Source organism: Chryseobacterium sp. NRRL B-14798, from assembly GCF_050470705.1.
Taxonomy (GTDB): Bacteria; Bacteroidota; Bacteroidia; order Flavobacteriales; family Weeksellaceae; genus Chryseobacterium; species Chryseobacterium cupriresistens.
Window position 1 is genome coordinate 3,377,327 of sequence record NZ_JBFLUL010000005.1, and the last position, 461,373, is coordinate 3,838,699.

At 37.0% G+C, this 461,373-nt stretch carries 403 protein-coding genes, 1 tRNA gene, 2 pseudogenes and 1 riboswitch (2 of these 407 only partly in view); of the genes and pseudogenes, 189 read left to right on the plus strand and 217 right to left on the minus strand.

Going from position 1 to position 461,373, the window contains the following annotated elements; translation table 11 throughout:
• Positions 1–843, plus strand: partial view of a S8/S53 family peptidase gene (locus AB1278_RS15620; protein WP_429815525.1) — the 3' portion only. Its footprint begins 759 nt before the window's first position; 843 of the gene's 1,602 nt are visible here — the last part of the coding sequence; the start codon falls outside the window, past its left edge; the stop codon is at positions 841–843.
• Positions 844–1,046: 203 nt separating this feature from the next.
• On the opposite strand, the gene AB1278_RS15625 is transcribed toward AB1278_RS15620, so the two are convergent.
• Complete coding sequence (locus AB1278_RS15625) at positions 1,047–3,581, minus strand: phosphoenolpyruvate carboxylase (RefSeq protein ID WP_429815528.1); 2,535 nt, start codon at positions 3,579–3,581, stop codon at positions 1,047–1,049.
• A gap of 220 nt (positions 3,582–3,801) precedes the next feature.
• On the opposite strand from AB1278_RS15625, the gene AB1278_RS15630 reads away from it, so the two are divergent.
• Both AB1278_RS15630 and AB1278_RS15635 read left to right on the plus strand, forming a co-directional pair.
• Positions 3,802–4,206 (plus strand): hypothetical protein, encoded by a 405-nt coding sequence (locus AB1278_RS15630; protein WP_429815531.1) that lies wholly within the window; start codon positions 3,802–3,804, stop codon positions 4,204–4,206.
• Positions 4,207–4,243: 37 nt separating this feature from the next.
• Entirely contained in the window at positions 4,244–4,849 is a 606-nt protein-coding gene (locus AB1278_RS15635) for a hypothetical protein (RefSeq protein WP_429815534.1), read from the plus strand.
• Between the two features lie 156 nt (positions 4,850–5,005).
• On the opposite strand, the gene lpdA is transcribed toward AB1278_RS15635, so the two are convergent.
• Positions 5,006–6,406 carry a dihydrolipoyl dehydrogenase gene (gene lpdA, locus AB1278_RS15640; protein WP_429815537.1) on the minus strand — a complete coding sequence of 467 codons (1,401 nt, stop codon included), beginning with the start codon at positions 6,404–6,406 and terminating at the stop codon, positions 5,006–5,008.
• Between the two features lie 99 nt (positions 6,407–6,505).
• Here lpdA and AB1278_RS15645 point away from each other — a divergent pair, with 99 nt between their 5' ends.
• The 4 genes from AB1278_RS15645 to AB1278_RS15660 all read left to right on the plus strand — a co-directional run bounded on the left by AB1278_RS15645 (position 6,506) and on the right by AB1278_RS15660 (position 9,622).
• Positions 6,506–6,907 carry a winged helix-turn-helix transcriptional regulator gene (locus AB1278_RS15645; RefSeq protein WP_202843918.1) on the plus strand — a complete coding sequence of 134 codons (402 nt, stop codon included), beginning with the start codon at positions 6,506–6,508 and terminating at the stop codon, positions 6,905–6,907.
• Positions 6,908–7,059: 152 nt separating this feature from the next.
• Positions 7,060–8,223 carry an iron-containing alcohol dehydrogenase gene (locus AB1278_RS15650; protein WP_110009339.1) on the plus strand — a complete coding sequence of 388 codons (1,164 nt, stop codon included), beginning with the start codon at positions 7,060–7,062 and terminating at the stop codon, positions 8,221–8,223.
• A gap of 217 nt (positions 8,224–8,440) precedes the next feature.
• Positions 8,441–8,902, plus strand: a complete 462-nt coding sequence (locus AB1278_RS15655; RefSeq protein ID WP_110009340.1) for a lipocalin family protein — start codon at positions 8,441–8,443, stop codon at positions 8,900–8,902.
• Between the two features lie 63 nt (positions 8,903–8,965).
• Positions 8,966–9,622: a GDSL-type esterase/lipase family protein gene (locus tag AB1278_RS15660; RefSeq protein WP_202843922.1), complete on the plus strand. Its 657-nt coding sequence runs from the start codon at positions 8,966–8,968 to the stop codon at positions 9,620–9,622.
• Positions 9,623–9,704: 82 nt separating this feature from the next.
• Here the strand turns inward: AB1278_RS15660 and AB1278_RS15665 are convergent, their stop codons facing one another.
• The 3 genes from AB1278_RS15665 to AB1278_RS15675 form a co-directional block, all read right to left on the minus strand.
• The gene (locus tag AB1278_RS15665) at positions 9,705–11,057 is read right to left on the minus strand and encodes a DEAD/DEAH box helicase (protein WP_202843924.1); all 1,353 of its coding nucleotides are present in this window, start codon (positions 11,055–11,057) and stop codon (positions 9,705–9,707) included.
• Positions 11,058–11,215: 158 nt separating this feature from the next.
• A complete protein-coding gene (locus tag AB1278_RS15670; protein ID WP_238349709.1) occupies positions 11,216–11,725 on the minus strand; it encodes a hypothetical protein in 510 nt (169 codons plus the stop codon).
• Positions 11,726–11,833: 108 nt separating this feature from the next.
• Positions 11,834–13,480 carry an ABC1 kinase family protein gene (locus tag AB1278_RS15675; RefSeq protein ID WP_202843927.1) on the minus strand — a complete coding sequence of 549 codons (1,647 nt, stop codon included), beginning with the start codon at positions 13,478–13,480 and terminating at the stop codon, positions 11,834–11,836.
• 212 nt (positions 13,481–13,692) lie between these two features.
• Here AB1278_RS15675 and AB1278_RS15680 point away from each other — a divergent pair, with 212 nt between their 5' ends.
• Together AB1278_RS15680 and AB1278_RS15685 are read left to right on the plus strand one after the other, a co-directional pair.
• Positions 13,693–13,857: a hypothetical protein gene (locus AB1278_RS15680; RefSeq protein WP_202843929.1), complete on the plus strand. Its 165-nt coding sequence runs from the start codon at positions 13,693–13,695 to the stop codon at positions 13,855–13,857.
• Between the two features lie 150 nt (positions 13,858–14,007).
• A complete protein-coding gene (locus AB1278_RS15685) occupies positions 14,008–14,652 on the plus strand; it encodes a hypothetical protein (protein ID WP_429815543.1) in 645 nt (214 codons plus the stop codon).
• A 59-nt stretch (positions 14,653–14,711) separates the two neighbouring features.
• Here AB1278_RS15685 and AB1278_RS15690 read toward each other — a convergent pair whose 3' ends face one another.
• From AB1278_RS15690 to AB1278_RS15760, 15 genes are all read right to left on the minus strand, one after another.
• Entirely contained in the window at positions 14,712–16,214 is a 1,503-nt protein-coding gene (locus tag AB1278_RS15690; RefSeq protein WP_062670801.1) for a carbon-nitrogen hydrolase family protein, read from the minus strand.
• Between the two features lie 652 nt (positions 16,215–16,866).
• Positions 16,867–18,396, minus strand: coding sequence for a glutamine-hydrolyzing GMP synthase (guaA, locus tag AB1278_RS15695; protein WP_202843941.1), 1,530 nt, complete (start codon positions 18,394–18,396; stop codon positions 16,867–16,869).
• 173 nt (positions 18,397–18,569) lie between these two features.
• Positions 18,570–19,808, minus strand: a complete 1,239-nt coding sequence (gene purD / locus AB1278_RS15700) for a phosphoribosylamine--glycine ligase (protein WP_411413702.1) — start codon at positions 19,806–19,808, stop codon at positions 18,570–18,572.
• A gap of 89 nt (positions 19,809–19,897) precedes the next feature.
• The gene (gene purH, locus AB1278_RS15705) at positions 19,898–21,415 is read right to left on the minus strand and encodes a bifunctional phosphoribosylaminoimidazolecarboxamide formyltransferase/IMP cyclohydrolase (protein ID WP_411413701.1); all 1,518 of its coding nucleotides are present in this window, start codon (positions 21,413–21,415) and stop codon (positions 19,898–19,900) included.
• Positions 21,416–21,590: 175 nt separating this feature from the next.
• Positions 21,591–22,157 (minus strand): phosphoribosylglycinamide formyltransferase, encoded by a 567-nt coding sequence (purN, locus tag AB1278_RS15710; protein WP_062670812.1) that lies wholly within the window; start codon positions 22,155–22,157, stop codon positions 21,591–21,593.
• Between the two features lie 74 nt (positions 22,158–22,231).
• Entirely contained in the window at positions 22,232–23,224 is a 993-nt protein-coding gene (gene purM, locus AB1278_RS15715; RefSeq protein WP_202843952.1) for a phosphoribosylformylglycinamidine cyclo-ligase, read from the minus strand.
• A gap of 289 nt (positions 23,225–23,513) precedes the next feature.
• Positions 23,514–24,065: an NADPH-dependent FMN reductase gene (locus tag AB1278_RS15720; RefSeq protein ID WP_429815550.1), complete on the minus strand. Its 552-nt coding sequence runs from the start codon at positions 24,063–24,065 to the stop codon at positions 23,514–23,516.
• A gap of 37 nt (positions 24,066–24,102) precedes the next feature.
• Positions 24,103–24,831, minus strand: a complete 729-nt coding sequence (locus tag AB1278_RS15725) for a pirin family protein (RefSeq protein ID WP_034696330.1) — start codon at positions 24,829–24,831, stop codon at positions 24,103–24,105.
• Positions 24,832–25,309: 478 nt separating this feature from the next.
• Positions 25,310–26,728 (minus strand): MFS transporter, encoded by a 1,419-nt coding sequence (locus AB1278_RS15730; RefSeq protein WP_395973058.1) that lies wholly within the window; start codon positions 26,726–26,728, stop codon positions 25,310–25,312.
• On the minus strand, positions 26,728–27,246 hold the full coding sequence (locus AB1278_RS15735) for a nuclear transport factor 2 family protein (RefSeq protein WP_202843956.1): 519 nt from the start codon (positions 27,244–27,246) through the stop codon (positions 26,728–26,730). Before AB1278_RS15735 ends, AB1278_RS15730 begins: the two co-directional genes overlap by 1 nt.
• A 9-nt stretch (positions 27,247–27,255) precedes the next feature.
• Positions 27,256–29,115, minus strand: a complete 1,860-nt coding sequence (locus tag AB1278_RS15740) for a glycoside hydrolase family 13 protein (RefSeq protein ID WP_429815555.1) — start codon at positions 29,113–29,115, stop codon at positions 27,256–27,258.
• A gap of 238 nt (positions 29,116–29,353) precedes the next feature.
• On the minus strand, positions 29,354–31,510 hold the full coding sequence (locus tag AB1278_RS15745; protein WP_110009357.1) for a glycoside hydrolase family 97 protein: 2,157 nt from the start codon (positions 31,508–31,510) through the stop codon (positions 29,354–29,356).
• A gap of 75 nt (positions 31,511–31,585) precedes the next feature.
• Positions 31,586–32,704 carry a SusE domain-containing protein gene (locus AB1278_RS15750; RefSeq protein WP_343639846.1) on the minus strand — a complete coding sequence of 373 codons (1,119 nt, stop codon included), beginning with the start codon at positions 32,702–32,704 and terminating at the stop codon, positions 31,586–31,588.
• A gap of 18 nt (positions 32,705–32,722) precedes the next feature.
• Complete coding sequence (locus tag AB1278_RS15755; protein ID WP_343639843.1) at positions 32,723–34,303, minus strand: RagB/SusD family nutrient uptake outer membrane protein; 1,581 nt, start codon at positions 34,301–34,303, stop codon at positions 32,723–32,725.
• 5 nt (positions 34,304–34,308) lie between these two features.
• A complete protein-coding gene (locus AB1278_RS15760) occupies positions 34,309–37,077 on the minus strand; it encodes a SusC/RagA family TonB-linked outer membrane protein (RefSeq protein WP_343639841.1) in 2,769 nt (922 codons plus the stop codon).
• Between the two features lie 336 nt (positions 37,078–37,413).
• Between AB1278_RS15760 and metG the strand changes: the two genes are divergently transcribed.
• Together metG and AB1278_RS15770 are read left to right on the plus strand one after the other, a co-directional pair.
• On the plus strand, positions 37,414–39,453 hold the full coding sequence (gene metG, locus AB1278_RS15765; protein ID WP_429815560.1) for a methionine--tRNA ligase: 2,040 nt from the start codon (positions 37,414–37,416) through the stop codon (positions 39,451–39,453).
• 63 nt (positions 39,454–39,516) lie between these two features.
• Positions 39,517–40,182: a hypothetical protein gene (locus AB1278_RS15770; RefSeq protein ID WP_202843975.1), complete on the plus strand. Its 666-nt coding sequence runs from the start codon at positions 39,517–39,519 to the stop codon at positions 40,180–40,182.
• A 206-nt stretch (positions 40,183–40,388) separates the two neighbouring features.
• Here AB1278_RS15770 and AB1278_RS15775 read toward each other — a convergent pair whose 3' ends face one another.
• The 7 genes from AB1278_RS15775 to AB1278_RS15805 all read right to left on the minus strand — a co-directional run bounded on the left by AB1278_RS15775 (position 40,389) and on the right by AB1278_RS15805 (position 49,818).
• Positions 40,389–41,093 carry a class I SAM-dependent methyltransferase gene (locus AB1278_RS15775; protein ID WP_429815564.1) on the minus strand — a complete coding sequence of 235 codons (705 nt, stop codon included), beginning with the start codon at positions 41,091–41,093 and terminating at the stop codon, positions 40,389–40,391.
• 163 nt (positions 41,094–41,256) lie between these two features.
• Positions 41,257–42,069, minus strand: coding sequence for a siderophore-interacting protein (locus tag AB1278_RS15780; protein ID WP_411413695.1), 813 nt, complete (start codon positions 42,067–42,069; stop codon positions 41,257–41,259).
• 105 nt (positions 42,070–42,174) lie between these two features.
• Entirely contained in the window at positions 42,175–44,385 is a 2,211-nt protein-coding gene (locus tag AB1278_RS15785) for a TonB-dependent receptor (RefSeq protein WP_429815568.1), read from the minus strand.
• 351 nt (positions 44,386–44,736) lie between these two features.
• Complete coding sequence (locus AB1278_RS15790) at positions 44,737–46,329, minus strand: MFS transporter (RefSeq protein WP_429815571.1); 1,593 nt, start codon at positions 46,327–46,329, stop codon at positions 44,737–44,739.
• Between the two features lie 102 nt (positions 46,330–46,431).
• Positions 46,432–47,550 (minus strand): HlyD family secretion protein, encoded by a 1,119-nt coding sequence (locus AB1278_RS15795; RefSeq protein WP_343639828.1) that lies wholly within the window; start codon positions 47,548–47,550, stop codon positions 46,432–46,434.
• A gap of 22 nt (positions 47,551–47,572) precedes the next feature.
• A complete protein-coding gene (locus tag AB1278_RS15800; RefSeq protein ID WP_429815574.1) occupies positions 47,573–48,883 on the minus strand; it encodes a TolC family protein in 1,311 nt (436 codons plus the stop codon).
• Positions 48,884–48,972: 89 nt separating this feature from the next.
• Positions 48,973–49,818 (minus strand): helix-turn-helix domain-containing protein, encoded by an 846-nt coding sequence (locus AB1278_RS15805; RefSeq protein ID WP_110009370.1) that lies wholly within the window; start codon positions 49,816–49,818, stop codon positions 48,973–48,975.
• A gap of 74 nt (positions 49,819–49,892) precedes the next feature.
• Here AB1278_RS15805 and AB1278_RS15810 point away from each other — a divergent pair, with 74 nt between their 5' ends.
• Complete coding sequence (locus AB1278_RS15810) at positions 49,893–50,366, plus strand: DUF962 domain-containing protein (protein ID WP_137904198.1); 474 nt, start codon at positions 49,893–49,895, stop codon at positions 50,364–50,366.
• Here the strand turns inward: AB1278_RS15810 and AB1278_RS15815 are convergent.
• Positions 50,363–51,430 (minus strand): DUF2891 domain-containing protein, encoded by a 1,068-nt coding sequence (locus AB1278_RS15815; protein ID WP_110009372.1) that lies wholly within the window; start codon positions 51,428–51,430, stop codon positions 50,363–50,365. The genes AB1278_RS15810 and AB1278_RS15815 overlap by 4 nt on opposite strands.
• 144 nt (positions 51,431–51,574) lie before the next feature.
• On the opposite strand from AB1278_RS15815, the gene AB1278_RS15820 reads away from it, so the two are divergent.
• Positions 51,575–52,456, plus strand: a complete 882-nt coding sequence (locus AB1278_RS15820) for a DUF4349 domain-containing protein (RefSeq protein ID WP_395973044.1) — start codon at positions 51,575–51,577, stop codon at positions 52,454–52,456.
• 62 nt (positions 52,457–52,518) lie between these two features.
• Here the strand turns inward: AB1278_RS15820 and AB1278_RS15825 are convergent, their stop codons facing one another.
• The 5 genes from AB1278_RS15825 to dnaA all read right to left on the minus strand — a co-directional run bounded on the left by AB1278_RS15825 (position 52,519) and on the right by dnaA (position 58,074).
• A complete protein-coding gene (locus AB1278_RS15825) occupies positions 52,519–52,896 on the minus strand; it encodes a hypothetical protein (protein WP_202843989.1) in 378 nt (125 codons plus the stop codon).
• A 145-nt stretch (positions 52,897–53,041) separates the two neighbouring features.
• A complete protein-coding gene (locus tag AB1278_RS15830; protein ID WP_429815579.1) occupies positions 53,042–54,844 on the minus strand; it encodes a lytic polysaccharide monooxygenase in 1,803 nt (600 codons plus the stop codon).
• Between the two features lie 464 nt (positions 54,845–55,308).
• Positions 55,309–56,007 (minus strand): SAM-dependent methyltransferase, encoded by a 699-nt coding sequence (locus AB1278_RS15835; RefSeq protein ID WP_429815582.1) that lies wholly within the window; start codon positions 56,005–56,007, stop codon positions 55,309–55,311.
• 62 nt (positions 56,008–56,069) lie between these two features.
• Positions 56,070–56,519, minus strand: a complete 450-nt coding sequence (locus AB1278_RS15840; RefSeq protein WP_227941764.1) for a low molecular weight protein-tyrosine-phosphatase — start codon at positions 56,517–56,519, stop codon at positions 56,070–56,072.
• A gap of 100 nt (positions 56,520–56,619) precedes the next feature.
• Positions 56,620–58,074 carry a chromosomal replication initiator protein DnaA gene (gene dnaA, locus AB1278_RS15845; protein ID WP_002980474.1) on the minus strand — a complete coding sequence of 485 codons (1,455 nt, stop codon included), beginning with the start codon at positions 58,072–58,074 and terminating at the stop codon, positions 56,620–56,622.
• A 136-nt stretch (positions 58,075–58,210) separates the two neighbouring features.
• Here dnaA and AB1278_RS15850 point away from each other — a divergent pair, with 136 nt between their 5' ends.
• From AB1278_RS15850 to AB1278_RS15870, 5 genes are all read left to right on the plus strand, one after another.
• The gene (locus AB1278_RS15850; protein WP_202844268.1) at positions 58,211–58,621 is read left to right on the plus strand and encodes an acyl-CoA thioesterase; all 411 of its coding nucleotides are present in this window, start codon (positions 58,211–58,213) and stop codon (positions 58,619–58,621) included.
• 269 nt (positions 58,622–58,890) lie between these two features.
• The gene (gene pheA, locus AB1278_RS15855; RefSeq protein WP_202843998.1) at positions 58,891–59,739 is read left to right on the plus strand and encodes a prephenate dehydratase; all 849 of its coding nucleotides are present in this window, start codon (positions 58,891–58,893) and stop codon (positions 59,737–59,739) included.
• Between the two features lie 362 nt (positions 59,740–60,101).
• A complete protein-coding gene (locus AB1278_RS15860) occupies positions 60,102–60,812 on the plus strand; it encodes a hypothetical protein (protein ID WP_110009380.1) in 711 nt (236 codons plus the stop codon).
• 112 nt (positions 60,813–60,924) lie between these two features.
• Positions 60,925–63,159, plus strand: coding sequence for a DUF2339 domain-containing protein (locus AB1278_RS15865; RefSeq protein WP_429815587.1), 2,235 nt, complete (start codon positions 60,925–60,927; stop codon positions 63,157–63,159).
• Between the two features lie 116 nt (positions 63,160–63,275).
• Positions 63,276–63,713 (plus strand): hypothetical protein, encoded by a 438-nt coding sequence (locus tag AB1278_RS15870; protein ID WP_429815590.1) that lies wholly within the window; start codon positions 63,276–63,278, stop codon positions 63,711–63,713.
• A gap of 233 nt (positions 63,714–63,946) precedes the next feature.
• Here the strand turns inward: AB1278_RS15870 and AB1278_RS15875 are convergent, their stop codons facing one another.
• Entirely contained in the window at positions 63,947–65,224 is a 1,278-nt protein-coding gene (locus AB1278_RS15875; protein ID WP_110009494.1) for a replication-associated recombination protein A, read from the minus strand.
• A 102-nt stretch (positions 65,225–65,326) separates the two neighbouring features.
• Here AB1278_RS15875 and yidD point away from each other — a divergent pair, with 102 nt between their 5' ends.
• The gene (gene yidD, locus AB1278_RS15880; RefSeq protein WP_034695943.1) at positions 65,327–65,578 is read left to right on the plus strand and encodes a membrane protein insertion efficiency factor YidD; all 252 of its coding nucleotides are present in this window, start codon (positions 65,327–65,329) and stop codon (positions 65,576–65,578) included.
• Between the two features lie 450 nt (positions 65,579–66,028).
• Positions 66,029–66,877, plus strand: a complete 849-nt coding sequence (lgt, locus tag AB1278_RS15885) for a prolipoprotein diacylglyceryl transferase (protein ID WP_227941783.1) — start codon at positions 66,029–66,031, stop codon at positions 66,875–66,877.
• 71 nt (positions 66,878–66,948) lie between these two features.
• Here the strand turns inward: lgt and AB1278_RS15890 are convergent, their stop codons facing one another.
• A complete protein-coding gene (locus tag AB1278_RS15890) occupies positions 66,949–68,466 on the minus strand; it encodes an NAD(P)H-hydrate dehydratase (RefSeq protein ID WP_429815594.1) in 1,518 nt (505 codons plus the stop codon).
• A 245-nt stretch (positions 68,467–68,711) separates the two neighbouring features.
• On the opposite strand from AB1278_RS15890, the gene mscL reads away from it, so the two are divergent.
• Positions 68,712–69,089 (plus strand): large conductance mechanosensitive channel protein MscL, encoded by a 378-nt coding sequence (gene mscL, locus AB1278_RS15895; RefSeq protein ID WP_002980494.1) that lies wholly within the window; start codon positions 68,712–68,714, stop codon positions 69,087–69,089.
• A gap of 78 nt (positions 69,090–69,167) precedes the next feature.
• Here mscL and AB1278_RS15900 read toward each other — a convergent pair whose 3' ends face one another.
• Positions 69,168–70,127 carry a D-2-hydroxyacid dehydrogenase gene (locus tag AB1278_RS15900; RefSeq protein ID WP_110009387.1) on the minus strand — a complete coding sequence of 320 codons (960 nt, stop codon included), beginning with the start codon at positions 70,125–70,127 and terminating at the stop codon, positions 69,168–69,170.
• Positions 70,128–70,213: 86 nt separating this feature from the next.
• Positions 70,214–70,624, minus strand: a complete 411-nt coding sequence (locus tag AB1278_RS15905; protein WP_002980498.1) for an LNS2 domain-containing protein — start codon at positions 70,622–70,624, stop codon at positions 70,214–70,216.
• A 328-nt stretch (positions 70,625–70,952) separates the two neighbouring features.
• Here AB1278_RS15905 and idi point away from each other — a divergent pair, with 328 nt between their 5' ends.
• From idi to gcvT, 3 genes are read left to right on the plus strand one after another with little or no spacing between them, the layout of a single operon-like run.
• Positions 70,953–71,462, plus strand: coding sequence for an isopentenyl-diphosphate Delta-isomerase (gene idi / locus AB1278_RS15910; protein WP_202844007.1), 510 nt, complete (start codon positions 70,953–70,955; stop codon positions 71,460–71,462).
• A 2-nt stretch (positions 71,463–71,464) separates the two neighbouring features.
• A complete protein-coding gene (locus AB1278_RS15915; RefSeq protein WP_110009389.1) occupies positions 71,465–71,935 on the plus strand; it encodes a hypothetical protein in 471 nt (156 codons plus the stop codon).
• Between the two features lie 9 nt (positions 71,936–71,944).
• Positions 71,945–73,021, plus strand: coding sequence for a glycine cleavage system aminomethyltransferase GcvT (gcvT, locus tag AB1278_RS15920; protein WP_202844012.1), 1,077 nt, complete (start codon positions 71,945–71,947; stop codon positions 73,019–73,021).
• Between the two features lie 124 nt (positions 73,022–73,145).
• On the opposite strand, the gene AB1278_RS15925 is transcribed toward gcvT, so the two are convergent.
• Positions 73,146–73,502, minus strand: coding sequence for an arsenate reductase family protein (locus tag AB1278_RS15925; RefSeq protein WP_110009391.1), 357 nt, complete (start codon positions 73,500–73,502; stop codon positions 73,146–73,148).
• A 121-nt stretch (positions 73,503–73,623) separates the two neighbouring features.
• Here AB1278_RS15925 and AB1278_RS15930 point away from each other — a divergent pair, with 121 nt between their 5' ends.
• The 5 genes from AB1278_RS15930 to AB1278_RS15950 all read left to right on the plus strand — a co-directional run bounded on the left by AB1278_RS15930 (position 73,624) and on the right by AB1278_RS15950 (position 78,794).
• On the plus strand, positions 73,624–74,091 hold the full coding sequence (locus AB1278_RS15930; protein ID WP_429815601.1) for an acyl-CoA thioesterase: 468 nt from the start codon (positions 73,624–73,626) through the stop codon (positions 74,089–74,091).
• An 84-nt stretch (positions 74,092–74,175) separates the two neighbouring features.
• On the plus strand, positions 74,176–75,015 hold the full coding sequence (locus AB1278_RS15935) for a GLPGLI family protein (RefSeq protein ID WP_202844015.1): 840 nt from the start codon (positions 74,176–74,178) through the stop codon (positions 75,013–75,015).
• Positions 75,016–75,153: 138 nt separating this feature from the next.
• A riboswitch (Fluoride riboswitch) is annotated at positions 75,154–75,221 on the plus strand.
• Positions 75,222–75,252: 31 nt separating this feature from the next.
• On the plus strand, positions 75,253–76,560 hold the full coding sequence (locus AB1278_RS15940) for a voltage-gated chloride channel family protein (protein WP_429815604.1): 1,308 nt from the start codon (positions 75,253–75,255) through the stop codon (positions 76,558–76,560).
• A 265-nt stretch (positions 76,561–76,825) separates the two neighbouring features.
• On the plus strand, positions 76,826–77,701 hold the full coding sequence (locus AB1278_RS15945; RefSeq protein ID WP_202844018.1) for a LysR family transcriptional regulator: 876 nt from the start codon (positions 76,826–76,828) through the stop codon (positions 77,699–77,701).
• 157 nt (positions 77,702–77,858) lie between these two features.
• A complete protein-coding gene (locus AB1278_RS15950) occupies positions 77,859–78,794 on the plus strand; it encodes a YeiH family protein (protein WP_429815608.1) in 936 nt (311 codons plus the stop codon).
• Positions 78,795–78,873: 79 nt separating this feature from the next.
• Here AB1278_RS15950 and AB1278_RS15955 read toward each other — a convergent pair whose 3' ends face one another.
• From AB1278_RS15955 to AB1278_RS15990, 8 genes are all read right to left on the minus strand, one after another.
• On the minus strand, positions 78,874–79,056 hold the full coding sequence (locus AB1278_RS15955) for a hypothetical protein (RefSeq protein WP_110009396.1): 183 nt from the start codon (positions 79,054–79,056) through the stop codon (positions 78,874–78,876).
• Between the two features lie 167 nt (positions 79,057–79,223).
• Positions 79,224–80,465: an MFS transporter gene (locus AB1278_RS15960; protein ID WP_202844027.1), complete on the minus strand. Its 1,242-nt coding sequence runs from the start codon at positions 80,463–80,465 to the stop codon at positions 79,224–79,226.
• A gap of 73 nt (positions 80,466–80,538) precedes the next feature.
• Entirely contained in the window at positions 80,539–82,104 is a 1,566-nt protein-coding gene (gene rny, locus AB1278_RS15965; RefSeq protein WP_171006220.1) for a ribonuclease Y, read from the minus strand.
• A 233-nt stretch (positions 82,105–82,337) separates the two neighbouring features.
• Positions 82,338–82,625 (minus strand): cell division protein ZapA, encoded by a 288-nt coding sequence (locus tag AB1278_RS15970; protein WP_110009403.1) that lies wholly within the window; start codon positions 82,623–82,625, stop codon positions 82,338–82,340.
• The gene (locus AB1278_RS15975; protein WP_238349710.1) at positions 82,625–83,074 is read right to left on the minus strand and encodes a FlxA-like family protein; all 450 of its coding nucleotides are present in this window, start codon (positions 83,072–83,074) and stop codon (positions 82,625–82,627) included. Before AB1278_RS15975 ends, AB1278_RS15970 begins: the two co-directional genes overlap by 1 nt.
• Positions 83,067–83,849, minus strand: coding sequence for a porin family protein (locus tag AB1278_RS15980; RefSeq protein WP_202844028.1), 783 nt, complete (start codon positions 83,847–83,849; stop codon positions 83,067–83,069). The genes AB1278_RS15975 and AB1278_RS15980 overlap by 8 nt, the downstream gene beginning before the upstream one ends.
• 3 nt (positions 83,850–83,852) lie before the next feature.
• Positions 83,853–84,584, minus strand: coding sequence for a bifunctional demethylmenaquinone methyltransferase/2-methoxy-6-polyprenyl-1,4-benzoquinol methylase UbiE (gene ubiE / locus AB1278_RS15985; RefSeq protein WP_002980528.1), 732 nt, complete (start codon positions 84,582–84,584; stop codon positions 83,853–83,855).
• A gap of 3 nt (positions 84,585–84,587) precedes the next feature.
• On the minus strand, positions 84,588–85,157 hold the full coding sequence (locus AB1278_RS15990; RefSeq protein ID WP_062670900.1) for a hypothetical protein: 570 nt from the start codon (positions 85,155–85,157) through the stop codon (positions 84,588–84,590).
• Positions 85,158–85,258: 101 nt separating this feature from the next.
• Here AB1278_RS15990 and AB1278_RS15995 point away from each other — a divergent pair, with 101 nt between their 5' ends.
• Positions 85,259–86,332, plus strand: coding sequence for a 3-oxoacyl-ACP synthase III family protein (locus AB1278_RS15995; protein WP_429815615.1), 1,074 nt, complete (start codon positions 85,259–85,261; stop codon positions 86,330–86,332).
• Between the two features lie 67 nt (positions 86,333–86,399).
• A complete protein-coding gene (locus tag AB1278_RS16000) occupies positions 86,400–87,605 on the plus strand; it encodes a metallophosphoesterase (RefSeq protein ID WP_429815618.1) in 1,206 nt (401 codons plus the stop codon).
• A 150-nt stretch (positions 87,606–87,755) separates the two neighbouring features.
• On the opposite strand, the gene AB1278_RS16005 is transcribed toward AB1278_RS16000, so the two are convergent.
• The 3 genes from AB1278_RS16005 to AB1278_RS16015 form a co-directional block, all read right to left on the minus strand.
• Positions 87,756–88,508, minus strand: a complete 753-nt coding sequence (locus AB1278_RS16005; protein WP_429815621.1) for a polysaccharide deacetylase — start codon at positions 88,506–88,508, stop codon at positions 87,756–87,758.
• Between the two features lie 84 nt (positions 88,509–88,592).
• Positions 88,593–89,558, minus strand: a complete 966-nt coding sequence (locus AB1278_RS16010) for an NAD-dependent epimerase/dehydratase family protein (protein ID WP_110009408.1) — start codon at positions 89,556–89,558, stop codon at positions 88,593–88,595.
• Between the two features lie 103 nt (positions 89,559–89,661).
• A complete protein-coding gene (locus AB1278_RS16015) occupies positions 89,662–92,574 on the minus strand; it encodes a TonB-dependent receptor plug domain-containing protein (RefSeq protein WP_429815624.1) in 2,913 nt (970 codons plus the stop codon).
• Positions 92,575–92,807: 233 nt separating this feature from the next.
• Between AB1278_RS16015 and ggt the strand changes: the two genes are divergently transcribed.
• On the plus strand, positions 92,808–94,496 hold the full coding sequence (gene ggt, locus AB1278_RS16020) for a gamma-glutamyltransferase (protein ID WP_202844036.1): 1,689 nt from the start codon (positions 92,808–92,810) through the stop codon (positions 94,494–94,496).
• A 168-nt stretch (positions 94,497–94,664) separates the two neighbouring features.
• Complete coding sequence (locus AB1278_RS16025) at positions 94,665–95,945, plus strand: dicarboxylate/amino acid:cation symporter (RefSeq protein ID WP_202844043.1); 1,281 nt, start codon at positions 94,665–94,667, stop codon at positions 95,943–95,945.
• Between the two features lie 165 nt (positions 95,946–96,110).
• Here AB1278_RS16025 and AB1278_RS16030 read toward each other — a convergent pair whose 3' ends face one another.
• The 6 genes from AB1278_RS16030 to gyrB form a co-directional block, all read right to left on the minus strand.
• Positions 96,111–96,962, minus strand: coding sequence for a diacylglycerol/lipid kinase family protein (locus AB1278_RS16030; protein ID WP_110009412.1), 852 nt, complete (start codon positions 96,960–96,962; stop codon positions 96,111–96,113).
• A 43-nt stretch (positions 96,963–97,005) separates the two neighbouring features.
• Positions 97,006–97,830 carry an RsiV family protein gene (locus AB1278_RS16035; protein ID WP_429815628.1) on the minus strand — a complete coding sequence of 275 codons (825 nt, stop codon included), beginning with the start codon at positions 97,828–97,830 and terminating at the stop codon, positions 97,006–97,008.
• A gap of 92 nt (positions 97,831–97,922) precedes the next feature.
• Positions 97,923–99,857 (minus strand): transglutaminase-like domain-containing protein, encoded by a 1,935-nt coding sequence (locus AB1278_RS16040; RefSeq protein ID WP_429815631.1) that lies wholly within the window; start codon positions 99,855–99,857, stop codon positions 97,923–97,925.
• Positions 99,858–99,859: 2 nt separating this feature from the next.
• Positions 99,860–101,752 carry a DUF3857 domain-containing protein gene (locus AB1278_RS16045; RefSeq protein ID WP_429815634.1) on the minus strand — a complete coding sequence of 631 codons (1,893 nt, stop codon included), beginning with the start codon at positions 101,750–101,752 and terminating at the stop codon, positions 99,860–99,862.
• 399 nt (positions 101,753–102,151) lie between these two features.
• A complete protein-coding gene (locus AB1278_RS16050) occupies positions 102,152–102,574 on the minus strand; it encodes a DUF5684 domain-containing protein (RefSeq protein WP_047432171.1) in 423 nt (140 codons plus the stop codon).
• Positions 102,575–102,655: 81 nt separating this feature from the next.
• The gene (gene gyrB / locus AB1278_RS16055) at positions 102,656–104,590 is read right to left on the minus strand and encodes a DNA topoisomerase (ATP-hydrolyzing) subunit B (RefSeq protein ID WP_227943933.1); all 1,935 of its coding nucleotides are present in this window, start codon (positions 104,588–104,590) and stop codon (positions 102,656–102,658) included.
• A gap of 231 nt (positions 104,591–104,821) precedes the next feature.
• Between gyrB and AB1278_RS16060 the strand changes: the two genes are divergently transcribed.
• From AB1278_RS16060 to AB1278_RS16070, 3 genes are read left to right on the plus strand one after another with little or no spacing between them, the layout of a single operon-like run.
• Complete coding sequence (locus tag AB1278_RS16060) at positions 104,822–106,165, plus strand: cytochrome ubiquinol oxidase subunit I (RefSeq protein ID WP_395973013.1); 1,344 nt, start codon at positions 104,822–104,824, stop codon at positions 106,163–106,165.
• Positions 106,162–107,166 carry a cytochrome d ubiquinol oxidase subunit II gene (locus AB1278_RS16065; RefSeq protein WP_411413681.1) on the plus strand — a complete coding sequence of 335 codons (1,005 nt, stop codon included), beginning with the start codon at positions 106,162–106,164 and terminating at the stop codon, positions 107,164–107,166. Before AB1278_RS16060 ends, AB1278_RS16065 begins: the two co-directional genes overlap by 4 nt.
• A 4-nt stretch (positions 107,167–107,170) precedes the next feature.
• Positions 107,171–107,686, plus strand: a complete 516-nt coding sequence (locus AB1278_RS16070; protein WP_411413680.1) for a ClbS/DfsB family four-helix bundle protein — start codon at positions 107,171–107,173, stop codon at positions 107,684–107,686.
• A gap of 36 nt (positions 107,687–107,722) precedes the next feature.
• Here the strand turns inward: AB1278_RS16070 and lysS are convergent, their stop codons facing one another.
• From lysS to AB1278_RS16090, 4 genes are all read right to left on the minus strand, one after another.
• Positions 107,723–109,420 carry a lysine--tRNA ligase gene (lysS, locus tag AB1278_RS16075; RefSeq protein WP_411413679.1) on the minus strand — a complete coding sequence of 566 codons (1,698 nt, stop codon included), beginning with the start codon at positions 109,418–109,420 and terminating at the stop codon, positions 107,723–107,725.
• Positions 109,421–109,594: 174 nt separating this feature from the next.
• Entirely contained in the window at positions 109,595–110,524 is a 930-nt protein-coding gene (rlmF, locus tag AB1278_RS16080) for a 23S rRNA (adenine(1618)-N(6))-methyltransferase RlmF (protein WP_202844071.1), read from the minus strand.
• Positions 110,525–110,527: 3 nt separating this feature from the next.
• Positions 110,528–110,902: a c-type cytochrome gene (locus AB1278_RS16085; RefSeq protein WP_202844073.1), complete on the minus strand. Its 375-nt coding sequence runs from the start codon at positions 110,900–110,902 to the stop codon at positions 110,528–110,530.
• Positions 110,902–111,108 (minus strand): hypothetical protein, encoded by a 207-nt coding sequence (locus tag AB1278_RS16090; protein ID WP_202844074.1) that lies wholly within the window; start codon positions 111,106–111,108, stop codon positions 110,902–110,904. Before AB1278_RS16090 ends, AB1278_RS16085 begins: the two co-directional genes overlap by 1 nt.
• A 202-nt stretch (positions 111,109–111,310) precedes the next feature.
• Between AB1278_RS16090 and AB1278_RS16095 the strand changes: the two genes are divergently transcribed.
• The 14 genes from AB1278_RS16095 to AB1278_RS16160 all read left to right on the plus strand — a co-directional run bounded on the left by AB1278_RS16095 (position 111,311) and on the right by AB1278_RS16160 (position 123,021).
• Complete coding sequence (locus AB1278_RS16095) at positions 111,311–111,763, plus strand: cupin domain-containing protein (RefSeq protein ID WP_202844075.1); 453 nt, start codon at positions 111,311–111,313, stop codon at positions 111,761–111,763.
• Positions 111,764–111,954: 191 nt separating this feature from the next.
• Entirely contained in the window at positions 111,955–112,596 is a 642-nt protein-coding gene (locus AB1278_RS16100) for a hypothetical protein (RefSeq protein ID WP_202844076.1), read from the plus strand.
• Positions 112,597–112,840: 244 nt separating this feature from the next.
• Entirely contained in the window at positions 112,841–114,265 is a 1,425-nt protein-coding gene (locus tag AB1278_RS16105; protein WP_429815642.1) for an anthranilate synthase component I family protein, read from the plus strand.
• Positions 114,266–114,317: 52 nt separating this feature from the next.
• Positions 114,318–114,920 (plus strand): anthranilate synthase component II, encoded by a 603-nt coding sequence (locus AB1278_RS16110; protein WP_202844078.1) that lies wholly within the window; start codon positions 114,318–114,320, stop codon positions 114,918–114,920.
• A 41-nt stretch (positions 114,921–114,961) separates the two neighbouring features.
• Complete coding sequence (gene trpD, locus AB1278_RS16115; RefSeq protein ID WP_429815645.1) at positions 114,962–115,948, plus strand: anthranilate phosphoribosyltransferase; 987 nt, start codon at positions 114,962–114,964, stop codon at positions 115,946–115,948.
• A gap of 59 nt (positions 115,949–116,007) precedes the next feature.
• The gene (trpC, locus tag AB1278_RS16120) at positions 116,008–116,781 is read left to right on the plus strand and encodes an indole-3-glycerol phosphate synthase TrpC (protein WP_429815648.1); all 774 of its coding nucleotides are present in this window, start codon (positions 116,008–116,010) and stop codon (positions 116,779–116,781) included.
• Positions 116,782–116,792: 11 nt separating this feature from the next.
• Positions 116,793–117,476, plus strand: coding sequence for a phosphoribosylanthranilate isomerase (locus tag AB1278_RS16125; protein WP_429815651.1), 684 nt, complete (start codon positions 116,793–116,795; stop codon positions 117,474–117,476).
• A gap of 18 nt (positions 117,477–117,494) precedes the next feature.
• Positions 117,495–118,004, plus strand: coding sequence for a hypothetical protein (locus AB1278_RS16130; protein WP_110009430.1), 510 nt, complete (start codon positions 117,495–117,497; stop codon positions 118,002–118,004).
• Positions 118,001–118,546 carry a GNAT family N-acetyltransferase gene (locus AB1278_RS16135; RefSeq protein ID WP_429815654.1) on the plus strand — a complete coding sequence of 182 codons (546 nt, stop codon included), beginning with the start codon at positions 118,001–118,003 and terminating at the stop codon, positions 118,544–118,546. The genes AB1278_RS16130 and AB1278_RS16135 overlap by 4 nt, the downstream gene beginning before the upstream one ends.
• Positions 118,547–118,549: 3 nt before the next feature.
• Positions 118,550–119,728, plus strand: a complete 1,179-nt coding sequence (trpB, locus tag AB1278_RS16140; RefSeq protein ID WP_429815657.1) for a tryptophan synthase subunit beta — start codon at positions 118,550–118,552, stop codon at positions 119,726–119,728.
• A 96-nt stretch (positions 119,729–119,824) separates the two neighbouring features.
• Positions 119,825–120,559, plus strand: coding sequence for a tryptophan synthase subunit alpha (trpA, locus tag AB1278_RS16145; protein ID WP_429815660.1), 735 nt, complete (start codon positions 119,825–119,827; stop codon positions 120,557–120,559).
• Positions 120,560–120,590: 31 nt separating this feature from the next.
• Positions 120,591–121,319, plus strand: a complete 729-nt coding sequence (gene lipB, locus AB1278_RS16150) for a lipoyl(octanoyl) transferase LipB (RefSeq protein ID WP_346563670.1) — start codon at positions 120,591–120,593, stop codon at positions 121,317–121,319.
• A gap of 360 nt (positions 121,320–121,679) precedes the next feature.
• Positions 121,680–122,639 carry a protein-glutamine glutaminase gene (locus AB1278_RS16155; protein WP_202844099.1) on the plus strand — a complete coding sequence of 320 codons (960 nt, stop codon included), beginning with the start codon at positions 121,680–121,682 and terminating at the stop codon, positions 122,637–122,639.
• Positions 122,640–122,745: 106 nt separating this feature from the next.
• A complete protein-coding gene (locus tag AB1278_RS16160) occupies positions 122,746–123,021 on the plus strand; it encodes a hypothetical protein (protein ID WP_147367537.1) in 276 nt (91 codons plus the stop codon).
• Positions 123,022–123,027: 6 nt separating this feature from the next.
• Here the strand turns inward: AB1278_RS16160 and AB1278_RS16165 are convergent, their stop codons facing one another.
• Positions 123,028–123,780 (minus strand): SDR family oxidoreductase, encoded by a 753-nt coding sequence (locus tag AB1278_RS16165; RefSeq protein WP_216445003.1) that lies wholly within the window; start codon positions 123,778–123,780, stop codon positions 123,028–123,030.
• Positions 123,781–124,055: 275 nt separating this feature from the next.
• Here AB1278_RS16165 and AB1278_RS16170 point away from each other — a divergent pair, with 275 nt between their 5' ends.
• The 4 genes from AB1278_RS16170 (at position 124,056) to AB1278_RS16185 (ending at position 126,204) form a co-directional block, all read left to right on the plus strand.
• Positions 124,056–124,688: an NAD(P)H-dependent oxidoreductase gene (locus AB1278_RS16170; RefSeq protein WP_062670959.1), complete on the plus strand. Its 633-nt coding sequence runs from the start codon at positions 124,056–124,058 to the stop codon at positions 124,686–124,688.
• A gap of 32 nt (positions 124,689–124,720) precedes the next feature.
• Positions 124,721–125,158 (plus strand): MarR family winged helix-turn-helix transcriptional regulator, encoded by a 438-nt coding sequence (locus AB1278_RS16175; protein ID WP_062670961.1) that lies wholly within the window; start codon positions 124,721–124,723, stop codon positions 125,156–125,158.
• Entirely contained in the window at positions 125,155–125,580 is a 426-nt protein-coding gene (locus AB1278_RS16180; RefSeq protein ID WP_062670963.1) for an organic hydroperoxide resistance protein, read from the plus strand. The genes AB1278_RS16175 and AB1278_RS16180 overlap by 4 nt, the downstream gene beginning before the upstream one ends.
• Before the next feature lie 189 nt (positions 125,581–125,769).
• Positions 125,770–126,204 (plus strand): hypothetical protein, encoded by a 435-nt coding sequence (locus AB1278_RS16185; RefSeq protein ID WP_216445004.1) that lies wholly within the window; start codon positions 125,770–125,772, stop codon positions 126,202–126,204.
• 67 nt (positions 126,205–126,271) lie between these two features.
• Here the strand turns inward: AB1278_RS16185 and AB1278_RS16190 are convergent, their stop codons facing one another.
• The 9 genes from AB1278_RS16190 to AB1278_RS16230 form a co-directional block, all read right to left on the minus strand.
• On the minus strand, positions 126,272–126,907 hold the full coding sequence (locus AB1278_RS16190; RefSeq protein WP_062670967.1) for a peptide deformylase: 636 nt from the start codon (positions 126,905–126,907) through the stop codon (positions 126,272–126,274).
• A gap of 197 nt (positions 126,908–127,104) precedes the next feature.
• Positions 127,105–127,977, minus strand: a complete 873-nt coding sequence (locus AB1278_RS16195; RefSeq protein WP_429815669.1) for a ChaN family lipoprotein — start codon at positions 127,975–127,977, stop codon at positions 127,105–127,107.
• 117 nt (positions 127,978–128,094) lie between these two features.
• Positions 128,095–129,123: a hemin-degrading factor gene (locus AB1278_RS16200; RefSeq protein ID WP_429815672.1), complete on the minus strand. Its 1,029-nt coding sequence runs from the start codon at positions 129,121–129,123 to the stop codon at positions 128,095–128,097.
• Between the two features lie 4 nt (positions 129,124–129,127).
• Positions 129,128–129,778, minus strand: a complete 651-nt coding sequence (locus AB1278_RS16205; RefSeq protein WP_429815675.1) for a class I SAM-dependent methyltransferase — start codon at positions 129,776–129,778, stop codon at positions 129,128–129,130.
• A gap of 2 nt (positions 129,779–129,780) precedes the next feature.
• A complete protein-coding gene (locus tag AB1278_RS16210; protein ID WP_411413666.1) occupies positions 129,781–130,554 on the minus strand; it encodes a heme ABC transporter ATP-binding protein in 774 nt (257 codons plus the stop codon).
• Positions 130,554–131,594 carry a FecCD family ABC transporter permease gene (locus AB1278_RS16215; RefSeq protein WP_411413665.1) on the minus strand — a complete coding sequence of 347 codons (1,041 nt, stop codon included), beginning with the start codon at positions 131,592–131,594 and terminating at the stop codon, positions 130,554–130,556. Before AB1278_RS16215 ends, AB1278_RS16210 begins: the two co-directional genes overlap by 1 nt.
• Positions 131,578–132,456, minus strand: a complete 879-nt coding sequence (locus AB1278_RS16220; protein WP_202844117.1) for a heme/hemin ABC transporter substrate-binding protein — start codon at positions 132,454–132,456, stop codon at positions 131,578–131,580. The genes AB1278_RS16215 and AB1278_RS16220 overlap by 17 nt, the downstream gene beginning before the upstream one ends.
• 21 nt (positions 132,457–132,477) lie before the next feature.
• Positions 132,478–133,593 (minus strand): HmuY family protein, encoded by a 1,116-nt coding sequence (locus AB1278_RS16225; RefSeq protein WP_429815680.1) that lies wholly within the window; start codon positions 133,591–133,593, stop codon positions 132,478–132,480.
• A gap of 16 nt (positions 133,594–133,609) precedes the next feature.
• Positions 133,610–135,715 (minus strand): TonB-dependent receptor plug domain-containing protein, encoded by a 2,106-nt coding sequence (locus tag AB1278_RS16230; protein ID WP_429815683.1) that lies wholly within the window; start codon positions 135,713–135,715, stop codon positions 133,610–133,612.
• A gap of 95 nt (positions 135,716–135,810) precedes the next feature.
• Between AB1278_RS16230 and AB1278_RS16235 the strand changes: the two genes are divergently transcribed.
• Together AB1278_RS16235 and AB1278_RS16240 are read left to right on the plus strand one after the other, a co-directional pair.
• On the plus strand, positions 135,811–136,617 hold the full coding sequence (locus AB1278_RS16235) for a choice-of-anchor J domain-containing protein (RefSeq protein ID WP_429815686.1): 807 nt from the start codon (positions 135,811–135,813) through the stop codon (positions 136,615–136,617).
• A gap of 194 nt (positions 136,618–136,811) precedes the next feature.
• Entirely contained in the window at positions 136,812–138,104 is a 1,293-nt protein-coding gene (locus AB1278_RS16240) for a T9SS type A sorting domain-containing protein (protein ID WP_429815689.1), read from the plus strand.
• Positions 138,105–138,276: 172 nt separating this feature from the next.
• Here AB1278_RS16240 and AB1278_RS16245 read toward each other — a convergent pair whose 3' ends face one another.
• From AB1278_RS16245 to AB1278_RS16260, 4 genes are all read right to left on the minus strand, one after another.
• Positions 138,277–138,567 carry a putative quinol monooxygenase gene (locus AB1278_RS16245; RefSeq protein WP_047376912.1) on the minus strand — a complete coding sequence of 97 codons (291 nt, stop codon included), beginning with the start codon at positions 138,565–138,567 and terminating at the stop codon, positions 138,277–138,279.
• An 88-nt stretch (positions 138,568–138,655) separates the two neighbouring features.
• Positions 138,656–139,543, minus strand: a complete 888-nt coding sequence (locus tag AB1278_RS16250; RefSeq protein WP_411413659.1) for a sulfite exporter TauE/SafE family protein — start codon at positions 139,541–139,543, stop codon at positions 138,656–138,658.
• Position 139,544: 1 nt separating this feature from the next.
• Positions 139,545–139,736 carry a hypothetical protein gene (locus tag AB1278_RS16255; protein WP_110009453.1) on the minus strand — a complete coding sequence of 64 codons (192 nt, stop codon included), beginning with the start codon at positions 139,734–139,736 and terminating at the stop codon, positions 139,545–139,547.
• Positions 139,737–139,825: 89 nt separating this feature from the next.
• Entirely contained in the window at positions 139,826–140,233 is a 408-nt protein-coding gene (locus AB1278_RS16260; protein ID WP_110009454.1) for an RrF2 family transcriptional regulator, read from the minus strand.
• A gap of 153 nt (positions 140,234–140,386) precedes the next feature.
• Here AB1278_RS16260 and AB1278_RS16265 point away from each other — a divergent pair, with 153 nt between their 5' ends.
• From AB1278_RS16265 to AB1278_RS16275, 3 genes are all read left to right on the plus strand, one after another.
• Entirely contained in the window at positions 140,387–140,815 is a 429-nt protein-coding gene (locus AB1278_RS16265; RefSeq protein ID WP_429815694.1) for a DUF4268 domain-containing protein, read from the plus strand.
• A 111-nt stretch (positions 140,816–140,926) separates the two neighbouring features.
• A complete protein-coding gene (locus AB1278_RS16270; protein ID WP_110009456.1) occupies positions 140,927–141,565 on the plus strand; it encodes a hypothetical protein in 639 nt (212 codons plus the stop codon).
• A 38-nt stretch (positions 141,566–141,603) separates the two neighbouring features.
• Positions 141,604–142,422 carry a DUF2314 domain-containing protein gene (locus AB1278_RS16275; RefSeq protein WP_429815697.1) on the plus strand — a complete coding sequence of 273 codons (819 nt, stop codon included), beginning with the start codon at positions 141,604–141,606 and terminating at the stop codon, positions 142,420–142,422.
• An 84-nt stretch (positions 142,423–142,506) separates the two neighbouring features.
• Here the strand turns inward: AB1278_RS16275 and gldG are convergent, their stop codons facing one another.
• The 5 genes from gldG to kbl form a co-directional block, all read right to left on the minus strand.
• Positions 142,507–144,177, minus strand: a complete 1,671-nt coding sequence (gene gldG / locus AB1278_RS16280; RefSeq protein WP_343640309.1) for a gliding motility-associated ABC transporter substrate-binding protein GldG — start codon at positions 144,175–144,177, stop codon at positions 142,507–142,509.
• 4 nt (positions 144,178–144,181) lie between these two features.
• Positions 144,182–144,910: an ABC transporter permease gene (locus tag AB1278_RS16285; protein ID WP_137906051.1), complete on the minus strand. Its 729-nt coding sequence runs from the start codon at positions 144,908–144,910 to the stop codon at positions 144,182–144,184.
• Positions 144,911–144,969: 59 nt separating this feature from the next.
• Positions 144,970–145,521: a CopD family protein gene (locus AB1278_RS16290; RefSeq protein ID WP_429815701.1), complete on the minus strand. Its 552-nt coding sequence runs from the start codon at positions 145,519–145,521 to the stop codon at positions 144,970–144,972.
• Between the two features lie 9 nt (positions 145,522–145,530).
• Positions 145,531–145,989 (minus strand): hypothetical protein, encoded by a 459-nt coding sequence (locus AB1278_RS16295; RefSeq protein WP_429815704.1) that lies wholly within the window; start codon positions 145,987–145,989, stop codon positions 145,531–145,533.
• Positions 145,990–146,164: 175 nt separating this feature from the next.
• Positions 146,165–147,361, minus strand: a complete 1,197-nt coding sequence (kbl, locus tag AB1278_RS16300) for a glycine C-acetyltransferase (protein ID WP_110009461.1) — start codon at positions 147,359–147,361, stop codon at positions 146,165–146,167.
• A 158-nt stretch (positions 147,362–147,519) separates the two neighbouring features.
• On the opposite strand from kbl, the gene AB1278_RS16305 reads away from it, so the two are divergent.
• Complete coding sequence (locus tag AB1278_RS16305; RefSeq protein WP_429815707.1) at positions 147,520–148,398, plus strand: cupin-like domain-containing protein; 879 nt, start codon at positions 147,520–147,522, stop codon at positions 148,396–148,398.
• Positions 148,399–148,467: 69 nt separating this feature from the next.
• Here the strand turns inward: AB1278_RS16305 and AB1278_RS16310 are convergent, their stop codons facing one another.
• From AB1278_RS16310 to AB1278_RS16345, 8 genes are all read right to left on the minus strand, one after another.
• On the minus strand, positions 148,468–150,399 hold the full coding sequence (locus tag AB1278_RS16310) for a M1 family aminopeptidase (protein WP_429815710.1): 1,932 nt from the start codon (positions 150,397–150,399) through the stop codon (positions 148,468–148,470).
• Between the two features lie 83 nt (positions 150,400–150,482).
• Positions 150,483–151,952, minus strand: a complete 1,470-nt coding sequence (gene dacB / locus AB1278_RS16315; protein ID WP_202838479.1) for a D-alanyl-D-alanine carboxypeptidase/D-alanyl-D-alanine endopeptidase — start codon at positions 151,950–151,952, stop codon at positions 150,483–150,485.
• Positions 151,953–152,113: 161 nt separating this feature from the next.
• Positions 152,114–154,561: a replication restart helicase PriA gene (priA, locus tag AB1278_RS16320; RefSeq protein ID WP_429815714.1), complete on the minus strand. Its 2,448-nt coding sequence runs from the start codon at positions 154,559–154,561 to the stop codon at positions 152,114–152,116.
• Positions 154,562–154,846: 285 nt separating this feature from the next.
• Positions 154,847–155,755, minus strand: a complete 909-nt coding sequence (locus tag AB1278_RS16325; protein ID WP_429815717.1) for an AEC family transporter — start codon at positions 155,753–155,755, stop codon at positions 154,847–154,849.
• Between the two features lie 234 nt (positions 155,756–155,989).
• Positions 155,990–158,458 carry a beta-mannosidase gene (locus AB1278_RS16330; protein WP_429815720.1) on the minus strand — a complete coding sequence of 823 codons (2,469 nt, stop codon included), beginning with the start codon at positions 158,456–158,458 and terminating at the stop codon, positions 155,990–155,992.
• Positions 158,459–158,576: 118 nt separating this feature from the next.
• On the minus strand, positions 158,577–159,239 hold the full coding sequence (locus AB1278_RS16335) for a copper homeostasis protein CutC (RefSeq protein ID WP_110009468.1): 663 nt from the start codon (positions 159,237–159,239) through the stop codon (positions 158,577–158,579).
• A 14-nt stretch (positions 159,240–159,253) separates the two neighbouring features.
• Positions 159,254–159,814: a hypothetical protein gene (locus AB1278_RS16340; protein WP_343640330.1), complete on the minus strand. Its 561-nt coding sequence runs from the start codon at positions 159,812–159,814 to the stop codon at positions 159,254–159,256.
• Between the two features lie 83 nt (positions 159,815–159,897).
• The gene (locus AB1278_RS16345) at positions 159,898–160,893 is read right to left on the minus strand and encodes an isoaspartyl peptidase/L-asparaginase family protein (protein ID WP_110009470.1); all 996 of its coding nucleotides are present in this window, start codon (positions 160,891–160,893) and stop codon (positions 159,898–159,900) included.
• Between the two features lie 148 nt (positions 160,894–161,041).
• Here AB1278_RS16345 and AB1278_RS16350 point away from each other — a divergent pair, with 148 nt between their 5' ends.
• From AB1278_RS16350 to AB1278_RS16365, 4 genes are all read left to right on the plus strand, one after another.
• A complete protein-coding gene (locus tag AB1278_RS16350; RefSeq protein ID WP_330745705.1) occupies positions 161,042–161,620 on the plus strand; it encodes a Crp/Fnr family transcriptional regulator in 579 nt (192 codons plus the stop codon).
• Between the two features lie 226 nt (positions 161,621–161,846).
• A complete protein-coding gene (locus AB1278_RS16355) occupies positions 161,847–162,212 on the plus strand; it encodes a DUF3302 domain-containing protein (RefSeq protein WP_343640336.1) in 366 nt (121 codons plus the stop codon).
• 5 nt (positions 162,213–162,217) lie between these two features.
• On the plus strand, positions 162,218–163,375 hold the full coding sequence (locus AB1278_RS16360) for an HlyD family secretion protein (protein ID WP_202838487.1): 1,158 nt from the start codon (positions 162,218–162,220) through the stop codon (positions 163,373–163,375).
• Between the two features lie 22 nt (positions 163,376–163,397).
• Positions 163,398–164,777 (plus strand): TolC family protein, encoded by a 1,380-nt coding sequence (locus tag AB1278_RS16365; protein ID WP_429815727.1) that lies wholly within the window; start codon positions 163,398–163,400, stop codon positions 164,775–164,777.
• A 59-nt stretch (positions 164,778–164,836) separates the two neighbouring features.
• Here AB1278_RS16365 and AB1278_RS16370 read toward each other — a convergent pair whose 3' ends face one another.
• The 6 genes from AB1278_RS16370 to AB1278_RS16395 form a co-directional block, all read right to left on the minus strand.
• Positions 164,837–165,316 (minus strand): DUF6691 family protein, encoded by a 480-nt coding sequence (locus AB1278_RS16370; protein ID WP_062671036.1) that lies wholly within the window; start codon positions 165,314–165,316, stop codon positions 164,837–164,839.
• A 26-nt stretch (positions 165,317–165,342) separates the two neighbouring features.
• The gene (locus tag AB1278_RS16375; RefSeq protein WP_202838490.1) at positions 165,343–165,906 is read right to left on the minus strand and encodes a YeeE/YedE family protein; all 564 of its coding nucleotides are present in this window, start codon (positions 165,904–165,906) and stop codon (positions 165,343–165,345) included.
• A 5-nt stretch (positions 165,907–165,911) separates the two neighbouring features.
• The gene (locus AB1278_RS16380; protein ID WP_429815731.1) at positions 165,912–167,327 is read right to left on the minus strand and encodes an MBL fold metallo-hydrolase; all 1,416 of its coding nucleotides are present in this window, start codon (positions 167,325–167,327) and stop codon (positions 165,912–165,914) included.
• Positions 167,328–167,418: 91 nt separating this feature from the next.
• Positions 167,419–168,213, minus strand: a complete 795-nt coding sequence (locus tag AB1278_RS16385; protein WP_202838492.1) for a sulfite exporter TauE/SafE family protein — start codon at positions 168,211–168,213, stop codon at positions 167,419–167,421.
• 254 nt (positions 168,214–168,467) lie between these two features.
• Positions 168,468–169,109, minus strand: a complete 642-nt coding sequence (locus AB1278_RS16390) for a Crp/Fnr family transcriptional regulator (protein ID WP_110009478.1) — start codon at positions 169,107–169,109, stop codon at positions 168,468–168,470.
• 9 nt (positions 169,110–169,118) lie between these two features.
• The gene (locus AB1278_RS16395) at positions 169,119–171,341 is read right to left on the minus strand and encodes a glycoside hydrolase family 20 protein (protein WP_429815735.1); all 2,223 of its coding nucleotides are present in this window, start codon (positions 171,339–171,341) and stop codon (positions 169,119–169,121) included.
• Positions 171,342–171,610: 269 nt separating this feature from the next.
• Here AB1278_RS16395 and AB1278_RS16400 point away from each other — a divergent pair, with 269 nt between their 5' ends.
• Entirely contained in the window at positions 171,611–172,420 is an 810-nt protein-coding gene (locus AB1278_RS16400; protein ID WP_429815738.1) for a DUF4197 domain-containing protein, read from the plus strand.
• 1,406 nt (positions 172,421–173,826) lie between these two features.
• On the opposite strand, the gene AB1278_RS16405 is transcribed toward AB1278_RS16400, so the two are convergent.
• On the minus strand, positions 173,827–174,480 hold the full coding sequence (locus AB1278_RS16405; RefSeq protein ID WP_002980639.1) for a CoA transferase subunit B: 654 nt from the start codon (positions 174,478–174,480) through the stop codon (positions 173,827–173,829).
• A 124-nt stretch (positions 174,481–174,604) separates the two neighbouring features.
• Here AB1278_RS16405 and AB1278_RS16410 point away from each other — a divergent pair, with 124 nt between their 5' ends.
• Positions 174,605–176,407: an ABC transporter ATP-binding protein gene (locus AB1278_RS16410; protein ID WP_202838495.1), complete on the plus strand. Its 1,803-nt coding sequence runs from the start codon at positions 174,605–174,607 to the stop codon at positions 176,405–176,407.
• Between the two features lie 48 nt (positions 176,408–176,455).
• On the opposite strand, the gene AB1278_RS16415 is transcribed toward AB1278_RS16410, so the two are convergent.
• Positions 176,456–177,157 carry a CoA transferase subunit A gene (locus AB1278_RS16415; RefSeq protein WP_047376945.1) on the minus strand — a complete coding sequence of 234 codons (702 nt, stop codon included), beginning with the start codon at positions 177,155–177,157 and terminating at the stop codon, positions 176,456–176,458.
• Between the two features lie 380 nt (positions 177,158–177,537).
• Between AB1278_RS16415 and AB1278_RS16420 the strand changes: the two genes are divergently transcribed.
• Positions 177,538–179,079, plus strand: a complete 1,542-nt coding sequence (locus AB1278_RS16420; protein ID WP_429815743.1) for a toxin-antitoxin system YwqK family antitoxin — start codon at positions 177,538–177,540, stop codon at positions 179,077–179,079.
• Positions 179,080–179,252: 173 nt separating this feature from the next.
• Here the strand turns inward: AB1278_RS16420 and AB1278_RS16425 are convergent, their stop codons facing one another.
• Entirely contained in the window at positions 179,253–181,991 is a 2,739-nt protein-coding gene (locus tag AB1278_RS16425; protein ID WP_429815746.1) for a fibronectin type III domain-containing protein, read from the minus strand.
• A gap of 293 nt (positions 181,992–182,284) precedes the next feature.
• On the opposite strand from AB1278_RS16425, the gene rplS reads away from it, so the two are divergent.
• The gene (rplS, locus tag AB1278_RS16430; RefSeq protein ID WP_002980648.1) at positions 182,285–182,641 is read left to right on the plus strand and encodes a 50S ribosomal protein L19; all 357 of its coding nucleotides are present in this window, start codon (positions 182,285–182,287) and stop codon (positions 182,639–182,641) included.
• Positions 182,642–182,711: 70 nt separating this feature from the next.
• Here the strand turns inward: rplS and AB1278_RS16435 are convergent, their stop codons facing one another.
• Positions 182,712–183,179, minus strand: a complete 468-nt coding sequence (locus AB1278_RS16435; protein ID WP_343643950.1) for an SRPBCC family protein — start codon at positions 183,177–183,179, stop codon at positions 182,712–182,714.
• Positions 183,180–183,311: 132 nt separating this feature from the next.
• Positions 183,312–184,094, minus strand: coding sequence for an AraC family transcriptional regulator (locus tag AB1278_RS16440; RefSeq protein WP_429815752.1), 783 nt, complete (start codon positions 184,092–184,094; stop codon positions 183,312–183,314).
• Positions 184,095–184,170: 76 nt separating this feature from the next.
• Here AB1278_RS16440 and AB1278_RS16445 point away from each other — a divergent pair, with 76 nt between their 5' ends.
• Positions 184,171–185,313, plus strand: coding sequence for an MFS transporter (locus tag AB1278_RS16445; protein ID WP_429815755.1), 1,143 nt, complete (start codon positions 184,171–184,173; stop codon positions 185,311–185,313).
• Positions 185,314–185,449: 136 nt separating this feature from the next.
• On the opposite strand, the gene AB1278_RS16450 is transcribed toward AB1278_RS16445, so the two are convergent.
• The 4 genes from AB1278_RS16450 to rpsA form a co-directional block, all read right to left on the minus strand.
• Positions 185,450–186,442, minus strand: coding sequence for an alpha/beta fold hydrolase (locus AB1278_RS16450; RefSeq protein ID WP_429815758.1), 993 nt, complete (start codon positions 186,440–186,442; stop codon positions 185,450–185,452).
• Positions 186,443–186,530: 88 nt separating this feature from the next.
• Complete coding sequence (locus tag AB1278_RS16455) at positions 186,531–187,508, minus strand: EamA family transporter (protein ID WP_202838502.1); 978 nt, start codon at positions 187,506–187,508, stop codon at positions 186,531–186,533.
• 128 nt (positions 187,509–187,636) lie between these two features.
• Positions 187,637–190,264 carry a T9SS-dependent M36 family metallopeptidase gene (locus AB1278_RS16460; RefSeq protein WP_411413641.1) on the minus strand — a complete coding sequence of 876 codons (2,628 nt, stop codon included), beginning with the start codon at positions 190,262–190,264 and terminating at the stop codon, positions 187,637–187,639.
• Positions 190,265–190,651: 387 nt separating this feature from the next.
• Positions 190,652–192,442 (minus strand): 30S ribosomal protein S1, encoded by a 1,791-nt coding sequence (gene rpsA / locus AB1278_RS16465; protein ID WP_137905342.1) that lies wholly within the window; start codon positions 192,440–192,442, stop codon positions 190,652–190,654.
• 475 nt (positions 192,443–192,917) lie between these two features.
• Between rpsA and AB1278_RS16470 the strand changes: the two genes are divergently transcribed.
• The gene (locus tag AB1278_RS16470) at positions 192,918–194,225 is read left to right on the plus strand and encodes a DEAD/DEAH box helicase (RefSeq protein WP_343643197.1); all 1,308 of its coding nucleotides are present in this window, start codon (positions 192,918–192,920) and stop codon (positions 194,223–194,225) included.
• A gap of 78 nt (positions 194,226–194,303) precedes the next feature.
• On the opposite strand, the gene AB1278_RS16475 is transcribed toward AB1278_RS16470, so the two are convergent.
• Positions 194,304–195,197, minus strand: coding sequence for an SMP-30/gluconolactonase/LRE family protein (locus AB1278_RS16475; RefSeq protein WP_137905343.1), 894 nt, complete (start codon positions 195,195–195,197; stop codon positions 194,304–194,306).
• 254 nt (positions 195,198–195,451) lie between these two features.
• On the opposite strand from AB1278_RS16475, the gene ccoG reads away from it, so the two are divergent.
• Positions 195,452–196,894: a cytochrome c oxidase accessory protein CcoG gene (gene ccoG, locus AB1278_RS16480; protein WP_202838505.1), complete on the plus strand. Its 1,443-nt coding sequence runs from the start codon at positions 195,452–195,454 to the stop codon at positions 196,892–196,894.
• Positions 196,895–197,026: 132 nt separating this feature from the next.
• On the opposite strand, the gene AB1278_RS16485 is transcribed toward ccoG, so the two are convergent.
• On the minus strand, positions 197,027–197,908 hold the full coding sequence (locus AB1278_RS16485) for an AraC family transcriptional regulator (protein WP_202838506.1): 882 nt from the start codon (positions 197,906–197,908) through the stop codon (positions 197,027–197,029).
• A 203-nt stretch (positions 197,909–198,111) separates the two neighbouring features.
• On the opposite strand from AB1278_RS16485, the gene AB1278_RS16490 reads away from it, so the two are divergent.
• Complete coding sequence (locus AB1278_RS16490) at positions 198,112–198,456, plus strand: MerR family transcriptional regulator (protein ID WP_062671077.1); 345 nt, start codon at positions 198,112–198,114, stop codon at positions 198,454–198,456.
• Positions 198,457–198,562: 106 nt separating this feature from the next.
• On the opposite strand, the gene AB1278_RS16495 is transcribed toward AB1278_RS16490, so the two are convergent.
• On the minus strand, positions 198,563–198,787 hold the full coding sequence (locus AB1278_RS16495) for a hypothetical protein (RefSeq protein ID WP_202838507.1): 225 nt from the start codon (positions 198,785–198,787) through the stop codon (positions 198,563–198,565).
• A 237-nt stretch (positions 198,788–199,024) separates the two neighbouring features.
• Between AB1278_RS16495 and AB1278_RS16500 the strand changes: the two genes are divergently transcribed.
• Positions 199,025–200,284 (plus strand): helix-hairpin-helix domain-containing protein, encoded by a 1,260-nt coding sequence (locus AB1278_RS16500; protein ID WP_202838508.1) that lies wholly within the window; start codon positions 199,025–199,027, stop codon positions 200,282–200,284.
• A gap of 78 nt (positions 200,285–200,362) precedes the next feature.
• Here AB1278_RS16500 and AB1278_RS16505 read toward each other — a convergent pair whose 3' ends face one another.
• From AB1278_RS16505 to AB1278_RS16535, 7 genes are all read right to left on the minus strand, one after another.
• The gene (locus AB1278_RS16505; protein ID WP_202838509.1) at positions 200,363–201,574 is read right to left on the minus strand and encodes a hypothetical protein; all 1,212 of its coding nucleotides are present in this window, start codon (positions 201,572–201,574) and stop codon (positions 200,363–200,365) included.
• A gap of 180 nt (positions 201,575–201,754) precedes the next feature.
• Positions 201,755–202,477, minus strand: coding sequence for a 23S rRNA pseudouridine(2604) synthase RluF (gene rluF, locus AB1278_RS16510; RefSeq protein ID WP_110009312.1), 723 nt, complete (start codon positions 202,475–202,477; stop codon positions 201,755–201,757).
• On the minus strand, positions 202,477–202,971 hold the full coding sequence (locus AB1278_RS16515) for a hypothetical protein (protein ID WP_202838510.1): 495 nt from the start codon (positions 202,969–202,971) through the stop codon (positions 202,477–202,479). Before AB1278_RS16515 ends, rluF begins: the two co-directional genes overlap by 1 nt.
• Positions 202,972–203,051: 80 nt before the next feature.
• Entirely contained in the window at positions 203,052–203,750 is a 699-nt protein-coding gene (truB, locus tag AB1278_RS16520; protein ID WP_110009310.1) for a tRNA pseudouridine(55) synthase TruB, read from the minus strand.
• 20 nt (positions 203,751–203,770) lie between these two features.
• Positions 203,771–204,589, minus strand: coding sequence for an undecaprenyl-diphosphate phosphatase (locus AB1278_RS16525; RefSeq protein WP_202838511.1), 819 nt, complete (start codon positions 204,587–204,589; stop codon positions 203,771–203,773).
• A gap of 111 nt (positions 204,590–204,700) precedes the next feature.
• On the minus strand, positions 204,701–204,997 hold the full coding sequence (locus tag AB1278_RS16530; protein ID WP_110009308.1) for a DUF3098 domain-containing protein: 297 nt from the start codon (positions 204,995–204,997) through the stop codon (positions 204,701–204,703).
• Between the two features lie 2 nt (positions 204,998–204,999).
• Entirely contained in the window at positions 205,000–205,899 is a 900-nt protein-coding gene (locus tag AB1278_RS16535; protein WP_110009307.1) for a cell division protein FtsX, read from the minus strand.
• A 91-nt stretch (positions 205,900–205,990) separates the two neighbouring features.
• Between AB1278_RS16535 and rsmA the strand changes: the two genes are divergently transcribed.
• On the plus strand, positions 205,991–206,761 hold the full coding sequence (gene rsmA, locus AB1278_RS16540; RefSeq protein ID WP_110009306.1) for a 16S rRNA (adenine(1518)-N(6)/adenine(1519)-N(6))-dimethyltransferase RsmA: 771 nt from the start codon (positions 205,991–205,993) through the stop codon (positions 206,759–206,761).
• A 127-nt stretch (positions 206,762–206,888) separates the two neighbouring features.
• On the opposite strand, the gene AB1278_RS16545 is transcribed toward rsmA, so the two are convergent.
• From AB1278_RS16545 to AB1278_RS16580, 8 genes are all read right to left on the minus strand, one after another.
• Positions 206,889–209,246, minus strand: a complete 2,358-nt coding sequence (locus AB1278_RS16545) for a choice-of-anchor L domain-containing protein (protein WP_202838512.1) — start codon at positions 209,244–209,246, stop codon at positions 206,889–206,891.
• A gap of 289 nt (positions 209,247–209,535) precedes the next feature.
• Complete coding sequence (locus tag AB1278_RS16550; protein WP_202838513.1) at positions 209,536–213,120, minus strand: choice-of-anchor L domain-containing protein; 3,585 nt, start codon at positions 213,118–213,120, stop codon at positions 209,536–209,538.
• A gap of 168 nt (positions 213,121–213,288) precedes the next feature.
• Entirely contained in the window at positions 213,289–215,649 is a 2,361-nt protein-coding gene (locus AB1278_RS16555; RefSeq protein ID WP_202838514.1) for a choice-of-anchor L domain-containing protein, read from the minus strand.
• Positions 215,650–215,843: 194 nt separating this feature from the next.
• Positions 215,844–216,410, minus strand: a complete 567-nt coding sequence (locus AB1278_RS16560; protein ID WP_202838515.1) for a DUF1003 domain-containing protein — start codon at positions 216,408–216,410, stop codon at positions 215,844–215,846.
• An 11-nt stretch (positions 216,411–216,421) separates the two neighbouring features.
• On the minus strand, positions 216,422–217,192 hold the full coding sequence (locus AB1278_RS16565; protein ID WP_395972929.1) for a TIGR02757 family protein: 771 nt from the start codon (positions 217,190–217,192) through the stop codon (positions 216,422–216,424).
• A 6-nt stretch (positions 217,193–217,198) separates the two neighbouring features.
• Positions 217,199–218,113, minus strand: coding sequence for a ribonuclease Z (locus AB1278_RS16570; protein ID WP_110009301.1), 915 nt, complete (start codon positions 218,111–218,113; stop codon positions 217,199–217,201).
• 68 nt (positions 218,114–218,181) lie between these two features.
• The gene (rdgB, locus tag AB1278_RS16575) at positions 218,182–218,757 is read right to left on the minus strand and encodes an RdgB/HAM1 family non-canonical purine NTP pyrophosphatase (RefSeq protein ID WP_429815775.1); all 576 of its coding nucleotides are present in this window, start codon (positions 218,755–218,757) and stop codon (positions 218,182–218,184) included.
• 41 nt (positions 218,758–218,798) lie between these two features.
• The gene (locus AB1278_RS16580) at positions 218,799–219,629 is read right to left on the minus strand and encodes a CPBP family intramembrane glutamic endopeptidase (protein ID WP_343643192.1); all 831 of its coding nucleotides are present in this window, start codon (positions 219,627–219,629) and stop codon (positions 218,799–218,801) included.
• Between the two features lie 109 nt (positions 219,630–219,738).
• Here AB1278_RS16580 and AB1278_RS16585 point away from each other — a divergent pair, with 109 nt between their 5' ends.
• From AB1278_RS16585 to AB1278_RS16600, 4 genes are all read left to right on the plus strand, one after another.
• Positions 219,739–220,428, plus strand: a complete 690-nt coding sequence (locus AB1278_RS16585; protein WP_429815779.1) for a hypothetical protein — start codon at positions 219,739–219,741, stop codon at positions 220,426–220,428.
• Between the two features lie 14 nt (positions 220,429–220,442).
• Positions 220,443–221,153 (plus strand): hypothetical protein, encoded by a 711-nt coding sequence (locus AB1278_RS16590; RefSeq protein WP_202838517.1) that lies wholly within the window; start codon positions 220,443–220,445, stop codon positions 221,151–221,153.
• A gap of 161 nt (positions 221,154–221,314) precedes the next feature.
• A complete protein-coding gene (locus tag AB1278_RS16595; protein ID WP_202838518.1) occupies positions 221,315–222,910 on the plus strand; it encodes a peptide chain release factor 3 in 1,596 nt (531 codons plus the stop codon).
• Positions 222,911–223,353: 443 nt separating this feature from the next.
• Complete coding sequence (locus AB1278_RS16600; protein WP_429815783.1) at positions 223,354–224,298, plus strand: DUF4349 domain-containing protein; 945 nt, start codon at positions 223,354–223,356, stop codon at positions 224,296–224,298.
• 240 nt (positions 224,299–224,538) lie between these two features.
• Here AB1278_RS16600 and AB1278_RS16605 read toward each other — a convergent pair whose 3' ends face one another.
• Together AB1278_RS16605 and AB1278_RS16610 are read right to left on the minus strand one after the other, a co-directional pair.
• A complete protein-coding gene (locus tag AB1278_RS16605) occupies positions 224,539–224,904 on the minus strand; it encodes a hypothetical protein (RefSeq protein WP_034695305.1) in 366 nt (121 codons plus the stop codon).
• Between the two features lie 21 nt (positions 224,905–224,925).
• Positions 224,926–226,065 (minus strand): acyl-CoA dehydrogenase, encoded by a 1,140-nt coding sequence (locus AB1278_RS16610; RefSeq protein WP_110009295.1) that lies wholly within the window; start codon positions 226,063–226,065, stop codon positions 224,926–224,928.
• A 345-nt stretch (positions 226,066–226,410) separates the two neighbouring features.
• Here AB1278_RS16610 and AB1278_RS16615 point away from each other — a divergent pair, with 345 nt between their 5' ends.
• Together AB1278_RS16615 and AB1278_RS16620 are read left to right on the plus strand one after the other, a co-directional pair.
• Complete coding sequence (locus tag AB1278_RS16615) at positions 226,411–228,189, plus strand: AMP-dependent synthetase/ligase (protein ID WP_343643195.1); 1,779 nt, start codon at positions 226,411–226,413, stop codon at positions 228,187–228,189.
• The gene (locus AB1278_RS16620; RefSeq protein ID WP_062671147.1) at positions 228,182–228,856 is read left to right on the plus strand and encodes a hypothetical protein; all 675 of its coding nucleotides are present in this window, start codon (positions 228,182–228,184) and stop codon (positions 228,854–228,856) included. Before AB1278_RS16615 ends, AB1278_RS16620 begins: the two co-directional genes overlap by 8 nt.
• A 323-nt stretch (positions 228,857–229,179) precedes the next feature.
• On the opposite strand, the gene AB1278_RS16625 is transcribed toward AB1278_RS16620, so the two are convergent.
• The 3 genes from AB1278_RS16625 to AB1278_RS16635 form a co-directional block, all read right to left on the minus strand.
• The gene (locus tag AB1278_RS16625; RefSeq protein WP_110009291.1) at positions 229,180–229,956 is read right to left on the minus strand and encodes a zinc ribbon domain-containing protein; all 777 of its coding nucleotides are present in this window, start codon (positions 229,954–229,956) and stop codon (positions 229,180–229,182) included.
• Positions 229,957–229,958: 2 nt separating this feature from the next.
• Positions 229,959–231,056: a Nif3-like dinuclear metal center hexameric protein gene (locus AB1278_RS16630; protein WP_202838521.1), complete on the minus strand. Its 1,098-nt coding sequence runs from the start codon at positions 231,054–231,056 to the stop codon at positions 229,959–229,961.
• 126 nt (positions 231,057–231,182) lie between these two features.
• Positions 231,183–232,031 carry a hypothetical protein gene (locus AB1278_RS16635; protein ID WP_343643186.1) on the minus strand — a complete coding sequence of 283 codons (849 nt, stop codon included), beginning with the start codon at positions 232,029–232,031 and terminating at the stop codon, positions 231,183–231,185.
• A gap of 250 nt (positions 232,032–232,281) precedes the next feature.
• Between AB1278_RS16635 and AB1278_RS16640 the strand changes: the two genes are divergently transcribed.
• Positions 232,282–233,109 (plus strand): ion transporter, encoded by an 828-nt coding sequence (locus AB1278_RS16640; protein WP_202838523.1) that lies wholly within the window; start codon positions 232,282–232,284, stop codon positions 233,107–233,109.
• A gap of 43 nt (positions 233,110–233,152) precedes the next feature.
• Positions 233,153–233,311: a hypothetical protein gene (locus tag AB1278_RS16645; protein ID WP_202838524.1), complete on the plus strand. Its 159-nt coding sequence runs from the start codon at positions 233,153–233,155 to the stop codon at positions 233,309–233,311.
• 185 nt (positions 233,312–233,496) lie between these two features.
• On the opposite strand, the gene AB1278_RS16650 is transcribed toward AB1278_RS16645, so the two are convergent.
• From AB1278_RS16650 to dnaE, 3 genes are all read right to left on the minus strand, one after another.
• The gene (locus AB1278_RS16650) at positions 233,497–235,821 is read right to left on the minus strand and encodes a GEVED domain-containing protein (RefSeq protein WP_202838525.1); all 2,325 of its coding nucleotides are present in this window, start codon (positions 235,819–235,821) and stop codon (positions 233,497–233,499) included.
• 175 nt (positions 235,822–235,996) lie between these two features.
• Complete coding sequence (locus tag AB1278_RS16655; RefSeq protein ID WP_429815792.1) at positions 235,997–239,278, minus strand: fibronectin type III domain-containing protein; 3,282 nt, start codon at positions 239,276–239,278, stop codon at positions 235,997–235,999.
• 345 nt (positions 239,279–239,623) lie between these two features.
• The gene (gene dnaE / locus AB1278_RS16660; RefSeq protein ID WP_429815795.1) at positions 239,624–244,291 is read right to left on the minus strand and encodes a DNA polymerase III subunit alpha; all 4,668 of its coding nucleotides are present in this window, start codon (positions 244,289–244,291) and stop codon (positions 239,624–239,626) included.
• A gap of 424 nt (positions 244,292–244,715) precedes the next feature.
• Between dnaE and AB1278_RS16665 the strand changes: the two genes are divergently transcribed.
• From AB1278_RS16665 to AB1278_RS16680, 4 genes are all read left to right on the plus strand, one after another.
• Positions 244,716–246,836 carry a S8 family peptidase gene (locus AB1278_RS16665; RefSeq protein ID WP_429815798.1) on the plus strand — a complete coding sequence of 707 codons (2,121 nt, stop codon included), beginning with the start codon at positions 244,716–244,718 and terminating at the stop codon, positions 246,834–246,836.
• A 75-nt stretch (positions 246,837–246,911) separates the two neighbouring features.
• Positions 246,912–248,984 carry an alpha-ketoacid dehydrogenase subunit alpha/beta gene (locus tag AB1278_RS16670; protein WP_429815801.1) on the plus strand — a complete coding sequence of 691 codons (2,073 nt, stop codon included), beginning with the start codon at positions 246,912–246,914 and terminating at the stop codon, positions 248,982–248,984.
• Positions 248,985–249,099: 115 nt separating this feature from the next.
• The gene (locus AB1278_RS16675) at positions 249,100–250,131 is read left to right on the plus strand and encodes a bestrophin family protein (RefSeq protein WP_429815804.1); all 1,032 of its coding nucleotides are present in this window, start codon (positions 249,100–249,102) and stop codon (positions 250,129–250,131) included.
• A 199-nt stretch (positions 250,132–250,330) separates the two neighbouring features.
• Positions 250,331–251,425 carry a serine hydrolase domain-containing protein gene (locus AB1278_RS16680; RefSeq protein ID WP_429815807.1) on the plus strand — a complete coding sequence of 365 codons (1,095 nt, stop codon included), beginning with the start codon at positions 250,331–250,333 and terminating at the stop codon, positions 251,423–251,425.
• Positions 251,426–251,463: 38 nt separating this feature from the next.
• Here AB1278_RS16680 and AB1278_RS16685 read toward each other — a convergent pair whose 3' ends face one another.
• Positions 251,464–251,922: an Lrp/AsnC family transcriptional regulator gene (locus tag AB1278_RS16685; protein ID WP_202838532.1), complete on the minus strand. Its 459-nt coding sequence runs from the start codon at positions 251,920–251,922 to the stop codon at positions 251,464–251,466.
• 157 nt (positions 251,923–252,079) lie between these two features.
• On the opposite strand from AB1278_RS16685, the gene AB1278_RS16690 reads away from it, so the two are divergent.
• On the plus strand, positions 252,080–253,309 hold the full coding sequence (locus AB1278_RS16690) for an aminotransferase class I/II-fold pyridoxal phosphate-dependent enzyme (RefSeq protein ID WP_429815810.1): 1,230 nt from the start codon (positions 252,080–252,082) through the stop codon (positions 253,307–253,309).
• 189 nt (positions 253,310–253,498) lie between these two features.
• Here the strand turns inward: AB1278_RS16690 and AB1278_RS16695 are convergent, their stop codons facing one another.
• Positions 253,499–254,512, minus strand: a complete 1,014-nt coding sequence (locus tag AB1278_RS16695) for a glycosyltransferase (RefSeq protein ID WP_429815813.1) — start codon at positions 254,510–254,512, stop codon at positions 253,499–253,501.
• Positions 254,513–254,721: 209 nt separating this feature from the next.
• On the opposite strand from AB1278_RS16695, the gene AB1278_RS16700 reads away from it, so the two are divergent.
• Together AB1278_RS16700 and AB1278_RS16705 are read left to right on the plus strand one after the other, a co-directional pair.
• Complete coding sequence (locus tag AB1278_RS16700; protein ID WP_202838535.1) at positions 254,722–255,735, plus strand: SDR family NAD(P)-dependent oxidoreductase; 1,014 nt, start codon at positions 254,722–254,724, stop codon at positions 255,733–255,735.
• A gap of 39 nt (positions 255,736–255,774) precedes the next feature.
• Positions 255,775–256,581, plus strand: a complete 807-nt coding sequence (locus tag AB1278_RS16705) for an AraC family transcriptional regulator (protein WP_202838536.1) — start codon at positions 255,775–255,777, stop codon at positions 256,579–256,581.
• 67 nt (positions 256,582–256,648) lie between these two features.
• Here the strand turns inward: AB1278_RS16705 and AB1278_RS16710 are convergent, their stop codons facing one another.
• The gene (locus AB1278_RS16710; RefSeq protein WP_202838537.1) at positions 256,649–256,816 is read right to left on the minus strand and encodes a hypothetical protein; all 168 of its coding nucleotides are present in this window, start codon (positions 256,814–256,816) and stop codon (positions 256,649–256,651) included.
• A gap of 570 nt (positions 256,817–257,386) precedes the next feature.
• The gene (locus AB1278_RS16715) at positions 257,387–258,553 is read right to left on the minus strand and encodes a THUMP domain-containing class I SAM-dependent RNA methyltransferase (protein ID WP_202838538.1); all 1,167 of its coding nucleotides are present in this window, start codon (positions 258,551–258,553) and stop codon (positions 257,387–257,389) included.
• 137 nt (positions 258,554–258,690) lie between these two features.
• On the opposite strand from AB1278_RS16715, the gene AB1278_RS16720 reads away from it, so the two are divergent.
• The 4 genes from AB1278_RS16720 (at position 258,691) to AB1278_RS16735 (ending at position 264,825) form a co-directional block, all read left to right on the plus strand.
• Positions 258,691–259,416 (plus strand): class I SAM-dependent DNA methyltransferase, encoded by a 726-nt coding sequence (locus AB1278_RS16720; RefSeq protein WP_202838539.1) that lies wholly within the window; start codon positions 258,691–258,693, stop codon positions 259,414–259,416.
• On the plus strand, positions 259,416–260,144 hold the full coding sequence (locus AB1278_RS16725) for a ZIP family metal transporter (RefSeq protein WP_202838540.1): 729 nt from the start codon (positions 259,416–259,418) through the stop codon (positions 260,142–260,144). Before AB1278_RS16720 ends, AB1278_RS16725 begins: the two co-directional genes overlap by 1 nt.
• Before the next feature lie 279 nt (positions 260,145–260,423).
• The gene (locus AB1278_RS16730) at positions 260,424–263,162 is read left to right on the plus strand and encodes a SusC/RagA family TonB-linked outer membrane protein (RefSeq protein ID WP_343643942.1); all 2,739 of its coding nucleotides are present in this window, start codon (positions 260,424–260,426) and stop codon (positions 263,160–263,162) included.
• A 10-nt stretch (positions 263,163–263,172) separates the two neighbouring features.
• Positions 263,173–264,825, plus strand: a complete 1,653-nt coding sequence (locus AB1278_RS16735) for a RagB/SusD family nutrient uptake outer membrane protein (RefSeq protein ID WP_343643943.1) — start codon at positions 263,173–263,175, stop codon at positions 264,823–264,825.
• 109 nt (positions 264,826–264,934) lie between these two features.
• On the opposite strand, the gene AB1278_RS16740 is transcribed toward AB1278_RS16735, so the two are convergent.
• A complete protein-coding gene (locus AB1278_RS16740; protein ID WP_227943975.1) occupies positions 264,935–266,320 on the minus strand; it encodes an OmpP1/FadL family transporter in 1,386 nt (461 codons plus the stop codon).
• 53 nt (positions 266,321–266,373) lie between these two features.
• Positions 266,374–267,474, minus strand: a complete 1,101-nt coding sequence (locus tag AB1278_RS16745; RefSeq protein WP_343643944.1) for a prolyl-tRNA synthetase — start codon at positions 267,472–267,474, stop codon at positions 266,374–266,376.
• Positions 267,475–267,618: 144 nt separating this feature from the next.
• On the opposite strand from AB1278_RS16745, the gene proS reads away from it, so the two are divergent.
• From proS to dnaJ, 5 genes are all read left to right on the plus strand, one after another.
• On the plus strand, positions 267,619–269,094 hold the full coding sequence (gene proS, locus AB1278_RS16750) for a proline--tRNA ligase (RefSeq protein ID WP_114821184.1): 1,476 nt from the start codon (positions 267,619–267,621) through the stop codon (positions 269,092–269,094).
• 118 nt (positions 269,095–269,212) lie between these two features.
• Positions 269,213–270,544, plus strand: a complete 1,332-nt coding sequence (locus AB1278_RS16755) for a DUF937 domain-containing protein (protein ID WP_429815824.1) — start codon at positions 269,213–269,215, stop codon at positions 270,542–270,544.
• Positions 270,545–270,658: 114 nt separating this feature from the next.
• On the plus strand, positions 270,659–271,993 hold the full coding sequence (locus tag AB1278_RS16760; protein ID WP_429815827.1) for an Nramp family divalent metal transporter: 1,335 nt from the start codon (positions 270,659–270,661) through the stop codon (positions 271,991–271,993).
• A gap of 224 nt (positions 271,994–272,217) precedes the next feature.
• Entirely contained in the window at positions 272,218–272,757 is a 540-nt protein-coding gene (locus tag AB1278_RS16765) for a nucleotide exchange factor GrpE (RefSeq protein ID WP_395974916.1), read from the plus strand.
• A gap of 98 nt (positions 272,758–272,855) precedes the next feature.
• Positions 272,856–273,974 (plus strand): molecular chaperone DnaJ, encoded by a 1,119-nt coding sequence (gene dnaJ, locus AB1278_RS16770; protein ID WP_202838550.1) that lies wholly within the window; start codon positions 272,856–272,858, stop codon positions 273,972–273,974.
• A 408-nt stretch (positions 273,975–274,382) separates the two neighbouring features.
• On the opposite strand, the gene AB1278_RS16775 is transcribed toward dnaJ, so the two are convergent.
• A complete protein-coding gene (locus AB1278_RS16775) occupies positions 274,383–275,264 on the minus strand; it encodes a DUF808 family protein (protein ID WP_202838552.1) in 882 nt (293 codons plus the stop codon).
• A 155-nt stretch (positions 275,265–275,419) separates the two neighbouring features.
• Between AB1278_RS16775 and AB1278_RS16780 the strand changes: the two genes are divergently transcribed.
• Both AB1278_RS16780 and AB1278_RS16785 read left to right on the plus strand, forming a co-directional pair.
• Entirely contained in the window at positions 275,420–275,914 is a 495-nt protein-coding gene (locus tag AB1278_RS16780; RefSeq protein ID WP_202838553.1) for a tetratricopeptide repeat protein, read from the plus strand.
• A 23-nt stretch (positions 275,915–275,937) separates the two neighbouring features.
• Positions 275,938–276,807, plus strand: a complete 870-nt coding sequence (locus AB1278_RS16785; protein ID WP_202838555.1) for an alpha/beta hydrolase — start codon at positions 275,938–275,940, stop codon at positions 276,805–276,807.
• Between the two features lie 278 nt (positions 276,808–277,085).
• Here AB1278_RS16785 and AB1278_RS16790 read toward each other — a convergent pair whose 3' ends face one another.
• From AB1278_RS16790 to AB1278_RS16810, 5 genes are all read right to left on the minus strand, one after another.
• On the minus strand, positions 277,086–277,781 hold the full coding sequence (locus AB1278_RS16790; protein WP_110009261.1) for a DedA family protein: 696 nt from the start codon (positions 277,779–277,781) through the stop codon (positions 277,086–277,088).
• Between the two features lie 86 nt (positions 277,782–277,867).
• Entirely contained in the window at positions 277,868–278,980 is a 1,113-nt protein-coding gene (prfB, locus tag AB1278_RS16795) for a peptide chain release factor 2 (RefSeq protein ID WP_429815833.1), read from the minus strand.
• A gap of 122 nt (positions 278,981–279,102) precedes the next feature.
• Complete coding sequence (locus tag AB1278_RS16800; RefSeq protein ID WP_429815836.1) at positions 279,103–279,594, minus strand: hypothetical protein; 492 nt, start codon at positions 279,592–279,594, stop codon at positions 279,103–279,105.
• Between the two features lie 18 nt (positions 279,595–279,612).
• Positions 279,613–280,716 (minus strand): NAD(P)/FAD-dependent oxidoreductase, encoded by a 1,104-nt coding sequence (locus AB1278_RS16805; protein WP_429815839.1) that lies wholly within the window; start codon positions 280,714–280,716, stop codon positions 279,613–279,615.
• 71 nt (positions 280,717–280,787) lie between these two features.
• Positions 280,788–282,137 carry an ATP-binding protein gene (locus AB1278_RS16810; RefSeq protein WP_343642192.1) on the minus strand — a complete coding sequence of 450 codons (1,350 nt, stop codon included), beginning with the start codon at positions 282,135–282,137 and terminating at the stop codon, positions 280,788–280,790.
• 116 nt (positions 282,138–282,253) lie between these two features.
• On the opposite strand from AB1278_RS16810, the gene AB1278_RS16815 reads away from it, so the two are divergent.
• Both AB1278_RS16815 and AB1278_RS16820 read left to right on the plus strand, forming a co-directional pair.
• Positions 282,254–283,156 carry an ABC transporter ATP-binding protein gene (locus AB1278_RS16815; RefSeq protein WP_330745637.1) on the plus strand — a complete coding sequence of 301 codons (903 nt, stop codon included), beginning with the start codon at positions 282,254–282,256 and terminating at the stop codon, positions 283,154–283,156.
• Between the two features lie 2 nt (positions 283,157–283,158).
• On the plus strand, positions 283,159–284,004 hold the full coding sequence (locus AB1278_RS16820) for an ABC transporter permease (protein WP_343642195.1): 846 nt from the start codon (positions 283,159–283,161) through the stop codon (positions 284,002–284,004).
• A 168-nt stretch (positions 284,005–284,172) separates the two neighbouring features.
• Here the strand turns inward: AB1278_RS16820 and msrB are convergent, their stop codons facing one another.
• The 4 genes from msrB to AB1278_RS16840 form a co-directional block, all read right to left on the minus strand.
• Complete coding sequence (gene msrB / locus AB1278_RS16825) at positions 284,173–285,270, minus strand: peptide-methionine (R)-S-oxide reductase MsrB (RefSeq protein WP_343642197.1); 1,098 nt, start codon at positions 285,268–285,270, stop codon at positions 284,173–284,175.
• Between the two features lie 17 nt (positions 285,271–285,287).
• On the minus strand, positions 285,288–285,731 hold the full coding sequence (locus AB1278_RS16830) for a DUF417 family protein (RefSeq protein ID WP_429815844.1): 444 nt from the start codon (positions 285,729–285,731) through the stop codon (positions 285,288–285,290).
• Positions 285,732–285,811: 80 nt separating this feature from the next.
• Positions 285,812–286,081, minus strand: coding sequence for a hypothetical protein (locus tag AB1278_RS16835; protein WP_395972881.1), 270 nt, complete (start codon positions 286,079–286,081; stop codon positions 285,812–285,814).
• 6 nt (positions 286,082–286,087) lie between these two features.
• Positions 286,088–286,642, minus strand: a complete 555-nt coding sequence (locus AB1278_RS16840; protein WP_280212478.1) for a sigma-70 family RNA polymerase sigma factor — start codon at positions 286,640–286,642, stop codon at positions 286,088–286,090.
• Positions 286,643–286,913: 271 nt separating this feature from the next.
• Here AB1278_RS16840 and alaS point away from each other — a divergent pair, with 271 nt between their 5' ends.
• From alaS to AB1278_RS16870, 6 genes are all read left to right on the plus strand, one after another.
• Positions 286,914–289,517 carry an alanine--tRNA ligase gene (gene alaS, locus AB1278_RS16845; RefSeq protein ID WP_429815847.1) on the plus strand — a complete coding sequence of 868 codons (2,604 nt, stop codon included), beginning with the start codon at positions 286,914–286,916 and terminating at the stop codon, positions 289,515–289,517.
• 392 nt (positions 289,518–289,909) lie between these two features.
• The gene (locus tag AB1278_RS16850; RefSeq protein WP_202839510.1) at positions 289,910–291,385 is read left to right on the plus strand and encodes a hypothetical protein; all 1,476 of its coding nucleotides are present in this window, start codon (positions 289,910–289,912) and stop codon (positions 291,383–291,385) included.
• Between the two features lie 70 nt (positions 291,386–291,455).
• On the plus strand, positions 291,456–293,270 hold the full coding sequence (locus AB1278_RS16855; RefSeq protein ID WP_202839512.1) for a cytochrome-c peroxidase: 1,815 nt from the start codon (positions 291,456–291,458) through the stop codon (positions 293,268–293,270).
• A 307-nt stretch (positions 293,271–293,577) separates the two neighbouring features.
• Positions 293,578–295,905, plus strand: coding sequence for a hypothetical protein (locus AB1278_RS16860; RefSeq protein WP_238349604.1), 2,328 nt, complete (start codon positions 293,578–293,580; stop codon positions 295,903–295,905).
• A gap of 75 nt (positions 295,906–295,980) precedes the next feature.
• Complete coding sequence (locus tag AB1278_RS16865) at positions 295,981–296,217, plus strand: hypothetical protein (protein WP_110009324.1); 237 nt, start codon at positions 295,981–295,983, stop codon at positions 296,215–296,217.
• Between the two features lie 8 nt (positions 296,218–296,225).
• The gene (locus AB1278_RS16870) at positions 296,226–297,695 is read left to right on the plus strand and encodes a M20/M25/M40 family metallo-hydrolase (protein ID WP_429815852.1); all 1,470 of its coding nucleotides are present in this window, start codon (positions 296,226–296,228) and stop codon (positions 297,693–297,695) included.
• 326 nt (positions 297,696–298,021) lie between these two features.
• Here AB1278_RS16870 and ilvA read toward each other — a convergent pair whose 3' ends face one another.
• The 7 genes from ilvA to folP form a co-directional block, all read right to left on the minus strand.
• Positions 298,022–299,284, minus strand: coding sequence for a threonine ammonia-lyase (gene ilvA, locus AB1278_RS16875; protein ID WP_343642214.1), 1,263 nt, complete (start codon positions 299,282–299,284; stop codon positions 298,022–298,024).
• Between the two features lie 11 nt (positions 299,285–299,295).
• The gene (gene ilvC, locus AB1278_RS16880) at positions 299,296–300,342 is read right to left on the minus strand and encodes a ketol-acid reductoisomerase (RefSeq protein WP_202839520.1); all 1,047 of its coding nucleotides are present in this window, start codon (positions 300,340–300,342) and stop codon (positions 299,296–299,298) included.
• Between the two features lie 47 nt (positions 300,343–300,389).
• Complete coding sequence (locus AB1278_RS16885; RefSeq protein ID WP_110009245.1) at positions 300,390–300,671, minus strand: hypothetical protein; 282 nt, start codon at positions 300,669–300,671, stop codon at positions 300,390–300,392.
• Between the two features lie 19 nt (positions 300,672–300,690).
• Complete coding sequence (gene ilvB, locus AB1278_RS16890; protein WP_395972870.1) at positions 300,691–302,412, minus strand: biosynthetic-type acetolactate synthase large subunit; 1,722 nt, start codon at positions 302,410–302,412, stop codon at positions 300,691–300,693.
• Between the two features lie 5 nt (positions 302,413–302,417).
• Complete coding sequence (gene ilvD, locus AB1278_RS16895) at positions 302,418–304,100, minus strand: dihydroxy-acid dehydratase (protein ID WP_202839522.1); 1,683 nt, start codon at positions 304,098–304,100, stop codon at positions 302,418–302,420.
• Positions 304,101–304,280: 180 nt separating this feature from the next.
• Positions 304,281–305,153 (minus strand): branched-chain-amino-acid transaminase, encoded by an 873-nt coding sequence (gene ilvE / locus AB1278_RS16900; protein WP_429815856.1) that lies wholly within the window; start codon positions 305,151–305,153, stop codon positions 304,281–304,283.
• 369 nt (positions 305,154–305,522) lie between these two features.
• Positions 305,523–306,293 (minus strand): dihydropteroate synthase, encoded by a 771-nt coding sequence (gene folP / locus AB1278_RS16905; protein ID WP_429815859.1) that lies wholly within the window; start codon positions 306,291–306,293, stop codon positions 305,523–305,525.
• 460 nt (positions 306,294–306,753) lie between these two features.
• On the opposite strand from folP, the gene AB1278_RS16910 reads away from it, so the two are divergent.
• From AB1278_RS16910 to tpiA, 4 genes are all read left to right on the plus strand, one after another.
• Positions 306,754–307,320 (plus strand): DUF1599 domain-containing protein, encoded by a 567-nt coding sequence (locus AB1278_RS16910; RefSeq protein WP_062671258.1) that lies wholly within the window; start codon positions 306,754–306,756, stop codon positions 307,318–307,320.
• 1 nt (position 307,321) lies between these two features.
• Positions 307,322–308,431: a BT_3928 family protein gene (locus AB1278_RS16915; protein WP_429815862.1), complete on the plus strand. Its 1,110-nt coding sequence runs from the start codon at positions 307,322–307,324 to the stop codon at positions 308,429–308,431.
• A 136-nt stretch (positions 308,432–308,567) separates the two neighbouring features.
• Positions 308,568–308,915 (plus strand): TerB family tellurite resistance protein, encoded by a 348-nt coding sequence (locus AB1278_RS16920; RefSeq protein WP_142719433.1) that lies wholly within the window; start codon positions 308,568–308,570, stop codon positions 308,913–308,915.
• 40 nt (positions 308,916–308,955) lie between these two features.
• Positions 308,956–309,714 carry a triose-phosphate isomerase gene (gene tpiA, locus AB1278_RS16925; protein ID WP_202839529.1) on the plus strand — a complete coding sequence of 253 codons (759 nt, stop codon included), beginning with the start codon at positions 308,956–308,958 and terminating at the stop codon, positions 309,712–309,714.
• A 69-nt stretch (positions 309,715–309,783) separates the two neighbouring features.
• Here tpiA and AB1278_RS16930 read toward each other — a convergent pair whose 3' ends face one another.
• The 3 genes from AB1278_RS16930 to dnaG all read right to left on the minus strand — a co-directional run bounded on the left by AB1278_RS16930 (position 309,784) and on the right by dnaG (position 314,211).
• Complete coding sequence (locus AB1278_RS16930; protein WP_202839530.1) at positions 309,784–311,052, minus strand: esterase-like activity of phytase family protein; 1,269 nt, start codon at positions 311,050–311,052, stop codon at positions 309,784–309,786.
• A 372-nt stretch (positions 311,053–311,424) separates the two neighbouring features.
• A complete protein-coding gene (gene clpP, locus AB1278_RS16935; RefSeq protein WP_027373257.1) occupies positions 311,425–312,111 on the minus strand; it encodes an ATP-dependent Clp endopeptidase proteolytic subunit ClpP in 687 nt (228 codons plus the stop codon).
• 111 nt (positions 312,112–312,222) lie between these two features.
• Positions 312,223–314,211, minus strand: a complete 1,989-nt coding sequence (dnaG, locus tag AB1278_RS16940; protein WP_202839532.1) for a DNA primase — start codon at positions 314,209–314,211, stop codon at positions 312,223–312,225.
• 103 nt (positions 314,212–314,314) lie between these two features.
• Here dnaG and tsaE point away from each other — a divergent pair, with 103 nt between their 5' ends.
• From tsaE to AB1278_RS16985, 9 genes are all read left to right on the plus strand, one after another.
• Positions 314,315–314,722, plus strand: coding sequence for a tRNA (adenosine(37)-N6)-threonylcarbamoyltransferase complex ATPase subunit type 1 TsaE (tsaE, locus tag AB1278_RS16945; protein ID WP_110009234.1), 408 nt, complete (start codon positions 314,315–314,317; stop codon positions 314,720–314,722).
• A gap of 68 nt (positions 314,723–314,790) precedes the next feature.
• Positions 314,791–315,981 (plus strand): alanine dehydrogenase, encoded by a 1,191-nt coding sequence (locus AB1278_RS16950; protein ID WP_062671272.1) that lies wholly within the window; start codon positions 314,791–314,793, stop codon positions 315,979–315,981.
• Positions 315,981–316,352 carry a hypothetical protein gene (locus tag AB1278_RS16955; RefSeq protein ID WP_395972856.1) on the plus strand — a complete coding sequence of 124 codons (372 nt, stop codon included), beginning with the start codon at positions 315,981–315,983 and terminating at the stop codon, positions 316,350–316,352. The genes AB1278_RS16950 and AB1278_RS16955 overlap by 1 nt, the downstream gene beginning before the upstream one ends.
• Before the next feature lie 16 nt (positions 316,353–316,368).
• On the plus strand, positions 316,369–317,142 hold the full coding sequence (locus AB1278_RS16960; RefSeq protein WP_429815867.1) for a histidine kinase: 774 nt from the start codon (positions 316,369–316,371) through the stop codon (positions 317,140–317,142).
• Positions 317,117–317,827 carry a LytR/AlgR family response regulator transcription factor gene (locus tag AB1278_RS16965; protein WP_429815870.1) on the plus strand — a complete coding sequence of 237 codons (711 nt, stop codon included), beginning with the start codon at positions 317,117–317,119 and terminating at the stop codon, positions 317,825–317,827. The genes AB1278_RS16960 and AB1278_RS16965 overlap by 26 nt, the downstream gene beginning before the upstream one ends.
• A gap of 109 nt (positions 317,828–317,936) precedes the next feature.
• Positions 317,937–318,326 carry a hypothetical protein gene (locus AB1278_RS16970; RefSeq protein ID WP_110009323.1) on the plus strand — a complete coding sequence of 130 codons (390 nt, stop codon included), beginning with the start codon at positions 317,937–317,939 and terminating at the stop codon, positions 318,324–318,326.
• A gap of 102 nt (positions 318,327–318,428) precedes the next feature.
• Positions 318,429–320,702: a cation:proton antiporter gene (locus AB1278_RS16975; protein ID WP_429817374.1), complete on the plus strand. Its 2,274-nt coding sequence runs from the start codon at positions 318,429–318,431 to the stop codon at positions 320,700–320,702.
• 83 nt (positions 320,703–320,785) lie between these two features.
• The gene (locus AB1278_RS16980) at positions 320,786–321,283 is read left to right on the plus strand and encodes a hypothetical protein (RefSeq protein ID WP_429815873.1); all 498 of its coding nucleotides are present in this window, start codon (positions 320,786–320,788) and stop codon (positions 321,281–321,283) included.
• A 40-nt stretch (positions 321,284–321,323) separates the two neighbouring features.
• Positions 321,324–321,863 carry a hypothetical protein gene (locus AB1278_RS16985; RefSeq protein WP_429815876.1) on the plus strand — a complete coding sequence of 180 codons (540 nt, stop codon included), beginning with the start codon at positions 321,324–321,326 and terminating at the stop codon, positions 321,861–321,863.
• Here the strand turns inward: AB1278_RS16985 and AB1278_RS16990 are convergent.
• Positions 321,844–322,518 carry a hypothetical protein gene (locus AB1278_RS16990; RefSeq protein WP_429815879.1) on the minus strand — a complete coding sequence of 225 codons (675 nt, stop codon included), beginning with the start codon at positions 322,516–322,518 and terminating at the stop codon, positions 321,844–321,846. The genes AB1278_RS16985 and AB1278_RS16990 overlap by 20 nt on opposite strands.
• 410 nt (positions 322,519–322,928) lie before the next feature.
• On the opposite strand from AB1278_RS16990, the gene AB1278_RS16995 reads away from it, so the two are divergent.
• The 11 genes from AB1278_RS16995 to AB1278_RS17045 all read left to right on the plus strand — a co-directional run bounded on the left by AB1278_RS16995 (position 322,929) and on the right by AB1278_RS17045 (position 333,463).
• Positions 322,929–323,951, plus strand: a complete 1,023-nt coding sequence (locus tag AB1278_RS16995) for a LysM peptidoglycan-binding domain-containing protein (RefSeq protein ID WP_429815882.1) — start codon at positions 322,929–322,931, stop codon at positions 323,949–323,951.
• Position 323,952: 1 nt separating this feature from the next.
• Entirely contained in the window at positions 323,953–324,804 is an 852-nt protein-coding gene (locus tag AB1278_RS17000; RefSeq protein WP_429815885.1) for a DUF4280 and LysM peptidoglycan-binding domain-containing protein, read from the plus strand.
• Between the two features lie 3 nt (positions 324,805–324,807).
• Positions 324,808–327,498, plus strand: a complete 2,691-nt coding sequence (locus AB1278_RS17005) for a hypothetical protein (protein WP_429815888.1) — start codon at positions 324,808–324,810, stop codon at positions 327,496–327,498.
• A 79-nt stretch (positions 327,499–327,577) separates the two neighbouring features.
• Complete coding sequence (locus AB1278_RS17010; RefSeq protein WP_429815891.1) at positions 327,578–328,618, plus strand: SH3 domain-containing protein; 1,041 nt, start codon at positions 327,578–327,580, stop codon at positions 328,616–328,618.
• A complete protein-coding gene (locus tag AB1278_RS17015; protein WP_343642266.1) occupies positions 328,615–329,355 on the plus strand; it encodes a hypothetical protein in 741 nt (246 codons plus the stop codon). Before AB1278_RS17010 ends, AB1278_RS17015 begins: the two co-directional genes overlap by 4 nt.
• Before the next feature lie 31 nt (positions 329,356–329,386).
• Positions 329,387–330,022 carry a hypothetical protein gene (locus AB1278_RS17020; RefSeq protein ID WP_343642268.1) on the plus strand — a complete coding sequence of 212 codons (636 nt, stop codon included), beginning with the start codon at positions 329,387–329,389 and terminating at the stop codon, positions 330,020–330,022.
• A gap of 21 nt (positions 330,023–330,043) precedes the next feature.
• Positions 330,044–330,517 (plus strand): hypothetical protein, encoded by a 474-nt coding sequence (locus AB1278_RS17025; RefSeq protein ID WP_110009224.1) that lies wholly within the window; start codon positions 330,044–330,046, stop codon positions 330,515–330,517.
• Positions 330,518–330,527: 10 nt separating this feature from the next.
• Positions 330,528–331,124, plus strand: a complete 597-nt coding sequence (locus AB1278_RS17030; protein WP_110009223.1) for a hypothetical protein — start codon at positions 330,528–330,530, stop codon at positions 331,122–331,124.
• Between the two features lie 11 nt (positions 331,125–331,135).
• Entirely contained in the window at positions 331,136–331,408 is a 273-nt protein-coding gene (locus tag AB1278_RS17035; RefSeq protein ID WP_110009222.1) for a hypothetical protein, read from the plus strand.
• A gap of 161 nt (positions 331,409–331,569) precedes the next feature.
• Entirely contained in the window at positions 331,570–332,367 is a 798-nt protein-coding gene (locus tag AB1278_RS17040) for an SH3 domain-containing protein (RefSeq protein ID WP_429815894.1), read from the plus strand.
• A gap of 253 nt (positions 332,368–332,620) precedes the next feature.
• Positions 332,621–333,463 (plus strand): prephenate dehydrogenase, encoded by an 843-nt coding sequence (locus tag AB1278_RS17045; protein WP_429815897.1) that lies wholly within the window; start codon positions 332,621–332,623, stop codon positions 333,461–333,463.
• Positions 333,464–333,571: 108 nt separating this feature from the next.
• Here AB1278_RS17045 and AB1278_RS17050 read toward each other — a convergent pair whose 3' ends face one another.
• From AB1278_RS17050 to AB1278_RS17080, 7 genes are all read right to left on the minus strand, one after another.
• Positions 333,572–334,990 carry an L-serine ammonia-lyase gene (locus AB1278_RS17050; RefSeq protein ID WP_429815900.1) on the minus strand — a complete coding sequence of 473 codons (1,419 nt, stop codon included), beginning with the start codon at positions 334,988–334,990 and terminating at the stop codon, positions 333,572–333,574.
• Positions 334,991–335,090: 100 nt separating this feature from the next.
• Positions 335,091–336,434 carry an ammonium transporter gene (locus tag AB1278_RS17055; RefSeq protein WP_429815903.1) on the minus strand — a complete coding sequence of 448 codons (1,344 nt, stop codon included), beginning with the start codon at positions 336,432–336,434 and terminating at the stop codon, positions 335,091–335,093.
• Between the two features lie 83 nt (positions 336,435–336,517).
• Positions 336,518–337,183, minus strand: a complete 666-nt coding sequence (locus tag AB1278_RS17060) for an alpha/beta hydrolase (protein ID WP_137905856.1) — start codon at positions 337,181–337,183, stop codon at positions 336,518–336,520.
• A gap of 115 nt (positions 337,184–337,298) precedes the next feature.
• Entirely contained in the window at positions 337,299–337,925 is a 627-nt protein-coding gene (locus AB1278_RS17065) for a YceI family protein (protein WP_062671303.1), read from the minus strand.
• 78 nt (positions 337,926–338,003) lie between these two features.
• Complete coding sequence (locus AB1278_RS17070; RefSeq protein WP_137905858.1) at positions 338,004–338,570, minus strand: YceI family protein; 567 nt, start codon at positions 338,568–338,570, stop codon at positions 338,004–338,006.
• Positions 338,571–338,713: 143 nt separating this feature from the next.
• Positions 338,714–339,763, minus strand: coding sequence for a glucokinase (locus AB1278_RS17075; protein WP_110009214.1), 1,050 nt, complete (start codon positions 339,761–339,763; stop codon positions 338,714–338,716).
• Between the two features lie 116 nt (positions 339,764–339,879).
• Entirely contained in the window at positions 339,880–340,443 is a 564-nt protein-coding gene (locus AB1278_RS17080) for a hypothetical protein (RefSeq protein WP_343643119.1), read from the minus strand.
• 342 nt (positions 340,444–340,785) lie between these two features.
• Here AB1278_RS17080 and AB1278_RS17085 point away from each other — a divergent pair, with 342 nt between their 5' ends.
• Both AB1278_RS17085 and AB1278_RS17090 read left to right on the plus strand, forming a co-directional pair.
• Positions 340,786–342,216, plus strand: coding sequence for a DUF1800 domain-containing protein (locus tag AB1278_RS17085; RefSeq protein WP_429815907.1), 1,431 nt, complete (start codon positions 340,786–340,788; stop codon positions 342,214–342,216).
• 169 nt (positions 342,217–342,385) lie between these two features.
• A complete protein-coding gene (locus AB1278_RS17090; protein ID WP_429815910.1) occupies positions 342,386–343,570 on the plus strand; it encodes a DUF1501 domain-containing protein in 1,185 nt (394 codons plus the stop codon).
• 287 nt (positions 343,571–343,857) lie between these two features.
• On the opposite strand, the gene AB1278_RS17095 is transcribed toward AB1278_RS17090, so the two are convergent.
• The 3 genes from AB1278_RS17095 to AB1278_RS17105 form a co-directional block, all read right to left on the minus strand.
• Positions 343,858–343,995: a hypothetical protein gene (locus AB1278_RS17095; RefSeq protein WP_167348772.1), complete on the minus strand. Its 138-nt coding sequence runs from the start codon at positions 343,993–343,995 to the stop codon at positions 343,858–343,860.
• 106 nt (positions 343,996–344,101) lie between these two features.
• Positions 344,102–345,121, minus strand: coding sequence for a helix-turn-helix transcriptional regulator (locus AB1278_RS17100; RefSeq protein ID WP_429815913.1), 1,020 nt, complete (start codon positions 345,119–345,121; stop codon positions 344,102–344,104).
• Between the two features lie 69 nt (positions 345,122–345,190).
• Entirely contained in the window at positions 345,191–345,526 is a 336-nt protein-coding gene (locus AB1278_RS17105) for a HopJ type III effector protein (RefSeq protein ID WP_429815916.1), read from the minus strand.
• Positions 345,527–346,265: 739 nt separating this feature from the next.
• On the opposite strand from AB1278_RS17105, the gene AB1278_RS17110 reads away from it, so the two are divergent.
• Together AB1278_RS17110 and AB1278_RS17115 are read left to right on the plus strand one after the other, a co-directional pair.
• On the plus strand, positions 346,266–347,066 hold the full coding sequence (locus AB1278_RS17110; RefSeq protein ID WP_410494290.1) for an RtcB family protein: 801 nt from the start codon (positions 346,266–346,268) through the stop codon (positions 347,064–347,066).
• Positions 347,067–347,340: 274 nt separating this feature from the next.
• The gene (locus AB1278_RS17115) at positions 347,341–349,095 is read left to right on the plus strand and encodes a hypothetical protein (protein ID WP_395972833.1); all 1,755 of its coding nucleotides are present in this window, start codon (positions 347,341–347,343) and stop codon (positions 349,093–349,095) included.
• Between the two features lie 255 nt (positions 349,096–349,350).
• Here the strand turns inward: AB1278_RS17115 and AB1278_RS17120 are convergent, their stop codons facing one another.
• Genes AB1278_RS17120 through cobT form a run of 3 tightly spaced genes read right to left on the minus strand, consistent with a single transcriptional unit; the run spans position 349,351 to position 351,677 of the window.
• Positions 349,351–349,905 carry a histidine phosphatase family protein gene (locus AB1278_RS17120; RefSeq protein WP_280212560.1) on the minus strand — a complete coding sequence of 185 codons (555 nt, stop codon included), beginning with the start codon at positions 349,903–349,905 and terminating at the stop codon, positions 349,351–349,353.
• Positions 349,890–350,672, minus strand: a complete 783-nt coding sequence (locus AB1278_RS17125; RefSeq protein WP_280212562.1) for an adenosylcobinamide-GDP ribazoletransferase — start codon at positions 350,670–350,672, stop codon at positions 349,890–349,892. Before AB1278_RS17125 ends, AB1278_RS17120 begins: the two co-directional genes overlap by 16 nt.
• Complete coding sequence (gene cobT, locus AB1278_RS17130; RefSeq protein ID WP_202839604.1) at positions 350,673–351,677, minus strand: nicotinate-nucleotide--dimethylbenzimidazole phosphoribosyltransferase; 1,005 nt, start codon at positions 351,675–351,677, stop codon at positions 350,673–350,675.
• A gap of 433 nt (positions 351,678–352,110) precedes the next feature.
• Between cobT and AB1278_RS17135 the strand changes: the two genes are divergently transcribed.
• Genes AB1278_RS17135 through AB1278_RS17145 form a run of 3 tightly spaced genes read left to right on the plus strand, consistent with a single transcriptional unit; the run spans position 352,111 to position 354,583 of the window.
• A complete protein-coding gene (locus tag AB1278_RS17135; protein ID WP_395972826.1) occupies positions 352,111–352,860 on the plus strand; it encodes a nucleotidyltransferase domain-containing protein in 750 nt (249 codons plus the stop codon).
• Between the two features lie 6 nt (positions 352,861–352,866).
• A complete protein-coding gene (locus AB1278_RS17140) occupies positions 352,867–353,499 on the plus strand; it encodes a hypothetical protein (protein WP_202839608.1) in 633 nt (210 codons plus the stop codon).
• A gap of 19 nt (positions 353,500–353,518) precedes the next feature.
• Positions 353,519–354,583: a nucleotidyltransferase domain-containing protein gene (locus AB1278_RS17145; protein ID WP_429815920.1), complete on the plus strand. Its 1,065-nt coding sequence runs from the start codon at positions 353,519–353,521 to the stop codon at positions 354,581–354,583.
• Positions 354,584–354,670: 87 nt separating this feature from the next.
• Here the strand turns inward: AB1278_RS17145 and AB1278_RS17150 are convergent, their stop codons facing one another.
• Positions 354,671–355,012 carry a TfoX/Sxy family protein gene (locus AB1278_RS17150; protein ID WP_429815923.1) on the minus strand — a complete coding sequence of 114 codons (342 nt, stop codon included), beginning with the start codon at positions 355,010–355,012 and terminating at the stop codon, positions 354,671–354,673.
• Positions 355,013–355,347: 335 nt separating this feature from the next.
• On the opposite strand from AB1278_RS17150, the gene AB1278_RS17155 reads away from it, so the two are divergent.
• The 6 genes from AB1278_RS17155 to AB1278_RS17180 all read left to right on the plus strand — a co-directional run bounded on the left by AB1278_RS17155 (position 355,348) and on the right by AB1278_RS17180 (position 363,392).
• Positions 355,348–355,863 (plus strand): DUF2975 domain-containing protein, encoded by a 516-nt coding sequence (locus AB1278_RS17155; RefSeq protein WP_429815926.1) that lies wholly within the window; start codon positions 355,348–355,350, stop codon positions 355,861–355,863.
• A 1-nt stretch (position 355,864) separates the two neighbouring features.
• The gene (locus AB1278_RS17160) at positions 355,865–356,068 is read left to right on the plus strand and encodes a helix-turn-helix domain-containing protein (protein ID WP_002980904.1); all 204 of its coding nucleotides are present in this window, start codon (positions 355,865–355,867) and stop codon (positions 356,066–356,068) included.
• Between the two features lie 239 nt (positions 356,069–356,307).
• Positions 356,308–357,180, plus strand: a complete 873-nt coding sequence (locus AB1278_RS17165; RefSeq protein ID WP_429815930.1) for an ABC transporter ATP-binding protein — start codon at positions 356,308–356,310, stop codon at positions 357,178–357,180.
• Positions 357,181–357,182: 2 nt separating this feature from the next.
• Complete coding sequence (locus tag AB1278_RS17170; protein ID WP_429815933.1) at positions 357,183–360,425, plus strand: M1 family aminopeptidase; 3,243 nt, start codon at positions 357,183–357,185, stop codon at positions 360,423–360,425.
• A 102-nt stretch (positions 360,426–360,527) separates the two neighbouring features.
• On the plus strand, positions 360,528–360,968 hold the full coding sequence (locus tag AB1278_RS17175) for a MarR family winged helix-turn-helix transcriptional regulator (protein ID WP_277694321.1): 441 nt from the start codon (positions 360,528–360,530) through the stop codon (positions 360,966–360,968).
• Positions 360,969–360,974: 6 nt separating this feature from the next.
• Positions 360,975–363,392, plus strand: a complete 2,418-nt coding sequence (locus AB1278_RS17180) for a TonB-dependent receptor domain-containing protein (protein ID WP_429815936.1) — start codon at positions 360,975–360,977, stop codon at positions 363,390–363,392.
• A 316-nt stretch (positions 363,393–363,708) separates the two neighbouring features.
• Here AB1278_RS17180 and AB1278_RS17185 read toward each other — a convergent pair whose 3' ends face one another.
• Entirely contained in the window at positions 363,709–365,964 is a 2,256-nt protein-coding gene (locus AB1278_RS17185) for a polyribonucleotide nucleotidyltransferase (RefSeq protein ID WP_429815939.1), read from the minus strand.
• A 438-nt stretch (positions 365,965–366,402) separates the two neighbouring features.
• Between AB1278_RS17185 and AB1278_RS17190 the strand changes: the two genes are divergently transcribed.
• Entirely contained in the window at positions 366,403–367,824 is a 1,422-nt protein-coding gene (locus AB1278_RS17190; RefSeq protein ID WP_062671350.1) for a sugar MFS transporter, read from the plus strand.
• 126 nt (positions 367,825–367,950) lie between these two features.
• Positions 367,951–368,310, plus strand: coding sequence for a DUF4260 domain-containing protein (locus AB1278_RS17195; RefSeq protein ID WP_429815942.1), 360 nt, complete (start codon positions 367,951–367,953; stop codon positions 368,308–368,310).
• A 387-nt stretch (positions 368,311–368,697) separates the two neighbouring features.
• Here the strand turns inward: AB1278_RS17195 and rpsO are convergent, their stop codons facing one another.
• Positions 368,698–368,967 carry a 30S ribosomal protein S15 gene (gene rpsO / locus AB1278_RS17200; protein WP_034692246.1) on the minus strand — a complete coding sequence of 90 codons (270 nt, stop codon included), beginning with the start codon at positions 368,965–368,967 and terminating at the stop codon, positions 368,698–368,700.
• Between the two features lie 173 nt (positions 368,968–369,140).
• On the opposite strand from rpsO, the gene AB1278_RS17205 reads away from it, so the two are divergent.
• The 7 genes from AB1278_RS17205 (at position 369,141) to AB1278_RS17235 (ending at position 373,629) form a co-directional block, all read left to right on the plus strand.
• Entirely contained in the window at positions 369,141–369,689 is a 549-nt protein-coding gene (locus AB1278_RS17205; RefSeq protein ID WP_429815945.1) for a pyruvate decarboxylase, read from the plus strand.
• Positions 369,690–370,047: 358 nt separating this feature from the next.
• Positions 370,048–370,188 carry a bacteriocin-like protein gene (locus AB1278_RS17210; protein WP_202839631.1) on the plus strand — a complete coding sequence of 47 codons (141 nt, stop codon included), beginning with the start codon at positions 370,048–370,050 and terminating at the stop codon, positions 370,186–370,188.
• Between the two features lie 34 nt (positions 370,189–370,222).
• On the plus strand, positions 370,223–370,369 hold the full coding sequence (locus AB1278_RS17215; RefSeq protein WP_171006356.1) for a bacteriocin-like protein: 147 nt from the start codon (positions 370,223–370,225) through the stop codon (positions 370,367–370,369).
• Positions 370,370–370,519: 150 nt separating this feature from the next.
• Positions 370,520–370,669, plus strand: a complete 150-nt coding sequence (locus tag AB1278_RS17220) for a bacteriocin-like protein (protein WP_158521347.1) — start codon at positions 370,520–370,522, stop codon at positions 370,667–370,669.
• Positions 370,670–371,016: 347 nt separating this feature from the next.
• Positions 371,017–372,339 (plus strand): magnesium transporter, encoded by a 1,323-nt coding sequence (gene mgtE / locus AB1278_RS17225; protein WP_202839636.1) that lies wholly within the window; start codon positions 371,017–371,019, stop codon positions 372,337–372,339.
• Between the two features lie 26 nt (positions 372,340–372,365).
• On the plus strand, positions 372,366–373,106 hold the full coding sequence (locus AB1278_RS17230; RefSeq protein WP_202839642.1) for an ABC transporter substrate-binding protein: 741 nt from the start codon (positions 372,366–372,368) through the stop codon (positions 373,104–373,106).
• A 55-nt stretch (positions 373,107–373,161) separates the two neighbouring features.
• Positions 373,162–373,629: a cupin domain-containing protein gene (locus AB1278_RS17235; protein WP_202839649.1), complete on the plus strand. Its 468-nt coding sequence runs from the start codon at positions 373,162–373,164 to the stop codon at positions 373,627–373,629.
• Between the two features lie 48 nt (positions 373,630–373,677).
• Here AB1278_RS17235 and AB1278_RS17240 read toward each other — a convergent pair whose 3' ends face one another.
• Positions 373,678–374,127 (minus strand): GAF domain-containing protein, encoded by a 450-nt coding sequence (locus AB1278_RS17240; protein WP_062671360.1) that lies wholly within the window; start codon positions 374,125–374,127, stop codon positions 373,678–373,680.
• 12 nt (positions 374,128–374,139) lie between these two features.
• A complete protein-coding gene (locus AB1278_RS17245) occupies positions 374,140–375,567 on the minus strand; it encodes a nicotinate-nucleotide adenylyltransferase (RefSeq protein ID WP_079240911.1) in 1,428 nt (475 codons plus the stop codon).
• A 54-nt stretch (positions 375,568–375,621) separates the two neighbouring features.
• On the opposite strand from AB1278_RS17245, the gene AB1278_RS17250 reads away from it, so the two are divergent.
• Positions 375,622–376,389, plus strand: coding sequence for an MBL fold metallo-hydrolase (locus AB1278_RS17250; RefSeq protein WP_411414659.1), 768 nt, complete (start codon positions 375,622–375,624; stop codon positions 376,387–376,389).
• Positions 376,390–376,481: 92 nt separating this feature from the next.
• A tRNA-Leu gene (locus tag AB1278_RS17255) sits at positions 376,482–376,561 on the plus strand.
• Here the strand turns inward: AB1278_RS17255 and AB1278_RS17260 are convergent.
• Together AB1278_RS17260 and AB1278_RS17265 are read right to left on the minus strand one after the other, a co-directional pair.
• Entirely contained in the window at positions 376,515–378,089 is a 1,575-nt protein-coding gene (locus AB1278_RS17260) for a recombinase family protein (RefSeq protein WP_429817378.1), read from the minus strand. The genes AB1278_RS17255 and AB1278_RS17260 overlap by 47 nt on opposite strands.
• A gap of 19 nt (positions 378,090–378,108) precedes the next feature.
• Positions 378,109–378,270, minus strand: coding sequence for a hypothetical protein (locus AB1278_RS17265; RefSeq protein WP_002980924.1), 162 nt, complete (start codon positions 378,268–378,270; stop codon positions 378,109–378,111).
• 688 nt (positions 378,271–378,958) lie between these two features.
• On the opposite strand from AB1278_RS17265, the gene AB1278_RS17270 reads away from it, so the two are divergent.
• Positions 378,959–379,402: a JAB domain-containing protein gene (locus AB1278_RS17270; RefSeq protein WP_291902055.1), complete on the plus strand. Its 444-nt coding sequence runs from the start codon at positions 378,959–378,961 to the stop codon at positions 379,400–379,402.
• A gap of 398 nt (positions 379,403–379,800) precedes the next feature.
• Here AB1278_RS17270 and AB1278_RS17275 read toward each other — a convergent pair whose 3' ends face one another.
• From AB1278_RS17275 to AB1278_RS17325, 11 genes are read right to left on the minus strand one after another with little or no spacing between them, the layout of a single operon-like run.
• The gene (locus AB1278_RS17275; RefSeq protein WP_062671368.1) at positions 379,801–380,247 is read right to left on the minus strand and encodes a DUF3872 domain-containing protein; all 447 of its coding nucleotides are present in this window, start codon (positions 380,245–380,247) and stop codon (positions 379,801–379,803) included.
• An 11-nt stretch (positions 380,248–380,258) separates the two neighbouring features.
• Entirely contained in the window at positions 380,259–380,789 is a 531-nt protein-coding gene (locus AB1278_RS17280; protein WP_429815950.1) for a conjugal transfer protein TraO, read from the minus strand.
• A 31-nt stretch (positions 380,790–380,820) separates the two neighbouring features.
• On the minus strand, positions 380,821–381,723 hold the full coding sequence (gene traN, locus AB1278_RS17285; protein WP_429815953.1) for a conjugative transposon protein TraN: 903 nt from the start codon (positions 381,721–381,723) through the stop codon (positions 380,821–380,823).
• Between the two features lie 14 nt (positions 381,724–381,737).
• Positions 381,738–383,036, minus strand: a complete 1,299-nt coding sequence (traM, locus tag AB1278_RS17290; protein ID WP_429815956.1) for a conjugative transposon protein TraM — start codon at positions 383,034–383,036, stop codon at positions 381,738–381,740.
• Between the two features lie 3 nt (positions 383,037–383,039).
• On the minus strand, positions 383,040–383,309 hold the full coding sequence (locus tag AB1278_RS17295) for a hypothetical protein (RefSeq protein WP_291902038.1): 270 nt from the start codon (positions 383,307–383,309) through the stop codon (positions 383,040–383,042).
• 10 nt (positions 383,310–383,319) lie between these two features.
• On the minus strand, positions 383,320–383,943 hold the full coding sequence (gene traK, locus AB1278_RS17300; RefSeq protein WP_429815959.1) for a conjugative transposon protein TraK: 624 nt from the start codon (positions 383,941–383,943) through the stop codon (positions 383,320–383,322).
• A gap of 12 nt (positions 383,944–383,955) precedes the next feature.
• Positions 383,956–384,948, minus strand: coding sequence for a conjugative transposon protein TraJ (gene traJ, locus AB1278_RS17305; protein ID WP_429815962.1), 993 nt, complete (start codon positions 384,946–384,948; stop codon positions 383,956–383,958).
• Between the two features lies 1 nt (position 384,949).
• Positions 384,950–385,555: a DUF4141 domain-containing protein gene (locus AB1278_RS17310; RefSeq protein ID WP_429817381.1), complete on the minus strand. Its 606-nt coding sequence runs from the start codon at positions 385,553–385,555 to the stop codon at positions 384,950–384,952.
• Between the two features lie 48 nt (positions 385,556–385,603).
• The gene (locus AB1278_RS17315; protein WP_429815965.1) at positions 385,604–388,114 is read right to left on the minus strand and encodes a TraG family conjugative transposon ATPase; all 2,511 of its coding nucleotides are present in this window, start codon (positions 388,112–388,114) and stop codon (positions 385,604–385,606) included.
• Positions 388,111–388,443: a DUF4133 domain-containing protein gene (locus AB1278_RS17320; RefSeq protein ID WP_429815968.1), complete on the minus strand. Its 333-nt coding sequence runs from the start codon at positions 388,441–388,443 to the stop codon at positions 388,111–388,113. Before AB1278_RS17320 ends, AB1278_RS17315 begins: the two co-directional genes overlap by 4 nt.
• Before the next feature lie 9 nt (positions 388,444–388,452).
• Positions 388,453–388,758 carry a DUF4134 domain-containing protein gene (locus AB1278_RS17325; protein ID WP_330746956.1) on the minus strand — a complete coding sequence of 102 codons (306 nt, stop codon included), beginning with the start codon at positions 388,756–388,758 and terminating at the stop codon, positions 388,453–388,455.
• Positions 388,759–388,944: 186 nt separating this feature from the next.
• Here AB1278_RS17325 and AB1278_RS17330 point away from each other — a divergent pair, with 186 nt between their 5' ends.
• Positions 388,945–389,919, plus strand: a complete 975-nt coding sequence (locus AB1278_RS17330) for a PDDEXK nuclease domain-containing protein (protein WP_002980937.1) — start codon at positions 388,945–388,947, stop codon at positions 389,917–389,919.
• A gap of 33 nt (positions 389,920–389,952) precedes the next feature.
• Here AB1278_RS17330 and AB1278_RS17335 read toward each other — a convergent pair whose 3' ends face one another.
• From AB1278_RS17335 to AB1278_RS17345, 3 genes are read right to left on the minus strand one after another with little or no spacing between them, the layout of a single operon-like run.
• Complete coding sequence (locus tag AB1278_RS17335) at positions 389,953–390,570, minus strand: hypothetical protein (protein ID WP_429815971.1); 618 nt, start codon at positions 390,568–390,570, stop codon at positions 389,953–389,955.
• Positions 390,571–390,579: 9 nt separating this feature from the next.
• Positions 390,580–390,975: a DUF3408 domain-containing protein gene (locus AB1278_RS17340; RefSeq protein ID WP_034692228.1), complete on the minus strand. Its 396-nt coding sequence runs from the start codon at positions 390,973–390,975 to the stop codon at positions 390,580–390,582.
• 4 nt (positions 390,976–390,979) lie between these two features.
• On the minus strand, positions 390,980–391,747 hold the full coding sequence (locus AB1278_RS17345) for a ParA family protein (protein WP_429815974.1): 768 nt from the start codon (positions 391,745–391,747) through the stop codon (positions 390,980–390,982).
• A 634-nt stretch (positions 391,748–392,381) separates the two neighbouring features.
• On the opposite strand from AB1278_RS17345, the gene mobA reads away from it, so the two are divergent.
• The 3 genes from mobA (at position 392,382) to mobC (ending at position 396,182) form a co-directional block, all read left to right on the plus strand.
• Positions 392,382–392,816, plus strand: coding sequence for a conjugal transfer protein MobA (mobA, locus tag AB1278_RS17350; protein WP_429815977.1), 435 nt, complete (start codon positions 392,382–392,384; stop codon positions 392,814–392,816).
• Positions 392,813–394,060 (plus strand): conjugal transfer protein MobB, encoded by a 1,248-nt coding sequence (gene mobB / locus AB1278_RS17355; protein ID WP_429815980.1) that lies wholly within the window; start codon positions 392,813–392,815, stop codon positions 394,058–394,060. The genes mobA and mobB overlap by 4 nt, the downstream gene beginning before the upstream one ends.
• A 121-nt stretch (positions 394,061–394,181) precedes the next feature.
• Positions 394,182–396,182 carry a conjugal transfer protein MobC gene (gene mobC / locus AB1278_RS17360; protein ID WP_429817384.1) on the plus strand — a complete coding sequence of 667 codons (2,001 nt, stop codon included), beginning with the start codon at positions 394,182–394,184 and terminating at the stop codon, positions 396,180–396,182.
• A 79-nt stretch (positions 396,183–396,261) separates the two neighbouring features.
• Here mobC and AB1278_RS17365 read toward each other — a convergent pair whose 3' ends face one another.
• Both AB1278_RS17365 and AB1278_RS17370 read right to left on the minus strand, forming a co-directional pair.
• On the minus strand, positions 396,262–397,107 hold the full coding sequence (locus AB1278_RS17365) for an RteC domain-containing protein (protein WP_429815983.1): 846 nt from the start codon (positions 397,105–397,107) through the stop codon (positions 396,262–396,264).
• Between the two features lie 46 nt (positions 397,108–397,153).
• Positions 397,154–398,857, minus strand: coding sequence for a helix-turn-helix domain-containing protein (locus AB1278_RS17370; RefSeq protein WP_429815986.1), 1,704 nt, complete (start codon positions 398,855–398,857; stop codon positions 397,154–397,156).
• A gap of 277 nt (positions 398,858–399,134) precedes the next feature.
• Here AB1278_RS17370 and AB1278_RS17375 point away from each other — a divergent pair, with 277 nt between their 5' ends.
• Genes AB1278_RS17375 through AB1278_RS17390 form a run of 4 tightly spaced genes read left to right on the plus strand, consistent with a single transcriptional unit; the run spans position 399,135 to position 401,388 of the window.
• Complete coding sequence (locus AB1278_RS17375; RefSeq protein ID WP_162071561.1) at positions 399,135–399,371, plus strand: hypothetical protein; 237 nt, start codon at positions 399,135–399,137, stop codon at positions 399,369–399,371.
• A gap of 12 nt (positions 399,372–399,383) precedes the next feature.
• Positions 399,384–399,551, plus strand: coding sequence for a hypothetical protein (locus AB1278_RS17380; protein ID WP_156121964.1), 168 nt, complete (start codon positions 399,384–399,386; stop codon positions 399,549–399,551).
• 18 nt (positions 399,552–399,569) lie between these two features.
• Entirely contained in the window at positions 399,570–401,090 is a 1,521-nt protein-coding gene (locus AB1278_RS17385) for a DoxX family protein (RefSeq protein ID WP_429815989.1), read from the plus strand.
• A 25-nt stretch (positions 401,091–401,115) separates the two neighbouring features.
• A complete protein-coding gene (locus AB1278_RS17390; RefSeq protein WP_062652783.1) occupies positions 401,116–401,388 on the plus strand; it encodes a hypothetical protein in 273 nt (90 codons plus the stop codon).
• A 34-nt stretch (positions 401,389–401,422) separates the two neighbouring features.
• Here the strand turns inward: AB1278_RS17390 and AB1278_RS17395 are convergent, their stop codons facing one another.
• From AB1278_RS17395 to AB1278_RS17405, 3 genes are read right to left on the minus strand one after another with little or no spacing between them, the layout of a single operon-like run.
• Entirely contained in the window at positions 401,423–403,909 is a 2,487-nt protein-coding gene (locus AB1278_RS17395) for an alpha/beta hydrolase family protein (RefSeq protein WP_429815992.1), read from the minus strand.
• The gene (locus tag AB1278_RS17400; RefSeq protein ID WP_429815995.1) at positions 403,909–405,285 is read right to left on the minus strand and encodes a RagB/SusD family nutrient uptake outer membrane protein; all 1,377 of its coding nucleotides are present in this window, start codon (positions 405,283–405,285) and stop codon (positions 403,909–403,911) included. The genes AB1278_RS17395 and AB1278_RS17400 overlap by 1 nt, the downstream gene beginning before the upstream one ends.
• Before the next feature lie 51 nt (positions 405,286–405,336).
• Positions 405,337–408,330 carry a SusC/RagA family TonB-linked outer membrane protein gene (locus AB1278_RS17405; RefSeq protein ID WP_429815998.1) on the minus strand — a complete coding sequence of 998 codons (2,994 nt, stop codon included), beginning with the start codon at positions 408,328–408,330 and terminating at the stop codon, positions 405,337–405,339.
• A 638-nt stretch (positions 408,331–408,968) separates the two neighbouring features.
• On the opposite strand from AB1278_RS17405, the gene AB1278_RS17410 reads away from it, so the two are divergent.
• Positions 408,969–409,277 (plus strand): helix-turn-helix domain-containing protein, encoded by a 309-nt coding sequence (locus AB1278_RS17410; RefSeq protein ID WP_002980955.1) that lies wholly within the window; start codon positions 408,969–408,971, stop codon positions 409,275–409,277.
• On the opposite strand, the gene AB1278_RS17415 is transcribed toward AB1278_RS17410, so the two are convergent.
• Complete coding sequence (locus tag AB1278_RS17415; RefSeq protein WP_142716694.1) at positions 409,278–411,053, minus strand: UvrD-helicase domain-containing protein; 1,776 nt, start codon at positions 411,051–411,053, stop codon at positions 409,278–409,280. It lies immediately after the preceding gene.
• Positions 411,050–413,161, minus strand: a complete 2,112-nt coding sequence (locus tag AB1278_RS17420) for an ATP-dependent nuclease (protein ID WP_142716693.1) — start codon at positions 413,159–413,161, stop codon at positions 411,050–411,052. The genes AB1278_RS17415 and AB1278_RS17420 overlap by 4 nt, the downstream gene beginning before the upstream one ends.
• A 438-nt stretch (positions 413,162–413,599) precedes the next feature.
• On the opposite strand from AB1278_RS17420, the gene AB1278_RS17425 reads away from it, so the two are divergent.
• From AB1278_RS17425 to AB1278_RS17440, 4 genes are all read left to right on the plus strand, one after another.
• Positions 413,600–414,739 carry a DUF3800 domain-containing protein gene (locus AB1278_RS17425; protein ID WP_002980958.1) on the plus strand — a complete coding sequence of 380 codons (1,140 nt, stop codon included), beginning with the start codon at positions 413,600–413,602 and terminating at the stop codon, positions 414,737–414,739.
• A gap of 9 nt (positions 414,740–414,748) precedes the next feature.
• The gene (locus tag AB1278_RS17430) at positions 414,749–417,307 is read left to right on the plus strand and encodes an AAA domain-containing protein (protein WP_142716691.1); all 2,559 of its coding nucleotides are present in this window, start codon (positions 414,749–414,751) and stop codon (positions 417,305–417,307) included.
• Positions 417,308–417,383: 76 nt separating this feature from the next.
• Complete coding sequence (locus tag AB1278_RS17435; RefSeq protein WP_002980961.1) at positions 417,384–417,791, plus strand: hypothetical protein; 408 nt, start codon at positions 417,384–417,386, stop codon at positions 417,789–417,791.
• A 159-nt stretch (positions 417,792–417,950) separates the two neighbouring features.
• Positions 417,951–418,091, plus strand: coding sequence for a hypothetical protein (locus tag AB1278_RS17440; protein WP_002980963.1), 141 nt, complete (start codon positions 417,951–417,953; stop codon positions 418,089–418,091).
• A 68-nt stretch (positions 418,092–418,159) separates the two neighbouring features.
• Here AB1278_RS17440 and AB1278_RS17445 read toward each other — a convergent pair whose 3' ends face one another.
• From AB1278_RS17445 to AB1278_RS17465, 5 genes are all read right to left on the minus strand, one after another.
• Positions 418,160–420,247, minus strand: coding sequence for a type IA DNA topoisomerase (locus AB1278_RS17445; RefSeq protein ID WP_142716690.1), 2,088 nt, complete (start codon positions 420,245–420,247; stop codon positions 418,160–418,162).
• Positions 420,248–420,267: 20 nt separating this feature from the next.
• A complete protein-coding gene (locus AB1278_RS17450; RefSeq protein WP_429816003.1) occupies positions 420,268–421,332 on the minus strand; it encodes a DUF3945 domain-containing protein in 1,065 nt (354 codons plus the stop codon).
• Positions 421,333–421,562: 230 nt separating this feature from the next.
• Positions 421,563–421,733 (minus strand): hypothetical protein, encoded by a 171-nt coding sequence (locus AB1278_RS17455; RefSeq protein ID WP_228451461.1) that lies wholly within the window; start codon positions 421,731–421,733, stop codon positions 421,563–421,565.
• 98 nt (positions 421,734–421,831) lie between these two features.
• Complete coding sequence (locus tag AB1278_RS17460; RefSeq protein ID WP_142716689.1) at positions 421,832–422,113, minus strand: helix-turn-helix domain-containing protein; 282 nt, start codon at positions 422,111–422,113, stop codon at positions 421,832–421,834.
• A gap of 406 nt (positions 422,114–422,519) precedes the next feature.
• Entirely contained in the window at positions 422,520–423,776 is a 1,257-nt protein-coding gene (locus AB1278_RS17465) for a tyrosine-type recombinase/integrase (RefSeq protein WP_142716688.1), read from the minus strand.
• 754 nt (positions 423,777–424,530) lie between these two features.
• On the opposite strand from AB1278_RS17465, the gene AB1278_RS17470 reads away from it, so the two are divergent.
• From AB1278_RS17470 to AB1278_RS17490, 5 genes are all read left to right on the plus strand, one after another.
• Positions 424,531–425,286: a hypothetical protein gene (locus tag AB1278_RS17470; protein ID WP_142716687.1), complete on the plus strand. Its 756-nt coding sequence runs from the start codon at positions 424,531–424,533 to the stop codon at positions 425,284–425,286.
• Positions 425,287–425,295: 9 nt separating this feature from the next.
• A complete protein-coding gene (locus AB1278_RS17475) occupies positions 425,296–426,054 on the plus strand; it encodes a hypothetical protein (RefSeq protein ID WP_142716686.1) in 759 nt (252 codons plus the stop codon).
• 2 nt (positions 426,055–426,056) lie between these two features.
• Positions 426,057–426,854 carry a hypothetical protein gene (locus AB1278_RS17480; protein WP_142716685.1) on the plus strand — a complete coding sequence of 266 codons (798 nt, stop codon included), beginning with the start codon at positions 426,057–426,059 and terminating at the stop codon, positions 426,852–426,854.
• Between the two features lie 292 nt (positions 426,855–427,146).
• The gene (locus AB1278_RS17485; RefSeq protein ID WP_142716684.1) at positions 427,147–427,581 is read left to right on the plus strand and encodes a transposase; all 435 of its coding nucleotides are present in this window, start codon (positions 427,147–427,149) and stop codon (positions 427,579–427,581) included.
• Positions 427,571–427,933: a helix-turn-helix domain-containing protein gene (locus AB1278_RS17490; protein WP_228451460.1), complete on the plus strand. Its 363-nt coding sequence runs from the start codon at positions 427,571–427,573 to the stop codon at positions 427,931–427,933. The genes AB1278_RS17485 and AB1278_RS17490 overlap by 11 nt, the downstream gene beginning before the upstream one ends.
• A gap of 202 nt (positions 427,934–428,135) precedes the next feature.
• Here the strand turns inward: AB1278_RS17490 and AB1278_RS17495 are convergent, their stop codons facing one another.
• Positions 428,136–428,912: an XRE family transcriptional regulator gene (locus tag AB1278_RS17495; RefSeq protein ID WP_142716683.1), complete on the minus strand. Its 777-nt coding sequence runs from the start codon at positions 428,910–428,912 to the stop codon at positions 428,136–428,138.
• Between the two features lie 61 nt (positions 428,913–428,973).
• On the opposite strand from AB1278_RS17495, the gene dinB reads away from it, so the two are divergent.
• Together dinB and AB1278_RS17505 are read left to right on the plus strand one after the other, a co-directional pair.
• Positions 428,974–430,116: a DNA polymerase IV gene (gene dinB / locus AB1278_RS17500; RefSeq protein WP_429816006.1), complete on the plus strand. Its 1,143-nt coding sequence runs from the start codon at positions 428,974–428,976 to the stop codon at positions 430,114–430,116.
• Between the two features lie 7 nt (positions 430,117–430,123).
• Positions 430,124–433,192 (plus strand): DNA polymerase III subunit alpha, encoded by a 3,069-nt coding sequence (locus AB1278_RS17505; RefSeq protein ID WP_429816009.1) that lies wholly within the window; start codon positions 430,124–430,126, stop codon positions 433,190–433,192.
• A 443-nt stretch (positions 433,193–433,635) separates the two neighbouring features.
• Here AB1278_RS17505 and AB1278_RS17510 read toward each other — a convergent pair.
• Both AB1278_RS17510 and AB1278_RS17515 read right to left on the minus strand, forming a co-directional pair.
• A pseudogene (locus AB1278_RS17510) lies at positions 433,636–434,009 on the minus strand (Rid family detoxifying hydrolase).
• 272 nt (positions 434,010–434,281) lie between these two features.
• Positions 434,282–434,605 carry a hypothetical protein gene (locus AB1278_RS17515; protein WP_429816012.1) on the minus strand — a complete coding sequence of 108 codons (324 nt, stop codon included), beginning with the start codon at positions 434,603–434,605 and terminating at the stop codon, positions 434,282–434,284.
• Between the two features lie 271 nt (positions 434,606–434,876).
• On the opposite strand from AB1278_RS17515, the gene AB1278_RS17520 reads away from it, so the two are divergent.
• Positions 434,877–436,310, plus strand: coding sequence for a tetratricopeptide repeat protein (locus AB1278_RS17520; RefSeq protein ID WP_429816015.1), 1,434 nt, complete (start codon positions 434,877–434,879; stop codon positions 436,308–436,310).
• A 360-nt stretch (positions 436,311–436,670) separates the two neighbouring features.
• On the opposite strand, the gene AB1278_RS17525 is transcribed toward AB1278_RS17520, so the two are convergent.
• Positions 436,671–436,871 carry an integrase core domain-containing protein gene (locus tag AB1278_RS17525; RefSeq protein WP_429816018.1) on the minus strand — a complete coding sequence of 67 codons (201 nt, stop codon included), beginning with the start codon at positions 436,869–436,871 and terminating at the stop codon, positions 436,671–436,673.
• A gap of 524 nt (positions 436,872–437,395) precedes the next feature.
• Positions 437,396–437,662, minus strand: coding sequence for a transposase (locus AB1278_RS17530; protein ID WP_429816021.1), 267 nt, complete (start codon positions 437,660–437,662; stop codon positions 437,396–437,398).
• An 859-nt stretch (positions 437,663–438,521) separates the two neighbouring features.
• Here AB1278_RS17530 and AB1278_RS17535 point away from each other — a divergent pair.
• The 5 genes from AB1278_RS17535 (at position 438,522) to AB1278_RS17555 (ending at position 442,911) form a co-directional block, all read left to right on the plus strand.
• Positions 438,522–439,058, plus strand: coding sequence for a helix-turn-helix transcriptional regulator (locus AB1278_RS17535; protein WP_429816024.1), 537 nt, complete (start codon positions 438,522–438,524; stop codon positions 439,056–439,058).
• Positions 439,059–439,430: 372 nt separating this feature from the next.
• Positions 439,431–440,180 (plus strand): hypothetical protein, encoded by a 750-nt coding sequence (locus tag AB1278_RS17540; protein WP_429816027.1) that lies wholly within the window; start codon positions 439,431–439,433, stop codon positions 440,178–440,180.
• 10 nt (positions 440,181–440,190) lie between these two features.
• The gene (locus tag AB1278_RS17545; RefSeq protein WP_429816030.1) at positions 440,191–440,949 is read left to right on the plus strand and encodes a hypothetical protein; all 759 of its coding nucleotides are present in this window, start codon (positions 440,191–440,193) and stop codon (positions 440,947–440,949) included.
• 15 nt (positions 440,950–440,964) lie between these two features.
• Complete coding sequence (locus tag AB1278_RS17550) at positions 440,965–441,726, plus strand: hypothetical protein (RefSeq protein WP_429816033.1); 762 nt, start codon at positions 440,965–440,967, stop codon at positions 441,724–441,726.
• 27 nt (positions 441,727–441,753) lie between these two features.
• The gene (locus AB1278_RS17555) at positions 441,754–442,911 is read left to right on the plus strand and encodes an acyltransferase family protein (RefSeq protein WP_429816036.1); all 1,158 of its coding nucleotides are present in this window, start codon (positions 441,754–441,756) and stop codon (positions 442,909–442,911) included.
• Between the two features lie 691 nt (positions 442,912–443,602).
• On the opposite strand, the gene AB1278_RS17560 is transcribed toward AB1278_RS17555, so the two are convergent.
• The gene (locus AB1278_RS17560; protein WP_429816039.1) at positions 443,603–445,126 is read right to left on the minus strand and encodes a tetratricopeptide repeat protein; all 1,524 of its coding nucleotides are present in this window, start codon (positions 445,124–445,126) and stop codon (positions 443,603–443,605) included.
• Positions 445,127–445,528: 402 nt separating this feature from the next.
• On the opposite strand from AB1278_RS17560, the gene AB1278_RS17565 reads away from it, so the two are divergent.
• The 4 genes from AB1278_RS17565 (at position 445,529) to AB1278_RS17580 (ending at position 448,569) form a co-directional block, all read left to right on the plus strand.
• Positions 445,529–445,834, plus strand: a complete 306-nt coding sequence (locus tag AB1278_RS17565; protein WP_429816042.1) for a helix-turn-helix domain-containing protein — start codon at positions 445,529–445,531, stop codon at positions 445,832–445,834.
• 37 nt (positions 445,835–445,871) lie between these two features.
• A complete protein-coding gene (locus AB1278_RS17570; RefSeq protein ID WP_429816045.1) occupies positions 445,872–446,195 on the plus strand; it encodes a helix-turn-helix domain-containing protein in 324 nt (107 codons plus the stop codon).
• Between the two features lie 76 nt (positions 446,196–446,271).
• Positions 446,272–448,137 carry an FISUMP domain-containing protein gene (locus AB1278_RS17575; RefSeq protein WP_429816047.1) on the plus strand — a complete coding sequence of 622 codons (1,866 nt, stop codon included), beginning with the start codon at positions 446,272–446,274 and terminating at the stop codon, positions 448,135–448,137.
• Positions 448,138–448,371: 234 nt separating this feature from the next.
• Positions 448,372–448,569: a hypothetical protein gene (locus AB1278_RS17580; RefSeq protein WP_429816050.1), complete on the plus strand. Its 198-nt coding sequence runs from the start codon at positions 448,372–448,374 to the stop codon at positions 448,567–448,569.
• Positions 448,570–448,984: 415 nt separating this feature from the next.
• Here the strand turns inward: AB1278_RS17580 and AB1278_RS17585 are convergent.
• Positions 448,985–449,353 (minus strand): annotated as a pseudogene (locus AB1278_RS17585) (ATP-binding protein).
• Between the two features lie 1,072 nt (positions 449,354–450,425).
• The gene (locus AB1278_RS17590; RefSeq protein ID WP_429816053.1) at positions 450,426–450,764 is read right to left on the minus strand and encodes a hypothetical protein; all 339 of its coding nucleotides are present in this window, start codon (positions 450,762–450,764) and stop codon (positions 450,426–450,428) included.
• A 1,208-nt stretch (positions 450,765–451,972) separates the two neighbouring features.
• Between AB1278_RS17590 and AB1278_RS17595 the strand changes: the two genes are divergently transcribed.
• Both AB1278_RS17595 and AB1278_RS17600 read left to right on the plus strand, forming a co-directional pair.
• Positions 451,973–452,143, plus strand: coding sequence for a hypothetical protein (locus AB1278_RS17595; protein ID WP_429816056.1), 171 nt, complete (start codon positions 451,973–451,975; stop codon positions 452,141–452,143).
• A 226-nt stretch (positions 452,144–452,369) separates the two neighbouring features.
• On the plus strand, positions 452,370–452,516 hold the full coding sequence (locus AB1278_RS17600; RefSeq protein WP_429817387.1) for a DUF6922 domain-containing protein: 147 nt from the start codon (positions 452,370–452,372) through the stop codon (positions 452,514–452,516).
• 525 nt (positions 452,517–453,041) lie between these two features.
• Here AB1278_RS17600 and AB1278_RS17605 read toward each other — a convergent pair.
• The 9 genes from AB1278_RS17605 to AB1278_RS17645 form a co-directional block, all read right to left on the minus strand.
• Complete coding sequence (locus AB1278_RS17605) at positions 453,042–454,400, minus strand: peroxiredoxin family protein (RefSeq protein WP_429816059.1); 1,359 nt, start codon at positions 454,398–454,400, stop codon at positions 453,042–453,044.
• 27 nt (positions 454,401–454,427) lie between these two features.
• Entirely contained in the window at positions 454,428–455,663 is a 1,236-nt protein-coding gene (locus AB1278_RS17610) for a reverse transcriptase/maturase family protein (RefSeq protein ID WP_429816062.1), read from the minus strand.
• Positions 455,663–456,103: a hypothetical protein gene (locus AB1278_RS17615; RefSeq protein WP_429816064.1), complete on the minus strand. Its 441-nt coding sequence runs from the start codon at positions 456,101–456,103 to the stop codon at positions 455,663–455,665. Before AB1278_RS17615 ends, AB1278_RS17610 begins: the two co-directional genes overlap by 1 nt.
• The gene (locus tag AB1278_RS17620) at positions 456,064–456,423 is read right to left on the minus strand and encodes a four helix bundle protein (RefSeq protein ID WP_429816067.1); all 360 of its coding nucleotides are present in this window, start codon (positions 456,421–456,423) and stop codon (positions 456,064–456,066) included. The genes AB1278_RS17615 and AB1278_RS17620 overlap by 40 nt, the downstream gene beginning before the upstream one ends.
• Positions 456,410–456,712, minus strand: a complete 303-nt coding sequence (locus AB1278_RS17625; protein WP_429816070.1) for a hypothetical protein — start codon at positions 456,710–456,712, stop codon at positions 456,410–456,412. Before AB1278_RS17625 ends, AB1278_RS17620 begins: the two co-directional genes overlap by 14 nt.
• A 234-nt stretch (positions 456,713–456,946) precedes the next feature.
• Complete coding sequence (locus AB1278_RS17630; protein ID WP_429816047.1) at positions 456,947–458,812, minus strand: FISUMP domain-containing protein; 1,866 nt, start codon at positions 458,810–458,812, stop codon at positions 456,947–456,949.
• A 76-nt stretch (positions 458,813–458,888) separates the two neighbouring features.
• Positions 458,889–459,212: a helix-turn-helix domain-containing protein gene (locus AB1278_RS17635; protein ID WP_429816045.1), complete on the minus strand. Its 324-nt coding sequence runs from the start codon at positions 459,210–459,212 to the stop codon at positions 458,889–458,891.
• Between the two features lie 37 nt (positions 459,213–459,249).
• The gene (locus tag AB1278_RS17640) at positions 459,250–459,555 is read right to left on the minus strand and encodes a helix-turn-helix domain-containing protein (RefSeq protein WP_429816042.1); all 306 of its coding nucleotides are present in this window, start codon (positions 459,553–459,555) and stop codon (positions 459,250–459,252) included.
• 924 nt (positions 459,556–460,479) lie between these two features.
• A protein-coding gene (locus AB1278_RS17645; protein WP_429816073.1) for a S41 family peptidase crosses the window boundary here: on the minus strand, positions 460,480–461,373 show its 3' portion. 786 nt of this gene lie beyond the right edge of the window; only the last 894 of its 1,680 coding nucleotides appear in the window; its start codon lies off the right edge, out of view — the gene reads right to left on this strand; its stop codon occupies positions 460,480–460,482.

Below are 461,373 nucleotides of genomic sequence, written 5' to 3' on the forward strand. Positions count from 1 at the left end.
GAAATTCCCGAAGAAGAGCTATACTGGATTGAAGCAGCTGAGGAAGCAGACCGTAAAGGGGTTGACATTATCACCTCATCATTGGGATATAATGTTTTTGACGAAAGCCGGTACAATTATACATATGCCAATATGGATGGTAACACATCCTTCATTGCCCGCGGAGCTGGTATTGCGGCTGAAAAAGGTATTTTTGTTCTTGCCGCTGCCGGTAACTCCGGACAACAGCCGTGGCATTACCTTATGACACCCGCTGATAACGCTAAAGTATTTTCTATCGGATCTGTAGATTCAGCCGGAAATGCTTCAGCTTTTTCTTCTTTCGGACCCAATGCTCTCGGAGTGGTAAAACCGGACGGAAGCACCCAGGGAACCGGTACGACAACCGTTTATGATAATGCTACCTTAATCGTGAATGGAACTTCAATTGCTACTCCTATTGCTGCCGGCGGTGTTGCATGTCTTATTCAGGCATTTCCAACGATGAACAGAGAGCAGATGAGAGCAAAACTGAGACAAACGGCTTCACTTTATCCTGCCCATACCGATCAGATGGGATATGGTATTCTTAATTTCGGAAGTTTATATAATCTCGTTCTAAATACCTCTGAGACTGTAAAAAAAGCCCAGTTCTCCATATTCCCGAATCCTGCAAAAAATATCCTGAATATTGCATCAGAGCTAGAAGTGGAATCGTTAGAAATATATGATAACCTTGGAAGACTCATCAGAAAAAGCAACAACCAGAAATCTATAAAAGTGGAAGATTTTTCCAAAGGAACTTATTATCTGAAGATTCAGATGAAGGACAAGGTTTTCTACGAAAAATTCTTAAAGGAGTAATTTTTTATTTCCCTCAGATTGTGCAGATTGATTAACATAAACATCTGTGCAATCTGTGGGAGATATATTACTATTTGGGTCTTACTACAAAATAAATTTGAGCTAAAGCTCATTGAATGGTTTATAATAAAAAAACGGGCTAAAGCCCGTTTCTATTGATATTGATTATCATTTCGTTATGATCATTCTTATTTTTAAATAGCTTATGCCGAATTTCTGCTGGCATTAATATTCCCAAATAAAGAACGGGTCACCAGCTTTTCATAAGCTTCTTTATTTCCTTCTCCTTTCTGGATTTTCATTAAGGCATATTGCTGAATACTTAACAACGGAAGTACAATCTTTTCACGGATCTTCACCGATTTTCTGGAAAGCGGGTCTTCTTCCTGAAGCATTTTAAATCCTGTCAGTTCCAGCATAATGTCTCTGGAAAGCTCATATTCATTGAAAAGCACATTCCAGAAAGCACCGAACTTCGGATTATTTTTGATATAGTAAGTCAATGGGAAGTAAGACTTGTTCATACTCATCATGGAGTTCAGAACTAAAGTCTTAAAGAAATCTGAACCTTTATACAGCTCTCTTACTTCTTCAAATCTGCCCTCTTCTTTCATCTTTTGCATCGCATATCCAAAACCGAAGAACCCAGGTACGTTTTGCTTCAGTTGTGACCATGATCCTACAAACGGGATGGCTCTCAGATCTTCAAATTTCAGTTCGCTTCCGTTTCCTCTTTTGGATGGACGGCTTCCGATATTCGTTTTTCCGTAATATTCAAGCGTACTCATTTCCTGCAGATAGGGAACAAACATAGGATGCGCTTTCAGATCTGAATATTTTTTATAGCTGATATCCGCCAACTCAATAATCAAAGCTCTTTCTTTTTCAGTAAGTTCTTTTTTTGAATTTTTGAATACATCATTTTCAACACCAGCGGTCAGAAGCTGTTCAAAGTTGTATTTTGCCTGCTCTTTGTTTCCAAAAATACTGGTAATGGTCTGCCCCTGAATGGTTAATTCAATCTTATTATTGGCAATTGTTTTTCCCTGAGAAGCATAGAAATCGTGGGTTTTTCCACCTCCTCTTGCCGGCGGACCTCCTCTGCCATCGAAAAATACGACTTTGATATTATTCTGCTCGGAAAGTTTTGTCAGTACTTCTTTGGCTTTATAAATTTCCCAGTTGGCTTTTAAATAACCTCCGTCTTTGGTTCCATCAGAGAATCCGAGCATGATCGTCTGCTGATTTCCTCTTTTTTCAAGATGCTTTTTATAAACAGGATTATGATACAGCTCATTCATTACATTTTCTGCATTGGCAAGTCCTTCCATGGTTTCAAAAAGCGGAACAATATCCATATTGATCGCTTCATCCTGATAACCGCAGATTTTAAAGAAGGCATATACATTCATAACATCTTTTACGGCATCAGAATTGGAAATAATATAGCGGTTCATTCCTCTTAATCCGTTCAGATGCTGGATATCCTTAACCTGTGAAACCGTTAACAAAGTATCTTTCACAATGTCTTCAAAATCTTCAGCAGCTACCGTTTCTGAAATCTGAATAAGCTTATTGAATTTTTGTTCATAATCAGCCTCTTCATTTCCGTATACTTTTGCATAAACCTCATCAATAACTTTCTGATGAATTCTGCTGTCCTGGCGGATATCCAGCGTTGCAAAGTGAGTTCCGAAGATCATCACACGATCCCTGAAATTCACCAAAAGATCTAAAAACAAAGAGTTATGTTCGTTGACCAGTATTTTTTCTGCCTCATCGGCTTTATTTAAAATATCTTCTGCTTTAATGCTCTTTCCGTCAAAAATGGCTGCATACAATTCTTCACTTAATTGGGTTAAAACTTCAGAAACACCTCTGAAACTCAATCTTCTCCTGATAAATTTCAAATGACTGTAGTATGATTTCAGAATCGCTGAACGAAGTTCTTCCGCTACTCTTTTCGTTACATCCGCTGTTACAAAAGGATTTCCGTCCCTGTCTCCTCCCGGCCAGAAACCAAGCTGGATAATATCTTCATGAAGATGAAAATGGCCATTTCCGAAAGTCTTTTTGATCTTCGTAAACAATTCCCCAATGGTATCATAATATACATATCTCAGGTAAGAAATAATACTCAGCGCTTCATCTATCGGAGTCGGTTTTTCTTTATTGACAAAAGGAGTCTTGCCCAGCTGCTGAAGAAGCATATCAATCTGGGTAACCGAATCACTGGTAATAGCCCCTCTCAAATCCTGAATAATTCTTTGTACCGAACTTGGATAAAACTGGGTCGGGTGTGCCGTAAATACGACCTTAACGCTAAAGTCTTTTAATTTCTCGCGTACTTTTTCAATTTTATGATCCTGAAAAGAACGTTCAAAAAGATTGGTTACTGTTCCATTATCACTTTCTGAATGGAGATTAGGAAATGCAGCATCCTCAATACTGTCAAACAAAACGACCTGTCTTTCTATATATTGTATGATCTTGAAAAGCAGTTCCAGTTTCTGCTCTTCCGTCTGGAGATCGGTATGGTTTTTAAAAAATTCTTCGACGATATTTTCAGGAGTTTTTCCTGCTTCATAGCCGGTCCTGCTTTCCTCATAAAGAAATGGAAGCAGCATTCCGATATTCGTCATTTTATCATAAGGCAGGCTCATAAATAATGAATTATAGATCTGGAACTTATTTTCCACAATCTGCCTGAATTTTTCTGCGCGTTGGTCATGTATCATACTAACAAATGTAAGCGATTTTCAAATTAGTTGGGTTGACAAATGGCAAAAATTAAGGACGAAAATCAAAAAATATATTTAAAATTTATAAGTACTTTTCAGAATAAACGAACGATTAACCATGAAATATTGTACAGGTTTAAAAACATAGAAATCCGTTTTACTCATTCAGGATTAATATAATTTTGATTAACTTTACTGTTAACACTATCCATCATCCATGAAAAAAATATTGACTTTCTTACTTATTACCCTTCTGTTCATCTCTTGTGAAAAAGATTGTTACAATGCACCATTACCTGTCATTTTTGAGTTCGTCAATTCCAATAATGAAAATCTTATCACCAAGGGAAAATTGACGACCTATTCCGTTCAGGATGAAAATAATCTCAGTGTACAATTATCCAAAACATCCGATGACAAAGTTCTTTTAGAAAATGTAGGTGCCTATAACGGAACAAAAAATTATAAATTTTATTCTAATATTAAAGACATTGACTTTTCCATCCAGTCATCGGAGTTTAATGGAGGCTGTGATGGTTATCAGATCAATAAACTGACTTTTACAGGTATAGATATTGATGTAACTGCTGAAAAAGGATATTATAAAATTGTACTGGAATAATTCTCTTTCTTACATTTGCACCGGAAACCCACTCTCTATGAAAGTAATCATCACATTTTCCCTGATTCTCTCCAATCTGCTTTACAGCCAGATCAAGGTTCCCGATGATTATAAAAAAATTCCCGATATTCTTGATACTGCAGAATACCTCTACCCTTTCATTATTCCTGATAAAGAGTATGCTTACTGGCGTGTTCTCAGCAATGATATGGATTATGAAAAAGCAGTTATCTATGAAAGCCAGGCTCCTGATTTTATGACGATCAATGAACCTGTTCCAGAAAGAGGCTTTTTCCAGAAATGTATCGGGAACAACTGTTTTTCATACATTCTGGCGTGTAAGAATGAAAGATCAGTTTATTTTTCCAATGAACAACAGTTGAGAGATTTTATCGGAACAGTAGACAATCTTCCGGAGGCTATTTTACTGGCTAAAACGTATGGGTATTCTGTGGATACAAGCAATCGCTTTAGCGGATCATATAAAATTGAAAACCGTCATATCTCCATGTATCTGATGCAGTCTAAGGGCTGTCCGGCTGTGAAAGAATCTTTTTTAGTTACAATCAACAGAAAAACCGGAAGGCTGGAGGCAAAAAGCAATGGCGTGTATGCGAAGGATGAAAACTGTAATTCGTTGTAGTTCTTTTGAAAACGCAAATAAACCATTAAGATTTTTTAAGTTGATAAGGATAGTTAAGGAATAGCTAAGCTATTTTTCAGCGATCCGCTTTATCTTCCATCAAAGATGGATCTTAATTATTCTTATTGTCTTCATTAACCTTAATGGTTTAATTTCTTATATATTAATAGCTCCCTGCCCAGATGCAATCAGGTAAGCTTCCTTCAACGTTTCAGAATAGGTTGGATGCGCATAGGAAATACGGAACATATCCTCGGCGGTCACTTCATATTCCTGAGCTATGACCCCCTGTGCAATCAAATCGGCAGCTCTGGCTCCAATGATGTGAACACCCAGCACTTCGCCATATTTCGGATCCACCAAAACTTTCGCAAAACCTTCCATATCCATTGAAGCGCGGGCTCTTGCACTGGCAGAAAATGGAAATTTCCCTACATTATATGCGATATTATTTTGTTTCAGATATTCTTCGGTATAGCCTACTGAAGCTACTTCCGGCCAGGTATACACCACTGAAGGAATACGGTTATAATGAATATGACGTTTTTGCCCGTTAATGGTTTCAATTACAAAAACACCTTCTTCCTCAGCTTTGTGAGCCAGCATTGCACCACCAATAACATCACCAATCGCATAGATATTGGATGCGGAAGTCCGGCTGTTTTCATCCACTTTAATAAATCCTCTCTCATCCAGCTGTACATCAGTATTTTCAAGATCAAGACCTTTTACATAAGGGCTTCTTCCCACCGCTACCAATACATAATCTGCTTCCAGCTCACCTTCTGTTCCGTTGTTATCTTTAAAAAACACTTTAGCAGCAGATCCGGTATTCTCGGTTTTATACACCGCATGATTAAGCCGGATATCAATTCCTCCTTTTTTCAGGATTTTCTGAAGACTTTTCCCCAATTCATGGTCCATAGCAGCGATCAGATGATCAGCATATTCAAGGATAGTGACTTTCGTTCCGATGCGGTTGAAAATAGAAGCCATTTCCACCCCGATTACTCCCCCGCCTATGATTACCATAGATTCCGGTTTTTCCTTTAATGACAATGCTTCTGTAGACGTAATAATTCTTTTTTTATCAATCTCTACTCCTGGAATAGTTGATGGTTTTGAGCCTGTAGCAATGATATAATTTCGGGCAGTTATTTCTTTAACTTCAGATGTGTTTACAATTCTGATGGTAGAATTATTGATAAATCCAGCCGTTCCCTGTAGTCTTGTAATATTATTTTTATTCATTAAAAAATCCAGGCCTCCTGTATTTTTTGAAACTACATCTGCTTTTCTTCTGTACATCTGAGAAAAGTCCAGTTCTATACGATTCAGCTTAATCCCATGTTCATTGAATTGATGCTGTGCTTCTGAATAATGATGTGTACTGTCCAATAAAGCTTTAGTCGGAATACAGCCCACATTGGTACATGTTCCTCCCAGAGTATCATATTTCTCGATAATCACGGTTTTATATCCCAGCTGGGCGCTTCGTATCGCCGCTACATATCCGCCGGGTCCTGAGCCGATTACGGCAATGTCATAATGATCCATTTGATTTATTAATTTTTTATGATTAAATTTACTTGCAAAACAAAAGCAAATTTAAATCAAACACTTTCAATTTGCAAGTATTATTTTTAAATTAACAAAATGAGTAAAAAAAGATCAGACTGCCCCATCAGCTGCTCACTTGAAATGTGGGGAGACAAATGGTCTCTGTTGATCATAAGAGATCTCATGCTGAAAAAGGAATGTACTTACGGAGACTTCCTTAAGGCTGATGAAAAAATTGCAACGAATATTCTGGCTGCAAGACTTCAAAACCTGTTGGACAATGGAATCATTGATAAAAAAGGCCATCCGGACAGTAAGCTGAAAATTCTTTATTTTCTGACTCAGAAAGGAATTGACCTTATTCCCGTAATCGTTGAAATCAATCTTTGGGGTGAGCAGTATCTTACGATTCCTGATGACCGGAAAAAATTGCTGGACCAGATTAAAAAGGATAAGGAAGGTTTTATAAAAAGAGCAAAGGCCTTTCTTTCTTCTTAGATATAAATAAATGTTACAAGAGAATCGGAAATAGGAATCGGAAAAGCTAAAAGCAATAGCTTTCATAAAATGGAATAATAGCAATTTTAAAATTTCATTAACCTACTTTTCTTTTTTCATTCCGTAAATTTGACTAAAATAAATATAGAACAATGCTTAATTTCGAGTTTAAAAACCCTACAAAAATACTTTTTGGGAAAGGCGAAATCGCTAAAATTTCCAAAGAAATTCCTCAAGACGCAAGAATATTAATGATTTACGGTGGCGGAAGCATCAAAAACAATGGTGTTTACGATCAGGTAAAAGAGGCTTTAAAAGATCATGAATTATACGAGTTTGGCGGAGTTCCTGCCAACCCTGAATATGAAGTTCTGATCAATGCTTTAAGCTTTATTAAAGAGAAAAACATAACTTACCTTCTTGCCGTAGGCGGCGGATCTGTCATTGACGGTACAAAATTCCTTTCTGCAGCAGCCAATTATGACGGTGAGCCATGGGATATCCTGAGAAAATCGGTAAGAACTTTTGAAGGGGAAGGAATGCCTTTCGGAAGTATTTTAACACTGCCTGCAACGGGATCAGAAATGAATTCCGGGTATGTGATCTCCAGAAGGGAAACCCATGAGAAATTATCTTCAGGAGGACCGGGACTTTTCCCACAATTTTCTGTACTGGATCCGGAAGTAATCAGATCTATTCCAAAAAATCAGATTGTTAACGGAATCACAGATGCCTATACTCACGTATTGGAACAATATATGACCGCTCCTTCTTCTGCCGACCTTCAGGAAAGAATTGCAGAAAGCATCCTGATCAGCCTGCAGGAAACGGCTCCAAAAGTATTGGCTGATGATTTCAACTATGATGCTGCAGGAAACTTTATGTGGTGTTGTACAATGGCGTTAAACGGACTGATCCAGAAAGGAGTTATTACAGACTGGGCCGTGCATGCAATGGGACATGAGCTGACCGCTTATTTCGGAATTGATCATGCAAGAACACTGGCCATTATTGCTCCTTCTCATTACCGTTACAACTTTGAAGATAAAAAAGGAAAACTGGCTCAGTACGCTGAAAGAGTTTGGGGAATCAAAGACGGAAGTGTAGAGGAAAAAGCTGAACTGGGCATTAAAAAACTGGAGGAATTCTTCCACAGCCTTCATATCAAAACCAGGCTTTCCGAATATACGGAGGACTTTAAAGGAACCGCTGAAAAGGTTGAAAAAGCCTTTACAGACAGAAAGTGGCTAGGCCTTGGAGAATATAAAAAACTGACTCCGCAGGATGCTTATAAGATTGTAGAGATGAGCTATTAAGGGATTCGGGGTACGAGGTTTGAGCTATGCTGTTTCAAGATTCGGATGAAGCGCTTATCTTCATTTTCAGTTTGAAAATATATAACCCGAAACTCGCATCCCGTATTGCAACCTCTATAAAATTATTTAATTTACAAACATTCGTTTAAAAATTCACTATTTCATTACAGATATTTCAAATTTATTTATATTTTAGCATATTCTTAAATTTGTGAAAATGAAAAAACAGCTACTTTTATTTGCCTTTTCTGCCTTGGCACTTACTTCTTGTAAAGATGACAATCTCGAAGCTTATGATATGGAAATCATGAAGGGAGATTGGAAGGAAGTTAAAAGGGAAGTAATTTCCGGAAAAGATAATAAAACAGTGCTCTATACTGAAACTTTAACAGGATGTGCAGCTAAAAATACTCTTTTCTTCAGAACAGATTATTATGTAAGCTATACAGCGTATACGGGAGAAGGTGCAGACTGTACCCCATCGCCAAAAACTGAAGGAACATTTACCTACGATGCCGATTCAAAAATCATTGGAATTAAACTTGGTGATGAAGGATCAGTAAACTACAGAATTGATATTCTGACAGCCAAAGATCTTAAACTTGCCCAGCAGTCAGGAATCTTTGATATGGATGGAGATAAAATACCGGATGTCCCTTACGTTACCTACAAAAGATAAATTATAACTCCCGCTAATCGGGAGTTTTTTATTACTTTTATATCTAATTTAAAACTGAATATAATGAAGAAGATTCTATCAGCATTTCTATTGCTGTATTTTGCTATTGCTTTTTCTCAGGAGAAAAAACCGATGTTCTGGCAGGACATTCAGGAATTTAAAAAGCTGGACCAGCAAAACCCGCCTCAAAAGGATGCTATTTTATTTATTGGAAGTTCATCATTCACCAAATGGACTGATGTAGCAGATTATTTTCCTGGTAAAACCATTATCAACAGAGGGTTTGGAGGATCAAGACTTACAGATCTTAATGATTTTTCGAATGACCTTTTAGCGCCTTATCAGCCCAAACAGATCATTATTTACTGTGGCGAAAATGATTTTGCAGATAATCATAAGCTAAAAGCCAAAGTAGTTGTTGACCGATTCAAAGCTTTTTACAAAAAAATCCGTGAGAGGTTTCCTGATATTGAAGTAGATTATATCTCCATCAAATATTCGCCGAGCCGAGAAGTGATCTGGCCGCAGATGAAGGTTGCCAACAAAAAAATTGCTGCTTTTATGAAAAAGGAACCAAACGCGGAATTTATTGATGTTACCAAAGCAATGGAAGATGCTAATGGAAATGTAAGAAAAGATATTTTTGTGGAAGACATGCTTCATTTTAAGCCGGAAGGATATAAAATCTGGGCTAAGGTGATCACTCCTTATATGAAGTAAACTCAATCCATGATAAAAACAATAATATCAAATTCGATTAAAAATAAAAAACGATTCCTGAAATGGGAATCGTTTTTTTATTTTATTTCTTTCTTTTCGATTTCGAAATTGCTTTCTGCTGCGCTCTGTTGGCTCCAAATTTCTTAGGTGCTTTTCTTTTGGAAGGTCCACCCCAGTTTTCTTTGGTATTTTTAGCTTTTTTCTCGTGGAAAGCTCCTCCTCCTTCGTTCAGTTTTACCTGTACAGGATTTTTCATGACTACCTGATCTTCTTCGGCAGCAATCTTTTTAGGATTGATTTTAACTTCCTCAGGGAATTCATTAAATTTCAATTCCTTATCCATCAACAGCTCAATATCAAGAAGCAAAGGTTCTTCTTTTTTCGTTACAAAAACCAAAGCTTTCCCTTCTTTGTCTGCTCTACCTGTTCTACCGATTCTGTGGATATACTGCTCCGGAATATCAGGCGTTTCAAAATTGATGACGTGTGTAATGTTCGAGATATCCAGACCTCTTGCCATGACATCTGTGGTAATCAAACCTCTGATCTCTTCATTCTCAAACCTCTTCATCGCTTTCAGTCTGTAATTCTGCGATTTATTGGAATGAATCACATCAAACTGTTCAGGGAAAAGCTCATCGATTTTAGTAAAGAGAAGGTCTGCATGTCTTTTATTGTTATTGAAGATCAGTACTTTGGACATGTCTGCATCACTTTTAAGCAAATGCTCCAGTAAATTGATCTTGGTATTAAAGTTTTCTACTTTGTAACCAATCTGCTCGATTTTCTCAAGTGGTGTTCCTGATTTAGCCAATGAAATTTCAATCGGATTGGCAAAATAAACATCCAGCATTTCATCTACCGCTTCCGTCATGGTTGCAGAGAAAAGAATATTCTGTCTCTTCTCCTTCATCATTTCAAAAATGTGGGTAAGCTGTGGTCTGAAACCAAGATTAAGCATCTCGTCAAACTCATCGATGATCAGTTTCTGAACCTCTTTCAGAGAAATCGCGTTGTCTATGGAAAGATCCATCACTCGTCCCGGTGTTCCTACCAGAATATCACAGCCATCATTAAACAATAGTTTTTGAGTATTGATATTTTTTCCACCGTATATTCCGATTACTCTTGCCGTAATATTTTCTGTCAGTTTTTCAAGGATTTCTGTTACCTGTACCACCAGTTCTCTTGTAGGAACAAGCACCAAAACAGTTGGATTTCCTGTCTTGCTGTATTTCCATGTTTTAAGAACAGGTAAAAGATAAGCTAATGTTTTCCCGGTTCCTGTCTGCGCAATTCCCATTACATCTCTTCCCGAAAGTATAGGCTTTAAGCTCTTCTCCTGAATTGGAGTAGGTTCAAATAATTCCAGATCTGCTAAAACATCGAGAATTTTAACCGGAAGGTCAAAATCCGCAAAAGTGAGTTTTTCCATTTTGCAAAGATAGGTATTTAATTTTGTAGTATGGAAGCACGAAGTCTTAAGCTGGAAGATTATCAAACGTTCTTTTAATTTTTTGAATGCATAATGAAACAGATCAATATATTAATACAGGTCATTTCCTTCCCTCTTCCAGCCTCAAGCGATTGTAATCAATTCACTTTTACACTTTTACTACTGATTTTAATATCATCATCTTCCCATTTGCTGGAGGTAACAATAACATATCCTTTCTTTTTCGGATCTTTTTTAATAGGAAACTGATCTTCTTCCCACTGATTACAATGGGTTGAGATAGAAGGCAATAATGGCTTCCAACCCGTTTTACCTAATGTATACACATAGAACGGATGCCAGCAGCTGGTGCACCAATTGGGATAAAAGCCGATCTCTTCTTTTCCGTCACCATTAAGATCTCCTAAATTATACAAACTTCCCTGGTTTGCAGGAGTAATGGTGATCGGCTGTATATTTTTATCGCTGAAATAAATGGTGGTTTCACACTTTCCTTCACATTCGTCGCCACAGTCGCTGACTTTTGTGTAAGCGTATTCTTTTGTTCCGTTTCCGTCAAAATCTCCCTGAAGCTTCTCTTCATTTCCTTGTTGAGCCATACAAAGTGTGCTGAATAAGGTAATGGATGTTATAATAAGTGTTTTCATTGTTTTTGGTTTAAATACAGGGTGGCGGGATTCGGGTTACGGGTTACGGGTTACGGGGTGGCGGGATTAGCGTTTATACATTCTTCGGGTTCAAAGTCAACTTCCATTTTATTTTCTGGTTACTCTTAGCAGAAGGATAATGACTAAAAGAATTGAAAAAATAAAACCTAAAACTGCAACTAACGACAGTTCTCCGATTCTTGGTCCGGATTCTGAGGAAAACACGATAGCCGTGGCAATGATATTCGCTCCTAAAACCATGGCCAGAATCAGATTGATGACACTGGATTTGATGAGCTGGTTGGTCTTCTCTATATTTTTGATTTCGCTGGAAACCGTAAATTTATTTTCATCCAGTTTTTGAAGAACGGAACGAAGTTCTTTCGGAATTTCATCTACATTATCCGTGAAATTCATCATACGGTCCATTCCTGTTTTCAAAAGATTTTTAGGACTGATTTTCTTGGTGAAAATCTTTTTGGTGTAAGGGTGAAGACTTTTAACAATATCAAGATCAGGATTAATGCTCCTTCCCACTCCTTCTATCAGACTGATTCCTTTGAACAGAAGATAGAAATAATCCGGCATATAAAGCCTGTTGTCTTTCAGTATATCCTTCATCTTGTTGATAATCACCTGTACATTGATATCCTGTAATGACGAGCTGTGAACAAAATTCAGAATATCATCCACATCATTTTCAAACCTTCTTTCGTCCGGAATTTCATAGCTTATGGCCATTTTTTTGAGTGAACGGACTATTTTATGCGAATTTTTAGCAACAAAACTGACAATAAGATTTTCAAGAATTTCTTTATCATTAGGCTGAATTTTCCCTACTGCTCCGAAATCAATGAAAACAATTCTGCCGTCTTTTCTTACTAAAATATTTCCGGCATGAGGATCGGCATGGAAAAACCCATAGTCTAAAATCTGTGATACAAAGAGTCTCAATCCTGTTTCTGAAACCTTTACAGGATCGATATCATTGGCCAAAAGAACAGATTTATCGGTTACTTTGATTCCATCAATAAATTCCATACAAAGAATATTGTTGTTGGAAAATTCTTCGTACACTTTAGGAACGTATGTTTCTTTATTGTTCTTAAAATTCAGACGGAATTGCTGGATATTGTTTTTTTCATTAATCAAAGAAACTTCTTCCAGTAAAGATTTTTCAAAGGTAGAAATGGCCTGTTTCAGATTGAGTTTTTCTCCTATCTCCGAATAAGCGGATATCAGTTTTTCAATATCTTTAATCAACAGTAAATCATCTTCAATGACAGACTGGACATCAGGTTTTCTCAACTTTAAAATTACCGGACTGCCATCCAGCAGAACAGCTTTATAAACCTGAGCAATGGAAGCTGTAGCCAAAGGCTTTTTCTGAATTTCACGGAAATAATCTTTCACGGAAATATTAAATTCACTTTCCAGTGCTTCCTCCACATTCATATCTACTGTTTCCACTTTGTCCTGAAGTTTCTGCAGTTCCTGGATCATTTCCGGCGGCAATAAATCTTCCCTGTTACTGAATGTCTGACCCAATTTTACAAAGGTAGGCCCCAGCTCTTCAAGAGCCAGTCTGATTCTTTCGTAAACGGTTCCTTTTGAGATGATTTCATCTGAATGACCGGAAGCTTCTTCCTGCTTATTTCCGTTCATTCTGGCCAGAAGATCTTTGAATCCATATTTACTGAGTACGGAAATCAGTCTTGCGGATCTTTTCAGTTTTCTTTGAGGTTTATCAAACATAGTGTATCAATAGTAGGTGCAATTTACTCCAAAAATTGTTCCTTTATGAAAACAATTATGACAACAACGCCAACAAATAAAATTAAAAATAACAACACATAATCAGTATTTTAAAGAATAAAATACACCAATATCAATAAAAACACATCATATATTGTAAAAATTAATATATTTACAATGTACAAATTAAAACAAATCAAAAATATTAGAACATGAAAAATTTACGCAACAACAAACTTTCAAGAGAGCAATTAAAAGGAATTGCAGGAAACGGAATTATTATCGGAAACTGCTCAAACCAATGCTGCCCTACAGACGGAAGACCAAAATGTCCTGGACTGATCTGCCCTGCTGTAGTATGCCCTCAGTATATGTAAGATCAGATTTTATACAGAATTATACAGTACCCGAAGAAATATTCTTCGGGTATTTTTTTTGCCCTAAAAAATGCCTACGTACCTCAATTTCTGGCACATTATTTCTATCTGGAAGAACAAAAAAAATTTATAATATTTAAATACAACACTATGTTAAAAAAAATTATTTCAGCTGGTCTTATTGTATCAGCAGTTCTGTTTACAACACAAATAAAAGCTCAGGTAGCATCAGCTCGTTCTATTGCCGAAGTAGCCACAAAAGAAATGAGTTATTTGGGACTTACAGAGTCGCAGGTGAATAAAGTTGCAGAGATCAATAATACTACAGCAGATGCACTTATTGCTCTTGATAACAAAGCCGGTAACAATAACAGCCCTGAAAACAACAAAATTATTGCTGACGAATTTGTAAGCATCATTGCCCAACGTCATCAGGCGATGGAACAGATCCTGACTCCTGAGCAGATGGCAATTGTAAAACAAGACAGAGCAGAAAAGATTGCTCTTTTCAGAACATTGATTATGATCCCTATTCTGGATCTGACTGAAAGACAGGTTGAGCAGGCCTATGAGATCAACTTTAAAGGAGTACAGAAGGTTCAGAAAGATTTTGGAAAGCGTCTCAACAAGAAAAATGCAGGTCCTGAAGATGCTGACAGCAATAAGGCAAAAAAGGTTATCATCAGTGATTTTAAAGCACTGGATAAAGATTTTAAAAAGATACTAAGTCCTGAGCAATATGAAGTGTATAAAAATAACCAGGATTTAATCAGGGAATCTGTTAAAAAAGGATAATTCAGTTGTTAATACTTAAAACTTCGGGGCGGCTCCTATGGAGCCGCCCCGAAGTTTTATTATTTAAGATAAGTTTCGTAAAGGTCTTTTCTACGGTCTTTCATAACCTGAACAGAACCGTTATGATGGAGATCTTTCAGGAGGTTCAGATCTACATCCACAATCAGGGTCATTTCCGTATTGGGAGTTGCTTCTCCTTTCACGGCATTGGATGGGAAGGCAAAATCGGAAGGGGTAAATACGGCAGCCTGTCCGAACTGAATATCCATATTATTAACCTTCGGAAGGTTTCCTACACAACCGGCAATGGCAACGTAGCATTCGTTTTCAATGGCTCTTGCTGCGGCACAGTGGCGTACTCTCATGTAGGCATTCTGAGTGTCTGTAAGATAAGGAACAAACAGAATTTTCATCCCCTGATCGGCAAGAATTCTTGGTAACTCCGGAAATTCCACGTCATAGCAGATGACAAGACCTATTTTTCCGCAGTCGGTATCAAAAACTTTGATTTCATTTCCGCCTTTCATTCCATAATATCTCTTTTCGTTCGGAGTAATATGAATTTTTCTGTATTCATCCATACGTCCGTCACGGTGAAGAAGATAGCTTACGTTGTATAATTCATTATTTTCAAAAACAGGCATGCTTCCCGAAATAATATTGACGTTGTAACTGATGGCCAGCTCTGAAATTTTTTCTTTGATTTCCTCTGTCAGCTTCGCCAGCTCTATCATACTGTCCCTTTCGGAAAGATTATTGAAGGGAGCCAGTAAAGGCGTGTTGAACAGCTCCGGGAAAAGGACGAAATCAGATTTGTAATCTCCCATTACGTTTACAAAGAATTCTACCTGTTCATAAAAAGCTTCAATATCTTTAAAATGCCTCATCTGCCATTGCACCAATCCGAGACGGATAATGCTGTCCTGCATGGTATTCGGTTTTCTGCTGTAATAAATATTGTTCCATTGCAAAAGAACTGCATTTTCTCTTGAAGCTTCATCTTCCGGAAGATATTTTTTCAGGATTTTTATCGGAAGAAAATTATTGGAAAGCTGGAAAGACAATACCGGATCATAGATCTCCTTATCTCTTACTTTTCGGATATAATTTCTTGCAGAAAGTTCGTGACTGTATTTGTGATAATTGGGGATTCTACCTCCAAGAATAATCGATTTCAGGTTTAATAACTCACAAAGTTCTTTTCGTGCATCGTACAATCTTCTTCCCAAACGTAGTTCCCGAAACTCAGGATCTACAAAAACTTCAATTCCGTAGAGAACATTCCCCGTTGAAGTATGGGTATTGAATGTATAATTTCCTGTAATATCACTATAGGTATGATCGTCCCCGAATTCTTCATAATTGACGATAATGGAAAGCGCTACAGCAGCGAGTTTTCCGTCAACCGTAATACAAATTTGTCCGTTAGGGAATATTTTTGTCAGTTTATCAATACTTTTTTTGGACCATATAGACTCCGACATCTGTGGGTAGGCCCTTTTCATCGTTTCCGCCAGTTCATCATAATCCTGAAGGGTCAGGTTTCTTGTTTCTATTTGCATTTGATGTAATTTTACTTAAATTTAGGGAAAATATTTTATTTCAACCCTTACAGAAAAGTACTTCCCCAACTATTTATACAAAATTTAACAGTGGATCTCACCGAAATTTTGCAAGCAGCAGTTCACTCAAATAATTACTGGAAACACTGTGATTTTATTTCTGTAACTGATCCATATTTGACTGTAGATCCTGATATTTATAATGCTTATTTTGACTTTATAGAAAACCTGAATGCTTTTTCTGCGGAAGATTTTTATTTTTACAATGTAAATTAAAAATCATTCTTGTCCGATTAAATTAAATTTTTATTAGCTAATGAAACCATACGCAGTAATTTTACTCATAAGCGTCACCATTATTTTTATTTTAAGAATCTTTTATGCTGATACGTCAGTCAATGTTTCGCATAATTTAAACTTGTTTTCAGCATCTGAAATAAAGCCTCAGGAAGCGAAAAGTTTTATTTACTTTTATTTAATAGGCACTATGTTAACAAGTTATGTCATTTTCCATAAACATATACTCTTCAAGCTGATATATTGCTTGTTAATTGCTTTAAATATTTTACTGATCATTTCTTCATTGAAACAGTTTTAACAAAAAAATCCTACCCAAAATGGGCAGGATTTATATTTAAATTCAAGTCAAAAATTATTCCCACTCAATCGTTGCAGGTGGTTTGCTTGAAATATCGTAAGCTACTCTGTTGATTCCTCTTACTTCGTTGATGATTCTGCTGGAAACGGTATCCAGGAACTCGTAAGGAAGTCTGCTCCACGTTGCCGTCATAAAGTCGATGGTATTGGCAGAACGAACTACAGCTGTATATTCATAAGTTCTTTCGTCACCCATTACTCCTACAGATTTTACAGGAAGAAGGACTACAAATGCCTGAGATACTTTTTCGTAAAGGTCATTTTTGTATAATTCTTCGATGAAGATATCATCCGCTTCCTGAAGGATTCTTACTTTCTCAGCATCTACCGCTCCCAATACTCTGATTCCTAATCCAGGACCTGGGAAAGGGTGTCTGTATACCAGGTGATGTGGAATACCCAATTCTTCTCCTACTCTTCTTACTTCGTCCTTGAAAAGCTCTCTTAATGGCTCTAATAATTCGAATTCCATATCTTCAGGAAGTCCTCCAACGTTGTGGTGTGACTTGATTACTGCAGATGGTCCATTAACAGACTGGCTTTCGATAACGTCAGGATAAATGGTTCCCTGAGCTAAGAACTTAGCACCTTCAATTTTGTGAGATTCTTCGTCAAATACGTGGATGAATTCGTTTCCGATGATTTTTCTCTTTGCTTCAGGATCGTCTACTCCGGCTAGTTTTGAAAGGAATCTTTCTTTAGCATCCACCATTTTAATGTTCATATGGAAATGCTCTCCATACTGATCCATTACTTTTTTCCCTTCATCCTTTCTCAATAATCCCGTATCTACGAAGATACAAGTCAACTGATCACCGATGGCTTTGTGGATCAAAACAGCGGCTACAGAAGAGTCTACACCTCCTGAAAGTCCAAGGATTACTTTGTTGTCTCCTACTTTCTCACGGATTTCCTCAACTGTTTTTTCGATATAGTTGGTCAGTTTCCAGTTTTTCTCTGAGTTACAGATTCCGAAAACAAAATTTTCAAGCATCTTTCCACCTTCTTCTGTATGAGAAACTTCCGGATGGAACTGAACGCAGAAGATTTTTTTGTCTTCATTGGAGATAGAAGCAATTACGCCTGATTTTGCATTTAATTCAAAACCTGCAGGCAATTCTCCTACTTCGTCAAAGTGGCTCATCCAAACAACAGAGTTCTGAGTAACTCCTTTTAATAAAGAGCTTTCTTTAACGATCTCTAAGTTGGCTTTACCGTATTCTCCTTTCTCTCCTTTGTTTACTTTTCCTCCTAAAAGGTGAGCCGTCATCTGCATTCCGTAACAGATTCCCAATACAGGAACTCCCTGCTCGTATAATTCTTTCTCAACCAGGTGGGCATTTTCTGCATTTACAGAACTTGGTCCACCGGATAGGATGATTCCTTTTGGCTGTTTTGCTAAAATATCTTGTAATGGTGTATTGTAAGGCAAGATTTCAGAGTACACGCCCATCTCACGGATTCTTCTTCCGATAAGCTGGTTGTACTGGGATCCGAAATCTAAAATAATAATACCGTTGTTCATTTTTGATAATTGATAAATGATGATTAATTTAAAAGCTTTAAGCTAAAGGCTTCAGGCTATAAGCTTTCTATACTGCAATAAACATATTGCCTGTAGCCTAAAGCTTATTGCTTACTTAACTGTTTTACAAAAAAAGACTTGGATTAGCTCCAAATCTTTTTTCGTGATTTTTATTAAAACTTTCCGATGTCTTCTCTGTAGAAGCCGTAATCGAAATGTACGTGCGCTGCATCTTCGTAAACTTTTTTGCGGGCATCTTCGTAGGTAGCTCCTGTAGCCACAATGTTCAGTACTCTACCGCCATTGGAAACCACTTTATCACCTTTCGTGACTGCTCCTGCATATAAAAGTTTACTATGTTTCAGTTTGTCTTCTCCTGTAATTTCGAAACCTATTTCGATATTTCTCGGATATCCTCCTGAACACATAACAAGGCAAACTGCTTTTTCGTCTTTAAACTTAAGCTCAATGTCTTTTCCTTCCATACAGTCCTGGATTACATCTAAAAGATTGTTTTCCATTAATGCCATCAATACCTGAGTTTCAGGATCTCCGAATCTCATGTTGTATTCAAGAAGGTAAGCTCCGTTTTTCGTTACCATCAATCCGAAGAAGATGATTCCTTTAAATCCGAAACCTTCAGCTTTAAGACCTTTAACAGTAGGCTCTAAGATGTTTTTCTCAAAATCTGCGTAGTGCTCCTGAGTAAATTCCGGACTTGGCGCTACTGAACCCATACCTCCTGTGTTAGGTCCTGTATCTCCGTTTCCAGCTTTTTTATAATCTTTTGCCGCTACACAAGGGAATAATTTTTCCCCGTTAGAGAAAGCAATAATAGACGCTTCAAAACCTTGTAAATATTCTTCGATAACTAAACGAATACCGGCATCACCATAGATTCTTCTGATCATGAAATCGTGGATTGTAGCTTCCGCCTCTTCAAGAGTATCACAGATTACCACACCTTTTCCGCCTGCTAAACCACTTGCTTTGATTACCAGAGGATACTGCTGTGTCTGCACATATTCTTTTGCTTCGTTATATGAATCAAATACCACAGCTTTAGCTGTTTTGATATCATAGGTCTGCATAAATTTCTTAGAGAAAGCTTTACTTCCTTCCAGGCTCGCTACTTTCTGAGTAGGCCCGAAAACCTTAAGATCATGCTTTTTAAATTCGTCCTTGATACCCGCTACAAGAGGAGCTTCAGGACCTACGATCGTAAGATCAATTTTTTCTTTAATAGCGAAATCTCTAAGTTCTTTGATTTCTGATAAATGAACATTTTTCCCTATTACATCGGTAGTAGCATTCCCGTTGGCAAAAAACATTTTAGAAATTCTTGGGTCATTCTGAAGCTTTGCCGCTAAAGCAGATTCTCTACCGCCTTCACCTATGATTAATATTCTCATACTTTATTTATTATCTAGTCTTAATTTACAAATATATAATTTTGAATGCTAAAAATACAATCCCTAATTATTTTTTAATTCTATTTTAATTAGTGGAAAAAATGTCTGACACCTGTAAACATCATTGGAATACTGTGCTCGTTTGCTGCCTCAATACTATCCTGATCTTTCACACTTCCACCCGGCTGAATAATCGCCTTGATACCTTCCTGAGCGCAGAAATCTACCACATCACGGAAAGGGAAAAATGCATCTGAAGCCAGTACTAAATCTCCTGAGAATTTTTCTTTTGCTCTTTCGATAGCCTGCTGTGTTGCCCAGATTCTGTTTACCTGTCCGCCTCCGATACCGAATGCCTGAATTCCGTTGGAAACTACGATTGCATTAGACTTCACATATTTTACTACTCTCTGAGAGAAAAGTAATGCTTTTTTCTGTTCTTCTGTAGGCTGTACTTCCGTTACCACTTTGATATCATCTGAGAAGTGAAGGTCATTATCCTGAACAAGGATACCTCCGTCTACTTTCACCCAGGTCTGTTTGTCTGAAACAGGGTTTACGATTTTGATGATTCTCAGGTTTTTCTTTTTTCTTAAAATTTCTAGGGCTTCTTCATCAAATTCAGGAGCCATTACAATTTCAAGGAAAGTTTTATTTAATTCTTCAGCTGTAGCTGCATCAATTGTATAGTTCATTGCAACAATTCCGCCAAAGATGGAAACCGGATCACATTCGAATGTTTTCTGGTACGTTTCCAATGCTGAAGTTCCGATCGCAACGCCACAAGGGGTAGAGTGTTTTACGGCACAACAAGCCATTTCTTCTTTGAACTCCGTTACCACTTTCCAGCAAAGGTCCATATCACGAAGATTGTTGAAAGAAAGTTCTTTACCTCCAAGCTGTTCAAAGTCTTTCATCGCTCCGTTTTCGAAAGTAGAAACGTAGTAAGCTGCTGTCTGGTGAGGATTTTCTCCATATCTTAGATCTGCTACTTTTTTATAAGAAGCATTCAGATAAGTAGGATATTCTTCATCTAAAAGCATTCTTGAAATAGCCGCATCATATGCAGAGGTAAGGTTGAATACTTTTCCTGCAAGTTTTTTACGGGTTTCGATATACGTATCACCGTTTTGCTCCATTTCAATTTTCACTGCTGCATAGTCTTCAACATCAGTGATTACTGTTACAGAATCAAAGTTTTTCGCTGCAGAACGAAGCATTGAAGGTCCACCGATATCGATAAACTCTACTTTTTCATGTAAAGAAATGTCTTTGTTTACATTTTCAAAGAAAGGATAAAGATTTACGATTACCATGTCAATCAGACCAATTCCGTGTTCCTGAACGGTTTTCATGTGCTCTTCATTGTTACGAACAGCGAGCAATCCACCGTGAACTTTTGGGTGTAAAGTTTTCACTCTTCCATCCAACATTTCAGGGAAATTGGTAACCTCATCAATCTGAATAGGATTTAAACCAGCGTCTTTCAAATGTTTGAACGTTCCTCCTGTAGAGATCAACTCATAATTCTGAGCTTCCAAAAACTGTGCGAATTCTATTAATCCACTTTTGTCAGAAACACTGATTAAAACTCTCTTTTTACTCATTTTACTTTCAATTTTTTACTTTTTACAGCTATTTCAAACTGTGTCCGGGTCTTTCACCTCCGAACTTACTTTTATTTTACTTAGATTTCTTTTTATTAATGTAACAATGTATCAGTCCAGCAATGTAAAAATACCTTCAACATTGGTAAATTGGTACACTGATACATTGTTATATTTATTCATTTCCCAGGACCTTATTGATCGCTATCGGAAATATTTCATATTCAATCTGGTGAACTTTCTGAGCCAGGGTTTCAGGAGTGTCCTCAGCGGTTACTTCGAAAGACTTCTGAAGAATAGCTTCTCCTTCGTCAATCCCTGGTGTCACAAAATGTACAGTTGCCCCACTCTCTATTTCTTTCGCTTCAATAACTGCATTGTGAACGTTCATTCCCCACATTCCTTTTCCTCCGAATTTCGGAAGCAAAGCCGGGTGAATATTGATTATTTTACCATTCCAGTTTTCACAGAATTCAGATTTTAAGATGGATAAAAATCCTGCCAATACAATCAGATCTGTATTTTCAGGGATTACTTTGGCCAATTCGCTGCTGAAGTTCTTTCCTCTCGGAATGAGTATGTTTTCTATATTGTGATTTTTTGCTCTTTCCAGTCCGAAACATTCTCTGTCTGCTACCACCAAAGTTACTTTTGCATTCTGGATTTCTCCTGAATCGATAGTATCAATGATTCTCTGCAGATTGGTTCCTGAACCGGATACGAGTACAACAATGTTCTTCATTATTCAGATGTTAGATGTCAGATTAAAGATTACAGACTTACGTCTGATATTTAAGATCTGAAATCTGATGTCATTTAAAATTTCAAATTAATTTTCTCTGCTCCTTCAGTGATTTCTCCGATTTCGTAAGCATCATCTAAAAGGTGCAATACTTTTTCAGCATGTTCAGCATCTACAACGATTACCATTCCTACGCCCATATTGAATGTTCCGTGCATTTCTTTACGTGCCACTCCACCTCTTTTTTCAAGTTCAAGCATCACACTAGGAATTCTGATTTTTGATTCGTCGATAGAAGCACAAAGTCCTTCCGGAATAATTCTTGGAACGTTTTCGTAAAGACCACCTCCTGTGATGTGGGCAATTCCTTCTACTCTTACTTCTTCCAATACTTTGTGAATATCTTTGTAGTATAGTCTTGTAGGAACTAAAAGCGTCTCGTATAATGGTTTTCCTTCAAACTCTTCCTCAAAGTCCGGGAATACTTTTCGTACTAAAGAGAATCCGTTTGAGTGGAATCCTGAGCTTGGTAATGCAATAATTTTGTTTCCAGCTTTGATCTTAGAACCGTCAATGATCTGGTCTTTTTCTACGATTCCTACACAGAATCCGGCAACATCGTAATCTCCAGGCTGGTACATTCCGGGCATTTCAGCAGTTTCTCCTCCAATCAGTGCACAGTTGTTATCCTTACAAGCGGCAACCATTCCTAAAACGATTTCTGCAGCGATTTCCGAATCCAGCTTTCCGCAAGCCAGATAATCCAGGAAGAATAAAGGTTTAGCACCGTGGCAAAGAATATCGTTGGCACACATTGCGAAGCAATCTACCCCGATAGAATCATATTTTTTAGTATCTAAAGCTACTTTCAGCTTTGTTCCTACTCCATCTGTTCCTGATACAAGAACCGGATTTTTGTATCCTCCGATTTCATAGAAAGCACCAAAACTTCCCAAGTGGTTCAGTACATTGGAATTGTGGGTTTCACCGACCGCTTTTTTGATCTTGTCAACCGTTTTGTATCCTTCTTCTTTGTCTACTCCTGCTGATTTGTAAGTGTTGCTCATGTCTGCTTAGATTTTTAGATATAGGATTTCAGATCTCAGATTTCAGATGATTCTTATCTTGTATCTGACGTCTTGCGTCTTCTTATCTTTTAATATTTCAATTACTTTTATACTCAATTTTAGAAAACAAAAAAGCCGACAATCTTTTCAGATTATCGGCCGTTATTTTATCTCAGAATTTCAGAGCCCACAACTTTCCCTTTATGAGAAAAACATTGTTTATAGGAGGTCTGAATTTTCATCTCTTTTCTTTTTGCAAAAATAGTAATTTTAAATGAATATTCAAATTCTATTTTTCAAGGATTGTTTCAATGGCTGCAATCTTCTTAATTTTTTCTTTTAACTCACTGTCTTTCTCTTCATTAGAAATTTTCTGAGCGACTTTATCAAAGTTATCATTAAAGAAAGGAAGTGAAAAAGTTTCTACCACATTTCCTCCGTGGAAAGGGAAACGCTTTGATGCTGCTTCCAAAACACCTGCTCCACCTCTACCTCCGGGTGATGTAGACATCAATAGCATTGGTACTTCGTTCCAGACTGTTCTGTCTTTGATTCTGGATACCCAGTCGAACACATTTTTGAATGCTGTAGAATACGTTCCGTTGTGCTCTCCCAAAGAAACAAGTAATACATCAGCACCGTCAATTTTTGCTGCGAAATCATGAGCTTCCTGTGGAACACCGCCTGCTAATTCTCTTTCGTGTTTATAGATAGGCATTTCGAAAGGGTTTAAATCGATTACTTCTACTTCTGCATTTTCAAATAACGTTGATGCATAGGCTACCAACTGCTTGTTCATTGAAACTTCTGAATTACTTCCTGCTATTGCTAAAATTTTCATAGGTGAGGTTTATTTTTAAGATTACAAATTTAGTTTTTTATTTAAGATAAGACGGTAATTCCATTGGTACTTCCATTAATAATACTTCAGTGTCTTCTACCGCTTCAATATTAAAGCTCTGTGTATCCCAGATTCCTAATCCGTCTCTTTCATTCAGGACACGGTCTCCGATTTTTGCGCTTCCTTTTAAAACAAACGCATACACTCCGTTTCCTTTTTTGTTGAGCATATAATTTTTACCGTTTCCTTTTTTAAAGTTGGCCAGATTGAACCATGCATCCTGATGAATCCAAACTCCGTCATCATTTTTATTGGGAGATAAAATCTGCTGGAATCCATTGATTTTTTCCCCTTCTTTGATACTTTTCTGATCGTATCTCGGTTCAACATTCTGTTCTTTTGGGAACACCCAGATCTGAAGGAATTTTACTTCTTCATCTTTATTTTTATTGTATTCGCTGTGCATAACACCGGTTCCGGCACTCATCACCTGAATTTCTCCTTTTCTGATCACCGCTGTGGTTCCCATGGAGTCTTTATGTTCCAGATCTCCTTCCAAAGGAATGGATATAATTTCCATATCTCTGTGCGGGTGTGTCCCGAAGCCCATTCCCTGCGAAACGGTGTCATCGTTCAATACTCTTAAAACGCCGAAGTTGGTTCTATCTCTGTTTTGATAGTTGGCAAAACTGAATGTATGGTAAGAATTTAACCATCCGTGGTTGGCATGGCCTCTTGAATCTGCTTTATGATATACTGTTTTCATTTTCTGTGATTATTTATGGTACAAATGTACGGGATGTGGGTGTTTAAAAAGTTGATGTAGGTTAAGAAAGGAAATTGGAGAAGTAAAAAGGGTGAAAAAGTGAAAATATAGGCTAGGTTGGATTACGCAAAGACGCGATTTTTTGCATTTGATATGTTTTTAGGGCGCAAGGATTTTATCTGGGATAAAATTTTATACTGGATATTTTTTCTTCCAATGATTAAACAAGTGCAAGCATCTGTGATATCTGTGAAAATCTGCGGGAGATTATTGCAATCTTAAGATCAAAAAATAATAAGCATACGAAGGATAGGTTTTAAGTTTTGGCTCTAAAGCCAATTGATGGATGTTTAAAAAGAAAGCGGGCTAAAGCCCGCTTCTATTGAATTTCATTATAGTATTAAATCTAAATTAAAGTTTTCAATGCAACTTCTAATTTCTAACTTCTAATTTCTAGCTTCTAACTTCTAATTTCTAGTTAAAAATGTACCTGCTTGATTTCTTCTTCAATTTCCTTAGCGGTTTCATCTTCAGATTTCACAAAAATCATGGTCACTACAGCTCCAATCAGCATGCAAACGCCTCCTACCACAACATAATCCATCGCCTGTTTTCCGAAAATCCCGCTTACGATGGGACCTCCGAACAAACCATTGATGATCTGAGGAATCACAATAAAGAAATTGAATATTCCCATATAAACGCCCATTTTCCGTTGTGGAATCACCTCAATAAGCATTGCATAAGGCATTGCTAAAATACTTGCCCAGGCAAAGCCTAATCCGATCATTGAGATCCATAAATTGTTGACATCTTTAATGAAATACATGGAAACCAATCCCAAACCTCCACATAATAAAGCTAAAGCATGAGTCTGCTTTTTACCAATCTTTTTTGCTATTGGAGTCAGCAGAAATGCGAACGGAATCGCCCAGAGATTGTACATTCCGAAGAGCTTTCCGGTAAGGTCACCTGCATCATTGAATGCCTTGGAATGGGTATCTTCCGGGGAAAGTCCGAAATGATGAGTGGCCAGAGCACTGGTGGTAAATACCCACATGGTAAACAATGCGAACCATGAGAAAAACTGAACAATTCCCAGCTTTTTCATCTGCAAAGGAATTGCTGCAAAATCTTTGAAAATATCTGAAAACTTAGAATTATGTTGGTCTGCGTCTTTTCCATCTTCAAAATCAGCAAATTCCTGTGGAGAATATTCTCTGGTTGTCATGATCGTGTATAGAATTGATATGATAAGCAATCCCGCGCCAATATAAAAAGAGTAAATAACATTATCTGCTACAAATCCTGCCGGTGCTTCATTGGAAATCCCCATTTTTGTTAACCAGTCCGGAAGATAAGAGCCTAATACCGCTCCGATTCCAATCAGAATTGTTTGTACAGAAAATCCTATCGTACCCTGATGTTTCGGGAGCATATCTCCTACCAAAGCCCGGAAAGGTTCCATGGCAATATTCACTGAAGCATCCATCATGGCTAAAAATATTACCGCTAACAAAAGTGCATTGGCGGCAAACATCTGAGTAACGGATGCTGCATTTGGAAGGAGAACCAATCCTATCGCACACAAAACAGCGCCAATAAGGAAATAAGGCTTTCTCCTTCCCAACGGACTCCATGTATTATCACCCATATGGCCGATAATAGGTTGAACAATGAGTCCTGTAATAGGAGCCACCAGCCAGAACCAGGATAATTCGTGAACATCTGCTCCTAAATTCCCCAGAATACGGCTCGCATTTCCATTCTGTAATCCGAATGCCATCTGAATTCCCAGGAATCCCATGCTCATATTGATAATCTGGAGCATGGATAAGTCTGGCTTTTTCCTTTTTCCTACCTTCCCAGTATCGTATTTCCCCATCATTATTGCCATTACGACTTCAGTTTTTGAATTAATGCATCTTCGATAGGGGCCTTCTCAATAACCACTTTATCAACAACCTCATTAGGCACTGTCACAGAAAGAACATATTGTTTTACCTTCCAGCTTCCGTTGATTTTCTCTACCACTCCTGAGCCTCTGCAGATCTTCATCTGTGTATCCAGCAATTCGTCAAACCAGGCCAGTTTTCCGTCTTTGCTGAAGTAAATATTTCTTTTAAGGGCTTTAAAATTCCAGGTTTTCTTTTTGTCAAAATAAGGTTTTGCCCATACCATAAATGCTTTTTTGTCCCAGATTTCAGTAGCGTCTGTACCGATAAAGGTAGATTCATCTGCAAACAGATTAAAATAGGCATCATAATCTGCTTTTGCCGCCATTGCATTGAAGGTATCAAGCATGGTAGTGATTTCCGATTTTTCTTTTTCAAATCCGGTCTTCGACTGTGCTGTAAGTAAAGAAACCCCCAGTAAAAAAAGGATTAATGTATAAGCAGTCGTTAGTTTTTTCATAGGTAATTATTATTTTTCTAGTTCAATGATGAATGGCGTTTTTGCCGGAATATTCATGCTCTTTTGCAATGAAATTTCTTTGTCTGAAATAATTTCTTTTCCTTTTGTAAATCCATTCAGCGATTCTGCAAACCGTTTCAGATCTAACGTCTGATCTTTTTCATTATTGTTGACCACCACCATTACCGTTTCTTTTTCATTATATCTGAAATAAACAAAAACACCATCCTGAGGAACGAAATTTTTAGTTTTTCCATGATGTATCACGTCTTTGCCTTTTCTCCAGTTCAATAACTTCTGAGTAAACCGGAAAAATTCTTTCTGCTCCGCAGTTTGAGCGGATGGATTGAAAGCGTTTTGTGTGTCAGATTTCCAGCCACCAGGAAAGTCTCTGCGGATATCTGCGTCACCACCGGTCTTTTTATCTCCTCTCATTCCTATTTCAGATCCGTAATAAATCTGCGGAATTCCTCTTACTGTCGAGATCAGAGTGAGCGCCATTTTATAGGCATCTGGATTTGCATTAAAGATTTCGTTCCATCTTTCGGTATCATGATTTTCAAAGAAAACAAGGGTATTATTGATATCCGGATAAAGGAAATCGCTGGTAAAAGAATCGTAAATACGAATCATTCCTTTATCCCAGCTTTCTTTTTCTTTGAGTGCTTTAGGCATATTTTCAAACAGCATAAAATCCATCACAGAAGGTAAATTTGAATTGTACCCTTCTATTTCTCCTATCTTCGAATTTTTCTGCCATGCTGCAATTTGAGCTGCTGTATACAGCCATGTTTCCCCTACGATATTGAATTTCGGATATTCATCGGTGATCGCTTTGGCCCATTTTGCCATGGCATCTTTATCATTGTAGGGATAAGTATCTACACGAAATCCTCCCAGTTCTGCATATTCTATCCACCAGATTGCATTTTGAATCAGATACTTCAGAACCAATGGATTTTTTTGGTTGATATCAGGCATGGTCGTATCAAACCATCCGTCCAGTGCATATTTTTTATCAATATCTGAAGCATTGGTATCAAACTGTGTTGTCGTTTTATAATTGGAACGTTTAAACCCTTTCTCTCCTTCATCAAACCAATGAATCCAGTCTTTTGAAGGAAGGTCTTTGATCATCCAGTGTGATCCGCCCCAGTGGTTGGTTACATAATCCATCACCAGCTTCATATTTCGCTTATTCAACTCCTGGGATAATGTTTTATAGTCTTCATTGGTGCCGTAGCGGCCATCTATTTTATAGAGATCAGTCTGGGCATAGCCGTGGTAGGAATACACTTTTTCGTTATCCTCATTCACAGGAGTAAGCCAGACCGCTGTAGCCCCCAGATTCTGAATATAATCAAGGTTGTTGATAATTCCACGAAGATCTCCACCATGCCTGCCGTTGGGAAGACTACGATCTGCTTTTTCGGTAAGTTCCGGTTTTGAATCATTCTTTTCATCCCCGTTGGCAAATCGGTCCGGCATGATCAGATACATAAAGTCTTTTGAAGTAAAAGACTCGCGGCTCGCAGATCCGGGATTTCTTTGCTTTAATTCATAAGTGTATGAACCAAGATTCTTTTTACCTTTTTTAATATTGATAGCAAACTTCGGAACGTTTATTTCGTTGGTATTGACTGTAATAAAAACATAGTTAGGATTATCTACTTTCCGGATGTCTTTGATCTGTATACCATCTGAAAGCGTAATCTCGTTTTTAGCCACTTCTTTTCCGTACACAAGAATCTGAAGTTCAGGATTTTTCATTCCTTTCCACCAGAAAGCCGGTTCTACTCTTTCCAGGTTTTTCTGGGAAAAAGCGAAAGAAGCTATAGAAATGGCGAATGCTGCATATATTGTCTTCATATTAGTGTTCAATTTAGCATTAAATTTTTATATATACATCGAAAAATATAAGAGAAAGTCTATTTTTTGACATCTTTTTACAACAACGATAAGATTAAGTATCTTCATATAGATTTCATCATGAATAATTGGATTTGGACAAAATGGGAAAATCAGCCAGACAGCGGATAAATACTTAAAAAAATACCCCGGAACATTAAAAAATCAATGAACCGGGGCACCTTAGTGTATCTTACAATTATTTTACTGGTTTAATAGAAATTGCGAAACCGCCGCTTCTTGCCATTTTAAAATTAATTTTCGATTTTCCTGTAATCTCTTTCTTATAGATATTATAACTTTGAGGATTATCGATATAATCGGCATCTTTTCCATCTTCATAGATGGTTGCCTCATATTTCTTTCCTTTGTCCAGGAATGAGAAATCTACTGTATATTCACGTTTGTTTTCATCGGTAATACCTCCTACAAACCAGTTTTCAGTTCCTTTTGCTTTTCTTGCTGTCACCACATAATCACCAGGTTCTGCAGATAAAATTTTGGTATCATCCCAATCTGCTGCCACATCCTTGATAAACTGGAACGCATCCATATGCTTTTTGTAGTTTTCAGGAAGGTCTGCAGCCATCTGAAGCGGCATATACATCGTTACATAAAGCGCCAGCTGTTTTACCAAAGTAGTTTTTACGAAACGGTTATCTCCAGGGAAATAATAGTCTAGTTTCGTCTGGAAAATTCCCGGTGTATAGTCCATAGAACCTCCCATCCATCTTGTAAACGGAAGAACCGTCTGGTGGTCCGGTTTATTTCCTCCGAATGCTTCATATTCTGTTCCACGTGCTGCTTCTGCAGAGATGTAGTTCGGATAGGTACGGCTTTCTCCTGTAGGACGTACAGATTCATGGGAATTAACCATGATTTTATAGTCGTTTGCTTTTTCAGCAATTCTATAATAATGATTAATGGTCCATTGAGAATAATGATGTTCCCCTCTAGGAATGATATCTCCTACATATCCTGTTTTTACGGCATCATAACCATATTTGTTCATCGTCTGGAAAGCTTTATCAGCCCATCTTTCATAGTTCGTGGCAGAACCAGAAGTTTCATGGTGCATGATTAGCTTGATTCCTTTTGAATGGGCATATTCATTCAACATTTTGATGTCAAAGTCCGGGTAAGGAGTAATGAAATCAAAAACAAACTCTTTTGAATGTCCGAACCAGTCTTCCCAACCGATGTTCCATCCTTCGATCAACAATCCCTGGAATCCGTTTTCTGCCGCAAAGTCAATGTATTCCTTAACTTTTGTATTGTTGGCTGCATGCTTTCCGTTTGGAGTAAGCTTAGCAAAATCTGTTTTACCTAAATGAACATTTTCAGCAGTAGAATATGCCCACTGAGATTTTCCGATGATCATTTCCCACCAGACTCCCATGTATTTTGTAGGGTGAATGTAAGAAGTGTCGGTATATTTTGTAGGCTCATTAAGATTGAAGATCATTTTAGAATCCATCACCTGTTCAGCTTTCGGAGCTACAATAATCGTTCTCCAAGGTGTTACTGACGGTGTCTGAATATATCCTTTTGCTCCCTGTCTGTCGGCAGTCAAATGCGTTTTGAATTTATAATTCTGTGCATCTACTTCAAGATGTGAAGCCGGATAATCCAATACAGCAGCTTCAGCAACGTTGATATACAAAGGCTCTTTTCCTTCTTTTTTAAGCATTAAAGGAGACTGAACTGCATTTTTCACCAGTGACTGGGAAGCGTTGGCATCATATGCTTTATCCCATTTTGAAGGAATCTCAGATACTTTTGTCTCCTGATACTGATACTCCTGAGAGTCGTAATCGGCAACCATCCACCATGCCTTCATATCGGTAGGGAAATCGATTTCAGAGTCTTCTTCTCTGATCACAAAGTAATTAAGATTTTTCTGCTGTGGGAATTCATATCTGAAACCCAATCCATCATTGAATAGTCTGAATTTCACTACAATACTTCTGTCTGTAGAAGCCTGGTTCAGGGTAACTGCCAGCTCGTTGTAATGATTGATATAATTTTTCTTTTCTCCTAAAACCGGCTGCCAGGTTTCATTTTTAGAGTCTCTTTTTTCATCTGTCTTTGCAAAACCGTTGTTCAGATCGTATTTTGCATCTTCTGGTTTGGCAATCTCAGAAGCGAACTTTATGGCTGTGTCTTTAAATAATCGCAATCCCAACTTAGAATCTTCCACCACTACCGCACCATTATACTTTAGGTTATAGTAAGGTACTCCTTCTTTCAGCTGAAAGTTCATTTCAAACTTCCCGTCCGGAGATTTTAAAGATTGGGCTTTCACACCTGTAAACATCATTGAGAGCAAAAGCGCTCCAACTGTAATTTTCTTCATAATGACTATTTATTAACTTAAAAAATAAAGTGCTGCGGTAAAGCAGCACTTTGCTTTATTTGAGTTGAGTTTGATTTACAATTTAGTAACGGTTAATTTGTAATATGCTGAATTGTGTAAATCCAGTTCAATTTTATAATTTCCTGCCTGAGAAACTTTATATCCAGGATCTCCTGTAACAGTTCCCTCTGAGCTTAAATAGGCTTGAACACCTGTTCCTGAAACCAAAGTCTGCTCTGCATCTTTTGGCTGGAACTTTATTGCCCAGTCATCATTGGCTCTGAATTTAAATACTCCTGTATTGGATAAAGCAATTGAATTGATAACATAGGTTTTGGTTGCAGGATTATAAACAAAATCCGTATCTGATCCCCATCCCGTAGGCGTTGCATCACCAATAACTCCGAAGTTGGCTAAAACTGAAGAGTAGGTATTGGCAGCCCAGTCTACTTTAATGTAGTAGGTTCCTGCTGCAGGAGCTTTTATGTTTTCTCCATCCGCTTTCAGTTTTCCGGAATTGGTACCATCATCTCCTTTATTTCCCGGCCAGTCCTCATTAATAGAAAACTTATATTTTCCATCATCAACACCGGTAACAGTATTAATCCATATAAATCCTCTGTATTTATCATTTTTCTCAGGTGAAAACAAATTCGGTGAGTTGCCCGGAGTCCAGTTGGCATAACCTGCAGCTCCTGCATAGCTACCCGGTACATTGATCTTCGGATATACTAAATCCGGATTCGGAGTATAAGGAGTTACCTTAACTGTGATTACATTCGAATAAAAAGCTGCGGGCCCTACAGAGGTTTTCAATCTTACCTCAATATCATTTACAGCATCCGGTACGGCACCAATAGAAAACATTGCTGCATTCATTGCTGCATGGGTAACAGCTCCTGAGGTCATATCATTAGAAAAGTCAATAGTAGCAGTTTTTTTGAAACTATTTCCCTTGATTCCAAATTCTAATTTTTGGTTGGGAACTACAGCAATACTAAAGGTTGGTTTTGTCCATGTAAAAGTAATTACAGCATCATTGGCATTAAGCTCATTAAGAACTATTGTACTCTTATCAGCAGCTATTTTACCTGCAGATGTTTCATTAACAACCGCCTGATCTTCATCTTTTTCACAAGAAAGAACTAAAAGTCCGGTAAAAACCAGGGCTAATATTTTGAATAAATTTTTCATTTTAAATAGTATTTAAAATTAATACCCAGGATTCTGAACTAAATTTGGGTTAGCAATAATATCTTTTGCAGGAATAGGATAAAGGTTTCTGTAGTCTTCAACACTTTTTCCGTCTTTAACACCTCCTTTCCATGGCCATAAATATGCTCCCGTAGTAAATTTACCATAACGTATAAGGTCTGTTCTTCTGGTCATTTCCCAGCCCAGTTCTCTACCTCTTTCGTCTAATATATAGTCTAGATTGATTGACGCTACTGTTCCTGCACTTGCGCGGGTTCTTAAAGCATTCACATATCCTAGTGCTGTAGCTGCACTTCCGCCACTTCCACCTCTTAATGTAGCTTCTGCATACATCAGATAAATATCTGCTAATCTAAAGATTGGAATATCTGTATCACAGAAGTTTCCTGAGGCATCAGATCCTGGCTTCCCATCACTTGTTAAATTTTTATATTTAACAAATGCATAACCGTCTGTAAAGACTCCCAAATCATTAATTTCAAGATTCTGACCATCTGTATAAAAACTTTTTCTTTGGTCAGAAGCTGATCCTGCAAATAAATTAACATAAGCTTTTGTAGTTCTTAGACCACCCCAGCCACCACTGATACCGAAACTAGAACCTGGCATACTTCCTCCTACTCCAGCATGGATAAGATATGTTGTACCTCCCGATGTTTGGATATGAACACCATCGAAAGCAATTGGAAATATAACTTCAGGATTATTTTTATCATTATCCGCAAGGAATAAATCAGCATATTTTGTTTTCAGAGAATATCCTGCCTGTATTACTTTGTTACAATATGTTATACAATCTGTATAATGGTTCGATCCGTTATATACCTGTGAGTTGAGATAAAGACGAGCAAGTAAAGACCAAGCCGCAGCTTTATCAACTCTTCCATAAGCATTCGCTTTTGGATCTTTAAGTTCTCCTGCTACTGCCATTAATTCACTTTCAACAAAATTAAAAAGTTCTGCACGAGTAATTCTTTTAGGTGGATTTACCGAACCTGGTAAATAGCTTTCGTCCACAAATGGAACATTACCAAATAAATCCAAAGCATAATAATAAGATAAAGCACGCAGATACCTTACTTCTGCCCTCATATATTTAGCTTCAGTTAAATTTGCTCCTGTAATATTATTCGATGCTAACTTTTCATCAGTTACATTTCTTAAAAATTCGTTACTTGTAGCAATTTGTGTAAAGATTCTGTAATATGCACCTTCAACAAATTCACTGGAAGAATCCCAGGTCATTTTATGAATTGTTTGCAAAGTACCATCGTTCCAAGCAATTACAGCTTCATCTGTTGGCAATGTTTGTAAGGTGTACAGTACCCTTGTATATTGTGAAAAGTTTCCATCAATTCCGTTGATATCAGAGTTTCCTCCATTTGCACTCTGTCCTCCATTTGCAAAACCTCCATAAATTTTTGCTAAAGCCATAGGGTAATTTGCAAAGTCCGTAAAAACACTTGCAGAAGTTACATCTGTAATAGGCTGCTGTTCTAAATCGTTAACACAAGATGTTACTGTAAGAATACTAAATAATGCTGCAACAGCAATTATATTTGTTTTAAATTTTTTCATTTCTCTTAAAATTGAAAGTTAAATCCTAAAGAATACACTTTTGGCATTTGATAATATCCATTGTCAATATTTCCAAATACTTCGGGGTCTATTCCGGAATATTTGGTAATCACAAATACATTTTGCAGCATTGCATATACTCTTACATTACTACCTTTATAGAAGATATCTTTAAAATTATATCCGGCATTGATATTATCTAATCTAAAGAATGAAGCATTCTCTACAAAAAGGTCAGAGAAATATTGAGGACTTGAAAATCTATAATCTGCTGCTGTAGAATATGTATTCTGCAGATAATTATTGGTTGTTAACGATTGAATAGAACTATTGGAAGCAGCATTATTATACACATAATTTCCTAATACAGCTCTTGCACTCAAACCAATATCCCAGTTATTGTGAGAAAACTTGGTATTAAAACCTATAATAGCATCAGGCTGTGTAGACTTATAATAATATCTGTCATTAACATCAATTTTACCATCTCCGTTTCTATCTAAATATACACCATCCAAAGGCTTTCCATTAACATCATAAACTTGTTGGAATACATAAAATGCATTAGGCTGACGCCCTACAGTATGAGCTTGAATTGTATTATTAACACCACCTTCAATTCCTCCTACTAAAATTCTGTACGTATCATCTGCACCATTAATCAGTTTAGTTATTTTTGATTTATAATGTGTAGCATTGAAGGACACTTCCCATGTAGTATTCTCTCTTTTTATTGGGACAAAAGTGATAGCAGCCTCAATACCTTTTGTCTGCATGTTACCTACGTTCAAAAGGTTATGATTACTTAAATCTCCTGCTGCAATAGGGGAATCTACGATCAGGTCTTTTGTATCTTTCTGATAAACATCAATGGAACCTGTGATCCTATTTTTTGCGAAACCAAAATCAATACCTGCATTTTTCGTTGTTGTAATTTCCCAGCCCAGATTCGGATTGTAAATCTCTGGTCTCATCATGAAAAAGAACTGATCTCCAAATTGATATTCAGCTCCGCTAGAACTTAAATTATAAGCAGCATAGGAGGGGTAATTTCGTGGTTTATTGGTATCCAGAGCAGGTAGTTCCTGTTGCCCTGTTTTCCCCCACCCAGCTCTTAATTTTAAAGTATTAATACCTGTATCTTTCAGGAAGTTTTCTTCATTAATTTTCCAAGCAACGGATACTCCAGGAAAGTTCCCCCAAACGTTGCTTTTTGTACCATTATAAAATCTTGAAGATCCATCTCTTCTGATTGAAGCGGAAAGGATATATTTATTAGCGATTGTAAAGATTCCTCTTCCGTAGAATGACAGAAGCACATTTTTGGTTTCAAAGTCATTGGTAAATGTATTCTGCCCTCTTCCTTTAAGTGTAGTAGAACCGGGAATAATTGTATGAAAGTCCTGGTATGCGTAACCTGCTGTAAGATCAACTGTTGTAGAAATAGAGGTAATTGTTTTTAAATAATTTAAATATGTTTCCAACAATTTATTCTTTTTCTCCATCGTATATTGGTTATAGGTTCCCAAATCAACGATACCTGCTCTATATATAGGACTTACGGTTTTTGCCCCGTTACTCTTAGAATAATCGTATCCTGCATTAACATTTACATGCAGATCAGGCAGAAAGTGTAGTTTATAGTCCAATTGAATATTTCCTAAGCCTCTCCAAACAGAAGATACATCATGTACCCCATTTAAAAGACCTAATGGGTTTGATGTACCATTTACATTCAGTCCGGTAACATTATTATTAGGATCTGTCCATTCATAATATCCTCCATATTTTGAATTCCCTGAATATACGGGCTGAGTTGGATCAAAATAAGTAGCAGCTTTAATAACTCCACCATCCACAAACCTGTTATCCGTAAAAGTACCTTTTGCATTAACATTTACGGCAAGGTGATTATCAAAAAACTTAGGATTTAAATTTAACCCCACAGATGTTCTTCTGAAAGAGTTTGTTTTTACAATACCATTCTGATCATTATATCCAAGTGATAAACGATATGGTAACCATTTAACTCCCCCTGAGAATGCAAGGTTATTATCTGTTCCCCATGCTTTCTGATAAATCTGATTCTGCCAGTTTGTGTTGGCATTGCCAAGCCTTGATGCATTTGTTGCAACAGCAGCATTTGTTTTTGCCAGATCATTTACAAAGGATCTGTATTCATCGGCATTCAGGACATCTACATTGCCCATTTTTGTTGAAACAGATGTAAGTGTTGAAAAATTCACTTTAAATCTACCAGCAGTTCCTTTCTTTGTGGTAATTAAGATTACTCCGTTCGAAGCTCTGTTACCATAAATGGCAGTAGCTGAAGCATCTTTCAGAATATCAAAACTCTCTATATCATTTGGATTAATAAGTGATAGAGGATCTGATGCACCGTTTACCCCTGAAAAATCCTGAGGAACACCATCAATAACAATTAATGGTGAGTTTTCACCATTCAAAGAAGAAGTACCCCTAATTCTGATTTTTGTACCCGAACCCGGCGCTCCACTGTTGTTGGTAATCTGTACCCCCGGCGTTTTACCCTGGATCAGCTGCCCGGCAGAAGTAGCTCCTCCATTGAAGTCTTTAGCCGTAACAGAAGTTATTGAACCGGTAAGGTCAGATTTTTTCTGTTTTCCATATCCGATTAATACAACCTCGTCAATCTTCTTCTCCTGAGGAAGAGAATCTTTTTTCTGCGCGTGCATTACTGTACTGGCCAGTAAAAAAGCGGGCGCGATTTTTAATACTGTTGTAAAATTCTTCACAATCTTATTTTTTTATAGTTTCGTTTTTTTAGTCATGTTCAGGCCTCAAGCCAGACTCGCAATTTAAAAAAAAATTAGAATTATTATAAATTTAATATAATTTTAGTTAAAATTATGTATATTACGAAACCGATTTTAGTTAGTTTTTTAGGATACAATATTTTACAACGTCTTATGCATTACATAACATTTGTTTTAATTTAAGAAAATGTTAAACAATTGTTTAACTTAATTTGGTGTTCGGCCCTTAAAATTTGTATTCTGCAGCATAATAACACCACCAATAGCGGTATTCAACAGATATTCCTTATCTTTGCAGTCAAAACTTTACTATAAATGTCAAACAGAAAGATGATTACGGCAGCTTTGCCTTACGCAAACGGGCCGGTTCATATAGGACATTTGGCAGGTGTTTATATTCCTGCGGATGTTTACGCAAGATTTCAGAGAAGATTAGGAAAAGATGTAGCGTTTATCTGTGGTTCAGATGAGCACGGGATTCCTATCACCATAAGAGCTAAAAAAGAAGGAGTAACTCCTCAGGATATCGTGGACAAATATCACGAAATCATCAAAAAGTCTTTTTCTGATCTGGGAATTTCATTTGATGAATATTCCCGAACAACATCTAAGAAGCATTATGAAACCAGCCAGGATTTCTTCAAGGTTTTATACGAGAAAGGAAAATTCACGGAAGAAGTTTCTGAGCAGTATTTTGATGAGCAGGCAGGAGAATTCCTTGCTGACCGTTATATTGTAGGAACTTGCCCTAATTGTGGTAACGAAAACGCTTACGGAGACCAGTGTGAGAAATGTGGCTCTACCCTTTCTCCTTCTGAGCTGATCAATCCGAAATCAATGCTTAGCGGAAATGTTCCTATCCTTAAAGAAACAAAAAACTGGTATCTTCCATTAAATGAATACGAAGACTTTTTAAATGAGTGGATCATTGAAGGTCATAAAGACGATTGGAAGCCTAACGTATACGGACAGGTTAAATCTTGGTTAAATGACGGTCTTAAGCCTCGTGCCATGACCAGAGACCTGAACTGGGGAGTTCCGGTTCCTCTTCCGAATGCTGAAGGAAAAGTATTATATGTATGGTTTGATGCTCCTATCGGGTATATCTCTTTCACCAAAGAATGGGCAGAGAAAAACGGAAAAGACTGGAAAGACTACTGGCAGAGTCCAGAAAGTGATCTGGTACATTTTATCGGAAAGGATAATATTGTATTCCACTGTATTATTTTCCCTTCGATGATGAAAGCACACGGAGATTATATCATGCCGGCTAATGTTCCTGCTTTTGAATTCCTGAACCTTGAGAACGATAAGATCTCAACATCAAGAAACTGGGCAGTTTGGGCTCATGAATATGTGGAAGACTTCCCCGGACAGCAGGATGTTTTAAGATATGCGCTTCTTTCATCTGCTCCGGAAACAAAGGATAATAACTTTACATGGAAGGATTTCCAGACTAAGAATAATTCTGAGTTAGCTAATATTTTTGGCAACTTCATTAATCGTGTTGCAGTATTAATTAACAAAAACTTTGAAGGAAAAGTTCCTGAAGGAGATGTAAATGCACCAGAATTAGAAGAAATCAGCAAAAGAGCTGTAGAAATCAGAAACTCTCTTGAAAATTATGAATTCAGAAATGCATTAACAGCATTTATGAATCTTGCAAGATTTGGAAATCAATACTTGCAGAATGAAGAGCCTTGGAAAACGGTTAAAAATGACATTGAGAAAACCAAAAATACATTATTTATTGGAGCTCAAATTTCAGTTGCACTAGCAAATTTAGCTGAACCATTTTTACCTTTTACAGCACAAAAATTATATGAAATTTTTAATGTAGAACAAAAAACATGGTCTGAAGTTGAGAATTCAAAAGTATTAATTGAAGCTGGCCATTCAATAATGGCTAATGCTCCAATTTTATTCTCTCAAATTTCGGACGATGTCATCGAGGCTCAGATCCAAAAACTGGAAAACACAAAACAAAACAATAAAAAAACAAACCCTAACGCAAACCCTATGAAAGAGGAGATCACGTTTGATGACTTTACTAAAATAGACCTTAGAACAGCAACCATTTTAGAAGCTGAAAAAGTAGAAAAAGCAGACAAATTATTAAAGCTTACTGTAGATACAGGGGTAGATGTAAGAACTGTTGTTTCCGGAATTGCAGAAAGTTTCACTCCTGAGGAATTAATCGGGAAGCAGGTAATGATCCTTCTGAACCTTGCCCCAAGAAAAATCAGAGGAATTGAATCTCAGGGAATGTTATTATTAACAACAAAACCAGACGGAAAATTATCTTTCGTTACACCGGACGACAGCAATGTTGAAAACGGTATTGAAATCGGATAATGACCATCTTTATAAGATCACAGGCTGTTTCTCTGGAAGCAGCCTTTCTTTTATCTACAGCTTATGGTTAACAAAAATGTTTTAAGAAAGCTTTCCAATCTGGAATTAGAAGGATATTTAAAAGAAGGCAACCGCTTTGTTCCGGAGGCTGTTCAGGCAGCTTTGGAAATTCTGGAAGAAAGAGGATGGGTTTTCAGCGAGCAGGAAAAAACGGCTGTTCAGCAGTTGATTCAACGTAAAAAAGAAGAAGAGAAAGCAAAACATGCAGAAGAAGTAGAGGTCTGGAAAGATTATATTACAGAAGATCCGGATGCTATCAGGCTTTATTCACGAATGACTATTTTTGTCAGCAGTATTCTTTTCAGTACAATTCCCGGAGCTATTCTACTCGCGTTTAATTTAATCAAACTCAAAAAATACTTTCCTGCGTTTCTTACGGTGGTATTTGGCTTCCTTTTTTTAATATTTCAGAAGTACGTTCTGGTTTCTCATTTTAATTTTGGTACAACTTCCCGATACAGTCCCGAAATTGGGGTCATTGCAGCAGGAGCTTTGGGTTTACTTGTCATCAGCGTTTTAGTAACTCCTCAAAAACTCCCTTACCGTGCAAAATCCTATGTATTTCCGGTAATTTTATGTGCAGTAACTGTTGTTATGATGTATTTCTATTTCCCAGAATGGTTTTCTTTTTATCCGCTGGCAACGGTTATCAATATATTCAGACAATAATTAAGAAGCTGATTCCCGCTATCCACTTTTACTCCTCGCTCCCGGCCGTCACCCTGAGCGTAGTCGAAGGGCCTGTTCTTTGCTGCGGGGTAACCGTTTCTATCGGGGCTAGGATAAGTACAAAAAAAGTCATCCCGGTGTACAGAATGACAATGTATGAATTCGTGAGATTGCTTCGCTTTCAGCTCGCAATGACTTGTTATAAATTATTTTTTGGTCAGCTTTGCCAGGTAAGAATCTTCATCTTTCAACACTCTTTCTATTTTGAAGCCATTATTTGTGGCAGCATTTTTCAAGGTATTGAAGTCCAGATACAACCAGGTGATCGGTTCTTCAGATTCGCCTTTATAATGAACCACATAATCCAGCTCGCCATAATATCCGCCTGCAGGAATGTATACTCCGCCATCTTTATCACGATCAAACATATACAGGATATCCGTACTGTCAATTAAAACCTGTCCGCCATCATTCAGTAATGTATGCAGTTTCTGAAGATAGGTATCTATTTTTGCCAGGCTTTCAAAAACTCCGGTACCGTTCATCAGCAATAAAATAGTATCAAAAGTTTCTCCGGAGAAATCAAGCATATTTTCGCAAACTGCCTTTTTAATCCCTCTCAGCTTACAAACCTCAACAGATTTTGGTGAAATATCCAATGCCGTCACCTCAAGATTTCTTTCATTCTGAAGGTATAAAGAATGAGAACCCGCACCTGCTCCGATGTCTAAAACCTTTCCTTCGGATAACTGCAGTGCTTTCTGCTCAATATCATTCATTTCTTCAAAATCTCTGAATAAATAATCCACCGGAAGTTCATCCAGCTCAGAAATTGACGTTTCAGTCTGCAGATCCTCCGGATTTTCATTGTGGTAATAATCCCAGATCGCTCTGCCCATTAAATCTTTCATAGTGCAAAGATAATAGTTCAATGTTCAATGTTCAAAGTTTTTGGTTGAATGTTGCGGGTTTGCGAGGTACGGGTCACGAGTTTCGAGGTACAAGATTCGGTGTTCCTACAACCTTAAACCTTAAACCTTAAACCTTAAACCTTGAACTTTAAATCCTTGCCTTCTACTCCATCGATTCCTTCTCCTTATGTCTGTCTGCCTGAGATTCGTTTTCTGCTACACCTGCTTTCCAGTAAGAATAGGCGTACAATTCCTGTGAAGTCCAGTTTTTCTCTTTTCTCAGATAAGTTCGGATTTCTTTTACACTTGAAAACTCACAGGCAACGTAACCGAATTTTGAAGTTTCAGGGATCTCAATACTTTTTACCGCATGGGTAATTTCACTGCTGATCTGAGGCTGCGCATTGTGCAGCCACTTAAAATCAATCTGTGCTTTAGTTTCAAGCAGCTGTTCGTCTTCTTTTCCATGAACTTCAATAATACAGGTTCCTTTTGCTGTTTCGGGAAGTGTTTCCAGAATAGCGCTGATCACCGGAATGGCCGTAGCATCACCGGCCAGCAGGTACCAATCTGCTGCAGGGTACAGCTCTTTACCTTCCATGCGCATCATCACTCCCAGTTTGGAGCCTGCTTCAGCTTCTCTTATCCATCTGGAAGCCGGTCCGCCGTCTCCATGATCTACAAAATCGATGATCAGTTCATTTTTTTCCAGATCAATTCCTCTGTGGGTATAAGTTCTGATTGCAGGAGCCACTTCTTTAGGTGGATACACCCATTGATGATTTTCATCCAGTGTGGGAAAATGAACCTCATTCAGTCCGGCCGGAGGAACTGCGATCTTATTATTATCTCCCACCATGGTATTTTGGAACAAATAAACTTCCGGTGAGTACAAATACACTCTGATAAAATGGTCAGTAATGTATTCTTTTCTGGTGACTTCGGCAACGATCTGCCCTGTTGAAATTTTAGCCATAACTGATTTTTTTAAATTAAAATCCGGTTTCCGATCAAACTCAGAAACCGGATTTGAAATACAATATGTTTTCAGATCAGGGTATTTTAAATCCCGATCATTTTTTTAAAATTCAAAAGTGTAGGAAAGGTTGAATGTTCTCCCTCTTCCCTTATAATTAAACAGTTCCGGAAGTCCGTAAGTAGCATATAAAACCTGGGAACGCTTGCTCCAGATCGTCTGATAATCGGTATTAAACAGGTTCTGAATTCCTAAGTTGAGTTTTCCCCAGTTGAAACGGTATCCCATCATCAGATCTGAGGTATTGTAGCCCTCAACAACATTATTAAGCTCGTCTTTCTGCTTGAAATTCTGTAACGACTGGAATCTGAATGACCAGTTCTTAATATTATACCCGATATACGTCACAAATTTGGAAGGGGAAGCATTGTAAATTTCCTGCTTCTGCCATTCTCCGTCTTTGTCTACCTCAGATTTGATCAAAAGTCCGCTGGCACCGAAATACACTCCATTGCTTAAAGAATAGGAAACCTCAGCTTCAATTCCCATGTTTCTTAATTTCAAATCATTCACAAGAATCTGGAAGGTCTTTTTATCTACAGTAACCGTTTTATCAGAATTACTTAAAAATCCGGCAATCTGCGCTCTTAAACCTCCTCTGTTCACACGGTATCCTACTTCAAACTGATTGGTTTTGATGGCCTGCAGCGGCTGTTCTTTAACATTGATGCTGGATACAACATTCCAGTTTGTTCCCACAAGCTTATACTGTCCGATACCATAAAACTTAGCAGGATCTGCTAAACTTGCTCCCTGGGAAAAAGTTCCCCAAACCTGATGCTGCTCATTAAATTTGTATAATAGCCCCGCATTAGCTAAGGTTACATTATAAGAACTTTCACCTCCCGGAATTGCGGATGCTGAACTTCCATAGCCCATTGCAATCTGGGTCTGCTGTTCAGAACCTACAAAATCATCCATTTTTACGTTGATATGCTGATAACGTATTCCGGCATTCAGTTGTAATTTGGGAAGAATATTGTATTTTGCCTGAACATATCCTGCATAACTCTGTGAATGATTGGTTGGATATCTGCCAAGGCTGTATTTTGTTTCATTCACTAAACCACCGCTGGACATTGTTTTGGCCATATCATAAACAGACTGTGTTCCTTCAAATTTTTCAAAATCGAAGTCTGCTCCGTAAGTAACATTTAAGCCTCTCCATGATTTTGACAATAAAGCTTTAATCCCGGAATAATAAGTATCCTGCTGAGAAGAAGACATATAAGGTATTTTTCCCGTCTGTAAGGTAACATTTCCCGGGAATGGATAGAATCCTAACTTTTCACCTCGGGTAGCCAATTGCACATATAAATCCTGGCCGCCTAAAATTCCGTTTGCGTTATAAGCTACAGTTGCCATATAACGTTCTGTACCTACATTTTTATCAGATGAAAACCCATCTCTCATTTCGAGTAATGAAGCATTTTTTGTTGTAAATGCACTCAGATTTTCACCTAAAAATAAACTTCTGTCTCCATTAAATTTAGAATTGTAATACTGAACAGATGCTGTTATTTTATGTTTATTGTTAAACTGATATCCTCCGGTAGCCAGGATATCAATAGACTGATTATACTGAAGGTCAGTCTGGGTAATATCGGTAAAAAGCTGTTTCTGATCTGCTCCATACACTCCACCATTCTGCTGATAAGCTACTCCCAGTCTTCCGAAAAACTTATCTCCTTTAGCCGCAATAGACTGAGCAGCACGGAAGTCATGGTCATCTTTTCCCATAAATCCTGTACGTACACCCAGTTCAGTTTCACCGCTGATTCCTTTTTTGGAAGGTGTTTTTGTAATGATATTGATAATACCACCGGTAGCATTACCTCCATAAATTGAACTTGCTCCTGAAAGCACTTCAATTCTTTCGATATTAAAAGGATCAATAGCATCCAGCTGACGGCTGATCGCACGGATACTGTTCAGAGAAACGCCGTCTATCATCACCAGGGCAGAACGTCCTCTCATATTCTGACCATAATTGGTTCTTCCCTGCGGACCAATATCCATGGAAGGTATCAGAATTGATAACATTTCTTTGATCGGAACTCCGCTTTTGGCCTGTTCCTGAATCTTTTCTTTCTGTACTACCCAGACCGTTCCCGGAACTTCAGAGATTTTTGTAGGTTTTCTGGAGGCTACGATTACCACATCTTCAATACCTTTGGAGGCAATAGAATCTTTTACGGTCTGGGAAAGCATTAGTCCCGAAACTAAAAGACCTATGAATGCATACTGCTTTTTCATTCTTTCTACTCAACGTTTTATAATCTTGCAAAGATAATTCTTATTTAGAAAGAATAAAAATAACCAAACATGAAATTTTCCCTTATTTTATGATAGTAAACCTCTTTTACAGAAAAGTTTTCTAAATCCGGATATATATACACCATTAAGAATGGATTTAAGGAATAAAGTATACTTAAGATAAATCATTCTGATTTTTAAGCTTAAGGCGAAGCTCATCTTAATACTCTAAACACCTTACTATAATCTTAATATTTCAAAAAAGTTTAAAATTTGATATCTTCTTCTTAAAACGTAAAATCCCAGCCCAACTAAGGACCAGGATTTTACTGGTAAAAACAAGGTTTCTTTTTATACTGCAGGACCTGCAGCATCTTTTATTTCTTCTAATAATTTTTTTCTTTCGCGAAGTCTTCTTCTCGCAATGACCGATTTACCGCCAAGAACTCTTACAAATCTGAAATACTGGAATCGTTTTGCTCCGAAATGATGAGTCGCAATATAAATCAGCACTCCCAGTCCCACCAGAATAATATATCCGAATATCTTCTTGGTGGCTATGATAATGGCATTAAGCTGAATGGCTTTCATATTGGCTGCTACATTCTGAGGAGTCACCGTCATTCCATCCATATAAACAGCAAGATCTCCTATTGCCGTAACCTGAAAACGGTATTGAAACCAGGAATATAAAGTTGAAAAAATTCCTACGGCGAGGAAGGTTCTCCAAACCAATACAAGCCCGATGGCCGCCAGCATTTCATCCATTTCAAGCTTATCCAGTGTATAAAACCATACGGAGATAAACAATGAACACATTCCGTAGCCTTTTAAAAACATAGGCAGATACCAGTTGTCATAACTGAACTCCAGCACCATGGAAAAATACATAATAATAGCATATCCAACCATAGCGGCAAAACCGGAAAAAATATACATTTTCAATGGCTTTTCTTTTTTGAACCAGAAAATAGCAAGAGCTCCGGCTAAGATAATTCCGGGAATCATCAGTAGACTCAGCCTGGTATTGGTCAATTGATCATATCCCAAAACTCCTACCGCAAACGTATTCTGAATAGAAGCTGTTCCCAGAAACATTCCCAGCCAGAAAAGCATGAACAAACCGTGCTGCACATTATTTTTTGTGAAAATTTTAAACGAAAGGTAGGGGCGTTTTAAAGTCAACTGACGGATAGAAAGTAGTGCAAAACTGACAAAAGCTGCAATACTTCCATAGATGATGTTCCTGGAGTTGAACCAGTCCTGCTGTCTTCCAAATGAATACACATAAGCCGAAAACATGAATGTTGAAATGAAAAGCAAAATACTCAGCCAGTCAATATAGTGCAGCGGTACTTTTAATGCAAAATATTTGTCATGCATAAAAATCCAGTGTATCAATGCTAAAATAAAGCATAAAACAGCTGTAAGCAGGTAGAACTGCTGCCAGTTGTAAAGAAGGGCAAACTCAGCAGCATAATAGGTTGCCACCTGGTTCATTACAAGAACGAAGGTATAGAAAGCTCCGTAAAATACTCCACGATTTCCGATCATAACCATTAATGGCAGAAACAGTTCTATGGTAACCATCATTTTCATAAAGCCAATCATTAAAGAAGTAAAAATAAAAATCATTGGCTGTAAAGTAGTCCCGTTCACGTAGCTCAGCAACCCTAAAAGCACCAGAAGCAACACCATCTTGTCCCTTACTTTGAATCTCATTTTGATTCTCAGAACAACAGGCATGCAAGCTCCCATCCCAATGGTAGTGGCGTAATTGGCCCACATAAAATATTCTGTCATGGCGCCGGTACCGCTTACCAGAGAACTGATATTTCCTGTATACACCCCGCCGATGGGCATTACCACAGCAAGCAGTAATACAATCAGCAACAGCTGTACGGGTTTCGGTACCCAATCGCTATATAATCCTTTGTTGTACATGATTTTTTAGGGAATAGATTTCAGATATCAGATGGCAGACTTTCAACATTCAGCGTTAGCTTTCCATACGCATAATACCCGGCATCTGATATCTTTCATCTTTTAGTCTTTATTAATATTCACATTCATATTCATTCCGGCGCTCAGCTTATCCAGATCTTCTTTTTTGTTGGAAGCTGTAAACTCAATTCTTACAGGGATTCTCTGTTGTACTTTGATAAAGTTTCCGGTAGAGTTATCTGTAGGTACATTTGAATATCTTGAACCGGTAGCTGCAGAAACTGCTGTGACTACTCCTTCGAATTTTTTACCGCCCAAAGCATCGGCTGTCATAGAAATTTTTTCTCCTACTTTGATATTCGGCATCTGGCTTTCCAGGAAATTGGCAGTTACCCACTTCTGGCCGTTCAGAACGATTGTCGCAACCTGCTGTCCTGGTTGGATCAACTGACCTTCAGAAATTGTTCTTCTTCCCATCACTCCATCATACGGTGCCGTAATAACAGTATAAGAAAGATTGATCCTTGCCATATCCAAAGCAGATTTTGTTCTTTTAATTTCAGCATCATTGATTCCCAATCTGCTTTTTACTTCAGTTGTAGAAAGGTTTGCAGATTGCTTTTGATTGACTAAGGTTTCATAAGCAGCCTTCTGAGCATCATATTCTGTCTTCACCTGATCATATTGTTGTCTCGTAACGGCTTCGGCTGCCAAAAGATTTTTATATCGGTTTAAATTCTGTTCGGCATTCCACAATCTTGCTTTTGCTCCTGCAATATTGGACTGCATCACATTGATATTGTTGGAAACTGTGTTTACAGAAGAGCTGGTCGCTGTTTTTTGAGCCATAGCATTCTGATAGGCGGCTTCAGCCTGTCCCAGTTGCGTAAGGATTTCACGGTCGTCAAGAATGACCAAAGTATCGCCTTTTTTTACACGCTGATGTTCAATAAATTTAATTTCTTTGATATAGGCAGAAACTCTGGTATTGATAGGATTGATAAATTCTTCTACCTGTGCTGCTTCCGTATAGGTTTTACTTCCGATATGAAAGTATTCTCGTATTAACCAGAATAATCCGAAACCGATCACCAGAAAAACGATGATATTGGATATAATGGCTCTGATTTTATTGGTTTTATTTTTCTTTTTCTTATGCTCTGCAGCAGATGTTGCCGGAGTAGGTGTTGTATTTTGAGTAGTTTGTCCCTTGTTTTCCATTGTGTTGATTTTCAGTTTTAAATTAAAGTGTTCCTGTAGATTTCAAAAGGTTGTAATACTGATATAAAACATTGATTTCAGCATTGGCGTAATCAAGCTCTGCCTGCAGTTTCTGGTTCTGTGCATCAATCATTTCCGCCTGCACGGCCAGCTGATTCAGATATTTGGCTTCCGTAATCTTGTAGTTTTCTTCCGCCAGTCTTTTGGAATCATTCAGAATATCTGCCTGCTGAATCGCTTCCTGATATTTGGTATAGGCAGCATTCACTGCCATATCTACATTCTGCTGCACCAGAGTCATGGCATCATTTGCCTGATTCTTTTGCAGTTCTCCTAATTTTACTTTTTCTTTTGTTTTATAGAGAGTATCAATGTTGTAACTCAGAGAAACCCCAGTCTGCCAGCCCCCTGAGTACATATCCAAAACAGGATTTCTCGTAGTAATTGGTCTTTGAAGCGTATATCCGCCAAATCCGGCCAGCGTAGGTGAATTGTCTGTTTTGATGATTTCAATATTCTTATCTGCTACCGCAATGTTTTTTTGAGCAGATTTCAGCAAAGGATTGCTTTCGTGTGCAAGATCTGTGTAGTACTCCATACCTATTCCTGCTTCTTTATTCTCCAGACTTTCAGTAGGCACAATCTCCGTGTCAGAAGATAATCCTAAGGCAATATTCAGATTATAATTAAGGATTTTTTTATTGTTGGTAAGGGTAAGAATCCCCTGATCCAGGTTTTTGATGGCCAATTCTCCACGAATCACTTCGTTTCGGGTTACCATTCCCTGCTGATAAAACTTCTGGATATTTTTCAGACGTTCCAGAGCCAGTTTTTTGTTATTCTGAAATACTTCTTCCTGATTGATGATTTTATAGACATCCAGATAATTGGAAATCACTAAAAATTTCACATCCTGTTTATTTTTCTCTAAATCCAGTTCCGAAAGTTGTTCGCGAAGCCCTGCCATTTCGATGGACTTATTCACCAATCCTCCTTTGAAGATCAGCTGTGTTGCCTGTACCGCATACGAACTTCCGTAATGCGGCATCGGAACGTTTGTAGAATTCGAAAAATCTTTATCAATGGCTACTGCATCTCCTAAATAGAACTGGCTTGTAGAAGCTGTAATTGTAGGAAGTTTCTGAAGCTTAACCACATTGGTGTTCTGCTTTGCAATATCAATATTCTGTGCGGAGACTTTGAGCTGCTGGTGATTCTGAACAGCGAGTTCCGCCACATCACCTGCGGTCATCTGTTTGATCTGTTGTGAAAAAAACAGCGCAGGAAAAGCTGCTATCAATACTGATAGTGCTGTTTTTATTTTCTTTGTCATTTTACCTTGTTTTACAGATGCAAAGTTAGGTCAGCAACAAAATCAATCAAATGTTTGATTTTTGGAAAAAGATGTTCAAATGTAAGATTTTAATTTTCGAACTGATGTCTGTACTGTCTAGGGCTTACCTCAAGATGCTTCTTAAAAAAATGAGAAAATGAGTATTGATCGCTGAATCCGAGAATTGAGGAAATCTCCGAAACCGGTTTATTGGAAGAGTTTAAGAGCACTTTCGCTTCATTAATAACAATTAAAGCAATGATCTGACTTGCAGATTTTCCCGTAATGGTCTTTACTACAGAAGAAAGATGTCTGGTTGTAATTGACTGCCGTTCGGCATAGAATTCAACGGTTCTTTCAGTAAGATGATGCTCTGCAAGATCGGTAAGAAAGACAAATACAATTTCTTCCTGTCTGGACATCTGGTTCATAGAGCTGTTATCCTCCTTGGAAATAATTCCTGCCATCTGATAGCAGAAAACAGAAAAAAGGTGCTCTACCATTTCCTTCTTATAAAGCATTTCGGTATCAGAATCCAGGATATATTTCAGGAAATTGACGCTTTTCCAAACGACTTCCATTTCGTCTTCAGGAAAAGGAACTCCTTTATTCATCTGCTGTCTGAAATATCGGTAAGTAATCAGACGATTAAATTTTAATGATAAGGCAGAAATAAATTCTCTTTTATAAGAAACCATCCTCGACTGAAAGTCAGCCGTTACTCCTACCACTTCATAAATAGTTTGGGGATCGGTTACCATAAACATGTTGGCAGAAACCTCCAGATCACTGAAGTGCTGGCGAAGTTTTATAGTTCCTGATTTAATAAATATAAATGCAGGATTTTCGGGACGAAACGGTTTACCTACAGCTATTCGCTCGAAAATATTCCGTTCCGTAAAAATATCGACGCCAAATTTTTCCAGGGCAGACATAAGACAAATGTAAGCAATCTTACCAGTGATTACAAAATTTTATTATTTTAGCAGGAATCCAATTTCCCTTTAGTATGAGAAAGGTTGATCTATTATTTGCAGAATACAGTAAAAGCCATAGAAACCCGACCAACAAGTTCATTCACTGGATTTGTGTACCCTTAATTTTCTGGACGATTCTGGGGTTCGCCTCCCTGATTCCTTCCCCTCATTTCTGCGCTTCCTATTTCGGATGTGCCAGTATCGTAAGCCTTATTGTGATTATTCTGATCACCCTTTTCTATATAAGGCTGTCTTTATTGATCGCTGTTATCATGATCGTGGTCATGCTCATGATGGAACATTTCATCTATCTGGCCAATATCAGTTTCGGAAGACAATCATGGATGGTTTACCTTTCTGTGTTTATCATCACATGGATTTTTCAGTTTATTGGGCATAAAATTGAAGGAAAAAAGCCTACTTTCCTTAAAGATCTCCAGTTTCTTCTGATAGGACCCATATGGCTTTTAGGCTTTGTTCTTAAAAAGACAGGAATCAGATATTAATCTTCCAGCGCATATACCGCAAAACTGGCCAGCCAGTGATCCCCGCCATAATTTCCCTGAAAAAGTAATGGTAATCCATTATTGAGAAATACATCAGCTGTTTTCTTAAAATCTTTTTTCAGGGGATGATTAGCGGGAAGTGCATTTGAGATTCCTTTCATACACCATGCTTTAGAAAAAGATAGCCCTACAAGATGAACGGTTTGGTAATCGCTCAGATCACTTACTACAGGAATTTTTTCAACATTTTCAAGACTTCTCTTTTCGTAGAAAGCATTCAGCCACTGTACAAATTCTTTTTGAGGAAGCACTCTTCGCATCAGGTCTGCAATTTCAAGACTTGGCGAAAAGAAATCGGATCCGTCCGGTTCCAGATAAGCAGGTGTTTTCAGTTCTTTCAAGAAAAAGTATTTTGCCTTTTCCGTCAACTGGCTTTCAAACTCCTTATCTTTATTGGCTCTGGCCCAATCGATGGCAAAAGACATGGCAAATGCCGTGTTAGGATGAACTCCGGTTCTGTTAGGATATGTTTGCTTTGGAAGATAAGTTTTCCATGATTTCAGGATCTGATCTGTCAGCGGTTTCAGATTTTGGTGCCATATTTTAGCTTTCGGATGATCCCAGGTTGTGAGTTCTTCATCTAGTTTTAAGATCCACGCCCAGCCATAGGTTCTTTCAAAAGTTCCTGTCAGCTGATATTTTGTAAAGTAATCTGCTTCTGTCTGAAGTTTTTCTTTTTGAAATGATTCATCCAGAATTTTTTCAATCTCTTTGGCATTGGAGAGATTGGGTTTCGTTTTCAAAAGTCTGGTCAGCATCCAATGACCGTGAACAGAGCTATGCCAGTCGAAACATCCATAAAAACTAGGGTGAAGATCTTTTGGAGTCAAAGGAACTTCGCCTGCATTATTGATGATATGGGCAGTTTTATTAGGATATTCCTGCTTGATACAGTGAAGAGGCTTGTCGGATAATTTCATTGCCATTTCGTCTGTAAGTTTCGGAGCTTCCTGGGCATACATCAGAAATGGAGAAAACGCTAATGCTAAAAGACTTTTTTTCATGAATTAAAAATAGAAATTATTTACCAGTCTCAGCAATTTTCAGATTGGTTTTACAGCGAATTATTTTTAAATTTTAATCAATCTTACCTTATAATCATTTTTGAGCACACTTTTTGATCATACCCATAAAAAACTAATTAACCCATGAAAAAAATTATTTTCCTGTTATCAGGTCTTATTCTAATCAACTGCAGCAAATCAGGCGGCGAAAAACACGAAGCGAAAGCCGACATGATGGAAGTTATAACCGAGGATAAAGCGCCTTCTTCCGCAGCTTCATATTCACCAATTTCTGTTTCCGAAAAGCTGGTATCTGATGAAAATGGAACCAACAAAGATGTTCACCCCTCAAAGAAAACAGATACAATCTCCAAAAAAATCATCAAAAACGGAGATATGAAGATTCAGGTGGGTGATATTAAAAAAACACAGAGCCAGGTTAATGAAATCATTAGAAAAAACAATGCTTATATCCAGAAAGAAGAATTTCAAAATACGGATATGGATGATAACCTTAGTCTGATTATCCGTGTACCTCATAAAAATTTTGATGCTCTGATCAATTCTTTTTCAGATGGCGTAGGAACTGTTTTATCTAAAAATATTTCATCCAATGATGTCACAGAGGAATATACCGATGTAGCGATAAAGCTGGCCAATAAAAAGATATATCTGGAAAAATACCGTGATATGCTTAGAAGTGCTGCTACCACAAAAGATATGCTGGAAATTCAGGAAAATATCCGTGAACTGGAAGATGAAATTGATGTAGCCGAAGGCAGACTTCGTTTTATTGATGACCGGGTAAATTACAGTACTCTGAATTTGAATTTATACAAAGAAAAAGTGAGAAGTTCCGCCACTTCAAAAATAGGTTTTGGGAGCCGTTTTGTAGATTCGGTAACGGAAGGCTGGAACAGTTTTGTAAGCTTTATGCTTGGAATCATTTCTCTGTGGCCTTTCTTTTTGCTTATTCCTGTTATTATTTTTATTTGGAGGAAATGGAGATCAAAGAAAAAAGAGTAAAATTAACTTATTAAAAATCCGGGCATCTTCGATGCCCGGATTTTCACTGCATTATCTACAATTTAACTATTAAAATATTCTTTTACTGTTTCAAGTACCTTTTCATCTGCCATTTTCTGTGAGGTTCCCAATGTAATTTTCAAATCTCTGAACTGAGCCGTATCATGAAGGAAGTGCTTAAGTTCCTCTTGTGTTACACCCGGTCCTGTAATATACACTTCCTGAGAATTGGTCAGTAACTTTTCAATTTCTTTAAAAAACTTGTTTCTGTTGGTAATTTCAGCATTATTTCCTGCATTCTCACTGGAGTTCCCGTGCTGTATCTCCGCTTTCACCGGTTTGCAAAGGATAAATTCAGAAACATTTTGTGCATCGTGATTCCTGGCTACAATGGCTTTCTCTGTATCAATCCAGATTCCTGCTAATTTTTTATCAGGCATAATCATATAATTTTAAGTGATAAATACTTAAAAACAAGAATAATGCAATAGTCCTGTTAAGGGCTGTTAAATATTTTTATAATTCTGCAAAAAAAAACCATCCACAAAATATGGACGGCTTTTTTGATATTTCAGATCGTTTTTGTTATTTTCTGATGGTTTTAGTAATATTTTTTCCGTCCTTATAAAGGATTTTCACAAAATAGATTCCGGATTGAAGACGGCTGATGTTCATACTGTTTTTATCGGGATTTATAAAAGTCATGATCTGAAGTCCGTGAGGGGTAATGACATCTACCCTGCTTATTTGAGCATAATACGTTTCCGGTGCAAAATTGATCATATGTTCGGATACAATTACTGAAAGATCATTTTCTGTATTGGCAAGAGCTGATGTCTGACAGTTCTGTCCTTCATTGCAGTCGCTTACAATTTTCCAGACAGCATTATTTCCCGGTGTTTCCCCCGGATTTGCGTACCATTTGTTTTCCCAGATTTTGCAGGTATAGAAAACCTTTGTTCCTGTAGTTGAATACGTTTTCGCAGGATTATATTCCTGTGCGCCACAATAAGTAACCGCACCGCCTGATGCGCAGCCTGTCCCTTCAGTACATGTACTTATTTCCTCCCATACCATATTGGTTCCCGGCATTTCTCCCGGATTTGCGTACCATTTGTTTTTCCAGATTTTACAGGAGTAAAAAACTTTCGTTCCGGCTGCAGGATAAGCATTGGCAGCGTTATACTGCTCTGCTCCACAGTAAGCCTGGCCATTTCCTGATGTAATTTTTTTTGTTCTGACTTTTAATTCATTACTTACATCAGAAAGCTGATCGTTCATTGCAACAGATTTTACCGTATAAGTATATTCTGTGTCCTGTGCCAATCCGGTTCGTAAAAAGCTTTTTTGCACAGTCTCTCCTACTTTGATTCCATTCTCAAATACCTGGTAATTCTTGATTCCCTGCGAATGGGTGGAAGCTGTCCACATTAATGAAACAGAGTTTTCAGTAACTGCCATTGAATGCAGGTTGGAGGGTGCTGTTGGCTTTTCAGGAGTGCCCTCACTGTTTGTCTTTACATTGAGTGGCGCACTTTTCGCTGAAGTAAGCCCTGAAGATCCCTTCGCCTGAATTTCATAGGTATATGTCGTATTGGCTGTTAAACCAGTATCCTGGAATGTAGCCGTAGTTACCTGCTGAATGTTTTGTCCGTTGCGGAAAACGTTATAGGATACCGCGTCAGACTGTGCATTCCAGCTTATTTTGGCAGAAGTGCTTGTTATTCCTACCAGTGCTAAGCCTGTTGGGGTGGCAGGTGCAGAAACTCCTGTTCCGGAGGTTACGTTAACATCAATTACATTATAAAATGCATTGGTAGTATCTGCTACATCCCAGACCGCTAAAATAATATGATAGCCGCTACGGTTTGCAGGAACGGTAATCTGATGAGGAACATTATCCTGTGGAGGTGTTCCATTGTGCGCAACTGTACCAATAAGCTCAAGATCCTGACGGGAAAGCGGTTGATTGGGATTCCAGCCTTGCTTTGTCATATAATAATGCCATTTTGCTGTCGCATGATACGCCGAATATTTCCAGATAAAGGCATTCACACCAGTGGAAATATTGGTTTTCTTCCAACGGTCGGCAGTCTGGATATCCAGTGTAGTGTCTCCACCGATGCTTCCATTAGCAGAGGCAATCTTTCCATCTGCAGGACCCGCCGCAGGAAACCCTTTTGGGGCTTCAAGAGATCCAGGTTCATTAATAACAGATCCATAGATACTAAATGCGGCAGAATAACCTAGTGAAGCCTTGTCCAGACTTCCCTGATATCCTCGTGAAGCAGGGCTCATTACATATCCATGGGCAGATACATGAATTAAAGAAGGTACCAGCATGGCCAGCATCAGCAATACCGGAAAAAAAATTTTACGTGTCATCATATTTTAATATTTTGGTGTTGATTGGGCTGAATTGATTGTAAGCAAAACGGAACTTACATCATTTGTAATTCAATAAATACAAGCTAAATTAACTTGCAGCGTTTAAATCAGTTTAATTATGATATGTATAATAAAAAATCAAACTATATAAAACAAGATCATAAATATTATCAATTACATTAAAATTTTAAAATTCATAATGCGTTATATTTAAATATAAAATTATAACATTTTACATTACAAAAATATATAAATGCTATGATATTTATCACTAATTATTGAAATATTTTTAGTTAAAATTATACATCAATAAATGAAAGAACGAAAAAAGAAAACTTATAAATCGTATTTATAATATTCCAACCCATTCTAAATAAAAAAGCAAAGGCCGCGAAATAATCACAGCCTTTTTCTATTTTGTACTCAAAAACTCTCGTACTTATTGTCAACTACAGGAGCAAAGTTTATTTCCCAAGTACGAAGACTGCAGGAATTTTATGAAGTTCCGGCTTTTGTTTCTGCCAGTCTTTTATGGTTTTTGTTTTGATAAATTCATGTTCCGAATCGTTGATATTGGCAGCAATACAAAGCTTTGTATTGGGTGATAAAAACTTGCATAAATCTTCAAAAAGCTGGTTATTTCTGTAAGGAGTTTCCATAAAAATCTGTGAATATCCGGTTTTCTGAACAAAGCTTTCCAGGTTCATGATCTGTTTCTTTTTCTCCCCTTTATCAATGGGAAGATAGCCGTGGAAAGTAAATTCCTGTCCATTAAAACCACTGGAAATCAAAGCAAGAATAATAGATGAAGGCCCCGAAATCGGGATCACTCTGATGTTTTTCTCATGACACCATTTCACCATCAGATTTCCCGGATCTGCAATACATGGTAATCCTGCTTCTGACAGCAATCCGAAGTCCTGCCCTTTCAGCATCAGCTCCTGAGCTTCTTTAATATCTGCGTTTTCCGTGTATTTATCTAACAAAAACAACTTCAGATCAGACTGCTTTTTTTCAGGAGCAAAAAATTTCACAACCTTTCGGGCAGTTTTCTCATTTTCCACAAAGAAATAATCTGTCTGCATGATATAATCCTTCACAACAGGTGAAAAGTGGTTGATAGAAGTATTTTCTGATAAGTAAGCAGGGAGTAAAAAAAGCATTGTATTATTTTTTAGTTCTTTTTAAGTGAAGGTGGTGGAAATATTCAGCATGTTCATGCTCATTATTTTGATAATTGATTTTTGATAGCTTCACAACCTTTATCCAAAAGCTGGAAAACCTTTTCAAAATCGTTCATATCGCCCCAATAAGGATCCGGCACTTCAGCATTTTTGTGATCTCCCAATACCTCTAAAAACAAGGATACTTTCTGACGTTCTTCTTCATTTTTAGTTTTAGAAACAACATCTCCGAGTACATCAACATCCATACAGTAGATCTTATCAAAGGTTTCAAAATCTTTCCTGGTGATAGGTCTTGATCTTTGCTGCGATATATCAATATGATGATTAGCTGCAGTTTTAATGGCTCTTTTATCCGGATGTTCGCCTTCATGCATTGAAATAGTTCCGGCAGAATCTACCCAATAATGATCCGGTAGTTTCGTTTTCATAATTCCTTCCGCCAATGGACTTCTGCATATATTTCCCAGACAAACCATTAAAATTTTCATATTCTGTTTTTTTTAAAAAAGTCTTTTGTTACGACAAAACTAAATAAAAAATGAAGAATAAAACTATCCTTCATTTTAATTTATGTAAGCTCAACCTTATTTATTGTTTGATTCTTTCAGTAAGGTCTTTTACGTATTTCTTGATTTCTTTATCAATTTTTGAAACGTCTTTAATCGTATCACAAGCGTACATTACCGTAGAGTGATCTTTTCCTCCCATTTCCTCACCAATTTTGGTAAATGTAGAATTGGTAAACTCTTTGGAGAAGTACATCGCAAGCTGTCTTGGTAATGCAATCTCTCTTTTTCTTGTTTTTGAAAGCAGCTGCTCTTTTTTGATTCCAAAATAATCACAAACCACTTCCTGAATGTAAGGAATATTGATAACTTTCTTTTGGTTAGCAGCAATTCTGTTGATGGTTTCTTTAAGCAACTCAAGACTAAGGTCTCTTTTATATACTGTAGAGTAAGCAATCACTGAGTTGATAACCCCGATAAGTTCTCTTACATTCGTTTTTGCTTCAGCAGCAAGGAAGTCAAGCATATCGCCAGGAAGAACAATTCCGTCTCTGCTTAGCTTATCTTCAATGATCTGTCTTCTTGTAGATAGATCCGGAGATTTAATTTCTGCAGAAAGCCCCCATTTGAAACGGGAAACAATTCTGTCCTGGATATCCATAATATCTGCAGGAGCCTTATCTGAAGTAAGGATAATCTGTTTTCCATTCTGATGCAGGTGATCAAAAATATGGAAGAAACTGTCCTGTGTTGCCGATTTTCCGGATAGGAACTGAATATCATCAATAATCAGTACATCTACCATTTGATAGAAATTAGCAAACTCAGTCTGCTTATGAGCTTTAGCCGCAGAGATAAACTGCTGGATAAATTTTTCAGAAGACAGATAAAGAACTACTTTATCAGGAAACTGATTTTTTACTTCAAGACCGACAGCCTGTCCCAGGTGGGTTTTTCCAACTCCATAACCTCCATATAGGAATAACGGGTTGAAAGCTGTTGCTCCAGGTCTTTTGGCAATGGATCTGGCTACAGTGGCTGCAAATTTATTACTTTCTCCTTCTACATAACTATCAAATGAATAGTCAGGCTTCAGGTTAGAATCTATATTTACTTTTCTAATTCCAGGAACGACAAACGGGTTTACAATATTAGCAGAAAAACCTTGCGGCATTGTTTCCTGTGTTTTCGGAGTAGGAACGCTTTGTCCCTTAATGTTCATGGTAACAGGTTTTTCTTCACCTTTTGGTCTGTTTTCCATCACAGAATACCATAATTTCACTCCTTTTCCAATATTTTTCTTCAGGGCAGCAGAAAGTAAGGACAGGTAATTGTCCTCTATATATTCCTTGTAAAAATCACTCGGCACGATCAGCGTAAGGTTGTTGGCCACCAATGAAAGCGGCTGAACCTTATCGAATAGCATATCGAAAGATTTTTCAAGTTTTTTAAGGTCAGAATTGTCTTCAGCAGCGTTCAGGTTATCGCGCATAAACTGAAGGCATTTCTGCCATATCATCATTAAATTGTCATCCATTTTTTAAGCCCCGATTATTCTTTGTTTGTACTGTGTTTAGAAGGAAGACAAAGGTCTAATTTTTTCTTTTCAAAAAAAAATATTGCAGGTATTGATTATTTAAAAATATATTTGTATGTATAATTTAACACCTAAAATGATACACACAACACACTCAATACGAGTACGTTACGCAGAAACAGATCCAATGAAATACGTATACTACGGAAACTATGCAACGTACTTCGAAGTAGCGAGAGTTGAACTCTTCAGAAGCATAGGAATTTCATACGATGAAATTGAAAACCAAGGAATTTGGCTTCCCGTTTCGGACTACAAAATTAAATATATCCGCCCTGCTTTATATGATCAAAAATTAGAAATCCATACTTATGTTAAAAAAATTCCGGGGGTAAGGATTGAATTTGAATATGAAATTTACAATGAAGAGCATATTAAAATAACAGAAGCTTCCACTACTCTATTCTTTTTAGATTCAAAAACTAATAAAGTAATCAGGTGTCCGGATTTTCTGATGGAACTGATTGAGAAGAACTGGAAAGGATAGGTAGCAGGTAGTAGGTTGTAGGAATTAGGGAGATACCCGACGAAATATTGGGTAGAGGTTTTATAAAGGTGAAGGGTGAATTTTCAATAGAGTTAAAATATCTATCTCAAATTATCCGGTCACAAAATAAACCCGCAACTCGTAACCCGTAACTCGCAACTAAAAACATTACACTTTAAACTCTAAACTTTAAACTCTACACCCTCTCTGTTTATGAATTAATTCGCACCTTTGTACCATTATTTTAATCATCCCTTATATATTATATTATGAAGATTGCATTTTTGGGACCTCATGCCAGTTTCACCCAGCTTGCTACAGCACAGCTTTTCCCTGATGACGAAATAGTACCTCAAGCCAGCATTCTGGATTGTTTTGATGCCGTTGAAAACGGAGAGGTAGTAAAAGCAGTAGTACCTTTGGAAAACTCTATTGAAGGAACCGTATCGATGACGCTGGATTATTTATATAAGACTCCGTCTATTAAGATAGAAGCAGAAGCAGTAATGCCTATTGCGCATCACCTGATGATTCATCCGGAAAATTCTATTGAGAATATCGAAAGAATATATTCTCACCCACAGGCTCTTGCACAGAGCTTCCATTTTCTGGACACTCATTACAAAGAGATTCCGAAACAGGATTTTTCCTCCACTGCAGCGGCCGCAAAATTTGTTTCTGAAAACCCGGAGACTCCTATTGCTGCAGTAGCCAATCAGTATGCTGCCAATTTATATGGCTTAAAAATTGTGAACCGTAATATTCAGGATTTTGAACAAAACCATACCCGGTTTATCATTATTTCCAAAGAACAGAACCAATATCAAAATGACCAACTGGAAACACTGGGTGAAAAATCAGGAATGCTCATCACGCTTCCGGAAGATCATCCCGGTGGTTTACATCAGGTTTTATCGGTTTTTGCATGGAGAAAAATGAACCTTAGCAAAATAGAATCCAGAACCTTAAAAACAGGTTTGGGAAATTATTTCTTTTTTATCAATGTGGAAGGACCATGGAAGGAGGTTTTGCATGAAAATGCACTCAAAGAGCTTGAATCAATCAACGCTAATGTAGATTTTCTTGGGAATTATAAAGAATTCCTGTTGGAAAGCTAAGAAAACAAATAAATCTGTTCAAAAACACTGTCGTTACGGCAGTGTTTTTTTTATTCATTTGAGAAATATTAAATTCAAAAAAACTTTTATAATAAATTATCTATGGATAACACCTTCTGTTTAAACCAATAAATAACCCACACAATAGGGAGAATTATATTTCACCAAAACACTGATAAACAATATGTTAAAATAAAAATAAATATAATAAGTCGTAACCAAATTATGACTAAATATTAACTAAAATATAAACATATGTTTAAATATATTACATCATAATAATGTTAATTTTAAAGATTTCACAATGCAGGGTATAATTTTTGTTGTATATTTGCTTAGCAACTAATTTAAAAATCTTGATCATGAAAACTAAACTTTACAGCTTAATGTTAGCATGTGCAGCGTTACCATTATTCTCACAGGTGGGTATCAATACAGCCAACCCATCTGCAACTCTAGATGTTAATGGAACTTTGAAAGTTCGTGATACCCCTGCCGCTACAGCCCTACCCGGATATCAGATTTTAGCTGTTAACCAGGGAACTACCCAGGTATTCTCAGTTGACCCGTCATTGCTAAGTGCAGCTGCCGGAACCAACACTTCTGTATATTCTGCGAAAAAAACAACTGGTATAACCCTGCTGAATTTAGGGGTTTTACCTGCTGATTTCCAGCCTGTCAGCTTTGTACAAGCCGACAGAACGATAGGAACTGCGGCGTTATTTACCAATGCTGATGGTTCTTATAATATTCCATCAACCGGAGTATATGCTGTTGGATTTGCGTTCAGATATGGTACAGGTTTACAGGCTTCTTTATTGTCAGGATCTCCCGGTATCGCTATCGCAAGAACCAGATCTGCAGTAACCACTTTGATAGACACTCGTCCATTCAGTGGGGTCAATCTTGCATTAGCAGTTAACTTAACACTTTCCGATTCCAGCATCAATTCTTTGTATTCATTCCAGGCGGGTGACAAAGTTTCTTTCGGACTTGTAGATTCCGGTGTTATCACGGCAGGATTATTAGGATCCAGTATTGCGTCATTCTACATTTACAAAGTATCAAACTAGTAAAACATATTGTTAGTTATCTATACCATTTAACCCATCGCTTATACCGCGATGGGTTAATTTTTAAATAGCATTTGAAACATTTCTTTATATTTGATAAAAAACTAATGAAATGAATGAGTTTGTTGCAGTTATCATCTTTATAATTATCTTCATCATTTTCAATAATCTGAACAGCAAAATCAGAAAATTGAAAAAGGAGATTTCAGATCTTCATTATAAAATCAACGAGACTGCTCAGGCTCAGACAAAAGTAATTCATAAAACAACCTCAACGGAAAACAGTTTGATTCCGCAGCAAGAGGTACCTCAACAGGTTCAGCATGAAGATATACCATACCGTGAAAAAAGTGAAGAAACCTCAACACCAGTTCAAAAAGACTGGCTTGCTCCTGTTTCTGATTTTTTAAAACAAAATGTTCTTACCATTATCGGAATTTTTACCCTTGTTCTCGGAATTGGTTATTTTGTAAAATATGCCATTGATAAAAACTGGATCGGCGAAGCAGCAAGAGCGGGAATCGGTTTTTGTACCGGAGTAGGAATCATCATCACCGGGCATTTTCTCAGAAAAAATTATCCGGCTTTTTCTTCCATCATTACAGGAGGCGGTGTTGCTGTTCTGTATTTCACAGCTACCATTGCCTTTCGTGAATATCATCTGTTTACCCAAAATACAGCTTTTATTATAACGGCACTGATTACCGCAGCCTCTATCATCCTGTCCTATTACTATAAAAGTGAAGTACTGATTATCTTTTCACTGATAGGAGGTTTTGCAGCTCCTTTCATGATCAGTACAGGACAAAGTAATTATCTTTTCCTTTTTATTTATATTACTCTTTTAAATACAGGAATGCTGGCTGCCTCTTTTCTGCAGCACTGGAAAAGTGTGGGATGGACAGCTTATATTTTTACAACAGGCTACCTTTTATTCTGGACTCATGAAAGCCCGGAGCTTTTAAGCATTACTTTTTATCTGATCAGTTATGCGATTTTCTATATTTTTGGTCTGTACGATTACTTCAGAAGAAATATCCTTTCAACCTCTGATATTTTAATACTTGCTCTCGCTAATTTTTCAAGTATTCTGGGGCTTCTTTACATTTTTGATACATTAAAATATGAACCCCCGATTGTTTTTCCGCTTATTTTTGCTGCTGTAAATGCTATTTTACTTTTCAGAGAATATACCCGCAAAAGCTTTGGAGTAGCTTACTCTGTATTTGCAGGGCTTGTTACCAGCCTTATAACCATTGCGATTGCTATTCAGTTTAAAACGCATCTCATCACCAGCATCTGGGCCATAGAAACCACCCTCCTTCTTTTTATCTGGAAAAAAACAGGTCATAAGATTTTCAAAACTTTCTTTTATATCCTGTTTCCATTGGTGATGATCGCCCAGCTTATAACCTGGACTGAATATTTTGGAACAAAAGATTTCAATATCATATTCAATCCTCCGTTTATCACCAGTTCCTTTACTATTGTTTCCATCATGATTAATCTGTATTTGCTAAGGAATACCGTGAAAGAGACACAGGAAAAAAGCAATAACTTTTTTGAAGATCTTATTACTGTGATCAGTTATGGGGTTATCTATATTACTTTTCTTCTTGAAATCACTTATCATATTTCGGAAATGCCATGGTCAGCCATTACCAGCACAGGATTTTTATTCAGCATTTATTATATTTTTATTTTATTGCTTTTCAGGAAACTGCTGAGCATCAGAAATGATGTTCAAAACCTACTGATTTATCTGTTTTTCTTCCTGATCGTAATAAATACATCGGTTTCGACTCTTCTGGTTGTGACCGCTGTCTTAACAAAAAAGCTCCATTTAAGCTTTTATTTCCTTCATCTTCTGCAATGGATTCCTTTTATATATATAGGATACAGAATTATTCCTACTTCAGCGTTTCATAAGCAAAAGATTTCTTACTGGATACAGGCTCTGGCGCTAATCATTTCTGTAAGCTGCGAGCTGCATCATTCTTATATTTTAATGGTTTCCAATGATCTCCCGCATTCTTATAAAGCAAGTGAACATTTCAATATTCTTTATCTGCCTGTTATCTGGACAATTCTTGCCAGTATTTTTATTTATACCGGTTTGAAAAAGAATATTCAGGAATATAACAAGATTGGCTTTGCGTTGGTTGGCCTGATGGTATTGAAACTTTATGGTTATGATGTATGGCAAATGGATAATATCTCAAGAATCAGTGCCTTTATTGCTCTCGGGGTTATTTTATTATTAAGCTCTTTTACTTTCCAGCGACTGAAAAATATGATCAGAAATATGGTAGATAAAAAGGATAAAAAAGATGAAAGCACAGACTGATAATCAGAAAAAAAGTTTTTATTTATAAATAGAATGTAAAACAATTCAAGATTTTATTCAGATTTTATAAAAAATAACTATATTTATCACGTTTTTAACAGTTACATATTCCAATTATGAAAAAACTATTCTATTCTTTTTTACTTCTATCCTCTGCTACTTTATTGGCCCAGCAAAAAAATCCTGCTGTAAAGTTTGCAGTGGCTGACAATGCCATTGGGACAGTAGAATTGTTCAATACAAAAAAGAACGTATTACAGGTTTCTAAAGTATACAATACTCCAGCCAGTCTTCCCCAAAGCTTAAAAAAATACAATTCTGTTTTTACGAAAGGAGTGACCGAATATAAGTTCAAGAACGGAGAAAATGTACTTGATAGAATGACGTTATCCAATATGAATGCACAATACAATATTCCGGCAGACAATCCTGTATTTATTGAAGGATATGAATTTACGGACACCAACACTTGGATTTATCCTGAAATCAAGAAAAGAACAGAAACAAAAGATTATAACGGTAAGAAAACATTGTTTATTTACACTACCGAATAATTTGATTTTTTTGAAACATTAAGATCGTATTAAGCTGTTAAGATTATTAAGATAAGCTTCGCTTTAACTTAAAATCAGCATGATTTATCTTAACTATACTTTAATTCTTCAGTCTCCTTAATGGTTTAAAAATATTTACCACTATTTTTCACTTTATAATAGTTGAAATGGTAGGTTAAAAAAAACAGATTTAATATAAAAAGGATGCCGTTTTTTCAGCATCCTTTTTTATTTTAGTATTTATTGTTCCACTTTTTCTTGAGCTCTTCGTAAATTTTCTTTTCTGTAGCATTATTACCAGGCTCATATAATTTCACATTCCTGATTTCTTCCGGAAGAAAATCCTGTTCTACAAAGTTTCCTTCGTAAGAATGGGCATATTTGTATTCTTTTCCGTAATCAAGGTCTTTCATCAATTTTGTAGGTGCATTTCTCAAATGAAGAGGTACAGGCAGATTTCCGGTCTGCTTTACCAGAGCCAACGCTTCATTAATCGCCATATACGCAGAATTACTTTTAGGGGAAACCGCAAGATATACCGCTGTTTCGCTTAATATAATCCTTGCTTCAGGATTCCCGATCACATTGATCGCCTGAAAACAGTTGTTGGCAACCACCAAAGCATTGGGGTTAGCCAGCCCTACATCCTCAGCAGCTAAAATCAGCATTCTCCTTGCAATAAACTTAATATCTTCTCCCCCGGCAATCATTCTTGCCAGCCAATACACCGCTCCGTTCGGATCACCTCCACGCATAGACTTGATAAAAGCTGAGATGATATCATAATGCTGCTCTCCGTTTTTATCATACAAAGCCATTGTTTCCTGGAGAACTTCAAGAACATCAGAATTCAGGATTTCCGTTGTACCCGAATTTTTATACTGATTCAAAACCAGTTCTACGGAATTGATCAGTTTTCTGGCATCACCACCGGAATACTGAATGAAAGCTTCTTTTTCAAGGATTTTAAAATCTGTTCCTTCATCTTTATTGTATCTTTCTGATGCGATATCAATCAGTTCTTCCAGTTTTTCATAGCTCAAAGCTTTTAAAACATAGACCTGGCTTCTTGAAAGCAATGCTGAAACCACCTCAAAGCTTGGATTCTCAGTAGTTGCTCCAATCAAAACAATCCAGCCTTTTTCTACCGCATGCAATAATGAATCCTGCTGCGACTTATTAAACCTGTGAATCTCATCAATAAACAAGATCGGTGATTTTCCGGAAAACAAATTCTGCTTCTTGGCATCCTCAATGACATCACGCACATCTTTCACCCCGGAAGAAACTGCAGAAAGTTTATAAAACTTTCTCCCCGACTGCTCAGAGATAATTTCAGCGAGTGTTGTTTTCCCCGTTCCCGGAGGACCCCAGAATATCAGCGAATTCAGGGTATTGTTTTCAATCATCTTTCTGATTGTTCCTTTGTCGCCGGTAAGGTGCTCCTGCCCCAGAACATCGTTTAGGGTTTTGGGTCTTAATTTTTCAGCTAATGGGATATTTTGATTCAAAGTAATTCTATTTTTTAAGATCAATGTCCCGGATTTCCGATCTCCGAAACTTATAACAAAATTAAACTAATTTTCATTTTTTTACCCTATTTTTGCATTGTTTTGAAACTTACATTCAATAAAATCATTACATTTCCACTGGTAATTTTGATCAAATTTTACCAATGGTTCATCTCGCCCTTACTTCCCAAAAACTGCCGTTACGAACCTACCTGCTCTCACTATATGATTGAGTCGCTTCAGGTACATGGTGTTTTTAAAGGTTTCTGGCTGGGATTTAAAAGAATTTTAAGATGCCATCCCTGGGGAGGAAGCGGTTATGATCCTGTTCCACCCAAACATAAATGTCAATAATCAAACTATTAAATCAATAGAAAAATGAATACTATCTTTTTCAGAATTTATCTTGTGCTGTTTGCGTTCACCACGCAGCTTCTTTTTGCACAGGAATACCCTGGAGGTTTATCTGACGGAACTTTAGATATCAATGGAAGCAATGTTCCTGTAAAAATCTATTCTACCACAGAGATGGGAGACCTTACAGCTTTTCCGGACAGAGAATCAGACAAGAACCAGTCTTTCGTTGTGATTCTTAATGAATCCAATTTTGAACCTGCTTATTACAATTATGGGGCATCAACTTTAGCAAAGTATAAGGATTCCAAGTATCAGTTTTTTGATAAAAACTTTAAGTTGATTGATACTGGTGTTACCAAAGAAAATATCACCACTTTTAAATATGCAGTAAAGTCTGTAAAACCTATTACTGATTCTGATAAAGTAGAACTTAAGACTTCATTTAAAATCTGGGATCCTTCAAAAGGTATTCACATCGGATCATTTACGCTTCACTTTTATAGTTTGATGTTTGTTTTTGCCTTTGGATTCGGGTATGTTTTAATGACGAGAATCTTTAAGATTGATAATGTGAACCAGAAATACCTTGAACCTCTGTTCACATGGACATTGATCGGGACTATTCTGGGAGCAAGATTAGGACATGTTATCTTTTATCAGCCGGAACTATTTAAAGAGGATTTCTGGAGTGTATTTTTACCGATAAGCACAAAAAACGGTTTAAAATTTACAGGTTTTTCAGGACTGGCGAGCCATGGTGCTACAATTGCCCTGATTTTCACCACGCTTTATTATTCATTTAAAATCATTAAGAAAAACCCTTTTTGGGTATATGACAGATTGGGTATTGTCGTAGCTTTAGGAGGAGCGTTTGTAAGAATGGGGAATTTTTTCAATTCTGAAATCGTTGGAAAACCAGCTGACCCGAATTCTCCGTTTGCTTTGCTTTTCCCACAACAAAGCAGTGAGTATGGTCTTACTGTACCCCGTTATCCGAGCCAGTTATTTGAAGCCGTAGGATATGTTCTTCTCTTCATTTTACTATGGATATTATACAGAAAAACAAATAAAAAATACCAGCAGGGATGGTTATTCGGTCTGTTTTTCATCATTCTTTGGGCGATCAGATTCTTTGTTGAGTTCCTTAAAGAGCCGCAGGGAGATGAGTTCATCCAGATTGGCGGTTTGAATACAGGTCAGGTTCTTTCGATTCCTTTTATGATTGCAGGGGTTGTCATCATGATCGTTTCCAAGAAATTTAAGATTACTGAAGCAGAAAACGAGAAACCGGAATAAACCATTTAAACTGAAAAATAAAAAGGCAAATTTGTAGAAATACAGATTTGCCTTTTTTATTAGCTGTTTACTTACAGATTTCTCTCCGCCTTCCTGTTCAGTTCTTCAAAAACAGACCCAAAGGCATCAATGACATCAGTGGGCAGCATCGATTCTTTTGAATGTTTTTCTGAAGCAATATCGGCCGCTCTGCCATGCAGCCATACTCCCAGAATACAGGTTTCCTCTTCAGAATATTTCTGAGCCAGAAGCGAAGTGAGAATTCCGGTAAGAATATCTCCGCTTCCTCCTTTCGCAAGACCTGCATTTCCGGTTATATTATAGAATACTTTTCCCTCCGGAGTAACAACCTGGGTATGGTGGTCTTTAAGAACAATATAAAGTCCAAGCTCTTTTGCTTTTTTCCTTGCCAGTTCAAGTCTTTTAAAAGAATTATCTGTACTTCCGAAAAGTCTTTCAAACTCTTTCGGATGAGGAGTTATGATTGATTTTTTGGGAATGAGTTTCAAATTTTTTGGATCATTTGAAATAATATTCAATGCATCTGCATCCAGAACCAATGGCTGAGAATAGTTTTTCAAAAAATTCAAAAAGCCTTTCTCTGTACCGGAATGGGTTCCTAATCCAGGACCGGCACCACAGGTAACATCTTTGTCCATTTCAAAATTTGTGATAAACTGCTCCCCTCCTTGTATAAACATGGCTTCAGGGCATGAGGTCTGCAAAATATTGTATCCGCATTCCGGAGCGAGTGTAAAGGTCAGCCCTGCTCCGGTTTTCAAAGCTGATCGTGTTGCCAGCACTGCCGCTCCTATTTTTCCATAGCTTCCTCCTATGATGGCTGCCTTACCATAACTGCCTTTATGGGAAAATTCCTGTCTTGGAATAAATATCGATCCCACCAGCTGATCATCAATTACAGAGTAATCAGAATCAGTTGTATCTGCGTATATTTTGCTTAAATCAATATCCAGCTGTACTACTTTTCCGGTATATTTCCCTGTTTCAGGATGAAGGAAGGTTCTTTTCCAACATTGAAAGGTCAGTGTATAATCAGCTTTCAGAATAACCGGATTATTATCAAACATTTCATCTGCAGACAATCCGGAAGGAATATCGATGGATATCTTAATATTCTTTTTAGTATTCAATTGTTCAACAAGCCTTTTATAATCACCTTCCAACGGTCTGGATAATCCCGTTCCGAAAAGAGCATCTACAATAATGGTTTTCTCATCAAAATGATAGTGTTCTTCAGGATCAAATTTTCTGACGGTAATTCCCGACAAATCGCGGAGTCTTTTCAGGTTAACGGAAGCATCTTCTGAAAATTTCCTTTTGGAATCGCTTACAAATACATCTACATCAAAACCTTTCAGATAAAGTAGCCTTGAGACAGCCAGGCCGTCACCTCCGTTATTTCCGTTACCACAAAATACAGCCAGCTTTTTATGGTTTTTACAGTGTTCCGAAATCCAATGAGCTGCAGCCATTGAAGCTCTTTCCATTAATTGAATAGAAGAAACCGGCTCATGGGAAATCGTAAACTGATCCCAGCTGCGTATCTGTTCTGCGGTGAAAATTTTCATAGGTGAAACAAACTTTTAAGCAAATTACAAAAGATTTTTCATTATGCTATCACCTCATTAATAAAAATAAAAAGTCATCATTAATGGCATAATGTATTGTTACAATGCTGAAATATTCATTAAAACTGTTAGCAGGAAATGAGCGTAAATTTCAATATTTTGGGAATAAAAAACGATTAAACGTAGTGTTTTTTACATTTTTTAATTATATTTTTGTGTATATACTAATTAAAAAAATATAAATTATGGGATTTGTAAAAGAATTTAAAGAGTTTGCCTTTAAGGGCAATGTTCTCGATCTTGCTGTCGGTGTGATCATTGGGGCAGCATTTGGCAAAATTGTTTCCTCATTAGTGGAAGATGTAATCACTCCTCTTATACTCAACCCGGCATTGAAAGCCGCCGGTGCAGAAAACATTGCAAAACTTTCTTGGAATGGTGTTGCGTACGGAAATTTCCTTTCAGCAGTAATCAGTTTCCTTTGTATTGCGATGGTTCTTTTCTGGATCATTAAATTCGCCAATAAAGTAAACAAAAAAGAGGCTCCTGCTCCTGCCGGACCTACAGAAGATCAAAAATTACTGATGGAGATCAGAGATTTGCTGAAAAGCAAAAATATCTAATCTTTTAAACAACAGTTTTAAAAATAAAAAAGCACTCCAGTCTAAGGCTGGAGTGCTTTATTTATGATCTTTTTCAAGTTATTGAATCTGTAAGATACTTGAAATCTGCTCTGCCAGGGAAAGCCCTATTCTATCCTGCGCTTCAAGAGTAGAAGCTCCCGTGTGAGGGGTAAGGGAAATTTTAGAATGAGTAAGGATTTCTTTTGATGGTGTTGGCTCATTAATGAAAACATCTAAACCGGCAAATCGTACTTTTCCTGAATCTAAAGCCTGAATTAAAGCTGCTTCATCAATAACTCCACCTCTTGAACAGTTTACAACAGCTACTCCGTCTTTCATTATTTCAAACTCATCCTTTCCGATCATATAACCGTCCTTCTGTGCAGGAACGTGTAAAGTAATGAAGTCTGAATGTTTTAAAACATCCTGTAACGGCTCTGTTTCGATATCAACATTGATGAACTGGTTGTTGTAAAATTTCACTTTGATACTTGCTCTTCCGACGTTATTATCAGCGGCAATCACTCTCATCCCAAGTCCTAAAGCAATTCTTGCCACTTCCTGGCCGATTCTTCCCATTCCTACAATACCGATGGTTTTTCCTCTCAGTTCGATACCTGCAGCATATGCTTTTTTAAGACCTGCAAATTCAGTATCTCCTACAACTGGCATTTTTCTGTTAGAATCCTGAAGAAATCTCGCCCCGGAAAACAAATGGGCGAAAACAAGCTCAGCCACAGATTCCGATGATGCTGAAGGAGTGTTGATCACATGAATCCCTTTTTCTCTTGCATAATCTACGTCAATATTATCCATACCAACACCTCCTCTTCCAATAATGTCGATAGACGGACATCCATCAATAATATCTTTTCTTACCTGTGTGGCACTTCTCACCAATAAGGTGCGGATTTTGTGCTCATTAATATAATCTACTAAAAATTCCTGGGGAACTTTTGTAGTAATCACCTCAAAGCCTTTTTCTGTCAATGCATCTATTCCAGATTGATCCAGGCCGTCGTTTGCTAAAACTTTCATAAAATATCAAGTATATTAAAAAATGAAAGATTTAAAAATTAAAGGTACTGGTTCACATTTAATCTTTAAATCTTTGAATTATATTTTTATTCGCCGTCTTCTTTGAATACCTCAATGGTCACTTGTTTTTCTACCAAATCCGTAAATCTTCCTTTGTATCTTGTAGCTCTTACCAGATGGTTGTCTATCCAGTGATAATTTCCTCCTCTTGGTTTTCCGCAAAGCACGCTGTGGTATTTGAAGCCATGCTTATCCAGCCAGTCGATCGTAATTTGTTTCAGATTTTCGGTTCTTGAAGTAAAAAAGCAGATCTGATGTCCTTCGTCATACCATCTGTTGATCGTTTCCAGAGCATCAGGGTAGGGTTCGCAGGTAACCATTCTTTCCGGCTCTTCATTGGGAACGTCATCAGTAATGGTTCCGTCGATATCTATTAAGTAATTTTTTATTCCATCCTTTAGAATAGGACTAATGTGTTCAATGTATTCTAATTCCATTACTAAATATTAAAAAACAAAGTTAGCGTTTTTACCATTATCAGGCATATTAATCTTGCTTTATGTTAATATTTTACTATAAAAACTTATTTTCAAAGAATAATATCAATATTTTATCAACCATTCAAGCCGAATTAGTTAAAAATTTTCATTTCACATTTTATTTTTACATCATAAAGTGGAGATCTGAAAAGCAACTACTCAGTGAATGGACAAATTTACCTGCCAGTCTTTTCTGACTTCCTCAATTTCATTGCCATGATTACAAAAAGCATGATGTTTATCTAAAAATTTCCAAAATACATTTATTACTCTTACATTTGTAGGAATGGAAGAATTTGTTGTTTTAGTAAATCCTGAAGATGAGGTTTTAGGGCTGATGGAAAAGCAGCAGGCTCACATCAATGGCCTGTTACACCGTGCTTTTTCTGTATTTCTTTTCAACAGTAAAGGAGAAATGCTTCTTCAGAAAAGGGCTTCAGGAAAATATCATTCTCCTAACCAATGGACCAATGCTGTATGCTCGCACCCGCGTGACGGGGAAACTTATCAGCAAGGAGCGGTACGCAGACTAAAGGAAGAACTGGGAATTGAAGCAGATCTTTCTGAAAAATTCCATTTTATTTACAAAGCAGATGTAGGCGGTGGTCTTTGGGAGCACGAGCTGGATCATGTATTTGTGGGAAATCATGAAACTGATTTCAATTTAAATAAAGAGGAAGTGGAAGAAGTAAGATTCATTTCCATGGAAGATCTGGATAAGGAAATTTCCAAACATCCTGAAAACTTTACAGAATGGTTCAAAATCATCCTTGAAGAATATAAACACCATTTTTAACGATGAAAAAAATATTGCTTTTTTCTGCACTTTTGACGGGAAGTCTGTTTTTTGCCCAAAAAGCAAAGGTCTATGAAAATTCCAATTATTCTATTACTGTTCCTGAAGGCTGGAAATCTACCAACGACAGTGAAATTGTTAATATTTTCCCTACCAGCCAGATAGGGGCAATTACCATTTCGGAATATCATGATCTTCCCCTTCCCAAAGCGGAAGTAAAAAAATTTATGCTGGCACTTTATCAATCCCAAGACCCGGAGGATAAAGTAAAAGAAAAAAAGAGCCAGAAAGGATATACAGAATATTTCTATGAGCATTTCGATGAAAAAGAGAAGCTGTTCTGGGTAACCAAAGCTTTTCAAAAAGATAAAAACTTATATTTGGTTTCCATTAATTGCGGCCAGAAATACTGGAACGGAAACTATATGACCCTATTCAATGAGACTTTTAACAGTTTTAAAATAAAGAAATAAAAATTAAATATGAAGAAAACAGCCTTGTACGACAAACATGTTTCTTTGGGAGCTAAGATCGTACCTTTCGCAGGTTTTGAAATGCCTGTTCAATATTCAGGGGTTACAGAGGAGCATTTTGCAGTAAGAGAAAAAGCAGGATTATTTGATGTTTCCCACATGGGACAGTTTTTCATCGAAGGGCCGGGTTCAAAAGACCTTTTGCAGTATGTAACTACCAATAATGTAGATGCACTTGAAAACGGAAAAGCTCAATATTCCTGCCTTCCGAACGAAAACGGCGGAATTGTAGATGACCTTATCGTTTACAAAATGGAAGATGACAAATATTTTGTAGTAGTAAACGCATCCAACATCGACAAAGACTGGAATCATATTTCAAAATACAATACTTTCGGGGCTAAAATGACCAATGCTTCTGATGAGATGTCATTATTGGCAGTTCAGGGGCCTAAAGCTACTGAAATTCTTCAAAAACTTACAGACGTAAATCTTTCAGAAATTCCTTACTATCATTTTACAGTAGGAACCGTTGCCGGAGAAAATGATGTGATTATTTCAAACACAGGATACACAGGAAGCGGTGGTTTTGAGATTTATTTCAATAACGAAAGTGCTGAAAAACTTTGGGATGCCGTAATGGAAGCTGGTAAAGAAGAAGGGATCATTCCTTGCGGATTGGCTGCCAGAGACACTTTAAGATTAGAAAAAGGATTCTGCCTGTACGGAAATGATATTGATGATACAACGTCTCCAATTGAAGCCGGTTTAGGGTGGATCACTAAATTTGATAAAGACTTCGTTTCTAAAGATGTTTTCGCAAAACAAAAAGAGGAAGGAGTTACAAGAAAACTAGTAGGTTTCGAACTGACAGATAAAGGAGTTCCAAGACATGACTATCCTGTGGTGGATGCTGAAGGAAACGTGATCGGAAAAGTAACTTCCGGAACACAGTCTCCAATGAAAAAAGTAGGATTAGGTCTTGCTTACGTAGACAAACCTCACTTCAAATTAGGATCTGAAATCTTTATTCAGGTAAGAAACAAGAACATTCCTGCAAAAGTGGTGAAAGCTCCTTTTGTATAATTGAAAAAAATAGCAAAAAAGAGGCTGTGAACAAATCACAGCCTCTTTTGGGTTTATATCCAAACCTTATAGGTTTTAAAAACCTATAAGGTTTATTATTTGCAAAATTAGTTTCCAGTTAAATTTATTCATTTACGCCAAAGAACTTCTGCAGTTCTTCAACATTTTTTTTGTCATTACCCACGAAAATCTCTTTATCGGTAACAAATACAGGTCTTTTCAGGAAAGTATAATGGTCCAGCAGCAATTCTTTAAAATCTTTTTCTGTTAATGATTTTACATCCAGACCTCTCAGTTTGATCTGAGTAGATTTTTTACTGAATAATGCTTCGTATGACTTTGTTTTTTTATGCATTTCCGCCAATTCCTCTTTTGTAATTGGTTCTTTTTTAATTTCACGGAGTTCCCAGTCTGTAAGGTCAAATTGGGCTAAAATTTTTCTGCATGTATCGCATGTATTGAGATAAAATACTTTCTTCATTACGGGTTCTAAATCTGTTATGGGTTAAAATTCTCTTTCATTGAAAGTTTCGTCTTTCAAAAGTAGGATTTAATCTAAAACTTTGGAAATTATTAAATAACTTTATTCAAATTTTATAAAGATGCAGAACAAGCCTATTACTTTTCAGTTTATTTCGGAGCCTTCAGATGTTAATTACGGAGGAAATGTACATGGAGGAAGTGTTATGAAATGGATTGACCAGGCCGGTTATGCATGCGCGACAACCTGGAGTGGTAATTATTCTGTCACTGTTTATGTGGGCGGAATCCGTTTTTATGATCCTATTAAAATCGGTGAAGTAGTAAAAGTAGACGCTCAGGTGATCTATACCGGAACTTCAAGCATGCATATTTCCATCAATGTTTTTTCAAGAAATTTAAAACAGCCCAACTTTGAGAAGAAAACACATTGTATTATCGTATTTGTAGCTGTGGATGAAAATGGAAAAAAACTCCCTGTTCCAAAATGGACACCGGAAACAGAGGAAGAAAAACAGCTTGAAATGTATGCCAAACGCCTGATGGAGCTGAGAACGCAGATTGAAGATGAAATGAAACCTTTTTTGTAAGAGCAGGTTTCGGGATGCGAGATTGCAGGATTTAAGGTTTAAGGTTTTGGGAAACCAGTAACAACAAACGACCAATCACATGATATGAAAAGTTTTTTTACTTTATCAGCATTGCTTGTAACAGCTTTGGTGCAGTCTCAGACACACCGGTTTATTTATGAGCTTCAGTATAAAATGGATTCTACCGAGGCTGGATATGAAAAAGTGAATATGATCCTGGATATCACCCCGAAGGAGGTAAAATTCTATGGAAAAGATCTCGCTATCAGAGACTCACTGAATAAAAAATTCGGAACGAACTTCAGCTATACTGATATGACCGGACAGGTAGTTAAAAGAAAGATCAATTCTTTTGATAATGAAAATTTCATCAACATTAAAAATGGATATTATACATTTAAAACTACGGATAAGATCAATTGGACAATTGCTGATGAGATTAAAAAGGTAGAAAACTATACTTTACAAAAAGCAACTACAAAATTTGGAGGGAGAAGCTGGACGGCCTGGTTCTGTAAAGACATTCCATTTAATGAAGGACCATTTAAACTGCGTGGATTACCCGGTTTAATCTTTGAGCTATCAGATGCTAAGAAAAATTTCCTTTATACGCTCGTTAAAAGCAGAGAACTTCCGGAAGTCTCCTCTACTTCAGATTTCCTGGAATCCAGCTTTGGTAATAAAGCAATTCCTATTAACGAAAAGCAAAAACATAAGCTGCTTATGGAATTTTATAATGATCCTTTTGCTTTTGAAAGAAATAATATCAGCAAATCCAATAATGACCTTAGAATTAATATCAATGGAAAGGAAATTCATAATGTTGATGAACTGAATACCCAAACCAAAAGCATGCAGGAGGTTATCAGAAAATATAATAACCCAATTGAAATCAATAAGGCGATGCATTATCCGGTATATTAAAGCTATGGTTATTTTTAAGTTTGGGCTAAAGCCAATGGGATTTAAAATTTATTTGGCTGGGCTAAAGCCCACCCCTATTGAATTTTAACAATAAGATCTTTTATCTTTTATCTTTTTACCATAATTCATATATTTGCATCATCAAAAGGAAATGGTGTTCTTCCTTACCCAACCGCTTTATAAAAGCTGATGACGCCTGATTAAAAGATTATTAACAAATAACTAATCAGGATTACTATGTCAAAAATTCAAAGAACACCAGGTAAAAAAGCAGTTTTTCATACTCGTCTTTTCTTCAGAAAATTTCCGGCAATTCCTTATATTTTGAAATGGCTATGTATCAGTATCATCATTGGTGTATTGGTAGGAACCGCATCTGCAGGATTTCTTCAGTCATTGGAATGGGCCACCCATTTCAGAGAAAGTCATCTCTGGCTGATTGCTTTACTTCCTGCTGCAGGATTTCTGATAGGGCTTCTTTATTATTATTTCGGAAAAGATGTGGAGGCTGGAAATAATCTGTTGATTGATACCATCCATGAACCCAAGGGAATTATTCCTTTTAAAATGGCTCCTTTTGTCTATCTGGGAACAATTGCAACGCATTTCTTCGGAGGTTCTGCCGGCCGTGAAGGAACAGCTCTTCAGATGGCGGGTGCCATCGCGGATCAGCTCACCAGGCCTTTTAAACTTGACAGAAATGAAAGAAAAATATTAATTATTGCTGCTATTGCTGCCGGATTTGGCTCCGTTTTCGGAACACCACTGGCAGGAGCCGTTTTTGGTCTTGAAGTTTTTCTGATCGGAAGGATTCGTTACAATGCAATCTTTCCGGCATTTGCTTCTGCAATTCTGGCAGACTGGGCTACCAATCTATGGAATGTAAAACATACCCATTACCATATTGATTTTATTCCGAAACTTGAATTTTTACCAATTCTATACAGCATTCTGGCAGGAATAACTTTTGGAATCTGCGCGGCTGCATTCAGTAAAATCATCCATTGGATGGGCTCTGTCTTTAAATCAAATATCAAATACCCTCCGCTTCGTCCTGTTGTAGGAGGAATTATTATAGCACTTGCCGTTTTTGCGATGGGAACAACCCGTTATATCGGACTGGGAGTTCCTGTAATTGTGGAATCTTTTGAAAAGCAGCTTCCACTATATGATTTTGCTCTAAAAATGATTTTTTCCATTGTTACGCTTTCGGCCGGATTCAAAGGTGGAGAAGTGACACCTTTGTTCTTCATTGGTGCTACCTTAGGCAGCGCTCTGTCACTATTCATTCCTTTACCCTTCGGATTATTAGCAGGAATGGGGTTTGTAGCGGTATTTGCAGGAGCCACCAATACGCCTTTAGCCTGTATGCTGATGGGAATTGAATTATTCGGGGCAGAATGCGGTGTATATGTAGCTATTGCGTGTGTCGTTTCTTATCTTCTTTCAGGACATAACAGTATTTATTCCAGACAGAAAATCGGAGAAGCAAAAAACAGAAGATATGAAAGTCAGCAGGACAAGTCTGTTTCGGATTTTTTATAAGGGGTTTCGAGATGCGGGATGCGGGTTACGAGTTACGGGATGCGGGGTGCGAAGTGCGGGGTCACAATTATTTGTTTATTTTGTTGCCGGATGCTGGTTTTTAATGGTTCTTTGTTCTTCTTCACTTATAATATCTCGAACCCAAAATCCCTCAAACTCAAAACCCCGAAACTCGCAACACGCATCTCATTACCCTCAAACCCTCCCACTCTCAAACTCTCAAACTCTCTTCACCATTTCCAACTATAATTCGTAATTTTACCCCATGTTCGATTACAGATTAAAAGTTTTCCATACGGTGGCTACCCGATTAAGCTTCACCAAGGCTTCAGAGGAGCTACACATCTCACAACCTGCTGTCACTAAACACATTAAAGAAATTGAAACTCAGATAGGTGCTAAGCTATTTGACCGTAAAGGAACTTCTATCCAGCTGACCCAAAGCGGAAAAATTCTGTTTGAACATGCAGAAAAGATCAGAAACATCTATCGTGACATGGAATTTGAGATCAGCCAGATCAGTCAGCAGCATAAAGGAAAGCTGATTATCGGGGCGAGTACAACCGTTGCACAGTATATTTTACCAGAGATTTTGGCCAAATTCAATTCTTATTATAAAGATATTAAGATTGAGCTTCTTACCGGAAATACGGAAACCATCTCAACACTTTTAAAAGAAGAAAAAATTGACCTGGGTATCATTGAAGGGGAATCACAGTCTTCTTATTTTGAATATAAAACTTTTAAACCTGATGAAATTGTTCTCGCAGCAAAATCAGATCATCCTCTTGCCCATAAAACATTAAGCTTAAAAGATCTTTATCAGCTGGATCTTATCTTCAGGGAACAGGGTTCCGGTACGCTGGAATTCATCCAAAACAGGCTTAAAGAAAAGGAAATTAATATCCATGAATTGAATACTGTCATACAGTTGGGAAGCAGTGAAAGTATTAAAAATTACCTTCTTCACTCCGAATGTTTGGCATTTCTTTCTATCAGCACTATTCTTAACGAACTTAAAAACAACATCCTTACAGTGATTGATATTAAAAATTTCAGTATCGAAAGAGATTTTCATTTTATCCTTCCCAAAGGAGAACAATCTGAACTGATCAAACTTTTTTTGAGGTTTGCAGAATAACAGGCAATAAGCAATAAGCAATAAGCAATAAGCAATAAGCAATAAGCAATAAGCAATAAGCAAAGATATAACTTTTAGTTATCCGATATAACAAAATACGATTTACTTTGTAATACTTTATTTCGGACTTTTGATGCTCATTTTAAAAGTTCGCATTATGAAAGATTTCATTCAAAATGAAATAACAAGGAAAGTATTTTTTATTGTTTTGGCTGTATTATGCCTTACACCTTTTATATCTTCTCCAATTGCTCTTGCTTTGGGATTTGCCCTGGCTGTTTTTATCGGAAATCCTTTTGAAAAACACCTTCATCAATATATTCATTTACTGCTGCAGATTTCAATAGTAGGTCTTGGATTCGGGCTGAAGCTTGATGAAGCGCTTCATGCCGGAAAAACAGGCTTGATGCTGACTGTTGTAAGTATTGTCACCGTTATGGTTTTAGGATATTTTCTGGGAAAATTATTTAAACTGGAAAGACCTTTATCTTATCTTCTCTCCGCAGGAACTGCTATTTGTGGCGGGAGTGCTATTGCTGCTGTTTCTCCCATCATTAAACCTAATACAAAACAAATTTCTCTTGCGCTGGCTATTGTTTTTACCTTAAATTCGGTTGCCTTGTTTGTATACCCTGCAATAGGACACCTGCTGAATCTTTCACAGGAGCAGTTTGGGCTTTGGTGTGCAGTGGGAATTCATGACACAAGTTCTGTAGTGGGTGCTGCCAGTAAATATGGAGATGAAGCTTTGAAAATAGCCACCACAGTGAAGCTGGCCCGTGCTTTATGGATTATTCCTGTCTCACTGATAACCATGTTTATTTTTAAAAGTAAAGATTCCAAAATAAAGATTCCCTGGTTTATCGGATATTTCATTGCAGCAATCCTTTTGAATACTTATTTCCCCTTTCTTGACCGATTCAGTACTTCGATTACTGTTCTGGCAAAATCCGGTCTGAATCTGACCTTATTTTTGATTGGTTCTACCCTTTCTATTCAAACGCTGAAATCAATCGGATTAAAACCTTTGGTAATGGCAATTATACTATGGGTAACGATAAGCATCGGCAGCCTTCTTTACATTATCCATTAAAAAGAGCAGAACCCTTTTGAAATCAAAAGGGTTCTGCATATTAAATGTGGAAATGTTTATTTCTAATTGAAATAATTTCTTAGATCTCCCCACAAGTATAAACCTGTGGACAGCCAATATATTGTACACAATACCAAGGTCCGGTTACTGCTCCTGAGCAGCTGCATCCGCAAAGTGATAAATCAGGGTTTCCGCTTATTCCTCCGGTAATATTTTTCAGATCCTGTTTTCTTAATTTTTTAGCGTTTTTCATAATGTTCATGAGATTTAGTTTGATTAAAAATATAGTTTTAGTTACCTTTCAAAGTTAAACAAATATTAAATACTCGCAACAAAAATTAATGTAAAATTGAATAATTTATTGATAATAACCCTATTATTACGTTCAAAATAAGGAATAGCACTATGTTATTTATTAAACAAGTTAAATTATTCCGTAAATTCAAGATCTCTGTCGTGGGTTTCTGAAATGGTAAGTGAAGAATAAAATGCCAGCCCGAATACCACCACCCCTACTATGGCAGCACTTTCCACAACCGGGAAATGTCCTTTAAGAGAATCAAAAGCAAATATCATTACCGGCACCAGACCTCTTACCATGTTGGGAACGGTAGTTGTTGCCGTATTTCTGATATTCGTCCCGAACTGTTCTGCTGCCAACGTTACAAACATAGCCCAGTATCCTGTTCCAAATCCCAGCCATACACAAAACAGGTAATATCTGGTTTCCGTGTTGGTATTTCCGAATAACATAATTGCCACCCCGATCAACGTAAAAATCAGCATATAAAAGATGGCCATTTTACGGGATTTTAAAGCATGGGAAATAAAACCACTCAACAGGTCACCGACAGAAATACCTACATAAGCCCACATAATGGCTTTTCCGGGGTTGATATCCTTTATGCCTAATTCAGGGGCAAACTGATTGGCTAAAACAGCCAGAATCCCTATGCAATACCACGTAGGTAATCCCACTGCAATACATTTTAAATATCTTATCAGTCTGTCTTTATTGGTAAAAAAGGAGAGAAAGTTTCCTTTGGAGATATTTTTATGCTCAAGATTCTTATAAATTCCGGATTCCGATACGCTTATTCTCAGTATCAATAACATAATTCCCATGATCCCACCGATAATGTAAGAAATATTCCATCCTCCGGCCAGCTCTACAGTTAGCTGAGCTACAACGGCGCCCATTAATCCAAAACCGGCAACAACCGAAGTCCCGATGGCTCTTAAATTCTTCGGCAGACTTTCAGAAACCAGTGTAATTCCGGCTCCAAGCTCTCCGGCAAGTCCTATACCTGCAATAAACCTTAAGCCGGCATATTGGTATATCAAATGCTCTTTCGGAAAATAAGGCAGAAAACCACAGGCAATATTGGCTAAAGAATACACTAAGATGGATCCAAAAAGTACGGAAAGCCTTCCCTTTTTGTCTCCAAAGATTCCCCAGAACACCCCTCCTATGAGAAGTCCTACCATCTGGCAGTTCAGTATGAAGGTTCCGTCTGCATCCGGATTAAGCCCCAAAGCTTTTAAACTGGGTATTCTAACGATACCGAATAAAAGAAGGTCATAGATATCTACAAAATAGCCAAGGGCGGAGATAATAACGGGAATAGAGAAAATGTACTTCAGTTTTGAAGACAGGGACAGTTCTTGCATTTTTAAGTTTTGATAAAAATAAAAAACCTTTCAATTTCTTGAAAGGTTTTTATCAAATATCTTTTTCTGATTATTATCTGGCAATATTGACAGCTCTCGTTTCTCTGATTACTGTTACTTTTACCTGTCCCGGATAAGTCAGTTCATTCTGGATTTTCTCAGAGATGTCGTAAGAAAGCTGAGAAGCTACTTCGTCATTTACTTTTCCACTCTCTACCATTACTCTCAGTTCTCTACCTGCCTGAATTGCATAAGCACTGGATACTCCATCGAAGCTTAATGCTGCAGATTCAAGATCTTTTAATCTCTGGATGTAAGACTCCAATACCTGTCTTCTTGCTCCCGGTCTTGCTCCTGAGATCGCATCGGCAACCTGAATGATCGGAGATAATAATGACTTCATTTCAATTTCGTCGTGGTGAGCTCCGATTGCGTTTACAACTTCAGGGTTTTCACCATATTTCTCAGCCCACTGCATTCCTAAAAGCGCGTGTGGTAATTCTGATTCCTGCTCAGGAACTTTACCGATATCGTGTAAAAGACCTGCTCTTTTTGCTAATTTTACGTTTAATCCTAATTCAGCAGCCATCGTTGCAGCAATGTTGGCTACTTCTCTTGAGTGCTGTAGTAAGTTTTGTCCGTAAGAAGAACGGTATTTCATTCTACCTACGATTTTGATCAGTTCAGGGTGTAATCCGTGGATTCCTAAATCAATGATGGTTCTCTTCCCTACTTCAATGATTTCCTCCTCAATCTGCTTTCTTGTTTTTTCTACCACTTCTTCGATTCTTGCCGGGTGAATTCTACCATCGGTTACCAATCTGTGTAGGGATAGTCTTGCAATTTCTCTTCTTACCGGATCAAAGCATGAAAGAAGAATAGCTTCAGGAGTATCATCAACGATAATTTCTACTCCGGTTACCGCTTCCAAAGCACGGATATTTCTACCTTCTCTACCGATAATTCTACCTTTTACTTCATCAGACTCGATGTTGAAAACGGATACTGAATTTTCGATTGCCTGCTCCGTTCCGATTCTCTGGATTGTCTGGATAACGATCTTTCTCGCTTCGTTTTTAGCATTCATCTGAGCTTCTTCCATGATGCTCTGAACATGTGCCTGTGCTCTTGTTTTGGCCTCTGCTCTCATGGTTTCTACCAATTCTGCTTTAGCTTCCTCAGCGGTGTAATTAGAGATTTTTTCAAGTATTTCTACTTTCTTGGCAGTAGCCGTATCTAATTCCTGCTGTTTTCTATCCAGAATTTCGTTCTTCTTGGCATAATCTGCAATCTGTCTGTCGAGATCTTTTTCAAGCTTCCCAGTCTTGCTAAGCTCGTCATTCAGCTTGTGTTCCTTGTCTTTGATTCTTTTCTCAACTTCCTGCATTTTCTTTTCGCGGGACTGAATATCAGCGTCATGCTGTGATTTCAGTTCCAGGAATTTTTCTTTAGCCTGAAGATTCTTTTCTTTCTTTATGGATTCAGCCTGTACATTAGCTTTTTCTATAAGGTTTTCGGCATTTTTCTTGGCATCATCTATGATGAATTTTGCTTTAGTATTCAGAGAACTTCTGGAAAAAAACATTCCCACGACAGCTCCGATTACCAAACAAACAACACCGACTATAACTTCTATCATAATTTATATTGAGTTTTAATTGTATTCATATCCTTGTTCAATAAAAAAAGCCCACAATAATCCAGAGATTGAGAGTAAACTCCTAATCAACACGATTTGAACTGATTTCCACTGTCTGTAATCCGGAAGCCCGGCACGCCATTCAATGGACATTTGTTCGGTAATTGTTTAGCGTTGAGTTTACCTTTAATGTGTTAGAATTATTGTAGGCAGTAATTTTCAGGAAAAAAAATCTATTTCCCGATTTCATTCAACGACTGATTAATCTGCTTTAACCTTTCGTTGGTAGAATTAATATTTTTTTCGTAGTTCAGAGATACTACTTCCGCATTGGTTCCCAGTTTAAGGGCACACATAGCCAAAGCATCCTGTTTATCTCTTACATCGAAGTTTTGTTCAAAATCTTTAATCATATTCTCGATCTGCTTCCCTACTTTACGCAAAGTTTCTTCCTCTGCTGCCGGTACGTTCAGCGGATACACTCTTCCTGCAATGTTGACGGTTATTCTCCTTATCTCCATTATAATCCACTGTTTTGAAGCTGAGCAATACAGAAATCAATTTCTTTTACCAATCTGTTGATATGGTTTTTCATTAACCTATTGTGTTCAGGATTTCCTGATATTGCTGAATAAAGTTTTATATTTTTTTGTTCTTCTGCTAATACCTGATTCTTTCTTCTTTCCTCATCATATTTCTTCTTCAACTCTTCATGCTCAATACTTAATTCTTTTAAATTTTCCGTAAGATTTTTATAGTTCTTTTGCAGAGTCGAAATCTTTCTCTCTAATTCTGAAAAATTGTTTTCTAAATCTTGAAGCATTTCAGGTTTGTATATTCTAACTAAAAGCAAAAATAAAAAAATAATAACACTAACAAAAATAAAACACTCTATATTTTGATATAACAATAAAAAAGGAGGTGCCAGCGCACCTCCTGTGTATTTTTCAGTGAAAATATTTTTATTCAAATTTCAGAACGAACATTACTGCTCTTGTCTGCAATGTAGAGATTGCAGATGACCAGTAAGGAGGTGTAGTAGCGTTATCCGCCACTTTTTCATTGTTCATGAAGAATGTTCCTCTTACGGCAGGAGTCAGTTTAAATTTGTTGAAATAAAACTGGATTCCCATTTCTGCAGACCATGCAAAGTTGTGCGTAGTAGATCTGAAGATTCCCTGCATGTTGTCGTCTGTAGAAGTTGCATTAGACTGAAGGTTTACGACGTAATTCACCCCTGCTGCAACATAAGGTCTTGAGTTGTACCATCTCTGGCCGTGAAGCTCCAAAAGTACCGGAATATCGATCAACGTAGATTTAATTTCTCTTACTTTATCCTTTTCCTGTAAAGGGAATGGCATAAAAGGATCATTCGTTAAAGATCCCCCTGCATATATGTCATTGGATTGTGTATTAAAAGTCAACTGTCTTTGTGCAAACTGTAAACCTGGTTCTATTCTTACGTCAAGATAGTCATTCAGTCTCCATTTTGCAATAAGCCCGGCACCGAAACTATAGCTTTCCTTAGAGGTAACAAGGTTTTCATTATCATTCATCCCGTATTTCGGATGTAAAACAATGCGGTAATCCAGTCTGTTCCCGTTCAAATAAAACCCCCAACTGAATTTCTGTTCGTCGAAATCTTCCAACTTGTCCATTCTGTTTCGGGTTCTGAATTGCGCGTTTGCAAAAACGGCAACATTTACTGAGGTTAAAACCAGTGCTTTTAATAGAAATTTATTCATAGGTTACTTTGTTGCTTTATAAATTGTGGCTATACCTAAACTTAATTTTTTATATTCAACTTTCTTAAATCCCGTATCTAAAAGAATTTGCTTCATCTTCTCCCCGAAAGGAAAAGCATTTACAGAATCCGGAAGGTATGTATACGCCCTATTATCCTTAGAAACCAATCTGCCGATGGCAGGTAATATATTTTTGAAATAAAACATATAAAATGGTCCCATGAAACCCTCAACCTTTGAAAACTCCAGTATATAAACACTTTTGTTATCTTTAACTACTCTTCTTAACTCTGCCAAACCTTTGGTAAGGTTTTCAAAATTCCTTACTCCAAATGCAACGGAAACAGCATCAAATCTATTGTCCTCGAAGGGTAAATTTTCTGCATCTCCTTTTTGCATGGAAATTTTGCCGTCTAATTTAAGTTTTTTTATTTTAATAACGCCAACATTCAGCATTTGTTGTGATAAATCTAATCCAACTACTTTAGAACCGGTTCCTTTTTCAATAGTAATTGCCAGATCTCCTGTTCCTGTAGCTACATCCAGCACTTCCTGCGGATTATCATTTTTCATCCATTTTACCAGTTTATTTCTCCATAGAACGTCAATTTTCATGGATAAAACATGGTTCAGAAGGTCATACTTCGGTGCAATGTTGTCGAACATATCCTCTACCTGGCTTTTTTTGGTAGCCTCTGAATTGTAGGGAGTAACTTTGGTGATATCTTTTGTCAAAACTTAAAACTTGTAATATTCTTTGTAATAATTTAGGTAATCCTGCTTTCTGAAGATTTTGGATCGTGATTCCACTTTCTGGATATTTTTGATCACTTTGTCATAGTCTTCATCTACATTGTAATAAAAATCTTCTGTGTAAAGCTTATTGAAGCGTCTTGCTCCTCCGTAATAATCCTTTCCGTCGATAACCGTTTTATCAAGTGCTGTCAGCAACGAATCTTTTTTAAGATTATATCCGTAATACTGATCATTTACGTAGTAATCCTGATGGGTAATATTAATCAGACCACGAAGCTTATTCACTTCAAATGCCGAATCATAAAGCATTTTCTTGTTCTGATCAAAAACCTGAATAGAGTTTTTCCCTTTATTCAAATCCACATGCACATACTGCCCCGCAGAAATAATTCCTTCAGATCCGTTATTGATCTTAAAATAATACGTATTCGGGGTAGGATTATCTACAACATAATAATTCTTCTTGGCTAAAAAAAGGAAGTAGATCCCAAAGGCAACGATAAATGCCACAGCTGCAATAAGTAAGCCTTTTAAGGACGAGTTGTTTTTCATAGATTGTAAAGTACAATTTTTGCAAATTTAATAATATTTTTAATTCTCCGTTATTAATATTAATTATTAACTTTGCATCTTTAAAAAAATCATATAAACGAATGCCGAATACGATCATTATTGGCTCTGGATGTTATATTCCGAACAGAGTTATTGGTAGAGATTACTTCATGAATTCCGAGTTTTATACTGAAGACGGGGTAAAGATTGAAAAGCCTGTGGAAGAGACCATTGCGAAATTTGTAGAGATTACAGAAATCGAAAACAGGAGATTCATTGAGGATGATCTTTCCAACTCACAAATCGGTTATGAAGCTGCAAAAATTGCCCTTGAGGACGCAAAAGTAAATGGCGAAGACCTGGATTATATTATTTATGCAAGCAATTTCGGGGAAGTTACTGAACACGGATATGCTGATTTTATGCCTACAATGGCAGCGAGAGTAAAGAATAAACTGGGAATCAAAAACAGAAAGTGCGTAACCTACGATATGCTTTTCGGATGCCCGGGATGGGTAGAAGCAATGATTTTAGCGGATAATCTTATTAAAGCTAAGGTAGCCAAAACCATTCTTGTTATCGGAGGAGAAACTTTAAGCAGAGTAACAGATCCGCATGACAGAAACAGAATGATCTTTGCAGACGGTGCCGGAGCTGTAGTGGTAAAAGCTACGGATGAAGAGAATGTTGGAATTATTGCCCACAACACAATTTGTGATAACGGCCCGGAATTAAACTATCTTGAAAACGCTCCTTCCATCAATAAAGAAGTAGATCAGAAACGTCTGTATGTAAGAATGTTAGGAAGAAAAATCTACGAATACGCTCTAAAAAATGTACCGGTTGCCATCAAGGATACCATTACTGATGCCGGTCTTTCTATTGAAGATATAGACAAAATCTTAATCCACCAGGCTAATGCTAAAATGGATTATGCAATGATTGAAAGACTTCATAAGCTTTATGACGTGAAAGAATACGATCATGCCATCTCTCCTATGACTATTCAGGATTTCGGAAACACTTCTGTAGCAACAATTCCTACCATGTACGATTTAATAATTAAAGGAAAAATGGAGGGTCAATCGTTTAAAGATAATGGTAACATTGTAATGACTTCGGTAGGTGCCGGAATGAACATCAATGCTATCGTTTATAGATTTCCTAAAAAGTAATATTTAAACCATTAAAAATATAAAAGCACAGGGAAGTTTATTCTTTGTGCTTTTTTTTGATCAGAACATGCAAAAGAATTTTTTAATCATCGCCGCAATCTTCCTTTTTCTGGAAGTGTATATTTATCAGGCCGTCAGAACACTTACCGATAATTTCTGGATCAGAATCGGATACTGGGTCATATCTTTAGCCGTGTATGGAATTTTCGCGTATGAAGTTACCCACTACCAAAGATCAGACAGAAGTATGGTAAGAGCTCAGATCATGATTTCGTTATTTTTAATCTTCATCCTTCCAAAGATCTTTATCGTTTTATTTTTATTGATTGATGATATTGTCCGAACGGGCGGTTACCTGATCGGTTTCGCCAAGCCATCGGAAAATTTCTTCCCGGAAAGAAGAAAGTTCCTGAGCCTGGTTGGATTGGGAATGAGCGGCGTTCTTTCCGCTCTTTTCATAGACGGGATTACATTTGGAAAGTACAGGCATAAGGTAAGAAGGGTAAGAGTAAATTTCGCCAACCTTCCGAAAAGTTTTAAAGGATACAAAATCATCCAGATTTCTGATGTTCACAGCGGCAGTTTCTCTGATCCCGGCAAATTAGAGCATGCCATTGAGCTGATTAATGAACAGAAGCCGGATCTGGTATTATTTACCGGAGATATGGTGAATAACGTTGCTGATGAATTTAAACCTTTTATTCCCTTATTTTCAAAAATCCAGGCTAAGGACGGCAAGTTTGCGGTATTAGGAAACCACGATTACGGAGATTATGTAAGCTGGGAATCACCTGCAGCTAAAAAAGAAAACCTTGACACATTGATAGGTTATGAAAAGCAAGCCGGATTTGATATGCTGAGAAATGAACACAGAGTGATTGAAAAAAACGGTGAAAAATTGTATATCCTAGGTGTTGAGAACTGGGGTTTGAAGCCATTCCCACAATTCGGAAAGATTGATAATGCTTTACAAGGCGTACCGGAATCTGCCACTAAGATTTTAATGAGCCACGATCCTACCCACTTTGATTATGTGGTAAAAAAGCACCCCGCAAACATTCACCTGACACTTTCGGGACACACGCACGGGATGCAGTTTGGGCTGGATCTTAAGAATGTAAAATGGTCACCGGTACAATACAAATATCCAAAATGGGCCGATTTATACGAAAGTGAAGGGAAACTGCTGTATGTCAACAGAGGATTCGGAGTATTGGGCTATCCGGGAAGAGTAGGTGTATTGCCAGAGATTACGCTTTTTGAGTTGAGCTAGTGAAGTTCAAAGTTCAAAGTTTAATGTTTAAAGTTTAATGTTAGAGGTTTAGAAATTGAGTATTGTTGAACATGTGAATAGTTCTCCCTAATCCCTTTAATCTAATAGCTGCTACCTAACACCTAATATCTGCAACCTATAACCTGCAACCTAAAAAATATAATCTTTCATACGGGAAGTAGCCATTTCCCTGTCGTTAAGAAAAGTAAGGAGGGCATCTAATTTGTCCTCCATTTTTTTGCCCGAAAATAAGCTTCGGTAAAATGGAATATCAAAACGGTATTTCTTGAAATCCGTAAACTGCCATGTGTTCAGGTAGATCAGCACAAATTCTTCATTCTGCAAAGTTTCCAGTACCATATTCTGATAGTACTTCATCGGCAGAATCTGAAATACAAAATCATTATAGGGAAGCTGACTGTACGGAGAAATACTTTCCGGGACAATACTCAGCCCATCCTCCTCTATAATTTCAGTATCTCTTTTAAGCCTTTTGAAAGGAAAAAGAATATTGGCATTATCAATATTGGAGACATAATTGAATTCCATCATCTTTAACATTTCGTGAGAAACCTTTATGTCTTTCTGACGGATTCCTCTGATTTGTTTTTCCAGAAGATCCTGAATATCCTTCTTGGCATTTTCAATTTCTTCAGGATTTGAACCTTTGTTATAAAAAGCAATTTCATGCCCTTTGGATGAAATTGCTTTTATTAAATGATGAAGTTTTTCAGTAAGAGAAACCTCTACAAAAAAACTTGATTTAACATCATGAATATCTAAAATTCTCAGAATCGCTCTGGTATTATCTTCAGTGATTTTTAATCGTTCTTCATCAGAAATTTGAGAGCCGTTTTTTACTCCAGCTTCAATACAAGTGATGTTAAAAGTCAATAATACCATTTAAATTAAATTTTATGTAAATTCTACAAAATATTAAAAATCAGATGTTAAATATATTTTTAATTAAAGTATTACTTTACATTATTAATCCTTGGCTAATTTTACCTTCAGATTCTTAATCATATCTTTTGTCATCTCAGAAATTCCGAAATCATACGTCAGACCCCAGTCTTTTTTAGCTACGGAATCGTCAATGGATGCCGGCCATGAATCAGCAATTGCCTGTCTGAAATCCGGGTTATAATCGATCGTAAAATCCGGAATTTCTTTTGTGATTTCTTCCGCCAGTTCTTTTGGAGTAAATGACATTCCGCCCAAATTATAAGAAGAACGAACCGTTAAACTTTCTTTAGGAGCCTCCATAAGTTTCAGGGTTGCATTGATAGCATCATCCATATACAACATCGGCATTCCTGTATTCTCCGAAATGAAACTTGTATACTTTCCGTCTTCAATTGCTTTGTAGAAAATCTCAACAGCATAGTCGGTTGTTCCACCTCCCGCCGGAGTCTTCCATGAGATCAATCCTGGATATCTGATACTTCTTACATCCACACCATATTTATCGAAATAGTACTCACACCACTTCTCCCCTGCCATTTTGGAGATTCCGTAAACAGTTGTTGGGTTCAGCACCACATCCTGTCCTACGTCATGCTTTGGAATTCCTTTTCCAAATACAGCGATTGAACTTGGCCAGAAGATCTTTTTAAGAAGTCCTTCTTTTGCCATTTCACAAAAATGAAGCAGCGGTTCAAGATTCAGCTTCCACGCAAAAATTGGCTGCTTTTCCGAAGTCCCGGATAAAAGCGAAGCAAGGTGGTACACTGTAGTAATATCATAATCTTTGATCACCTGCCTTACCAACTGGGTATTGGTAACATCCATTCTTTCATAGTGTCCTGCAGAGGTAATTCCTTCCTGCCATCTGTCCAATCCTGAAGCAACAACGTTTTCCGCTCCGTGGATTTCAACAAGTCTGTTCGTCAATTCGGTACCAATTTGTCCCAAGGCACCTGTAATCAGTATTCTTTCCGTATAGGATTCCATTTTTCAGATTTTTTTTAGAATTGTACAAAAGTAAAAAAAACATGCCAACCATAATAAAAAAGGTATACTTTCGTACACCTTTTTATATTCCTGAAATTTGTAATTAAAAAGTAAGATTTACTCTGGCAAAAAGAAATCTGCCGTTCATCCCGAACTGAGAAACATTTCTCGAGTATACAAACTGATTCTGATTAGACAGATCGATAGTAGACGTATTAACATACACAAGGTTACCGGAAGCATCCAGAGAAGGAGTTTTTACCGTTGCCGGGCCGTAGTTTTTATCAGGATAAATATCAAACAAATTATTCGCCCCGATTGTCAGTTTAAAGTTTTTATTAAAATTATATCCAACAGACAGGTCGGTAATTATTTTTCCTCCCCAAACCGGATGTTCAGTAGCGACAGCCTGGCCGTTAATGATTTCTCCGCTTACGATTCCGTCCCCGTTAGCATCCATCGTATTAGGGTCGGTAACTTTCCCGAAATAAACATTTCTTAGCAGCACACTGAATTTATTAATCTCCAGAGCATTATTCAGGGAAGCTTTAAACCTTGGAATAGCTTCTTCAAGGTAAACACGGCTGGATTCCGAATAATACCTGTTGATCTGCCCTGCATTGATTAAAATATCAGAACCATGTATATCGCCTATCCTGTTCGTCTTTGACACCGTAACTGCAAAATCAGAATTCAAAGCTACCGACTGAGAAAACCTTGCTTTATGTGAAATCACCCCTTCAATACCCTTAGTCTGAGTATCAATCGCATTTGCGAAGAAAGTGGCAGCATTTGCATTGGCCTTATCAAAGGCAGTCTGTAATTTAGCAAGATCACTTCCCGCCGGATAGGTTCCCGTCGGTCTTGAAAACTGATCTGTTAAGACCACCCTGTTTTTAATCTTAATGTAATAACCGTCTACTGTGAATGTAAGATTCGCCTGTGGAATCTTAGCCGTAAAACCGGCAGAATAACTCACCGACTCTTCCTGTTTCAATTGTGGAATTCCAAGAATATGTGCTACATCGGAATCATTAGAAAACGTGCCTACTTCATATGCTGTTCCGCCCACAAACTGTGTCGCTGTAGCATTAAAATAAATCTGCTGTAAAGATGGAGCTCTGAATCCCGTGGAATGTGCCGCCCGGAGATTGATATGATCCGTCAGCTTATATCTTGTTGCCAGCTTATAGTTGAATGTAGAACCAAAGTCTGAATAGTTTTCATATCTCAAAGCAGCACTCACCAACCATTTATCCGTAACATCCAGCTCCGTATCCACATAAGCAGCTACGGAATGTCTTCCTTTATTTAAAGCATTTTCCGGACGAAAACCAGGGAATACCTGTGATCCTCCGGGCCTGACACTAGTAATCGACCCTGGATTATTTGGACCAATTGGAAGATTAGGATTTGGAGGAGTATAAACTCCAAAAAAATCTGTAGGTTTCAAGCGAGGGTCTATTCCTGGAGTCTGTATATTTCCGTTAATATCATAAAGAGCCCATGAAGCTTCTTCGCCATTTTCTATTTTGTATTTTTCAAACCTCATTTCTCCTCCAAAGGCAATATTAAATCCTTTTAACCAGTCTAACTTTGTATCGAAATCTGCATTGATGGTATTTTGAGAGAATCCCAAGCCACCAGCATTAAACTCTCTTTTACCAGGATACAGCATGGATGCATTGGCTGTATTTTTTATTGTATAGTCAAAAGTATTGCTTCCGAAAGTGTTACTGAGATCATAATTAATATTTCCTAATTTTCCTTTAAACCCTGCTGCAAAAGAGAGATCTATAACATCAGAAGCAATTTCCGGTAAAAAACCATTAGGATATATTGACGTTGAAGTTCTGTTTTGATTGGGCCTTCTGTAAAACCCAGCTGCATTTCCCGCTCTGTAGGAGATTCCTCCAAAAGCATATCCCCGGATTGTTGAGGACAGATCAAATTCGGAGTTCATAAAAAACTGACCGGATCCTAATCTGGACTGCCCCACCCTCATATTAAAGTCGTCTCTTGTTAACCCTCTGTAGGCAAGTTCATTTTCAGTTACATCACCCTTCAGTAGATTCTGCAGGGCTGTAATTGTATTTGCCGACTGAATATCAGCCTGCTGTGCTGCAGTAAAATAATTGACATGCGGAGCATACTGATGTATATAATCTATAATTTGCTGCGTATTGGAAGTGTTATTGATATTTCCAAAAAGAGCGGAAATATTCACTCCTTTTTCTAACGCTCTTTGCTCAATAGCATTATATGCATTAAAAATATCACCTGCCGCCGACTTGGCTCTTCCGGTATCATTTCTGTTCAGAAAGCTTGCCGTAAAATTGACGAACCCATTATTACCAATTTTTGTTCCGTAATTAAGATCAAGCTGATATTTCTCTCCATCCCATCCTCCGGTATGATCATTAGCTCCTTTCGAATTAAATCCACCTCCCATAATTGCTGCGGTAAATGCATTCGTATTTTTTTTCATGATCACATTAATAACCCCGGCAGTTGCATCAGAGCCATACTGCGCTGAAGCCCCATCCCTCAATACTTCCAGCCTTTCAATAGCAAAAGCAGGAATAGCATTCAGATCAGTCCCTACAGATCCTCTACCCGGAGAACCGTTAATATTAACCAGTGATGAAGTATGCCTTCTTTTTCCATTAAGTAAAACAAGTACCTGATCCGGCCCGAGTCCTCTCAATTGAGCTGGATCAACATGATCCGTACCATCTGCTACAGTTGTTGAATTGGAAGTAAAAGACGGCGCAGCATAGTTTAAGATCTGATTAAGATCGGTTTGCGGACTTAGCACAGATTGTGATCCAATATTGATAACATCCACAGGAACAGGAGTATCAGTTGCAACTCGGCTTTTATTTCTGGATCCTACAGTAATTTTAACTTCATCTACTGCCTTTACTTTTATAGAATCTTTCGTTTGTGCATCTAGGTTGGCAGACACAAAGACCAAGGTTCCCAAAAAGATAATTTTCTGGTAATTTTTTTTCATGTATTTTTTTTTCAAATGTAATGATTCAAATTTTAAAAAATGAAAATAATATCATAAAAAATCTAAATTAATTAAATATTATACAATAAAATTAAATAAATAAATACATAAACGGAATAAAATTTAAAAAATATTAACAAATGAAAAAAGCAAAGTATAATTTTCATATTCCTAATAAAAACAGCCATTGACACAAAAAATTCAATAATTTTGTTGTAAGAAAAAACAATCATATGAAGAAGATTTTAATTGCTTCGATGCTTTTGGCTGCACAGCTCAGCTGGGCACAATTTACTGACATCAATATTATCAAAGAAGTACAGGTAAAGAAGAAAGGTGTTGTAGTCTCTGCACATCCGTTAGCTAGTGAAGCAGGAGCCAAAATCTTAAAGATGGGCGGAAATGCCTACGATGCTGTTACCGCAACACAATATGCCCTTGCTGTGGTGTATCCGCAGGCCGGAAACATCGGTGGCGGAGGATTTCTGGTAGGTGTAAAAAATAATGGTGAAAAATTCACACTGGATTACAGGGAAACAGCTCCGAAAAAGGCTTCCCGTGATATGTATATTGATAAAAAAGGAAAGGCAGATACAGATTTATCCCAGAACGGCAGACTTGCAGTAGGCATCCCGGGAAGCGTAGCAGGATTTTTTGCTACGTTGAAATACTGTAAACTTCCTATGGAAAAGATTATTCAGCCCGCCATTGATCTTGCTGAAAAAGGATTTGCCATCACAGACAAAGAAGCGGAAATGCTGAATAACCAAAGGGAAAAATTTCAGAAACATAATAAATCTTCCATCATTTTTGTAAAAGATACCCCATGGAAAGCCGGAGATCTATTGGTTCAAAAAGATTTAGCTGAAACTTTGAAACTGATCCAGAAACAGGGAGCTAAAGGTTTTTATGAAGGAAAAACAGCTGAACTTTTAGTAGCTGAAATGAAAAGAGGGAACGGAATCATCACATTGGAAGATCTTAAAAACTATAAAGTTGCTGAGAGAAAAGCATTGGAATTTGATTACAAAGGAAACGATGTTGTCACCATGCCTTTACCATCAAGCGGCGGAGTGCTACTTGCCCAGATGCTCAGAATGGCCAGTTTTGAAAACCTTGAAAAATATCAGCAGAACTCAACAAAAGCAGTTCAGATTATGGCTGAAGCGGAAAGAAGAGCATTCGCAGACAGGGCTGAATATATGGGTGACCCAGATTTTATTCAGGACAAGACCTCTTACCTGATCTCTGATGATTATCTGAAAGGAAGATGGAAAAGTTTTAGTTTTGACAAAGCGACACCAAGTGCAGAAGTTGGTAAAATCATAGCACAACCGAAAGAATCAATGCAGACCACACATATTTCCGTATTGGATAAGGATGGAAATGCAGCTTCTGTAACCACGACTCTTAACGGATATTACGGAAGTAAAGTTTTAGTTACGGGAGCAGGATTCTTTTTAAATAATGAGATGGATGACTTTTCAATCAAACCCGGAGTACCGAATATGTTCGGAGCTGTGGGTGGAGAGGCCAATTCAATACAGCCCAACAAGAGAATGCTTTCTTCAATGACGCCAACGATTATTCTTAAGAATGGAAAACCTTTTATGGTTGTGGGAACTCCCGGAGGCACTACAATACCGACTTCAGTATACCAATCCATTGTGAATGTGGTTGATTTTAAGCTAAATGCGAATATGTCGGTCAATGCACCAAAATTCCATCACCAGTGGCTTCCTGAAACCATAACGGTTGAAAATAATTTTCCGGAAAGTACTATTTCTGAACTGAAAAGCAAGAATTACGTCATTGAAAAGACGAAGTACATCGGAAAAACAGAAATGATTGTTCTTGATGAAAACGGAAATATTCACGCAGTAGCAGACGGCCGTGGAGATGATTCTGTAGCAGTGGAATAAACTACATATTAATATATAAATAGAGTCATGGCTTCATTCTTCGAATGAAGCCATGACTTTTTAATTAATTTATAAAACAAGGTCAACAGATTCTTTTGAATGACTTTTGTCATGTTTTCAGATAAATTTTCTTAATTTTCGCCCTTAAAAAAACAAAACGACTGTTCTTTGAAAGCAAAAAAAATACACAATCAGCTTTATTTCCAGGTGATTATCGCCATCATTGCGGGTATTCTTCTTGGAAAATTTTACCCTGAATTGGGAGAAAAGATGAAACCATTGGGGGATGGATTCATCAAATTGGTAAAAATGATTATCGCTCCGGTAATTTTCATAACCCTTACTTTAGGAATTGCCCACATGACCGATTTGAAAAAAGTAGGCAGAATTGCAATCAAGGCAATGATCTATTTTTTTACCTTTTCAACTCTGGCTCTTATCATCGGATTAGTGGTAGGAAATATTCTGCAGCCGGGACATGGCTTGAACATTGATCCTGCTACCCTTTCGGGCGATGTTTCACAATACCAGGCAAAAGCTCATGAATCTACTCTTACGGGTTTTATTATGAATATTATTCCGGAGACATTATTCAGCCCTTTGGTGGGTGATAATATCCTGCAGGTTCTTCTGGTTGCTATTTTAATGGGAGTTGCTTTGGTTTTAACAAAAGAAAAGAGCCAGAAAGTAACTGATTTTCTACAGGATTTGTCGACTCCGGTATTTAAAATCGTCCATATGCTCATGAAACTTGCCCCGATAGGAGCTTTCGGTGCTATGGCCTTTACCATCGGAAAATATGGACTTCATTCTGTACTGAATCTTATATTCCTGGTAGGTACCTTTTATATTACGTCTATCCTTTTTGTGGTCCTGGTACTGGGAGCGGTGGCATGGTATAACGGATTTAATATTTTCAAACTTCTTTTTTATCTTAAGGAGGAGCTTCTTCTCGTTCTGGGCACAAGCTCTTCAGAGTCTGCCCTACCGGGAATTATGGAAAAACTTGAAAAAGCCGGCTGCTCACGGGCTATTGTAGGCCTTGTAGTTCCTACCGGATATTCTTTCAATCTTGACGGAACAAATATTTATATGACACTGGCCTCTCTCTTTATTGCACAGGCATTAAATATTCATCTTCCTCTCGAAAAGCAACTGATGCTTCTTTTGGTAGCCATGTTAAGTTCAAAAGGCGCAGCTGGTGTCACAGGTGCCGGGTTTGTTACGCTTGCAGCAACATTGGCCGTAGTTCCTGAAATTCCGATTGCAGGAATGACTTTAATTCTTGGAATTGATAAGTTCATGAGCGAATGCAGAGCTTTAACCAATGTCATTGGAAATTCTGTAGCTACAGTTGTAGTGGCCAACTGGGAAAAACAACTTGATAAAAAGCAACTTCAATACTGTCTGGAACATCCGGCTGAAGTGGAAAAGAAACTGGAAGTGTAGACAGGTGGCAGATGGCAGGTTTTAGGTTGCAGGGAATAGGGATAGAATTCAAGGTTCAAGGTTTAAGGTTGTGTGTAAAACGTAACTCGAAATAAACCGAACTCGCAGCCAAACAACCAGTAACTGGTAAACCCGAAACAGATTAACCCACACCAGTAACTGGCTTTAAATCAAAATATTCAAACTTGAAGGCTGTACTTTAACATGAATTGGTGATTTTATCTTATTGAATTCACCGTCAAGATGCCAGTTTTTGGTATTGACTTTAAATGATATTTCAGAGACCGGAAGATAGGTCACATACTCATCATCTTTCAGCCTTTTGGTAAACATTCTGAAAGCAAACAGCGCAGAATACGTTAAAGGAAACTTTTTCACCAAAACCATATCAACCAATCCGTCACTTTTACTGGCTTTTGGTGCAATATAGGCGTTGTTACCAAACTGCCGGGTATTGGCGATGTTCATCATCAGATATCTGCCGTTATACTGCTGATATTCCTCATCAAAAAACTTCACTTTGATCGGTTTGTAATTGAAGAAGGTTTTCAGAGAAACTTTGATATAGTTTTTGAATCCACGACTTGTTTTTTCAAACTCTTTAACTACTTTACCGTCAAAACCTGTTCCCGAAACATTGATGGAAAGCCTGTCGTTCACGGTAAATGTATCGATCTTTCTGGAATTTTTTGCTTTTATTTTTTCTAAAAGTTCGTCGAGATTTTTACTGAATTGTGTTTCATTAGAAAAACCGTTTCCTGAACCTGCGGGGAAAATTGCGAGAATTTTCTCTGTATTAATAAGGTTCCTGGCTACTGTAGAAATGGTACCATCCCCTCCTATTGCCACAAAAATATCTACCTTTCCGAAGTGAGACTGGATAAATTCATCTGTCCCGGGAATAGATTCTGAAACATAATACAGAGGATTGTTAACCTTTGCTTTAAGTTCGTTCAAAAACGGCTGATAGTTTTTTTTGGCCGAAAAAGGATTGATAATAAAAGCTACTTTGTCCATTACCGCAAAATTAAAAAATGCTTCCAAAACTGGAAGCATTAATTTACTTAATTTTCATTCTTTCTTTAAATTCTGTATTTAATGTACCTTTCAGATCTTCCCACGAAACAGGAATGGTAATATCTCCGGCAGCAAAAGCAGCAATTTCATAGGGACTGTAGTGAAAATACAGGTTTTTATCATCAAAATAAAAGTTATCAGATGCCGGAATTTTATCCACTAAAAGCATTTCTGAGTTTTTCACTTCTCCGTCACCATCCATCGTACCACTATTCATTTTATCGATATTTTTCATTAGAATGGCTTCAATTTTATTTTTAGGCATTGAAGTAATGTCTTTCAATTCTAATTTTTTGCTGTTTTTCAGATCAAAAACCCTTTCGGAAAATCCGTAATTATCATGTGCTCCACCTTCATATCCGCTTCCCACATATTGGATATGCATATAACCGTTGGTATTGGAAATAAGATTCATATGTGAGCTTGAATACCAGTTTTGAGCATAAGTAACATCTGAAGCCCAGTCTTTATTATCATTTTTTACAGAATTGAAATAACTATTTTTTTCATTATCCAGATAAGCCTGAAGACCGGCTTTGGAAAAGTCTTTAATTTTTTCATTCTGAAAATAGATGCTGTCCAGTAGTTTTTTATCTTTTAAAGAAGGGAAAACCAACAGTTTTGAAGTGTAACTTACTTTTAAGGAGTCTGTAATTTTTGTAGAATCATTGACTTTCACAGAGTCCACTACAAATTCTTCAGTCGCTTTATTTTCTGTTTTTTCTGCTTGCCCTGCCTTTTCATTTTTTTTACAGGCCGTAACTGCCAGGAAAGAAGATAATGCTATAACAGCAATCGTATTTTTCATAATTTATTTTTTTGAGTATATATACAAAAACCATTCAAAAGATGAATGGTTTTGGAAAAAAATATATTTTTTTACTCAGATCACGTCAGACATTACTTTTTAACAAGACTGATTACCTGGTTTTCAAATTTTGAAGCGACGCCCCAGATTTGTTTAAATGCAGGATAGTACTCTTTCGGATAATCTGAACTGTTAATTTTTGTGGTGGTCGTTACCTCCAGCTTATTTCCTTTTTGTACGATAGAATAGGTATATTCTATTTCTTTATCTTCTGTAACAATCTTTTTTTCTTTAGGCATTTCCTCAATCACATATCCTTCCGGAATTTCAAGAGTTACTTTTTTTACTTTCGTGATCGGTGATCCAAAATCGATAGGATATTGTCTTACTTCCGTCTGATCAAATTCATTGGAACTTTTGTTTAAAAACAGCATAGGATTAATGATCATTTTCTTCCCTACTCTGTCAATCAGGTTGGGAGAAGAGAATTTCATACTGCTTTCAAAGTCTCCATTTTCTAAGACTTTTGAATCGATATCCGTAAAGTCCATGGAGAAGTTTTCCTTGTACTGTTTTTTGTATTTCTCAGCATTATCGTCATAGCTGTCTTTTACATACATTGCGTAGGCGCCGGTATCTCTGTCAGAATACGTTCCTGAAATACTTCCGTCGTCATTGATTTTACCATTGACTGTAAGGAAAGTATTACTTGACTTCACATTGGCCATTTGAATCAGAAGAGTCTTGTCTTTGGTGACTAAAATTCCATACTGATTCCAGTTTTTAAGAGGAATCTCATCCAGAGAAGATTGTTTTGAAGTGGCATCATAGATATGCAGCTGGTTATCAATACTGATCGCTGCTAATACAAAATTCATATTGGAAATATTAGGCGAAACCAAGTTGATTAACCCGTTTTCCACCGTAGAAATTACCAACGGATCAGCTTTTAGACCTGCTTCACGAAGCATCATAACAAGAAAAAGACTGATTTCTGCAGCGTTCCCAACTTTAGTTTCCAACAGTTTCCTGATGCCATCTTCTGTGTAGATTCCTTTATCTTTATTCCAGGTAAAGGTTTTTTGAACATAGGAAAAAATAGCATTTGCCTTTTCAAGATCTGTTTTCATTTCTGAAATTCCTGCCGGCATATTTTCTTTTGCCAGTTTTGTTCTTTTCAGTTCTCCTCCAAAATCTTCACTTTCATACAATCTCTTTCCAATCTGATCCCATGAGGAAGAATACAGCTTAAGCTCTCCGAAATTTGTAGAATTCAGCTCAGCACTGATTTTTGTTCTGAAGTTTCTGTCATTTCTTACAAATTTTTCAGTTTTAAAGCCTTTCAGATTTTCATAAGCAAATCTGTAGGTTCTGTATTGTGCACCATATAGGTATCTTTCCTCCATCTCTCTGTACTTAGGAGTAATTCCCCCTGTATAATTTACGTTATATGACATATTAATCGGAGTATCAAAAACGTATTCTGTATTCAGAGAAGGCGTGTCGGATTCTATCAATACTTCAGGAATCATAAATCTGAACGGAGATACAATTTCATATTGATACTCCAGGATTGATCCATTTTTCACACCTGGGAATGCAAATTTTGTGAGAGTAACATATTTATTCTCTTTGCTTTTATATTGAGAACTCTTTTCTACTTTTACAGGAACAGAATTTCCATTTTCAAGATTATAGGTAAAAGCCTTGAATTTACCTAGTGATTCTCTGTTTGAACCGATATTATAGATAGGGATTTCGAGATTCAGCCAATCTTCAGCTTTATCTTTATCATAAATCTTAACTCTGTAAAAATATTTTTTATGCAGATTACCGGTATTGTTATCGATCATAAAATAAGCAGATTTATACAAGATCTCTGCAGGAGCATTTTCATCCAGTAATGATTTGGTTTTAGATAAATCTGCATCATTAAATTTCGGAGGATTCAGAAATTCATATTTCTTCTGAGCATTTACCAGTATTGTGCCGGCTGAGCAAAGAAGCAATACTATTATTTTTTTCATGGCTATATTTTTGTTATTAAAATTTTTGAATTATCCATATTCAGGATCTTTTTTCTGAAACTGATATAGTCATTGTACTTTTCTTTTGGATACAGCCCTTTATTAATCTGTATTTTTCTGATCACTTTTACCTGATCATCACTTTTAACAAAGCTTAGCTTATAAGATCCGAACTCGGAAGTAATGCTTGCGTTATCCGGAGTTTCATCAACTTTATATCCTAAAGGAAGAACAAAGGCAATTTCATATTCATCCTCATAAGACATGCCTACTTCAAAAGGAAGCTCACGGTTTTCATCAGTTTTAAAGACTGCATCATTAAAAATAGGTACCGATCTGAACAACATGCTGTTTCCAGCTTTTTTAGAGAAATTATTGGTTTTAAAATCCAGATCATAGGTAATAACGGCATTGTTTCTGTCGTTATTAAAATTTTTCATTTCAACTTTTTCAAAGTTCAGGATATTAAACCTTTCTTTAACTGCATCATTCTTTTCTTTAGGATTAAGGTTGGCAAATCTCAGATTATCATCATATTGATTTCCGGTATAAGAAAAGTTACCGGTGCCGATAATACTATTATCCTCATTAAGATTAACTCTCAATGTTTGTTTTTCTTTATTCTGTTCTGCTTTATACACCGGTGTATTGATCAGTTCGATTCCTTTCGGAGTCACAGCAAGTACATTTCTGTCGGTAGTACTGTAATTTAAATGGTTAAAAGCAATTTGCTGAGAGGTATTTTCAAGCCATATATTTCCTTTTTCTGTTGGAACCATAAGAATAATATGATTTCCTCCCATAGAAGGAAATTCGGGATCAAAAGAAACCTGTGACCGACTGGAGGTAATGATGCAATAATTGGAAGGAATCCCTGCTTCATTCAGAAGAACTTTCATATAATTCGTAAGCCCCTTGCAATCTCCATAGCCTTTTTTCTGAACCTCATCCGGCATCATAGGCTGCCATCCACCTATTCCCAAAGCCACAGCAATATATCGGCTTTTGTTCTGCATGTACTGATAGATTTTCTTTACTTTATCTTCTACAGATCCCTGTAATTGTAAAGAGGCTACCTCAGCTTTAATAGCAGGAGTAGATACAGAAACAGGTACCAAAAGATCATTGTAAATCCAGGTTCCGAAATCTGTCCAGTTATTCAAAGTTCCCTGTTTCCCTGCAAGGCTGAATTTTGTAAGTGCAAAGTTGACCGCAGGTAAGATTTTAACAGGCTCTGGAATCATAAAAGCATCGTCAATAGCAGGTACATTTTTGTATGAATAGGTTTTATCATTTCCACTACCGCTTTCTATCACAGAGGTATAATTGTATTTTGAAGGGTAAATTTTAGATCTGAGTTCTATTCCAGAAGTGTTAACGATTTTAAACTGTGCTTCTTCAAGAGATATTTTAGTAGAAGTAAAAGGTACAAAATCCGGGATAAAAACAGTGTCTTCATCTTCAGCTTCATAGGAAAAATCAATAGTATAAGGATATTGCACCGGTGTATATGAATAAACCAATATCCTGTTATCAGAATAAAAAACTCCCTGAGGATTGTTCGCTACGTCTTTAAAATCAGATTTTGAAACACTTTTAATTTTTTTGCCGGTCTCATCGTAAATCGTAAGTTTTATGTTTGAAATACTTTTTGATTTATCATAAGGGATGTAAGCTACTGCCTCATCGTCACCGTCTTTATTTAAGACTGTAATTATCTTATTTTTCTGATATTTTATTTCATCGATTTTATTGATCTGAACGGTTGTAAATTCTTTTCGGATTACAGCACTCGCATTTTTCTTTAAATTCTCAGGAATGGCAGAGGCAGGATAGCTCTGTGCGAAATATAATGAGGCGGTAGATAATGCCCCGAGGACTAATATTTTCATCATAGTTATTAAGATGGTACAAAAATAATAAAATCTTAATAACTGTTAAAAAAATATAAAAGGCTCCAACATGTGAAGCCTTCAACCTAATACTTAAAAAAGTACTGTTTTAAATGTACCTATAAGGCAATGAACACATTATCAACTTTTCATTGCTTATTTCTGAAAAGTTAAAACAGAATATTTATATTCATTCTATATTGAAATAAGAATATATATTCTGTAACATGAAGGGATAAACTTCAAATTGTCTGTACTCAAATTTATAATAATTTACAATCCATATGATTCAAATACTGTAGAATTAATAATAACGGGAAGTACAATTAATTCTACAATCCTATCGATGATTAATAAAAAAAAGACTTCAGCAATGAAGTCTTTTAATTTTTTTCTTTCTATTTAATCATTCGGGACCAGTTTACTGTCAAAACGATCACTTCCCAATCCCAATACAGGAATAAAAATAAATCCGAAAAGGAGAATCAGAATAGTGTACAGAGGTGTTTCTTTCGCAAAGCCTTTGGCAAGTCTGTCATATACCACCCAGCATGCATAAATGTTTACCAATGGAATAAAGAAAAGAATGATCCACCAAATCGGCTTTTTCACAATTTCCAGTAATACGATCGTGTTGTAAATAGGAATAAAGGCAGCCCAGGCATCTTGTCTTCCTGCTTTCTGGAAGATTTTGTACATGCAGTATCCATAGAATATATAGCAAAGCAGTCCGAAGAACATTGTTCCGATCCCTAATCCTGCAGCAACTGCACCAGAAGCCGCATCTGCTCCGTTGTAAGGATCTGTTTGTAAAAGAGTTAACATATTATTGTTTTTTTGGTTTATCCAAATATAAAAAAAGCTTCTAAATAATCAGAAGCTTTTTTATTATATTTTTAAAAAGGTTTATGCATCAATTTTTGCATATTTCGCATTTTTCTCGATAAATTCTCTTCTTGGCGGAACTTCATCTCCCATCAGCATTGAGAAAATACTGTCTGCTTCCACTGCATTATCAATGGTTACCTGCTTCAGAATTCTGTGTTCAGGATTCAATGTAGTTTCCCACAACTGTTCAGGGTTCATCTCTCCAAGACCTTTGTAACGTTGTACCTCTACTCCTTTTCCGTCCGGAGACATTTCTAAAGTAAATTCCTCACGCTCTTTTTCGTTATAAGCATACACTTTTTTATTTCCTTTCTTTAAAAGGTATAAAGGCGGTTGAGCGATATAGATATAACCATTCTCAATAAGTTCCTTCATATATCTGAAGAAGAAAGTAAGAATCAGTGTTGAAATGTGAGATCCGTCAATATCGGCATCGGTCATAATCACGATCTTGTGGTATCTTAATTTTGCCAGGTTCAATGCTTTGCTGTCTTCCTCAGTCCCTACAGAAACCCCAAGAGCAGTATAGATATTTCTGATCTCTTCGTTATCATATACTTTGTGAAGCATAGATTTCTCTACGTTCAGAATTTTACCTCTTAACGGAAGGATAGCCTGGAAGTGTCTGTCTCTTCCCTGTTTGGCCGTACCCCCTGCGGAATCTCCCTCTACAAGGAAGATTTCAGATTCTGCCGGATCTTTTGATGAACAGTCTGATAATTTCCCTGGAAGACCGGAACCACCCATCGGAGATTTTCTCTGAACCATTTCACGGGCTTTCTTAGCGGCCTGCCTTGCTTTTGCCGCCAAAACCACTTTCTGAACGATCTGTTTCGCTTCATTTGGGTTCTCTTCAAGGAAATTCGTAAGCATTTCCCCAACAATTTTATCTACAGCTCCGGAAACTTCAGAGTTTCCTAATTTTGTTTTAGTCTGTCCTTCAAACTGAGGTTCCATTACTTTTACAGAAACTACAGCTGTTAATCCTTCACGGAAATCATCTCCTGTAACTTCTACTTTCTCTTTCTGTGGAATTCCTAAATCATCAGCATATTTTTTAAGGGTTCTCGTTAAAGCACGTCTGAAACCTGCAAGGTGAGTTCCTCCTTCATGAGTGTTGATGTTGTTGACGTAAGAGTGAAGATTTTCGTTGAAAGAAGTGTTGTAACGCATTGCTACTTCTACAGGAATATCGTCTCTTTCTCCTTCCATGAAGATCACATGCTCCATGATAGATTCACGGTTGCCATCAATATAAGCAACGAATTCTTTTAATCCGCCTTCAGAATGGAAAACTTCTGAACGGAAAGATCCGTCTTCCAGTTTTTCTCTTTCATCCGTTAAAGTAATGGTAATTCCTTTATTAAGATAAGAAAGTTCTCTTAAACGGCTTGCTAATGTATCGTAATTATAAATTAGTTCTGTAAAAATGGTATCATCCGGCTGGAAAAACTGCTTGGTACCTCTTTTTTCGCTGTGACCAATCTCCTCAACACCTGTCTGGGCTTTTCCTCTTGAATAAATCTGCTGGTAAACGTTTCCGTCTCTGTAAACCGTAGTGATCATCTCGTTGGAAAGAGCATTCACACACGAAACCCCAACCCCGTGAAGACCTCCTGAAACCTTATAAGAGTCTTTGTCAAACTTACCTCCGGCTCCAATTTTTGTCATTACCACTTCAAGGGCAGATTTCTGCTCTTTTTCGTGGAAATCAACCGGGATACCTCTACCGTTATCACTTACTTCAATTCCGTTTCCTTCCTTGATGCTAACGAAGATCGTGTCGCAGTACCCTGCCAATGCCTCGTCAATAGAGTTATCTACTACTTCATAAACCAAGTGGTGAAGTCCTCTGACTCCTACATCACCAATGTACATTGAAGGACGCATACGAACGTGTTCCATTCCTTCCAATGCCTGAATACTACTAGCTGTATATTGTTTTTGACTCATATTAAAAATTAAAAATCCTGCTATATGCAAAGACTCACAAATATCGTGATTTTTTTCGAGGTATGAAAGTTAAAAAGTGTCAAAAAAATGTGGAGTTTTCTTTAGAAAATAAGGATTAGTGAGCCGGTAAAAGAAACAAAATTAAAATGTATTGATGAGATAGCAACTGTTGTAAATCATATTCAACATCAATAATTTATGCTTAAATTTATTATCTGAAAAGTTGAAATTATGGATGATTTTATTGCAGCACGCGCTCAGATGGCACTCTCTCTGGGCTTTCATATCATATTCTCCTGTGTGGGTATGGTGATGCCTTTTCTGATGGCTTTTGCCCATTGGAAATATCTGAAAACCAATAACGAGGTATATAAAGGACTTACAAAAGCATGGAGTAAAGGGGTGGCTATCCTTTTTGCAACGGGAGCCGTTTCAGGAACAATGCTTTCTTTTGAACTTGGCCTTTTATGGCCCGGGTTTATGAAACATGCAGGTCCGATTTTCGGGATGCCTTTTTCTCTGGAAGGAACAGCCTTTTTCATCGAAGCGATTGCCATTGGTTTCTTTTTATACGGATGGGAAAGATTCAATAAATGGTTTCACTGGTTCTGTGGTTTTCTTGTAGGAGTAAGCGGGCTGGCTTCCGGAATTCTGGTGGTAGCAGCCAACTCATGGATGAATTCTCCCACCGGTTTTGATTATATTAACGGACAGTATCTTAATATAGATCCTATCAAAGCGATGTTCAATGATGCATGGTTTCCTCAGGCTCTTCATATGACAGTTGCTGCTTTTTGTGCAACAGGATTTGCAGTTGCAGGAGTTCATGCTTTTATGATTATGCGAAAAAGAAATATTGAATTCCATACCAAAGCTTTTAGAATTGCCGTAGGTTTTGCCTTGATCGGAGCATTCGGAGCACCTCTAAGCGGTGATGTTGCTGCAAAGTCGGTAGCAGAAAGACAGCCTATCAAACTGGCAGCTATGGAAGCTCATTTTGAAACGGAAAAAGGGGCTTCATTTGTGATTGGAGGAATTCCTGATGAAGAAAAAGAAGAAGTAAAATATGCAGTGAAAATTCCAAAAGTGTTGAGTTTTCTGGTAAGTAATGATTTTAATTCTGAAGTAAAAGGTCTTAAGGATTTCCCTAGAGATGAATGGCCTCCGATTGCAGTTGTTCATTATGCTTTTCAGATTATGATCTTCTTTGGTGTGATTATGATTGTTATTGGAGCTGTCTATTTGTATGCCTTCTTCTTCAGAAAAGAATGGCTGAATAAAAACTGGTTATTAAAAACCTTTTTAATCGCAACACCTTTTGGATATATTGCTCTGGAAGCGGGATGGACGGTAACAGAAGTAGGAAGACAGCCCTGGATTATTTATGGAATTATGAGGACAGCAGATGCGGTAACTCCTATGCCGGGAATACAGTATTCATTCTATTTCTTTACGGCTATTTTCGTATCATTATCATTGATCCTTGTTTTCCTTTTAAAGAGACAGATTCAAATGGTACCGAAGCTTTACGATCCTACCGATGCTCAGTTTAACGATAAAAACAAAAAATCATGATTTACATTGTAATAGGTTTTCTCTGGCTATCCATCTGTCTTTATATTATTCTGGGTGGAGCTGACTTTGGAGCAGGTATTGTAGAAATGTTCACCAATAAAAAAGCCCGCCATAAAACCCATGAGATTATGTATGAATCTATTGCTCCTGTTTGGGAAGCCAATCACATGTGGCTGATTATTGCCATCGTTATCCTTTTTGTTGGCTTTCCGGAGATTTATACCACTATGTCTACTTATCTTCACATTCCTTTAGTCTTAATGCTTTTAGGAATTATTGCAAGGGGAACAGCTTTTACGTTCAGGCATTATGATGCTGTGAAAGACAATTGGCAGGTTTTATACACTCATATTTTCTACTACGCAAGCCTTTTAACACCTTTCTTTTTAGGGTTAATTGCTGCTGCAACAGTTTCACATTCTATCAATCCTGATGCTGTAGGTTTTCTGGATTTGTATGTATTCAGCTGGCTGAACTGGTTTGGGGTTTCTGTGGGCTTATTTACGGTAGCCCTTTGTGCTTATCTTGCATCTATATTTTCATTAAGAGAAACCCGTGATAAGGCCGATCTTTTGTTAATGATAAGAAAATCCAAGCAGACCATGATCTTTGTTGTGATAACCGGAATACTGGTATTCGCAACCGCTTATATTTCAGACATTCCTCTTTTGATGTGGGTATTTTCTAAACCTTTGGGTATTATGGCGATTGCTTTTGCCACCATTGCCTTGTTGCTTATTCTAAGAGCGATGAACCGTCAGAAGCTGCTTCCCGTACGTGCTTTGGCAGGATTCCAGATGGTGATGATTTTAGTAGCGGCAACGTATCAGCATAATCCGGATATTATTTTATTAGGAAACGGACAGCATCTTTCATTACTGGAACATATGGCTCCTGAAAAAACTATCGCTGCATTGGGATGGGCATTGATGCTGGGATCACTATTTATTCTTCCTTTCTTATTTTATCTGATGGCTTCTTTCAGTAAGTTAAGAAAATAAATATATGCAGACTTATAAAGACAAAACAGAACTCATTGAAGAGCTAAAGAAAAGATATCTTCTCTATGATCAGGAATTTAATGATATCAAAGAAGAGGACAAAGATCTTTTGCAGCCGGGAGTTGATAAAACTCCATCACAAAATATTTCCTATCAATTGGGTTGGACTCACCTCCTTTTACAATGGGAATCTGATGAAAGCAAAGGAATTGAAGTAAAAACTCCCACTCCTGAATACAAATGGAATAACCTGGGAGGATTGTACCAGTCTTTTTATAATCAATATGGTTCTCATACTTTACAAGAACAAAGAGAACTGCTTCGAAATCAGGTGGATGAAATTATCAACTGGATAGAAAGCCTTGATGATGATATACTATTTATTCCTGGCAAAAGAAAATGGGCAACTACTCCCGCCCAATGGCCGGTCTGGAGATGGATTCATATCAATACCGTGGCTCCGTTTAAAAACTTCAGGGCACAGCTTCGGAAATGGAAAAAAGAAAAAGGTACAGCATAGCACTGTACCTTTTTTATTTATGTTTTCTGAGAAATCTTAAGCCAGTTTCATCAAAAGATTTTCATCAATCTTCTCCACTTTCACAATATTGTTTTTTGTTAAATTCTTGGAAGCTTTATCCCATTTTTTACCGGATAACTGGCTTCTTTCTTTTACTTCAGCCAAAGCCATTGGCTCTTCCTGAGAATTAAGGATTTCAAGGATTACTTTTTCATCCTCTCCTAATTCAATTTGTGGAACTGCTTTTTCAGGTCTCATCTGAGGGAAGAATAATACTTCCTGGATTGAGGCATTATTCGTTAAGAACATAATTAATCTGTCCATACCGATTCCTAATCCTGAAGTTGGTGGCATACCGTATTCCAGCGCTCTTAAGAAGTCCTGATCGATGAACATCGCTTCATCATCTCCTCTTTCAGATAACGCCATCTGTGCTTCAAAACGTTCTCTCTGATCGATAGGATCATTAAGCTCTGAATATGCATTAGCGATTTCTTTACCGCATACCATTAATTCAAAACGCTCTGTTAAACCTTCTTTGCTTCTGTGTTTCTTTGTCAGTGGAGACATTTCGATCGGATAATCCGTAATGAAAGTTGGCTGAATGAAGTTTCCTTCACATTTCTCACCGAAGATCTCATCGATTAATTTTCCTTTACCCATCGTCTCATTTACTTCGATACCGATAGACTTGGCGAAATCATATAATTCCTGCTCAGTTTTTCCGGTAATATCGAAGCCTGTAAACTTCAGGATCGCTTCTGTCATGGAAACTCTTGGATAAGGAGCTTTGAAATCTACTTCATGTTCCCCGAATGTAGCTTTTGTAGTTCCGTTTACCTGGATAGCACAGAATTCCAGTAATTTCTCAGTGAAATCCATCATCCAGTTATAATCTTTGTAAGCTACATAGATTTCCATAGCGGTAAACTCAGGGTTGTGAGTTCTGTCCATTCCTTCATTTCTGAAGTTTTTAGAGAACTCGTATACTCCGTCAAAACCACCTACGATCAGTCTTTTCAGATATAATTCGTTGGCAATTCTTAAATATAATGGAATATCCAGCGCATTGTGGTGCGTGATAAACGGTTTAGCTGCTGCTCCACCAGGAATTGACTGTAGAATTGGTGTTTCCACTTCAAAATACCCTGCATCATTAAAGAATGTTCTCATGGCATTGAACAATTTTGTTCTTTTCACGAAAATTTCTTTTACCTGTGGGTTTACCGTTAAATCTACGTAACGCTGTCTGTATCTTAATTCAGGATCTGTAAAACCATCGTGTACTACTCCGTTTTCATCAGTTTTAGCCTGAGGCAGCGGGCGTAAAGCCTTTGTAAGAAGCGTAAAGTTTTTCACTAAAACCGTCTTCTCTCCTACCTGAGTAGTAAACAATTCCCCCTCAATACCGATAATATCTCCAATATCCAGAAGGTGTTTGTATACTTCATTATACAGTTCTTTATCTTCACCGGGACAGATCTCGTCTCTGTTGAAGTAAACCTGGATTTTTCCTTTAGAATCCTGCAATTCTGCAAAAGAAGCCTTTCCTTGAATTCTGCGGGACATCAATCTACCAGCGATCTTCACCTGTTTACTTTCAGAAAAATCCTGTTTTATAGATTCTGTAGTATCTGTAATTGTATACTCATCCGCAGGGAACGCATTAATCCCCATTTCAGTAAGCTTATTCAGCTTTTCTCTTCTAATGATTTCTTGTTCTGATAATTGCATTTCTTATTTTTCTAAAAGCGTACAAATTTAGGCATTTTTGACATGACCGTCAATGGCTTTTTTAAGAAATTTTAAAAAGTGGTAAAGATGCGGGGTATTGGGGTTCGGGATACGTGTTTAGAGATCAAAGATTTGAATGATTGTGCTATAACATTAAACTTTGAACTTTGAATTTTAAATCAACCAGCTTTTTCTGTCTTTTCGGGGAATAAACGTCCACGCCAGCATTCTGCTTACTTTTTGTCCCTGAGCCATATCAATAGTTCTCACCTCTACAGCATTTACTTTCTTTAAAAGATTGTTGAGTTTATTGAGATTGTCTTTTTTCGAAACCAGACACGTGAACCAAAGAACCTGTGATGAAAACAATGTGCTTTCATTGATCATTTTAGTAATAAAAGCAAGTTCACCACCTTCACACCAAAGTTCAGACTGCTGTCCGCTGAAGTTAAGAAGAGGTTTCGTTTTCTTTGATTTACTAAGATTTTTTGTTTTTCTGATATTCCCTTTCATGGCAGATTCTTCAGAATCATGAAAAGGAGGATTGCACATGGTGAAAGTAAATCTGTCTTCCGGACCAATGATATTGGTAAAGATATGATCAGCATCAGGCTGGCTTTTTAACTGAATAACAGAGGAAAGATCTTCATTTTGATCCAGAATGTGTTGAGCATTTTTCAAAGAATCCTGGTTGATATCCGTTCCCAGAATGGTCCAGCCATAAGATTTGCAGCTGATTAAAGGATACACGAGATTCGCGCCTGTTCCTATGTCTAATCCTTTTACAGAATTTCCTGTGGGAATTTTGTTAAGTGGTTCACCTAATAGATCGGCAATATAATGTACATAGTCTGCTCTTCCCGGGATCGGTGGACAAAGATTGGTATCGGGAATATCCCAGCCTTTAATGTTGTAGAAATGTAAGAGTAAGGCTTTATTGAGCAGTTTAACTGCTTGAGGAATGCTGAAATTAATGGTTACTGTCTGATAGGCATTTGTAAAAACATAGTGTTTCAGTTCCGGCACACAAGAAATAAGCTGATCAAAATCGTAGGAATTACGATGCAGATTTCTTGTGTGCAGACTGGATTTTTCAGCAGACATATTTTATTTCTTCTGACTTAAAATATATTCCACCATTTTTTTGGCATCTTCTTTAGATACCTGAGGATGGGCAGCCATAGGGACATTTCCCCATACTCCACTTCCGCCTTCTATAATTTTGGAAGCCAGCAGTTCAGTATCCTTTTCAGAGTACTTTCCTGCAATTTCCTGATAAGAAGGTCCTATCATTCTCTCATTCACAGAATGGCAGCCTGAGCAGTCCAATGTTTCCATGATCTGATCACCGGAAAGATTAGATTGAGCAGGTTCTGAAACAGCTGTAGTTTCAGAAGAAGATGCCACTTCTGCTGTATTTTCTTTTTTAGAACAGGAAATGATCATAAGCCCCAGTGTTCCTGCCAAAAGTATTTTTTTCATTATTTCTTCGCTGTAGAATCTGTTTTAGCAGCTTCAGGTGCAGTTGCAGCAGCTGGAGCAGCAGTTTTAGCAGTAGAATCTACCACAGTAGTTGCTTCCGGTTCCTCAAGCATTGTGTTGCTATCCTGTAAAGAGTGATCTGGCTTTTTTTTGCAGCTTGCTAATAATAAACCTCCGATAAATGCGATTGCTAATACTTTTTTCATTTTTTTCTAATTTGGAAGCAAAAATATAAAAAATAAACTTTTAAACTTATGACAAATGTTTTCTTTAGGAAATATTTTTGAGATCAGGATCTTAACAACTGATAAAAAAAATAATTCAAACATGGGAGAATTTTAAATCAGGTTAGTATTTTTGTATATCGGATGATCCGAGCCAAAAATCAACGTATTAATTTAAAAATGTATGACCAGAAAACATGTATTGGGTACAGCTTGCTTTGCTATACTCTCTTCTTTCCTTTTTTCATGTGATAATTCATCCAATGAACCACAATCAGAATATTCTGATAAAATTGAATCGGTGACGCTTTTAAAAACGACAAAATCCTGGGACGGAACTACGTATCCTGCTTACCCCGCAACTCAGCCGGAAATTTCAGTCCTTAAAATTGCTGTACCTCCCAACTCGGCACTGAGCTGGCATAAACATCCTGTGATTAATGCTGCTTATGTAGAAAAAGGTGAAATTCAGATTGAAAGAAAAGAGGATGGAAAAACGCAATGGATAAGAAAAGGTCAGGTACTTCCTGAAATGGTTAATACCGGCCACAGAGGTAAAACCGGAGACCTCGGAGCAACGCTGATTGTTTTCTACAGCGGAACTCCGGATATTCCTTTATCTGAGCCAGTACAATAAATAGTTCAAACGCCAGGTTCGCAAAGTAATGATGATAAAAATTTATTTTTTTGTTCGCAAAGGCACTTCATTCAGCTAATAACAGCTCTTTTGCTAAGTTAAACGCCCTTGTGATCATTTTAACAGTCATTTAATAACATCTTTGCGATCTCAGCGTTTAAATAAAAGATTATTATAGTTATCTTTAATCCATGATTTTAATTTCAAAAATTCTGTTTTTCACCAGCCATCATGGTTTTTATACTGTGGTTCTGTTGTTTGCATTCTTTGGATTGCTCTCCTATCTGACCAAAAAAGCATGGTTTTTGATTCCGATCATTCCACTTGCTATATTGAATGGTTTTGGAGGACAGTTTCTAAATGCATGGTTTTTAAACAAATACGGAGTAGAAAGCACAGCTATTATCACCTCTGATGTAGAAACCAATTCTACTCTGAATGACATGTACATCCACGATTATGAAGCCATTGTAAAGAAACAGGACGGAAAATATACCACTACCTTTTTCTCCACTACTACTGCAGCCATTTATCCTATCAGAAATTCAATCAGAATTCCGGGTGATAAGGATATTCCTGTAAAATACATTCCAGGATATGAAAAAAACATGGTCATCCTTTATGATCAATCCAGGGAAGGAAAAATTGTATTACAAAATGAAAAAATGGTTCCTGTGAATTCTGCAAGAATCAAATATGAAGCAGACAGAACAAATAAACAATTCATTGAAGAATATATTGCTGCATTGGAAGATTATGTAAAAGACTATGATGATGAAACTTACAGAGAAAAAATCAAAGTATTGAAACAAGAACTCAAACAGCTTAAATAAGAGGTTTCAATGTTAAGTTTTTTTATTTTCAGAAATTTTTTCGTCTTTGTATAAAAAAAATTTCTACATTTGTCCTATGTTTAAAATGAACAACAATATTTGGTGGTGGCTTTCAAACTCTTCGTCGGGTCTGAAGGTATTGTCATGTTGTTAATTACAGCAGAAATAATCAAAAAACAATATATAGGCTTTGACGGATACCGTTAAAGCCTTTTTTTATTCCTTAATCTCAAAAAACAATAAAATGTTGACCAAAACAATTACAATAAAAACCGTTTCGAAAAAAACACTGGGAGACCTTCATACTCCCATGAATATTTACCTTAAGATCAGGGATAAATTCCGTGATACGATTCTTCTGGAAAGTTCAGATTCAAAAAGTATTGATAATAACTTTTCCTTCATCGCCGTGAATGCCATTGCCGGAATTGAGGTGAAAAATCTTAACGAATATGAAATCAAGATTCCTTCTTCTGCTCCCGTAAAGCAATTTATTATGGAGCGAAATATAACAGATGTATTTGAAGAGTTCCGTCAGATTTTTAAATGTGAAGAAACCAATGATCCTATTGAGCAGACGGCTCAGAGCCTTTTTGGCTACACAAGTTTTGAAGCAGTACAGTTTTTTGAAAACATCAGCCTTAAAGCACAAAGCAAGGAAGTAGAGATTCCTGTTTTAAGGTATAGATTGTACCAATATGTGATTGCTATCAATCATTTTAATGATGAAATGTATATTATTGAAAACTGTATTGATGGCGTAAAATCTGAATTCCATCTGTTGGAAAACCTCATTAAAAATCAGAATACTCCGGTTTACCCATTTGAGAAAACAAGCGAAGAAACATCTAATATTACAGATGAAGAGTATATTGAACTGGTAAAAACAGCTCAGAAACACTGTATGCGCGGAGATGTCTTCCAGCTGGTTCTGAGCAGAAGATTTGAACAGAAATTCAAAGGTGATGAGTTCAACGTGTATCGTGCTTTGAGAAATATCAATCCTTCTCCTTACTTATTCTATTTTGATTACGGAAATTACAAATTATTCGGATCGAGTCCTGAAAGCCAGTTAATCATCAAAAACAATAAAGCAATTATTCACCCGATTGCAGGAACATCTAAAAGAACAGGAAATTTTGAAGCTGACCTTGAAGCTATTGAAGTTCTGAAAGCTGATCCTAAAGAAAACGCAGAACATACCATGCTGGTGGATCTGGCAAGAAATGATCTTGGAAAACTTGGAAAAAATGTAACGGTTACCAAGCTTAAAGAAATCCAGCTGTTCTCGCATGTTATTCATATGGTAAGTGAGGTGACTGCAGATGTTGCTGATGACATCAATCCTCTGGAAATGGTTTCCGCTACTTTCCCTCAGGGAACACTGAGCGGTGCACCCAAGCATAAAGCGCTTCAGCTGATCAATCAATATGAAAAAGATTCCCGCGGCTATTATGGCGGCTGTATCGGAATCATCGGACTGAACGGAACCTGCAACCAGGCCATTATGATCAGAACTTTCTTAAGTAAAAACAATACCTTATTTTATCAGGCTGGTGCCGGTCTTGTAGCAAAATCTGTCCCTGAAAGTGAATTACAGGAAGTCAACAACAAACTGAATGCACTGAAAAAAGCAGTAGAAAAAGCAGAAAAAATAGTTGAAAAATAAACCCACCAGCTAGCAACAAAAAAAAACCAGCAACTATCTAACAAAAAAAGCAATGAACAGCAATATAAACACTCAGCAGACGCCACTTAAAGTTCTCGTTTTCGACAATTACGACAGCTTTACCTATAACCTTGTTCAGATTATTGAAAGAATTCTGAACCAAAGAGTAGATGTGGTAAGAAACGATGAAATTACCCTTGAAGAGATTGGAAAATACGACAAAATCATCCTTTCTCCCGGTCCCGGAATTCCTGAAGAAGCAGGTATTTTATTAGACCTTATTAAAGAATATGCTCCTTCAAAAAGTATCCTTGGAGTATGTCTCGGACAGCAGGCCATTGCTGAAGCTTTCGGAGGAAGTCTGATCAACCTGTCTGAAATCTTTCACGGAGTGGCTACCACTACCGATCTGGTGAAAGAAGATACCAAATTATTTAAGGATTTACATTCAGGATTGGAAGTAGGAAGATACCACAGCTGGGCAGTCAATACTGAAGATTTTCCGGAAGAACTGGAAATTACGGCTGTAGATAAAGATGGAATGATCATGGCTTTGCAGCACAAAACCTATGATGTACACGGAGTACAGTTTCACCCTGAAAGCATTTTAACGCCGGAAGGAGAAGTAATCATTAAAAACTTTCTGTTGTCATGAAAACCTTAGAAAGTCCTTCAACAACCATAAAAATACCACAAATGAAAGAAATACTTCAATACCTGTTCAACCATAATACGCTTTCAAAATCAGAAGCGAAGGCTACCATGATTGAGATTGCACAGAATAAATTCAACGCTGCGGAAGTGACTGCTTTTATCAGTGTTTTTCTGATGCGGAATATCACATTGAAAGAGCTGGAAGGTTTCAGAGAAGCATTATTACAGATGGCTGTTCCTGTAAACATCGATGCCAGTGATGCGATTGATATTGTAGGAACCGGAGGAGACGGAAAAGATACCATCAATATATCCACTCTGGCCAGTTTTGTAGTAGCCGGAGCCGGACAGAAGGTAATAAAACATGGAAATTACGGTGCTTCTACCACTACAGGCTCTTCCAATGTACTGGAAGAACTGGGATACCAGTTTAAAAACAACTCAGAACAATTGAATGAAGATCTTGAAAGGGCTAACATCTGCTTTTTGCACGCTCCTTATTTTCATCCTGCGCTGCAATCTGTTGGATTATTAAGAAAATCGCTGGGATTAAGAACTTTCTTTAACCTTTTGGGTCCTTTGGTCAATCCGGCAAAGCCCCGATATTCAATGATTGGAGTTTATAATCTGGAAATTGCAAGAATTTATCAGTATCTTCTTCAAAAGGAAGAACGTGAATTTATTCTGGTACATGGTCTTGACGGATATGATGAAATAAGTCTTACCGGCGACAGCAAAATCATCACCAAAAACGGAGAAGAAATTTATTCTGCAGAAGATTTAGGTTTCAATCCGGTAACGCTGGAAGATATTAAAGCAGGAAACTCCATTCGGGAAACGGCAAAAATATTTATGAATATTCTGGAAGGAAACGGTACAGAACAGCAGAACTCAGTAATTCTTGCCAACGCTTCAGCCGCACTTTACAACACCCATAAATTCGGGACCTATGATAATTGTCTTCTCATGGCTGATGAAAGTCTGCAAAGCGGAAAAGCATTGAATAGTTTTAATCTTTTGATCCAATAAGATTCACCATTCATTTGCAAAGCAAAATTCACTATTGACTACATTACAGACACAAAAAAATGACTATACTGGATAAAATTATTGAACGAAAAAAAGAGGAGGTTGCTGCTGCAAAATTGCGCATTTCCCTCGACCGGTTAAAAGACACCTCTTTTTTTGGAAGACCAACCAATTCATTAAAAGAATCTATCAAAAATAAGAGCGGAATTATCGCTGAATTTAAGAGACAATCACCTTCAAAAGGGATCATCAATAATAATGTACAGCCTTTGGAAGTAGTTTCTGCTTACGAAAATTCTGGAGCCAGCGGAGTTTCTATCCTGACTGATCATGATTTTTTCGGAGGAGATTTAAATGATATTCTCACTGTAAGAAATGACATCAATATTCCGATTCTGCGAAAAGATTTTATGATTGATGAATACCAGTTTTATGAAGCTAAAAGCATCGGTGCTGATGTTGTCCTGCTGATCGCATCGTGCCTTTCACCGGATCAGGTACAGGAATTCACAGAATTAGCTCACCAACTGAAAATGGAGGTTTTACTGGAAATTCATACAGAAGATGAACTGAAGCATTTCAATTCAGAAATTGATTTGGCAGGCATTAATAACAGAAACCTTAAAGATTTTAAAGTAGATCTTCAGCATTCCGTTCAGCTGAAAAACCAGCTTCCAAAAGGCGTTTTGTCTGTTGCAGAAAGCGGTATTTACAATCTTAAAGATTTTCAGTTTTTAAAAGAAAAAGGATTTGACGGTTTCCTGATGGGAGAATATTTCATGAAAAATACAGATCCGGCCAAAGCTTTTGAAGAATTTGCTTCTCAAATTTAAACTCAATAACAATGAACCTGCAACCTACAACCTCAAACCTGCCACCTCAACTCAAAGTCTGCGGTCTTACAAAACCGGATCAGATTCAGGAATTGATTGCTATGAAAACAGATTTTCTCGGTTTTATCTTCTATGAAAAATCACCGAGGTATGTTTTGAATCATCTGAGTCTGGAAGAACTCTCAAGTATTGACCACCAGGGAAAAGTGGGCGTTTTTGTTAATGAAGAAGCAGATATCATTGTAAAGATCGTTCAGTCTGCAGATTTGAATTTTGTACAGCTTCATGGTGATGAAAATAACGATTTTATTGCTGAACTAAGACAAAAACTGAATCCTAAGGTTGGAATCATTAAAGTAATCAGAATAGGAAATATTGATGCTGATAACAAAGATAAAATAGCACAAACTCTTTCCTCCAACCAGCAACCTGTCACCTACTACCTATTCGATACAGACAGTAAAGCATTTGGCGGAACGGGAAAACAATTCGACTGGAATATTCTGAATGAATTTGAGATTCCACTGCCCTACTTTCTAAGCGGCGGAATTTCTGAAGATAATATCTGTGATGTAAAAACATTGAAGCAACAGCCTTTCGCTTTGGATATCAATTCAAAGTTTGAAACAGAACCCGGCAGTAAAAATATTGACAGGATAAAAAAATTTAAAACCCAATTTCAACAAAATAAATAACACATAAAAAACACAAGGATGAATATACATTTGCTAAAAAAGACATTTTATAAAACATTATTTCCGCCTAAATTCGGGAATGAAAAAATCCAGAATCTGTACCACTTTGTTGCACAGAACGACAGCAATACAGAACATTGGGAAGCAGGTGGATTATTGTCTGATTTCATTTGTATTATTAAAGATTTTGAAGAAAGTGATATCCAGTATTTTTTTGAAAGAATCAGTTTATGGAACAGTTATTATCTGGTTATTATTTCAGATAAATTTTTGGAAAACCATGTAAAATCCAGTGTAAAGTATGACCTGGGATTGATTTATTCTAAAATTTTTCTGCTTTACGAGGATTCCGATCCTTATTTTCTGATTGACAACCTTGAAATTGCCATTACCATGTATCAGTCGAAAATAGATAAAGCAACCTTAATTGACTTAATGCATAAAATAGAATTATTATATTATAAAAAGCTGATTACCAAACAGCAGTACGATTACCATCTCACATTTATTAATAGTTTGAACCCATGAAATATCACGTAAAAGAAACGAAAGATTTAACAGAAGCCGAAATAAAGCACATCCTGGAACTTTGGGATATTTCCGCATGGAACACCATGAAATCATCCTACTTCCGCTCTTTTTTTAAAGACTCGGAATTTCATTTTCTGATGGATGCGGATGAAAGCATATTGGCCATTATGAGAGTGAATTTTGATTTCACCTTACAAATAGAAAACACATCATATACATTCGCAGAAGCTGTAGGACTTGTGGCAGCTCATAAAAAGAAAGGATATGGTGCTGCATTGGTAAACAATTTCAAAGAAAATGTTATTCAGAGAAATTTAGAGACAATTGGTTTCTGCCATTCGGATCTGCGTCCTTTTTATGAAAAGTGTGACATCGAAATTCTTCATGATAAAGCTAGAATGATCAAAGAAAGTATCGGCTCGGAGTGGGTAAATTCTGAAGATGATGATATTTTGATTTTTCATACCTCGCAGAAAAGAAAAGAGCTGCTCAACCGGCTGAGTTCACAAAACAATGCTTATTTAATAACTAAAGAATAAAAAATGAATTATAAAAACCCCGATGAAAACGGATATTATGGAGAGTTTGGAGGTGCTTTTATCCCCGAAATGCTCTATCCTAATGTAGAAGAACTGCAAAAAAACTATCTCGAAATCATAGAGTCTGAAGATTTTCAGGCCGAGTATCAGGATTTGCTGAAAAACTATGTTGGGCGGGCCACTCCTTTATATTTTGCTAAAAATTTAAGTCAGAAATACAAGACTCAGATCTATCTGAAACGGGAGGATCTCAACCATACCGGAGCTCATAAAATCAATAATGCCCTGGGCCAGGTTTTATTAGCGAAACGTCTTGGAAAAACCAGGATTATTGCAGAAACCGGAGCCGGACAGCATGGCGTTGCTACCGCTACAGCATGTGCTTTACTGGGTTTGGAATGTATCGTCTATATGGGAGAAGTTGATATCCAGAGACAGGCTCCCAATGTAGCGAGAATGAAAATGCTTGGAGCAGAAGTAGTGGCTGCCACTTCAGGTTCAAAAACCCTGAAAGATGCAGTAAATGAAGCATTAAGAGACTGGATCAACAATCCTGTGACGACTCATTATGTGATTGGAAGTGTAGTGGGACCTCATCCTTTTCCGGATCTTGTAGCACGATTCCAGAGTATTATTTCAAAGGAAATCAAAGAACAGCTGAAAGAGAAAATCGGAAGAGAAAATCCGGATTATGTGATTGCCTGTGTAGGTGGAGGAAGTAATGCAGCAGGGACCTTTTATCATTTCGTAGAGGAAAAAGAGGTGAAAATCATTGCTGCTGAAGCCGGAGGATTGGGAGTGGATTCCGGAAAATCCGCTGCTACCACTTTCCTGGGAACGCTTGGTGTTCTTCACGGAAGCAAAAGTCTTGTAATGCAGACAGAAGACGGCCAGGTTATTGAGCCCCACTCTATTTCTGCCGGACTGGATTACCCGGGAATCGGGCCTTTTCACGCGCATTTATTTAAAGAAAAAAGAGCTGAATTCTTTAGCATTAATGATGATGAAGCTTTGAAATGTGCCTTTGAACTCACCAGACTGGAAGGAATTATCCCTGCACTGGAAAGCTCTCATGCGCTGGCTGTTCTGGATAAGAAGAAATTTAATGAAAATGATGTTGTGGTCATTTGCCTGAGCGGCCGTGGAGATAAGGATATGGAAACATATCTGAAGAATTTGTAAAATGTCGGATGTAAAATGTACAATGTACTTTCTCACCTGAGTTTAATACTACTTTATACATTGTACTTTGTACGTTATACTTTAATACAATAAAAAATGAAAAAACTAAATATATACTTCACAGCAGGAATTCCACAACTGGAAGATACCGCTGATATTATACAACTGATTCAGGATTCCGGAGCAGATATGATTGAAATCGGAATGCCTTATTCTGATCCTGTAGCAGACGGCCCTGTCATTCAGAAAGCTCACGAACTGGCTTTACAAAACGGAATGACGATCGAAAAACTGTTATCTCAGCTAAAAGCCATCAAAGACAAAATCAACATTCCAATTATTCTGATGGGATATATCAATCCGGTATTGAGTTTCGGATTTGAGAAATTCTGTGCAGCATGTTCGGAAAGTGGTGTTTCAGGGCTGATCCTTCCTGATCTTCCTCCTATTGAGTTTGAGAAAAACTATCAGCATATCTTAAAACAATTTAATCTTAATTTCACTTTCCTTGTAACACCGGAAACCTCCGATGAAAGAATGATCTATCTGGATTCATTAAGTTCAGGATTTCTGTACGCAGTAAGCTCTTCTTCCACTACCGGAAATGAAAATGCGGTTTTAAAGAATGAGGACTATCTTTCCAGGCTCGCTGCTCTTCCACTTAAAAATCCGGTGATGATTGGGTTTGGAATTAAATCGAAAGAAGACTTCGAAAATGTAACGGAAAAAGCGGATGGCGGTATCATCGGAACTGCTTTTGTAAATATTTTACTTCAGGATAGAGACTGGAAGAAGAATGCCATAGATTTTATCCATTCCATAAAAGGGTAAAATTCACTAAATTTGTATATCAAAAATTGAAATGAATACAAATCAAAATAAAGCAGTAGAATTTGAAGATTTAGGAGTCAAAGAATATCAGCCAGCCTGGGATTATCAGGAACAGCTGATGAAAAACATCATTGATACCAAAATAAAAAACAGAGATCTTCCTGCGGAACAGCATAGTATTACTCCCAACCACCTTCTTTTCGTAGAGCATCCTCACGTGTACACGTTAGGAAAAAGCGGACATGAAGAAAATATGCTTGCCGGTATTGATAAGCTGAAAGAAATTGAGGCTACCTTCGTGAAAGTAAACCGCGGTGGAGATATTACCTATCATGGCTATGGACAAGTTGTAGGTTATCCTATTCTGGATCTTGAAAATTTTTTCACTGATATTCATTTATATATGAGGAATCTGGAAGAAGTGATCATCAGAACCATTGCCGAATATGGTATTAAAGGAGAACGCTCGCCGGGAGAGACCGGAGTATGGCTGGATGTGGGAAAACCATACGCCAGAAAAATGTGTGCCATGGGAGTGAAAGCTTCCCGTTGGGTAACTCTTCACGGCTTTGCACTGAATGTGAATACGGATATGCGTTATTTTGAATACATTATTCCATGTGGGATCAAAGATAAGCAGGTTACTTCTTTAAAAAGAGAGCTTGAAAGAGAACTGACACCAGAAGAAATGGAAGAACTGAAAGCAAAGATCAGAAAGCATTTCGCGGATGTTTTTCAGGCAGAATTGATTTATAAATAGTCAAGTTTACTTACAATAAAATGAGCCCGGTTTCAATCGTTGAAACCGGGCTTTTAGTTTTATGATAATGTTATTTTTATTCACCTTGACTATCCACAACGTTTGTTATTCAGTAGGAATCCAGACTGCAAGGTTAAAAAAACATTATTTTAATTTTTTTTATTTTTCTTGAATATTTCTATAAAAATGATCATTTTTTCATCTTTTTAAATATTATAAAATCAATAAAACAACAAAATAATGTATTTTTTTCAAAAAAATATTGCATATATTTTAATTTTTATTACTTTTAATGTCACAAATAAGTGAACTATCATAATTAAAATGTTCACTGAAAACTAACCACAAAATATAAAAACTATGAAAAAATTTCTGTTATCCATGATGGTATTCGTGACGGTACTGTCAGTGAATTCCTGCTCAGATTCAGCTGCCAACCAGGATCCTAATCTTGTAGCCAAGGAGTCTAATGAAATTGCAATGAAAGATTTCGGCAAAACTGTTCCGGTAGGGATTGAAAAAGAAGATGGAAAATTTAAAATCTCATTTATGGTTACTGCACAGCCGTATGAAATTGCGGACAGTAAAGAGAATGCAGGTTATATCTCCATGATCAGACAGGCTGTTGAAAACGAAACTCCTGTTCATGTTTTCCTTAAAGCTAATACCAATAAAATTGCAAAAGTAGAAAAAGCAACTGCTGATGACATCCGTTATTTCAAATCGGTATTCAACAAAGAAGAAAGAGGAGAAAGTAACAAGGCAGTAAGTGTTATTCCTAATCTTGCTACATTAAACAGTCTTTTTACCCAGATCAAAAACCAGGCTTGTGGAACTTCTACGGCATCTTCACCATGTATCACATTCAGATATCCGGTGGATGGATGCTATGCAAGAGCCCACAAAATGAGACAGATCCTTTTGAATGCAGGCTATGATTGCGAAAAGCAATTCGTGTATGGTAACCTTAGAGCGTCTACCGGAACATGCTGCGTTTCATGGGTATATCACGTAGCCATTTTGGTAAGCTTCAAAAATGCATCAGGAATTGTTGAGAAAAGAATCATTGATCCGTCATTATTCTCCAGCGGACCGGTAACCGATTCTGCATGGAGAGTTGCTTGCACCAACACAAGCTGTGGGTCTGCTTCAGTATCTTCTTATGCCAATACTGCAGGAAACGTATACTACAGAAGTCCATCAGGATCTCTGTTATATGATAACAATTATGTGAATACCAACTGTGTATTGAACATATTCTCATCCCTTTCCGGATGTTCTCCTTCCCCTGCACCTAGTGTAGCGAGCTGTGGATTCTAACTAATTTATATAGAGCTCCTGCCGATATTTTGATATATTGCAGGAGCTTTTTTACTTAATCCTTTTTATTATGAAAGCCTGGTCCTGTTTACTATTACTTTTTATTATGATTACATCGTGTTCCGGTAATTCCACTCCGCAGAATTTAACCTGGTATAATAATGCCACTATTTCCGATATTACTGAAGATCCGGACAAACCCAATGAAGTGGTGCGTGTCGCTATTGGAATCAGTGCGCAGGTTTTTTATCTCTCTAAAAAGTCACCGGAATATAAGAGCCTGATGGAAAAAGCAACCCAAAGCTTTAAAAAAGGTAAGGCCTATAATATTGGTATTGAAAATAAAACCAATATCATCAAAGAAATTAAAGAGGTCAAATAATCAGGATTATCTGATCACAGAAATTCCGGCATCCACTTTTATCTCCGCTCCATGGATATAGGACGCTTCTTCTGAAGCCAGAAACAGAACTACACTGGCTATTTCTGAAGGCTCTCCCTGTCTTTTAAAAGGAATTGTCGGAATAATATCATCAATAGCGCTTTCTATCTGCTCTCCGGTTAAACCTGTATTATTAAAAATATTGGTTTTGATATGTCCGGGACTTACTCCATTCACACGGATTCCACGTTCTGTAAGTTCTACAGCAAAAGTTTTGATCATTGACTGCACTGCAGATTTGGCTGCAGAATACACCGAAAAATTAGGCATCGCAATATCCGTTGCCACTGAAGTATTGAAAATAACAGAGCTTCCGCTTTTCATTAATGGCAACATCTGCTGTACCGTAAAAAACGGTCCTTTCACCAGCATATTAAATAATTCGTCAAACTGATTTTCATCCACATATTCCACAGGTGCAAATCTTCCGTATCCTGCATTGGCAAAAACCAGATCAATATGTTCTGTATATTTTCTGACTTCCTGCTGAAGATTCATCAAATCTTTTATATTCCCAGCGTTAGATACGATTCCGAAGGCATTTTCTCCAAGCTTTTCCAAAGCATTATTCACGGTTTCTTCACTTCTGCCTGTAATAATGACTTTCCCTCCTTCTTCTATAAATTTCTGAGCGGTAGCCAGACCCATTCCATTGGTTCCTCCCGTAATTAAGGCGGTTTTGTTTTTAAATCTCTGCATTGTTTTTAGTTTAAAATTCTATGACAAATATTGGAATTCATAGGCTTTGAAAAAATCCGAATCATGCGGAAATGAATAAAATTGAAACTAAAATTTCTTACTGTCATCTTCATTATTTCACCTTTTTAAAGTTTATCAATAATTGCTATCAATAAAATCATTTAAAATTAAATTGTACACAATTAAATTGACTGTATATTTGTACTGTTAATTTACTTCAACAATAAATAGAGGTGATAAAAAACAAAGTAGTTTAATTTAAAAACAAAATAAAAATGTCATTAATAGAAAATCTAAACTGGAGACACGCTGTAAAAGCTTATGATCCTACCAAAAAAGTTTCACAGGAAGACCTTAATACTATTTTAGAATCAGCAAGACTGGCTCCTACTTCGTCGGGCTTACAACCGTTCAGAATTATTGTAGTGGAAAATCAGGAACTGAAAGAAAAAATGGTAGCAGGTGCATTGAACCCTGAAGTAATGAGAGATTCTTCTCACGTTTTGGTCTTTGCAGCATGGGACAGTTATTCTAATGAAAAAATTGACAAAGTTTACGATTATCATACAGATGTAAGAGATCTTCCGAGAGGCCGCTTTGGAAGCTATACCGATAAAATCAAAGAAATATATGGCGCACAGACTCCTGAAGAGCATTTTGCACACACTGCCCGCCAGACTTATATTGCCTTAGGAATTGCCCTTGCACAAGCCGCAGAGCTTAAAATCGACAGTACTCCGGCAGAAGGATTCAGCAATGAGGTGGTAGATGAAGTACTGGGATTAAAAGAATTAGGACTGAAAAGTGTAAGTCTTTTGTATCTTGGATACCGTGATGAGGCTAATGACTGGCTTTCTACTATGAAAAAAGTCAGAATTCCAATGGATGAATTTATCATAAAAAAGTAATACCTTCATCGAATCTTTCGTACTCAAAAATTATGGAAAATCCGAAAACACCCAAACTGGAAAACCAGATTTGCTTCCCGTTATATGTTATTGCCAAAGAGATTACAGGGCTTTACCGTCCTTTTCTTGATGAACTGGGCATTACCTATCCGCAATATCTTGTGATGATGATATTATGGGACGGTGACGGACTTACGGTAACCCATATCGGAGAAAAACTGTTTCTGGACAGTGGTACTTTGACCCCTCTTCTTAAAAGGCTGGAGTCTAAAGGATTTATTATCCGAAAAAGAAAAAAAGAGGACGAAAGAGTGGTTGAAGTATTTTTAGACGAAGCAGGAAAACAGCTTCAGCAGAAGGCATGTGAAATTCCGGGAAAAATTCAGGAAAAACTGGGAATACAACCGGAAGAGCTGTTGCACCTTAAAGACACCGTCTTAAAAATCTTAAACAAAATAGAAAATAAATGAAAACGTTATATACAACTCAGGTCACTGCTCAAGGAGGAAGAAACGGACATGTGAAGAGTGAAAACGGAGTGCTGGATCTTGATGTAAGAATGCCGAAAGCTTTAGGAGGAGCCAATGATGATTTTGCCAATCCTGAAATGCTTTTTGCAGCGGGATATTCTGCCTGTTTCGACAGCGCTCTGAACAGAGTGATCAGTCTTTCTAAAGTAAAAACCGGAGAAACTACAGTAACCGCTCAAGTCAGCATAGGCCAGCTTGAGAATGGAGGCTTCGGACTGGCAGCAGAACTGGATGTGAACATCCCTGGAGTTTCTATTGAGGAAGCACAGGCTTTGACAGAAAAAGCACACCAGATCTGTCCTTATTCTAATGCGACCAGAAATAATATGGAGGTGAAACTATCAGTCACCAACAACGATTAATCCAATTTTTTTAAGCATAGTTATAACGAAAGGAGCTGTTTCCATGGAAACAGCTCCTTTTTATTTTAGTTTCCCACAGATTTCGCAGATGGGCACAGAGGATTAAGGATATTTTTATGTATATAGTGTTTAAGAATATCATTCATCATTTATAACTCAATATGATATAAAATAGAGTAATTTTGTGTCATGGAAATCATTATAGATATTGTATGCCAGGTGTATGCAGGGCAAAAATCAAGAGAGACGATTGATCTTGTTCTAAACACATTCCTTCCCGGATATGAAAAATTAAATCTCGATTATACTTTCCCAAGGCACGACAAAGATTATATTTTTAAAACAGAAGATGAAATGATTGGTTATTTCATCGAAAACCCTGCCCTTGACCAAACTTTTTACTGGAATAAATATCATGATAATCCGGACAAAATAATGGTGGGTGCCAATATTACAGATGATGACAGGCTTATTATGAGCCTAACAATGGACACTACGGAAGAGAAAAGAGATATGTACTTCAATAAACTAAAAGAAGTTTTACAATCAGATATCGGGGTAATTACCTATGTATATCCCGCAGGTTATGAAGATGGAGAAGATTTCATTGTAAAATATGGTTAGAAACATACATTTACTTAGCCTTATAACAACTTCTCATCATTCATCATTCATTATTTATAATTCATCATTACCTTCTGTCTTTATTTACATCACTTTTCTGATAGGCATCTACTTTTTTATAGGAATCATTTTTCTCTTTTTCCTTTTTATCGGAAATCAGGATGCCGAAAAGGTGGTCGATTTCATGCTGGAAAATCACCGCAGTAAAACCTTCTACGATTTCTGAATATTTCTGTCCTTTCAAATCCACATATTCCAGTTGGATAACTTTGCTTCTGTAAAACTGATCTCTGAAATCAGGAATAGATAAATCACCTTCGGGGCCAAGATTCTGCAGATCGGAACGCCATACAATGACCGGGTTAATAAAATATTCCAGCGGTGTTCCTTCCTTATCAAAACGCTGTACCCAAATGATCTTTCTGTTGATTCCCACCTGAGGAGCAGCAATGCCTACTCCACCATCTGTTGAAAGAAGAGATTCTTTCATCCTTTTTACCAGAACAGCTGTATTCGGATCAAGAGGATCTGCTTCTGAAGAAATGTTCAGCAGGGTTTGGTGCTGATTATTATCTGTCGTCTGATAGATGGGTAACGCCGTGTTTACATCTCCCTGATTGATGATTGAAACTTCACTGGAGGTGAGTTTCTGAGCATTAAAAAATCCGGTAAAAAAGATCAGCAGGATAGGGATTTTTTTCATATGTTTTTGAATCTGATACAAAGGTAAATATTGTGGTGTAAAAATAATTTATTTAGCAATGAATTTTAAGTTTTGGCTAAAGCCAATGGAATTTTGATATAAAAAAATGAACGGGCTAAAGCCCGTTCCTATTGAATGAATGCAATTGAAATTATTTAATTCATAATAAGATCTGCTCAATCCGCATCATCTTCTTATTAAAAAGTCTTCGTCATATCCGCAGGAATAATCAGATTGAAATCTGTCGGGATATAATCTTTGGCAGGTACTTTCAGTTCGGGATCGTCTGATTCAAAAACAGAAATTACGGCCATTTTCAAATTAGGATTTTTCTGTTTGATATACCAATAGATTCCTCCAAATTCTTTACTGTGATAGTTACCGTTGTAGTGGATGAAGGTTTTTCCGGCCTGGTAGCTTTTCAGGATAGATTCAGCCATTGTAGCATCTTTTACAGCCTGAGCTGAAATGAAATTCATCACTTTGGTTCCTTCTGCATGATCTCCCATCATCTTTTTCATTTCCGGATATCCTGGAGTGTCTAACGTTACTTTAATCGGCAGCTGGGCAATGTAGGTTTTCTCTTTTTCGCTTAATTTATTCAAGGATTCAAGACCTTCTTTGGCGGTTTGAGAGGCATATCTTCTTGGGATATTGGTAGCAACAAAATTTAGCTTCTTATCCTTAGCAAAATCTACCAAAGGCTTGTAATCGGTTGCATAATTGTTCCACAAACGGGCAGAATCCTTCAAAGTCTTAGCATCAAACCTTCCGTTTAAATATTGATCCAGCTGCACCTGATTATCTCTCTCAAACATCTCTGCTCCCAGAATAAGCTGTCCGTTCTTTTTCGCAAACAAAGCTTCCGTAATCTTCAGCTGAAGCCAGTGGTTGATGGAACTGTTATGATTTTCCCCAAAAAAGACCACATCATAATCCGCCAGTTCTTTTACCAGCTTTTCTGTCTTTACTTCTTTTCCTTTTTTATCATAAAACTGATATGCTTTTAAATCCTGTGCTTTCAATGTACAGAAACCAGCCAGCAGTATCGCTATGAAAATATGTTTCATTTTATTTTATATTTAATCACAAATTACACAAATATTCCTGCACTTGCGGATTGTTTCAATAAAAAAGACCGCTTTGAATTTTACAAACAAAACGGTCTCATTCAAATCATCTAATTATTATTTCTCTAAAGCTGCTACAAGGTCCTTCCACTCCTGAAGCTCAGGAATTCCAGGTTTTCTTTTTCCAAAGAACTGAACGATAAAGTCTCCTTCTTTGTTGAATACTTCGATAGCGGTTACTTCTCCGTCTTCAGTCGGTTTTTTCACGATCCACGCTTCTGCAATTTTCGTTACGTCAAGATGTAAGTTGAAATCAGGATCCATTACATTGAACCATTGCTGGTGCCAAAGTGTTTTCTTCACATTTCCTGTGTGGATCTGGATAATCCCTCTGTTTCCAACGAAAACCATGATTGGAACGTTCTTTTCAGAAGCATCTTCAAGGATATTCACCACTTTCGCATTATCAATTTTCTTAGCAAATCCTTCCGGAGCCAATCTTAATGCCTGCGTTCTGCTTACTCCATATTTTCTGGTCATCATGAAGAAATCATGAGTATCTTTCAATTCTGTCCAGGCTTTTTTAAAGCCTTCTACATCAATGTCTGAATCTGCTTTTTCAGCCTGTTTTGGAGCGATTGCTTCAAAAGCCAATGCCTGATTCTGATCTTCTGCTCTGAATTTTTCTACGATCGCATCGAAAGCAGCATCATTACTGTCTTTTGTCAAATAAATCTTGTGAAGTGCCAGTCCGTCTTTTCCGAAAAACTGAAGGCTTTTCTTCTCTCCTTCCAGTACTGCAAAAGCAAATTTCCAGTGGTTAAGGAAAATTCTGAGATCGATATCTTCACCCACAAAAAGCTGTGCATGAGGACTGCTGAAATCTCCGTTCAGGTAAGTCCCTTTTCTTTCATGAACACATTCATCATTACGGGTAAGCGCCATTACTTTTCCCAACTGCTCAGCTTCTGTAAGGATTCCCTGGAAATCCGGGTTCAGGACAGTAACGCCTTCTCCTATGCTTGTTGCCAACAATTCTGCCTCACTTACTTCTAACTGTGCTGCTGCATTTCTTATTCTGATATGTGGATTTTCTGCTTTCAGAGCTTCCCATTTTTCCTTTAAATCATTAACTAATGTGCTCATTACTTTACTTTTTTATGGTTAAAATTGTATAAATTCTTCGTATGGTTTCGTTTCCTGTTTTACTTTTTATTTCTTCTTCTCTTTCAGAAGTTTTCATTCTCTTAAAGCGGCTTTTAGAAATCATTTCTTCCATTTCACTGTTGCTGTACAGAGTGAAATCGTACTCTGTAAATGGAAGCTTTTCCATGAATTCTTTTTGTCCGAATGTAAGAACAAATGTTCCGTCATCTTTTAAAACCCTATAGATTTCGTTTAAGAATTCCACGGGATTTTCCCAGAAGTATACGGTATTGACTGTAAATATTTTATCAAAAGTTTCATCTTTGAAAGGAAGCTTCTTCCCTTCGTATAAAACAAATTCCGTCTGGCTTTCAAATTCTTTATTGAGCCTTTTGGCTTCATTGTACTTGGTTTCAGAAATGTCAATCCCTGTGTATTTCAGGTTTTTGGCAAGGCTCATGATACTTTTCAGGTGTGCGGCATTCCCGTGTCCTATTTCAAGGATTTGCTGGCCGTCATCAATCACAAGTGTTTTGATACTTTCTAACGTCATGCTGATGTTAGTGGCATTCATCATTTCACCAATCTCAATGCCTTTTTCACCCTGAGGATTGGCAAGATTCTGTGCAAGGATTTTGAGTTCTTCTTTTTCCATGGTTATCCAAAAATGATCATTGGGTTATTCGTAATAGGGTGTCCGCAGATGGTACAGGGGAAGTTATAGGCATTGCTGATATTTTCTTCAGTAAAAACTTCCTGTGGGGTTCCATAGGCAGAGACTTGTCCTGATTTCATTAATAAAATCTTATCTGCAAACTGTGCAGCAAGGTTCAAATCATGCAAAACAACAATAGCACTGTTGGCTTTTTTGGTGAAATTTTTGATAATTTCCAATGCTTTGTACTGATGTTTTATATCTAAATTATTCAATGGTTCGTCCAGAAAAACCAGTTTATGGGCAATTTCATTTTCAAGCTGAGCCATTACTCTTGATAGATGTACACGCTGTTTTTCTCCTCCTGAAAGGGTGTTGTATTCTCTTTCTTTGAGATGAAAAATATCGGTTTCGTACATCATATTATTCATCGCCTCAAGATCTTCTTTTCCGGGCTGGGCATCAAAATAAGGATACCTTCCCATCATGATCACATCCTTCACTTCAAGCGGAATATCATTGCTGTTATGCTGCGAGAACTTGGCTTTGTGTTTTGAAAGTTCCCGGATATTCCATTCTCTGATGGGTTTATCTTTAAACAGAACCTTGTTATGGCCGGACTTCACTTCATCTGCCAATACACTCAAAAGACTTGACTTCCCTGCTCCGTTCGGTCCCACAATGGCCAGAAATTCGCCGTATTCCAGAGATACATCTACCCCGTCCAGAATCCGGAATTCTTTATGTTGATAATTAATCTGATGTGCCTTGATCATTACAGTGATTTTTTAAATTTAACCAAAATAGCGATAAAAATAGGTCCTCCCATTAAGGCTGTTAAAATCCCTATCGGCAGTTCTGACGGTGCCACAATACTTCTGCTGAAGGTATCTGCCGTTAATAACAAAATGCTTCCGCACATTGCCGATAATGGCAAAATAAAAACATAATTGGATTTGAATAAAAGCCTTAAAATATAAGGTACAATAAGCCCTACAAAACCAATTGTTCCTGAAAATGCCACGCAGGTTCCCACCATTAATGCCACGGTGATGATGATCTGTTTTTTCAGTCTTTCCACATTGATCCCCAGATGCTGTGCATCTTTTTCTCCCAGCATCATTGCATTTAAGGCTTTTCCTTTGGGTAATAAAATGATGTAGGCGATGGTGATCACAATGGCGAGAATGATATTCTTCGTCCATGTTGCTGCGGCCAGGCTTCCCAGGTTCCAGAAAGTAAGATCTCTGAGCTGTTCATCTTTTGAGATATAGATCAAAAATCCGGTTATCGAAAACCCGATAGCCGTTATGGCAACTCCGGTAAGCAGCATCATCACTACATTGGTTTTCCCTCCGCTTGTTGAAATTCTGTAGACCAGCATCATGGATAAAAAAGAACCGATAAAAGCGGCTATTCCTACCAGTGAAAATTGTACAGCTTCAGGAAGATATTCTTTGAAATGTCCTCCTAAAACAATCGCAATAGCTGCCAGCAATGTTGCTCCTGATGTAAGTCCTATTAAATCTCCCGTTGCCAGAGGATTCTTGAAAAGTCCCTGAAGACTTGTTCCTGAAACCGACAACATACTTCCTATTAAAATGGCCATGATAATTCTGGCGGCTCTTACGTCCCAGATCACATATTTATCACTGAGTGACAAACCGGAATCTCCTTTTATAAATTGCCACAGAGCCCTGAACGGAGAGTTTTCTCCGAAATCATAGACTCCTGTATTAAGTGACAGCACTGCTATAATGACAAGCAGTACCGCACTTATAACAAGATAAAAGTATAGTTTACTTGGTGCTTTCAATTAAAAGTTTGTTTAATCCTACTGCTGCTTCTCCTACTCTTGGTCCAAAACCCGATACCAAACCTCCGTCCATTGCAATGATTTTCTTGTTTTTACCTGCATTAGTCTGAGATACTCCCGGCATTTTTAGCGCACCTTCGTTTCCTCCTGCTCCCTGTAAACCGGTTTCAAAGAAGAATAATACATCAGGATTAGCTTTTACAACGGCTTCCGGTGTCAATGGTTTGAAATCTTCAAAATCAGTCACTGCATTTTCTCCTCCTGCAAGAGTGATCAATGAAGCCATTGGGGTATTTTTACCACTCACCATCAGCATATTTCCTCTTGCGTAGATGAACAATACCTTGGGCTTTTTAGCAATAGGCTGTACTTGCTTTAAGTCAGCATCAATTTTATCGTTTAGTTTCTGATAATCTGTATTTCCGATCGCTTTTGCTACCTGTTCGATCAGTTTTTTAGTTCCTTCAACCGTATATTCCTGTTTAAAAACTTCGGTTTGAATCCCTGAGGATTTGATTTTCCCCATTAATTCCGGGTTGATATCTTTATCAGAAGCAAGAATCAATGTTGGGTTTACAGCCATGATCGGTTCAATTGTCATTGATCTCATGTGTCCTAAATCTTTCGCTGTAGCTTTTAATGAGGCAGGATAGGTACTGGTAACATCAGTTCCCACTATTTCTTTCTCGTGGCCTAAAGCAGCTACGATTTCAGTAATTCCTCCGTTTAATGTTACTATTTTATTGTTGGTTTTGGGTGCTTCTGAAATGGCTTCTGTTGTATTTTCTTTTGCTCCTGTCTCTGCTTTTTTGCAAGAATATACTGCTACAAGAACAGAAGCTGCAAGGATGAATTTTTTCATGATATACTATTATTTGATTATTTATAAAGGTTCGAATTCAAAATTGGTGTATCCTCTTTCTCCTTTTGTATTTTTCATGGTATTGAATCTCAGCTTGAAATAAAAGCCTTCAGCATCTTTCAATACAAAAAAACGGTCTGCATACACAAAAGGAACAGGATTGGATGCTGTACCGGTAGTGGTTCTCCATTTATCGCCGATAGCCCTCTGGTCATTGAAAACAAATTTTGAAGACTCTACATCTTTTAGTTTAAATGCATTGTAAGCAGCATCAAGATTTCCTGTAACTGTTACCTGGTAAGCACCTACTCCATTCAGGGTATTGGTTGCTACAAAATCAGCATAAAAATAGCTTCCCGCACTGGTTGTAGGTCCCATGAACACTTCATTGGTAAATGTTGTGAATGCCAGATCCCATTTCTTTTTCTTAGGCTGAATTTTTACCGGAGTTCCTGTTTTAAGGTTAAAGAATGAGAAGTTGTATTCTGTATCTTTGGTAATAAGATATTCTTTGATATCCGTTCCTGTTGCATTCACATCGGCATAACGGATTTTATAGCCATTCTGCGCTCTCAGGATCTGAATTTTTTTCCATCCTCTCGGATCACCGGACAATGAAACGGAACCAGCTCCGATATTGGCAGAAGAAGGTATTTCTCTTCCCAGATTGATCAGATACACTGGGTTATCAGCATCATTTTCATGGATGGCATCAATTCCTGAAGTCTGATTTAAGAAGTCTCCGTTCGGATTGTCAACATACTTCATGTTGGCAGCATCAAATGTTCCTACCTGGGCAATATCTTTTAAACTTAAAATATCAGTTTCCTTTACTTTACTGATGTCTGAAGCGTTGGGTATTTTGATTACCGTCATCGCAAGAGATCCGTTCATAATCACTCTGTAGGCATCGCCACTGTAAAAACCAAGATCCCAGTCTGTCCTGCTGTTGACCGCCGGATTGGTGTAGTCACTTAAATCGATCCAAACCTGGTTAGGTTCTGTGGGGCCGCCAATTGGCACACTTACTTCAGATCCCGTCATAGGCGGAACCGGAACCGGATCTTCGTCTGCAGAAAGACAAGACTGTGTGGTTGCCATGATGGAAAGAACAGATATTATTTTTAAATACTTCATAATCTTAACTTATTATTTAAAATTGAAACATTAATCGGGCAAAATAGCTTCTGCCATAATATAAATTAACAAACCCGTTCGCAGCTGTATGAGCTGAACCGGCTACTGCCGTAGAGTTTAACCTTGTGACATCAAATATATTTTTCACTCCTGCAGAAATTTCAAAATGTTTCTTCCAGAAAGGCTGGCTTACGATGAAATCCATCATATGGAAACTATCTATTTTTCCAAGGCGGAAGTCATTAGCTCCATCGGACACATAAATTCTGTCCGGACCTGTGAATTTGTAGTAAAGGGCAAAATTAGTGTCGGTACTTTTCAGTTTGTAATTTGCTGAAGCGCCTGCCTGTACCAGATACTGAAAGTCTGTTGGGGAAGAAGATTTCAAATCAATCATCGATACGGATGTTCCGTTTACTGATCCTCTTAAAGACAGGGCAAACTGATCTTTTCTGAAATCTACATTAGCGGAGAATAGTAGATTTTTATAGGTATTAAGGTTCATATATTTATAGGTGGAAGGCTCCTTTACCATTACCATTTCAATCCTGTCACGTACATCAAGGTATAATGCGTCTACTCCATAAGCGATCTTCCAGCCATTATCTGCTGAAAAGTTCTGATTCCAGAAAAGTCCTGCAGAGAATCCTTTTTCAGGATTCAAGTCCGGATTTCCCTGTACATCATGATTAAGATTCACAAAATAGGTATACAACTCGTCATATTTTGGGAAGCGGTTAGCCGATCCCACCACTGCTCTAAGATTTGAATTCTCAGAGGTTTTATATCTTGCTGATAAAGAGTAGTTGTATTGATTATTAAAGTTTTCGCTAAGGGAAAGTCTTACTCCCGGTCTTAAAGAGAATTTGTCTGACACATTCCATTCTGCAGAAAGGAAATTGGAATAGGTGAAGATCTTTCTTTTTACCGCTTCACCAAAGAAATCTCCGGCAATTAAAGCAGCATAGCCATTGGTATAGTCTAATTCATATCCTAACTGGAAATCAAAAACTTTGCTGTCGAGGAAGTTGCTGAACATTCCTCTGGAGTAGATGACATCGGTCTTATAATAAGATTTTTCTTCCTGGCGGCTTTTGATTTGTCTGTTCGGGATATCGTAATTATAATCGTAGTATTTCCTGTCCTGGTTCTGATACGAGAAATCGCCCATGTACCGGATATGTCCAAGATTAGTCTGAATATTGAACTGGTGAATCCATCGGTCGGTATTATATCTTCTGTCTCTGCTTTCATACGAAACACCGCCCAAACCATCATTAAGAGGATTTCTGTTGACCTCCGGATTGTAGAAGTTGAATTTTTCATTCAGATAAGACAGTTTGTAAAAGAATGTCGTTTTATTTTTGGTATATCTTAATAAAGCAGACGCATCATACTGATCTTTCGGGTTCCATTCATACCCTCTCTGGTTATCCTGCCCGAAATATTTGTAGCCTTTGCTTTCCCCTTCATATCCCATAAACTGGTTATGGTTGAAATTGATGCTGGCAAACCATTCATTGCTGATATTATAATCTACATTAAGGTTCTGAATATGCCTTCCGTTTCCTCTTTTCTTAAGATCATAGTTGTCCCTTACTGTTTCTTCCTGTATCGAACCTCTAACACTGATCTTTTTTGTACTGTTTTTCTTGGTAATAATGTTGATAACCCCGGCAACGGCACCATTTCCATATTCAACCCCCATACTTCCTTTTACAATTTCTATTCTTTCGATATTGCTTAGAGTAATTTTGGTAAGGTCTATATTACTTCCCAGTCCTGTATCCCCTACTACCGGTATATTGTCTATAAGGATTTTCACATAGTCTCCGTTAAGTCCCATGATGTTGGCGGTGGAATTTCCTGAACGCGTATCCGGAGTGATCTGTATATTCAGACTTTGATTCAGAACCTCGGCAACATTCGTTGCTGCCATATTTTTGATCTGTTCTGCATCAATAACATCAACCTTATATATCGATTTGTTAATGGACTGCTGCATGTACTGTCCTGTAATAACAACTTCTTCAATTTTCTTTTGATTAAGAGAATCCTTTTCTTGTGCATTCATCCATAGAGCCACGGATAATGATAGAACGGAAAGCACTTTCTTCTTCATAAGGGTACAAATTTTCAGCAAATATAAAACTTTATTTAGACTCATTAAAAATAATTATATATTTTTGTGGAATAATTCTAAATAAAAATAATCTCATGAAATTACAATTACTTTTAGGAGCTCTGATGTTTACAGCCTTAACGGCGAATGCTCAGGTATCTAACATCAATGAAAATTTCAACAATTTTACCGCTGGGAACACTACTTTCCCTCAGTTTGGATGGTCTGCCATCGTTGCACCAATAACCGGTGAGTTTCCTCCTGTACCTCCAAGAATGATTGTAGCAGGAGATTCCAACAGATTCGTTCAGTCGTATGCAGGAAACAATTCAACAGGTTCTTCTTATCTTATTACGCCGCAGATTGAGACTCCAACAGGAAATAAAACTTTGACTTTTGATACTACCCTGGTATCTCCATCTCCTGGTCCGGGAAGCATTCAGATAGGAGTAGCCTCCAACCCTGCAGACATGTCAACATTCGTTCCTGTAGGAAATCCTATTAATGTATCGGTTATTGGTACAGTTCAGAATATCAGTGTTAATATTCCGGCATCCACAGGTTCATACATTGTATTTAAGTTCACTCCCACTGCTACTCACGTAGCAATCCAGGTGGATAATGTAGTGTATAACACGACCGCCTCTTTAGGCGTATCAGACAATAATAAATCGACAGAAAATTTCAGATTTGCCTTAAATTCTGATCAGTCGGCATTAGAATTCATCGTGAAGAAAGATCCTAAGAACATCCAGATCTATTCTGCCGCAGGCAGCAAAGTAGCTGAAGGAAAACTCAATGGAAGAAGTTTTGACATCAATATCCTTCAGACGGGTGTTTATTATATGAATATTGAAACAGCAGAAGGAAAATTCATTCAATCAAAATTCATCAAAAAATAAGGTTTATTAGACTATTATTGGCCTTTTTAAAGCCGACAGGAGTGATCCTGCCGGCTTTTCTATGTCCGATTTTCTCTGTTTATCATAAGGATTAAAATAAAAACACGATAAAAATCATGTTTTTATTTAGAATGATTAAAAATAATTATATACTTTTGTGGAATCATTCTAAATAAGGATTTAAAAAATAAATTATGAAAACAAAACTATTATTGGCTTCAGTACTGGCAATGTCTGTTCAGCAGACTGTTTTGGCGCAGACTGACGCGTTGGGATACTCACAGGTAAATATGACCATGGGAAGCGGATACCAAAACCGCGTGTTTGTAAACCTTGCAGATGGTAATATGGTTTCTCAGCCAGCCAATACGTGGGATATTGCTTTTTATAGAAATTCAAACTATGCATTCGGATCAAGAGTCAATGATGCTAAAGATATTGAAGTATTCACTGCATCAACCAACTTAGCAGACTGGGATAACATCAGCATCAGCAATGAAGCTTCATGGGGCGATCCTCTTTATAATCCGGACCAGACCACTGACTGGAGCCAGGGCGCTTTTGAACAGGGACCTGTGACTTCTCCAAACCCTAATATCCCTTCTACAGGATGGGGTGTTTACAACCCGGTAAACCACCATATTCAGGGGAAAGCTATTTTTGTTTTAAAATATGCTTCAGGAACTTATATCAAGTTTGCCATTGAAGATGCTTTTGCAGGATATACCTTCAAGTATTCAAAATGGAACGGGACTTCATGGGGAGCTACAGAAACCAGAACCATCGCCAACGGAACAGATGATTCATATTTCAACTATTTCTCATTTGATACCGGAGAAAAAGTTCCCAACCTTGAGCCTTCCAGAACGGCATGGGATTTCGTATTCACCAAATATTATACGTTCTATATGGGTGTGCAGATGTACCCGCTTTCAGGAGCCATTCAAAGCCCGAACATAAAAGTGGCAATGGTTCAGCCTGAAACCCAGCAAACAGCATCCTATGCAATTCCTGCTAATGCAAGTTTCTCATCTGCTATCACTACGGTAGGACACTCATGGAAAGGGATCGGGACGGTGAAAAATGATGTGGTATACTACGTCAAAAAAGGAAATGATTACTACAGAATGTACTTCACAACCAATGGTGGTGCCAGTACAGGAAATATGTATTTTAAATACAAAAAGATCACGGAAACGTTAGGAATTACCGAAGTAGGAAAAAAAGCATCATTCGGTATTTATCCTAATCCAACTACGGCGGATAAAAAAGTAACGGTTCTTTTTGATGTTAAAGAAAAAACAGGTAATAAGGGAAATGTAGAGGTCTATGACCAGACCGGGAAAAAGGTATATTCAGATGAACTTACCAACCAGGCAGGATTCTACAAGCAGGACCTGAACCTTTCTACACTTCCATCAGGAAATTACCTTGTAAAAATTACTTACGGTGGTCAGTCGGAGACGAAAAAGCTTATCGTGAAATAAACTTTCTATTTTAATACTTTCTATTTTTTCTAATAAAAAGGCGGTTTCAGATTATTGAAACCGCCTTTTATTTTTTCTTCATTAAAGAACTTAAAAATATATAAAACAAATAGTTATATAAGATTCTTCTTTAAATCATTAAATTTTTAAATCTTTAAACCCTTCAATACCATTAATATATTTTAAATCCTTTATAAACCTCTGCTGAGCTCTCCATAATTTTGGAAGCATCTTTACGGAAATCTAAAAGGTGATCCTGCCCATTATGCCTGTTGTGATGCTCAACACTTTCCCAAAGCTCGATCAGGAAGAAAGTTCCTTTATTATCTTTATCTTCAATAAGATCGTACTGCAGACAGCCTTCTTCTTTTCTTGTTTCTTTCACAAGGTTCTGAAACAGCTCTACAGCGTCCATCAGATAATTTTCATTAAACTTAAAAAGTGCAATGATATGTAAATTCATGTTCTAATATTTAGTGATGTAAAAGTAAAATATTTTCAAAACCGAAAACCTTTTTAACCCTTTTATTTTTCCACACCAAGTGTAATTTTTAATTAAAAACTGATTTATAAATAGTTATAGAACTCATTACAATCACCAGGGTTCCGATAATAACAAACATTTTCTTTACAGGAAGCCTGGCAGTAAGCATTGCTGAAAAAGGAGCAGTCACAATTCCTCCGATCAAAAGCCCGAGAATGATATTCCAGTGCTGGATTCCCAGGGTAAAGAAAAAGGTAACGGCAGCCGTTATGGTAAGAATAAATTTGGCCACGGTAGAGCTTCCTACGGCAAATCTTGGGGTGAAAGCATTTTTAATCAATGTTCCGGTTACCAAAGGTCCCCAGCCTCCTCCTGCAAAGGAATCTATAAAGCCTCCTATCACACCCAGCCTGGTCAGATTGGTTTTTCTTTTCAGGGCTTTACTCTGCTTTTTCTTAAATGCATTTGACAGGATTTGAAATCCAAGGTATAAAGTGTAAAAAGCAATGAGTGTTTTGGTGATTTTCGCATAATACTCTCCCAGATAAGTAAGACTGACAGCTCCGATAATTGCTCCTATCACAGCCGGAATAGCTAGCTTTTTCACCAAACTTTTGCTTACATTTTTCAGTTTAATGTGACTGAGGCTTCCCGCAGCAGTGGTGAAACTTTCTGCAGAATGAATACTTGCACTTACAATATGCGGCGGAATATTGAGGAGCATAAGGGTTGTGGTACAAATAACACCATATCCCATTCCCATGGAACCTGCCACAATTTCTGCAAAAACACCTACCAGGAGCATCCAGTAAAAAATATAGTGATCTTTGGCCAGAATGGTCTGCAGTTCTTCCAGATATCCCAGTTCATACATGGAAAAAACAGCAATGGATATAATAGCAGCCGTCACCAAAAGGACATTCAACCTTACCTGAATTTTTCTTGAAATCACCATATTAAAAAATCGTTTTGGTCTGTATTTCCTGATTATCCGTCACATTGAAAATAAGGATATTTAACGATCGTATGTTTTCTGCGCTTCTGTACAAGGAAATATTTTCAGGTATGCCATATGCAGCATCAGAATGCATTGCAGTAATGGAGCGTGTAAGCTTTTGTAATTGGTTTATCTCTTCTTTTGAAATCATAGTTTATTCATTTGAAGTAGTGCAAATATCTGATAAAATATTTATCCTACAAAAAAAGTAGACTATTAATTCAAAAAAAAAGGACCGGGTTAATCTACCAGATCCATTAAAGTTTTACTTTCCAGAATATTCAGTGAAGCATCACGAACTTCTATCAGGACATCATGAAGCCCGCAGTGATCTTCATTGCAGTCCTCACATTTTTCATAAAAGTTGAGACTTACACATGGCAGCATCGCAATAGGACCGTTGACAAGACGAATGATCTTTGCCAGTTTCACATTTTCCGGATTTTCTTTAAAAAAGTATCCTCCACCCTTTCCTTTTTTACTGTCGAGGATTTCCGCTTTTTTCAGTTCAAGAAGGATGTTTTCCAAAAACTTTAAAGGAATTTTTTTATGTTCCGCAATTTCAGAAATAAGAATCGGGCCGTCATTTCTTTTTTCTACAAGATATGACAGCGCCTTAAAAGCATATTGAGATTTTTTTGAAAGCATTAAAGCAAAAATACGAAAATTGTTTAATATTTGAAAAAGACCTGAAAAACAGGAATAACAAACGAAAAAAAATGTAGGTGTATCTATCCGTAATTTTACGGTTTTAGGTACCACAATTTTGCCTTTCTCCTATTAAATCATTATGTTTGCCATATGTTCAGCAAACAAGAAGCACAGCAATTAAAAAAAGAATTTTGGACAGCTTTCGGAAGATCATTTCCCAGAAAATGGATTCTTTATGATACCAAAATCAAGGACATGGCATTTAAGTTTTCTGCCGACAATAAAAAAGCAGAAGTTTCTCTGGATATCGAAATGAAAGATGAAATTTTCCGGAATGCCTATTATGAGAAGATCTGGTCTTTGGAGGATATATTAAAAGATTTCATCGGAGATTTTCAGAAGGAAGAATATTTCACTCTTGAAAATGGTAAGATCACCAGCAGGATATGGGTTGAAAAACATAATGTTTCCGTTTTTAATAAAAATACCTGGCAAGAAATTTTTGAATTTTTTGTGGACAAAATGGACGGTTTCGAAAGGTTTTACTACGAATATGAGGATTTTATAAAGGATATATAGAATACTTACGAAATAAATACCACTTTATACTTCAGGTTGAGATAAAAAAAGAAAACTTATCTTTGTACTACCACTTAAACTAATAGATGAAACAAACTAACATGATTAAAAATGAGAAAAGTGTACAAAAACATTTTTGGAGAAATCATCTCTAAAAGTAAAGCTGTGAAGCTAAGCGAATATCATCTGTATTATTATGAAGAAGGCTCCGATTTCCTGAAAGAAATTGAATTCATCAATGAAGACAGTGTTTACAACATCAATTATTTTCTAAGTGACGAGGAAGACGAGGCGAAGGTAGTGGATTATCTTAAAGAAAAATCTGACTTTTTTGATATTGAAAGAAAAGAAACTGCCGACGGCTATATTATTTCTACCAATACATTATATTCTTTATCCGTAGATGATCTGCCCCTCATTTCTAAAACTGTTTTCAAAACGGACGATCCTGAAAACTTTATCTGTTCACAGGTCATCGATAATGAGACTCAACAGCCACATCTTGAAAGAACCATAAAATGCTGGTATACGAATGACGAAAACGGTGAAAAATACGCAGCCATAGAATGCAGCTATCAGGAAGACGGAAAACTGGAACTGGCTGTAGATAAAACACCCGACCCGGACAATGAAGAAAACTGGATTCATTATGATTATGATACTTTCGAAGATCTTCAGGCACAGATCCCTACTGACATCAGCTATTACAAAACAGCTGCCTTACTTCCCAAACAAGCCTATCAGCAATAATCTTATATTCTTTAACACACCACATCCCCAATTATTAAATGGAAGAGAACCCAATTTTTTTTGCAGACGGAAATGACCCGGAAATGATTAAAGCTTACAGAAAAGCTCAGGAAACCTTTAAGTATTTCTGGCGCGAACAGTCCTGGGAATACAGAAGAATCATTCCCGGACTTAATGTATCATGCGTTAAAACAGCTTTTGAAGAACAGGATGAAGAAACCGGAGAAAGCCTGGTAGAACATATGTGGATTAATGAAATATTTTTTGACGGAGATCACGTGAGAGGATATTTGATTAATGAACCCAACAGCCTTAAAAACGTGCAGGTGGGTGATTATGTGGAAATCCCTTTACAAAATATCAGTGACTGGCTTTTTGCCATCACTCCAAGTGTACAGAAACCAAAGGGACTTTCCAAGTTATTTTTATCCTCATCTTCTCCACTTCCGAAAGCTTACGGCGGATTTACCATACAGAAAATGCGTGCTGACATGTCTGATGCAGAAAGAAAGGAACACGATAATGCATGGCAGCTGGATTTCGGAGACTTTAATGATATCCTAGTGGTCAATAACCAGAAAGAAAATCCCGAAAATCTTATTGAACATCCGATGAGTAAAAATATGAAGGAAGAATTTGCAAAGTTTTTACAACAATATCCGGATGAACTTACCCAAACCGATGAAGACGGACTGACGCTTCTTCACAAAGAAACCATTGCCGGGAATCTAACCACTGTAAAGGTTGCTCTGAAAGCTGGAGCAGATAAGAATATCCCGTCTAAAAAAGGAAAAACAGCTTTGGATTATGCAAAACAGCTGAACTGGGAACACCTTATTCCTGTATTGGAAGGGTAAATTATTAATTAAGATGGTTACAACTCAATAATAAAGTTGTCAAAATAAAAATTCCGGAAGATGTTCTTCCGGAATTTTTATTTTTTATCCAAATTTCTTTTTCCTTAACCAGAAGAATAATCCTCCGATAAGGCCGATAATGGCCAATGGAAGCAGCAAGTTCAGCCACTGCCATGTGGATTTCTCTTCCGTAATTCTTTGCCTGTCAAGAAGTCTTTCTTCAATGTTTCTGTTTCTCAGTTCCATCAGATTACTGTCATCCAAAAGATAATCCAAGGCATTTCTCAGGAACTGTTCGTTTCCAAACTGTTCGTTCGTTAACAGATCTACCCCTAAAGGAAGCGGTTTTCCTTTGATCACTTTGTTTCTTCCTACATCTCCGTCCGCGATAACGATCATTTTGTTTTCCGGGCTGGATGTTTTGAATCCAGGGTACGATTTTCTTTCAATTCTCGATGCATAGGCAGAGTTGAATTTTCCTTCCAACGCAACAGCGAAGATCTTCGGTGTACTTGGTTTCTCCATTTGTCCAAGACTGTCTACGCTTGCAATTTCTTTCAGATCCACATAATTCGGAACCTGTTTCAATAAAGTTCTTTCACTGGATTCGAAAAGGACTTTTGTTTTGATATTCTTTCTTCCTCCTAAAGTATCAATAGAAGTTGGGAATTCAAATTTTACAGGGTTGATATTCTTGGTGACCGGATTATTATTTTCGGCAATTCCAAGCGGATAATAAGGCCAGGGTAAGCTTGTGTACTGAGGGTTTCCACTCACTTCTCCTGTAACCAGTCTTAACAGGGCAAACTTTTTCACGTCTTTTACCAACGCGGGATTGATTCTCAGTCCGTAATTAAAAAAGAAGTCTGTCATATTGATATCGACAGGGAAAGGCATTACTTTTTTGGATCTTGTCAGCGTATCCATTTCAGCATTTACAGCATCAATCATCCAAAGGGTTTTCCCTCCGTTCATGATGTACTGATCCAGAATTACTTTTTCATTATCTGTAAAAGCTTTTCTTGGTTTTGCAATCACCAAAGCACTCATCTGCTTTAATAGCGGAACATCTTCCAGTGAAAGTTCAGTCTGATTTTTAGGAATGATAGGTCCTGCATCATAGTTTTCCATTGCCAATTGTACAAATCCCTGGAATTCATCCGGATTCAATTCATCGTGGTTGACAAGAATCCCGATTTTCTTTCTCTTGGCAGCTGCAATATTTTTAATGTTGGAAACAAGATTGTACTCCAGTCCTTCAATCGATCTTGTCAGCTGCTGATCGGCATCAATTCCGGCCTGCTGAACCACTAAAGGAATAGAAACCCCGTCATTTCCATATTTAATCACAGCGTAAGGGAAAAGCGTGATCTGTGAGATTTTCCCGTCTTTTACATCCGGAAGAATAGACGGCTGCATTCCCATAGCCATCAAAGTGTCCTGAGACATTTTTGTTTTAATCGGATCGATAAATTTAAAATCAATCTTCGGATTAATTTTTCTGAATTCTTCCAGCATGAATTTCGTTTCGCTTTGCAGCTGTTTGAAACTTGCCGGAAAGTCACCTTCCAGATACACTTCTACCGTCAGAGGCTTTTTAACAGACTCCAGTACTTTGATGGTGTTATCAGAAAGGGTATATCTTTTTTCTTTTGTTAAGTCTAATCTGATTCCCGAATAGGTCAGGATAATAACCAAAGGAACAATTGCAATTAAGAAAATTCCCAGTGGAGATTTAGCATTGAACTTCTTCATGATTCTACTTCTTTTTGTTAATAAAATGATTAGCCAATACTAATGAAGCGCCGATGACAAGTACAAAATACGCCACATCTTTAACATCAATAAGTCCTCTTGTGAAGCCTAAGAAATGCTGATAGAAGCCAATATTCTGAAGGATAAAATCTGCACCTCCCAATAGTTTATAACTTGCCAGCTGTTCGATCCCAAAATACATAATGAAACACATGAAAACACCCAGCAGATAAGCCATAATCTGATTCTGAGAGAGAGAGGAAGCAAGAATTCCCACTGCTGAAAATGCTGCGATTAAGATTATCAGTCCGATATAGCTTCCAAAGGTCATTCCCAGGTCAATATTTCCTGCAGGAACTCCCAAAACATATACCGTATAAAGATAAATTAATGATGGAATAAGACATAAAATTCCTACAATCCATACGGAAAGGAATTTACCTGTCACCAGTTCTGAAACTTTTAACGGCTGTGAAAAAAGCCAGTTCAATGTTCCGGTTTGCTGTTCTTCCGCAAAAGTTTTCATAGAAAGGGCCGGGATGATAAACATCAACAGCCATGGAACTAATACGAAATAGCTCTGCAATGAGGCCATTCCAATCTCAAAAATATTAGAATCGTTGTCGAAAAAGAACAGAAAAAGAGTCGCTATCAAACTGAAAGCGGCAATAATCACCCATGCACTCCAGTTTCCAAAGTAACTCCAAAGTTCTTTCTTTAAAATTGCAATCATAGTTTTTTTATAAGATATAGAAGGGATGAATATATTCGGACATGCACCCTACTCTACAATTATTTGTTTTTTTTATTTTTATTAACCAGTTTCACTGTCATCATAATCAGAAATACAAGAACGAAAAATCCTGCAATTAATTGCCACCAGTATTCGATCACCATTGATTTTAAAATCACGGTAAATACGACCAGAAACAGAATGAATGTTGCAATTTCATTGGCCTGTCTCAGTTTGATATTGGCAATGGGCAGTGTACTTCCATTCAGAACTTTTAAATGAAGGACTTTTTTCCAGCACCAGTAATGGTAGATGGCAAGCCCGATCAGGAAGGTCAGTTTCAAATGAAACCACGGCATTTTCATCAGCCCGGTATTTAAAAAGATCATGACCAATCCACAAACAGCCATGATTACCCCCGCAGGAACTGTGATAATGTTCCACAGCCTTCTGGCCATAAAAGTGTACTGCTCTCTCAGAATTTTCTTTTTTTCTTCAGGAAATTCATCGGTATCTTTATAGTAAACGAAAATCCTCACGAGGTAAAAAATTCCCGCAAAGTAGCTTACCATGAAGATAATGTGCAGCGCTTTGATTATTGTATAAAGCATTTTTTAATTCTATTTTTTAACAGGAACAATCTTACTAAAAGTATCTAGTTTTTTCAAATATTCAAAAAAATTATCTTTTGCGTTATTAATCCGAACATGTTCAAATAAAACAATTAAAATAGAAATGGAGATCAAAGCAATCCATAAATAATTTTCCTGCTGAAAAAGTACGATTGCAAACATCAACATAACTATTATTCCTAAAATATTTCCAAAAATGGAAAGAACACCATTGTATACGGTTAATTCAATAGTTTCCGGTTTATCTTCTTTTGCAACAAACTTTCCCTTAAAATAAGGAGACATTTTATCATAATTAAACTTAATATCAAAACTATTCTCAGATACCCTTCCTACTAAAAATTTGTTCCAATCAAAGAACTTTTTAGATAAATTTTTATCTATATCATTTAAAATTTCCTCTTTTGGTTTTGAAAATTCAACTATATACTTGGATTTAAAAAACATTTCATTGAAAATTATGCGCAAAGATAAGCTTATTATATAATTGTTAAAAATAAATTTATTTTGATTATAATATCTCAATCAAAAAACAGATTTATATAAAAAAATAGTTCGGCTCGGGGCAGCAAAGCTGCCCGAGCCGAACATTATATTTTCATTGCTGTACCCCATTCAATAATTAAGAGATCACTCCTAATTCTTTTCCAACCTTTTCAAAAGCAGCAATCGCTTTGTCCAGATGTTCTTTGGTATGGGCAGCAGATAACTGTACTCTGATTCTTGCTTTTCCTTTCGGTACCACAGGATAGAAGAATCCGATGACGTAGATGCCTTCATCCATAAGCTTTTCTGCCATTTTTTGAGAAAGCGGAGCATCGTAAAGCATTACCGGAACAATAGCAGCATCCCCATCAGGAATGTCAAAGCCTTTCGCTTTCATTTCCGTTCTGAAATATTCTGCATTTTCCATTACTTTATCACGAAGAGAGGTATCATCTGAAATCATATCCAATACTCTTAATGCAGCTCCTACGATACCGGGTGCTAAAGAGTTCGAGAATAAATAAGGTCTTGAACGCTGTCTCAGCATATCAATGATCTCTTTTTTACCGGAAGTAAATCCTCCCAAAGCGCCACCTAAAGCTTTTCCTAAAGTAGAAGTGATGATATCTACTCTACCCATTACTTCATTAGCTTCATGAGTTCCGCGTCCTGTTTTTCCGATGAAACCTGTTGCATGAGAATCATCTACCATTACCAAAGCATCATATTTATCTGCAAGATCACAAACTCCTTTTAAATCTGCAACAATACCGTCCATTGAGAATACTCCGTCTGTAACGATGATTTTAAAACGGTGGTTCTTTTCAGAAGCTGCAATCAGCTGAGCTTCCAGATCCTCCATATTATTATTTTTATATCTGTATCTCGCAGCTTTACACAAACGAACACCATCAATGATTGATGCGTGGTTCAGTTCATCTGAAATAATAGCATCTTCTTCTGTAAACAAAGGTTCAAAAACACCTCCGTTAGCATCAAATGCAGCTGCGTAAAGGATGGTATCTTCAAGACCTAAGAAATCAGCAATTTTTTTCTCCAAATCTTTGTGAATATCCTGTGTTCCGCAGATAAAACGTACAGAAGACATTCCGTATCCGTGAGATTGGATCATATCCTGCGAAGCTTTCATTACTTCCGGATGGTTGGATAATCCCAGATAATTATTGGCACAGAAGTTCAAAAGCTTTTTTCCGTTAGCTTCTATTTCTGCACTCTGCTGAGAAGTGATGATTCTTTCTCTTTTGTAAAGTCCGTCATTCTCAATATTCTGAAGTTCGTTCTGTAAATGTTGAAGGTATTTTTCAGAGATCATTTTTAGTAATTTTTTAGATGTGCTAATTTACTAAAAAGGCAGTAAAATAAAACCTTTTATAAGTTTAATTCTAAAAAATTGAAAAGGCTTTCACTTTTAACATTATTAGTCTACAAATTTAGTAGGATAATATTTATATTTGTTTAAAATTTTAATGCATGAGATTAAAGCCGGTACAAAAAATAAAGACGATCAGTTCAGGAACCTTTATCAATAACCACATGAAGCCGGGAATTCCGGTTATTATTGAGGACTTTGTGCATCCGGAAAGTCCAGCTTTTAAAAAGTGGAATTATGAGTATTTCAAAGAGATTGCAGGAGATCATAAAGTCAACATCTACGGAAGTGAGCTTGATTCTTTGGACAGAGTGGCCAGTGATCCTATTGCACAGACTACATTTTCAGAATATCTGGATCTCATCCAATCTGCTCCCACCGAACACAGGCTTTTCTTATTTAATTTATTGAAAATAAAACCTGAATTGAAGAATGACCTCATCTATAATGATGTAACGAATGGTAAAATACTGAAATGGCTGCCCTTTATGTTTTTTGGAGGAGAAGGTTCTGTCACCAGAAATCATATTGATATTGACATGTCCCATGTTTTTATCACACAGTTTCAGGGAATCAAAAGAATCTGGCTCTTCCCGTGGGAACAGTCCGACTTCATGTATAAGCTGCCCTACAATTTCCACAGTCTGGCTCAGATTAAAAATCCTGATTACAAAAAATATCCGGCCCTTCTCTATTTAAATGGTTATGAAGCTATCATTCATCCAGGTGAAACCCTTTATATTCCTTCCGGCTGGTGGCATTATATTCAATATGATACGGAAGGTTATTCGATATCAGTAAGGGCACTTCCCTCAAGTCCGCTTGAAAAATGGCGTGGATTTAAAAATCTTGTGATCACCAGACATTTTGATAATCTGATGCGTAAAATATTCAAAGAAAAATGGTTTGAATACAAAGTGAAAACGGCCAGAAAAAGAGGAGCCAGAGCTGCAAGAAAACAAAGAAGCTTTCAAATCTGAAAGCTTCTTTTGTGATATTATGATTGATTATGGTAAAAGTAACCATTCATACTTTACCGTTTGTTATTTTTAATGTTTGATAAATTTGATATTTTTTTCATCAATCGTAATAAAATAAGCTCCCGGAACCAATTCTGCTATTCCAATTGCTTTACCTGGCTGATACGTTCCTTTTCCAACCAGTTTGCCATCTATGGCATGAATCGTAAAGTCCATAGCCTTATTAATTCCTTTCAGATTAATTTCATTTTTTGCAGGGTTCGGGTATAAACCAAAGTTATCTTTTTCAACAGAAGAAACACTTAACGTATTATCCTGAATCACCGTAGAGTTTTTCTCAATAATCTGGTATTCATAATTAAACTGAACACTTGCAATCGGGAATGTTACCGATTGTAAAAAGCTTTGATTATTAGATGTATTATTAAGCACAAAATAAGCGGTCTGACCCGAAGTTCCTGTCACTTTAATTGGTAAAGGCATTTCAAAAAAGCTAACATTAGCACTGCTTTGTGTCTGAGAAACTTTAAATAAAGCCTGATTTCCGCCCTGCATCCACTTGATGGTGTACGTAGGATATCCTTCGCCATAGACCCAGTCATTGAAAAATTCCGTAAAGTCTGTTCCGGTAGACTGAAGCAAAGAAGCATTAAAATCAGCTGTACGCACATAGTTGTACGCCAGGTTCGGTCTCGCATGATAATCTTTAAGTGCCTGATAAAATGCAGTATCCCCTAAAATCCATTTCAGCATTCTCAAAACATATCCTCCTTTAGCATAAGACAATCTGCTGTCAAATATCCTGTTGATGCTGGAAAGTCCGGAATCCGGGACATAAACACTTCCTGTTGTACTTGCGGTAATGTAATTAGACTGGCCTTGTAAATAATTCAGAAACTCTGTATTGGTCATCAATAGTTTTTCATTGGCAAGATGCTCTCCAAAAGTTGCAAAGCCTTCATTCAGCCAGATATCATTCCATGCACCACAGGTTACTTTATCACCAAACCACTGATGGGCAAGTTCATGGGCAATAAGCTGTTTGCCCCAACCTCCCATGGAAGACATGGTCTGATGTTCCATTCCTCCGCCAAACATAAATTCCATGTGTCCGTATTTTTCATTACGGAAAGGATAAGAACCAAAGTAGGTTTCAAAAGTATTCATTACCTGTTTTGTCCAGTTAATATTGGCTATACTGGTGGCATTTGAATTCGTGGAAGGATAAATATAGTTCACAAAAGGAAACGGAGGGTTTCCGATGGTATCATTAAGCTTAACAAAATTGGTAATGGATAGCGCAATCAGATAAGCCGGTGTAGGATACATCGTTCTCCAGAACGTAAGTTTGGTGTTTCCTGTAGGAAAAGTTTCAGACATTAGTTTTCCATTGGCTGCCACGCTGTAGTTTGATGGAGTTGTAATTTTAAAATCAAATCTTTCAATTTTATCATTTAAACTTTGCTTTGTTGGAAACCAGTCCTGAGCGCCATAAGGTTCATTCAAAGTAGAAAGAACCGGAGTTCCGCTCTGAAGAGCAGTTTTGAATGCATCATTACTTGTGGACGGTGCTCCTGCATAATAAATGGTAAGAGAGTCCAGTGTATTGGCAGGAATAGAAGCTGGAAAATCAATCTTCAGTTCTTTTGAAGGAAGCTGCTGAAAGCTTGTAATGTTAGTTCCATGATATTTCACCTGAGAAACCGTTAATGAATTGGAAAGATCAAAATAAATGCTTCCCATACTTTGTGTAGGTTTGAAATGTGAAGTTACCGAACCTGAAATATTATACACCGCAGGATCAAGGCTGACGTCCATTCTCTGATACTGTAAATCGTAATTCAGGGTATTGGGATTGATATTCCCGATATTCATCTTTTGGGTGAAGGATTTTTTCTCTTTTTCGATTAATCCTTTCATATCCGTATTTTGCCTTTGCTTCTGGCCATAAAATTGTTGAGACAATAACAATCCCAACACCAAAAGGTACAATTTTGTCATGTTTTGAAAAATTTAATCAAATATAAAAAAAACCTTTTAATCCATGATTAAAAGGCTGTTATAATATATAAAATAAAAAATTTTTAAAGATCCAGTGCGGGTTCAAGAATTTTTTCCATTCTCTTCTTTACCATATCTACTGATCCGGAATAGTTATTCACCATTAAAGAAAAAACCAACGTTTTTCCTGAATTGGTTTTCAGATAACCGGCTAATGTTTTTACTTTATTCAAAGTTCCTGTTTTCGCAAAAACCTGTCCGTTCCCTCCTGCATTGAACATTCTTTTCAATGTTCCGGATTGCCCTCCGATGGGCAGAGAAGTCAGATAAGATCTGTAGTATTTCTGATCCATCAGAGAAGTAAGAAATTTCACCTGAGAAATCGGGGTTACATTATTACTTCTTGAAAGCCCGCTCCCATCAATGTAATTAAGTCCAACCATATCAAAACCTGCATCTTTCAGGTGATTAGTCACCACGATTCTTCCGGATTCTGAAGTCTGGTCGCCCATTTTCTGATATCCTACCGTTCTTAACAAAGCTTCTGCCAGTGAATTATCACTGTGCTGGTTGGTATAATAAATAATATCACTTAAAGTAGGTGATTTATATGCTGAAAGCATTTTTCTGTTTTCAGGGGCTGCATCTGTCATTTTCGGAGTTACTTTTCCGGTAACAGGAATTCCGCTTTTCATCAGTGTTGTTCTGAAAGAGTTGGCAAGGTAAGCCGGTGCATCAGGAAGTTTGGTTGTTAAAACTCCGTTTCCTTCGTATTTATCAGCATATACCATCTGATGATTGTAAGGAGAAACGTAGAAAAATTTCTTTTCTGTAGAGAAACCACCTTTTTTAACGATCAGTTTTTCGTTGGCCGGGTTGATATCGCGGGTACTTCCTGCAGGTAAATAATAGTTATTGTTTTCCAACCATACAACATTTTCCGGAAGCACTGAAATATTGCCTTTGAAAAGCGCTGTCTGAATGATAATATCACCATTTACCTTTTTGATTCCCTCTCTTGAAACACCGCCTACGAAATCTGAAATAATATCTCTATAAGATGCTGCACCTGCTTTGTTTGTTCCCAAAGAAGGGTCTCCGCTTCCTATTACATAAAGATTTCCATTCAACACTCCGTTTTCATCTATAGTTCCTGAGTACTCCAGCTGAGTCATCCAACGGTAGTTTTCACCCAGCATATTTAAAGCCGTTTCCGTTGTCAGCAATTTGGTCGTAGAAGCAGGTACTAAAGGAGTATTTTCGTTGTACGAAGAGATAACCTTCTTCGTTTTCGGGTCATACACTACGAATCCCCAGGTTGCATTTTTCAGCACAGGATCCGCCATCATTGTGTTTACATTAATGTCCACCAGTTCTTTTGCTGACAAAACAGTTTTCTCCACTATCGTACTAACGGGTGAAGGCAGGTTTAAACTGCTTTTCTGATTGTCATAATTCTGGGAATAAAGAACGGTAGAAACGGTAGATTGAGCCAGGAAAAGACCAGAAGCCAACACCGCCGCACTTGAAATATATTTTCTGAAATTTACCATCTATCTTCTTTTTGTTCTGTAGTTTTGACTCTATAAAAAATGAAAGGTTAAATCATTCAGTAAAAGAGCCAAACACTTAATCAACGTCCAAAAGTAGAAATTATTGTTATATAACGGACCACCGCCCCGTTATAAAAGAGTGTAAAGTTTGTTAAAAATTGTTAAAAATCAACAAAAACATCTTTTTTAATGCTTTGATACGCAGTGATTTCATCAAATTCTTTCAAACTTATCAAAACCATTTTTTTGAATTTTTCATAATTTTTCCCACGGGGAAGCTTCAGCATAATCTGGAACTGATAGAAGTTATTCAGTTTTGCAATCGGTGCTCTTTCCGGACCTAAAACACATTCTTCAGGAAGATATTTTCTGAGGATAGAGCCCAGAAACTGTGATGCCCGGTCGGCTTTATCCTCTCTTCTGTGTTTCAACTCAATCATAATGAGCTTGGTGAAAGGTGGATAATGAAATTTCTGACGTTCTGTAAGGATATATTTATAGATCTTGGCAGGATTATTCATCTTGATGAGCTGAAATACAGAATGATCAGGATTAAAGGTCTGAATAAGGATCCTTCCTTTTCCGGAAACCCTGCCAGCCCTTCCTGAAACCTGTGTGATCAGTTGATACGCTCTTTCTTCTGCTCTGAAATCCTGTACATATAATAAGGAATCTGCTTTTGGGATGGTAACGAGTTCAATATGATCAAAATCCAGTCCCTTGGAAATCATTTGGGTTCCTACAATAATATCTGTTTCTCCGTCTTCAATCTTTTCGTACAATTTTTCGTAGGCGAATTTTTTGCGCATGGAGTCTACATCCATCCTGTCTACTTCATTTTCCGGAAACAATTTGGTAACCTCTTCATGAATCTGTTCTACACCTACTCCTCTTTCGTTCAGCTTTTCAGAATTACATTTCGGGCAGGTTTTCGGTTTTGAAGCTCTTTGCCCGCAATAGTGGCATTTCATTTCATTTGCCGCTTTGTGATACGTCATGACCACATCACAATTAGAGCAGTAGTTCACATAGCCACAGCTTTCACATTCTATGACATTGGAATAGCCACGACGATTGTGTAAAACGATTGCCTGATTCTTTTCATCCACCGTTTTCTTAATCTCTTCGATAAGCTTCAGAGAAAAGTTCCCTGAAACCTTTTTAGATTCCTGAGCTTCCTTGAAATTGATCAGTTCATATTCCGGCAGATTGACATTCCCGAATCTTTCATTCAGGAAAACGTATTTCATTTTATCTTTCCTGGCACTGTAGTAGCTTTCAACAGAAGGGGTAGCTGATCCCAGAATCACTCCTGCCTTATACAGCCTACCTAAAACCAGAGAAGCGTCTTTAGCATTAAAATAAGGGGAAACTTCCCTTGGTCTGTACGCAGAATCATGTTCTTCATCAACGACAATAAGCCCCAGATTCTGGTGAGGTAAAAACAAAGCATTACGGGTTCCGATCAGAATACGGATGTCGTTCTGCTTAATTCTTCTCCATACTTCCACTCTTTCAAAATCAGTCAGTTTCTGGTGATAAAAACCGAGCTGTCTTCCATACTTCTTCTCTAATCTCTGGGTAATCTGTTTGGTAAGCGAAATTTCCGGAAGCAAAAACAGAACATTCTTTCCGTCACGGACACATTCATCAATTTTCTCTAAATAGATATGGGTTTTCCCTGATGAAGTAACGCCATGAAGCAGGACATTCTTCCCTTCTTCAAAAGCTTCATCAATTTCAGCTTTTGCTGTTTTCTGCTGTTCGGAAAGCTCTTCAAGTTCCTCGATTTCTCCTTCATAGCTTTCAATCCTGTCTTTCTGCATAAAGTATTCCTCCACAAGGCCTTTGTCTGCCAAAGGTTTGAAGTGGGAACTTCCGAAATAACCGTCTTCAAACAGTTCAGATTTTTTAATAGGAACGTCAGGATGTTCCGTCTGTTTTTCCAATATAAGAAGGAAAAGATCTTTCTGTTTCTGCGCTCTGTTCAGTTTTAAAAGAATATCCGTAAGATTTTGATTGGCCAGAACCTCATCATTAATTCTCACATAAGCAACTTCTCTGGCTTTATACTTTTCAGCAATTTTCTCATCAATTTCAATGTACTGAAGATCAATCAGAGAATTGATGGTTCTGATGATATCTTTTTTAGCAATAAAAGCTTCAATATCTGTAAGATTAATCAACTGCCGTACTTCCAGTGCCTGAATCAGATACATTTCGTTAACATCCAGATTTTCAAAATCTATAATGGCTCCTGGTTTTAGTTTTAAATAGGTTTCACTTTCCAGTTTTAAAGAAGAAGGAAACGAAAACCTGTAAATTTCTCCGAGGCTGCACAAATAGTATTCCGAAAGCCAGTTCCAGAAATCAATCTGTTCATGAGGAAGAATCGGTTGATCATCCAGCATGCTGATGACTTCCTTGGCTACAAAGTTTTCCGGTGCATTATCATGAAGCTCAAACACGATTCCCGTATAGATCTTTTTTCCACCAAATGGTACCAGAACACGCATTCCTGGTTGGATTTCAGACATCATTTCCTGAGGAACTTTATAAGTGAAAGATCCTTTCAGGTTGAGGGGTAAAACAATTTGAGCGTATTGCAAGGGAAATATTTAAAGTGTAAAATTAGAATTTTCCTGAGAGAACTGCAACTTTGTGGAGATTCTTTAGTAATCTTTAACCAAGAACCTTAAACTGCATTCTATTCTTTACTTTCTCCTTATTTCCATTCCGTAGGAATGTAACCCATTCAGATATTTTTTAATGTCTAGAATTACATTGATCAAAAAAAATGATATGACAGGCTGGATTCCTGCGGAATGACAAAGCGTGTGGATAAAAGAACAACCACAAATTCAGAAAGGATCGAAGAAAGGATTCATGAAAAACTAAAAAAGAAGTTCCGTAATCTGATACCAAAATGCAGACGTAATAAATCCTACAATGATACTGACTCCAATGATCAGGTTGGTCAGTTTTGAGTTCAGCCTGAACTGTTCTGCAATAATACTTGAAGTAACCAATGTTGGCATCGCTGCTTCAAATACTGTAATTTTAGCCACATCTCCTTTTATTCCGAATAACAGAGCCATTCCCAGAACAATTGCGGGTGCCAGAATCAATTTATAAAGCATAGACATCGACATCTGAGGAATCAGTTTTTTCCATCCATTGAATTTCAGCTGTAACCCGACTGAAAACAGAGCTAAGGGACTTACCGTGGCTGCCAGCTTGTCAAAAAACGGTTCCGCAACAGTAAAATCAATAAACTGAGACAAAACCAAAGCAGATATACAACCAATTAATGGAGGGAATGTAATGAGTCTTTTTAAAATGAATATTGCACTTACTTTTCCGGATTTACTGCCTCCTTTTACGGCAGCAATAATTCCGAGTGTGGAAAGGGCAAAAAACATGGTCTGGTCACAGATGATTGCGATACTCAGAAGCCCTTCGCCATAAAAGGCACTGATTAAGGGAAATCCGATGAATGAAGTATTACTGTACCCGCTTGCCAATTCCAACGTACTTCTGGACCGCCTTGAATATCCCCTGCTTTTACTGTAAAACATCATAAAAAAGAAACAGAACACCGAAATTAAAAATGTGGCTGCAATCGGGAACAGCATTTCTGTTGTCCATTTTACTTTGGGCAGATATTTAAACGAAACTGCCGGAAGAGCAAGATAAAGAATCCAGGTATTGATGCCTTTGTGAGCATCGGGGTGGATAGATTTTGTTGCTTTGAATATCATTCCTGCAATGATACACACTGCAATCAGAACAAAATTTACCATAACTGTAATAAAATATGAGGCAAATTTACGGCTGATTTTTGAGTTGGAGGGGGTAAAATTTATATTTTTTTCGGGAGAATTTCTAATGAAACTTTTCAGTATTAAACCTTATAGGTTTTGAAAACCTATAAGGTTTGGAGATCTACCTTCCGGAAATTTATAACCCTTGTCAAGGTTTAAAACCTTGACAAGGGTTGACTTCTGACTTCTTAAGAGTTTTTTCAAAAATATATTTTACTTCTTTATCACCTCCCAAAGACTCATCACCTCTATATTTTCCAAAGGCTTTGAAAGGGTAATTCTTTTTGAAGTTCCCGGAAGCAGGTCAAAGAAATTATCGCTGAAATGAGTATCACCGATTAAATAAATGTCCTTAGCCAGCGTATCTGTTGAGATTTCAATTTCAGTGGGTGATATTTTTCTGATTTTAATATCAGGTTGTAAGAGTTTCAGATCTTTTGGTTTACTAAAGAAGAACAGCTTTTCGAATTTTGTGTCTTTTTCGGAACTGACCTTTAAAACAGTTGCGAACAAATCAAACTGACCCAGTTCTGATTTAATAATACTTCGTATTTTCTTACTTACATTAGCTTTTACATTATCAGACTGATTGCTTTTCCAAAGTATTTTTCCTTTAAAATCAATCAATTCAAATTTTGTCTCTGCTTTCAGTTCTTTCAGGAGATCGCTTATCAGATAGACATCATAGCTTTTTTCGGTTTCCGCTATTGATACCAAAACAGGTTCAAAGCTTCTTTTCGCTTGATAATGGAAGGCTTTCCAGTTTCCAAGATAATCAATGGAAGACCAGGAAACTACCGGCCAGCAATCGTTGAGCTGCCAATACAAGGTTCCCATATTGTAAGGTTTTGCACGGCGGTGAGCTTCAATAGCGATCTGCATTCCTCTTGCCTGCAAGAGCTGTGAAACGTAGTTGTATTGTACAAAGTCCGTTGGAATTTTGTAATCACGCTTCAGATATTCATTAATAATATCCCAGCCGCGGATATGTTTTTCGTGAGCTTTAATGGTTGGATTCTGAAGGCTTAAATCCGGAGTTCCGGAGAACATTGATTTTGTCGTTTCAAGAGTTGGTGTACCCTGAAAGCCATATTCAGACATGAAACGCCCTACTTTTTCGTTGTAAATTTCAAAAGGCTGTTCACCCCACCAAACGCCCCAGTAATGAGAATCTCCTTCGGTAAGACTTTCTTTATGTCCCCAGCCAATGGAGGGAGAACTTGGCCAGTATATATTTTTATCCGATTTCAGATTTTCTGCCAATGCATTAGGAATTACCTCATGAAACAGCTTCTTATAATCTTTCCAAACCTGAAGAGAGTCATTTTTTGAATATTTAAACTGTTTCTGATAGCCCCAGTTGACAATCGCTTCATCAATTTCATTATTCCCGCACCACAAAGCAATGGACGGATGATTCTGAAGTCTGTTGACCTGGTCTTTTACTTCTTCTTTTACATTGTTTAAAAATGCTTCATCTGCCGGATAAAAGCTTCCCGCAAACATAAAATCCTGCCACACTAGTATCCCGTTTTCATCACAGGCTTTGTAGAATTCATCATCTTCATAAATACCTCCGCCCCAGATACGGATCATATTCATATGGGCTTCTTTGGTATCCCTGATCAGTTTCTGGTATTTTTCTTTGGTCATTCTCGGCGAAAAACTATCTCCCGGAATCCAGTTGGTTCCTTTGATATACAGTGGTTGCCCATTCACTTTAAAATAGAATGATTTTCCCTTTTCATCTTTTTCCTGAATCAATTCAACGGTCCTTAAGCCTATCCTGATATTTTTAGCATCAATATTTCTCTGATCTTTGGAAAGCTTCACTTCAAAATCATAAAGATGAGCTTCACCACGCCCGTTAGGCTGCCAGAGCTTCATCCCTTTTGTTTCATAAGGAACCGATATCTTATTTATCCCTTTTCTTAAAGATATTTTTTGGTGACTTTTATTAAGATCCAATGTATAATCTCCGTCATTTTGAGCATAAATTTCAACTTCAAAGCGCAAATTATCAGAAGTGCCGGAAACTCTTTTCTGAATATCCTTAACCGTAATAATTTTAGCATTATTCCAGAATTCCAGCTGAACATCTTTCCATATTCCTGCAGTAACCAGCCTTGGTCCCCAATCCCAACCGAACTGGTATTGTGCTTTTCTCACAAAACTTCTTGGTGATTCCGGCATAGTGAACGGAACTTTTTTCGCTAATTCCTTTCCGGTATTCACAGCGGATGTAAATTTAATCTGCAATGTATTATGACCCGGTTTCAGATATTGTTTCACTGGAATATTCCATTTACGGAACATATTATCTGTTTTCTTCAGCAGCTGACCGTTAAGATAAATTTCAGAAAATGTATCCAATCCATTAAAAACCAGATCAATGTTTTCGTTCTTTAGTTCATGAGGTGAAATAGTAAATGAGGTCTGATAATCCCAGTCCTCATTTTCAACCCATTGAACTTTCTTTTCATTTTCATCCTTAAAAGGATCAGAAATGATCTTATTATCCATTAAATCCAAATGAACGGTTCCCGGAACTTTCGCAGGAAACCAGTTTGAGTCTTTTGAATTTTTAAACTGCCAGTTCTCCGAAGACAAGCTTCTTTCTGAAAACTGTGCAGAAAGGATATTCTGCATAAAAAGGAAAGCAAAAAGGGTCGTTCTATTCATCAATAAATTTGTTTGTATTGTTACCATACCAGTGATTTTGTCATTCCGAGGAACGAAGGAATCTCTATTTTATCAGTCTAGATTCCCGCTACGCTTGGAATGACAACCAGAGTGCATATTATTTATTCTTCAATGCAACCACTTCATCCGCATTGGCAAAAGCCCCACCATCCGTAATGGCTGAAGAATGGAAGTAACCCGCATGGGTAAATGCTCTAATCTCTTCAATATTAGATGAACGCAGACCTCCTCCGACAAGGATTTCTATTCTTCCGTTGGATAATTCAACAAGCTTTTTCAGATTCTCTTTTCCTTCAGATACATTGGGTTTCTGACCGGAGGTAAGAATGGTTGTAAAACCACATTCGATTACTTTTTCCAGAGATTCTTCCAGACTTGCAGCACGATCAAAAGCACGGTGAAAAGTACATGGAAGCGGTTTTGCCAATTCGACTAAAACTTTATTCTGCTCTATATTAATCTCATCATTTTCATCCAGGATACCGAATACAAAACCATCTGCATGTAAAGATTTTAAATGAACCAAATCATTTTTCATCTGCTCAAATTCCGAATCAGAATAGGTAAAATCTCCACCTCTCGGACGGATCATCACAAAAATCGGGATTGTAATTTTTTCACGAAGCTTCTTCATCGTTTCGAAATCCGGAGTAGTTCCGCCTTCACTGAGTCCATCACATAATTCTATTCTGTCTGCCCCGTTTTCAAAAGCGATAATCGCTGATTCAGGATTAAAACAAGCTATTTCTATTTTTGACATTGTATTGTATCTATTTAATTTGATTTTGGTTCGTCCTGCAGTACATCTGCAATCAAAAAAGAACCGTTTTCTTTTACTACTTTTATTACTGACGGATATTCTGCTTTAAAATTTTTGTCTGTCAGCACTACCTTGAAGAGATATTCATCTGTTGAGGAGAGTTCTAAATCACAGCTTCCAACTTCAATTTTATCCCAATCCTGTGCTGCAATCAGGAAGCCCGCTCCAACACCTGCTTTACTTACATCAAATCTGGTTTTCCATTTATCCTGAAATTCTTTTTCAGTAAGGCCTCCGCTTACATCCAGGTCAACATTCATTGCATCCATTTTATAATCGAAGTAGTCTTTGGTTGTGATTTTCCGCATATTCTTTTCTTCACTTCCGATATCGGCTTTAAAGTAATCTACAATACTCTTTTCCAGCCATTTCTTAGCATCTTCTGCCTCATTGGACTCATTATGCAAAACTACTTTTTCTTTTATTGGCTGGATTTCACCATCTTTTTTTATCTCCTTCTTTTCTTCCTTGCAAGCAATAATCATAAACAAGGAAGCGATAATCGTTCTTTTCATATTTGTTTTATGTTTTGGCTAAAGCCAATGGGTATCTTTTATTTGTTTAAATGGGCTGAAGCCCATTTCTATTGAATTTTTAATTATTTCAAAGCAAATTCAGGCTTTTCAAGGCGGTTTCCTTTCTGATCGTACACCGCAAAATTGAATCCGTCCTGAATACAGTAAGAACCATATTCCCCCTGTTTATTGATGGCAATAAAACCTACCTGGATATCTTTCAGATTTTTATTTCTTCGCTGATTGATTTTTACAATTCTCTCTACAGCTTCTTTACAGGCTTCCTGAGGATTTCTGCCCTGTCTCATCAACTCAACCACAAGATGGGTTCCCACGGTTCTTATCACTTCTTCACCATGACCTGTTGCTGTAGCAGCACCTACTTCATTGTCTACAAATAAACCTGCTCCGATGATTGGCGAATCTCCTACTCTGCCGTGCATTTTGAAAGCCATTCCACTGGTGGTACAGGCTCCGGAAAGGTTTCCCTGTGCATCTAAAGCGATCATTCCTATGGTATCATGGTTTTCAATATTGGCAATGGGCTTGTATTGGCTGGTCTTTAACCATTCTTTCCATTCTTTTTCCGATTCGGGAGTAAGAAGATTCTCTTTTTTAAAACCTTGTGAAAGGGCAAACTGCAATGCACCGTCCCCAACCAGCATAACGTGTGGTGTCTTTTCCATGACAGCTCTGGCTACAGAAATAGGATTTTTAACATATTCCAGACATGCTACGGAACCGATATTATAATTCTCATCCATGATACAAGCATCCAGCGTTACCCTTCCGTCTCTGTCCGGACGTCCTCCATATCCTACACTTCTTTCTTTTGGATCTAATTCTACAAGACGGACTCCTTTTTCTACAGCATCCAAAGCTCTTCCTCCTTTTCCAAGGATGGTCCAGGCTTCTTCGTTGGCTTTTAATCCGAAATTCCAGGTGGAAAGAACGATAGGTTTATTGATGATTTTTTTACTTTCAGGTCGTTCTGCGGCCATTAGTTCTAGAGGATTAATGGTAAGTGCTGCGGTTGCAATTCCCAGTTTTTTGATAAAACTTCTTCGGTTATTGTTCATTGGATGTAAGAATTATTTAATACAAAGCAAATATCTTAAAAAATTCCGTTGAAAATCTTATGGTTTTCCCACTATTTTTCTTTACCATTTTTTATTATTTTTATAATGGTTATTTTAATTAATATATATGTTTAAAACCTTTAGAAAAATGGATTGCTTTAAGGAATTATCGGATGAAGAAATCCATGTCCTTGCAAGCATCAGTACTCCTAAGCTTCTTCGGAAAAAAGAAAAACTGTTAGAGCCAGGTCAGCCGTTTAACCATTTATTTATATTGACCAATGGTCTTTTGAGATTTTTCTTTGATGATGAAAATGGAGTTGAAATTAATACTTTCCTGCCCTCAGAAAAAGAGGTTGCCTTTCTGGAGAGTCCGGAATCTTATTCTGCTGAAGGTACTAAAAAGTATACCATACAAGCCGTGATTGATTCTCAGATTATTCTTTTTAACAAAGGTGAATTTGAGCAGACTGCCTTTCAGCATAAAGGAATTTACAATTTGTATTTGAAATCGTTGAAACAGATTATCAGCATTTTATCAGCACGTACAGAGCAGTTCTGCAGGAGCTCGCCGCTTTCCCGTTATGAAGATTTTCTGAACAGCCATCCGTTTGTCTGTCAAAATGCCAACCGAAAATACATTGCTAATTTTCTGGGCATCACTCCCAATTCCCTTTCCCGTATTACTGCCCGCGACAATAAAAAAAAGAATCAAGGAAAAAAATAACTTAAGAATATTTTTAATTGTTGCATTCAGTATAATTTTGTCCGGTCAAAAACTTGTTCTTCACCACTAAAAAAACCAAATGAAAAAAAATATAATCATCTTCAAAGCATTCCACCTTATAGAATAGTCTTTACATCTTAACAGGATTAATATGTGATTGCCCGGATATTCATCGGGATCTGAATCTGTATTTTCTTAAATCAAAATTTTATTACCATATATATTTATGCAAAGAATAACCACCATTCTCTGCCTGTTACTGGCATGCAATTTTGCTCAGGCATCTACAGGCAATCTTGAAGACAAAATAGCCGATGGAGCTTCCTGGCTAATACTAGTTGTATTGCCAGTTGCCGGAATTTATCTCTTCTGGAAGGTTCATATTTATCCGGAAAAGGTAGCAGAAAAGAAAAATCATCCTCAACTGAACGCTATCAAAAGCATGTGCCTTCTTTCTCTAGTCTTTGGCGGCCTTTTATGGCCGGTTGCCTTAATCTGGGCCAACTATGATTATGGAAATCAAACGACTCCTGAAAAGGAAACAGACAACACAAATTTACCTGAAGAAGAATTTAAACCCATCGAAAATTAAAAGACATGCTGGAATTACTAGTCGCAATATATGCCGGGATTTGCTGGCTTCTCATTAAAAAATTAAAATTGATCCCGTGGACATTTACCACACAGGTAATAGTGTATTCACTGCCTATTTTCGGATCTATCGCCTTGATATTGAGTTTAAATTATTACTGTCCCATTACCTCTGACGTAAAGGTAGGAAACAGAAGTGTGGATATCACCACACAGGTTTTGGGAAAGGTAAAAAAAGTATATGTAAGTACCAACCAGGAAGTAAAAAAGGGAGATACTTTATTTATGCTTGACAGGGAGCCCTATTTACAGGAAATTAAATCACTGGAAGCTAAACTGAGCAGTATGAAAGCCACGGTACATTCTTATGATGCAGACATTTCGGCCTCCAGAAAAAATATTACGGCATTACAGTCACAGCTTGATCTTGCCAACAAAAGAGTATCTCAATATCAGGAGCTTGTACAGGCTGGAGCTGCCAACAAATTTGATCTTGAACAGGCGATAACCAATGTACGTGATCTGCAATCCCGAATCAGTGCTGCACAGTCACAACAGCAGTCTTTGGAAACAAAATCCAATGCTTCTTATGGTGGAGAAAATTCATCAGTGTCTGAGATCCAGGCTAAGCTGGAACAGGCTAAATGGAATCTCTCCCAAACCGTTGTTCTGGCACCTACGGATGGTGTGATTCCGAATGTTCAGCTGAATGAGGGAGCAATTATGGCACCCTTCAAATCTGCATTTGTTCTGATTCAGAAACAGCAGTCAGTCATTGGATTTTTTGCTCAGAATGAGCTTGAAACCGTAAAAAAAGGAGATGAAGTGGAACTTGCACTTAAAACCGAGCCGGGAAAAGTGGTAAAGGCCAAACTTGAATACGTCATCGATGCTACCAGCCAGGGGATCATGAATAATGCAGGAGGAATGCTGGGCGGAAATGGTTCTACAGCCGGACTTCCTGATACGGCAAGACAATTGCCGGAAACCGATGGAAAGCTTATTGCCAAATTTGTACTGGAAGATAATCAGAAACAGCTTACAGTAGGAGCAAGAGGAACTGCGGTTATTTATTCTGATCATATTAAACCTCTTCATCTTATCAGAAAAGTAATGGTGCGTATCAACAGCAAAATCAACTTCCTGATTCCTAAACTTCATTAACATGTATAAAAAGTTAATTTTAGTGAGCATACTTGCTGGATCTTTAAGCTCCTGCATCGGTTATAAAGAAGCTACGAAGGAAAATATAGATCAGCTTAAAGAAAAGAGTGAAATTGCTTCTCATATACAAATTCCTGATGACTGGATTTTTGACAGAAAGGCTGGATCAAAATCAATTTCCTACGACTGGATCAATGATCTTAAAACCTCACAGCTGGAAGCCCTGGTTAAAGAAGGAATGTTATACAATGCAGATCTTATTATTGCCAGAGAGAAGCTTAACCAGATTGAGCTGGCAATGGAAATTGCCGGAAGCGACCTTTATCCAAGCGTAAGTGCTGTAGCCAACACTTCGAATAATCTGGTCAGTGGCAGCCAGGTTCAGCGCCTTGCGTTAAAAGCCAATTGGGAAATTGACCTTTGGGGTAAAAATAAATCTTCACAGATGGCCAGCACCAGCAGCTATTTTTCTGCAAAACATCAGCATACACTGCTGCATCAGTCTATTGCAGGAATGATTGCCAAAGCTTATTTTCTGAATATTGCAGGAAACATTCAGGAAAATAAGATTGAAAGCTATATTCAGAAGACCAAAGACCTGGAAAAGCTCTACATCATTCAAAAGAAAGTTGGAACGGCAAATGCTATTGATGTGTCCAATATTTCTGCTGAAATTATTTCCCTGCAGGGTTATCTTGAAAAGATTAAAAATGCCAATATGCAGTCGAGAAGGTCGCTGGAACTTCTTACCGGAAAGTATCCGGAGGGAAAACTGGCAACCCAGAATTTCTTTAATTCTGTAAAAAGCAGTATTCCTGCATCTTTTCCTCTGGAGCTTCTTGAAAACAGATCAGACATACAGGCGAGTCATTTCCAGATCGAAAAAGCTTTTTATGAAGTACAGGAAGCTAAAGCGGCAAGACTTCCATCATTAAATATAAGCTCATCGCTTGGGAGTGCAGGAAGTAATGTGGAATCTATTAATTCTTTATTTTCCAACCCTTTAATAAAAGTGGGCGGAGGATTAGTTTCTCCTCTATTCAATGGTGGAAAGCTTAAAAAGAATGTAGAAGTAAAAAATTCTCAGCAGAAACAAGTCGTTGAAGAATATTCTAAAGCTGTTCTGAATGCATTGAACGAAGTGGAATCTTCTTTAGCAAATCTCCGTTCTATTGAAAAACAGATGACTTATACAACTAATGCTGTCAATGAACTGAAAAACAATATTTCTCTTACTGAAAAACAAATAAAGGTCGGTACCAGCAACAGTTTTGTACTGATTCGTAAACAAAGGGACCTATTGAAAAATGAAATGAACCTCATCAATCTGGAACTTCAGTACAGAATAGAGCGTATAAATCTTTATATGGCTTTAGGTGCGGAGAACTTCATTTATTCATAATTTTTATACTTGAGAGACTGCAGATTTTTTCTGCAGTCTTTTTTATAATTTATCTGATATTAATGAGGCAGTTTATCTCTGAAATATCCATATACCCATGTTCCGGCAATTGCACTTAACAAAGTAACAGATACTGCTAAAGCTCCTGTTCCAATCTGAGCAAAAAGAGGCCCTGGACAGGCTCCGGTAATGGCCCAGCCAAAACCAAATATCAATCCTCCATAGATCTGACCTCTATTAAACTTTTTAGGTGCCAGAGTAATAGGTTCCCCATCAATTGATTTTACCTTAAATTTTTTAATCAGCCACACTGAAATCATTCCTACCAATACGGCACTTCCAATGATTCCGTACATATGGAAAGACTGCAGACGGAACATTTCCTGTATCCTGAACCAGCTGATCACTTCTGCTTTCACAAAAATAATCCCGAAAATAATTCCAGCGGCGAGGTATTTCAGATTGTGATACCATGGATGGTTAGCCGTACTTTCGTTTACACAAGTGGTATATATATTTTGTTCTTTTTCTTTGATCATAATGTAATTCTCTTTTTAAATTATACTTATAGGGAAAGGATGATAGGCAAAATAAGGTTAGCCATTAAAAAGCCACCGATCATAAAACAGACTGTTGCCACCAAAGAAGGCCACTGTAAGTTGGAAAGTCCCATGATTGCATGTCCGCTGGTGCATCCTCCTGCGTATCTTGTTCCGAAACCAACCAAAAACCCACCCACTACCATCATAATAAATCCTCTAAGGGTCAACAGGCTTTCGAAATTCATCAGTTGTAACGGGACCAGATTGTTGTAAGCTGTAATTCCGTAGCCCGCCAGCTCAGCTTTCAGATTGGGATTCACTGTTATTTCATTAGGGTTCACCAAAAAATGGACAGCAATCAGTCCTCCGAAGAAAATTCCCAGGACAAAAAACAGATTCCAGGCTTCTTTTTTCCAGTCGTATCTGAAAAAATTCACATTGGCAGGGACACAGGCGGCACAGATATGCCTCAGTGAGGAACTGATTCCAAAGGATTTATTTCCCATAATCAATAAGGCTGGCACGGTAAGCCCGATCAACGGACCTGCAATATACCATGGCCAGGGTTCTTTTATAATCTCCAACATCTTTTTTATTTATTTAAAATTTTAGTCTGACATACAAAATCACTTTTCGGAATATCTGTAGACGCAATGGCTTTAAAACCTCCTTCAATTTCTGAAAAATTCCTGTAGCCTCTTGCCTGAAGGATACTCGCTGCCATTGTACTTCTGTAACCGCTACCACAATGCATGTAGAAATGTTCTGTTGGTTTTATCTTATGAATCCAATCATTGATATAGGCCAGAGGTTTGCTGTAAGCTTCATTAATATGTTCTGCATTGTATTCACTTTCTTTTCTTATATCAATAATTTTCGCTTCTTTTCCTTTGATTTCACTTTCAAACTGTTCTGCAGAGATGCGATTGACAAGGTCTGTTTCCTTTCCGCTTTTTTTCCAGCTTTCAAAACCTCCGTCCAGAAAACCTAAAATATGATCGAATCCTACTCTGCTCAAACGGGTTACCGCTTCTTCTTCATATCCTTTTTCAGTAACCAGTAGAATAGGCTGGCTGACATCAGCAATTAAAGCGCCTACCCACGGGGCAAAATCACCATCCAATCCTATATTGATAGACTGTGGGATAAAACCTTTGGCAAATTCACGGTTGGATCTTACATCTAAAATCAAAGCACCTGAGGCTTCAGCAATTTCCTCAAACTGTTCAGGAGAAAGAGCGTGCAACCCTTTTGAAAGTACTTCATCAAAACTACTGTACCCTTTTTTATTCATCATCACATTCATTCCGAAATAAGCTGGTGGAGGTAAAAGACCATCCGTTACTTCTTTTATAAAGCTCTGTCTGTCCTTTTGATTCAGGGCATAATTGGTTCTTTTTTGATTCCCCAGAGTATCTACTGTTTCTTTCTGCATATTTTTACCGCAGGCTGAACCGGCTCCATGAGCTGGATACACCGTAATATCATCATCTAAAGGCAAAATCTTATTGTATAGACTATCATATAAGAGTCCCGCCAGCTCTTCCTGCGTCATATTGGCTCCTTTCTGTGCGAGATCAGGACGTCCCACATCCCCGAGGAATAAGGTATCACCACTAAAAAGGGCCTTTTCAACACCGTTTTCGTCAATCAACAGAAAGCATGTGCTTTCAAGAGTGTGTCCCGGCGTGTGAAGAACCTTAATTTTAATGTCTCCGATTTCAAATATCTGTTCATCCTCTACAATGATGGCATCAAACTCCGGATGGGCTGTCGGACCATAAACAATCGGAGCTCCCGTTTTATGGCTTAAATCCAGATGTCCGCTTACGAAATCTGCGTGAAAATGGGTTTCAAAGATGTATTTCAATTTTACTCCATCTTCTTTCAGTCTGTTGATATAAGGCTGTGTTTCTCTTAAAGGATCAATAATAGCAGCTTCTCCTGCTGAGGTAATATAGTAAGCACCCTGAGCAAGACATCCTGTATAAATCTGTTCTATTTTCATTGTATTTTATTTTTTATTCTTTATTCTGTTATCTGATACAAATTTCCTGCTTTGCTTTTTCCTGTACAGCTACTTTTGTTACACAAGAAAATTAAAGAAAGACTTCTTTCGTAATGATATAAATACCCATGATCAGGATAAACCACCCAAATGCAGGTTTCAGTTTTTTGCCGTCTATCTTTTTTGATAGTTTTGAGCCCATTATAATTCCTGCAACAGCAATCACCGTAATAGAAACCAGCAGTTTCCATTCTATTTTCACCTGGTTTACTGAAGAGAGGAAACCGATTAAAGAATTGAAAGAAATAATCACTAAGGAAGTTCCTATTGCAGTTTTCATGGGCACTTTTAATAGATTCACTAATGCCGGAATGATCATAAAACCGCCTCCAGCTCCCACCAGTCCCGTTAAAATACCAACTATTGAACCCTGTCCGGCTGCCAGAAAAAAATTATTTTCATCCTGAATGTTTTCTAAAGTTTCTTTTGAGGAATTGCTTTTAATCATTTTATAGGAAGCAAGAATCATCAAACAGGCAAAAACCAGTAATAAAAAAATGTTCCTGGTAATGGTAAAATTGTGTATTTGAAGTATTTCTACAGGAATCAGAGGAAGAATATATTGTCTTGTCAGAAAAATCGAGATTACCGAAGGTATTCCGAACACCAGCGCCATTTTAAAATTGACCAGTCCTTTTTTAAAATACGATGCAGAACCTGCAATACTGCTCATCCCCACTATAAAGAGGGAATATTCTGTTGCCAGAAAAGCATCGATCCCAAAGAGATAAACGAGTACAGGAACCGTGAGAATACTTCCTCCTCCTCCGATTAACCCCAGAGAAATACCTATTAAAACTGCCGCTGTATATCCTATAATTTCCATTTCTATTCAAATAATTCTGATGCAAAAATGGGAATATGAATGAAAGTCTACAGCTACTTTTGTTACATAAGGAGATTTTTAAACACGAATAATTTCACAAAGGACACAAAGAATTTAGAGTAATTCTGCTTCTTTGAGATTGCTTCACCTTTGGTTCGCAATGACTTTAACTACCCCGTCAAAAATTCTTTGAACTTTTGCCACCCTTCCAAGAAAGGGAAATATGAGTATTTTTGATTAAATTGAGAGAGAATTTATGAGTTCAGGGCTTTCAGGAGGGTAATTTTATTTCTGCCTAACATGAGTTTTCCGTCTTCTTCCAGTTGCTTCAAAAGTCTTGACACCACTACTCTTGCGGTTCCCAGCTCATTGGCAAGCTGCTCATGAGTGGTATGAATGGTTTCAGAGCCGGTGAGTTCAGATTTTTTCTGCAATAGGTTGAGAAGTCTTTCGTCTACTTTTTTGAAAGCGATGGCATTGATGATATCTAATAGCTCTTCAAATCTTTTATGATACAGTCTGAAGATATAATCCAGCCATTCCGGATGATCTTTGATGAATAAAGATACTTTGTCTACGGGTAAGAAAAGTATTTCTGCATCCTCTTCTATCTCTGCTTTTACAATGCTTTTTTCATTATGCATACCGCCCAGAAAAGACATGATACAGCTTTCTCCGGCTTTGATGTAGTATAATAAAATTTCACGTCCGTCTTCTTCTGTTCTGATCACTTTCAGCATTCCTTTCATCACAATAGGAATGGAACGGATGGAAGCATTTTCATCTAGAATAATATCTCCTTGATGGTAATTCTTCGTTATACCATATTGATACAGTTTTTCTACCAATTCTGGTGATGATGAGAATTCTGAAGAAAGTATCGTGTCGTTCTGCATTTTTTTATTCTAATTTACGCCAATTTCATCAACAAACAACCATGCTTTGGAATCTGCACCAGGATTTCCTGCCGGAATAATGCCTGCATTTTCAATAGTTACTTTCAGGTATTTCGCGTTCTGCATTCCTATATTCAGTTTGATTTTTCCATTGGTATTTTTAATTTCTGCGGTTCCGATTTCTTTAATCAGTTTAAAGTTTGTGTTATCATCAGAAACATAAATCTTTGCAGATTTAGCCAGATGAATCCAGCTTCCTTTGTTTTCAAGGGTATTGAAATACACTTCTGAGAAAGCTGTTTTCTGACCAAAATCTATGGTTGCCACCACATCGTTACCCTGAAAGCCCAGCCATGTTTTACCCAGCTGTTTTACATTTCCGATAATACCATCTACTAAGGTGAAAGCACCTCCAAAAGAATAGTTTTCGCTAGGTTTTTGTTCTAAAGTTATCTTTTTTCCGGTAGTCTTTGAAATGATAAATTGCTGTGTAGACACGGCACTTTTCAACTGCCCCTCTTCAAAATAAGCTGATTTAATAGTTAAAGAATTAGGAATCTCAACTGCCGTCTGATACGTTTTAGAATTGATGGAAGGGTTTGTTCCATCCAGCGTATATCGGATACCGTTTGAATTCTGCGAAGTAGACAGTTCATAAGCAATTCCGTTATTGGAAGGAATTACTTTTCCGGTGATGTTATAAATGCTTCTGGCATAGTTGACCTTCATACCATCCAGAACTTTAAACTGGTTAATCACTCTGTTTTCAAATTCTTTATAGTTTTTAGGATCTGAGGTTCCCCATCCCACTTCAGAAAGTGCCATTAATCTTGGGAAAATCATGTACTGTACCTGCTTAAAATCTAAAATATATTCTGTCCACAGATTCGCCTGAACACCCATGATGTACTTAGCCTGCTCTGTATTCAGTTCGGAAGGAACAGGATTGTAAGCGTATACTTTTTCTAAGGGCGTAAATCCTCCAAAAGCATTAGGTTCAGACTGTGGATCTCCCTGATAATGGTCAAAATAACAGTAGGCACCAGGAGTCATTACGGCAAAGTGTTTTGATTTTGCAGCTTCAATACCTCCATTCACGCCTGTCCAGCTCATCACAGCAGCGTTAGGAGCTAATCCGCCTTCTAAAATCTCGTCCCAGCCTATGATTTTTCGCCCTTTACTGTTAACATATTTTTCAATCCGATGAATAAAGTAGCTCTGTAAGCCGTGTTCATCTTTTAAATTATTTTTCTTAATCAGCTCCTGGCAGTGTGCACATTCCTTCCATCTTGTTTTCGGGCACTCATCACCTCCAATATGAATGTATCGGGAAGGGAATAATTGGATTACCTCATCAAGAACATTTTCAAGAAACGTAAAAGTTTCATCTTTCGGGCAGAAAACATCATCAAAAACGCCCCATTTTGTAGCAGGTTCAAAAGGACCTTTGGTACATGCCAGTTCAGGATATGCAGACAGTGCGGCCAAAGCATGCCCAGGCATTTCAATTTCAGGGACCACAGTAATGTGTCTGTCCTGAGCATATTTCACCACGTCTTTTATTTGTTCCTGTGTATAAAAATAAGGACCGTAAGGTTTTCCATCAAACGTGTTATCCACATAGGCTCCAATCATGGATTCTTTACGTTTTGAACCGATCTGAGTAAGTTTAGGATATTTTTTGATTTCAATCCTCCATCCCTGATCATCCGTTAAATGCCAATGGAAAGTGTTCAGTTTATACATCGCCAGATAATCTATATACTGCTTCACTTCATCTACTGTGAAAAAGTGGCGGCAGACATCCAGGTGCATTCCTCTCCATGCAAATTTCGGCTGATCTTCGATTTTCATAGCCGGAATATTCTTTCCTTCTTTATACTGTTCAATAAGCTGGATCAAAGTTTGAAGAGCCAGAAAGTATCCTTGTTTAGTGTAAGACTTTATATGTATCTGTTTTGGAGAAATTTCTATGGAGTAATACTCTTTTTTCTGTTCAGAATCTGTTCCTGATGCCTGAGGAATTATAGAATTCGTTAAATGAATCTCACCACCCTTCTTAGCATATTGAAATTCCACCTGAGAACCTATTCTCTTTTTGAAATATTCTGTTTCCTCTTTTGGCAGATCACCACTTAATACGAAAGCTTTTGGTATTGCAAATTCACCCTGTAAAAGTTGAACTTTTTGAGGATAAGGGATTAGATTTAATTTATTTTGGGCAAAAATCATGTTTGAAATCAATACAAAGAGTACTAGAAAAGTCCGTATCATGAGATGGGGTTAAGGTTTGAGCTAAGATAATTATTTTTCAAAACTCTTTGAGCCTTTTTAAAAACAAATTAAATACCCAATTTCAGACTCCTGTAAAATGAATAATTTACAGTTTGCAATCATTCTATATAGATATTATTCTATTAAATATGGGATATTGTGGTTTGCTTTTTGATCAATTTAGTCGACTTAAAAAAATTAAAGGTTTAAATTTGTAAAAAAATAAGATGAAAAAAAATATTTTTCTGGCAGCCACTTTATTATTTTCTTTATCAGCTCAGGCACAAATTTTTGATATTATAAAATCTGCTGTTAAAGACAAAACAGGTGTAGATCTTAATGTTCCTGTTAAAAATAATGGTACGGTAACTTCTACTAAGACGACGACTACCACTTCAGGTAATTCATCTGCCAATATTGGAAACCTTACTTCAAGTCAGATTTCTTCAGGATTAAAAGAGGCCTTAAGTATGGGCGTAACGGATGGAGTAAAAAAACTAGCGGTAACGGATGGTTTTTTCAAGAATGAAGCCGTAAAGATTTTAATGCCTGAAAAATTAAGAAAAATTGATACAACACTACGTTCCATCGGAATGGGAAGCCTTGCTGACGAAGGCGTAAAATTGTTAAACAGAGCTGCTGAAGATGCCGTAACAGAAGCTGCACCTATTTTTACAAATGCTATTACTTCTATGACGATTACAGATGCCAAAAACATTTTATTAGGGAGTAATAACGCCGCAACAAGTTATCTTCAGGGAAAAACCCAGACTCAGCTGTTCAATGCCTTTCAACCCAAAGTAAAAGCTTCTTTAGGGAAAGTAGGTGCTGACACCCTTTGGAAAAACCTGATTTCAAAATACAATACGTTTACCGGACAGGCTGTTACTACAGATCTTAACGAATATGTTACTACAGAAACCATTAATGGAGTTTTTAAAATGGTAGCAGATAAGGAAAGCGGAATCAGAAATACACCTGCCATGAGAACTACAAGTATTTTGCAGAAGGTTTTTGGAGCGCAGGATGGGAGATAAAATAAGATTAGACTAAATATATAAAAGCTGTTTCATGATGGAACAGCTTTTTTGGGTTTTAATTTCTTTTGTCTTGAAACAAAAGAAACAAAAATTCAAGACCTGGAACTCTCCGCTAAAAATAAGTCCTGTTCTCTAAAAATTCTAAACTTGCGCGAATCATTATTTCTTTATCGGTTCCGAATTGGTCTCGCGCTTCGGACAGGAGAATTTTCTTAACGTTCACAGGATTTATTTTTTTTGACGCTGCGAGTTCCGATGTCGGAGTTAAAGTCAGCTATATAACTATTTGTCTGGACCTTAATGATAATAACAATGTTTTTTGTTGACCTGATTTCTTTTGTCCTAAAACAAAAGAAACAAAAATTCAAGACCTGGAGCTCTCCACTAAAAATAAATCCTGTTCTCTAAAAATTCTAAACTTGCGCGAAATCATTATTTCTTTATCGGTTCTGATTTTGCCTCGCGCTTTGGACAGGAGAATTTTCTTAACGTTCACAGGATTTTTTTTTAACGCTGCGAGTTCCGATGTCAGTTGTAAAGTAGTAAATAGAACTATTTATTTGTGTCTAAATAAAGAAGGGACCGTTTTTATTGTCTTATTTTCTTTTGTCTTGAAACAAAAGAAACAAAAGTTCAAGACCTGGATCTCTTCGCTAAAAATAAGTCCTGTTCTCTAAAAATTCTAAACTTGCGCGAATCATTATTTCTTTATCGGTTCCGAATTGGTCTCGCGCTTCGAACAGGAGAATTTTCTTAACGTTCACAGGACTTATTTTTTTGACGCTGCGAGTTCCAATGTCAGTTTTAGAGTAGTAAATAGAACTATTTGTTTGTGTCTAAATGAAGAAAGGACCGTTTTTTATTGTATTATTTTCTTTTGTCTTAAAACAAAAGAAACAAAAATTCAAGACCTGGATTTCTTCACTAAAAATAAGTCCTGTTCTCTAAAAATTCTAAACTTACGCGAAATAATTATTTCTCTATCGGTTCTGATTTTGCCTCGCGCTTCGAACAGGAGAATTTTCTTAACGTTCACAGGACTTATTTTTTTGACGCTGCGAGTTCCAATGTCAGTTTTAGAGTAGTAAATAGAACTATTTGTTTGTGTCTAAATGAAGAAAGGACCGTTTTTTATTGTATTATTTTCTTTTGTCTTAAAACAAAAGAAACAAAAATTCAAGACCTGGATTTCTTCACTAAAAATAAGTCCTGTTCTCTAAAAATTCTAAACTTACGCGAAATAATTATTTCTCTATCGGTTCTGATTTTGCCTCGCGCTTCGGACAAAAGAATTTTCTTAACGTTCACAGGACTTATTTTTTTGACACTGCGAGTTCCGATGTCGTCTTTAAAAAGTTTCGGCCTCACTTTGTGAGGCCGAAACTTTATATTGTTATTCAGAATTAGAACTGCATTTCAGGAATTTCCCCTTCGATGATAAGATCTGCTTCTGTTGCTTTAATAATATCTTCTACTGAAACGCCTGGTGCTCTTTCTACCAGCTTGAATCCTGCCGGAGTTACATCCAGAACGGCTAACTCAGTAACTACTTTTTTCACACAGTTTACCCCTGTTAGAGGTAGTGTACATTTTTTTAGGATTTTGCTTTCTCCTGCCTTGTTTACGTGCATCATGGCTACGATAATATTTTCAGCAGAAGCAACAAGATCCATGGCACCCCCCATTCCTTTCACCATTTTTCCGGGAATTTTCCAGTTGGCAATATCTCCGTTTTCCGAAACTTCCATTGCTCCAAGAATGGTAAGGTCTACTTTCTGACCACGAATCATCCCGAAACTGAAGGCTGAATCAAAAAATGAACCTCCTTCCAGAATAGTAATAGTCTGTTTTCCGGCATTGATGATATCAGCATCTTCTTCTCCTTCGAAAGGAAAAGGCCCCATACCCAATACTCCGTTTTCACTCTGGAATTCTACGGAAATACCTTCCGGAACATAGTTGGCAACCAAAGTAGGAATTCCAATTCCCAGGTTTACATAATAACGATCTTTCAGTTCTTTTGAAATTCTTTTGGCAATTTGTTCTTTTGTAAGCATAATAAAAACTTAGACTGCAATTTAATTATTTTCACTTGAATACAAAAGAGCTTTGTTGTATTCAACAATTAACACTGTTAGTTAAAATAATATCTGTAATTTTGTTCTATTATTTTTTAATAGAATGAAAATACTTTTTAGATATCTAAAACCTTATCAGTGGCTGATAATCATCTCTTTATTTTTGGCTACTGTCAATCAGGTTTTTTCTTTATTTGCTCCGGCGATCACAGGAAATATCCTTGATCAGCTGGTTACCCATCCCAACTTTTTTGATAAAGAAAAGCTATTGCCCAGAAGCCTGAATGAATATTTATACGGAAGTTCTGTATATCATGGGGCTTTTTACTTCTTGGGGCTTCTTATCGGAACTGCAATGGTGAGCAGAATTGCCAAAGCTTTTCAGGATTATGTAGTCAGTGTGATTACTCAAAAGTTTGGAGCGAAAATATTTACAGACGGTTTAAAACACTCTATGGCACTTCCCTACCAGGAATTTGAAGACCAGAGAAGCGGTGAAACGCTGTCTATTTTAACAAAAGTAAGAGAAGATACTGTAAAATTCATCACGAATTTCATTAATATTTTCTTCGGAATTCTCGTCAGTATTATTTTCGTTTCCGTGTATGCGATCCGTTTACACTGGTCTATTATGCCGGTTTATATCTGCGGGATTTTCTTTATTGCCATTGTCACCAATTTATTGAGCAAGAGAATCAAAGTGATCCAGAAAAATATTGTGACTGAAACCACCGCTTTAGCCGGAAGTACCACTGAAAGTCTTAGAAACATTGAAATTGTTAAAAGTTTAGGATTAACCAATCAGGAGGTAATCCGTTTAAATAACAATACGTATAAGATTCTTGGCCTTGAACTGAGAAAGGTAAAAAGCATCCGTTCTTTGAGCTTTATTCAGGGAACAATGGTCAATTTCCTTCAGCAGATGATTACGTTGACTTTATTGTATTTAATTTTTAAAAATATTGTTACTCCAGGTCAGTATTTATCTCTGATGTTTTATGGTTTCTTTATTTTCGGGCCAATGCAGGAAATTGGGAACATTATTATTTCTTATCGTGAGGCAGAAGCTTCTCTTCAGAATTTTGACCGTTTGATGAAAAAAGAAGTGGAAGAAAAGCCGCTTCACCCGAAACAAATCGGGGCTATTGAAGAACTGGAATTCAAACATGTTTCATTCAAGCATCAGTCTGCGCAGTATAAAGCTTTAAATAATATTTCTTTTGATCTTAAAAACGGTGAAACCATTGCTTTTGTAGGACCGAGCGGTTCCGGAAAAAGTACCCTGGTAAAACTGCTGGTTGGCTTGTACAGACCTCAGGAAGGAAATATTTTTTACAATGGAATCAATGGAAAGGAATTTGATTTTGATGAGCTGAGAAATCAGATTGGTTTTGTAACACAGGATACCCAGTTATTTGCAGGAACTATTAAAGAAAACCTTCTTTTCGTTAACCCTTCAGCTACTGAAGAAGAACTGGCCGTTGCTTTACAGAAATCAAGCTGTACAGCATTATTGGAAAGGGCTGAGAAAGGAATTGAAACCGTTATCGGTGAAGGAGGTCTGAAACTGAGTGGTGGTGAAAAACAAAGAATTGCCATTGCAAGAGCTCTTTTAAGAAAACCTCATCTGTTGATTTTTGATGAAGCCACTTCTGCTCTGGACAGTATCACCGAAGAAGAAATCACTACGACGATCAAAGATATTTCGAAAGAAAGGGAACAGATCACCGTCCTGATTGCCCACCGTTTAAGTACCATTATGCATGCTGATAAAATTTATGTTCTTGAACGCGGACAGATTGTAGAAACAGGTTCCCACGCCAATCTTATTGACGAAAAAGGATTGTACTACGCGATGTGGAGACAACAGATCGGAGAAAGAAAAACACTTACTCCTCAAGCATAAAAAAAGCGCTGAATGCATGTTCAGCGCTTTTTATTGTATTGTTTGAACTTATTCTTTAGTTCTTACGGTTCTCTGCTCAATTCTTTTTTCAAATTTTTCTCCCTGGAAAATTCTTTGAATCATGATTCCCGGAATATGAATTTCGTTCGGATCTAATTGTCCCGGTTCTACCAGTTCTTCCACTTCAGCAATGGTAATTTTTGCAGCACCAGCCATTGGATGGTTGAAGTTTCTTGCTGATCCTTTAAAGATAAGGTTTCCTGCATGATCACCTTTCCATGCTTTTACGATAGAAAAGTCTGCATCGTATGCATGCTCCAGAATATGAGGTTTTCCTTTGAATTCTTTTACTTCTTTCCCTTCTGCTACTTCAGTCCCGTAACCTGCCGGTGTGTAAAAAGCTGGGATTCCAGCCTGGGCAGCTCTGCATTTTTCCGCTAAAGTTCCCTGAGGAGTTAGTTCTACATCCAATTCACCTGAAAGCATCTGTCTTTCAAACTCAGCATTTTCTCCTACATAAGAAGAGATCATTTTCTTAATCTGTCTTTTGTGAAGCAGTAATCCTAATCCGAAATCATCTACTCCTGCATTGTTTGAAATACAGGTAAGATCTTTCACATCGCTTTCCACCAAAGCATTGATTGAGTTTTCAGGAATACCACAAAGTCCGAATCCGCCAAGCATCAGTGTCATTCCATCATTAATTCCTTCGATGGCCTCCTTTGCATTTTTTACTCTTTTATCTATCATGAAATATTAGATTTTTCTGTTGGCTAAATTTAATAAATTTTCTTGTATATCCTATGAGTGGAAAGATTACTGAATTTAATACATTTTTAAAAATCGATCTGAAACTTTTAAAAACATCATAATCAAAACATTATATCAAAAACTGAACAAGTCTGTTCATTTTTTATCTTATTTCTCATCAATTTCATCTATATTTGCCCTCTCAAAGCCGGAAATACTGTTTTTCAGTTCCGACGGAAATTTAAACACAACTTTAATGTAGAAATTATTTTATGGCAGATTACTACTGTCCTCATCACTTCTTTTGATCTCTATAAAGGTCTCTTTCAATATCTGCCATCTCACTAATCATATAAAAATATCAAAGCTTACATAAAAACATGAAAAAATTATTTACCTCAGCATTACTTGCATTGGTACTCAGCATCAATGTATGCGCACAGGAAAAAACGTATTTCGATGAAAACTGGGAAAAAACTACTCAGGACAATATGGAATATTACCGTGAAACGATTCCTAAAGGAAAGCTTACTCTTATCAAAGATTTCTATAAGGACGGAAAACTTCAAATGGAAGGACTGGCTTCAGACACCACTCCCAACAGTGAGATTTTTGAGGGAAAAGTAACCTGGTATACTGAAGAAGGAAAGGTTCTGAATTTTGCCACCTATTCCAAAGGACAGCAGATTGGCCCGGCACAGACTTATGATATGAATGGCAGGCTGACAGAAGATGTGGTATATAAAGCTGACGGAAGTTTTTCAGGAAAGATGTTCAGTTATAAGGATGCTGAAGATGGAATGGACTTTAATATTCTGGTCGATTACGAAAACTCAACGCCTGTAAAAACAACCGTTTATGATGATGACATTAAAGGGATCAGAAATGAAACCATCATTGATAAAGACAGTAATACCGAAACAAAATATTACGGTGAAAAAGGAAAATATCTGGGCAGCAACACTACCTCCGGTTCGGGTGAAAATATGGTGGTAGATTACTATTCCAGTCCCATGAGGATCTCTAAGATAGAAAAATACAGAAAGGACGGCAGTGTAAAAGAAGGCGTCATTTATAGCAAAAGCGGAAAGATCTTACAGGAACAGAAAATGAATAAAAAAGATGGCTATAAAACCACTTATGATGAGTCGGGTAAAAAAATAGCCCATCTGGTATACCAATATGATAAGGAAAATGATGTTTATAATCCAATGGACGGGGATGATTACCATCTGGCTTATGAATATTCACAGATTTCCTCTATTGATACTTATGAAAAAGGCTCAAAGGTAACCAGTAAATATTTTGATGAAGACGGAAAGTTATCCTCAGAGCAATTTTTAAAAGATGATCTTATCCAGGAAATTAAATATTATTCCCCGGATGGAAAGCTAAAATCTACATTAACATACAAAGATGGTATCCCTTATAATGGTACTACCTATGAAGGCTTTAATGAAACAGTTTATAAGGAAGGTATTATTGTAAACATCAAAAACTTTTTTGAAGGTGACAATACGAAGCTAAGTTTTGAAAAAAAGCTGAACGCCAAACAAACAGGCTATGATGCAACTGTTTATGACCCCAAAGGCACTATTTTATATACATTTACACAACCGATCAGTGAAGATGGGGATGATTATTCCTTTACAGCACAAATCACACAGTATGTAAAGGGGAAGCCTGCCAATAAGTCTTCTGTAAAAGCAGGTGTTATTCAAAGCGGAAAAATCAGAATAAAAACATGGGATGGAGCTAAAGAACTTGAACGCAGCGGGAAATGGATCTTGTTAAAGCTTTATAATATGGATGGGAAGCTCATTCAGGAAACTAAAACACTGGCCGATACTCAGGAGGAAAATGCTTCTGCTGAAAACCCGACGCTGATTAACGAGGATGATCTGCATCATTTATTTGACTAATTACCACAACTATATATCAAAGACGGTTTCATTTTTTTGGAACCGTTTTTTGTTTAACCACAAACGGGCACAGATTTTCACAGATAATTATGGAAAATTATACTTTTTACATCCATAAAAAAGAGGCTATCATTGCTGACAGCCTCTTCATTATAATTGTGTTTTAATTTACTTTACTGAATAATCAGCTTTAAAGTAAACAGTTTTCTTCCGTGTACTTTTACATAGTAAACGCCTGCCGGAAGATTTTCATTCACCAAAGAGAAACGTTGGTTATTGATATTTTTCGATACATACAGTAATTCTCCCGAAGCTGAAACCAGCTCGATTTTTTCAATCGGGTAATCACTTTTAATAAAAGTAGGCTGTCCCGGTTTGGTTGGATTAGGATACAACACTACATTTTTCTCTGTACTTCTTGTTTCTTCCGTTCCTAAAGTAGGTGAAGCCACCTGGAATTGTACCCTGTTCGAAACTTCTGTGTAGGAATCATTGGTAAACATGACCATGTAATAATTTCCCGGTGTTGCAGGTACTGCTGTTCCCTGAATAGTTTTTGTTCCCTGAGTTATTCCGTCAAAATAGGTATAAGAAACAAAATTATCATCCGGTGTCTGAACACTTTGAGGATATATTCCCAACCAGTCTTTGATGATTCCCGGAGAATCCGTCCATGAAGCCGTAATATTTTCACCCAAGGTATAAACAGGTTTGTTGATCCAAAGATCAGTAACGATATCTCCTACTTTGAAGAACACCTTCTCCCCGATTCCGTTATATCCGTCTTCCAATAAATACTGAGCATAATAATACCCTTTTGGAAGTCCTGTGAAATTAAGAGTTCCTGATGCAGTTGTTACATAGCTCCATTTGATAGAAGCTGTAGTTCCCGGAGTTTGTCCCATTTTGTAAATTCCGATCCAGTCTTTCTGTAAGTTGGGTCCGTTTGTAAAATTAATAGTAACGGTTCCTCCCACAGGATACGTATCAGCAGTAGTCTGCAGCTGTACTTTCGGTCCTACATAGAAATTTTTTCTTGGAGTGATTTCTGTATATCCTCCATTTGCAAAGAATCCTGCAAAATACTGACCTTTAGTAGCCAGACCATTATTGAAAGTCACTGTTCCAGCAGTCTGCCCGTTCGTATAAATATAGCCTTGTGAAGTGGTAGAAGCAGGAGTTTGTCCTTTTTTATAGATTCCTACCCAATCCTGCTGATTTCCCGGACCACCTGTAAACGTAGCCGTAATTGCTTCATTTTGTGCATATTCTGTTTTGTTTAAAGTAAATGTAGGATTTGACACTACACTTCCTGTAATTTCGAACTGTTTTACATCACTCCAGTCGCTCCACTCAAGGTTTCTGTCTCTGTAACGTGTTTTTACATAATAGATTCCGTTGGGAATAGAATTCGCTGCCAATGTCGCTTTGGTGATGTCTACTCCATCATTCAGGTTTTTCGTTTTATCAGGAGTTCCGTTTCCGTCTTTTCCGAACCAGTTTTCAAAATCGCGGTAAAATTCCTTTTCAATCACAGAGAAGTTCGAGGCTTTACTGATCTGGAACTGTGTTGTATTTAAAAGCTCTCCGTTAGAAGATGAAAATGCACTTCCATTTAATGTCAAAGGTAAAGTAATGGGTCCTGAGAATGTATTGGTAATGGATGGTTTTGCAGGTTTAGGTTGATTTTTATATCTGTGGAAAGAATCTACCAACACATTGTTTTTCTTGTTGTAAACTCCACCGATCGAATAACATTCGACATCTACTTTTCCGGTTGGGACATCTACTTCCACAATCTGATAGGTCCAGTCTGTCAATGTTTTCTGAACATCGTCAAAATCCTGTTCATTAGACATTCCCCAATACTGATCCCAGGCTGTTCCTCCGGAAATAATCTGGTAATTCGGTGTGTTTTTAAGCTGCCCTCTGTGGTATAAATGATGGTGGGCTCCTACGTGCATTAAATATTTATCAGAAGTTACCAGAAGCGGTACGGCATTTTCTCTTACCCATGTAGAAATATCTCCTACATACTGCTCAGCCTGATAAGGTCTGTGGCTTAAAGAAATAATCCAGTCTACCGTAGAATCATTGTTGGCTGCCGTTAAAATCTGCTGAAGCCATGTCTGCTGTGCTGACCCTGTATGTTCAGAACTTAAACTTACAAATAATACATTTCCTGCCTGCTGGGCATAATAATTTTCATTTCCTGAGCTTATCCCTTTATAACTGATTTCATCAATATAAAAATGAGCATAGTAAGAATTCATTCCCATCGTTCCGTAGGTTTCATGGTTTCCTACCGTTGTCTGAATAGGCAGATAAGGTGATAATTTGATATTCTTTTTAAAGTGGACATTTTCATAGTGATCCAATGTACCTACGTCTACCTGGTCGCCCACCATAAAAGTAAGCGCAATATTATCTGACGGATCTGAAGCAGCTCCGAATTTTTCCTTGAGTTTTTTATACGCATTCAATGTAAGCGTATCATATCTCGGTTCTGCTTTGATCTGGTTGTCCCCCATAATAAGGAAACGGATCTTTCCATTGGCAGTTACCGCCTGTCCCGGTAAAGGAAGTGTTCTGAAATTATAAACAGCAGACTCGCTTGTTCCGGTTTTGATCTTATAATAATATTTGGTATTCGGCTGAAGGTTGGTAATCTTTGCCGTGTGATAATAATAGTTGTTGTTGTATCCGGTATCCGAGAAGATATTGGTAGTTCCTGTTACCGTCACATTTAAATTTGTTGGAGAATTTCCGTAGATTACTGTTGTTTCATTATTGGAAGCTGTTTTCCAATTGACGATCATAGAATTCGGAGTCGGGTTTTGTAAATAAGGGAACAAAACCTGTCCGAAAGTCATCTGGACCGCGAAACAAAAAAAGAAGAAATAATGTTTCATAATAGTTTTAGTTTTAAAATAACATATAGTTTTAAGTTGTGAATCAGGAATTTAAAAAACCGTTATCCGGATTTTTACTTCGGGCAAAAGTAGAATTCCCATATAAACTCTGTCTGATGGGATTTTAAAGAAACCGTTAATTTTTTAGCAAAACCGGAATGAAAAAATTATAGTTTTTAGTACATTAAATATTTGGCATATTCAAAAACTATTTTGTACATTTGCAACCTGTTATTCAACCTCTGACGAAGAACGTGTAAGTTGCTTAGCTTTAACATTTTATTTTATTAATAATGGATTTATTAAAGTACGTACAAGACAAGTACATTGCGAAAAAAGAATTCCCTGAATTCAAAGCAGGTGATACAATTACTGTGTATTACGAAATTAAAGAAGGACAAAAGACCAGAACTCAGTTCTTCAAAGGAACAGTTATCCAATTAAGAGGTACTGGTTCTACAAAAACTTTCACTATCAGAAAAATGAGTGGTGATGTAGGTGTAGAAAGAGTATTCCCTATTAACATGCCTGCACTTCAAAAAATTGAAGTTGATAGAAGAGGTAGAGTTAGAAGAGCTAGAATTTACTACTTCAGAGACCTTAGAGGTAAGAAAGCAAGAATCAAAGACGCTGCTTACAAGAAGAAATAATTCAGACAACAATACATACAAAAAGAGGCTGTTTACTTATAAACAGTCTCTTTTTTTTGTATAAATATTTTTACTTTTTATAGGGAGCTCCTTCTCCGGTTTCCAGAATTTTTTTCAGGCTGCCGAGAAATTGCAGCCAGCCATTGGAGCAGATCTCATAGCATTCAATAGCCGGGTTCAGGCCGATATGGGTAAGTTTTATCTGAGTGCTTTCTTTATTTTTTTCTATTTGCCAGACAATTGTTGTCCCGATCCATTCTGTCTGGTTCTTTAATTCAGGAAGGGCAATCAATGAGTCTTCAACCAGCCAGACAATTTTTGTATTGGCAGTTAATTCTTTCACACGCATTGTTTTATGGATGTTATCTCCAAATCTTATGGTAAAAAGATTTCCAGCCTCTGAAGATGAACCTTCAAACATTTCAGTCCACCAAAGGGGAATTTCATCTGTTAAAGCCCGATATACTTTATCTGCCGTGGTGTTGACCTCAAGTATATGTACGTAGTTCTCAACACTATTTGTATTAATCGTTTTCATAAAATTATTGTATTGGTAGTACAATTTTATGAAATCTACTATGAATCAGACTTTTCATAAGACAAGAAATATTGTATGACATCAACCTTGTCAAGGTTAACAATCTTACTTTTTATCAGCTGTACAAAAGGACTATTCATTCTTCATGAGATACTGCAAAGGAGTGGAACCTGTCTGCTTTTTGAAAAATTCAATAAAAGCACTGTCTGATGAAAAGTCCAGGATATAGGATACCTCTCCTATTGAATTTCCTTCCACCAAAAGTTCAATTGATCGCTGCAACCGCCACTGCTGTCTCCAATCCTGATAAGACAGTCCGGTTTCTTTTTTAAAAATACGGCTGATCGTTTTCTCCACCGCTCCTGTTTTTTCTGCAAAATCTTTTAGCATTGGAGGCATAGATTTCCGCAGTGTCCATTCTTCAGCTATTTTCGTAAAACGCTTATCCTGCGGCATTGTAAGTTCCAGTTTTTCTTCCGGAGCTTTACTCAATTCATCCCAGAATACTTTTAAAAGATTAGTTTGATCCTGTCTCAACCCTGACCATTCCCAGGAACAAATTCTTTCAATAATTTCTTTTAACAAGGCGTTGACATGAAGAACTTTCAGGCCATGTTTCATATATCTTTGGGAATATTTTTCATCAAAATAAATGGATCTGTAGGCCACAATATTTCTGAAATTCACACGATGAACTTCATGGGCAGGAATCCAAAGCATTCTGAACGGAGGGAGAACCAGCTGCCTGTCGGAAGTCGTTACAGTCATACAGCCTGATGGCGCATACAACAGCTGAGATTTCGTTGTGTGAAAATGAAAACCGGAGTCATGCATCACCATATCAGAGGTTATTCCAACTACTTTTTCAGGGATTGAATCAGCATCAAAGACGTCGTTTTGTTCCAGTACAGTCATGTCCTATTTTTGATATTTTTTGTTTTTATATCATTATAAATATACATTGATTTTTTGGAAACTTTGCAGAAAAAAAATGAAAAAGACAAATCCTATCTGGCTGCTGACCCTGCTTGTGATGCTTCCGCAGTTTGTGGAAACCATCTACAGTCCTGTTTTGCCAATGGTACAGGAACAGTTTGGAGTCCATGAAGAAACAGTTACCTTAACAATCAGTTTATATTTTATCGCATTTGCACTGGGTGTGGCATTTTGGGGAGTGCAATGCGACAGGATCGGAAGGAAAAAATCATTGGAATATGGTCTCATTACCTATGGGGCAGGAACATTGGCGGCTGTTTTTGCTCCTGATTTTATGGTTCTTCTGGGAGCCAGGATTATTTCTGCATTCGGAATTTCGGTGGGTTCCATTGTAACACAAACCATTTTAAGAGATACTTTTGACAAAGATAATCTCAGCAAAGTATTTTCCTGGATCGGAATAGGCTTGTCCATCAGTCCGGTAATCGGAATGGTTACAGGCTCAATACTGGCTTCCTCCGGCGGACATCAGAGCGTATTTATTACACTGTGTATCTTGAGTATACTTTTTTTACTCCTTTCCAGACAGAAAATTGCTGAAACTCATCATGTAAAGAAATCCATCAACTTGAAGACGTTGATCAACTTGTTGAAACGGATGCTGCTTGATCAGAGTATCATCAAGTGCTGCTTATTGATTATGAGCTTTAATGTCTTGCTATTTTCATACTATTCACTGGCTCCGTTTATCTTTAAAGAAAATCATTATTCCTCTTATGTTTTCGGGTACAGCAGTATAATACTGGCTGGCGGTACCTTCGTGGGAGCAAAGCTTAACAGATTTTTGTTATTGAAGAATATACGGTCTGAATATTTAGTCAAAGCAAGTACCTTCTCCGCATTGGCTGCCTCTGTTTTTGTCTGGGTTCTGACAGGTACAGGAATTTATTTTTTAATTCCCTATTTCTTTATTGTGATGGCATTCAGCATTGCGATTCCCAATATTTTAAGCACTGCATTGATCCATTATAAAAATGAAACAGGAAGCGCCGGGGCTTTATTAGGATTAATTTATTATGTTCTGATAGGTTTAGGATTGGTGAGTATTGGACTGATACAAAATCTGGGAATTGCGTGTGTCCTGTTTTCTGGAATTGGAGTTTGTACTTTATTGCTGTTTGGGAACAAAAAGAATTGATTTTGAAACATTAAGTTAATAAGAATAGTTAAGTTTCATCAAAGATGAAAAATTAAGCAAAATGTTTATAAAGCTTATGATTTTTACTCACTTGCAAAAACTTAATGTTTCAAATATTTTATATTTTAAAATTAATCTATTGTATAAAATCATACAGTGCTTCAAAAAATTTAGGGTAGACCTCGATATGCGGAAGATGCCCGACATTTTCAATCTCGACAAGCTTTGAACCCGCAATTTCACGTTGGGTTTTCTTTCCCAATTCCTGATATTGCCCCATTTTAGGTTGAAGTTCTTTAGGAGCTCTGTCCTTTCCTATTGCGGTTCTGTCTCTTGTTCCAATAATAAGCAAGGTAGGAACTTTTATATTTTTAAATTCATAACATACCGGCTGATTGTAAATCATATCCGAAGTAAGCGCTGCGTCCCATGCAACCTGAGGATAATCTTTATGAAGTGTCCATCCCGCAATTAAGTCCAGCCAGGGCTGATATTCTTCTTTCCATTTGTTGTCATAATAGAATTTCAGCTGATAATTTTTATAGGTTTCGGCTGTATTTTTAAGTTCAGACTGATAAGCCTGGTCAATAGTCTGGTAGGCTGCAAAAGTTTTATAATCTTCCAGTCCGATCGGGTTTTCGAGAATCAGTTTCTGTACTTTTTCAGGATATAATAACGTAAATCTGGTGGCCACCATTCCTCCCATTGAATGTCCAAGTACGATGGTTTTGTCAATTTTCAGTTCATCCAGAACCGCTTTTGTATTTTCTGCAAGCTGTGAAAAAGAAAATTGGTAAGCATGAGGCTTTGAAGACTTTCCAAATCCTATCTGATCAGGAATCACTACCCGGAAACCTTTAGCAGAAAGGTCTTTTGCTGTTCTCTCCCAGTACGCTCCATTAAAGTTTTTACCGTGGAGAAGCATGACCGTTTTTCCGTTGGGTTTTTGCGGCTTTACATCCATATAAGCCATTTTCAAATCTTCACCCTGAGACTTGAAATTAAGAAAATGAACTTCGTAAGGATATTGATAATCAGACAGCATTGCATCCAGAGGTTTTACCTGTGAAAATATAAAACCGGAGACCGTTAAAGCAAAAGCGGACATTATATTTCTGAAATGTTTCATAAAACGTTTATTTAAAGATTAAAATTAAAAAAACCGCTCCAAAAGGAACGGTTTTAACTGTTATTTTTAGTTAATATTTTTCAGACCATTATGCCATTGAAACTTCTTTTTCCTGTTTTGAAGGTAAATTCATTAAAACAATTGCAAAAAGAATCAAGGCAATACCTACCCACTGAATGAAAAATACTTTCTCTCCCAGCAAAACGAAAGCCATGGTTACGGAAACCGGAAGTTCCAGTGATGAAACGATACTTCCAAGGCCCAATCCTGCATTGGGAAACCCAACATTGAATAAGATAGGCGGAATAATAGTTCCAAAAAGCGCCAGTACAAATCCATACGTGAGAAATATTGAATAATTAAATGAATGGATATGTTCTGTATTATCAGTAAAATTCAGGTATAATGATTTTAAGCCATCAAAATACATAGGCCCTATCTGGGCAAAGAATAAGAATGCAAAAACGACAACTGAACCACCCGCCAGCATAATAATACTCTTTCGGAAAACCGGAAGATGAGTAGCCAGCGTATTAGAGGTGAACATTGTTAAAGTATATGAAGCGGCTGCCATTAGCCCCCAGAATACTCCGTGCCAGTCCAGCTCTATTTCCATATTAATAAGATTGGTTGCCAGAACCGTTCCCAACAAAACGATAACCACAGAAACCACTTTTCTTGTGTTGGGAAGTTTTTTAGTTAGAATACTTTCTACCACCACACTGAACCACACCGACTGCATCAATAATACAATAGCAATGGAAACATTGATATATTGCACGGCAATATAGTAGAATAAACTTGTTCCGCCCAAAGAAGTTCCTGCAAGCAAGAGCATTCTTACTTCTTTAGAACTGGGCACCGATAATTTCTGTTTTGAGGTTAGGGTCTGAATAAAGTTCAGGATCAAAAGTCCCGTCAAACCTAATACGAATTGGGAAGTAGTTACTTCTGAGGTTGTAAAGCCATCATGATAAGCCATTTTTACAAAAGTGGCCAACATACCGTATATACTAGCTCCAATCCCTACAAATAAAACACCTTTTAGTATATTTTTCTTCTTCATAATTTTTTTAACAGCCTGCAAAGGTACAACATATAAATTAAATCATTCAGCAGTGTCATGGTGATAGATAAATAAAATCGCCACAAGCAAAGCTTGTGGCGATTTTTGAGATTGATTATAAAAGTAAATTATTTCTTAACCATTACTTTAGATGCAACTTCAAAACCTAGTCCTTTGATTTTAACCATATAAGTTCCGTTGACAAGGTTGCTTGTAGAAATTGCTTTCTTGGCATCCGGTGAGATTTTATCTTCTGAAGAAACCAGTTTACCAGACATATCATACAATTCTACGCTTACTTTTCCAAGAGTATTGCTTGGGAATTTAATATAGAATTCATCTTTGGCCGGGTTTGGATAGATAGAAATGTTGTTGTTCTTATCTGCCTTTACATCATTGGTAGCCAATAAACATGCTTCCGGAACGTTAAAGTCCTGAACCTGATCATTAATATTATTTTTAGCTCCTGCTGATGCATTCACTCCTAAACCTCTTCTTGCAAAAACTCCCCAGATCATACATTTATCCTGTCCCTGAGTTGTTGCCATCTCAGCTGCCAATATTGCATTTCTTCCATCAATAAAGCTAGGATTACAGCCCTGAAGTTTAAGAGCGTCTGTTACTAACTGTAATACTTTTGTGCTTCCGTTAGGGGTTGTTGACAGTACATCTGAAGCATAACCGTATTTTTCAACATATTTCCAGTGAAGATCCCATAACATGGTTGCCCAGACAAAACCAATAGAGTGTACATCCGGAACAATTGCTGATCCGTTATTGTATTCCATTCCGTTGGTATTTCCGTATGTAAATCCGTTAACCGTCATGTTGGTAGAATATTTTGCAGGTCTGATACCACCACCTGTTATAGGCTGACCTATTGCATAAGTACCAGTACCTCTCGCTACTGTAGCATCGTCTCCTGCTTTGTTTGTCAGCATTAAAGCAAAGAAATCAGACCATCCTTCTCCCATCTGTTCCTTACTCACGCCTGAATTCAGACAGTTGTATCCGGTACCGGTCATTCTGTTGGATATTCCGTGACCGTATTCATGGGTTACGATTCCGTTATCAAAACTTCCGTCAGGAGTCTGGTTTCCTTTTAGAGTAACATTTACTGTTGTACTTGCTGCAAGGTGAGTTTTGATATATTCCCCTTCTGCATTGGTAATCAATACTGAAGGGATTGTAATTGTAGGGTCATTACCCGCCATATTTCCCAGAGTAGAGCCATTGGTCACGTTATTATATATAATGGCCGCTTTAGCTCCGGCATCCTGAAGATTTTTCACTTTTACAGCAAAAGCACATGTTCCTCTCTCAACAAGTCCTATTTTATTAGTCAATGAGCTTGCAGGTAAAGCCGTACATCCGTCTAAAACTGATGAAAGTGCAACATCTCCTGTCAGGCCGTTCATTGGTAGTGGATTACCGAACTGTGCAGTTCCTGCTCCCGGTGTTCGGGAAACAGCAACACTTGGTGCATTATAGAAAAATACTCTTCCAACCGGAGACCAGAGATACATTTGCATTCTTCCATTATAACCATCCTGCCCTGAAGAGAAATTCGCATTATTTAATCCGCTTCCATCCTGCGCCTCTGCATATACAGAATCATCATCTCCTCCAACAGGTCCGTTACCAAAATTGTTCTGCTGGAAATTTCTGGCAGATTCTGTAAATCCAAATTTATAGAAAACGTCGTGAATTCTGTTATTCAGATAAAATAAATTTGTAATAGCAGCATTTCTGTTATTTAACGGAGTTTCATTGATGTTAAAAGGGAAATCAAAATTTCTTGTTGCTCCTCCGTCTGCCGGAGTTCCTGTAAGATAATCAGGTGCAGTTAAAGCAGTTCCAGCCGAATCTTCATAGGCAAAAACGTTATTTCCTCTTGTAATCGTGTAATGATTGGTTCCGTCAGAATGCCATCCTTCAGGAGAAGCACTCAGGATCCAGGGGTTGGTAATAATAGATCTTGAACCAAAAGTTGGTGCTTCAATAGGTAATGGAAATACATTATATGATGCATTATCCGGTAGAAGTAACGGAATATTATTCTGTGCTAGGTTATTCTGAGGTCCCACCAGGGTATTTTCAAAGTGATCGGCATGGCTATATTCCGCATCTGATGAATAAGCATCGTGATGAAAATTACAGGATAACGTAAGATTACTTTTTAACAGGATATTTCCATTATTGGCATCTACTACAATATTCCAGTAATTGGGAGACTTTGGCTCCATTAAGGTATATTCATATGCCAAACGGAGGTTTCCGCTTTCATCATTTGCGTATACCAATCTTTGATTGGCTGAAGTCGCTTTCTTCTGAGTTTTTTCAAGATACTCAAGAATAGTGAAGTTTGCTATCTCAGGATTTTTCAGATCTTCAGCAATCTTCTGAAGCGCTGTACTTTTACTGATTGCAGCTGTACCAGATGTAGATGCAGTATAATCTTTTACAAAATTATCGGTGTAGTAAACAATTTTATTGTCCTGAATCAATGCTGTTCCTACAGAGCTGTATATTGGCAAACCATTATACGTCTGTAAAAATTTAACAACATTACCATTCAATGATTTTGACAGATCTACATTATCAATAATGATATTATTAAGATCAGACTTTTTATATTCCCTGATTTTATTTTGAGAAATATAATCTTTAATGAGTTTTTCATTATCCTGTCCGAATAATATTGCCGGAAATGCAGAAAATACTGCAAATAAAATAGGTAAAGCTTTGTTTTTCATATCCATTATTAAAGGCGCTAATCTACAAATAATTCACATAACTTTAATACTTTTTATATTAAAAATTAAACATAAATCAAGACAAATAAAGAAAAAACACTTTGAAATCAATTTACATATTTCTCAATCATTAGAACCCTGCATTATATTTATGCGTACCACATTATGTTTACCACATGTTTAATTCTTTTTCATACAAACATTTTCTTTTTATAAGTCATTTTAATGAATATAAATTTCTGTCCCACAGAAATCTGCTTTTACTGTTTTTTTACCCGATAGTTTTGTTTTTTACTGTCTTATTACACTTTTTTATATTCCTTCCCGTATAGCCATAAAAAAAGCCGCTCATTTGAGCGGCTCTTATGTATTATAATGGTTCAAAGATTATTTACCTTCTTCCATTTTTCTTTTCAACTCTGCTAATGCATCGATGTCTCCAAGAGTAGATCTTTCTTCGTTGTTAGAAGAAGAAGTTACGTTTCTAGAAGAAGCTTCTTTTACGTTTTTCTTCTCTTCGTCTCTGAAGATACCTGTGTGAGATACTACTACTCTCTTGAATTCTTTGTTGAATTCGATTACTTTGAACTGAGCTTCTTCACCTTTTTTGATTTTAGATCCATCTTCTTTCTCTAATAATCTTGAAGGGCAGAAAGCTTCAACCTCAGCATCCTCGAATTGAACAGAAGCTCCTTTATCGTGAACTTCTACAGCTTTACCAGCGTGGATAGTTCCTTCAGCATATTTAGTTTCGAATTTATCCCATGGGTTTTCAGTCAATTGCTTGTGACCTAGAGATAATCTTCTAGCCTGAATATCTAATTCAAGAACTACAACATCTAATTTATCACCTACTGCGCAGAACTCAGATGGGTGCTTGATTTTCTTAGTCCAAGAAAGATCAGAGATGTAGATTAATCCGTCGATACCTTCTTCTAACTCTACGAATACACCAAAGTTAGTGAAGTTTCTTACAGTTCCTACATGCTGAGATCCTACCGGATACTTAGCTTCGATGTTTTCCCATGGATCTTTAGACAATTGCTTGATACCAAGAGAAATTTTTCTTTCTTCTCTGTCTAAAGTTAATACTTCAGCTTCTACTTCATCACCTACTTTTACAAAATCTCCAGCAGATCTTAAGTGAGTAGACCAAGACATTTCAGAAACGTGGATTAATCCTTCAACACCTGGAGCGATTTCTACGAATGCACCATAGTCAGCAAGAACTACTACTTTTCCTTTTACTTTGTCACCTACTTTCAAGTCAGCAGAAAGAGCATCCCAAGGATGAGCTTCTAATTGCTTCATACCTAATTGGATTCTTGTTTTCTCATCATCGAAATCAAGGATTACAACTTTTACAGTTTGTCCGTCCTCAAGGATTTCAGATGGGTGGTTCACTCTAGACCAAGAAAGGTCTGTAATGTGGATCAATCCATCTACACCACCTAAGTCAATGAATACACCGTAAGAAGTGATGTTCTTAACAGTACCTTCAAGAACCTGTCCTTTTTCAAGCTGAGCGATGATTTCTTTTTTCTGACCTTCGATATCTGCTTCGATCAATGCTTTGTGAGATACCACTACGTTTTTGAACTCAGGGTTGATTTTCACAACTTTGAACTCCATAGTTTTTCCTACGAACTGATCGTAATCTTTAATTGGCTTAACGTCAATTTGAGAACCAGGTAAGAATGCTTCGATTCCGTGAACGTCAACGATCATACCACCTTTAGTTCTTGATTTAACAAAACCGTTAACGATTTCTCCAGTTTCGTGAAGTTCGTTTACTTTATCCCAAGCTTTAAGCGTTCTCGCTTTTCTGTGAGATAACTGTAATTGTCCAGTTTTGTCTTCTCTCTTGTCAACCATTACTTCTACCTCGTCACCTACTTTCAGGCCTTGGTTGTAACGGAATTCGTTTAGAGAGATAACACCTTCAGATTTGAAGTTGATGTCTACGATAGCTTCTTTATCAGTTAATCTTACAACTTTACCAATTAGAACGTCGTTATCGTCTAAGTTGTTTAATGATCCGTTGTAGATTTCTTCTAAATCGCTTTTTTCTTTTCTCGCATCTGCATCAAGACCTGATTCGAATGAATCCCAATCAAATTGTTCTGGTGCTACATTTTGGTTTAATAAAACCTCTGCTGAATTTGTCTCTTTTGACATTTTCTAATAAATTTGTATTCCTTCTTTTTTAACGGTTTGAATAAATGCAGATTAAAAAATACGGAAGTAATTAATTTTAAGTAATTTACTCTTCAAACCTTTTCGCCACAAAAGTGGGTGCAAAGATATGAATTTTATTTAAAATAAGCAATAGATTTTGCCAGGCTAATATTTAACTTATATATTTAAAAATCAACACCTTGATTAAAAGGATGCTTCGACTGAGCTCAGTATGACATTCTAATACTAACCGTCTTACATTCAGAATTAAGCAATATCCGATGTCATAATGACCATACACTGAAAATTTACAAGAGGCATCAATAAGCAGAAGACAAAAATGAGATTCTTCATTTCGCTGCGCTTCATTCAGAATGACAGTAAGACAGAATTAAAGAAGGACCACACTTTCCAATCCTTCTCAAACTCTCCTACTCTCAAATCCTCAAACTCCAAAATTCACTACCTTTGCAGCATGGAATTACAGCCGATCTATCAAAAACTGCAGATTCAGGATATGAATCAGATGCAGAAATCTACTTATAAAGCGTCTGAAAGCAATACAGACATTGTCTTACTCTCTCCTACAGGATCCGGGAAAACGCTGGCCTTTTTATTTCCTGTTCTCAGAAATCTGAAAAAAAATGTTCAGGGTGTTCAGGCTTTGATACTGGTTCCGGCAAGGGAACTTGCTTTACAGATTGAGCAGGTTTTTAAATCCATGGGAACAGATTTTAAAGTTTCTGTATGCTATGGAGGACATGACAAAAAAATTGAGGTTAATAATTTAATTGAAGCTCCGGCTGTATTGATCGGAACTCCGGGAAGAGTTGTTTACCACTTGAGAAATAATAATTTTGATCCGAAAACAATTAAGACTCTGGTTCTTGATGAATTCGACAAAGCTCTGGAACTGGGTTTTCATGATGATATGGGATTCATTTCCAATTCTTTAAAAGAACTTTCTCAGAGAATTTTAACGTCTGCCACAGCTATGGATGAAATTCCCACGTTTACAGGCTTAAAAGATGAAAAAGTAATCAATTTCCTTAAAGAAAATGATGTAAAACCGGATCTCCAGCTGAGAAAAGTGATGACTATTCCGGAGGAAAAACTGGATACACTTTTCAATCTGGTTTGTAAAATCGGAAACAAAAGAACCCTGATCTTCTGCAACCACCGTGATGCTGTAGACCGTATCTCTGAACTTCTTCATCAGATGGGAATAGACAGAGAAACCTTCCATGGCGGTATGGAACAGGATGAAAGAGAACGTGCGCTGCTGAAATTCCGTAATGATTCTGCAAGAATTCTTATTACTACGGATCTTGCTGCCCGCGGACTTGATATTCCTGAGGTAGAATCGATTGTTCATTATCAGCTTCCTCCAAAAGAAGATGCTTTCATCCACAGAAACGGACGTACCGCAAGAATGAATGCCAAAGGTTTTGTCTACCTGATCATGACTGAAGAGGAAAACTTCCCATTTATTAAAAACAATACTCCTGAAGAAAGCGTTGCCGGATTCACTAAAGTTCCGCAAAAAACACCTTTCCAGACGGTTTACATCAGTGCAGGAAAAAAGGATAAAGTAAACAAAGTGGATATTGTAGGATATCTGTTAAAGAAAGGAGAGCTTCAAAAAGAAGATGTGGGAATTATCGAAGTAAAAGATACGACATCATATGTTGCCGTCTCCAGAAATAAAGTAAATGCCCTTTTAAGAAAGCTTCAGAACGAAAAACTGAAAGGTAAGAAAGTAAAAATGGAGATTGCTTATTAGACCTCTCACTCTACACTTTATTGTCATTGCGAGGGGCACAGCAACGAAGCAATCTGCCCTCCCCGCAATGACATAATATTATTTAATTCCTTTCACTCTCAGAGGGAAAGTATACACTGACCTGGAGGCAGTAATGAAAAGAATATCATTGTTTTTACCGCCAAAAGTGACATTGGAAGTCCAGTCTTCAGGAATCGGGATGTGATAGATCTTCTTCCCGGAACTGTTGAAAACATGCACTCCTTTTCCTGTCAGGTACAGGTTTCCGTGTTTATCCATCGTCATGCCATCTGACCCCATTTCACAGAACAGTTTTTTCTCAGATAATTTTCCTTCTCCCAATATATCATAAACGTAGGTTTTTCCGGCATCAATATCAGATAAGTACAATTTCTTTAGTTTTTCACTCCCAACAATACCATTGGGTTGGGTGAAAGTTTCTAATTGGGTAACTTTTCCCGATTTATCTCTGTAATAAAGACTTTTATGTTGAATTTCCTGTTTAAAACCAACCCAGTAATCTCTTTCATACAAAGGATCTGTAAAGTACATTCCTCCAAATTCATCATTCCAGACATCATTGGGGCCGTTCAGCCTTTTTCCTTCGAAACCTTTTAGCAGAACTTCTACTTTTTTGTCTTTGGATATCTTCCATATCTCACCCTGATCGTCCGAACAGGTAATCAAATACCCATCTTTGTCAAAGTGTGTTCCGTTTGCCCTTCCTGTTTTATTCAAAAACTCTATCACCTGATTGGTTTTCCAGTCCCAATAATAAATCTTATCATTAGGCTGATCGGTGAAATAAACATTCCCTTCTTTATCTGCTGATGGTCCTTCTGTGAAACTGAACTTGTCCGAAACCTTTTCCGGCTGCACTCCCTCATAAAACATTTTACTATAATTTACTGATTGACAGTTTACCAATGCGAAAACCAAACCAATCATACCTATTTTAAGTATATTCTTCATGCTTCATTTTTAAAGTTGCAATTTACGATATGACCTAGAGGTTTCAAAATATTTTCCCGTTTTGATACAATAAAAACAACAGATACAAAATGTCCTAATTATCCTATTTTGGAAGTAGATCATATTAGTAATGAAAAGATATAATCCGGAGCTTTGCAGTAACAGAATCAATCACTTTTTCATGGAACAGTCAATTTGAAAATAAGATTGGTCAGGATGAAAATTGTACTAAAATACTTTTATAGCATATAACAATGAGCGCAGAGTCCAACAATATCAAGTCTTTGGAAATTGAAAATGAAGATTTCAGAAATTCAGTGGGAACCATGGATGAAACCGGTAAAAGGAAGTGGATTTTTCCCAGAAAGCCCAAAGGAAAGTATACCAACTACAGGAATTACACCAGCTATTTTCTTCTTACTTTATTTTTCGGACTGCCGTTTGTAAAGATCAATAATAATCCTTTTCTGCTGATCAATGTCATCGACAGGAAATTCTTTATTCTCGGACAGCCGTTTTACCTGCAGGACTTTTTTATTCTTGCTTTAGGGGCGGTAACCTCCGTCATTTTTGTGATGTTATTTACTGTCGTTTTCGGAAGAATATTCTGTGGGTGGCTATGCCCGCAGACGCTTTTTATGGAAATGGTCTTCCGTAAAATCGAATACTGGATCGAAGGAGACCGGAATAAACAGATGAAGCTGGACAGACAGGAATGGGATGCAGAGAAAATAAGAAAAAGGTTGACGAAATGGTCTGTTTTCCTTTTAATTTCATTGATTATTTCTCATTTTATGTTCATGTATATTGTGGGCTACGAAGAAGTTTTCCGTATTATGAGTGAAGGACCTGAAGCCAACTCACTGAAGTTTATCGTTATGATCTTTTTTACCATGACGTTCTATTTTGTTTTCGCATGGCTTCGTGAGCAGGTTTGTACGCTGGTTTGCCCTTACGGAAGGCTGCAGGGTGTATTGATCGACAAGCAAACGATCAATGTATACTATGATTTTAAAAGAGGAGAAGGCCGTGCAAAATGGAGAAATAACGAAGACAGAAAAGCAGCAGGAAAAGGAGATTGTATAGACTGTAACCAATGTGTTGTGGTATGTCCTACAGGAATCGATATCAGAAACGGACAGCAGCTGGAATGTGTAAACTGTACAGCCTGTATTGATGCCTGCGATGAAGTTATGGAGAAAGTTGGCTTACCTAAAGGATTGGTCCGCTATGCTACGGAAGCAGAAATTGAAAATCAGGACAAATTCCGGTTTACTCCAAGAATGAAAGCCACAACTGTTATCCTTGCCTTGTTGATTGGGTTCCTTGGGTTTTTAATGTATGACCGTGGTTCTATGGAAGCCAAATTCATCAAACCTGCAGGTTCTACATTTTTTATTAAGAACGGTAAAATCACCAATACTTTTATCTATACCCTTCTGAATAAATCAAACGAGAAAAAGATGCTTACCATCAAAGTGATCACTCCAACGAATGCGGAAATTACCTATTTCGGTTCTGAAAAAATTATTTTGAAAGGAGATCAGATCCTGAAAGGAAACATCAACATTTCCTTTCCTGAAGACGAAATTAAATTCTCAAAACAAAATATGGTCATCGGAGTATTTGATGAAAAAGGACAGCTGGTAGATTCGTTTGAAACTACTTTTGAAGGACCGTTTAAGTTGGCTCTTTAGGTGGCAGGTAGCGGGTAATAAGTTATAGGAAGTAGGAAAAGTAGTTGATATTTCCCATTCCCCTCCTCTGGAGGAGCGGGATGGTTTTCCAACGCATTCCTCCCCAACCTTAAACTTTGAATTTGGAACTCATTAAGCCTTATATTTCCTCATAAACTGCGTGGGAGTCATTCCGGAGCTTTTCCGGAATACTCTTACAAAGTAGGAATATTCTTCGTATCCCAGTCTAAAGGCAATTTCCACCAAACTCTCGTCGAGATACATGAGCATTCTTTTGGCTTCCAGCACTACCCTTTCAGTAATGACATCAGTTGCTGTTTTTTGAACAACAGTCTGGGCAATCCTGTTCAGATGTTTGGATGAAATACCTAACAAAGAGGCATAATGCGTAATGGACTTGTGTTTTGTGAAGTTTTGTTCAATCAGATTTTCGAAATCCTGATAATGTTTAAAATAAGAAAGTCCGGCAGCAGAATCCATTGTATCAAAATCTTTTGAAAACAATCTTGCAGCATTAATAAAAATCTGAGACATTAGTGATAAAATCAGACCTTCTTTCATAATGTTTTTAGCCTGATGCTCTTCTCCCAGTTCTTTAAATAAACTCATGTTTTTCTTCAATTCCTGAGCGTTCAATTGTAGTTTTCGCGGGAAAGATACGGATCCGAAAAACGGAAAATTTCTGAGTTTCTGATTCACATAATGCATTTCATAAAATTCCTGGGAACAAAAGAAAATGTAACCGTCTATATCTTCCGAAAGCTCCCAGCTGTGAATCTGTCCCGGTGACAAGAAGAAAAGACTTCCTTCAGAGACTTCATATCTTTGAAAATCGATCTCATGCACTCCTGTTCCTTTGGTAAAGAGAACTGCTGCATAGAAATCATGTCTGTGAGGCTTCTCTATATGACGATGTCCCAGCACCAAATGACTCTTCATGGTGTTAAAATAAAAATCTGAAGTATTTTTACCCGCCTGGAAAAGATCGATATGAAGAACGGAGATCGGATTCATTGATAAATATCTTAAGGATTCACAAATTTAGATAAAAAGAACCGGTAATAGCTGCTCTTCTTCTCTGTGATGACCAAATGGCTGTTTTGTGATGATTTTACATCTTTATTTTTCCTTTAAAACAAAGTCTGACCGCACTTTTTACAATATATTTTGGATGAAACTTTAAAAAATTTTTATCTTTGAAGTTTAGGAGTTGTAAAATGAAAATAAATTTACCTGATAAGCTGTATTATTCTATAGGAGAAGTTGCGAAAGCATTCGATGTAAACACTTCATTAATACGTTACTGGGAACAGGAATTCCCTATTATCAAGCCTAAAAAAAACAGAAAAGGGAACCGGTATTTCACTCCTGAAGACATTAAAAATCTTCAGATGATCTACCATCTCGTAAAAGAAAAAGGATATACCCTTGACGGAGCCCGTATCGCTCTGACCACCAACAGTAAAATTTCCGAAACCATTACTCTGATCGACCGCCTGGAGTTTGTAAAAGCTGAACTGATCAAGCTGAAAGAGTCTTTAGGAGAACGGGAAGAGGATTAAATGCTTTGAAAATATAAAACCTCCGCTGCAATGAATTGCAGCGGAGGTTTTTATTGATAGTAACACATGGCAAAACCAATGATTCATTATTGCTTTTTGTCCAAAATTATTCTTCTTTCTTAAAACTCACCACCAGATATTCTCCGTTTGAACAGTATTTCTTACAGCTGTCATCTTTAAAGTTTTCAGGCTTTTTGGTGTACTCTTCAATATACCTCGCACTTTCAGCTGTATCAGCCGGAACTATAACAATATGGTAATTGTCAGCCACTGTACTATCGGCTTTTTTTAATGCCTCTTCCTTGTATTTCAATGCTTCAGTGTAATTCATATTCATGATCAATTAATAAGGTTAATAAGTATGATGAAAAAATTACAAAAACCAAGCCGTTTGAAGAAATGCTATATAAAAAGCAATCAAGAATTTCAGTATCAATTACGAAATTATATCGCATAAAAGACAATATTCCCACCACCTTTTAAACCATAAAACACTTTCTCTTTATCATATTTAACCATTTCATTATCAGCTATTGCAGTGCTTTATTTTTATTATTACGTTTACTATATGATGAGAAAAAACTATTACCGGAAACTGGCATTGATGGTCACATTGCTGACTGTTTTATTAGCCTATCAGAAATACACCAGTCGTGAAAAAGAACCTTTTCCTGAAGTTACCTTTATTAAAGATTCTTCAATACGGGATCTATCAGATTTTGATCCTAATCAACTGGACAAAGAACAGTGGCTGAAACTTGGATTTTCAGAGAAACAAACTGCTACTATCCTTAAGTATAAAGATATGATAGGAGGAAAATTTACTTCAAAAGAGCAGTTGAAAAAATGTTATGCTATTTCCGAAGAGAAATTCAGTGAACTTGCCTCTTTCATCTTACTTCCTGAAGTAACAGAAAAAAAGGATCCAAAAGGATTCTCTTCCTACGGAAAGAAAGAAATTCTGGTTTCAGCGAAATTCAATCCTGATCAGTTTTCTGTCCACGACTGGCTTAAGATGGGTTTCAGTGAAAAGCAGGCAGAAGCTATTATAAAGTATAAAAATTATCTCGGGGGAAGTTTTATCAGTAAGGAAAAGTTTAAAGAATGCTTCATCATTTCCCCGGAAAATTACAGCAAAATCGAACCTTATCTTTTGCTGCCGGCAAAAACTCCGGAAAACTTCAGGAATTTCGCGAAGGATAATCCTGTAAAATCCAGAATTCAATATCATATTTTTGATCCTAATCAACTGGACTTAGAGGGCTGGAAAACACTTGGATTCTCAGAAAAACAAGCAATCACAATCCTCAATTACCGGAACCGGAATTTAAGAGGAAGCTTTAAAAGCCTTGACGATCTGCAGAAATGTTTTGTGATTTCTGCTGAGAAATTTCAGGAAATGAAACCTTATATCAAACTTCAGGAAAAACAGCAGGAAAAAACAGACTTTTCAAAAACAGACCTTAATACCATTACGTTTAAACAGCTTATAGAATTCGGACTGGATGAAAAAAGTGCAGGTTCAATCATTGGTTTCAGAAAGAAACTGGGAGGCTTTATGAATAAGCAGCAAATTCTAAGTACTTACAACATCGATCAGGACCTGGTTCAGAAACTGATTTCAATAGCGCCATTGAATACATCAGATGTTCCCCGGTACTCATTAGTAAATGCACCGGAGGAATGGCTTAAAAATCATCCTTATTTCAAGTACTCAGCAGATAAAATCATATTCTACAGGATTAGTAATCCAGATGATAAAAAAATATGGAAACTTTTAAAACTGAAACCTGAGTATGAAGAAAGAATGAAATTATATGTAAAATAACGTGACAACAAGAAGTTGACATAAACTCTTCCAAAATAATATTCCGGAAGAGTTATACTGTAAATAATGTCCTACATTTTAGTGATGCATATAACTGCCTGGTCCGTTAGTTCCTTCAATAGATTCCGGTAGAATTCCATATTTATTCCTTAAATCTACTGTTCCTAATTTTTTCCCGGAATTAATATCAATGATACTAATCGTACCGGAATTTAAGTTAGGAAGATCCAATAGATTATTCTGTACTGCTACAACATCTTTTCCTGACTTGGTTTTAAAGAAAGCCATATGATGCGCCCCTCTGTCAGCTTCAAAAGTCTTCAAAAGCTTTAGCTGGGGAAGATTATTTATATCAAAAACAAGCACTCTTCCAGGATCTGCAAAACTTACATAGAGCTTGTTTGTATCATCAATATACATTTCAAGCGCCCAGCCTAATCCTTGTGTACTTCCGTCAAAAATCTTGGTAAAAGCATCATATTTTTTGGTTGCGGTATTGTATGGGGCAATCCAGATATCACCGCCAAGCATTGTTGTAGCAAGTGCATATTGTGGAAATTTTCCGCGAAGTAACAACACCTCAACCGGAGCGGACAAATCTGCTGGTGAGTCTGCTACCTGGTATGTTTCCTTGATTTCATAGGTATTCAGATCTAACAAAGTACAGGTATTTCCCATTCCTGTCGTAAGATCAGGGTGAATGGTAGAAGTCACCATCATTAATCCTTTTTCCTCATTAACGGAAATGCCATGCGGATACATGATAAACTTACCGGGATTAACCTGAATGGGAGCTTTAATCGTTTTGATAAGCTGATTATTATTAGCATTAAAAACGCCAATACTTCCGTCTTTCGGACCTCCTGCCCCACCCATAAAGGTCATAAAATATCTACCGTCATTTGTGAAAAACAAGTTTTCACCTACTGTATTCTCGCCCGTATCAATAGGAGTTGCACTGATTAATTTCGGCTGTCCGTATTGGTCTTTATCCGTTTTTATTTCATAGAGATAACTGCCTCCCAAAGCAGTGGTGAACATTTTTTTTGCATCCAGATTGTAATAAATATGATGGGGCAATACCCCATTACCCAATTCAAGCTTACTGCTGATGTTTCCAAAATTCGGAGCTTCAGGATCAAGTTCTATAACGGCTATTCCGTCTGATGACCCTTTTATGCTTCTGTAATCAATGTAAAACGAGGTATTATGAGGATGATCGGGATTGTGGTTCTCATTCAGGCAACCCGTGGATATTACCAGAATAACAAACAAGAACACTGAATTCATTTTTAATTTCATGGTTTTGTGATTATCATTGTTAGTATTATAAATATAAAACATTTCCAATGAAAACAAAAACATATTACACTAATATGTGAAAAATAATAAATGACATTAAAAATAATGCTTCCTGTAGTTAATACAAGGAAGCATGAAATTAAAACCGTTAAAGTATCTTGGATATTTTTAATCAAATGTTTTACTGGAATCTACCAGCAAAGAGTTTAAGGTATTAAGCTCCTCATCAGTCATATCTCTCCATTTCCCTATCGGCAGATCAAGTTTGATATTCATAATACGGATTCTCTTGAGTTTTTTAACTTCATACCCCAGATATTCGCACATTCTCCGGATCTGTCTGTTCAGTCCCTGGGTAAGGATAATTCTGAAATTCATTTCATCAATCTTCTCTACCTCACATTTTTTAGTCACAGTATCAAGGATAGGAACTCCATTTCTCATTTTCTCCAGGAATTTTGGAGTGATCGGCTTATCTACACGAACCAGATATTCCTTCTCGTGATTATTTCGAGCTCTCAGGATTTTATTGACAATATCACCGTCACTCGTTAATAGAATAAGCCCTTCACTAGGTTTATCCAGTCTTCCGATAGGAAAAATTCTTTTCGGGTGGTTGATATAATCTACGATATTATTTTTTTCACGTTTGGTATCGGTAGTACAAACGATTCCTACCGGTTTATTAAAAACGATATACACAGGTTTTTCCTGAGGCTCTCTGATGGGTTTTCCGTCTACTTCTACGAGATCCTCATCAGAAACTTTGGTTCCCAATTCAGGAATTTTCCCGTTTATCTTAATTCTGCCTTCCTCCAAAAGTTTATCTGCTGCTCTTCTCGAACAGTACCCTGCTTCTGATAAATATTTATTAATACGTGTCTTTTCCATTAGTCTTTTCCGTAACCGGTATAATTTTTATTGCTGAAAAGGGTAATTCCATAGCTCAGCCCTATGAAAAAACCGTCAGCTCCGTCTTTCAGCCGATGTGATTCAAAAACAATTCCTCCTTCCTGGCTCAATCTTTTTGAATAGGAAACCTGCATTCCCAGTCTCCCGCCCCAGAATTCAGTATCTGAAACAGCAGAGTGATTAAGCTGTTTTCCATAATTAATATCGATATAAAAAGGTCTTTCGCCCGGAGAAAAAATAATCTTTGGTTGAATAACCCAATAAATCAGATGATAATTATCCTGGATAAAACTATATTTAAATCCTGTTCCCAATGCAAAGTTAGGAAGAAAATTATATCCACCCACAGCAGTAATCCCATAAGTAAGATTTCCTAATGAAGATCTGTTTTCAATATACTGCGAATTGCTGGTCTGGTTCTTCTTATTAATATTAAATCCTACATTCAGAGAAGGATTGAAGTAAAAATCCATTTTTGATTTTCCAGTTTCTGTATCCTGAGAAAATGCTTTACAAAAAGAAAATATTAATAAGAAAATGGATAATTTTATTTTCATAGGCTTTCGAATCTGTACTCGTTATTCAGGAACTGATCTGTAGCATCTTCAATGGCATAATCACCAATTTTGGTACGTCTCAGCTGTGTCAGATAAGCTCCTACTCCCAGTTCCTGCCCGATATCATGAGCCAGACTTCTGATGTATGTTCCTTTTGAACAGCCTACCATGAAACTCACCAAAGGAAAATCGATTTTTATGTCTTTGATATAATGGATGGTTGTTTTTCTTGCCTTCATTTCCACTTCTTCACCTGCTCTGGCAAGATTGTAAGCTCTTTCGCCATCAATTTTAATCGCTGAATAAACGGGTGGTTTCTGTTCAATTTCCCCAACAAATTTTTCCAGCACTTCTTTTACCTGTTCTTCAGTAATATGAGAGATATCCTGGTGAAGAATTTCAGGTTTTTCGGTATCATAGGATTCTGTCTGGACACCGATCTTGATCTCTGTCCAATATTCTTTGGGAGCATCCTGAATTTCAGGAATTTTCTTTGTAAATTTTCCACAGCAGACGATAAGAAGCCCGGTTGCTCTGGGATCTAAAGTTCCGGCGTGTCCGATTTTAAATTTCTTGGGAAGATCAAATTCCCTTTTAAGTTTATATTTCATTTTATTGACAGCCTGGAAGGAAGTCCAGTCCAAAGGTTTGTCCAATAAAAAAATGTATCCTGATTTCAGTTCTTCAGCAGTCATGAATGAGTATAAAAGATTTCTTATTTAAAGAAATAGAAATAAATCAACAGAGCTATTCCTACAAAAATACGGTACCAGCCCCAAGGTTTGAATCCATATTTGTTAAGCACACCAATAAATGCTTTAATGGCAATAAGTGCTACAATAAATGCAACGATATTTCCAATTACAAAGATCATAATATGATCCTGTGAAGACATAATCATTTCATATCCTTTCTGCGGATTTGCGGTTTCTTTTCCCCAGGTCTTAACAAAAACTGAGTACACGGTTACAGCAAGCATGGTAGGGACTGCAAGGAAAAAAGAAAATTCTGCAGCAGCCTTTCTGGTAAGGCCTTGTGCCATTCCTCCAATAATAGAGGCCGCACTACGGCTTGTTCCCGGCATCATCGCAAGACACTGCCAGAAACCAATGGTAACAGCATTTCTTACGGTAATTCCTTTTTCATCATCAATTTTAGGATTCCTGAACCATTTATCTGCAAACAATAAAACTACACCACCCAACACCAATACAGAAGAGATCGCAATCTGGTTCCCAAGAACGGCTTCAATTTTATCATCGAATAAATACCCCAACACCAAAGCCGGAACTACAGCAAATGCAAGTTTAAAATAAAACTGAATATTATTTAAGTCAAAAAACTTTTTCCAGTATGCCACTACGACAGATAGAATAGCTCCAAACTGAATAGACACCTGAAACATTTTTAAAAATTCTGTTTCTTCCAACCCCATAAGATTCGCAGTAAATCCCATATGTGCTGTAGAGGAAATCGGAAGATATTCCGTCAACCCTTCTACAATGGCAATAATAATTGCTTTGATTAAATCCATATTCTTTTAAAAATTAAAAAGATTAAAAGATTTAAGAATTAGAAAAATCAGCTCATTGGCTTACATCTTTCAATTCTTAAATTTTTTAATCCTTAAATAAAATTATTTTATTTATTTTCTTTTTAAGATCGCGTACACTTCTATTGCAAATCCTATAACAACAAACAAAGGTGCTATTCTGATTCTTCTGATAGAAAAGATCCCGTCATTCCATGAGTTAGGATCAAATTTCCCGTCTACTGTATTGGCATCAGGTCCCATCATAAGTAGAAATCCTACTACAATGAAGGCTAGTCCGATCAGCATCCATTTGAAATTCTGCTGTCCGAAATAGAAAGCGTTTTCCTGTGGTACTTCAGCTTCATGCCCGTAGTCTGAAGCAGAAAATTTATTTGTTTTTTTGCTCATTATTAAGAGTAATATAAATCGTCAACGTTTGATTTCAAGAACCTCCATGTAGCGAAAATGGTACTTAAGACAGAAATAAAAATTCCAACACCCAGTACCAGGATTACTAACCAGAAGTACTGGTTGTTGTCCTGTACGAAAGCAGAACCAATCTGACTGGTGAAATAATACCAGACTCCGCCCAAAGCGAGAAGACCTATTACAGAACCGATAGCTCCTAAAATAATAGCTTCCACAATGAAAGGTTTAAGGATAAATCTTCTTTTCGCTCCTACCAGCTGCATTGTTTTAATAATAAATCTCTTTGAGAATATTTTCAGACGGATAGAGTTGTTGATCAATACAACTGCCAATATCAGGAACAGGACTGAAAATCCTAAGATCCATTTCAGGATTCTGCTCAGGTTATTGTAGACATCTACCATCAGAGTACTGTCATTTTTAACATCAATAATTCCGGGAACGGATTTGATTTCTTTAATAGCTTCATCAATTTTTGCTGGATCTACGAACTCCGGCTTTAAAGCCACTTCAATAGAAGAAGGGAAAATATTTTCCTCAAACAATGCATCACTGTCGATTCCCATACTTTTCTTGGCTTCTTTTGCCGCCATTTCTCTTGAAATATAAGTCGCTTTTTTTACAGGAGCTAATAACTGTACCTTTTTAAAAGTTTCTTCCTCAAGTTTTGCAATTTTTACAGAATCTTTAGCGTCATAGTTTTCATCAAAGTAGGCATTCACTACCAACTGTTCTTTGATATAGTCAGAATACTTCTGGGCATTAATCAGAATAAGCCCCATTAATCCTAACAAAAATAACACTAAGGCAATACTTATCACTACTGTAATATTGCTGGACCGAAGCCTTTTCTTATTAAATTCATCTACAGATTTAGCCATTAATATTAAAATTTTTGGCTAAAATAGAAAAAATCTTCCGAAATTTGGGACGAAATAAAGAAAATCACTGTTAATAAAATCATAAAAAACTTTGAGTGTAAAAGCAAAAAAACATCTTGGACAGCACTTCCTGACAGATGAAAATATCGCAAGAAAAATCGTAGAAGGTCTTAGTTTTGAGAGCTATAACAACATCATGGAAGTAGGTCCCGGAATGGGCGTTCTTACCAAATATCTTCTTGAAAAGGATCAGAACATTTACCTTGCAGAAATAGACACGGAATCTATAGAATATCTGAAAAACAACTATGCAAAAGTAACTGAAGAAACTTTTGTAGGTGATTTTCTGAAGCAGGATTTCAGTTTTATCAAGGATGATCAGATTGCGATCATTGGTAATTTCCCTTATAACATTTCGTCACAGATTCTGTTTCAGATTGTAGACCATTACCAGCTGATCCCGGAAATGGTAGGAATGTTCCAGAAAGAGGTAGCGGAAAGAACGGCGGCTGTTCCGAGAACTAAAGATTATGGTATTCTTTCTGTTCTGATACAGGCTTATTATGATGTATCTTATATGTTTACGGTACATGAAAATGTCTTCAATCCTCCTCCAAAAGTAAAATCGGGAGTCATCAGGCTTACAAGAAACCCTAAAGAAGGGCTTGCGGGCAATGAAGTACTGTTTAAACAGATCGTGAAAACAGGTTTCAACCAAAGAAGAAAAAAGCTTTCCAATGCTTTAAAAACACTCAATATTCCTGAAGCCTTGAAAGGGCACGAATTTTTAGATAAGAGAGCAGAAGAACTGAGTGTAGCAGATTTTATACACTTTGCCAATCTGTGGAAAGAAAATCAATAAAACAATCATTATAAAGCTTCCTTACCGGGAGCTTTTTTGCTGAATACATTACAATACACTGTCCGTTAAAAGCAGAAAGCCTTTCAAATAAATTCGAAAGGCTTTCTTTTATATTACATTATCAATTTTAGTTTCTGTTTTTCAGCATGATCCATCCTGACCAGTTCATCTGAGCTTTTGATTTCGGATATTCAAAATTGAACTTATACCAGTATGTTGCTGTAGGAAGTCTCTTACCACTTACCGTTCCGTCCCAGACTGGATTTTCTTTTGAGAACCTGAACATTTCCACTCCATATCTGTCATAGATAGAACCCGTAAAGTTTTTAAAGTCTCCAAGAGCCTTAAGATCCAATACATCGTTAATTCCATCTTCGTTTGGCGTAATGATATTGTTGATCTGCAATGTAAAGAATTCAAGAGATCCCACACAATGCGTACCTACTCTTCTTACCAAAACAGTATAGTTTGTATTGTCTAAAAGATTCGTAAATACATTTGAATCCTGCCATGTGATACCACCATCAAGAGAATATTCCAAAGTGCTTGGTGTATTGTTCATTGGCGGGTTTTCAGCTGTAATTGTTACTGTTTTTTTGATGCTTTCATAATTTAATGCAGTAACAAAAGGAGTTGCTGCCCCCATTACTTTGGCTTCAAAAACTTTCTTACAGATACCATTATCAATTTCTACTGAGTAGATTCCCCATTGGTCTACATCAATTTTCCGTGTTGTAGCACCTGTACTCCAAAGATATTTATAACCATCACCGGCTCCTGCATCCAGAGTGACAACATCACCGACACACATTTCAACGTCTTTTAATGTAGAGGTAATTTCCGGTGTCACTTCAATTCTGATCGTTGCCGGATTAAGAGATTTACATCCTTTTGCTCCAATTGCATATACTGTAAATGTTGTAGTCTGATATAGAGTAACCGTCTGCATATTCCCTGTTCCCATGAAATTGCTCCAAAGATACGTATCTCCTCCTTCAGCCGTAAGGGTTACAGATTCTCCCGGACAGATTTTTATTCTCGAAGATTTCACTTTAGCGGTTGGTGTTGCTTCTTTCTGCAATGTCAATTCTACAATTTTGCTACAGAATCCTCCATTGGAAACAAGAACATACAGAATCTGGCCATCGTTACCATTATAATTTAAAGGTGTCTGGATATAGTTGTTATTCTGTGCAACAGCATCCGCCTGATTTTCATAAAATTTAAAGATTGCTCCAGGCGTTGGGCTGATGGTAGGCATAATTGTACTTAAATCGAAAGTAGTAATATCCGGTGTGGTACAAAGCAGTAATGTAGCATCCTGAGCCTGAGGTGTTGTTCCTCCGTGAATCTGGATTGAAGCTTTACCCGGACATGGATTACCAGGAACACTTACTTCGATTGTATAAGTACCAGGCTGTATTGCAGTAATGGTATTGGTTGTAGCATTCGGGATTGGTGCTCCATTAAAGAACCACTGGTATACAAGGTTAGGATCATTTACAGAAGCTGTAATGACCTGAGGTACATTATCACATACATTAATATCTGAAGGCAGTTTTGTTCCTGCAGGATCTAAAAGGTCTACCCCGATATTGAAAGATCCTCCTTCAAGGAATACAGCAGAATCATAACTATGGTCACTGTAATCAGCAATTACCATTTTGAAATGGTATTCCTGTCCTGCCACTACTGTTGCTGTGGCAGTCAATGGAATTGTTCTTCCGTTAAAGTTGGTTTCAACGTTACCTGTGTTGTAACCGGCAAAATACTGCTCGTTTACCGCACCACAACTGGTTCCGATTGCAGGGTGGATATTGGTAATACTTACCGGACCTGCACCTCCCGGAAGTACAGCCATATTCACATAAGGTCCACCTGAAGTAGGTCTCAACAAGATGGCAAATGCATCTGCAAAGGTACAAGGGAAAGATCCAGTATATTCTTCTGATGCAATAAGGTAATTAAATTTGATCTGAGAAGTTGTTGGAACGAAGTCAAACTCCAAAAGAACGGCATCATTCAGTCTGCTTTCCACAACCCCGATTACCTGTGCAAGATCAGCATCTGAACCTCCACCGTTAACATCACTCAAACCGCCTTCAAAAGTATTACCAGCTCTTCTTGCATACCCTGTGGAAAGAATAAGCCCGTCTTTAAAAGGGAAATTGGTTGCAGCCTTATGAAAATATCCCCATGCTCTGTTTGCCTCACTTGCAGCGTGGTTAGGAGTAATTTTTACATTGGTTACATTGGGAGTAAGGCAGGTATTGGTCCCGGAGGAGATCAATACATCTTTAACCATTTTTTCAATAGTGTAAGCGGTTTCAGGATACTGCGGAGCATTCACATCAATAAAAGCACCAGCTCTTGCAGACAGATTTGAGGGTGTTTCTTTGGCGTGTTTTCGTGGTGGCAGGTTTTGTGAAAATAAAAAAGTCGAGATGACTAAAAAAAATAAACAAAGCGGTAGATATCTTCTCATAATATTTTTGTTTCAACAAATTTAATTTTTTTTTAAATATCTCATATACATATTTGCATTTTTTACTATAAAAAAACAAAACAAAAAGCATTTACAGTAAATTTTCATTAATCAATCCCTATCCGGACAAATCATACCTGTTGTACCAACATCGTATTACAAATAATTTTAACATATTTTCCACTTATTTTACATAATTCACAAAAGACGATTAAATATATTCATCAAATCAAAAAAAAAATCTTTCATTACTGAAAGATTTTTTGATCAATTTTTATTTTTATAAAATCTAGTTTCTGTTCTTCAGGAGAATCCATCCTGAACGCTGTTCCATTTTCTTACTGGCTGGATTTTCCCATTGTACCCTGTACCAATAAGTAGCAGTAGGAAGATTAATTCCCTTTAAAGATCCTGTCCAGATAACATTTCCTTTACTTGCTTTGAATACTTCAGCACCGTACCTGTCGAAAATAGAAGCTGCGAAGTCTTTGTAACCGCTTATTCCGGTGAAATCAATAGTATCATTGATACCATCCATATTAGGGGTAATAGCGTTGCTGATAATGAATGTAAAATAATCCAGCGAAGTACCGCATTTAGCACCTTTCACTCTTACCATTACAGTATACATGGTATTGTTCAAAATACCTGTAAACACATTCGATTCGTGCCATGTCAATCCTCCATCGATGGAATATTCTAAAACTCCGCCTGTAGGGTTACTTGCCGTAAGCGTAAGAATATGATTATCATACACAATATTGGTAAACTGCGGCAGATCAGGATTAATAAGCTGTGCCGAAAAAGTTTTGGAACAAACCCCATTACTGATTGTCACAGAATATGTTCCGGGAATATTAGTTGTTATGGTTTGAGTAGTGGCTCCCGTGCTCCATACATAAGTATAGTTTGGTCCTGAACCGGCATCCAGTGTTCCTTTATCTCCGGCACAGACAAATACATCTTTTAAGGTAGAAACAATCGCCGGAACTACTTCAATAGTAACTTTAGCCGGATTCACAGAGCTACATCCGTTTCCTCCCAATGCATATACTGAATATTCTGTTGTTGCTGTAGGAGTAACTACCTGAGTATTTCCGTTTCCTGTGAGGCCTATCCAGTTATAAGTAATTCCACCTGTAGCAGTCAATGTTACAGATTCACCTTCACAAATTTTCAGCTTAGAGGCTGTAAGGCCTGCTATTGGCGGACCTACCTGAACAGTAACTGACGCTGGTGTGGCAGAAATACAACCATTTGCTCCAACAGCAAATACCGTATATACAGTAGTTGTGGTAGGCGAAACCACCTGGGTATTTCCATTTCCTGTAAGACCATTTCCCCAGTTATAGGTTACCCCTCCGGAAGCCGTTAATGTTACGGATTCTCCTACACAAATACGGGGTTGTGATGAAACTAATGCAGCAACAGGCTGTACTTTATCTTCCTGTACTGTTACTGTCGAAGTAAAGGTACAGCTCAGGTTTCCTGGCTGTGATACATTCGTCACTGTTAAAGTATAGGTTCCGCCGGCGCTTACCACAGGGGTAAGTGTATTAGCTCCTGAGACAATAGTACCTCCGGTGGTTGTCCATGCAATGGTAGATCCTACCGGTACAACAGATGCTGATGCATTGATGGTAACCTGTGGTGTTGTACAGGTAATTGTTTGTGGTGCAGCAATGGTAAGCGTAGTTTGAGCCGTGCTTAATAACTGCAGAGATACTACATAGCTGCAGCCTCCATTACTTACCAGTACATAAATAGTCTGGCTTCCTCCCGGCGGCGTATATGTTGTAGGTGCTGCAATAAAGTTTCCGTTAGCAGCATTGGCATCAGCCTGACTGACGTAGTAAGTAAAAGTAACTCCTGCAGTTGTGGTGATCTGGGGCTGGGCTTCCGTAAGATTATAAGTTAATCCCGGCTGATAACATTTATGAAGTGTTGCATTTTGCGCTGTGAAAGGTTCTGAAACTTCTATCGTTATCGTTGCAGGGTTTTGAGAAACACATCCATTCGCTCCCACTGCTGTTACAGTATAAGTGGTGGTGGCAGTAGGTGAAACAACCTGTGTATTTCCGTTTCCTGTAAGGCCATTACCCCAGTTATAGGTAGCTCCACCTGAAGCGGTAAGTGTTACAGAATCTCCTTTACAGATTTTTATTTTGCTTGCTGTAAGCCCGGTAACCGGCGGAGCACTGTTTCCTGTCACGGTTACAGTTCCTACCGCTGTACAGCTGATATTTCCTGGCTGATACACTTTTGTGATGGTTAAAGTATAAGTTCCTGCAGCATTAATCACAGGATTTAAAGTCGTTGCTCCTGAAACAATATTCCCTCCCGTAGTCGTCCAGTTGAAAGTAGCTCCTGCCGGATAAACGGAAGCTGATGCATCCAGCGTGGTCTGAGAATTGTTACAGGTAAGCACTGCCGGAGGGGCAATGGTAGGTATCATCTGTGGAGCTTTTACCAGTTGGAGTTGTGCTACTTTTGCACAGAAACCGTTGGCTACTCTTACATACACCGTTCCACCCGCACTCTGGTGAGCTGTTGGATTAGGGATTGTATTGGCATTTCCTGCATTGGCATCCGCCAAAGTAGTATAATATGAAAACACAGCTCCCGGAGTAGTACTTATAGAAGCTTGTGCTGATGTTAAATTAAAAGTTGCATTTCCGGCAGCATAACAGGCTGTTAATGTAGCATTCTGTACTGTAGGAGATGTTCCGCCAACTACTGTAATAGTAGCTTCCCCCGGACAAGTATTCCCCTGGATGAAAACCTTAACGGTGTATACCCCTGGTGCTATTGCCGTGTAACTTGCATTGGTAGCTCCTGCAATCGGAGTAGTACCCTGATACCACTGATACGTTATATTAGGTCCCTGCACAGAGGCTGTAAAAGTCTGTGGAGTATTATCACACATATTAACAGAGTCAGGAAGCTGCACGCCAGCCGGATCCAGGATTTTCACCCCGATATCAAATGACCCTGCTTCAAGAAATACTGCTGAATCAAAGTTGGGATCCTGATAATCCGCAAGCACAATTTTAAAATGGTAGGTTTGCCCGGGGATTACAGTTGCTTTGGCAGTAAGAGGAATGGTACGTCCGTTGAAATTGGTTTCAATCTGAGCGGTATTGGTTCCTCCGTAATAGGCTTCATTCTTAGGCCCGCAGTTTTGATATTGCGGGTGTATATTCGTTACACTTACAGGTCCTGCTCCTCCCGGAAGCACTGCAAGATTGGTATAAGTAGGATCTGTTGATTTTTTTAACAGCAGAGCAAAACCGTCTGTGATTGTACATGGAAAGTTTTGCTGATATTCTTTAGAAGCAAATAAATATCTGAATGAAATTTCAGTAGAGGCAGCCACAAAGTCAAATTCTATAGAGGTGGCATTCGTGAGGTTATTATTACCGATTCCCAAAGCATTCGCAAGATCTATATCACCTCCGGTTCCAAGATCATCACTTAAAGTTCCCTGAAGAGTGTTCCCTGCTTTATTGGCATATCCGGTAGAAAGGATAATCCCTTTGCTGAAAGGAAAATTGGTATTTGATTTATTAAAATATCCCCAGCTTCGGTTCTGGTTGGTAGCGGCCAGGTTGGGGGAAACGGTTACATTGCTTACACTTGAGCTGGTACAGGTGGAACCTCCGGATATAAGAACATCATTGATCAGCTGAGTAATAGGATAGCCGGATTCCGGGTAACTTGGTGCATTCACATCTATAAAGGCACCTGCTCTCAAAGAAGCAGCAGTAGGTTTTGATGCTATTTCTACCCTTCCTTTATTTTGAGCCAAAATAAAGTTTCCCATGAAAGCTAAAAATAACGCTAAAAATAAATTTCCTATCCTCCTATTTAACATTTTATATTATTTTAAACAAAAATACTATTTTTTTTAATTGAAATTCAAGTTAACACAATTTACATTATTACTAACGCAAATTTATTTATGTTAGAATATCAACTTTGTTTATTTTAAAATAATAAAAAAAGACTGACAAAATAGTCAGTCTTTCAGTTATAGTTCAAATTATTCTATATTTTTAAGCAATATCCAGCCTGTTTTCACAGTAAGTTCCTTGCTCGCAGGATCTTCGAAGGTTACCTGATACCAATATGTTGAAGTAGGAAGCTTTTTACCTTGGAAATATCCGTCCCAATACGGTCTGGTCTTCGCTGCTTTGAACACTTCTCTTCCATATCGGTCGAAAACCTGACCGCTGAAGTCTTTATAATTAACCACACCACTGAAATCTATGGTATCATTAATATTATCCCCGTTTGGAGTAATTACATTTTTCATAACGAATGTGAAGAATTCAAGGAAACCTACGCAGCTTGTAAATTTAACTCTTACCCTGATCGAAATGATTTTATTTTTAGGGACATTATTAAATACATTGGAAGACTGCCATGTAACTCCGTTATCTACTGAATATTCCAGGATACCGTTACTTGGATTATTTGCTGTAACGATCATGGTTCCACTCTCATTATAATCCACTTTTATCACTTCCGGAATTACAGCTTTAATCACCTGAGTTTCGAACTCTTTTGAACAAACCCCGTTACTGATTACTACTGAATACTCCCCAGGAGTACCTACTGTAATGCTCTGACTCGTTTCACCAGTACTCCACTGATAGGTATATCCTGGTCCTGAACCAGCATCCAGAATAATTTTATCTCCCTGACAGATATGGCCTCCTTTTAAATTTGAAACAATAGCCGGTACTACTTCAATGGTAATACGTGCCGGCTGAAGAGATTTACATCCCTGTGCTCCGATAGCATATACTGTGTAAGTGGTAGTCTGAGTTGGGCTTACCGTTCTGATTCCGCCGGTAGCGGCTGCTGAATCACTCCATTCATAGGTTACACCGCCGGTAGCGGTTAACAATACGGATTCTCCGGCACAGATTTTCAATCTTGGTGCTGTAACCAATGCTGTTGGTGTTTCTTCTTTTCTTAACGTTAAGGTTGCAATTTTACTACAGAAAGCACCATTGGAAACCAGAACATATAATATCTGTCCATCTGTTCCTGTATAATTGGTAAGATTGGTGATATAACTGTTATTTTGAGCCTGCGCATCAGCCTGATTTGCATAAAAACGGAATACCGCTCCCTGCGTTGTACTGATCAGAGGTTTTGCTGTTTCCAGATTAAAACTGGTAATTGCTGGTGTGGTACAGAGCTTAAGTTCAGCATTTTGTACAGTAGGGCTTGTTCCTCCAATAATGGTAATAGTAGCTTCGCCAGGACACTGATTTCCCGGAACCATTACTTTTACCGTATAAACTCCCGCCTGGGTAGCTACATACACGGCACTGGTTGCCCCCGGAATGGCCACTCCGTCTTTGTACCATTGATAAGTCATGCCCGGAATTGCTGCCACCTGTGCTTTCAATTGTTTTGGAGTATTATCACACATGTTGATACTGCCCGGCAGCACTACTCCTGCTTCATCTACAATTTTAATTCCTACGTCAAAAGATCCACCCTCTAAGAAAACTGCAGAGTCATGAGAAGGATCTTTTGCATCAGCCAATACCATTTTGAAATGATAGGTCTGCCCTGGAATTACATCTGCAACAGCTGTCAGAGGTGTTGTTCTTCCATAGTAATTAATAACCAGATGCGGATTGGCCAAAGCCCCGAAATAATTAGCATTGATAGGCCCACAGCTGAATCCGTTTCCTGCAGGAACGATGTTGGTTGCGCTTACAGGTCCGGCACCTCCCGGCAGTACAGCCAGATTGGTATAAGTAGGATCTCCCACTTTTTTCAGCAAAAGGGCAAAGGCATCGGAATACCCGTCACAAGGATAGTTGGAAGTATATTCATCTGAAACGAAGATATAATTAAATTTCACCTGATTGGAATTCGGAACGAAATCAAATTCAAGAGCCACGGCATCCGTTAAGCTAACGGTAGCTCCGGTAGCGGCTACAAGATCTGCATCACTTCCTGTTCCTACTGATTGTCCTACAGCTGACACATAGCTATTACCGGCTTCTGAAGCGTATCCTGTAGTAAGGACGATACCATCGGTAAAAGGAAAGCTGGTAGTTCCTTTATGAAAATATCCCCAGAATCTGTTGCTGTTAGTCACATCATGATTCGGAGATACGGTAACGTTGGTTACATTGGCTGTTGTACAGTTGGTACCGCCATTGATCAGAATATTCTTTACCAACTGTTCCGGTGTATAATTGGAAGGTGTATATGGAGGTACATTCACATCAATGAATGCTCCAGCTCTAAGACTGGCCGCAGAAGGTTTTATTTTTTCGGACTTCCTGACGGGTCTCGTCTGAGAAAATGTGGAAGCAGAAATCAATAAAAAAGAAAAAAGGAAAAAATAGTTTTTTAGTCTATAAATTAACATTTTGTTTTCATTTGTTCAAATGTAGCAAAAATAATTATACTAATTCCCCCTTAACCACTACTATTTTATAATTCATCGTGTACATTCACAATAAATTTTTCTTATCGTTACATTTTCCATAAATCATTAAACCGAACAATTCAGACATAAAAAAACAGACTAAGAGGTTTAGTCTGTTTCCATTTTTAATAAACTTATTCCGTCTGTTTATCATCTTTTTTCAGCTGATCTATTTCATTTTGTAACTGCGAGATAATATCCTTTAAAGCTTTAATTTCATTTTTGTTGGAGCTTACATTGCTCTTGAGCATTACATTTTTCGCTCTTTCATTGTGGTCTTCCTCATCCTCTTCTTCGTTGATCTCTTCAATATCCTCACTGATTTCCTCAATGTCTTCCTGGATATCTTCAATATCCTCATTGATCTCTTCAATGTCTTCGCTGATTTCTTCAAGATCTTCCTGAATGTCTTCGATATCTTCGCTGATCTCCTCAATGTCCTCCTGGATATCTTCAATTTTCTCGTGGCTTTTATTCACAGACATCTGAATGAAGATTGCCAGATAAATAGCTTCCAGGGAAAGTACGGTCGTAAGAATCAGAAGCATTTTATCAAAATCAACGATATTCAGCATCGGAAGTAAAAACGAGGTAAGGAACAGCAGAGTATGAACAATCAGGGACTGAATAGATCCGATCCATGAGGTAATGCTGTCTGCAATTTTCTCAAGAACTTCTGTTTTTTCGTTATATTTTTTCATCCTTTCTATTTTTACAACAGTTCTTTTGTTACTCCTAATCCAAACAATGCAAAATCATATTTTGCAGGGTCTTTTTCATCAAATTTTCTGATGGCAATATCCAGCTCCTCCACTGTTTTCCAATCATTTTGTGTCCTCGAAACCAATCCCAGTTTTCTGGAAATGTTCCCGGTATGTACATCCAGAGGAATGGAAAGATATTTTTGATCAATATTTTCCCAGATTCCAAAATCTACTCCTCTTTTGTCTTTACGCACCATCCATCTTAAAAACATAATAATCCTTTTGGCAGAGGAATTCTTATAAGGTGAACTGATGTGTTTATGGCTTCTGTGCTTTTCTGTTTCCAGAAATCCGTTTCTGAATCTTTCTATGGCATGCAGAAAGTTATTTTCTGTCTTTTTTACTTTAAATAAACTTTCCAGACTCTCATTTTCATTATAAATTCTGTTGAACTGTCTGATAAAATAAGAGAAATCCTGTCCGTTGAACGTTCTGTGAATACTTTTATCCTGAATACTTTCCAGATCTTTTTCAGAATAACTCATTACAAAATCATAGGGTGAATTTCCCATAATATCAAGCATTTTATCTGCAGAATTAATGATCGACTTTCTGTTTCCCCAGGAAATTGTTGCTGCCAGAAATCCTGCAATTTCAATGTCCTGTTTTAAAGAAAAGCGATGCGGAATCTGTATCGGATCATTTTCAATAAAATCAGGAGCGTTATACTGATCTGCTTTTTCGTTGAGAAAATCTCTGAGTTCTTCAAATTTCAGCATATTATTTTAAATCTTTACACTCTCCAATGCTTTTGGCAGAAATGTATTGGGAAATATTTCTCTCGCCTCATCAGTAAATACGGTCAGGTCCCCGTATCTATTAGAAAAGTGGCCTAAAATCAACTTTCCGACCTGAGCTTTCTGAGCTATCGTAGCAGCTTCCAAAGCTGTGGTATGACCTGTATAATCAGCCATTTCCTTAAGATCATGTAAGAATGTGGATTCATGGTATAGAACCGTTACATTTTTAATAATCGGGATGACACTTTCAAGATAACGGGTATCACTGCAAAATGCATAGGATACCGATGGAGCCGGATCAACAGTTAGAATTTCATTTTTAAGAACATAGCCATCACTCAGTACAAAATCCTTCCCTGCTTTGATATTGTGATAATCGCAGGTTTCAATTTCGCTGTATTTCGCAATCTCCTTCATATTAAGATGTCTGTCTTTCGGCTTTTCTTTAAAAAGGTAACCGTTACAGTAGATTCTGTGGTCCAGCGGAATAGTATATACTTCTACCCTGTTGTCCTCATATATTTTTTCAGAATAATCTTTATCCAGTTCATGATAAATCACTTCAAAACCACGGTGGGTTTCCGTGATCTGAAAAATGGTTTCCAGCATCTTTTTAATACCTTTAGGACCGTAAACATGCAAAGGCATATCTCTTCCTAAGAGACGGAAAGAAGCTATAAGCCCCGGAAGTCCGAAACAATGATCTCCATGAAGATGAGAGATAAAAATATGATTGATTTTTGAAAATCTTGCTTTTGCTTTTCTCAGCTGAACCTGTGTACCTTCTCCACAATCAATCAGGAAGAGTCTTTCTTCCATTTCCAGCAGCTGTGCTGTGGGTGAAGTGTTGATGGTAGGAATCGCAGAGTTAAAGCCTAATATTGTTAAATAAGTACTCAAATCAATAATTTATGATAACAAATGTACAACAGAAAAACTAAATGGGGATTTTGTCCTGATATTTAAACTTAATCGGTTACTTTTAAAAAATCCATAAACAGGTCTAATGCCTGTTTGCGGTGACTGATTTTATTTTTGTCTTCAGGATCCATTTCTGCAAAGGTTCTTTCATATCCTTCAGGAACAAAAATCGGATCATACCCGAAGCCTTTGAAACCTTTATTTTCTGTCAGTAAATTTCCATGAACTCTGCCTTCAAAATATTGAGCCCCGTTTTCATCATAATAGCACAGAACCGTTACAAAATAAGCCTTTCTGTTCTCAATTCCCTGCATTTCTTCCAATACCTTTTCGATATTTTTTGCGAAATCATGATCTCCGGCATAGCGGGCTGAGAAAATCCCAGGTCTTCCATCCAAAGATTCTACGACCAAACCGCTGTCATCTCCCAAACTTGGAACACCTGTTTTTTCATAGCAATATTTAGCTTTGATCAGGGCATTGGCATGAAATGAATCTCCGTCTTCTACAATTTCTTCGTGAATATTATAATCGGTAAGACTTTTCACCACGCAGTCACTTCCCAGGATCTGTTGGATTTCTTCTTTTTTATGTTCGTTGTGTGTAGCTACTAATAATTCCATTTCTATATTCATTTTCAATTTTACTTTCTTAATCGGGTTACTTACATTTCAGCATAATGTACTTTATACTTTTTCATAAACAGGTAATAGAATAAGGAAAAAAGTACAATTCCTGCAGCTAATACTAGCCATTCTGAAATATGAAGAACTTTTGCAAAACTCTCATCTTTACCATACAGAACCAACAACGACAGTGTTAAATTATTAAACGCATGCAGTAATATCGGCATCAGTAAAGATTTTGTTTTATAATAAACCAATCCAAGCACACAGCCCAGCATCACTGCACTGATAAACTGCCATGGATTTCCGTGAACTATTCCAAAAATAATGGAAGCATACAAAATTGTTTTCCAGGGTTCTACTCCTTTATTAATCAATCCTTTCTGGATAATTCCTCTGAAAATAATTTCCTCAAAAACGGGAGCCATAATAACAGTCATGATAATCATTATCACCGGATTATCTGTCAATTGGCTCATCAGCCTTGTAAAATATTCATAAAAATCTCCAAAAAAAGGCCCTGTAGTTGGGATCTGAGCGGCTACAAATTCAGAAATAAACATCATTCCCGCCATCATTGGAAAGATGAGGAGATAGGTTGAAAAATTAACTGATGACATGTTGAAATTAAGCTTTTTTTGCGTGGTACGCCTTACGATAAAAAAGTCAAAAAAGGCAATAGCAGTAAGGAATCCTACAGAATTCGCTACCATCAGAAACCAGTCTTTCAATTCAATATTTTCCCTGAAAACCACTTTCCAGAAAGTACTGAATAAAGAAACAGCCATTGTTCCCACGAATAATCCAACCACCAAGACTACACCGCCCAACCATGTAAACGTAAACTTCGGATATTTGCTATTTTCCATCCTTTCTCTCTAAAAAAGTTTATGAAAACAAAGATAATTTTTTTGACTGCTACAGGCAACTAAAAAAGGATTTTCTTATTTTCGTTCCTTTATCCATGAACATCACAAAATGAATACAGAATTTCCATTCCAAAGATTTGAGTCTGCAACCAACAGGTGGATGACTGTTGTTCTGAATGCTCTTTTCTTTGTGATGTTTATTTCTTTCGTTTTGCTTTTTGTTTTAGGTCCTGCTTACGGAATTTACAGAAGAGGGTTTGAAGCTATGCTGTACCCTGCCTTGATCAGTTGGGGACTTTCATTGTTGATTTTGATTCCTGCGATCCGTTATATTATTAAAAGGAAAAAGCCGGCCCATACAATTGTGGTTGATGAAACCGGCCTCTTATTTTATAATTCAAGAAATGAAATTGCAGATCAGATCCTCTACACAGATCTCCGGCCTTCAAAACAGAATTTTGATATTTACACAGTCAATCCGGTAGGATCAGGAATCACTCCTTTACTGGAAGTAACAGTCTTATCAGATAAAAAAGAAGAAACAACAAGGCGTATTGATATGAATCTACCTTTTAAAGTGGTTAAAAATAAATCTGCTTTGTATGCTCATTTTCTGCACGGCATTGTTATTTTCCGTCCTGATTTAACGATAGATCCTTTTGCTTTCCGTAACTACTCTATTGACACAGAAACATGGAAAGTAAACAGCAATGGAATTTCTCAGGGAGGCTGGCTCTTATTTCTGGCAGCACTCATAATTACCGCACTTATATGCGGGCTAGTTTTTTTTGTTAACTGAAATCAAGAATTAAAATGATTGAAAAATTCCAGGCCATAGAATCCAAAATCAATACACCCACTACTTATTTTCTCATGGGAATTCTCTGGATCGCTGTTATTCTGATTATGGTGGTAATCGGGGTTGTTTTTAATTTTATCTACAATAATTTCAGACAATATGCAGAAAATGATCCTGGAATCTTTTTCACGATTCTTATTGCCCTGCTTCTTCTTATTTTTTGCTGGGTCGCTTTGATCATGGCTTTAACATACCGTATAAAAGAAAGAGCCAGAAAAGCTGTTGTCAATGAAAAAGGAGTTACTTTTTACAACAATCAAAATACTATTATTGAAACGATCCTGTACAGCGATCTTCAGCCCGCTGAAAATTCATCTGATGATGTATATGTCCGCAACACTCAGACTATAAAATATGGCAAAACAACATTGCAGGTTTACCTGAAAAATAAAGTTGGGGAAATTATACCTTCAACGGTAGACTTTAATTTTAACTTAATAATTCTATGCAACCAATATCAGCTTTACCGTCATTTTCTTAGAGGAATTCAACACTTTCGTCCGGATCTGAAAATAAGCCAACAGACAATTGATCAGTATAATCTTAGTTCAGAACCACAAAAAACAAAATTTGGAATATTTGAATATATCATATCTGCAGTTTTTATACTGATTGCTGCCGGATTGGTTTATGTCTTTATATTGCTGATAAAAATGTTTGTCTGATAAGTAATGTTGACGCAAAGCCAATTACTGATGAGTTTATAGCCATATCTTTCATTCTCAAATGCGGTTATCCTTCTATTCTTCTGCGTAATGAACATTGTCTTCATTTAAATTTGAAAACCTCATAAAAAATCACGATTTTTGCAACTTCAAAATACGATATGTCAGACTTAATCAAAGAAATACAAAAAAGAAAGACCTTCGGGATCATTTCCCACCCGGATGCCGGAAAAACAACTCTTACAGAAAAGTTACTTCTTTTCGGGGGAGCGATTCAGGAAGCAGGTGCGGTAAAATCCAACAAAATAAAAAAAGGAGCTACCTCCGACTTTATGGAAATTGAACGACAGAGAGGAATCTCTGTAGCGACTTCTGTATTGGCATTTGAATATAGAGATCATAAAATCAACATTCTCGATACTCCGGGTCACAAAGACTTTGCTGAGGATACGTACAGAACATTAACTGCTGTAGACTCCGTAATCGTTGTAATTGACGTTGCAAAAGGGGTTGAGGAACAGACGGAAAAGCTGGTTCAGGTATGTAGAATGAGAAACATTCCGATGCTGGTTTTCATTAATAAACTGGATCGTGAAGGTAAGGATGCTTTCGATCTGCTGGATGAAGTAGAACAAAAACTGGGTTTAACCGTTTGTCCGCTTTCTTTACCGATTGGTATGGGAAGTGACTTCCAGGGAATTTATAACATCTGGGAAAACAATATTCAGTTATTCCTGGAAGAGAAAAAGCAGAAAGTTGGAGATTCTATTAAGTTTGATGATATCAATGATACTTCAATTGATGATGTTATTGGTGAAAAAGCTGCCAAAAATTTAAGAGAAGAGCTTGATCTGATCCAGTCTGTTTATCCTGAATTTAATCGTGATGATTATATGAAAGGTGATCTTCAGCCGGTATTTTTCGGTTCTGCTTTAAATAATTTTGGAGTACGTGAACTATTGGATGCTTTCATTGATATTGCTCCGATGCCGCAGCCAAAGGAAAGTGATACCCGTCTGGTAAAACCGGAAGAAAGTACTTTCACAGGTTTTGTTTTCAAAATCCATGCGAATATGGATCCTAAGCACAGAGACCGACTTGCATTCGTGAAGATTGTTTCAGGAACATTCAGGAGAAACGAAAATTATTTACTGGTAAGAGAAGGAAAAAAAATGAAATTCTCCTCTCCCAACGCATTCTTTGCTGATAAAAAAGAGGTGGTAGAAGAAAGTTTCCCGGGTGATATCGTTGGTTTACATGATACGGGAAGTTTCAGAATCGGAGATACATTAACAGGCGGAGAGAAATTAAGCTTCAAAGGAATTCCAAGCTTCTCTCCTGAACATTTCCGTTATATCAATAATAATGATCCTTTAAAAGCCAAACAATTAGCTAAAGGTATTGATCAGCTGATGGATGAAGGGGTTGCACAGCTGTTTACCCTTGAAATGAACGGAAGAAAGATCATCGGAACCGTAGGAGCACTACAGTACGAAGTTATCCAGTACCGTTTGGAACATGAATATGGTGCAAAATGTACTTATGAACCGTTATCTATGCACAAAGCCTGTTGGGTAGAAGCTGACGAAAAATCTGAAGAGTTCAAAGAATTTGCAAGATTAAAGCAGAGATTCCTGGCGAGAGATAAATACAATCAATTGGTATTCCTTGCAGACTCTTCTTTCACGATTCATATGACGCAGGAGAAATTCCCGAATGTGAAACTGCACTTTATCAGTGAGTTCAGAGAAAGTTAAGAAGCAATCAGGCAAACCGAAATTGTTTACAATACAGATCCGCAGAATATTTCTGCGGATTTTTTTATAATATATCGTATGAAACCACCTCGTCTAAAATTCTTCGAATTTTTGCCACCACTCCGGAGAATGGGAATTTTTAGATTTCCCAACTCATATTTGGTAAAACGACAAAGTGTATGAATAACTGAGTACTCTGTTTGTCATTCTATAGAAATCCAAATCCACAAGCAATAGAATACTGTTATTAAATGCTCCTTTGCGAAGTATAAATCCTAATCTTATTCCATCAAAACTCAGAAAAACGCTTTGTAAATCTTTTGTAAAACAAATACAAAACCGTGATAATATATGAGTTAGCATTTTACCAGTATAATACATTTCATTTACAATCTTTACAAGAACTTCCCTTCTAATTTTACTTCATCAAAAAAATTAATCTTATGAAAAAGTTCATCTTACTCGCTGCTGTAGCAGACACTTTCATTATGTGCAAAAAAGCAGAAGCTACACAGGATAGAATCAATGAAGCCATCCATTCAGCGGACAGTGTTGCCACTGTTGCTACAGAAACCATGGATCATGTCAGTAAAACGGCTGATAAAGTTCTGGACTCGGCCAGTATTAAAATAAAAGATTTTGAAAATTCGAAAAACGACCTCCGTCAAAAGGTAGAAAACACGTCCAAAATGGTAGATTCTTTATCGGATAAAATTGCGAATACAAAACTGGAATCCAACATAGAGAAAAAGGATTCGGTAGAAAAGAAGACTGAAAAGATTGCAGCAAAAGTTCCGGCTCCCAAGGTTATTAAAGAAACCAAAATCATCTATAAAGAAAAGCCTAAGAACGGCAGTTACGAACTGAATATGCCACAAGATAAAATGGTAAAATCAGGATATCTATCTATAACCGCAGAGAATGTGGAGACAGTAAAGGAAATCATCAGAGAAGAAATCAGCAGAAATAACGGCTATATCAAAAGTGAAAATCTTTCTTATGTAGAATCCGCCTATCTGCATGGGGAAAACCAAAAAGTATACAGTCTGGATATCAAAGTTCCTATGCAACATTTTGACAGTTTAATGAATGCTATTAACAGCAATGTTGGAGATATTGACACAAAAGATATTCAGATTTCAGGACGAAACTATACGGACAATGCAATCTGTACGATCAATGTAAATATCAGTGAGAAAGCTAAAACAGAAACAGAGCCTGAAACCTTCGGTGGAAAATCCCTGGCAGCCATTGAATCCGGATGGAATGTTATTACTTCTATATTCCTGTTTATCCTGCCGCTGTGGCCTTTATTTCTTATTGCCGGCATTGGATATTATTTCTATAAAAAGAAGAATGGGAACACCGCTGATCGTGATTCTCATTAGATTTTTAATTTTTTTTTAATGAGGTTTGGAATTGGTGTTCGATTCTTATGTTTAATTTTACCAAATATTCAACAGAAGTGTTGTTTATTAGAAAAATAACTCTTAACTTTAAGTATAAGCAAAATGCAATGAATCTCCGATCAGACGAGGTTCAAATAAATTTGGAAATTTTATTTCATATATTAATATTTTGTGATTTGGTGTAAAATAAGGCCCTCATATTGAGAGCCTTATTTGTTTTTATTTCATATTCACTACCTTATCTACGATAAATTTTGTGTTTCCTCTCCAGGGAAGTGCGCCATTATACTCTTTGTAATGCAGATCAAAAGTTTTACCACTGTTGGTTTCCAGTTGTTTGAAAACTTCAGGATCATCTACAGAAAATTCGAACTCATAACTTGTAATAGTTCCTGTTTTTCCTCTTCCAAAGCCTTCCTGAATCAGCTTGCCTTCATAAGTTTTGAAGACATAACCTTTTTTCATAGCATAATTCAGGTATCCGGATTTTACTCCTTCTCCGAAAACGAAATAGTACTTATACCAGACAAATACGCCCAGTAACAGCAGTACGACACCGAGGGTGATCCACAAAGATTTTTTCATAGGTAGTGTGTTTTATAAATGTTATTTTGCGATGCTTCTTGAAATAACGATTTTCTGAATTTCAGAAGTTCCTTCATAGATCTGAGTGATTTTCGCATCTCTCATTAATCTTTCTACGTGGTATTCTTTCACGTATCCATATCCTCCATGGATCTGTACTGCTTCAATAGTAGTATCCATTGCCACCTGAGAAGAGTATAATTTTGCCATAGCTCCGCTTTCAGAGATATCTTTTCCTGCATCTTTTTCACACGCAGCTTTGAAACATAACATTCTAGCAGCAGTGATCTGAGTTGCCATATCAGCCAATTTGAATGCAATCGCCTGGTGGTTGATGATTTCAGTTTTGAAAGCTTTTCTTGTTTTAGCATATTTCAGTGCCAGTTCGTAAGCCCCTGAAGCAATACCCAGCGCCTGAGAAGCAATACCGATTCTTCCTCCATTCAACACTGCCATAGCAAAGTTGAATCCGAACCCGTCTTCACCAATTCTGTTTTCTTTTGGAACTTTTACGTTATTAAAGATCAAAGAGTGGGTATCACTTCCTCTGATTCCTAATTTGTCTTCTTTTGGTCCGATTTCAAATCCTTCCCATCCTCTTTCAACGATAAAAGCATTGATTCCTTTGTGTTTTTTCTCAGGATCTGTCTGAGCAATTACGATATAATAAGTAGCTGTTCCACCGTTCGTGATCCAGTTTTTGATACCATTTAAAAGATAGTAATCTCCTTTGTCTTCAGCTGTAGTTTTCTGAGAAGTAGCATCAGAACCAGCTTCCGGCTCAGATAATGCAAATGCTCCGATTACCTGCCCGCTGGCCAGTGGAGTAAGATATTTTACTTTTTGCTCTTCAGAAGCGAATTTTTCAAGACCGGCACAAACCAATGAGTTGTTTACAGACATTACAACAGCTGCAGAAGCATCTACTTTTGCAATTTCTTCCATAGCAAGCACGTAAGAAACGCTGTCCATACCTGCACCGCCGTATTTTGGATCTACCATCATTCCTAAAAGTCCCATTTCTCCCATTTTCTTCACCTGTTCAGCAGGGAATTTCTGGTCACGGTCTCTTTCAATCACTCCAGGTAAAAGTTCGTTCTGTGCAAAGTCTCTTGCTGCCTGCTGAATCATCAGCTGTTCTTCCGATAAATTAAAGTCCATAAAAAAAATAATTAGATAGCCGTAAATTTACACTTTTTAAGCAAATCTGAAAAAATAAATTAAAAGCGGGAAAAAGGCAGGTTTGGGGAGATTCAATGATGATGGATACGTGTTTCGGGAAACGGGATAATGCATTAGGAAGACAATATAAAATGTATTGAGAAAAATAAACCTTTATAAAAGATTAATTGAAAATATAAAATCCCCTTTTCAGGGCTTCCGGTCTCCTTTTTGATTCAAACTGTTATGGTAAGCATTTAACTAATTTCTAATTATTACCTTCGGATGGTTTCAATTAAAAAAAATGCTTATATTTAAATTTCTTTATAAATTACGTAAAAAATCATGACAATCAAGAGATTATTCGATATTCCACACTATGCTTTAGAAAAATATCCTAAAACGGATATGTTTGTAACCAAATATCATGGTGAGTGGAAAAAAACTTCTACACAGGAGTTTATTAATGAGGGAAATAAGGTATCCAGAGGATTATTGAAGCTTGGTATAAAACCAGGGGATAAAATCGCTTTAATTACAACCAATTCCCGCACAGAATGGGCCATTATGGATTTCGGACTTTCTCAGATCGGGGTTGTTTCAGTACCGGTTTATCCAAGTATTTCTCCTGAAGATTATGAATTCATCTTCAATAATGCTGAAATCCAGTATTGTTTTGTTTCTGATAAAGAGCTGTTGAATAAAGTAATGAAAGTAAAACATAATATTCCGAGTTTGCAGGGAATTTTTACTTTTGACAGTATCAGCGGGGCTGCCAACTGGAGAGAAATTCTGGATCTGGGCAAGGACGAATCTACACAAATTGAAGTGGATGATCTTTCTAATGCGATCAATACAGAAGATCTGGCAACGATCATTTATACTTCCGGAACCACCGGAAGACCTAAAGGAGTAATGCTTACCCATAATAATATTGTTTCAAACATATTGGGATCCATTCCAAGAATTCCAAAAAAGAGAGGCTTTGATTACAAAGATGCCAGAGCATTAAGCTTCCTTCCTATCTGCCATATTTTTGAAAGAATGCTTTTCTATCTTTATCAGTACAATGGTTTTTCTCTTTATTTTGCTGAAAGTATCGAGAAAATGGGTGAAAACGTAAAAGAAGTGAAGCCTCATTATATGACCGTAGTTCCGAGACTGGTAGAAAAGGTATATGACAAAATCTATAATACAGGATCTTCAGCCGGAGGATTAAAATCCAAAATATTCTTCTGGGCATTGAATCTGATCACCAAAAAGAAAACCATTTCAAAGCCATCCGGACTTCAGGAAATCATCGCAGACAAGCTTGTATTTTCTAAATGGAGAGAAGGTTTAGGCGGTGAAATCGTAACTTTGGTTTCAGGATCTGCTGCACTATCTACAAGACTTAATTTAATGTTCCAGAATGCCGGAATTCCAATTCTTGAAGGGTATGGTTTGACAGAAACATCACCTGTAATCTCTGTGAACAGTTTTGATAAGATGAAAGTGGGAACCGTAGGAATTCCATTGGATAATTTAAAGGTTAAAATTCAGGAAGATGGTGAAATTACGGTAAAAGGGCCATCTGTATTCAAAGGATATTTCCGGAATGAGGAAATGACAAAAGAAGCTTTCACAGAGGATGGTTTTTTCAAGACCGGAGATATCGGACATATCGATAGTGACGGATTTTTACAGATCACAGACCGTAAGAAAGAAATGTTCAAAACTTCCGGTGGAAAGTATATTGCTCCCCAGACTATTGAAAACCTGGCAAAAGCTTCAAAATTTATAGAGCAGATTATGGTGGTAGGTGATGGTGAAAAAATGCCATGTGCTTTGGTACAGCCTGATTTTGAATTTGCAAAAAACTGGGCTATGAGAAATAATCTTAATTTAGGCTCAACACCTGAAGAAATTGCAAAAAGCCCTGAATTGAAGCAAAGAATTGAAAAGGAAATCGAAGGCATTAATGAACACCTTGGAAACTGGGAGAAAATCAAAAAAATTGAGCTTACTCCTGAAGTATGGAGCATTGAAAGCGGATTACTCACTCCAACATTAAAACTGAAAAGAAAGGCCGTAAAAGAGAAATTTATTGCTTTGTATAATAAGATGTACGATCATCATGATTAATTATTCAATGAAATTATGTAAGCATAGATTCATCTACCAATCCACTTTTGTAGGATTGGTATTTTTTATGTTTTCATGTAAACAACAGATAGAAAACACAAAATCAATATCTGAGAAAAAAATTGAAATTCCACAACTTTTGTCAGATTCCACTTTAAAAGAGAAAACATTGAATGATTATATTCAAACTGCTGAAACCATAAAACCCAATGTAAAAAACGGGGTTCCTTTTAACAAGCTTGATTATGATAAAATTATTGCTTATGATTTTGCTGGTGACGAAGAGACCTATCCTAATCCTATTGATAGAAAAGGAAAATTTACACCTGTGATCTTGAAACAACAGTTTCTGACTCAAAAACAAGCTGATCAGATCTTATCTGCTTTAGCAAAAAATTCAAGCTATGGTGAAAGCTCTGCGGCATGTTTTCAACCTCATCTGGGATTAGTATTTTTTAAAGGCAATAAAAAAATCAATCAGATCAGTATTTGTTTAAGCTGTAACACTTCGATTACAGAAATTGAAATTCCCGCCAGAACACATAAAATATTTAATAAGGGAACAGATAATGAGTATTCCTTTACTGGTTTCAAACCGTCTGGAAAAACAGCAATCATCAAACTGTGTAAGGAGATTAACTTTCATTATGGAAACAAGAAAGAGTAATATATTAATAAAATAGATTGAAGAATAACTTTTTATTTATAACAAAGTATTTTATTTCGGATATTTCTATAGTTTTGGCTAAAATTTTATTTTGATTAAACAGGCTAAAGCCCGTTCCTACTGATCCCCATCATTTAGTTTTTTAATCAATTACAACACTATCACCGTCATTCCGTATGAATCCATGCTATGTCGAAAAAAGAGCCGAGATTCTACGGAATGACAAAGACTCTGATTAAATTGTACTGCTATGTTTATATCAGTTCAGATAAAAAAAGCTGCTTCATTTTTGAAACAGCTTTTGTATGTTATAAAATCAATAATTAGAATTTAATTACAGATTTCATTTTTTCGTTTTCTTCCATTACCAACTCATCATCAACAAGGATTTTTCCAGAGTGCTCATCAATGATGATTTTCTTTCTCTGAGCAATTTCCATTTGCTTCTGAGGAGGAATAGTGAAGAAAGATCCTTTTGGAGCACCTCTTTCTAATCCTACAACAGCAAGACCGTTGATAGAGTTTGTTCTGATTCTGTTGTAAGAAGCCAATAATCTCTCATCGATTTTAGCTGCAAATTCTTTAGACTGCTCTAAAAGATATTCTTCTTCTTTCTGAGTTTCAGAGATCAAACCATCCAATTCTTCTTTCTTGAACTTTAAGTGGCTTTTCAAATCGTCGATCTTTGCATTCAGTTCAGCTAAAGTTTCGTTTTTGTGAGCAATTTTAGCTCCGAATTCTTTAATTCTTTTTTCAGCAAGCTGAATTTCCAGCTCCTGGAATTCCATTTCCTTTCCTAATGCTTCAAACTCTTTATTGTTTCTTACATTATCCTGCTGAGATTTGTATTTCTCAATTAAAGTTTTAGCATGGTTAATTACTTCATGCTTTGTTTTGATCTGATCTTCCTGATCTTTGATATCAGCATGAAATTTTTCAGCTCTTTTTTCAAGACCTTCAATCTCGATTTCAAGATCTTCAACTTCAATTGGCAATTCTCCTCTAGTATTTCGGATTTCATCCAATCTTGAATCTATGATCTGTAAATCGTATAAAGCTCTTAATTTTTCTTCAACTGAAATATCGTTGGTTTTTGCCATATTTAAATGAAATAATTTACTGGGTTTGTTTTTTCAATAGATTTTGAAATTGCAAATGTACTAAATTTTTGTGATAAAATTTCAAATAATTGTTGAGCAACAAATTGTTCGGACTCATAATGTCCTATATCACAGATCAGCATTTTAGACTCTGCTAAAAAATAATCGTGATATTTAAGATCTCCTGTAAGGTAAGCATCACATTTTCTGGCCGCTGCAGATCTTATCCCACTTGCTCCCGAGCCTCCCAGAACCCCCACTCTTTTGATTTTTTTATTGTTAAAAGAAGAATGTTTGATCACCTCCAGTCCAAATTTTTCTTTTACAAACCCAAGGAAATCTTTTTCATCCATTTCCTCTTCCAGATCACCGTACATTCCCAATCCGGCATGATGATTTTTATTATCCAGACTATAAACCTGATAGGCTACTTCTTCATAAGGGTGTGCTGACTTCATAGCGCCTACAATCTGCCCTTGTTTAAAGCCTTCAAAAATTACAGAAATCATATCTTCATCTGCATTTTCACGAATACCCTGCTGTCCGGAAAACGGATTTGAGCCTTCCACAGGTCTGAATGTCCCATTACCATTCACTGTAAAACTGCATTCGTCATAGAATCCTATATTTCCTGCTCCGGCTGAGAACATGGCTTCTTTTACTTTTTCTGAGTACTCTTTAGGAACAAAAACCGTTAACTGCTTTAAGTTATTTTCTTTGGGCTGAAGAATCTTCATATTCTTTAATCCTAACTGACTGCATATACCGTGGTTCACTCCAAAGAAATCATTGTCAAATGCAGTGTGGATGGCATAGATGGCTACTTTATTTTCAATAGCTTTTAAAACAGCCCGCTCTACATAATTTTTCCCTGTTAAAGATTTTAATCCGGAAAATATAATGGGATGAAAGCACACAATCAGATTACAGTTTCTCTCAATCGCCTCATCTACTACATTTTCCAGCGCATCATGACAAACCAGAATTCCTGATACATCACGATCATAAACACCACACAGCAATCCTACGTTATCAAAATCTTCTGCCTGCCTGATGCTTATCTCCTCTTCAATCTTTGCAATTACAGTTTTTAGCTTCATTAATTTATATTTTACGGTTACAGCGAAGATATTAATTTTACCAAAAACCTGGAAAAATTTGCAATAAAAAACCGGCTTTCTTCAACCGGTTTTGTTTTGATATTAAAAAAGAAATCAATAAGACTATTAATCTTTGAAAAGCGATACTCTTGTAAAGGAATCTACTACTACGCCACAGTTGATATCGGATTCCATAAAAAGCTGATAGCCTTTTCCCGGCTCAAGACTCGCTGGGTCCGCAATGGTATAGAAATAAAAGGTAAGAATATTACCTGTTCCACTGGAGCCGCTTGGAACCAGCTGGATAGAATTGATTTCAAAACCGGAATCGGGATTTTTAAAAGTAGCTTTTATGGATCCTGAAGAGTTGGAACCTGGAGTGATTGTAGCGATTGCTCTCCAAAAATGCACCTGCCCGTTAATTTCATTTTCTCTCCATTTACCGGTAGCCGCAATATAGATATTGCTCGTAACTCCCGGAAATGGAACGGTAGTTTCCGGCCAGCTTGTAGTAGGACTTGCCGCAAAAACCAGCGGTGTGGCATAAAGCACCTGTTGTCTCGGGCCATAGCCGCTTCCTGATGCACTTAAATTGAATGAGGGTTTTACATTTGCGTTTCCAGAATTTACTTTAACGACACCGTCGTTACCAGCCTGAGAAGATGTGGGAACAAAAAGCTGTCTCCAGAGGGTACCATCCCAATACTGGAAGTTATTCGTTGTCGTATTATAAATAAGAGTTCCTGCAGTAAGGTTAGCGTTTACTACACCTGCAGGAGGTACAGTGGAAACGTCATTATCAGCCAGGTTGGTATCCCGGTCAGTATCAGTAAGACGAGGAATGAGAATTCCTTTCTGGTTGGAAACTATATCCAGTACTGAAGCACTATTTGGCGTTACAGTATTAATCCCAACCTGAGCATACGCAAAACTGCTTATCAAAAACAGCATTAAAAAGGTTAAAATTTTTCTCATGATATAAAGCTTTTGTAGAATAAAATTACAAAGTTGAACTGTAAAAATGTTAAAAAAAATATTTTTATATGTCATATTTTATTCGTATTTTACTTAATATAATATATTGATAACCACTATATTAAATGACAATAATTCACTTTTACATGATGAATTTTATTTTAACATTTGCAGGATTCTTTTAACAATCATATATTTACCCTATTCTATATATAAATTATTAACTTCGCTGTGAAATAACCCTATCTAAATGGAAAGAGAACATAATCTTATTCCTGAGGAGACTCTATGGAAAAGATTCCTTTACCGGATAATTTATCGCTCCGATACGAAGCTTGGAAAACTATTCGATATCATATTATTGTTTTTAATTCTTGCAAGTACTGCCATTATTATGATGGAAAGTGTACCTAAGCTTGATAAGAGATTCCATTATACTTTTCTGATTCTTGAATGGATCATCTCCATTTTCTTTACAATAGAATATTCCATGCGGATTGCAGTGGTAAAAAATAAGCGGAGCTATATATTCAGTTTTTTCGGAATTATAGATTTTCTGGCTCTGGTTCCCTTTTTTCTTAGTTTTTTCTTTCCTATTACCAAGTATTTTCTGATTTTCAGAATGTTGAGAATGTTGAGAATATTCAGGATTTTCAATTTACTGGATTTTATGAATGACGGGTATTTCATTGTAAGGGCTTTAAAGAACAGTTCGAGAAAAATTTACATTTTCCTTCTGTTCCTGATCATTTTCTCAGTCATTGTAGGCTCACTTATGTTTATGGTAGAAGGTGGAAGACCTGGATTTGAAACGATACCGCAATCTATCTATTGGGCAGTCGTTACGGTAACTACTGTAGGATATGGTGATGTATCTCCTATTACGCCTTTAGGCAAGTTTTTTGCGGTTATTCTTATGTTGGCCGGTTATTCTATCATCGCAGTTCCTACCGGTATTGTAACAGCAGAAATGAGAAACAAAAGACAAAACCTGGAAATGGTATGCGAACGCTGTGGCAATGAGGATATTGATGATGATGCAAGGTATTGTAAGAAATGTGGCAAGAAATTAGCTTAATATTTGATATAAGTAAAATTCATTAATCAAACACCACAAAATCATGGAACCAAAAAAGAAAAACAGACCCAATAGCTTAGTAATTATTCTTTTTGCACTGATTGTACTGATGGTCATCATTTATTTTATATTAGTAATGTTCTTCCCTGCTGTTTTTGATCTTATGAATACAGGCGATATACAGCCAGTATCCGATAAATGATGAGTGATGAGTAATGTGCAATTGATGACGATAAACAATTTACAAGCATTGCAAACCTGAATAAAATAAAAGATGGGCTGAACATTTCACTCATCTTTTTTATCAATATTTTCAAATACTGTTCAAGCTCAATAAAAAAGACGGATCACATATGACCCGTCTCATTTTTTTATTTAAATGATGAATTATTTTTTAATGGCTTTGATCGTTTGTTTAGATCCGTCTTTCATTTCAAGCGTTATCAGATAAACTCCCTGCGTTACATCTCTTAAATGGATCGTAGATTCGGGATTACCAATGGTTTTCACTAATCTTCCCGTAACATCTGTCACAGATACATTTTTCACATTTTTCACATCAGAGATATTCAATACATCTGTAAATGGATTAGGATAAACCCGGATATTATTTTTCGCTGCAGCGACTTCGGATGTTGCCAGGTTGGCATTGTTAATACTGATATCGTCTATATACAGATTATACTGGTCCGGATCTGAATAAGCATTAAATCCAAAGAAATACACCCCTGTTGCAGGAACTGTAAATGTTATAGATTCTGTATGAGCAATTCCATCATTAATTGAAGGATAATCTGCTATAGAGCCCGTCATAGCGGCCGCATCAGGCGAAGTACCATATGCTACTTTCAGTTTTTCAGCATAAGTTGATGAATTATTACCATATTGATAACTGATTGTATATTGTACCCCTGCTGTTAAGTTCAATCCTTGTGTAAAGAACCATGCGTTGGCAGAATTGGAAGAGTTATACTTATATTTCAGTACATTGGTAGTGAATCCCTGGCTGTCAGAAGGAGGATCCGCTGTTTCCCAGTCATTTGCAGCCCCTGCATTAACATTCATTGTACAACCTGGAAGTTCTGGAACAGTAACATTTTCAAAATCTACAACATAAGGAAGGTTTGCACTTGAACATAATGTTGCAAATGTGGCAGAATCACTCCATGCACTTTTGCTTGTTGCGCTACACGCAGATCTCACCCATACATAATATACAGAGGAAGATGCTAAACCTGGAATATTATAGGTAGTTGCTGTAACTCCCGTAAAATTAGGTGTGCTTGTTGCTGTAGGTGCTGTATTGGTTGTGCTGTAATAAATATCATATCCGTTTGCAGGAACGGGAGTAGCCGCTGCCCAGGAAACGGTAGCTCCTGCAGCAGTAATATTTGAAACAACTAATGCATTAGGTTCACTACAAGCCGGTGCTACATCAATTTTAATATCATCAACATATAATTGATTCATATTAGCATCAGAATACGCCTGGAATCCAAAATAATAAACACCTGTAGCTGCTGGCGTGAAGTTCACAAAAGCGCTTGTTGCTGTACTGGTAACAATATCCGGGTGATCCGCCAGTGTATTGACCATTCCTGCACTGGTAGCTGAAGTTCCATAGGCTACTTTTAATTTTTCTGCGTATACAGTTCCTTCTGCATTGGCATATTTGTATTTAATTCTGTAGGTAGTTCCTGCGGTAAGGTTAATTCCATTGGTAAAAAACCAGGTATCGGCGTTATTAGCATAATCGTAAGAATACTGAAGTACATTACCTGTAAATCCCTGGGCGTCCAGATCACCTGTTTCCCACATATTTCCAGCACCATCATTAATCACCGATGTACAATCCGGCATTTCAGGCGGAGTTATACTTTCGAAATCCAACGCGTAAGGTACTCCCACAGCGACACATGATGTCATAAATGTTGCCATCTGGGACCATGCACTTTTGTTCGAAGTACTGCATACAGAGCGTACCCATACATGATAGGTAGTGGCTGGTGCAAGGGATGGCAGATTTGTAGTCAATCCATTGATAGATCCGGAAACAACTGTTGTAGCAGTAGGATATGTACTGGAAGTTGAATAATAATATTCGTAACCGCTTCCCGGCGCAGAAGAAGGAGCTGTCCATCCGATCTGAGCAGAATTGGCCGTAACAGCAGATACGGTTAAAGCAGATGGCGCAAAACAGGTCGGAAGGGCACCAATGTTTACCGTATAATCATGTGCTTCTCCGTACCCATCCGTATTACAAGGTATAGGATCACTGGAGAACCTGTCTCCTACTCTCATCCTGTAAGTACCTGGAGTAACGGTAGCAGGAATGGTTATAAGTCCAGCCGTAATATTATTGCCTCCTACAAGAGTACTGCTTGCCGTAGCTACAAGTTCAGGAGCGGCATCATCAAAAGTTCCGTCGTTATTGAAATCTATCCAGATACGGACATTCTGATCACTGTAATCATGTTTAACACTAAAATCATAACTCAAACCTGCACTCAGGTTGATCGTCATAGAGGTATAATCTCCATAGGCATCAGTAGAACAACCTGTATTAGGATGATCAAATCCGGCACCCGGAATTGCAAAAGAATCTATCACATCTCCTCCACTACACCCACTGGCAAAAGCAGGCGTACAGTAAGTCTGCGCAGAAGATAAAAAGCCGGCCATTAAGAAACCAACAAGTAAAAAATTTCTCATATAAAAACAGTATTAGTTAATCAAATCTAGTGAAAATCAGCAATAAAAAAAATATTTATTTAATTATATCACAATGAATTAAACTTTTTCTTTAATAAAAGGCAATTTCACCTATATAAAGAGAGGCCGCTCAAATTGAGCAGCCTCTCTTTTCCTGTTTTTTCAAGAAACTATTTTATCTCTTAATTGCTTTAAGGGTTTGTTTAGATCCGTCTTTCATATTCAGGACCACTAAGTATAACCCTTCTTTAAGATCTCTCAGCTGAAGCTCTGAAGATGGCTTATCAATAGTCTTAATCAATCTTCCGGAAACATCAACAATTAAAACAGACTGTACTTTGGATACATCAGAAATTGTCAGCATATCAGTAAACGGATTAGGATATATATTAATCTTGTTTTCTTTTACTGCAGTTTCAGACGTTGCCAGATTAGGATTTTGTTTTATTTCAACATTATCTAATAGAACATCATCATAGTAATATCCGCTACCATTCACATTTTTATCTACAGTAAATCTCACCTGGATAGTAGTTCCGATGTAAGAAGCCGCCAAAGGAACAGCAACTGTTCTCCATTGGTTTGAGTTGGTATTATCACTAAAAATAACTACCCATCCGTTTCCATCGTTTACTTCTACCGTAAGCTTGTTATTATCATAAGTGGAAGGTGAAACCGTAGTAGAAGAAGAGGTAGAATGGTTTTTAAACCAGTCAAAAGAAACAAGAGGTGCGGTTAATCCTGTTAAATTTACAGGAGGAGTAACCAGCTGAACCGTGTTGGCACCCGCTCCATTATATGGTGAACTTGCATCTACCCATGCATATGTACCTGCCGCTTTTTGGTTATTAGCCGGACTTGCACCATAATCTGCAGACCCTGAGAACTTCCAGAACAGATTGGCGTCGGTACCTGTTGCCGTAGGGTTTATACTGCTCCAACAGTTGGGTGCTGCTCCATTATCAAAGTTTTGAGCAAAAGGAGCCATAGCAGTTCCACAAAGTGTATTGAAAACAGCAGCCTGAGAACTCCACGCACTCTTATCGGAAGAACTACATACCGATCTCACCCATAAATAGTAAGTACTGGAAGGAGATAACCCGGACAAAGGAGCTGAAGTGGTAGTGCTGGTTCCGGAAGCTGTAGTAGACGCCGTAGGAGCTGTACTGCTTGTAGAATAGTAATACTCATATCCACTTCCAGGAGCAGTAGCCGGAGCAGTCCAGGAAGCATCCGCTCCATTGGTTGTCATCCCCGAAACAGTAACAGCCAATGGTTCAGAGCAGCTAGGAGTCACATTTATATTGATATCATCAACATAAATCTGGTTCATGTTAGCAGCAGAATAAGCCTGGAATCCTAAATAATAAACTCCTGTTGCGCCTGGTGTAAAGTCTACAAATGCATATGTAGCAGTTCCACCTGTAATATTAGCGTGGTCAGCTAAAGTATTTGTCATTGAAGCACTTGCAGCAGAAGATCCGTAAGCAACTTTTAATTTTTCAGGATATTGTGTGGTTCCTGATGCATTCGCATACTTATATTTGATTCTGTAGCTAACTCCTGCAGTAAGATTTAAACCTTGGGTAAAGAACCATGTATTGGCAGCATTAGAACTATTATAGGAATAATTAAGCACTTTCCCTGTAAATCCAGCCGGAGCAGTTGCTGTTTTCCATGAATTTCCGGAACCACTGTTTACCACTGTTGTACAAATTGGCAATGCAGGTGTTGTAACATTTTCAAAATCTAAAGTATAAGGTAAATTAGATGAATTACATACCGTCTGGAATGATCTTACCGTACATGCGGTAGCAGGTCCTGTAATATTAGCTGTATAAGCAGTTACAGAATAATAATAGGCAGCACCAAAATTTAAAGGAGCAGCGAAAGTATAAGAATTATTCGTTCCGCCTGCAATATCCATATCTGCAATATCATTTCCTCCAGAGGTAGTTCCAACTTTCAGTTTATACCCGGCAGCGCCATTTATTGCATTCCATGTAATCGTAGGGGTTACACTTACTCCTGTAGCATTGGATGCAGGAGCGGTAACGGTAGGACATAACCCAAGTGTTGTAAAGTTTGCAGAGCTTGACCAATTTCCTTTATCTGTTCCATTACAGTTTCCTCTTACCCAATAATAATACTGAGTTGAAGGAGTCAGACCAGATAAATCAGCTGTTATTACCCCGGCACCTACAGATCCTGAAGGCGTAGCCGTTGCAAGCGGAGTTGTTGAAGATGTAGAATAATAATACTCATATCCATTACCCGGAGGTGTTGTAGAAGCTGTCCAGCTTATTGTTGCGGATTCAGGAGTCAGGGCAGAAGAAGAAAGACCGGTTACTGTACTTGCACAGTTAGGTGTAGTGGTAAAAGACCCTGAGGAGACATACCCATTCCCCGTTCCGGCTGCATTTGGAATATGAGAATATATAGATTTTACTGATCCGTTTAAAGCCTGAACCTGAACCTGGTAGCTTGTATTCTGAGTTAACCCTGTAATTGTAGCAGTTGCAGCAGAAACCGGATTACCAACAAGATCTGTCCAATCACAGTTTCCGACTTCTCTAAACTGAACATTGTAAGCTGTTGCACCTGTCGGAGCCGTCCAGTTTACAGTAGCAGCATTGTTGGTAATTGCAGTGGCAGCTGCAAAAGTCCTTACCGGAGCCTGTGTGCCTGGTGTCCATTTATATTGCAGCCCGGCAGGGATTTTAACACTTGCGTTGGTTGTGCTGGAAAAAAGCATTGTACTGCTAGCAGCATTACCGGTAACAGCTTTAGACCAGTCACAGGTAGTTCCTGACGGCACGTTTCCGATCATCAGGGAATTTACATTGGACGCATAAGTAGTACTGTTTCCTCTTATCCCTACCTGTGGAGTACTGCCTGAAGTGCTGGTACCCGGATCTGTACAGCTTCCATAAATGATCTTTATTTCACCTGTAGCATAAACCAATCTGATCTGAAAATTTAATTTTTCAGTAGATCTGTTAAAGTAATTGGCATGATCCTGCCACTGTACAACAAATTCAGTTCCCAGGTCTTCATATCTCACTTCATGATTTCCTGCTGGTTGTGTTGCATCTGATGATGAAAAGCCTCCATCCTGCCCAAAAGCAGAAATTGCCCCTGTAGTTGATCCCAGACTTGACATTGGAGTATAATTTGTCCCGGAAGGAGCTGCTCCAAACGTGATAAATCCATTGGCACTCACATAACATGTGGTCATAGCAACACCACCGAAATTAAAAGGAGAAGACAATGGAATTGCTGCGGATACATCATTGTCATAAGTAGTATTAGTCCCAGAAGGGAATAATTTTGTACCTCCTGTAATGGAAGTATAAGCCACCCCGGTACTTTTTGAAAAAGTATAGTTGGCGACGTCGGTTTGCGCATAGACTCCCATACTCAGGGAAGCCAGACACGAAAGTAGTAATTTCTTCATAAAATAGTAAATAATAACAGTTAGGGCGGTAAATGTATAAATATTAATTTAAATTTTAAATGAAATATTAGAAAATATCATAAATTTTTATACAAAAACAATAAAAAACATCATCCAAACATTATATAATTAAACATTTATTTAAATTATATAATTATTTCGCAATATGATGAAAAACAACAACTAATTAAATAACAGACACTTAAATAATATACAACCAAAATAGACTTCAGTAAATTTTTCTATCTTAAGAGAAAAACTATTTAAAATTTTTCATCAATACTGATAATATATAAACAAAAAAAAGAGTGGCATAAGCCACTCCTTTCTTTATCTTGTATTTTTCTAGTTTAAATAAAATTCATATTTATTAAGAAGTTGAATTTCTTTTATCAGATCACCATTCAGATCCACCGAATGTTTCATAGACTGAACTTCAATATGGGAGTCATCTTCCAGGTTTTTGATAAAGAATTTCAATTTTTGGTTTCCTTTGTTTCTGTCGAGAACCGTTCTGAAAAAGTCGAGATCTTCAGGTCTTACATCCATCACATCCATCACCAATGATATACTCTTTGCAAATCGTTCAAATGCTTCCTGAAGTTCAATTACATCATTTACATTAACGAAGACCCTGCCATCTTTTACCTGAGCAAATTTTATCTTAAAAATCACAAATCTCTGTACTTCCAGCTTTTCTTTCAATCTCATGTAATCTCTGTCTCCCAGCCTGAATGAATAGGATCCGGAATAATCTTCAAGTGTAACAAAAGCTACTTTCTCACCACTTCTGAAACCATCCTGAACCCTGTATTCGGTAATAAGACCGGCTACAGTATATTCTTTACCACCACCGCCATTTTCCCTCTCTTTCTGAAGGGTTTTCCAGTCTTTCTTTTTCTCTTCAAACAGTTCTTCCTGTTTATTAGAGAAAGCCTGTTCTTTGTAAGCATCCACCTCATCCAGATTCAGGAATAAGAAATTCCCTTTTGGCTCTGCCTTCTTAGTAACTTCTTCTATCACTTCCTCTTCTCCTGCCACTATATCATCTGAAACAATTTCCGTAAGATCCACAGCATCGTCCAGGGCATCCTGTTCCAAAACAGGCGCTTCATCGGTAACAACCTTTTCTTCTTCATTTTTCTCAAGAACTGCTTTTTTAGAAAGCTGCCCCTGCATAAACTGGAACTGATATTTAAATTCGTCCAGCGGATGAGCAGAAAGATAGAAGCCAATGATCTCTTTTTCTTTATTAAGCTTATGCATATTGGGCCATTCCGGACATGGAGCCAGTTTCGGCTGTTCAATCTGAACTTCTTCTGCGAAATCCGCAAATAAAGAGTGCTCCATCTCGTTTTTGCTTTCCTGGAAACTCTGCCCGTATCTGATCAGTCTTTCAAGATTGGTCTTTCCTGCCATGTCAATATCAAAGTACTGTCCCCTATGGAAAGCATCCAGTTCATCAAAAGCACCTGCAAGCACCAAACTCTCCGCTACCCTTTTGTTCATCTGTGAAGGTAGTATTCTTTCGAAGAAATCATAAATATTTTTAAACCTTCCGTTTTCTCTCTCTCTTGTAATTGCTTCACTCGGTCCTTCCCCAATTCCTTTTATTGCACCCAACCCAAAGCGGATCTGTCCTTTTTCGTTTACGGAGAATTTGTATTGAGATTCATTCACGTCCGGTCCCAGAACATCCACGCCCATACTTTTACAGTCTTCCATGAACATGGTGATAGAATCTGTGTTGTTAATGTTATTACTCATTACACTCGCCATGTATTCTGCCGGATAATTAGCTTTTAAATAGGCGGTCTGATAAGCGATGAATGCATAACACGTTGAGTGGGACTTATTGAAGGCATATTCTGCAAAGGCTTTCCAGTCATTCCAGATCTTCTCCAGCCTTTCTTCATTAAGGTTGTTTTTTCTACCACCTTCAATAAATTTCGGGTACATTTTATTAAGAACATCAATCTGCTTTTTACCCATTGCCTTTCTTAAAGTATCGGCTTCACCTTTGGTAAAGTTGGCCAGCTTCTGGGACAAAAGCATTACCTGCTCCTGATAAACGGTAATTCCGTATGTTTCTTTTAAATATTCTTCTGTTTCCGGTAAGTCGTAGACAATCTCTTCAATTCCGTGCTTTCTGTTGATGAAGTTCGGGATATATTTAATCGGACCGGGACGGTACAAGGCATTCATAGCGATAAGATCGGCAAAAACCGTCGGTTTAAGCTCTCTCATGTATTTTTGCATTCCCGGACTTTCATACTGGAAAATCCCGACCGTTCTTCCTTCTTTAAACAGTTGATAGGTTTTGGCATCATCCAGCGGAATAAGATCCGGATCAATATCCACTCCATATCTTGCTTTAACAAGCTTCAATGCATCTTTAATAATAGTCAGCGTTCTCAGCCCCAAAAAGTCCATCTTCAGAAGACCGGCACTTTCCGCAACAGAGTTATCAAACTGCGACACTAAGATATCAGCATCTTTTGCTGCAATGGTAACCGGAACAAGATTACTCACATCTTCCGGCGTAATAATCACCCCGCAGGCGTGAATTCCGGTATTTCTGATACAGCCTTCCATTTTTTTAGCACTTGCTAAAACTCCGTGTCGTGCATCATCAGGACTTTCAAGAACATACCTCATCTCATCAACGAGCATCTGTTCTTCCGGCTTTAATTTATCATACTTCGCTAAAGCCTTTGCAATATTCATCCCGGGACTTGGAGGAATCAGTTTGGCAATATTATTGGTATCAGGAATAGGCACATCCAAAACCCTTCCGGCATCTTTAATGGCAGATTTTCCTCCCAATACCGAGTAGGTAATAATTTGTGCTACCTGAGTTTTTCCATATTTTTCAACAACCCATTTGATAATTTTATCCCGCCCTTCATCATCAAAGTCAATATCAATATCGGGCATGGAAACCCTTTCCGGGTTCAAGAATCTCTCAAAAAGGAGATCATATTTGATGGGGTCTACATTGGTAATTCCGATACAGTACGCCACCGCAGATCCCGCCGCCGACCCTCTTCCCGGACCAACCCAAACGCCCATATTACGGGCTTCATTACAGAAGTCCTGTACGATAAGGAAGTACCCCGGATAACCGGTATTGGCAATTACCTCTAGCTCAAAGTCAAGACGTTCTTTAATTTCATCAGTAATACCCGTTTCTGCATACCTTTTCTTGGCACCTTCATAGGTAAGATAGGTAAGGTAAGCCATTTCCCCTCTTTTTCCGCCGTCTACCTCATCTTCTGCATGGATAAATTCCGCAGGGATATCAAATTTAGGAAGAAGTACGTCTCTTTTTAAGGTATAAGGTTTAAATTTTGCTGTAAATTCTTCATAGGCATCAAAAGCATCCGGATAGGCTAAAAAGGCTTCTTTTATTTCATCAGAATTTTTGATGTAATATTCACCTGTAGCCAGCCCTCTTCTTTTACCGAATCCTTTTCCAATAGGCGTAGTAAGCTTTTCACCATCTTTAATACAGCTTACAATGTCCTGAATATTAGAATCATCTTTATTGGTGTAAAAGGTTTCGTTCTGAGCTAAAATTTTCACATTATATTTATCTGCCAGATACAAAAGAACTTCATTTAAATGTTCTTCTTCAGGCAGTTTGTGATTCTGAATCTGCACATAAAAGTCCTCTTCAAAGGTGTCTTTCCACCATTTGAAAAGCTCCTCTCCTTTCTGCTCACCGGTATTTAAGATCGCATCAGGAATATCCCCCATAATTCCGGATGTTAAAGCTATGACTCCTTCTTTATATTGAGCAATCAATTCCCTGCTCACCCTGGGAACTCCAAAATAGAATCCTTTCAGGAATCCGATACTGGAGAGTTTTGCCAGGTTTTTATATCCATTAAAATCTTTCGCCAAAAGCACAACCTGTGTTCTTCTGTCCGGATCATCTTTGGTAAACTGCTTTTGTTCGTAACGGTCTGAAATATAAAATTCACAACCCACTACAGGAATAAGCGGTTCTGAAACAGGTTCTTCTTCAGTAAATTCTGTACCATTTTCTTCTGCTTCCTGTTTTTTTGCCAGGTATTCTTTATGCTTTTTCGCTCTGTCTGCATTAGCTCCTTCTACTGCTGAGACGAACTTGAAAGCTCCCATCATATTTCCAAGATCCACCATTCCGACAGCAGGGAAATTTTCATCAGAGGCTTTTTTAATCAGATCATTAATGCTTGAGGTAGCCGTAAGCGTAGAGAAAACACTATGGTTATCAAAATTGAAATATTTACCTAAATCAATTTCATCAATGCTTCCGAAATCCTGCTGCTTTTTCTTATTATGAAAATCAGCAACCTGCCTTCTGATAACAATATTGAAAGGCTTGATCGGGTCCGGATAAAGGCTTCTGAAATAGGCAAGCTGATCTTCTGAAATCTTTAATGTTTCAGCAGGAACTACGCCAATTCTTACCATTTCAAAGAAGGCTCTGGCCGTTGCATTTACGTCGGCTGCAGCATTATGGGCTTCATCAAATTTGTTCCCATAAAGTTTTTCATATAATTCTTCAAGTTTCGGAGGTTTAAAACGGCCTCCCCGGCCACCGCCCAGCTGGCAGAAGTCGGTTCCCAGAATCATGGTATCCGCTTTAGGCTTTTCCTGAAGGTTATCTTTCAGGTTTTTTCTGTAAAATTCTGCTCCTACAATATTGTAATCGAACTCTACATTATGCCCGGAAACCACCCTGATTCTTTCAAGAACCTTAGAAAATTCTTCAAGAACTTCCTGAAGGTCACGTCCTTCTTCATTGGCGATTTTTGTTGTAATTCCGTGAATGCGGGCAGCGTTGAAGGGAATATCATACCCTTCAGGTTTTATTATATAATCCTGGTTTTCAATCAAGTTTCCATCATCATCGTGCACCTGCCATGCAATCTGGACCATTCTGGGCCAGTTATCCGAGTCTGAAAGCGGAGCGTTGAAATTTTTTGGTAAACCGGTTGTTTCTGTGTCAAAAATTAAATACATATAATGTTCTAACTTTTTTATAAAAAGAGAATGTAAAGTTACTTCATTTTTTTCTAATCACACCCTGGTTTCAGAATATAAATCTCGGCCTTTTTTAAAAATACAAAGCTTAATTTCTTCTACTCCTATGGGTTTGCTTTTTTTCAATTAATTCTCCATAAAATGATAAATTATAACATATAAAACACAATAGAGTGCTAATCTCAGAGTTTTTGCAACTGTTTTCCTGTCAAAAAGCATCAATTCTCATTTAGATCCAGTAAAATAAAAACTATAAATACAAATTAAAATATTAAATCATTCATAAAAACCCAATTAAAACATTAAAACAATCAATAAAAACAGTATTTAATTAAATAAAACAAATAATAAAAGCATTTTATCTATATATTTATCAATAAACAACCATAAAAAAAATACCACAATGAAAAAAATTTTTATTTCGATCGGCATACTGATAACCATTGTCATGAATGCACAAAACAATAATGAAGTTTTAAAAAAAACATTAGAACGACAACGAATAGAAAACAACAAAAAATTTGATCTGTTTCTCTCAAAACATTTTGAGTCTGATAAAAAACCTGGGACACTTAAAGAACTCGAAGAACAGCGAAAAAATCTGGCAGGATTCGATCCGGATGGAAAGCCTTATTTCTATCAGTCGGATGATTTGGATCAAATAAAAAACTCCAATGCAGACTTTTTACAGAATGGCACCATCACAGGGTTGACAGGTTCATTTAACGGCGAAAATATTAAATATACCATCTTTGATGGCGGAAGAGCATTTGAAGGACATGAACTGTTTAACAACGCAGCAGACAGGGTTAATAATAAAGAAGCCAGTACCATGAATTACAGCTCACATGCCACTGCTGTTACAGGATTTATCGGCGCCAAAGACTATCCTTATACGCTTACATTTACCAATGGAACAACCCGGGTTACGAATTTAAGAGGAATAGCACAAAATTCAACTTTTGACAATTATGCCTTCGCTACTACAACATTACCCGGAGGTTCTGCTTCCAGTACGGTATTTGAAAAAATAGTCCTGGCACAGCCCAAAATATCCAATCATTCATACGGTACAAACCCTGGCTGGAGTAGCCTTTATGGAATTGCCTGGATATGGGGCGGGCAGTTCATAAGCCCTGGAACCACTGCTGATCTACAGGGAACCTATCTTGATAGCGACCAGACTTATGACAATATCGTGTATAATAATCCCACCTATGTTATCGTTAAATCAGCCGGAAATTCATATGGAATGGGGCCAACAGGAAACACCTTAGCTAAATATTATAAAAACAGTGCAGGAACTTATGTACAATTTGCAGCTACAGACACACTTCCACAAAACAACTGCGCTTTAGGATATGACTGTATTGGTTTTGGTTCTTTGGCAAAAAACATTATTGTAGTAGGTGCTTCTGATATCCTGACTGCCAGCGACAAAAGATACTCCTCTCCTTCTGATGTTATAAAATCAAGCTACAGCAGCGCAGGTCCAAGAGATGACGGCGCTATAAAACCGGACATTATTACTACAGGAACTAATGTAGGATATGGTTCCACAGCGGAAAATACAACAGGCAGCAGCTTATATAACGTGGGCAGTGGAACCTCTTTTTCCGGGCCTATTGTTACCGGAATCATAGGAGTCTGGATGCAGATTTATAAACAGCTATATCCTGCTCTTGAGCTTAATGCAGCCTCTGCAAAAACCTTAATGATCCACTCTGCATCGGAAGCAGGACCTGTCGGCCCGGACCCATGGAATGGCTGGGGGTATATAGATGCAAAAAAAGGAGCAGAACTTCTTGTAGGAAAATCCAACAATACCATACTATTTAATGATGAAACCTTAAATAATGGTTCGGTTAATGCTCGAACAGTGAAAGCATCCGGATCTGAACCCTTAAAAGTAACCCTATCCTGGATTGATCCGGAATATGTTATCCCCACAAGCATAACATGGGCAGAAGCCTACAACAACAGAACTTCCAGATTAATAAACGATCTGGATGTAAGAATTATAGATACCGGAACAGGCATCATTTATCAGCCTTGGAAATTAAATGCATTAGATCCAATGACTCCTGCTACAAAAGGAGACAACACAGTAGATAATGTAGAGCAGGTTGTTATTGATAACCCAACACCAGGAGCTGTTTATAGAATTGAGATTTCTCATAAAGGAACATTAAAAAATAACGCTTCTCCAAGTGTTACTTCCCCTCAGAATTATTCTATCATTGCATCAGGATTTAGCGAAGTGCTGGGAACCAAGGATGCCGGATTAAGAAAATCTGATGGCATAACGATCGCACCAACGGTTGTAAAAGATTTCACCAATGTATTAAAAGCTCCTAAAAATTCCACATTCAATGTCTATGATCTTTCAGGTAAGAAGTTACAGAAAGGAAAGATCAACAATCACAAAGAACCAATAGATTTATCTGCGTACACCAATGGAATTTACATCATTGAAATAAAAACAGACAAAGATGTTATTTCTAAAAAAGTGATCAAGGAATAACCTATATAAACAAAGATTTTTCACAAAATACTAACAGTTGTTAGTATTTTGTTTTTTTATGTATATTTGCTTCCTATGGAAAATGCACTTCACGAAAAAGTTTCTCAGGATATATTACTCAAAGCGTATAATCATATGATGCTGGCCAAGGCAATGGCTGACATTTACGAAGAAAACAGAAATGTATGCAAATACGTTCACAGTACTTCCAGAGGTCACGAAGCCATCCAGCTTGCGACAGCCTATCAGCTTAAAAAAGAAGACTGGGTTTCTCCCTATTACAGAGACGAAAGCATTCTTTTAGGAATCGGTTTTGAACCTTACCAACTAATGCTTCAGTTACTGGCTAAAGCTGATGATCCTTTTTCGGGAGGAAGATCTTATTACTCCCACCCTTCAAGCAGGGATGAAAACAAGCCAAAAATCGTTCACCAGAGTTCCGCTACTGGAATGCAGACTATCCCAACGACAGGAGTTGCACAGGGAATCAAATACATTCAGGATTTCAATCTTCAGCAATTTGAAAACAATCCTGTTGTGGTTTGTAGTCTTGGAGACAATTCCGTTACAGAAGGTGAAGTGAGTGAAGCTTTACAGTTTGCAGCTCTGCATCAGCTTCCGATCATCTTCCTTGTTCAGGATAACGAATGGGGAATTTCCGTAACGAAAGACGAAGCAAGAACCTGTGATGCATACGATTTTGTAGCAGGATTCACTGGGCTAAGCAGAATGAGAGTAGACGGAACTGATTTTGTGGAAAGTTTTGAAGCCATGAAAAAAGCCGTAGATTTTGTAAGAACAGAAAGAAAGCCCCTTGTTGTCTGTGCAAAAACGGTATTGATCGGTCACCACACTTCAGGAGTAAGAAGAGAATTCTACAGAGATGAAGAAGATTTAACAAAACACAGGGCCAAAGATCCGGGAGAGATCCTTAGAAAACATCTACTGGAAACAGGTGTTGATGAAGATCTTTTAAAGCAAATCACTAAAAAGGCGCGTCTTGAAGCAGAAGAAGCTTTTGAAAAAGCTAAAAATGCAGAGGATCCAAAGCCTGAAACCGTAATGCAGCACGTTTTTGCCCCAACTCCCATTACTGAGGAGACAGGAACACGTGAACCTGCCAACGGAGAAAAAATTGTAATGGTGGATGCTGCCATCCATGCCATCCAGGAACTGATGTGGAAACACCCTGAAGCACTTCTTTACGGACAGGATGTAGGTGAAAGAATCGGTGGAGTTTTCCGTGAAACGGTTACTTTAGGAAAAAAATTCGGAAGCAAAAGAGTATTCAATACGGCCATTCAGGAAGCTTATATCATAGGATCTACTGCCGGAATGAGTGCTGTTGGACTGAAGCCAATTGTTGAGGTTCAGTTTGCAGATTATATTTATCCGGGAATCAACCAGTTGATTACGGAAATTTCAAAATCAAGTTATTTAAGCGGTGGAAAATTCCCGGTAAGCAATATCATCCGTGTTCCTATCGGAGCCTATGGCGGCGGCGGTCCTTACCATAGTGGAAGTGTGGAAAGTATCTTAGCCAATATCAAAGGAATCAAAATAGCATACCCAAGTAATGCTGCAGATTTTAAAGGTTTGCTAAAAGCAGCTTATTATGATCCGAACCCGGTAGTGATGCTGGAGCACAAAGGATTGTACTGGAGTAAAGTTCCGGGAACTGAAGATGCCAAAACAATAGAGCCTGCTGAAGATTATGTTCTTCCATTTGGAAAAGGTAAAGTAATTATTGAAGCAGATAAGGATGAAACCGAAAAAGGCAGAACTTTATTGGTAGTTACTTATGGAATGGGAGTTTATTGGGCTAAAGAAGCAGCTAAGAAATTCAGCGGAAGAGTTGAAGTGATCGACTTAAGAACATTGATCCCTCTTGATGAAGAACTTGTTTTCGAAAGAGTGAAAGCGCATGGAAAATGCATCGTTCTGACAGAAGAACAGCTTAATAATTCTTTTGCAGAAGCTTTTGCACACCGTATTTCGAAAAATTGCTTCAGGTATCTTGACGCACCTGTAGAAACAATGGGATCACTGGATGTTCCTGCTGTTCCTATCAACCTTGTTCTGGAAAAAGAAATGCTTCCAAATGCTGAAAAGCTCAGCAGTAAAATCGAAGAAATGCTGAAATATTAAATAATTGAAACCTCTGAAAAATCAGAGGTTTTTTTTATTAATTTTAATCAACAGAACAGATGTCTCATTTTGGTATCTATTTTGTTGATATGCACCAAAAATTCCATACTTCTTTATGATCACTACTAAATACGTCAATTATAAGCAGGTTCTCAATTTATCAGGTTTTCATCTTATACTGATTTCAATCTGGTGTACGCTGATCGCTGTCCTGTTCTATTTTTTCAATTGGCAGTGGATGACGATTCCATGGGTTCCTGTAGCTTTGATTGGTACAGCAGAAGCATTCCTTGTAGGTTTTAAAAACAATCAGGCTTATGACAGACTTTGGGAAGCCAGAAAAATCTGGGGTGGAATTGTGAATTCCAGCCGTTCATTTGCCTCTATGGTGTATGCCTTCGATACTAAAAACGAAGAAATTGGTGTTTTTGATCTTGAAGACCGTAAAAGAAGAATCGTTTACCGTCATATAGCATGGTTATATACTTTCCGGGAACAGCTTTTGATTCCTACAGAATGGGAGCATATCAGTACAGAAAATAATAAATTCGGGAATATCAACCTGAGAAGAAACAGGTTAATAAAAGCCGGTTTTCCTGACTACGGAAGAGCTCCTATTTTCCTGCACAAATATCTGTCAGAAGAAGAATATGATCTTAAAAACGATTATAAAAATTTTGCTACCTATCTGATAGCCCAGCAGGCAAAAGACATCAACGAGCTGAAAAATATGAATGCCATTACAGATTTCAATCAGACTCAGCTTCAAAACAGTCTGAATGAATTCTACAATTTCCAGGGACAGGCAGAGAGAATCAAAAAGTTTCCTTCTCCAAGACAGTTTGCCAGTACAGCTTTTGTTTTTAATATACTGTTCATCATGCTTCTTCCACTGGGATTAGTGAACGAGTTTGCCAAATTGGGAGATTGGGGAATATGGACTTCTATTCCTTTCTGTATCATCATTGGATGGATTTATATCATCATGGAACTGGTAGGAGATTATTCTGAAAATCCTTTTGCTGGATTAATGTTTGATGTTCCGATGCTTTCAATCTGCAGAACGATTGAAATAGACCTTCTTCAGATGAGCGGAGAAACAGACCTTCCGGATCCTATTTCTTCTAAAAATGGAGTGTTGGTATAATTTCTTAGTTATCTTGAAGACCTAAACTTTATATCAAAATCATTGTAAACTTTAAAATATTCTCTAAAAAGTATTCAAAAAGTTCATTGTTTTTCATAATTTAGAAGCATTGAAAGCATAAGCTATATTGATTCATCCGAATTGATTTAGCTTTTACTTTTTCCATCAACTAATAATTTTATCCTTCCTTTTGTAAACAATGAAATCCAATCAACTCCTGCAGGCTATCGCAATGTTATGTCTTGCCTTATTCTCCCCTAAAGTGAAATCACAGGCAGCTTTCAACAAAGAGTTACCCAAAGAGTTTACGGACGGATTTACCAAAGAAATTAATGACAGCATTTCTTCTTTGGGATCTTTCATTGTTTCACAAAATAATAAGGTAATTTATGAGCAGTATTTCCATGGTGCCAATAAAGAGACTATTTTCAGTATAAAATCTGTTACCAAAAGTATCGTTTCTGTGCTGGCAGGTATCGCACAGGATAAAAACATACTTCCCAACCTCAATACTCCGGTTTTAAAAATTCTTCCGGAATACAATATATCGAGAAGCAGTTTCAAAAACATTTCCAATATTGAAGGAAAAGTAGCTCATGATTCCATCAGAAATACATTAACGTTAAAAAATCTATTGACCATGCAGGGTGGTTTTGACTGGGTTGAAAATTCAAAAATTTCAACAGCCATGTCATTTTCCGGTGATCCTGTAAAGTTTGTACTGGATCTTCCTTTTGAAGAATATCCTGGGACAGTCTTCAATTATAATAGTGGTGAAACCCATCTTTTCGGTGCGGCATTAGCTAAAATCGTAAAGACTAATCTGAAACAGTTCGCTACAGAAAATCTTTTCAGGCCGTTAAAAATGAATACTCCACGATGGGATACAGACTCCATGAACAGGAATATTGCAGGTTCGGAAATGTTTATGAAACCTGAAGACATGCTGAAGTTTGGTACAATGATCCTGAACAACGGAAAATTTAGCGGCAAACAGATCGTCTCTTCAAAATGGATTCAGGAATCTACTTCTGAACAGGTAAAACTGGATGCCTGGGATGTCATGCCGAATGCCGACGGTTACGGCTATTACTGGTGGCGTAGAAAAACCAACGGACATCAGGCTTTCGTAGCTACCGGATATGGCGGACAGCTTATCTGCATCATTCCTGATTTAAAAATGGTTATCGTGACGACCTGCTTTCTGAATGACAAAAACAGAGGCAGAAGCGAGATTAAAAGACTTCACTATTTTATCGACAATATGACCAAAGAAGATATTTATAAACATTGATCTTCCACACAGTTTAAATCAAAAAACCTGCGATAAGCTTACAATACAATCGCCGTCGTATTTTTAACTTCGGAAATCATAAATGAGCTGTGCGTACTTGCGATGTGCTGAAGTGTTGTTAGTTTCGTCAGCATAAAACTGCGGTAATCTTCAATATCTTTCACTCCTATTTTAAGGATATAATCATAATCTCCGCTTACATGGAAACATTCCGTAACTTCCTGAAGGTCCATTACCTCTTTTTCAAACTGAAGAACAAATTCTTTTTTATGCTGGCTTAGTTTCACATGACACAAAACGATAAAATTTTTCTTAACTTTACCCTTGTCCAGCAAGGCTACATATTTTGAAATAACCCCTGCATTTTCAAGCTTTTTTACACGCTCATAAATTGCTGTAACGGATAATCCAAGCTTAGCGGACAGTTCTTTGGTGGTTTGTTTACAGTCTTCCTGTAAAAAAGACAAAAGTTTCTTATCAGTTTCGTCAAGTTCCATAGATAATTTTTTGGTAAAAATTTAATACTATCGAAGATACTAAATATTTTTTCTAAATAAACAATATTTTACAGTTTTATATTCTATAAATTCAAATTTATGTTGTAATAATTAACAATTTAATGCAAATTAGAACCATAAAATAAAAACAATATTTATGGAAAACTTTAACGCAGCCAATGAGATCCAGGATCTTCAGTATTTTGGTGAATTCGGGGGAGTGAATCCTTCTATCTCTGACAGCTCCACCTATACCTTCCTTTCTGCAAAGACAATGTTTGATACTTTCGAAGGCAATGCGGAAGGATGCTATCTGTACTCCAGACATTCATCACCGATGAATCTTTATCTGGCCCAGGCTCTTGCCAAGATGGAGAACACAGAATCTGCCAACGTTACAGCATCCGGAATGGGAGCAATAACTTCTGTTTTGATGCAGGTGTGCAAAAGTGGAGACCATATTATTTCAAGCCGGACTATCTACGGGGGAACCTATGCTTTTCTAAAAAATTTCTTCCCTCAATTCAATGTAGCGACCACTTTTGTTGACATCAATAATTTTGAATCTATAGAAAAAGCAATCACTCCCAATACTAAAGTTATTTATTGTGAGAGTGTGAGCAACCCGCTACTTGAAGTAGCAGATCTTAGAAAGCTTTCCGAAATCTGTAAGAAATACAACCTGAAACTGATTGTAGATAATACCTTCTCCCCTCTTTCAATTTCTCCGACATTATTCGGGGCTGATGTCGTGATTCACAGCCTGACAAAGTTCATCAACGGAAGCAGTGATACGGTAGGAGGAGTATATTGTGCTAGTCAGGCATTCATTGATGATACCAAAAATGTCAATTCCGGAGCATGTATGCTTCTTGGCCCAACCATGGACAGCTTACGATCTTCAAGTATCTTAAAAAATCTGAGAACATTACACATCAGAATCAAACAGCACAGCCACAATGCCATGTATCTGGCTGAAAGATTTGAAAAAGATGGCTTAAAAGTATCTTATCCGGGCTTACCATCCCACAAAAACCATGAATTAATGAAAAGTATGATTCATGAAGAATACGGATACGGAGGGTTACTGACTCTGGATGCCGGAACAACAGAAAAAGCAAACGAACTGATGGAACTGATGCAGACAGAGAACCTGGGGTATCTTGCTGTGAGCTTAGGGTTCTATAAGACCTTATTCTCATGCTCAGGAAAATCTACCTCATCTGAAATCCCTGAAGAAGAAAGAGCATCTATAGGAATTTCAGACGGACTGATCAGGTTCTCCATCGGTCTTGACCACGATATCAAAAGAACTTACCAAAAAATGAAGGAATGTATGCTGAAAGTTGGAGTTCTTAACCACCATGAAAACATTTCCATTTCCTAAATTTATTGTAAAAAGGCTGTTTCATTTGTGAGAAACAGCCTTTTTTATTTATCAATCTACCTGTTTTGATATTGATTAACAAATGTTATGTGTAGTCTTTTACAGGTTTAGGCTAAAGCCATTGGAAGATTTTATTTATTTTGATGAATGGGCTAAAGCCCATTCCTATTGAATTTCCTTTACAGATAATTATCCCCGGTATTTCTTATAATAATGATGCGGAAAAGCATCCTCGGGCTTCATTCTGAAAACATTCAGCAAAATCCAGGACTTTAAAAATCCGTATCCGTAAGAAAACATCTGAATATACGTGGAAATAACTGCCATTCCGGCAATACTGATATTTTTTGTCAGCAATAAAGCGTGAAACAACACCAGAAAGGTATACAATCCATAAAAGGCAAGGATGATTCCTCTTCCCATAATAAAATACTCCAGAAAGCCCATCACATATCCCAGCATAAATAAAGTAGGAAAAGCAAAGGAAATTTTTACATAATTCGGGTGTCTCTGGTTAAGAATCGGTCTTGCACAGCCAAACTGATAGACCTGTTTGGAGAATTTTCCAAAATCGACCCTACGTTTGTGATATACAGCGATATCATCAAAAAAAGCAGTAGTAAAACCATTTTCCCATAGGGTCATGGAAAGATCCGGATCTTCACCAATTCTCATTTCGGAAAATCCGCCTACTTTTTTAAAGACTTCTTTTTTCACTCCCATATTAAAACTTCTGGGCTGAAATTTTGAAACCGCTTTCTTACTTCCCCTTATTCCTCCGGTTGTAAATACAGACGTCATGGAATAAGAAATAGCTTTCTGCATCAGATTAAATCCTTTATGCGCTTTATCAGCCCCGCCAAACGCATCACAAGGAATGGTCAGGATATCGTTTTTAATATGCTCAATATAATCTTTTTCAACAATGACATCACTGTCTACAAATACCAGCCATTCGTTAGCGGCTCTTGCCGCACCGTAATTTCTTGTCAGTCCCGGTCCTGAGTTATCTTTTCTGAAATATTTAATATCCAATCCCTGTTCAAAGTTTTTGATAGTAGGTTTCAGATCGATCAGAGAACCGTCATCCACGATAATGATCTCAAACTCCTTATCTGTCTGTTGAGTAAGAGAAGTCAGCAACTCAAAAAGTTCGTCTTTCCGGTTGTAAATGGCAACGACAATAGAAATAGTAGGCTTCAAATTGAAAATTTTTCAAAATTACTTATTCGCAGAACAACCTACAAACAGTTTAACAGCTTATTCAGATAAATTAACGATGTTACATTGTATTCTTCTCTCTGTACATATTTTATCAATGAAATTCTGAACCAAGTAATTTGGCATTCTAAACAAAATAAACATCCGGAATCCCTCCTAATTTTGCTATAGAAATTTAAACCAACAAAAAAATGGAACCAATTATCAGCACATTACAGCAACCCATTCAGTCAGGCTTTAACGCTTATTCAACAGCACAGGAAGTTATTCAGGGAATTGATCTTACTGGAAAAACAGTGATCATTACCGGTGGCTACGCAGGAATCGGACTTGAAACTACAAAAGTACTTACTTCGGCCGGAGCCTATGTCATTATTCCTGCAAGAGATATTGAAAAGGCAGGAAAAAACCTTACAGGAATTGAAAATATCAAACTTGAAAAAATGGATCTGATGGATCCGGCATCCATTGATGCCTTTGCAGAAAGATTCGTCTCATCACGCAGAAAACTGGATCTTCTTATTAATAATGCCGGGATTATGTGGGTACCACTCCGCAGAGACAGCAGGGGTTTTGAATCTCAGCTGGCGACCAATTATCTTGGACAGTTCCATCTCACCTCAAAATTATGGCCGGCTCTGAAAAAAGCAAATGGAGCAAGGGTTATCAGTGTTTCTTCGTATGGACATCAGATGGCTCCTTTTAATTTTGAAGACCCCAACTTTGAGGAAAGAAATTACGATACCCTTTCCGGATACGGACAATCCAAAACAGCTTGTAATCTGTTTGCCGTAGAACTAGATGAAAAAGGAAAAGAATTCGATATCAGAGCTTATTCTCTCCATCCCGGTTCTGTATATGGTACTGATCTGGGCAGAGAAGAACCTGTTGAGCTTTTTAAACAGCTTGGAACGCATGACGAAAACGGAAATATAAAACCTGAAGTTGAAGCACGATTAAAAACAATTCCACAAGGGGCTGCTACTACAGTCTGGTGTGCTGTGACGCCTCAACTTAACGGAATTGGCGGAGTGTATTGTGAAAACTGTGATATTGCAGAGGTAGACAGAGGGCAAATTGAGCACAGATTTGATGAACCGGCTACTATTCGTGGAGTACAACCTTATTCCATCGACAAAAACAATGCTGCCCGTTTATGGAAATTAAGTGAAGAGATGCTGGGATTTGAGTTCGATACCCAATAACTGTTTTTTAAATACATTTGTAATGAAAAACTTTTGACAATGGATTTCCAGATACAATACCTCACCCCGGATATCAAGCTTTCCAGTTATGATGACAAGCTCTTCAAAACGGAAACAGTTTTTGAATACCATATGCTGGTTTGGTTCATATCAGGAGAAACGAAAATTATTCAAGCAGATAAAACCTATGTTTTCAAAGCTGGAGATATTTTCCTGATTCCAAGAAACCATCTTGCCACGATTATCAATTATCCCAAAGACGGGCTTCCGCATAAAGCGGTAGTCATGCATCTTACCACAGAACGCCTGAAGAATTTTTACAGTTCTGTTGATGAGCAGAGGAAGACCGGAAATCACAAAGCCAGTATTCATCGCTTCAGCAGTCATCCGCTTCTGAGCAGCTGTCTTGCATCGCTCATACCTTATTTTGAAATGGAAGATCCGCTTCCTGAGAATATTGCCCATTTAAAAATCACTGAAGCCATCAGTATTGTAAGGGAAATTGATCCGGAGATAGATTATATACTCGCCGATTTTGATGAGCCGGGAAAAGTAGATCTGATCAGTTTTATGGAAAAAAATTATATGTTCAATATGCCATTGGAAAGGTTCGGATATCTGACAGGAAGGAGTTTATCTACTTTCAACCGGGATTTCAGAAAGATTTTTCAAACAACTCCGCAGCGATGGCTTACTCAAAAACGTCTTGAACTTGCCTATTATCATTTATCAGAAAAGAATAAAAAACCTTCCGATGTTTTTCTGGAAGTAGGTTTTGAAGACCTTTCCCATTTTTCACATGCCTTTAAAAAACAGTATGGCTTTGCGCCATCAATGACACGATAAATAAAATAGGTTGTACTAATCTGTACAACCTTTTATTATTTCAATTAAACTTATAATGTATGACAAGTTAATTTTTCTTTGGAATATCTGTATCTTTTAACTGCTTCTTTTGAGATATCACATGATGATTTAAAGCTTTTCTTTCAGGTTTTGAAGGTGATGATTTTGATCCGGAACCAAGCAGACCAAATAAATCAAGAACCACATCAAATATATCTAAAAAATTCCAGGACATTTCAATCTCCGAGTTTATGAATTATGATCTTCTAATTTATGTATTTTTTTCGTTTCTTCATATATTTTTTCCGACTTTCCATTGTTCTACAGCCTCTATCCTTTTACTTTAAAACCTGTTTTTGTTTTGTTATATGAACCATCCTGACTTAAAGTAGACATATAATATTGCAGAAATAATGAAAATTATTACTGAACAGCTGAAGAATAGTAATTTGAACAATGTTTTAAAGTAATAAAGCTTTAAAACGTGCAACACAAAAAATACTAAAAATGAAATCCCGGCTCCTATTAAAGAAGCCACCACTAGGGTTGGTGTATAGTTTTGTACAGGTAAAGGATCTTTAAAAACAATAAAAAAAGAAAATGCTGCCAACAACAAAGCAACTGCACTTACTATCTCTGTGAAGTATTTTGATTTCTTAAATTCTTTCTTTTGAAGTTTATCATCATAATTCAGGCTCTTTCTTTCAGAACTTAAATGTGATGATCCCGAACCGCTCTGAAACAGTCCGGACACACTAAATAGAGTATCTAATAGATCAAAAAAATGTCCCAGCACTTTTTCTTGCTATTTATTTTCTTCCAGTTTATGTACCTTTTTCGTTCCTTCATACATTTCATACTGTAAAAATCTTGTTTCCAGTTTTCCGTTGAAAAGTTTGATCTTTCTTGAAGGACGTAAACCGATTTTCTTCACCGCTTCAAGGTCTGAAGAGATCAGCCATGCTAAGGTATTCGGATAATGGGTTTTAAAGGTATCTCCTATTTTCTTGTAGAAATCATCGTCATTAATGGAAATTCTCTCATCGTATGGCGGATTGAATACCATTAATAAAGGGAACAGATCTTTTTTAGAATCAAAGAAGTTTTGTTTTTTAATCTCAATAACATCTTCCATTTCCGCTGCTTCCACGTTCATTCTTGCCGCATTCAGCATTCTTGCATCGATGTCATATCCAACAATTTTTCCATCAAACTGTCTGATTCTGTTAATTCTGAATTCTTTAATTTTTGCAAACAGGTCTGCATCATAGTTATTCCAGTTCTGGAATCCGAACCTTTTTCTGAAAATCTGAGCCGGAAGATCCATTGCAATCATTGCTGCTTCAATCAATAATGTTCCTGAACCGCACATCGGATCAAGGAAATTACCTTTTCCGTCCCAGCCTGCCAGCTGAAGCATTCCGCTTGCCAATACTTCATTGATAGGCGCTTCTCCCTGCTCTCTTCTATATCCTCTTTTAAACAAAGGATCTCCTGAAGAATCCATAGAAATCATTACCAATTCTCTGTCTATGTGAAGATGGAATTTGATATCCGGATTTCTCGTTTCCACATTCGGGCGTCTTTTGAATTTTTCCTGGAAATAATCCACGATGGCATCCTTCATTTTCAAAGTCACAAACTGAGAATGTTTGAACGTTTCAGAATTGACCGTAGCATCAATAAAGAAAGACTGATCAACATCCATGAAATTATCCCATTCAAATTTGAATAACCTGTCATAGAACTGATGCTGATTAAAAGCCTTGAACTCATGAATGGGCACCAATATTTTCAATGCCGTTCTTGCAGAATAATTGATTTTGTAAAGAAAACCCAGATCTCCTTCACAATTTACCGCTCTGTTTTTAATTTCAACATTTCTTCCGCCCAATTTTTTGATTTCTTCCGCCAGAATCTGCTCCAATCCGAAGAATGTCTTTATCTGTATTTTAATATTTTCTGTATCCATAAGTATGTATTAAAAGATTTAAAGCTTTAAAAACTAAAAGATTAACCACCCAATTTCTTATCCAATTGAATTTTTCAATCTCTTAATGTTGTAAAATACTTTGCTTTTAACCGCACAAATTTAGTTATTTTTGCATTATGGAATGGTTTGAATCTTGGTTTGATACCCCTTATTATCATTTGCTTTATAGCAACAGAGACTATACTGAAGCTGAAAACTTCATTACAAAGCTCACAGCGGATCTTCAGCTTCCGCCTCAGTCGAAAATCATAGATCTTGCCTGCGGAAAGGGAAGACACTCTGTTTTCCTTAACAAATTAGGGTATGATGTTTTGGGACTGGACCTTTCAAGACAAAGTATTGAATCTGACAAACAATATGAAAATCAGACACTGCTTTTTGAAGTTCATGATATGAGAAACCCTATTGATGCAGATCCTATGGATGCTGTATTCAATCTGTTTACCAGTTTTGGGTATTTTGACAATGAAAATGACGATAAGAAAGTATTTCAATCCGTTTACAATGCTTTAAAACCAGGAGGATATTTTGTATTGGACTACCTGAATGAGGAATTTGTAAGAAGTACTTTGGTTCCTGAAACAACGATCACGAGAGGAAATATTGAGTTCAGAATCCTAAAGAAAATCGAAGGAAGACATGTCATCAAAGACATCCGTTTTGAGGCTGACGGTAAGCCGTTTCATTTCTTTGAAAAAGTAAAGCTCCATACTTTGGAAGCCATTCATGCCTATGCTTCTGAATGTGGGTTTGAAAGAATAAAAATCTGGGGAGATTATCAGCTGAATGAATTTAAGAAAGAAAATTCCCCGCGTTGCATCAATTTATTTAAGAAAAAATAATGACAACAGTACTTTTACTGATTTTAAGTGTCGTAACAGGAGTATTCCTTGGAAAACACTTTGGTAAAAAAGAGAAGCTGGCCAAAAATCTATTGATACTGAGTGCCGGTTTTTTGATTACAATCTGTCTCAACGAAGTCTTTCCTCAGGTGTATACCTCTGCAGGAAGCAGCAGCCTTGGGATATTTGTAATTGCAGGAGTTCTTCTCCAGATGATCCTGGAAGCTCTTACCAAAGGTTTTGAACACGGGCACTTCCATCATCATAGCGAACACAATATTCTTCCTGTTGCTTTAATGGTAGGATTATTCATTCATGCTTTTATTGAAGGAATTCCTTTGGCTAACGAGCAGCACGAAATGTCGCCTTACCTTTGGGGAATTGTATTTCACAATCTTCCTATTTCATTTATTCTGGGTGCATTTTTATTTAACAGAAAAGGAGAATCAAAAAGTTCCTCATCTTATCCTTCTATTCTCATTGTAGCTTTATTTGCATTGGCTTCTCCAATGGGAATGTTATTAGGAAATTATTTCAATCCTGACCTTCAGCCTTATTTCCTGGCTATCGTAGGAGGAATTTTCCTTCATATCTCATCGGTGATCATTTTTGAAAGCAATAAAAATCACAATATCGATTGGGTAAAAATCGGGCTGGTTGTTTTAGGAGTTTCACTCGCATTGATGATGCATGTTTTCCATCAACACCCCCCTGCTCATTCTCATTAAACATAAAAAGCTCCGGAATCCGGAGCTTTTTCATTTTAGGTTGTATTAATAATATATATTTTCCACGATATGCCCCGTGGATTTTTACTTATAGCATTTTAGACAAATAAGTTAAAATTTGTTTTTTTAAAAATATTTTACATTAAAAAATAAATAAAAATTAAATATTTACATTTAAAAACACAATAAAACATATTGTTTAACATTTTTTAACAAAATATTAACAACAATACATTGTTTTTCGTACATTAGCCACATTACCATCATCTAAAAAATTGTATGAAAAAACAAAAAAACTTAACAACATCAGTCTGTTTTTTCTTAATGACGGGTTTTATGGCAGCCCAGACCACAAAGAAAACAGATTCTTTAGAAGAAAAAAAAATTGATGACATTGTAATTATTGGCTACAAAGCACAGAAAAAATCCAGTCTTACAGCCGCTGTCTCTGTTATTTCCGACAAAAAACTTCAGGATTCCAATACTCCAAGCGTATCCGGTCTTCTGCAGGGAAAAGCTGCCGGTGTTCAGATTTTGCCAGGTGGAGGTTCTGCTGGCTCAGTAGCCACTGTAAAAATCAGGGGTACTTCCACTATCAATGGTCCCAGTTCTGCCCTTTGGGTGGTGGATGGTGTAGTAATGCCCTATACTCCCAATCTGGATCCCAACCAGATTGAAAGTATCAACATCCTGAAAGATGCTGCTTCTACAGCCTTGTATGGTTCCAGAGCTGCCAATGGTATTGTACAGGTATTTACCAAATCAGGAAATTCAGGAAAAGGAACATTAAGTGCATCTCTTAATAATTCTTTTAATGTGTTTAACAACGGGCGTTTCAAACTGATGAACGGAACACAGCTGTATGATTATTTCACTTCATTAAAAGGAGCCCCTGAAATCCCTGAAGCACTTAGAAATGATGGCTACAACTGGCTGAAGGGTGGTACACAAACAGGAATTGTACAAAATTACACTATTGATTTCAAGGGAGGATCATCAAGCTCCAAAACCTATATTTCAGGAAATTATTATAATGAAACCGGGACAATAAAAGGAGATGAATACAACAGATTCTCATTCAGAATCAATCATGAGCAGACCATAAAACCGTGGCTGATACTGAAACCCAAAATCAGCTTATCATATACTACCGGAAAAGATACTCAGGCTTCGCTTTATCAGATGTACCTTAATATGCCATGGGACAACCCCAGAGATGCCAATGGAAATCTGATCCGGGTGGATGAGGATTACACAGATTGGTATGGAAGGGATAAAAGCAATTATCTGTATGACCTTCAATGGAACTATGGTAAAAGCAATCAGTTGGATCTTATCGGAAATATAGATGCTGAAATCCGACTTACCGATTATCTCAAATTCATCAGTACCAACAATATTACCTATAAAAACTACGATGATATGTACTATACTGATCCCAGATCGATCAGCGGAACAAGTAATAAAGGTGAACTGACAGAAAACTATCAAAAAGATATCAGCAAATTTTTCAACCAGATGCTGAGGTTTGATAAAGATTTCGGAAATCATAATATCAATGCATTAGCTGCGTATGAATATACCGACAGATTCTACAAAGCCTCAAAAGCAGGTGTTTATGGGATAGTACCTGATACAGATATTTTCAACACAGGTGCCACAACAGGTGAAAAACCATCGGGAACCAAATCAGACAGAGCTTATAATGCTTTTCTGTTTAACGTTGAATATGTGTTTAATAAAAAATATAGTATTCAAGGATCGCTAAGGAGCGAATCATCTTCTGCATTCGGCGCCAACAAAAGAAACGGCTTATTCTATGCATACAGTGCAGGATGGAATATTCATAAAGAAAACTTTTTCAAGATAAAACCTGTTAATGAATGGAAATTACGGGCGAGCAGGGGTCTTGTGGGAAATACACCCAGTCCTAATTATGGATGGCAGGACTTATATGCGTTGACACAAAAATATAACGGACAAATAGGAGCAACATGGTATCAGCTAGGGAATCCGGAATTAACATGGGAGTCCATCTATCAGAATAATATCGGTTCAGATATCAGGGCATTTAACAACAGGCTGACTTTAAATATTGATTATTTTAACAATAAAACGAAAAACTTGCTGATGCTTGTTTCTCTGCCATCACTAACAGGGGTTGACAGACAGTACCTGAATATTGGTGATGTCAAAAACAAAGGCTGGGAATTCAATGTAAATTATTCTATTATCCGCTCAAAAGATATCAGCTGGGATCTGGGATTCAATATCAGTACTTATAAAAACAGTGTACTTTCGACCCGAAATAACGGCACACAGGTATTAGGTAATTACCATGTAGCCATACCGGGATATGACGTTAACTCTTTCTATATGAGAAAGTGGCTGGGAGTAAATCCGGACAATGGCGAAGGACAATGGGAAGTAATCAACCCGGACGGAAGCAGAAGTGCAACTTCAAAGTATAACCTGGCTACCGTACAGGTAGTAGGAACAGCCACGCCGGATTATTACGGTTCTGTAAGCACTAATCTCAATATCAAAAATTTCTATCTTGCTGCAAATCTTTATTTCTCACAGGGTGGGCAAGTCTATAATAGGTACAGGGAATTATATGATTCAGACGGCGCCTATCCTTATTACAACCAGATGGTTTTAGAAAACGGATGGACAAGATGGGAAAAGCCGGGAGATATCGCAACCCATCCGGCTGCTGTATACAACAATAATTCATTAACCAATAAGCCCTCGTCACGTTATCTTGAGGATGTCAGCTTTGTCAAATTAAGATCCTTGAGAATAGGATATAATTTACCAACATCTCTAACAGAAAAGATGAAAATAAAATCAGCGAATATTTATATTATGGGTGAAAATTTATTTACTATCACCAAATTTTCCGGGGTAGACCCAGAAGTTGGTAATGCAGACAACCAAAGTGTCTATTCTGGCAATGCCGGAGCTATCTACCCTATTCCAAGAAGATTTTCATTAGGCTTAAACTTTTCTTTTTAAAAAAATAATTATGAAAAAAATACTTATTCCCATTCTCATACTGTCATTAACGGCATGTAATATAGACCGTTCACCGTATGATTCAAAGGAGTCTGATGTGGTCCTGGCAGATGCAACAGGACTAAAAACCATAACGCTAGGAAATTACGCATTGCTTAAAGGGGATGCCGAAGGTGGGGGGTTTTACAACAACCTGTACAGAATCAGTGAATATGGCGGCGATAATGTTGATATCAGCGGAACGACCAGCGATTCATTCTTTTATTATTATAATTATAAAAGCATTAAAAACAACTACCGAACCAATATCATCTGGAACTCAGGATATAAAGCTATCATCGGTTGCAACAGATTGATCTCAAAGATTGCTGAAGGAAAAGACACAGAAACAGATCAGCTGATCGGCGAAAATTATTTCCTGAGAGCTTATGTATACTTTTCTATGGTCAACGTTTTTGGAAGACCGTATAATCAGGGAACAGGTAATCCCGGAGTCCCCTTAAAACTATCTGACGATGTCAACGATTTGCCCGCCAGAGCCACTGTAGGAGAAGTATACAATCAGGTGGTAAGCGATCTTATGAAAGCAGAAAAACTGATGACCCTGGATAAAAACAATATATATGCATCCAAAGAAGCAGCGCAGGCTTTACTTTCCAGAGTCTACTTGTACATGGAAAATAATGATAAAGCGATAGAATATGCAGATAAAGTCATCAATTCCGGAAAATATACGCTTCTGTCCAAAGCAGAATTGCCTGCCTATGCTACCAAGACTCCTGAAAACAATACAGAAACCATTTTTGCATTTAAATATAATAAAGATGGAGACTATAGTGATGGCTCATCTACCATAGGCTCCATGTATGCTACCATACAGAATGTAGGCTGGGGTGAAATGTATGCATCTTCCACTTACCTGGATCTCATCAATCAGAATCCCCAGGATGTAAGGCTGAAGTTTATTTCTCCAAAATATAAGAATCCAGCAATTCCTGCAGCCTATTGGGTACAAAAAGGAACCAGCTCTTCCGGTGCCGCCACCTACAGTTATCAGTTCCAAAATACCTTCCAGCAGAATGGAAATACTTATTTTACCATGAATAATATCAATTATCAGGTACTATCTGAAGCAGCCCCCAATAAAACAAACTATTATTTTGTTAACGCAAACGGCGGGAAAACTTACGTCTACCTTGATAATGATATGGATAAAAGAAACGGATATCCTAAATTTTATGTTTTAAAATGTTCATTACAGGAAGGGGTTCCTCAGTTATGGTCGCCGGTTATTGTACGACTGGCAGAACTATACCTGAACAGAGCTGAAGCCTATGCAAAAAAAGGAAATACTGCCTCAGCACTCGCAGACATAAGCATTATCAGAACAAGAGCAGGAATACCTGTATATAATTCAGTCCCTGCAGGGCAGACTATTCTGGACATTGTTCTACAGGAGAGAAGGTTGGAAATGGCTTTTGAAGGACATAGAAGATACGATGTCTTCAGAAACAAACTGGATCTCGACAGACAATATCCCGGAACTCATTTAAGTGGAAGCAATGCTTTTTATACAGTACCTTATACCCATAACAGAGTGGTAGAATATATTCCGGAACAGCAGATCCAGATCCAGCCAAATCTGGTGCAGAATCCGGATTAAGAATAATACGGAAATTAAAACCTTTCAAAAATCGGATATTCAAAACCAACAAAAAAAGAGGCTGTCCTAAATATGGGCAGCCTCTCTTTATATATTCTGATATTCTAACTTAGAATTTCCATCCTACTGTAAGGAAGAAATTATTCCTGTTGTTTTTCACCTCACTTGCCGCATACGCATCACTTTCAAAGATGTTATTAGCAGAATAATAAGATGAATCAGAATTTCCATCCATATATCCTCTCATGAAAGGATTAGTATACTTAGATGAGATATTCTGATAAGATGCATCTACATAGAATGATTTGAAGTCATACCCGATACCAAAAGAAAGGGTATTTCTGTCACTTAGCATCATATTGCTGTACGATTGATCTCCTACAGTACCTGCATCATTAAATCTGCTGATCGTAAGGGCATCAAAAGGAGTTGACTGGTAGGCGTAACCTCCTCTCAATCTGAACTGCTGTACTCTGTACTCCGCTCCCACTCTTACTTCAGAAAGATTCTTGTAATTTTCTTTGAAGAAGTCATTCAAAGCTCTTTCCGCACCTCCATATACCTTATAATCAGGTTTTGTAAGTCCAAGGGTATAATCTACGTTCAATGAGAAATTTTTACTCGCTACAAAAGCAGCACTCACTGTTGCTTTAAGCGGTGAAGTGAACTTTCTGTTTTCAGCTCCCATATCATCTCCATACACAGGATCGTTATAGAAATAATAATTTCTGTCTATTGTCCAGAATGTAGGCGTTTCAAGAGATGCTCCCAATCTGAAATTTGGACTTAGCTTACCGATTACCCCTAATGAAGCAGAAAAACCTGATGATCTTTCTGAATAAGGAGTATCCTGCTTACTGAATCCTTCTGTGGAATTATTGGTCAGATTTCGGTAAAACAAACTATCATACTGATCCAATGAAGCATTGAAAAAATTGAAACCTGCTCCTAAATATAAATTATGATTATAGTTGGCACCTACCCCAAAACTCATCTTTGACAGGTTACCGTATCTTTCATACATATGTCCTGCCAATGCCGCGTCTTTGGTAATATCATCCTTATCAAAAGCATAAACGATATTATTATTACCCGGCGTCTGGATTACATTATCCAGCGTCTGGTTAGAAAAATTAATACCAATATTAATGAATTTCCAGCCGGTTTCTGTCATCAAAGGAAAAGCAATAATCCCTCCGGCATTACCCAGATCTCCTTTGGTTTTGCTGTAGTCTATTGAAGATCCCGCCAGCGAACTCGTGTTTTTATTTCCTAAAATAGATAAAGTTCCTGAAACCTCTCCTGAAATAGCGACTCCTAAACCTGCAGGGTTGGTAAGCAAAGAATTTGCATCACCTCCCAGTGCACCATTAGCTCCAGCCATTGCATTAAACTTAGCTGATCCCACCATAGGAGTACTTGAATAAACCTCTACCGTATTTCTTATGACAGAAACATCCTGAGCCTGTGCATAAAATGCAGCAGAAATACTCATTAATACTAAAGATTTTTTTAACATTATTTTTAAATAGTTTATTAATTTGAAAATTATCTGAAGCCACCTCTGCCTCCGCCGCCGGATCTCATTCCGCCGCCTCCTGAAGAACCGCCTCTGAAGCCTCCTCCTCCTGAGTTGAAGCCACCACTGGATCTGAAACCTCCTGAGTCGTTAGATCTGAAACCTCCGTTATTGTTGTTGTATCTTGGCTGTGACTGCTGATAATTGTAATTGGGTCTTGTTTGTGGTGCAGAATTACGGAATCCACCGTTAGACTGTGTATTTCTGAAACCTCCTGAGTTACCATTTCTGAATCCGCCATTACTGTTACTGTTTCTGAAACCTCCGTTGGAATTAGTGTCTCTGAAACCACCATTGTTATTGGTATTTCTGAAACCACCATTCGTATTTCTGAAACCTGAATTGTTGGTATTCGTTCTGTAAACTGCGTTGGCTACCCCTGTATTCTGGAATCCGCCTCCGCTGACACCACTTCTTCTGTAAACAGGTCTGTTGTAGTAGCCACCACCCCAGTAACCTCCACCGTATCCCCAATATGGGTTACCGTAGTATCCGCCCCAGAATGGATCATAGTATCCGCCATAGCCGTATCCCCAGTATGGACTTCCCCATCCGAAAGAGCCTCCCCAGCCCCAGCCGAATGATCCGCCCCAACCCCAGGACATACTTGCACCCCAGCCCCAGCCGCGGTTCCAGCCCCAGCCCCAATATGGGCTGTAACCACCATACCATCCCCACGGAGATCCCCATCCCCATGAGTTGTCATAGTAGTTCGTTTGTGAACCTGCATAAAGTCCCCAATCTGAATCTGTAGCATTAGAATTCCAATTGGTGTTGGTACTGCTCCAGTCATTATATCTGTTTTGCTGCTCTCTGGAATTCGTCTGTGCATTCTGAATTACATTGGAATCCTGATAGTAGTCATAATATTCTCCTACTCTGTTTCCGCTATCATTGATGATAACTCCTTCAGGTAGCGTATCCTTATTGGGGTCGTAATACACCCCGTCTGTCTCGCTATACCCTCCCATCTGAGCACCACAAGACACAAGTAATAATCCGCCCGATACAGCCAATATCCCTTTGGATCTTAGCAGACCAAGCAAATTTTTATGTATATTTCTTTTCATGATAACGTAAAAATTTTTAATTTAAATTATATTTGCAATCTGTACCAAAAATGTACCAAAATACTGGTAAAAAAATCTATCAAAAATAGATTTTTATTTTTAGATAACAATAATGTACAAAAGTTAAAAAAATTAAAAAAAATAATGGCAAAATTAACCTCAAGAAGCGAAGATTACAGCAAATGGTATAATGAGCTGGTTGTAAAAGCTGATTTAGCTGAAAACTCAGGCGTGCGTGGATGTATGGTGATCAAACCGTATGGCTATGCGATCTGGGAAAAAATGCGTGATGAAATGGATAAAAAGTTCAAAGAAACAGGTCACGTTAACGCATACTTCCCGCTTTTTGTGCCCAAGAGTTTGTTTGAGGCTGAGGAAAAAAATGCAGAAGGTTTTGCAAAAGAATGTGCTGTTGTTACCCACTACAGGTTAAAAACCGATCCGGACAACCCATCCAAACTGATTGTAGATCCGGATGCAAAACTGGAAGAAGAACTTATTGTCCGTCCTACTTCAGAAGCAATTATCTGGAATACCTATAAAAACTGGATTCAGTCTTACAGAGACCTGCCGATATTAATCAACCAATGGGCGAATGTTGTTCGTTGGGAAATGAGAACACGTCTTTTCTTAAGAACCGCAGAGTTCTTATGGCAGGAAGGGCACACCGCTCACGCTACAAAAGATGAAGCTGTGGAAGAAGCAGAGAAAATGAATAAAGTATATGCTGATTTTGCAGAAAACTTTATGGCTATTCCAGTTATTCAGGGGTTGAAAACACCTTCTGAAAGATTTGCAGGAGCCGATGAAACTTATTGTATTGAAGCATTGATGCAGGACGGAAAAGCTTTACAGGCTGGAACCTCTCACTTCTTAGGACAGAATTTCGCAAAAGCATTTGATGTAAAATTCACCAACAAAGAAGGAAAAATTGAACATGCATGGGCTACCTCATGGGGAACTTCTACCCGTCTGATGGGAGCATTAATCATGACCCACTCTGATGATTTCGGATTGGTACTGCCTCCTACCCTTGCTCCAATCCAGGTCGTGATTGTTCCTATCTTTAAAGGAGAAGAGCAGCTGGAGCAGATCAGTGAAGTGGCTTTGGATATTCAGGCTAAACTGAGAGCAAAAGGAATTTCTGTGAAGTTTGATAATGACACCCAGAACAAGCCAGGATGGAAATTTGCAGAATATGAATTGAAAGGAGTTCCTGTAAGAATTGCTATGGGACCTAGAGACCTTGAAAATAAATCTGTGGAAATCGCAAGAAGAGATAACCTGACTAAAGAAGTTCGTTCTATTGAAGGACTTGATTCTTATATCGAAGATCTGTTGAAAACGATTCAGCAGGACATTTATAACAAAGCATTTGAATTCAGAAAAAATAATATCACGAAAGTGGATACTTATGAAGAATTCAAAAAAGTTCTGGAAGAAAAAGGTGGATTCATCTATGCACATTGGGATGGGACAGCTGAAGAAGAGGAACAGATCAAAGATGAAACGAAGGCAACCATCAGATGTATTCCTTTGGATAATGACGTAGAAGAAGGAATTTCTTTGATTTCAGGAAAACCATCTAAGAGACGTGTATTATTTGCAAAAGCTTATTAAAAATTTTAATGATTTAGAAAAAAATCATTAATTTTTAAAGAAATATTCAAAAAAAAGTGACATTTGGACGGATTTTTGTTTAAATTTATCTCAACATTAATCAAAAAAATTTATTATTATGTCTTTAAATGTCATTGATTTAATTAAAGGACAATTAGGTCCCGCATTGGTTTCACAGGCTGCATCGCAGTTTGGAGAAAGTGAATCTGGTATTTCTAAAGCAATTGGCGGATTATTACCTGCTGTAGTAGGTGGATTAGCCAATAATGCAGATAAGCCTGGCGTTGTAGATGCAATTACACAAGCCTCTTCAAGTGGAATTTTAGGAAATTTATTAGGAGGTTCGTCGAGCAGTCCTGTTATTTCAAACTTATTATCTTCCATTTTTGGAGATAAAGTAGGTGCATTAGTTAATTCTATTGCCAGTTTTTCAGGTGTCAGCAATACCTCTGCGGGTTCTTTGTTAAACCTGGTGACTGGAGCTACAGTAGGCACTATTGGAAAATATGCAGCAGACAATAATCTGGGTGCTTCAGGTATTTCCAGCCTACTGCATGATCAGAAAGGCATTGTTTCTTCTTTATTGCCGGCAGGTCTTTCTTTAGCATCCTTTGGATTAGGAGCAGAGAATTGGTTTGGACAGGCTAAAGAAACAGTCTCTTCAGTAACATCTACTGCTAAAGATAACATCGCTGAAAGTGTTGCTACAGCAAGAGAAAATGTTTCAGAAGGAGCCAGAGAAGTAAGAGAACGATTTGAAAATAATAACAACAATAATCAAGGCGGAGGTTCAATCTGGAAATGGTTGCTTCCGCTTTTATTATTGATCGCTGCTGCTTATTTCTTATGGAAACAGTGTGAGAAAAAGCAGACGACTACCACTACTACCACAACATCTGACTCAGCAGCAACCAATACAGCAACAGATACTGCTGCTACAACGGGAACAGCAACACCTGCTCCGGCAACAGCTAAAACAGATGAAGACATTGATCTTAACGGAGTGATGTTAAAAGGTTATAAAGGAGGAATGGAAGATCAGATGATTACATTCCTGAAATCCGGAAACTACAAAAATGCAGCTGATGATGCAGCATTGAAAGATAAGTGGTACGATTTCGATCACGTAAATTTCAAAATGGGAAGTGCTACTGAACTTGAGGCAGGTTCACAAGGACAATTGGATAACTTAGTGGCGATCCTTAAGGCTTTCCCAGATGCAAAAATCAAAATCGGGGGTTATACGGATAAAACCGGAAACGAAGCCAACAATGTAAAACTATCAAAGGCCAGAGCTGAATATATCAAGGCTGCTTTAGTAAAAGCAGGAGTTGGTGCTCAGGTTTTAGAAGCTGAGGGTTATGGAAGTAAATTTGCTAAAGTTGATGCTACAGCTTCTGATGCTGAAAGAGCTGCAGACAGAAAAATGGCTGTAAGATTTGCTAAATAATCTTTAGATTCAATAAAAATTAGATCCCGGAAAGCAAATTTCCGGGATTTTTTTATGCGATGATTTTTCTGTTTACATTTATTTAATTAAATTTGTTAGTCATTTCTAACATTTATGAACTTCAATATAAAGAGCGCCTGGCGAAAAGATAAAACAAACCATTCCCTGTCAGAGGTTTACTCATCAATCAAAGTCCCTAAAAATGCAACTTTCTGGAGAAAGTATCTTGCATTTGCAGGACCAGGACTGATGATTGCCGTAGGTTATATGGATCCGGGAAACTGGGCAACCGATATTGCAGGAGGAGCTCAGTTTGGATATACCCTCCTTTCAGTGATTCTTATTTCAAATATTTTTGCCATGGTTTTGCAGCATTTATCTGTTAAACTGGGGGTAGTTGCAGAAAGAGATCTTGCCCAGGCCTGCAGAGACCACTTCAGTCCTACCACTAATTTTATTCTCTGGGTGTTCTGCGAAATCGCCATTGCCGCCTGTGATCTTGCCGAGGTCATCGGTTCTGCTATTGCATTAAATTTGCTATTTCATATCCCGCTCACCTGGGGAATTGTCATTACGACAGTAGATGTATTAATCATCCTTTTACTTCAGGCAAAAGGCTTCCGATGGATCGAAAGTATTGTAGGAGGACTTATTTTCATTATTCTGGCGTGTTTCGTATATGAAATCGTTATTTCAAAACCTGCTTTCAATGAGATTCTGGGAGGTTTGATTCCACAAAAGGAAATCATTCAGAATCCTGCCATGCTTTATATAGCGATCGGGATCTTAGGAGCTACGGTAATGCCGCATAATCTGTATCTGCACAGCAGTATTGTGCAAACCAGAGATTATCCCCGCAATACTGAAGGAAAAAAAGAAGCCATAAAGTTTGCCACCATAGACAGTACAGTTTCATTAATGCTGGCTTTTTTCATCAATGCTGCAATCCTTATTCTGGCAGCCGCTACATTCCATACTACAGGAAACGAGCATGTGGCGGATATTCATGATGCCTATAAAATGTTAACCCCTATTCTGGGAGCTTCTATGGCCAGTATTGCATTTGCCATTGCTTTATTAGCATCCGGACAAAATTCAACATTAACTGGAACTCTTGCCGGACAGATCGTCATGGAAGGCTTCCTGAATATCAGATTAAAACCATGGCTGAGACGATTGATCACCAGACTTATTGCTGTAATTCCGGCACTTATTGTTGCCATTCTTTACGGAGAACAGGGAACAACTGAATTATTGGTTTTAAGCCAGGTAATTCTTTCCATGCAGCTTAGTTTTGCAGTTGTTCCATTGGTGATGTTTACCAATGACAAAGCTAAAATGGGAGAATTTGTCAATAAACCATTCCTGAAAGTCTGTGTATGGATTATTTCCATTATTATTATTGTTTTAAACCTTTATCTGTTATATCAGACGTTTACGGGAGAATAGAAAATATAACTATAGTTTTAAAATTGACCATTGGATATTCTTTAGTGAATAGTCAATGGTCAATTTTTGCTGCGCAAAGTCAATTATTAATCTTACCCTACAACAAATTCACACGCGAAGCGCATTGATGTATTCACGATTCACCATTACTTCTTTTTCTGCCTTAATGTCCAGATTTTAGATTTGGCAGACTCTTTGTCAAACAATCAGTAAATAAATATTGAATTATGGAAAACCAGGATATTAACGAAGAAAGCATCAATAATCAGGAAGAAAACAATGTTCAGAATGACGCAACATCACAGGACAATGTGACAGCTGCCCCTTCTCCAGAGGAACTTTTGGCAGAAGAGAAAGACCGTTACATCAGACTGTATGCTGAATTCGAAAATTATAAAAAAAGAACAAGCAAGGAGAAGATGGAATTCTTCCAGTATGCCAACCAGGAAATGATGGTTTCAATGTTAGGAGTTTTGGATGATTTTGAAAGGGCTTTAAAAGAAATCGCTAAAAACGGAAATCCGGCTGATCTTCAGGGTGTAGAGCTTATCTATCAGAAATTCAAGAATAAACTTACCGAAAAAGGCTTACAAACAATGGAAGTAAAGGCTGGTGACAGCTTTAATGTTGATTTCCATGAAGCGATTACCCAGATCCCAGCTCCATCGGAAGATTTGAAAGGAAAAATCGTAGACGTTATTGAAACAGGGTACACTTTAAATGATAAAGTAATCCGTTTTGCAAAAGTAGTAACAGGAAATTAAAATTCATAAATGATAAATGATGAGTGATAATTGAATGTTTCACTTATTAGCTTTAGAATATCTTTTATCATTTATCAACAATCAATTATAAAATTGTCATGTCAAAAAGAGATTATTACGAGGTTCTTGAGATCAGCAAATCTGCATCAGCCGACGAAATAAAAAAAGCATACCGTAAAATGGCCATCAAATTCCACCCGGATAAAAATCCGGGAGATAAAGAGGCTGAAGAAAAATTTAAAGAAGCTGCTGAGGCTTATGAAGTTCTGAGCGATGATCAGAAACGTGCCAGATACGACCAGTTCGGACATGCCGGAATGGGTGGAAATGGTGGTTTCGGAGGCGGAGGCTTCGGAGGCGGAATGAATATGGAGGATATTTTCAGTCAGTTTGGAGATATTTTCGGTGGCGGTTTCGGTGGATTCGGCGGTGGCGGTGGAGGCCGTCAGCAGGTGAAAGGTTCTAATTTAAGAATCAGGATCAAGCTGAACCTTGAGGAAATGGTAAACGGTACTCAGAAAACCATCAAAGTAAAGAAAATGAAGATGGCAGAAGGTGCCACTTCAAAAACATGTCCTACCTGTAACGGTTCCGGTGTTCAGTTAAAAGTAATGAATACCATGTTCGGTCAGATGCAGACTCAAACTACCTGCGGTACATGTCAGGGAATTGGAAAAGTTGCTGACAAAATTCCTGCAGGGGCGAATGCACAGGGTCTCATTAAAGATGAAGAAGAAATTACCATCAACATTCCGGCAGGTGCAAGAGACGGTATCCAGCTTAATGTAAGAGGAAAAGGAAATGATGCCCCATTTGGAGGTGTTCCGGGAGACTTATTGGTGATTATTGAAGAGGAAGTAGATCAAACGATCAAAAGAGAAGGTGATAATCTTCACCAGGAATTATATGTTTCATTTGCTGAAGCTGCTTTAGGAACCAAGAAAGAAATTCCTACCGTTGGCGGAAAAGTGAAAATTACCGTTGATCCGGGAACTCAGTCCGGAAAAATCTTAAGATTGGCTGGAAAAGGACTTCCGAGCATCGACAGCTATGGTAAAGGAGACATGTTCATCCACATCAATGTATGGACACCGCAAAAGCTTACCAAAGAGCAGAAGGAATTCTTTGAAAAGCAGATGTCCAGCGGAGAAATGGTTGCAGAACCATCCGGAAAGGAAAAAACTTTTTTTGATAAAGTAAAAGATTTATTCAATTAATATAAAAAAGAGACTTGTAAAAAGTCTCTTTTTTGCTTTGAAGAAGGCTCCGCTTTTGTGGCAATGAAAAGAGCAAACAGTGACTATTTTGTTACTGAAAAAGCTTTATCAATAAACCTATGCTTATAGGAAATCAACCTACGTTGTTTCAACTTTTTGATATTCCTTTTAGTGGCAATGGCTTCGACAGGCTCAGCCTGACAATGTTTAAAATTTTGATTGATATTTGGGTTATCAACCTGAGCCTGTCGAAGGGTTATCAATAAGAAAACCTTATGATTAATCTCGAGTATTAATTGAGGCCCATCAACTTTAATTCATTTAACTAAAAGATATTGAATGAACCTAAAAAAAGTCCTGTACTCTCTTGAATACAGGACTTTTTGATTATTTAATTTTAATTCTGTTTTATTTTTTTGTCGCCAGAGAATAGATTCCTTTTCCTAAAGTGAAAACCAATACTGCAGCAATTCCCCCTACAAGACCGAAAGTAAACTCTTTCAGCATAGAAGGCCACGTTGGAAGCAGCTCATGTAAATAATGAATATTATGAGCAAAAATTCCTCCTGAAACCAGAATCAAAGCAATCGTTCCTACAACTCCTAAAAGTTTGATGATAACTGGTAAAGCCTTTACCAATAAATGACCAAGCTTGGAGAAGAATCCTTTGTCATGACTCTTTTTAATCAAACTGAAACCTGCATCATCCATTCTTACGATCAATGCAACAATTCCATATACTCCTACTGTTGCAATAAATGACACAAAAGTTACCGTTAAAATCTGTGTAAGAAGCGGATGTTCCTGCTGGATAACCGTTCCCAATGCAATAATTACAATTTCAATAGAAAGGATAAAATCTGTTCTGATCGCTGAGTTTATTTTTGCTTTTTCAGAAACTTCAGAGTTTTCTTCTTCGTCACTTTCTTCGATGACTTCGTGCCCTTTTTTGGAACGGTGGAACAGGAATTCTATAATTTTCTCTACTCCTTCAAAGGCAAGATATATTCCCCCTAAAATAAGAATCATTTCAATAGCCGGTTTGTACAGCCAGTTGAGAAGAAAGGCAATAGGAAGAATGATCAGTTTATTGATAAATGATCCTTTGGTAATAGCCCACAGAACCGGAAGTTCTCTGGAGGAAAGAAAGCCGGTGGCTTTTTCTGCATTTACAGCCAGGTCGTCCCCTAAAATTCCTGCTGTCTTTTGTGTAGCAATCTTACTGGTAACTGCTACATCATCCATCAATGCAGCAATATCATCCAAAATAGCAAAAAAGCCTGATGCCATATTTTAATAATTTTTTAATCTTTGTTAAGTCCAGCAAAAATAATTATTTAATTCCGTTTTTGGATTCATAATATGACAATAATTTTCAAAATTATGAGAATCATTAAGCAGTCCTTCACTTTCAATATTTTATATCTTTGTTTAAAACCTATTCAATGGATAAAAACTGGGAAGACCAATTACAAAGTTTATGGCTACAACTGGGAACGATAAGCAATGAAGCATTTATTCAGCACATTAAAAATCATGTAGAGTTACTTACAGATAACAATTCCCAGGCTATTGCCGATTTTGAAAGAGCCTGCGCTTTTGATTCCACCGGACATGAAAAGGAAGCAGAACCATTGTACAGATCGGCATTAGATCACGGATTAACCGGCCTACGAAGAAGAAGAGCAAGAATCCAGCTGGCAAGTACCTTAAGAAATAATGGAAAAACAGAGGAAAGCATTCATATTTTAAGGGAAGAAAAAGCCCATTATTCTGATGAGCTAAATGATGCAGTAGATTCCTTTTTAGCGCTGTCTCTTTCTTCGGCCGGGAAATATGAGGAAGCATTATCATTAACTTTAAAGGCACTTTCCCGCCATCTGCCAAGATACAACCGGTCTGTTTACAATTATGCCAAGGGCCTGCATAATGAATTGTAATAATATTTTTTTATTTTTACTTTATGAAAAAGCTCATTCTCCGGTATCATTTTTTCGCTATGGGATGTGTTGGCTTCGTGCTGCAGTCCTGTAATACGAAATTCAGGGTTTGGGTAGGTCCCGGAGGCCAGCAGAAGATTTACAATCTGAAATATGGTGAGCATAAAAGACAGAAAATGGATGTCTTTCTTCCCAAAAACTATGCTGAAGATACTCCTGTAGTACTTATCGTTCATGGCGGCGCCTGGACTTTGGGAAAAAAAGAGCATATGATCCAGGTTCAGAAGATGCTTTTTGAAAACAGGATTCCAAGCATCAATATGAATTACAGGCTGGTTTCTCCAAAGGAAAAAATCACTTACAAACAACAGCTTGAAGATATTGCCCTTGCCATTGAAAAATTCAATTCCCTGGCGGAAAAAGCAGAGCTTCAGCCCAATAATTACATTCTTTTGGGAGAAAGTGCCGGCGGACATCTCGCCTTACTTTACGGATATCAGCATCCTGAACAGATCAAAAAAATCATCTCTTTAAGCGGCCCAACAGATTTTTACAGCTCAGAATATCTTAAATCGTTTTATTCAAAATATACTTCTCCTACTTTTCAAAAAGTAGTAGGAACTAAGTTTGACCGGAAAAATATGTCTGAAGCCTTCAAAGAAGCCAGTCCTATTGCTAATATTACCAATGTTCCTACATTGTTGTTTCAGGGAAACAATGATGTACTGGTCAACCAGCATCAGGGAATCGCCATGGATTCAGCGCTTACCCAAATGAATATTCCGCATAAATTCATCTTTATGAAAGGAGCCGGGCATGCACCCAGATTTTTCAGTAAGAGAAAAAGAGACAGCATTATCTATCCTAATATTCTGGAATGGATTAAAAAGTAAAGATGTCTAACAGAATTTTTCTGATTATTAAACGCAAAGGATAATAATTACAGCACATCATTGTAAGAAAGCAAAGAAGTCATGACTTTGTCACTGATGAAGCTTACGAATATATATCCATACGCTTAGAAAGAATCAATTTCATTGATTCCTACCTTTGCTCTCTCAAAATAATACTCAATGCAAATTAATCTTTGCGTTTAAAAAATTTATTGATAAGCAATAAAAAAGCCATCTCATGATTGAGACGGCTCTATATTTTTGATTGAATTCTTTATCTATTCAAAGTCCTGGTCTTCATATTTGGAAAGATCTTCTTTTTTCCCGAAAACAAATTTGATAATTACCGGAAGTGTTGTTACCAATACGATTACAATAATGATGTATTCCAGTTTCTCTTTCAGGTTGATGCCAAACTGCTCCATAAAAAGCTTGTCAAGATAATGTCCTGCAAAGATCAGAATGAAAGACCATAATACAGCACCGATAATATTATCTCTTAAAAACTCTTTTTTATCCATCTTTACAATACCTGCTACAATAGGCGTAAAAGTTCTTACAACCGGTAAGAATCTTGCCATAATAACGGCTAAAGCTCCGTGTTTTTCAAAGAAATCGTGTGCCTGGTAAAGGTATTTTTTCTTAAATAGCATTGAATCCGGTCTTTTATACAAAGCTGGTCCTGCTTTCCTTCCGAAGTAATATCCTACTTCATTTCCAATAATAGCGGCAAGAGCTACTCCTGAAGCCAATAAAGTGGTATCTAAAAAATCGCTCCCTGTAGAGCCAAAAGTCTCTTTGATGATTTCAACGGCATAAATTCCCGAAACGAAAAGTAGAGAATCCCCAGGTAGAAAAAATCCTACAAAAAGACCCGTTTCAGCAAAAACAATAAACAAAATCAGCCAAAACCCTCCCATTTTTATATAAAACTCCGGGTTTAATAAATCCTTCCAGCTATTGAAATCTTCCATAAATATCGATGAACAACAAAAGTAAGCCTAAAATGTCTGAAACAAAAATTAATTATAAGATTTTAACTAAAATTCAAACATGATTTTTATAAGTCGAGATCATCATCGGAAACTGCGGTTCCATCGGCCATTAAGAATGCTTTCAGGAAAGGAGTGATATTACCATTCATTACCGCATCCACATCTGACGTTTCATGACCTGAACGTACATCTTTTACCAATTTGTAAGGATGCATGACGTAGTTTCTGATCTGGCTTCCCCACTCGATCTTCATCTTGTTGGCTTCAATCTCGTTTCTGGCTTTCATACGCTCTTCCAATTCCATTTCGTAGAGTCTTGAACGAAGGAGCTGCATTGCCTTTTCTTTATTCTGAAGCTGAGAACGGGATTCTGAGTTTTCAATAATAATTCCTGTAGGAGCGTGGCGAAGACGTACAGCCGTTTCCACCTTGTTTACGTTCTGTCCTCCTGCTCCGGAAGCTCTCATCGTTTCAAAGCTGATATCGGCAGGATTGATGTTAATTTCAATGGTATCATCCACCAAAGGATAAACATATACCGAAACAAAACTGGTATGGCGTTTTGCATTACTGTCAAAAGGAGAAATTCTTACCAAACGGTGTACTCCGTTTTCGCCTCGTAAATATCCGAAAGCAAATTCACCTTCAATTTCAAGGGTAACAGTCTTCACTCCGGCCACATCTCCTTCCTGAAAATTCAGTTCACGGATCTTATAGCCTTGTTTTTCTGCCCACATGGTATACATTCTCATCAGCATAGCTGCCCAGTCACAACTTTCTGTTCCCCCTGCCCCTGCTGTAATCTGAAGGACTGCAGAAAGTTCATCACCTTCGTTGGAAAGCATATTTTTGAATTCCAGGTCTTCAATTTTCTCCACCAATTGCGGGAATGTTTCATCCAGTTCTTTTTCAGAATCCGGATCTTCTTTAGCAAAATCAGCCAAAACCTGCAGATCTTCAAACTGTGTCTGAATTTCATCATAGCTTTCTACCCATTTTTTCTTGGAACGAAGCTGCTTTAAAAAACCTTCAGCTGTTTTGGGATTGTCCCAAAATTCCGGTGCTGCAGTTTTTTCATCATCATTGGCAATTTCAATCTTCTTTTTTTCAATCTGAAGGTATCTGTGTAAGTCTTCAATTCTGGATTGAACTTCTTTTATCTGGTCGTTGTTAATCACGAATGTTTCTTTTTTGCAAAAATAAGGAATTCTTTTAGAGTGGAGAGGTTTAGGATTCGAGTTTTTCGAGTACTTGATTTTTTTGGAAATTTAATAGAGGTTCAGGATCTGATTTAGGAGAACTATTCCTTAACAATTTCAGCGTCAAAGCTTCTTCTAAGGTATTCTTTTGCTTGTTTACTTTCCGATTTGAACCCTGCCATAGTTAAAGCGTAGACAAACAAGAGCATACCCAGAGGAAGAAAAAGTTCTACTGATATTTCTTTTTCCCTTATAGCTTTTATAGAGACACCTATGAAGAAAATCAGGGCAAATGAGCACCAGACTATTAAGAAAAAAAAGACAAAAGCATTTAATGACATGGTCACCTGTATTTGTGTTCCATTATTTTCATTTTGAATTTTACCGTTGATCTGAGGAAGAAATGAGTTTCTGTATTGTATCACTCTGCTTATTTCAAAGCTATTATTATCCACAGATCCTTCATATTCCTTTATATAATTTTTTCCCAAACCAAATTTTTTAGGTTCTACAAAACCAGAAAGTCTTGTTAATACTTCCTTTTCAGACAAATTTGTTTTGTAAGTAATACGTTCAAAGGGTAAGTATTTCATATTTCTCAACGTTTGCAATTATATCATTTCTGCCACCATTTCACCTATCTTCGGAGCCAGGGCAACCCCCATTCCTGAAAGTCTTACCGCACAAAACTGTCTTTCTGAAAACTGTTTTACAATGGGCGATTTTTCTTCACCCATAGCCATTATTCCTGACCAGCGAAGGAAAATTTTAAAATCTTTATGAGGAAGTATGACTTCTTTTAAAAAGTTTTCTAAATGATTCTGCAGAAATTCCGTGGTTTCAAAAGCTGTGGTTTCTTCTGTCTTAAAATCCTGATTTCTTCCGCCACCTAGTAATATTCTGTTTCCTATATTTCTGAAATAATAGTAGCCTTCATCGTAATGAAAAGTACCTTTAAGTTTTAAACCGTCTATTGGTTCTGTCAGAAGAACCTGTCCGCGGGCAGGAACTATAGTTTCTTCTTTCAGAAACTTTGAAGTGAATGCATTGGTGCAATAGATGAGCTGATCTGCTGTCACAGAAAGATCTGTTGAAACATGAACCTCAACGTTGTCCGTTTCTTCAATATGCTGAACTTCTGTTCCGAATAAAAATTCGATTTTAAGTTCATGACACTTTTCTAAAAGCTTTTGTAATAATTTTCCTGAATGCAGACTTCCTTCACAGGGATTTTCAATCAGGAATTCAGATTTTCCAAGTCCGAATTCCTGTATTTTATTTTGATTCAAAGTATAAGTCTGAGCCAGTCCGGTTATTGTTTTCAGTTTTTTATTTACAGCATCAATCTGGGTTAAAGACTCTTCATTGTTTACAATTTCATAACCTCCATTCAATTCAAAATCAATTTCACTATTCTTGAAATACTGCTGGATTTTCTGAAGTCCATCAAATCTCATTGTAACAAGCTCCAGTGTTTTTTCCCAGCCCATCTTCTCAGAATCGGCAATCACTTCGGTAAGGCTTCCAAAGCAGGCAAACCCGGCATTTCTTGTGGACGCGCCTAATGGGATTGCGCTCCGTTCAATAATAAGAACAGATTTTTCAGGATACTTCTCCTTTGTGGATATGGCTGTCCAAAGCCCGGAAAACCCCGCACCAATAATGATGATGTCTCTTTTTCTGTAGAATGTATCCAATTCCCAAATACTGTTCATAAATAATGAGTAATTAGGTAATGAGTAATTTTTATAAAACCTTAAACTTTAAACCTTGAACTTTAAACAGTTTATCCTTTATCTCCTTCATTATGCTGAAATCCGATTGCTCTTTGCGGCTCCTCGACAACTCTGTAGGTTTCCAGTTCATTTTTCAATGCCTGAATTCTGAACTGAAAGTCATCAAAATTATTGATAATGGCATCTGCAAGAAATCGTGCTACCTGATCAAGATATTCTTCAGTAAGTTTTGATCCTGCATCCCTTAATGCGCTGTCTAAAATTTTCTGATCAATTTTCAGCTTTTCATTTCTGGTCCTTTGATACAGGTTTTTGATTCTTTTCTTTAAACTTTGGGTAAAGTCTATCAGCATGGTATTGCTGAATGCTTTCATCTTTGAAGAGATTTCATGCCAGAATGGAACTTTATCAGCCTTGTTATTTTTAAGTATTTTATAGAGTAAAGAATCTTCTTCCAATCCTCTGGTCATGGCATAAAGAATGATTTCCGAGCGCTCAGAAGCATTGGGAGGAAAAATAGGAATCAGCACATCAAATCTTCCGGGTGCCAGAATTTCCTCATCAATTTCAGCCACAGAATTAGCTGAACCTACCATTAAAACACCTTCTTTTTCAAACTTTCCGATGTAGTGAAGAATCAGTTCCTGAGCCTCAAGATTGCAGGAAGCAATGTCTGTTTCCGCCCTTCTCTGCATCATAATTTCATCAAAATCATCCATAAAAAGAAGCATTTTGTTTTCCTTCATCATACTCACAAGGAAATCACTGAAATTGATCTCATTTCCATCAATCAGCGAAGTTCCCAAATAATGTTTTTTGACTTCTTTAAACTGATACCCGATAATTTCAGCTATTTTATTGGCCCAGAATATCTTACCGCTTCCCGGAGGTCCGTAAAGAATAATCCCTGCAGGTTTGTTGATTCCCCAGTCTTTGATCTGCTGTGGATTCAGGAAGGGTTCCAGAACAGTGGATGTATAAAAAAACAGGTCTCTGTATCCGATAAAATCTCTTTGCTGAAGGCTGGTTTTATGCCCAAAATAATCGTAGACAAACTGATAATTCCCTCCAAGTTTGTTATCAATTCCATAACTCGATATGGAGGATTTGTAAAAACCATTATCGAAGATATTGAGATTATTGTCTTTGATCACCTTTTCAACCTTGTCTTTTGGCTGCTTGATCACTTCTGCAATCTGCTCCAGGGTCTTATTTTTATCAAGATCTTTTTCATAAAGTCTTAAAAAATCTACATTTTCGCGGGCAAATTTTTCAAAATCTTTTTTTACCTCAAAATTGGTACTGATACAATCTACCAGTTCAAGATCAAAATCCTGGATAAACTGTTTTATGGCTTCTGCAGATACCTTTAATTCTTCTGCCAGTTCAATTAGCTTCATAACTGTTGATTAATTCTATCAAATTTAATGTATTTGTCCATAAATTAATATTGATTTATGATAATTCTGTAACATTCTCTAATTTATATAGACTACTACTATGTAAAACAAATTACATGGAAAAGATTTTATCAGTAAAAAATTTGACAAAAAAATTCAAAAGAGTTGTGGTGAACAATATTTCTTTTGATGTCGAAAGAGGAAATGTTTATGGCCTTTTGGGGCCGAACGGAAGCGGAAAATCCACTACTTTCGGGATGCTGCTTTCGACCATCAACCCTACGAGCGGAGACTGGTTCTGGTTTGGCAAGAAAGGAACTGATCCTGACACCTTAAAAAAGATCGGAGCGATTATTGAACAGCCTAACTTTTATCCTTATCTAAGTGCAGAAACCAATCTTAAGATTGTCGCTGAAATTAAGCAAACACCCTACTCAAGGATTGACGAAGTTCTGAAAACGGTTAATCTGTATGAAAGAAGAAAAGATACTTTCAAAACTTTCTCTTTAGGAATGAAACAGCGTCTGGCTATTGCTTCTGCCATGCTGAACAATCCGGAAGTATTAATTTTGGATGAACCGACCAACGGACTGGATCCTGAAGGAATCATTCAGATCAGAGAAATCATCAGTGATATTGCCAAACAGGGAATCACCATTATCATTGCAAGCCATCTTCTGGATGAAATTGAAAAAATCTGCAGCCATGTCATTGTCTTGAAGGAAGGAAATTCCATTTACTGCGGAAGAGTGGATGAAATGACTTCCAACAACGGATATTTTGAGCTGAAAGCTGATAATAACACATTACTTTTAAATGCGTTGAACGAACTTCAGTGGTTCTCGTCCATCAATCAGGAAGGTGATCTTATCAAAGCTCAGATCCGTGATGACGCTTCTATTTCAGCTTCGGCAATGAATCAGAAACTGGCTGAAAAAGGAATCTATCTTTCTCATTTAACAAAGAAAAAACTGTCTCTTGAATCTCAATTCCTTGAACTTGTAAAAAACACCAATTAATCATGATCAAATTATTAAAACTTGAATATTACAAAAACCTGAACTATAAACCTTTCAGAGTTTTCACGATACTTTATTTCGCCATTCTTATTGCTTTACTTTTCATTGGATTGGTTGACTTTGATGTTTTTGGAGGAACGATTAATTTAAAAGAACAGGGAATTTATAATTTCCCGGAAATCTGGAATTTCACCACATGGATTGTTGCTTTATTGAAAATTTTCCTTGGACTGATCATTGTTTTCTCTATTTCACAGGAGTTCAGCAACAGAATGTTCAAGCAAAACACGATTGACGGACTGAGCAGAAAGGAATTCATCACTTCAAAATTGCTGACGATAAGCATTTTCACTATTGTTTCAACAGCTATTGTATTGGGAATTACTTTGTTTCTGGGATATCAATATTCGAATACAACGGACTCTACCAAGGCTTTTGCTGAAATGTTCTTTATTGGAAATTATTTTGTGAAGCTATTTACGTTCTTTTGCTTCTTAATGTTCCTTTCCATTTTACTGAGAAAATCTGTTTTTGTTTTTCTTGCCCTTTTCGTTTTCTGGATTGGCGAAGGAATTTTAACCGCTCTTGAAACGTATTCAAAAGTAAAGGGAATGCAGGGACCGCAAAGAAATGAGGTTCTTCAGAATGATTTTTTTATCTCGCACCTTTTACCGCTGGAAAGCATGTCAAGCCTGATTCCTAACCCGATGATGAGATTAAATATGGCTAAAATGATGGGCTTAAAATATGAGTTCCACTACCCTACGGAAAGTCTTATTGCCTGTCTGGTATGGTGTGCTGTTTTCATCTTCGGTTCGTACTGGATTCTGAGAAAAAGAGATTGGTAGATTTTAATCATACTATGAATTCAAAATAAAAGGCTGCCAGATAGCACAATAATTTGGCTTTTGTCATTCTGACGAAGGAAGAATCTCATTAATCAGTAGACCTATGAGATTCTTCACTTCATTTCATTTCGTTCAGAATGATATTTTTTAGGCAGCCTTCCTTTCATATTATTTTTTATCTAACAACGGAAGATATTTTCCGTATCCTTTGCTTTCCATTTCAGCTTTCGGAATAAATTTCAGTGAAGCACTGTTGATACAGTAACGAAGTCCTCCTTTATCCTTCGGCCCGTCTGTGAAAACGTGTCCCAGGTGAGCATCGCCCGTTTTACTTCTTACTTCTACTCTATCCATACCATGGGAACGGTCCAGCTTTTCATCAATCAAACCTTTGGTAATCGGTTTTGAGAAACTTGGCCATCCGCATCCGGATTCAAATTTATCGGTAGAGACAAACAAAGGTTCCCCTGTTGTAATATCTACATAAATTCCTTCACGGGTTTCATTCCAGTACTCATTCTGGAAAGGTCTTTCTGTACCGTTTTCCTGGGTAACATTATATTGTTCTGCTGTCAGTTTTTCTTTTAAAACTTTTTTATCCTGCTTTTGGTAAGCCGGTTTTGGAAGCGGGTTGGCTTTTTTGGCCATTTCAAAAAGTCCCGGTTCAATATGACAGTAACCGCCTGGATTTTTATCCAGATAATCCTGATGATAGTCTTCAGCCCTGTAGAAATTTTTCAATGGAATAGTTTCTACGACTACTGGTTTATGATAATTCTTTGCCAGCTTCTGAACTTCCGCTTTTACCACCGCTTCATCTGTTTTATCAGTGAAATAAATTCCTGTTCTGTACTGGTTTCCTCTGTCATTTCCCTGCTGATCCTTGCTTGTAGGATCAATGGTTTTAAAATACAGATCAATCAATAGTTTCAGATCTACCTGTTCAGGATCATATTTTACTTTTACGGTTTCTGCGAAACCTGTTGTATGGCTTACGACTTCTTCATAAGTAGGATTTTTGGTATTACCGTTGGCATAACCAACTTCTGTTCCTACCACGCCACGAATCTGTTGAAAAAAATGTTCTGTTCCCCAGAAACATCCACCTGCAAAATAAATCTCTTTAACGTTCTTGTTATCCATAATTTCCTCATTTTCTTTTTTTATTTCCACTACATTGGACTTCGCTTTTCTGAAAAGCCCTGATTCCGCAGCAAATACTGCTATACCCAGAATGATTCCGAGTGCAATTAATATATTCTTCATTTTTACTTTTTTATTCATTACTTATTATTTTGAATGATCATTACTCCAAATCCTAAAAACATAAGGTCTTTCAGAATAAAGAAATCCGTCACAGGCACTCCGTCCACTATTTTCCACATTCCCGGTGTTGTCAATAAATAACTTAATGTTACCAGAAAAGTTACGATCATTCCTACACCTGCATACTTTTTGAGTACAGCAAATTTCGCACTAAATATCAGGAGTAATGCAATGATAATTTCTATCGCTCCGATAAGATTTGACACTGCCTGAGCACTCATAATCTTATATACGAAAAAAGTTAAGAAATGGTTTTCCACCAAAGGTTTTATTGCAGCTGCTTCTGTGGGAGTGAATTTGAAGATACCAATCCACAGTAAAATAAGTGCTGCTCCGAAAAGCGAAATATAATACCCGATTCGGGCTGATTGTTTTTTAGATTCCTGTACTGTTCCGACCATATTTTTAAGATTTTAAATGAATACTTTATTGTTTTCAAAAGTATAGTCGGTGCTATTTTAAAATCCTGACAGAAATTATCCTAGAATTTTAATTTATCGATCATTTTATTTTTAAAGTCCTGAATTTCAGAATCATTAATTTCAGTTTCTTTTTCAGAAAAAGTCTTTTTAAAAGCTTTATCCAGAAGAGCCAGCTTTTCATTGTACATCCTGCACCATTTACAGATTATCAGGTGCATACTGAGCATCCTGTTTTCTCTGGCAGAAATAGATTGGGCATTCCTTTTTTCCATCAGTAAAGTAGCTTCACTGCACGGTAAAAATAATATATGTAGTATTCTTCGTATCATGATTTCTTATGATTTTGAAAACCAGTTAAACTCCAGACATTCTCTGAGCTGCATGCGGCTTCTCTGCAAAATCTTCCATAGATTAGTCGTGGAAACATTCAATTCCTGACTGACTTCCGGTGCTTTTTTTTCTTCGATATAATACATTTTCAACAGAATCTTCCATTTGGAGGGCAATTCTTCAATACATTCTTCCAATGTTTTATTAAATTCTGTACTGTCTAAAAGCTCATCTCCATCGCCAGAAACATTCCAGTCATTTAAAACATCATTATTTTTCCATGATCCGGTTTCATCAAAAAAATGATCAAGTCGGATATTGGGTTCCGATTTGTATTTTTTCCGGTAAAAATCTGCAACTTTTCTATTCAGAATAGCCATCAGCCACGTAAGCGCATTACTTTTCCCTTCAAAAGAATCATAAGCAGAATAAGCTGCAAGAAAAACTTCCTGAACCACATCCTGTGCATCTTCTTTATTCGAAAGTACATACAGTGCCCGCTTCAAAAGCGGCCCTGAATACTGTTCTATCCAGCTTTTCAGCTCTTCATCTTTTGTCATTGGAAGGATTTTTTGTCTTTTTTCAGATCGCAACGAAGGTAGGAAGTTAAATGGAAAATTGCAAAATGAGATCGATTATTATTGATTACAGTCATTACAAACTTGCCATCTCAAACCTTACAGGTTTTAAAAACCTGTAAGGTTTACCACCCATCCAATATCCAAACTCGTCATCATTCAAAACATAGCATAAAATTATTACAAATCGCTTAAAAATCTTAAATTTGCATCTTATCAAAAATTTGATATTTAAAAAAGCAAAAGCAATACTATGACATCACAAGAGATACGTCAAAAATTTTTAGATTATTTTAAAAGTAAGGAGCATTTAATCGTTCCTTCAGCTCCTATTGTGCTGAAAGACGACCCTACCCTTATGTTTTCCAACTCCGGAATGACGCAGTTCAAGGATTTTTTCCTTGGCTACAAAACCCCTACCGCCCCTAGAATTGCGGATACACAGAAGTGTCTGAGAGTTTCAGGGAAACACAATGACCTGGATGATGTAGGTAGAGATACTTACCATCACACTATGTTTGAGATGTTAGGAAACTGGTCTTTCGGGGATTACTTCAAAAAAGAGGCTATTGCTTTTGCCTGGGAATTACTGACTGAAGTATACGGAATTCCAAAAGAAAATTTATACGTAACGATTTTTGAAGGGGATGCTTCAGAAAATCTGGACAGAGACCAGGATGCTTATGACTTCTGGAAATCTCACATTTCAGAGGACAGAATCATCAACGGGAATAAAAAAGATAACTTCTGGGAAATGGGTGAAAGCGGACCATGCGGACCGTGTTCTGAAATCCATATTGACCTGAGAACTCCTGAAGAAAAAGCAGCAGTTGGGGGAATTTCCCTTGTGAATCAGGACCACCCGCAGGTTGTGGAAGTATGGAATCTGGTTTTCATGGAATTCAACAGAAAGGCAGATAAATCTTTAGAGAAGCTTCCTGCTCAGCACGTAGATACGGGAATGGGCTTTGAGCGTCTTTGTATGGCGCTTCAAGGGAAGTCTTCCAACTATGATACGGATGTTTTCACTCCGCTTATTGCTAAAGTTGAGGAACTTTCAGGTAAAAAATATACCGGAATTTTACAAGACGAAAAGGATATTGCGATCCGTGTTGTGGTAGACCACATCAGAGCAGTTTCCTTTGCTATTGCAGACGGACAATTACCTTCCAACGGAGGTGCGGGGTATGTTATCCGAAGAATTTTAAGAAGAGGAATTTCTTATTCTTACCGATTCCTGGATATGAAAGAGCCTTTCCTTTACAAACTGGTAGCTGTACTGCAGGAGCAGATGGGAACTTTCTTCCCGGAAATCGAAAAACAGGGAAAACTTGTTGCTGAAGTGATCAAAAGTGAAGAAGATTCTTTCTTAAAAACTATTGAAAACGGTCTGATCAGAGTAGAAAAACTGATCCAGCAGACTATTGCCAATAATCAGAAGGTATTACCAAGTGAAGAAGTTTTTGAACTGTATGATACTTATGGTTTCCCTGATGACTTAACAAGAATTATTGCTGAGGAAAAAGGATTAACAATTGATGAAGCTGGTTTCAAAGCTGAAATGGAGAAACAAAAGCTTCGTTCAAAAGCTGATTCTGCCCAGAAAGTTTACGACTGGGTCACTTTGGAGGAAAGAGATGAAAACTTTGTAGGATATGATCAGATTGAATCCGAAACCTATATTACAAGATACAGAAAGGTAGAAAATAAAGACGGAGAATTTTACCAGGTGGTATTAAGCAGCTCTCCTTTCTATCCTGAAGGAGGTGGACAGGTTGGAGACAAAGGTGTTCTTGAAAATGCGGTTGAAAGCTTTGAAGTATTGGAGACTAAGAAGGAAAACGGATTGATTATTTCGTTGATCAATGGTCTTCCAAAAGATGCCGGTGCTGTTTTCTATGCTAAAGTAAACGCTTCCGAAAGAAAAAATTCTCAGGCCAACCACTCTGTAACTCACCTTCTGCACGAGGCTTTAAGAGAGGTGTTAGGAACTCACGTAGAACAGAAAGGTTCTTATGTTGGTCCTGATTATCTTCGTTTCGACTTCTCTCATTTCAACAAAATGACAGAAGAAGAATTAGCACTTATTGAACAAAAAGTAAATAAAAAGATCAAAGAAAGTATTGCTTTACAGGAATTCAGAAATATTCCGATTCAGGAAGCTCTGGATAAAGGAGCAATGGCTTTATTTGGTGAAAAATATGGTGACAGTGTGAGAATGATCCAGTTTGGAAGTTCAAAAGAACTTTGCGGAGGAACTCACGTAAAAAATACCAGCGAAATCGGGCACTTTAAAATCACTTCCGAAGGCTCTGCTGCTGCGGGAATCAGAAGGATTGAGGCTATTTCGGGAGACAAATCTGAAGAGTATTTCAACAATCTTGAAAAACAGATCACTGAACTTTCTCAGTTATTAAAGTCTAAAGATGTGGTAAGATCAATCGAAAAACTGATCGAAGAAAATACTTCATTGAAGGCTGAAGTAGATGCTCTTAAAAAGGAAAAAGCAAAAGGAGAAATCGGAGAATGGAAGAATTCATATGAGCAGAAAGGCAATAAACAGCTTTTAGTAAAGAAAACTTCTCTGGATGCAGGTTCTGTAAAAGACATCGTTTTCCAACTGAAGAGAGAAATCCCGTCTTCGGTAACGATTATTCTTTCTGATGCAGACGGAAAACCAATGATTACCGTTGGAGTTTCTGATGATCTGGCTGCGGATTACCAGGCTGGAGCTATCGTAAAAGACCTTGCTAAAGAAATCCAAGGTGGTGGTGGTGGAAACCCAGGTTTCGCTACTGCTGGTGGTAAAAACCTTGAAGGGTTAGAAAACGCTTACCAAAAAGCTTTGAATATTTAAAATAGAAACCTCTATTATAATTTTTACTCCGGCTGTCTCAATTTTGAGACAGCCGGAGTTGTTTTACCATTATATTCTTAACGCAAAGTTTTTCGTATAGCACTTCGTATTGAAGGGAGCAATGAAGGGAATCAACTTCATTGATTCTGACGAAGCGTGTGTAGTATTCTTACTTCTTGCAGATGAAAAAGCTTTTGCGTACTCTGCGCTATACCATACTATTCTTTATTCCTAAGATTTCATCACAGTCTTTTTTATTTATACCCGTTCTAATTATTGATCTTATCTTAACAAACCATTACTTAATCTTAAACTATTTGTTTTATCTTTTTAAAACTCAGTTAATACAAGACCTTTAGTTTTGCCATAATCGAAATTCAAAAAATGTAATTATGAAAATTAACAAAACTATTGGAGCGCTGGTCTTTGCTTCTCTTGTATTTCAAGGCTGCAATGATGACAACGGTAACTCGGACGCTCCTGTCAATGATAAAATCAAACTTGAAAACTTTTCTAAAGAACCCGCTTTCGTATATGGAATGAAAGGTTTTGAAAATTTAAATATAACCACCCTTATTTCCAGTTCCGATGTGCTTCCGGGTTCACCGGATTTCGTTTTCGGAGGACAGCCGGACGGAATGGGACTTATGAAAGATCCAAACTCTGACGGTTACCTGATGATTACCAACCATGAGATCAAGCAATCGGTATCAAGAGTCTACTTAGACAAAACTTTTAAGCCTGTAAAAGGAGAATATATCTTAAACGGAACCGGAGGAATGACAAGATTATGCTCCGCTACATTGGCAACCCCGGAAATTCATGGTTTCAGTGCATTCCTTACCGCCGGAGAATCAGGTGAAGAAAGTATGGTACATGCTTTAAACCCTTTGGCACCAGTGTCTCAGGCAACTGATAAATCAAGGGTAAAACCGGCATTAGGAAAGGCTTCTATGGAAAATGCAGTTCCGCTTCCTAAAGATGTTTCTAACGGAAAAACCTATATCATCATTGGTGAAGACCAGTCTTATTCTTCTTCTCACCAGTCTGCAGGACAGTTGATTATGTATGTAGCAGATACACAGGGAGATCTTGATAACGGTAAGTTGTATTCTTTAAAAAGAACCAACAGCAACTATACTGAAACGGATATGACGAAAGGAAGCAGCTACGACGTAGAGTTCGTAGAAATTCCTAACGCTAAAAACCTTACCGGCGCTCAAATCAACCAGAAAAATATTGACAATAATGCGATCCGTTTTTCAAGAGTGGAAGATGTAGATTACAGAAAAGGAGCTGGAAAAGGAAGAGAAATCTACTTTACTGCAACCGGAGAATCTTCTGACGGTGTTAATCCAAAAGCCGGATTAACCATGTGGGGAAGAGTCTACAAGCTTGTTCTGAACGCCAATAATATGCTGACAGGAAAACTGGAAGTGGTGGCTGAAGGAGATTCTAATCCGGGAAATAATCTGATCAATCCTGACAACTTATGTGTAACTGAAAACTTTGTATACATCCAGGAAGACGGAGATTCTTATTACAAAAATGCCAATCACGATTCTTATATCTGGCAGCTGAATATTGCCACCAAACAATACAAACCGTGGCTGAATATGAGGCACAACAGAGGTGACTCTGCATGGCAGACAGCATACAACCAATCCGGAGATCTGCAGAAGTACGGTTCATGGGAGTTCGGGGCAATGGTTGATATTTCAGACATCATCGGAATCCCTAATACCTTCTCTGTGAATATCCATTCTCATACATGGCAGCTGGATAAATTCAAAAATCCTGACGGTTCCGGAATCAACGCCAACAAAGAAGGCGGACAGATTGTTATCATCAGAAACGTAGAAAAATAGTTTTAATTCCTTCATATCAAATTCAATTAAAGTATCAATAGAAAACCTCTGTTGATACTTTTTCATACTTATGAGTAAACTTTCAAAATACCCGATACTCCTTTTCTTATACTGTGCAGCAGCACTTTTTACGCTTTACCATTGCAAAAATGATAAGCAGCAGCCCATATACGAAGATCTTGGTTCTGTAAAAAACAGGATCATCAAAACCAATGCTGATTTTGAAAAACAGATCAATGAACTGAAGGCTCTTGTTGCTAAAGATGCTGATGAAAAACTTCTTCAGGAGAAATTCCAGGATATCCGAAAAACATACAAAAAAATGGAATGGGCTGTAGAATACTTCCTTCCCCACTCTGCAAGGTTTATCAACGGCCCTGCCCTTCCCGAAATAGAAATGGATGAACATACTGAAATAGAACCTGAAGGCTTACAGGTGCTGGAAGAGATGTTCTACCCTTACGAAAAAGCGAATAAAGAAGAAGTAATCCGGATGCTTAATAAGCTCATCAATAAAAGTAATACCATTGATACCAACTTTCAGGTCATTACCATCAGTAAAGACCAGGTTTTTGATGCACTTAGACAGGAGACTTTCAGAATTTCCAGTCTGGGAATTTCAGGTTTTGACACTCCGGTTTCGGGAACATTTTTACAGGAAATGCCATCTTCTCTGCAAGGAATTAAAGAAACTTTGGAACAAATCTCTACTCACCGTTCGAAAAATAAAGCATTAAAAAGTCTTGTGGCAGAGATCAGTTCAGCCATTAATGTACTGAAGAAAAACGCCGACAAAAACACATTTGATTATGTCAATTTCATTCCGGATCATCTGAATAGAATCACAACTTTGATGCTTGATTTTAAAAAGCAGGAGAACATTCCTGATGTTGAGGTAACCACTGCTTTAAACAAAAATGCAGCTACATTCTTTAGTAAAAATGCTTTTAATCCTAATGCTTTCACTCCCGGAAAAGAATACGCCTACTCTGAAGAAAAGGCAGCTCTTGGACATCAACTTTTTAATGATAAAATATTATCCAACAGCAATAACCGAAGCTGTGCAACATGCCATATTCCAGATAAAGCATTTACAGACGGTCTAGCCAGAGCAATGTCCCTTGAAAATTCAGAACTGGCGAGAAATACACCTTCACTCAACTATGCAGGCTATCAGCATGGCCAGTTTTGGGATATGAGAAAGGATGATCTGGAAGGACAAAGCTCAGATGTGATCTCCAATAAAGAAGAAATGCACGGTGACCTGAATATCATTCTTGCCAAAATCAATCAGGATAAAAATTATCAGGCCGCATTCAAAAAAATTTATCACTCCCAAAAAACAGAGGTCTGGCAGCTTCAGAATGTATTGGCGAGCTATATTCGTTCGCTCGCAAAATTCAATTCAGATTTTGATGAATATATGAGAGGAAATAAATCAGCGATGACAGACAATCAAAAGCGCGGTTTCAATCTTTTTGTGGGAAAAGCCCAATGTGCCATCTGTCATTTCCTTCCCTTATTCAATGGAACGGTTCCTCCGAATTTCAAAAAAACAGAACAGGAAGTCCTGGGAGCAGCAGTGAACGGAGAAAATAAAGCATTTGACACGGATCCGGGACGGGGAAAATTCCATGAAACAGTTCCTTCCCTGCAGCATTCCTTTAAAACGCCAACACTTAGAAATATTAGCAAAACAGCTCCTTATATGCACAACGGAGGATATAAAACCCTGAAAGAAGTGATGAATTTTTACAACAAAGGTGGTGGAAAAGCTTTTGGATTTAAACTGGAAAATCAGACACTTTCCGACGCACCGTTACAGCTTACCGATCAAGAAGTTGATGATATTATTGAGTTTATGAAAGCGCTCAATGATCAATAAAAGACGATTCTAAAACACAAAACAACGAAAAACCACAAAACTCCTGAATCTTAATTGCTAAGGAGTTTTTTTATTTGAAAATTCCTTTAAAATACAGAAAGGCTATGCGGCTCATTTCTTTGTTTGATTTTACCTTTGGAACTTCCATGAAAACATTAGATTAAATCAATGTTATACTCTGTTAAAAACTTTTCTACAAGAATAAATATCATTATTTTTGACGTAGTTTTTTTACATGAAAAGGGGTTTACTGTTACTATTTTTTCTGATCTGCTTTTTGGGGTATTCACAATCAAAAATTAAGGTTGTGGATGACGCCAGTCAAAAGCCTGTCTATAAAGCAAAGGTATCCTGTGACAATACAGTTATCGGATACACCAATGAACAGGGTATTCTGGAGTTTAAAACCGGATGCAAAAACATTGATATAGATGCTGAATCTTATCAGAAAGAAACCCTTACCGTAGAAAGCAGCATGGAAGTTTCCCTGCTTAAAAAAACATCACAGACAACCAATATTGAAGCGGTTGTTATTGAAGACAAAAGTGATCCCAGGGCTCTGGAAATTCTTAAAAAAGTCAATAAATTATTCAAAGAAAACTCACCCAAAAGTTTAGGTTCCTATTCTTACAAATCCTACGAAAAAATCTCTCTTGATATTGATGAGGACAGTCTTTCGCAGTTTAATCAGTATTTTAATGATTTAAATATTTTCAAGAAAAAAAGGGAAAAAGACTCGCTGAATAATATCAACGCAAGAAAAATATTTTCAAAAAGTAAACTCTTCCTTTGGGAAAGGGCTCAGGAGTTTTTGTACTCCAAAAAGTATGGTGAAAAGATCAATATTCTGGACAACAGAATCTCCGGTCTGAAGCAGCCTATTTACGAAATGATTGCGCTCCAGCAAAGTAACAGGGATGTTGTTCCCGAACAGATAAAACCCGAAAACAGAGGGCTGTACAGATTCTTTCTTTCAGATACCGTTACCCTTGACGGAAGGAAAAACTTTGTGATCCGCTTCCGTGAGGTAAATTACAAAAAGCCGGACAGAAAACGAAAGTATAACGGTGCTATTTATGTAGATACCGAAACGTACGGAATCAAAAAAATTGAGAATTTCAGTAAAAATAAAAACGAAGGAATTATTACCAGTACCTGGGTATTCTACAATAATAAATGGTTCCTTGCCCATGAAAAAGCCAAGCTTAAAATGGGTAAAATGGCCATGGATGACAAAGTGCATGCCGATGATAAGAAAGACAAAAAAAGCTTCGGGACCTATGCTTTCCTTACCTCAAAGTATTTTGATTTCGAATCTCCTATTGAAGAAGATCCAAAGGATTTTAAAGGCTATACTTTCTCGGTAAAAAATATTGACGGCCAATCTCTGGACCGCTACAGGACAGATCCCCTTACCGAAAGGGAACAAAATACCTATAAAACCATCGACAGTTTAGGTAAAAAATATAAAATCGACAGCAAAGCACAGATTTTATCAGGTTTACTGAACGGACAGATCAGAGTCGGTTCTGTAGATTTTGCTGTGGATGAAATTGTCAATTATAACTCCTATGAAGGTTTCAGATTAGGTTTAAAAGCCAAGCTGAATGAAAATTTCAACCCTTATTTTTCACCGGACTACTATTTTGCATATGGTGTGAAAGACCGAAAATGGAAGTACGGAATGGGGCTTGATATGAAAACCACACTGGAAAAGAATTCCTTTTTCAGATTTGAAGTGTATGATGATGTGACAGCATCCGGAGAATTCAACCGAAAAATGTGGAATTTCAAGATGAGAATGATGAACTTCGGGAATAATCTGAATAATGACCGGTATTTCCACTTTAAAGGAATGTCATTATCTTACCTGAACGATGTCACCAACGGACTTACCGTTGCTCTTGCTGTAAGAAGAAATACAGAAGAAGCTGAATTCGATTATCAGTTCAGAGACCGGGGAACATCTTACAGAAACTTCAATACCCTTTTCACCCTGAAATATTCTCCGAATTCTACCAATATTATGACCCCTCAGGGAAAATCTCTGATTGATCAGAAATATCCTGAACTGTATTTTAATTATGAGCAGAGTTACAAAATACTGCAGGGGGATTTTAATTATTCCCGTTTTGATGGTTTGTTTGTTCATAATTTCAAAACACCGATCGGAACTACAGGGTTCCGATTATATGGAGGTCTTGTTCTTGGTGGGGCACCTATCTGGAAAAACTTTACGATGAACGGACTGGCGTCTCCGGGCAAAGATTTTAATTTTAACCTTACTTCTTATCTTGGGTTTGCAACACTGGAAGGTGGGAAATACTATAATGACAGATTTGTTGCATACTACTTTACGCATAAACTTCCATGGTATCTGAAAAGTTTCGGACACAATGTTTCCAGCTTTGACTTTGTCTTAAGAGGAACTATCGGAGATATGAAACATCCGGAATACCACCAGTTTAAATTCAGAAAACTGGATCACCTGTATCAGGAAGTCGGTGTGGAATGGAATAATTTCCTTTCCAGCTATTTTAATCTTGGGGTATTCTACAGAGTGGGTTATTATGCAACGCCACATTTCAAAGAAAACTTCGCCATCCAATTTAAGCTGAAGTTTCTTGAGTTTTAATACTCTTTCCAATACAAAATCTTTATTTTTGGATGAGAATTCAGAAATATTCAACGATACTATATAAAAAAGAACATGCAGAAAATCGAAATCAAAGCAGAACAGTTTTTTGAATTATTAAAATTAAAAGACACTCCGATGTGGGAAATTTTCTCACAGATGATCGATGGAAATGAAAAGGAAATTATCTTTTTAGACCATGAAGACAAGATCCTTTTTAATTATATTCTACCTTCTACACAGGAAAAACTGGAAGAAGACAGAAAAGAGTTTTCAAAACAGTTTTCAGAGAAATTGGCTAACTTCAATTAAGAGTTCTTATGAATAGAAATTATGTTTTTTCTCTCCTTGGGCTTTTTTTATTTGCCTTTGGAAATGCTCAGAATTATAAGAAGCCTCTTGTTTCTGCTATCAAAGAATCTGATCTCCGCACCGATATGTATCAGCTTGCTGCAGACCAGTTCTGGGGACGCGAAGCCGGAACACTGGATGAATTGAAAGTCTCTATGTGGCTGGCTGACAAAGCGAAGGAAGCCGGAATGAAACCTGCCGGAGATAATGGAACATTTTTCCAGTTCTTTGATATGTACAGACATCAGGTGATCCCGCAAAGCACCCTGAAAATCGGAGATAACAGTTTAAAATTATGGAAGGATTTTCTGGTTGCAGAACCTGTAAATGCTTCTGTAGACGCTGAAGTTGTATATGCCGGAAACGCAGAACCTGAAGAGCTTGTGAAATTGAATATCAAAGGGAAAGTTCTTGCAGTAAACGCATCCGACAAAAATATTTCTAAGGATATGACTCTTTTTGTAAGAAGATATCCCGGATTTGTAAGAAATAAATATTACAAGAAAGCTTCTGAACTGGGAGCCAAAGCCATTATCTTCATCACCGATGATATCTCCGAGCAAAGCTGGGTAGAAGTACTGCCTCAAATGACAAGAGGAAGCTATGGCGTAGAAGGATTAAGAGAAAAAATCACCAATAATATTCCTGTTGTGTGGATCAAAAGAGAAAATGCCAGCTGGGTAAAAAACAATCCTAAAGCTTCTCTGAACCTGATCACTGAAACTTACAAATACCCTTCAGTAAATATTATCGGAAAAATTGATGGTACAGATCCTGTTCTTAAAAATGAATATGTTCTGTTAAGCGGACACCAGGATCATGACGGGATCAGACATCCTGTAAAGAATGACACGATCTACAACGGTGCTGATGATAACGCCAGTACTTGTGTTGCCATGTTAGCAATGGCCAGAGCTTACAAAAAACAGCCGGGAAAAAGAAGCATCCTTTTTGTTTTCCATGGCGCTGAAGAAAGAGGATTACTGGGTTCAAGATGGCATGCAGCCCATCCTGTTGTTCCGAAAGAAAAAATTGTAGCCGTACTGAATGGTGACATGATCGGGAGAAATGACAATAATGAAGCTGCTTTATTAGGAGGAAATGCTCCTCACAAAAATTCTGAAGAGCTGGTAAAAATGGCCGAAGATGCCAACAATGAAAGTACAAAGTTCAAATACCTTAAAGATTGGGATTCTCCAAGCCATGCTGAGTATTTCTATTTCAGAAGTGATCATCTTCCGTATGCTAAGATGGGAATTCCTGCAATATTCTTCACAAGTGTACTGCACGATCAGTATCATACTCCGCAGGATGAATCAGAAAATATCAATTACAAAAAGCTGTATAAAATGACAGAATGGATGTACAGAACATCCTGGAAAGTAGCTAATGAAGCTGAACGTCCGAAAGTAATTTCGAATTTTTCGCTTGAAAGATAATTTATAAAAAGAATTATATTTCTTTTGTCTTGAAACAAAAGAAACAAAAATTCAAGACTTAGAAACTTCAGCTAAAAATGAAATCTGTTCTCTAAAAACTCTAAACTCGTGCGAAACGATCTATATTGAGAATCATATTTTGTCCCGCACTCAGACACCAGAGTTTTCTTAACGTTCACAGAATTCATTTTCTTAACGCTTCACTTTCTTATGTCGTTTGAAATTGACAGAAACATAAAAGCTTCACTAAAATTGTGAAGCTTTTTTCATCATTGTGTTTTTAGAATCTGATTTGTGTACGAAATAATTTAATATTGAATATAATTTTAAATAAGCAAATTCATCAGTGAAGGATCATTGTTCAGATAGTTGACAAAGAAATCATATTGTTTCATTTTATCAATTAAAGGAGTGAAATCTTTGTTTTGTTTTAAAGCAATTCCTACTACTGCGATTCCCTTTTCTTTTGAATTTTTCTGGGTATATTCAAAATAAGTGATGTCATCATCAGGTCCCAGTACATCCATTACAAAGGTTTTCAATGCTCCGGGACGCTGTGGAAATCTGACAAGGAAATAGTGTTTTAATCCTGCATGAAGCAATGCTTTTTCCTTGATTTCTTCCATCCGGGTAATGTCATTATTGCTCCCGCTGATAATACATACTACGTTTTTACCTTTTATTTCTTCTCTATATTTTTCCAATACTGCTACTGAAAGTGCTCCCGCTGGTTCTACCACGATAGCATCTTTGTTGTACAGTGACAATATGGTTTCACAGACAAGTCCTTCATCTACTATAGCCATATCATATAGTACATCTTTACAACGTTCAAAAGTAAGATCTCCCACTTGCTGTACGGCTGCTCCGTCTACAAAACGGCTGATCTTTTCAAGAAGAACAGGTTTTCCCTTTTCAAGGGCTTTTTTCATGCTTGCTGCTGCGGAGGGTTCTACACCGATAATCTTTGTTTGCGGAGACAGATGCTGAAATACAGTACAGACTCCTGCTGCCAGTCCGCCGCCGCCGATCGGTACAAAAAGATAATCAACCACACCTTCTGTCTGTTCCAGAATCTCCAGTGCTGTTGTTGCCTGTCCTTCAATAATCGCTGGATCATCAAAAGGATGGATAAATACGCTGTTATGGTCTTTACAAAACCTCATCGCAGCATCTTTAGATTCATCGAATGTGTCTCCAAATAAAATAACATCGATGTATTCTCCACCGAACATTTTCACCTGTTCAAGCTTTTGCCCGGGAGTTGGCAAAGGCATAAAAATCGTTCCTTTCACCTTCATGGTCTGGCATGCAAATGCAACTCCCTGCGCATGGTTTCCGGCACTGGCACACACAACACCTTTTGAAAGTTCTTCCTCAGACATGGTGGCCATCTTGTTATAGGCACCTCTTATTTTATAGGATCTTACCCTTTGAAGATCTTCTCTTTTAAAATAAATATTCGACTCATAAATAGCTGACAGATTGTTATTGACAGCCAAAGGTGTTTTTACCACTACATTTTTTAATCGTTCCTCCGCTTTATAGACATTCTCTAAAACGGAGGAACTTACTCCCTCTTTCATCATCCGTTTACTTATTAATTATTTTCTGGTCTCAGGCTTCGTACTGTTTTCCCGGCCTTCCACATTTCGCTTTCTCTTAACTCACTAAGTTCAGCTTCCAGTTTTTCACGGTAATCCGGTTTGCTGTTGCTGTCTATGGAACGTTGAGCTTCATTTCCTTTGGCTACATTGTCATACAGCTCTTCAAACAAAGGTGAAGTAGCATCTCTGAAACGTTTCCACCAGTCCAAAGCTCCTCTCTGAGCGGTTGTACTGCAGTTGGCATACATCCAGTCCATTCCGTTTTCTGCTACCAAAGGCATTAATGACTGAGTCAATTCTTCTACGGTTTCATTAAAGGCTTCAGAAGGGCTGTGTCCATTTTTTCTCAATACATCATACTGAGCGGCAAATATTCCCTGTACGGCTCCCATCAGCGTTCCGCGTTCTCCGGCTAGATCACTGTAAACTTCTTTTTTAAAGTCGGTTTCAAAAAGATATCCGCTTCCTATCGCAATTCCCAATGCTGTTACTCTTTCTCTGGCTTTTCCTGTAGCATCCTGATAAACGGCAAAACTGCTGTTTAAACCTCTGTCCTGCAGAAACATTCTTCTCAATGAAGTTCCTGAACCTTTAGGAGCTACCAGAAATACATCTACATCGGCTGGAGGAACAATTCCAGTACGCTCGCTGAATGTGATTCCGAAACCATGAGAAAAATACAACGCTTTCCCTGGAGTAAGATGCTGTTTTACTTTCGGCCAGTATTCAATCTGTGCAGCATCACTCAGAAGATAGCAGATAATGGTTCCTTTTTCCAATGCTTCTTCAATTTCAAATAATGTTTCTCCCGGTACAAATCCGTCTGCTATTGCTTTATCCCAAGATTTGGAGTTTTTTCTCTGCCCTACAATCACATTAATTCCGTTATCTTTCTGGTTCAAAGCCTGCCCGGGCCCCTGTACTCCATATCCAATTACTGCTACAACTTCATCTTTTAATGCTTCCTGAGCTTTTTCCAACGGAAATTCTTCTCTTGTTACTACGTTCTCCTCTACTCCTCCAAAATTCAATTTTGCCATTTTTTTTGATTTTATTTATTATTGATTGTGATGTTTAATTTTTGCTTTTAGCTTGCATATTCTACTGCTGTCAGGTATGGATTTCTGTGATAATGTACTTCCAGAACGTCTACCTGCTTTTCCATTTGTCTGCTGATCTTCTGAACAGAATCTTCTGTTTCTCTGATAACAATAACAAACTTTTTTACTTTTTCCATTTCTGAAGGACCAACATTAAAGGTCACCATAGAAATTCTTCTTCTCGAAAAAATAGCATTGATGCGGCTGATCAATCCTAAATAATCTTCTGTATACGCTGTAATGGTATATTCTTTATGATCTGTTTTCATCTTTTTTTATTTTTAAATTTTATTTATTGTTTAATACAATTTCCGAAACACTTTTTCCCTGAGGGATCATCGGAAATACATTGTGTTCTTTTCCTGTCATTACTTCAAGGAGGAAAGATCCTTCATGGTTAAGCATTTCTTGGAGTCCTGCTTTCAGATCTTTTCTCTCGGATACCTTTTTTCCGGGAATATTGTATCCTTTTGCCACCTGAACGAAATCGGGGCTCTGGATATCTACGGAGGAATATCTTTCTTCGTGAAACAATTCCTGCCACTGCCTTACCATTCCCAGATAGCAGTTATTCAGTATTAATATTTTAACTTCGGGATGATACTGCATTATGGTTCCCAGTTCCTGAATATTCATCTGAGCTCCTCCGTCTCCCATCACAGCAATAACAGGACGGTTTGTTTCTGCATAAGATGCTCCTATTGCAGCGGGAAGACAGAATCCCATGGTTCCCAGCCCACCGCTTGTGACATTGGTTCGGGAATGTTTGAACTGAGAGTATCGGCATGTCGCCATCTGATGCTGTCCTACATCTGTTACAATAATTGCCTCTCCATCTGTGATCTCATTCAACTGGCGGATCACTTCTCCCATTGTAATCTCACCTTCTTCAGGGTAAAGTTCCCTATGAATCAGATTAATGCTTTCAATTTCATGACATTTTTTAAATCTTTTATGCCAGTGATGATGTTCTCTTTTTACAATCTTTTCTGTAAGAAGAGGAAGCGTATGTTTGCAGTTTCCAAGAACAGGAACATCTGCTTTTACATTTTTATTGATCTCTGCGTTATCAATATCCAGATGAACAATCTTTGCCTGTTTTGCATACTGATCCAATCTTCCGGTCACACGGTCATCGAACCGCATTCCTACAGCAACCAGAACATCACATTCGTTGGTTAATATATTCGGGCCATAGTTTCCGTGCATTCCTACCATTCCTACCGCTTGTGGATGATGAGTTGGAATAGCACTCATTCCCAGAACCGTCCATGCTACCGGAATTCCTGATTTTTCGGCAAACTGTAAGAACTCCTTTTCAGCTTTTCCGAGCATAATCCCCTGTCCTGCAATAACAAATGGCTTTTCGGCATTATTGATCAACGCTGCAGCTTTTACGATATTTTCCATACATGGATCGGGATCCGGTTTATAGCTGCGTAATGTGTGGCATGGTGAATAGCCTTTATAAGCAACAGACTGCAGCTGGGCATTTTTAGTCACATCAATCACTACGGGACCGGGACGGCCTGACTTTGCAATGTAAAATGCTTTTGCCAATACTTCGGGAAGCTCGTGAGCATCCGTCACCTGATAATTCCACTTGGTAACCGGGCTTGTGATGTTCATAACGTCTATTTCCTGAAAGGCATCAGTTCCGAGAAGGTGTTCAAAAACCTGTCCCGTAATACATACCAAGGGAGTATTATCGAGTAAAGCATCAGCCAGTCCCGTAACGAGATTAGTTGCTCCCGGGCCGCTGGTAGCCAATACAACACCAACTTCTCCTGAGACTCTTGCAAGACCTTGTGCCGCATGCACTGCTGCCTGCTCGTGACGTACAAGGATATGTTTCAGGTTTTCTTTATAATCGTAAAGGGCATCATAAATAGGGATAATAGCACCTCCCGGATATCCGAAAACGGTTTTCACTCCTTCCTGAAGAAAGGCTTCAAGAATGATCCGGCTTCCGCTCAGTTGTATTTCTGTTGATAAATTCGGGTTTTCCATATTTTTTATTGAGTGATTTCGTCTGTTACACAGCCTTCTGCCGCTGATGATACGGTTAAAGCATATTTATAAAGCAATCCTTTCTGTACTTTAAGAGCTGGTTTTTGCCATCCTTTTTTCCTTCTTTCTATTTCTTCTTCTGAAACTTTGAGCTGTATAGTATTGTTGACAGCATCAATTTCAATCAGGTCATTATCGTTTACAAAGGCTATCAAACCTCCTTCGTGCGCTTCGGGAGTGATGTGTCCTACTACAAAACCATGAGTTCCTCCGCTGAATCTTCCATCTGTAATCAAGGCTACACTGCTTCCCAGGCCTGCCCCGATCAGCGCGCTCGTGGGTTTCAGCATTTCAGGCATTCCGGGAGCACCTTTCGGACCTTCATGACGGATGACAATCACATCGCCATGCCGGACGGTTCCATCCTGAATTCCTCTGATCAGATTTTTTTCGCCATCAAATACACGCGCTTTTCCTACGAAACGTTCTCCTTCTTTACCTGTAATCTTTGCTACACTTCCTTTTTCAGCAAGATTTCCGTATAATATTCTCAGGTGCCCTGTTTCTTTTACAGGTTCTGATAATGGTTTAATAATTTTTTGAGTCGTAAAATCCAGATCGGGAACATTTTCTAAATTCTCTGCAACTGTTTTTCCGGTTACCGTTAAACAATCCCCATGTAATAATCCCTGATTTAAAAGGTATTTCATTACTGATGGTATTCCTCCGTGCTCATACAGATCCTGCATCAGGTATTTCCCGCTTGGCTTTAAATCTGCCAGCACCGGAGTTTTATCACTCATCTTCTGGAAATCATCCTGAGTAAGTGGTACTCCCACACTTTTTGCCATAGCTATAAAATGCAGAACGGCATTGGTACTTCCTCCAAGAATAACAATCATGCGCAGCGCATTTTCAAAAGCTTTGCGGGTCATGATATCCGAAGGTTTAATATCTTTTTCCAATAATATTTTCAGGTATTTTCCTGCTTCAAGACATTCTTCCTGTTTTTCTTTGCTTAAAGCTGGATTGGAAGAAGAATACGGAAGACTCATTCCTAAAGCCTCTATCGCGGAAGCCATTGTATTGGCTGTATACATTCCACCACATGCACCAGCTCCGGGGCAGGAATTTTTCACAACCCCATCAAAATCTTCTTCCGTAATTTCTCCTGCAATCTTTTTCCCCAATGCTTCAAAAGCAGAAACAATATTAAGCTGTTCACCTTTATAGCAACCTGGAGCAATCGTTCCTCCGTACACCATGATGGATGGTCTGTTCAGCCTTCCCATCGCAATGATGGTTCCCGGCATATTTTTGTCGCATCCCGGCAATGCGATTAATCCGTCGTAATATTGTGCTCCACAGATGGCTTCGATGCTGTCTGCAATTACATCACGGCTTACCAGAGAATAGCGCATTCCATCTGTTCCATTACTCATTCCGTCACTTACTCCGATGGTGTTAAAAATCAATCCGGCTAATCCATGATTCCATGTTCCTTTTTTTACGACCTGAGCCAGATCATTCAAATGCATATTACAAGTGTTCCCGTCATAGCCCATACTGGCAATTCCGACCTGAGCCTTATGCATATCTTCTTCTGTAAATCCTATCCCGTACAACATGGCTTTGGCTGCGGGTTGTTCGCTATTTTGCGTGAATGTTTTTGAATATTTATTTAACATACTTTTCCTACATTTTCTATTCTTTTCCCTTTCTTCAAATAGAGTTCTTTACTAAATTTTGATCCAAAACTACATTTTGTAATATTCTTTTCATTTTCGTTTTTTCCAAAAACTACAATATTCAATTGTTTAAAAAACGAATTTATTTATTTGATAATCAAATGTTTATACTCTTAAAATTTACAATGACAGAACTCTTACCAATTTCAAATATGCCTGTTGTACTCTCCTGCTCGCCGTATTTTCCCAATTTTTGGAAAATGGAACATCATCAAGTGAATCCAGGGCAACAATTTCTGCTGCCGTACCACAGAAAAAGCCTGCATCTGCACCTCTCATTTCTTCAGGTTTGAAAAAAGTTTCCTTTACAGGGATAGCTAGCTCATTACAAATTTCCATAACGGTTTGTCTTGTAATGCCCGGAAGAATACTTCCTTTGGCCGGAGTATATAAAAACCCGTCTTTTTCATAGAAAACATTGGCACCTGAGCTTTCGGCAACATTTCCGTTTTCATCCAGAACCAGCGCTTCATCATATCCTTTATCTCTGGCATCCTGACAGGCTAATATGGAGTTTACATAATGCCCTCCTACTTTGGCTTCCACCTTGAATGCCTTAGGATTAGGACGTTGAAAAGGGGAAGTCATAATTTTCATTTTATCTGCCAGATAGCCGTTGTTCCATTCCCATGCGAGAAGAGACAGATAAGATTTTTGTCCTTTTGAAAGTGACATATTGGGCGAACACGTAACCAACGGACGGATATAAGCATCTGTAAATCCATTACGATCCAGAAGTTCATAGGTAAGTTCTGTAAGCTGATTTACGGAATAATCGAAGGGCATATGCATTAATTCAGCTGATCTTTTTAGTCTTTCATAATGCTCTTTTGCTTTGAAAATCCGGGTTCCGTGGTCTGTGCTGTAGGATTTAATGCCTTCAAAGACAGAGTAACCATAGTGAAGTGATTGGCTGTAAAGATCAGTTCCCGCATCTTTCGCTTTCATAAATTTTCCGTCAAAGTAGATGGTCGTGTCGTCGTTGTAATACATGTTATAGAAGTTTAAAAAATTAACAAATGGAAATAAAAAAAGCCCTCTCACGCTGTGAGAGGGCTCAATATATGTACAGTCATACACCTTCCTTCTCACAGCCGTAAGGGAATAATAATGACGATAATAATTACTGTTAATAAATGGTACATACTTTTATACTATAAAAAATTAAAAACAAAAAAACCGTTTCATAGTTGAAACGGTTTTATATATAATTTAAATTAAAATCTATTTAAAATGCCGTTTCCTTACTGTTGTTAATGACAACAGCAATAATAGAAATGACAATAATATTTTTCTGATTCGTAAAATTCATATTGCAAATGTATAAACTTTTTAATTACTCACAAGTTTTTTTTGCACTTTTTATTTTTTTCGTAAAAAATGGTTCAGTGTTTCCTTTGCTTCAGCCACATCGTGAACCCTCAAAATTTTTGCTCCCTGTTCCAATACTTTCATGTGCAGTTTCTGTGTTTCCTCATTAATATCCAGCGGTGATTTTCCCAAAGGCCTGTAGATAAATGACTTTCTGGAAATCCCTATCAGCAAAGGAAATTTTCCGAATCCGAGATATTCAACTTCATGGATCATTTTCATCTGGTCTTCCACTGTTTTCCCGAAACCAAAACCGGGATCAAGAATGATATCATTCACTCCTTTTTCTAAAAGTTCTTTTGTTTTTTTAGCAAAATACTGGTTCACTTCCAGCGTAATATCTTCAAATTTTATTTTATCATGCATGGTTTCATAAGAAGGATTTACATGCATCAGAATGTAAGGCAACCTCGTTTCAGCAGCTGTATCAAACATTTCTGTATCATACTGACCTCCAGAAATATCATTAATCAGATCAATTCCTTCATTAAATCCGAATTTTACAGTTTCTGCGTAAAAAGTATCCAGGGAAATCAGCGTTTCCGGAAACTCTTTTTTAATCTGAGAGATGGTATTTCCGATTCTGCTGATCTCTTCTTCAGCACTTAAAAATTCTGCATTGGGACGTGTAGACTGTGGTCCGATATCCAGTATTTCAGCTCCGTCCTTCAAAAGTTTTTCAGCGTGTTTCAACGCTGATTTTTCATTATTGAATTTTCCGCCATCAGAGAAGGAATCCGGGGTCATATTGAGGATTCCCATGATTTTCGGGGTGTCCAGTTGTACCAGTCTACCGTTGCAGTTGATTGAATGATTTGGAGGGTTTGAGTGTGAGAGAGTTTTAGGGTTGGAGAGCATGAGATTATTATTGATGAGGGTAGATTATAAATGATGAATGATTTTTGATGAATGATTTTTGTAGTGCAAAATTAGTGATTTATGAGTTTTAAATGAGAAATTAGAAGCTAGAAGTTAGAAATTAACGGTTGAAAGTTAGAAGCTAAATGAGCCCTTTTAAACCTCAAAACTAGATCAATCGGATATTGAAACTCTTTCCTCAAATACTCTCTAACCCTAAAAACCCCTCAAACTCTCAAACCCAACAACTCGAATCCCGAAACTCTAAAACTCTCCCCCCTCAACCCTTCAGACCCACAAACTCAGCTTATCAAATTGAAAAATCTAAAACCGAATTCGTATATTTGGAAGATTAAGAAGATTTATGTTAAAAACATCAGTACAGTTTGAGAAAGTTATCAGTCAGTGCCGTGATCTTTTCGGCAAAAAATTGCAGGATTATGGTGCGGCATGGAGGGTTTTAAGACCAAGCTCCATTACGGATCAGATTTATATTAAAGTCAACAGGATCCGTACGCTGCAGATGACTGATAAAAAAATGGTGGATGAGAGTGAAGAAGATGAATTTATCGCCATTGTGAACTATTCTATCATTGGACTTATTCAGCTGGAGAAAGGCCTTTCCAATGATTTCAATGAAAATAAAGAAGAAATTTTAGGTCTTTATGATAAGTATGCCAATGAAGCAAAAGCTTTGATGGAAAGAAAAAATCATGATTATGGTGAGGCATGGAGGGATATGAGAATTTCTTCAATCACAGATCTTATTTATCAGAAAGTATTAAGAACTAAACAGATTGAGGACAATCAGGGAAAAACCATTGTTTCGGAAGGGCTTGATGCCAACTATTTCGATATGCTGAATTATGCAGTCTTCTGCCTGATCAAATTCTCAGAAAAAGAAAATCAATTCGAACCCAAAAATATTTAATATGCTCAAAGGTTTATTACGCTTTATTATTGCTGTTATTTTTATCCTTTCAGGCTTTGTAAAAGCCGTGGATCTGGTAGGTTTTTCTTTCAAAATGGAAGAATATTTCGCACCTCCGGTTTTCAACATGCCATTTTTAGAAAAGTTTGCCCTGTTATTTTCCATTATTGTAGTGGTACTGGAGCTTTTCTTAGGATTTATGCTGCTGCTTAAATTAAAGCTTAAATTTACCTTATCCATATTAATTGCACTTTGTATTTTCTTCGGATTTCTTACTTTTTACTCAGCGTATTTCAATGTTGTAACAGATTGTGGATGTTTTGGAGATGCTATCAAATTCACTCCTTGGCAGAGCTTCTTAAAAGACGTTGTGCTGCTGGTAGGATTGATTATTTTATTCATCCTTTACAGAAAAGATTTCCGTAAAAAAGATGAATATGGAGTTACTCCGAAAGAGTCTTCCAACACATTTAAATATATCCTTTTAACAGTATTTTCTTTAGGAATGATTTATGTTATGGCTCAAGGAATTATGCATGAACCGATCATAGATTTCCGTGATTATAAAATAGGAACAGACATTAAAGCTGAAAAAGCAAAAATTGATAAAAATCCTTCCGAATATAAAACTTTCTACACATTGAAAAATCAGAAAACAGGAGCTGTTGTAAAAGTAAATCAGGATGATTATATCAAAAAAACAGAATACTGGGCAGAAGGCTCTCCATGGAAAATTGAAGATGGGAAAAATGAATCTGTCCTGATCAAAGAAGGATATAAATCTGAAATTGTAAAATTCAAGATTGAAGATCCTACAGGAATGGAAGTTACCCAGGAAATCATCAACGCACCAAAAGCCGTTCTTGTTTTCTCCTATCATCCAAAAGATGTTCCTGCAGACCTGCTTCAGAAAGTGGAAACGAAAGTAAATACACAGAAAGGTGCTCTTATCTACGGAATTTCTACAGAACCGAATACTTTTAAAACTATCAAAAATGTACTAATGGACGGAACTGCCATCAAAACAATAGCAAGAAGCAATCCGTTTGTCCTGATCCTTGAAAATGGAAAAATTGTAGATAAACAACCTGCAAAGGACTACGTTAATTAATTATAAATGATGAATGATGAACGATAAATGATCTTTTTGACGAGAGCCAATCGTTGATCAATTATCAATTATCAATTATCAATTATCAATTATCAATTATCAAATTTAAACACTAAACTTAAACATATAAAAGCTCATGCAAAAATCAAATAAATCAATCGCCGGCTATCATTTATTAATGATTCTTTCTTCTGTGGACGGAGAGTTTGCCCCTGAGGAAGGAATGCTGGTACAGCAATACCTGGCGGATGAATTTCCTTTCAGAATGAACCTTGACAATGAATTGGATACATTGGCCCTTTTACAGCCTGAGGAATGGAAAGATCATTTTGAGTTCCATGCAAGATGTTTCCATGATGATTCTACAGAGGATGAACGTGTGAAATTTGTTCAGTTTGCAAAATCTTTGATCAAAGCAGACAATAAAGTAACTGAGGAAGAGCACACCTTCTATGTTCTACTGAAAAACCTTTGGGGATTATAAACCATTACGAAAAAATAAAATAAATCTATATCTAAATCTTATGAGAAGAAAAATAGTTGCAGGAAACTGGAAAATGAACAAAAATGTAATTGATGCACAACAATTAATGATTCAGTTACTAAGCTATAAAAACAATAACGCTACCAACTGTGAAGTTTGGATTGCTCCGCCAGCATTGTATTTGATGATGGCGAAAGATATTTTTGAAAAGGATGAGATCGGTGTATTTTCTCAGGATATGAGCGAGCATGAAAGCGGCGCTTATACTGGTGAAATTTCTGCAGATATGCTGGAATCTATCGATGCTACCGGTTCATTAATCGGGCATTCTGAAAGAAGGCAATATCACGGAGAAACAGATTCTCACTGTAACAGAAAGATCAAACTGGCTCTTGATAAAGGTCTTATTCCTGTTTACTGTAATGGAGAAACACTTGAACAGAGAAAAGCAGGGCAACACCTTGAAGTCGTAAAAAACCAGACTGAAGTAGCTCTTTTCACGCTTTCTGCTGAAGAAATCAAAAAAGTGGTGATTGCTTACGAACCGGTTTGGGCTATCGGAACAGGAGAAACAGCAAGTCCGGAGCAGGCTCAGGAAATCCATGCTCACATCAGAAATATTATTGCTTCAAAATACGGACAGGAAGTTGCTGACGAAGTTTCTATTCTTTACGGAGGTTCTGTAAAACCAGACAATGCAAAAGAAATCTTCTCTCAGCCGGATATTGACGGAGGTCTTATCGGAGGAGCGGCTTTGAAACTGGAAGACTTCTCTAAAATCATTGAAGCTTTTAACTAAAATTTCATTTAGATAAAAATAAAAACGGCGGAATCTTCGATTCCGCCGTTTTCCGTTAAAAAAATCTAATTATTGAATATCGACTACATACATTGTTCCCTTGTCTACTTTACCCGTTTTAGGTAAAATTTTGGCTTTTGGATTTCCGTTTCCATCATCTACCACTCCAAAGTCATCATCATTGAAAACAGCCAGTTTATTATTTCCCAGATAAACAATTCCCTCGAATTTATCATGTTCATAACCCAGTTTTGCTACCAGATCTACGGCTAATGTTTTTGTAACAGCTTTTATCCCGGCATTGGTAATTTCGTCCCATGAACATTGTTCTAAAGCTTTTCCATTGATTTTCATTCCGTCAACAGCGCTGATATCGGCTCCGTTTACATCTGTTGCATTGCTCAGATTGATTCTGTATACTTTTTTGATTCCGCCCTGGGAACCGAAATTTCCATCTCTTTCAATCACCAGGAATTCACTGTTACTTATTGCTGTAATATCACAAACCGAATCAGTAGCACCTCCATCCTGCTTATATAGAAACTGTTTAGTCTGCCCTGTAACAGTATCAAATGTGACAATTCTCGTTAAAGTTTTATTGGTAGCCAATGCCTTACTGGGAACATACATCATCGACTGCATGGTTCCTATCAGCGTTCTTCCGTCCGGGCTCATACAAAGCCCCTCCATTCCTCTGTTGGCTCTTCTTTTCGCTAAAACAGCAGGTAACTTTCTTGGTCCTGTATTTACTCCGATCGGGCTTATTCTTTCCATCTCCATTCCATCTGCACTGTAATGGACGATATGCGGTCCGTATTCATCGGAAACCCAGAATGTACCGTCAGCGGCAGCAACAATACTTTCGCTGTCAAGACCATACTGATCAGTACCTAAGACATTTCCGGAAGCATCATACGCGATCTCACCTGTACTTCCCATTCCTGAAGGGTTTGGAAGACCTGTAACAGGCTGCCCGGAAGGATTTTTAAGTTTAATATATTTGATGACCTCTACATTTCCGTCGGCATTGATTTTAAAATGCATAATAGTTGGAGTGAAATTAGGAGCAAGAAACTTTTTTCCATTCTGGAAGTCCGTATTGGGACCTCTGTCTGTAATGACATAGAACTCCCCTTTTCTTGTTGGATGAGCGGCAGCACCGGAACCAAAACCTCCGTTGATAACATCCACTCCGTTTATAGTAGCCAGTTTTGTAAAGGGAAACTCCTGAGGCAGTTTGGAATAATTAATATCCTGATTAATTATGGCTGTATCATCATCACTTTTACATGAAGCCCATACTGCCAGCACGACTGCAGACCATAGTAATTTTTTCATATTCACTTTTATGGCTGCGAAAGTATAAATCGATTGTAAACTGATCTTAAATATAATGATAATTGTTTTTTAACAATACTGATGAATGTGCTATTTACAACCACCCCGTCAAAAATTCTTTGAATTTTTGCCACCCCTCCGGAGGATGGGAATTTTTACGTCTTCAGTTGGAATTTGGCCAGCATTGTAGATTTCTTGTGAAGTATTTTTTTCGGGATTATTGCGGCCGGATTTCTTCGGAATGATAAGCTGTATGGATAAACCTCCATTCCAATTGTGTCATTCTGCAGAATCTAAATAGTGAAATTTAAAATATCATCCAACAAAAAAACCGCACCAGATTGGGTGCGGTTCTCATGATTATATCATCAATTATTTTTTCTCAGTAGATCTTTGTAAAACCTCATCTACCATTCCGTAACCTTTAGCTTCTTCAGAAGTCATCCAGTAATCTCTGTCAGAAGATTTTTCTACCCACTCATACGTTTGTCCTGAGTGATGACCGATGATTTCATAAAGCTCCTGCTTCAGTTTCAACATTTCTCTTAAGTTGATCTCCATATCAGAAGCAACTCCCTGAGCACCTCCTGAAGGCTGGTGGATCATTACTCTTGAATGCTTAAGCGCAGAACGTTTTCCTTTTTCTCCGGCAACCAGTAATACAGCTCCCATTGAAGCAGCCATACCTGTACAGATTGTCGCTACATCCGGCTTGATGATCTGCATGGTGTCATAAATACCCAGACCCGCATATACACTACCACCAGGAGAGTTGATGTAGATCTGAATATCTTTTGAAGGGTCAGCACTTTCCAGGAATAAAAGCTGAGCCGTAACGATGTTTGCTACCTGATCATCAATACCTGTTCCCAGGAAGATAATTCTGTCCATCATCAGACGGGAGAAAACGTCCATCTGAGCAACGTTCAATCTTCTTTCTTCCATGATGTACGGAGTAAGATTCGTTGGGCCATACATTCCCATATACTGATCGGTAACCAAACCGTTGTTTCCTAAATGTTTTACAGAGAAGTCTCTGAATTCCTTTTTAATGTCCATATTTCTATTATGTATTATTTTTTAAATATTCTCGAAGTTTAAATTACAATATTTATTCCTAAAATTTTATAGGACTTTTTGTCACAGAATATCCAAAAATCTGACTCTTGTTTATCTCTTCCTATCTACATAAATCCCTTTGATTGGTGAATATTCTATGATATTGCTCAACCGTATGGAAGCCTGCTTTAAAAGCGTGATTTTTTTGATCAGCTCATAATATTTTACCTCATCCGTATTGCTGTACTGATCAAGCTCTTTGGCTGTTTCCTTGATCAGATAATCAATATACCGGTACTTATGTAACAGAACATCTCCCTGGATCTGATCTGCCACTTTATCACCATAGTTGGGAGGATAAATATTTCTTGAAGCCCAGTTTTCAAGTTCATCCAGCGGGATTAAAGCATCTACAACCTTTGTGGTAATCTCTTCGTCCATAAAAGATACAAAAAAGTTTCCACTTCTGAGTTCATCCTTTTGAATTCCTTCTCTCACCTGATTGATAATAATCTCATTTTCTTTGACTAAAAATGTATACTGCTCTTCTTCAAAATGATGAAGAATTTCTTCAATAACGGTAATCTGATATTCCTCATTATTTTCATTCTTCCTTTTGAGAACAATATCTCCGAACATCAGCATATGATCTACCAGTTTATTCTCCATGAATAATACATCATACAGAAAAGGATCTTCTTTTTCCTTATCCAAAGGAACAATCTCCATTTTCGGAGCTGCTGCTTTTTCCTTCTGCTGCTGCTGAACATGATGCGTCTGATTCTGGGTGATCTGCTTCTGAACATCCAGCTCATTGAAAAGACTCTGTTCGGAAAGCCCGAATTTATTGGAAACCTCTTTCAGATAAACCTCTCTTTTCAGGGCATTTTGTACGAAAGAGACAGATTTTACAATATCTCTGATTGCTTCAGCCTTTTTAATCGGATCATTTCCGATATCTCTCAGGAGAATTTCCGCCTTGAAATCGATGAAATCCATCGCTTCATTTTCGATGTACTTTTCAACGTATTCCTGCGGATGTTTTCTGGCAAAGGAATCCGGGTCATCTCCATCAGGGAAAAGCAAGACACGGATATTCATTCCCTCAGTCAGCAACATATCAATACTTCGGAAACTGGCTTTGATACCGGCATTATCACCGTCAAAAAGAATCGTTACGTTTTCCGTAAGCCTCTTAATAAGTTTGATTTGTTCTGTCGTCAAAGACGTTCCGGAACTTGCCACTACATTTTCAATTCCGGACATATGAAGGGAAATCACGTCCATATACCCTTCCACCAAAAGACAGGCATTCTTTCTTGAAATCGCCTGCTTGCTCTGGTTTAATCCATAAAGAACATTGGATTTATGGTAGATCTCCGTTTCCGGGGAATTGAGATATTTTGCAGTTTTGACATTATTCTTCAGAATCCTTGCTCCAAAGCCTAAAACCCTGCCAGAAAAACTGTGAATAGGGAAAATAACCCTTTCTCTAAAACGGTCTACGCCTGCAGGAGTATTTTCAGGAAAAATAGAAAGTCCGGATTTCTCAAGAATTTCTTTATTATAACCTTTTTCAAGCGCATAAGCCGTGAAAGCATTCTTTTTCTCCGGAGAATATCCCAGCTGGAATTTCTTAATGATATCATCCCTCAACTCCCTTTCTTTGAAATAAGAAAGTCCTATGCTTCTGCCCTCCTGATCATCCCAAAGGATCTCCTGAAAATAAGTATTGGCAACCTCATGGATTTTATACAGCAGATCTTTTTCTGTCTGGGCATTTTTTGCTTCTTCAGAAATTTCCCGCTGGTCTTCTTCAATTTCAATTCCGTATTTTTTTGCAGCATGGCGGAGTGCTTCAGGATACGTAAAGTTCTCAATTTCCATCAGGAAAGAAATGGCTGTTCCTCCTTTTCCTGTAGAGAAATCCTTCCAGATCTGCTTACTGGCAGAAACTACAAAACTGGGTGTTTTTTCATCATGAAAAGGACTGAGCCCCTTGTAATTAGACCCTGCTCTTTTCAACTGCACATATTCGCCCACAATCTCTTCAACGCGGATCGTGGAGAATATCTTATCAATGGTCTGTTTGGAAATCATAGTACAAAAATACACATAAAAAAAAACCTTACAATTATATAATACAAGTGCATTATATTTAGTAAGTTTTATCATTATTTTTGCAAAATAAATTTGCTACTATATGCAGTTCACTATCAATACAATCGAAGACTGGCAGGAAGTTGTTGACACCATCATTCCTCAATTACAACATAATATTCTTTTATTAAAGGGAAACCTGGGAGCAGGTAAAACCACATTCACTCAATTTCTGCTTAAAAACATGGGCAGTAATGACGAAGTAAACTCTCCCACTTACTCTATTGTCAATGAATACAATACCGAAAAAGGGAAAGTATTTCATTTTGATCTTTACCGCTTAAAAAACATTGAAGAAGTCTATGATATCGGAATTGAAGAATATCTGGACAACTCTTTTTTATGCATCATCGAATGGCCGGAAGTCTATGAAGAGGACCTTTACGGTCTTAACTACCATACAATGAGCATTGTAAATACGGGTGAAAACAGAGAGATTTCATTCGATTAAATATTATGTATCTTTGCTCATTAATTGAGTGTAAAAAAACAATCTGTAAGACATAATTTAATTTAAGGATGAGTACAAATATTTTTACTCCTTTCACAGAAGAAGAATTAATGCCGAAAGAGGAAAAATTGGAGGTTATAAAGAAAGGGAAACAGTTCAGTATTGGAATTCCTAAAGAAACCTGTCTCAACGAAAGGAGAACCTGTATTACTCCTGACGCCGTACAGGTGTTGGTAGAGCACGGCCATGAGATCATTATTGAATCAGGGGCCGGACAAGGTTCATTTTTTACAGATTTACAGTATTCCGAATCTGGAGCGAAGATCACCAATGATCCAAAAGAAGCTTTCGGGCAGGATCTTATCCTGAAGGTGAACCCTCCTACAGAAGATGAAATTGAGTACATGAAGCCTAATACGTATCTGGTTTCGGCACTTCAAATTAATCTTAGAGACAAGGAGTATTTCTTAAAGCTTGCAGAGAAAAAAATAAACGCCATCGCTTTTGAATTTATCGTTGATGAATACAAGCAGCTGGCTTTGGTAAGATTAGTCGGGGAAATTGCAGGAACCGTTTCAATCTTATATGCCTCCGAATTATTAGCCTTATCAAACGGGTTAATGCTGGGAGGAATTACAGGAGTAAGACCCGCAGAAGTTGTTATCCTTGGAGCCGGAATTGTAGGTGAGTTTGCTACAAAAGCAGCCATTGGTTTAGGAGCAAGTGTAAAAGTTTTCGATAATTCTTTATCCAAGCTTAGAAGGCTTCACACGATTGTTGACAGCCGCGTACCGACTTCTATTATTGATCCTAAAGAGCTCAGCAAAAGTTTAAGACGTGCCGATGTAGTAATCGGAGCACTTCCAAGATTGAACATGACCCCTATCGTTACTGAAGATATGGTGATGAAAATGAAAAAAGGCAGTGTCATCATCGATATTACCATAGACAACGGTAAAGTGATCGAAACTTCAGAGCTTACCACCATGGAAGATCCTTATGTCATCAAACACGGTGTCATCCACTGCGGACTTCCGAATCTTACCTCAAGAATGCCGAGAACCACCACCAAGGCCATCTCGAATTTCTTCCTTTCCTATATTTTAAATTATGACGAAGAGGGCGGCTTTGAAAACATGCTGATCCGCAAAAATGAAATGAAGCAGAGCTTATATATGTACAAAGGAAGACATACCAAGAAGATCATCTGCGATCGTTTCGGACTTACGTACCACGATATCAATCTTTTAATTTTCTAATGAAGAAACTGAAATTTTATGCAATAGGCTTCGTTCCGGGGCTTTTGATCGTATTTTTTATTTTAAACAAAAAGGGAGCAAGCTGCAGCGGATATTTACCGAACAGCCGTGTGATTGCTGAAAGTCTTTCCAAAGAATTCAAATATTCTGAAGAAGCTAAAAATGCAATGGCAACCTACAAGATTGATGAGAAATTTATAAAAGACAGCATCATTACCAACGGAAAGGTAGATTTTGACCGCAGCCATGCACAAAAGAAACCATGTCCGGACTATCTTTTAACCTATCCTGAAAAAAATCCGTCTTATGAGATCACTTTTGAAAAGTGTGAAGAAACCGTGACAGTGAACGGTCTTAAGAAACTTAAATAGTTTTCAAAAACAAGCTATGGACGGCAATTACTACATGATTCATGATTATCTGATATTCATCGGAGTTTTTGCCATTTTTCTGTTTCTGACAATAAGCATTTATCTCTACAGCCAGAATCAGAAGCTGAAACAGAGAAATACCAAATTATCGGAAACCAACAAACTTATTGAGCAGCACCTGAATGAAGTCCGTCTGGAACATATCGGCACAAAGCTGAATCCGCATTTGTTTAAAAATATTCTGAATTCGGTGCAGTCTCATGCATATCAGACGTATATGTCACTGGATAAGCTGGCCAATGTGCTGGATTATATTTTATACGAAAGCAACAATAAGTATGTAAGCCCGAAAGAAGAGCTTAATTTTGCTTTAAGCCTTATTGAAATTAATAAAATCAAGATCAATCCACTTTTTGACTTCAGAATTAAATCCAGGATCAATAAATCTGATGCTTTGTATGAAGAAAAGGTATTTGCTCCGCTTATCTCTGTGGATCTTATTGAAAATGCCTTCAAACATACAGATTTTCTTGCTCAGGATTCTTTTATTTCTATTTATATGGAGCTTGAAGATGGAATTTTCACTATGAAAGTCAGCAATAAAGCTTCTCTGAAAAATATTCTGGAGAAGGAGAAAAGCGGTTTCGGAAGCCAGTCTTTTGATCAAAGGCTTAAAATGATCTACAGTACCCATTATCAGCTGGAAAGAAGTTCAAAAAACGGAATCTTTACGGCGGAATTAAAAATCAATTTAGGAGAATTCTATGATAAAATGCGTTATTCTGGATGATGAATTACTGGCCATCAGTTATTTAAAACTTCTATGTGAGCAGATTGAGAATGTAGAGGTGGTAAAAGCATTCAATGATCCTAAAATTTTTCTGAATGAAATAGACAACCTCGACTGTAATCTGTGCATTCTGGATATTGAAATGCCCGGAATGACAGGTCTTCAGGTGGCTGAGATTATTTCAGGTTCTAAAAAAATCATCTTTACAACAGCTTACAAAGAATATGCTGCTGAAGCTTTCGATTTGAATGTGGTGGATTATGTAAGAAAACCCATCAAAAAAGAAAGACTGATTCAAGCTTTCGAAAAAGCTAAAGAACTGGTAGAAAATGCTCCTAAAAAAACTTTTATCGAGTGGAATACCAATATTGGAAAAACCGTTATATTCACAGAGCAGATTTCTTACATCAAAACCTCTGAAATAGACAGCAGAGACAAAGATATCATCCTCAGCGACGGCACTACCATCGTCTTAAAAAACCTGAATTTCAAAAACCTTCTGGAAATGCTGCCATCAAAAGATTTTGCTCAGGTCAACAAAAAAGAAATTATCGCATTGTCTTCCATTAAGGTATTTTCAACCAACGAAATTATTACCACCATTCCTGCGGAAGATCACTCTTTTCTGAAACTTCAGATCGGAGATGCTTATAAAAATTCATTGATGGAGCTCTTCGGAAAATAGATCTTTTCAAATCTTTCCGGTTTCATTACAGAATATAAGTCCTTTATTACAACTCCCCTTTTTCAGTATTGAATCCCTTTAATTTTGTATGGAATTAATTGATTTTATAATGAAAAACTTTTTCTATGCTGCAGGACTTCTCCTATCCGGCTTGTGTTTTTCCCAGGAAGCCTCTTCAAAACTGAAGATCTCTTTTTTTGACGGAATAGCAATAGGCGGATATGTAGATCATGGTGCTTATCTCAACTTTACAGGTCCAAATGTAAGTCTTACCCATAAAAGCGTAAAATTCATTGTTGGAATGCTTCCTTCTCTGAGAATTAAAGAAGACCATTCTTCCGGAACCAAAAACAGTCCTATTATGCCTACACTGGGAGCAGGTCTTACTGTGGTCTATAAAAAAATAGCCTTCCAGATTCCTGCCTACTATAACGCTAAGACAGCAGATCTGAATGGGAACTGGAAAATAGGATTTGGAATGGGTTATTCGTTCAAATAGATTTTATTACATTTTTTAGAACATTCATTACATTTTAAAAAAAAGAGTATTTAACATAACTATATTCTTTTCAACTTTGCATAAAATATTGGAATCATGAATTTGGGGAAATACAAAAATTTAATTTTCTACATTACCACCATCGCAGTCTTTTCCGCTCTGATGTATTATTTCATCATTGAAGGGCAGACGCTGGAAGTAAAAGAAAATATCGTTGCCAATACCAGCAGCGGCTCTACCTGGGATAATTTCCTGGAATCATTCAAAACCAATCTTCACCATCCGCTTGCGCTATTATTGGCGCAAATTGTCACTATTATTATGACAGCAAGGCTTTTCGGATGGATTTGTATGAAAATAAAACAGCCTACGGTTATCGGAGAAATGATTGCAGGGATTGTACTCGGTCCTTCACTTGTGGGAATGTACTTCCCTGAGTTTTCCGCCTTTCTTTTCCCAAAAGAATCATTAGGCAACCTTCAGTTTCTGAGCCAGATAGGTCTTATCCTGTTCATGTATATTGTTGGAATGGAGCTGGATCTGAGTGTATTAAGGAAAAAAGCTCATGATGCGGTTGTCATCAGCCATGCAAGTATTATTATTCCTTTTGCTCTGGGAATAGGCCTTTCTTATTTTGTGTATCAGGAATTTGCTCCGGATGGTATCCAGTTTACCTCTTTTGCTTTATTTATAGCCATTTCGATGAGTATCACAGCATTTCCGGTACTGGCGAGAATCGTACAGGAAAGAAACCTCCAGAAAACCAAACTGGGAACAATTGTTATTACCTGTGCTGCTGCCGATGATATTACAGCATGGTGTATTCTTGCTGCCGTAATTGCTATTGTAAAAGCAGGTTCTTTTGCAAGCTCTATCTATGTGATTATCATGGCTGTTGCTTATGTATTTTTAATGATTAAAATTGTAAGACCCTTCCTGAAAAGAGTCGGAGACCTTCAGGCCGGAAAAAATACGATCAGCAAACCCATGGTGGCTATTTTCTTTCTGACATTGATCTTATCTGCATATGCTACTGAAGTAATCGGTATTCACGCTTTATTTGGAGCTTTTATGGCGGGAGCTATTATGCCGGAAAATACAAAGTTCCGTACCCTTTTTATTGATAAGGTAGAGGATGTGGCATTAGTACTTCTGCTGCCATTATTCTTTGTATTCACAGGACTCCGTACCCAGATCGGCCTGCTTAACGACAGCCATCTGTGGATGACCGCCGGATTTATTATTCTGACTGCGGTTCTCGGAAAGTTTGCCGGAAGTGCGTTGACGGCACGATTTGTAGGTATTAACTGGAAAGAAAGTCTGACGATAGGAGCTCTGATGAACACAAGAGGCCTTATGGAGCTTATTGTACTCAACATTGGATATGACCTTGGCGTTTTAAGCCCTGAAATTTTTGCAATGCTTGTAATCATGGCTCTCTTCACCACTTTCATGACTGGGCCTGCGCTGGATTTTATTAATTTTATTTTTAAATCTAAAAAGAATCAGGACGAGTCTGTTCAGGATAATGATTCCAAATACCGCGTTCTTCTCTCATTTGATAAACCGGAATCCGGAAGTACTTTGTTGAAACTTGCACACAATTTCACTCATAAAATGAACGGCAATAAAAGCATCACTGCGATGAATATTGCTCCGGTAGATGAAATGCATGCCTATGACATCAACGAGTATGAGGAGTCACAGTTTCAGAATGTCATTGAAACCTCTCACGATCTGAATCTGGAAGTCACTACCCTCTTCAAAGCGTCTACTGATATCGAAAGTGATCTTACCAGCATTACCAACAAAGGCCATTATGATCTTCTGCTGATCATGCTTGGGAAATCTATGTATGAAGGTAGTTTATTGGGAAGATTATTAGGCTTTACCACCAAAATTATTAATCCTGAAAAACTATTGAACACGGTAAAAGGCAAAGGAAATATATTCAACAATTCTCCTTTTGACGATTTTACCCTTCAGATTCTCGACAAAACCAATATTCCTGTAGGAATTTTGGTGGAAAAAGATTTTAAAGCAGCCGACAAAGTATTTGTTCCGATCTTCAATCTGAGTGATTTTTACCTTCTTGAATATGCGAAAAGGCTGATTAATAACAATAATTCCCAGGTTATCATTCTGGATGCGGCAGGACAGATCCGAAATAATATTGAAGTAAAAGAACTGATCAGAAGTATTGAACAGGTAGCCCCTAATCACATTACGCTGTACAATGAGAAGAAGATTGAGAAAGAATTCCTGAATTCTCATGACCTGATGCTCATCAGCAGTAAAAGCTGGAAAAACCTGATCGATACAAAAAGTCTATGGCTGTCTGATATCCCATCAACATTAATAATATCAAATCCATAACACAATAACACACACCGATATTTCTATTTCTATTGAAGCTGTAAATATTATTCGTTGTCTGTAAAGAAAAAACGGGTATATTTATGGCTTTAATTTTTTGGGACATGCTGATTAACAGTGAAAATGGAGTTATAGAACTGGAAGCCTTTGCTACCACACTTTATAAAGGAATGAGTCTTGATCAGCTGAAACAGTCTGATTTTTATAAAGAAAAGTATCATGATCTGTGGGATGTAAAAACCGGATATTTTTGGTATTATTTTAAGCCTGTAGAAATAAAGGGATATCAGGTATCTTTCAGTCTGTGCTTTTTTAAAGATCAGCTGGACATCATCCATATGAATACATGGGAAAACAGTGATGCCAAAGACTGGAATGAATGGACAGAGGAAAAAGAAATGAATATTTTCCGCCGGAATAATACTTTCCTGACCAAAGTCCTTGGAATATCACCCACCCAAAAAAAGAAAAAACCTTATCCCGGCTGCACCTTCAGATTTCCCTGGGGAGATGTGTGGTCGGTTTACGACCCGAGAAGCGCCGCCAGCTTTATGGGAATCAATTTTAATGAGGAGGAATAACAAATAAAAATAACTTATAACCAAAGAATAAGAGAACACTATGTGCCGATATGCCATGATGGTTTACAAAGGTCATTATGCCTGTTTCAACTGCCAGAAAACATTCAAACGCCGCCACCTGAAAGATGTGCACCGGGATGCTCAGACCTCTGTGGAAGCCAAGTGTCCGGAATGTGGGAATCTGATGGCCAATATGGGACTTGACTTTAAATCCCCGCCCAAAAATGATGATAAGCAATGGGCTCATATCCGGGATTTGTATATGGTTGGAATCACTTTTCATTCATGTGGATGCTCTGGTCCCGGATATATTCCCCAGGACCGTAAGGCCATTATTGATTATCTGGAAAAAGTTCGTTCAGAATACATGAAATCTCTGGTATTCTGGAGATACCGCATAGAGCCTGAAAATAAAAAAGAACGCGAACTGGACTATCAGAAAAACAGCTCACACCTATGGGCCGTCAACCGTAATGCTTTCAAAGAAACAGTGACCAATCAGGAAGGAATTAACTATTGGCTTAAAAGAATCAATGAAGTTGAGGAAAGACTCAATATCATCAAGGCTGATAAATCATAACGCTGCTATAGTTTACAAGCTTCAGAAGCCTTTTAAAATCCTCTTTGATTTTTTCCTCCTGCTCAGCGGGATAATCCGCACCGATACTAAATCCGCGTCCTGTAGTATTGGTGATCATAATGATATTTCCGTTTTCAAAATAATTCCTTGTTGTGATAACCTCGGACTTATTGAAATCAAAGGCTTCCGTGTCATTATTTTCTTTCATTGCTTTAGTGTCATAGAAAAGCGGTCGGTTATATTTATAATCTTTCTCGAAAACAAAAGAAAGCTGTCCGTTAAGAAGATAATATTCTGTCAGCTTCTGCCCGATTTCTCCATAATGTTTCGCAATTACCTTTTGCAGACCTTCATCTGTGTAATAAAATGTGGCCTCCCCGCCTTCTGCAGATTCTCCTTCAATATCTTTCTTTTTGACAGCAGTCCATTTTGTCACGGAATTGATTCTTTTAAAATTTGCCTGAATAGGTTTTATCCTATTTTTTAAACTCTTGTTTCCTGTTGTATCTTTCTCATTGTATGCTTCTCCCATCTTTACAGTATCCTGTGCTTGGATAGTGAAAAAAACAGGCGACTGATCTCCGGACTTCTGAGCATATGCAAAACTCAAACTGATCAATATTATGAAAACTCCATGCAAGAATCTATTCTTCATATTTTCTTTTTTATAGCTTTAAAATTAATAATAACTTTTGGTTGTACTGCATATAATGAAACCACAAAAGTTACAAATAACTGTTTTAGCTTTGAAAAACTTTATAACAGCTTAGATTCCTACAGAATGATACAATTGGAATACTTGTCTTACCATCAGTTTGCCATTCCGTAGAAATCAGGCTTGCATTAAAAAACATCAGAAGTCACAAATCTGGCCACCATGCCAACTGAAGACGTAAAAATTCCCATCCTCCGGAGAGGTGGTGAAAATTCAAAGAATTTTTGACGAAGTGGTTTCTTCACACCATCAGTTTTATGTCGTAATTCTACTACAATTTTTAAAATTTAACCCCAAAAATTCATTTCCAACAGAGTTTTTTAATAGCTTTATCTGATAATTCACATTGGATGGAAATTGATTTCTTACAATATAAGGTACGAAACGGAGACACGCTTACCTCCATCGCTTCCCGGCTGGGTATGACCAGTGAGGAGCTTAAGCTGTTTCATAATTCTCATTGCCCGAAAATGGATAAAGTCTGGTTTGAAAACCTTAATGACGTTAAAAATATTTTTGTCCCTACTCATTTTAAAACAGAATCGCAAAAGGAAAATGAATTGAATAACAATCTTCCCGGCCAGTTCTCTGATTCCTTTTGGGCCCAAACTTATAGTATTAATGAGACTTTTGAAACGTCTTTCGAATCTTCGGTTAACATCGATTATACCATTGATGTAAATCTCCGAAAAGACCAAAACACAGGTCTGTATATCCTTAGCTACAGTCAGAGAGACTTTAAATCCGGAGGAAATGAACCGGATGATAAGGTAAGCGGCCTTTCGATAGCCTGCATGAAAAGTATTATGCCGCTTGAATTTATTCTTAATGAACAAGGCAGGATAAAAGGATTGGCAGATCATAAAAAAATCACGGACACTTTTACCAGACAGCGTAAAGATCTTGAAGAGTTTTATGTAGGTGAAGTCGCTCGAAATTATATGGATTCTTTTGAAAGGAACATCAGCAATGAAGTGTTTTTATTACAACAATTTCAGAGTACACTGCTGTTTCAGACTCTGTTTCCCCAAACAGACTGGTTCAGGAGAAAAATAAAGTGGACAGAATCTTTTTATTTTGTACAGAATTCATTTCCGGTAGCCTGTGAAATTAAACCTGAACATAAAAATAAAGAAGAGGACTCTGTTTTAACTATTTTAAGCGGAAAAATCACTGAATTATGTACCTCACAGGAGATCATGCGCGGGATCAGGCTCAAAAAACCGGCTGCAAGACCTGCTTCAGGAAATATTGTATTAGAATACACCACTCACACTAAAAATAAGAATCTTCTTCATGCTAAAGCCTCGGTTTTACTCAGTCATGAAGAGGTATTGATACACCAACATCACATCAATATAACACAAGGATAATATGAAAAATTATGTCACACAAAAAGGCGATACTTTCAGTTCTCTGGCCCGGCAGTTTAAGCTGAAAAATGAAGGTATTTTAAAAACTTACCATAATCTCCACTGTCCGCCGGAAGATGTCATGCAGGAACCTGTTCCGGGAAAAACGATTTTGATTCCGGAAGATCCACAGCTCATGGCTGAGGAAACAGAACCTCAAAATATAGCTGCATCTTCCCAGGAGGAATCTACAGAAAATGTAGGTTCTGATGAAGGAAATTCAACGGAAGAAACCCCACAAAATGAAGAGCAGCCATCCGGAAAAACGGAACAACAAAGTGATAAACAAGAAAAGGAGGATCAAAAAGAAGACAGTGGTTCCAGTCCTCATGAAGGAAAATATTTCATTGTGCAGAAAGGAACCGTGCAATGTAATCAGGGATTTAAATTTCCAAAATTTAAAGTGACCAGCCATCAGAAACACTACTGGAATGATGAAGAAGGAAACGCTGATTATCTGGCCGTAACAGAGGATGATCTTCAGCTCGATCCTGCGGCACAGCCGTTTGGACAATGCAAGCTCAAGCCAACTTCGGGAGGATATCTTCCGTGTGCTTATGCTCCAGCCGGAAAGTGGCAGAAGACGTATGAAAAAGTAAAAGTGATGGGAAAAAGCTGTCTTACGGAAATCTCAGAACTCATGTGCAGTACGGGAGGGAAAATAACCATCCTTAAACACGGACAGCAAAGCGAAGTCGGTAAAAGCCAGGTTGCCAAAGCAAGTACGCAGGAACAGCAGGTTTATAATCCCGTTGTGGATTTTGATGAATTCAAGGAAGATACAAAAGATACAGACCAACTTTATTACAGCTAAGCCATGACAGGAACTATTATCGGGAATCAGAATCCTCTGGTAGGAACAACCTATACCTACGAGATAAAACCTTCAGGCCTTTCATTTGGTCTTAAAGGTGATTATGAATGGTATCTTTTTAAGAAACAAAAGAACGGAAGCTGGAAAGACATCACCGGAAAGCCCAAGACTGGTGAAAAGGTAACGTACAATTTTGGGGAAATAGCACTGGGAATAGAGTTTCAAATGAAAGTCTATGAAACTAAAAAAGGTATTTTACCTGGTCTTCCCTCTACCAGAGAACTGGCTGGAAGCTGTGTATTAATACCAACAAGCAACAAAGTTCCGAAGATTGATAAAGTAGTACTCTTCAACAGAGGAGCAAAAGACGTCAATAAAGCCAGCTACCGTGATACTCTTATTGCGCAGGCTCATTGTATTGCAATGTTTAATAAAGAGATTGAGTTTCATCTTTGGGAAGATGACGCTCCTGGAAAAGGGCACGATGCCAGTATTAACAAAAACAACCGTCACACCCGCAGCTATAAGGCTCGCGTCAATGAAAAAGGGATTGCGGAAGTGTCAATACCTCTGATGTCTGATGAAAAAATCCTTCGTCAGATGGCCAATCAGTTTCTGATGAAAGGTGACAGGAATGAAGGCGCGAATCATGAATATTATGTTACAGCCACTTATTCAGGGCAAATTCAGGGAGCCAGCCAGGTGAATGTAGATGTAGCCAACCCTGATTATAAAGGGCAGCCTCAAAATCAGCCAAAACCCAAGCCGCAACCTGAGAAACACACGCCAAAATTCCCGGCCGGACAAGGAGGTGGTCCCAAACAGCCGGATCCTAAAGGTAATATTATAGAAGCTGTTTTCATAGATGATAAAGGAAATGAACTTTCCAAAGTTGCTGTAGGAAATAAAGTTAGGGTAAGAATCCACTCCAAAAATATGGTGGGAAAACACATCCAATATGTAGTCTGGGAATATGATACCACTTCCAATGATGAAGTTTACAGAAGCGGAAATATTAAAATTCCTGCCGATGTATGTGATACTTCAGGATTTGTCATTACCAAAGATATTTTCGGAAAAGGAATAGACTCCCCTATCGGCGATCCGGACTCCAGTACACAAAATTATTTCATCGAAATTATCTCCAAGGACCTTTCTGCAGAATCTCAGAAATTTGGGGTAAATCCGGAAGGCCTGATGCAGGTTGAGAAGGTGAAGAGTGCTGCGGGGGTGCAGAATACACAAAAACCAAAACCAGAAAATGGAAAATGTCCGAATTGTGATAAACCCGTGACAGCAGATGACTTAAAAACCATCTTCCCTAATGCTTCGGATGCTAACAGGAAAATTGTAGCAGACACGTATACCAAATATATGAAGGATTTGGGAATGAATACCTGTTGGAACAAGGCTCATTTTTTCGCACAGGCTAAAATAGAATCAGGAGATGCGCTATCATTGAAAGAAGGAGAAGGTTTCAATTATTACTGGGAATCTTTAATTGCTACATTTGGTGCATTTAAAACTAAAGAAGGTAGAGAAAAAGCAAAACTTTGGGGACGAGCAATAAGAGATAGAAGAGATCCTAAAGCAGTTGATGTTCCAAGAGAAACACAGATAAAAATTGCAAATTATGCATATTCTCCTCCAGCAGCCAAGGCTAAAGAGCTAGAAAACACAGAGCCAAATGATGGTTGGAATTATAGAGGTAGAGGTTTAATACAGGTTACAGGAAAAGGATTTTATAAGTACTGTAATCCTTATACTTTAAAATATAACAATGTTGACGTTATTAAAAATCCTGATGCAATTGGACAAAGTATAGATTTAGCAGTATCAAGTGGAATGATTTTTTTCAAATGGAAAAGTATCAATATATTGGCTAATACTACAAAAGATGTAAAAGGCAAGATATGCCCTTTAGTAGGAAAAAATGCCGATAAAACAATTGCAAATAAAAAATCTACAAATTACGACGAAAAACAAAAAGCATTTACTAACATTACATCATTAGTTTTCAAAATTGATTCCTGTAAATTTGGTAAAGGAGATGAACCTAAAAAACAAAAAGGAAAGTATGCAACATATGATTCAAAATATACAGCTGATGACACAACGATTTACATTGATGTAATAGTACCAAGTGATAGAAAAAAAGAAGGGCTTCTTGTCTTCTTCGACAATACTGGTATACTACATAAATGCTATGTTTTAGGTTTAGGAACTGGTGGAGAAGATAGATATACTAATGGTGGATATGGAAACGTTCCTAATGGATTGTGGAAAACAAAACAAGAGTTGAATGAACCTAATGCCAATGGTCAGCCTTATCCTAATTCAGGTGTTTCCTTTGGAAATCATGGAACAATTCGTTTAAGTCCAAAAGCAGGAGATGCGCTAAATGCTTCTAATCGCTCAGGAATCTTATTGCACTGTGGACATACAATCGGTGATGGAAAAAAGGGATTAACAGATAATGGCCCTCTTATGGTAACACATGGTTGCTTAAGGGTTTATAATAAAGACATGCCTATCATTCAAAAGATATATACTGAGCAAGCTAAAAAGGGTAAAACCATATATATATACGTAGAAGAAACTACTGATTTAAAAGCAATGTTTACAAATTATGGTACTGTACCAGATCCAAAAGATACAGTAATTAGAAAAAATAAAAAATATGATCCACAATAATAAAATTAGAAAAACAGTATTACTAATTGTGTCAATACTAACAATTAATTCCTGTCATTCACAAGAAAAAGAAAATACAATGGATAAAAAAGAAACTGAGATAATTGAAAGTTACTTTATCAATCAAAAATTCAAAAATACTAAGGAAAATTTTGATAAAATAAATATGGATTTACTTGGAGTTAGACCTGATAAACTTCAAGATGGATATAATAATATTTTAATTTTCAATGAAGCTACCAATTACCAAATATCAAAAGAAGGAAAGTATATTAAAATAGGCAATGATATTCTACCTGATTTAGATAATGTTAGAGCAAACATAAATAATAATCAAAAATATCCTTATTTTGAGGAATTATTAACTCTGAATAAAATTATTTATCAGAATGATTTAACATCGATTTTAAGTGTAGCAACTAAAAATCCTGATCTTGCAACTGATTTAGTAGTCTTATTTAATTATGAAAAAAATGAAGCCCTTTTTAACTCTGCGGTTAAAAATATTGAAAACTGGGATGATATTGAACAAAGTTCCAAGCTATCATTTGTATTTTATAATAACAATACGAATTCATTTAAAATTAGAGAAAAACTATTAGAAAGTTTAAAATCCAAAGATTCTTTTCTCTATGCATTAACAACTTATCTTACTGATAATAAAGATAATATTGTAAAAACAAATGGTATTGAGCATTCTTCAATAGAAAAGGCTATTGCTTATCTTTTACAACTTGGCTTTACAGGTAAGGAAAATGTTGATATCCAATCTGATAAATCATACTTATTATTAAATAATGTCTATATTTCTCACCCAGAACTAAAGAAATCTTTTCAAAAAAATAATTATTATGGTTATACTTCCCTTGAAAAATACTCAAAAGATTATAGTCTTCTTCAGGAAGATAATCAAGAAAAAAAATATTCAACAATAGTAGATCCAGATGGTTTTACTAATTTAAGAAAAGATAAAAATACAACAGCACAAATTCTTCAAAAGATTAAAACCGGAGAACAAGTTGAAGTTTTAGACCAAAACGGAGATTGGTGGTTAGTGGTTTCTAAAGAAGGTAAAAAGGGATATGTTCATAAAAGCAGGATAAAATACTTAATTAAATGATGAAACCCTTTTTAATGCTATTTGTACTTATACTTGTTGCATGTTCAGACAAGCCAAGAGAAACATCAACATCTGAAGTTTCAAGCAAGTCAGATAACACTAAAAAACTACTTCAATTAACTAAAATCAATTGTGACGAAGAAAGTACAGAATCAACAAATTATACATTAAACTGTAAAAACTTCAATGTATCCAATACTCTTATTGAAGGAAGTGATCAAAACAGATATGAACTTATAACTTTTGTTTTTGATGACATAGAGAAGGCTATAATTAGAAAAATCAATAATGAAGATCTGGAAACCTCTTCTCCTATTGTGTATTTTTCAAATACCTCTAAAAACTATATCATCTTCTTTCCTATAAATGGTGAAAATCATTTTGGATGGAAATTATATCTGTATAAAAATAAAGTTTTATACCCGTTGGGACAAAGGATATTGTATTGGAAACCAGATTATGAAGAATCTAATATTAATTATTCGGATATATTAAAAATCTATGAAACAGGAGATAGTATTCTTGTTGAAATACCAAGTAAGTACATTATTAAAAATGATAATGATTACAAAAATTATCCTAATTATTTAGATGGAAAATATTATGAGAAAGAAGATAAATCCTACTTTGAATTTTCAATGTCAAAAATAGAATATTACAAAAAGTATAAAAATGGACTTTTTGAAGGAGATTATAATAAAATGATTAATAATAAAATAATTGATCTTATAAAATAAATCCGTTATATCATCTAAATATAACTAGCAAATGATGAAACCCGTTTTAACTTTATTACCTCTCATATCTTTCTTTTCAAGCTGTAAAGAGAATAATGTGAAGGCTATTAACACCATTGAATCACAATATGAAACACCATACTTTGATGATGATAATATTAAAGATAAAGCTGTAATTAAGGCAAAACAAAATACGGAGCGATCTAGTTTTATTCTATCAATCGACTTATCTTCATTAAACAAAACGGTTGAAATTCCCATTTTAAACAATAGTATTCTATATAACAATACTGAAGCAGATTATTATTTAAGTGATCCTATTATTAATAATAAAATTATTACTATTAGAGTAGATTATGCAGACCAAGTTACAAAGCCTAATATTTCCGGCGAGAAAAAAAATGTAATTGAAAAAATGAAGTTTAGATTTGATCCTAAAAACAAAAAAATACAAGTTATTGGGCATGATCTAAGTTATACAAAAGCTCAAAAGAATTATTCAAAATCATTTAATTTTAGTACAGGTAAGTTTTATTCTACGTTATCATTTGATGGCAAAAAAGAAGAATCATCAGGTTTGGCTCCAGAACTTCAAAACATATATATAGAGAATTTGAACAGTGATTTTTTCAATAAACTTTCATTATATGGAAATGAAATTGAATAAAAAACTTATAAATAAAACACAATGATAAAAACCTTTTCAATTCTATTATTAATTATATTTCTCTCATGTTCAAAGAAGCTAGAAGAGAAAACAGTAAAAAAAGAAACTGAAACAAAAAATATTGACAGCAATACAACTGACAATCAAAGTATTAAAAATACAGAATTTACAACTAGCAATAATGATTGGAAAGGCTCTTATAAAATTTCAACCAAAGCCATCAGTCAATTTGATAATAATGAAACAAATATTCTTTATTCAATAACGGTCGAATCGAACCAAAAAGCAATTTTAAGTATTGGAGCAAAAAATGTGGAAGATTATTGGTGTGAAGGAGAATATCGTTTAATTAACGAGGATAATATTTTACATGCAAAAGGAAAATGTGATCAAGATGATATCGATGACTTTTACTTAAAAAATGAGAATAAAAAATATTTTATAAAAAGTAAGAGATTTATAAATAAAGATTGGCAGGAATTAGAAAAAGAATAAATAAAACTAAATGATGAAACCCTTTTTAACTTTATTACCTCTTATATCTTTCTTTTTAAGCTGTAAAGAGAATAATTCGAAAGCCATTAATGGTGATAAAATAAATTTAAAAGATTCAATAATAAAAGTATCTGATAAAAATTTTATTGATATATCAGGGAAATGGAAATATGTTAAAAAGGATCAAAATTCAACTGTCCCTGAAGAAATGTTTACATTAAATATAATTCAAACTGATAGTAATATAAAAGCTCAATATTGTGCAATTGCAAATAGTGGTGGGAAAATAGATTGTGAAAATGACATAGAATATAATGTTAAAGGAACTGTAAATAGAGGAAAAATTATTGTTGATTTTTATAGTTTTTTCAGTAGTCAAAATGATAAGGGAAAAGCAGAAATTATCATTAATAATGACGGTACTTTAAAATGGAAAGTTATTAAGTCTCCACAAGGACTATTTTATAGTCCTGATGAATGTATATTGCAAAGAGAAAGTAAGATAGAAAACACTCAGAAAAACTCAGTATCAAAACAACTGCTACCATTTGATTATAAAGATATTGGGACTAAAATACAATTAGAGGCAAACAAAAATATCAGTTAGGTATAGATGCTATGGCCAAACTTCCATCGAACGGTAACTATGACTTATATATCATAAGCAATATTAGTGGAGATAGTGAATTAATGTATCTAATTACAACACAAAATGGTAAATTAATAGATGGTTTGGAAATAAGTAATAGCAATGGAGATGGCGAAGAAGTTAAGGTATTTTCTATCAATGAAAACTATGAAGTTTCTATTTATTCCGAAAAAAATAGCACTAAAAAATTAACAGAATTGTACTATTTAAATGATAAAGGAATTTTCAATAAAAAAAACTAATTAGAATAATTCTGAAAGCAAATGATGAAAAACTTATTCTGTAATTGCTGAAAAAAAACTAATATTAACCCAGACGGAAAACCCAATATAAATAGAGTTTATAGTATTGAATAAATAAAGAAATTAAGCCTACTGATTTTAAAACCTTCAAAGTAAATTTAATGAAAAATATATTCCTGTTTATTGCTTTAACACTCGGTTTCACCTGCTCTTCCCAACATAAAAACAAAGGTATTGTAAAACTCCGACAGCCATCAGCTGAAACTAAAAGAAGCTCATTCGAAACCTACATCGATAATGAAGATTATTTCATAAAAACCTTTGATGTCAACAAGGATGGAATCTCTGACAAAATTGTAAGTAACAAACCTTATCAAGGAGAAAATTTATTTATCTTTTTGGGGGATAAGCAAGGTAAATATACATTAGCACTGGAAACAAAAAACTTCTCTGAGGATGGAGGTAATGTTATCAATGATATCCTTCCAATATCGGGAAATAAAGGGTTCACTATAAAAACATCTTTCCCTGACCGCGGATATTATGAAAAAGAATATCATATTATCCTAAATAATAACACTTGGCTTCTTAAAAATATTATCTATAAAACAATGTCAGATATTTCACAGGATGCAGTAAAATATATTTGCGATGTTCCCCAAAATATTGATATCCAGAAATCCGGATGGACTGATAAAATAATACCCATTCCTGAAGAAAATGTACGAGCAAAAAAATGTAGAGTAGAGAAAAGTCAAAATAAAACAGCCTTTTACATTCAGGATAGTGATGGTTTTACCAACTTAAGAAAGGAGAAAAACTCTTCTTCCCAAATCCTACAAAAGATCAACACAGGTGAACAAGTAGAAGTTTTAGACCAAAACGGAGATTGGTGGTTAGTAGTTTCTAAAGAAGGTAAAAAGGGATATGTTCATAAAAGCAGGATAAAATCTGAATAATATCCCTCTCAGATTGCCCCAAAAAACAACTTGCTAAAATATGAAGCTTACACAAACTATTAATCCCTATACGATTTAGAAAAGAAAATTTCGTTTCATTTAAAAAATATTTATACCTTTGCTCTGTGATTTTTAACAACGGAACATATTATTATAGAATTTTTACCTCAGCTCTGGGATAGGGATTCTTATGAATATAATTTAAAACCTCGTCCTAGGGACGAGGTTTTTTTATTTTAAAAAATGTAAAAAGATGAAAATAAGTATTATTGGAGTAGGATTAATCGGAGGTTCGATGGCTTTGAAATTAAGAGAGAAAAACCTGGCCAGCTTCATCTACGGAATCGATAACAATACACAGCATATCAGTGACGCATTGGAACTTAAAATCATTGATGCGGGAGTAGATCTTGAACATGGAATTAAAAATTCGGATCTGATTATTCTTGCTATTCCTGTAGATGCTGCACGAAAACTATTGCCTTCTGTTCTGGATCTTGTGTCTGACCAGCAGACGGTAATGGATGCAGGCTCTACCAAAGCAGGCATTGTACATGCGGTAAAAAACCACCCGAAACGGTCAAGATTTGTAGCGTTCCACCCGATGTGGGGAACGGAAAACAACGGTCCGAAATCCGCTATTGCTGAAAGTTTCTCGGGAAAAGCTGGTGTCATCTGCAACAAAGAAGAATCGGCCGACGATGCTCTGGCAACCGTTGAAAAAGTAGTCAATACTCTCGATATGCACATGATTTATATGAATGCAGAAGATCATGATGTTCATACCGCTTATATTTCCCATATCTCCCATATTACATCTTACGCCCTTGCCAATACCGTATTGGAAAAAGAACGTGAAGAAGAAACGATTTTCCAGCTTGCCAGTTCCGGTTTTTCAAGTACCGTACGTCTTGCCAAGTCGCATCCGGAAATGTGGGTTCCTATCTTTAAGCAAAACAAAGAAAATGTGCTTGATGTGCTGAACGAACATATTACTCAGCTCAGAAAATTCAAATCCGCTCTGGAAAAAGAAAACTATGAATATCTGGAAGAATTGATTTCCAACGCCAACAGAATCAGAGGAATTTTAAGATAAGAATCCTTATACGATACTAAAAGCCCGACGGTTTTTACTTTTATTTTATTAAGAAACCCTTAGTCATAGTGGCTAAGGGTTTTATATTTTGAAATAAAATGATTTCTATTAACATTCCGGAACGTTGACTGCAATGGCCAGTCCACCCTCCGAAGTTTCTTTAAAACGGTCGCTCATCGACTGAGCGGTTTCCCACATGGTCAGAATCACTTCATCCAATGTTACTTTTGCTTTGGTGGGATCACTTTCCAGTGCAATATTGGCTGCCGTAATCGCTTTCATCGCACCCATTGTATTCCTTTCAATACATGGAATCTGTACCAGTCCTTTAATTGGATCACAGGTTAATCCAAGGTGATGTTCCATGGCAATTTCTGCTGCCATCAATACCTGCCCTACACTTCCTCCTAAGATTTCTGTAAGTCCGGCTGCTGCCATTGCAGAAGATACTCCGATTTCCGCCTGGCATCCACCCATCGCTGCAGAAATGGTTGCATTTTTCTTGAATAAGGTCCCGATTTCTCCGGCTACAAGCAAGAATCTTATAATATCCTCCTCACTCGTAAATGGGGTAAATGCCTGAGAGTACATCAATACCGCCGGAATAACTCCACTTGCGCCATTGGTAGGTGCGGTAATAATTCTTCCGAAGCTTGCATTCTCTTCATTCACAGCCAGTGCAAAGCAGGCAATCCATTTGTTGATATTTGTAAAGTTCTCTTCAGCGTCTACTACCTGCTGGAACCATTCGTCTTTGTTTTTATAGATTTTATCTCCGAGCAGCTTTCTGTTGATCCCTGCAGCTCTTCTGGAAACATTCAGTCCGCCAGGAAGAACTCCCTCCTTATTGACACCTTTGTAGATACATTCTTTGATCTGCTGCCAGATATAAAGTGCTTCCTGCCTAGTTTCATCCTTGGTTCTCCAACTTTCTTCATTCATGAAAATCAAATCTGACATTTTATCAAATCCCAGCTTTTCACAGTATTTTGCAATATCTGAAGCTTTATGACACGGATACAGTGTACGTACACACTGCTTCTGAATAGAGTTTTTTTCCTGGCTGGCAATGAAACCGCCTCCTACAGAATAAAAATCCTGCACAAGTTCTGTTCCGTCTTCGAAAACAGCTCTGAAGATCATTCCGTTCGGATGAAAATCAAGGCTCTTTTTCATGTTTAAAATCAAATGATGTCCGTAGATAAACGGAATTACCTTTTCACCACCAAGGTTAATGGTTTGAGTACTCTTGATATAATCTATCTTTTCATCAATTTTTGAAGTATTGATCGTTTTAAAATCCTCTCCATTCAACCCAAGCATTCCCGCAATATCAGTTCCGTGCCCGATTCCCGTTTTTGCGAGTGAGCCAAAGAATTCAAGAAAAACCTCTTTAACTTCTTCTATTGATCTTTCTCTTTTTATAATCCTGATAAATGCTGCTGCTGCGTTCCAGGGTCCCATCGTGTGTGAACTGGACGGACCTATTCCTACTTTAATAATTTCAAAAACCGATATTGATTCCATAAATGATTCGTCATTTTCCTCAGAAACAAAGATACATGATAAATCCTGAAATATACATTCAAATTTTTAATGATATCAACATATCATCACAATATAAAAGCTATTGCAGGCATTCTTCATGCTGCGAAAGATCAAGCCCTTTATTTTCAGACTCTTCAGAAACTCTTAAGGTGATCATGGAATCTGTAAGTTTATATAAAATTAATGAACCTAAAAAAGTAAAAACAGAAACCAAAACAAGGGCTGCCATATGATGAAGAAAAACATCAATTCCACCATGAAGCAGACTTGCTTTTTCACCATGAGCAAAAATGGCGGTAAGAATCATTCCCATAATCCCTCCTACTCCATGGCAGGCAAAAACATCGAGGGTATCATCTACTTTCTTTAAAACCTTCCAGTTCACCATCAGATTGGACACGATTGCTGTGATAAATCCGATAAAAAGGCTTTCCTGAATGCTTACAAAACCACATCCGGGAGTTATTGCCACCAATCCTACTACAGCTCCAATACAGGCTCCTAAAGCCGATACACTTCTCCCATTGATTCTGTCAAAAAAGATCCAGGTCATCATCGCCGAAGCAGAAGCAATGGTAGTTGTTCCAAAAGCGGTAGCCGCAGATGCAGAAGCACTCAAAGCAGATCCGGCATTAAATCCGAACCATCCGAACCACAGCATTCCTGTTCCCAGAAGCACATACGGAATATTGGACGGCTCATGATGAGGATTCTTCCTGTTTCCTACCACCAAAGCTCCGGCAAGGGCTGCAAAGCCAGCACTCATATGCACAACAGTTCCTCCTGCAAAGTCTTTTACCCCGAAATATTTGTTTAAAAGCCCCTCAGGATGCCACACCATATGACAAAGCGGCGTATAAATAAATATACTGAAAAGAACAATGAACAATAAATAAGATATAAAACGAACCCTTTCTGCAAAAGATCCGGTAATAATAGCCGGAGTAATAACGGCAAATTTCATCTGAAACAAGGCAAAAAGAATAAAAGGAATCGTGGGAGCCATCAGTTTATGAGGTAGATTTCCTACCCCGCTAAAAAAGGGATAACTGAGTGGATTTCCAATGATCCCGTAATGTTTTCCGGCAATTGTAATTCCGATAGATTCACCGAAAGATAAAGAAAAGCCTACGACTACCCACACCATGGAGATAACGCCTAAGGCAATAAAACTCTGCAGCATGGTAGAAATTACATTTTTTCTTCCGACCATTCCTCCGTAAAAAAAGGAAAGCCCTGGCGTCATGAGCAAAACAAGTCCTGCCGCGGCCAGAATCCAGGCAACATCAGCGCCGACAATTTTATCTTCACTTAAGAATTCCCTTGTATCAGGAATATCGGCAGCCGGATTCCAGAATAAACCACCAATGGCAACGATTGTGATAACAGAGAATGAAACGATCCATTTTAATCCTACTTTCATAAAATTTATATTTAACCCTATCAAATTTAAATATAAATTCTATAAAAACTACACTTTTAAACCAAACACCCCTAAAAAAATATTCAATCTGGAACTTTTTCAATTTTTTCAGAAAAAATCTCTGACAGTATTTTGGAAACTTCTTTGGATTTAGTGGCCGGAAAAAGATGTGTTCCTCCTTTCACCACATAATTCGGATTTGAATAGCGGATGGGAAAAACAATGTCTTTATCACCTAATATCTGAATGACATTGGGATTCTCTTCAAATTTCCATTCGGAAACTTTTTCTACGGACCATTTGAGGTAATAAGGATCTCTTACTTTAAAATATTGAAGGAGTTTCGGATTTTTAGGATCAAAAAGCTTTCGGATCACAGCATATACGTTGGCTGCTTTATCGTTGAATAAACCTACAGGAAGTATTCTTGGAATTTTTGTAACCTCGCCTGTCCTGATGAATCTGGATTTTTCCTTATCGGATTTTATACTTCCAAGGATTACCACCTTTTCTGCAGGTTTCAATTGATTAATCTCCTGAACAATGATTCCTCCGAAAGAATACCCCAACAGGCAGAATGGTTCTGAATCATCCACTTTCTCTGCCATTCTTTTGACATAAGCATCGAAAGGCTCATTTTTTTCGGGAATAAGCCAGTCTATAAAAATCAATTCACAGTGTTTGGGAAACTCTATTCTTTCAAGGACTTTAAAGTCTGCTCCCAGACCGCTTACGATATAAATTTTCATACCACTAATTTATAAAAAATACAGAAACAAGAGAAGTGCGGGATCAGATCTTTATATAAGGAAAATAAAAAAAACAGTCCTCACGAACTGCTCTTCTGTATCAATAGAATATATTTTACTTTTTCTTTTTCGGTACTCTATTCTCATTATCCAGCATTTCTGTGGAAACTTTAAACTGAATATCCATTTCGTTCTTAATGAAATAATCTTTCAATGAAGACTGATAGAATACTTTAAAGTCTCTTCTGTTCAGGGAGAACTTCGCAGATTCAATAGAAGTTGTGAACTGGGTAACGTAAACATTCGCTGGGAAAGAAATTGTTTTTCTTACTCCTTTAAGGGTAAGGTCACCGTACACTGTAGAATTGTATTCACTGTTTGCCAAAGGAATAATTTTAGTCAAATGGAATTTTGCAATAGGGAATTTTTTTACTTCAAAGAAGTTTGAGCTTTTCAGATCATTAGTAAGCTTGATCTGATCTTCATCAGAAACATCTCCCGCCATCATACTTCTCATATCGATAATAAACTCTCCATCTACCAGGACCGTATGGTCAAAGTTAAATTTTCCACTTTTCAGCTTTACTGTTCCTGAGTGGGAAGTTTCTTCAGTTTTTACCACTTTATACCCCCACCATCTGATCTCTGATGAAGTCACTTTTGACACTTTATCAAATTTCTTCTGGGCAGAAACAAATGACATGCTTGCGCACACCATAGCAAACAATAGTAATCTTTTCATTCTTTTTTATTTACAATTCAACAAAAATAAAAAAAAGTGTAGAACTTCTACACTTTTAATAATCTTTTTTTGATTAATTTATTGAGCAGTTACCTTTACAAGCATATCAATATCATCTTTCACAAAAACGTCCTGCATCGTAGACTTGTAAGCTACATCAAACTTCTGTCTGTCGAAAGAGAATTTGTTGGATACTAAACTTACTACTCCTTTGCTGTAAGAAATCTTCGCAGGGAAAGAGATTGGGCTGGTTTTTCCTTTTACAGTAAGGTTTCCTGTTACAAGAGAATTGTAGATTTTATCATTGTTTTTCTTTACTCCTGTAATTTTGAAAGTTGCTGTTGGGAATTTTTCAACTTCAAAGAAGTCACCATTCTTAAGATGTCCGTTTAATTTCTGCTGGTATTCTCCTGTAAGGTCAGTAGAAGTAATAGAAGTCATATCCAATACGAAGCTTCCGCCTACCAATTGGTTTCCTTTCATTACCATATCTCCGGATTTCACTTTTACAGTACCGTCGTGAGAACTGGCCTCAGATTTTGCTACTTTGTATCCCCACCAGTGTACATCAGATGCTACTACCTTTTTTGACTGTCCGAAAGCTAAACCTCCGGCTAAAACTGCTAATAAAAATATTTTTTTCATTGAATAGAGTTGTTTACTTATTTAACAATACAAAGGTAGGTATCTTATTCAATAGATTTCATTGATGTATATCAATAAAATTTATAATTTTCATGAATAATATCATCCCATAAAAAAACTCCGAATTTCTTCGGAGCTTTGTTTTATACCTGATAGTAAGCCGTATAAAGTGCTATACCATTTAATGCAGTGTGGTTTTGCTTGACCAGATAGATTGGAATGTTTTTAAGCATTTCCTCCATTTTATCACTGATCTTGAATTTCTCATAGAATTTCCCCTTGTCGATATATTCTGCGATCATCTGTGGAATATCGCCGGCAATCAGTAATCCTCCGGTAGCTTTTAACTTTAATGTTAAGTTATTGGCCTCTCTAGCCAGGAACTCAAGGAAGGTATCCAAAGCGATTCTGCAGATCAGTACATTTTCCTCAACAGCAGCTTTATAAAGTTCTTCTACAAAATTCCCCTGCGCAAGACGTTCTCCTAACCATTCCGGTTCCGGATGTCTTTTCACATCTCTCAGGAATCTGTAAATATTGAATAGTCCTGACTTGGATAATACATTTTCCCAGCTTACAATACCATAGATATTATTTAAGAACTGGTAAAATTCAACTTCTACGTTGGTTCTTGGTGAAAATTCTGAGTGCCCTCCCTCTGTTGCGAAAGGTCTCAGGTATTTTCCGTCAAAGAAATATCCGGCTTCTCCTAATCCGTTTCCGGGAGCCAGAACTGCTACATTTCCTTTTTCTAGATGTCCGCTTGTATAGATCGCTTCAAGATGATTATCTTCAAGAAGAGCCATTCCATAAGCAGAAGCCTCCAGGTCATTCAGCATATCTACTCTTTCAAACCCGAAATCGCGGGTATATTCGGCAATATCTAAATGCCAACCTAATCTTGCTGGACTGCTTTTCCCGTCCAATACAGGACCTGGCACAGCCATTCCCAGACGTTTTACATTCTCAAGCTGGTTATCCTGAATAAACTTCTTTAAAATATCTGAAAAGGAAGCATATTCTTTGGTTGCATATGTATTTTCTACTTTTATCTCAAGACCTCCGTTCCCGGAAACAAAATAGCCTAAGATTGTTATATCTTCACGAAGACTTGCTCCAATGATAGAAACACTATCATTATTACTGTTCTCTACTCCTGGTAAATAAAGTGGAAATTTTGGATTCAGAATCATAACCTCAAATTTTACCAAATATAATAATTGTTTTTGTAAATCCTGCACAGAACAAAAAAACCTTTTCACTTTCATGAAAAGGTTTTGGTTAATAATTGTTTATATATTAAATCTAACTACTTTCCTAATGGAATATTATAACCGAATCCTACACCGATATTCCCCACATTATAGTCCTGACCTGGCAAATCTCCTTTAGTACCTACAAAAACCTTTTGGTATTGTACGAAGAAGTTCCAGTCTCTGTTGTGGTATCCGATCTCCGGTTTAAGATAGAAACCTCCGCCTGCTCTTTCAACATTGGTATTGGATGCTACAGCTTTATCTCCAACCAAAAATCCGTATCCTAAATCAGTTCCGAAATAAAAACCGGTTTGTTTTGGATAAATTCTGATTAAAGCTGCTACAGGAACTACTCCTACATCATTGTTTTTATATCCGTTGTTGTCTTTTCCAAAATAATGAGTATATCCTGATGCGATACCCAGCCCAAATCCCGGTGTAATCAGATTCTGGTAAGCTACATCCACTCCTACTGCTGCAGAAAGGTTATCTGCGGGAACTGCTAAACCAACATTTGCACCTACCTTGATCATATTGTTCATTTGAGCACTTTGGGCGCTTGCCATACCTGCTGTTAAAATACCAGCCAGTACTATTGCTTGTTTAAACATTTTCATAACTCTAATTTTTTAATTTTACTAAACAAGAGGATGTAAAAATCATGCCAAGCAAAGGTTTCTATTTGATTTTAACATTAATAAAATTTATAAAATAATGAATATCAATACTTTAATTTTAACAAAAATTAAATATTTGTTTAACAAAATTTATCAAAAACGGACCTCGAAAAGTGAATTATAGCAACAAGAAACCAAGCAAGAAGATGGAAGCTGGAAGTAATATCCTCTTTTATGAAACTCACGTCTGTTATAATTAAAGTAAAGAGAAATTTCTCCGTCCTGTACACCATAACTCCCAGTTTTCAGCCTAAAAACAATATTAACAATCCTTAACCCGTTATGAGTTTTAACCTTCTTCTTAGAATTACATCAAAAAATAAATTCTCCATGATGGCAGATTCATTAGTAAAAAACAAGCATCTTCTCTGGCGGGCAGGTTTTGGTGTTGGTATTCATCAAATTGATGGTTTGAAAAATAAAAACATTAAAACGCTGATGAATGAATTATTTAAAGAAGAAAGTTTCAGCGAGATCACCTATGATACTCCTGATCCGGTTTCGGCAGCAGATTATATGAACAGTACAGCTCCTGCGGAAAAGAAAAAAGAAATGCAGCGGATCAACAGGGAACAAAATAATGAACTTAATCTGAACTTCCTGAACGCTATCGTTAACAACAAGGAGCAGATGAGGGAAAAGATGGCCTTTTTCTGGCATGGGCATTTTGCATCAAGAGTACAAAATCCAAGGTTCAACAAACAGCTTTTAAATACGATAAGAAAAAATGCACTGGGCAATTTCAGAGATCTGCTTTTTGAAGTAAGCCAGTCGCCTGCCATGTTGAATTTTCTGAATAACCAACAGAATAAAAAAGACCATCCTAATGAGAATTTTGCCCGCGAAGTTATGGAACTGTTTACCATGGGAAGAGGAAGTTACACTGAAAAAGATGTAAGAGAAGGTGCCAGAGCTTTTACAGGATGGAGTTATGATAAAGAAGGGAATTTTAAAGAAAGAAAAAATCTCCATGATGAAGGTAGCAAAACTTTTTTAGGAAAAACAAGCAACTTTGACGGTAGCGATGTGCTTCATATGATTCTGGAACAAAAAACAACTGCACAATTTATTACCACAAAGATCTATAAGTTTTTTGTGAATGAAAAAGTGGATCAGGATATCGTCAATACACTCGGTACAAACTTCTACAATTCAGGATATGACGTTAAAAAGCTGATGACTGAGATATTTTCAAGCACATGGTTTTATGATCAGAAGAATATCGGAAACAGGATAAAATCACCTATAGAACTGATGGCCGGTATGATGCGAATCCTTCCTATGCATATTCAGAATCCTGAAAACCTCATCGTGTATCAGAAATTACTGGGGCAAATGCTGCTTTATCCGCCCAATGTAGCGGGATGGCCGAATGGAAAGGCATGGATCGACAGTTCTACTCTGATGCTAAGGCTTCAGATTCCGCAGATCTGGTCCGGACTCCGCCCTTTGGAATACAGTCCCCGCCAGGATGATGATATCGATATGGGAATGAAATCCCGGGAAACAGCTTTAAACAAAAGTTTTAAAAATCCCAATATCACCATCGACTGGGAGCGTATTGAAAAGATTTTCGCCAGTAAAAATTGTGAAGATTATCTTTTGCAGAATACTCAAACTCTGGATATGAATTCTGTAAGGAATTTTTCTGACAAGAGTATCAAAATGAATGTCATCAACCTGATGTCTACTCCGGAATACCAGTTATGTTAGGTAGGAGGTTTTAGGTTGCAGGTAGCAGGTAATAGCTGTCCCAGTAGAACTTGGCTCCTCCCTTATTTATTTTTTACTGCTATAAAAATAAAATGCGGTCCAGCCCTATAATTTACAACCTGCAACCTGTCATCTGCCACCTGCCACCTTAACCCCCAAAAACAAAATTATGCTAATCAAAAGAAGAGAATTCCTCAAAATAAGTTCCCTGGCTACAGCTTCTATGCTGATGCCTAATTTCTTAAAAGCGATGACGCTGGATGAAGCTTTGAATCCCAGTCAGAACATTCTGGTCGTTCTTCAGTTTACGGGTGGAAATGATGGTTTGAATACAATCATTCCGGCAAAAAATGATATTTATTTCAGGGAAAGAAAAACATTGGCCATACAGGATTCAATACCACTTACGGATGAAGCAGGGATTAATCCTTCTCTCTCCTATTTCAAAGAACTTTTTGATAACGGAGAGCTTTCTGTGATGAATAATGTAGGCTATCCCAACCCGGATAAGTCGCATTTCCGAAGCATGGATATCTGGCAGTCGGCAAGCAGAAGTGATCAGTTTCTGGAAACAGGCTGGCTGGGACGTTTTCTGGACGAAGAATGTTATCGCTGTGATCATCCTACGCAGGCACTGGAAGTAGATGATATGCTTAGTCTGGCCCTAAAAGGTGAAAATAACAAAGCTTTTGCCTTTAAAGATCCCAAAAGACTGTATCAGACCAGCCAGGAGAAATATTTCAAATCTCTTTATGACCACCATCACGACGATGAAACGGTATCTTACCTTTATCAGACTTTGGGTTCTACCATTAATAATGCTGATTATATTTTTGAGAAGAGCAAAGCCAGAAAGACAGAGCAAATCTATCCCAGTTCTCAGCTGGGAAAAGACTTCAAAACGGTAGCTTCTTTAATAAAATCTGACATTAATACCCGGGTATACTATCTTTCGATCGGAAGTTTCGATACGCACGTCAACCAGAATGACCGGCAGAAAAAGTTATTCAATGATATTAATGAAGCGGTAAAATCGTTTGTTGCTGATATGAAAAGTAATGGTCTTTTTAAAAATATCCTGTTAATGACATTTTCAGAGTTTGGCCGTCGTGTGGCACAGAATGCCAGCAACGGAACCGATCACGGGACCGCTAACCAGATGTTTTTTATCAGCGGAAACCTTAAGAAAAAAGGACTGTTAAATGCACTTCCTGATCTGCAGAATCTGAATGATGGCGATCTTATTTACAAGGAAGATTTCAGAAAAGTATATGCAACAATCCTGAAAAACTGGCTTAAAGCAGACTCTTCCAAAGTATTGGGATGGAAAGACGGGATCTATGACTTTGTGTAGGGAAACCGAGATTCCTACGGAATGACACAATTGGAATGGTGATCTATCCACACAGCTTGTCATTCCGTAGGAATCCAGCCTTCTTTTCCCAAAAGCACAATCCTGCCCCTTACCTCAGCTGAAAACGCGAGAATTCCACTTCATCGGACGGGTAGCGAAAATTCAAAAAATTTTTGACGGGGTGGTTTTCAGCACTCATTAAAAAGATCCATTAACAACAAAAAAGAGACTGTACCTTGTTATGACAGTCTCTTTTCAATAATTTCAAATTTAAACTACTTTTACGTTTAAGCCGTAATCTGCTTTTTTTCGTTCTCTTTCTCTTCTTGTTTTTTATCTATCTTCTCAGATATTTTTTTTACGATATACTCTATCGCCAGCGGTGCTATAATTGCAATTAATGCTTTAAATATTCTTGATTTCATAATTAATTTGGTATTGTTAAGTTAATACTACAATTTCCAAGCCAAGATAAATTATGAAAATAAATTATCTTCAACAAAGCCCTGTGAATGGTACATTTAAATTAATTTAGTTTTCCTCAGGAACAATCAGATTCTGATAATTTTTACTGCCTGCCCTGAACTTTTCCTCCATTTTCAACCGTAGTTTTTTGGGCTTATGTACAATCAGAGAGTCTCCGAACCCAAGCAAGAGTCTTTCCAGCTCAAAATTGATCTGCACACATATTTTAAACAGCGTGCCGTCACGGTCTTCCTTTAGGATCTCCTGACTTTTATGCAGTGGTTTTGTTTTCACATAGGGAGCATTTCCAGAATCCACCCAAAAGACCACATTTCTGGGATCCATTAACTCTGCAACAGTTACCCCTACAATATCTTTAAAATATTCATCTCCATCCAGATCCTTGTCAATATAGGCAAGACTATCATCTGTTTCGATACTTTCCATTCTGTCCAGTGCCAGATTGTACATTTTTTGTTTGTAAAGACAGATCAGAAACCAACGGTTGTTGAACTCTTTCAACAGCTGCGGATGTACTGTAAAGATATTGGATTCCCTTGCCGTAAAACTTTTGTAAAGGATCTTCAACACTTTTTTATTAGCAATACTTTCGTACAGAATATCAATATGTTCCAACCCTTTTAACTGTTCATTTTTATCCAGATGAATAATAGATTTCTGGCTGGTGGCATGAATAGAATCTTCCAGTTTCTGAATAACCCCATTCATCTCCTTGAACATGGAAAAATCCTTGAACTGTTTTAAAATCTGAACCGCATTATTCATCGCCTTCAGATCACTTTCATTCACAGAAATATTATGAATACTGTATTCCGGATCACTGTAACGATAGTATTTTCTTTCGTAAACTTCAATAGGGGCTTCATATCCGAATTTTTCACTCCGCATATTCTGAAGATCAAGCTGAACAGTCCTCTTACTTACATAAGATTCTTTTCCCTCAAATTCAAACAATGCTTCTGAACATTCATCAATAAGATCCTCTAGCGTATACTTTCTGTATTTGTTTTTAAGACATTTATCTAATGTTTTATACCGGATCAGAGCATTTTTATTGGATGACATACCTTAGTGTTTAATGATTGGTGTTTTTTTAATAGCAATCTGCTTTTATTTCTGCTCTTTTCCTGAAAATTATTTCTCTCTCAAAGCATTTTCGTCAAAAGTAATCCCTTCCCAGCCGAATTTCATAAAGTTTCGGATATTTTGGTGGTCAGTTCCTTCAGGATTTTTCAAAACATCTTCTCTGTAGAACTCACCAAAAAGCCAAAGGGTTTGTTCTTTCGTCAGATCCTGAATACTTGCAAAGCTGAAAACCTTGCACGAACCATTGTTCTGTCCGGCCTGATTGGTTGTATCTCCGTTTTGAAAGACAGTAGGAGTAAATTCGTAATGTTCATCAATATGAGCGATCACATCATTAAACTGAATCGTTTCCGGGAAATGTTTTAATTGTTCTAATAATACCATGAGCCTTGTTTTTTTAATTTTATACTATTTTTACGAGTCTGCCACTGGGCTTTTTCGTCTTTTTAATTAATTTTTGTAAAAATAATTAAAATTTCTTTATCTACGCAAAACTATTGCGCAATAATGATATTACTTTGCATCATCAAAATGAAACAAAATGGAATTTAATGGAAATCATTTAATCGAATTAGGATATAGACCGGCAAAATGGTTTAAAGATGCCATTACCTATATCAACGAGAATAAGTTGGATGAACATCAGATCGCAGAATATCTGGTACAGTTCAAACAGCCAGATCTTATTCCGCTTCATGAAACAGCTAAAGATTTTATAATCAATATACGTGCTGAGCACGAAAGTGAGAGTGATAATGTGGAAAAAGTAATCAAAACCATGAAAGTTCTGATGAAAACTCCCACTCTGATTGGCGGAGCTTTAATGCCGGACGCCTGCCCTACAGGTCCTGAAGGTCAGATTCCCGTTGGAGGTGTGGTCGTGGCAAAAAATGCTATTCACCCGGGATTCCATAGTGCGGATATCTGTTGTTCTGTGATGCTGACGGATTTTGGAAAAACAAATCCTAAAGAGGTTTTGGATGCAGCACATTCTGTCACTCATTTCGGATACGGAGGAAGAGCAAGAGGGGAACAGATGCCGATGTCTCAGGAACTGATGGATGCTTTCAGAGAAAATGAATTCTTACAGGATGAAAAACTGATCAGCATTGCCCGTTCTCATATGGGAACTCAGGGAGACGGAAACCACTTCCTTTTTGTCGGAATTTCCAAAAATACTGGAAATACCATGATGGTAACCCATCACGGATCAAGAGCTCCGGGTGCTGCTTTATATGATAAAGGAATGAAGGTTGCCAACCGTTTCAGACAGGAAATCTCTCCTGAAACTTTAAGAGAAAATGCATGGATTCCTTATGATACAGATGAAGGTAAATCGTATTGGGAAGCACTTCAATTAATAAGACAATGGACCAAAGAAAACCATACTTCCCTTCATGATGCCGTGCTGAATAAGCTGGAAATGGAGAAGGAAAACAGATATTGGAACGAACATAACTTCGTTTTCAAAGATGGAGATCTGTTCTATCACGCGAAAGGAGCTACTCCGCTGGATGATAAGTTCATGCCTGATATTACAGGACCAAGACTAATTCCCTTGAATATGGCCGAACCAGTATTGATTGTTCAGGGAAAAACGAATGAAAGAAACTTAGGTTTTGCACCGCACGGAGCAGGAAGAAATTTCAGCAGAAGCCAGCATAAAAGATCATTGGCTCATAAAACCACTGAGGAAATCTTCAATGAGGAAACAGCAGGATTGGATATCCGTTTCTACTCTAATGAGATTGATATTTCTGAACTTCCAAGCGCTTATAAAAGTGCGAAGAATGTAAGAGCACAGATAGAAGAATACGGACTTTGTGAAGTTCTGGATGAAGTGATGCCTTACGGATGTATTATGGCCGGAGATGTTCAGAAGAATGCTCCGTGGAAGAAAAAAAAGAAATTCAGAAAAGCATAATTTTAATAGTATGTTCAAACCTAACGGGTTTTAGAAACCCGTTAGGTTGAATAAAAACAATAAACCAAATTTCAAAGCACTAAAAAATTCAAGGCAAAGAAAGTTCCTATATTTCCAGATTTACTTTCCGCCTTTTTACAAATTACAAGGCAAACGGAGTTCCTATATTTTTTGGAAAATACTCCCCGCTTTTTATAAACTATAGGTAAAAGGAGTTCCTATACCTTTCACTTTTAATGAATCTACTCCTCACTTATTTTTTAAACTTAAAACAATGAAAACACTACAATTATTCAATGCTGTACTGGCCAGAAAATCTGACGAAAAACCATTTGTTTCCAATGATGGTTTTATTATTGAACCAGATGCTTTATGGGCAAAAAATGAGATCATCTCTTTTTATGCAAAGGAAAAACTGAATGGTAATGATTTGAATAAAACCTTTCATAAATCCTGGGAGAAAATAAAGAACACTTCCAGAATTGATTTATTTTTTGAACAGATCACTCATTATATTTCAACCTCTGGAAGCGATTTCCAAAGCGAAATCTATATTCCCAATGAAATATTGAATGTTCCTGATATGAAGCTGGTTTTTAAAGTAATCAAAGCCTATTCTGTGGAAGAAATGCAGGAAAAATGTCTTGCTCTTTTAAGATCAGGAATTGCTTTAAAAGAAGAAACCATTGATGATTTGCTTTCTATTTTACATACGGAGCTGGAATATGATTTTACAGGAAAAGAAAACATCAGGAATAAAGAAGCCATTATAAAAATAGCTGATCTTTATGATATTTACCCTGAAAATCCTGTTGAATTCTTGCGTTATGTCATTTATAAAACGACGAGCACTACGCTTTTAATCAAAAATGATGATTTGATTAATTTAATCAAGCAGAGTAATTTCAATCCGACATATCTGTTTGAAAGCTTTGGAATGGAAAAAATGGCGGAAATCTTCAACAGATTTAAACCGTTATTTCTGGCTTATAAAAACAGAGCACCCAAAGCGATCAATAAAATATCAAAGTTATCTAAGGTTCATCATAAACCATTGGTTTCAAACCCACTGAACGATGCTACCAATACATTACTGGAAAACAGCGATTGGCACTGGCTGGAAAATGCGACACCGTTTGCATTATTCAAAGCATTGTCAGCATGTTACTCCAGAATGTACGGTCAGGATACCTTTGTTTACAGAATCCGAAACGGAAAATCATGGACTAAAAAAGGTAAGGAAACTTACGTGAATCAGTTCAATTATGATTTCATTCTGGACTTTTTAAAACTGAAGTATGAAAACCTATCCGGAAAGAAATTCTATTTCCCTGAGAATATAGAATTTGCATTGCCAACTTCTGAAAAAATGTTTGTTGGAAATATTCCTACCGGAACCCGTTTTTATGCGGATAGACTGGCTGTAGGTATTTATTGGGAAGACCAATGGGGTGCCAATGACCTTGATCTTTCAGGATTGAACATCGCAGGAAAAATAGGTTGGAATGCCGCTTATAACCATGGTAACGGACAATTGATGTACTCCGGAGATATGACTTCTGCTCCTAATGGCGCTGTTGAATATCTTTATGCCAATAAAGGTCTGTGTGAGCCAACACTTGTCATGAACAACGTTTTCAGCGGAGATGCCAACTGTGGATATAAAATTGTGATCGGAAAAGGAGATGATATTTCCTACGATTATATGATGAATCCTAATCAACTCTTTGCTGAAGCCAGATGTAATTCTGTTCAGAAGCAAATGGTTCTGGGAATGCTTGTAGCGAAGAATGAAAAGCAATGTTTCGTACTGTTGAATTTCGGAGCCGGACATTCGCATGTTTCAGGAAATAGCCAGATTTCTGCAATGGCAACAAATGCATTATACCAGCAATGGTATGAAGCGATGTCTTTCAATGAGCTTATCAAAGAGCTTGGCGGTGAGATTACCACAGAAAAAGCGGAAGCTGATTTTGATTTCTCACTGGAAAACCTGGAAAAAGATAGTTTTATCAGAATTTTTAAATAAATTATATGGCGTCATCTGATGATATCGGGTGGCGTTTTTTCGTGGCGGTTTGGTTAGGTAAACGTTGAGAACCACCCCCGTCAAAAATTCTTTGAATTTTCGCCACCTCTCCGAGGGAGGGGAATTTTCACGTCTTCAGTTGGGAGAATGGTCGGGATTGTACTATTTCTGTGTATGTTTTTTACAGGAATTCGGCCTACAAACTAATCTTTACCAAACGGACTAAAGTCCGTTCCTATTGAATAAAAACTGTAATTATACATTCACCTTTTTCACAGAAAAAACTTCTTCATTCACATGAATGATCACTTTCCTTCCATAATCAATCTGAATAGTAAACATATTCTCCAGTGGAAACTGAAGCACCACCTGAAGGATCAGACGAATAACTCCGGCATGCGTAATTATAAGTGCTTTTTCCAGATCTTTTCTTTGAATGAATTCATTCCAGAAGCTGAGAACGCGGTTTTGCATTTCCAGAAGACTTTCACCGTTTGATGCTTTTACACTAACAAAATCTTTGTACCACGGATTGATTTCTTCTTCTGGAATATCCGTCCATTTTTTTAATTCCCAGTTCCCGAAATTCATTTCGCGAAGTCTTTCATCTGTTTGGTATTCAAATTTAAAATAATCAGCCAAAAGACGGCATCGCTCAGAAGGACTTGAAACAATTACATCATAATGACCGTCAATATCCAACAATTTAAAATCTTCGATACACTCTTTCCGTAAAGGTATTTCAGCAAAACCATAACACAGGTTTTCAGGATTGTCCACAGCAGTATGACGGATCAGATGAATTTCCATACGATGATTGTTCCTAAATAAAATAAAACTTCACAAACCTGCTGTACCGATCCCAGACAATCACCTGTATACCCTCCGATATGTTTTTTAAAATACCAACCCATATATATTTTTCCTAAATAAGCGAGCGCAAAAGCAAAAATCAAACGCCAGTCCGGAAACAGGGCAAAAGTGGCTAAAACACTGATGAAACTTACCAGCAAAGCCATTCCATCCAATGGTTTATTGGCTAAAGGCTTTGATTTGCTTACATCAATATCGGTAACATACTCGTGGGTATAGATCATCGTTCCTGCAATAAAACGGCTTACCGTATGCCCTAAAATAACAATGAGTAAAACGCCCACCGGATTACTCATTCCTAAGGTTTGAATACTATAAAATTTTAAAGCAAAAAGCAAAATGATCCCTATCGTTCCATATGCTCCTACCCGGCTGTCTTTCATAATCGTCAGGATTTTTTCCTTTCCATATCCGCCTCCGAAACTGTCGCACATGTCTGTGAAGCCATCTTCATGAAAAGCTCCGGTCAGCAAAACATTGGAAATCATCATTACAACAATCCCGATTTCAAGATTAAAAAGCAGTGTAGAAAGATAAAGAACCAAAGCGTTGATGAGCCCTACAATCAAACCTACCCAGGCAAAATATTTCTGAGATTTATTCATAATCTCGCTGGAGTACGGAATGGTAAACGGAACCGGAATTCTAGTGAAAAACATGAGTGCCGTTGCAAAGTAAATCAGTTCATTTTTTATAGCTTTCATTTAGTTTTTATTTGATACATCTGCATCTTCGAAACTTGACATTTCATTCAGAAAATTAACGGCACTTTGAATAATCGGATAAGCCAATGCACAGCCTGTTCCCTCTCCGAGACGCAGATTCAGATTGAGAATAGCCTGCTCTCTCATCAGTCCCAACAGCTGAGGATGGGCATTTTCATTGCTTACATGGCAGAAGATACAGTTATTCAATACTTCAGGATTCTTTTTCCAGACCGTGGCTACCGCAACTGTTGCGATAAAACCATCCACCATGATCAGCATATTGTGATGATAAGCTTCTTCTATGGCTCCAATCATCTGGGCTATTTCCAATCCGCCAAAGGTCTGGGCAATCTCATCCTCAGACATTTCAGAAGGATATTTTTCTATGGCTTGTGTTAAAATACTGACCTTATTGTCTAACTGATGATCATTCAGTCCCGTTCCACGTCCGATACAATGGATAATCGGAATGTCAAAGAGCTTGCTCATCATTAAAGAAGAGGCGGAAGTATTCCCGATTCCCATTTCTCCAAAGCCAATGATATTGCAGCCTTTTTTAGCAATATCATTCACCACAGACTTTCCATTTTTAAGCGCCTGATGGTATTCTTCAGGAGTCATGGCAGGTTCTTCCAGAATATTACGGCTGGATTTTCTTACTTTTTTATCAATGAGATTCAGTTCTTCCGGGAAATCAAAGTTCACTCCTGCATCTACAATTTTAATGTTGATACCATTCTGTCTGCAAAAAACATTAATGGCAGCACCTCCGCCAAGGAAGTTCATCACCATCTGATAGGTGACCTCCTGTGGATAAGCACTTACGCCTGCAGCAGCAATCCCATGATCGGCCGCAAAAACCACCATATGAGGGTTGAGTAACTGCGGAGAAGTGGTTTTCTGAACCATTCCGATTTTGTGGGCAATATGTTCAAGATGTCCTAATGCCCCTAATGGTTTTGTTTTAAAATCAATTTTATGCTGTAATTCTGATGATAACATGGATGTTTATAGTTACGTTAAATGGAAAAGTGCAATATTAGTAAAATTCAATGAGTCTTTTCTTTTGTCTTGACACAAAAGAAACAAAAGGTCAAGACCTTGAAAATTGAGCTAAAATAAAATGTGTTCTCTAAAAATTCTAAACTCGTGCGAATTCATTATTACTTTTTTGTATCAATATATTCGTCGCACTCAGACAGGAGAATTTTCTTAACGTTCACACAATTTATTTTTTTAACGCCCAATTTTCAAAAGTCAAAAAATTTTAGCCCGCAATATTCACTTACTCACAAACCGAACCCTGCAACTCTCAAACTCTCCCACACTCAAACCCTAAAACCCACCCCCACGAAACCCGCACCTCGAAACCTAAAAAAGCTACGCGAGTACATTGCGCACTTCACCCTTTACTTTGCACCATCAATCAATACCAATGACACCGAAAATACTTAAAAAAATAAAAGAAATAGAAGCAGCACGGGGCGTGGAAGTCCTTCTTGCTGTAGAATCAGGGAGCAGAGCCTGGGGTTTTGCGTCTCCTGACAGTGATTTTGATATACGTTTTATATACCGTCATGAAAAAGACTGGTATCTTTCTCCCTGGGATAAGGATGAAACGATAGAATTTATGACAGAAGATGATCTGGATGGTTCCGGCTGGGACCTGCGAAAGACGTTTCATCTCTTACTGAAGTCGAATGCGGCTTTGCTGAGCTGGTTTTATTCTCCTATCGTGTATAAAGCGGATGAAGGGTTTGTAGAACTCTTTAAACCTTTGGCTGATGCCTGCTTTTCTCCGATAGCAGTTTCCTATCATTATCTGAGCATGAGCAAGAAATATCTGGAAGCCTGCAGACATGATGAAGTAAAATTAAAAAGTTATTTTTATTGTTTACGAACCACATTAACAGGAAAATGGATCATAGAAAAAGGAACGGTTCCTCCTGTACTGTTCAATGACCTGCTTGTTTTAACGGATGAAGCCACCAAAAGAAAAATAGAAGATCTTATCACCTTAAAAGCAACCAAAGGAGAATCTTACTACCATCCGAACGATTGGGAACTGTTTGATTTTCTGGAGAAAACAGTCGCTGAAAATGAAGAAAAAGCGAAAAGTTTATCTGGGGGAAAAGCGGATAAAGGTGAGATGGAGAGGATTTTTAGGGAGATATTACAATTATAATAGCTTATGAAACAACTATCTGAAAGAGCTCTTAATTTTTTAAAAAGAAAAGAACGAAAAGAGGAGTTTTATATTGATAAAAAGGAGATAGAAAATTACTTATCCTTGTATTCCATCAAAAATTACTCTGAGATCCTTAGGTTTCAAGAAATGTATTCTGGTCTTATCATAAATGATAATATCATACACATTTTCAATCCTGCTAATGTAAAAGAACATAAGACAATCAAGACTTTTCTATGTGAAGAGCAAGTTCTGTTCCCTATTTGCAATGGACTTTGTATTTCGGAAGATGGAAGAATTGCCATAAAAGATAATATCAGCAATGATTATATCTTTTATTTTGAATTTTTTGAAACTTTTATAGAGCAACAAGCTTTTTTTGAGGAGTATCAAGATTACAAACACCTTCCAGCCATAGGATATTATACTAAGAATATCAGTTTAATTTCAAAAGGTCTTGCAGATTATGATTTCATTACTGAATGTTCGGACCGTTATCATTCTCTTTGGAAAAATATTTCGAATCTTGTCCACGCCAGATTATACCCTGGAGGCTACACGATCATTTTTGATAGTATTTCAGAAAAAGAACGTAGTTTTTTAATTAAAAAGCTAGAATCAAACAAATTAATCTAAAAAACTGTAATTAACTAAAATGACCATCCAAGACCTAAAAAATAAAAATCTCCTCCTCTTCGAAGCCATTTCCGGAAGCAGAGCTTTCGGGCTGGCGACGGAGAATTCTGATACGGATATCCGTGGGGTGTATTATCTGCCGAGGGAAGATTTCTTTGGGCTTAATTATATTCCGCAGATTTCCAATGAGACAAATGATCTTACGTATTATGAAATCGGAAGATTTGTAGAACTGCTTCAGAAAAACAATCCTAATATTCTGGAAATTCTGGCCAGTCCTGAGGATTGTATTCTGTACAAGCATCCGTTGATGGATTTATTGAAAACAGAAGATTTTCTTTCAAAGCTGTGCAAAGACACTTTTGCAGGGTATGCTGTTTCCCAGATTAAAAAGGCAAAAGGTCTCAATAAAAAGATTGTAAATCCGATTGATAAAGAAAGAAAATCAATCCTGGATTTTTGCTTTATTTTGGATGGACAAGGTTCTGTCCCATTGAAAAAATGGCTGGATGAGGATGGTCTCTCACAGGAAAAATGCGGATTGATAAACATTGATCATACAAAAGGAATGTTCGCTTTATTTTATGATGAATCGGGAACATTGGGATATAAAGGAGTTATTCAGAATGAAGAAGCGAATCAGGTTTCTGTATCCTCTGTTCCTAAAGAGGAAAAACCGGTTGCTTACCTGTTTTGTAATCTGGATGCGTATTCTGTGTATTGCAAAGATTACAGGGAATACTGGAAATGGGTGGCTGAGCGTAATGAAGACCGCTATAATGTCAATCAGACTCACGGACAGAATTACGACAGCAAGAATATGATGCACACCATCCGGCTGCTTCAGTCCTGCGAACAGATTTTTAAAACCGGGTCACTGACAATTCGTGTAAATAACCGTGATGAACTGTTAGATATCAAAGGAGGAAACCAATCGTATGAAAATGTCATGGAAAAGGCAGAAAACCTGATAGAATCCATAGAAAGTCATTATTCTACCACCACTCTTCCCGACTCTCCGGACCTGGAGAAAACCACAAAAATATTAATTCAGATCAGAGAAAAACTGTATAATCATGAATGATAAACGATAAATGATAAATGATGAGTGATGAATAGTGGGATTGGTGAATTCCATCACTCCCACTCTCAAACACTCAAACCCGAAAACTCACTTCTTAGACGCCTTTGCAACGGGATTATAATCCAAACATATTTTAATCCAATACTCAAAATCATCTGCTTTTTGGAAACCTATGGGTTCTACATAGCAATAGCCATTTAACTGTTTTCCTTTCATAATCATTGGGAGAAAGCCTTTCTTTTCCGAAACCTCATCTTCCAGTTCGGGATTGTAACGGCACATCAGATTATCATGACTGATGTTGATGCACATCTTTCCGTTCACCAGAAAAGACAGTCCGCTGAACATTTTCTTTTCCTCGACCTCTATATTATTTTCCATTGAAAGCCGTTCACGTACACGGTCTGCAAGTTCAATACTGTAAGCCATGATTTCTTTTTTTTTTGATATATCCTTTTTAATAATAATGGCTTCAACAGGCTCAGCCTGACAGTGCTTAAAAATTGTCGTTGGTATTCCAGTTGTCACCCTGAGCCTGTCGAAGGGTATCAATAAGAAAACCTTATAATCATTTCTTGAGTATTACTTAAAGGATAAGTTGATCAACTTTTCTCTTATTAAAATTAATAAAAAACTGTGATTAACACCTTATTTTTTTAGCATTATTGATTAATTCAAAATTTAAAAATTAAAATTTTATTTAAATTAATTATTGTTTTACGATAATTAATTATACATTTGCAATAGTAATTACAATTCATACCATGAACCAGACCAAAATTATTGCAAGAATTTTATTCTATATCTGCGCCTTACTTTCGGCCGGATATTTAGTCACTTTTGGGTATTCCTTATTCTGTCTGATGAGCGGATTTGCGGTCACGCCTTATAAAGAAGGCCAGTTCCTTCACATCAATTATCCGTTTACAGAACAACCGTTTCTGAATATCGAAAACAATTATCCTTATATGATATTTTCCTTTATGTTGGTGCTTATCACTTATGGAATCTTTTTCTGGTTATCTGCCGGGGTTTTCAAAGTGTTTTTCCAACAAAAACTGTTTACTCAGGAAAATATCATTCAGCTTAAGAGATTTTACCTGTACAATATTTTCATTCCGCTTCCTCTGGTTATTATCGCGAGTTTCTTTGTGGAAGTAGAAAGTATCATATGGGGACTGGTGTTTATTCACTTTATGCTTGGAATTTTCTGTCTGTTTCTTGCGAATATCTTTAAGCAAGGACTACATTTGCAAAACGAACAAGACCTATTTATTTAAAATGCCAATTATAGTCAACTTAGATGTGATGCTTGCCAAACGAAAAATGCAGAGTAAAGAATTGGCAGAAAAACTGGGTATCACGCCCGTGAACCTTTCTATCCTGAAAACCGGTAAAGCCAAAGGTGTCCGCTTCGATACCCTTGAAGCCATCTGTAAAATCCTGGAATGCCAGCCGGGAGATATTCTTGAATTTAAAGAGTAAACGAGTTGCGGGATGCGAGTTGCGGGGTTTGAGGGTTTGAGAGTAAGAGGGTTTGAGAGTGGTGAGTATAAGAGTTCACTTCTAACTTCTAACTTCTAACTTCTAACTTCTAACTTCTAACTTCTAACTTCTAACTTCTAACCTCTAGCTTCTAGCCTCCTGCCTCTAGCTTCCAGCCATTAACTTCTAAACCAGCTGCCAAAAGGCCGCCTGTCCTTCTATTCCCCAAACACAACGTTATGAACACATTAACCATCAACAACCTTAGCCTTACCTATAAAAATGGATTTCAGGCTATTAAAGACATTTCACTCGACATCAAAAACGGTATGTTCGGGCTTCTTGGTCCCAACGGAGCCGGAAAATCTTCTTTGATGAAAACTATTGTCGGACTTCAGAAACCAACCTCCGGAACGATACTTTTCAATAAAGTGGACATCATCAAAAATCCTGATTATGTTAAACAAAATCTTGGATTTCTGCCTCAGGATTTCGGAGTATACCCGAAAGTTTCCGCGTACGATCTATTGGAACATATTGCCGTACTGAAAGGGATTACCGAAAAAAGCAAACGTAAAAAACAAATTCTGAGCTTGCTGGAAAAAGTCAACCTTTCTGATTTTGCTAAAAAAGAAGTTCATACCTTTTCTGGGGGAATGAAACAGCGATTCGGTGTTGCCCAGGCATTACTGGGAGAGCCGAGAATCATTATTGTAGATGAACCAACAGCAGGATTGGATCCTGAAGAACGCAATCGTTTCAACAGCTTGCTCAATGATATCAGCCAGGATGTTATCGTTATTCTGTCTACGCATCTCGTTGAAGATGTCAGAAACCTTTGCTCAGAAATGGCAGTGATGAATCATGGGCAAATCCTCCGAAAAGGAAACCCGGGAAAATTGATTGCAGAGCTGGACAATAGAATCTGGTCAAAACCCATTGACAAAAATGAACTGGAAAGCTATCATTCCAGCTATGAAATCATCAGCAGACAGCTTCTGGAAAGAGAACTCCACATCACTGTATTTTCTGAAGAATCTCCGAAAGATTTCAGCCCTGTAACACCTTTGCTGGAGCACGTTTACTTCCATACACTCACCCAAAAACCTTAATCATGAATACGATATTTTTATTTGAAGCCGGACGCTCTTCCCAGCACTGGCTCACCTATCTTGTGGCCTTACTTTTAATAGGAATGGGCATCTTTTCTGGTAATCAGTTCAATCTTTCAGTAGGAGAAGGGATTTATTTAAACTCTCCCTACACCATTGGTTTTATGACCGGAATGCTGAGCCTTACCGTGATTTTTTTCGCTACGGTTTATGCATTGCAGCTGCTTTTTAAAGACCAGGATTCAAAATTTGACAGTATTCTGTTTTCATTCCCATTGTCAAAACTCACTTACCTGAAAGGGAAATTCTATGCTTATTTTTTACAGACGTTTTTAAGTTTTTCTTTCTTAATGACAGGATTTATCATAGGTCAGATAATGCGGACGGGAAGTGAAATGCAGGAAGGTTTTAACATTGTCCATTATCTATACCCTTTATTCATATTCGGTTTTATCAACAGTTTATTTGTCTGCAGTTTCCTTTTTCTCATTGCATTTATTGTCAGGAAAAAACTGCTGATTGTAGTAGGCGGACTGCTTCTGTATGTTTCTTACATGATTATCCTGTTGTTTTCCAATTCACCCTTTATGGCGGGAAGTCTTCCCCAGTCACTGGAAACGCAACAGTTTTCGGCTTTAATAGATCCTTTTGGATTATCCGCTTATTTTATGGAAGCCCGTGATCTCACAGCTCCTCAGAAAAATATTCAACTGGTACCTTTCTCTGGTTATCTTTTGTTTAACAGAATTTTATTCTCTTTTATATCTGTTGGAATTCTTCTGCTTTCGTATAGATTATTTTCTTTCTCCAATACCTCAGGAAAGAAAGTAAAAACATTAGGAAATACTCTTACATTTTCTGAAACCAATAAAGCAGATTATTCCACAGTGAAGCCAGACTTTGGTTGGAAGAACTCATTTCGATCTGTCTTGTCTTTTGCAAAAACAGACCTTACTTATCTGTTTAAAAGTGCTGCTGTTCCTGCCGTTTCCATACTGTTGTTATTTTGTATGGGAATGGAAATGTATGCCGAAATTGAAAAAGGCATCCGCCTTCCGCAGAAATATGCAGGTTCCGGACTTATGGCAACAACCATTTCGGAAAATTTTCATCTGCTTGGACTTCTTATTTCCGCTTATTTTTTAAATGATGTCTACTGGAGGAGTTCTTCTTCAGGATTTTCTCTGATTGAAAACAGTATCTATTTATCAAAAAACAGATTAATCGGCCATTTCATTTCCATCAGTTTTCTGCTGTTTTTCTTCACCGGAATTGTAATTATTCAGGGCATTATTTTTCAGGCGGCTTATCAGTATTTTCATATTGATTGGAATGCTTATCTCGGTGTTTTTATTTTCAATACTTTTCCATTGATGCTGTTTTCCGGATTGATTCTTTTGATAAATGACAGAATTCCCAACAAATTCATAGCCCTTGGAGTTTCCATCCTTGCCGTTTTTATAGTATCAGGTCCGCTTTCGGGGAAATTGATACCCTACCCTCTTTTCAGAATATTCTCAGATTTTAAAGGGACTTACAGTGAGTTTAACGGCTATGGAATTTATGAAAAAGCTTTTCTACAAAGACTTTTATTCGGAACGGGGATTATCAGTATTTTATGGATGCTCAACAGCATTATAAAAATTAAAAAAGTTCCTGTACTTGCATCTGGCTTCAGTATCATTCTGCTCATCTCAGGAATCTTTGCCGGGGTATTGTTTATGAAAGGATATATTCCAAAAAATGAAGATCAGGCTATTCTAAGATCAGCAGCATATGAAAAAAACTATCGAAAGTATGAAAAACTTCTACAGCCGGATATCACCGATATTGCTACAGAAATTAAACTATATCCTTCCAACAATGCTTATCAGATTGTTGGAAAATATATCCTTAAAAATCAAACCAATCAACCTATCAATAAGATTCTGATCAATTTTAATGAGGATTTAAAACTGGAATCTGCTATGATAAAGTGTGGTACTGAAATCTCAAAAATTAATAAGCATGTTACAGAAGTTTCATTACAAAAGCCTCTCCGGCCTGGTAAAACAGCTTCTCTTGATTTTACATTATCTTATCAATGGTTTGCGGTCAATGGACACCAGTCTTTCAATGCCATTATTGAAAACGGATCTTTTATGAGAATCAGCAGATATTATCCAACAATTGGATATCAGAAGGATAATGAAATTCAGGATAAGAAACAAAGAAGCCAATTCAAGCTTGGAAAACTTGGTGAACTGAAAAAACCTGAAGCTCCTGAAGTTTCAAAAAGGGATTTTATCAATCTTACGATGATGATTTCCACCGAAAAGAAACAAACAGCCATAGGAACAGGAGATCTTGTCAGAAAATGGTCACAGGCCGGGCGCAACTATTTTAAGTATAAAGCAGATCAGATTCCTTTCCGGTTTGCCGTTTCATCTGCTGAGTATAAGATCAAAAGCGTGAACTATAAAGGAATTTCCATCAATATCTTTTATCATCAGAAACACTTTGAGAATGTGAATCACCTTCTTGAAAACGCAAAGCTTACTTTAGATTACTGTCTGCAGAATTTCGGGACTTACCCTTTTAAAACCATCAATTTTGCGGAGATTTCTTCTTTTACCAGAGGTTTTGCCGCTACAGCCTATCCTTCTGCTGTTTTTATGCCTGAGGATATGGTTTTCCACGCCAATATTCTGGCGGATAAGAAACAGGATGTCATCAATGAGCTGGCAGGTCATGAACTTTCCCATCTCTGGTGGGGCAGCAGCCAGATCGACCCTGATGACAGAGAAGGTTCTGTGATGCTTACTGAAACCCTCGCCATGTATACTGAGATGATGCTTTACAAAAAAATGCATGACAAAGAAAAAATGATGGAAAGAATCACCGTACATCAGCAGATCTATGACAATGAAAAAGGACTGTCTGAAAATGTTCCGATTTATAAAGCGACCGGAGATGTTCCTCATATTTCATATTCCAAAGGAGCTGCCGCAATGGTACAGCTGAGTAACTTAATCGGTGAAAATAAAGTGAACCTGGCTTTGAAAAATTTCCTCAACAACAATCAATATCCAAAGAAACCTGGTTCATTGGATCTGATCAATGAGTTTTACAACGTTGCTCCGGATATTTCCACCAGAAAACAAATCGACAGATTATTTAAAACCACAGAAAATATAAGGTTTACTTCAGGGTCAAAAACTGCTCCTGTAAAGGCAAAATCCAAAGAATCCGGTAACAGCTTTTAATTTTTTTTGAAAATATTTTTCAGGAATTGTAACAAAGTAAAATGATGATTTACTAATTAATTGATATATCAATAATTGATACATCATTTTAAATCTGAAAATATGGAAAAATTAAATTCAATCATATTCTACAACATAGACAAAGCGATCAGATCTTACAGAAACTATGCTCAACGCCAGCTGAAAGCGCATGGTTACACGATCACTATTGATCAATGGCTTATCATCAAAGCAATTCTGGAAAACCCGGGAATTACCCAGAATGAAATTGGTGATCTGGTTTTTAAGGACAATGCTTCTGTCACGAGAATGATTGATTTAATGGTAAAATCCGAATACATTATCAGAAAAGTTCATCCTGAAGACCGAAGAAAAACCCAGCTGGAAGTGACAGATTCCGGGGTAAAAGTAATTAAAGAGGTTCAGAATATCGTAGAAAAGAACCGTAAAACTGCTTTAAAGGGCATCAGCAATGAAGAACTGGAAGTGATGTATTCAGCTTTACTGAAAATTTCAGAAAACTGTCTCAACCCTAAAAAGTAAAACGCTATGACCAGAATATTCTCACTTATTATTGTCTGTATGCTGATGCTGTTCAGCAGCAGGATCTCTGCCCAGCAGGCAATGCAGAGTTTGACTTTGTCAGGAAACATAAAATCCGACAAAGCAGAGCAGATAGAGATCAATCTCTTTGACGCCGATCAGAAATTGATCAAAACAGAAATTGCTGATAACAGCGGTAAGTTCAACTTTAATGATTTAAAAGAAGGAACTTATCAGGTAAAAATTAATAAAAACGGTACTGAGGTTTATCACTCGGAAAACATTTCACTAACCGAAAATAAGACCCTCAATCCTATTGACCTGAATGTAAAATCGATTGAAGGAGTAACAATCACCAAAACCAAGCCTCTCATTGAAAGACAGGATGGAAAAATGATCATGAACGTCGAAAACAGTATTGCAAGTACCGGAAATTCCGCTTTTGAAGTCCTCGAAAAGGCTCCGGGAGTGAATATTGACAATAACGACAATATCAGTCTTCGCGGAAAAGGAAACCTTCTGATCCAGATCGATGGTAAAAATACTCCCATGACCGGAACTGACCTTGCCAATTACCTGAAGGGAATTCCCTCTTCCACCATTGAAAAGATAGAGTTCATCACCAATCCTTCTTCAAAATATGACGCTGCCGGATCCGCCATTATCAATATTAAACTTAAAAAGGAACAGAGAAAAGGAACTAACGGAACTATTTCAAGCTCTCTGGGATCGGGTAAATATGTGAAAAACAACAACAGTTTCAGCATTAACCACAGGAATAAAAACATCAATATTTTCGGAAATTACAGCTTTGCGTACAGGGAAGCTTACAACGGATTGGTTCTCGACAGAAATTTCTATGAAGCCAATACCTTTAAGAAAGCGTATGTGCAGGATAATTATCTGAAATTCAAATTCAACAGTCATGTGGCCAAAGCGGGAATGGATTATTATCTGAACGACAAGAATGTGCTTGGATTTTCTGTGGGACTTGTTTCCAACAAATTCAACATCAACGGAGACAATTCCAACGTCACACTGGGCAGCAGCTACCTTCCTGAAAGTACTTTTACAACAGTTAACAGATCGAATGACCGCTGGACCAATGTTTCATTCAACCTTAATCATAAATATACGATTGATTCGCTGGGTTCTGATATTTCTACCGATTTTGACTATATCAATTACGCCAACTCATCTTTGCAGAGCTTTGATACAAGAACGCATGATATTTCCAGCGGTACAGACAACCTCGACATTATCAAAGGTGATATGGACGGAAAACTGAATATCTACTCTTTAAAATCTGATCTTACAAAAAACTTCAGCAACGACTGGAAGCTGGAAAGCGGAGTAAAAACCAGTTTTGTAAAGACAGATAATGACCTGAAATTCTTCAACGCCAGTTCAGGGGTTCCTGTTCCGGATCTTGGAAAAACCAATCATTTTATTTATGAGGAAAACATCAATGCAGTGTATGGAAATTTGTCCAAAAAATGGGAAAAATTTAAAGCTACAGCAGGTTTAAGAGTTGAAAACACCAATGTAAAAGGAACTCAGATTACCACCCATCAAATCAATAAAAGAAATTATACCCAACTGTTTCCAAGCGCTGTTCTGAGTTATGATCTGACGGATAAAAGCAACCTTGAAATCAATCTCAGCAGAAGAATTACAAGACCAAGCTACAACCAGCTGAATCCTTTCAAATTCTATCTTGATCCTACCACAATGAAAGCCGGAAATCCTGATCTGAACCCTCAAATCACGATGAATTATGAATTAACCTACAGTCTGAGTAATAAATACTTTGTCACTTTAAGCTACAGCAGGAATTCTGATAATATCACAGATATCTTAAAACCTGTCATAGAAAACGGGCAGATTGTAACCGTACAGACGATTGAAAACCTGAATTCGGCTTCTTATTTCGGATTAAACCTGATCGCTCCGGTAAAGGTGACCCAATGGTGGGATATGAATAACAGTGCCAATTTCTATTATGGCTCCTACACAGGAAATGTCTCCGGAACCCAGATCAATAATAAAGGGAATTTTACATTCAGCATCAACAGTATTAATTCCTTTAAGCTGGGAAATGGTTTCACTGCTGAACTTACAGGAAATTACAAAGCCAGAGAAATTTATGCTTATCTGAATGTGAGCCCGAACTGGTACCTCAACGTTGGAGCACAGAAGAAGTTTAAAAATAACAGTGTTCTGAAGCTTTCCTTCACTGATGTCTTCTTTACCAGCAATATCAAAGGGCAAACGGTGTATAATGATTATTTAGAAAACTTCGCGGTGAAAAGAGATACCCGTGTCGCGACCCTCTCCTATACTTACAATTTTGGTTCTTCCAAAAACGGACAGCCCAGAAAAACAGGCGGTGCTGAGGATCTGAAGCAGAGAGTGGGAAATTAATTGTAAGAAGTTGGAAAACGCAAAGACGCGAAGAAGGAGAAATAAAATACTGTATTTAAGACGCAAAGATTTTATCTTCGATAAAATTGAGCACCGAATAACTGTACCTGTATTTTAGTCTCTCACGATTGGGCAGGCAAAGCAAATGCAAAAAATAAAACAATATGCTTGCTGAAAATCTTCGATTTTCTTGCGCCCTAATCAATATTAAATTAAAATTACTTTGCGCCTTTGCGTTTTCCAACTTATAACTTATGGTATAAAAAGCAAAAATCCCTCAAATTGAGGGATTTTTTATGTTTAAGAATGAATCTTATTAAGCTTCGTTAGATGGAGTTTGGTTTTCCACGGGTTTTTCGCTTTGTGGCTTTTCACCTTGTGGTTTCTGTCCTTCCGGTCTTCTTTGTCCTTCTGGTCTTTTCTGCCCTTCAGGTCTACCTTGTCCTTCCGGTCTTGGAGGTCTTGGTAAAAGAACTTTACGGGAAAGTTTCATTTTCTTACGGTCATCATAACCCATGAACTTCACTTCTACCTCATCACCTTCTGCATAAGGAACTTTGTCCAGACGAGCCCACTCAATTTCAGAAATGTGAAGAAGTCCTTCTGTTCCTTTAGCAATCGCTACGAATGCACCAAAGTCCATTACTTTCACTACTTTACCTTTGTAAACTTCACCAACAACCGGTACGAAAGTAATTTCATTGATCTTAGCAATAGCAGCATTGATTTTTTCTCTGTCTGTTCCTGCAATTTCGATACGTCCGATTTCTCCCATCTCTTCGATAGCAATAACCGTATCTGTATCTTTCTGTAACTGTTGAATAATTTTTCCACCAGGCCCGATTACAGCTCCAATGAAATCTTTTGGAATCTCCATAACCACCATTTTCGGAGCATGAGGCTTCACATCTGCTCTTGGCTGGGAAATCGTTTCCGTGATTTTATTAAGGATGTGTAATCTTCCGTCTTTAGCCTGCATCAAAGCTTTCTCCATGATATCCATAGAAAGTCCCTGGATTTTGATATCCATCTGACAAGCTGTGATACCGTCTGCAGTACCTGTTACTTTGAAGTCCATATCTCCAAGGTGATCTTCATCTCCCAAGATATCAGAAAGTACGGTAAATTTACCTGATTTTGTATCGGTGATCAGACCCATTGCAATCCCTGAAACAGGTTTTGTGATCTGAACCCCTGCATCCATCAATGCTAATGTACCTGCACAAACTGTTGCCATTGAAGAAGAACCGTTAGATTCTAAGATATCGGAAACAATTCTGATTGTATATGGATTTTCTTGCGGAATTACTGCTGTTAATGCTCTTTGAGCTAAGTTTCCGTGTCCTACTTCTCTTCTTGAAGTACCTCTTAAAGGTCTTGCTTCACCTGTAGAGAATGGAGGGAAGTTATAGTGTAAGAAGAATCTTTCGTCGTGCTGCGTGATTACGCTGTCGATCATGTTCGCATCTTTTACAGAACCCAGAGTCACCGCAGTCAGAGACTGAGTTTCTCCTCTTGTAAAGATCGCAGAACCGTGAGCTCCCGGAAGGTAATCAATTTCTGACCAGATTGGACGGATTGTCTGAGGATCACGACCATCAAGACGGATATTGTCTTCAAGGATCATCTGACGCATTGCTTCTTTCTCTACATCATGGTAATATACTTTAACGAAAGGAGTTACTCTTGCCAGTTCTTCTTCATTTTCAGCATATTGTGCTAAAAACTCTTCAAGAACCGCTTTGAATTTTTCTCCTCTTTCTTCTTTATTAGATGGAGTCTTCGCTACTTCATATACTTTGTTGTAGCACTCTTTCCATACTTTTTCACGAATTTCCTCGTCGTGATCTTCGTGGCTGTATTCTCTTTTAGGGAAAGATTTTCCTACTTTTTCAGCTAATCTCTCCTGAGCTTCAATCTGTTTTCTGATCTCAGCGTGAGCGAAGTTGATGGCTTCAAGCATTTCCTGCTCAGAGATCTCCTTCATTTCTCCTTCTACCATTACGATGGAGTCTTTAGTAGCTCCCACCATAATGTCGATATCTGATTTTAATAAATTTTCATAGCTTGGATTCACAGACAATTGTCCGTCAATTCTTACTACTCTTGCTTCAGACATTGGCCCGTTGAAAGGGATATCTGTAATCGCAATAGCTGCAGAAGCTGCCAGACCTGCCAATGCTTCAGGCATTACTTCTTTATCGTAAGAAATCAATGAAATCATTACCTGTACTTCCGCGTGGAAATCTTCAGGGAAAAGAGGACGTAATACTCTGTCCACCAATCTCATTGTAAGCACTTCATCATCAGATGGTTTTGCTTCTCTACGGAAGAAATTTCCAGGAATTCTTCCACCTGCGTAGAATTTTTCTCTGTAATCTACCGTTAATGGTAAAAAGTCTACACCAGGATTGGCTTCTTTATTGGCTACAACTGTTGCTAAAAGCATAGTTCCGCCACATTTCACCACTACAGATCCGTCAGCCTGCTTAGCCAGCTTTCCCGTTTCAATAGTGATTTCCCTGCCGTCTGCAAGGGTAATCGTTTCTGTAAACGCTTGAGGTATACTCATAAATTTGCTTCTTTATACTCCGTATTGAGTATGATTAATATTTAAACTCTTTAAATTTTCGTTTGCAAAGGTACTATATAATAATGATATATTAAATTTTTCGATTGCTTTAATAGGCGTTTAAAATACAAAAAATTGGCTATCAATTGATGAAAGTATGAAAATTTACATCACTAATCTGAACTTATATACCATTTATGAAAATAAAAAAGTGTTTTTTTGAGGATAATGTATTGAAAAATCCGGTCGTTTTTGTATTATTGTCTCAAAAAATGAAAATAATACATTCATCTGAAAAAAGTATCTGTTTCATTCTAAAAATTAGTAAAAATATTGCAAACCAATAGGCTGATCCCTATATTTGCCCTACTTCACCAATTACAATGCTGTAGGCTAAAAAAGTTAAGGAACTATCCTTATCCAGATAAATAAATGTTTATGATTAATAAAGAAGTACAATCTCAAAGCAGGAATTATACGGTTCCGTTGATTACCATTACCCTGCTGTTTTTTATGTGGGGATTCATCACCTGTATGAATGACATCCTGATTCCCTATCTGAAGCAACTATTCAATCTTACCTTTTTCGAATCCATGCTGGTACAGTTCTGTTTTTTCGGGGCTTACTTTATCGGATCGCTGATTTATTTTATGATTTCCATCACGAAAGGAGATCCCATCAACAAATTAGGGTATAAAAAGGGAATCCTGTTCGGAATTTTTCTGGCCGCATTCGGCTGCGTTCTGTTTTATCCGGCAGCTACGTTCTCATATTATCCATTGTTTTTGGGTGCTTTGTTTATTTTAGGGTTGGGCTTTACGGTACTTCAGATTACTGCCAATGCCTATGTTTCGCTATTAGGAAGTGAAGAATCTGCTTCCAGCCGTCTGAATATGACGCAGGCATTCAATGCATTCGGAACAACGATTGCCCCGGTACTTGGAGGTCACCTTATTTTTGAATTCTTCTCTTCTCCGGACGGTTCCTTCAGCGCAGTAGCAACGAGAATTCCTTATCTTATTTTTGCAGGAATCCTTTTACTGGTTGCTCTATTGATTTCCAGAGTGAAGCTTCCTTCCTTCCAGATGGGTGAAGAAGAAATCGTAAAAGGCTGGGGAGCCCTTGAATTCAGTCACCTGAAATTTGGAGTATTTGCCATGTTCTGCTATGTAGGCGGAGAAGTTGCCGTAGGAAGTTTCATCATTAGTTTCCTGGAGCAGCCGCAGATTATGGGCTTTAATGAGATCATCAGTAAAAATTACCTTTCCTTATATTGGGGAGGAGCAATGATCGGACGTTTTCTGGGAGCCATCTCTTTAAATCAATCCATAAGCCAAAGCAAAAAGGCTCTATATATGCTGGGAGCAGCGGCAGCAGTTTTCCTTGTGATTTTCAGCATTGTCAATCTTACTTTCAGTCAGATCAGCTTTTTCATTGTGTTTATCATCCTTAATTTCATTGCTTTTTTCGTGGGTAAAGCAGCTCCGGCAAGAACATTATCCATTTTTGCAGCAATCAATGTTGCCTTGTTGATTTCTGCAATGGTAAATCATGGTGAGCTGGCGATGTACAGTATTTTAGGAATCGGAATTTTCAATTCTATTATGTTCTCAAATATTTACACACTGGCTATTTCAGGACTGGGTAAATATACCAGCCAGGGATCTTCATTAGTGGTAATGGCTATTCTGGGAGGCGCTATTGTTCCGATATTCCAGGGATATCTTGCCGATCAGTTTGGAGTACAGCATTCATTTATTATTCCTGTATTCTGTTATCTGGTAATTCTGATATTCGGAGCGTACTGTACCAAATATCTGGGTCATGTAGAAAGTACCGAAACAAAGTCCGGGCATTAAAATCAAATTCAAATCAAAATGTATAAGGCGGAATATCTCAAAGGTATTCCGCTTTCTTTATTCAGATTTTAAAATGTAACTTTTCATGAGAAAAAAGAACTTATCGTATAAACTAACACAATCATTATGAAAATACAGTTAAAGCTTGAATATGCCGCATTTCTACTCTTAGGTATATATGCTTTTGCACAAACGGAATATTCGTGGAGGTGGTTTGCCGGACTTTTCCTTGCACCCGATATTTCTATGCTGGGATATACGGTTAATAATAAAGCGGGCGCTTTTTGTTATAATCTCTTCCATCATTTAGGAGTAGCCATTATCGTTTATTTTGCCGGAACAGCCTTGTCTCTGCCCTATTTACAAATGATCGGAGCTATTTTGTTTTCTCACTCTGCATTTGACAGGATATTGGGTTACGGTTTAAAGTATCCTGATAGTTTTCAGAATACGCATTTGGGGAAGATTGGGAAGAAGGCTGAATAGTGATGTTAAAGCCACCCCGTCAAAAATTCTTTGAATTTTCGCCACCCCTCCGAGGGAGGGGAATTATAATGTCTTTAGTTGTGACGTTGGTCAGGATTGGAGTTTTAGTTGAGGCTTTTCTTGTTGGTTTAATACGGCTGGATTCCTACGGAATGACACAATTGGCGTATTGGTCTATCCATACAGTTTGCCATTCCGTAGGAATCTAAATACTCTTTTATCATCACATGAAATTCTAAGACTTTAAGAAATTTAAGTGTTCTTCACAACCATTTCGTATTTTCTAAAAAAACTTTTGTGGCTTTTGTGGTTAAAAATCCCCTGTTGCGTAAAAACAAAAAAGCAACCTCTTTCGAAGTTGCTTTTTATTTTGAAAATCTTTATAGATTATTTTCTTAAACCTAGTTCAGCAATAATTGCTCTATATCTTGCGATATCTTTGTTTTTAAGGTAATCTAATAAACTTTTTCTCTTACCTACCAATTTCACTAGAGATCTCTCTGTGTTGAAATCGTGACGGTTAGCCTTTAGGTGCTGAGATAAGTGATTGATTCTGAAAGTGAAAAGAGCGATTTGTCCTTCAGCACTTCCTGTGTCTTGTGCAGATTTCCCGTGTTTTGCGAAAATTTCCTGCTTTTTGTCTGTTGTTAAGTACATTCCAATATTGTTTAATGATTATTATGTAACGGGTGCAAAATTACGACTATTTTTTGATTCTGCAAACATTATTGATTTCATATATCAAATTTGATAGAAAAAAATGTTAAAAATTTCTTAATAATTTGTATGCCATCCAACGAAAAGGCAGTAATTTTGCATTCGAATTACAAATGAAAAAAATTATATTCTTTACAGCGGTTACTACTTTTTTATTCATCGGATTTACAACGGTAAAAGCCCAGAAAAATACCGATGATAAAATAAAAAAAGTTCTTTACTTCAACCCTGAGGTAGAGCCTGATATTGACGAAATAAAAGACCCTACCAATAACGCTTTCTTCGATGCCGTAACCGACAATTTCAGCGGCAGAAAAAATAAAATGCTCCGTGCAGAAGTTCAGGTTCCCTATGACAGCATTGATAAACAGACTATTGTAGATTACTGTCTCAACAATGATGCAGATTTTGCCATTGTTTCCAAAGTGAGGTATTTCAAAGTTGGATTTGGAAAGTATGTTTTCTCCAATCAGGTGGTGGTGAGTATGAAACTTTTTGGTGCTGACGGCAATCTTGTCACCGAAAGCGATCACGATACCTACCGGAAAAACATGCGCCTTCTGGGATCCACAACCAATTCTGTCAAAATAGGTACTGAAGGTGCCATAAAAGGAATCATCAAAAAACTGAGAAAGCTTAAGCCGACGGAAGCGGAACTTTAAGGTTCAATGTTTAAAGTTCCTGGTTTAAGGTTGAAATATACAGCCTTATATCATCAATGGTCAATTTTTGCTTCGCAAGTCAATGGTGAATTTTGTCAGGAAGATTCTTGGGCTTACCGGACATGTTTATCATTTATTATTTATCGCTTATTATTCATCCTTATATTTTCATTTGTATTTTCCCTGCTCTGCATTATAAATATTTTCACATAAATAAAGCACTTGTTATCTCTTACGGACAGGTGCTTTTTATTTAAAATACACTATAAACAACTGATTAACAATTAAATGTTTTCACCAAATAAGGATTTATTAAATATTTTTTACTATTTTAGACCAACATTAAAACCAAAATCTTATGAAAAATCTAAAGAAACTCAGCAGAGAAAAAGCAAAACAAATTAGTGGAGGGTCTATGGAAAGATGTAGCGAAACCAATCCTTGTACTGTCGGATGGTGCTGTTTCGGAATCTGTTCCCCCTTCATCTGTATTGAATAAAAGATAAAACTAAATCATTTAAAAATCAAATCTCATGAAAAATCTAAAAAAACTCAGCAGACAAGTGCAAAAGGAAATTAAAGGCAGCGGACCTTTCAAAAGATGTACAGAACATTATGAATGTCCGGGCGGGTCATGTTGTCACAACACCTGTGTTATCGATCCATGTCCTCTGGAGTAAATATGATCATTACAGACTCCTGCATTCGCAGGTGTTTTTATTTAAGATATCAATAAATTTTTGATTCATACTAAAATATTTTCACCTGCAAATGAATAATATAGAAATATTTACTATTTTAGTCTTACATTAAATCTAAACTATAACGCTATGAAAAATCTAAAAAAACTCAGCAGAGAGGCTGCGAAACAAATTAATGGCGGCATAGGACCGTTCAGATGCAGTATAACAAGACCATGTTCTGTGGGATATTGCTGCAATGGAGAATGTCTTGATCATGACTGTCCGATAGAGCCTTAATCTTAACTATATTTGATCACCATGAAGAATTCAAATCTTAAGAGGCTGAACAGGCTGGAGCAAAAAAATATTAAAGGCAGCGGAATAAAAAAGTGTGGTGACAATTCAGATTGCGGACCATACCAATGCTGTACAAATGCTGTCTGCATCTACATTCCCACCTCAGAATGCGAACCAATGTAAAGAATATTGGAATTTAAAATTTAATTTTTGCACATCCGCTTCGGCGGGTGTTTTTTTTGCTCTTATACTGAAGCCATAAACTTTAATTAATCCTTAATTTTGCCAGTTTATTGCTCAGTCTTAAAAATTTGAATTATTTTTGCATATCCAAAAAATTTCACGTTTTGAATTCTAGAGACGAACTTATCTTCAACCCTGCCGATATTGCCGAAACTCTCAGCGAACTTCCTGCTGATGAGAGGCTGCTCGCGTTTCTGAAGGTTCCGAAAGAATACAAAGCAGAAGTATTTTCACACCTTGATCCTGATTTCCAGGAAGAAACCATCAGAAGTATCGGAAGCGATGAAGTTTCTGAAATTCTGAATGCCATGACTCCGGATGACAGAACGGCTCTTTTCGAGGATTTCCCGGATGAGCTGATCAAGTATTCCATCAACCATCTTAATCCGCAGGAAAGAAGGATTGCCTTAAAGCTTCTTGGCTACAATTCGGATTCGATTGCCCGTCTGATGACCCCTTATTATATCCAGATCCGTAAGGAATGGACGGTAAAAAGATGTCTTCAGCAGATCAAAAAGGTAGGAAAAAGAGTGGAAACCATGAACTACCTGTATGTGGTAGACGAAAGAAACCGCCTGATTGATGACCTTGCCATCGGAACTTTACTGCTGGAAGAGGAAGACACTCTGGTTTCTGATATCACAGACAACCATTTTGTAGCCATTACAACGACAACTTCCAAAGAGGATGCCGTAACCTACTTCGAAAAGTATGACCGTGGTGCTCTTCCTATTATTACAGAAGCAGGTGTTCTGGTAGGAATTGTGACTATTGATGACATCCTCGATCAGATTGAACAGCAGAATACGGAAGATATCCAGAAATTTGGGGGATTGGAAGCATTGGATCTTCCCTACACCCAGACTTCATGGACTGAGATGATCAAGAAAAGAGCCACCTGGCTGATCATTCTGTTTGTTTCGGAAATGCTGACTGCCTCTGCAATGGGATATTTTGACAAGGAAATAGAAAAAGCCGTTGTTCTTGCTCTATTTGTACCACTGATTATTTCCAGTGGAGGAAACTCAGGATCCCAGGCAGCCACCCTGATTATCCGTGCTATGGCTCTTCAGGAAATCAATCTGAAGGATTGGTGGTATGTCATGAAAAAGGAAATTATCTCCGGATTATGTCTTGGAGCCATCTTGGGAATTATTGGGTTTATACGAATCATGCTCTGGCAGCAAATTGGCTTGTTTGATTACGGCCAGTATTGGGTATATGTAGGATTGAGTGTTTCAGTCTCCCTGATTGCTATTGTTTTGTGGGGAACATTATCAGGTTCTATGATCCCGTTTGTCTTAAAAAAATTAAATCTTGACCCCGCCACTTCTTCTGCTCCATTTGTAGCAACGCTGGTGGATGTTACAGGACTTATTATCTATTTTACCGTAGCCGGACTTTTCTTAACCGGAAAACTTTTGTAATTTTAGGCATCATCTAACATGCCAATATGAAAATCGTTTCACTTGTACCTTCTATTACTGAGGCTTTATTTGACCTTGGACTGACCGAAAATGAAGTGGTAGGAAGAACAAAATTCTGTATCCATCCTAAGGATAAAATAAAAAATGTACCCATAATCGGTGGAACTAAGAATATTAATATTGAAAAAATTAAAGCATTACAGCCGGATCTTATTATTGCCAATAAGGAAGAGAATGTAAAAGATCAGGTGGAAGCCCTGATGGATGAGCACAAGGTAATGGTCACCAATATTGATACCATTGAGGATAATTATTACCTGCTTAAAAACCTCGGAAAACTTTTTGGAAAGGAAGACAGAGCACAGCTTTTCAATCTTAAAATTTATGATGTTCTGAATCAGGCAAAACTGGAATCTCCTGTAAAAGCAGCTTATCTTATCTGGAAAAATCCTTATATGACCATTGGTTCTGACACTTTCATCCACAGGATTTTATCTGAAATTGGTTTTGAAAATATTTTTAAAGATAAAACCCGTTATCCCCAGATCACTACTGAAGATCTGGCAGAAGCCGATGTCATTATGCTTTCATCTGAACCTTTTCCGTTTAAAGAAAAACATATTGAAGAACTGCAGGTTTTCTATCCGGATAAAAAGATTATGATTGTAGATGGAGAGGCATTTTCCTGGTATGGAACCCATATTGCCAAATGTGAGAATTATTTTAAAGAATTGCTGGCCGAGATTCACCTCATGCAGCAAAGCTAATTTTTCACCGTCAACTTTAAACCCAAAACTTTAAACTTTAAACATTGAACTTTATATGTCCGGTACAGTTTTATTATCTGAAGGAGCAGAATTTGATCACGTAATACAGGAAGTTTCAAAATATATTCACTTGTATGTAATGGCGTTTGAAAAAGAGGAAAGAACCATTACACGACTGGAAAAACGTGAAAACATGTATGGAGGAAACGGAACTGTGTATATGATACAAATGTTCGATCAGAAAGAATTAGCCAACAATCGTCTGGCTGCCTATATGGTTTTATTGAATAAAGGGGATGAATCCGGATTTCATACTCACAATCTGAGAAATGAACAGGAGCTGTACGTTGTGGTGCACGGAACCGGAGAATATCGTGAAAGAACCGGAACAGATGGACCAATACGCAGGAAAGTGCTGCAGAAAGGCGATATTACAGCGATCAGTTCTATAGGCTATCATTCTATTGAAAACACGGGAGATGAGCCTTTAATTATGTTTGTGATCACCACCAACAATCCATAAAAAACTCCGGCAGATGAGCCGGAGTTTATATTTATAGTCAGTTTCTAATTATAAAATCTTAGAAACTTCATTACAAAGCCATTCTAATAATTCGCGGTCTTCCTGCGTGAAAGGATCGATTGTATGAGAATCAATATCGATCTGACCAATATTTTTTCCATCCTTAAAAATAGGAACTACAATTTCTGCTTTCGTATCAATGGAGCAACTCAAATAATTGCTTTCCTCATGCACATCAGGAACAACAAATGTTTCATTGGAAACGGCAACCTGACCGCAGATTCCTTTACCGTAAGGAATAATGGTATGGTCGGTAGGTGCTCCTACATAAGGACCTAAAATCAATTCATCCTTATCTCCGTTTTTGAAATAGAACCCTGTCCAGTTGAAGTAAGGAATCTCCTGATCCAACAGGTGGCATACTTTTTCAAGTTTTTCTTCTGTATTATGCTTAGGACTTTCAAGAATTGAGGAAAGTCTTTTCTTTAATTCTGACATTGTATATATATTTTAAGAGAATTGTTTTAGGGAAAGCTCTTCTTTATATCCGAACATTCCACGCTCTTTAATCATTTCTGCTACGCCTTCCGGTACCTGAGTTTCCCAGCCTTTCACACAACATGCGATTTTTCTTAATATCTCTCTGGAATAAATTTCCAAAAACTCAGGATTATAATTGGTAATATCTACGATACGGTTGTTGTGTTTGAAGTATTTGTATAGTTCTTTCAGGTTTTCTTCTACTTTCAGGTTGGAAGAATCCAACAGCTGATGAGTTTCCGGATCTTTGTAAGGATACAGATATACTCTCATTCCATTTCTGAAAAACTTACCGAATGCTTCAAGAATTCCTCCTGAAAGGTTTTTATAATATTTCTCGTCGAATACCATCAGCATATTATTTACTCCCATAGCTACTCCGATGTCTCCACTTGTATACGATGCGAAGTAATCAATCAATCTGTAATATTCGGAGAAGTTTGAAATAATAACGGTGTAACCTAGTTTTCCAAGAATATCTACTCTGTCCAGGAAATCCCTTTCGTCGATATCTCCGTCTGCTCTCAGATTGGAAATGGTGATTTCAATAAGAACTTCTGTTTCTTCATGAGTACAGGTAGCATCTTTGAAGAACATATCCATCCCGTTTTTAAGCATGTCAATGTTCACTTTCGTTACCGGTCTGAAACTTCCTCTTACCGCGAAAATATTTTTCTTGTACAATACATCTGCCGGAAGCATATTACTCCCCTGAGAATTGAAGATTACCGCATCGGTCATTCCATTTTTTACCAATTGAAGGGACATCAGTCTGTTATCAACATAGGCAAAAGCAGGTCCGCTGAAGTCGATCATATCAATTTCCAGATTATCTTTAGCAATATCATCGTAAAGAGACTCTACTAAAGTTCTTGGATTGTCGAAATAATGAAAGGCTCCAAAAATAAGGTTTACGCCCAGGTTTCCTAAAGTTTCCTGCTGAAGAGTAGCATCATTTTCTTTGAATTTTACGTGGATAACAATCTCATTGTAATCTTCATTTTCTTTAGTCTGAAAACGGATTCCCACCCAGCCGTGGCCTTTTACAGTTTTGTCAAAATTGATGGTTGTTACCGTATTGGCATAAGAAAAGAATTTTCTATCCGGATTATTATCTCTTGAAATTCTCTCTTCAATCAAAGCTACTTCATATCGAAGCATTTTGCGAAGCCTGTTCTGGGTAACGTACCTGTTTTTTACTTCTTTTCCGTAGATGGCATCACTAAAATCTTTGTCATAAGCAGACATTGCCTTAGCAATCGTACCGGAAGCTCCCCCTGCTCTAAAAAAGTGGCGAACAGTCTCCTGCCCTGCTCCAATTTCTGCGAAAGTACCATAAATAGTAGGATCTAGATTAATTGTTAATGCTTTTTGTTTAGGAGTTAGTTTCTGATACATTAGGACATGAAATTTTTTGTAAATTTACCAAAATTAAACCAACCTCAAAACAAAATGAAGTTGAAATTTTTAGGAACCGGTACTTCTCAAGGTGTACCCGTTATAGGCTGTACATGTGAAGTGTGTACTTCAGAAAATCCCAAAGACAAACGTTTACGTTCTTCCGTGATGGTTACCACAGACGAAAATAAAAAAATACTGATCGACTGCGGACCGGATTTCAGGCAGCAAATGCTTACCAACCATGAACATACTGTAGACATTGCTCTGATTACCCATGAACATAATGACCACGTGATCGGGCTGGATGATATGCGGCCCCTGATATTTAAAAGTGGAAAAGATGTTCCGTTGTACTGCTATTCAAGGGTGGCTCATGAGATAAAAAACAGATTTCCTTATGCTTTTGCGGATGTAAGATATCCCGGCGCACCCGCTTTTGAGCTACACGAAATAGAAAATAAGCCTTTTGAGGTATTGGACACAGAAATCACTCCTGTGGAGGTGATTCACTATAAAATTACCGTTTTCGGATATAAGTTTAAAAAGCTTGCCTATATTACGGATGCCGGGTTTATTTCTGAAACGGAGAAGGAAAAATTGAAAGATCTGGATGTTCTGATCTTAAACTGTATTAGAAAATTTGATCCCCATCCTGCCCATTTTATCCTTCCGGATGTGATTAAATTATTTGAAGAACTAAAACCTAAAAAATTATTTTTAACCCACATCAGCCATCATCTTGGACTGCATGATATTGAAGATAAGGAGCTTCCGGCCGGAATACACCTTGCCTACGATGGTTTGGAACTTAATTTTTAAAAAAATTCTTCAAAAAGCTTTTGAACATTGAAAAAAGTTCCTATATTTGCACACCAATTTGAAACAAACATCACGTTTGAAATCAACATCAGGCCCAGGTGGCGGAATTGGTAGACGCGCTGGTCTCAAACACCAGTTCTTAGGAGTACCGGTTCGATCCCGGTCCTGGGTACAAGACCGGAAAGAGGTGATAATTCACTTTCTTTCCGGTTTTTTTTCATATCTAACTCATTGTTTATCTGGTATATATAAGAGAGCAAAACATTGGGTCGGGTGGTTCGATAATGATTTTCTGAAAATTGCAATTTTTCAGGAAATATCGAACCTATTATTTTACGTTTTACCTCGATATCCCCATCAGTATAGACTTTCGCAAGGTCTACTAGGTTCGATAATGCTTGGTCTAGTAGTTTTTGAAAATCTATTTTCTTATTATCTTTTCCTTTAGTTAATTTAACTTCGAGCTTTTCAATTTGTCCTTTACAGTCGGTCTTAATTTCAAGATAATCTTCATCATCAATTACTTCCTCCATCAGTTTATTTCTTGCCTGTTTCAATTTACTGTTTAAACGATCTATTTCTAATAGAATTGCTTTCCTTTCTCTTTGGGGATTATTGATTAATTTTTCAAAATTTTGCATCAACACTTTTTTCAAATAATTTTTTATAGATGCGCGCATTTCCAATGACTGCAATATTTCTAAAAATTTAGAATTAATAATCTCAGATTTGTAACGGTATGAACACGGGGACTGGCAATGATAGTAATAATATTTATTTCCAGAACGTCCCGTAGAGGCACTGCCTGTAATCAAATGACCACATTCCGGACATACAAGAAAACCTCTTAATGGCAAATTATCGTCAGACAGTACTTTTACATTAGGTCTGGCTGGATTCACATTTCCATCCATTATACATTGAACTTTTTCGAATAGTTCTTCACTGATCAAAGGTTCATGAATACTTTTAACAAAATGAGCCTCCTCTTCATTGAATTGCTCCACGTAAATTTTCCCGCAATATGCGGTATTGCGTAAACTTGCAAGAAAGGCACTTATCTTAACTGACTTTCCTTCTTTTCTGTTCATCATATCCATGATTTGGCTCGCTGAATAAACGCCTTTGGACATTTCATTAAATGCCCATTTCATATTGGAAGCTTCCGGTTCCTTCGGAATTACATACTTTTTCCCGTTCTCCGTTATTCTGTTAGCGTAGCCATAAGGTGCCCTTCCCATTAATCTGCCTTCTTTTTTAGCACGGCGCATTCCATAATAAGTATTCAGAGCGCGCCTGTCGTTTTCAACTTCCGGTGCAGCAAGATATATAGCCAGCATCATTTTATTTTCAGGAATTGAAAGATCTAAAGGTTGCTCAATGGCCTGCGGTTCAACGTTAATTTTCCTAAGTATGTTAATCATTTGATACGCATCGCCAGCGTTCCTGCTGAAGCGATCCCATTTTGTAAAAAGCAGCAGATTCGTTTTTGAGCTTTTTTTCTTTAGCGTATCCAGTAATTTAATCCACTCTGGCCTGATAAAAGTCTTGGCTGAGTAATCTTCATAAATGATTTGACCTACTTTAATGTTACTGTTTTCACAATAACGTTTTAATCGTTCCTCCTGATCTCTTTGCGAGTATCCCTTATCTGCCTGCTCATCAGTTGACACACGGATATATAAATCGGCTTTTTTCATATATAAATCTTAGAAAATATTATTGTTCTAAAAAACTCTTAATGGTAATTTTTAAGAGCATCGTCAGAAAGCTTAAAATATCTTTCGCCTCCTCAATGCTTAATTCAATTCCCTCCTCTTCTTTAAAAATCTTGATAATCTCCTCTATGGTAATGTTACTAATTTCAACTTTCTTCTCCATATCAATACATTTTTAATAAAAGTATTGGACAACTGTTCTGAAATTAAACGCAGACACTTATGCGATGTATTTGGCTTTTAAATATAAATGTTTAACGCTTGAAACATGTAAAATCAAACGAAACACTTAACATCAACCATCAGGCGGAAAAAATTTTTATTTATAAAAGATGTGATTACGTTTAAATTTATTTTTTAGGTGCAACAAGAGAAAATTGATGCAAAGAAATTCATCATTCTTAGATTCAACTAAAATACAAATAAAATCAACATTGTTAATTTAAACATTCATTTCATATACAAAAACAGGTTATTGACTGTTATTACAAGAAACATTTTCCATAATAAACCGGTAAAAAGGCAGCTAAGGTATTGTTGCCAGCCGTCATGCTAATCCAACCAAAAGACTACGGCATAAACGGTTTCCTCCCTAAAGGTACCCTCCAATTATTCCGTTTCCTTTTGTTTTTTTTCATTGTCAACACTTCATATCTGCTTTCTTTTTTCCGGTTTTTCTTTTGAAAAATATTCAGCGAAGCCTGAAAGGCTTTTAAGAAATAGGACAGAGAAGGGATTGAAAAGGCTTTTGATCTAAAAAGACACCTAACAGTTCAAAGATGTTTTAAATAAATGCTGTTTTAACTTAAGTACGGGAAACAAAAGGCTCTGCCGTACTCGGAGCAATAACAATGAAATATAATATCGTAAATGAGATCAAATTGATCTACACAAGAAAAGGAAATACTGAAAAAAAGGTACTGAACTCCCAAGATGCTACAGATATTTTCCGGGAACATTTTGATGCAGATCAGATCGACTACAGAGAGTCATTTTACTCAATGTATATGAGCCAGGCTAACAAGGTCTTAGGAATACAAAAAATATCAGAATCTGGAATTACCTCTTCTCTTGTTGACATCAGAATTATCATGCAGGGGGCCTTATTATGTAATGCCGTATCAATTATTATAGCCCATAACCATCCTTCCGGCAACCTGACGCCTTCTCGTGAAGACATAAACATTACACAAAAAATAAAGGAGGCTGGACAATTATTAAATATTAAACTGCTTGATCATTGTATAATAACTTCAATAGACTCCTTCTCTTTCTCCGATGAAGGTATTTTATAAGAAACTTAAATTTCTGAAAAATAAGAATCCAGAGCAGGAAACGGCTCTGGATTCTTATAGCGTCGCGGAAAGATGCTTGTCCTTTAGGGGACCAACCATCTTTCCGCAAATATCAACAATGCTCCTCCTTATTAATAATTGTGATAGGATTACAATAGGTTGGACAAACAGTCTAAAAATCAATATATCTACAAAAGTTCTTTTTCATAAGAGCTTCGACTTATACTCTCCTCATGCTTTAAATCATAAAGTACTTATAAATATAGTGCATATATTTGCTACACCATAATAGTCGTACTGCCTTCAGTACAAATTATCTAACCCTCCTCATTTTGGAGGGTTTTATTTGGTGTAGAAATATATTAAGACACCTAATTTGCAAGCTAAAGAAATTATATTTATCCGTCTAGTTTCTTGTTGTTGAATTGAAACTCAATTTTATTTTCATTTCCAAAACTGTCTGAAAGCCATACCGTAAATGATTGTGAAACTTCAGAGGTTGAAGTATAATACAATCTGAACTCTTTCTCATACAGAGGATAAATATCATTGGGAAAATAGGGTTGAGTGTTATAATACTGTAGCTTTCCTGTTCCCTCAAACTGAAAATATCGAAGATAATATTTGGTGTCAGCAAAATTACCTTCAGGAAGAATTTTGATACGAATCTCCACATACTCGTCTTTAGCGATATCCTTGGGAACCGGCATAACCGAAACCTTAAAAGGATAGTTCTGCTGAATTTCCAAATCATCTTTCTCACATGATTGTATAAATAGTCCGATTACAAATAGTAGCAAGAAACACTTGAATTGTATTTTAACTGTATTAATTTTATTTTTCATTTTACACTATTTTAGAAGTTATATCTTATTCCAACACCGAATAATGAACTCACTTGAGCCATTTGACTATTTTTCAAAAAGCGAAGTTGCCCGTTGACCAGGAAAACTAAATGCTCAGTCAGATAGCTTTCAATAGACAGCTTACCGTTCGTCCCATAAATAAAATTACCTGTAGAGTTAAGCTTTGATCCATCATACAACAATTCATCACCTCTATTAATCTGCTCATAACCAACAAGACCTCCAATTCCCAGATTAAAATTGACATTTCGCATAAAGTCTCCCCAAACATAAAAACTGTACCCACCACTCAGCAGGAAACTATCTATAGGGATATCGCAGCCTGTGTATTTATAATATTTTCTACCATATTCTGCCAGTCCAAAAAAATAATTACCATTCTTCGAGTAAGAAACAAACCCCGTACTTAACATATAATTTTGCTTTGCAGGAGATTTTGGAAATACCGAATAAGTAAATTCAATACCAATTTGCTTAGGAATCATCTGTTGAGCAAATATTTTGCTACTCATTATCATCATGAAGACGACTGTTAAAAATATTTTGTGCATCTTACTCCGTTTTAATGGTTAAACTATGTATCAATCTTGCATGAACCAGATCTTCGTTTTCAAGCTGTACTTTTAGATGCCTTCCCCCATTCTTTTCCAGAATTTCAATCTCCAAAAGCTGATCTTTTAAGAGCGTAAACTGATCAAGCATATAAATCCCTTTACTTACTGAATGATCAGCTACTATACTTTCCGTGAAATAGGTGCGAACCTTCTCTAAAATCTTATCCTGAACGACCGTTCTCTTTAAGTTCTTTTTATCGACAATTTTAAAATTGACCAGCTCAATAGCATACCCCACATTACTTTGATTCTTAACCTGCAATGTGAAATAAAATTTACTGTCATTAATGTGCAGTGCCCTGACCGAAAACTCAATTCCATAACTTTTCGAAACTATATGCTTAATAGTTCTGTTGCTTTTCCTGTAAAGATTTTCCATAATGAGCCAGGTGAGAGAAGTTGAGCTTCCTTTAAGATCTTCAAATAATACATCAGTAGCATATTGCCTTTCAATACCCCTTTGAAGTTTTATTAAATCATAGCTTAATATATCGGGATAAGAACTGTAAGATGCATCAAAACTGTAAAATTTTCCATCTTCAGTAATGACCGAAAAATTAGTTTCCTCTTCAAAATCCCTGACAGCTGACTTAATCCTAAGCACGTTTCCTATAGGCTCTGCCTTATTGGCAACCAAGAGATCACTTCCCAGGTCAACATATCGTATCGATGTAGGAAATATCAGATGACTGGTTTTATTATAGGTAACCTGTATCCTGAAAGGCTCTAATTTTCCCTCTTCCAAGGAATAATAGGTAGCCACAGAATCCTGTCCAAATGCTTTGCTTATTAATAGAAGTAATAGCATAATGAGTATATAATGACTCTTTTGTGTATTCATTTTTAATTTTTTGATTAGTTATTTTTGGGTAAGAGTAAAACTTGATGACCAGCTTTTACAGTTACTTTCAATTGTCTGACTCTTTTTTGAAAATAACCAGACAGTCCCTGTACTACTCCCCTGCTCAGATCAGCTGCAATCTGTTGTCCTGCAGATTGGGTCATCATAATATTGGTACCGGAAGTCTGGCTCATATTAGCTACAATATCGCTTACCGCATTCTGCTCCACTGAATAAGGAACATACAATCCCATCTGACCGTCATTGTCATAAACATTGATTTCTACAGGATAGATATTACCTTCAGATTGAATGGAAGATATTTTTAACTGAAGTCGCCCACCCTGAAATTTGCTTACTGCAATCAGTAAACTTCCAGTTGGAATTTCAGCTCGTCCGACTTTCATCGCTTCTGAAAGCCTTATAGATAAAGTACTTTCGTTTGCCAAAGTCTTAGTTTCATAGACCACTCCTTTTATTGCGTTTTTTGTCTGAACTGAGTTTTCTGAATTATTTTGACTGCCATAAAATCTATTATGATTCAAACCTGCGATAAAAGCACTATCCGACTGGTCTCTGTATAATGAGGAAACAACATTGGAACGTACCGGTATTGCTGAAGTCAGTTTAACCTTCTTTTCCGTTGACCTTTCGACCTCTGCTTTTTCTGCTGGTTTTTCCTGCTTTGGCGTCATTGGAAGATACTTAGCAGCCATTTGATACGATTTTTCCATGAGCTCTAACTGGTCGTTGATTCCCAAACCCGCAGGAACAGCATGATTTTGCATTGACTCATTCTTTAGCCTTGAAATTTCTTTCCTTAAGTTATTGACCTCCTGATCATCCCGATTATAGAAAGAGCTTAAGGTCTGCTGTGCATTTCGATAACTGTTCAGAGCATTCTGATCGGATTGCTGAAATACACTTTTAGTGGATGTTGAAGAAGGTGGGTTGCTATTATAGTTTGCACCGTTCTGGTCATTCCAGTAATCTGATAAAGTTGTTATTGAATTTCGCTTTTCTTCATTCTTTTGCTCTAATAACTGCTGCTCATAAGCCTTTTGCTTATCAGACTGCAATTGACCGTCTTTTGCCTGTGGAATAGCTGCATTAAAGCCAGCCTCTTCAATAATGGTATGATCGGTTTTGGGCTTAAAGATGAGATAAAAGCAAGATGCACATACAGCAGCCATCAAAAAGTAGATGAAAGGTTTCTTTAATCTTTCCCATTGAGCCTTGGGATGATCATTCACTCCGTTAGAATTTTGGGAGAGATCATTTTCTGTCACTCTAATTTTCTCTGAATCTTTCATATTCTATTTTTTAGTGGATGAGTTTACTATTTCATTATGCGTCGATCCTTTTTCGATAGGTTTCTTAGAAATGCCGTCAATATGATTGATAGAAATGGCATTACTTCTTTGACCTGTAGAAATACAGATATTGACAATGACGATGACGGTTATCAAAACATAACCACTAAAGAAAACCTTAGTCAGGAATTTTTGTCGCTCTACCGGAAGAGATTTCCAGTGTGTATCAATCTTTACAACATAATTTTCGAGTGTATCTCTTAGTTTTTTCATATCGGTCTTATTAGCGTTCAACAGTTTCGACATCTCTATTTTCAAGCACGTTGAATTTTTCAATGATAAATCCCTGAGGATTGCTGTCAGACCTTACAGAATTAACCAGTGAACAATTAGTGACTAAACTTCTGATGGTAAGATTGCTGGACCTGATTATAAACTGTCTTGCGTATGTTTTAACATCATAAGGGTAAGTGTCAAAATTGGCAACGACACTGTCTACCTCAATTCTCTGCTGGATATTACCGGAAATTATTCTGTTATAGTAACCTTTTTCCTGAAGGTCTTTATAGTAATTGAATGCGGATTGATCAGCTAAATTGAAAGCCCTTTTGACATTATTTTCAATAGCATTCTTATCAGGTGCTATGGTGAAGAATAATTCGTGAAATCGTCTCACATGCTCTCTTGCTTCTACAGGTCTGTTGATCGACATATCCTGAGATAGCGCGACCATTAATGATTTGCCGTTGTCCAGCACGTAGATCTTCTGACGCTGCTTCTCGGCAAATTGATAGGATTTAAAGACAACTACCCCTACGACTCCAAAACACAACACCGCAAAAACGAATGTAAACAAACGTATCTGCTTGAAGCTGCTCTCAATATTTCTTAATGTTTTAAATTCCATAGAACTGTATTTTTATTTTAATAATCTTCCTGAAATATTTCCTGTGGCAGAACCTACTGCTGCTCCCGCAACATTACCTGATTTCGTAGCAGTTTGGTTTACATTACGCATGAAATTGCCGGCGCCTCCAGCCTGAATCACCCAGCCTGTTACCGTCGGTACAGTAAAATAACCGATAATGCCGATTACCATATAGATAATGTATACCGTATTGGAGGTATCAGGAATGAAAGTGGGATCTGCGAGCATCTCGATATCCCGTTCTAAAATCAAAGTCTGTATTTTGGCAAGAATAGCACTGAATATATCAGCAACAGGAAGCCATAGGTAAACGCTGATGTATCTTGTCAGCCATTGGCTCAATGTCGTCTGAAAACCATCCCATACAGAAATGGCAAATGCGATAGGTCCTAATATTGAAAGGACAATCAGAAAGAAGGTTCTGATGGTATCAATAACTAAGGCTGCTGATTGAAACAGAATTTCTAAAAACTCACGAAAACCATCCCTGATATCTTTCTTGATGGCAAACATTTGCCTTTCTATATACATTCCGGACATCGTGACCAAATCCGATGGTGACCATCCAAGCTCTTCCAGCTTTTTATCAAATTCTTCATTTGAAATAAGGTAAGCCATCTCCGGATTCCTGAGCATCGCCTCACGCTCCAAAAGATCCTTTTTCCGCTGCAGTTCATTCATATCCAACACTTGATTTTCCAGCATTGAATGGCTCCCCTGAACAATCGGACTCATTACCCCATTAAGACTTCCTAAAACCAATGTGGTAAAAAACATAATGCAGATGCCTATGGCAAAAGGTCTCAGCATGGGAAACAAATCTATAGGTTCGGCACGGCTCAAGGACTGCCAGACTTTTAGTGCTACATAGAATAAAGCACCTAATCCTGCGACTCCTTTTGCCACAGCAGCCATATCGGCGCACATCGGCATCATTTCCTCATAAACGGAACGCAGGACTTCGTGTAAGTTGCGTGGTTCCATCTTACCAGTATTTTTGATTGGAGGTTCCGTAAAGATTTAACACCCTTTGGGTATTGTTCTGTTTTTTTGCTCTCAGATAGCTGACCGAAATATTCTTATTGGTGTAGTATCTAACTAAATTATGATACGCTTTAACTTCCTTATAAACTCTGTCCACAACATCCATCCTTTCTTTATCATTCAAAGAAAGCCCGTTGGAAGTAATAATCTCCTTTAGTTCTTTTAACAGTTCCGTGCTCTCCGTCAGCAGTGCAGAATAACCATTGGCAATGGAAGCCAGTTCCTGAGCATTAAAGTTGGGGTCACTCAGCATTTTACCGAAATTATTCACATACATCTCGGAAACATCGCCTACCAAAAGAACGGTCTGCTGTACTTTTCTGGCATCCTTAACGAGATTGTTGATGGCTTTCAGCTGGTCATAGTACTCTTTACCCTGTTCATATACTTTCTTAACTTCATTGAAGTTCTTAACAACGTTAGATACCGTTGAAGAAGTTTGTACAATTTCATTGGCAGAGTTTAAAATTCCAGATGCCAGGTTTGCAGGATCGGTCACTACAAATTGTGCTTTTGTATAGGTTACGGCAGCAAAAAATGCTACCATTAAGGTTTTAATGATTAAATTTTTCATTGTTGAAAATTTTTAAATGATTTAATTGTCTTTTATATTCGATTTGATTCTCTTAAGAGAAATCCTCTTGATGGCCTGTTCTACATTGCCGTCAAGTTCTGATGCAAGGTTCATCACCTCCATCTTTTCCGTTTCTTCAGTGGTATAAGCCAGATATTCTTCGGTAGAAACTTCAGTCGCATAGACTGCAGAGTGCGTTCCACCCAGTCCAATCCAGACTTCTTTATACAATCTTCGCGGATCGTTATTCATATTGATCGACAGCACCTGGGACTTTTCTTTATCAGTCAATCCCAGCATCGCTTGAATATCATCGAACTTGTTCATATACTTCCTTTGGTCAAGAAGAATCTTACAATCCGAATTATTAATGATACTTTCTTTCACAATCGGTGACTGAATGATATCATCGACTTCCTGAGTTACTACAATGGCTTCTCCGAAGAATTTCCTGACGGTCTTGAACAGGTACTTGATATACTCAGCCATCCCCTCCTTGGCAATGGCTTTCCAGGCTTCTTCGATGAGAATGAGTTTTCTGACTCCTTTGAGTCTTCGCATCTTATTGATGAAGACCTCCATTATGATAATAGTTACAATAGGGAACAGAATTTTATGATCTTTAATAGCATCGATTTCAAAGACAATAAAACGCTTGGATAACAAGTCCAGCTGCTTCTCTGAATTGAGCAGATAGTCGTACTCTCCTCCTCTATAGTAAGGTTCCAGTACATTGAGAAAGTTGGCAACATCAAAGTCTTTTTCCCTGACTTTCTTTTGCTCCAGTACTTTCTGATAGTCATCTTTGACGTATTCATAGAATCCATTGAAAGAAGGATGCTGATCATTAATTTTAATCCTTTCGATATATCCGCTGACTGCATTGGACAGAGCCACTTCCTCTGAACGGGTCGGTGGTTCATCGTCTCTCTTCCAAAGTGTCAGAATTAAGGTTTTTATACTCTCCCTTTTTTCAATGTCAAAGACACCGTCATCGGTATAGAATGGATTGAAAGCAATAGGATTGTCTTCTGTATAGGTGAAATACACGCCATCCTCTCCTTTGGTTTTACCTTTAATGAGTTCACATAATCCCTGATAGGAATTTCCGGTATCAACCAATAGCACATGAGCGCCCTGCTCATAATATTGCCGTACCATATGATTGGTGAAGAAAGATTTCCCACTTCCTGAAGGACCAAGAATAAATTTATTTCGGTTTGTTATAATTCCCTGCTTCATCGGCAAATCCGAAATATCCAAATGAATGGGTTTTCCAGTCAGGCGGTCAGCCATTTTGATCCCAAATGGGGATGGAGAATCCTGATAGTTGGTTTCCTCTGTGAAAAAACACAAAGCAGGTTCAATAAATGTGTAAAAGCTCTCTTCACTAGGAAAATCGCCTGCATTACCGGGAATTCCAGCCCAATATAATGTTGCTGTATCAGTAGTATTGTGACGAGGTTTACATTCCATCAAGGCTAGAGCACTTCCCGTATCATTCTTTAACTGCTTGAGTTCAGCAGGATTGTCAGACCATGACATTACATTAAAATGAGCGCGGATAGATTGTAACCCGAAAGAATGTGCTTCATTCAGATACTTTTCTATCCATTCCTTATTGATCTGATTGGCTCTGCTGTATCTTGCTAAAGAGTGCATATTCCTGGCAGATTTTTCAAACTGACGAAGGTTCTCATCACTGTTGTCGATGAACAGATATTGGTTATAAATGTGATTGCAATTGAGCAGAAGTCCCACCGGAGAAGCAAATGACAGAAGGCAGTCGCTGCGATCTGTGCTTAACTTCTCATACCGATTATGTGATGAGACTGTGCCTGGTAAATCCTCAGTATCCGATAAGGTGTGCATACTAATCCGGTTATTACCAATCCGCATTTCTTCCGAGCCTAATTTGATGTCCTGCAATGACGGATGGGTTTCACGGGATAGAGTCAGATACTGTTCCAGTAGTCCTGACCTCTCGGAAGTTCCTGCTATCTCATCTTCTGTCATCCTTTCCAGATGGATATAACTACTGTCATTCATAATCCGCTCCAGCTGATCGACCGCTTCAAGAAATCGATTCATGACTTCTTTGTCCTTGATCTCTTTTGGAATCAGTTTTCCTTTACAGAGTGATGAAAAGTTGCTCTGCATCCGCATTCTTTCCTTATTGGTTTTCGTTATAAAGAGATAGCAGTAATGATTTAAAAAAGGTCTCTCATTGAAATGTCTTTCAAATGATTTGGAAAGAAAACTCTGATCTTCTCTTGAAAGCTCAGGATTATAGTTCTCTTTAATAAACCAATCCTGCTTATGAACCACAGTAAAATCCGGGAGTGTTTTAATGGCTTTGAACCAAACGGAATGCATGGCTTCATACTCAGCGGAAGCGACAGTAAAAAGTTCGGGGAGTCTGACCTTAAAGCAAACCGTAACATCAGCATCCTTTGAAATGATACAGTCATTTTCAATCGCAAGTAGTGGAAATTTACTTTCGAAGGTTGCTGCTTTGGAAGAATTTCTCATACGTCTGTTCTTTTACGATTGTTTCTCAAATACCGATAAATACTCTTTCGACTGATGATGTATTTTGGATGCTTTTTTTGAGCACCCATTTTCATCAGACCATGTTCCCCGTATTTCCTATTCAGTGCGAAAGTCTGCCCGGTAAGAAGTCCACTGCTGATTCCTCCGAGAATTAAACACAGATAGGTATTGACGCCTGCCATATACATAACCATGATACAGATCAATATTCCTAAGAGTCCTCCACTGAAGATAAAGAGGTATTGCGCTTTAAGTCCCTTGAACTCTACCGTCCTTCCTATTCCTTTATTGATATGATAGTTATTCATAATTGTCATTTAAAGGAAGAATGAACGAAGAATGGTTGCGGCAACAATTAAGAAGATACATGCTCCGAACCAGCTGGCAGCCGTTTTACTGGTGTCAGGATCACCACTGCTGAATTTGTTGTAAACCTTGACTCCTCCAATGAGTCCTACTACTGCACCTATGGCGTAAATTAATTGGGTAGCCGGCTCAAAATAAGAGGTGACCATCTGTGTAGCTTCGTTGATTCCGGCTGAACCATTGCCTTGGCCGAATACCAAATTAATTGTTACGAATGTTAAAACAGCATACAGCAATTTTTTTCTTTGTTTTTTCATAATGAACAGATTTTTGATTATGAAACCCGCACTTTACGGGCTTGAAGACAAAGATGTCCGAGTCTAGATACTCAGTAACAGGAATGGCATTGGATGGAATCTTTTGGCTGTTAAAGAACCGTGCGCCAGTCAGAATTCCTGTACAATTAATTGTAAATTTGTAAGGAATTTCAAAAAAGAGAAATCATGGATAAAAGGTTCACAGATATTATTGAGCTCATCAAACAGTCTCGTAACAATGCGATAAGAAAAGTCAATGAGGAACTCATCGATCTATACTGGAATATTGGTGAGTATATCAGCAAAAAGGTTGAGCTGAGTGAATGGGGACAATCTGTGGTTAAAGAACTTTCTCAGTTTATCCAGACTCATGAACCTGAACTAAAAGGTTTTTCGGATAAGAATCTTTGGAGAATGAAGCAGTTTTATGAGACTTACAAGGAATTTCCAAAAATCTCAACACTGTTGAGAGAAATCAGCTGGTCTCATAATCTGTCCATATTCTCCAGATGTAAATCAATCGAGGAAAGGGAATTTTATATCAAGTTGACCAAACAGGAAAATTATAGCTTCCGGGAGTTAGAGAGACAGATATCCAGCAGCCTTTTTGAAAGAACGATGATTGGAAATTCAAAACTCTCAACAGTGTTGAGAGAAACTAACGCTGATATAGTCAATACATTTAAAGACAGCTATGTATTTGACTTTTTAAATCTGCCTGAAACATTCAATGAAAATGATCTCCAAAAAGGTTTAATTGAGCAGATGAAAAATTTTATCCTGGAGTTAGGACGGGATTTTCTTTTTATCAGCGAAGAGTACAAAGTACAGGTCGGCAATTCTGATTTTTATATCGATCTTTTATTCTTCCACAGGGGGCTGCAATGCCTTGTCGCTTTCGAACTGAAAGCAGATAAATTCAAACCCGAACATCTGGGTCAGCTTAACTTTTATCTGGAAGCGCTGGACAGGGATGTTAAACGTCAGAACGAAAATCCAAGCATCGGCGTACTGCTTTGTAAAGACAAAGACAGCGAAGTAGTAGAATATGCGCTGAGTAGAAGTCTTTCTCCGACAATGGTTTCTGAATACAAAACGCAGCTTCCCGACAAAAAGGTTCTGCAGAAAAAACTGCATGAATTGTTTGATAACAGATCTTAGTTGAAATTTATTAATAACAAAAGGGGAATTTGCCTAAACAAACTCCCCAATATCGAAACCTTCAACACCATCTTTGTAACTGGAAGATATGCCTTGAACATCATTCGAAATGCTCTGACTTAACAAATTTGAAATACGCTTCGAAGCCTCCCCCAACGAATTCTCCAAAAGATCAAAAAGCTCGGTCCCATGAATTTTTTGAATTATAGCAACTGCTTGCTGTTCTAAATCAGGTTCCAGCATTTTCCGCTGTAACAGCTGACCCGCAGTACTCAATTCCTGAAAGGTAACCCCTGTAGCAAACCCGCTTTCGATATTAGAGCCCTGATACTTCCAATCCTCTTCCTCCTGCCCCCAATTATCCTTGATTAGAATATCATCAAGGTTTTTATTCTCGGTTACATCCTCAGCTTTCCCGTCTCTGGTTTCTGATTCAAAATTATCTTCTGCTAATGAAGTAAATTCAAGGTGGCTTTCAGTGGCTTTAACTGGCCAACCTTTTCTTTTTGTTTGCTTAATATCTCCCATTATCGGTGGAGAACTTTTCTTAGTATTACCCCTATCTTTCGCACGGACATTGACTGGGAATCTTCTGTCGAGAAGAATTAGAATGATAGCGATTAATAAACCTGTAATGATTATTTTTTCCATAAAATGATATTAAAAAATGGGACGGTATTTTTTATTGAAATCATCAGTAATTTCCTTTTCAAACATTTCGAAATGATACGCCAGTATATTATCCAGATAAGCATACAGAGAAATCTGGTCATCGGCAATGATTTGAATAATACGCGAGAGGCGCTCGTGATATTCAGGACGGATATAGATACTTTTATCACCCCGCTTAGTCATTGTATGATGAGTAAGAAACTGCTCAACATAACTTAAATCTGATGTTTTTTTATTCTTCAACTTATTTTTTGCTTCACCCTTCTCCTTTGGAGGATCATCAGTTTTTGAAATAACTTCCTTCTTAGGACTTCCTGCCATAATGGACATCAGATATTGTTCATCGATCCCCCTATCATCATTGTTATTTTTTTCATATTCCATACTCTTATAGTTTTACAATTCCTAAAAATTCTTCTACAAATTGATCCAGCCTGCACTGAGCTAACAATTTAGGATCTGCAGGCAGTAAAGTCGATCTGAAAACCGTTTTTGATGTCGACTCTCCCTCTTTCCGAAATCTTTTACTGTCTGTAATACTTGTTTCCATAAGTGGCAGTCCTAAATCTGAAATCACTTTACTGTAGTTTTTGTAGAGCAACGTCCGTTCTCTTCCATCCACCTGATTCCAGAAAAGATTTACAGCCCGGATTCCAGTTTGAGTTTCTTTCATCAACACATTGGTTAGAACATCGGTGAAACTTAACGTACTTTCCAGCACTACACGATCCGCAGTAATAGGAGAAAAAATATAATGGACTTTCGTCAAAGTTTTTAAAATACCGGCGGTATTCACAGTTCCCGGTAGATCTAAAAATATAACATCAGGAATTGTTTCAGATCCTTCAACATAAGCATCTATATCCTCTAAAACCTGATCGACTTTACTCTGGAAAATGGGATACGCTTTTTTATTAATACTCGTAAATTGTTTGTGAGCGATCTTTTTTAAAATCTCATTCTGCATCACCATTTTTAAATCCCGCTCTCTCATCTGGAGTAAACTGTACTGAGGAAAGTCACAGTCAAATACAGCGACCTGATACCCCATCCGGTAATGAAGGAGACTTGCCATAAGTGTGGTAAATGTACTTTTTCCTACCCCTCCTTTTTGAGTGGAAAATGCAATAATTGTGGGTTGGTTCTTTGTTTTCATTTTGCTTGATTTTGGTTATAAATAATTGGGAAGAAAGACTGATTGACAGCCACTGGGCAATACATATATCAGGTTCCCTATACTGCTTTCAGTGCTACTGGACGGAATTCCCTAAAGCTGTATTGACTTCAATCAGTTATGGCTGAATGCCATTTATCCTGCAATCCTGAAAAATTGCTTTCCTGAAGACTATCTTTCACAGAGACTATCTTAACGGCTGGAATTCCGGAAGGCTGGCATGCTGGATTTCCACTATTCAGGATTTCTATCAGATCTGCAGTCAGGAAATCACGCCCTCAATCTGATACAAATGAATACGATTTCTTCTTCGAAATATTCTTAATGGTCGTTTTTGGCTTTAAGTGACTTTCTTTGGCTTTCTATCTAATACTGTCACTACAAATGATTGTGGTTTACTTTGTTTCAGAAGACTAAGGAGGTCTTGGGAAATTGAACTTTATGAATGCGATCAGTATTACATCTACTTTATTACTGAAATTTCCTTTCACCCGAAAGGAGCAAGTTATGTTTTGAGTGCCTCATAACTTTTTTCGTGCCTCAAAACAACTTGCCCTGGCTGGGGCTTTAAAAACCACTCCAAAGTCGTGATTTTACTAATATTAAATTAAATGCGATGGACGTAAATAAAAAAAGCAAAGGCGGACGTAAGCCCAAACTTAATCCAAGTAAAAACAGGCATGTATTTAGACTTACGGATGAGAAAAATATAAAGTTTTTAAATTTATATGAGGCTTCCGGAATGAGTAACAAAGCGAAATTTATTACAACAATTTTATTTCAGAAAGAATTAAAAATTGTAAAAGTTGATATTTCAACAATAGATTATCATACCCAATTGACCAAATTCTTCTACCAATTCCAGTCGATTGGAAACAATTATAATCAGATTGTAAAAATTTTATACCGAAACTTCACGGAGAAAAAAGCGTCTTTCTATCTCTTTAAACTGGAAAATCATACCAGAGAACTAGCTTTAATTGGTAAGCAGATTATAGAACTCACCAAAGAATTTGAACAAAACCATATTCAAAAAAATTCTGAAAAATGATCGCTAAAATTGGAAAAGGTGAAAACCTATGGGGTGCTATTACCTACAATCAACAGAAGGTGGACAACGAAAAAGGAACGGTTTTATTCACTAATAAGATTCCTGATTTGTGGGATCGACCTTATTCGGTTAAATTTTTTCATCAGTACTTTGAACCCTATTTGATTGCCAATAACAAAACTGAAAAACCGGTAAGACATATCTCACTTAATCCTGATCCTGAAGATAAGGTTAATGACAAAGATTATCGGGAAATGGCCCAGCAATATATGCAGGAAATGGGTTATGGAAATCAACCGTATGTTGTTTTTAAACATACTGATATTGACAGAACGCACATTCATATTGTGACCACCTGTGTCCAGATCAATGGAAAGAAAATATCAGATCGCTATGATCATTCCCGATCAATGGAAACCTGCAGAAAATTGGAAAAACAATATAATTTGAAAGTTGCTGGTGAAAATAGAAATTCAAATCAAAACTTTATTTTCAAACCTGTAGATTATACTAAGGGGAATATCAAAATACAATTATCCTCGATACTACGACACATGCCTCAAACCTACAGCTTTCAAAGTATAGGTGCATATAACGCTTTACTCTCTCAATTTAATATTTCCTGTGAAGAAGTTAGCGGAGAACTGCATGGAAAAATGAGAAAAGGAATGGTCTATTTTGCTACAGATAAAAATGGAAAAAAAATAAGTTCCCCTTTTAAATCATCCCTTTTTGGCAAACAGGCAGGGTTGGAAAATATTCAGGTCCTCATTGAGAATTCAAAAATGAAAAATAATCCTTCAAAACTCATTCTTAAAAGAACTATAGAAACCGCTCTTAGCACAAGTAAATCGGAAGCTTCTTTTAAGACTCAACTTTTGGAACAGGGAATCGCTACAGTCATACGAAAGAATGATGATGGAAGGATCTACGGAATCACATTTATAGATCATAACTCCAAATCTGTTTGGAATGGTTCACAGTTGAGTAAAGAGCTTTCAGCCAACGCATTCAACAAACTATGGAATGAGGTAGAAACAAAGCCTGAAACAAAATACAATCATAATGATCACTTTAATTTATCTCAGGAAATATGCACACAACAATTTCTTACGAATAGCATAAGCGGAGTTTTTGACGGATTTTTTAGCGGTTTATTATCTTCAGATACTAATGAGGATCAGGAGGAACAAATTTTTGAATCACAAATGAAAAAGCAACAAAGAAAAAGAAGAAAAAAATAATCTTCTTTTTTGCAAGATGCTGTCCTATGTCCTAAGAGCCAAAGTCAGCCAACTAATGCTTGAAACGACGCATTTATAGTTGAGAATATGTAATCCTGTATTTATGCTTCTAAAATGCTATATGCAGGGTGAAGACGATTTAAGAGGGCTTGCCAAAATCATGGCATTTATGCGAGCGGTAAGCATTATTCTAATACTAATGCATCTGTATTGGTTTTGTTACGGATTTTTTGCACAGCAACAATGGACACTGGAACTTATCAATAAGATTCTTTATAATTTTAATAAGACCGCAGGCCTTTTTTCTCAACCTATTTATTCTAAGTTGCTCGCAATTGTTTTGTTGGGTTTGAGTTGTCTTGGTACCAAAGGCGTAAAAAATGAAAAGATCACCTGGAAAAAAATTAGTATTGTTTTTTCTATTGGTTTTGTCTTATTCTTTTTAAACACAATCCTCTTACAATCTTCCAGCAGTTTCACTTCTGTACTTTATATTCTATCTACTGGATCCGGATACATTTTCCTGATGCAGGCAGGAGTCTGGATAAGCCGTTTACTCAAAACAGACTTAATGACCGATGTTTTTAACAATGAGAATGAAAGCTTTCAGCAGGAAACCCAATTACGCTATAATGAATACTCTGTCAACCTTCCTACACAATTCTATTATCAAGGGAAGTGGCATCAGGGATGGATTAATGTCGTAAATCCTTTTCGTGCCACCATTGTCTTAGGCACTCCAGGCTCAGGAAAATCCTATGCTGTTGTCAACAACTATATAAGACAACATATTGAAAAAGGATTTTCCATGTATATCTATGATTTTAAATTCGATGATTTGTCTACTATTGCGTACAACCATCTTCTCAATCATTCTGATGCTTATACCGTAAAGCCGAAATTCTATATCATCAACTTTGACGACCCAAGAAAAAGCCATCGGTGTAACCCCTTAAATCCTAATTTTATGACAGATATATCGGATGCATATGAAGCGGCTTACACTATTATGCTGAATCTGAACAGAAGCTGGATACAAAAACAGGGCGATTTCTTTGTTGAGAGCCCTATCATACTGCTAGCTGCCATCATATGGTTTCTTAAGATATATAAGAACGGTAAATACTGCACTTTTCCACACGCTATTGAACTGCTTAACAAAAAATATGAAGAGGTCTTTACGATATTAACTTCTTATTCTGAATTAGAGAACTACCTATCTCCTTTTATGGATGCATGGCAAGGGGGCGCCCAGGATCAATTGCAGGGGCAAATCGCTTCCGCAAAGATTCCTTTGTCAAGAATGATCTCGCCACAATTGTATTGGGTAATGACCGGAGACGATTTTTCTTTGGATATCAATAACCCCAATGAGCCTAAAATTCTGTGTGTTGGAAATAATCCTGATCGTCAGAATATTTATTCTGCTGCTCTTGGGTTGTACAATTCGAGAATTGTTAAGTTAATTAATAAAAAAGGACAGTTGAAGAGTTCGGTGATTATTGATGAGTTGCCTACCATTTATTTCAGAGGACTGGATAATTTAATTGCTACTGCCAGAAGTAATAAAGTTTCCGTATGTCTCGGATTCCAGGATTTTTCTCAGTTGACAAGAGACTATGGAGATAAGGAAAGTAAAGTCATTCAGAATACGGTCGGCAATATTTTCAGCGGTCAGGTAGTTGGGGAAACAGCAAAAACCTTATCTGAACGTTTTGGAAAAATACTGCAAAAAAGACAGAGTATATCCATCAATAGGAATGATACTTCGACCTCTATTTCTACCCAATTGGATAGTTTGATACCTGCTTCGAAGATCTCTACCCTGACCCAGGGATTTTTTGTCGGTGCTGTATCTGATAACTTTGATGAAAGGACTCAGCAGAAGATTTTTCATTCCGAGATTGTTGTAGACAATGTTAAGCTTTGTCAAGAAACGAAAAGCTATCAGCAGATACCACCAATCCGATCCTTTATTGATCAAGACGGGAATGATTCTATGACCAGACAGATTCAGGATAATTACAGAGAAATTAAGTCAGATATTCTCAATATCATCAAAGATGAAATGGCTCGAATAAAAAATGATCCTGATTTGCAACATTTATTGAAATCGGATTAAAGAATGAAACCTCAAATACCATACGATTTGAGGTTTCCATTTGTATGTATGTATGTATGTATGTATGTATGTATGTATGTTATTCAGCATCGCTGTTCATAAAATATTGATTCAAATTGTCACTCACCAATTGAAGGAATTTGGTTGGTCCCTGTTTTCGGTTACGGATTTCAAAGATGGTTTTATGAAAGTTACCTAAATCGCAATCCAATGACTTTTCTGTAAATTTTATCACTTCGCTTAACTCTATATTACCACCGTTAAAGCAACGCATCTGGTAAAGCGCATAAATAAGTTCTATAAGACCAACCTTTGACCCCGACCAGCTCAAAGGAGAAAATACTTTTGCCGTAAAGTTATTATTCGAATTTTCAATTTGCTTTTTTAAATACTGATCGAATTGCTCATTAGAAATAAATCTGGCGATCATATGATCGTGGGAAGTTGTAAAACTCGGATCATAATTATAAAATCCGGATGATAGCTTCATTTTTAGGTCGTAGGAATTGCGAACAAATATTTTATGATCAAGATAGGTTGCTTCCCGTTTATAGTAACTGTAAAATTCAGAATGCTCTAAATAAAAGCCTTTCAATTTTTCCTGTTCTGCTTCATAATATTTTTTTAAGGTCTTATTTCCGGCAGCCGGCTTATGAGATTCAATATCCAGTACTGCTGAATAATAAATAAATTTTGCAATAAACTGCGGTTTCAGTTTTTTAAAAAAGAATACTTCTTCAGCAATATGATCAAAATGATGGTTGGAAACCAAAAGTTTTAATTTCCTTATCGACTCATCAATAATAAGTAATGCCTTTTCTGAAATTTTGATCAGATCATTTCCGTCAGCATTGACTTCGTTAATCTTTAGGTCCAGATCCTCCAATAACTTCGAAGCTCTTTTAAAAATAGTTTTTGTTACCATGTCCTTTTTTAAGGAATTTACAAAAATTACCTAAAGCACGACTTAATCAACTAATACCCAGTTCTTTTTTCCGATTCTTTATATAATCAGTAGGTCTGATCCCATTGATATCAAAGAACAGATTTGAAAAGTTCTGGCGTGCCGCTATACCGCATTCATCAGCCAGCGCCTCGATAGTATAATTTAAATATTTACTGTTGGTATTAAGCAGGTTAGTGATATAATTAATTCTCAGTTCAGCCATGTATTTATTAAAATTCATCCCTTTTTGTTCATTGATATAAACCGAAAGATAGTGGGAATTGGTTCCCAGCTTTAAAGCAATACTTTTCTGTGTAATCCCTTTCTTTTTGAAATGTTGCTCCTGCTCAAACTTCTGAAGCTTTTCTTTTATTTCTAAAGCCATTTCCGGGGTAAGAGAAGTCTTTCTTACAGGCAGCTCTATCATTTCTTCTCTTAAAATATCATTCATATTATATTTTCCTTCAGCAATTCTCTTTTGAAGAAGCTGATATTGTTTTTTTATCTTTTGATCTCTTCGATACCGGACAACAAAAAAACCAAGAACTACACTTCCTGAAGCAATAAGTATCTGAGCCAATACTATTTTTTTAGTACTGGATCTCTCGATTTCTTCTTTTGCATCCATCAGTGTACGTCGGTCAAAATCTTTATGAAGTTTCAAGGATAAATAGGGAAAATCTTTACTGATTAAACTGTCAGCTTTTAAAAGCTGATTGGTATAGTACAGTTGCTTTTCGAGGTCTTTATCTTTATAATGATCGATAAGATAGTGATAACTCTTATAGACCTCTGGAAGTATAAAATCATGTTTATTGAAAATAGAATCTATTTTGTTATAACATCCTACAGCCCTATTTACATTATCCTGTGCTTCATATGTTTTACCCAGGTAATAATATACTACAGAAGCCCAGGCGAAATCATTTCTCTTTAGAATATTGGGTAAAGATTTTTGCAAGTGATCCTGAGCACCAACATAATCTTTATGATGAAATCTGGAAATTCCGATGCATTTTAGGAAATAGCTTTTTTCAAGTACAAAATCACTATTATTGGCAGTTAGCCGATAACCTAAATTGCTTAAACTATCACTCTTGGCAAAATGATGCAGATATCTGTTGAGGACAGTCAATTGATGTAAGCAGTTGAGATACGCCTTCTCATAGTTAAACTGTTCATTTTCATGATGGTTTTCATTAAGCTTTGACCTGTAAAACGAAGTACATTCAAGAAAATGCTTCATGGCGTCATCATAATAGCCCAAATGACTTTTTACAATTCCTAAATGATAAATGACTTTATACCTATGGTACTCATCTTTTGAGCCTTTTGAATGCGTATAGGCTTTAATATATTCATTTAAAGCCAGCTTAAATTTTTTTTGATAAAAATAATAGATGATTCCCTTGCTTAAATATTCTTTACTGATGTCATCTTGGCTTCCATGCTGCAAACTGACAGTAAGCGCACTGTCAGCATACTTCATCTTGTTTTTATAGTCAAACTGTCTTGCATCTCTATACCCTTGAATCAGCTTTGAAAAATTATTTTCTTTTTTTGCTTTCTCAATGTACAGTTTTACATAAGGCATTGCATGAATGTCATCTATTGCCATTTTTTCATAAGGCTTTCTAATTTCACTGAAAGTTTTTTCCTCTTTCTTTTGTGAAAATAAAAATTGTGAAAAAACAGGAAATAAGATGAGAAAGCAATAAAACTTTTTCATAGACTGATATTTAGAACCTCACCATCTCAAAAATAAACATTTATGTTTTAAATAAATCAAATATTAATGAATTAAATAACGGAAAGGCAAAAACCATGTAAAACATGCAAATACAGCCACTTACATTCTGATATTCTCATGTATTAATTTTAAAATTGAGACGTAACAATTTAAAAATAGAGCCATATAACAGTTTTTTTTAGCTCATAAGCCGGATAATTTTGACATCAGAATTCTAATATAATCCGGCCGGGATAACCCAATTAAAATTATCAAAATGAAAAAGTTTATCCCTTTTTTTAGCATAATCATCGCAGCAGTTTGTCTACAAAACTGCACCCATCGAGATGAAGATATGATTTCAAATAGTGAATATATTGAAAAATCAGAGCCCACAATAAATGGCTTAGTAATGAAACAGGATTCTGCTAAATCCATAGAAGTCATTGAAGATCCTGGAACAAAAGATCCTCCTGTCAGAGACGGTGATAATTGGCGGCTTACTCAGGATTAAAAACAAAAAAACATGATTCCTCATACCTCCATATCAGTTGTTACAGGCTTACCATGTCCAAAGAGTGGCATCTGGGAAAGTATGGGGAATTTCAAAACAACTGTGACCCTCTTTAAGGGTGAACCGATGCCTGAATATTGCGGATGGAAGATTAAATGGAGATTGGTTCAGGTCTGTTAAACCCAATAATGACATACCATGAAAAACGTACAAACTATCTTTATCAAAACTGTTTCCTGCTTTTTTATTCTGTTGTTTGTTTATGCAAGTGTGAGCAAATTGCTTGATTTTGAAAACTTTCAAGTACAGATTGCTCAGTCACCTTTACTAAGTGCTTATGCAGGGGGTATTTCTTATGCTGTTATTATTGTAGAATTAATTATTGTACTGTTATTAACTTTTCCAAGCAGGAGATTAATCGGATTATACTTATCAACTGCATTAATGTCAGCATTTACGATCTATATATTTCTCATTCTAAATTTCAGTGACTTTGTCCCTTGCTCATGTGGAGGGATCCTGGAAAAAATGGGATGGACTGAACATCTGATTTTTAATATTCTTTGTGTAGTTATAGGATGTCTATCTGTTCTTATCATCGGAAGAGCAAATCATAACACTCACCGTAAAACGGCATTGATCTTAGGAATTTCCAATATTTTGAGTTGTATTCTTGTCATTGTTTTGTTTTTTAAGTCAGAATACATTATAAAACAGGAAAACAATTTTACAAGAAGGTTTCTGATGCATCCTATTTTAAAAGTAAAAAGTATGAATCTTGAGAACCATTCATTTTATTTTGCTGGTGCTAAAAATGAAGAGCTTTACTTAGCTAACCGAAGCCTCCCTCAAAATTTATTAGCAGTTGATTCACTTTTAAAGAAAGCTGTAAATACAAAGATTGATCTGGAACTCAGCAAATATCCATTTAAAAAAATAGAGATTAAAGTTAAAGATCACCATTATTATATCTATGATGGAAATGTACCCATCATATTAAAAGGCAAATTAGGTGATGTAAAAAGCAAAATAATCAGTTTTAACGATGCATTTTTTAGCCAGCTTGAAATTATTGACAGTAATAAAATTGCCATTCGCACCCTCTCATCTCAAACCAGAAATTTAACGTTGGGAACTATTTTAATCAATCACAATGGTAAAAATCAGGTGACACTGCATCCTGATTTACTTGAAAAGCAGTTGGATGGTTTTTTTGATTCCGACGGCTATCTTTCATCTGATCCTATAAGACCAACTGTCAGCTATATCTACAGTTACAGAAACCAGTTTCTTGTCATGAACCATTCAATGCAGCTTATTCACAGATGGAGAACTATTGATACGACTAAAATCGCACAGATTAAAGTAACATCGCTGTCCAATGGAAAATCTAAAATGTCTAAACCTGCACTAAAAGTTAACGGGCATGCGATCGTATACAGAGGTCTGTTATTTAACCCTGCTCAATTAAGAGGGAGACATGAATCTTTAAACAGATGGAAGGAAAGCAAAGTTATTGACATCTATAATACCGAATCTCAGGAATATATTGGCAGTATGTACATCGACAATATTAAAAATAATACCATGTCAGATTTTAGAATTACCGATGAGCATTTGTACGCAATTATTGGAAATCAGCTGGTACAATATAAACTTACCCAGTCCCTGAAAAAACATTTTAAAAACGGGGAAGCCGAAAACCGTGTTTCAGAGTAGGCAGCAAATCAAATATTTTTTTATTATGAAAAAAATTCTTTTTCCTGTCATCCTGGTAGCACTGGGAACAGGGTCAGCTTTTGCCACCATGTTGGCAAAGAAGAGTACACGAGCTTTAGAGCCGGCTTACAGAATTGTTAGCTTAGGTGGTGGTCAGTTCAAATGTGAGGATGCTGATCAGGAATGCAGCAATATCGTTTCCGGTGATGTCTGTGAATGGGCATTGGATACCAGCGTTGAACTGCATAGAATCGGTTCAGGCACGATGTGTGGAACGCCACTTTATAAAATTCCTTAGTGCATTGTATAAAGTATTAATTAAATGAGGGACGCTATTCTGTGTCCCTTTTCATTTCTTTATCGATCCATCCTATATCTTTCCGCCTTTTCAGGTGATAGTCCCACCATTCTAAGATTTTAGTATTAAGATCCCTGATGTCTTCGGAACTTTTCTTGAAGGTGTGTTCCTGATCTGCATACATCAGTGCCACCACCTTTTTTCTGTTTCTTAATAATCCCATATAGAAGCTCATGGTTTGCGTTGGCGGAATATTCGTGTCTTTCTTACCTGCCCAAAGCAATACAGGTGCGTTGACTTTCTCAATAAAATTGATGGGATTATTTTTATAATACAGGTCCTTATCCTCTGAAAAAGAAACTCCCATTGAAAACTGCCCTGTTTCAAATCTTGAATAGTCTGCTATTTTAAACAGTTCATTAAATGAAAAGTAAGTATTCATAATATCACTAAGACCTGCCCCCGAGACATAGGCTGCGAACCTTTCTGAATGGGTAGCGATAAAGTTGGTCTCATAACCACCAAATGAGTGTCCTGTCAAACCCATGCGTCTGAAATCAATATTTTCATTTTCCCGAATCGCATCTAATCCAGAATGAACACAATCAAGCGCCGAAATTCCCGGCCCCCTTCTATCTGAAACAATGTCCGGTTGAAAAACCATATAACCGTTCTCAAGAAGCAGTCGAATATTGAATCCACTGGGTCCCCAGGCGGGATACAGGTATTTGTTGAATTCATCATGCTGAATACTGTATACCTGTACCACCAAAGGATATTTTTTTGTCTTGTCGAATTTAATGGGATAATATAGAACTCCTTTCAGGTCCTTACCTTCACTGTTGGTGTATGAAATAACATTCTGCTGCAAGTCTATCGCTTCTTTATCATGAAGGTTGGTTGTATAAAGTACCTTCTTTTGACCTGATGACTTGCTTTTGCTGTACAACCGTGGAGACATGTTGTAGTTTTCTTCGATCGAATACATTAAATCATGCTTGTCCTTTTGCGAGAACATTTTAATCCTGTTGCTGCTGTACGGCATTATTTCTTTGAGCTTACCTTTATAAAAAGAATAATATCCGGACTCATTATGATTTTCTCTCCTGATATGCAGCATCAACGGCTGTGACATTTCAATAGTTCGTTGTGTTATCTTAAAAGATTCCATCTGATGAATCATTTTTCCACTGTATTCATGAAAGCTGATTTTGCTGTTCTCTTGTTTGAGTACTGTTTTTAACACACCTGTTTCCAGGTGATAATTGATCAGTCGGTCTCCTGCCGTAAAGAGCAAACTGCCATCAGGCATAAAGATAGGATAGCTTAATGTTCCATTATAATCGATCATTTTTGTCTGCTTTAACAGATGATCGTAGACCATCCATTGATTCTTATACATCAGAAATCCGATGGTGTAACGACTGTCCTTTCCTATGACCATTTCTGAAGCATTCTCAAAAACAAGTTCAGATTTGTTTTCTAAAAGGTCATATCGATATACATTCAGGCTTCTAAATCCACGGTAATCATTGTCCTCCCTGGCATTATACGTCCAAAAATAACGTGGATGGTCTGTCGCTACATAAACCTGCATTGATTTAGGAGGGATAGAATGAACTTGATTATTTTTAACATTCCATACCATATACTGATGCTCAATCAGCCCCTGGTCCTTATTGCGCAGATATTTGTCTCCTCCATACCATATTTCAAGTTTTCCAGTTTTCTCGGGGAGGTTCCTAACGGAAATATCAATCAAAAAAGTTTCAGAAGGACCTGCTTCAGTTAATTTCATGTTTTGGGCATCTCCTAGACTGATCCGGTTGTTATGAAACAGCTGCCCGTCTGATACTCTCAACAATCTTATCCTGATCTTTCCATTAGGACCTATTTTTTCTTTTACAACAATAAATCTCTCTGATTCTAAAATATCCATCGCAACAATGTTAGTTGCAGTGGAATAAAGCAATTTCATAGTTTTTCCATTCCATTTCAATATTTGATGAAATCCTCCACTTTCAGCAAGAATATAAACCTGTCCCTGCTGCGTAATAGTATAGTTCAATGTTGCCACCTCATGGTGAAGCACTTTTCCTTTGGCATTATAGATTTTCAGGTTTTTATCAGTACCCAATATGACATATTGCTTCAGGGTTTCATTGACATTGCATCGCTGTACACTATCATAAATTTCTCTTTTTTTGGACTTCAGCTCAATTAATTCAGCCCTGCCCGGTCCTGAAGCAAAGACCGTATAATTGTTCAGAAAACTGATGTTGCTCTTTTTTAAAATGGTATCGGATGGAATGACTGCTGATTGGCGGTCAAACACAAGAACTGAATCAGAATTATTTGCATACATTTTAGTGAGCAAAACGAATCGCTGATCTTCAGATACCTTCATCTGACCTATCATCGTGGAGAAACGCGACATCCACTGGTCCAATTCCTTAATCGACCTCTGTGCATTAAAGCAATGCGGAGAAAACAGCAGAATAATTAAACAATACACTCTCATTAGTAACCTAAATTTTGAGGATTCAGATGGGGATTGAGCAGCAGTTCCTGTTGCGGAAGAGGCCATACTTTATGTTGATCTTTCCAGTTGGGTTTAGTCTGCTGCAATTCATTAAGCTTTCCTGCTCTTTTCAAATCGAGAAATCGATGTCCCATTTCTGTAAAAAATTCTTTTCTGTTTTCATTAAGGATTTCCTCAAGAAGCTGCTGTTGTGTAACAGAACTGCCAAGCAATGTCTGTCCTGCCCTTTGTTTGATCGGGTTAATAAACGGTAGGGCCTCTGACATTTTATTTTGTTGAGCCAGAGCCTCTGCCAACAGTAAATAGGCCTCTTCCAGTCTGAAGACAATGGAGTTTTCTGTGGAGTTGGAAGACCTTGCTTTGTATTTTTCCGCTCTGTACCAGGTGTTGCTCCCAACTGTAACAGTTCCCATCCAATATTGCTTTCTAAGATCTCCATTGTGAAACGAGCTGACCAGAGATGTGGAAAGTGCCATAGAGGTTGGAGCAGCATTGAAAAAATAGTAAATCGTCGCTTCCTTTACCGCATCCCCATTGTTCTTAGGCTTGAGCTGCCAGATAATATGGCTGCCGTTTTTAAGAAAGACCTTGGTGATATCATTTTGAAACTGATACAACGGACTCTGAACAACTGTTTTCAAGGTGGCTTCTGCCTCACTCCATTTCAGCTGCTGCATCTGAACTTTGCCCAGAATAAGCTGGGCTGCTTTTTTATTAATATAGATGCGTTCATTATTTTGGTATGTATCAGAAAGCAGTTCAATAGCTTCCTTCACATCAGATTCAATTCTCATCAGTACTTCCGCAGAAGATGTTTTTGAAATACTCTGATTGATCATATAATTGGTGGTCACAGGAAAAGGAATATCTCCATAAACCTGCTGGACATAGAAAAAGAGCAAAGATCGGATAACCAGGGTCTCCCCTTTTATCCTTGCTTTATCAACTGCCGGAATATGATCTGCTCCTTCCAGCCCTTCGAGTATGGAATTGCTGACATATATTTTCTGATACGCAGCATTCCAGAACGAACTGACAAACTGATTGGAATCAATCTGTGTATTATTGGATAATTCAGGCAGCCCATTAGTGGCATTGACTGCATAGTAGGTCAGGTCATCCGTATAAAGACCCAAAAGCCTTCCGCTTTGATCACCTGTAACAGGTGATGATTCCCACAATCCGGCATACAATCCAGATAATATGGCGTTGGCAGTCTGAGTATCACTGAAGACGGTTTCTGACAACATCTGATTGTCAGGCAATTCCACTTCCAGCATTTTTTCACACGATATAGCGGTACTCATCAGATAGATGAGCACTGCCATTATTATACTATTGAATATTGATTTCATTGTTTTTGTATTGGGTTAAATAATATGACGGTCTTTGGTTGCCATTAAGCATTACAGCGTAAGCTGAATGCCCAATGAATACGTTTTCAAAGGAGGCAGGAATCCAAAAGAGGTCATCTCGGGATCAATTCCAAAAAACTTCGTCCACGTCCAGAGGTTCTGCCCCTGAAAATAAAGTTTTACTTCCCTGAAAAGACCTGAGTCCAAAGAGAGATTATAGGTAAGCTGTACATTCTTAAGCCTTATAAATGAAGCATCAGAAACACTGGCATCACTATTTTGAAAAAGGCTGTGGGAAGAATTTGACGTAGAGCGGTACGGCATATAAAGGCCATTGGGATTCGAAGGCGACCATACATTCAATGCCTCTACCGGGAGATTCGCCATAATCCCCGGAGAAGACATTGCTGAGTTATAGTTCCGGCTCTGCTGCTTTACAAACTGCAACAAAAATGAAAAGTTCCAGTTTCGGTAGCGTAATTCATTGCTTAGCCCTCCGTAAAACTGCTGTCCAAGATTTCTGATCACCTGCCTGTCATCCGGTGATGCGATCTTTCCATCGCCATTGAAATCGGTAAAATCATACACCAAGGTAGTGGGATTTACCCCCTGAAGCTGGTAGAGTTTAACAATGTTCACAGGCTGTCCGATCACATAAGTATTGGCATAGGATGAACCTTCAAGTCCCGGAAAGGAAATCAGCTTGTTTCGGGGAATGGTGATATTGAAAGAACTTTTCCATGAAAAATTTTTCTTATTGATAATTTCTCCGCTGGCCTCAAATTCAAATCCTTTATTCTGAATAACAGCATCCAGATTGGCCAGCACACTGCTGAATCCCGTTACTGAGGAAAGCTGATAGCCTACCAGTTGATTTCCTGAACGGTTTCGGTAATACGCAGCAATTAGGTTAAGTCTGTTGTTGAACAAACCTAGTTCAAGAGCAGCTTCTGTTTTGATGGTTCTTTCCCAACTGAAATCAGGATTGTAGAGTTTTGTTGGAGCCAGTCCGGTGCTGCCGTTATAAATGAGGTTAGCCGTAGCAAAGGTATCAAGGTATTGGTAATCCCCGATATTATCACTTCCCGATGAACCATAACTCCCTCTCAGCTTTCCAAAACTGAGCCATGAGATGTTCTTCATAAATTCTTCTTCTGAAAACAACCATGCTGCCCCAACAGCACCGAACATGGCGTATTTATTATTGGGACCGAATCGGCTGCTGCCGTCTCTTCTTCCTGTAAGATTAAGGATATATTTTTTATCGTACTGATAGTTGATTCTGCCGAAAAAAGCACCGTATCGGTATTCTGTACTGATCTGGTCAAGGACGACTTTATTGATTGCAGCACCTATATTATAGATAAAGGCATTACTCTCAAAACCAGATCCCTGAATTTCACCTCGATCTGAAACATCTCTCTGATAGGTACCTCCCACCAGGATATCAAATTTATGTTTACCTGCTCTGTACATCCAGCTTATCTGGGGTTCTATCACCATAGACAGTCTGTTCTGGTTGGATTTTGAAGACATGGAATTGAGAGGTGTTGCCCCAGCAGAAGGGCTATACGCCGTACTTGGACGAAGTGACCATTCTTCAAAAGTCTGATAGGTTAAACCTCCATTGAGTTTGAGCTTAAAGTTTTCAAAAACTTCATACTCCATACTGATATTGTTAAGGAATTGCAGATTGTTATTGGAATAGGAATTCTCAAAGGCAGCTGCGGGATTCGTAAACGTATTGTTTTCCCAGTTAAGGTTACCTTCCGCATCATAAAGAGCGGGTGCATTAGGAGCCAGTATATAGGACTGTCTTGTTGCATCAGAGGTAATCAGATTATTGTCTGTTGCGGTAAAAATATTGGATGAGTTGAAACTGAATTTTCGATCAGCAGACCTGTGGCTGATATTTCCTGAAACGGTATTGGTTCTGTACCTGAAATCCCTGCCAAACACCGTGGTTTGTTCATTATGACCGAGACTGAGCAGGAAATTAGTATTTTCACTTCCCCCACTGAGTGAAAGCTGGGTATTTGACAAAGCCGCATAATGACCAATCAGTTCCTTTCTCCAATCGGTATAACGGTTGGGATCCCATGTTCCGTTGATGTCGTAGGCGTTAGCAGGATAGACAGAGATATTGCTGTTGGCAAATGCCTGCTTTCTCATATCAAGATACTGAGCAGTATTCATCATTTTGAGGTTTGAAATGGCGTGGCTCAGACCATAGGAAGAGTTCAGGGTCAGTTTTACCTTTCCCTTTTTCCCTTTTTTGGTGGTCACCAGCACTACTCCATTAGCACCTCTTGAACCATAGATGGCGGTAGCGTCCGCATCTTTCAGGATCTCGAAACTTTCAATATCGTTAGGATTTATACTGTTTAACGGATTGATATCTGCATTGGGAAGGATACTTCCTGCATAGGAGGAACTCATTCCCGTACCTACCGGAACACCATCAATAATATAGAGCGGCTGATTGCCATCAATTACGGAATTGCTTCGGGTCCGAAGGCTGTTTCTGCCTCTGATCTGAATATCAAATCCACCTCCGGGAGTTCCTGAATTCTGGGTGATACTGACTCCTCCCATTCTTCCCTGTGCTGCTGACAGGACATTGGAGACAGGCTGATTTTCTATATCTTTTGCTGAAACTTTGGCGATGCTACCGGTTCTTTCTTTGTCTTTAACCTTGTAGTAGCCGGCGTTGAGAATAACTTCTTCGATTCCCTTTACTTTTTGTTCTAAGCTGATATTAACGACAGTCTGATTAGTGAGTTTAAATTTTTCTTCTATATAATCAGGGTGTCTGAACAATAGGATGGTATTTTCTGCTGAAACCTGTAAGGTGTAGGTTCCGTTGTTACCGGTCATGGTTACCTGATCACTGCCCTCTTGGGAGATTACGACTCCTGAAAGGGGCTTGCCTGATGAAGTTACGGTACCGGAAATGGTGCGTGTCTGGGCTTTTGTTGTAATGCTTACGGCTGTAAACATGAGCCCAAAGAAAATGCCTCCTATATGGTAATAGGAATTTTTCATAGATTTGTAAAGGTTTTTAATTTTTAAAGATTAATTACTGAACTACGCTCTTTCCCGTTGGTCGCCAAACACTATGGGAAGGGGCTTTTTTCTTTCTTCTGATTTTAAGTTGAGTAGTTTTTTGATTCATTTTTTAGATAAAGACTTTCCTGATGCCCTTTAGTATGAAAAAGGACTGGTGAGGTTCTATAGCAGTGACCGCAAGGCACCGGAAAGAATTTAATATGAATGAAATCTGTGTTCCCGTGTAAGCTTTTAAAGCCGCAATAGGTTGTACATACCTATTGTATCGTGTCTGATACTATTTTTAGGAAGCGGGCTTAGATTTTTTATGTAGCAATAAAGCGAACAGCATTGAAAAAAAACGGCGTGAGTACTCTACATTATCCGATTCGGGGTACTGGTATACCTTACATGCAGATAAGAGAGCCCACGCCTAGGTCGTGAGCTTAATACTTATCGTCTCGCATGTTAAAAATTACCAGTTTTCGAATCGAGATTCTAAGCAATAGCTTCTATTATTCTTTGAAGTATCGCAAAGTTACATTATCTGTAACCTATTTTACAAATATAATAAAAAAACAATAGACGACATATATATCTTCATGAGAAAAAATTAAAAGATCAAAATTTACTACATGTATAAATGGCAAGTAGAGAATTTGAAGTTTCAAATTGGTAAATTAATTCAAGTCTATAGACTAAGAAAAGAATTATCACAATTCCAATTAGGATTGGAATTAAATATCTCTAAAGATCATGTAGGTAGAATTGAAAGAGGATTAACTAATCCAACAATTGAAAATATTGTGAAACTGTGCAACTTTTTAGACATCAATATTCTATTTCTATTTACAAAATTGGACATCACAGAATTGAAAAAAATAGAATTAGAAATTGATCATCTACAAAAAGAGTTTAAGAATAAAAATAAGAGAAAATCATAACTAAACATTGTCATACTTAAAATTTACAGCTTCTAATTCTGAGGTTATAGTCAAGGCATCTCCTCGCTTGGTTGTTCGCCCTGTCTCACTGATCAAATGCAAGTTTGTCTTTGCTCTGGAACAAATAACATATAATAATTTTTTTGAAGCCTCGTTTGCATTTCCCGAAAAAATCTCGTTCCAATGCGGAATGTAACCGTTCAGTAAACCGTAGGCAATAACTGTTTCAAATTCTTCACCTTTAATTCCTACGCATGTATTTATTACCACACCTGTCATTTCTCTGTAAAAACTTTTGAAGGACTGAATATCACTAGGGATTACATACTCGGGATCATTTAATCTTTTTTTTATATTGGTAAAGAAAAGTTCCCAACTTTCAACCAATGTTGGATTTTTTTTATAGTCAATACCTACTATGTTGAGAAATTGATCAAAACAATCTTTTAGGTAATCGATCCCTTCAATTTCATTTGATTTAATTGAGTTTATGAGTCTTAAAAAACTTCTTTCATTTCTATATTCCTCAGTTAAATCACTAAAAGTATGAATTCTGAAATTATCTATTAGTTCTGCTGCCCATCTATATCTTAAAGAATATAGTTTCGGGCTAGGCTGAGTTAAAAATAATCTTGAGAGTTTAAACCAAATATTTTCCCGATTCCGTGCCATTGGAGCTAGCCCCGAGGCATCAAAATTGACATTCGGTAGTACTGCCCTAAGTTTTTTCGAAATTGAGGTGATTAACCACCATTGAGGTACCAATACACAGATCTCGTCCTCAGGTATTCCCTTGTCCAAACTTAACAGAATTAATTTGGATATCTCTTCAACAATTCCTGCCTTATCAATAGTATTATTAAGAGTTATTAGACCTTTTGTTTTTGCATTAATTCCCACCGCTTTTATATCTATAGACTGCGTTTGAAACTGCCTGTAGAAATCAATTATTCGTTGACTAGATCTGTAATTTCCTTTTAAGGTTAAAGGTTCTATTGGAAGGTCATTTAACTCTTCTTTTATTTGTTCGATATTTTTTGCTACCCCTCCTAACGAAGAGTAAATAGCCTGATCAGTATCTCCTACAAAGAAAGCAGATGTTTCACCATTTCCTGCTCTAACAATTGTTGAGATGATAGCGTATAGTAAATCTTGAGTGTCCTGATATTCATCAATACAAATAATTTTGAATAATTTAGATAATATCTGTGGGATTCTTGGCAGATCCTGAAGGATTTTATAAGAGTAAAATAAAATCAATTCAAAGTCTATTAATTTTTTTCTTTTTAAAATTGAGTGATAATCTTCTAAAAGCCTTTTCTGGATTATTTTTGTTTCTAAGAAATTACCATTTCTATCAAAACGCATATTTACAGGATCTATTGGCTTCAATTTATATTTGACTTTTAAACTGCTTATTAGTTCATCACAATAAGATTCGTCTGCTATTGAAAATCCGTTTTGCAACTCAGGAAGATAACAAGAATAAGGCCTTAAAATCCATTCTAAACAAAAAGAATGAAGAGTACCTGACCATATCTTATCACTATTAATCCCCATAGCATTGAGCCGCTTAAAAATTTCTTCAGAAGCCCTAACAGTAAATGTTACTGCAGCAATTTTTTTCTTACTTGTATTTGCAAGCTGATCCAATTCATAAGCCAATTTATGAATGATCACTCTTGTCTTACCACTTCCTGGGCAAGCCGTAAGTAAAACATTACCACTTTGCGTAACTGCAACTTTCTGCTCATCATTTAATTTGTCAAGTATCATAAGTAAGAAAGAAATTTGGTTAGTTGATCTTGAGGAAATGTTTTTATAAAAGCCTCTAAAATTTCTAAATCTGTTTTATCTTTAGTTTCAAACTTTTTAGCTGCATTATAGTATGTTTTACAATATTTGTCATTTTTTATCTTTTCAATACGATACATAATTGATTTAACTTTCGACGACAAATTGATATGTGGCGATGCGAAGGCAATGGCTTTTAAAATATAATTTGGAATATATGTATTATATAAAAGCTCGTCGGTGATAAGTAATGCGAACCAGCCTTTACCATACTTTTTAGCTAATCTTAGAACTTCCAATCCTGCAACTTGAATATTAGGATTTTCTAATCTTTTAGTTATCAACTTTATATTTGATTCTTTACGATAGATCTTATCAAGTGCTGATACAAATTCCGGACTGTTTTCATTCATGAGTAAGTCTACTTCAAAAGTATGAGTTGCGTAAAATGCTTCCAGATACTCATTATCTTTACAAAGCTCTGTAATTATTACTCTACGTTCTTCTCCACTTTTTTGTGATGCTCTGAAATGTTTCTGATTTGGCGTATCATTTTCTGGAGAATCGGGAAGTTTTACAACAGAAATGTCTTGATCTGTTAATATTGCACAATATTTCTTTATACGTTCTTCATGAAAAATATTTGCTACATTTTCAAAACCTGTACTGCCAATATTAATGAGACTTACTCCAATCTCGTCTAAAGAAAGACCAAAAACAACTTCAAACATTGCTGGTATTAATATTTGTTCAGCATCACCTTCTACAAGTATAACTCCTTTTGCAAATAATAGATTACTACGAACCGCGTCTAGATATCGTTCTAATCTTCTTATTTGATTAGGTAACAAATTATTAGAAGGTTGAAAAACCAAAGCTTCATTTTTTCCTCTACAAATAACATTTACACTACTTATTTTACTTGCTGAGGATATATGAGTGGAATGAGTAGAAATTATTATTTGAGTATTACTTTTGCTTAAGTTATTAAAAAGAGTTTTTTGTATATGAGTATGAATATGTGCTTCCGGCTCTTCAATCAGTAGAAAATTCGCTATTCGATCTGTCTTGACCCTTTCATATTCTAATAGCTTTAATGACAAATATATTAAATTAGCTCCACCTAAACTAAGTTCCCAAACCCTACCTTTATAATCATCTTCAGGATCACCCACCCACAGCTTTAATGATTGGAAAAGTTTTTCCATTTTATTTGGAAGCTCTGATTTAATATCAATGCTTGGAGCATATGTTGTCCCTACAGCATTCTTTATACTTTTATCAATGCCATTCTTAATTTCTATTACCTCATCAAGTGAACTAATTTTTTCATTAAGATTGTCGATACTAGTTATAATTTCGTCCTGCTTAGTAATTTCAACTGTTTTTTCTTTCCCTTTCAATAAATTAATTAGTGGGTTATTACTATAAGAACGTAAATCAGCTTCAACATCCCTTAGAGCCTTTATAAATGTACATGAGACTTCATTATGGATACTGATTTCACGTGGTAAGTAAGTTCCTATGACTAGTTCTTCTTTTTCGTCAGGATCTGGGAACTTAATTTTATCAAAATTCCCAACGTATTTTTCGTAGGTTACATCATCACTAAAATCACCAGAACCACGACTTAAATAAACTACTTCATAATCGGCTATGGTAATTTTATCTAAGAGTAGCTCTAGTCCTTCTGAATCTTTTTCAGCTAAAATCGAATAGTCATACAACTCTTTTCTAAATTGATATTTAGGTCGGAAATATACCGAATAACTACCTTTAGAAGGAGTATCCATACATCCGCTTGATTGTACAGCCAAAGCTTGTGCTTCTTCACTTGCATCTAATCCTTCAAAAAAAACCGTTATAACGATCCAATGTCCCGCCCAATTGCCAATTCCCCGGTTGAAATCGTTTGAATTAAAATTAATATATCTTGGCAATGAATCATCAATAAGTATTCGAAGTGCATAAAAGAGATTGGTTTTGCCTGACCCATTTTCTCCTATTATTGTATTTATTCCTTCAGTAAATTTAAAATGTGCTGATTTAAAATTACGGAAATTTCTAATGGATAATCCAGAAATATACATAGTTAATAGTTTTGTTAAAAATACCAATATTTATAGAATTAAACTAACTGTATTTACAGTTTTACTTGGTAAAATTTACTAATTCTATGACACATAACAATTTAAGACATTAGTACTATGGTACTTAAGAGAGGTCTAAAAAAGAATTGCAAAATCAACCAGAGAAGATGATCAACATCAACGTGATAACAAGAAAACACCTGGAAACACAATGAAATTAACCACCTAAGAAACAACAGGAAAATAAAATTTTAAAATCTTTATCACTCTTTAATTTGGACAGTTGTTCGAATTAAAAGGTAACTTTTCAAAAAATTCGAAACATTAAGATTTTTGTGAATACATTATTAGAGGACTGTAGAATTAAAATAACTATCTTTTTTCAAAATAGTATTCCGTAACTTTACTATCAGACAGATTATAAACTTAATTTAACTGATGATTCCAGCCAAAATTTTTATCGACGAATTTGGAAATGCACACCTTGACCTTTCCAAAGAAGGAACTTTTTCTCATTTTATTTACACCTCGGTAATTATAAAAGATACAGATATTGAAAAAGCAAGAAAAGTATTGAAAGATATCTGTATAAAATATAGACTTGGAGAAAATCTTAAATCCAGTAATATCAAAAACAAAAACTTTAAAAAGAGAAAAGATATTCTAATTGAATTTGTTGAAAGATTGGACTTCGTTATTGATATCATGGTAGTCGATAAATCAAAACTTTTCGGGGAAGGTTTAAAAATCAAAAGAACTTTTTATAAATATTTCCAGTCATTATTTGTAGAAAAATATAACAAAATCTATGAAAGCTATTCTATCAATGCTGATAAAGTAGGAGAAGAATTTAAACAGGAACTGCAAGATTATGTTAGGGAAAAAAGCATTAACCGTGATTTATTTAATCAGGACAGAAGCTTTGAAATTTTTGATGATAAAGATGAAAAACTCATACAAATTGCAGATTTTATTTCAGGATGCTTGGGCAAGGTCTTTTGTACAAGTCATTTTGATCACCAATATATTGAATTGTTCAATCTCTTGCATGCAAGAACTTCAATTTCATATTTTCCTTTCGAAAGCTATATAACAAAAGAAATAGAGGGCAAACCCGAACTTGACAGGCAAATCATGAGAATGAACTATCAGTTAATTCAGAAATTCTTAGAATCAACCAATGTTCAAAAAACTAAAGAAAAAGCTAGACTACTAGAATACCTACGATTCCAGTCAGAACTAAATCCTAATCGTTTAGTCTCAACAACTGAACTGCTTATTTATCTCAATAATTTTTTTCCTAATATCAAAAGTGAAAGAGTCAGAATATTAATCAGAGACCTAAGATATGAAGGACTATTTATTGTAAGCCATTCTGGTAAACCTGGTTATAAACTTGCAACAAAGTATTCAGATGTTTCTGAACATTTTAACCATTTTCTAAAATACGTTGTACCAATGCTCCAAAAGGTAAAAATATTGAACGAAACCCTTTCTAAGAACTCATTTAACGATATAAACCCTATAGAGAAAGACCCCAATATGCAGAAACTTAAAGAATTAATATCAGGAATTTAATCCGCTATTATGCAAAAATCTACCATACATAAACTAAAAGAACAAGCGATATATATTGATGATAAGAACAGAACTGATGAGATAGATTCTTATTATTTTGAGGGTAATAAGTGTGTCGTGGTGTATAAGAACAGTGGGAAAGCCTATTCTTATCCCCAACATAGAATTAAGATGTTGAGATCTGCTATTCAGAGTGAGAGAGCAGGAAATATTTTTTCTTATCTAAAGGCGATTGCAGAAAGTGTTGGTTTGAAGACAGAGGAAGGCAATAACATTCTTGCCAATAGCTATGGGAGTATTCGTTTTATTCCTGAGACTTCAATTCTTTACAATTATCTTAATGGGAAAGAACCCGAAAAGAATTATCACGCCTCTCCTATTGAAATCTTTCCTTTTGGTTTTAATCTGAGTCAGAAAACGGGAGTTGACCATGCGTTTTCAAATCCGTTAAGTGTTATTGAAGGTCCTCCCGGAACAGGAAAGACACAGACTATTCTTAATATTATTGCCAATGCGGTAATGAATAATCAGAGTGTGGCTGTTGTTTCAAGCAATAATTCGGCAACAAAAAATGTTTTTGAGAAACTGGAGAGCAATGGAATTTATTTTATAGCAGCATTATTGGGAAGCAGTCAAAATAAAAAAGAATTTATCGATGCTCAGACTGAAATCCCTGATCTGTCAGATTTTAGATTAGAGCAAGAACAGGAACAATCCCTTATTCAGTCTACTCCCCTTCTTTTTGCTGAGCTTGCTGAAAAGTTGGAACTAAAGAATGAACTGGCTTTACTTACACTCGAAATAGATAAGATCAAAACAGAACATCAGCATTTTACAGATGATGTCACTTTGGCAACTGAAATCCGTTTTAAAAAGAATGTCAGTTCAGATCAGCTGCTTTCATTATGGGTTACGTTGGAAGACTATGAGAAAACAGGGAAGAGATTTTACTGGTGGCGCAAATTGATATTTCCTTTTCTGTATGGGGTAAGAGATAAGATTTTTTATAGCTTATCGTATGAAGAAATGATCAGGATTGTTCAGTCAAAATACTATGGGGTGAAAATTTCAGAGCTTGAGCTCAGAAAACAAGAACTGCAAAATACCTTGCAGCATTTTTCCTTCCATGATAAAATGAAAGAATATACTGAGGGATCTATGCAGCTCTTTAAAAACAAACTCTACCAAAAATATAAAGGAGAAAAACGTTCAGAATATACGGAATGGGATCTTCGTTTTAAATCAGAAGAATTTATTAAAGATTATCCTGTCATTATGAGTACTACCTACTCATTAAGAAGAAGTCTTGCTGAAAACGTAGTCTACGACTATGTAATTGTTGATGAATCTTCACAGGTGGATCTTGCAACGGGTGTACTCGCATTATCCTGCGCGAAGCAGGCTGTCATTGTAGGAGATTTAAAACAGCTTCCCAATGTAGTGGATTCTGCAACAGCAGAAAATACGGATCAGATCTTTAAGAACTATGATATTCCGGAATCTTATCGGTATTCCAATCATAGTCTCCTTTCTTCTATAATAGAAGTATTTCCAGAAGTACCGAAAACATTGTTAAAGGAACATTATCGCTGTCATCCTAAAATCATTGATTTTTGTAACCGTAAGTTTTATAATGATCAGTTAATCATACTTTCGGAGGGACAGACGGAAAGAGAACCTTTATTAGTATATAAAACAACTAAAGGCAACCATGCCCGGCAGAGAGAGAATCAGCGGCAGATTGATGTGATTGTTCAGGAAATCATTCCACAGCAAAAGCTGGAAGGCATGAATCTCGGAATTGTAACCCCATACCGTAATCAGACCATCGCACTGCAAAGAACATTTCAGGGAACAGATGTCAAAGCCGACACGGTAGATAAATTTCAGGGAAGAGAAAATGATGTGATCATTCTTTCTACAGTAGATAATGAAATCTCTGAATTCACCGACAACCCGAACCGACTGAATGTAGCCATTTCCAGAGCCAAAGATCAACTGATTTTATTGGTGAACGGAAATGAAAGTGACAACGACACCAACATCTCAGATCTGATCCGTTATATTGATTACAATAATTTTAGCACGATCAATAGTGAAGTACATTCTATTTTTGATTACCTGTACAAAGGATATGAAGAAAAAAGAAGAGCCCTTTTATCAGATCAAAAAAAGAAATCTGTTTTCGACAGTGAGAATCTAATGTATGCGTTAATTAAGGAAGTTTTGTCCGACGATCAATTTTCAAAGTATGGCGTCATTCTACACCATCCATTGAGAAATTTACTGTTAGATTTTTCCAAATTAAATACTGAAGAAGAAAAATATGCTAGACATCATGCCACACATCTTGATTTTCTGATTTATAACAAGTTGGGGAAAAATTCTGTATTGGCTATTGAAGTTGATGGTTATGAATATCATAAAACGGAAAGCCGACAAGCTGAAAGAGATCATATGAAGAATGAGATTTTGGAGAAGTATGGAATTCCGTTGGTAAGGTTTTCGACGACGGGAAGTGGGGAGAAAGAGAGGTTAATTTCGGCTTTAACAAAACTAAAATTGTAAGATTCAGAAGACTACGGAAAACCGTAATTAGTTCCTTTAAAGTTAATTTAGATTTGCAGATATAAAATTAACTACAATGAAAAAATCATTACTTTATCTTGTATTACTTCTCTCCGTTATTTCATGTACCAACTATTACACTGTTAGACTACAGGAAGACACGCCTCTTTACTACAGCAGTGACAGCAGCAAATCAGTTACCACTATTCCTAAAGATACGGAAGTTTTCTTGTCTTCAAAAGCTGGTAAGAAAAATTACAGCAAACTTAAATGGGGAAATTATTACGGGTGGGCCTATAAGCCCAGCTACACAGCTTATAGTGACTATTCTAAAACCTCATCGTATTCTTCTCCATCAGTAAGATCATCCTCTAGTTACAGTTCTCAATCAAATTCAGGCGGATCAGTACATGTTAAAGGTTATACGCGAAAAGATGGAACTTATGTTAGACCACATACAAGAAGCGCTCCTAGAAGGAGGTAATTGCAATCAAAATTGATTGTCTAAAAATACGTTATCCATCTTTTCAGAAACCAGCGGTTACGGCTTTCCGTAATGAAAATGGTGACCAAAAATTTACTTTTGATCTGGTATTAATCTGTTTTGATATCAAAATAATTATTAATTAATCTTTATTGTACTATGAATACAATCGAAGCAATCAAGCCAGGCCCCAAGCCTAAAAAACCAGATGGAGAACCTGACAGAAGAAGAAGGGTAACCCCTCCCAATCAACCTAAGCATCCAAAGCTAAAACCTCACGAGCACGAAAAAGGGGATTAGACTTGGATAAAATGTAAAATGTAGAAGCAGCTTATTGGCTGCTTCTTTACATTATTATTTTCTTTAAATTAATTCTTGTTTATAAATTCAAATGATGTACTGAAATCATCCTTCAGTAATAGGTAAGCATCAAACTTTTTACCGTTTTTGCTTTTCATGTTTTTGATGAGTGATGTTTTGTTTTGAGTTAATAGTAACGTAAGATCTTTACTACTGATTTGTATTCCGCATATCATTCTGAATAAAATCCAGTTGCACTGCTCATCTGGACATTTGACGATTTTCTCTTTAATGATAAGATGATGCTTTTGGCATTTTGGACATTTTAATTGTGGTATGTTTTCCTGAGGAATATGAAGAGATAAGAGTTCATTGGTGATTTCATTTGTATAATGTTGGATCTCGTTCATAAATTGGGCTTTGTCTATTTCCCCCTTTTCAATTTTATCCAGTGCCATTTCCCATTCTGCGGTCATTTGGACATTGGCTATTTTTTTGTCTTTGACAAGGTTGTAAACTTGTAAACCTTTATCGGTCGGATGCAGTATTTTGCCTTTTCTGATGATATAGTTTCTGCTGAGCAGGGTTTCAATAATGGAAGCTCTGGTAGCCGGGGTTCCGATGCCGATATTGGATAGTGCTTTCTGTTCTTCTTTATTTTCAATAGATCGGCCTGCATTTTCCATCGCCGATAAAAGGTCGGCCTCTGTATAAAGCTTGGGAGGTTGCGTTACTTTTTCTAATAATTCTGTTTTTGATATTTTGAGCTCATCTCCGGTTTTGAATTCCGGAAGTTCAGTAAGGACTTCATTTTTATTATCGGAATTTTCATTGTCAGTGAGAATTCCTTTGATGGCTCGCCAGCCTTTCTCTAGGATTGTAGAGCCTTTGATCTGGAATTCATAATGATGGACTTTTATCTGGATTTGGGTGACTTGCTTTGTACAGGTGTGGGATAGGGATTCCAATAATCGGTAAGCAATCATCTCGTAAATGGCTTTTTCCGTAGTGCAAAGTGCAGAAGGTATTTTAGTGGTTATGAGTAATCCGTGATGATCGGTAACTTTTAGATCATTCACAATCCTCTTGTTGAAGTTTCCGAATTTTAAATGGGTTATGGCGGCTTTGAAGGGTTCGGTCTGATTCAGTATTCTGACCAGCTCAGGTATATCAGTCCATAAGTCTTCAGGAATATACTTACTGCCGGTTCTGGGGTAAGTGATGAACTGTTTCTCATAGAGGCTTTGGGCTGTTTGTAAAACCTCATCAGCAGAAAGCCCCAGTTTTCTGTTGGCTTCTTTCTGTAATTCTGTGAGGTCGAAAAGTAATGGAGATTGTTCCTGTACTTTTGTAATGGATACATCTTCTACAACAGCTCTTCCCTCCCGCTCTATGGATTTTTGGATTTGTTCTGCCTGCTTTTTCTCTTCCCATTGTAATAGTGAAACACTGGTGAAATCTGTATATTCTTTTCTATGGCTGAGCTGGATCTGAAAGTATTTTTGCTTGGTGAAGTTTTGATGCTGAAGAAACCGTTGACAGATCAAAGCAAGGGTTGGCGTCTGCACCCTGCCTAAAGAATATACATCTTGGTTTCCTGCGATGGTTAATGCCTGGGTGGCATTGATGCCTACCAGCCAGTCCGCTTCACTTCTGGCTTTAGCTGCTTGATATAAACCTTCAAAGGCATCGCCTGGCTGAAGGTTTTTAAAACCGTCCTGTATTGCTTTTTCTGTCAGGGAACTGATCCAGAGTCTTTCAAAAGGTTTGTTGCATTGTAGGTAGTGATAGATATAACGGAAGATCAGCTCTCCTTCCCTTCCTGCATCGGTGGCAACAATAATACTGCTGCATTGACTGATGACTTGTTGTATGGTGTTGAGTTGTTTTAAAGCGGAAGGATCAGACTCATAGCCTTTTGTTCTCTTTAGCTTTTTAGGAGTTAGAATAAAAGGGTTGGGAAAGATAGGCAAAGAGGCTCTGTTAAAGCCTCTTATACCATAATCTTCCGGCATTCCTAACGCGATCAGATGTCCTAATGCCCAGGTGACACAGTATCCATTACCGGACAGATAGCCATCTTTTTTTTCATGGGCTCCTAACAATTGGGCAATTTCTCTTGCGACGCTGGGTTTTTCTGCGATGATTGCTTTCATATGATGGATTTAGATGTTTATTATAGTTTTTGTCCTCTTGGTTTTCTAACCTTTTTTTGTTGATCCTCCTGCTGTTTATTGGCGGGCTGCTGCTGTTTTGATTCTAAAGGCTCCTTCAGATTTTTAGTAGCTTCATTGGTTTTACCTTGGGTGTTAACCGCAGTTTGAGTTTTATGATCTACTGTAGGTTTTGCCTCTTCTTTGAGCTTATTAGGATGAGTGAATGAAAAGTCGGTTTTTGAAGTTTCCTTGTTAAAGGTAATATAGCCCTGATAGGCTTTACCTTTAGCATCGGTAAGTCCGTCAATGTAAATGGTTTGTCCGGCTTTGAATTTTTCATACTGTGAATCGTCCAGCTCCTTTCCCCTGAAAACCTTTGGTGCTTCTTTATCCGTATGCTGAGGTTGCTGGTTGGATGTCTTTTGCTCCTGGGACTGTTGTTGACTTTGCAGCTGAGACGGTTTAGTATTGAATAGAAATTCTACATACCGCTTATCCGCATTGAATTGTACGGTGGCATCGAAAGGTTCTCCTTTTTTAGAGGTCATACCTTCAAGATAAAGCGGTCTTCCTTCCAGCAGGGTTTGTTTCTGATGTTCATCGAGTTTTATGCCTTTAATTTCATCAGGGATTTTCATGTACTCCGCTCTATAGGCTACCAATTCATTGGTTAAACGGTCACGGCTGATCACTGATGGAATGATTTCATCAGTTTTAAGATTGACAAGATCTACTACCCGACCCATATTCCCGGTTTCCTTAAGATTCTTCTTGTCTTCATCCGTGAACTGATGACCTAAGAATGTATTATTGAGGTTGGGCTCTTTTCGGATTCCATGCAGGTGAACGGCAACCTGTCCTGTATCTCCTGTTTGAAGAGATAATCGAACATCCATTTTGCTCACTGCCGTTCCCAGATTAATGGTGATGGGGATTAACGTATTGGTTTTAAAACCTCTGAGTAATGAATCCATCGCATTCATTTTTTCAAGCTTCTCCTGATTAAGTCCGAACTTTTCCATCGTTTTCCAGTCGATTTGCTCAGGCTGAAAACGATATTCCTGATTGTCTGTGTTGTTGTCCATTGTATTTTTATTTTTGGGATTGTTGTTATGTTGAGGTAAAACTTCGTAGTCCTTCAGCTTTTCTTTTTCTTCAGGTGATGCCTGATCAACATATTTTTGAAGATCCTTAGCAGTATTAACAGCATCATATTCCGAAACTTTGAAAAAGTTGAAATGCGTGGGATTTTTAAGCTGCCGATAAAAATTGGAAAAGAAGTTAGAGAATAGATCGCCGTGCTTATCTACTCTGATCAGCGGCTCATTATCCTTTTTTCTTGTGGAGGAACTTTTTGAAGATTACCTTCTTTATCAATTCCTTTAACCATCTCAATCTGATTGGTATGAATGTTCAGAACAAGGAGTGTATCTGTTGCCGGTTTGAGTTCACTAGGTTCCTGAGGGGTTATCAATTCATTTTCCATTGTATTTCATTTAATGGAACCAAGGTATGGGCTCAATTAAGAAAATCCTGAAGATTGGAATGGTGATGAATGGTTTGGCTGTGGATGTCTTGTTACTATCAAGAGTTCAAACATTCTCTGATCAATTGATGGACATCCGAAAGCTTATAGTACAGCTTTCCGCTGATGGTATAATAAGGCAGCTTTTTATCAGTCCTATACCTCTGTAATGATCGTGAACTTATCTTTAAAAGCTGTAAAACATCCTGGTTATCCAGAAGCTGCTCTCCGTCTACTTCTATAAATCTGGATTGGTTCTTAATCATTTGCTCTTTCAGTAGATCAAATCTTTCCATGATTTTCTCCATCCAGGCTATAAATTCTGTTCTTTCAATATTCATAACTGTGATTTTTATGATTGCTGGTGATATAAAATTGAACAACAGAAATCATATAAAATCACTAGTTTTTCGTAGTAACGAAAAGATTTTGTTTTTTTAATGTTAAAATTTATTACCAGAATCTAATTATATGACAATGAAAGCCTCGTGAATAGATAAGAAAAAGAAGGTTTTGAAAAAGGCTTAAGAGTGGTTAAAAAAATAAGATAGCCTGTCAGTCCCCAGCATGAAACTTCATGTGGGGTTATAGTTTTATTCTTCTCAATTTATATACACCTGTGAACCAGAAATGATAATATTGAAAAATCAGTAATCAATAAGACATGTTAAACCGTCTGCAAGTAAAACGTTGATTAGATTGCTGTAAATATTAAATTAAAGAAGATTGCTTCCTCCAATTATTGAGTTAACTGGCGGCCATGCCTCCAAAATAACTTTCCTTATATGTTTTGTCAAAATAGTTACCCAAACTGATAGTATGGCTTTCATCAACAGGATTAATATATTTCATAAACATCTGCTCTGTAGTATGTCCGGTTGCCTGCATTAGTAAAGGAGTGGGAATTTTCCCATAAAAGTTGGTTGCAAAACTTCTCCGCCCAATATGACTGGTGAGTGCTTCCCATTTTTCAACTATTAATTTTTTTACCCTGTGCCCTACACGTTTTACCGCATTTACAGACTCATTGAGCTGAGCAATCCGGCCAATTTGTTTAATATGGTTATTGTATTTCGTAGCGGAAAGTTTTGGGGGGAAATTATTTTTATACCGTTTAATAATTTCTAAAACAACTGGATGTATGGGCAGCAGGATCTCTTTTTTTGTTTTTTGCTGGATGAAAGAAATACACACCCGGTCATTCACTTTCTTCATTTGATCTGAATTAAATTTCATAAAATCTGAGACTCTCTGACCGGTATAGCAACTTATAAGAAGCCACTCTTTGGCAGCCTGCAGCTCCCTTGGGACTTTAACCTTTTCTATTTTCATCACTTCCTTTTCAGTAAGATTTATGACGATTCTGTTTTGCCTCTCCCGTCTTATATCCAATTCCCTGACAGCAGTTCTTATACCCTTTCTTTCAGCGAAGTTTAGAATTGTTTTAATAAAATGAATAGTTCTGTATATAGTGTTCTCACTGTAAGCCTCTTCCTTTCCAAAAGAAATAAATCTTCTGATAAAATCTCCATCCATACTATTTACGTACAGTCTCTTAGCTGTAAAACCTTCAAACCTCTCAATAAAGTTAAAAAATACTTTATATCTTTTATAAGTTGACTGGCAAATGTATTCTTGTTTTGAGGAAATATACATATTGATAAAACAAAGCAGTGAATCTTTTGGATAATCCTCTTTCTCTTTACTGCAGAGATTTTTTATTTCTTTGAACAGATATCTTTGTGAAGAAAGTTTTCCCTTAGACTGATCTTCTTCAATACACTCTGCTAACCGTATTTTCAGAGCATCCAGCTTAGTATTAATTTTTTTATAGCACTTCAGGTAAATATTATTGGGACGTTGTTTTTTACTGTCCCAATCTTCCTGGCAGATTCTCAGCGGAGTTTTGAAATTGAAGAGCGGCTGACCCGATTGATTTTCAATTTTTAAATGAATAGATTCTTTTGCCAATCCACGATCAGAAATGAAAAATTTAAAAGTCATTACTAGAAATATTAGGTTAATTTCCAGCTAATATAAATCAAAAGGTAGTCCTGTTTAGACTACCTTTCACTTACAAATATATAATAAATATTTTACTAGGCAAACAAAATTAACTTTTTGCGTATTAATATTTTAACTGGATTAAGAATGTTTTTTGTTAAAAATTATACATTATCACAAACAACCAACATAATTCAATTACAACAATTGTTCATTTATTAATAAACTAATATGCAGATATATATCATAAAAAAAAGTCTAAACAGGACTACTTTATGTAAACACACATGAAATTAACACAACAACCTAAAAAAATGGAAAAATTTTTATTATTAAATCCCCGACTCTGCCCGATAGAGTCTTCTCAAACTGAAATGAATGTCTCCATTCCAAATCTTATTTGGATGAAAAAAAACTATAAGCTTATTTGGGACAGTATTAGCTAAATACATACACACTTACCAACACGCTTCATTCACTTAATAAATATTATTTATAAGTTTTTACTGTGGCGGGCGCGTTGCTCTACAGCTTTTGCCCGCCAATTTTTTAGAAATAATGAAAACATATTAATAACATACAATTTATAAAATTTCCCAAAAAAAGTGATTTAATTATAATATTTAAGCCCCTTCTGGTTTCCCTCAAATATGCCACTATTACACTACACAGGTGATGAGAAAGAAAGGGGCTTAATTTTTATATGTGAATGGCACATTATGTAACAAAATCAATCTTTTATAAAAATAGGATTATGAAAAAAAAACTTATTTTAATCTTGGCTATTAATAGCCTCAGTATTAGCGCACAGCAAGGAGGAGTTGGCATTGGGACTACAAACCCGGACCCATCCGCTGCTCTGGATATAACTGCTGCCAATAAAGGGATTCAACTTCCACTCGTTGCACTCACTTCTACTCTAGACATAACAACAGTTGCCAATCCTAAAACAGGATTTATTGTTTACAACACAGCTGCAGCCGGAACAGGGAATACTTCTGTTACCAAAGGTCTTTATGCCTATAATGGAACGGTATGGGAAAAAATGTGGTCGAAACAGGAGGTAAAAACTGAAGTTGCAAAAATTCCATTTATAACCCCTGTTTTTGCGGCAAGTAATATAGCTGCTTCAGGTAGTATTGCTGCCGGCACAATCACAAATCTCACCTTTAATACTTTATACAAGAATTCTCCAGCAGGGGCACAAGGAGGCCCTGCTTATACTGGATACAGAATTCAAAGTGCTGGTGGCTATGTAATTTCCTTTAATGTGGATCTAAGAAATGTCTCCGGAGACACGAATGGAGGGGCAATGGTTTATGTACAAAAAAACGGAGTCAATATATGCAGCTACGGAACAGATAAACGATATCAATTCGGAGGTGTATCAAGTACCTGCAGTGTAAAACTGGTAGCCAATGACCTCATAACATTCAGCGTACAGTCTTCTAATGCCGCATATCAGATTACCAACCCTAATGTTTCCATTTCCAAAATATCAAATAATTAAATCAATCTTATGAAATCAAAACTTCTCATCTTATTTCTGGGATTAATGGCCATTATGAATAATGCCCAGATGGTGATAGGATCAGCCAATGTTTCACAATCAGCCATTTTAAAACTCGATTCAAATAATAAAGCCCTAAGGGTTCCAAGCTTATCCGTGACAGATAATGCTGATGCAGCAAGCCCTATTGCCTCTCCGGCAACAGGGGTAATGTTTTATAATACAAATTCAAACACTGCCAGCGATATCATCAAAGGAATAACCTATTGGGGAAGTGATAATAAATATCACCATCAGGCAAATACAGCATCAACTGATGATATTATTGCGGCTGCAAATATTCCTTTGTTAATATTCAGTGCTGCTGTTGGTCAAAAAGCCACTGTCCCTATAGGATCAGCTGGAGGAGGTGCTTTCACCACTCTTACCCTTACTCCTTCGGAAATTCTTGTCGATAAGTATGCCGGATGGAACAGTAGCACAAGCCAGTATAAAATCTCTTCTACAGGAATATATATGCTTGAGTTTATTACCGAAATGTCAAATATAGGAAATAATGGAGGAACTACTACTCATGATATATTAAAAGGGACTACTTCACTTGTCAGTGCATTTGGAAGGGATAACTTAATCAACAACAGGATGTACACTACCATAATCAGCACCCAGAACTTAATTTTAAATGATCTTATGACTTTTAAATATATCTATACCGCCAATAACTATAGAATTGAATCCGGAACAATCAACATTTATAAATATCAGTAATTATGAAAAAACAAATTATCTATATATTATACCTGCTGTTTATTTCTTGCAGCATATCGATAAAGTCTCAGGTAGGCATAGGATTAAACAATCCTGATACCAGTACAATACTGGATGTATATAGTACCAATAAAGGATTACTAATTCCAAGAGTCCAATTACTGGGAACTGATGATATCACTACAATTTCTGTAACATCCTCAACAAACTCGCCGGAACAAGGCACTTTGGTATATAATCTTTTGAACAGTGGTACCTCTCCCAATAATGTATTCCAGGATACATTTTATATTTGGACAGGTACCCAATGGGAAAGCATTGGAGAGACCGCCGATGTTCATACAGAAATAAACAATAATAATCTGACCAAGGTTTTATTTGCCGGAAAACCGGCAGTGGTCGCTGCAACCTATACAATGCCTAACTATTCAGCCTGGACTACAATGAATTTTACAACAGAAAGTGTGGACATAGGAAATATTCATAGTGGTGGAACATTTACAGTGCCAGCAACGGGCCTGTACTCATTTTTTGGAGATGTCTCTTTACGATTATCAAGTACTAATGGTAACTCTAAGGCATTTGGGGCCCGGATTTTTAACAGTACAACCTCTACAGTATTGGCTATTTCATATTATGGAACAGGGGCAGGAGGTGCACAAGGAGATATGCCATTGTATTGGATGGGTAACTTAACCGCCGGGGACCAAATTCAGGTCCAATACAGAATGAGAGCAGATAACTCAAGTACATTGTCTACAGCCACTGTTTCCAGTATAACTGTAAGAAAACATTTTTAAAATAATCTTAATCATTACAATTTTCCTTTGGAATCTTAAAAACACAAATTAATCATAAATAATATGTAAACAGACCTAAAATTCATTCATTATTTGCATTAGCCCTGGAAATAGAGTGTGGATTAATGAAATCGTTTCAATCAAACATATTTTAATTAGAATGAAAGGTAAAATGAGAGCATAGGATAGATTTATTTGATAGAAACGGGAAAATTTAGATATGCTCACAATTAAAATTAATTGAAATGTTGATGTCAGGCATGTTTTATTAGTTAATAAATAACTGTAAATAATGAATTTTAAAAAGATATACATAGGGAAAATGATTAAAGAAAAAGTTATAGAAAATGAGATAGATATATCTCGTATCTGTAACTTTTTCAAATTTTCGGTAGGAGAAATTGAAAAAATGTACGAAGCCCAAAGTTTGGACTGCGAAATCCTTTTGAAGTGGAGCAAGCTTTTGGAATATGATTTTTTTAGAATATACTCCCAGCATTTGATTCTGTATTCTCCCTCATCTAAAGGGAAAGTAAAAACATTAACAACAAAATCTTCCCTTCCAAAATTCCGGAAAAATATTTATACCAAAGAAATAATAGATTTTATTATTGAGCAGATAGAGGCTGGAGAAATAACAAGAAATCACGTAATTGAAAGGTATAGAATTCCCAAAACAACTTTATTTAAATGGATTAATAAATATAAATCCAGTAATGAAAAATAAAATCCAAATTATGATTTCAAAAAAAACTACTCCAAATTATAAACAGATTTATACTGATATAATCAAGACTAAGTTTCCGGAAAAAAAGGAAAAATGTATTTCCCTGCTTAATAAAGCTGATTTATCCCAAATAGATATTATAGAACTCAACAATATAATTTTTGAGAAGAAGGATAAAGAAATAGAAAAATTTAATCAGAGACTTCGTTCTTATGATCTCGTTTCAATTCAAAAGATTCTTGATTATCAGAAGAAATACAAATATAGTAACAGCCAATTGGCATACCATTTTGGATTAAGCCGAAATACAGTTACAAAATGGAAAAAAATGATTTCTAAACATCATGTTTAAGTGTAGTAGACTATTAAATTTTATTTTTAAGCACATCAGCTTCTTTCCTGAGCATAAGGTAAACTTAACGGGATTATTTAACTTTAAATTAAAAATATTTATATTAGCAGTATCCCACATTATGGGATTTTTTTCATCATTTGTGTTTTTTGAGCTTCCCTTCGGGGAAGTTTTTTGATTATGCCGTGTACTCAAAATAAATTCAATTCTTATCTCCCATTTTTTCTTTGATCTGTTTGATATCGGTTTTAATTTCCGTGATAAAGTTTTGAATATGGTGTTCTGCAAATTCATCAGGCTCATATTCTTTGGTGTTAATACTACAGGCAAATTCCCAGATTTCTTTAATTTCAGCTAATGGAATTTTATAAGGCTCATAAAATTGATTGTCAGCCTTTACCCATATACCATCTGCTTCATGAAACTGAAATCTTTTGTAACTGATACCATCATTGGTGGTAATAAAAACATACGTTCTGTCCGTTTTCAAGTCCGAAAGATTTTCAACATATTTTCCTACAATATAGGTTCCGTTTTTATAGGGGGGCATTGAATCTCCGTCAGCTGGAAATGCCCTGAACTTACCCCCTTTTAAAAAAGGTAATGATATGGTCTCCAGACCTTCTATGTATTCCGGATCTCCATAGCCATTCAGGTAGCCCATAGAAGCTTTTTGGGGGATAATCTCAATCTGATTGTTTCCATCTGGATCAACCTTTATAGGCAGAATGATCCTGTTCTCAGGAAGCTCCATGAGTTCATCGATGGAAAATTTTCTGACATCTACAGTCAACAATAGATCGATGCTGATGTTATAGAATTTTGAAATTCTAAGCAATATTTCAATAGGAGGTTCTGTTCTGCCGTATTCATAGGCGACATATCTGGATCGGGTAAGAATTAATAGATCTGCCAGTTCTTGCTGAGTCATATTTTTCTTTCCTCTCAAAAACACGATGTTATCAGAGAATTTTGACATTGTTACAATTTTAGACAACAAAAGTACAAAATTTGTTTCAAAACGTAACTAATTTTGTAACATGGAAAGAGCAATTGTACATATGGATCTGGATACGTTCTTTGTTTCCTGTGAAAGGCTGAAAAACTCTGAACTCGAGAATAAGCCTGTGATCATCGGAGGTGGAGACCGTGGTGTAGTGGCGTCCTGCTCTTATGAGACCCGTTTTTTCGGAGTAAGAAGTGCCATGCCGATTAAAATGGCTTTACGGCTTTGTCCCGAAGCTAAAGTCATTAAGGGAGATATGGAAATGTATTCCAATATGTCCCATATGGTAACGGAAATTATTCAGGAAAAAGTTCCTGTTCTTGAAAAGGCAAGTATTGATGAATTTTATTTGGATCTTTCCGGAATGGATCAGTTTTTCGGATGTTACAAATGGACGCATGAAATAGCAGAAAGCGTGCAGAAAAATACAGGTTTACCGATAAGTTTTGCTTTATCCACCAATAAGACCGTATCCAAAATCGGAACCGGAGAATCAAAGCCAATCGGAAGATTGGAAGTGAAAAAGTCTGACATACAGCCGTTTTTAAACCCGCTTTCGGTAAAGAAGATTCCTATGGTCGGAGATGTAACCTTTCAGCTGCTCTCAAGACTGGGGATCAGAACGATACAAACACTTTCTGAAATGCCTGTTGATGTGCTTCAGCAGTTGATTGGTAAAAACGGAAATGAACTCTGGAAAAAAGCGCACGGAATTGACGAAAATCCTGTGGTTCCTTATTCGGAAAGAAAATCTATTTCTACAGAAGATACTTTTGCCCAGGATAGCATCGATATTCAAGGTATTCAAAGTATACTCTCAGGAATGGTTGAAAAGCTCTGTTATCAGCTCCGCGCAGAGAAATGGCTGGTATCAGTAGTGGTGGTAAAACTCCGCTATGCCAATTTTGATACGGAAACCAAACAATGCAGGATTCCTTACACCTCAGCTGACCATACCCTGCTCAGGTATGTTTTGGAACTTTTTAAAAAAGTATATACCAGACGTATGAGAATCAGGTTAGTTGGAGTAAAGTTTACCGGACTGGTTCACGGATGCCATCAAATGGATCTCTTTGAAGATACGGAAGAGTTGATATCACTGTACCAGACAATGGATAAAATCAAGAACAGGTTTGGAACTTCAAGTGTAGGAAGAGCCTCAGGTTTATTAAAATAAGTACAAGATGTTTCTGAATTGTCATACCTATCATAGCCTTCGTTATGGGACTATTTCTGTTGAAGATCTGGTCGAACTGGCTGTGGAATATCAGCTAAAAGTTTTGGCAATAACGGATATTAACACAGTAACCGGAATCTACCAATTTTATAAATTGTGCCAAGATAGAGGTATTAAGCCGATTGTAGGTGTTGACATTAGGGTTGAAAATGAACAGCATTATATCTGCTTGGCGAAGAATCCTAAAGGGATAGCAGAGGTCAACCGGCTTTTGACTGATTATAATTGTGAAGGCATAGACATTCCAAAAACAAACCCTCAATTGGAAAATTGTTTTGTTATCTATTCTTTAGAAAATATTCCTGAAGTATTATTGGAACACGAATTTATAGGCATCAGGCAAGATGAATTGAATTTGTTAGTCAAACCAGAACTTAAATCTTTAATTCATAAAATGGTTATCCATAATCCGGTAACTTTTAAGACGGATGAAGAATATGAACTTCATAAAGTGTTGCGTGCAATCGATGGCAACATACTCTTTACAAAACTGGCTGAGACGGATTATTGCAAAAACAATGAATCTTTTATCGATAAAAAAAAGCTTTTGAATCAATTTACAAATTACCCCGAGATCATTGAAAACACCAAATTCATTGTTGATGTATGCAGCTTCGATTTTGATTTTAAAACTCCGAAAAATAAAAAGCATTTTACCGAGAGCAAGGAAAGTGATTTTGAATTACTGTCAAAGCTGGCTTATGAAGGATTGGCCAGAAAATATCCTGATCGAAACAGGCAGGCTGTTGAAAGGGTCAAAAAAGAACTCACAGTCATTGATCAACTCAATTTTTGTGGTTATTTTTTAATTACCTGGGACATTATCCAGTACAGTAACCGAATGGGATTTATGCATGTGGGCCGAGGAAGCGGGGCCAACAGTATCATCGCCTATTGTTTAGGTATTTCTGATATCTGTCCTTTGGAACTGGATCTTTACTTTGAACGCTTTTTGAACCTCAACAGGAAAACACCTCCCGATTTTGATATCGACTGGAGCTGGAAGAACCGCGATGCTATTTTGGAATATATTTTTGGTAAATATGGCAAAGACCATGTGGCTTTTTGCGGAACCAACGTTGAATTTAAAAGAAAATCAAGGTTCAGGGAGCTGGGAAAAGTATTCGGACTGCCTAAAGATGAACTGGATCAGCTGTCTAAAAAACCAAAAGAACAGCATGATCAGAATGCTGTTGTTCAGGAGATTTATAAATATGAACAGATGATGATTGGTTTTCCTAATCAAAGAAGTATGCACTCCTGTGGGATTCTGATCTCTGAGGAACCGATTACCAATTATTCAGCCCTGGAATTTCCGCCCAAAGAGTTCCCAATTGTGCAGTTCGATATGCATACTGCTGAAGAAATAGGTCTGGAAAAATTTGACATTTTATCCCAAAGAGGTTTAGGGACCATTAAAGATGCTGTTAATCTTATAGAAGAAAAAAGAGGGATTCCCATAGACATTGAAGATACAACGATTTCAAAAAATGAAGCAAAATGCAATGAGCTTTTGAGTAGAGGAAAAACCATAGGTTGTTTTTATATCGAATCACCTGCGATGCGCGGATTATTGCGACGGCTGAAATGCGACAACTACAAAGTATTGGTTGCTGCTTCATCAATTATCCGTCCCGGTGTCGCACAAAGCGGAATGATGCGGGAATATATATTCCGTCATAACCATCCTGGTCAGTTTGAATATTTTCATGAAGTCTTTGAAAAGGAACTGGGTGAAACCTACGGCATTATGGTCTATCAGGAAGATGTGATCAAAATTGCTCTTCATTATGGCGGGGTATCCGCAGAGAATGGTGATGTTCTGCGTAGGGCGATGAGCGGAAAAGGAAGATCATTATCAGCTTTGCAAAAATTAAAAGATGATTTTTTTGAATCCTGTAAGAAAAAAGGACATCCTGAGCAGCTCTCTCAGGAGGTCTATCGACAGATCGAATCTTTCGCGGGGTATTCTTTCTGTAAAGCCCATTCAGCTTCCTATGCGATGGAAAGCTATCAGAGTCTTTACTTAAAAGCATACTACCCTGTTGAGTTTATGGTCTCTGCCATCAATAATGGCGGAGGCTTTTACAGAACAGAAGTCTATGTTCATGAAGCCAGGATGGCTGGTGCTTCTATACATAATCCTTGTGTTAACCTCAGTGAATTTCAAACTACCGTATATGAAACTCATGTTTATTTAGGGTTGATGCATATTGAGAAATTAGAAGCTACTGTTAAATTGCTTATTCCAAAAGAACGTAAAGAAAACGGTGATTACAAATCATTGGAGGATTTTGTCAAAAGAGTCAACATCGGAATTGAGACTTTACAGATTCTGATTTTTGTCGGGGCTTTCCGATTTACCGGAAAACAAAAACACGAATTACTGATCGAAGCAAGATTCCTGTTGTCTAAAAATCAATATAAAACGAAAATCATCTCTTTATTTGAAGAGTCTCAGAAAGATTACCAGTTACCTATCATAGAAAGAAACCCTTTTGAAGACGCATTCGACGAAATTGAAATATTAGGCTTTCCTGTGTCCTATTCGATTTTTGATCTCTTGAAAACCAAACACAGAGGTGATGTAATGGTTAACGATCTTTTAAAATATCATAAGAAACAGGTCAGAATGCTGGCCTATCTCATCTCAAGAAAACACGTTCCTATTAAAAACAAATATGGTAATAGAGATGATATGTACTTTGGAACCTGGATTGATGCCGAAGGTCAATATTTTGATACAGCACATTTTCCGGACAGCCTGAAAAAGTTTCCCTTTAAGGAAGGCGGAATCTATCTTTTATTAGGAACTGTTGAAGTGGATTATCATTTTCCAACGGTGACCATTACAAGAATGTCAAAGATGCCTCTAATTGCGGATCCTAGGTATTCTATGGATGAAGAAAAATCTAAAGAGATAGAACAGAGTCTTAGAGAGGATGTAAGCAAGACATCACGTGAGCCATATCCCTTGGAATATGAAATTGTGTTGCCAAGAAAAAAATTAATTTGAAATAAAAGTTAATAACCGGTATAGACTATAAATATCTAATGTCCGGTAAATTTAACATTTCGAATTAACCGTTATATAAGGATTGATAAGATTTCACTTCTGCGAAACCAATGGTTATATATCGCTGAAATTAATAATTGAAAATTAGCTTCTATTTCCTAAAATCAGATTCTGGATGTAGCATAATTTATTGGTTTCACAAAAATTTTTGTATCGATTATTCATTACAATATATTGATGATAGATATTGGATGAGGCTTCTGATCACTATTTTGAATATTAAATGATAATACAAACAAGAATATCATTAAAAGAAAGCTACTAATATCTTTTGAAATAGTCCATAGAATAACTATACTACGCAAAGCATGACAAGTATATCACAAGTCATTAATTTATAAAACCTTACAATTATTAGTTAAGTATCTTATTATTTTGTTCATTTATTTCCTTACAGCTATGCATTCAATTTCTATACTGGCATTTTTAGGAAGTGCGATCACCTGAACGGTACTCTTTGCCGGAAAATTGCTACCAAAATATCGGTCGTAGATCCTGTTGACTTTTTCAAACTGTTTATATCTGTTACATAAATGGTTGACTTGGTTACATGCTTTAAATCAGAATGATTGTTTTCAAGGACAGCCTTTAAGTTTTCAAAAATCTGAACTGTCTGCTCTTCAATTCCTTGTTTTAGGATGTTGTTATTTGCTTCAAGCCATATTTGCCCCGATATAAAAATAAGATTCCCATATCGTGTTGAATGGCTATAAGGTCCTATTGCTTTAGGTAGATTAGAATGGTTTGCAATTATAATGTTTTTTTAGCCCGCACGAAGTCATTAAAAATATAGATAGGAGTAAAATGGTCTTATTGATAAAAAAGTATTTAATAAACATGAGGTTAGGTTCCAAACTAACCTCATATTCTAATTATGTTATATTATTTTTTGATGAAGTTTAATAATTCGATATTAAATTTATCCAGCTCTTCGATAAACAGTGCATGACCACTTTTTTCCAAGGGAAGCAAAGTTGAATTTTTAAGTAGGGGCAAGCATTTGTTCAGCAGGATCATAAGAACAAGATTTTATCCTGTTTTCCGGGAAGGATCAAGGTAGGGAACTGCAATTTTTTTCAAATCGTCACGAAGATCATTATCTCTCAATATTTTTAATCCTTCAGCCATGGCATAAGGTGAAGCCTGTGCCTGAAGATTACCCGACCACGCTCCATGTCCAGCAGATACGCTATTCTCATTGGCAGGAAATATCTTACCGAATTTAGCGAATAATTCCAGACGGTTGGTGTTGTTAGGGTTGATCAGCCCATTAACATCTTCTTTTGTCCAAAGTCCGTAATTAAAATCGGCACGTTTTGTCCAGGTTGGACCCGCAGCTCCGAAAAGAGCCATTTTTGAGATATGGGCAGCATTATATTTGGCAACATAATAGATTGTAATCTACCTTAATTAAATATTGTTGCAGCAAAACCTATGAAAAAATTTTTAAAAGTAAGCCAAAGGCCAGAAAAATTATAGCCACGAGTTGATCTGATAATTAAGAATACACATATTTAAAACATAATTAAATATATTTAGCATAATACCACTAAAATAATACCACAGCACAATTATTATATTTTTTTTTTGGCTAATTTAGAAATACCTAAAAAAAAACTAATCAATGATCATAACCAATTATTATATAAATTTTAAGCATTATAAAGTAATTTCAATATTATTACTTTTTACACATATTCTGTTAGGAGCACAAAAATATACCATCCAGAAAATTGACAGTCTGCAAAAATACGAGGTTAAAAAATTATATGATATCGGTAACCTGGAAGGAAAGATATTATTGGAAAAAAAACTGATTAAAGAGTCACAAAAAATAGGTTACCAAGAAGGCGCAGCAAAAGGGTACATAGGTATAGCCGCAACTTTATGCGGCCTTATGAAAAATAAGGAAAGTTTCGAGATATTAGAATACGTAAGCAAACACAACAATATAAAAAACAAAGAAATACTCACTAGATTACATATTGTCTATGGACGGAACTATTATGCACTTGGCCTTTATGAAAAGGGGTTATCCAGTTTCGATGAAGCAATAAAGTACTCTCGAGAAATTAAGAATGAAAAGTTAAAAAACAAGCAATTATATTATATTTACGAATGGAAAAGATCAAGTTTTGAAAAACTAGACATGAAAGATTCTGCCTGCATAATGGAACGTTTATGCATGAAATCTCCTACACCCATGCTATTTGTAGAAATTGCAGATAAACATATAGCACTTAATCAATTAGATTCAGCAAAGTACTACTTAAAAAAAGCGGAAACTTTACGCCAAGCAGCTTCTTCTGAAGGCAAATCGAATGTACTTCGTGGATATGGAAAACTATATTTAGCTAAAAAAGAGTACAGTAAAGCCCTAGCAAGTCTGTTTAGTTCGTTGAAAATTTCTAAAAGAGCTGGACTAAAAAAAAGGGACCAAACTACCTACAAGCTCCTAGCTGAAACATATAAAGAACTTCACAACGTTCATAAGCAAAATGAATACCTTCAAAAATACTCGAACTTGACTGACAGTCTCTATAATACTCAAAGGAAAGCCTTAGCTATCCCGATTGAAATACTGGCAAGCAAACATATTGAGAAAGAGAAGAAAACTACAACCCAATATACTTATATCATCATATCTGTTATTTCGGCAAGCATAACTGTTGTTTTAATTATTAACTTTATAAGACAAGGAAGTAGAAAGAGAACAATAACTGGTGAAGCAAATAAAATAGTAGTTATTGTTGAAAAAAAATCAAATCTATCAGTTAATGAAATTGTTGAGCATGCTATTAACGGAGACCCTGTTTTTATACTTAAATTCAGAGAATATTATCCAGAATTTTATAATACTTTAACATTCAATTATTCTGAACTTACACTCAATGATATGAAGTTTATTGCATATGTAAAATTAAAATTCTCCAACAAAGAAATAGCGCAATACGGAAACATGTCAATTCGTACAGTAGAATCCAAAAAATACAGACTTCGTAAGAAACTAAAATTACCTGCTGACACAGATTTTAATCAATGGATTTGGAATCAATAGCCCTATTATATCCAACAAAAACATTGCACTTATTTTTAATTTAGTTATTATTACTTCCAATCAGATATCTATAGTTTATTAAGACAGTCTACATTATTTGGGAGGTACAATATACCTACTTTATTTGGTTTTATTTTTTCACTTGCTTCATGGTGTCTTATCTAGCTATGTATTTACTCACTTTATGCACACTCAAAAATAGAGTTTCTGGTTAATAATTCCTTGTTGTTGTTAAAATTTTGTTGGAATGCGCAAAACTGGTTGCCTTAGTTTGGGCAAGTTTTCCATATTTCAACAAAATCCCTTGGCGTGAGGTAGTTAAATGACTTGTAAGGGCGCTCATTTATTATACATCCACATTCAGATTTCTGAATAATTTCTCATCTGCCTGATGTTCTCAAAAAGATAAACATCTAAAAATTCTGTACGAAAAATCCTGTTGAATCCTTCTACCAGAGACTTTTGCGTGGGTTTTCCAGACTGAATATAATAAAGAGCAATCTCATTTTTATTATACCAGTCTTTTAGTTTTTGAGCAATAGACTCCAGACCATCATCCACTCTTATTTTTTCCGGTTTCCCACGTCAGTCGATCAGTTGTTTCAGTTGCAAAACTACTCTTGTTGACGTCAAACAGATATCAATAGTATATTCAAAATTTACCTGTTAAAACCATCAATAACATTAAGGCTTCAAACGCTTCTACCATTCTCCAAAGTATCATACATAAAAGCCACTTTACATTGGGATAAATAGGTCGAAGCGAAGGCTCCTTAACCCTTGCCGGAAGCCGTTTCTTTCGTTTGCGTCCCATTCAGTTTCATTGATTTGTAAATACTGTAAACATGCTTGTGGTCCCATCCGAACCCAAATTTCTCAAACGGTGGTGCATCGTCCAGAATCCCGAGGTCTGATGCTGTTCTGCGAGCAACACCAGCTCTTCCCGGATCTTATTATCTTCATTGTTTTTCTTGTTTTTGGAATAAAATACCGATCTGTTTATGATGAAAAGTTTAAACAAATTCGAGTGCTTACTCAGTGCTGTGATACGGAATAAACAACAGGATCCCGCTTCTCGGAAGGTGTTAAAGCTTTTTTGCGATCACATCTTTCTTCACCGCATTTTCCAAGGTAAGTTCCGCTACAATTTTTTTGTATCGAGAAAGTTCCTTTTCAAGTTCTTTCATCTGCGAGAGTTGCTGAACATCCAAACCGCCATATTTGCTCTTCCACTTATAAAATGTGGGTTGGCTGATGCCGTGCTCCCGGCAAATCTCGTTCACCATTCTTCCTTGATTTTGCTCAGATAAAATCTTAATGATCTGAACTTCTGAAAATGTACTGTTTTTCATTATCTTCCAAATTTAAAAACTACATTTTTAAATGCTTCGGTTTTAAGGGAAGATTACAGGATAATTTATTTATTACTGTTTAATAAGATTTTTTCGATCTGTTAGAAATCGGAAACAATTCCGCATACCAACATAAGCTTATATCTGTTTTTTTCATCGTGATGATAATATTGTGAGGTTGTTATTTTGGTATATTCAGCTCCTTATTGTTTATTTTGCATCAAAGAACTGAAAGTCATAAATTTTAAAATTAGCGCCCAAACATAAGCTCAAAAGACTGATAGACTTCTGCTTAAAAACGGAACTATCAAAATACGCGATAGAAAAATCAGTTTAGTACAATAATACACTGATGGATAACCTTAAAGTCCAACTGTAATTTCTCATCAGGAATTTCTGGAAATATAATTATTTGATCTCATATTTTTATATATCACTTTGAATGAATGACACCCAATAAATATAATTAAGCTAATTCTAAAACTACGATAAATACAACTAAGAAAGGTAAATGTTAAAGTTCTTTCTGTTCTATTATCTTATTAAAAACATCATAATCTAATTTACCGATTCTTCATTTGATTAACTATATGAGAAGTTCAGGTATTTTGAATTGAGTTGGAGTCTTGAAACGGAGGTTAAAAATAAATTCATAACAGGGCCATTCACGTTCTTCAAGAGTAATTTAAAACAATGATAAATAGATGCTTACCAATTATTCTTTAGCTGATAATTATCAATTGCTCTATAGATTGACTTATGTCTATATAACAAATATTAATGATGGGAACATAACTTTAACTATTCCAATATTGAGACTAATACTTTTATTTATTTAGAAAATAATTACTAAAAACGGATGAAAATAAACACATTTTACTTGAGCAGCCCCCCCAAAAAAAACGATCAAAAGCTATATATTATGGCATCCATATGTTTAATAGTTTTTTCACCCTCAATTTATTTGTATCTAAAAACAATTAGAAATAGAAACAGAATTATAGTTGATAAAGAGAGCCACCTTGAAACAAAGAGGTTCATTATTGAGGAAAAAGATAGTGAGACTGTATTACTTCGGACACGGCTTAATGAAAGCTTTGAAGAGTTGTTACGTCTCGCCAAGACCAACAATTCAGAATTTTTAGCCCGGTTCCAGGATGTATATCCTGCTTTTACAGAAAGGCTATTAAAAATTAATCCTAACCTCGCTACCAGTGAACTACGATTTTGTGCCTTGCTTACTTTCAATTTTACTGCCAAGGAAATTGCTCAGTTTACCTATATAACACACAGAACAGTTGAAAATAAAAAAACTAGGATCCGTAAAAGATTGCACATACCTCCGGATGAAAATATTAATATTTGGTTAAGAGAACAGCTGAAAAACAACATTTAAGCATAGCTACTAAATAAATGATTCATCAAATCTTATATATTATCAAAACAATTGCTCTTATCAAAATAACAGATAAGATCATTAAATATCTCATTATCAACATCTAACACTTTATTAATTTCACTCTTTTTGAGATGATGATAATATTGTGAGTTGCTTATTTTGAATATCTATCTATTTATTAATTGTTTTGCAAAGAAATACAAATGATAAGTCAAAATTTACCTAGTGCCTTCGTGAATATAATTACCTGTATGGAATTTATAGATTTCCTTTCCATTAAAGGCGCTAAAATGTACTAGATAATTTAGCTGATTTAGATAAAACACATAGAATATAGAATAGATAATTTTATACATAAATACTTTAGTGATGAAAAAGAATTTTTTTTGGAGTAACAGTTTATTTCAAACTATTATTTTAATTTCAGTTTTGCAATCAGGAAATATGTTTTCACAGATTGGAATAAAAGTAACACAACCAACGGCAATGCTCGATGTAGGTGGCGAACTCAGGATTCGGGATTTACCAGTAAAATCAGAAACTACCGACTTACTTTATGTGGACGATCAGGGGTACTTGCTTAGGGTAGGTTCTTCTAATATTGAGAATAATGTTATAGGAGATATAAAAGATGGCATACAGGAAATTGATCATGATGGCTGGTATTTACTAGATGGAAGATCAAAAGATGTTCTGCCAGAAATAGCCAAAACAAATGCAAAATCTCTAGGATTTACTTCGCTTCCCGATTTTAGAAATAAAATAAGTAAAAACTCAGGTGATCATACTTCTGTTGGAATAGTAAGTGGAAATTTGTCACAAACCTTGAAAAAGGAGAACCTACCAAAGTTTCCCATGAGTGGAACAACAAGTATAGAAGGAAGCCATACTCATAATTTCCAGCAAAAGATTAATCATGCCCCCCCAACAGGTGGCAAAGCAATAAATCTCGCAAATAGAGGAGGTTTATATGGAACACTCAGAGAAGAAATAGTTTCAACATTAAGCGGTTCTCACAGTCATTCTAATGTAACACTAAACAGTAATGGAAGAGGTGAATCCTTCCCTCTTGAACCTAAATATATAAGTTTTAGAACTTTTGTTTATCTAGGAAAATAATATGATAATTATGAAAACAAAGACGTTTTTATTGAGCATATGTTTTTATCTTTTACATATGTCCACATTATATTCTCAGATTGGAATAAATACCAGTACTCCCACAAAAATGTTGGACATAAATGGGCAGCTGAGAGTAAGAAATATAGAAGTGGTAAAAAATAATGATAACATTCTGGTTGCTGATAATGAAGGGAATATTGGAAAAAAAGATATCCTTGATGAATTAGCAGATCACACTGTAGGAGATGTAAAAAGAAGTTTTCAAAAGGAGGACCACGAAGGCTGGTACTTGTTAGACGGAAGAGACTTCAAATTTCTACCTAAAAGTGCCGTCATTCATGCAGAGAGTTTGGGATTTTCTAAATCAATTCCTAAAGCATCAAACAGATTTATTAAAATTTTAGAAACTGGTAAACCGGGAAGTATCGATGGTGATAATAATGTGGTTTTAACAATACGTAATTTACCTAAAAATCACGATTTTACTGGCTCAACTACTCCAGCAACGGTTGCTCATAAGCATAGTGTATTGGACAAATATTCTGAAATGCTCAATGAAAATTTTAATGGGACATTAGTTAATGTCGGTGTAACTAATAGCGGAACCAACAGAAGGCAAGCTCATAAACAAGCTGTTACAGCTACAGGTCCGTCAGGAAAACACAGCCATAAATTTGAAATTACTAATGCAGGTGGAGAGGGTAGACCTGTTTCTATAATTCCCCAACATGTAACAGTCAATACTTTTATTTATTTAGGAAAATAATTAAACAGCAAAACAATGAATTTATTTAATAAGCTTGCCATATTAATATGTTTTATGTCTCACCTGACTTATGGTCAAATCGGAATTAACACTGATTTGCCAACCAAAACATTAGATGTAAATGGGAATATGAGAATAAGAGAAGTTAATACTTTGACTGGTTTACAGTCCAGTTTTATAGTTGCAGACCAACATGGAAATATTGGTAAAACAGAAATCAAAAAATCAAGAAAGATCGGTGATTTAAAATACGGGATGCAGCAGCAAGATCATGCAGGATGGTATCTGCTTAATGGGAGAGATATAATGGGTATCCAATCTGACATTGCAAGGGCTAATGCTGTAAAATTATTAGGTTCTTCGGCAAAACAACTGTGGGATGCCAGAGGTAGATATGTTAAATATGCATTGAAGCCTAATGGAAGTACGGGGGGTAGTAATTCTGTAACATTGAAAATTGCTAATATGCCAAAGTATACAGTAAGTAGTAATATAATAGGTACGTCTGGGGAACATACTCATAAAATTACTGACTTTTATATTGGAAATGGAGGAGATGGAGCTGAAGGGCGTCCTCGTAAGGATAAACCTCCACTAGGCAACAACTCTGGAGAGAATAAACGTTTTCAGGATAAAAGATATAGTTTGGATTTTACTGATAATAATTGGAATCATTTTCATGAAGCTTCTGCTTCTACAGGTGGTTCTGGGGTTTCTTTTTCTATCGATCCTGAGCACATCAATGTAAATTTATTTATATATCTGGGAGGAAGTTAACACATTCGGTAATACAAAATTATGAAATTGAAAAATCTATTTAAGATTCACTTTGATGAAAGTAGGGTTTTTGGTTTAGATGTTCTTAGATTCGTTGCAATCATCTCTGTTGTTTTAGGGCATGGACTAATTTACCTACCAAAAAGCACCATTGGTATCTTATCATATTTTATCTTTGATGGTGTGACCATATTTTTTGTTCTTAGCGGGTTCTTAGTCGGTGGAATTTTAATTAAAATATTAAATGAAGGATCATTTACTTTTAATAAATTATTAGACTTTTGGAAAAGACGTTGGTTTAGAACTATTCCAGCCTATTTTTTAGTACTACTACTTCTATTAGTTTTAAATATTCTCTTTAATGATAGTTTCGTTTTTAATTATAATATTATAAAATACTTTTTCTTTATACAAAATTTTAAAACACCTCATCCATATTTTTTCCCGGAAGCATGGAGTTTAAGCGTTGAAGAATGGTTTTATCTTATTTCACCAATAATGGTTTTTTGCTTAACTAATATTTTTAAATTAAGTACAATGAAAGCTGTTTTAATTACCATTTTATCAATTATTACAGTTACTACATCTTACAGGGCATACAGGCTTTTATTTAATATAATTGTAACAGACATTAATGTTTGGGATTCATACTACAGAAAACAAGTTATCACAAGGCTTGATAGTTTAATGTATGGTGTTTTAGCAGCATATATTAAGTTTTACTACACCAACTTTTTTAGAAAATATAGGAAGGACTTTTTTATTTTAGGAATATTTTTATCCATAATTCAATATTACTTTATAACGTTTGGATCAGATGTCTTTTATGATTCAGTTTTCAACTTTTCTCTGTTATCTATATCTACTATGTTTATGATCCCACTTTTAGATTCAATAAAAACAGCACCAAAAATAATATTAATACCTGTTACTTATGTTAGTTTAACATCTTATAGTATGTATCTAGTAAATTATTCAGTAGTACAAATTTGGATTATAGATAATATTGATTTTTTAAAGAACGCCCCAACCTTAAACACAGGTGTAACTTTTAGTATATACTTAATTTTTGTAATGATTCTTTCAATTTTAATGTATAAATATTTTGAAATACCAACAACAAAATTAAGAGACAGACCGATACGAAATCATACAAAGAATGTAAAAAACATCACCATGCGATAACGGTGATGTTTTTTATATTTTGTAAGTAAAAACTTTTAAACATATGTTGAAGTCTTTAATACTCCCCTTCATTAGTTTCATTGTGAAGTCCGATAGAAGAAAATGCATCAACAAAAGTGAAACCTCCATTAGTTAGTATCTGTAATTGCTGTAGTTCCATTAATAAGAAGTGTACAGCCATTATTTATTATTGCAGTCCCCCCTGTAATACTACTATTTCCTTCTCGATGAATCATTTGATTGAGATTGTAGAACGGACTGTAGAGCTATTAAGATTAAAAAAATAGCCTCTGGATACCCTCAGACCATCCGTCCATTATTATAAAGTCCGTACCTCTGTTTAAAGGGGAAATACTTGTTCAAATTACTCCTGTATTATCATTTCCTGATATTCTTGAGCTTTCAAATTTACAACGGTCGCAAACCTTATTTGAAGCCTTATTAATATTAGCACACAATTCGTCAATTAATGCAAAATAACAGCCTGCAAATAATTCATATTTGCTTGCACTTAGCCAACCAATGAAGCCGTTGAAGCTGTCAAGTAAACACCATTTTTAGACTTATGGAACTTAGAGTAATTGAATATTGGAAGCAATACAATGTTTATTACACTTTAATATACCAAACTTTTTACAAAGTATATCATCATATTAAATTGGACAATGTTTCAGCTATTACCGAAAATATTCTAATCCAGTAGTTCTCTTAGCCAAATACTGATGTTTTTATCCAAAGGAATGTTAAGTCTTTTACGAATTCTTGTTTTTTTATTTTCAACAGTTCTTGGTGTTATGTAAGTAAACTGTGCAATTTCCTTAGAAGTAAAATTAAAAGTCAATAAAGCGCAGAACTGCAATTCACTGGTGGCAAGGCTGGGGTTAATGTTTAAAAGCTTTCCTGTAAATTCAGGATATACATCTTGGAACCGTGCTAAAAATTCCGAATTGTTGGTTTTAGCCAGAGTTACTAGTTCTTCAAAACTTTCATTAAGCTGCTTTCTAAGCAATAAAGCTTCACTTTCCTTTTCTAAAATAATTGATTTTTTTGCTTCAAGTTCTTTTTCCTTGTAATCTATGATTTTGTTTCTGGTTTTAACTTTATTAAGATAGAAGTATGTTAATACCGAAAGCACGATTAAGCATAGAGAAACAATTAGGTAGAGATGTTGACCGTGTTTTTTCTCATCTTTAAATTTTGTGATTTTCGTTTCGTGTAGGATATTATTAACAGCTGCCTGCATATAAGCAGAATTATCATTAAAAGTTTGTTCCGTTGCCTTATAATATTTATTTAAAAAAGTTTGCTTGTTATGTTCGTCTTTTAGAAAACCAAAACATTCAGATATTTTTTTATAGGCTTTAATTTTGCACTCATTATCTTCCATATGATGTTCTTCCATATCCGATAAGGTTTTCATATAATTTTCCAGTGCAGATTTATATTTTCTTTGCTCAAAATAATAATCAGCAAAAGCCATAAATTGTGTGTATTTTGTTGTATTATATTTAGCCAGGATATTATATGATTTATTAAAATACTTATAAGCAGAATCTATTTTTTTTGTATCTAAATAAACATAGCCCTTTACTGCAAAGACACCTGCCCGTTCATTAATAAGGTATACTGAAGTATCAATCTTTTTTGTTATTCTTTCTGCTAAATCGATATATCTGATAGCATCAGAATATTTTTTAGTTTCATAATAATATGATGCTATATTGCCGTAAGCTCTATATTTCATGGTCTTAGCTTCGTTGTCATCATACTTTTCCAGGAGTTGCAAAATTTTTAGATATTCGTCACGTACATTCTGCATTAGGCCTAGACCAGTATAATTTAAACATCTTATTTCCCTTATATACACTTCAAGCATTATATCAGTCGAAGTATATTTCTCATTAGCAGCCTTATCAAGATATTCAAAGCTTTGATCGGCTTTGGCCATATCTGATAATATTCTTGCCACACTTGTGTAACTTTTAGCCTTTCTTTGTGAGTTATTAGTTTGTTCAGCTATCAAACTGGCCTGTTTAGCATACTCCAACGCTTTCAAATTGTTTCTGCCAAGATTTTGACCACTTATAGTTAGTAAACTGTCAACTTTAATAATTTCTTTTTGTTGGCTGCATAAAATATTGAATAATATAAAAAATATAAGCAAAGATAATTTTTTATACAGTAATTCTATTATCGTCCCATGATACCTTCTCATGTATTTCTAGTTTTCAAGTTATTAAAAATTAGCATTTTAAATGTTTTCTTTTACAATCGTGATAATATTGTGAGGGCAGTATTTTGGTATTTTTATCACTTTCCACCTTACTTTGTCCAAAGAAAAGAAGGCCTCCGGTTCAATTTCTTATCACATCCCACTTATACAAATTTAATTTTAAAAAGTACAATAAGAAATTAATTTATATAAAAAATACCTTATAAAAAATACCACATTTATCAGGCTCAGGAATATTGTCAATTTTTTAACAAATAAGTTTTCAGAATGAATTTTAAAAATATACATATAGGTTCTTTAATCAGTCAGCATGTTGCGGACTGTGATATGGATATATTGAGAATATGCAATTTTTTTAGTTGTAAGGAGGAAGATATTATGGAGATGTACAGGAAAACAGATCTGGATACTCATTTGCTTTTGAAGTGGAGCAAGTTATTAGAGTATGATTTTTTCAGGCTTTATACTCAGCATCTCATCCTGTATTCACCGGCTTCAACTGTGAAGCACAAAGAATCATTAGGGAAGGTTTCACTTCCAAAATTCAGAAAGAATATCTATACAAAGGAAATCATAGATTTTATATTACAACAGATTGATTCCGGGGAAATGACCAAAAGCCAAACGATAGAGAAGTATAAGATTCCGAGGGGCACTTTGTATCAATGGATAAAGAAATATGGAAAATAAGCCTTAAGGATCTGATTGTGTAACCAAAAATTAGAATATGATAACTGATACAATGCAACAGCCGGACTACAAGCAGATTTATATGGATATTCTCCATAAGAAATTTATAGAAAAAAAGGAAGAACTTGAAATATTATTGGAAAAAGAAAGATTTTCAGCAATAGAAATCATCGAGATTAATACCAAAATATTTGGAAAAACCAGTGAAACGAATAATGGAAGACACAGGTCTTATAGTAAGTCTGCCATATTTAAGATTTTGGACTACCAGAAAGAGCATCAACTGAATAATTCTCAATTGGCAAATCACTTTAAACTAAGCCGTAATACCATCGCCAAATGGAAAAAACTGTTCTTTTAGGCCCTGTACCTTATCTTTTACGAAGTTATAAAACTTCTTTATATACTTAAAATGTAATTAATTTAAACACTCAACAATGAAAAAACAAACTTTACTATGGATGGCAGGATTTATTTTTCCTGTCACACTTTACGGTCAGGTGGGAATTAACACTACTTCTCCATTGGCGACCCTTGATGTGGTGGCCAAACATTCAGACGGGAGTACACCTGAAGGGATTCTTGTTCCCAGGCTTACCGGCGATGCGCTTTTTGCGGCCTCGGGTACGTCTCAATATGGTGCCGGCCAGGAAGGTGCTATTGTATACATTACGGAAGCTGTTTCAAGTGGTAACGATACCGGACAGACCGCTAACGTCAATGCTCCGGGACATTATTACTTTGATTCAGGGGAGAATGTATGGAAAAAGTTAGGGGAATCCAGTACTATTTATACATCCAACGGAACCCTTACCAGTCCCCGTGTGATGGATATGAATGAAGGTACTATGGGATTTGTAAATGGAAGAATGAGTGTGGGAGCCAATACCTCAAACCCGTCTTCTATTTTGGAGTTACAAAGTATTACCAAGGGATTTTTGCCACCCAGAATGACCAGGGCGCAGATGTACTCTATTCCTGATCCCTCTTTAGGACTGGTCGTGTACTGTACAGACTGCTATGCCAATGACCAGGGGTGTCTAATGATCAATGATTCTACGGACGGCTCTACCCCGAAATGGGGTTCTATGTGCTCATCGAATGTTTCTGCTCCTGTGATTATGTCCTTAGACTGTTCTTCAGCTGCTACTTCGGGCAGTGTGTATTCCGGGGCTCCGGCAAGTGGAGTGAGTACTGCAATTCCTTACACAGGCGGTAATGGAGGAGCCTACCAATCTGTTAATTTTGTATCTACCGGAGTCACGGGCCTTGTGGCTAGCCTTCCCGGAGGAGTCCTTACCACAGCTAACGGTGTCCTTCAGTTCCATATCTCAGGTACACCAAGTGGTTCCGGTACGGCTGTATTTGCTGTGAGTGTAGCAGGTCAGTCCTGCAGCTTCAGTATTCCTGTAACGGCATCTACTGCTACGGTGAGTTCATTAAGTTGCGGATCTGCGGTATTTTCACCCTCTCAAATTACACAGTGGACTTCCTATACAGGAACATTAACAATACCATATACTGGTGGCAATGGCGGAGCGTACCCGGAGTATTCCTTTACTCAAGACGGACTTACCTTTACCCGTCCTGCTGGTACATTGGCCAATGGCAGCGGTACTATTGTGTATAATGTTTCAGGAGAGCCTACTACATACGGTACAAAGAACATTTCTATATCTTTTGGTGGATCAAACTGTACAGTAACGAAATCTGTCGCTATGTCTAAGACTGTTCTCATGCCCGGTAATCCAAAGGCCTGGTACAGGTATAACCTTGGGGCTACAGATGAGAGCCTGGATCCAGATATTCCTGTTAAGGAGATTCATGGGAACTACTATCAGTGGGGCAGAAAGGCTGTTGTAGCTACTGCCAGCTCAACATCAGGTGCCATTTCAGGTTGGAATCCCGCCTATGCAGGCAATAATGCATGGAGTGATAGTTCCAAGACCGTAAATGACCCTTGCCCTACAGGTTTCAGGGTTCCTACGAGAACACAATTTCAGAACCTGATAAACAACACTACTGCAAGCAACATCGGTACATGGAGTACTACTACAGATGCTACTAACTTTGGAGCTGCCAAAAAGTTTACAGGTAACGGAAAGACCTTAACCTTTCCTGCTGCTGGCTTCCGTAGCCATACCGGTGGCAATTTGGGCAGCCGTGGTAGCACCGGGCGCTATTGGAGCAGTACTCAGAATACAAGCGACTCCGCTTACAGCCTGAACTTCTATAGCAGCAGCGTGAGTGTCGCCAGCAGCGTTCGTGCAGGCGGATATAGTGTTCGTTGTATCACAGAATAAATTCTATTAATTGTATTCATTTGTCTATTTCCGGCGGCCCAGCCGCCGGGTTTTAAAATTTATTATTAACAATTATGAAAATATCAGATTTTAAGGCAGGGGAGTTATGATGCGGTTCGGATATATAAGCAGGGCCTTTTTTGGACAGCTTATGAGCAGAGTGCCTATTATATATGGAAGCAGAAAGGCTATAAGCTTAAATGCAGCTTTGTAAAAAACGTCAATCAGTTTGTTGTGAGCCTTGGTTTTCCGGAATCTGCTTTACAAATGGGGCAGAACGAAAACGGATGGTACCCGGAGCAACAAAACGAAAACTACACGAAGTACGGCTTAAAGTTCCCATTAAGTCATACTGATTTTATCCTGTGGAAACAGGATATGGAAAACACAAAGAAAATAAATGATTCTAAAGACGAAATGTTTGAAAAATAAACGATTATTCCCTCAAATAATCTATATTCTTAAAGTGAAGAGTTATAAGCACAGTAACTCTTTACACTCAAGGAGAAGCAAAAAGCCCTTGTAAAAAAATGAAAATTTAATAGAGTACGAATTTCATTTCCTTTTTATTAAGACAATGTCCCTTACTATTTTTAGTTAGGGACTTGTTTTTATAGAAATTTAAATTTCATTTAAACACTTTCAATTATTTTAACAACACCCGTCTCATTAAACAAAAAATAGATATGTACAAAATTTATTATCATTATTCTCATATTGCTCGCAGCAGTTGTTTCTGTAAATTCAAGTGATATTGACACCTAATTCCTGATTAAATTAACCACTAAGAATGAAGTCAAAAAAGATGTCTAAAAGATAGTTTAAAAATATAAAATAAATCTTTACTCTAAGCTGATTTTCTGATCAGCTTTTTCCTTCTCATCGACTTTCCTGTAGGGTCTGTTCTCAGAGAATCATGTACCATTCTGTCAAGGATTGCATCGGCTATTGTTTGCTCCGTAATTACTTCATTCATGCACTTATGGGAAGTTGTGAAGCAATAATAGTGGAGCGTTTTCCGTGCCTGTCTTCAATGTTCTACATAAAATCCTGCCTTTTGAGATTACAGAGGGATTGCAATCCAAAAATCATCAAGGATAATAAGATACTACTTTTCTATACTGTCAATCTCTTTAAGATAAAATCCGTCTGCCTTAATCATCTTAACCTTTGAGAAGAGTTTATTGATGCTGAAGTACATGACAGTATATCCCATTGTAAAGGCTTTGTAGCCTATGGCAGTTGCTATAAAACTTTTACCAACTTCTGTTATCCTGTAATAAGAATATCTGTTTCTGAGAGATAAAATCGCAGGAAGATAACCTTCCAATGGTATTCTTATCAATATTCCTGAAAGAAGATGCTGTAATCTCTTCCATAAATGCCCTGCACTCAAATCGTGCAGAAATGATTAATCGCTCAACCCTGCATTCAGAAGAGCTTTGAATGTTTCATTTTTTCTAATGTTACCTGATTCATAGGTTTTGTATTAATGATTTAATTGTTAATGATTGTAGGTATTACTGATAGTATTTTCCGCCCCTTATGTTTTTGTGTTTAGGCAGTTTCTTTTCTTCAAAAAACGCATCGTCATCGTTGAGATTATCTAGTCCTTTTTCAAGATGCTTTTAATCATGGCAAGGCTGTATTTTTCATATCTCAATGCTCTTTTACAGGCATTGTCAAGTCTTACGCTGCCAATCTTTTTTGATAATGAAAGGATTCCCCGGCAGATTTTATAAGACTGCTCAGGATACTGTTTCTTTACCAGGATTTTGATGATGTACTGTTCACAATATTATCCAACAGACCTCCCCAATAAATAAACCGGAGGAGATTCCATTCAGTCATAAACTTATAAGATGAAGGCATATGCTCTTTGACAGTCGTATACTGATATTTGATCAGGACTCTGTTATGGAATGCTATTCTGCGCTGGTCATAGTAATCTCGACTGTGTTTTTACTAAAAAATATATTTACTTTTACCAATATAACTGAATGGTGCGCTGTAATAATGTTTGTCTTTGCTTAAATATACATGGCTGGTCTTATGAACAGCAGCACGTACAGGATGCTTGAGCTAGTACACCATAATTGGTAGTGGGAATAATGAATGTTTTTCAACCTCACGGAAAACGCCAGCCCTGAACTACTTCTTTCTTTTCATAGGAGCTTCATTATATCTCCCAGAAAGTTTTCTATAGCTTTGTTCAATGCTTCCAGGCTAAAATAATGATCTTTACGCAATGGAGCAAAAATGCGGTTATAAATAAACGTACCACATTCTCAACTAAAGTATTGTGGTGCTATAGTGGGAAGCAAAATCCAGAAGGGAATCAGAGTGATGACAGGTTCGTACTTGTAGCTCTTTTTTACGGCTGTACGGAGGTTATCGGTAACAATCGCTGCGGGAACTCCTCCATAATAATGCAGGGCTTTGGTAAGGCTTTCAAGGAAATCTTTTTTCCTCTGGGTCCTTGTAGCTTTTACGACGGTCATACCACTTGCGCCAAGTAGATACGAAGATATCAACTTCCCGTTTTTCTCCTGTTTCTTTATAATGTGAAGCTTTTTTCCAGTATGATCCACAAGCAGTTTATCTCCTGCCTTATGTTCAATATCCATGGCAGTGTTTACCTTTTTACACCATTCCCTGTAATGATGACAAAAACGGGAACATTGGTAACCACAAGGATATTTATCTATGTATTCTTCTCATAGCAGATAACGGGTAATCCAAAATATTTTAGTTCTTTGGATATGTAAGGAAACAGCGATTCAAGTTGTTTTTTGATACTGTCCTTATCCCTTATATCTGTTGGCAGAATCCCGAATAAATTATCTAAATCTTCATCACTCAGCTCTATTAGCTCATCATATCTAAGCTGGTGTTCATGCAACAGGTTGATATACTTTTTGGCTATATTGCGTGAGATGCCAGTTGTCTGATTATCTCTAATTTACTTACTCCCTGGCTGTATAAGCGTAATAACTGTTTGATGTTCAACAAGTCTATTCTTTTGTTAGCCATTGGTGTTTTTTGGCTAAGTTTATTCAAGACACATTTTCTGAATTTTTGGTGGTCAATTTGAACAGGAATATCCTGATCAATTTGCTAAGGAATCAACTGAGCACTTTCGCAGGATTAAGAGGGTCAATTTTGAAGGATTCTACATTTTATCCAATCGTGACGTCTTTGGAGCAATGGCCTTTGGATGAGTTCTGGACATTGCAACAAAGAATTCTAAACCTATAATTGATCGGGCTTCTTCATCTTAGAAAGTTCCTGACGTTTTCTGCCACAATTCATCACCGGATTCATTAAGTCTTATTAACCAGATATCTGATCATACTTTGGAATCTTCTTTCTTATCAACTCCTTCCCTGAATAGGAGGTTACGGCCAGAAGAAATCCTCCGTTCTGGGTGGTAAACTGTAAGAAACTTTGCACTTAAAAAAAATGTATTTTAAGGAATTATGCTTCATAAAGAAACTGTCAGTAATGAAATGTGGTAACTTCTCCAAAGGTTGATGAAAGATGAATTAATAAAATATTTTAATCTCGTAGGAGGATTTCTTTCAGCCTTCAAACCAGTCATAGATTAAGCATCGATATAGACATTTTCTCCACTAAAGGGTTTGATGAGCAACCCCTGCTAAAACATTTGACAGTTAAACGTCCTGCGGTGATGGTAAGGAATATATTTAGCAATACAATTCTGCTTGCTATAAAGTGAGGTCAAGGTCGATATTCCAGCTCATCAATATCCATTACAAAAGCTTTTAAGACAAAGGAAAGCGTAAAATTAGTATCATTAGAGGATAAAGGAGCAATGAAACTTCATGCTATTTTTCAAAATGGTACACGGATACAAGATTTCATCGATATGCATTTTCTATTGGAACACAATCCGCTTAAGATTTATCTGGAATCTTATCGAAACAAAATACTACGGCAACCCTGTGATGGCTTCATACGATATACTGAAAGGAAAGAAATTTGATATGGATACATTACAGTGAGAGATTAAAAAAGCGGTCACTGATCCAATGCTAAAATTCTGAGAAAGGCAAGAATCAGCTTACAAAATCAATGAATTTAGACGTTGAAATCCATAATGTAAAGCTGAAAATCGTATATTTATACTATGGAATCAAGGGCAAAAATAAATAAAATTCCAAATCTAGACTGTGTTTTTTCTGGATTTTGACATTGATGCAATGGACTTTATGAAAGCCTGTAAGACTATTATTGCCCGAATTGCAGAACGTGGGGGTCAACGGGAGATTGATGAGATCATCTGTTTTTACGGGTATGAAAAGGTAGTCACCACTATCCGTTACGAAATTTACTTTCGGTCCAATTATGCTATCTAAAATTCCCCGAACTTAAAAAAGAAGAAATGCATTGCTATCTAGATAGAAAGAACAAGCCTTATCAATGAATATAGTTTTGCAAACTTTCTCCCGAAAATCAAAAACATTCTGATTTTCAAATGGTTTAATTATTTTAAGTCAATAAGTTTATTATTGGTAAAGACTAAAATCTTGAGGCAATGCGAACAGAAATCTTCTATCTTCAACACATGCCGCCAAAATTTTGATTTTCGCTTTCAAAGATTCAACAGCAGTATTATTACTTCTTTTTATTAAGATTATCGTCTTATCTATCCTTTTCCAAGTAAAAAAGGTTCAAACCAAGCTTTTGTATGTACAGAACATCGATTTGGAAAAGTATTTTTATAATAAAATTTTAACATAATTTACATAGATGATATGGAGTCAAATAACTGAAATTAGTATAAGTTATATCTATACACATTTTAGATCTATTCATAATGACATCAGTAAACATGTCGCCTGTATCATTTTTCATCAGGTTTTTGAAAATGGCAAAATTAATTATAGAGAGACTTCTATTTCCCGTAAATAGGTTCCCCTAGCCAGAATTTTACCGTCAGTATCAATAAGGACCAGTGAAGGGGTGCCTATAACTCCAAAATTCCTGAAGTTCTCACCTTTAATTCCTTCAAGATCACAATAGGCATCTTTCCAGGGAAAAGTTTTTGCTTTATTCCGGAACTGGGTTTCATTCGTATCTGATGATATACAAATAATTCTTATTCCCTTAGAATTTATCCTTGGGAAGCTCTGTGAGAGCTCCTGCAGCAAGCTGTCACAGGGACCACACTCAGAGTTATAAAAAACCAGCAGCGTTTTTTGATCATTTTCACCTGATAATTCGTTGCTTTTGAATATAAGCTTTTCTTTTTTTCCATTAATCTCCCTGTCCAACACCAGATCAGGAGCAAAAGATCCAACAATTCCTTTATTGTAAACAGCTAAAGCGCCTTCATATTTTTCTATTTTGCCTGAAGCTATTACCATCGGGGCAATAATACTGATAAAATCATCTTTTCCCTGCTCGGATAAAATATGGGCTACACGGTTAGCAAAATCTATATATTGCTTTTTGTCATTAAGTTTCTTGCTGATCATTGCAAAATCAGAGGCAAAAAGATTTTTATCTTTAAAGACCTGGGTATTGATATCTACCCACGAGGAAATCACAGCAGTCCAGTGGCCAGAGGTGTAAAGATCCCCCCAATTCAATTCCTCAGTAATATATTTGGATATATCCTGCGCACGTTTTTCTTCTGAGTTTTCAATTTTTGGTCCGATACCTAATGTGATATTGACAATTTTCAGGAACTTAGCAGCATAGGAAGATTCCCCCTTCAGTGTGGTTTGGAAATGCTCATATGTCTCCAGCTGCTTCTGATATTCCTTCATAAAAATAGGATAATTTCTGTCTGTCTGGGAAAAGGCTTTGGTAGCCTGAAACATAGCATCATGGCGGGCAAAGATCTGCTCCTGAGTTACATGCAGTGCATTTAATCTAACGGTCTCGGTACTTCCTGTGTATACGATATTACTGTTATCAGGTTTTTCTGATAAGCATCTTACCGAAAAATCTTTACCGGGAATGACCATATCCAGCCCTCCGCCTTCCTCTGTCCCGGTGATCAGCCAGCGGCACATGCCTGTATAGGGGACATACTCTTTAGGGACTGATAGAACAAATCTTCCGTCCTCAGGGATCTTTCCTTCCAGAACCTTTTTGGCACTACTACCCTGAAAGATGATAAACTCATACGTTTTTCCAGCGAAATGAGGAAACTCCATCCGGATATTCTGCCCAAAACATCGGGATAATAATCCCAAAGTGAAAATCAGAATAAAGATAAAAACTCTGTACATAGATGTGTATTTTATTATTTTATAAAATTATATAGGGTATTTGTCAAAAAAGGGTTTATGAATTATCATCTTGCTCAGGTTTGAAGAGAAATATCCGTACTGAAAAAAAATACAGGCTGGCCTGGCAAATATAGATTTATAGCGCAAATTATAAGTATTATAATGTTTTAGAAATCCCAGATAAGAATTGACCACAGATCTCAGATTCCTGATTTGTTCCATATTAGGTTCACCTTTATCAACAATTGATTTTTTATAAAACCTTATAAGACTTTTAAACTTTTTTGCTGTTCTTTTTCTTATATAGATTTTGTGAGGTTTAATAAAAACTCCCAGAAATTGAAACCCTTTGGTATAATGCTGTAAATAAATCTTTCTAGGGTGAAGTTCCAATCCTTCATTTAAAAGAAAGCTTCTGCATCTTCTAAAAATTTTTGTAATCTCTTTCTTTGATGTGTGAAAAATATAGAAGTCATCTACGTATCTTCCATAGTGCTCTATTTTTAGTGCATCCTTCATATAATGATCAAAATCGTTGAGATATACATTACTAAATAACTGGGAGGTAAGATTACCGATAGGTAATCCACAATCAGGTGCTGATTTAAAAATACTTTTTGAATCCGGAAGCTTTTCCCAATGGGATACTTTTCCTTTAATAGTACACTTTGTTGTGGGATCGTGATATACAACCTTTTCCAATATTCCAAACCAGGAATCATAATCAATATCCCTATGAACATTACCTCCGGAAGCCATATACCTACTTTTTTTGAAGGTATTTTCACTTATTATATCTCTAAGTTTTTTCATAAGCCTGTTTTTATTGATACTCATAAAGTAACTTTTTATATCAAGTTTAAGTATATAAGCATCCTTTGTAAAACTGGAGGTTATCATTTTCAGCTGATCATATGCCCTCCTTATTCCGAAAGACGTTCCTTTTCCTTTACGGCAACTGTAACTATCCTCTATGAATAGAGGCTCTATAATAGGATTTAAATAATTAAACATAAGATGGTGGACGATACGATCTCTGAAATTTGCAGCAAAAATTTCCCTCTTCACTGGCTTATCTATGATAAAAGCGATACTTTTTCCTATAGTATAAGTACCGTTTTTGATCTCCTCATATAACTGAAAAAGTTCTTTCTCATAGCAGATCTCAAACCTAAGCTGATCGTAAGTGTTTCTCTTATTCCTCCGTGCTTCATAGTATGCAGCAAATAAATTATATTTTAATTCAGATAATTCTGTTTCCATTATATAAAATCAGATAGATGATTTTTTATTTTATTTAAAATACAGATTGTAATTCTTAAAAAATATCTGCTGCCAGGTGCTGTGATACAACGAACACTAAATCCGTTTGTACGATTGTTGTTGTTGACATTCACGCTGCTGCTATTGAAGTTCAGGTTGTAAGCGTTAGTGCTTGTATTCTGGGTACTGCTCCAATAGTTACCGTTGTTACCACGGCTGTTCAAACTGCCATTGGTGTTGTTACGGTTGCCAGCAGCAGGAACATATAAAGCAGAATCTTTTTTATCTACCTGTAAAGATCTGCTCCTAATAAAGGAAATCTTTTCAGGTGCTCTGCTGAACCTGGCAGGTACGCTCCGGAAAGACTTTACTTTCAGGACTCTGACCTTAAGCAGATACTTTATAATGGCGGATTTGTCTTCATCTGCTGAGCGTACCATGCATTGATCTGCTTGCTACAGCTTTCTACCTTTTGTGGCACCGCTATAAAATCTTGTATAGAAATTTGTTTTAGGTCTTTATAGATATGCAATAGTAGACGAATCACTTCAATATTTTTTCTGGCCTTTTCCAAAGTCTCTGTTTTGGCTTCACGGGTATTGGCTGTATAAATATTAATAATAAGCTCTGTACTCTCATTCTTTATTTTCTCTCCTAAAGTAAATTTGTAATCCCTGTGCATTCTTCCATAGATCTGATAAAGCTGCAATAGAAGATCATAGCTTACTTTATAAACAGGAAGCTGATCATACAATGCCATCTTCAATAATTAGCTTTTTAAGCTTACCCTGTAAATCATTAAAAAATAAGAATACATCCAATGGCGTTTTTTGGGTTAAGGGATAATTTTTAATTTTTTCAAACATTTCGTCTTTAGAATCATTTATTTTCTTTGTGTTTTCCATATCCTGTTTCCACAGGATAAAATCGGTATGACTTAATGGGAACTTTAAGCCGCACTTCCTATAGTTTTCGTTTTGTTGCTCCGGGTACCATCCGTTTTCGTTCTGCCCCATTTGTAAAGCAGATTCCGGAAAACCAAGGCTCACAACAAACTGATTGACGTTTTTTACAAAGCTGCATTTAAGCTTATAGCCTTTCTGCTTCCATATATAATAGGCACTCTGCTCATAAGCTGTCCAAAAAAGGCCCTGCTTATATATCCGAACCGCATCATAACTCCCCTGCCTTAAAATCTGATATTTTCATAATTGTTAATAATAAATTTTAAAACCCGGCGGCTGGGCCGCCGGAAATAGACAAATGAATACAATTAATAGAATTTATTCTGTGATACAACGAACACTATATCCGCCTGCACGAACGCTGCTGGCGACACTCACGCTGCTGCTATAGAAGTTCAGGCTGTAAGCGGAGTCGCTTGTATTCTGAGTACTGCTCCAATAGCGCCCGGTGCTACCACGGCTGCCCAAATTGCCACCGGTATGGCTACGGAAGCCAGCAGCAGGAAAGGTTAAGGTCTTTCCGTTACCTGTAAACTTTTTGGCAGCTCCAAAGTTAGTAGCATCTGTAGTAGTACTCCATGTACCGATGTTGCTTGCAGTAGTGTTGTTTATCAGGTTCTGAAATTGTGTTCTCGTAGGAACCCTGAAACCTGTAGGGCAAGGGTCATTTACGGTCTTGGAACTATCACTCCATGCATTATTGCCTGCATAGGCGGGATTCCAACCTGAAATGGCACCTGATGTTGAGCTGGCAGTAGCTACAACAGCCTTTCTGCCCCACTGATAGTAGTTCCCATGAATCTCCTTAACAGGAATATCTGGATCCAGGCTCTCATCTGTAGCCCCAAGGTTATACCTGTACCAGGCCTTTGGATTACCGGGCATGAGAACAGTCTTAGACATAGCGACAGATTTCGTTACTGTACAGTTTGATCCACCAAAAGATATAGAAATGTTCTTTGTACCGTATGTAGTAGGCTCTCCTGAAACATTATACACAATAGTACCGCTGCCATTGGCCAATGTACCAGCAGGACGGGTAAAGGTAAGTCCGTCTTGAGTAAAGGAATACTCCGGGTACGCTCCGCCATTGCCACCAGTATATGGTATTGTTAATGTTCCTGTATAGGAAGTCCACTGTGTAATTTGAGAGGGTGAAAATACCGCAGATCCGCAACTTAATGAACTCACCGTAGCAGTAGATGCCGTTACAGGAATACTGAAGCTGCAGGACTGACCTGCTACACTCACAGCAAATACAGCCGTACCGGAACCACTTGGTGTACCTGAGATATGGAACTGAAGGACACCGTTAGCTGTGGTAAGGACTCCTCCGGGAAGGCTAGCCACAAGGCCCGTGACTCCGGTAGATACAAAATTAACAGATTGGTAGGCTCCTCCATTACCGCCTGTGTAAGGAATTGCAGTACTCACTCCACTTGCCGGAGCCCCGGAATACACACTGCCCGAAGTAGCAGCTGAAGAACAGTCTAAGGACATAATCACAGGAGCAGAAACATTCGATGAGCACATAGAACCCCATTTCGGGGTAGAGCCGTCCGTAGAATCATTGATCATTAGACACCCCTGGTCATTGGCATAGCAGTCTGTACAGTACACGACCAGTCCTAAAGAGGGATCAGGAATAGAGTACATCTGCGCCCTGGTCATTCTGGGTGGCAAAAATCCCTTGGTAATACTTTGTAACTCCAAAATAGAAGACGGGTTTGAGGTATTGGCTCCCACACTCATTCTTCCATTTACAAATCCCATAGTACCTTCATTCATATCCATCACACGGGGACTGGTAAGGGTTCCGTTGGATGTATAAATAGTACTGGATTCCCCTAACTTTTTCCATACATTCTCCCCTGAATCAAAGTAATAATGTCCCGGAGCATTGACGTTAGCGGTCTGTCCGGTATCGTTACCACTTGAAACAGCTTCCGTAATGTATACAATAGCACCTTCCTGGCCGGCACCATATTGAGACGTACCCGAGGCCGCAAAAAGCGCATCGCCGGTAAGCCTGGGAACAAGAATCCCTTCAGGTGTACTCCCGTCTGAATGTTTGGCCACCACATCAAGGGTCGCCAATGGAGAAGTAGTGTTAATTCCCACCTGACCGTAAAGTGTGACAGGAAAAATAAATCCTGCCATCCATAGTAAAGTTTGTTTTTTCATTGTTGAGTGTTTAAATTAATTACATTTTAAGTATATAAAGAAGTTTTATAACTTCGTAAAAGATAAGGTACAGGGCCTAAAAGAACAGTTTTTTCCATTTGGCGATGGTATTACGGCTTAGTTTAAAGTGATTTGCCAATTGAGAATTATTCAGTTGATGCTCTTTCTGGTAGTCCAAAATCTTAAATATGGCAGACTTACTATAAGACCTGTGTCTTCCATTATTCGTTTCACTGGTTTTTCCAAATATTTTGGTATTAATCTCGATGATTTCTATTGCTGAAAATCTTTCTTTTTCCAATAATATTTCAAGTTCTTCCTTTTTTTCTATAAATTTCTTATGGAGAATATCCATATAAATCTGCTTGTAGTCCGGCTGTTGCATTGTATCAGTTATCATATTCTAATTTTTGGTTACACAATCAGATCCTTAAGGCTTATTTTCCATATTTCTTTATCCATTGATACAAAGTGCCCCTCGGAATCTTATACTTCTCTATCGTTTGGCTTTTGGTCATTTCCCCGGAATCAATCTGTTGTAATATAAAATCTATGATTTCCTTTGTATAGATATTCTTTCTGAATTTTGGAAGTGAAACCTTCCCTAATGATTCTTTGTGCTTCACAGTTGAAGCCGGTGAATACAGGATGAGATGCTGAGTATAAAGCCTGAAAAAATCATACTCTAATAACTTGCTCCATTTCAAAAGCAAATGAGTATCCAGATCTGTTTTCCTGTACATCTCCATAATATCTTCCTCCTTACAACTAAAAAAATTGCATATTCTCAATATATACATATCACAGTCCGCAACATGCTGACTGATTAAAGAACCTATATGTATATTTTTAAAATTCATTCTGAAAACTTATTTGTTAAAAAATTGACAATATTCCTGAGCCTGATAAATGTGGTATTTTTTATAAGGTATTTTTTATATAAATTAATTTCTTATTGTACTTTTTAAAATTAAATTTGTATAAGTGGGGATGTGATAAGAAATTGAACCGGAGGCCTTCTTTTCTTTGGACAAAGTAAGGTGGAAAGTGATAAAAATACCAAAATACTGCCCTCACAATATTATCACGATTGTAAAAGAAAACATTTAAAATGCTGATTTTAAATTAGTTAAATTACATTCGTGTTAGATGGGCATATATAACATGAATTCTGCAAAAAAAAAGCATCTATTATTTATTAATGATAAAATTGAACGTTTATGGTAGAAAAGTTGAAGCTTTCGGATATTAAAACAAGCGGTTTCAAAAGTGAAGCTGCTTGTTCCATTTAAGGTGATCTGTATTGTAATGCAATGTTAGTTTTTTGTGAAGACTTGTATAAGTAATTTTGAAATTAGTGTTGTTCCTAACGTGTTCTTTACAAGCCTAACAATATCATTTCCACCATCCGAATGATAATATATTGATGTCATGAGATTTTAAATTCATCAAAAATAAATGTTGATTGTTTTTCTGTGGCATTAAAACTGATAGCCTTGTTTAATTTTTTTGTAGGGCTAAAATAATTCAATTTCAATTGAGAATACAAGAGAGCGACTCATAAAATTTCGGTGTATTCGCAATCATTAAAATTTTTCATTTAATAACTTTTGTGATTTTTATTTCCATTAAAGTTTATATTCCTGATTCCTTTCGATTGTAAAAGATTACTTTAATGAAAGATACGTAACAGCTTCGTCCATTACCCTGTCTAAAAATGTTTTAGGGCTATTGGTCATTTGTTCTAGTTCAGTATCTGATGGTGGTGTCACATAAATATCAGGTTTTATTCCAATCCCCTCAATAACATTGTTATCAAGATTTTTAACAGCCATTAATGGCATATTAAAATTGAGAATCCCTCCAGCAACCACATCCCGTATACCTCCATTAAAATCATCGTCACCTCCCAATCCTGCGGTAGCTCCTGTGCTGTAGTCTCCTATTGAGATTACTTGTGATCCCTGACTTTTGAGCATTAGTGTTGATAATTCCGACATGCTACCACTGCCTCTATCAGTTAGAATAACAATTGGAATATTGCTGGGAATTCCAAACTGATGTGGTTTTACCTGGACAGGCACCCAAGGTGTATAATTAAATCGTCCATTACCTTCTTTTGTTCTTTGGTAATACGCAATAGTACTTTTAGTAATAAAACGGTCAATTAAAAAACGGGCATCCAAAACACTACCTCCACCATTACCTCTTAAATCAAGTATAAGTTTTTTAATCTCTCCCTTATGTAAAGGATTTAGAAATTTTTTATAAAAAGGTGAATTTGTCAGTATTTTGTTCGCCACTATCTGAAACAGATCCAGGTTATATCCAGATTTTACATGGATATTCATTTTATTTTTGAACCATGTAATATAATCCACCGTTTCATTATTTAAAACAGGTTGATATGTTGAATTTTCATTATATTTAATTAGATTCTGTGATCTATCTAATAAATGCTGGGTCAGAGCTAAAAAAGAATCTGATAATTTTTCAGTAGTTTTGAATGTACCGATGTGGGTGTTAAAAGTTTTCACTTCATTTGAACTGAAGAATGAATT

What these genes read in the sequence shown, in the direction of transcription:
- AB1278_RS15645 (WP_202843918.1), top strand. Translation starts at nt 6,506, where the DNA reads ATGAGTAAAAAAAGATCAGACTGCCCCATCAGCTGCTCACTTGAAATG.
- AB1278_RS17635 (WP_429816045.1), bottom strand. Translation starts at nt 459,212, where the DNA reads ATGATAACTGATACAATGCAACAGCCGGACTACAAGCAGATTTATATG.
- AB1278_RS16650 (WP_202838525.1), bottom strand. Translation starts at nt 235,821, where the DNA reads ATGAGAAATTTTTTACTTGTTGGTTTCTTAATGGCCGGCTTTTTATCT.
- AB1278_RS17250 (WP_411414659.1), top strand. Translation starts at nt 375,622, where the DNA reads ATGAAGTTGAAATTTTTAGGAACCGGTACTTCTCAAGGTGTACCCGTT.
- ilvE (WP_429815856.1), bottom strand. Translation starts at nt 305,153, where the DNA reads ATGTATTACAACGACGACACGACCATCTACTTTGACGGAAAATTTATG.
- AB1278_RS16070 (WP_411413680.1), top strand. Translation starts at nt 107,171, where the DNA reads ATGCAGACTTATAAAGACAAAACAGAACTCATTGAAGAGCTAAAGAAA.
- AB1278_RS16085 (WP_202844073.1), bottom strand. Translation starts at nt 110,902, where the DNA reads ATGAAAAAAATACTTTTGGCAGGAACACTGGGGCTTATGATCATTTCC.
- AB1278_RS17090 (WP_429815910.1), top strand. Translation starts at nt 342,386, where the DNA reads ATGCTAATCAAAAGAAGAGAATTCCTCAAAATAAGTTCCCTGGCTACA.
- dnaG (WP_202839532.1), bottom strand. Translation starts at nt 314,211, where the DNA reads ATGATTTCCAAACAGACCATTGATAAGATATTCTCCACGATCCGCGTT.
- AB1278_RS15810 (WP_137904198.1), top strand. Translation starts at nt 49,893, where the DNA reads ATGAGAAAGGTTGATCTATTATTTGCAGAATACAGTAAAAGCCATAGA.
- AB1278_RS17425 (WP_002980958.1), top strand. Translation starts at nt 413,600, where the DNA reads ATGATTCCAGCCAAAATTTTTATCGACGAATTTGGAAATGCACACCTT.
- AB1278_RS17470 (WP_142716687.1), top strand. Translation starts at nt 424,531, where the DNA reads ATGAAAAAAAAACTTATTTTAATCTTGGCTATTAATAGCCTCAGTATT.
- AB1278_RS17015 (WP_343642266.1), top strand. Translation starts at nt 328,615, where the DNA reads ATGATGAAACCCTTTTTAATGCTATTTGTACTTATACTTGTTGCATGT.
- AB1278_RS16785 (WP_202838555.1), top strand. Translation starts at nt 275,938, where the DNA reads ATGAAAAAGCTCATTCTCCGGTATCATTTTTTCGCTATGGGATGTGTT.
- AB1278_RS17450 (WP_429816003.1), bottom strand. Translation starts at nt 421,332, where the DNA reads ATGGACAACAACACAGACAATCAGGAATATCGTTTTCAGCCTGAGCAA.
- AB1278_RS15890 (WP_429815594.1), bottom strand. Translation starts at nt 68,466, where the DNA reads ATGAAAATTTTCACCGCAGAACAGATACGCAGCTGGGATCAGTTTACG.
- AB1278_RS16185 (WP_216445004.1), top strand. Translation starts at nt 125,770, where the DNA reads ATGGAAATCATTATAGATATTGTATGCCAGGTGTATGCAGGGCAAAAA.
- AB1278_RS15655 (WP_110009340.1), top strand. Translation starts at nt 8,441, where the DNA reads ATGAAAAAACAGCTACTTTTATTTGCCTTTTCTGCCTTGGCACTTACT.
- AB1278_RS16460 (WP_411413641.1), bottom strand. Translation starts at nt 190,264, where the DNA reads ATGAAAAACAAAGCTTTACCTATTTTATTTGCAGTATTTTCTGCATTT.
- AB1278_RS16485 (WP_202838506.1), bottom strand. Translation starts at nt 197,908, where the DNA reads ATGAATCCGATCTCCGTTCTTCATATCGATCTTTTCCAGGCGGGTAAA.
- AB1278_RS16035 (WP_429815628.1), bottom strand. Translation starts at nt 97,830, where the DNA reads ATGAAAAATACGATTGCTGTTATAGCATTATCTTCTTTCCTGGCAGTT.
- AB1278_RS17570 (WP_429816045.1), top strand. Translation starts at nt 445,872, where the DNA reads ATGATAACTGATACAATGCAACAGCCGGACTACAAGCAGATTTATATG.
- AB1278_RS16100 (WP_202844076.1), top strand. Translation starts at nt 111,955, where the DNA reads ATGATTTTAATTTCAAAAATTCTGTTTTTCACCAGCCATCATGGTTTT.
- AB1278_RS15830 (WP_429815579.1), bottom strand. Translation starts at nt 54,844, where the DNA reads ATGATGACACGTAAAATTTTTTTTCCGGTATTGCTGATGCTGGCCATG.
- AB1278_RS16410 (WP_202838495.1), top strand. Translation starts at nt 174,605, where the DNA reads ATGAAAATACTTTTTAGATATCTAAAACCTTATCAGTGGCTGATAATC.
- AB1278_RS17155 (WP_429815926.1), top strand. Translation starts at nt 355,348, where the DNA reads ATGAACCAGACCAAAATTATTGCAAGAATTTTATTCTATATCTGCGCC.
- AB1278_RS15860 (WP_110009380.1), top strand. Translation starts at nt 60,102, where the DNA reads ATGAAAACTAAACTTTACAGCTTAATGTTAGCATGTGCAGCGTTACCA.
- purN (WP_062670812.1), bottom strand. Translation starts at nt 22,157, where the DNA reads ATGAAGAACATTGTTGTACTCGTATCCGGTTCAGGAACCAATCTGCAG.
- lipB (WP_346563670.1), top strand. Translation starts at nt 120,591, where the DNA reads ATGAATACAAATCAAAATAAAGCAGTAGAATTTGAAGATTTAGGAGTC.
- AB1278_RS17030 (WP_110009223.1), top strand. Translation starts at nt 330,528, where the DNA reads ATGATGAAACCCTTTTTAACTTTATTACCTCTTATATCTTTCTTTTTA.
- AB1278_RS15780 (WP_411413695.1), bottom strand. Translation starts at nt 42,069, where the DNA reads ATGGCTAAAATTTCAACAGGGCAGATCGTTGCCGAAGTCACCAGAAAA.
- metG (WP_429815560.1), top strand. Translation starts at nt 37,414, where the DNA reads ATGTCAAACAGAAAGATGATTACGGCAGCTTTGCCTTACGCAAACGGG.
- AB1278_RS16555 (WP_202838514.1), bottom strand. Translation starts at nt 215,649, where the DNA reads ATGTTAATTTATAGACTAAAAAACTATTTTTTCCTTTTTTCTTTTTTA.
- AB1278_RS17075 (WP_110009214.1), bottom strand. Translation starts at nt 339,763, where the DNA reads ATGATTCTGAATCCAAAATTTCCACTTTATTTACCAGGAGTAGAGAAC.
- AB1278_RS15915 (WP_110009389.1), top strand. Translation starts at nt 71,465, where the DNA reads ATGAAAAAAATATTGCTTTTTTCTGCACTTTTGACGGGAAGTCTGTTT.
- AB1278_RS15725 (WP_034696330.1), bottom strand. Translation starts at nt 24,831, where the DNA reads ATGAAAACAGTATATCATAAAGCAGATTCAAGAGGCCATGCCAACCAC.
- AB1278_RS17210 (WP_202839631.1), top strand. Translation starts at nt 370,048, where the DNA reads ATGAAAAATCTAAAGAAACTCAGCAGAGAAAAAGCAAAACAAATTAGT.
- AB1278_RS16685 (WP_202838532.1), bottom strand. Translation starts at nt 251,922, where the DNA reads ATGGAACTTGACGAAACTGATAAGAAACTTTTGTCTTTTTTACAGGAA.
- AB1278_RS17375 (WP_162071561.1), top strand. Translation starts at nt 399,135, where the DNA reads ATGAAAAAGTTTATCCCTTTTTTTAGCATAATCATCGCAGCAGTTTGT.
- AB1278_RS16435 (WP_343643950.1), bottom strand. Translation starts at nt 183,179, where the DNA reads ATGAAAACGATTAATACAAATAGTGTTGAGAACTACGTACATATACTT.
- AB1278_RS16335 (WP_110009468.1), bottom strand. Translation starts at nt 159,239, where the DNA reads ATGTCAAAAATAGAAATAGCTTGTTTTAATCCTGAATCAGCGATTATC.
- AB1278_RS17485 (WP_142716684.1), top strand. Translation starts at nt 427,147, where the DNA reads ATGAATTTTAAAAAGATATACATAGGGAAAATGATTAAAGAAAAAGTT.
- AB1278_RS17180 (WP_429815936.1), top strand. Translation starts at nt 360,975, where the DNA reads ATGACCAGAATATTCTCACTTATTATTGTCTGTATGCTGATGCTGTTC.
- AB1278_RS16205 (WP_429815675.1), bottom strand. Translation starts at nt 129,778, where the DNA reads ATGGAAAAAGAAGAACTCAAAATCCTTGCACAGAATCTTGCCAATCCT.
- AB1278_RS17175 (WP_277694321.1), top strand. Translation starts at nt 360,528, where the DNA reads ATGGAAAAATTAAATTCAATCATATTCTACAACATAGACAAAGCGATC.
- cobT (WP_202839604.1), bottom strand. Translation starts at nt 351,677, where the DNA reads ATGTTATCATCAGAATTACAGCATAAAATTGATTTTAAAACAAAACCA.
- AB1278_RS16325 (WP_429815717.1), bottom strand. Translation starts at nt 155,755, where the DNA reads ATGGTAAATTTTGTTCTGATTGCAGTGTGTATCATTGCAGGAATGATA.
- AB1278_RS16550 (WP_202838513.1), bottom strand. Translation starts at nt 213,120, where the DNA reads ATGTTAAATAGGAGGATAGGAAATTTATTTTTAGCGTTATTTTTAGCT.
- dacB (WP_202838479.1), bottom strand. Translation starts at nt 151,952, where the DNA reads ATGGTAAATTTCAGAAAATATATTTCAAGTGCGGCGGTGTTGGCTTCT.
- AB1278_RS15905 (WP_002980498.1), bottom strand. Translation starts at nt 70,624, where the DNA reads ATGGAATTAGAATACATTGAACACATTAGTCCTATTCTAAAGGATGGA.
- AB1278_RS17415 (WP_142716694.1), bottom strand. Translation starts at nt 411,053, where the DNA reads ATGATACTTGACAAATTAAATGATGAGCAGAAAGTTGCAGTTACGCAA.
- AB1278_RS15770 (WP_202843975.1), top strand. Translation starts at nt 39,517, where the DNA reads ATGGTTAACAAAAATGTTTTAAGAAAGCTTTCCAATCTGGAATTAGAA.
- AB1278_RS16225 (WP_429815680.1), bottom strand. Translation starts at nt 133,593, where the DNA reads ATGAAGTATTTAAAAATAATATCTGTTCTTTCCATCATGGCAACCACA.
- AB1278_RS17630 (WP_429816047.1), bottom strand. Translation starts at nt 458,812, where the DNA reads ATGAAAAAACAAACTTTACTATGGATGGCAGGATTTATTTTTCCTGTC.
- AB1278_RS16155 (WP_202844099.1), top strand. Translation starts at nt 121,680, where the DNA reads ATGAAAAAATTTCTGTTATCCATGATGGTATTCGTGACGGTACTGTCA.
- AB1278_RS16195 (WP_429815669.1), bottom strand. Translation starts at nt 127,977, where the DNA reads ATGAAACATATTTTCATAGCGATACTGCTGGCTGGTTTCTGTACATTG.
- pheA (WP_202843998.1), top strand. Translation starts at nt 58,891, where the DNA reads ATGAAGATTGCATTTTTGGGACCTCATGCCAGTTTCACCCAGCTTGCT.
- AB1278_RS15900 (WP_110009387.1), bottom strand. Translation starts at nt 70,127, where the DNA reads ATGAAAGTTTTAGCAAACGACGGCCTGGATCAATCTGGAATAGATGCA.
- AB1278_RS17530 (WP_429816021.1), bottom strand. Translation starts at nt 437,662, where the DNA reads ATGAAAAACAGTACATTTTCAGAAGTTCAGATCATTAAGATTTTATCT.
- AB1278_RS16590 (WP_202838517.1), top strand. Translation starts at nt 220,443, where the DNA reads ATGATTGAAAAATTCCAGGCCATAGAATCCAAAATCAATACACCCACT.
- AB1278_RS17440 (WP_002980963.1), top strand. Translation starts at nt 417,951, where the DNA reads ATGAATACAATCGAAGCAATCAAGCCAGGCCCCAAGCCTAAAAAACCA.
- AB1278_RS16065 (WP_411413681.1), top strand. Translation starts at nt 106,162, where the DNA reads ATGATTTACATTGTAATAGGTTTTCTCTGGCTATCCATCTGTCTTTAT.
- AB1278_RS17520 (WP_429816015.1), top strand. Translation starts at nt 434,877, where the DNA reads ATGATCATAACCAATTATTATATAAATTTTAAGCATTATAAAGTAATT.
- AB1278_RS15665 (WP_202843924.1), bottom strand. Translation starts at nt 11,057, where the DNA reads ATGGAAAAACTCACTTTTGCGGATTTTGACCTTCCGGTTAAAATTCTC.
- AB1278_RS17280 (WP_429815950.1), bottom strand. Translation starts at nt 380,789, where the DNA reads ATGATGATAATGAGTAGCAAAATATTTGCTCAACAGATGATTCCTAAG.
- AB1278_RS15950 (WP_429815608.1), top strand. Translation starts at nt 77,859, where the DNA reads ATGAAAGATTTCATTCAAAATGAAATAACAAGGAAAGTATTTTTTATT.
- AB1278_RS16125 (WP_429815651.1), top strand. Translation starts at nt 116,793, where the DNA reads ATGAACCTGCAACCTACAACCTCAAACCTGCCACCTCAACTCAAAGTC.
- purH (WP_411413701.1), bottom strand. Translation starts at nt 21,415, where the DNA reads ATGAGTAAAAAGAGAGTTTTAATCAGTGTTTCTGACAAAAGTGGATTA.
- AB1278_RS15805 (WP_110009370.1), bottom strand. Translation starts at nt 49,818, where the DNA reads ATGTCTGCCCTGGAAAAATTTGGCGTCGATATTTTTACGGAACGGAAT.
- AB1278_RS17080 (WP_343643119.1), bottom strand. Translation starts at nt 340,443, where the DNA reads ATGAAAATGTTTAAACAAGCAATAGTACTGGCTGGTATTTTAACAGCA.
- AB1278_RS16720 (WP_202838539.1), top strand. Translation starts at nt 258,691, where the DNA reads ATGGAATGGTTTGAATCTTGGTTTGATACCCCTTATTATCATTTGCTT.
- AB1278_RS16415 (WP_047376945.1), bottom strand. Translation starts at nt 177,157, where the DNA reads ATGATAGATAAAAGAGTAAAAAATGCAAAGGAGGCCATCGAAGGAATT.
- AB1278_RS16005 (WP_429815621.1), bottom strand. Translation starts at nt 88,508, where the DNA reads ATGGTATTATTGACTTTTAACATCACTTGTATTGAAGCTGGAGTAAAA.
- AB1278_RS16760 (WP_429815827.1), top strand. Translation starts at nt 270,659, where the DNA reads ATGAACTTCAATATAAAGAGCGCCTGGCGAAAAGATAAAACAAACCAT.
- AB1278_RS15865 (WP_429815587.1), top strand. Translation starts at nt 60,925, where the DNA reads ATGAATGAGTTTGTTGCAGTTATCATCTTTATAATTATCTTCATCATT.
- AB1278_RS16705 (WP_202838536.1), top strand. Translation starts at nt 255,775, where the DNA reads ATGGATTTCCAGATACAATACCTCACCCCGGATATCAAGCTTTCCAGT.
- AB1278_RS17575 (WP_429816047.1), top strand. Translation starts at nt 446,272, where the DNA reads ATGAAAAAACAAACTTTACTATGGATGGCAGGATTTATTTTTCCTGTC.
- AB1278_RS16620 (WP_062671147.1), top strand. Translation starts at nt 228,182, where the DNA reads ATGATTAATTATTCAATGAAATTATGTAAGCATAGATTCATCTACCAA.
- ccoG (WP_202838505.1), top strand. Translation starts at nt 195,452, where the DNA reads ATGAGCGCAGAGTCCAACAATATCAAGTCTTTGGAAATTGAAAATGAA.
- AB1278_RS16230 (WP_429815683.1), bottom strand. Translation starts at nt 135,715, where the DNA reads ATGAAGAAGAAAGTGCTTTCCGTTCTATCATTATCCGTGGCTCTATGG.
- guaA (WP_202843941.1), bottom strand. Translation starts at nt 18,396, where the DNA reads ATGAACAACGGTATTATTATTTTAGATTTCGGATCCCAGTACAACCAG.
- AB1278_RS16345 (WP_110009470.1), bottom strand. Translation starts at nt 160,893, where the DNA reads ATGAACAATAACCGAAGAAGTTTTATCAAAAAACTGGGAATTGCAACC.
- AB1278_RS17495 (WP_142716683.1), bottom strand. Translation starts at nt 428,912, where the DNA reads ATGTCAAAATTCTCTGATAACATCGTGTTTTTGAGAGGAAAGAAAAAT.
- AB1278_RS15995 (WP_429815615.1), top strand. Translation starts at nt 85,259, where the DNA reads ATGCCGAATACGATCATTATTGGCTCTGGATGTTATATTCCGAACAGA.
- AB1278_RS17035 (WP_110009222.1), top strand. Translation starts at nt 331,136, where the DNA reads ATGGCCAAACTTCCATCGAACGGTAACTATGACTTATATATCATAAGC.
- AB1278_RS15940 (WP_429815604.1), top strand. Translation starts at nt 75,253, where the DNA reads ATGTCAAAAATTCAAAGAACACCAGGTAAAAAAGCAGTTTTTCATACT.
- AB1278_RS15680 (WP_202843929.1), top strand. Translation starts at nt 13,693, where the DNA reads ATGAAAAATTTACGCAACAACAAACTTTCAAGAGAGCAATTAAAAGGA.
- AB1278_RS16915 (WP_429815862.1), top strand. Translation starts at nt 307,322, where the DNA reads ATGCTCAAAGGTTTATTACGCTTTATTATTGCTGTTATTTTTATCCTT.
- AB1278_RS17515 (WP_429816012.1), bottom strand. Translation starts at nt 434,605, where the DNA reads ATGGCTCTTTTCGGAGCTGCGGGTCCAACCTGGACAAAACGTGCCGAT.
- traK (WP_429815959.1), bottom strand. Translation starts at nt 383,943, where the DNA reads ATGGAATTTAAAACATTAAGAAATATTGAGAGCAGCTTCAAGCAGATA.
- AB1278_RS15930 (WP_429815601.1), top strand. Translation starts at nt 73,624, where the DNA reads ATGCAGAACAAGCCTATTACTTTTCAGTTTATTTCGGAGCCTTCAGAT.
- AB1278_RS16545 (WP_202838512.1), bottom strand. Translation starts at nt 209,246, where the DNA reads ATGAGAAGATATCTACCGCTTTGTTTATTTTTTTTAGTCATCTCGACT.
- AB1278_RS17150 (WP_429815923.1), bottom strand. Translation starts at nt 355,012, where the DNA reads ATGGCTTACAGTATTGAACTTGCAGACCGTGTACGTGAACGGCTTTCA.
- AB1278_RS17435 (WP_002980961.1), top strand. Translation starts at nt 417,384, where the DNA reads ATGAAAAAATCATTACTTTATCTTGTATTACTTCTCTCCGTTATTTCA.
- rlmF (WP_202844071.1), bottom strand. Translation starts at nt 110,524, where the DNA reads ATGTCTGCTGAAAAATCCAGTCTGCACACAAGAAATCTGCATCGTAAT.
- AB1278_RS16290 (WP_429815701.1), bottom strand. Translation starts at nt 145,521, where the DNA reads ATGCTTTATACAATAATCAAAGCGCTGCACATTATCTTCATGGTAAGC.
- AB1278_RS17395 (WP_429815992.1), bottom strand. Translation starts at nt 403,909, where the DNA reads ATGAGAGTGTATTGTTTAATTATTCTGCTGTTTTCTCCGCATTGCTTT.
- AB1278_RS16775 (WP_202838552.1), bottom strand. Translation starts at nt 275,264, where the DNA reads ATGGCATCAGGCTTTTTTGCTATTTTGGATGATATTGCTGCATTGATG.
- AB1278_RS16045 (WP_429815634.1), bottom strand. Translation starts at nt 101,752, where the DNA reads ATGATGAAAATATTAGTCCTCGGGGCATTATCTACCGCCTCATTATAT.
- AB1278_RS16370 (WP_062671036.1), bottom strand. Translation starts at nt 165,316, where the DNA reads ATGATCAAAGAAAAAGAACAAAATATATATACCACTTGTGTAAACGAA.
- dnaA (WP_002980474.1), bottom strand. Translation starts at nt 58,074, where the DNA reads ATGGATGACAATTTAATGATGATATGGCAGAAATGCCTTCAGTTTATG.
- AB1278_RS16245 (WP_047376912.1), bottom strand. Translation starts at nt 138,567, where the DNA reads ATGAATTTACATATCATTGCACTTTTTAAGTTTAATGAAAATTATCTG.
- trpD (WP_429815645.1), top strand. Translation starts at nt 114,962, where the DNA reads ATGAAAGAAATACTTCAATACCTGTTCAACCATAATACGCTTTCAAAA.
- AB1278_RS16500 (WP_202838508.1), top strand. Translation starts at nt 199,025, where the DNA reads ATGATGAGAAAAAACTATTACCGGAAACTGGCATTGATGGTCACATTG.
- gcvT (WP_202844012.1), top strand. Translation starts at nt 71,945, where the DNA reads ATGAAGAAAACAGCCTTGTACGACAAACATGTTTCTTTGGGAGCTAAG.
- AB1278_RS16950 (WP_062671272.1), top strand. Translation starts at nt 314,791, where the DNA reads ATGAGTACAAATATTTTTACTCCTTTCACAGAAGAAGAATTAATGCCG.
- kbl (WP_110009461.1), bottom strand. Translation starts at nt 147,361, where the DNA reads ATGATCTCTGAAAAATACCTTCAACATTTACAGAACGAACTTCAGAAT.
- AB1278_RS16840 (WP_280212478.1), bottom strand. Translation starts at nt 286,642, where the DNA reads ATGACAAAAGATGAAGAGCTGAAAAGCTGGATAGAACAGTATTCAGGG.
- AB1278_RS17400 (WP_429815995.1), bottom strand. Translation starts at nt 405,285, where the DNA reads ATGAAATCAATATTCAATAGTATAATAATGGCAGTGCTCATCTATCTG.
- AB1278_RS16515 (WP_202838510.1), bottom strand. Translation starts at nt 202,971, where the DNA reads ATGGATTTTTACTTCAATCCTTCTCTGAATGTAGGATTTAATATTAAT.
- AB1278_RS16580 (WP_343643192.1), bottom strand. Translation starts at nt 219,629, where the DNA reads ATGGAAAATAGCAAATATCCGAAGTTTACGTTTACATGGTTGGGCGGT.
- AB1278_RS16815 (WP_330745637.1), top strand. Translation starts at nt 282,254, where the DNA reads ATGGAAAAGATTTTATCAGTAAAAAATTTGACAAAAAAATTCAAAAGA.
- AB1278_RS16835 (WP_395972881.1), bottom strand. Translation starts at nt 286,081, where the DNA reads ATGATACGAAGAATACTACATATATTATTTTTACCGTGCAGTGAAGCT.
- AB1278_RS17100 (WP_429815913.1), bottom strand. Translation starts at nt 345,121, where the DNA reads ATGTCATCCAATAAAAATGCTCTGATCCGGTATAAAACATTAGATAAA.
- AB1278_RS16395 (WP_429815735.1), bottom strand. Translation starts at nt 171,341, where the DNA reads ATGATTTTTGCCCAAAATAAATTAAATCTAATCCCTTATCCTCAAAAA.
- gyrB (WP_227943933.1), bottom strand. Translation starts at nt 104,590, where the DNA reads ATGAGTCAAAAACAATATACAGCTAGTAGTATTCAGGCATTGGAAGGA.
- clpP (WP_027373257.1), bottom strand. Translation starts at nt 312,111, where the DNA reads ATGGACATTAAAAAGGAATTCAGAGACTTCTCTGTAAAACATTTAGGA.
- AB1278_RS17460 (WP_142716689.1), bottom strand. Translation starts at nt 422,113, where the DNA reads ATGAATATTGAAAGAACAGAATTTATAGCCTGGATGGAGAAAATCATG.
- AB1278_RS15755 (WP_343639843.1), bottom strand. Translation starts at nt 34,303, where the DNA reads ATGAAAAAATTTAAAACAAATATAATTGCTGTTGCAGCATTATTTAGT.
- AB1278_RS17010 (WP_429815891.1), top strand. Translation starts at nt 327,578, where the DNA reads ATGGATAAAAAAGAAACTGAGATAATTGAAAGTTACTTTATCAATCAA.
- AB1278_RS16495 (WP_202838507.1), bottom strand. Translation starts at nt 198,787, where the DNA reads ATGAATTACACTGAAGCATTGAAATACAAGGAAGAGGCATTAAAAAAA.
- AB1278_RS17590 (WP_429816053.1), bottom strand. Translation starts at nt 450,764, where the DNA reads ATGGATATTGAACATAAGGCAGGAGATAAACTGCTTGTGGATCATACT.
- AB1278_RS16870 (WP_429815852.1), top strand. Translation starts at nt 296,226, where the DNA reads ATGAATAGAAATTATGTTTTTTCTCTCCTTGGGCTTTTTTTATTTGCC.
- AB1278_RS16600 (WP_429815783.1), top strand. Translation starts at nt 223,354, where the DNA reads ATGAAAAAGTTCATCTTACTCGCTGCTGTAGCAGACACTTTCATTATG.
- AB1278_RS16605 (WP_034695305.1), bottom strand. Translation starts at nt 224,904, where the DNA reads ATGAAAAAATCTTTGTGGATCACCCTCGGTGTCGTACTGCTGTTACTG.
- AB1278_RS17125 (WP_280212562.1), bottom strand. Translation starts at nt 350,672, where the DNA reads ATGAAAGCTATAAAAAATGAACTGATTTACTTTGCAACGGCACTCATG.
- AB1278_RS16285 (WP_137906051.1), bottom strand. Translation starts at nt 144,910, where the DNA reads ATGATTGCAATTTTAAAGAAAGAACTTTGGAGTTACTTTGGAAACTGG.
- purD (WP_411413702.1), bottom strand. Translation starts at nt 19,808, where the DNA reads ATGAGAATATTAATCATAGGTGAAGGCGGTAGAGAATCTGCTTTAGCG.
- purM (WP_202843952.1), bottom strand. Translation starts at nt 23,224, where the DNA reads ATGAGCAACACTTACAAATCAGCAGGAGTAGACAAAGAAGAAGGATAC.
- AB1278_RS15970 (WP_110009403.1), bottom strand. Translation starts at nt 82,625, where the DNA reads ATGGAGATAAGGAGAATAACCGTCAACATTGCAGGAAGAGTGTATCCG.
- AB1278_RS16310 (WP_429815710.1), bottom strand. Translation starts at nt 150,399, where the DNA reads ATGACAAAATTGTACCTTTTGGTGTTGGGATTGTTATTGTCTCAACAA.
- AB1278_RS16625 (WP_110009291.1), bottom strand. Translation starts at nt 229,956, where the DNA reads ATGGCAAAAACCAACGATATTTCAGTTGAAGAAAAATTAAGAGCTTTA.
- AB1278_RS17060 (WP_137905856.1), bottom strand. Translation starts at nt 337,183, where the DNA reads ATGAAAATTTATATCGTAAGCGGTCTGGGAGCAGACTTTAAAGTCCTT.
- AB1278_RS16220 (WP_202844117.1), bottom strand. Translation starts at nt 132,456, where the DNA reads ATGAAAAAATTCATCCTTGCAGCTTCTGTTCTTGTAGCAGTATATTCT.
- AB1278_RS16265 (WP_429815694.1), top strand. Translation starts at nt 140,387, where the DNA reads ATGTTCAGCAAACAAGAAGCACAGCAATTAAAAAAAGAATTTTGGACA.
- AB1278_RS17320 (WP_429815968.1), bottom strand. Translation starts at nt 388,443, where the DNA reads ATGAATAACTATCATATCAATAAAGGAATAGGAAGGACGGTAGAGTTC.
- AB1278_RS17330 (WP_002980937.1), top strand. Translation starts at nt 388,945, where the DNA reads ATGGATAAAAGGTTCACAGATATTATTGAGCTCATCAAACAGTCTCGT.
- AB1278_RS16810 (WP_343642192.1), bottom strand. Translation starts at nt 282,137, where the DNA reads ATGAAGCTAATTGAACTGGCAGAAGAATTAAAGGTATCTGCAGAAGCC.
- AB1278_RS15735 (WP_202843956.1), bottom strand. Translation starts at nt 27,246, where the DNA reads ATGAAAAAACTAACGACTGCTTATACATTAATCCTTTTTTTACTGGGG.
- AB1278_RS16595 (WP_202838518.1), top strand. Translation starts at nt 221,315, where the DNA reads ATGTCAGACTTAATCAAAGAAATACAAAAAAGAAAGACCTTCGGGATC.
- AB1278_RS16800 (WP_429815836.1), bottom strand. Translation starts at nt 279,594, where the DNA reads ATGAAATACTTACCCTTTGAACGTATTACTTACAAAACAAATTTGTCT.
- AB1278_RS16655 (WP_429815792.1), bottom strand. Translation starts at nt 239,278, where the DNA reads ATGAAGAAATTACTACTTTCGTGTCTGGCTTCCCTGAGTATGGGAGTC.
- AB1278_RS17095 (WP_167348772.1), bottom strand. Translation starts at nt 343,995, where the DNA reads ATGAAATCAAGAATATTTAAAGCATTAATTGCAATTATAGCACCGCTG.
- AB1278_RS16060 (WP_395973013.1), top strand. Translation starts at nt 104,822, where the DNA reads ATGGATGATTTTATTGCAGCACGCGCTCAGATGGCACTCTCTCTGGGC.
- ggt (WP_202844036.1), top strand. Translation starts at nt 92,808, where the DNA reads ATGAAGAAGATTTTAATTGCTTCGATGCTTTTGGCTGCACAGCTCAGC.
- AB1278_RS16995 (WP_429815882.1), top strand. Translation starts at nt 322,929, where the DNA reads ATGGAAATTGATTTCTTACAATATAAGGTACGAAACGGAGACACGCTT.
- AB1278_RS16295 (WP_429815704.1), bottom strand. Translation starts at nt 145,989, where the DNA reads ATGTTTTTTAAATCCAAGTATATAGTTGAATTTTCAAAACCAAAAGAG.
- dinB (WP_429816006.1), top strand. Translation starts at nt 428,974, where the DNA reads ATGGAAAGAGCAATTGTACATATGGATCTGGATACGTTCTTTGTTTCC.
- AB1278_RS17475 (WP_142716686.1), top strand. Translation starts at nt 425,296, where the DNA reads ATGAAATCAAAACTTCTCATCTTATTTCTGGGATTAATGGCCATTATG.
- AB1278_RS17000 (WP_429815885.1), top strand. Translation starts at nt 323,953, where the DNA reads ATGAAAAATTATGTCACACAAAAAGGCGATACTTTCAGTTCTCTGGCC.
- AB1278_RS16725 (WP_202838540.1), top strand. Translation starts at nt 259,416, where the DNA reads ATGACAACAGTACTTTTACTGATTTTAAGTGTCGTAACAGGAGTATTC.
- AB1278_RS16820 (WP_343642195.1), top strand. Translation starts at nt 283,159, where the DNA reads ATGATCAAATTATTAAAACTTGAATATTACAAAAACCTGAACTATAAA.
- AB1278_RS16405 (WP_002980639.1), bottom strand. Translation starts at nt 174,480, where the DNA reads ATGCTTACAAAAGAACAAATTGCCAAAAGAATTTCAAAAGAACTGAAA.
- AB1278_RS16850 (WP_202839510.1), top strand. Translation starts at nt 289,910, where the DNA reads ATGAAAATTAACAAAACTATTGGAGCGCTGGTCTTTGCTTCTCTTGTA.
- AB1278_RS16440 (WP_429815752.1), bottom strand. Translation starts at nt 184,094, where the DNA reads ATGACTGTACTGGAACAAAACGACGTCTTTGATGCTGATTCAATCCCT.
- AB1278_RS16090 (WP_202844074.1), bottom strand. Translation starts at nt 111,108, where the DNA reads ATGAAAAAAGTATTAGCAATCGCATTTATCGGAGGTTTATTATTAGCA.
- folP (WP_429815859.1), bottom strand. Translation starts at nt 306,293, where the DNA reads ATGGGAATCCTCAATATGACCCCGGATTCCTTCTCTGATGGCGGAAAA.
- AB1278_RS16715 (WP_202838538.1), bottom strand. Translation starts at nt 258,553, where the DNA reads ATGGATACAGAAAATATTAAAATACAGATAAAGACATTCTTCGGATTG.
- trpC (WP_429815648.1), top strand. Translation starts at nt 116,008, where the DNA reads ATGACTATACTGGATAAAATTATTGAACGAAAAAAAGAGGAGGTTGCT.
- AB1278_RS15840 (WP_227941764.1), bottom strand. Translation starts at nt 56,519, where the DNA reads ATGAAAATTTTAATGGTTTGTCTGGGAAATATATGCAGAAGTCCATTG.
- AB1278_RS17540 (WP_429816027.1), top strand. Translation starts at nt 439,431, where the DNA reads ATGAAAAAGAATTTTTTTTGGAGTAACAGTTTATTTCAAACTATTATT.
- AB1278_RS15870 (WP_429815590.1), top strand. Translation starts at nt 63,276, where the DNA reads ATGAAAAAACTATTCTATTCTTTTTTACTTCTATCCTCTGCTACTTTA.
- AB1278_RS16015 (WP_429815624.1), bottom strand. Translation starts at nt 92,574, where the DNA reads ATGAAAAAAAATTACCAGAAAATTATCTTTTTGGGAACCTTGGTCTTT.
- AB1278_RS15825 (WP_202843989.1), bottom strand. Translation starts at nt 52,896, where the DNA reads ATGCCTGATAAAAAATTAGCAGGAATCTGGATTGATACAGAGAAAGCC.
- AB1278_RS16375 (WP_202838490.1), bottom strand. Translation starts at nt 165,906, where the DNA reads ATGTTGGAGATTATAAAAGAACCCTGGCCATGGTATATTGCAGGTCCG.
- AB1278_RS17085 (WP_429815907.1), top strand. Translation starts at nt 340,786, where the DNA reads ATGAGTTTTAACCTTCTTCTTAGAATTACATCAAAAAATAAATTCTCC.
- AB1278_RS17310 (WP_429817381.1), bottom strand. Translation starts at nt 385,555, where the DNA reads ATGGTAGCATTTTTTGCTGCCGTAACCTATACAAAAGCACAATTTGTA.
- AB1278_RS17600 (WP_429817387.1), top strand. Translation starts at nt 452,370, where the DNA reads ATGAAAGCCTGTAAGACTATTATTGCCCGAATTGCAGAACGTGGGGGT.
- AB1278_RS16340 (WP_343640330.1), bottom strand. Translation starts at nt 159,814, where the DNA reads ATGAAAAGAACGATTATCGCTTCCTTGTTTATGATTATTGCTTGCAAG.
- AB1278_RS16865 (WP_110009324.1), top strand. Translation starts at nt 295,981, where the DNA reads ATGCAGAAAATCGAAATCAAAGCAGAACAGTTTTTTGAATTATTAAAA.
- AB1278_RS16350 (WP_330745705.1), top strand. Translation starts at nt 161,042, where the DNA reads ATGGATTGCTTTAAGGAATTATCGGATGAAGAAATCCATGTCCTTGCA.
- AB1278_RS16690 (WP_429815810.1), top strand. Translation starts at nt 252,080, where the DNA reads ATGGAAAACTTTAACGCAGCCAATGAGATCCAGGATCTTCAGTATTTT.
- AB1278_RS17390 (WP_062652783.1), top strand. Translation starts at nt 401,116, where the DNA reads ATGAAAAAAATTCTTTTTCCTGTCATCCTGGTAGCACTGGGAACAGGG.
- AB1278_RS17490 (WP_228451460.1), top strand. Translation starts at nt 427,571, where the DNA reads ATGAAAAATAAAATCCAAATTATGATTTCAAAAAAAACTACTCCAAAT.
- AB1278_RS17480 (WP_142716685.1), top strand. Translation starts at nt 426,057, where the DNA reads ATGAAAAAACAAATTATCTATATATTATACCTGCTGTTTATTTCTTGC.
- AB1278_RS16910 (WP_062671258.1), top strand. Translation starts at nt 306,754, where the DNA reads ATGTTAAAAACATCAGTACAGTTTGAGAAAGTTATCAGTCAGTGCCGT.
- AB1278_RS16930 (WP_202839530.1), bottom strand. Translation starts at nt 311,052, where the DNA reads ATGAAAAAATTACTATGGTCTGCAGTCGTGCTGGCAGTATGGGCTTCA.
- truB (WP_110009310.1), bottom strand. Translation starts at nt 203,750, where the DNA reads ATGACTGCTGAAGAACTGAAATCAGGATACATTTTTTTATTGGACAAA.
- AB1278_RS16980 (WP_429815873.1), top strand. Translation starts at nt 320,786, where the DNA reads ATGGCTTTAATTTTTTGGGACATGCTGATTAACAGTGAAAATGGAGTT.
- AB1278_RS16360 (WP_202838487.1), top strand. Translation starts at nt 162,218, where the DNA reads ATGCTGGAATTACTAGTCGCAATATATGCCGGGATTTGCTGGCTTCTC.
- AB1278_RS16990 (WP_429815879.1), bottom strand. Translation starts at nt 322,518, where the DNA reads ATGAAGAATAGATTCTTGCATGGAGTTTTCATAATATTGATCAGTTTG.
- AB1278_RS16475 (WP_137905343.1), bottom strand. Translation starts at nt 195,197, where the DNA reads ATGAAGAATATACTTAAAATAGGTATGATTGGTTTGGTTTTCGCATTG.
- AB1278_RS16805 (WP_429815839.1), bottom strand. Translation starts at nt 280,716, where the DNA reads ATGAACAGTATTTGGGAATTGGATACATTCTACAGAAAAAGAGACATC.
- dnaE (WP_429815795.1), bottom strand. Translation starts at nt 244,291, where the DNA reads ATGTATTTAATTTTTGACACAGAAACAACCGGTTTACCAAAAAATTTC.
- AB1278_RS16450 (WP_429815758.1), bottom strand. Translation starts at nt 186,442, where the DNA reads ATGAAACATTTCAGAAATATAATGTCCGCTTTTGCTTTAACGGTCTCC.
- AB1278_RS17620 (WP_429816067.1), bottom strand. Translation starts at nt 456,423, where the DNA reads ATGGCATTGTATGATCAGCTTCCTGTTTATAAAGTAAGCTATGATCTT.
- AB1278_RS15835 (WP_429815582.1), bottom strand. Translation starts at nt 56,007, where the DNA reads ATGCTTTTTTTACTCCCTGCTTACTTATCAGAAAATACTTCTATCAAC.
- AB1278_RS17535 (WP_429816024.1), top strand. Translation starts at nt 438,522, where the DNA reads ATGAAAATAAACACATTTTACTTGAGCAGCCCCCCCAAAAAAAACGAT.
- AB1278_RS17135 (WP_395972826.1), top strand. Translation starts at nt 352,111, where the DNA reads ATGACACCGAAAATACTTAAAAAAATAAAAGAAATAGAAGCAGCACGG.
- AB1278_RS16955 (WP_395972856.1), top strand. Translation starts at nt 315,981, where the DNA reads ATGAAGAAACTGAAATTTTATGCAATAGGCTTCGTTCCGGGGCTTTTG.
- lpdA (WP_429815537.1), bottom strand. Translation starts at nt 6,406, where the DNA reads ATGGATCATTATGACATTGCCGTAATCGGCTCAGGACCCGGCGGATAT.
- rpsO (WP_034692246.1), bottom strand. Translation starts at nt 368,967, where the DNA reads ATGTACTTAACAACAGACAAAAAGCAGGAAATTTTCGCAAAACACGGG.
- AB1278_RS16730 (WP_343643942.1), top strand. Translation starts at nt 260,424, where the DNA reads ATGAAAAAACAAAAAAACTTAACAACATCAGTCTGTTTTTTCTTAATG.
- AB1278_RS16165 (WP_216445003.1), bottom strand. Translation starts at nt 123,780, where the DNA reads ATGCAGAGATTTAAAAACAAAACCGCCTTAATTACGGGAGGAACCAAT.
- mobC (WP_429817384.1), top strand. Translation starts at nt 394,182, where the DNA reads ATGCAGGGTGAAGACGATTTAAGAGGGCTTGCCAAAATCATGGCATTT.
- AB1278_RS17110 (WP_410494290.1), top strand. Translation starts at nt 346,266, where the DNA reads ATGGGAACTCAGGGAGACGGAAACCACTTCCTTTTTGTCGGAATTTCC.
- tsaE (WP_110009234.1), top strand. Translation starts at nt 314,315, where the DNA reads ATGCAGTTCACTATCAATACAATCGAAGACTGGCAGGAAGTTGTTGAC.
- AB1278_RS16645 (WP_202838524.1), top strand. Translation starts at nt 233,153, where the DNA reads ATGGAACCAAAAAAGAAAAACAGACCCAATAGCTTAGTAATTATTCTT.
- AB1278_RS15815 (WP_110009372.1), bottom strand. Translation starts at nt 51,430, where the DNA reads ATGAAAAAAAGTCTTTTAGCATTAGCGTTTTCTCCATTTCTGATGTAT.
- AB1278_RS16270 (WP_110009456.1), top strand. Translation starts at nt 140,927, where the DNA reads ATGAGAAAAGTGTACAAAAACATTTTTGGAGAAATCATCTCTAAAAGT.
- AB1278_RS16985 (WP_429815876.1), top strand. Translation starts at nt 321,324, where the DNA reads ATGTGCCGATATGCCATGATGGTTTACAAAGGTCATTATGCCTGTTTC.
- AB1278_RS17365 (WP_429815983.1), bottom strand. Translation starts at nt 397,107, where the DNA reads ATGGTAACAAAAACTATTTTTAAAAGAGCTTCGAAGTTATTGGAGGAT.
- AB1278_RS17055 (WP_429815903.1), bottom strand. Translation starts at nt 336,434, where the DNA reads ATGAAAGTAGGATTAAAATGGATCGTTTCATTCTCTGTTATCACAATC.
- AB1278_RS17260 (WP_429817378.1), bottom strand. Translation starts at nt 378,089, where the DNA reads ATGAAAAAAGCCGATTTATATATCCGTGTGTCAACTGATGAGCAGGCA.
- AB1278_RS16445 (WP_429815755.1), top strand. Translation starts at nt 184,171, where the DNA reads ATGAAAAAGACAAATCCTATCTGGCTGCTGACCCTGCTTGTGATGCTT.
- AB1278_RS16630 (WP_202838521.1), bottom strand. Translation starts at nt 231,056, where the DNA reads ATGAAGCTAAAAACTGTAATTGCAAAGATTGAAGAGGAGATAAGCATC.
- AB1278_RS16490 (WP_062671077.1), top strand. Translation starts at nt 198,112, where the DNA reads ATGAAAATAAATTTACCTGATAAGCTGTATTATTCTATAGGAGAAGTT.
- AB1278_RS17465 (WP_142716688.1), bottom strand. Translation starts at nt 423,776, where the DNA reads ATGACTTTTAAATTTTTCATTTCTGATCGTGGATTGGCAAAAGAATCT.
- AB1278_RS15785 (WP_429815568.1), bottom strand. Translation starts at nt 44,385, where the DNA reads ATGAAAAAGCAGTATGCATTCATAGGTCTTTTAGTTTCGGGACTAATG.
- AB1278_RS16920 (WP_142719433.1), top strand. Translation starts at nt 308,568, where the DNA reads ATGCAAAAATCAAATAAATCAATCGCCGGCTATCATTTATTAATGATT.
- AB1278_RS17430 (WP_142716691.1), top strand. Translation starts at nt 414,749, where the DNA reads ATGCAAAAATCTACCATACATAAACTAAAAGAACAAGCGATATATATT.
- AB1278_RS16110 (WP_202844078.1), top strand. Translation starts at nt 114,318, where the DNA reads ATGAACAGCAATATAAACACTCAGCAGACGCCACTTAAAGTTCTCGTT.
- AB1278_RS17045 (WP_429815897.1), top strand. Translation starts at nt 332,621, where the DNA reads ATGAAAATAAGTATTATTGGAGTAGGATTAATCGGAGGTTCGATGGCT.
- AB1278_RS17005 (WP_429815888.1), top strand. Translation starts at nt 324,808, where the DNA reads ATGACAGGAACTATTATCGGGAATCAGAATCCTCTGGTAGGAACAACC.
- traM (WP_429815956.1), bottom strand. Translation starts at nt 383,036, where the DNA reads ATGAAAGATTCAGAGAAAATTAGAGTGACAGAAAATGATCTCTCCCAA.
- rpsA (WP_137905342.1), bottom strand. Translation starts at nt 192,442, where the DNA reads ATGTCAAAAGAGACAAATTCAGCAGAGGTTTTATTAAACCAAAATGTA.
- AB1278_RS17270 (WP_291902055.1), top strand. Translation starts at nt 378,959, where the DNA reads ATGAAATATAATATCGTAAATGAGATCAAATTGATCTACACAAGAAAA.
- AB1278_RS16390 (WP_110009478.1), bottom strand. Translation starts at nt 169,109, where the DNA reads ATGCAGAACGACACGATACTTTCTTCAGAATTCTCATCATCACCAGAA.
- ilvD (WP_202839522.1), bottom strand. Translation starts at nt 304,100, where the DNA reads ATGTTAAATAAATATTCAAAAACATTCACGCAAAATAGCGAACAACCC.
- AB1278_RS16160 (WP_147367537.1), top strand. Translation starts at nt 122,746, where the DNA reads ATGATTACATCGTGTTCCGGTAATTCCACTCCGCAGAATTTAACCTGG.
- AB1278_RS16565 (WP_395972929.1), bottom strand. Translation starts at nt 217,192, where the DNA reads ATGCTGAAATTTGAAGAACTCAGAGATTTTCTCAACGAAAAAGCAGAT.
- AB1278_RS17120 (WP_280212560.1), bottom strand. Translation starts at nt 349,905, where the DNA reads ATGGAAATTCATCTGATCCGTCATACTGCTGTGGACAATCCTGAAAAC.
- AB1278_RS17040 (WP_429815894.1), top strand. Translation starts at nt 331,570, where the DNA reads ATGAAAAATATATTCCTGTTTATTGCTTTAACACTCGGTTTCACCTGC.
- AB1278_RS16640 (WP_202838523.1), top strand. Translation starts at nt 232,282, where the DNA reads ATGGAAAGAGAACATAATCTTATTCCTGAGGAGACTCTATGGAAAAGA.
- AB1278_RS16330 (WP_429815720.1), bottom strand. Translation starts at nt 158,458, where the DNA reads ATGAATAGAACGACCCTTTTTGCTTTCCTTTTTATGCAGAATATCCTT.
- trpB (WP_429815657.1), top strand. Translation starts at nt 118,550, where the DNA reads ATGAATTATAAAAACCCCGATGAAAACGGATATTATGGAGAGTTTGGA.
- AB1278_RS17050 (WP_429815900.1), bottom strand. Translation starts at nt 334,990, where the DNA reads ATGGAATCAATATCGGTTTTTGAAATTATTAAAGTAGGAATAGGTCCG.
- AB1278_RS15730 (WP_395973058.1), bottom strand. Translation starts at nt 26,728, where the DNA reads ATGGCAATAATGATGGGGAAATACGATACTGGGAAGGTAGGAAAAAGG.
- AB1278_RS15630 (WP_429815531.1), top strand. Translation starts at nt 3,802, where the DNA reads ATGAAAAAAATATTGACTTTCTTACTTATTACCCTTCTGTTCATCTCT.
- AB1278_RS17020 (WP_343642268.1), top strand. Translation starts at nt 329,387, where the DNA reads ATGATGAAACCCGTTTTAACTTTATTACCTCTCATATCTTTCTTTTCA.
- AB1278_RS16030 (WP_110009412.1), bottom strand. Translation starts at nt 96,962, where the DNA reads ATGGACAAAGTAGCTTTTATTATCAATCCTTTTTCGGCCAAAAAAAAC.
- trpA (WP_429815660.1), top strand. Translation starts at nt 119,825, where the DNA reads ATGAAAAAACTAAATATATACTTCACAGCAGGAATTCCACAACTGGAA.
- AB1278_RS17245 (WP_079240911.1), bottom strand. Translation starts at nt 375,567, where the DNA reads ATGTATCAGAAACTAACTCCTAAACAAAAAGCATTAACAATTAATCTA.
- alaS (WP_429815847.1), top strand. Translation starts at nt 286,914, where the DNA reads ATGACATCACAAGAGATACGTCAAAAATTTTTAGATTATTTTAAAAGT.
- AB1278_RS16740 (WP_227943975.1), bottom strand. Translation starts at nt 266,320, where the DNA reads ATGAGTATTTCTGCTGCATTTTATGCACAGGCTCAGGATGTTTCTGTC.
- AB1278_RS17405 (WP_429815998.1), bottom strand. Translation starts at nt 408,330, where the DNA reads ATGAAAAATTCCTATTACCATATAGGAGGCATTTTCTTTGGGCTCATG.
- AB1278_RS17235 (WP_202839649.1), top strand. Translation starts at nt 373,162, where the DNA reads ATGTCCGGTACAGTTTTATTATCTGAAGGAGCAGAATTTGATCACGTA.
- AB1278_RS17115 (WP_395972833.1), top strand. Translation starts at nt 347,341, where the DNA reads ATGAAAACACTACAATTATTCAATGCTGTACTGGCCAGAAAATCTGAC.
- AB1278_RS17195 (WP_429815942.1), top strand. Translation starts at nt 367,951, where the DNA reads ATGAAAATACAGTTAAAGCTTGAATATGCCGCATTTCTACTCTTAGGT.
- AB1278_RS16970 (WP_110009323.1), top strand. Translation starts at nt 317,937, where the DNA reads ATGAAAAACTTTTTCTATGCTGCAGGACTTCTCCTATCCGGCTTGTGT.
- AB1278_RS17455 (WP_228451461.1), bottom strand. Translation starts at nt 421,733, where the DNA reads ATGGAAAATGAATTGATAACCCCTCAGGAACCTAGTGAACTCAAACCG.
- msrB (WP_343642197.1), bottom strand. Translation starts at nt 285,270, where the DNA reads ATGAAGAATATATTAATTGCACTCGGAATCATTCTGGGTATAGCAGTA.
- AB1278_RS15745 (WP_110009357.1), bottom strand. Translation starts at nt 31,510, where the DNA reads ATGAAGAAAATTACAGTTGGAGCGCTTTTGCTCTCAATGATGTTTACA.
- AB1278_RS17380 (WP_156121964.1), top strand. Translation starts at nt 399,384, where the DNA reads ATGATTCCTCATACCTCCATATCAGTTGTTACAGGCTTACCATGTCCA.
- AB1278_RS15960 (WP_202844027.1), bottom strand. Translation starts at nt 80,465, where the DNA reads ATGCAAGAACTGTCCCTGTCTTCAAAACTGAAGTACATTTTCTCTATT.
- AB1278_RS17065 (WP_062671303.1), bottom strand. Translation starts at nt 337,925, where the DNA reads ATGAAAAGATTACTATTGTTTGCTATGGTGTGCGCAAGCATGTCATTT.
- lysS (WP_411413679.1), bottom strand. Translation starts at nt 109,420, where the DNA reads ATGCAATTATCAGAACAAGAAATCATTAGAAGAGAAAAGCTGAATAAG.
- AB1278_RS16965 (WP_429815870.1), top strand. Translation starts at nt 317,117, where the DNA reads ATGATAAAATGCGTTATTCTGGATGATGAATTACTGGCCATCAGTTAT.
- idi (WP_202844007.1), top strand. Translation starts at nt 70,953, where the DNA reads ATGGAAGAATTTGTTGTTTTAGTAAATCCTGAAGATGAGGTTTTAGGG.
- AB1278_RS16535 (WP_110009307.1), bottom strand. Translation starts at nt 205,899, where the DNA reads ATGGCTAAATCTGTAGATGAATTTAATAAGAAAAGGCTTCGGTCCAGC.
- AB1278_RS15850 (WP_202844268.1), top strand. Translation starts at nt 58,211, where the DNA reads ATGATACACACAACACACTCAATACGAGTACGTTACGCAGAAACAGAT.
- AB1278_RS16855 (WP_202839512.1), top strand. Translation starts at nt 291,456, where the DNA reads ATGAGTAAACTTTCAAAATACCCGATACTCCTTTTCTTATACTGTGCA.
- AB1278_RS15625 (WP_429815528.1), bottom strand. Translation starts at nt 3,581, where the DNA reads ATGATACATGACCAACGCGCAGAAAAATTCAGGCAGATTGTGGAAAAT.
- AB1278_RS16210 (WP_411413666.1), bottom strand. Translation starts at nt 130,554, where the DNA reads ATGATCAAGGCACATCAGATTAATTATCAACATAAAGAATTCCGGATT.
- traJ (WP_429815962.1), bottom strand. Translation starts at nt 384,948, where the DNA reads ATGGAACCACGCAACTTACACGAAGTCCTGCGTTCCGTTTATGAGGAA.
- AB1278_RS15980 (WP_202844028.1), bottom strand. Translation starts at nt 83,849, where the DNA reads ATGAATAAATTTCTATTAAAAGCACTGGTTTTAACCTCAGTAAATGTT.
- AB1278_RS16200 (WP_429815672.1), bottom strand. Translation starts at nt 129,123, where the DNA reads ATGAGCACATTAGTTAATGATTTAAAGGAAAAATGGGAAGCTCTGAAA.
- AB1278_RS16095 (WP_202844075.1), top strand. Translation starts at nt 111,311, where the DNA reads ATGACCAGAAAACATGTATTGGGTACAGCTTGCTTTGCTATACTCTCT.
- AB1278_RS16425 (WP_429815746.1), bottom strand. Translation starts at nt 181,991, where the DNA reads ATGAAACATTATTTCTTCTTTTTTTGTTTCGCGGTCCAGATGACTTTC.
- AB1278_RS16130 (WP_110009430.1), top strand. Translation starts at nt 117,495, where the DNA reads ATGAATATACATTTGCTAAAAAAGACATTTTATAAAACATTATTTCCG.
- AB1278_RS16610 (WP_110009295.1), bottom strand. Translation starts at nt 226,065, where the DNA reads ATGGACTTTAATTTATCGGAAGAACAGCTGATGATTCAGCAGGCAGCA.
- AB1278_RS16665 (WP_429815798.1), top strand. Translation starts at nt 244,716, where the DNA reads ATGAAAAAAATTTTTATTTCGATCGGCATACTGATAACCATTGTCATG.
- AB1278_RS16175 (WP_062670961.1), top strand. Translation starts at nt 124,721, where the DNA reads ATGGAAAATCCGAAAACACCCAAACTGGAAAACCAGATTTGCTTCCCG.
- AB1278_RS17615 (WP_429816064.1), bottom strand. Translation starts at nt 456,103, where the DNA reads ATGGTACGCTCAGCAGATGAAGACAAATCCGCCATTATAAAGTATCTG.
- AB1278_RS16385 (WP_202838492.1), bottom strand. Translation starts at nt 168,213, where the DNA reads ATGGAAATTATAGGATATACAGCGGCAGTTTTAATAGGTATTTCTCTG.
- ilvA (WP_343642214.1), bottom strand. Translation starts at nt 299,284, where the DNA reads ATGATGAAAGAGGGAGTAAGTTCCTCCGTTTTAGAGAATGTCTATAAA.
- AB1278_RS17275 (WP_062671368.1), bottom strand. Translation starts at nt 380,247, where the DNA reads ATGAAAAATAAAATTAATACAGTTAAAATACAATTCAAGTGTTTCTTG.
- AB1278_RS17220 (WP_158521347.1), top strand. Translation starts at nt 370,520, where the DNA reads ATGAAAAATCTAAAAAAACTCAGCAGAGAGGCTGCGAAACAAATTAAT.
- AB1278_RS17340 (WP_034692228.1), bottom strand. Translation starts at nt 390,975, where the DNA reads ATGGAATATGAAAAAAATAACAATGATGATAGGGGGATCGATGAACAA.
- AB1278_RS17640 (WP_429816042.1), bottom strand. Translation starts at nt 459,555, where the DNA reads ATGTACAGGAAAACAGATCTGGATACTCATTTGCTTTTGAAATGGAGC.
- AB1278_RS16585 (WP_429815779.1), top strand. Translation starts at nt 219,739, where the DNA reads ATGAATACAGAATTTCCATTCCAAAGATTTGAGTCTGCAACCAACAGG.
- AB1278_RS17230 (WP_202839642.1), top strand. Translation starts at nt 372,366, where the DNA reads ATGAAAATCGTTTCACTTGTACCTTCTATTACTGAGGCTTTATTTGAC.
- AB1278_RS16700 (WP_202838535.1), top strand. Translation starts at nt 254,722, where the DNA reads ATGGAACCAATTATCAGCACATTACAGCAACCCATTCAGTCAGGCTTT.
- AB1278_RS16455 (WP_202838502.1), bottom strand. Translation starts at nt 187,508, where the DNA reads ATGAAGAAGAAAAATATACTAAAAGGTGTTTTATTTGTAGGGATTGGA.
- AB1278_RS17595 (WP_429816056.1), top strand. Translation starts at nt 451,973, where the DNA reads ATGAAACTTCATGCTATTTTTCAAAATGGTACACGGATACAAGATTTC.
- AB1278_RS15740 (WP_429815555.1), bottom strand. Translation starts at nt 29,115, where the DNA reads ATGAAGACAATATATGCAGCATTCGCCATTTCTATAGCTTCTTTCGCT.
- rdgB (WP_429815775.1), bottom strand. Translation starts at nt 218,757, where the DNA reads ATGGAATTATTAGTAGCTACACACAACGAACATAAAAAAGAAGAAATC.
- AB1278_RS17145 (WP_429815920.1), top strand. Translation starts at nt 353,519, where the DNA reads ATGACCATCCAAGACCTAAAAAATAAAAATCTCCTCCTCTTCGAAGCC.
- AB1278_RS17025 (WP_110009224.1), top strand. Translation starts at nt 330,044, where the DNA reads ATGATAAAAACCTTTTCAATTCTATTATTAATTATATTTCTCTCATGT.
- AB1278_RS17335 (WP_429815971.1), bottom strand. Translation starts at nt 390,570, where the DNA reads ATGGAAAAAATAATCATTACAGGTTTATTAATCGCTATCATTCTAATT.
- AB1278_RS16250 (WP_411413659.1), bottom strand. Translation starts at nt 139,543, where the DNA reads ATGGTGATTTCAAGAAAAATTCAGGTAAGGTTGAATGTCCTTTTGGTG.
- AB1278_RS16885 (WP_110009245.1), bottom strand. Translation starts at nt 300,671, where the DNA reads ATGAAAACAGATCATAAAGAATATACCATTACAGCGTATACAGAAGAT.
- AB1278_RS17545 (WP_429816030.1), top strand. Translation starts at nt 440,191, where the DNA reads ATGAAAACAAAGACGTTTTTATTGAGCATATGTTTTTATCTTTTACAT.
- AB1278_RS15720 (WP_429815550.1), bottom strand. Translation starts at nt 24,065, where the DNA reads ATGAAAATTTTAGCAATAGCAGGAAGTAATTCAGAAGTTTCAATGAAC.
- AB1278_RS16105 (WP_429815642.1), top strand. Translation starts at nt 112,841, where the DNA reads ATGTTGACCAAAACAATTACAATAAAAACCGTTTCGAAAAAAACACTG.
- rluF (WP_110009312.1), bottom strand. Translation starts at nt 202,477, where the DNA reads ATGGAAAAGACACGTATTAATAAATATTTATCAGAAGCAGGGTACTGT.
- AB1278_RS16180 (WP_062670963.1), top strand. Translation starts at nt 125,155, where the DNA reads ATGAAAACGTTATATACAACTCAGGTCACTGCTCAAGGAGGAAGAAAC.
- AB1278_RS16745 (WP_343643944.1), bottom strand. Translation starts at nt 267,474, where the DNA reads ATGAAAAGAAATATACATAAAAATTTGCTTGGTCTGCTAAGATCCAAA.
- AB1278_RS15690 (WP_062670801.1), bottom strand. Translation starts at nt 16,214, where the DNA reads ATGCAAATAGAAACAAGAAACCTGACCCTTCAGGATTATGATGAACTG.
- AB1278_RS17610 (WP_429816062.1), bottom strand. Translation starts at nt 455,663, where the DNA reads ATGGAAACAGAATTATCTGAATTAAAATATAATTTATTTGCTGCATAC.
- AB1278_RS17215 (WP_171006356.1), top strand. Translation starts at nt 370,223, where the DNA reads ATGAAAAATCTAAAAAAACTCAGCAGACAAGTGCAAAAGGAAATTAAA.
- AB1278_RS17370 (WP_429815986.1), bottom strand. Translation starts at nt 398,857, where the DNA reads ATGAAAAAGTTTTATTGCTTTCTCATCTTATTTCCTGTTTTTTCACAA.
- AB1278_RS16530 (WP_110009308.1), bottom strand. Translation starts at nt 204,997, where the DNA reads ATGAGCAAAAAAACAAATAAATTTTCTGCTTCAGACTACGGGCATGAA.
- AB1278_RS15650 (WP_110009339.1), top strand. Translation starts at nt 7,060, where the DNA reads ATGCTTAATTTCGAGTTTAAAAACCCTACAAAAATACTTTTTGGGAAA.
- AB1278_RS16260 (WP_110009454.1), bottom strand. Translation starts at nt 140,233, where the DNA reads ATGCTTTCAAAAAAATCTCAATATGCTTTTAAGGCGCTGTCATATCTT.
- AB1278_RS16525 (WP_202838511.1), bottom strand. Translation starts at nt 204,589, where the DNA reads ATGGATTTAATCAAAGCAATTATTATTGCCATTGTAGAAGGGTTGACG.
- AB1278_RS15685 (WP_429815543.1), top strand. Translation starts at nt 14,008, where the DNA reads ATGTTAAAAAAAATTATTTCAGCTGGTCTTATTGTATCAGCAGTTCTG.
- AB1278_RS17560 (WP_429816039.1), bottom strand. Translation starts at nt 445,126, where the DNA reads ATGAGAAGGTATCATGGGACGATAATAGAATTACTGTATAAAAAATTA.
- AB1278_RS17140 (WP_202839608.1), top strand. Translation starts at nt 352,867, where the DNA reads ATGAAACAACTATCTGAAAGAGCTCTTAATTTTTTAAAAAGAAAAGAA.
- AB1278_RS16040 (WP_429815631.1), bottom strand. Translation starts at nt 99,857, where the DNA reads ATGAAAAAAATAATAGTATTGCTTCTTTGCTCAGCCGGCACAATACTG.
- AB1278_RS17240 (WP_062671360.1), bottom strand. Translation starts at nt 374,127, where the DNA reads ATGTCAGAATTAAAGAAAAGACTTTCCTCAATTCTTGAAAGTCCTAAG.
- AB1278_RS16355 (WP_343640336.1), top strand. Translation starts at nt 161,847, where the DNA reads ATGCAAAGAATAACCACCATTCTCTGCCTGTTACTGGCATGCAATTTT.
- AB1278_RS16755 (WP_429815824.1), top strand. Translation starts at nt 269,213, where the DNA reads ATGTCTTTAAATGTCATTGATTTAATTAAAGGACAATTAGGTCCCGCA.
- AB1278_RS15750 (WP_343639846.1), bottom strand. Translation starts at nt 32,704, where the DNA reads ATGAAAAATTTATTCAAAATATTAGCCCTGGTTTTTACCGGACTTTTA.
- AB1278_RS16305 (WP_429815707.1), top strand. Translation starts at nt 147,520, where the DNA reads ATGAGATTAAAGCCGGTACAAAAAATAAAGACGATCAGTTCAGGAACC.
- AB1278_RS15775 (WP_429815564.1), bottom strand. Translation starts at nt 41,093, where the DNA reads ATGAAAGATTTAATGGGCAGAGCGATCTGGGATTATTACCACAATGAA.
- AB1278_RS17205 (WP_429815945.1), top strand. Translation starts at nt 369,141, where the DNA reads ATGAAAAAAATTATATTCTTTACAGCGGTTACTACTTTTTTATTCATC.
- mobB (WP_429815980.1), top strand. Translation starts at nt 392,813, where the DNA reads ATGATCGCTAAAATTGGAAAAGGTGAAAACCTATGGGGTGCTATTACC.
- AB1278_RS16735 (WP_343643943.1), top strand. Translation starts at nt 263,173, where the DNA reads ATGAAAAAAATACTTATTCCCATTCTCATACTGTCATTAACGGCATGT.
- AB1278_RS17420 (WP_142716693.1), bottom strand. Translation starts at nt 413,161, where the DNA reads ATGTATATTTCTGGATTATCCATTAGAAATTTCCGTAATTTTAAATCA.
- AB1278_RS16420 (WP_429815743.1), top strand. Translation starts at nt 177,538, where the DNA reads ATGAAAAAATTATTTACCTCAGCATTACTTGCATTGGTACTCAGCATC.
- AB1278_RS17185 (WP_429815939.1), bottom strand. Translation starts at nt 365,964, where the DNA reads ATGAGTATACCTCAAGCGTTTACAGAAACGATTACCCTTGCAGACGGC.
- AB1278_RS15955 (WP_110009396.1), bottom strand. Translation starts at nt 79,056, where the DNA reads ATGAACATTATGAAAAACGCTAAAAAATTAAGAAAACAGGATCTGAAA.
- AB1278_RS17445 (WP_142716690.1), bottom strand. Translation starts at nt 420,247, where the DNA reads ATGAAAGCAATCATCGCAGAAAAACCCAGCGTCGCAAGAGAAATTGCC.
- AB1278_RS16960 (WP_429815867.1), top strand. Translation starts at nt 316,369, where the DNA reads ATGGACGGCAATTACTACATGATTCATGATTATCTGATATTCATCGGA.
- rny (WP_171006220.1), bottom strand. Translation starts at nt 82,104, where the DNA reads ATGATAGAAGTTATAGTCGGTGTTGTTTGTTTGGTAATCGGAGCTGTC.
- AB1278_RS17105 (WP_429815916.1), bottom strand. Translation starts at nt 345,526, where the DNA reads ATGGTATTATTAGAACAATTAAAACATTTCCCGGAAACGATTCAGTTT.
- AB1278_RS16400 (WP_429815738.1), top strand. Translation starts at nt 171,611, where the DNA reads ATGAAAAAAAATATTTTTCTGGCAGCCACTTTATTATTTTCTTTATCA.
- AB1278_RS17605 (WP_429816059.1), bottom strand. Translation starts at nt 454,400, where the DNA reads ATGTACAGAGTTTTTATCTTTATTCTGATTTTCACTTTGGGATTATTA.
- dnaJ (WP_202838550.1), top strand. Translation starts at nt 272,856, where the DNA reads ATGTCAAAAAGAGATTATTACGAGGTTCTTGAGATCAGCAAATCTGCA.
- AB1278_RS17345 (WP_429815974.1), bottom strand. Translation starts at nt 391,747, where the DNA reads ATGAAAACAAAGAACCAACCCACAATTATTGCATTTTCCACTCAAAAA.
- traN (WP_429815953.1), bottom strand. Translation starts at nt 381,723, where the DNA reads ATGAATACACAAAAGAGTCATTATATACTCATTATGCTATTACTTCTA.
- AB1278_RS15935 (WP_202844015.1), top strand. Translation starts at nt 74,176, where the DNA reads ATGAAAAGTTTTTTTACTTTATCAGCATTGCTTGTAACAGCTTTGGTG.
- AB1278_RS17410 (WP_002980955.1), top strand. Translation starts at nt 408,969, where the DNA reads ATGTATAAATGGCAAGTAGAGAATTTGAAGTTTCAAATTGGTAAATTA.
- AB1278_RS16710 (WP_202838537.1), bottom strand. Translation starts at nt 256,816, where the DNA reads ATGTCCTGGAATTTTTTAGATATATTTGATGTGGTTCTTGATTTATTT.
- AB1278_RS16235 (WP_429815686.1), top strand. Translation starts at nt 135,811, where the DNA reads ATGAAATTACAATTACTTTTAGGAGCTCTGATGTTTACAGCCTTAACG.
- AB1278_RS16470 (WP_343643197.1), top strand. Translation starts at nt 192,918, where the DNA reads ATGGAATTACAGCCGATCTATCAAAAACTGCAGATTCAGGATATGAAT.
- AB1278_RS17265 (WP_002980924.1), bottom strand. Translation starts at nt 378,270, where the DNA reads ATGGAGAAGAAAGTTGAAATTAGTAACATTACCATAGAGGAGATTATC.
- AB1278_RS16050 (WP_047432171.1), bottom strand. Translation starts at nt 102,574, where the DNA reads ATGTTAACTCTTTTACAAACAGATCCTTACAACGGAGCAGATGCGGCT.
- ilvB (WP_395972870.1), bottom strand. Translation starts at nt 302,412, where the DNA reads ATGGAAAACCCGAATTTATCAACAGAAATACAACTGAGCGGAAGCCGG.
- mscL (WP_002980494.1), top strand. Translation starts at nt 68,712, where the DNA reads ATGGGATTTGTAAAAGAATTTAAAGAGTTTGCCTTTAAGGGCAATGTT.
- AB1278_RS15795 (WP_343639828.1), bottom strand. Translation starts at nt 47,550, where the DNA reads ATGGAAAACAAGGGACAAACTACTCAAAATACAACACCTACTCCGGCA.
- AB1278_RS16635 (WP_343643186.1), bottom strand. Translation starts at nt 232,031, where the DNA reads ATGAGAAAAATTTTAACCTTTTTAATGCTGTTTTTGATAAGCAGTTTT.
- AB1278_RS16135 (WP_429815654.1), top strand. Translation starts at nt 118,001, where the DNA reads ATGAAATATCACGTAAAAGAAACGAAAGATTTAACAGAAGCCGAAATA.
- AB1278_RS16830 (WP_429815844.1), bottom strand. Translation starts at nt 285,731, where the DNA reads ATGGTCGGAACAGTACAGGAATCTAAAAAACAATCAGCCCGAATCGGG.
- AB1278_RS15925 (WP_110009391.1), bottom strand. Translation starts at nt 73,502, where the DNA reads ATGAAGAAAGTATTTTATCTCAATACATGCGATACATGCAGAAAAATT.
- AB1278_RS17070 (WP_137905858.1), bottom strand. Translation starts at nt 338,570, where the DNA reads ATGAAAAAAATATTTTTATTAGCAGTTTTAGCCGGAGGTTTAGCTTTC.
- AB1278_RS16560 (WP_202838515.1), bottom strand. Translation starts at nt 216,410, where the DNA reads ATGAAAAAATATAACGAAAAAACAGAAGTTCTTGAGAAAATTGCAGAC.
- AB1278_RS17295 (WP_291902038.1), bottom strand. Translation starts at nt 383,309, where the DNA reads ATGAAAAAACTAAGAGATACACTCGAAAATTATGTTGTAAAGATTGAT.
- AB1278_RS15790 (WP_429815571.1), bottom strand. Translation starts at nt 46,329, where the DNA reads ATGTACAACAAAGGATTATATAGCGATTGGGTACCGAAACCCGTACAG.
- AB1278_RS16790 (WP_110009261.1), bottom strand. Translation starts at nt 277,781, where the DNA reads ATGGAAGATTTCAATAGCTGGAAGGATTTATTAAACCCGGAGTTTTAT.
- AB1278_RS16255 (WP_110009453.1), bottom strand. Translation starts at nt 139,736, where the DNA reads ATGATTTCAAAAGAAGAGATAAACCAATTACAAAAGCTTACACGCTCC.
- AB1278_RS17315 (WP_429815965.1), bottom strand. Translation starts at nt 388,114, where the DNA reads ATGAGAAATTCTTCCAAAGCAGCAACCTTCGAAAGTAAATTTCCACTA.
- AB1278_RS16190 (WP_062670967.1), bottom strand. Translation starts at nt 126,907, where the DNA reads ATGAAAAAAATCCCTATCCTGCTGATCTTTTTTACCGGATTTTTTAAT.
- AB1278_RS15660 (WP_202843922.1), top strand. Translation starts at nt 8,966, where the DNA reads ATGAAGAAGATTCTATCAGCATTTCTATTGCTGTATTTTGCTATTGCT.
- AB1278_RS15635 (WP_429815534.1), top strand. Translation starts at nt 4,244, where the DNA reads ATGAAAGTAATCATCACATTTTCCCTGATTCTCTCCAATCTGCTTTAC.
- AB1278_RS17160 (WP_002980904.1), top strand. Translation starts at nt 355,865, where the DNA reads ATGCCAATTATAGTCAACTTAGATGTGATGCTTGCCAAACGAAAAATG.
- AB1278_RS16010 (WP_110009408.1), bottom strand. Translation starts at nt 89,558, where the DNA reads ATGGAATCCTATACGGAAAGAATACTGATTACAGGTGCCTTGGGACAA.
- AB1278_RS17385 (WP_429815989.1), top strand. Translation starts at nt 399,570, where the DNA reads ATGAAAAACGTACAAACTATCTTTATCAAAACTGTTTCCTGCTTTTTT.
- AB1278_RS16170 (WP_062670959.1), top strand. Translation starts at nt 124,056, where the DNA reads ATGTCATTAATAGAAAATCTAAACTGGAGACACGCTGTAAAAGCTTAT.
- AB1278_RS17565 (WP_429816042.1), top strand. Translation starts at nt 445,529, where the DNA reads ATGTACAGGAAAACAGATCTGGATACTCATTTGCTTTTGAAGTGGAGC.
- AB1278_RS17325 (WP_330746956.1), bottom strand. Translation starts at nt 388,758, where the DNA reads ATGAAAAAACAAAGAAAAAAATTGCTGTATGCTGTTTTAACATTCGTA.
- AB1278_RS16780 (WP_202838553.1), top strand. Translation starts at nt 275,420, where the DNA reads ATGGATAAAAACTGGGAAGACCAATTACAAAGTTTATGGCTACAACTG.
- AB1278_RS15800 (WP_429815574.1), bottom strand. Translation starts at nt 48,883, where the DNA reads ATGACAAAGAAAATAAAAACAGCACTATCAGTATTGATAGCAGCTTTT.
- AB1278_RS17190 (WP_062671350.1), top strand. Translation starts at nt 366,403, where the DNA reads ATGATTAATAAAGAAGTACAATCTCAAAGCAGGAATTATACGGTTCCG.
- AB1278_RS15820 (WP_395973044.1), top strand. Translation starts at nt 51,575, where the DNA reads ATGAAAAAAATTATTTTCCTGTTATCAGGTCTTATTCTAATCAACTGC.
- AB1278_RS15945 (WP_202844018.1), top strand. Translation starts at nt 76,826, where the DNA reads ATGTTCGATTACAGATTAAAAGTTTTCCATACGGTGGCTACCCGATTA.
- AB1278_RS15990 (WP_062670900.1), bottom strand. Translation starts at nt 85,157, where the DNA reads ATGAAAAACAACTCGTCCTTAAAAGGCTTACTTATTGCAGCTGTGGCA.
- AB1278_RS16240 (WP_429815689.1), top strand. Translation starts at nt 136,812, where the DNA reads ATGAAAACAAAACTATTATTGGCTTCAGTACTGGCAATGTCTGTTCAG.
- ilvC (WP_202839520.1), bottom strand. Translation starts at nt 300,342, where the DNA reads ATGGCAAAATTGAATTTTGGAGGAGTAGAGGAGAACGTAGTAACAAGA.
- rplS (WP_002980648.1), top strand. Translation starts at nt 182,285, where the DNA reads ATGGATTTATTAAAGTACGTACAAGACAAGTACATTGCGAAAAAAGAA.
- AB1278_RS16670 (WP_429815801.1), top strand. Translation starts at nt 246,912, where the DNA reads ATGGAAAATGCACTTCACGAAAAAGTTTCTCAGGATATATTACTCAAA.
- AB1278_RS17170 (WP_429815933.1), top strand. Translation starts at nt 357,183, where the DNA reads ATGAATACGATATTTTTATTTGAAGCCGGACGCTCTTCCCAGCACTGG.
- AB1278_RS17165 (WP_429815930.1), top strand. Translation starts at nt 356,308, where the DNA reads ATGAACACATTAACCATCAACAACCTTAGCCTTACCTATAAAAATGGA.
- AB1278_RS16380 (WP_429815731.1), bottom strand. Translation starts at nt 167,327, where the DNA reads ATGAAAATAGAACAGATTTATACAGGATGTCTTGCTCAGGGTGCTTAC.
- AB1278_RS17505 (WP_429816009.1), top strand. Translation starts at nt 430,124, where the DNA reads ATGTTTCTGAATTGTCATACCTATCATAGCCTTCGTTATGGGACTATT.
- AB1278_RS16615 (WP_343643195.1), top strand. Translation starts at nt 226,411, where the DNA reads ATGACAATCAAGAGATTATTCGATATTCCACACTATGCTTTAGAAAAA.
- gldG (WP_343640309.1), bottom strand. Translation starts at nt 144,177, where the DNA reads ATGAAGAAGTTCAATGCTAAATCTCCACTGGGAATTTTCTTAATTGCA.
- AB1278_RS16505 (WP_202838509.1), bottom strand. Translation starts at nt 201,574, where the DNA reads ATGAATTCAGTGTTCTTGTTTGTTATTCTGGTAATATCCACGGGTTGC.
- mobA (WP_429815977.1), top strand. Translation starts at nt 392,382, where the DNA reads ATGGACGTAAATAAAAAAAGCAAAGGCGGACGTAAGCCCAAACTTAAT.
- AB1278_RS16275 (WP_429815697.1), top strand. Translation starts at nt 141,604, where the DNA reads ATGGAAGAGAACCCAATTTTTTTTGCAGACGGAAATGACCCGGAAATG.
- AB1278_RS16000 (WP_429815618.1), top strand. Translation starts at nt 86,400, where the DNA reads ATGCAAAAGAATTTTTTAATCATCGCCGCAATCTTCCTTTTTCTGGAA.
- proS (WP_114821184.1), top strand. Translation starts at nt 267,619, where the DNA reads ATGGCAAAATTAACCTCAAGAAGCGAAGATTACAGCAAATGGTATAAT.
- AB1278_RS16680 (WP_429815807.1), top strand. Translation starts at nt 250,331, where the DNA reads ATGAAATCCAATCAACTCCTGCAGGCTATCGCAATGTTATGTCTTGCC.
- AB1278_RS17550 (WP_429816033.1), top strand. Translation starts at nt 440,965, where the DNA reads ATGAATTTATTTAATAAGCTTGCCATATTAATATGTTTTATGTCTCAC.
- tpiA (WP_202839529.1), top strand. Translation starts at nt 308,956, where the DNA reads ATGAGAAGAAAAATAGTTGCAGGAAACTGGAAAATGAACAAAAATGTA.
- AB1278_RS15670 (WP_238349709.1), bottom strand. Translation starts at nt 11,725, where the DNA reads ATGAAAACACTTATTATAACATCCATTACCTTATTCAGCACACTTTGT.
- AB1278_RS16675 (WP_429815804.1), top strand. Translation starts at nt 249,100, where the DNA reads ATGATCACTACTAAATACGTCAATTATAAGCAGGTTCTCAATTTATCA.
- AB1278_RS15675 (WP_202843927.1), bottom strand. Translation starts at nt 13,480, where the DNA reads ATGTTTGATAAACCTCAAAGAAAACTGAAAAGATCCGCAAGACTGATT.